The sequence below is a fragment of the Paenibacillus sp. FSL R7-0026 genome, from assembly GCF_038004485.1.
Classification (GTDB): domain Bacteria; phylum Bacillota; class Bacilli; order Paenibacillales; family Paenibacillaceae; genus Paenibacillus; species Paenibacillus xylanexedens_A.
Window position 1 is genome coordinate 4,150,662 of the sequence record NZ_JBBORG010000001.1, and the last position, 461,373, is coordinate 4,612,034.

At 46.1% G+C, this 461,373-nt stretch carries 392 protein-coding genes, 4 tRNA genes, 1 other RNA gene and 2 other annotated features (2 of these 399 running past the window's edge); of the genes, 73 read left to right on the forward strand and 324 right to left on the reverse strand.

Annotated elements, in window-relative coordinates:
- Both pflB and adhE read right to left on the reverse strand, forming a co-directional pair.
- Positions 1-1,295, reverse strand: the 5' portion of a protein-coding gene (pflB, locus tag MKY44_RS18340) for a formate C-acetyltransferase (protein ID WP_341008086.1). 964 nt of this gene lie to the left of the window's left edge; 1,295 of the gene's 2,259 nt are visible here — the first part of the coding sequence; the start codon lies at positions 1,293-1,295; its stop codon lies off the left edge, out of view.
- Between the two features lie 1,091 nt (positions 1,296-2,386).
- The gene (gene adhE / locus MKY44_RS18345; protein ID WP_341008087.1) at positions 2,387-4,999 is read right to left on the reverse strand and encodes a bifunctional acetaldehyde-CoA/alcohol dehydrogenase; all 2,613 of its coding nucleotides are present in this window, start codon (positions 4,997-4,999) and stop codon (positions 2,387-2,389) included.
- A 430-nt stretch (positions 5,000-5,429) separates the two neighbouring features.
- Between adhE and MKY44_RS18350 the strand changes: the two genes are divergently transcribed.
- Positions 5,430-6,146, forward strand: coding sequence for a Crp/Fnr family transcriptional regulator (locus MKY44_RS18350; RefSeq protein ID WP_036614443.1), 717 nt, complete (start codon positions 5,430-5,432; stop codon positions 6,144-6,146).
- Positions 6,147-6,233: 87 nt separating this feature from the next.
- Here MKY44_RS18350 and MKY44_RS18355 read toward each other — a convergent pair whose 3' ends face one another.
- The 6 genes from MKY44_RS18355 to MKY44_RS18380 form a co-directional block, all read right to left on the reverse strand.
- Positions 6,234-6,947, reverse strand: a complete 714-nt coding sequence (locus MKY44_RS18355) for a hypothetical protein (RefSeq protein WP_017687552.1) — start codon at positions 6,945-6,947, stop codon at positions 6,234-6,236.
- Positions 6,948-7,143: 196 nt separating this feature from the next.
- Complete coding sequence (locus MKY44_RS18360; RefSeq protein ID WP_341008088.1) at positions 7,144-7,875, reverse strand: hypothetical protein; 732 nt, start codon at positions 7,873-7,875, stop codon at positions 7,144-7,146.
- 191 nt (positions 7,876-8,066) lie between these two features.
- Positions 8,067-8,363 (reverse strand): winged helix-turn-helix transcriptional regulator, encoded by a 297-nt coding sequence (locus tag MKY44_RS18365; RefSeq protein WP_074096966.1) that lies wholly within the window; start codon positions 8,361-8,363, stop codon positions 8,067-8,069.
- A 331-nt stretch (positions 8,364-8,694) separates the two neighbouring features.
- Positions 8,695-9,423, reverse strand: coding sequence for a ThuA domain-containing protein (locus MKY44_RS18370; RefSeq protein WP_017687549.1), 729 nt, complete (start codon positions 9,421-9,423; stop codon positions 8,695-8,697).
- Positions 9,424-9,447: 24 nt separating this feature from the next.
- Positions 9,448-10,416, reverse strand: a complete 969-nt coding sequence (locus MKY44_RS18375) for a sugar phosphate isomerase/epimerase family protein (RefSeq protein WP_036674961.1) — start codon at positions 10,414-10,416, stop codon at positions 9,448-9,450.
- A 201-nt stretch (positions 10,417-10,617) separates the two neighbouring features.
- Positions 10,618-11,730 carry a Gfo/Idh/MocA family protein gene (locus tag MKY44_RS18380; RefSeq protein WP_341008089.1) on the reverse strand — a complete coding sequence of 371 codons (1,113 nt, stop codon included), beginning with the start codon at positions 11,728-11,730 and terminating at the stop codon, positions 10,618-10,620.
- Between the two features lie 190 nt (positions 11,731-11,920).
- Between MKY44_RS18380 and MKY44_RS18385 the strand changes: the two genes are divergently transcribed.
- Positions 11,921-12,739 (forward strand): AraC family transcriptional regulator, encoded by an 819-nt coding sequence (locus tag MKY44_RS18385; protein ID WP_017687546.1) that lies wholly within the window; start codon positions 11,921-11,923, stop codon positions 12,737-12,739.
- Between the two features lie 25 nt (positions 12,740-12,764).
- Here MKY44_RS18385 and MKY44_RS18390 read toward each other — a convergent pair whose 3' ends face one another.
- Positions 12,765-13,079, reverse strand: coding sequence for a hypothetical protein (locus MKY44_RS18390; RefSeq protein ID WP_036614451.1), 315 nt, complete (start codon positions 13,077-13,079; stop codon positions 12,765-12,767).
- Positions 13,080-13,111: 32 nt separating this feature from the next.
- Positions 13,112-14,050: a Gfo/Idh/MocA family protein gene (locus MKY44_RS18395; protein ID WP_341008090.1), complete on the reverse strand. Its 939-nt coding sequence runs from the start codon at positions 14,048-14,050 to the stop codon at positions 13,112-13,114.
- A 199-nt stretch (positions 14,051-14,249) separates the two neighbouring features.
- On the opposite strand from MKY44_RS18395, the gene MKY44_RS18400 reads away from it, so the two are divergent.
- Entirely contained in the window at positions 14,250-14,861 is a 612-nt protein-coding gene (locus MKY44_RS18400; RefSeq protein ID WP_341008091.1) for a TVP38/TMEM64 family protein, read from the forward strand.
- A gap of 181 nt (positions 14,862-15,042) precedes the next feature.
- The gene (msrA, locus tag MKY44_RS18405; RefSeq protein ID WP_341008092.1) at positions 15,043-16,005 is read left to right on the forward strand and encodes a peptide-methionine (S)-S-oxide reductase MsrA; all 963 of its coding nucleotides are present in this window, start codon (positions 15,043-15,045) and stop codon (positions 16,003-16,005) included.
- A 105-nt stretch (positions 16,006-16,110) separates the two neighbouring features.
- Here msrA and MKY44_RS18410 read toward each other — a convergent pair whose 3' ends face one another.
- The 3 genes from MKY44_RS18410 to MKY44_RS18420 all read right to left on the reverse strand — a co-directional run bounded on the left by MKY44_RS18410 (position 16,111) and on the right by MKY44_RS18420 (position 18,972).
- Complete coding sequence (locus MKY44_RS18410) at positions 16,111-17,346, reverse strand: MFS transporter (protein WP_341008093.1); 1,236 nt, start codon at positions 17,344-17,346, stop codon at positions 16,111-16,113.
- An 81-nt stretch (positions 17,347-17,427) separates the two neighbouring features.
- Positions 17,428-18,036: a TetR/AcrR family transcriptional regulator gene (locus MKY44_RS18415; RefSeq protein WP_341008094.1), complete on the reverse strand. Its 609-nt coding sequence runs from the start codon at positions 18,034-18,036 to the stop codon at positions 17,428-17,430.
- A gap of 135 nt (positions 18,037-18,171) precedes the next feature.
- Positions 18,172-18,972 carry a lipid II flippase Amj family protein gene (locus MKY44_RS18420; RefSeq protein ID WP_249913447.1) on the reverse strand — a complete coding sequence of 267 codons (801 nt, stop codon included), beginning with the start codon at positions 18,970-18,972 and terminating at the stop codon, positions 18,172-18,174.
- A 391-nt stretch (positions 18,973-19,363) separates the two neighbouring features.
- Here MKY44_RS18420 and MKY44_RS18425 point away from each other — a divergent pair, with 391 nt between their 5' ends.
- Complete coding sequence (locus MKY44_RS18425; protein ID WP_341008095.1) at positions 19,364-19,834, forward strand: DUF2188 domain-containing protein; 471 nt, start codon at positions 19,364-19,366, stop codon at positions 19,832-19,834.
- A gap of 201 nt (positions 19,835-20,035) precedes the next feature.
- Here MKY44_RS18425 and MKY44_RS18430 read toward each other — a convergent pair whose 3' ends face one another.
- Positions 20,036-20,770: a YitT family protein gene (locus tag MKY44_RS18430; protein WP_340914061.1), complete on the reverse strand. Its 735-nt coding sequence runs from the start codon at positions 20,768-20,770 to the stop codon at positions 20,036-20,038.
- 948 nt (positions 20,771-21,718) lie between these two features.
- Between MKY44_RS18430 and MKY44_RS18435 the strand changes: the two genes are divergently transcribed.
- The 3 genes from MKY44_RS18435 (at position 21,719) to MKY44_RS18445 (ending at position 23,837) form a co-directional block, all read left to right on the forward strand.
- The gene (locus MKY44_RS18435) at positions 21,719-22,756 is read left to right on the forward strand and encodes a nucleotide-binding protein (RefSeq protein WP_341008096.1); all 1,038 of its coding nucleotides are present in this window, start codon (positions 21,719-21,721) and stop codon (positions 22,754-22,756) included.
- Complete coding sequence (locus MKY44_RS18440) at positions 22,753-22,986, forward strand: hypothetical protein (protein WP_017687536.1); 234 nt, start codon at positions 22,753-22,755, stop codon at positions 22,984-22,986. The genes MKY44_RS18435 and MKY44_RS18440 overlap by 4 nt, the downstream gene beginning before the upstream one ends.
- 467 nt (positions 22,987-23,453) lie before the next feature.
- A complete protein-coding gene (locus tag MKY44_RS18445; protein ID WP_341008097.1) occupies positions 23,454-23,837 on the forward strand; it encodes a hypothetical protein in 384 nt (127 codons plus the stop codon).
- A gap of 126 nt (positions 23,838-23,963) precedes the next feature.
- Here the strand turns inward: MKY44_RS18445 and MKY44_RS18450 are convergent, their stop codons facing one another.
- Positions 23,964-24,119: a hypothetical protein gene (locus tag MKY44_RS18450; protein ID WP_341008098.1), complete on the reverse strand. Its 156-nt coding sequence runs from the start codon at positions 24,117-24,119 to the stop codon at positions 23,964-23,966.
- Between the two features lie 101 nt (positions 24,120-24,220).
- Between MKY44_RS18450 and cysK the strand changes: the two genes are divergently transcribed.
- Positions 24,221-25,177 (forward strand): cysteine synthase A, encoded by a 957-nt coding sequence (cysK, locus tag MKY44_RS18455; protein ID WP_341008099.1) that lies wholly within the window; start codon positions 24,221-24,223, stop codon positions 25,175-25,177.
- A 489-nt stretch (positions 25,178-25,666) separates the two neighbouring features.
- On the opposite strand, the gene MKY44_RS18460 is transcribed toward cysK, so the two are convergent.
- Entirely contained in the window at positions 25,667-27,631 is a 1,965-nt protein-coding gene (locus MKY44_RS18460) for an ATP-dependent DNA helicase (RefSeq protein ID WP_341008100.1), read from the reverse strand.
- Positions 27,632-27,840: 209 nt separating this feature from the next.
- Here MKY44_RS18460 and MKY44_RS18465 point away from each other — a divergent pair, with 209 nt between their 5' ends.
- Positions 27,841-29,433, forward strand: coding sequence for a catalase (locus MKY44_RS18465; RefSeq protein WP_445670656.1), 1,593 nt, complete (start codon positions 27,841-27,843; stop codon positions 29,431-29,433).
- Positions 29,434-29,986: 553 nt separating this feature from the next.
- Positions 29,987-31,348, forward strand: a complete 1,362-nt coding sequence (locus MKY44_RS18470; protein ID WP_341008101.1) for a right-handed parallel beta-helix repeat-containing protein — start codon at positions 29,987-29,989, stop codon at positions 31,346-31,348.
- 115 nt (positions 31,349-31,463) lie between these two features.
- Here the strand turns inward: MKY44_RS18470 and MKY44_RS18475 are convergent, their stop codons facing one another.
- The 9 genes from MKY44_RS18475 to MKY44_RS18515 all read right to left on the reverse strand — a co-directional run bounded on the left by MKY44_RS18475 (position 31,464) and on the right by MKY44_RS18515 (position 40,975).
- Positions 31,464-31,751, reverse strand: coding sequence for a DUF6809 family protein (locus MKY44_RS18475; RefSeq protein WP_341008102.1), 288 nt, complete (start codon positions 31,749-31,751; stop codon positions 31,464-31,466).
- Positions 31,752-31,916: 165 nt separating this feature from the next.
- On the reverse strand, positions 31,917-33,836 hold the full coding sequence (locus MKY44_RS18480) for an AAA family ATPase (RefSeq protein ID WP_341008103.1): 1,920 nt from the start codon (positions 33,834-33,836) through the stop codon (positions 31,917-31,919).
- The gene (locus MKY44_RS18485) at positions 33,829-34,308 is read right to left on the reverse strand and encodes an ABC-three component system middle component 2 (RefSeq protein ID WP_341008104.1); all 480 of its coding nucleotides are present in this window, start codon (positions 34,306-34,308) and stop codon (positions 33,829-33,831) included. Before MKY44_RS18485 ends, MKY44_RS18480 begins: the two co-directional genes overlap by 8 nt.
- The gene (locus tag MKY44_RS18490) at positions 34,305-35,378 is read right to left on the reverse strand and encodes a trypsin-like serine protease (RefSeq protein ID WP_341008105.1); all 1,074 of its coding nucleotides are present in this window, start codon (positions 35,376-35,378) and stop codon (positions 34,305-34,307) included. The genes MKY44_RS18485 and MKY44_RS18490 overlap by 4 nt, the downstream gene beginning before the upstream one ends.
- Before the next feature lie 14 nt (positions 35,379-35,392).
- On the reverse strand, positions 35,393-36,619 hold the full coding sequence (avs1a, locus tag MKY44_RS18495) for an AVAST type 1 anti-phage system MBL fold metallo-hydrolase Avs1a (RefSeq protein ID WP_341008106.1): 1,227 nt from the start codon (positions 36,617-36,619) through the stop codon (positions 35,393-35,395).
- 187 nt (positions 36,620-36,806) lie between these two features.
- Positions 36,807-38,123 carry a hypothetical protein gene (locus MKY44_RS18500; protein ID WP_341008107.1) on the reverse strand — a complete coding sequence of 439 codons (1,317 nt, stop codon included), beginning with the start codon at positions 38,121-38,123 and terminating at the stop codon, positions 36,807-36,809.
- Positions 38,124-38,571: 448 nt separating this feature from the next.
- Positions 38,572-39,183: a pentapeptide repeat-containing protein gene (locus tag MKY44_RS18505; protein ID WP_341008108.1), complete on the reverse strand. Its 612-nt coding sequence runs from the start codon at positions 39,181-39,183 to the stop codon at positions 38,572-38,574.
- Between the two features lie 135 nt (positions 39,184-39,318).
- Positions 39,319-39,774, reverse strand: coding sequence for a hypothetical protein (locus MKY44_RS18510; RefSeq protein ID WP_341008109.1), 456 nt, complete (start codon positions 39,772-39,774; stop codon positions 39,319-39,321).
- 19 nt (positions 39,775-39,793) lie between these two features.
- The gene (locus MKY44_RS18515) at positions 39,794-40,975 is read right to left on the reverse strand and encodes a WXG100 family type VII secretion target (protein WP_341008110.1); all 1,182 of its coding nucleotides are present in this window, start codon (positions 40,973-40,975) and stop codon (positions 39,794-39,796) included.
- Positions 40,976-41,621: 646 nt separating this feature from the next.
- Between MKY44_RS18515 and MKY44_RS18520 the strand changes: the two genes are divergently transcribed.
- Entirely contained in the window at positions 41,622-42,188 is a 567-nt protein-coding gene (locus MKY44_RS18520) for a DUF4879 domain-containing protein (protein ID WP_341008111.1), read from the forward strand.
- 203 nt (positions 42,189-42,391) lie between these two features.
- On the opposite strand, the gene yaaA is transcribed toward MKY44_RS18520, so the two are convergent.
- The 10 genes from yaaA to MKY44_RS18570 all read right to left on the reverse strand — a co-directional run bounded on the left by yaaA (position 42,392) and on the right by MKY44_RS18570 (position 54,195).
- Complete coding sequence (gene yaaA / locus MKY44_RS18525; RefSeq protein WP_341008112.1) at positions 42,392-43,144, reverse strand: peroxide stress protein YaaA; 753 nt, start codon at positions 43,142-43,144, stop codon at positions 42,392-42,394.
- A gap of 214 nt (positions 43,145-43,358) precedes the next feature.
- Entirely contained in the window at positions 43,359-44,237 is an 879-nt protein-coding gene (locus MKY44_RS18530) for a prohibitin family protein (protein WP_081746030.1), read from the reverse strand.
- Between the two features lie 377 nt (positions 44,238-44,614).
- The gene (locus MKY44_RS18535) at positions 44,615-44,872 is read right to left on the reverse strand and encodes a DUF3139 domain-containing protein (protein WP_341008113.1); all 258 of its coding nucleotides are present in this window, start codon (positions 44,870-44,872) and stop codon (positions 44,615-44,617) included.
- Between the two features lie 164 nt (positions 44,873-45,036).
- Positions 45,037-47,019: an AraC family transcriptional regulator gene (locus tag MKY44_RS18540; RefSeq protein WP_341008114.1), complete on the reverse strand. Its 1,983-nt coding sequence runs from the start codon at positions 47,017-47,019 to the stop codon at positions 45,037-45,039.
- Between the two features lie 258 nt (positions 47,020-47,277).
- Entirely contained in the window at positions 47,278-48,171 is an 894-nt protein-coding gene (locus tag MKY44_RS18545; protein WP_341008115.1) for a cell wall hydrolase, read from the reverse strand.
- Positions 48,172-48,449: 278 nt separating this feature from the next.
- Positions 48,450-49,667: an MFS transporter gene (locus MKY44_RS18550; RefSeq protein WP_341008116.1), complete on the reverse strand. Its 1,218-nt coding sequence runs from the start codon at positions 49,665-49,667 to the stop codon at positions 48,450-48,452.
- Positions 49,668-49,780: 113 nt separating this feature from the next.
- Positions 49,781-50,596 carry a carbohydrate ABC transporter permease gene (locus MKY44_RS18555; RefSeq protein ID WP_036674932.1) on the reverse strand — a complete coding sequence of 272 codons (816 nt, stop codon included), beginning with the start codon at positions 50,594-50,596 and terminating at the stop codon, positions 49,781-49,783.
- A 49-nt stretch (positions 50,597-50,645) separates the two neighbouring features.
- Entirely contained in the window at positions 50,646-51,518 is an 873-nt protein-coding gene (locus MKY44_RS18560) for a carbohydrate ABC transporter permease (RefSeq protein ID WP_017687487.1), read from the reverse strand.
- 3 nt (positions 51,519-51,521) lie between these two features.
- Complete coding sequence (locus MKY44_RS18565; protein ID WP_341008117.1) at positions 51,522-52,796, reverse strand: ABC transporter substrate-binding protein; 1,275 nt, start codon at positions 52,794-52,796, stop codon at positions 51,522-51,524.
- Between the two features lie 214 nt (positions 52,797-53,010).
- Positions 53,011-54,195 (reverse strand): LLM class flavin-dependent oxidoreductase, encoded by a 1,185-nt coding sequence (locus MKY44_RS18570; RefSeq protein ID WP_341009893.1) that lies wholly within the window; start codon positions 54,193-54,195, stop codon positions 53,011-53,013.
- Between the two features lie 549 nt (positions 54,196-54,744).
- On the opposite strand from MKY44_RS18570, the gene MKY44_RS18575 reads away from it, so the two are divergent.
- Positions 54,745-55,617 carry a helix-turn-helix transcriptional regulator gene (locus MKY44_RS18575; RefSeq protein ID WP_341008118.1) on the forward strand — a complete coding sequence of 291 codons (873 nt, stop codon included), beginning with the start codon at positions 54,745-54,747 and terminating at the stop codon, positions 55,615-55,617.
- A gap of 249 nt (positions 55,618-55,866) precedes the next feature.
- Here MKY44_RS18575 and MKY44_RS18580 read toward each other — a convergent pair whose 3' ends face one another.
- From MKY44_RS18580 to MKY44_RS18605, 6 genes are all read right to left on the reverse strand, one after another.
- On the reverse strand, positions 55,867-56,790 hold the full coding sequence (locus tag MKY44_RS18580; protein ID WP_341008119.1) for a hypothetical protein: 924 nt from the start codon (positions 56,788-56,790) through the stop codon (positions 55,867-55,869).
- An 8-nt stretch (positions 56,791-56,798) separates the two neighbouring features.
- The gene (locus tag MKY44_RS18585; protein WP_091028694.1) at positions 56,799-58,166 is read right to left on the reverse strand and encodes a nucleotide sugar dehydrogenase; all 1,368 of its coding nucleotides are present in this window, start codon (positions 58,164-58,166) and stop codon (positions 56,799-56,801) included.
- A 154-nt stretch (positions 58,167-58,320) separates the two neighbouring features.
- Positions 58,321-59,124 (reverse strand): response regulator transcription factor, encoded by an 804-nt coding sequence (locus MKY44_RS18590; protein ID WP_341008120.1) that lies wholly within the window; start codon positions 59,122-59,124, stop codon positions 58,321-58,323.
- A gap of 274 nt (positions 59,125-59,398) precedes the next feature.
- Complete coding sequence (locus MKY44_RS18595; protein ID WP_210436946.1) at positions 59,399-60,799, reverse strand: glycosyltransferase family 2 protein; 1,401 nt, start codon at positions 60,797-60,799, stop codon at positions 59,399-59,401.
- A 22-nt stretch (positions 60,800-60,821) separates the two neighbouring features.
- Positions 60,822-62,030, reverse strand: coding sequence for a HEAT repeat domain-containing protein (locus MKY44_RS18600; RefSeq protein WP_091018251.1), 1,209 nt, complete (start codon positions 62,028-62,030; stop codon positions 60,822-60,824).
- Between the two features lie 26 nt (positions 62,031-62,056).
- A complete protein-coding gene (locus MKY44_RS18605; protein WP_341008121.1) occupies positions 62,057-64,282 on the reverse strand; it encodes a hypothetical protein in 2,226 nt (741 codons plus the stop codon).
- Positions 64,283-65,139: 857 nt separating this feature from the next.
- Between MKY44_RS18605 and MKY44_RS18610 the strand changes: the two genes are divergently transcribed.
- Both MKY44_RS18610 and MKY44_RS18615 read left to right on the forward strand, forming a co-directional pair.
- Complete coding sequence (locus MKY44_RS18610) at positions 65,140-66,384, forward strand: DNA polymerase IV (RefSeq protein ID WP_339782791.1); 1,245 nt, start codon at positions 65,140-65,142, stop codon at positions 66,382-66,384.
- Positions 66,381-66,722 carry a YolD-like family protein gene (locus MKY44_RS18615; protein WP_341008122.1) on the forward strand — a complete coding sequence of 114 codons (342 nt, stop codon included), beginning with the start codon at positions 66,381-66,383 and terminating at the stop codon, positions 66,720-66,722. Before MKY44_RS18610 ends, MKY44_RS18615 begins: the two co-directional genes overlap by 4 nt.
- A 216-nt stretch (positions 66,723-66,938) precedes the next feature.
- On the opposite strand, the gene glsA is transcribed toward MKY44_RS18615, so the two are convergent.
- The 9 genes from glsA to MKY44_RS18660 all read right to left on the reverse strand — a co-directional run bounded on the left by glsA (position 66,939) and on the right by MKY44_RS18660 (position 78,122).
- Positions 66,939-67,880, reverse strand: a complete 942-nt coding sequence (gene glsA, locus MKY44_RS18620) for a glutaminase A (protein WP_017687474.1) — start codon at positions 67,878-67,880, stop codon at positions 66,939-66,941.
- 143 nt (positions 67,881-68,023) lie between these two features.
- Positions 68,024-68,506 (reverse strand): GNAT family N-acetyltransferase, encoded by a 483-nt coding sequence (locus MKY44_RS18625; protein ID WP_341008123.1) that lies wholly within the window; start codon positions 68,504-68,506, stop codon positions 68,024-68,026.
- Between the two features lie 263 nt (positions 68,507-68,769).
- Positions 68,770-70,005, reverse strand: coding sequence for an L-lactate MFS transporter (locus MKY44_RS18630; protein WP_341009895.1), 1,236 nt, complete (start codon positions 70,003-70,005; stop codon positions 68,770-68,772).
- A 180-nt stretch (positions 70,006-70,185) separates the two neighbouring features.
- Entirely contained in the window at positions 70,186-70,980 is a 795-nt protein-coding gene (locus MKY44_RS18635) for a LytR/AlgR family response regulator transcription factor (protein ID WP_341008124.1), read from the reverse strand.
- 10 nt (positions 70,981-70,990) lie between these two features.
- The gene (locus MKY44_RS18640; protein WP_445670693.1) at positions 70,991-72,643 is read right to left on the reverse strand and encodes a LytS/YhcK type 5TM receptor domain-containing protein; all 1,653 of its coding nucleotides are present in this window, start codon (positions 72,641-72,643) and stop codon (positions 70,991-70,993) included.
- A 784-nt stretch (positions 72,644-73,427) separates the two neighbouring features.
- Complete coding sequence (locus MKY44_RS18645; RefSeq protein ID WP_341008125.1) at positions 73,428-74,981, reverse strand: alpha-L-rhamnosidase-related protein; 1,554 nt, start codon at positions 74,979-74,981, stop codon at positions 73,428-73,430.
- A 13-nt stretch (positions 74,982-74,994) separates the two neighbouring features.
- Positions 74,995-75,831 carry a carbohydrate ABC transporter permease gene (locus MKY44_RS18650; RefSeq protein ID WP_017687468.1) on the reverse strand — a complete coding sequence of 279 codons (837 nt, stop codon included), beginning with the start codon at positions 75,829-75,831 and terminating at the stop codon, positions 74,995-74,997.
- Entirely contained in the window at positions 75,828-76,706 is an 879-nt protein-coding gene (locus MKY44_RS18655; RefSeq protein WP_036614579.1) for a carbohydrate ABC transporter permease, read from the reverse strand. Before MKY44_RS18655 ends, MKY44_RS18650 begins: the two co-directional genes overlap by 4 nt.
- Positions 76,707-76,790: 84 nt before the next feature.
- The gene (locus MKY44_RS18660; RefSeq protein WP_341008126.1) at positions 76,791-78,122 is read right to left on the reverse strand and encodes an ABC transporter substrate-binding protein; all 1,332 of its coding nucleotides are present in this window, start codon (positions 78,120-78,122) and stop codon (positions 76,791-76,793) included.
- A 131-nt stretch (positions 78,123-78,253) separates the two neighbouring features.
- On the opposite strand from MKY44_RS18660, the gene MKY44_RS18665 reads away from it, so the two are divergent.
- Complete coding sequence (locus MKY44_RS18665; RefSeq protein WP_341008127.1) at positions 78,254-80,062, forward strand: sensor histidine kinase; 1,809 nt, start codon at positions 78,254-78,256, stop codon at positions 80,060-80,062.
- A 7-nt stretch (positions 80,063-80,069) separates the two neighbouring features.
- Positions 80,070-81,650 carry a response regulator transcription factor gene (locus tag MKY44_RS18670; protein WP_341008128.1) on the forward strand — a complete coding sequence of 527 codons (1,581 nt, stop codon included), beginning with the start codon at positions 80,070-80,072 and terminating at the stop codon, positions 81,648-81,650.
- Positions 81,651-82,003: 353 nt separating this feature from the next.
- Here the strand turns inward: MKY44_RS18670 and MKY44_RS18675 are convergent, their stop codons facing one another.
- The 4 genes from MKY44_RS18675 to MKY44_RS18690 all read right to left on the reverse strand — a co-directional run bounded on the left by MKY44_RS18675 (position 82,004) and on the right by MKY44_RS18690 (position 87,166).
- Positions 82,004-82,291 (reverse strand): stage VI sporulation protein F, encoded by a 288-nt coding sequence (locus MKY44_RS18675; RefSeq protein WP_036614589.1) that lies wholly within the window; start codon positions 82,289-82,291, stop codon positions 82,004-82,006.
- Between the two features lie 115 nt (positions 82,292-82,406).
- The gene (gene recG, locus MKY44_RS18680; protein WP_341008129.1) at positions 82,407-84,452 is read right to left on the reverse strand and encodes an ATP-dependent DNA helicase RecG; all 2,046 of its coding nucleotides are present in this window, start codon (positions 84,450-84,452) and stop codon (positions 82,407-82,409) included.
- A 10-nt stretch (positions 84,453-84,462) separates the two neighbouring features.
- On the reverse strand, positions 84,463-85,326 hold the full coding sequence (locus MKY44_RS18685) for a DegV family protein (RefSeq protein ID WP_341008130.1): 864 nt from the start codon (positions 85,324-85,326) through the stop codon (positions 84,463-84,465).
- A gap of 28 nt (positions 85,327-85,354) precedes the next feature.
- Positions 85,355-87,166 (reverse strand): DAK2 domain-containing protein, encoded by a 1,812-nt coding sequence (locus MKY44_RS18690; RefSeq protein WP_341008131.1) that lies wholly within the window; start codon positions 87,164-87,166, stop codon positions 85,355-85,357.
- Between the two features lie 637 nt (positions 87,167-87,803).
- Between MKY44_RS18690 and rpmB the strand changes: the two genes are divergently transcribed.
- Positions 87,804-87,992, forward strand: coding sequence for a 50S ribosomal protein L28 (gene rpmB, locus MKY44_RS18695; RefSeq protein ID WP_017687459.1), 189 nt, complete (start codon positions 87,804-87,806; stop codon positions 87,990-87,992).
- Between the two features lie 194 nt (positions 87,993-88,186).
- Here the strand turns inward: rpmB and spoVM are convergent, their stop codons facing one another.
- From spoVM to MKY44_RS18790, 19 genes are all read right to left on the reverse strand, one after another.
- On the reverse strand, positions 88,187-88,267 hold the full coding sequence (gene spoVM / locus MKY44_RS18700; RefSeq protein ID WP_019424875.1) for a stage V sporulation protein SpoVM: 81 nt from the start codon (positions 88,265-88,267) through the stop codon (positions 88,187-88,189).
- Positions 88,268-88,434: 167 nt separating this feature from the next.
- Positions 88,435-88,686 carry a hypothetical protein gene (locus tag MKY44_RS18705; RefSeq protein WP_047843680.1) on the reverse strand — a complete coding sequence of 84 codons (252 nt, stop codon included), beginning with the start codon at positions 88,684-88,686 and terminating at the stop codon, positions 88,435-88,437.
- Positions 88,687-88,689: 3 nt separating this feature from the next.
- Positions 88,690-89,349 (reverse strand): ribulose-phosphate 3-epimerase, encoded by a 660-nt coding sequence (gene rpe / locus MKY44_RS18710; protein WP_017687456.1) that lies wholly within the window; start codon positions 89,347-89,349, stop codon positions 88,690-88,692.
- Between the two features lies 1 nt (position 89,350).
- Positions 89,351-90,259, reverse strand: a complete 909-nt coding sequence (gene rsgA / locus MKY44_RS18715; protein ID WP_340386811.1) for a ribosome small subunit-dependent GTPase A — start codon at positions 90,257-90,259, stop codon at positions 89,351-89,353.
- 61 nt (positions 90,260-90,320) lie between these two features.
- Positions 90,321-92,531: a Stk1 family PASTA domain-containing Ser/Thr kinase gene (gene pknB / locus MKY44_RS18720; RefSeq protein ID WP_341008132.1), complete on the reverse strand. Its 2,211-nt coding sequence runs from the start codon at positions 92,529-92,531 to the stop codon at positions 90,321-90,323.
- Complete coding sequence (locus MKY44_RS18725) at positions 92,528-93,304, reverse strand: Stp1/IreP family PP2C-type Ser/Thr phosphatase (protein ID WP_341008133.1); 777 nt, start codon at positions 93,302-93,304, stop codon at positions 92,528-92,530. The genes pknB and MKY44_RS18725 overlap by 4 nt, the downstream gene beginning before the upstream one ends.
- Before the next feature lie 7 nt (positions 93,305-93,311).
- Positions 93,312-94,352, reverse strand: coding sequence for a 23S rRNA (adenine(2503)-C(2))-methyltransferase RlmN (gene rlmN / locus MKY44_RS18730; RefSeq protein WP_036614609.1), 1,041 nt, complete (start codon positions 94,350-94,352; stop codon positions 93,312-93,314).
- 252 nt (positions 94,353-94,604) lie between these two features.
- Positions 94,605-96,083 (reverse strand): 16S rRNA (cytosine(967)-C(5))-methyltransferase RsmB, encoded by a 1,479-nt coding sequence (rsmB, locus tag MKY44_RS18735; RefSeq protein WP_341008134.1) that lies wholly within the window; start codon positions 96,081-96,083, stop codon positions 94,605-94,607.
- The gene (fmt, locus tag MKY44_RS18740; RefSeq protein WP_341008135.1) at positions 96,080-97,036 is read right to left on the reverse strand and encodes a methionyl-tRNA formyltransferase; all 957 of its coding nucleotides are present in this window, start codon (positions 97,034-97,036) and stop codon (positions 96,080-96,082) included. Before fmt ends, rsmB begins: the two co-directional genes overlap by 4 nt.
- A gap of 12 nt (positions 97,037-97,048) precedes the next feature.
- On the reverse strand, positions 97,049-97,537 hold the full coding sequence (def, locus tag MKY44_RS18745; protein WP_017687449.1) for a peptide deformylase: 489 nt from the start codon (positions 97,535-97,537) through the stop codon (positions 97,049-97,051).
- 115 nt (positions 97,538-97,652) lie between these two features.
- Complete coding sequence (priA, locus tag MKY44_RS18750) at positions 97,653-100,202, reverse strand: primosomal protein N' (RefSeq protein WP_341008136.1); 2,550 nt, start codon at positions 100,200-100,202, stop codon at positions 97,653-97,655.
- A gap of 3 nt (positions 100,203-100,205) precedes the next feature.
- Positions 100,206-101,441, reverse strand: a complete 1,236-nt coding sequence (gene coaBC, locus MKY44_RS18755; RefSeq protein WP_341008137.1) for a bifunctional phosphopantothenoylcysteine decarboxylase/phosphopantothenate--cysteine ligase CoaBC — start codon at positions 101,439-101,441, stop codon at positions 100,206-100,208.
- A gap of 138 nt (positions 101,442-101,579) precedes the next feature.
- Positions 101,580-101,792 (reverse strand): DNA-directed RNA polymerase subunit omega, encoded by a 213-nt coding sequence (gene rpoZ / locus MKY44_RS18760; RefSeq protein ID WP_091028645.1) that lies wholly within the window; start codon positions 101,790-101,792, stop codon positions 101,580-101,582.
- 157 nt (positions 101,793-101,949) lie between these two features.
- Entirely contained in the window at positions 101,950-102,522 is a 573-nt protein-coding gene (gmk, locus tag MKY44_RS18765; RefSeq protein ID WP_017687445.1) for a guanylate kinase, read from the reverse strand.
- Between the two features lie 13 nt (positions 102,523-102,535).
- The gene (gene remA / locus MKY44_RS18770; RefSeq protein ID WP_006209218.1) at positions 102,536-102,796 is read right to left on the reverse strand and encodes an extracellular matrix/biofilm regulator RemA; all 261 of its coding nucleotides are present in this window, start codon (positions 102,794-102,796) and stop codon (positions 102,536-102,538) included.
- Between the two features lie 51 nt (positions 102,797-102,847).
- Positions 102,848-103,747 carry a YicC/YloC family endoribonuclease gene (locus MKY44_RS18775; protein ID WP_341008138.1) on the reverse strand — a complete coding sequence of 300 codons (900 nt, stop codon included), beginning with the start codon at positions 103,745-103,747 and terminating at the stop codon, positions 102,848-102,850.
- Positions 103,748-103,766: 19 nt separating this feature from the next.
- Positions 103,767-105,656, reverse strand: coding sequence for a bifunctional homocysteine S-methyltransferase/methylenetetrahydrofolate reductase (locus MKY44_RS18780; RefSeq protein WP_017687443.1), 1,890 nt, complete (start codon positions 105,654-105,656; stop codon positions 103,767-103,769).
- A gap of 214 nt (positions 105,657-105,870) precedes the next feature.
- Entirely contained in the window at positions 105,871-106,704 is an 834-nt protein-coding gene (gene dapF, locus MKY44_RS18785; protein ID WP_036614947.1) for a diaminopimelate epimerase, read from the reverse strand.
- Between the two features lie 182 nt (positions 106,705-106,886).
- Complete coding sequence (locus MKY44_RS18790) at positions 106,887-109,745, reverse strand: cation-translocating P-type ATPase (protein WP_341008139.1); 2,859 nt, start codon at positions 109,743-109,745, stop codon at positions 106,887-106,889.
- Between the two features lie 356 nt (positions 109,746-110,101).
- Here MKY44_RS18790 and MKY44_RS18795 point away from each other — a divergent pair, with 356 nt between their 5' ends.
- Both MKY44_RS18795 and MKY44_RS18800 read left to right on the forward strand, forming a co-directional pair.
- Entirely contained in the window at positions 110,102-111,874 is a 1,773-nt protein-coding gene (locus MKY44_RS18795) for an Rqc2 family fibronectin-binding protein (RefSeq protein WP_341008140.1), read from the forward strand.
- A 285-nt stretch (positions 111,875-112,159) separates the two neighbouring features.
- Complete coding sequence (locus MKY44_RS18800) at positions 112,160-112,606, forward strand: GNAT family N-acetyltransferase (RefSeq protein ID WP_341008141.1); 447 nt, start codon at positions 112,160-112,162, stop codon at positions 112,604-112,606.
- A gap of 142 nt (positions 112,607-112,748) precedes the next feature.
- Here MKY44_RS18800 and MKY44_RS18805 read toward each other — a convergent pair whose 3' ends face one another.
- From MKY44_RS18805 to MKY44_RS18840, 8 genes are all read right to left on the reverse strand, one after another.
- Positions 112,749-113,618: a PHP domain-containing protein gene (locus MKY44_RS18805; RefSeq protein ID WP_341008142.1), complete on the reverse strand. Its 870-nt coding sequence runs from the start codon at positions 113,616-113,618 to the stop codon at positions 112,749-112,751.
- Positions 113,619-113,685: 67 nt separating this feature from the next.
- Positions 113,686-114,609, reverse strand: a complete 924-nt coding sequence (locus MKY44_RS18810; protein ID WP_076211396.1) for a selenium metabolism-associated LysR family transcriptional regulator — start codon at positions 114,607-114,609, stop codon at positions 113,686-113,688.
- A gap of 132 nt (positions 114,610-114,741) precedes the next feature.
- Positions 114,742-115,179 (reverse strand): hypothetical protein, encoded by a 438-nt coding sequence (locus MKY44_RS18815; RefSeq protein ID WP_017687436.1) that lies wholly within the window; start codon positions 115,177-115,179, stop codon positions 114,742-114,744.
- Between the two features lie 165 nt (positions 115,180-115,344).
- Positions 115,345-115,608, reverse strand: coding sequence for a YlbG family protein (locus MKY44_RS18820; RefSeq protein WP_026080981.1), 264 nt, complete (start codon positions 115,606-115,608; stop codon positions 115,345-115,347).
- 30 nt (positions 115,609-115,638) lie between these two features.
- Positions 115,639-116,076: a YlbF family regulator gene (locus MKY44_RS18825; RefSeq protein WP_036614642.1), complete on the reverse strand. Its 438-nt coding sequence runs from the start codon at positions 116,074-116,076 to the stop codon at positions 115,639-115,641.
- Positions 116,077-116,228: 152 nt separating this feature from the next.
- Positions 116,229-117,947 (reverse strand): helicase-associated domain-containing protein, encoded by a 1,719-nt coding sequence (locus MKY44_RS18830; RefSeq protein ID WP_341008143.1) that lies wholly within the window; start codon positions 117,945-117,947, stop codon positions 116,229-116,231.
- A gap of 36 nt (positions 117,948-117,983) precedes the next feature.
- Positions 117,984-119,678, reverse strand: coding sequence for a DNA repair helicase XPB (locus tag MKY44_RS18835; protein WP_340386826.1), 1,695 nt, complete (start codon positions 119,676-119,678; stop codon positions 117,984-117,986).
- A gap of 190 nt (positions 119,679-119,868) precedes the next feature.
- A complete protein-coding gene (locus MKY44_RS18840; protein ID WP_341008144.1) occupies positions 119,869-121,038 on the reverse strand; it encodes a M20 family metallopeptidase in 1,170 nt (389 codons plus the stop codon).
- Between the two features lie 210 nt (positions 121,039-121,248).
- On the opposite strand from MKY44_RS18840, the gene MKY44_RS18845 reads away from it, so the two are divergent.
- Together MKY44_RS18845 and ftsW are read left to right on the forward strand one after the other, a co-directional pair.
- Complete coding sequence (locus MKY44_RS18845) at positions 121,249-121,596, forward strand: YugN family protein (RefSeq protein ID WP_017687430.1); 348 nt, start codon at positions 121,249-121,251, stop codon at positions 121,594-121,596.
- A gap of 13 nt (positions 121,597-121,609) precedes the next feature.
- Complete coding sequence (gene ftsW, locus MKY44_RS18850; RefSeq protein ID WP_100527108.1) at positions 121,610-122,899, forward strand: putative lipid II flippase FtsW; 1,290 nt, start codon at positions 121,610-121,612, stop codon at positions 122,897-122,899.
- A 128-nt stretch (positions 122,900-123,027) separates the two neighbouring features.
- Here the strand turns inward: ftsW and MKY44_RS18855 are convergent, their stop codons facing one another.
- Positions 123,028-123,390 carry an Asp23/Gls24 family envelope stress response protein gene (locus MKY44_RS18855; protein ID WP_341008145.1) on the reverse strand — a complete coding sequence of 121 codons (363 nt, stop codon included), beginning with the start codon at positions 123,388-123,390 and terminating at the stop codon, positions 123,028-123,030.
- A 183-nt stretch (positions 123,391-123,573) separates the two neighbouring features.
- Here MKY44_RS18855 and cax point away from each other — a divergent pair, with 183 nt between their 5' ends.
- Entirely contained in the window at positions 123,574-124,644 is a 1,071-nt protein-coding gene (gene cax / locus MKY44_RS18860) for a calcium/proton exchanger (RefSeq protein WP_074095776.1), read from the forward strand.
- Positions 124,645-124,826: 182 nt separating this feature from the next.
- On the opposite strand, the gene MKY44_RS18865 is transcribed toward cax, so the two are convergent.
- The 5 genes from MKY44_RS18865 to MKY44_RS18885 form a co-directional block, all read right to left on the reverse strand.
- On the reverse strand, positions 124,827-125,120 hold the full coding sequence (locus tag MKY44_RS18865; RefSeq protein ID WP_017687426.1) for a YlaN family protein: 294 nt from the start codon (positions 125,118-125,120) through the stop codon (positions 124,827-124,829).
- 225 nt (positions 125,121-125,345) lie between these two features.
- Positions 125,346-125,591: an HPr family phosphocarrier protein gene (locus MKY44_RS18870; RefSeq protein ID WP_036614658.1), complete on the reverse strand. Its 246-nt coding sequence runs from the start codon at positions 125,589-125,591 to the stop codon at positions 125,346-125,348.
- Positions 125,592-125,687: 96 nt separating this feature from the next.
- Complete coding sequence (locus MKY44_RS18875; protein WP_341008146.1) at positions 125,688-126,803, reverse strand: aminopeptidase; 1,116 nt, start codon at positions 126,801-126,803, stop codon at positions 125,688-125,690.
- 111 nt (positions 126,804-126,914) lie between these two features.
- Positions 126,915-127,772 carry a hypothetical protein gene (locus MKY44_RS18880; RefSeq protein WP_341008147.1) on the reverse strand — a complete coding sequence of 286 codons (858 nt, stop codon included), beginning with the start codon at positions 127,770-127,772 and terminating at the stop codon, positions 126,915-126,917.
- 135 nt (positions 127,773-127,907) lie between these two features.
- Positions 127,908-129,899: a sensor domain-containing diguanylate cyclase gene (locus tag MKY44_RS18885; RefSeq protein WP_341008148.1), complete on the reverse strand. Its 1,992-nt coding sequence runs from the start codon at positions 129,897-129,899 to the stop codon at positions 127,908-127,910.
- A gap of 465 nt (positions 129,900-130,364) precedes the next feature.
- Here MKY44_RS18885 and rpsD point away from each other — a divergent pair, with 465 nt between their 5' ends.
- From rpsD to MKY44_RS18900, 3 genes are all read left to right on the forward strand, one after another.
- A complete protein-coding gene (rpsD, locus tag MKY44_RS18890; protein ID WP_076211410.1) occupies positions 130,365-130,964 on the forward strand; it encodes a 30S ribosomal protein S4 in 600 nt (199 codons plus the stop codon).
- A 188-nt stretch (positions 130,965-131,152) separates the two neighbouring features.
- Positions 131,153-133,258, forward strand: coding sequence for a methyl-accepting chemotaxis protein (locus tag MKY44_RS18895; protein ID WP_341008149.1), 2,106 nt, complete (start codon positions 131,153-131,155; stop codon positions 133,256-133,258).
- Positions 133,259-133,487: 229 nt separating this feature from the next.
- Positions 133,488-136,583, forward strand: coding sequence for a transglycosylase domain-containing protein (locus tag MKY44_RS18900; protein ID WP_341008150.1), 3,096 nt, complete (start codon positions 133,488-133,490; stop codon positions 136,581-136,583).
- A gap of 238 nt (positions 136,584-136,821) precedes the next feature.
- On the opposite strand, the gene acsA is transcribed toward MKY44_RS18900, so the two are convergent.
- Positions 136,822-138,546: an acetate--CoA ligase gene (gene acsA / locus MKY44_RS18905; protein ID WP_047843699.1), complete on the reverse strand. Its 1,725-nt coding sequence runs from the start codon at positions 138,544-138,546 to the stop codon at positions 136,822-136,824.
- Between the two features lie 269 nt (positions 138,547-138,815).
- Between acsA and MKY44_RS18910 the strand changes: the two genes are divergently transcribed.
- Positions 138,816-139,448: a GNAT family N-acetyltransferase gene (locus tag MKY44_RS18910; RefSeq protein ID WP_341008151.1), complete on the forward strand. Its 633-nt coding sequence runs from the start codon at positions 138,816-138,818 to the stop codon at positions 139,446-139,448.
- A gap of 110 nt (positions 139,449-139,558) precedes the next feature.
- Here the strand turns inward: MKY44_RS18910 and MKY44_RS18915 are convergent, their stop codons facing one another.
- From MKY44_RS18915 to MKY44_RS18930, 4 genes are all read right to left on the reverse strand, one after another.
- Complete coding sequence (locus tag MKY44_RS18915) at positions 139,559-140,254, reverse strand: 5'-methylthioadenosine/adenosylhomocysteine nucleosidase (protein ID WP_341008152.1); 696 nt, start codon at positions 140,252-140,254, stop codon at positions 139,559-139,561.
- 120 nt (positions 140,255-140,374) lie between these two features.
- Positions 140,375-141,388 carry a catabolite control protein A gene (gene ccpA, locus MKY44_RS18920; RefSeq protein ID WP_036614690.1) on the reverse strand — a complete coding sequence of 338 codons (1,014 nt, stop codon included), beginning with the start codon at positions 141,386-141,388 and terminating at the stop codon, positions 140,375-140,377.
- A gap of 92 nt (positions 141,389-141,480) precedes the next feature.
- Positions 141,481-141,828 carry a bacillithiol system redox-active protein YtxJ gene (ytxJ, locus tag MKY44_RS18925; RefSeq protein WP_036674876.1) on the reverse strand — a complete coding sequence of 116 codons (348 nt, stop codon included), beginning with the start codon at positions 141,826-141,828 and terminating at the stop codon, positions 141,481-141,483.
- Between the two features lie 122 nt (positions 141,829-141,950).
- Positions 141,951-142,364, reverse strand: a complete 414-nt coding sequence (locus MKY44_RS18930; protein WP_017687413.1) for a hypothetical protein — start codon at positions 142,362-142,364, stop codon at positions 141,951-141,953.
- 276 nt (positions 142,365-142,640) lie between these two features.
- On the opposite strand from MKY44_RS18930, the gene MKY44_RS18935 reads away from it, so the two are divergent.
- Positions 142,641-143,165 carry a type 1 glutamine amidotransferase domain-containing protein gene (locus MKY44_RS18935; RefSeq protein WP_036614696.1) on the forward strand — a complete coding sequence of 175 codons (525 nt, stop codon included), beginning with the start codon at positions 142,641-142,643 and terminating at the stop codon, positions 143,163-143,165.
- Positions 143,166-143,284: 119 nt separating this feature from the next.
- Here the strand turns inward: MKY44_RS18935 and ptsP are convergent, their stop codons facing one another.
- From ptsP to aroA, 4 genes are all read right to left on the reverse strand, one after another.
- Positions 143,285-145,045, reverse strand: coding sequence for a phosphoenolpyruvate--protein phosphotransferase (gene ptsP, locus MKY44_RS18940; protein ID WP_036614699.1), 1,761 nt, complete (start codon positions 145,043-145,045; stop codon positions 143,285-143,287).
- Positions 145,042-146,922, reverse strand: a complete 1,881-nt coding sequence (locus tag MKY44_RS18945; protein WP_036674872.1) for a glucose PTS transporter subunit IIA — start codon at positions 146,920-146,922, stop codon at positions 145,042-145,044. Before MKY44_RS18945 ends, ptsP begins: the two co-directional genes overlap by 4 nt.
- A gap of 196 nt (positions 146,923-147,118) precedes the next feature.
- On the reverse strand, positions 147,119-147,553 hold the full coding sequence (locus MKY44_RS18950) for a CoA-binding protein (RefSeq protein WP_017687409.1): 435 nt from the start codon (positions 147,551-147,553) through the stop codon (positions 147,119-147,121).
- A 59-nt stretch (positions 147,554-147,612) separates the two neighbouring features.
- Positions 147,613-148,908, reverse strand: a complete 1,296-nt coding sequence (gene aroA, locus MKY44_RS18955) for a 3-phosphoshikimate 1-carboxyvinyltransferase (RefSeq protein WP_341008153.1) — start codon at positions 148,906-148,908, stop codon at positions 147,613-147,615.
- Positions 148,909-149,013: 105 nt separating this feature from the next.
- On the opposite strand from aroA, the gene MKY44_RS18960 reads away from it, so the two are divergent.
- The gene (locus tag MKY44_RS18960; RefSeq protein ID WP_017687407.1) at positions 149,014-149,319 is read left to right on the forward strand and encodes a rhodanese-like domain-containing protein; all 306 of its coding nucleotides are present in this window, start codon (positions 149,014-149,016) and stop codon (positions 149,317-149,319) included.
- 135 nt (positions 149,320-149,454) lie between these two features.
- On the opposite strand, the gene MKY44_RS18965 is transcribed toward MKY44_RS18960, so the two are convergent.
- Positions 149,455-149,964 (reverse strand): shikimate kinase, encoded by a 510-nt coding sequence (locus MKY44_RS18965; protein ID WP_255319713.1) that lies wholly within the window; start codon positions 149,962-149,964, stop codon positions 149,455-149,457.
- A 374-nt stretch (positions 149,965-150,338) separates the two neighbouring features.
- Entirely contained in the window at positions 150,339-151,748 is a 1,410-nt protein-coding gene (gndA, locus tag MKY44_RS18970) for an NADP-dependent phosphogluconate dehydrogenase (RefSeq protein WP_341008154.1), read from the reverse strand.
- A 271-nt stretch (positions 151,749-152,019) separates the two neighbouring features.
- On the opposite strand from gndA, the gene MKY44_RS18975 reads away from it, so the two are divergent.
- On the forward strand, positions 152,020-152,625 hold the full coding sequence (locus tag MKY44_RS18975; RefSeq protein WP_341008155.1) for a suppressor of fused domain protein: 606 nt from the start codon (positions 152,020-152,022) through the stop codon (positions 152,623-152,625).
- A 76-nt stretch (positions 152,626-152,701) separates the two neighbouring features.
- On the opposite strand, the gene MKY44_RS18980 is transcribed toward MKY44_RS18975, so the two are convergent.
- Positions 152,702-153,301, reverse strand: a complete 600-nt coding sequence (locus tag MKY44_RS18980) for a hypothetical protein (protein WP_076328050.1) — start codon at positions 153,299-153,301, stop codon at positions 152,702-152,704.
- A 253-nt stretch (positions 153,302-153,554) separates the two neighbouring features.
- Entirely contained in the window at positions 153,555-154,847 is a 1,293-nt protein-coding gene (locus MKY44_RS18985) for an MFS transporter (RefSeq protein ID WP_341008156.1), read from the reverse strand.
- Between the two features lie 177 nt (positions 154,848-155,024).
- Here MKY44_RS18985 and MKY44_RS18990 point away from each other — a divergent pair, with 177 nt between their 5' ends.
- On the forward strand, positions 155,025-156,500 hold the full coding sequence (locus tag MKY44_RS18990) for an aminotransferase class I/II-fold pyridoxal phosphate-dependent enzyme (RefSeq protein ID WP_026080977.1): 1,476 nt from the start codon (positions 155,025-155,027) through the stop codon (positions 156,498-156,500).
- A 208-nt stretch (positions 156,501-156,708) separates the two neighbouring features.
- On the opposite strand, the gene MKY44_RS18995 is transcribed toward MKY44_RS18990, so the two are convergent.
- The 10 genes from MKY44_RS18995 to MKY44_RS19040 all read right to left on the reverse strand — a co-directional run bounded on the left by MKY44_RS18995 (position 156,709) and on the right by MKY44_RS19040 (position 165,798).
- A complete protein-coding gene (locus MKY44_RS18995; protein WP_036614722.1) occupies positions 156,709-157,026 on the reverse strand; it encodes a DUF1292 domain-containing protein in 318 nt (105 codons plus the stop codon).
- Between the two features lie 97 nt (positions 157,027-157,123).
- On the reverse strand, positions 157,124-157,678 hold the full coding sequence (locus tag MKY44_RS19000; RefSeq protein WP_036614723.1) for a copper amine oxidase: 555 nt from the start codon (positions 157,676-157,678) through the stop codon (positions 157,124-157,126).
- 475 nt (positions 157,679-158,153) lie between these two features.
- Positions 158,154-158,333, reverse strand: coding sequence for a hypothetical protein (locus tag MKY44_RS19005; protein WP_310336912.1), 180 nt, complete (start codon positions 158,331-158,333; stop codon positions 158,154-158,156).
- Between the two features lie 146 nt (positions 158,334-158,479).
- Entirely contained in the window at positions 158,480-158,899 is a 420-nt protein-coding gene (locus MKY44_RS19010) for an organic hydroperoxide resistance protein (protein WP_017687397.1), read from the reverse strand.
- 414 nt (positions 158,900-159,313) lie between these two features.
- The gene (locus tag MKY44_RS19015; protein WP_341008157.1) at positions 159,314-160,000 is read right to left on the reverse strand and encodes a hypothetical protein; all 687 of its coding nucleotides are present in this window, start codon (positions 159,998-160,000) and stop codon (positions 159,314-159,316) included.
- Positions 160,001-160,002: 2 nt separating this feature from the next.
- Entirely contained in the window at positions 160,003-161,001 is a 999-nt protein-coding gene (locus MKY44_RS19020) for a hypothetical protein (protein ID WP_341008158.1), read from the reverse strand.
- Positions 160,988-161,260 (reverse strand): hypothetical protein, encoded by a 273-nt coding sequence (locus MKY44_RS19025; RefSeq protein ID WP_338587901.1) that lies wholly within the window; start codon positions 161,258-161,260, stop codon positions 160,988-160,990. The genes MKY44_RS19020 and MKY44_RS19025 overlap by 14 nt, the downstream gene beginning before the upstream one ends.
- Before the next feature lie 183 nt (positions 161,261-161,443).
- A complete protein-coding gene (locus MKY44_RS19030; RefSeq protein ID WP_341008159.1) occupies positions 161,444-163,654 on the reverse strand; it encodes a M1 family metallopeptidase in 2,211 nt (736 codons plus the stop codon).
- A 225-nt stretch (positions 163,655-163,879) separates the two neighbouring features.
- Complete coding sequence (locus tag MKY44_RS19035; RefSeq protein WP_341008160.1) at positions 163,880-165,529, reverse strand: recombinase family protein; 1,650 nt, start codon at positions 165,527-165,529, stop codon at positions 163,880-163,882.
- A gap of 197 nt (positions 165,530-165,726) precedes the next feature.
- Positions 165,727-165,798: transfer RNA gene (locus MKY44_RS19040), tRNA-Val, on the reverse strand.
- Between the two features lie 204 nt (positions 165,799-166,002).
- Between MKY44_RS19040 and MKY44_RS19045 the strand changes: the two genes are divergently transcribed.
- The 3 genes from MKY44_RS19045 (at position 166,003) to MKY44_RS19055 (ending at position 167,291) form a co-directional block, all read left to right on the forward strand.
- Positions 166,003-166,260, forward strand: coding sequence for a hypothetical protein (locus MKY44_RS19045; RefSeq protein ID WP_211080740.1), 258 nt, complete (start codon positions 166,003-166,005; stop codon positions 166,258-166,260).
- Between the two features lie 238 nt (positions 166,261-166,498).
- Entirely contained in the window at positions 166,499-166,942 is a 444-nt protein-coding gene (locus tag MKY44_RS19050) for a GNAT family N-acetyltransferase (protein ID WP_341009899.1), read from the forward strand.
- A 112-nt stretch (positions 166,943-167,054) separates the two neighbouring features.
- Positions 167,055-167,291: a DUF3892 domain-containing protein gene (locus tag MKY44_RS19055; protein WP_017687389.1), complete on the forward strand. Its 237-nt coding sequence runs from the start codon at positions 167,055-167,057 to the stop codon at positions 167,289-167,291.
- A gap of 74 nt (positions 167,292-167,365) precedes the next feature.
- On the opposite strand, the gene MKY44_RS19060 is transcribed toward MKY44_RS19055, so the two are convergent.
- The 4 genes from MKY44_RS19060 to MKY44_RS19075 all read right to left on the reverse strand — a co-directional run bounded on the left by MKY44_RS19060 (position 167,366) and on the right by MKY44_RS19075 (position 168,733).
- Positions 167,366-167,647 carry a hypothetical protein gene (locus MKY44_RS19060; RefSeq protein WP_017687388.1) on the reverse strand — a complete coding sequence of 94 codons (282 nt, stop codon included), beginning with the start codon at positions 167,645-167,647 and terminating at the stop codon, positions 167,366-167,368.
- Positions 167,631-167,852: a hypothetical protein gene (locus MKY44_RS19065; protein ID WP_076328059.1), complete on the reverse strand. Its 222-nt coding sequence runs from the start codon at positions 167,850-167,852 to the stop codon at positions 167,631-167,633. Before MKY44_RS19065 ends, MKY44_RS19060 begins: the two co-directional genes overlap by 17 nt.
- A 195-nt stretch (positions 167,853-168,047) precedes the next feature.
- Entirely contained in the window at positions 168,048-168,368 is a 321-nt protein-coding gene (locus MKY44_RS19070; RefSeq protein WP_036614744.1) for a DUF3889 domain-containing protein, read from the reverse strand.
- Between the two features lie 56 nt (positions 168,369-168,424).
- Positions 168,425-168,733, reverse strand: a complete 309-nt coding sequence (locus MKY44_RS19075; protein ID WP_341008161.1) for a hypothetical protein — start codon at positions 168,731-168,733, stop codon at positions 168,425-168,427.
- Positions 168,734-168,994: 261 nt separating this feature from the next.
- Between MKY44_RS19075 and MKY44_RS19080 the strand changes: the two genes are divergently transcribed.
- On the forward strand, positions 168,995-169,897 hold the full coding sequence (locus MKY44_RS19080; protein ID WP_017687384.1) for a manganese catalase family protein: 903 nt from the start codon (positions 168,995-168,997) through the stop codon (positions 169,895-169,897).
- 221 nt (positions 169,898-170,118) lie between these two features.
- Here the strand turns inward: MKY44_RS19080 and MKY44_RS19085 are convergent, their stop codons facing one another.
- From MKY44_RS19085 to MKY44_RS19100, 4 genes are all read right to left on the reverse strand, one after another.
- Positions 170,119-170,412, reverse strand: coding sequence for a DUF6809 family protein (locus MKY44_RS19085; RefSeq protein WP_341008162.1), 294 nt, complete (start codon positions 170,410-170,412; stop codon positions 170,119-170,121).
- 142 nt (positions 170,413-170,554) lie between these two features.
- A complete protein-coding gene (locus MKY44_RS19090) occupies positions 170,555-170,734 on the reverse strand; it encodes a ribbon-helix-helix domain-containing protein (RefSeq protein ID WP_341008163.1) in 180 nt (59 codons plus the stop codon).
- A gap of 295 nt (positions 170,735-171,029) precedes the next feature.
- Positions 171,030-172,115, reverse strand: coding sequence for a DUF3626 domain-containing protein (locus MKY44_RS19095; RefSeq protein ID WP_341008164.1), 1,086 nt, complete (start codon positions 172,113-172,115; stop codon positions 171,030-171,032).
- Between the two features lie 183 nt (positions 172,116-172,298).
- Complete coding sequence (locus MKY44_RS19100; RefSeq protein WP_341008165.1) at positions 172,299-172,880, reverse strand: DUF3221 domain-containing protein; 582 nt, start codon at positions 172,878-172,880, stop codon at positions 172,299-172,301.
- A gap of 196 nt (positions 172,881-173,076) precedes the next feature.
- Between MKY44_RS19100 and MKY44_RS19105 the strand changes: the two genes are divergently transcribed.
- Positions 173,077-173,991 carry a carboxypeptidase-like regulatory domain-containing protein gene (locus MKY44_RS19105; protein ID WP_341008166.1) on the forward strand — a complete coding sequence of 305 codons (915 nt, stop codon included), beginning with the start codon at positions 173,077-173,079 and terminating at the stop codon, positions 173,989-173,991.
- 209 nt (positions 173,992-174,200) lie between these two features.
- Here MKY44_RS19105 and MKY44_RS19110 read toward each other — a convergent pair whose 3' ends face one another.
- The 5 genes from MKY44_RS19110 to MKY44_RS19130 form a co-directional block, all read right to left on the reverse strand.
- Positions 174,201-174,530 (reverse strand): hypothetical protein, encoded by a 330-nt coding sequence (locus tag MKY44_RS19110; RefSeq protein ID WP_340905954.1) that lies wholly within the window; start codon positions 174,528-174,530, stop codon positions 174,201-174,203.
- Between the two features lie 236 nt (positions 174,531-174,766).
- Positions 174,767-176,482: an ABC transporter ATP-binding protein gene (locus MKY44_RS19115; protein ID WP_341008167.1), complete on the reverse strand. Its 1,716-nt coding sequence runs from the start codon at positions 176,480-176,482 to the stop codon at positions 174,767-174,769.
- A gap of 44 nt (positions 176,483-176,526) precedes the next feature.
- Positions 176,527-177,558, reverse strand: a complete 1,032-nt coding sequence (locus tag MKY44_RS19120; protein ID WP_074095819.1) for a FecCD family ABC transporter permease — start codon at positions 177,556-177,558, stop codon at positions 176,527-176,529.
- A gap of 2 nt (positions 177,559-177,560) precedes the next feature.
- Entirely contained in the window at positions 177,561-178,616 is a 1,056-nt protein-coding gene (locus MKY44_RS19125; protein ID WP_074095820.1) for a FecCD family ABC transporter permease, read from the reverse strand.
- A gap of 271 nt (positions 178,617-178,887) precedes the next feature.
- Complete coding sequence (locus MKY44_RS19130) at positions 178,888-179,625, reverse strand: glycerophosphodiester phosphodiesterase (protein WP_341008168.1); 738 nt, start codon at positions 179,623-179,625, stop codon at positions 178,888-178,890.
- A 231-nt stretch (positions 179,626-179,856) separates the two neighbouring features.
- On the opposite strand from MKY44_RS19130, the gene MKY44_RS19135 reads away from it, so the two are divergent.
- Positions 179,857-180,123, forward strand: coding sequence for a hypothetical protein (locus MKY44_RS19135; RefSeq protein WP_036614763.1), 267 nt, complete (start codon positions 179,857-179,859; stop codon positions 180,121-180,123).
- Between the two features lie 218 nt (positions 180,124-180,341).
- On the opposite strand, the gene MKY44_RS19140 is transcribed toward MKY44_RS19135, so the two are convergent.
- From MKY44_RS19140 to MKY44_RS19160, 5 genes are all read right to left on the reverse strand, one after another.
- Complete coding sequence (locus tag MKY44_RS19140; RefSeq protein WP_255319930.1) at positions 180,342-180,470, reverse strand: hypothetical protein; 129 nt, start codon at positions 180,468-180,470, stop codon at positions 180,342-180,344.
- A 120-nt stretch (positions 180,471-180,590) separates the two neighbouring features.
- Entirely contained in the window at positions 180,591-181,175 is a 585-nt protein-coding gene (locus MKY44_RS19145; RefSeq protein ID WP_017687370.1) for an LOG family protein, read from the reverse strand.
- 232 nt (positions 181,176-181,407) lie between these two features.
- Positions 181,408-181,827: a hypothetical protein gene (locus tag MKY44_RS19150; protein ID WP_017687369.1), complete on the reverse strand. Its 420-nt coding sequence runs from the start codon at positions 181,825-181,827 to the stop codon at positions 181,408-181,410.
- A 19-nt stretch (positions 181,828-181,846) separates the two neighbouring features.
- Positions 181,847-182,515, reverse strand: a complete 669-nt coding sequence (gene ung / locus MKY44_RS19155; RefSeq protein ID WP_341008169.1) for a uracil-DNA glycosylase — start codon at positions 182,513-182,515, stop codon at positions 181,847-181,849.
- A gap of 241 nt (positions 182,516-182,756) precedes the next feature.
- The gene (locus tag MKY44_RS19160; RefSeq protein WP_341008170.1) at positions 182,757-183,977 is read right to left on the reverse strand and encodes a MalY/PatB family protein; all 1,221 of its coding nucleotides are present in this window, start codon (positions 183,975-183,977) and stop codon (positions 182,757-182,759) included.
- A 249-nt stretch (positions 183,978-184,226) separates the two neighbouring features.
- Between MKY44_RS19160 and MKY44_RS19165 the strand changes: the two genes are divergently transcribed.
- The gene (locus tag MKY44_RS19165; RefSeq protein WP_017687366.1) at positions 184,227-184,934 is read left to right on the forward strand and encodes a helix-turn-helix domain-containing protein; all 708 of its coding nucleotides are present in this window, start codon (positions 184,227-184,229) and stop codon (positions 184,932-184,934) included.
- Between the two features lie 152 nt (positions 184,935-185,086).
- Here MKY44_RS19165 and MKY44_RS19170 read toward each other — a convergent pair whose 3' ends face one another.
- The 3 genes from MKY44_RS19170 to MKY44_RS19180 form a co-directional block, all read right to left on the reverse strand.
- The gene (locus MKY44_RS19170; RefSeq protein ID WP_341008171.1) at positions 185,087-188,008 is read right to left on the reverse strand and encodes an insulinase family protein; all 2,922 of its coding nucleotides are present in this window, start codon (positions 188,006-188,008) and stop codon (positions 185,087-185,089) included.
- A 376-nt stretch (positions 188,009-188,384) separates the two neighbouring features.
- Positions 188,385-188,470, reverse strand: a tRNA-Leu gene (locus MKY44_RS19175).
- A gap of 463 nt (positions 188,471-188,933) precedes the next feature.
- A complete protein-coding gene (locus MKY44_RS19180; protein WP_047843724.1) occupies positions 188,934-189,383 on the reverse strand; it encodes a general stress protein in 450 nt (149 codons plus the stop codon).
- A gap of 207 nt (positions 189,384-189,590) precedes the next feature.
- Between MKY44_RS19180 and MKY44_RS19185 the strand changes: the two genes are divergently transcribed.
- Positions 189,591-189,815, forward strand: coding sequence for a hypothetical protein (locus MKY44_RS19185; protein WP_017687353.1), 225 nt, complete (start codon positions 189,591-189,593; stop codon positions 189,813-189,815).
- Positions 189,816-190,008: 193 nt separating this feature from the next.
- Here MKY44_RS19185 and MKY44_RS19190 read toward each other — a convergent pair whose 3' ends face one another.
- Positions 190,009-190,491: a NucA/NucB deoxyribonuclease domain-containing protein gene (locus MKY44_RS19190; RefSeq protein ID WP_341008172.1), complete on the reverse strand. Its 483-nt coding sequence runs from the start codon at positions 190,489-190,491 to the stop codon at positions 190,009-190,011.
- A 108-nt stretch (positions 190,492-190,599) separates the two neighbouring features.
- Positions 190,600-191,748: a sensor histidine kinase gene (locus MKY44_RS19195; protein WP_341008173.1), complete on the reverse strand. Its 1,149-nt coding sequence runs from the start codon at positions 191,746-191,748 to the stop codon at positions 190,600-190,602.
- Between the two features lie 313 nt (positions 191,749-192,061).
- On the opposite strand from MKY44_RS19195, the gene MKY44_RS19200 reads away from it, so the two are divergent.
- Together MKY44_RS19200 and MKY44_RS19205 are read left to right on the forward strand one after the other, a co-directional pair.
- Complete coding sequence (locus tag MKY44_RS19200) at positions 192,062-192,250, forward strand: DUF6199 family natural product biosynthesis protein (protein WP_051447369.1); 189 nt, start codon at positions 192,062-192,064, stop codon at positions 192,248-192,250.
- A 140-nt stretch (positions 192,251-192,390) separates the two neighbouring features.
- Positions 192,391-193,614 carry an MFS transporter gene (locus MKY44_RS19205; RefSeq protein ID WP_341008174.1) on the forward strand — a complete coding sequence of 408 codons (1,224 nt, stop codon included), beginning with the start codon at positions 192,391-192,393 and terminating at the stop codon, positions 193,612-193,614.
- 39 nt (positions 193,615-193,653) lie between these two features.
- On the opposite strand, the gene MKY44_RS19210 is transcribed toward MKY44_RS19205, so the two are convergent.
- The 21 genes from MKY44_RS19210 to pyrR form a co-directional block, all read right to left on the reverse strand.
- A complete protein-coding gene (locus MKY44_RS19210) occupies positions 193,654-193,983 on the reverse strand; it encodes a DUF1904 family protein (RefSeq protein ID WP_091028528.1) in 330 nt (109 codons plus the stop codon).
- Between the two features lie 159 nt (positions 193,984-194,142).
- Complete coding sequence (locus tag MKY44_RS19215; RefSeq protein WP_083679583.1) at positions 194,143-194,265, reverse strand: sporulation protein YjcZ; 123 nt, start codon at positions 194,263-194,265, stop codon at positions 194,143-194,145.
- A 116-nt stretch (positions 194,266-194,381) separates the two neighbouring features.
- The gene (locus MKY44_RS19220) at positions 194,382-195,056 is read right to left on the reverse strand and encodes a hypothetical protein (RefSeq protein WP_341008175.1); all 675 of its coding nucleotides are present in this window, start codon (positions 195,054-195,056) and stop codon (positions 194,382-194,384) included.
- 175 nt (positions 195,057-195,231) lie between these two features.
- Positions 195,232-195,399, reverse strand: a complete 168-nt coding sequence (locus MKY44_RS19225) for a hypothetical protein (protein WP_307534362.1) — start codon at positions 195,397-195,399, stop codon at positions 195,232-195,234.
- A 138-nt stretch (positions 195,400-195,537) separates the two neighbouring features.
- Positions 195,538-197,094 (reverse strand): tetratricopeptide repeat protein, encoded by a 1,557-nt coding sequence (locus MKY44_RS19230; RefSeq protein WP_341008176.1) that lies wholly within the window; start codon positions 197,092-197,094, stop codon positions 195,538-195,540.
- Positions 197,095-197,330: 236 nt separating this feature from the next.
- A complete protein-coding gene (locus tag MKY44_RS19235; protein ID WP_036614795.1) occupies positions 197,331-197,753 on the reverse strand; it encodes a hypothetical protein in 423 nt (140 codons plus the stop codon).
- A 182-nt stretch (positions 197,754-197,935) separates the two neighbouring features.
- A tRNA-Ile gene (locus tag MKY44_RS19240) sits at positions 197,936-198,009 on the reverse strand.
- A 56-nt stretch (positions 198,010-198,065) separates the two neighbouring features.
- Positions 198,066-198,139 (reverse strand) — tRNA-Met (locus tag MKY44_RS19245).
- A gap of 71 nt (positions 198,140-198,210) precedes the next feature.
- The gene (locus MKY44_RS19250) at positions 198,211-198,402 is read right to left on the reverse strand and encodes a hypothetical protein (protein WP_047843730.1); all 192 of its coding nucleotides are present in this window, start codon (positions 198,400-198,402) and stop codon (positions 198,211-198,213) included.
- Between the two features lie 107 nt (positions 198,403-198,509).
- Complete coding sequence (locus tag MKY44_RS19255; protein ID WP_074095833.1) at positions 198,510-199,961, reverse strand: ABC transporter substrate-binding protein; 1,452 nt, start codon at positions 199,959-199,961, stop codon at positions 198,510-198,512.
- Between the two features lie 20 nt (positions 199,962-199,981).
- Positions 199,982-200,845: an ABC transporter ATP-binding protein gene (locus tag MKY44_RS19260; protein ID WP_341008177.1), complete on the reverse strand. Its 864-nt coding sequence runs from the start codon at positions 200,843-200,845 to the stop codon at positions 199,982-199,984.
- Between the two features lie 2 nt (positions 200,846-200,847).
- A complete protein-coding gene (locus tag MKY44_RS19265; protein WP_149846737.1) occupies positions 200,848-203,766 on the reverse strand; it encodes an ABC transporter permease in 2,919 nt (972 codons plus the stop codon).
- On the reverse strand, positions 203,766-204,875 hold the full coding sequence (locus tag MKY44_RS19270; protein ID WP_341008178.1) for an efflux RND transporter periplasmic adaptor subunit: 1,110 nt from the start codon (positions 204,873-204,875) through the stop codon (positions 203,766-203,768). The genes MKY44_RS19265 and MKY44_RS19270 overlap by 1 nt, the downstream gene beginning before the upstream one ends.
- Positions 204,838-205,785: an ABC transporter ATP-binding protein gene (locus MKY44_RS19275; protein ID WP_341008179.1), complete on the reverse strand. Its 948-nt coding sequence runs from the start codon at positions 205,783-205,785 to the stop codon at positions 204,838-204,840. The genes MKY44_RS19270 and MKY44_RS19275 overlap by 38 nt, the downstream gene beginning before the upstream one ends.
- A 272-nt stretch (positions 205,786-206,057) precedes the next feature.
- Positions 206,058-206,699 carry an orotate phosphoribosyltransferase gene (gene pyrE / locus MKY44_RS19280; RefSeq protein ID WP_036614805.1) on the reverse strand — a complete coding sequence of 214 codons (642 nt, stop codon included), beginning with the start codon at positions 206,697-206,699 and terminating at the stop codon, positions 206,058-206,060.
- Positions 206,696-207,436: an orotidine-5'-phosphate decarboxylase gene (pyrF, locus tag MKY44_RS19285; protein ID WP_341008180.1), complete on the reverse strand. Its 741-nt coding sequence runs from the start codon at positions 207,434-207,436 to the stop codon at positions 206,696-206,698. The genes pyrE and pyrF overlap by 4 nt, the downstream gene beginning before the upstream one ends.
- 103 nt (positions 207,437-207,539) lie before the next feature.
- Positions 207,540-210,758 (reverse strand): carbamoyl-phosphate synthase large subunit, encoded by a 3,219-nt coding sequence (carB, locus tag MKY44_RS19290; protein ID WP_047843734.1) that lies wholly within the window; start codon positions 210,756-210,758, stop codon positions 207,540-207,542.
- A gap of 1 nt (position 210,759) precedes the next feature.
- Positions 210,760-211,902 carry a glutamine-hydrolyzing carbamoyl-phosphate synthase small subunit gene (carA, locus tag MKY44_RS19295; RefSeq protein ID WP_047843735.1) on the reverse strand — a complete coding sequence of 381 codons (1,143 nt, stop codon included), beginning with the start codon at positions 211,900-211,902 and terminating at the stop codon, positions 210,760-210,762.
- Positions 211,903-212,329: 427 nt separating this feature from the next.
- Positions 212,330-213,634: a dihydroorotase gene (locus MKY44_RS19300; protein ID WP_341008181.1), complete on the reverse strand. Its 1,305-nt coding sequence runs from the start codon at positions 213,632-213,634 to the stop codon at positions 212,330-212,332.
- Between the two features lie 126 nt (positions 213,635-213,760).
- A complete protein-coding gene (locus tag MKY44_RS19305) occupies positions 213,761-214,672 on the reverse strand; it encodes an aspartate carbamoyltransferase catalytic subunit (protein ID WP_390926083.1) in 912 nt (303 codons plus the stop codon).
- Entirely contained in the window at positions 214,672-215,235 is a 564-nt protein-coding gene (gene pyrR / locus MKY44_RS19310; RefSeq protein WP_017687330.1) for a bifunctional pyr operon transcriptional regulator/uracil phosphoribosyltransferase PyrR, read from the reverse strand. The genes MKY44_RS19305 and pyrR overlap by 1 nt, the downstream gene beginning before the upstream one ends.
- A 710-nt stretch (positions 215,236-215,945) precedes the next feature.
- Here pyrR and MKY44_RS19315 point away from each other — a divergent pair.
- Positions 215,946-218,621, forward strand: coding sequence for a YhgE/Pip domain-containing protein (locus MKY44_RS19315; RefSeq protein WP_341008182.1), 2,676 nt, complete (start codon positions 215,946-215,948; stop codon positions 218,619-218,621).
- A gap of 91 nt (positions 218,622-218,712) precedes the next feature.
- Here the strand turns inward: MKY44_RS19315 and MKY44_RS19320 are convergent, their stop codons facing one another.
- From MKY44_RS19320 to lspA, 8 genes are all read right to left on the reverse strand, one after another.
- The gene (locus MKY44_RS19320) at positions 218,713-220,017 is read right to left on the reverse strand and encodes a DUF6080 domain-containing protein (RefSeq protein ID WP_341008183.1); all 1,305 of its coding nucleotides are present in this window, start codon (positions 220,015-220,017) and stop codon (positions 218,713-218,715) included.
- Between the two features lie 60 nt (positions 220,018-220,077).
- Complete coding sequence (locus tag MKY44_RS19325) at positions 220,078-220,398, reverse strand: EamA family transporter (protein WP_341008184.1); 321 nt, start codon at positions 220,396-220,398, stop codon at positions 220,078-220,080.
- Positions 220,385-220,675: an EamA family transporter gene (locus MKY44_RS19330; protein WP_445670694.1), complete on the reverse strand. Its 291-nt coding sequence runs from the start codon at positions 220,673-220,675 to the stop codon at positions 220,385-220,387. The genes MKY44_RS19325 and MKY44_RS19330 overlap by 14 nt, the downstream gene beginning before the upstream one ends.
- 26 nt (positions 220,676-220,701) lie before the next feature.
- Positions 220,702-221,334, reverse strand: coding sequence for an HAD-IB family hydrolase (locus tag MKY44_RS19335; RefSeq protein WP_036614827.1), 633 nt, complete (start codon positions 221,332-221,334; stop codon positions 220,702-220,704).
- A gap of 18 nt (positions 221,335-221,352) precedes the next feature.
- Complete coding sequence (locus MKY44_RS19340; protein ID WP_074096975.1) at positions 221,353-222,243, reverse strand: decaprenyl-phosphate phosphoribosyltransferase; 891 nt, start codon at positions 222,241-222,243, stop codon at positions 221,353-221,355.
- Positions 222,244-222,445: 202 nt separating this feature from the next.
- Positions 222,446-223,699, reverse strand: a complete 1,254-nt coding sequence (locus MKY44_RS19345) for an LL-diaminopimelate aminotransferase (RefSeq protein ID WP_036674844.1) — start codon at positions 223,697-223,699, stop codon at positions 222,446-222,448.
- Positions 223,700-223,809: 110 nt separating this feature from the next.
- Positions 223,810-224,772 (reverse strand): RluA family pseudouridine synthase, encoded by a 963-nt coding sequence (locus MKY44_RS19350; protein WP_370739101.1) that lies wholly within the window; start codon positions 224,770-224,772, stop codon positions 223,810-223,812.
- The gene (gene lspA, locus MKY44_RS19355; RefSeq protein ID WP_341008186.1) at positions 224,765-225,259 is read right to left on the reverse strand and encodes a signal peptidase II; all 495 of its coding nucleotides are present in this window, start codon (positions 225,257-225,259) and stop codon (positions 224,765-224,767) included. Before lspA ends, MKY44_RS19350 begins: the two co-directional genes overlap by 8 nt.
- 221 nt (positions 225,260-225,480) lie before the next feature.
- Between lspA and MKY44_RS19360 the strand changes: the two genes are divergently transcribed.
- Positions 225,481-226,218 (forward strand): TraR/DksA C4-type zinc finger protein, encoded by a 738-nt coding sequence (locus tag MKY44_RS19360; protein ID WP_341008187.1) that lies wholly within the window; start codon positions 225,481-225,483, stop codon positions 226,216-226,218.
- A 38-nt stretch (positions 226,219-226,256) separates the two neighbouring features.
- Here the strand turns inward: MKY44_RS19360 and MKY44_RS19365 are convergent, their stop codons facing one another.
- The 37 genes from MKY44_RS19365 to MKY44_RS19545 form a co-directional block, all read right to left on the reverse strand.
- The gene (locus MKY44_RS19365; protein WP_017687319.1) at positions 226,257-226,616 is read right to left on the reverse strand and encodes a DUF5665 domain-containing protein; all 360 of its coding nucleotides are present in this window, start codon (positions 226,614-226,616) and stop codon (positions 226,257-226,259) included.
- Between the two features lie 165 nt (positions 226,617-226,781).
- Positions 226,782-229,880, reverse strand: coding sequence for an isoleucine--tRNA ligase (gene ileS / locus MKY44_RS19370; protein ID WP_341008188.1), 3,099 nt, complete (start codon positions 229,878-229,880; stop codon positions 226,782-226,784).
- A 683-nt stretch (positions 229,881-230,563) separates the two neighbouring features.
- Positions 230,564-230,856 (reverse strand) — a binding site (T-box leader).
- Between the two features lie 57 nt (positions 230,857-230,913).
- On the reverse strand, positions 230,914-231,423 hold the full coding sequence (locus MKY44_RS19375) for a DivIVA domain-containing protein (protein ID WP_017687316.1): 510 nt from the start codon (positions 231,421-231,423) through the stop codon (positions 230,914-230,916).
- A gap of 240 nt (positions 231,424-231,663) precedes the next feature.
- Positions 231,664-232,446 carry a YlmH family RNA-binding protein gene (locus tag MKY44_RS19380; protein WP_091014083.1) on the reverse strand — a complete coding sequence of 261 codons (783 nt, stop codon included), beginning with the start codon at positions 232,444-232,446 and terminating at the stop codon, positions 231,664-231,666.
- 238 nt (positions 232,447-232,684) lie between these two features.
- Complete coding sequence (locus MKY44_RS19385) at positions 232,685-232,954, reverse strand: YggT family protein (RefSeq protein ID WP_036674839.1); 270 nt, start codon at positions 232,952-232,954, stop codon at positions 232,685-232,687.
- A 7-nt stretch (positions 232,955-232,961) separates the two neighbouring features.
- Positions 232,962-233,429: a cell division protein SepF gene (locus tag MKY44_RS19390; RefSeq protein ID WP_036614853.1), complete on the reverse strand. Its 468-nt coding sequence runs from the start codon at positions 233,427-233,429 to the stop codon at positions 232,962-232,964.
- The gene (locus tag MKY44_RS19395; RefSeq protein ID WP_341008189.1) at positions 233,420-234,121 is read right to left on the reverse strand and encodes a YggS family pyridoxal phosphate-dependent enzyme; all 702 of its coding nucleotides are present in this window, start codon (positions 234,119-234,121) and stop codon (positions 233,420-233,422) included. Before MKY44_RS19395 ends, MKY44_RS19390 begins: the two co-directional genes overlap by 10 nt.
- Positions 234,122-234,127: 6 nt before the next feature.
- Positions 234,128-235,027 carry a peptidoglycan editing factor PgeF gene (gene pgeF, locus MKY44_RS19400; RefSeq protein WP_341008190.1) on the reverse strand — a complete coding sequence of 300 codons (900 nt, stop codon included), beginning with the start codon at positions 235,025-235,027 and terminating at the stop codon, positions 234,128-234,130.
- Between the two features lie 51 nt (positions 235,028-235,078).
- A complete protein-coding gene (locus MKY44_RS19405) occupies positions 235,079-235,471 on the reverse strand; it encodes a YlmC/YmxH family sporulation protein (RefSeq protein WP_017687310.1) in 393 nt (130 codons plus the stop codon).
- A 174-nt stretch (positions 235,472-235,645) separates the two neighbouring features.
- The gene (sigG, locus tag MKY44_RS19410; protein ID WP_017687309.1) at positions 235,646-236,428 is read right to left on the reverse strand and encodes an RNA polymerase sporulation sigma factor SigG; all 783 of its coding nucleotides are present in this window, start codon (positions 236,426-236,428) and stop codon (positions 235,646-235,648) included.
- Between the two features lie 111 nt (positions 236,429-236,539).
- Entirely contained in the window at positions 236,540-237,262 is a 723-nt protein-coding gene (sigE, locus tag MKY44_RS19415) for an RNA polymerase sporulation sigma factor SigE (protein ID WP_017687308.1), read from the reverse strand.
- An 11-nt stretch (positions 237,263-237,273) separates the two neighbouring features.
- Positions 237,274-238,254: a sigma-E processing peptidase SpoIIGA gene (gene spoIIGA, locus MKY44_RS19420; RefSeq protein WP_341008191.1), complete on the reverse strand. Its 981-nt coding sequence runs from the start codon at positions 238,252-238,254 to the stop codon at positions 237,274-237,276.
- Positions 238,255-238,515: 261 nt separating this feature from the next.
- Entirely contained in the window at positions 238,516-239,631 is a 1,116-nt protein-coding gene (ftsZ, locus tag MKY44_RS19425; protein WP_017687306.1) for a cell division protein FtsZ, read from the reverse strand.
- Positions 239,632-239,781: 150 nt separating this feature from the next.
- Positions 239,782-241,068 carry a cell division protein FtsA gene (gene ftsA / locus MKY44_RS19430; RefSeq protein ID WP_074095848.1) on the reverse strand — a complete coding sequence of 429 codons (1,287 nt, stop codon included), beginning with the start codon at positions 241,066-241,068 and terminating at the stop codon, positions 239,782-239,784.
- A 293-nt stretch (positions 241,069-241,361) separates the two neighbouring features.
- A complete protein-coding gene (locus MKY44_RS19435; RefSeq protein WP_017687304.1) occupies positions 241,362-242,129 on the reverse strand; it encodes a cell division protein FtsQ/DivIB in 768 nt (255 codons plus the stop codon).
- 58 nt (positions 242,130-242,187) lie between these two features.
- Entirely contained in the window at positions 242,188-243,471 is a 1,284-nt protein-coding gene (murA, locus tag MKY44_RS19440; RefSeq protein WP_100527062.1) for a UDP-N-acetylglucosamine 1-carboxyvinyltransferase, read from the reverse strand.
- Between the two features lie 17 nt (positions 243,472-243,488).
- Positions 243,489-244,394 carry a UDP-N-acetylmuramate dehydrogenase gene (gene murB / locus MKY44_RS19445; protein WP_076250757.1) on the reverse strand — a complete coding sequence of 302 codons (906 nt, stop codon included), beginning with the start codon at positions 244,392-244,394 and terminating at the stop codon, positions 243,489-243,491.
- A gap of 149 nt (positions 244,395-244,543) precedes the next feature.
- Positions 244,544-245,653, reverse strand: coding sequence for an undecaprenyldiphospho-muramoylpentapeptide beta-N-acetylglucosaminyltransferase (gene murG / locus MKY44_RS19450; protein WP_036674835.1), 1,110 nt, complete (start codon positions 245,651-245,653; stop codon positions 244,544-244,546).
- Between the two features lie 7 nt (positions 245,654-245,660).
- Positions 245,661-246,758, reverse strand: coding sequence for a stage V sporulation protein E (spoVE, locus tag MKY44_RS19455; protein ID WP_341008192.1), 1,098 nt, complete (start codon positions 246,756-246,758; stop codon positions 245,661-245,663).
- 48 nt (positions 246,759-246,806) lie between these two features.
- On the reverse strand, positions 246,807-248,228 hold the full coding sequence (gene murD, locus MKY44_RS19460; RefSeq protein WP_341008194.1) for a UDP-N-acetylmuramoyl-L-alanine--D-glutamate ligase: 1,422 nt from the start codon (positions 248,226-248,228) through the stop codon (positions 246,807-246,809).
- Positions 248,229-248,231: 3 nt separating this feature from the next.
- On the reverse strand, positions 248,232-249,200 hold the full coding sequence (gene mraY, locus MKY44_RS19465; protein ID WP_047843751.1) for a phospho-N-acetylmuramoyl-pentapeptide-transferase: 969 nt from the start codon (positions 249,198-249,200) through the stop codon (positions 248,232-248,234).
- Positions 249,201-249,212: 12 nt separating this feature from the next.
- Entirely contained in the window at positions 249,213-250,625 is a 1,413-nt protein-coding gene (locus MKY44_RS19470; protein ID WP_047844438.1) for a UDP-N-acetylmuramoyl-tripeptide--D-alanyl-D-alanine ligase, read from the reverse strand.
- Complete coding sequence (locus MKY44_RS19475; protein WP_074095853.1) at positions 250,625-252,112, reverse strand: UDP-N-acetylmuramoyl-L-alanyl-D-glutamate--2,6-diaminopimelate ligase; 1,488 nt, start codon at positions 252,110-252,112, stop codon at positions 250,625-250,627. Before MKY44_RS19475 ends, MKY44_RS19470 begins: the two co-directional genes overlap by 1 nt.
- 140 nt (positions 252,113-252,252) lie before the next feature.
- Complete coding sequence (locus MKY44_RS19480; protein WP_036614879.1) at positions 252,253-254,205, reverse strand: stage V sporulation protein D; 1,953 nt, start codon at positions 254,203-254,205, stop codon at positions 252,253-252,255.
- A 94-nt stretch (positions 254,206-254,299) separates the two neighbouring features.
- Positions 254,300-256,642: a penicillin-binding transpeptidase domain-containing protein gene (locus MKY44_RS19485; protein WP_341008195.1), complete on the reverse strand. Its 2,343-nt coding sequence runs from the start codon at positions 256,640-256,642 to the stop codon at positions 254,300-254,302.
- A gap of 12 nt (positions 256,643-256,654) precedes the next feature.
- A complete protein-coding gene (locus MKY44_RS19490) occupies positions 256,655-257,083 on the reverse strand; it encodes a hypothetical protein (RefSeq protein WP_341008197.1) in 429 nt (142 codons plus the stop codon).
- Positions 257,084-257,110: 27 nt separating this feature from the next.
- Positions 257,111-258,061: a 16S rRNA (cytosine(1402)-N(4))-methyltransferase RsmH gene (rsmH, locus tag MKY44_RS19495; RefSeq protein WP_036674830.1), complete on the reverse strand. Its 951-nt coding sequence runs from the start codon at positions 258,059-258,061 to the stop codon at positions 257,111-257,113.
- Positions 258,062-258,079: 18 nt separating this feature from the next.
- On the reverse strand, positions 258,080-258,517 hold the full coding sequence (gene mraZ / locus MKY44_RS19500) for a division/cell wall cluster transcriptional repressor MraZ (RefSeq protein WP_341008199.1): 438 nt from the start codon (positions 258,515-258,517) through the stop codon (positions 258,080-258,082).
- 274 nt (positions 258,518-258,791) lie between these two features.
- Positions 258,792-260,057 (reverse strand): adenosylhomocysteinase, encoded by a 1,266-nt coding sequence (locus tag MKY44_RS19505; RefSeq protein WP_211080785.1) that lies wholly within the window; start codon positions 260,055-260,057, stop codon positions 258,792-258,794.
- A 44-nt stretch (positions 260,058-260,101) separates the two neighbouring features.
- Positions 260,102-261,733, reverse strand: coding sequence for a bacillithiol biosynthesis cysteine-adding enzyme BshC (gene bshC, locus MKY44_RS19510; protein ID WP_341008201.1), 1,632 nt, complete (start codon positions 261,731-261,733; stop codon positions 260,102-260,104).
- Between the two features lie 157 nt (positions 261,734-261,890).
- Positions 261,891-263,660: an ABC transporter ATP-binding protein gene (locus MKY44_RS19515; RefSeq protein ID WP_341008203.1), complete on the reverse strand. Its 1,770-nt coding sequence runs from the start codon at positions 263,658-263,660 to the stop codon at positions 261,891-261,893.
- Between the two features lie 17 nt (positions 263,661-263,677).
- Positions 263,678-264,559, reverse strand: a complete 882-nt coding sequence (locus tag MKY44_RS19520; protein WP_371129057.1) for an ABC transporter permease — start codon at positions 264,557-264,559, stop codon at positions 263,678-263,680.
- A gap of 47 nt (positions 264,560-264,606) precedes the next feature.
- Complete coding sequence (locus MKY44_RS19525) at positions 264,607-265,539, reverse strand: ABC transporter permease (RefSeq protein ID WP_076211567.1); 933 nt, start codon at positions 265,537-265,539, stop codon at positions 264,607-264,609.
- A 189-nt stretch (positions 265,540-265,728) separates the two neighbouring features.
- A complete protein-coding gene (locus tag MKY44_RS19530) occupies positions 265,729-267,426 on the reverse strand; it encodes a peptide ABC transporter substrate-binding protein (protein WP_133385541.1) in 1,698 nt (565 codons plus the stop codon).
- A gap of 153 nt (positions 267,427-267,579) precedes the next feature.
- The gene (locus MKY44_RS19535) at positions 267,580-267,954 is read right to left on the reverse strand and encodes a DUF3397 domain-containing protein (protein WP_047843759.1); all 375 of its coding nucleotides are present in this window, start codon (positions 267,952-267,954) and stop codon (positions 267,580-267,582) included.
- Complete coding sequence (locus tag MKY44_RS19540; protein WP_341008204.1) at positions 267,954-268,913, reverse strand: ketopantoate reductase family protein; 960 nt, start codon at positions 268,911-268,913, stop codon at positions 267,954-267,956. The genes MKY44_RS19535 and MKY44_RS19540 overlap by 1 nt, the downstream gene beginning before the upstream one ends.
- 151 nt (positions 268,914-269,064) lie before the next feature.
- Positions 269,065-269,715, reverse strand: coding sequence for an RsfA family transcriptional regulator (locus MKY44_RS19545; protein ID WP_076211575.1), 651 nt, complete (start codon positions 269,713-269,715; stop codon positions 269,065-269,067).
- Positions 269,716-270,029: 314 nt separating this feature from the next.
- On the opposite strand from MKY44_RS19545, the gene MKY44_RS19550 reads away from it, so the two are divergent.
- Positions 270,030-270,266 carry a DUF2626 domain-containing protein gene (locus tag MKY44_RS19550; protein WP_017687281.1) on the forward strand — a complete coding sequence of 79 codons (237 nt, stop codon included), beginning with the start codon at positions 270,030-270,032 and terminating at the stop codon, positions 270,264-270,266.
- A gap of 184 nt (positions 270,267-270,450) precedes the next feature.
- Complete coding sequence (locus MKY44_RS19555) at positions 270,451-271,530, forward strand: coiled-coil domain-containing protein (RefSeq protein WP_341008206.1); 1,080 nt, start codon at positions 270,451-270,453, stop codon at positions 271,528-271,530.
- Positions 271,531-271,629: 99 nt separating this feature from the next.
- On the opposite strand, the gene MKY44_RS19560 is transcribed toward MKY44_RS19555, so the two are convergent.
- Together MKY44_RS19560 and MKY44_RS19565 are read right to left on the reverse strand one after the other, a co-directional pair.
- Positions 271,630-272,901, reverse strand: coding sequence for an ABC transporter substrate-binding protein (locus tag MKY44_RS19560; RefSeq protein ID WP_341008208.1), 1,272 nt, complete (start codon positions 272,899-272,901; stop codon positions 271,630-271,632).
- Between the two features lie 221 nt (positions 272,902-273,122).
- Entirely contained in the window at positions 273,123-274,457 is a 1,335-nt protein-coding gene (locus tag MKY44_RS19565; RefSeq protein ID WP_024628438.1) for a PhoH family protein, read from the reverse strand.
- A gap of 152 nt (positions 274,458-274,609) precedes the next feature.
- On the opposite strand from MKY44_RS19565, the gene MKY44_RS19570 reads away from it, so the two are divergent.
- Entirely contained in the window at positions 274,610-275,305 is a 696-nt protein-coding gene (locus MKY44_RS19570; RefSeq protein ID WP_341008210.1) for a YhcN/YlaJ family sporulation lipoprotein, read from the forward strand.
- A gap of 7 nt (positions 275,306-275,312) precedes the next feature.
- On the opposite strand, the gene MKY44_RS19575 is transcribed toward MKY44_RS19570, so the two are convergent.
- The 6 genes from MKY44_RS19575 to MKY44_RS19600 all read right to left on the reverse strand — a co-directional run bounded on the left by MKY44_RS19575 (position 275,313) and on the right by MKY44_RS19600 (position 281,091).
- Positions 275,313-275,765 carry a pyridoxamine 5'-phosphate oxidase family protein gene (locus MKY44_RS19575; RefSeq protein WP_339186449.1) on the reverse strand — a complete coding sequence of 151 codons (453 nt, stop codon included), beginning with the start codon at positions 275,763-275,765 and terminating at the stop codon, positions 275,313-275,315.
- A gap of 98 nt (positions 275,766-275,863) precedes the next feature.
- Positions 275,864-276,925 carry an LCP family protein gene (locus tag MKY44_RS19580; RefSeq protein ID WP_341008212.1) on the reverse strand — a complete coding sequence of 354 codons (1,062 nt, stop codon included), beginning with the start codon at positions 276,923-276,925 and terminating at the stop codon, positions 275,864-275,866.
- A 90-nt stretch (positions 276,926-277,015) separates the two neighbouring features.
- On the reverse strand, positions 277,016-277,312 hold the full coding sequence (locus MKY44_RS19585) for a YlaH-like family protein (RefSeq protein WP_036614990.1): 297 nt from the start codon (positions 277,310-277,312) through the stop codon (positions 277,016-277,018).
- Between the two features lie 305 nt (positions 277,313-277,617).
- A complete protein-coding gene (typA, locus tag MKY44_RS19590) occupies positions 277,618-279,462 on the reverse strand; it encodes a translational GTPase TypA (protein ID WP_340913955.1) in 1,845 nt (614 codons plus the stop codon).
- A gap of 177 nt (positions 279,463-279,639) precedes the next feature.
- The gene (locus tag MKY44_RS19595) at positions 279,640-280,134 is read right to left on the reverse strand and encodes a hypothetical protein (protein WP_340913953.1); all 495 of its coding nucleotides are present in this window, start codon (positions 280,132-280,134) and stop codon (positions 279,640-279,642) included.
- 297 nt (positions 280,135-280,431) lie between these two features.
- Positions 280,432-281,091: a TerC family protein gene (locus tag MKY44_RS19600; protein WP_340913951.1), complete on the reverse strand. Its 660-nt coding sequence runs from the start codon at positions 281,089-281,091 to the stop codon at positions 280,432-280,434.
- An 87-nt stretch (positions 281,092-281,178) separates the two neighbouring features.
- Here MKY44_RS19600 and MKY44_RS19605 point away from each other — a divergent pair, with 87 nt between their 5' ends.
- Positions 281,179-281,889, forward strand: a complete 711-nt coding sequence (locus MKY44_RS19605; RefSeq protein WP_047843768.1) for a TerC family protein — start codon at positions 281,179-281,181, stop codon at positions 281,887-281,889.
- A 122-nt stretch (positions 281,890-282,011) separates the two neighbouring features.
- Here MKY44_RS19605 and thiI read toward each other — a convergent pair whose 3' ends face one another.
- The 6 genes from thiI to MKY44_RS19635 form a co-directional block, all read right to left on the reverse strand.
- The gene (gene thiI, locus MKY44_RS19610; RefSeq protein WP_036615288.1) at positions 282,012-283,253 is read right to left on the reverse strand and encodes a tRNA uracil 4-sulfurtransferase ThiI; all 1,242 of its coding nucleotides are present in this window, start codon (positions 283,251-283,253) and stop codon (positions 282,012-282,014) included.
- 5 nt (positions 283,254-283,258) lie between these two features.
- Complete coding sequence (locus tag MKY44_RS19615; protein ID WP_341008214.1) at positions 283,259-284,407, reverse strand: cysteine desulfurase family protein; 1,149 nt, start codon at positions 284,405-284,407, stop codon at positions 283,259-283,261.
- A gap of 172 nt (positions 284,408-284,579) precedes the next feature.
- Positions 284,580-285,332 carry a lytic transglycosylase domain-containing protein gene (locus tag MKY44_RS19620; protein WP_341008216.1) on the reverse strand — a complete coding sequence of 251 codons (753 nt, stop codon included), beginning with the start codon at positions 285,330-285,332 and terminating at the stop codon, positions 284,580-284,582.
- A gap of 190 nt (positions 285,333-285,522) precedes the next feature.
- The gene (locus tag MKY44_RS19625; RefSeq protein WP_445670657.1) at positions 285,523-285,936 is read right to left on the reverse strand and encodes a hypothetical protein; all 414 of its coding nucleotides are present in this window, start codon (positions 285,934-285,936) and stop codon (positions 285,523-285,525) included.
- A gap of 35 nt (positions 285,937-285,971) precedes the next feature.
- The gene (locus tag MKY44_RS19630; protein ID WP_074095869.1) at positions 285,972-286,190 is read right to left on the reverse strand and encodes a DUF1540 domain-containing protein; all 219 of its coding nucleotides are present in this window, start codon (positions 286,188-286,190) and stop codon (positions 285,972-285,974) included.
- Between the two features lie 165 nt (positions 286,191-286,355).
- A complete protein-coding gene (locus MKY44_RS19635) occupies positions 286,356-286,862 on the reverse strand; it encodes a YpuI family protein (protein ID WP_062835484.1) in 507 nt (168 codons plus the stop codon).
- 283 nt (positions 286,863-287,145) lie between these two features.
- Between MKY44_RS19635 and MKY44_RS19640 the strand changes: the two genes are divergently transcribed.
- A complete protein-coding gene (locus tag MKY44_RS19640; RefSeq protein ID WP_341008217.1) occupies positions 287,146-289,020 on the forward strand; it encodes a S8 family peptidase in 1,875 nt (624 codons plus the stop codon).
- A 102-nt stretch (positions 289,021-289,122) separates the two neighbouring features.
- Here the strand turns inward: MKY44_RS19640 and MKY44_RS19645 are convergent, their stop codons facing one another.
- Positions 289,123-289,380 (reverse strand): hypothetical protein, encoded by a 258-nt coding sequence (locus MKY44_RS19645; RefSeq protein WP_076211601.1) that lies wholly within the window; start codon positions 289,378-289,380, stop codon positions 289,123-289,125.
- An 86-nt stretch (positions 289,381-289,466) separates the two neighbouring features.
- Positions 289,467-290,987, reverse strand: coding sequence for a MocR-like pyridoxine biosynthesis transcription factor PdxR (pdxR, locus tag MKY44_RS19650; RefSeq protein ID WP_341008219.1), 1,521 nt, complete (start codon positions 290,985-290,987; stop codon positions 289,467-289,469).
- Positions 290,988-291,094: 107 nt separating this feature from the next.
- Here pdxR and MKY44_RS19655 point away from each other — a divergent pair, with 107 nt between their 5' ends.
- On the forward strand, positions 291,095-292,324 hold the full coding sequence (locus MKY44_RS19655) for an aminotransferase-like domain-containing protein (RefSeq protein ID WP_341008221.1): 1,230 nt from the start codon (positions 291,095-291,097) through the stop codon (positions 292,322-292,324).
- Positions 292,325-292,611: 287 nt separating this feature from the next.
- Here MKY44_RS19655 and rnpB read toward each other — a convergent pair.
- The 24 genes from rnpB to MKY44_RS19775 all read right to left on the reverse strand — a co-directional run bounded on the left by rnpB (position 292,612) and on the right by MKY44_RS19775 (position 315,551).
- Positions 292,612-293,021, reverse strand: an RNA gene (gene rnpB, locus MKY44_RS19660) — RNase P RNA component class A.
- Between the two features lie 82 nt (positions 293,022-293,103).
- Positions 293,104-294,219 (reverse strand): Nif3-like dinuclear metal center hexameric protein, encoded by a 1,116-nt coding sequence (locus MKY44_RS19665; RefSeq protein ID WP_341008222.1) that lies wholly within the window; start codon positions 294,217-294,219, stop codon positions 293,104-293,106.
- Positions 294,195-294,953 (reverse strand): tRNA (adenine(22)-N(1))-methyltransferase, encoded by a 759-nt coding sequence (locus MKY44_RS19670; RefSeq protein ID WP_341008223.1) that lies wholly within the window; start codon positions 294,951-294,953, stop codon positions 294,195-294,197. Before MKY44_RS19670 ends, MKY44_RS19665 begins: the two co-directional genes overlap by 25 nt.
- Before the next feature lie 184 nt (positions 294,954-295,137).
- Positions 295,138-296,277, reverse strand: a complete 1,140-nt coding sequence (gene rpoD, locus MKY44_RS19675; RefSeq protein WP_017687256.1) for an RNA polymerase sigma factor RpoD — start codon at positions 296,275-296,277, stop codon at positions 295,138-295,140.
- Between the two features lie 43 nt (positions 296,278-296,320).
- A complete protein-coding gene (dnaG, locus tag MKY44_RS19680; protein ID WP_340913934.1) occupies positions 296,321-298,141 on the reverse strand; it encodes a DNA primase in 1,821 nt (606 codons plus the stop codon).
- Between the two features lie 47 nt (positions 298,142-298,188).
- The gene (locus tag MKY44_RS19685; RefSeq protein WP_017687254.1) at positions 298,189-298,656 is read right to left on the reverse strand and encodes a YaiI/YqxD family protein; all 468 of its coding nucleotides are present in this window, start codon (positions 298,654-298,656) and stop codon (positions 298,189-298,191) included.
- Positions 298,657-298,885: 229 nt separating this feature from the next.
- Positions 298,886-300,961 (reverse strand): glycine--tRNA ligase subunit beta, encoded by a 2,076-nt coding sequence (gene glyS / locus MKY44_RS19690; protein WP_340913932.1) that lies wholly within the window; start codon positions 300,959-300,961, stop codon positions 298,886-298,888.
- Positions 300,954-301,841 (reverse strand): glycine--tRNA ligase subunit alpha, encoded by an 888-nt coding sequence (glyQ, locus tag MKY44_RS19695; RefSeq protein ID WP_017687252.1) that lies wholly within the window; start codon positions 301,839-301,841, stop codon positions 300,954-300,956. Before glyQ ends, glyS begins: the two co-directional genes overlap by 8 nt.
- Positions 301,842-302,251: 410 nt before the next feature.
- Positions 302,252-303,004: a DNA repair protein RecO gene (gene recO, locus MKY44_RS19700; RefSeq protein ID WP_047843778.1), complete on the reverse strand. Its 753-nt coding sequence runs from the start codon at positions 303,002-303,004 to the stop codon at positions 302,252-302,254.
- A gap of 33 nt (positions 303,005-303,037) precedes the next feature.
- Positions 303,038-303,178: a YqzL family protein gene (locus MKY44_RS19705; RefSeq protein ID WP_074095877.1), complete on the reverse strand. Its 141-nt coding sequence runs from the start codon at positions 303,176-303,178 to the stop codon at positions 303,038-303,040.
- A 104-nt stretch (positions 303,179-303,282) separates the two neighbouring features.
- Positions 303,283-304,182: a GTPase Era gene (gene era / locus MKY44_RS19710; protein WP_047843779.1), complete on the reverse strand. Its 900-nt coding sequence runs from the start codon at positions 304,180-304,182 to the stop codon at positions 303,283-303,285.
- Positions 304,183-304,219: 37 nt separating this feature from the next.
- A complete protein-coding gene (locus tag MKY44_RS19715; RefSeq protein ID WP_074095878.1) occupies positions 304,220-304,633 on the reverse strand; it encodes a cytidine deaminase in 414 nt (137 codons plus the stop codon).
- 310 nt (positions 304,634-304,943) lie between these two features.
- Positions 304,944-305,315: a diacylglycerol kinase family protein gene (locus MKY44_RS19720; RefSeq protein ID WP_017687246.1), complete on the reverse strand. Its 372-nt coding sequence runs from the start codon at positions 305,313-305,315 to the stop codon at positions 304,944-304,946.
- Positions 305,315-305,812, reverse strand: coding sequence for an rRNA maturation RNase YbeY (gene ybeY, locus MKY44_RS19725; RefSeq protein WP_341008224.1), 498 nt, complete (start codon positions 305,810-305,812; stop codon positions 305,315-305,317). The genes MKY44_RS19720 and ybeY overlap by 1 nt, the downstream gene beginning before the upstream one ends.
- A 218-nt stretch (positions 305,813-306,030) precedes the next feature.
- The gene (locus MKY44_RS19730; protein ID WP_036674803.1) at positions 306,031-308,280 is read right to left on the reverse strand and encodes an HD family phosphohydrolase; all 2,250 of its coding nucleotides are present in this window, start codon (positions 308,278-308,280) and stop codon (positions 306,031-306,033) included.
- 16 nt (positions 308,281-308,296) lie between these two features.
- A complete protein-coding gene (locus tag MKY44_RS19735) occupies positions 308,297-309,268 on the reverse strand; it encodes a PhoH family protein (protein WP_017687243.1) in 972 nt (323 codons plus the stop codon).
- A 6-nt stretch (positions 309,269-309,274) separates the two neighbouring features.
- A complete protein-coding gene (gene yqfD / locus MKY44_RS19740) occupies positions 309,275-310,468 on the reverse strand; it encodes a sporulation protein YqfD (RefSeq protein WP_341008225.1) in 1,194 nt (397 codons plus the stop codon).
- The gene (gene yqfC / locus MKY44_RS19745; protein ID WP_017687241.1) at positions 310,465-310,758 is read right to left on the reverse strand and encodes a sporulation protein YqfC; all 294 of its coding nucleotides are present in this window, start codon (positions 310,756-310,758) and stop codon (positions 310,465-310,467) included. The genes yqfD and yqfC overlap by 4 nt, the downstream gene beginning before the upstream one ends.
- A gap of 179 nt (positions 310,759-310,937) precedes the next feature.
- Complete coding sequence (locus tag MKY44_RS19750; RefSeq protein ID WP_074095883.1) at positions 310,938-311,537, reverse strand: hypothetical protein; 600 nt, start codon at positions 311,535-311,537, stop codon at positions 310,938-310,940.
- 13 nt (positions 311,538-311,550) lie between these two features.
- Complete coding sequence (floA, locus tag MKY44_RS19755) at positions 311,551-312,561, reverse strand: flotillin-like protein FloA (protein WP_036615045.1); 1,011 nt, start codon at positions 312,559-312,561, stop codon at positions 311,551-311,553.
- Between the two features lie 160 nt (positions 312,562-312,721).
- A complete protein-coding gene (locus MKY44_RS19760) occupies positions 312,722-314,044 on the reverse strand; it encodes an NfeD family protein (protein ID WP_051450046.1) in 1,323 nt (440 codons plus the stop codon).
- A 282-nt stretch (positions 314,045-314,326) separates the two neighbouring features.
- Complete coding sequence (locus tag MKY44_RS19765; RefSeq protein WP_017687237.1) at positions 314,327-314,770, reverse strand: GatB/YqeY domain-containing protein; 444 nt, start codon at positions 314,768-314,770, stop codon at positions 314,327-314,329.
- 15 nt (positions 314,771-314,785) lie between these two features.
- On the reverse strand, positions 314,786-314,959 hold the full coding sequence (gene rpsU, locus MKY44_RS19770) for a 30S ribosomal protein S21 (protein ID WP_005547957.1): 174 nt from the start codon (positions 314,957-314,959) through the stop codon (positions 314,786-314,788).
- Between the two features lie 232 nt (positions 314,960-315,191).
- On the reverse strand, positions 315,192-315,551 hold the full coding sequence (locus MKY44_RS19775) for a histidine triad nucleotide-binding protein (protein WP_024628477.1): 360 nt from the start codon (positions 315,549-315,551) through the stop codon (positions 315,192-315,194).
- 220 nt (positions 315,552-315,771) lie between these two features.
- Here MKY44_RS19775 and MKY44_RS19780 point away from each other — a divergent pair, with 220 nt between their 5' ends.
- Both MKY44_RS19780 and MKY44_RS19785 read left to right on the forward strand, forming a co-directional pair.
- Positions 315,772-316,722, forward strand: coding sequence for a PLP-dependent cysteine synthase family protein (locus tag MKY44_RS19780; protein WP_445670658.1), 951 nt, complete (start codon positions 315,772-315,774; stop codon positions 316,720-316,722).
- Between the two features lies 1 nt (position 316,723).
- Entirely contained in the window at positions 316,724-317,857 is a 1,134-nt protein-coding gene (locus MKY44_RS19785) for a bifunctional cystathionine gamma-lyase/homocysteine desulfhydrase (protein ID WP_341008227.1), read from the forward strand.
- 338 nt (positions 317,858-318,195) lie between these two features.
- Here the strand turns inward: MKY44_RS19785 and MKY44_RS19790 are convergent, their stop codons facing one another.
- The 7 genes from MKY44_RS19790 to MKY44_RS19820 all read right to left on the reverse strand — a co-directional run bounded on the left by MKY44_RS19790 (position 318,196) and on the right by MKY44_RS19820 (position 333,726).
- Positions 318,196-318,333: a hypothetical protein gene (locus tag MKY44_RS19790; RefSeq protein WP_341008228.1), complete on the reverse strand. Its 138-nt coding sequence runs from the start codon at positions 318,331-318,333 to the stop codon at positions 318,196-318,198.
- A gap of 295 nt (positions 318,334-318,628) precedes the next feature.
- Positions 318,629-318,973, reverse strand: coding sequence for a hypothetical protein (locus MKY44_RS19795; protein WP_036674796.1), 345 nt, complete (start codon positions 318,971-318,973; stop codon positions 318,629-318,631).
- 589 nt (positions 318,974-319,562) lie between these two features.
- Positions 319,563-322,982: an SMC family ATPase gene (locus tag MKY44_RS19800; RefSeq protein WP_341008229.1), complete on the reverse strand. Its 3,420-nt coding sequence runs from the start codon at positions 322,980-322,982 to the stop codon at positions 319,563-319,565.
- Positions 322,979-324,163, reverse strand: coding sequence for an exonuclease SbcCD subunit D (locus MKY44_RS19805; protein ID WP_341008230.1), 1,185 nt, complete (start codon positions 324,161-324,163; stop codon positions 322,979-322,981). Before MKY44_RS19805 ends, MKY44_RS19800 begins: the two co-directional genes overlap by 4 nt.
- Positions 324,164-324,222: 59 nt before the next feature.
- On the reverse strand, positions 324,223-328,650 hold the full coding sequence (addA, locus tag MKY44_RS19810) for a helicase-exonuclease AddAB subunit AddA (protein WP_341008231.1): 4,428 nt from the start codon (positions 328,648-328,650) through the stop codon (positions 324,223-324,225).
- On the reverse strand, positions 328,647-332,150 hold the full coding sequence (gene addB / locus MKY44_RS19815) for a helicase-exonuclease AddAB subunit AddB (RefSeq protein WP_341008232.1): 3,504 nt from the start codon (positions 332,148-332,150) through the stop codon (positions 328,647-328,649). The genes addA and addB overlap by 4 nt, the downstream gene beginning before the upstream one ends.
- Before the next feature lie 199 nt (positions 332,151-332,349).
- Entirely contained in the window at positions 332,350-333,726 is a 1,377-nt protein-coding gene (locus tag MKY44_RS19820) for a class I SAM-dependent rRNA methyltransferase (RefSeq protein ID WP_341008233.1), read from the reverse strand.
- A gap of 587 nt (positions 333,727-334,313) precedes the next feature.
- Here MKY44_RS19820 and MKY44_RS19825 point away from each other — a divergent pair.
- Entirely contained in the window at positions 334,314-335,315 is a 1,002-nt protein-coding gene (locus tag MKY44_RS19825; RefSeq protein ID WP_341008234.1) for a Na/Pi cotransporter family protein, read from the forward strand.
- Between the two features lie 57 nt (positions 335,316-335,372).
- Here the strand turns inward: MKY44_RS19825 and MKY44_RS19830 are convergent, their stop codons facing one another.
- The 18 genes from MKY44_RS19830 to gpr all read right to left on the reverse strand — a co-directional run bounded on the left by MKY44_RS19830 (position 335,373) and on the right by gpr (position 353,362).
- On the reverse strand, positions 335,373-335,810 hold the full coding sequence (locus MKY44_RS19830; RefSeq protein WP_076211644.1) for an NUDIX hydrolase: 438 nt from the start codon (positions 335,808-335,810) through the stop codon (positions 335,373-335,375).
- A 111-nt stretch (positions 335,811-335,921) separates the two neighbouring features.
- Positions 335,922-337,268, reverse strand: coding sequence for a tRNA (N(6)-L-threonylcarbamoyladenosine(37)-C(2))-methylthiotransferase MtaB (mtaB, locus tag MKY44_RS19835; protein ID WP_047843791.1), 1,347 nt, complete (start codon positions 337,266-337,268; stop codon positions 335,922-335,924).
- 2 nt (positions 337,269-337,270) lie between these two features.
- Positions 337,271-338,035: a 16S rRNA (uracil(1498)-N(3))-methyltransferase gene (locus MKY44_RS19840; protein ID WP_341008235.1), complete on the reverse strand. Its 765-nt coding sequence runs from the start codon at positions 338,033-338,035 to the stop codon at positions 337,271-337,273.
- A 137-nt stretch (positions 338,036-338,172) separates the two neighbouring features.
- Positions 338,173-338,853, reverse strand: a complete 681-nt coding sequence (locus tag MKY44_RS19845) for a site-2 protease family protein (RefSeq protein ID WP_076211651.1) — start codon at positions 338,851-338,853, stop codon at positions 338,173-338,175.
- A gap of 3 nt (positions 338,854-338,856) precedes the next feature.
- Positions 338,857-339,822 (reverse strand): 50S ribosomal protein L11 methyltransferase, encoded by a 966-nt coding sequence (gene prmA, locus MKY44_RS19850; RefSeq protein WP_341008236.1) that lies wholly within the window; start codon positions 339,820-339,822, stop codon positions 338,857-338,859.
- 190 nt (positions 339,823-340,012) lie between these two features.
- The gene (locus MKY44_RS19855) at positions 340,013-340,405 is read right to left on the reverse strand and encodes a hypothetical protein (RefSeq protein ID WP_211080824.1); all 393 of its coding nucleotides are present in this window, start codon (positions 340,403-340,405) and stop codon (positions 340,013-340,015) included.
- Complete coding sequence (locus MKY44_RS19860; RefSeq protein WP_017687220.1) at positions 340,398-340,577, reverse strand: YfhD family protein; 180 nt, start codon at positions 340,575-340,577, stop codon at positions 340,398-340,400. The genes MKY44_RS19855 and MKY44_RS19860 overlap by 8 nt, the downstream gene beginning before the upstream one ends.
- 279 nt (positions 340,578-340,856) lie before the next feature.
- Positions 340,857-341,225 (reverse strand): hypothetical protein, encoded by a 369-nt coding sequence (locus MKY44_RS19865; protein ID WP_017687219.1) that lies wholly within the window; start codon positions 341,223-341,225, stop codon positions 340,857-340,859.
- A gap of 242 nt (positions 341,226-341,467) precedes the next feature.
- Positions 341,468-342,592: a molecular chaperone DnaJ gene (gene dnaJ / locus MKY44_RS19870; RefSeq protein ID WP_036615086.1), complete on the reverse strand. Its 1,125-nt coding sequence runs from the start codon at positions 342,590-342,592 to the stop codon at positions 341,468-341,470.
- Between the two features lie 129 nt (positions 342,593-342,721).
- Positions 342,722-344,566 carry a molecular chaperone DnaK gene (dnaK, locus tag MKY44_RS19875; RefSeq protein ID WP_338588006.1) on the reverse strand — a complete coding sequence of 615 codons (1,845 nt, stop codon included), beginning with the start codon at positions 344,564-344,566 and terminating at the stop codon, positions 342,722-342,724.
- Positions 344,567-344,727: 161 nt separating this feature from the next.
- On the reverse strand, positions 344,728-345,300 hold the full coding sequence (gene grpE, locus MKY44_RS19880; RefSeq protein WP_133385571.1) for a nucleotide exchange factor GrpE: 573 nt from the start codon (positions 345,298-345,300) through the stop codon (positions 344,728-344,730).
- A gap of 35 nt (positions 345,301-345,335) precedes the next feature.
- On the reverse strand, positions 345,336-346,367 hold the full coding sequence (gene hrcA / locus MKY44_RS19885) for a heat-inducible transcriptional repressor HrcA (RefSeq protein ID WP_036615092.1): 1,032 nt from the start codon (positions 346,365-346,367) through the stop codon (positions 345,336-345,338).
- Positions 346,368-346,622: 255 nt separating this feature from the next.
- On the reverse strand, positions 346,623-347,093 hold the full coding sequence (locus MKY44_RS19890; protein WP_017687214.1) for an N-acetyltransferase: 471 nt from the start codon (positions 347,091-347,093) through the stop codon (positions 346,623-346,625).
- A gap of 118 nt (positions 347,094-347,211) precedes the next feature.
- Complete coding sequence (gene hemW, locus MKY44_RS19895) at positions 347,212-348,396, reverse strand: radical SAM family heme chaperone HemW (RefSeq protein ID WP_036668565.1); 1,185 nt, start codon at positions 348,394-348,396, stop codon at positions 347,212-347,214.
- Positions 348,397-348,544: 148 nt separating this feature from the next.
- Positions 348,545-350,359 (reverse strand): translation elongation factor 4, encoded by a 1,815-nt coding sequence (gene lepA / locus MKY44_RS19900; protein WP_036615097.1) that lies wholly within the window; start codon positions 350,357-350,359, stop codon positions 348,545-348,547.
- Positions 350,360-350,504: 145 nt separating this feature from the next.
- Positions 350,505-350,864: a hypothetical protein gene (locus MKY44_RS19905; RefSeq protein WP_340017985.1), complete on the reverse strand. Its 360-nt coding sequence runs from the start codon at positions 350,862-350,864 to the stop codon at positions 350,505-350,507.
- 54 nt (positions 350,865-350,918) lie between these two features.
- Positions 350,919-352,214: a stage II sporulation protein P gene (locus MKY44_RS19910; protein WP_341008237.1), complete on the reverse strand. Its 1,296-nt coding sequence runs from the start codon at positions 352,212-352,214 to the stop codon at positions 350,919-350,921.
- A 146-nt stretch (positions 352,215-352,360) separates the two neighbouring features.
- Positions 352,361-353,362, reverse strand: a complete 1,002-nt coding sequence (gene gpr / locus MKY44_RS19915) for a GPR endopeptidase (protein WP_282320693.1) — start codon at positions 353,360-353,362, stop codon at positions 352,361-352,363.
- A gap of 175 nt (positions 353,363-353,537) precedes the next feature.
- Between gpr and rpsT the strand changes: the two genes are divergently transcribed.
- The gene (rpsT, locus tag MKY44_RS19920; protein WP_024628504.1) at positions 353,538-353,810 is read left to right on the forward strand and encodes a 30S ribosomal protein S20; all 273 of its coding nucleotides are present in this window, start codon (positions 353,538-353,540) and stop codon (positions 353,808-353,810) included.
- 188 nt (positions 353,811-353,998) lie between these two features.
- Here rpsT and holA read toward each other — a convergent pair whose 3' ends face one another.
- The 3 genes from holA to MKY44_RS19935 form a co-directional block, all read right to left on the reverse strand.
- Entirely contained in the window at positions 353,999-355,015 is a 1,017-nt protein-coding gene (gene holA / locus MKY44_RS19925; RefSeq protein ID WP_339790133.1) for a DNA polymerase III subunit delta, read from the reverse strand.
- A gap of 258 nt (positions 355,016-355,273) precedes the next feature.
- Entirely contained in the window at positions 355,274-356,557 is a 1,284-nt protein-coding gene (locus MKY44_RS19930) for a zf-HC2 domain-containing protein (protein ID WP_341008239.1), read from the reverse strand.
- Positions 356,554-357,102 (reverse strand): RNA polymerase sigma factor, encoded by a 549-nt coding sequence (locus tag MKY44_RS19935; RefSeq protein ID WP_017687205.1) that lies wholly within the window; start codon positions 357,100-357,102, stop codon positions 356,554-356,556. Before MKY44_RS19935 ends, MKY44_RS19930 begins: the two co-directional genes overlap by 4 nt.
- Positions 357,103-357,453: 351 nt before the next feature.
- Here MKY44_RS19935 and MKY44_RS19940 point away from each other — a divergent pair, with 351 nt between their 5' ends.
- A complete protein-coding gene (locus MKY44_RS19940; protein ID WP_062835531.1) occupies positions 357,454-357,756 on the forward strand; it encodes a hypothetical protein in 303 nt (100 codons plus the stop codon).
- Positions 357,757-358,082: 326 nt separating this feature from the next.
- Here the strand turns inward: MKY44_RS19940 and MKY44_RS19945 are convergent, their stop codons facing one another.
- The 4 genes from MKY44_RS19945 to MKY44_RS19960 form a co-directional block, all read right to left on the reverse strand.
- On the reverse strand, positions 358,083-359,435 hold the full coding sequence (locus tag MKY44_RS19945) for a polysaccharide deacetylase family protein (protein WP_341008241.1): 1,353 nt from the start codon (positions 359,433-359,435) through the stop codon (positions 358,083-358,085).
- Between the two features lie 701 nt (positions 359,436-360,136).
- Positions 360,137-360,913 carry a DUF3298 and DUF4163 domain-containing protein gene (locus MKY44_RS19950; RefSeq protein WP_341008242.1) on the reverse strand — a complete coding sequence of 259 codons (777 nt, stop codon included), beginning with the start codon at positions 360,911-360,913 and terminating at the stop codon, positions 360,137-360,139.
- Positions 360,914-361,083: 170 nt separating this feature from the next.
- Positions 361,084-361,974 carry a DUF3298 and DUF4163 domain-containing protein gene (locus MKY44_RS19955; protein ID WP_341008243.1) on the reverse strand — a complete coding sequence of 297 codons (891 nt, stop codon included), beginning with the start codon at positions 361,972-361,974 and terminating at the stop codon, positions 361,084-361,086.
- A 1-nt stretch (position 361,975) separates the two neighbouring features.
- A complete protein-coding gene (locus MKY44_RS19960) occupies positions 361,976-362,482 on the reverse strand; it encodes an RNA polymerase sigma factor (RefSeq protein WP_341008244.1) in 507 nt (168 codons plus the stop codon).
- 794 nt (positions 362,483-363,276) lie between these two features.
- Here MKY44_RS19960 and MKY44_RS19965 point away from each other — a divergent pair.
- Positions 363,277-363,729 carry a hypothetical protein gene (locus MKY44_RS19965; RefSeq protein WP_341008245.1) on the forward strand — a complete coding sequence of 151 codons (453 nt, stop codon included), beginning with the start codon at positions 363,277-363,279 and terminating at the stop codon, positions 363,727-363,729.
- Between the two features lie 15 nt (positions 363,730-363,744).
- On the opposite strand, the gene MKY44_RS19970 is transcribed toward MKY44_RS19965, so the two are convergent.
- From MKY44_RS19970 to MKY44_RS19980, 3 genes are all read right to left on the reverse strand, one after another.
- Positions 363,745-366,615: a ComEC/Rec2 family competence protein gene (locus MKY44_RS19970; RefSeq protein ID WP_341008246.1), complete on the reverse strand. Its 2,871-nt coding sequence runs from the start codon at positions 366,613-366,615 to the stop codon at positions 363,745-363,747.
- Positions 366,616-366,717: 102 nt separating this feature from the next.
- Positions 366,718-367,239, reverse strand: coding sequence for a deoxycytidylate deaminase (locus tag MKY44_RS19975; protein WP_091028354.1), 522 nt, complete (start codon positions 367,237-367,239; stop codon positions 366,718-366,720).
- Between the two features lie 39 nt (positions 367,240-367,278).
- The gene (locus MKY44_RS19980) at positions 367,279-367,914 is read right to left on the reverse strand and encodes a ComEA family DNA-binding protein (protein WP_341008247.1); all 636 of its coding nucleotides are present in this window, start codon (positions 367,912-367,914) and stop codon (positions 367,279-367,281) included.
- A gap of 185 nt (positions 367,915-368,099) precedes the next feature.
- On the opposite strand from MKY44_RS19980, the gene comER reads away from it, so the two are divergent.
- The gene (gene comER, locus MKY44_RS19985) at positions 368,100-368,945 is read left to right on the forward strand and encodes a late competence protein ComER (protein ID WP_127545169.1); all 846 of its coding nucleotides are present in this window, start codon (positions 368,100-368,102) and stop codon (positions 368,943-368,945) included.
- Here the strand turns inward: comER and leuS are convergent.
- From leuS to spoVAC, 17 genes are all read right to left on the reverse strand, one after another.
- Positions 368,926-371,370, reverse strand: a complete 2,445-nt coding sequence (leuS, locus tag MKY44_RS19990) for a leucine--tRNA ligase (protein WP_074095915.1) — start codon at positions 371,368-371,370, stop codon at positions 368,926-368,928. The two genes, comER and leuS, sit on opposite strands and share 20 nt — an antisense overlap.
- Positions 371,371-371,448: 78 nt before the next feature.
- Positions 371,449-371,718 (reverse strand) — a binding site (T-box leader).
- A gap of 111 nt (positions 371,719-371,829) precedes the next feature.
- Positions 371,830-372,786: a phosphotransferase family protein gene (locus MKY44_RS19995; RefSeq protein ID WP_341008248.1), complete on the reverse strand. Its 957-nt coding sequence runs from the start codon at positions 372,784-372,786 to the stop codon at positions 371,830-371,832.
- Between the two features lie 224 nt (positions 372,787-373,010).
- Positions 373,011-373,781 (reverse strand): class I SAM-dependent DNA methyltransferase, encoded by a 771-nt coding sequence (locus MKY44_RS20000; RefSeq protein ID WP_341008249.1) that lies wholly within the window; start codon positions 373,779-373,781, stop codon positions 373,011-373,013.
- A gap of 358 nt (positions 373,782-374,139) precedes the next feature.
- A complete protein-coding gene (locus MKY44_RS20005; protein WP_036668546.1) occupies positions 374,140-375,045 on the reverse strand; it encodes a CvfB family protein in 906 nt (301 codons plus the stop codon).
- Positions 375,042-375,389, reverse strand: a complete 348-nt coding sequence (gene rsfS / locus MKY44_RS20010) for a ribosome silencing factor (RefSeq protein ID WP_036615136.1) — start codon at positions 375,387-375,389, stop codon at positions 375,042-375,044. Before rsfS ends, MKY44_RS20005 begins: the two co-directional genes overlap by 4 nt.
- 190 nt (positions 375,390-375,579) lie before the next feature.
- Positions 375,580-376,146: a bis(5'-nucleosyl)-tetraphosphatase (symmetrical) YqeK gene (gene yqeK, locus MKY44_RS20015; RefSeq protein ID WP_315937190.1), complete on the reverse strand. Its 567-nt coding sequence runs from the start codon at positions 376,144-376,146 to the stop codon at positions 375,580-375,582.
- Complete coding sequence (locus MKY44_RS20020) at positions 376,130-376,720, reverse strand: nicotinate-nucleotide adenylyltransferase (protein WP_341008251.1); 591 nt, start codon at positions 376,718-376,720, stop codon at positions 376,130-376,132. The genes yqeK and MKY44_RS20020 overlap by 17 nt, the downstream gene beginning before the upstream one ends.
- A 15-nt stretch (positions 376,721-376,735) precedes the next feature.
- A complete protein-coding gene (gene yhbY / locus MKY44_RS20025) occupies positions 376,736-377,029 on the reverse strand; it encodes a ribosome assembly RNA-binding protein YhbY (protein ID WP_017687186.1) in 294 nt (97 codons plus the stop codon).
- Positions 377,030-377,178: 149 nt separating this feature from the next.
- The gene (gene aroE / locus MKY44_RS20030; RefSeq protein ID WP_341008252.1) at positions 377,179-378,048 is read right to left on the reverse strand and encodes a shikimate dehydrogenase; all 870 of its coding nucleotides are present in this window, start codon (positions 378,046-378,048) and stop codon (positions 377,179-377,181) included.
- Positions 378,049-378,090: 42 nt separating this feature from the next.
- The gene (gene yqeH / locus MKY44_RS20035) at positions 378,091-379,218 is read right to left on the reverse strand and encodes a ribosome biogenesis GTPase YqeH (protein WP_017687184.1); all 1,128 of its coding nucleotides are present in this window, start codon (positions 379,216-379,218) and stop codon (positions 378,091-378,093) included.
- Positions 379,215-379,742: a YqeG family HAD IIIA-type phosphatase gene (locus MKY44_RS20040; RefSeq protein WP_036615148.1), complete on the reverse strand. Its 528-nt coding sequence runs from the start codon at positions 379,740-379,742 to the stop codon at positions 379,215-379,217. Before MKY44_RS20040 ends, yqeH begins: the two co-directional genes overlap by 4 nt.
- Before the next feature lie 110 nt (positions 379,743-379,852).
- Entirely contained in the window at positions 379,853-382,066 is a 2,214-nt protein-coding gene (locus MKY44_RS20045; protein ID WP_341008253.1) for a DUF4129 domain-containing transglutaminase family protein, read from the reverse strand.
- Positions 382,063-383,310: a DUF58 domain-containing protein gene (locus MKY44_RS20050; protein WP_179086484.1), complete on the reverse strand. Its 1,248-nt coding sequence runs from the start codon at positions 383,308-383,310 to the stop codon at positions 382,063-382,065. Before MKY44_RS20050 ends, MKY44_RS20045 begins: the two co-directional genes overlap by 4 nt.
- A 3-nt stretch (positions 383,311-383,313) precedes the next feature.
- Complete coding sequence (locus MKY44_RS20055; protein WP_036615157.1) at positions 383,314-384,270, reverse strand: AAA family ATPase; 957 nt, start codon at positions 384,268-384,270, stop codon at positions 383,314-383,316.
- Positions 384,271-384,478: 208 nt separating this feature from the next.
- Entirely contained in the window at positions 384,479-384,829 is a 351-nt protein-coding gene (gene spoVAE / locus MKY44_RS20060) for a stage V sporulation protein AE (protein ID WP_036615159.1), read from the reverse strand.
- A gap of 5 nt (positions 384,830-384,834) precedes the next feature.
- A complete protein-coding gene (gene spoVAD / locus MKY44_RS20065) occupies positions 384,835-385,851 on the reverse strand; it encodes a stage V sporulation protein AD (RefSeq protein WP_341008254.1) in 1,017 nt (338 codons plus the stop codon).
- Complete coding sequence (spoVAC, locus tag MKY44_RS20070; RefSeq protein WP_036615164.1) at positions 385,848-386,351, reverse strand: stage V sporulation protein AC; 504 nt, start codon at positions 386,349-386,351, stop codon at positions 385,848-385,850. Before spoVAC ends, spoVAD begins: the two co-directional genes overlap by 4 nt.
- Before the next feature lie 786 nt (positions 386,352-387,137).
- Here spoVAC and MKY44_RS20075 point away from each other — a divergent pair.
- The gene (locus MKY44_RS20075; RefSeq protein WP_341008255.1) at positions 387,138-388,211 is read left to right on the forward strand and encodes a M42 family metallopeptidase; all 1,074 of its coding nucleotides are present in this window, start codon (positions 387,138-387,140) and stop codon (positions 388,209-388,211) included.
- Between the two features lie 228 nt (positions 388,212-388,439).
- Positions 388,440-388,760: a hypothetical protein gene (locus MKY44_RS20080; protein WP_036615167.1), complete on the forward strand. Its 321-nt coding sequence runs from the start codon at positions 388,440-388,442 to the stop codon at positions 388,758-388,760.
- Between the two features lie 231 nt (positions 388,761-388,991).
- Here MKY44_RS20080 and MKY44_RS20085 read toward each other — a convergent pair whose 3' ends face one another.
- The gene (locus MKY44_RS20085) at positions 388,992-389,699 is read right to left on the reverse strand and encodes a metal-dependent hydrolase (RefSeq protein ID WP_036615169.1); all 708 of its coding nucleotides are present in this window, start codon (positions 389,697-389,699) and stop codon (positions 388,992-388,994) included.
- Between the two features lie 275 nt (positions 389,700-389,974).
- On the opposite strand from MKY44_RS20085, the gene nirB reads away from it, so the two are divergent.
- The 4 genes from nirB to MKY44_RS20105 all read left to right on the forward strand — a co-directional run bounded on the left by nirB (position 389,975) and on the right by MKY44_RS20105 (position 394,533).
- Entirely contained in the window at positions 389,975-392,404 is a 2,430-nt protein-coding gene (gene nirB, locus MKY44_RS20090; RefSeq protein ID WP_341008256.1) for a nitrite reductase large subunit NirB, read from the forward strand.
- Positions 392,405-392,459: 55 nt separating this feature from the next.
- Positions 392,460-392,786 carry a nitrite reductase small subunit NirD gene (gene nirD, locus MKY44_RS20095; protein WP_338588038.1) on the forward strand — a complete coding sequence of 109 codons (327 nt, stop codon included), beginning with the start codon at positions 392,460-392,462 and terminating at the stop codon, positions 392,784-392,786.
- Positions 392,787-392,835: 49 nt separating this feature from the next.
- On the forward strand, positions 392,836-393,618 hold the full coding sequence (locus tag MKY44_RS20100) for a formate/nitrite transporter family protein (RefSeq protein WP_338588039.1): 783 nt from the start codon (positions 392,836-392,838) through the stop codon (positions 393,616-393,618).
- Between the two features lie 285 nt (positions 393,619-393,903).
- Positions 393,904-394,533 carry a YfbR-like 5'-deoxynucleotidase gene (locus MKY44_RS20105; RefSeq protein ID WP_133385582.1) on the forward strand — a complete coding sequence of 210 codons (630 nt, stop codon included), beginning with the start codon at positions 393,904-393,906 and terminating at the stop codon, positions 394,531-394,533.
- Here the strand turns inward: MKY44_RS20105 and MKY44_RS20110 are convergent, their stop codons facing one another.
- Both MKY44_RS20110 and MKY44_RS20115 read right to left on the reverse strand, forming a co-directional pair.
- A complete protein-coding gene (locus MKY44_RS20110) occupies positions 394,534-395,343 on the reverse strand; it encodes a response regulator transcription factor (RefSeq protein ID WP_211080853.1) in 810 nt (269 codons plus the stop codon).
- 4 nt (positions 395,344-395,347) lie between these two features.
- Positions 395,348-397,225, reverse strand: coding sequence for a cache domain-containing sensor histidine kinase (locus MKY44_RS20115; protein WP_341008257.1), 1,878 nt, complete (start codon positions 397,223-397,225; stop codon positions 395,348-395,350).
- 177 nt (positions 397,226-397,402) lie between these two features.
- Here MKY44_RS20115 and MKY44_RS20120 point away from each other — a divergent pair, with 177 nt between their 5' ends.
- From MKY44_RS20120 to MKY44_RS20130, 3 genes are all read left to right on the forward strand, one after another.
- The gene (locus MKY44_RS20120; protein WP_341008258.1) at positions 397,403-398,707 is read left to right on the forward strand and encodes an ABC transporter substrate-binding protein; all 1,305 of its coding nucleotides are present in this window, start codon (positions 397,403-397,405) and stop codon (positions 398,705-398,707) included.
- Between the two features lie 100 nt (positions 398,708-398,807).
- A complete protein-coding gene (locus tag MKY44_RS20125; RefSeq protein ID WP_017687164.1) occupies positions 398,808-399,680 on the forward strand; it encodes a carbohydrate ABC transporter permease in 873 nt (290 codons plus the stop codon).
- Between the two features lies 1 nt (position 399,681).
- Positions 399,682-400,506: a carbohydrate ABC transporter permease gene (locus MKY44_RS20130; protein WP_036668529.1), complete on the forward strand. Its 825-nt coding sequence runs from the start codon at positions 399,682-399,684 to the stop codon at positions 400,504-400,506.
- Positions 400,507-400,668: 162 nt separating this feature from the next.
- Here the strand turns inward: MKY44_RS20130 and MKY44_RS20135 are convergent, their stop codons facing one another.
- The 16 genes from MKY44_RS20135 to MKY44_RS20210 form a co-directional block, all read right to left on the reverse strand.
- Positions 400,669-401,997 carry an MFS transporter gene (locus MKY44_RS20135; protein ID WP_036668528.1) on the reverse strand — a complete coding sequence of 443 codons (1,329 nt, stop codon included), beginning with the start codon at positions 401,995-401,997 and terminating at the stop codon, positions 400,669-400,671.
- A 20-nt stretch (positions 401,998-402,017) separates the two neighbouring features.
- Entirely contained in the window at positions 402,018-402,653 is a 636-nt protein-coding gene (locus MKY44_RS20140; RefSeq protein ID WP_036615194.1) for a TetR/AcrR family transcriptional regulator, read from the reverse strand.
- A 60-nt stretch (positions 402,654-402,713) separates the two neighbouring features.
- Positions 402,714-403,481: an ABC transporter ATP-binding protein gene (locus MKY44_RS20145; protein WP_047843824.1), complete on the reverse strand. Its 768-nt coding sequence runs from the start codon at positions 403,479-403,481 to the stop codon at positions 402,714-402,716.
- Positions 403,482-403,493: 12 nt separating this feature from the next.
- Complete coding sequence (locus MKY44_RS20150; RefSeq protein ID WP_341008259.1) at positions 403,494-405,827, reverse strand: ABC transporter permease; 2,334 nt, start codon at positions 405,825-405,827, stop codon at positions 403,494-403,496.
- Positions 405,828-405,862: 35 nt separating this feature from the next.
- Positions 405,863-406,603 (reverse strand): thioesterase II family protein, encoded by a 741-nt coding sequence (locus MKY44_RS20155; protein WP_036615200.1) that lies wholly within the window; start codon positions 406,601-406,603, stop codon positions 405,863-405,865.
- Positions 406,604-406,628: 25 nt separating this feature from the next.
- Entirely contained in the window at positions 406,629-407,513 is an 885-nt protein-coding gene (locus MKY44_RS20160) for a hypothetical protein (protein WP_179086485.1), read from the reverse strand.
- Positions 407,510-407,773: an acyl carrier protein gene (locus tag MKY44_RS20165; protein WP_017687156.1), complete on the reverse strand. Its 264-nt coding sequence runs from the start codon at positions 407,771-407,773 to the stop codon at positions 407,510-407,512. Before MKY44_RS20165 ends, MKY44_RS20160 begins: the two co-directional genes overlap by 4 nt.
- 15 nt (positions 407,774-407,788) lie before the next feature.
- Positions 407,789-408,838: an HAD-IIIC family phosphatase gene (locus MKY44_RS20170; RefSeq protein WP_341008260.1), complete on the reverse strand. Its 1,050-nt coding sequence runs from the start codon at positions 408,836-408,838 to the stop codon at positions 407,789-407,791.
- A gap of 19 nt (positions 408,839-408,857) precedes the next feature.
- Positions 408,858-409,709, reverse strand: a complete 852-nt coding sequence (locus MKY44_RS20175) for a 3-hydroxyacyl-CoA dehydrogenase family protein (protein ID WP_341008262.1) — start codon at positions 409,707-409,709, stop codon at positions 408,858-408,860.
- A 28-nt stretch (positions 409,710-409,737) separates the two neighbouring features.
- Positions 409,738-411,057: an aspartate aminotransferase family protein gene (locus tag MKY44_RS20180; RefSeq protein ID WP_341008263.1), complete on the reverse strand. Its 1,320-nt coding sequence runs from the start codon at positions 411,055-411,057 to the stop codon at positions 409,738-409,740.
- Entirely contained in the window at positions 411,054-412,034 is a 981-nt protein-coding gene (locus MKY44_RS20185) for an ACP S-malonyltransferase (protein ID WP_341008264.1), read from the reverse strand. The genes MKY44_RS20180 and MKY44_RS20185 overlap by 4 nt, the downstream gene beginning before the upstream one ends.
- On the reverse strand, positions 412,031-413,182 hold the full coding sequence (locus MKY44_RS20190) for an acyl-CoA dehydrogenase family protein (protein WP_341008265.1): 1,152 nt from the start codon (positions 413,180-413,182) through the stop codon (positions 412,031-412,033). Before MKY44_RS20190 ends, MKY44_RS20185 begins: the two co-directional genes overlap by 4 nt.
- Positions 413,179-413,436: an acyl carrier protein gene (locus MKY44_RS20195; protein WP_036668520.1), complete on the reverse strand. Its 258-nt coding sequence runs from the start codon at positions 413,434-413,436 to the stop codon at positions 413,179-413,181. The genes MKY44_RS20190 and MKY44_RS20195 overlap by 4 nt, the downstream gene beginning before the upstream one ends.
- Positions 413,433-417,632, reverse strand: a complete 4,200-nt coding sequence (locus MKY44_RS20200) for a beta-ketoacyl synthase N-terminal-like domain-containing protein (protein ID WP_341008266.1) — start codon at positions 417,630-417,632, stop codon at positions 413,433-413,435. The genes MKY44_RS20195 and MKY44_RS20200 overlap by 4 nt, the downstream gene beginning before the upstream one ends.
- Positions 417,622-434,400 carry a non-ribosomal peptide synthetase/type I polyketide synthase gene (locus MKY44_RS20205; protein WP_341009906.1) on the reverse strand — a complete coding sequence of 5,593 codons (16,779 nt, stop codon included), beginning with the start codon at positions 434,398-434,400 and terminating at the stop codon, positions 417,622-417,624. The genes MKY44_RS20200 and MKY44_RS20205 overlap by 11 nt, the downstream gene beginning before the upstream one ends.
- Before the next feature lie 63 nt (positions 434,401-434,463).
- Entirely contained in the window at positions 434,464-434,940 is a 477-nt protein-coding gene (locus MKY44_RS20210; protein WP_341008267.1) for a DUF6790 family protein, read from the reverse strand.
- 423 nt (positions 434,941-435,363) lie between these two features.
- Between MKY44_RS20210 and MKY44_RS20215 the strand changes: the two genes are divergently transcribed.
- Positions 435,364-435,789, forward strand: coding sequence for an Rrf2 family transcriptional regulator (locus MKY44_RS20215; RefSeq protein ID WP_221821910.1), 426 nt, complete (start codon positions 435,364-435,366; stop codon positions 435,787-435,789).
- A gap of 111 nt (positions 435,790-435,900) precedes the next feature.
- Entirely contained in the window at positions 435,901-436,758 is an 858-nt protein-coding gene (locus tag MKY44_RS20220) for an SDR family oxidoreductase (protein ID WP_341008268.1), read from the forward strand.
- A 175-nt stretch (positions 436,759-436,933) separates the two neighbouring features.
- On the opposite strand, the gene MKY44_RS20225 is transcribed toward MKY44_RS20220, so the two are convergent.
- From MKY44_RS20225 to rnhA, 7 genes are all read right to left on the reverse strand, one after another.
- Positions 436,934-437,473, reverse strand: coding sequence for an RNA 2'-phosphotransferase (locus MKY44_RS20225; RefSeq protein WP_341008269.1), 540 nt, complete (start codon positions 437,471-437,473; stop codon positions 436,934-436,936).
- Between the two features lie 31 nt (positions 437,474-437,504).
- On the reverse strand, positions 437,505-437,945 hold the full coding sequence (imm48, locus tag MKY44_RS20230; RefSeq protein WP_211080866.1) for an Imm48 family immunity protein: 441 nt from the start codon (positions 437,943-437,945) through the stop codon (positions 437,505-437,507).
- A 91-nt stretch (positions 437,946-438,036) separates the two neighbouring features.
- Entirely contained in the window at positions 438,037-439,278 is a 1,242-nt protein-coding gene (locus MKY44_RS20235; RefSeq protein ID WP_341008270.1) for a helix-turn-helix domain-containing protein, read from the reverse strand.
- A gap of 179 nt (positions 439,279-439,457) precedes the next feature.
- Positions 439,458-445,193, reverse strand: a complete 5,736-nt coding sequence (locus tag MKY44_RS20240) for a S8 family serine peptidase (protein WP_341008272.1) — start codon at positions 445,191-445,193, stop codon at positions 439,458-439,460.
- A 554-nt stretch (positions 445,194-445,747) separates the two neighbouring features.
- Positions 445,748-446,737 carry a serine/threonine protein kinase gene (locus MKY44_RS20245; RefSeq protein ID WP_341008273.1) on the reverse strand — a complete coding sequence of 330 codons (990 nt, stop codon included), beginning with the start codon at positions 446,735-446,737 and terminating at the stop codon, positions 445,748-445,750.
- Between the two features lie 299 nt (positions 446,738-447,036).
- Complete coding sequence (locus MKY44_RS20250; RefSeq protein WP_341008275.1) at positions 447,037-447,906, reverse strand: alpha/beta fold hydrolase; 870 nt, start codon at positions 447,904-447,906, stop codon at positions 447,037-447,039.
- A gap of 332 nt (positions 447,907-448,238) precedes the next feature.
- A complete protein-coding gene (gene rnhA, locus MKY44_RS20255; RefSeq protein WP_341008276.1) occupies positions 448,239-448,892 on the reverse strand; it encodes a ribonuclease H in 654 nt (217 codons plus the stop codon).
- Positions 448,893-449,046: 154 nt separating this feature from the next.
- Between rnhA and MKY44_RS20260 the strand changes: the two genes are divergently transcribed.
- Positions 449,047-449,679: a DUF421 domain-containing protein gene (locus MKY44_RS20260; RefSeq protein ID WP_341008278.1), complete on the forward strand. Its 633-nt coding sequence runs from the start codon at positions 449,047-449,049 to the stop codon at positions 449,677-449,679.
- Positions 449,680-449,821: 142 nt separating this feature from the next.
- On the opposite strand, the gene MKY44_RS20265 is transcribed toward MKY44_RS20260, so the two are convergent.
- Positions 449,822-450,589: an ABC transporter ATP-binding protein gene (locus MKY44_RS20265; protein ID WP_341008279.1), complete on the reverse strand. Its 768-nt coding sequence runs from the start codon at positions 450,587-450,589 to the stop codon at positions 449,822-449,824.
- Positions 450,590-450,591: 2 nt separating this feature from the next.
- Positions 450,592-451,668 (reverse strand): FecCD family ABC transporter permease, encoded by a 1,077-nt coding sequence (locus MKY44_RS20270; RefSeq protein WP_253509247.1) that lies wholly within the window; start codon positions 451,666-451,668, stop codon positions 450,592-450,594.
- Between the two features lie 166 nt (positions 451,669-451,834).
- Here MKY44_RS20270 and MKY44_RS20275 point away from each other — a divergent pair, with 166 nt between their 5' ends.
- Positions 451,835-452,899, forward strand: coding sequence for an ABC transporter substrate-binding protein (locus MKY44_RS20275; protein ID WP_341008281.1), 1,065 nt, complete (start codon positions 451,835-451,837; stop codon positions 452,897-452,899).
- A gap of 222 nt (positions 452,900-453,121) precedes the next feature.
- Positions 453,122-454,327 (forward strand): MFS transporter, encoded by a 1,206-nt coding sequence (locus MKY44_RS20280; protein WP_341008282.1) that lies wholly within the window; start codon positions 453,122-453,124, stop codon positions 454,325-454,327.
- Between the two features lie 101 nt (positions 454,328-454,428).
- Here the strand turns inward: MKY44_RS20280 and MKY44_RS20285 are convergent, their stop codons facing one another.
- Positions 454,429-454,881 (reverse strand): Lrp/AsnC family transcriptional regulator, encoded by a 453-nt coding sequence (locus MKY44_RS20285; RefSeq protein WP_341008284.1) that lies wholly within the window; start codon positions 454,879-454,881, stop codon positions 454,429-454,431.
- Positions 454,882-455,051: 170 nt separating this feature from the next.
- Between MKY44_RS20285 and MKY44_RS20290 the strand changes: the two genes are divergently transcribed.
- On the forward strand, positions 455,052-456,236 hold the full coding sequence (locus MKY44_RS20290; RefSeq protein WP_341008285.1) for a serine hydrolase domain-containing protein: 1,185 nt from the start codon (positions 455,052-455,054) through the stop codon (positions 456,234-456,236).
- Positions 456,237-456,292: 56 nt separating this feature from the next.
- On the opposite strand, the gene MKY44_RS20295 is transcribed toward MKY44_RS20290, so the two are convergent.
- The 4 genes from MKY44_RS20295 to MKY44_RS20310 form a co-directional block, all read right to left on the reverse strand.
- Positions 456,293-457,654: an amino acid permease gene (locus MKY44_RS20295; RefSeq protein ID WP_341008286.1), complete on the reverse strand. Its 1,362-nt coding sequence runs from the start codon at positions 457,652-457,654 to the stop codon at positions 456,293-456,295.
- A gap of 856 nt (positions 457,655-458,510) precedes the next feature.
- A complete protein-coding gene (gene sigK / locus MKY44_RS20300) occupies positions 458,511-459,209 on the reverse strand; it encodes an RNA polymerase sporulation sigma factor SigK (protein ID WP_017687130.1) in 699 nt (232 codons plus the stop codon).
- A gap of 181 nt (positions 459,210-459,390) precedes the next feature.
- Positions 459,391-459,687: a hypothetical protein gene (locus MKY44_RS20305; protein WP_341008287.1), complete on the reverse strand. Its 297-nt coding sequence runs from the start codon at positions 459,685-459,687 to the stop codon at positions 459,391-459,393.
- Between the two features lie 32 nt (positions 459,688-459,719).
- Positions 459,720-459,902, reverse strand: coding sequence for a hypothetical protein (locus MKY44_RS20310; protein WP_341008288.1), 183 nt, complete (start codon positions 459,900-459,902; stop codon positions 459,720-459,722).
- A 408-nt stretch (positions 459,903-460,310) separates the two neighbouring features.
- On the opposite strand from MKY44_RS20310, the gene MKY44_RS20315 reads away from it, so the two are divergent.
- The gene (locus tag MKY44_RS20315) at positions 460,311-460,619 is read left to right on the forward strand and encodes a hypothetical protein (RefSeq protein ID WP_341008290.1); all 309 of its coding nucleotides are present in this window, start codon (positions 460,311-460,313) and stop codon (positions 460,617-460,619) included.
- Between the two features lie 680 nt (positions 460,620-461,299).
- A protein-coding gene (locus tag MKY44_RS20320; protein ID WP_017687129.1) for a hypothetical protein crosses the window boundary here: on the forward strand, positions 461,300-461,373 show its 5' portion. Its footprint extends 277 nt past the window's final position; 74 of the gene's 351 nt are visible here — the first part of the coding sequence; it begins with the start codon at positions 461,300-461,302; its stop codon lies off the right edge, out of view.

Consider the following 461,373-nt stretch of genomic DNA (forward strand, 5'->3'; position numbering starts at 1 on the left):
GCGCCGAAGAATTGCATTTGTTTCCCGATCTTCATAGCCGACACACAGCATGCAATACCGTAATCGTCACCGTAGATTGGACGCATCAGATCATCATTTTCATACTGTATTGAGCTGGTTTCGATGGATACTTTACTGCAATAATCTTTGAAAGCTTCTGGAAGTTTCGTGGACCAGAGAACAGTCAGGTTCGGTTCTGGTGCAGGACCCAAGTTGTGCAGTGTATGCAGGAAACGGAAGCTGTTTTTGGTTACGCGTGTTTCACCATTCACTGACATACCACCGATGGACTCAGTCACCCATGTTGGATCTCCACTGAACAGTTCGTTGTAATCCGGTGTACGCAGGAATTTGACAATCCGCAGTTTCATTACAAAATGGTCAACCAATTCCTGAGCCTGTTCTTCGGACAAAATCCCTTCTTGCAGGTCACGTTCAATGTAGATATCCAGGAAAGAAGATACACGTCCCAGTGACATCGCAGCACCGTTCTGCTCTTTGATCGCTGCGAGATAACCGAAGTACAACCATTGGAACGCTTCTTTTGCTGTTGTCGCTGGCAAGGAAATATCGAACCCGTGCATATCGCCCAATTGTTTCAACTCTTGCAATGCACGAATCTGTTCAGACAACTCTTCCCGCAAACGAATGACATCTTCATCAATGACATCAACTTCGAGTGCATTCAATTCACTTTTTTTGTTACGAATTAGGAAGTCTACCCCGTACAAAGCTACACGACGATAGTCACCGATGATCCGGCCACGGCCGTAAGCATCTGGCAGACCTGTAATAATTCCTGCTTTACGCGCTGCACGCATGTCGGATGTATAAGCATCGAATACACCCTGGTTATGTGTTTTGCGAATGTTTGTAAATATATCAATGACGCCCTGTGGCATTTCAAAGCCATATGCCTCACATGCGTCAATCATCATGCGAATTCCGCCTGTTGGTTGAATGGAACGTTTGAACGGAGCATCGGTCTGAACGCCGACAATCTGTTCCTTGGTTTGATCCAGATAACCGGGTTGGTGAGAAATAATAGTACCTGGTGTGTTCACGTCAACGTCAAGGACACCGCCGTTATCCCGTTCTTTTTTGGTCAGATCAGATACGATCTCCCACAATTCTTTGGTATTCTGGGTTGCACCTGCGAGAAATGCTTCGTCACCGTAATACGGAGACAAGTTGTGTGCCAGAAAATCATTCACATCTACGGATTTGGTCCATGTTCCTTTGGTAAAGTTTCTCCAGCCTGTTTGTTGTTTGACATCTTTTTCAATCACCGACATCGTAATCCCTCCACTAATTTGGATTTCTGGACACATAACATCTTGCTTCATTCGTAGCATTGTGTGCCCAGAGCCGCGATTAATGTGAATTGTTTCACATAAACCGGAACATGTTCTCTCTACTTGGGAACCGGAACCGCGGGATGAATGTTTTTCTTACATTTTCAGTATACGACTTGGGGCTTTCATCATCTGTGATTTTTGTCACAAAGCCAGTGAACTAACTCACTCCACCTGCGCTGTGTCCCATTGACCCCTGTAAATTCACACTTAGCCACTGCGCGGGCAGAACAACTTCCGATCGCTGTTATCCCCGGATTTTTTCAATTTTATATTTCAAAGGGGAAAATCCGGGGATAAAGGCGAACGCTCCGCTTCTTCAGTTTTTTCTGCCCACTCCGTTATTGTGTGAACATCTGGCTCAAACAGCCACATCACGGATTACGTGTAACCTCTCTAGAACCCTTTGCTCCTCTATGCTCGGAGCAAATCAAATCTTAGATTAAATCCTGAAAAACAGGTGCTTCGCTCTTCTGTTTTTCTGCCCACTCCGTTATTGTGTGAACATCTGGCTCAAACAGCCACATCACGGATTACGTGTAACCTCTCTAGAACCCTTTTGCTCCTCTATGCTCGGAGCAAATCAAATCTTAGATTAAATCCTGAAAAACAGATGCTCGCTCTTCTGTTTTTCTGCCCTCTCCGTTATTGTGTGAACATCTGGCTCAAACAGCCACGTCACGGATTACGTGTAACCTCTCTAGAACCCTTTACTCCTCTATGCTCGGAGCAAATCAAATCTTAGATTAAATCCTGAAAAACAGATGCTCGCTCTTCTGTTTTTCTGCCCTCTCCGTTATTGTGTGAACATCTGGCTCAAACAGCCACATCACGGATTACGTGTAACCTCTCTAGAACACTTTGCTCCTCTATGCTCGGAGCAAACCAAATCATAGAATAAACCCTGAAAAACAGATGCTCGCTCTTCTGTTTTTCTGCCCTCTCGTTATTGTGTGAAAGACGGCAATCGGGGCTCCCCTCTCGGGGAACCCTGATCTTCTTGCCGTAAGGCACGCTTCGTTCTTGATTCGTTATTCAAACTTTCCGTAGAAAGCGTTGCGGTATACATCAGCCAGTTCAGTTACGAGTGGCAACTTCGGATTGGCGGTTGTACATTGGTCTTCGAAGGCACGGTCTGCCAGATAACCTACATGTGCTTCAAAATCTTTGGCATCAAATCCGATTTCCTGGAACGATTCTTCAATGCCCAATGTTTTGTTCAGTTTGCGAATGGCATTGATGAGACTGGTTACGCCTTCTTCTGTCGTACGTGCAGGCAATCCCAGAATGCGGGCGATTTCGGCATACCGCTCATCCGCTACAAAGTGCGAATATTTCGGGAACGATGCAAATTTGGTCGGTTTTTTTGCGTTGTAACGAATAACGTGTGGCATCAGGATTGCATTGGTGCGTCCGTGTGCGGTGTGATACTGACCGCCCCATTTGTGCGCCAAGCTGTGGTTAATGCCCAGGAATGCGTTGGCAAATGCCATACCGGCAATTGTGGAAGCATTATGCATTTTCTCACGTGCCAGTTTATCGCCTTGCAGCGCAGATTGCTCCAGGTATTGGAACACCAGTTGGATTGCTTTGATCGCAAGTCCATCCGTGTAATCATTTGCCATGACAGACACATAAGCTTCAATCGCATGCGTCAGGACGTCCATACCTGTATCTGCAACGGCTGTTCTAGGCAGGGAGTATACGAACTCCGGATCAACAATCGCTACGTCTGGTGTTAGCTCATAGTCGGCCAATGGATATTTGGTGTTACCTTGATTTTTATCTGTGATAACAGCGAACGATGTCACTTCAGAACCTGTACCGGATGTTGTTGGGATCGCTACAAATTTCGCTTTTACGCCGAGACGTGGATATTTGTAGATCCGTTTGCGGATATCCATGAATTTCTGTTTCAGATCGTTGAAGTCCGTGTCCGGATATTCATAGAACAACCACATGGCTTTCGCAGCATCCATCGGTGATCCACCGCCAAGTGCGATAATACAGTCTGGCTGGAAGCGGCGCATCATTTCGGTTCCACGATCTACCGTTGTTGTGGATGGATCTGGCTCTACATCGGAGAATACTTCGATCGCTACTGGCATTTGGCGTTGACGCAGATAGTGTTCTACCTTTTCAACATATCCAAGTTTCACCATCATGGCATCCGTAATAATCGCCACACGTGTGATATCAGGCATTTTGGCAAGATACTGTGTTGCCCCTTTTTCGAAGTAGACTTTGTTCGGCACTTTGAACCATTGCATATTCACGGTACGGCGAGCCACCCTTTTCACATTGATTAAGTTCACAGCGGTTACGTTGGAAGAAGTCGAGTTACGTCCGTATGATCCGCATCCCAGTGTCAATGACGGCATGTTTGTGTTGTAGATATCCCCGATGGCACCGTGTGTGGATGGTGAGTTCACAATAATCCGTCCGGTTTGCAGACGATCTGCGAATTTGCCGATCACTTCTTCATTTGTGGAGTGAATAACCGAGGAGTGACCCATGCCGCCAAAAGCAACCACTTCTGCTGCACGCTCAATGCCCTCTGCTGCCGTTTTGACTTTGTAACAAGCCAGTACCGGGCTTAATTTCTCAGCAGACAATGGGAATTTGGTACCTACTCCTTCAATCTCGGCCACGAGAATTTTGGTGCCTGCTGGAACTTCAATACCGCACAATTTCGCAATGCTTACCGCAGATTGACCAACAATCGCCGGGTTCACCGCACATTTCTCGGCATTAATCGCACCTGCTGTCAATTTTGCTGCTTCATCTTTGTTAACAAAGTAACAGCCGTTTGCGATCATTTTTTTCTTCACTTGATCAAAGATCGGTTCTTCAATGATGACCGCTTGTTCAGAAGCACAGATCATGCCGTTATCGAAAGATTTGGACAGGATCAAATCCGTCACTGCCTGATTGATATCCGCGCTTTTCTCGATAAAGCAAGGTACGTTACCCGGTCCTACGCCCAGTGCAGGTTTACCACAGCTGTACGCTGCACGTACCATACCTGATCCGCCTGTTGCCAGAATGAGAGCCACATCATTGTGATTCATCAGTTCGTTTGTACGATCCATGGAAGGATCATCAATCCATTGAATGCAATCTGCTGGTGCACCATGTTTCACAGCCGCTTCCAGCAGGATTTTAGCAGCTTCCCGGCTACAATTCTGTGCAGATGGGTGGAAACCAAAGATGATTGGGTTACGGGTCTTGATGGAAATCAGTGCTTTAAACATCGTGGTTGATGTTGGATTGGTTACTGGTGTAATCCCCATGATGATGCCGACCGGCTCCGCAATTTTCTGGAAGCTCTCATATTCGTTATCTTCAATCACACCTACGGTTTTGTCATACTTAATGCTGTGGTACACATATTCTGTTGCAAATATATTTTTGGTGATTTTATCCTCATACACTCCGCGGCCTGTTTCTTCTACGGCCATCTTAGCGAGCATCATGTGTTTATCCAGACCCGCAAGTGCCATCGCTTGCACAATCCGGTCAATCTGCTTCTGGTCCATCTTCATGAATGCGGCGTGTGCTTTATTCGCTTTGTCGATTAACGTTTGAATATACTGACCTGCTGTCGGTTCTTTTGCTGGGGCGACTTCGTTCTTTACAGCCATCTCCCTCATCCTCCTAAAGGTTCGTATTAGTTTGTCTCTCTCGTTTACATTCACATCGTAACATGACAATAAACTTAATTATGTGATTTTTTTCACAAAGTATAACAAATTTAATTTAAGTTTTGTAGTGTCCTTCATACGACCATTTTCACTTCCTATTTAAAATATAGGGCTGTAAAATTCATCCTCTCCATTAAAAGTGAATTTTATCACAATGTTTGAAATTTCGTCATTTTTGCCCCCTTTCCTTCCCCCTCAAACGGTAAGATTAGGTATATACTGAACTTAAAAATTGAACCACCGCAATTTGTACCGTCCTTCTTCCCGGCCGAGATGACCCTGATCAGGACGGCAACGGTTTGCGGCGAACCTCGGAGGCTACTGCTTACTACAGAAGGTCGTCCGATGGACATAAAGGGGAGATAGACTTATGAGAGAACTAACAACTGTACTGGAAAAGCGCGGTAATACTAACTGTTTCTCGGAAGCAAATTTCAACCATCTGCTGGTTACCATGAAAGATAGAACCTATCCGGAAGGTACACATCTGTACTGGGAAGGCGACATCTCTGACAAACTTTATTATATGAAACGGGGCCGTGCCCAGATCACCAAATCCACGGATGAAGGCAAGGAACTGATCATGTACATGTATCAATCCGGTGATATGATTGGGCAGGCTGATCCCTTCTTTGGCTCTAAACACAGCTTCTCAGCGGAAGTATTAGAGGATAGTGAGATCGGTGTACTGGAGCATAAAGATCTGGAAATGTTAATCTGCCAGCATTGTGACTTCGCGATCGATTTTATGAAATGGATGGGCATCCACCACCGGTTGACACAGACCAAATTCCGGGATCTCATGTTATATGGCAAACCGGGTGCACTCTGCTCCACCCTCATTCGGTTGTCGAATTCGTATGGTGAGCCTCATGGAGAGCATGTCATTATTCACAAAAAAATTACTCACACGGATCTGTCCAATATGATTGGAGCCACTCGTGAAAGTGTAAACCGCATGTTAAGCGATCTGCGTAAGAAAGACGGGATTGAATATGACAATGGCATGATTGTCATCAAAGATCTGAAGATGCTGCAAGGAATCTGTCACTGTGAGCTTTGCCCGAACGAGATCTGTCGTATTTAATATTTGACTATGCTGATCGGATCTTGCTTATATATTTAATGAAAAAAGCCCAGTTCTCTAAAAAAGAGATTGGGCTTCTTGGTATACTTAGGATGCATTGGTCAATTCAAGCTTTACCGCATCACGTGGATTCAATTTCATGTCCAGACCATTTTCCATTAATTCTTTGTCATTCACCATAATGACCCACCGCTCATTCATACGAGGCGTGACATTCTCGACCGAAACGACAAATTTGTTGTTCTCCGACATTCTTACAATGCCGCTGGACTTCAACACATCACGAACTGTGCACTCTTGAACGTAGACGCCGGCATATTGACGATTAAGGGTTGGCATAATGTTTCCACCGCTAACCTTGAGTAACGTTGTCTGATACGCAACGCCATCCCCCCCACTGTCAGCGGCTTTCACGTAAATGATCACTTCATCTTTGGCATGAAGCTCCATGTCCCAATCTTCCTGTTCAATATCCTTGCCATTTAATTTGACAGCCCAGCTCAGCGAAGAATCCAGAGAAACTTCACCCACGGATTGAATCCGTTTGCCATCCGCCGTAAAATCAACCAGTCCGCTATTGAGTAATGCTTTTTTGAGTGTCAAACCCTCACTAAAATCTCGCTTAATGGACTTTGTTGCATCAGGCAAAAACGTACTGCCATCTACAGCCACTGTGATCGTATTCGCTGTTTCTGTCTCTTTGACAATTGGCTGCTCAGAAGGCTGCGTCTCACTACAACCAGCCAAGATCGCCAGTAGGAGCAAACATACACCTATGTAACCGGGGATTTTCTTCATCATGTAGGTAACACCACCCTGCGTAAAATCATTCACCCTGTTGTCCATAACCTCTATTATGGCACAACTTTCGGCAAAAAAAAGTGTCAAAGCCGTTACTTTTATAGGGTACCGCCTCCAAATAAGGCTTGTACAAGAAAGAGAGCCTGCACACAGGCTCTCCAATCTATATCATTTTATGTTCTCATTGGTTACGTTATCATTGGACACTAGCCTGCATGTATGTCCGTCCTCCATCGCCATCTTTCAGATATGGATTAAGCCCGAAGAACTGCTCCTCAGATACGTACACCCCTGTCAGCAATCGCCCTTCAAGCAATCCACCGTCAACCTGCACGCAACATGAAGGTGCGTCTACATACTCCTGATACAACGGAATCTGCCCATATTGTTGATGGACCTTGAATACCTTACCTTGCTCATGCAAAGGGCGTTCCGAGAAATAGGTAGGCACAATATAACGGGCAATGACATCCAGTTCCTGCACGCTATAAAATGGTTCATCACCAAGCCATGGTGCAAACATTCGAATCTTCTCATATTGAGACCAGACAACCGCCTGAATCAGCATTTCTGCCTGAACCAGCCGACCTTCTCCCACATCCAGAACCAATTGCTTACCATGGATAGTTTCTTCCATCTGAGACATCGTTGAATCAGGTTGTCCCAGCTCACATCCGATACACTTCCAGCCCCTGGACGTTTGAATCCATTTTTGCAGCACCGCCGGAGCTAATTTCGGACCATCGCTGTTCACAGAATGCGTATTCACTTCGGCAAGATCATCCTTAACCGAACGGGAATATGCTGTGCGCTTAAACAACTCTGCAGCTTTTTTGTAGATTAGATGGACCTGAATGGATGCGCTCTCAAGTTCTGCAATATCTTTTTTGCCGTAGCGTACTTCACGGGATAAGCTTTCTTCTCTCATGACAAGTGGGCCTCCTTCGCTCCGGCCGTCTGTGGCCATTTTCTATAGATTATACTACAACTCATGACAACATGTGCATAGCCCAAGAGAAAAACGCCGATCAACATAATACTTAAGACAAAAACCCCTGATTTCCACGGAAATCAGGAGTCTATGTCACTCATGCAACGAAAGTGGGTGATGCTTATACGTTAGTCAACCCACTGCTCAGCCCAGTCTTGAATTTGATTCATGACGGGCTGGAGCGCTCTACCTTTATCCGTCAGTTCATATTCAATACGAACTGGCGTCTCGGGATAGACGTGACGAACCAGAATACCTTCACTCTCCAGATCTTTCATCCGTTCGGACAACATCTTGTCACTCATGGACGGGATCAGATTGGAGATATCCTTGAATCGCTTCGAACCACTCATCAACGTTTGAATAATTAAACCATTCCAGCGTTTGCCCAAAAAAGAAAACGCCGTCTCAAAACGCGGACACATCCGCAAGTCTTGACCTTCCACATTAATCACCTCTTTAGAGATCACTCAAATCAACTTACATTTTGTTAGTATATTTCATAATAACATATTTAAGCTTCAAAGAAAACGCCTGCAACTAAAAAGTTTAAATTTTAGAAGCATATCATCCAAAATGGATCATACATCCCAGTATACATTACACGCTGCGTCGTAACCATGGGAAATATCGTATAACTTCCCCATAGTACTATCTTACCCAAAAAGAACCCCACTGCCACAGTCATCATTGACTCGGAGAAGGGTTCTTTTTGAATAAAACTTATAATTTCCATTACACGATTGAGTTAGTGAATTAAACCAGCACGCCACCAAATGGTCTTACAGGTTCACTCTTGCCAAATTCCGGCTTAAAGCTGCGGGCAGGATATGCCCATTTAACAGCGTTGCTGATCACTCTTAATATTTCCGGTTTGTAATAGGTCGGATACGTCTCATGACCTGGTCGGAAATAAAAGATTTTACCTTCACCACGCCGGAACGTACATCCGCTTCGGAATACTTCCCCACCCTGGAAGTTACTTACAAACACCAGTTCATCCGGTACTGGAATATCGAAGAATTCGCCGTACATCTCTTCTTTTTCCAATACAATCTTGCCTTCGATGCCATCCGCAATCGGATGAGATGGGTTAACACACCATACAATTTCCTGCTCGTCAGCTACACGCCATTTCAGATCGCAGCTGGTTCCCATCAGTGCTTTGAATGGTTTGGAGAAATGACCTGAATGGAGCACAATCATTCCCATGCCATTCAGCACTCGCTGCGCGACCTTCTGTGAGATCTCATCGCTTACGCGATCATGTGCCATATGTCCCCACCATATGAGCACATCTGTGGAATTCAGCACTTCATCACTTAATCCGTGTTCAGGCTGATCCAGTGTAGCTGTACGAATAGCAAAGCCTTCGCCGCCAAGTCCGTCAGCCAGTGCTCGATGCAGACCATCCGGGTAGACTTCCCTTACTTCATCGTGAATTTTCTCATGGACAAATTCATTCCAAATGGTGACGTTGATCATATTCAATTTCCCCCTAGTGTAGCTCTAAACCCACCACATATCGCCCAGCGGTTCTTCGATCAATACTTGCTGGAGATTTTGCACGGCTTTAGAGAATCCTTCTTCAACCGACATCAGACCGTCTTCGTGCTCAATACTTACTACATAATCATATCCGACCAGACGCAAGGCACTCATAATATCTGCCCAAGTCTTGTTATCATGTCCATAACCGACCGAGCGGAACTGCCAAGCCCGATCCAGCATATTGGTATAGTCCTGCATATCCGTTACACCGTGTTTGTTCACGTTTACCGGATCAATCGTTGTATCTTTTGCATGGAAGTGATGGATGGCTCCTTCACGTCCCAAGATGTGAATGGCCTGAACCGGATCAATACCTTGCCACCACATGTGACTTGGGTCCAGATTGGCTCCGATCACTTCACCTGCTGCTTCACGCAATCTCAGAAGGGTTGCTGGAGTATGAACGGAGAATCCACCGTGCAGCTCCAATCCAACTTTTACGTTACGATCTGCTGCAAATTTACCCCACTCTGTCCAGTAAGGGATCACTTTGTTCTCCCACTGCCACTTCAGGATCTCCTGGAAGTCATTTGGCCATGGTGCAACAGGCCAGTTCGGATATTTGGCATCCTCATGGTCTCCCGGACAACCGGAGAATGTATTCACTACAGGTACTTCCAGCTTCTCAGCCAGTTCTACCGTTTTAACAAAATCATCGTGGAATCCTTTGGCAATATCCTTTTGCGGATGTAGCGGGTTACCGTGACAGCTGAGTGCGCTGATCGTCAAACCACGTGATTCCACTGCATTTTTGAAGTTTTTCAATGCTGTAGGATTGCTTAACAACTCATCTGGCTTACAATGTGCATTGCCTGGATGTCCGCCTGTTCCGATCTCTACTGCTTTTAATCCCTTGGATGCTACATAATCAAGAGCATCCTCCAATTTACGTCCTCCGAATAGTACCAAAAATACGCCGAGTTTCAAGTGCGATTCCTCCCTGGATTAGATATCGTATGATTGCTGAATTCATGAATATTGAACTGTATACAATTACCGTTCAGATCACATGCCTGTTTGATTAGTGTGGAAAATCGAGAGTGTTTCTATCCTGAAATTGAACGTAAGAATACTGGTTATTCTGCTTCACTCGCAAGAGCATCAAGCTTTGAACACTTTTTACTCAGACTAGTGGGATTCCACGGTTTCAATCTCAGTTTGAACTGTGCGAGTTACTGCAAAAGAATCATAGCTGCTCTCCAGATGTATGTGCTTGCCTTCAAGTGAAGAACGCTGGAATGAATGCATGGCTTCCAGTACGTGATAAGCAAGCTTGCCACTGGCTTTGTGTTCCCGTCCGGCACGAATGGATTCAACCATTTCCGTTACGCCGATGCCTCGTTCGTTTTGACCACTTTCGAAGACTGCTTTGACCGTCTCCCAAGTGTCTTGACCGTATCTGCGAACCTTCACTTCCCCGTTAAAATAATTGGGGTCCGGTACACTAAGCGTACCTTCTGTACCATAGATTTCAATACGTGGCAGATCCGAAGCTCCGCGAATATCAAAACTGGTGATCATGGTTGCAATGGCACCTTCTGCAAAATCAATGGTTCCTGCCAAGTGGGTAGGCGTCTCTACTTGAAGCGCTGTACCTTCCTTTGGCCCAGAGCCAATCTTGCGATCTGCAATCTGTATGCCTGCCGAGGCGCTGATTCTGCGAATCGGTCCAAGCAGCGTAATCAGAGCGGTCAGGTAGTAGGGTCCCATATCAAACATCGGTCCGCCACCTGCAACATAAAAGAACTCCGGATTAGGATGCCAAGCTTCTGGTCCTCCACCCATGAAGAATGAAGTCGCTGCAACCGGCTTGCCAATCAGCCCATCCTCAATGGCTTTACGAGCTGTCTGTATGCCTGAACCAAGGAAGGTATCCGGTGCAGAACCAACATACAATCCCTTTTCCTCAGCCAACTCAACAACCTTGCGACCATCCTCAAGAGAAATTGCCAGCGGCTTCTCGGCATACACATGTTTGCCTGCTTCGAGTGCAGCCAGATCGGTCATGGCGTGACTGCCAGGAACCGTAAGGTTCAACACAAGTTCAATTTCGTTATTTTGCAGCAACTCATCTACATTGTAAACGTTTGCGATATTAAATTCATCTGCCCGTTCCTGAGCGCGTTCACGAATCAAATCCGCAACAGCCACGACTTCAATGACCGGGTTGTTTTTGAGATTTTCCAAGTAGATGGCGCTGATGTTACCACACCCGATGATGCCTGCTTTCATTTTCTCCACTGTGACGTTCATCTCCTTACGCATGGTGAAAATCTGCGTTTGAATGGTTGAGATACATATGTTTTGTTGGATGTTTCCTGTTCCTTAAATCTAATTCTATGGTATTCCGTTTCAGCTTCAATTAAAATGAATAATATGATTGAAACATGAACTATCTGGTCATAATTTTCAAATTGCAAGGAGTATGCCCATGCCGACAGATCAATCCTGCCAAGTTCTTACAGCAGGCTTTTCATTTCATCGTAAACCCTACGCTATGGTGCAGCCCGAAGGTGTGAAGAACTACCTGTTAAGACTGCAAACAGACGGACGTTGCCGTGCACGCATAGACGGGGACATGTCCCTGGTAGATGCGGGCGATCTGCTTCTTTTTGATCCTGACGAACCCTATGAGCTGAGAATAGACAATGAAACCAATCCGATGGGAGAACGACTGGTGGAGAGTGGCGACTATCACATCTTCTTTAATGGTTCCTGGGTGGATGAGTGGTGGAAACGTCACAAACGGCCGACCCGGATCAAAGTCGAACTGACGGAAAGCCTCTTGGTCCTGTTTCGACAGCTCGTACTGGAGCAGCGCCGCATCTCCAATCCTTATCCGGAAATTTCAAGTTATTATATGCGAATTTTATGTCTCGAAGTGGATCGTCTGCTCGCGGAGCATCCAACGATAACCAACACCAATTACGTAGCTTATGAGATCAAGAACTATATTGAAGAAAACGCTTCCTCTTTATTCAAGCTCGATGATGTGGCAACACATATTGGCATCAGTGTCTCACGGGGGGTTCATCTCTTCAAAGAAGCGTTTGGCAAAAGCATCATGCAATACACGCTTGACGTACGGCTGAATATGGCCAGGGAACGAATTATTTTCAGTCCAATGACCCTGGAGCAAGTGTCTGAGTCTTCCGGCTTTAACAACTATACCTATTTTCATCGGGTATTCCGTTCCCGGTTCGGCATGTCCCCGAAGGAATTCCGCGTTATTCACCGGGAACAGATGTAATCATACCAGTATACGTAAGTTGAACTTATTTGCGCGCGGCTATGGCCTCGGATACAACCATCGCCAGATCTTCATTGCCAAACATGGACAACACGCCAAGTACCGTATCATCCGGGATCTCACCGGCTTCCTCCTTGGATACAATCAGCTTCTGCACCTGCTGCAAACGCTCGTTGCTCTGCTGATTCGGGTAGGCTTGCCGGTACATCTCTTCCGGGTCCAAACCATTATTGACACACCACTGGGCAAATACGAGGATCATCATCTCTTCTTCCTGTTTATAGGTTTCTACAACAGCTTCCTCGATCTGTTTATTACGTTCCTTTTCATATTCATCCATGACTTGTATTCCTCCGTATGTGTATTCTGCAATTATTTGCGAATCAATTGTTCCGCCAGTTCATGACTGTCCATGACATGACTTGCACTGATCAGGCAATCATCAGGTGAGTCCAGACAAGCCAGGAAATTGTCAACTGCTCCGCTAAAACCTCTGCGTGTTAACACGGTGTCCCAGCTCCCGAACGTTTCTTTGGTTTCCAGACTCCCCTGTTCCATGTAGCTGATCGTGTCCATGTTCACCACTTCAACAGATCGTCCACCACCATGCAATTCGATCTTCTCCAGATCTGCCCCAGCTTCACGCACCATATCGAATCGACCGTAGGCTGTTCTGCCCAGCTTGGCCGTTCCGGTTGCATGCAGCAGTCTGTCCAGATCATTCTTCCGAATCCATTGATGAAGCAACTCCACATTATGATTCGAGTACCACAACATCAGATCCAGTATATGGATGAGGTCATCATAGATAGTTTCTGCCGCAGGACGATCCTGAATGCCTGTACGATGTTTGGTCACTGTCAAGGATTCAAAACCTTTTCCATCCTGCATCCATTCTTTCGCTTTTTGGTACATCGGTGCGAATCTACGGTTGAAGCCTACTGCGAGTAGCAGCCCTTGTGCCTCGGCAAAAGCAGTCATCTCTTCCGACTCCCGAATCGTATAGGATAACGGTTTGTCTACGTACACGGCTAATCCCTGTTCCAGACATTGCATGACAATGTCAAAGTGCGCTTCCGTTGCTGTATGTACAAACACCGCATCCAAGTTCCAGGACAACAGTTCTTTCAAATCCGTTGTTCCCCATTCTAATCGATACGCCTCCTGAACGGCTTTGACCGGCTCCGGAGATCGGTTCATAATGCCTACAATCTCCACGTTCGGATGAGCTGTTAACAGCGGCAAATATACTTTACGTGCAATATCGCCGAGGCCGATAATTGCAACTCGTTTACGTTGGGTTGTTTCCATGATGATCACTCCACCTTCAGTTCGGTTCTATATTTCCACGTCCTATAGTGTAACCCTTCGGACAGCAACTTGCCAGTGATTGCAGCAGACTTCGCTCGAATTGTTCAGACAACGGGCGAACGTGGTAAACTTATAAGGAACAGCAGTACAGATCGGGACACGACTAGACCTGCCTGATCTGAAAGGAGCGTTTGGGATTTTGCGAAAATGGTTATGGCTTCTGTTATATGTTTTACTTGCAGGAGTCACGTTTATTTACAGATATGAACTGCTGGCCTGGACCGATCTCCATCAGTCCATCCCGCTGTTACTCGCCATGGCAACATTTTTTGCTCTTGTGCCTGTAATTCCTTATAAGTTTGTTATTATCGCCTTTGGTTACAGTTACGGTACCACCACGGCAGCCTGGATATGCTGGCTTGGCACCACACTTGCAGCCATGCTCGTCTATGGCGGAGCAAGAACCATCTTCAGACATCAGGCGAGATCGTACCTCGAACGTATTCGGGGTCTGAACCGTTTTACCACATGGATGGAAACACATCCGTTCATGGGTGTCATGTCGATGCGACTGTTGCCGATCGTGCCTCAGATGGCCGTTAATATCTACGCAGGTATAACGTACACGCCATTCTGGGTCTTCATGGTTGCCACGGCCATTGGGAAAATGCCAGCGATTTTTGTATTTGCCTATGCAGGTGCACAGGCTGAAACCTCAATCTGGCTGAGCCTGGCCATCCTTGCCGGATATCTGGTGTTCATGGCCATTGTATTGCTCTTATTTCGCTTTCGGTCACGCAACAAAGCCTGAATTCAGAATTCGCAAACCGTTCAGATTCAACTTGTTTTCATCCCGGCTTGGTTGGCTTGCCAATTCAGGATATAATAGAAGAGCAAGCCTAATGCTTGTGTAACAAGTTTTAATAAAACGGTAGATTGCTGGAGCTCGAACACGAGCGCTAAATCTTCATCAGAAATGGAGTGACTATAGCATGGAACAACATTCAAGTGAGTTAGCAACTTTTGCAGGCGGATGCTTCTGGTGTATGGTATCCCCCTTTGAAGAACTGCCCGGTATTCATAAGATCGTATCGGGTTATACAGGAGGACATACCGAGAATCCAACATATGAAGAAGTCTGCTCGGAGACAACAGGACATGTAGAAGCTGTGCAAATTACGTTTGACCCTGCCATCTTCCCTTATAAGAAACTGGTTGAACTGTTCTGGCAGCAGATTGATCCTACGGATACAGGCGGGCAATTCCATGACCGTGGATCTTCCTATCAGACGGTCATCTTCTATCACAGCGAAGAACAGCGCCAGATTGCGGAAGCTTCCAAAGCGGAGCTGGGACAAAGCGGACGTTTTGACAAACCAATCTTCACTCCGATTTTGCCAGCCAAACCGTTCTATGAAGCGGAAGAACATCACCAAAATTATCACCGGAAGAACCCTGCCCATTACAAACGCTACAGCAAAGGTTCTGGACGTGTAGATTTCATCGAACGCAACTGGACCGGTAACGTGGATAAAGACGGGCTGAAAGAGCGTTTGACGCCGCTTCAATATGAAGTTACGCAGAACAGCGCGACCGAGCCTGCATTCCATAACGAATTCTGGGATCACCACGGTGATGGTATCTATGTGGACATCGTATCTGGCGAGCCATTGTTCAGTTCTACGGACAAATACGATTCCGGCTGCGGCTGGCCGAGCTTCACACGTCCATTGCGTGACCACAACGTGAAGGAAAAAACTGATCTCAGCCACTTCATGATTCGTACCGAAGTGAGAAGTCGTGAGGGGGATTCCCATCTGGGGCACCTGTTCAACGATGGTCCTGCCGAAGCAGGTGGAATGCGTTATTGCATCAACTCTGCGGCACTTCGTTTTGTACCCAAAGAAGACTTGCAAAAAGAAGGATACGGTGAGTACGCCGTCCTTTTCCAATAAGTTATAATACAAATACAAAAAAAGCAGTGGGATGATCCCGCTGCTTTTTTGTTGTACATTCTTTTTTTGCATAGACAAACTATTGTTGCACAAGAATGTATTTGATTAGGTTTGGCTCGAAGAGATTTCCGAATTCAATTGGCTGGCAGGAGCCGTCTGATCATTATGAAATTGAATTCGCATCGCTGGAACAATACCCATGATCATCACGGTAACCGAGATTGCGTAGACGATAAAAATGGATGTGCTGTTCATCAGTACACCTGCCATGGAAGATCCAAGAAGCATGCTTCCTATGAATAAAGGTGTGATGGTGCCATTCACTCTCCCGATCAAGTGCTCATCGATCCGAGTGACCAAGTATGTGGAGATGATGACGTTGATGAATGCCAAACTGATTGAGCTTAAGAAGCTGATCAAAAGGGTCAGCCAGAACCAACTGGATAACACTTCCCCCATCGTGGCTACAGCCAGACACAGCACACCTACAAGCAGAGTTAAGGTCTGGTTCAGCTTGGCACTTACTGCAGCCGCAATACCTCCTCCAATCAATAAACCTATTCCGGACGCTCCAGAGAGGAACTGTAACGACGTTGCTTCAAGTCCCAGACGTTCAGTGATCAGAAATATTCCAAGTGGGCTGATGAGACCCGCAGAAAGCCCTATACAGATGAACACCAGACTAAGCATTTTTAACGAGCGAGATCGAGCAACATATTGATATCCCTCTTTGATATCCGCTAATAATGAGGTATTTGTTTCCCGCTGCGTGGCGTCTTTAGGCAGAAATGTGAGTAGAAGCGCAGAGGTGAGGAATAGAATGAGTAATGCGTACATGGACGCCTGAATTCCCATTGCAGTGTATATAAACGTTCCTACGATTGGTCCGAGAATTAAAAACAACGATTGACCACTCTGTGTAATAGCAATTGCAGATTGCAAATGTTCTCCCTTTACATTTCGCCTTACAATCTTTAGAGAGGATGGCTGAGAAAACTGACTAACTATAGAGGATACAAACGTGGCTACGTATAGAATCTGCCAATATCCCGAAGATAAAACACCGATAATCATGACAATAGACAACGCACTCAGAATATCCCCCAATATCATTGTACGTTTGGGATTCCAGCGATCAGCAAGTGCACCGCCAACGATGGAGAAAACAAAAATCGGGGCATATTCAAGTACGGTAATCAGCGAGACGGCTATTGGACTTCCCTGAGTTCGATCCATCACATAATAGAGGATCGCCATATTCCGGATCCATATCGCCAGATTTTGCAGCAGATCAGACCCTGTCACGATTAAAAAAGCTTTATTTCTGAACAATGTGTTCATTCTCCATCTCCTCTTTTAAACCGACTGTCCGGTTTATTGATATTTAAAAAGAAAAACTGACGTTACATCAGCTTTTCATGGTTAACGTTGTTGAATGCCTGCCAGCAGAGCGGCCATGCCTTTGTGGTAAATACGACGAATATCCGTCAGGTCCTTCTCATAATAGAGTGTAGTCAATCCGCTAAACAGACCGTAGATAATGTGCATTACATCCTGTGGGTCATCCGGTTTTAACTCCCCACCTTCCATCCCTTTAGTAATAATGGACTCGTATGTCGCATATGGAATTCGGATCAGGGAAAGCATCTCATCAAGCATCTCCTGACTGACGACCTGACCCGAGACAAACTCGTTAATGGCGTGATTCAGCGGGTTAGCCAAATCATCCACGTAATGGTCAGCAAGTCCGTACAATTTGTCTACGGCAGTCTTATACCCGGATTCTTTGTCCAGCCAAGCATCCATCCAATCTTCATTGTTAAGCTTGATTAGATACATGAATAACTCTTCTTTGCTTTTGAAATGATAATAGATGCTGCCTTTACTCCGATTGTTAATCGTACATATGTCTTCCATGGAAGTTGCACTATATCCCTTTTGGGCAAACAGTTCCTTGGTATTACGTGCAATGTCTTTCTTTATCTGGGCAACATCTTTTCTTCGTTTAACTTCGATTGGAAAAACCTCCATAAATTAAACCGACTATTCGGTCTAATATTATCACAGCACAAATACCCCGTCAATTCAATTTGCACAGACACCCTCTCATTTGCTGCTTCAAAAGATGTACAAGAGAGTGCCTGGCTACAATTCAGGAAAGAGTCGTCACATCATACTTACGATCCAACCGATCCAATACGCAAATGGAATTAATAACAACTGTGCCAACAGTGTACCGAATAGACGGGACACGAGCATGCACCCATAGATCTGATTCATACGATCCAAACGGATCTCACCACGTAATGATTTGTCACTGAGCAGGGAAATCCGCGGATCAATCAAGATGGTTAGTAAAATAGTCGCTATTCCGTTAATTAACCCGGTTGATTGGGATGCAGCTACAGCCTGCCCTGGGTAAAGATACGCTGCGTACAAGCTGGACAGGACACCAGTGGTATAGATTGCGGTTACCGCTACATTCAGCAGCATTAACCGTCTTGGCATCCCATGCTGTACCAATCGTTTGGCCATCTTCCAGGATGGCGGGGTGATGTAATACGTTGCATTTCTAATCTTGCTTCGCTTCAGCATACCGCGAACCATCGCAGGGATGGAACCGGCTGCTTCAAAATGCACAACCATTCTTGATGAGAGCTTCACCATCGTTGGAAAACACAATATGGCTAATGCCGTTCCAATTGTTGCCGCACCCATTAACCAGTGCAGCTGCGCTGCAAAGTGTGGATTGGCTCCACGTGTTGCAGTATCCACCAGATTACCTACCATTGGGCCCTGGGCCATATTCGAAGTTCTAGAAACCAGCAGCAAGATACCCGCCAAAGAGATGGCCAGCGCGATTCTGCGGGTGCGTAATCCACCGAGGCGGAGCGCGTATGACAAGCTGTCTGCGGCATGAATCAGCATGGTGAACAGCATAGGGATTGCTAGACTAAGACTAAACATATGTATGTACTCCTTTATATTCCTATTATTGAACTTATTTCTTTCATGGACAGCATTATACTCCTCTGGCTTGCAAAAGTATAGGAACGAGATCCTTTTATATAAGTTGAAATAAAGAATGTTTACACTGGGACACTCTGATGACAGAACAACCTTCCGATCGCTGTTATCCCCAGATTTTTTGATTCCTTATAGAAAGAGGTAAATCCGGGGATAAAGGCGAACACTTCGTTTCTTCAGGTTTTTTCTGTCCTCTCCGTTTCGTGTAAATGTTTATTTCAATTTATATAGATCATCGGTAAATGCACTTACGACCTCGGCTGTTCATCGTTTATCCCTCCCCTCACAGGGTAATATACAACTAATCCATTATTGTACAGGAGGGGTTCATATGCCTTGGAACAAACAGGATTATCCGGTATCCATGAAGAACCTGGAACCACGTGTCAGACATAAAGCAATTGAGATTGCCAACGCTCTGCTCGATGACGGGTATGAGGAAGGGCGCTCGATTGCCATAGCGACAGCTAAGGCGGAAGAATGGGATGAAAATCATCCCGTGCCGGAAAGTTCGAAATCGGACTCCACATCTTCTTCCGATAATTCCAACCCTAAAAAGTCGTCTTCCACGGATCGTCGTCATTCTGAGCCCGTTTCTTCGTCCAAAAGTCATGACAACATCCATGTCGTGCCTACCGACTCCGGTTGGGCGATAAAGGAAGAAGGAAAGTCCAACTATCTGTCCACATTTGATACTAAAGCTGAAGCCGTGGATGAAGCCAAAAAACTCAGTAGCAAACAGAATATTCGCGCGATTATCCATAATCAGGATGGTCAGATTGCTTCTTCGATCAAACCCTGAATGAATCGGATGACATCGGAAAATGGCTGTTTTCACAGTGGGCTGTCATTCCAGTGTTCAGCGAATTTAAAATCATTCCATGAGCAAAAACAACAAAATCCCTTTTGCTGCTGAAGAGCAGAAAAAGGGATTTTGTATGAACTTTAACTATCAAGACCTGAATATGATGCATACAGGTTATGGTTGTTCTGAAACGTATGGTTAATTGGATACCCCTCTAGCCACCGTAGTCCGTTGTGAAATAGCAGCAGCGTTAACTGCCTTGGCTGCAGCCGATGGCATCGGCAATTTCACAGTCGAAGTTGTAACCACGGTTCCGCGAGCCGGAACACTAACAACGTACGTGATGACTTTACTGGCAATCCATACGGCCAGAATCGTATATAAAGTTTCTTTTACCGGAAGAAAGAAAAGCGACAATCCCAATACAAAAGCATCGCTGACAAAGAAAACTGTTCCCAGCTTCCATCCCTTCCAGCGGCTAACCAGCACGGCGAGAATATCGTCTCCGCCTGTCGCTCCACCGAATCGAAGCACGATCCCAGCGCCTACCCCTGTCAATATACCGGATAGAACTGCCGGAATCCACAGATTTCCGTTAAACGACAATACCAGTGTGGAGTATCGTTCAAAGCCGTCATAGAATAGGGAAAATGCACCGACGCCAAGCAATGCCTGAATCATGAATTTCCAGCCTTTGAGGAACCAAGCCAGGATCATGACCGGAATGTCCAGTAACAACATACCGATAGCAGGTGATAAGCCTGTTGCGTATTTTCCGAGCAGGGCCAGACCAACAAATCCGCCCTCCGATAAATGATTCTGAAAGTTAATGTGATAATAAGCAAAAGCTAAAATAAATGTACCGAGTAGCATAATGGCGAATTTGATCGCCTCTGTTTTAACGTGTTGTAAGGTTAACGATGTTCTCTTCATTCAGGTTCCCTCGCAGTTTGTAGGTTGGTTTTTAGACCGACCGTACCCTGCAAAAGGTAAGCCTGGAAGAAATCATCGTGTACGTCCTTCGAATATTCATTCCAATCCCCTCTTTCGCAGAGTCAGCCGTTTTTTTGAACCGGTTGATGTACTCTACAAGGGGCGCTATGTGTATGAGAGATCGTAACGTTTCCAGATCGTCCTTGGGGAGATTGTCCTTCGGGAACTCATGGTATCCTGATCCTTTCTGTTCTGTTGTGGTTAGCTGTGCTCAGTTAAACTGAAAAATAACTACAATGCATAAGCTTGAACATTTAATTGTACACTTACACTTGGATTACAGTACCCTCTTTTGATCGCGGTTATCCCCGGATTTTTGGAATTCCATTTTCCCTCTGGGGAAAATCCGGTGATCGCTTATGCTTCTGAAGCTGCTTTCATTCAAAAAGCTTTTAGGAGAACGCTTCGCTTCTATAGATGGGTTCTGCACTCTTCGTTCCTGTGTAAATTGTAAATCCAACTTACAGCAGTTGCAAGTTCATTCAGTTTAAACACCAAAGCTAACTTGCTTGTTCTTCTATTATATAACACCAACGTGACCGGGTCTAAACAGCAGACCCCTCAAAAACAGGCATAAAGCAGCCTTTGGACTGCTCCAGCAGTCATACGGCAACACCAGGATAAGCAATGCTTGCTAATGGTGCAACCTGCTCCTTTATTCTATGACCAAAGCTTCCAAAAATAACTGTCAGTCACCCAACTGTGACAAATTGAGGCCTTTTTTTATTTTCTTGCGCTTTTTAAAGGAATCATTTTCCTTTCACACATACACTATAGCAAACGTAATCGGCTTATTCTTTGTCCAGTTCAGACGTTTCCAGACTTACTCTGCTGTTTATGGTATAATATAACAATTGAATCCCACTACCGTTTAAGCGAGGCGGATTGATGAAAACGTTAAAGCCAAGAGTCTTTATTGGCTGCTCGCTGGAAGCGAAGCAGATTGCAGCCGCAGTACACGAAAACTTACGTTTTTCAGCCGAAGTTACCCCTTGGTATTCCGGGGTTTTTAATCCAAGCAGCTATACCATGGACGATCTGGAAGTAGAGGTCCGTACGACTGACTTTGCCATTTTTATTTTTCATCCGGATGATATATCCAAAATTCGCGGGAAGTACTACGCGTCGGTCCGGGATAATACAATGCTGGAAATGGGTCTGTTTATGGGTCGTCTGGGACGAAAACGTATTTTTTTCATTCTTCCTGAGGATATTACAGACATTAAGGACACAACCAAGGTCGAAGGATTGCGTATGCCCACAGATCTGCTGGGATTAAATCCACTCGTATATGAAATCCGTTCTGACGGAAAGTGGGCACCAGCCGTGTCCGTGGCATGTTCCAAAATCGCAGACAGTATTGAGGAACAAGGACGCTGGAGTGATCCAGAATTGGAGAACATCATTGAGAAGCATAAACGCACTGAGGGAGAAGCGAGGTTACAACTGCTTAAGTTGCTGCGGTTCTTTAGGGAATTGCTGCGTACCCGCAAAGCAGATGCCAAGATGCTGGAGCGAATGAGCGATGCCCTGCGTACTGCCTTTGTCTCTCATCCTCCATTCGCGGTACGTGGCACAGCCATATACCGTACAGATGACAGTGGTTATATTGAGCAATTATGTGGTAATGTTGGAGAACCGGGGAGAAAGTATGACTTGTCCGCTAACGACGACAAACAACCGGATGATCCCAAGCGTATCCTGGTGATTGATTCTTACCGGGAGAATAAAATCAAGATTAACCTGTATGATGATTACCTTGAGAAAGAGTATCTGCTATGCTATCCTGTAGCCAAGAGGTATGTAATCACCGTTCACATTATTGGACATATTGAAGCGGATGAGGCGGTATTTCAGCAGATTGACCTACAGAATCGTCAACTGTTCAACGCCATCAACGATTTGTTAGGAGGCGAACCGGAATGAAACCGGAAACGAAAAAAATAAGCAAGCGCTGGGGCAGCGAAAAAAAGGTACGCCTCAGTTCTGCGCCCGAATCATCACGACCGGTTCCGGAACCCAAGGAAGAAGATCGTTTCCACAAGCCGGCCGTACCGCTAACGACCATTGGGCCCTCCCTGAAGGGCAAGGAAAGACCTTATAAGGTCATCCTTGAAAAAGAGGCGTTCTACGAAAAACCTCAATATCTTGCATAATTTCTGAACACATCATCAAACCTGCCGCTGAATCGGCAGTATTCCATAGGCCCCGCCGCCCAAGGCAGGGGCTTTTTTGTTGCTCATTTTCGCTAAAATAAAACTGCTTCTACTCGTTGACCTGGTGCTATCGTGTTAAGGCAAGACATCCTTGAATCATGATCGCAATTCATTGCAGTAATTCATTGCTTGTAATTACTTCTGTAGCAGACTGCATTGCATAAGGCTTATTTGGTTTATGACCTTAGGTTTCCTGCAAAACCCATAAATTATACCTTATTTTGGAGCAGGCTTGTCCCTAAATCCCTAGCTTCATTCATTATCTGTACCTTTAGGAAAATGCGGTAATATGTGCTTCCAATATTTCTCGGTTGTATTGTGTATCTCCATTACATATATTGATTATAATATAGGAACACATGTTCTGCAAATATAAAATTCCAATTAAAGGTTAAGGAAGTGAACATATGACATCCTCAAACTCCGCCCCATCCCCTGTGGATGAAGACCATCGTCTGATTAAAGGTCTGGTTGTGCGCACGCTTTTGCTGGATGTACTTGAACGAGATATTCGCACACTGGATACGCTGCTACTAAAGATGCCCGAAGTCTACATTCTGTCGCTGACCCGCATTCAGAACAATGTGCTCAAGGAGATGTTGACCCTTCGTAAACAGATGAGAACCCGTGGTGTCAAAGTACTGGAAGAGAAACGGGAAGCCGAGGGTATCGAAACTCTGTATATGTGCAGAGGGTATTGGCAACGGTTCTATATGCTGTGGACATTCGCACGCAATGAAGTCAAAAAAGAACTCAGTCGGCATCTGCAGATGGACTTGGTGCAGACTTGATACAACTCTAACAATATTGAACCCGGGTATGCGAACCCCTTCTATTGTTCATCTAAATCAGATGGATATGATCAACCTGCTCACCATCTAAGGTTACGCTTGAATCCATTGCAAAACGTCACTACACTAATTGTTGATGTTCATTACTGCTTCAAGTGTCAGCCTCAGAATATCCATCTCCAGCAAAACAAGTTGACCACGGAAGGTTACGTTCATTAAGATGGAATAGAGATATCCAACCATTCCAATAAGGCATGAACTGAATTCAATTCTTATAAACAAAAACCAGCCTGCTTGCCATCAATGGCTGACAGACTGGTTCAGTGGGACTTGACTCTAACCGGATATACCTCAACGTCTTATCAATCAAGGAGCTGTACTTCATGGATTTGAATACACATTCGATTAAACAAACACCCGCACATACAGGCATTGCAGCAGATGTAACCGAACTGATCGGCCAGACACCTGCCGTCAAACTGAACAGACTCACAGGCAGCGACTCCGCTGATGTATACGTGAAACTGGAATACTTCAACCCAAGTGGCAGCGTCAAAGACCGTGCCGCCTATAACCTGATCGTTCAGGCTGAACTTGCGGGACACTTGCTCCCTGGTGCTACCATTATCGAACCGACGAGTGGCAATACCGGAATTGGTCTTGCGATGAATGCCGCCGCCAAAGGATATAAAGCCATTCTGATCATGCCTGACAATATGTCTAAGGAGCGCATCAACATTCTGAAAGCCTACGGCGCAGATGTGGTGCTCACCCCTGCTGCGGAGCGGATGCCTGGTGCAATTCGCAAAGCGAAAGAACTTCAAGCAGACATTCCAGGAAGTTTCATTCCGCAGCAGTTCGAGAATCAGGCGAACCCGGACATTCACCGGATCACGACGGCTCCCGAGATTATGCAGCAGATGGAAGGCAAGCTGGATGCCTTCATCGCTACGGCAGGAACTGGCGGAACCATCACCGGCACCGGGGAAGAACTGCGTAAGCAGTTACCTGACATCCGCATCTATGCGGTGGAGCCCAAAGGTTCTCCGGTGTTGTCCGGTGGCGAGCCCGGAGCACACAAGCTCGTCGGTACAAGTCCGGGGTTCATTCCGGACATCCTGAATACCGACGTGTGGGATGCCATCATCCAGGTGTCCGATGAGGACGCACTGGATACGATGCGGCAGCTTGCTGCCCGGGAAGGGCTGTTGCTCGGCCCTTCCTCCGGGGCTTCGGTGTGGGCCTCCCTTCGCATTGCGAAGGAACTGGGGCCGGGGCACCGGGTGCTCTGCATTGCGCCGGATACCGGGGAACGGTATCTGAGCATGGGTATTTTTTAACACAGCAAAAATCTATACACATCAAAAAGGGACTTCCATGTCCCATAAGTCATGAGCATGACAGAACCTCTCCCTTATTAGCGCTCATTGGTCATTGGTTCTAATGAACCGAGCACACGCTATTCGCTCCTATTTGCGCAGGTCTGACGTGTAACGAATCACAGCGACGTTATTTCTCCAAATTCGGTCGATTTACAGGCTTAAGAGCTATTTTCGGCGGGATAACGTTACTGAGATTCGTTAGAATTTACATCACTTCATTATCACCCTAATAAGGTGCGGTAGGGTCGTTAGAATGTTGGAGCGATTGGTAGCGAGGAGCGAGGGAAAACCCCTCGAAAAAAAGGGAAGCGAAGTACATTAGAGGAACCATCAAAATAAAAAAAGCTCTTGCTCACATACGGATGATGAATCCGCAGAGAACAAGAACTTATTTTGGCAAGAAACCTTATCATCAAAAATAAGGCAAGAACATTTAACGTAAGCTGGTTAGTGTGTCAGGGTTGTCCATTCCACACCTTCAGGAAGCAGGGCCGCAATACGGTCTTTGGCTTCCTTTTTGGTATACAGCGATTCATCGAGAATGACCGCGGAACCGGAATCCGTGCTTGTCCGAATCAGACGTCCTAGACCTTGCTTCACACGCAAGAGCATATACGGAAGATCGATCTCTTCGTAAGGTGCTGCCGACGCACTGCGTTTTGCATTGAAGACAGGGTCCTGTGGTGGATACGGGAGCGACCAGATCATGACATTGGATAATGACGGGCCTGGAACGTCCAGTCCTTCCCACAGATTAACGGAGCACAACACACTCTCCTCATCCTGCTGGAACGCCGCGATCAGATCACTGATCTCCCGGTCGCCCTCATACATAAAGCGCAAACCTTCTGCTTCAGGTACATGAACGATGTCCTGTTTGAACGCGCGTAGCTCTTCCATCGTACGGAACAGAATCAGTGCACGTCCTCCACTCTCCTGAAGTAACGACACCGCATCACGCAAGCGATTTTCGTTCTCCGGGTGACCCGGTACAGCTTCATTGGTAATTTTCATCTTCATTTTGTCCGCATAATCATACGGGGAAGCCACCGAGAATGATACAAAATCATCAATACCCAAGCTGTCCGCCACATAACGGAATGAACTATCCACAGATAACGTTGCAGAGGAGAACACAATTGGAATACCTGTGTTGAACACACGCTCGTTCAGCATTTCCTTCACGGTGCGCGGCATGATCGATAAGGTCGTCTCATCCTCGCTCTCTTCCGCCCAACAGATGTAACCATCTTCCTTGCGGAACAAGGCAAGCGCAGACTGAATCATATCCAAATGTTCTTCCACCACACGCATCTGATAACCATCCAACGAGAACAATCCGCTCTCAAATACCAGTTCCTCACCGATCGCATCCAGCACACTCGTCAGACGTTCAATCTCACGCAGCAGTGGCGGCTCTACCCGAACTTCCTTCCGTTCCGATCCCGGAATCGCCACCGTATACGTATCCAGCAATGCAAACAGTCGCTCACTGCTCTCAATAGCTTCATCCACACGCTCCGCGAGGGATTCACGAATCTCTCCTTCAAGCAGACGGGTTACGAGTTCCTCGAAGATGCGGTGTTTCAGCTTGTAGCTCAGTGCGTTCAGGGCTGCTTCTTCCAGCAAATGTCCTTCATCAAATACAACTGAGCTGTGATCAGGCAGGAGTGGCAATTGTCCCTCGCGTTTGCGCGCATCATAGGTCCACACATGCTCCATGTAATAATCATGGGAACAGATGATGATGTCTTTGGAACGACGGTAATGGTCACGCGACAGCGTCAGGCCGCAGCGTTGTCTTTTAGGACAAACAAAACAATCCTGGAACGGGTCCCAGTTGATTTTGTTCCACTGACGATCATTCAGATGTGGATACTGTTTACGGTCACCATACGGATGGAAAGCCTGAAGTGTACCCGGCGTATTTACAAAATCCGGCAGGCTCTCATGCACTTCTTCAATAACAGGCGCATCCTCATCCGCAAATCGCATTGCACTTAATTTGTTCAAGCAAACGTATTGATCCGGTGATTTGCCCAGACGTGCGTCCACTTCCAAGTCCAGATGTGCAGCCAGCTTCGCAATATCTCCGCCGGGCTTCACAAGCTGTTCAATCAAGGACTCATCGGCACAGGCGATCACCGCCGGTTTGCCCGTATAACGTGCATAACAGACCGCGTAGAGCAGATAGACTAACGTCTTGCCTGTTCCAACACCGGCCTCCGCCATAATGGTCTTTTTATCTCCATAGGCCCGTTCGAGCTGGTACGCCATAAAAATCTGTTCATCCCGTACCTCGAAGCCGGACTCTGGCAAAATATCGTAAAAAACATCGGCAACCCATTCCCCGAGACGGGATACAAAAGGTTCAGCCGGATCATATGCAAAAGGATAACGTTGTGTAGACAATCCTAGGTCAGCCTCCATTCTTAGACAAAGCGGTCCAATTTCAATTTCCCGTTCCAAAAAGGCCGCTGGGCAAAAGTTAATTATCTCACGAGATGAAGCGGGTGACAAGCTTTTTTTACGAGATTATTTGCGAGGTTCAATGTATAGAACCAATTTTCAGGGAAAATATATACAGGAATCCACTTTAAGGAAAGGCGGTGCTCCACTCCATGAATCATCAGTCTTCACAACCAGAGCATTCCTCAGACAAATCAGCTGAGACATTAACGGATCGACAAGGTCATCCCATTACGGACAATCAGAATGTACGAACCGTTGGCAGCCGGGGACCGACTACGCTGGAGAACTATCATTTCCTCGAAAAGATTACTCACTTCGACCGCGAACGTATTCCGGAACGTGTGGTCCATGCCCGCGGTGCTGGCGCTCATGGCATATTTGAAGCGTATGGAACAGCCGGGAGTGAACCAGTATCGAAGTACACACGTGCACGTCTGTTTCAGGAAAAAGGCAAACAAACGCCCGTTTTCGTTCGCTTCTCTACCGTTATACATGGCGGACATTCACCGGAGACACTGCGGGACCCGCGCGGATTTGCTGTAAAATTCTATACCGAAGATGGCAACTGGGATCTCGTGGGTAACAACCTGAAAATCTTTTTCATTCGTGACCCGCTTAAATTCCCGGATATGGTACATGCCTTCAAGCCAGACCCGTTGACCAATGCACAGGATATGGAGCGGTTTTTCGATTTTGTATCACTAAGTCCTGAAGCTACCCATATGGTGACATTCCTCTTCTCTCCATGGGGCATTCCAGCGAATTATCGGCAAATGCAAGGCTCGGGTGTCAATACATATAAATGGGTCAATCAGGAAGGCACGGGCGTACTCATCAAATACCACTGGGAACCGCTCAATCAAGGGATACGCAACCTCCTGCAAAAAGACGCAAGCGAGATTCAGGGACTGAACTTCAACCATGCGACATTGGATCTGTATCACGCCATTGAAAAAGGGGAATATCCCGAATGGGAGCTGTGCGTTCAAGTAATGGAGGACGGCGAGCATCCAGAGTTGGACTTCGACCCGCTGGACCCGACCAAGTTGTGGCCGCAGGAGCAGTTTCCTTTTCTACCTGTGGGCAAAATGACGCTGAATCGTAATCCAGAGGATTATTTCAATGAAGTGGAGCAAGCAGCGTTCGGGACAGGTGTCCTGGTGGACGGGCTGGATTTCTCAGATGACAAACTGTTGCAAGGGCGCACCTTCTCTTATTCGGATACCCAGCGTCACCGGGTGGGTGCGAACTATCTGCAATTGCCTGTAAATGCACCGAAGAACCGGGTTGCCACGAATCAAAGCGGCGGTCAAATGCAATATCAGGTGGATCGTGCACCGGGTCAGAATCCGCATGTGAATTACGAACCTTCGTCTCTTGGTGGCTTAAAGGAAGCACCCCCTCGTGGCAAGGAACATGAACCACTGGTGGAAGGCCGACTTGTCCGTGAGAAGATTGAGCGTACCAATGACTTTGGACAAGCGGGTGATACGTACCGGGCGTTCGAAGATTGGGAGCGGGATGAGCTGATCAGCAACATGGTCGGCGCGTTGGCACAATGCAAACCGGATATTCGGGAGCGCATGATCTCTTATTTCACCCAAGCCGATGCAGATTACGGTCGTCGCGTCTCTGAAGGGTTGGCCTCTGTACCAACCGATGATAGTACGACGGTACAACCGAAACATGAACCAAGTGTCGAGCAAGCGAAGAAACAGAGTCGTGAGACGGACGGATATTAAAATAGCTGGACAGCGTTTGGATCGCTGAGTCTGACACTGTTAGTACATTCGAGTATTTTGAGTAAGCAAATTACGTTCTGAATTAAGCATAGCCCTGATCGTCAAGTTGCCCGTTGCAGCTGCTATCAGGGCTTTTTCATAACTAGCTTGAGTGTAATCTCCACTTCAGGATGCATGCTGCTATTTATTTTAAATTAAAAGAAGTTCATTTGAGTGGATCGAAGGTAAGACTTGTGCTCGGGGAATGGAAAAGCTTACTTCTCTACGTTCATTTCAGATGATTCTTCGTTAAATGAGAGCTATCACCCAATGGAAAGATTACATAATTCACGTGATATTACAGGCATTGGAAGCTTGCAGGCCTGAACTGCCTGCATGTATCTCCATATGATCAGATGATTATTGATGATAACGCTTACAGCATTTACCATAAACCTGTGTCCTAGAGATTGCATCTAGCCAGCCGATATGACTTTTTTCATTGATAACGGTCTTGTACACGGCTACCACGCGCTCTTTATTTTATTTCCCATTAACCAAGGAGGTTTGCGTAATGAAATTATTCCCATCAACATCTACTCATGCATCTGTACGATCCGAACGTTCACTGAAATCGAAAATGGCCCAGATCTGTCTGAGCGCCGCGTTCCCTCTATTATTGATTGGTGGTGGATCGGCTGGTGCTGAAGAGCTGATCGAGAGCAGCTTGCAAAATCCCTCTGAATCGGTGGCGACTTCGAATATCACACTTGCTGCGGGTGATCTGTATGTGTCTCCTAATGGCTCAGCCAGCAATCCGGGAACACTAAACAGCCCTACGTCACTCGTTAACGCATTGAGCCAGATTGCCCCAGGTAAAACGATCTATCTACGCGGCGGAACTTACAGCTTTTCCGAAACCATTACCATTGAACGTGGCAATAGCGGCACATCGAGCCAACGCAAAAACCTGGTGGCGTATGGATCGGAAAAACCGGTCTTTGATTTCTCAGCCCAAACCTTCGCTTCCACCAATCGTGGACTGCAAATGTTCGGAGACTACTGGTTCGTCAAAGGGCTTGAGGTGAAGGGTGCGGGCGACAACGGCATCTTCATCGGAGGCAGTTACAACCGTCTGGAGCAGATCGAGGCTCATCACAACCGGGATACGGGTATTCAAATGGGACGTTATGCTTCCACGGCTGCCAAGAGTGAATGGCCTGCATATAATGAAGTGATTCGTTCCTACTCCCACAACAACTATGACCCGGATGACGGCGAGGATGCAGACGGTTTTGCGGCCAAACTGACCGTAGGCCCGGGCAATATCTTCGACGGTTGTATTGCGGCCTATAACGTGGACGATGGCTGGGATCTCTATAGCAAAACGGACACAGGCGCCATCGGCGCGGTTACGATCCGCAACAGCATCGCCTACGCGAACGGGGCAACCGCAGACGGTACTTCTACCTCCAACAGTGATGGCAACGGCTTCAAGCTGGGCGGTGAGAAGATTGCAGTAAATCATATCGTCGAGAACAGCATTGCGTTTAATAATAAAAAGCACGGCTTCACCTACAACAGCAATCCCGGTTCGATCCAGATGAAAAATAACACCTCCTGGAACAATGGGCAAAGCAACTTTGCTTTTGATGTAGGCACCCATATCTTCACCAACAACCTGTCCTTCCAAGGGGGCGCCAGTGACAAAACAAGCGGAACCGACGTCAGCAGCACCAACGTCTGGTGGAAGAACAAAAAAAGTGAGAACGCCAAAGGCCTGCTCGCCAGCGCAGCCGACTTTGTCTCCCTCGTGCCTTCGGTAACACGCAGCGCGGACGGAACGCCTGTCTTGGGCAATTTCCTCAAGCTTGCGGGTGGCAGTGATCTGATCGGCTCGGGTACGCCATCGGGTAAGAATATTGGGGCGCGGTAGGTGGTAGGTAATATGATAAAAGAATAATTTAATAGCAAAATCCCCTCCTCCATTCCAGCCTGATCGGTGGTAATGGAGGAGGGGATTTTTGAATTGCTTTGTATTGTCAGCTGGCTTATGAGGTATTTTTGGCTAAAACCTCAATCATCAGTCTACCGCCTGTACGAAAACCTTGCTCAAACGCCGCTTCCACATACATGGATGTGGACTGTCCAATCAAGTCGATCAGTTGCTCCAAAGCATCGTATTCGTTCTCGGTAAGCTGTGTTTTGTAGTCCTGCATGAGATCTGATATCTGGCGATTGATCTCCTGATACTCAGCTTGCTCAGGATGAATCGACTCGTCCAACCGCAGATTCCCGTGAAACAAATCTTCGATCAGGTTTGACATGTTATCCTTCATGGTAGGTTCACCTCAAACAGATTGTATATCAAGGTATGAGGTGAGATGTGAATTTAGCGGGAAATCCACTAAAGTGATTAGTTTTGAATTTAAATATATTATTAGAAATAACGCTTAATATCTTAACCAAAAGATAGCTAGTGTGATGAGCTAAAAGGAGCATATTCATAAATTTTCTATGTCATCAATTAATCCGTAGGGTAATTTACCAGTCCCTTTCCCATCAAATTTTACGATGATATCGTCATCTTTTATGAAATCAGGATGCCCATTATTTATAATGACTAATTGAATTTCCTCTACACAAGTATCATTCTTTAAGTTTTTACTGTTTAAAGAATCAAAATATTTTACAATTGAATTAAAGATTTCTTCATCTTTAAATTCATCATCAACTTCCGAATCCGCCCCTAAGTTTTTTCTAGGAGAATCAATTATTAATAATCCTAAGTGATTTTTATTTTTAAACACTAATAGGGCTATAGATAAGAAATATGCCATAGTGGTCATCGTGACAGCTCCACCACTTCCTAGCTCGTCATATTTGACTCCTCTAACATAAGGTAAATAATTTGACTCTTTTATAAAGGCGCTGTTAAGTTTAGGAAAGGAGAATTCCTCCAGAATATCTGAAAATAGATCAGAAAGATTCTGAATTAAATCACTTTTAGATATTTTCTCTTTTTCTAATGAATCAATTGTAGATTTCAATGAATCACGTTGCTTTTCTTCATCGAGTATGTTTTGACTAATTATTGAGAATTGATTAATTACATATGAATTTTTTTCTAATTGATCTAAACTGCTATTAACTTTTCCGATTTCATAGTTTATTTGCTGAATTTGTTCCAAATATGGACTTAAATAATGGTTCCTTAGATGATCTAACTCACGTTGTTTCTCATGCAATTCCTCTTCTATAACTTTCTTTTCGTTCTGAAATTCGACAATTGCTTTTCTTTGTAGATCAATAAACGCAACCAAACTATTATATTTCCTTGTTAAGCGTCTAGCCTCACTTCTGAAAGTTAAGATTTCTTGTTCTGTGAGGTCTGTATGCTCACTTCCACATAAGTTGCAACCACTCTTTGAGTTTATGGGATTTAAACAAGATGGGCATGAACTAAATTCATAACTTTTTAAGATAATTGAACCTTCAAGTATAAATTCGATTTTTTGAATTTCTCCGGAATATTGATTCCTCAGTAATAGCAATTTGTTTACATACTTATCTTTCTCAGCAATAAGTACGGCTATCGTTGTTACCTTCTCTTTTAAGCTAATAATACTATTCTCTAGAATTAAAGTAAGACTCTTATCATATGTTCCACTTTTTTTCAAACCTTCAAGTTTTCTATTTTCGTTAAAAATAATTTTAAAGAGTCGTTCTCTTTCGGTTTGAAATAATTCTTGATTAAGCATATTCATTTCTTTCAAGAATTCATATACTCCAATTCTTTTATTTTTCATTAATTCTATTTTTTGAATTTTCTCTTTTAATTGCTGCTTTAAATCCCCTAATAACTCGTTATAAATATTAAAGATAATTTCAAAAGTAGGCTTTCTTTTTATATTTGAACCAGATGTTTGTTCCATTAACAAATTTTCAGAATCGATAGTTGACTGTTTCACATATGAATATTTGAATAAATCCCTGAAGCTAAAGGCCTGGTTTGCAACAGTAATTTTTGGAAGTCCTATTTCATCCAATAAAAATGCAGAAAGTGAGTACTCATTGGCTGGAGAGTCAATTTCTAACAAATCAAACTCTCTATTAAAATCAGCCTTCCCCTTGTCCCAACGAAATATTTTAACGGGTCTATTATATTCGAATAAAGGTCGAATAATCCTGAACTTCTCTTCTCCAATCCAAAAGTCTAACTGTACTTCCTTACAACTTTTCCCTATTTCTATGTAAGCTTTATGTTTCTCACTTCCAAAGGCATAATTGATCATTTCTGCAATTGAAGATTTACCAGTTGACATAGGACCTGAAATATAATTTAGTCCTTTTTTAAAAACTACTTCATAATTTTTTCGGAAACCGACCAAAGTTAACTTTTCCAAATGTATTTTTTTACTCATTGTGAATACCGTCTAGACTCTCCATAATCATACCCTCCACTTTGGAATCACTTAACTTAGATATATTATGTTTGATATATTTTGCAAGTATAGTTAATTCATTTGAGTAGGAACTCTTAAATTTTCCTAGGACTTCTTTGCCCTTTTCATTGATATGAAAACAAAAATCATTCTTTATTATCTTTCTTTCGATTAAATCTTTACTTATTAAATAACTTAAATATAAATTATACTCTTCTCTATCCGGTTGCCAATGAAAATAAGAATAAAATTCATTAAAATCTTTTTTCTCCTCATTTTTTTCCTTTGCTGGAATCATTGTTCGTGGAAATTTCATGAAAAAATCATACAACATAATACGATTCAAACTCATACAAAAAGACTTCTTAGACTCAAACTCAGAAATTAAAGTTAATATTCTTATGGAATTAAGAATTAAATCTCTGTTCACTAAATTTAATTCCTCAATCATTCGATCTCAGTCCTTTCATTCAGAAAATTTTCCAATCTAAGTTTATAATCCTTAACCCATCCAATTTTGCATTCATCTGATAACTGATGCAGAATTCCTTTTTTTATTATTAATGGAATATCAAGATTGGAGTTAAGAGTAGTATTGTTTAAATCTTCAACTCTTTCGTAAACCTTAGTCAACAAATCATTACCATCATTTTCTTCTTTATATGATCGATGTTGCGTCTTCCATACACTTTTTATGTTTTCTTTTAACATAGAAAATTCTTTGATTTCAGTTGAGAGACCTCTCCCTTCTACTGAACTTTTTGCTATTTCTGCATTGAAAAATTCTTGTTGACAATCCTCATGGTCGTATATCTCAGCTGATTCAAGCTTCATGATGAATAACGATTCTGAAAAATCCATTGACTCATCTAATTGATGTATCTCATTTAGACTGAGTTCAGGTAATGACTCATCAATTAAAATTTCTAATTTATCTAATGCATCACTGAATCTTTTAACACTAACTGATCCTAATGAAATAACTTTATGGTTGGCTTTAGACTCAGCAAGAACAACTCCGACTAATTTATCCTTGACAAATAGAGGTGCTCCTGAAAGACCACTGAAATCTTCTATATTTGCATCATAATTCAAGTCGATATCCCAATCATATGGTCGAGACATATCATTAGTCACCAGCCTTAGTACTTTGTTTTTAGTACGATGGCCCATCTCCCACTTTACAACTGGATACCCAAAAGTCTCATAAATATTATCCTTTTCTATTTCGTCGTAACAAAATTTTAAATATGTATTACAAGCAACGGGATTATCCAACTCTAAGATAGCTATAGGGGTTTTAAAACTTTCAAATTTTTCAATAGGGTATCCCTTGCGTTTAATCGATTCTTTTTGAATGTTTAAAAATTCCAGGTTAATTTCTTTATGTTCCAAATAATAATCATCTACCGCATGCCTAGCTGTCACTACTTTCGTAGGAGAGATCAGAAATACAGTAGCACGATTCTCATCTTCATCCCCACAGATCAGTCTTCCTACAGCCTCTTCATATGTGAACATTTTATCTTTCCTTTCTATATTTCAATTACTTTGATCTCAAACTCATCAGAAAACTCAACTATGAAGCGGTATTCTTTCTTTAAATCTTCATTAGCTAACAATTCGTTTTCTATAAAATAATTAAATATAAGACGCCGTTCTGTTCCCTTTCTAGATATAATTCTAGCGATAGTTTCATTATTAGGGTGATTATTTTTTTTCCCATTTGTAGAAAATAAATAAACTGAGGAGTCAATTAATGAAAGTAATTCAGTACTAGTGTTTCTGTGACTACCATGATGTGCTACTTTTATAACATCAAAAAAAGGGATGTAACCTTGGGTATCCACTAGTCCTTGTATGTTTTCCCTTACAATGTCTGGGTGAGAATCGGCTAAAAACAATAATTTATAGTCTTTGTATTCAAGAATAAATGAAATAGAAGAACCATTCACAACAGAGTTATCATAAATCATTTTCTTGTTTAAGACACTATTCAGACTAGTTTTTTCTTTCTGATAAGAAATATTTTTACTCTCGTTAACCTGCTGTTCATCTTTCTGTGAAAGTAAATAGAACTCATATGCATCATCAAATAAAATATTATCGTTTAATTTGAAATCATATTTACTTTTTCTTAACTCTGTCAGCCAGAACTTTTCCAATCGTTTTAATTTGTTTGAATCAGGAGATAACAAATTAAGTGAGATTTCAGAAGTTAATGAGATGAAGTTTCTCTCATTCAGATTAACAGCAGCTCCATTAAATGCATTATTCCAACTGTATTTCCCCTTATAGAGCAATGCTGCTAATGTTGATCCATCTCTTGCACTGACACCTTTATTTGGATTGTTCCTACTTTTACTCGGCTCAACATATGACTTGCTAATTATTCCAGATAGGATACTTTCTTCTTTTACATCAAGCTCCTCCACACTCTTTTGCTTGAGAAAATTTAAATGTCTATAACTATTGTGCCATACCTCCTTAATAGGAATTATCAAAGGATTCTCTGCTGTTCCATTTTCCTTAAAAAGTTCAATGATTCCTTCTATGTGGTCGGCGTCTACATGTGTAACAATAACAAGACTTAATTCTTCGCCATTCTCTGCCATTTCTAAAAGTCGAGGTTTTAAATAATTATGGTAGGTACTAGCAAAACCTCCGTCAACTAAAATATTTGTTTTTTTTCGATCGCCTATACATATTAAAAAACAATCTCCTTCTAGAGCAGGGTAGACCTCAACTTTAATATTAGTCAAAATTACGCCAACTTTCTCACCAGTTTTATGATAATTTCAGTTATGCTTTCGGTTTTCTTTATTTCTTCTAACAAATAATTATCAATATGGGACGCTTACACGAAACTTGTGCCACAACTTATATTTTCTCAAAAAACAAAAATTAGGTCAGTCAAGAAAAGTTTAATGGCTAAGCTCCATTAATTTGTCAATCTCTATCTGCAATAGATCTCAGCCAACCATCAACTTTAGAGGATTTCATATTAAGGACCTTATTACAAGCTATCGCATACTTACGAAGTTGTACAATCATCTCTACTGAGTTAATTATATCTGTATTAAATTTCTTCTCGTTTTCTTTATAGAATTCAGCAAGCTTCTCTTTATAATATGTTTTGTATGACTCATCCTCATTACTTAGATTCATATTTTTAAATAGTTTTTTTTGGTATTCCGTCATCTGTATCTGTTTTTTAAATGAAGATCTTACAAAGGAGACTTTCTTCATATAATCTTTATGAGCAAACTCAAAATCAAAAGTTCTCATATCATAATCAAGTACGAAAAATAAATTAAAATTAACCATTAAATTCTCTTTTTTTGCTTTCTCTAGAATTAAAAATAGTTCATCTATTTCTTTAATCTCATCGACATTAATATAATCTAGAGCGTTTTGGCGAAAAGAATCTAACTCTTCTCCACATATAAAATTTCCATTCACATATTTTATATAAGGGGTGATGTTTTTAAGTTGTTGATTTAATATTCTATCTTTATTTTTTAAAACTATTTCTAAATTTAATGTTGCTTTATAAACAATCATTGAAGCGATCGGTAATAATCTTCTATGAATTTCGACTAAATTTTCAGTATAATTCTGATTGGCTTTATTTATAGCCCTCATTTGCCTCCCCTTGAGACTTAAATTTCTCCAAGTAACAACTACAAGTAATCCTGTAGTAGCTAAAGCAATTAGTTTTGTTAACAGACCAGTTACGCTATCAACTTCATTAAAAGTTATTTTATATAGATTAATATTAAATAACCACTCAATTTCCCCCTTATAATAGAAGTATAAAACAATTATAACGCTTGATATCATTCTTTTTGAAGGTATCCAGGCACTTATAAAAAGATTAGAAACTGCCCCTAAAAAACCTCTATCTGCTAAAGAATCATATAGATTTTGATTTAATTTCGGAAATTTATATTCCCCCCACAAATCAGGGATTATTTTACGTACGTTGAATATAAATTTTGAAATACTATAATATAATATGTATATTTTGATTAAAAGATTTGGCTTATGCACTGAATTTAAACTGGCATGATGAAGCCCATAATTATTTAAAACTGCAATCAATCTTAGAAGAAATCTCATAATCAACTCAATCAGTAGAAGAAATATAGTGGTTTCACAGAAAACTAAGTAATACAGCTTTATCCAATGTGGAATGAAAGAAATATAATTATTGACAATAACTTCATTCCATCTAATAAGTCTTCCTATCCAATCAACTATCATTCATACACCATCTCCCTAATTATTCTACTACATTTGAATCTTAGTTCTCTTCATGAATCTCACTTTTAAAGCATATAATAAATTTCCAGTTCTAAAAAGATACACATATATCAATTATCATTCGTACTATATGTTCATTTAACTTTAATTAATAAACACTATTGAAATCTCTAAAGCTTTTTTCCAACACATCAATCCTAACGACCACCTGCTTTGAGCAGGTGGTCGTTTAAGCAAAATTGCATGTATCTTGAAAATCATCTTTGATGTAAAGTTCTGCAAAAGCATTCGTCTCTTACTTCAAATTGTACTCCTATTATATAGAAGGTAATCAGTAAATCATCATTACTCTTTAAGCCGCATTGCCGTAAGTCTCTCGCACATCAAATACTCCACCGTTCGAGTGAAACAAGCTTTTATAAGTTTCGACCATACATGTTTTTTCCTATTATTCACTCAAACTATTGTCTTGCAACCATTTTATAGCTTCTTCACCCACCAGAATATTTGGTTCTTCTGGCGTTCCGATATTGATGCTTTTTATAAGAGCTTCTTCTATTCCCCTAAGCCCTGTTAAGTTAGCACCGTGCAACAAAGTTTCTTTAAACGATGCTGAACTGACATCTACCTGATTCAAATTAGCATCTCGAAAATCTGTAAGGTACAGGGAGCTGGAAATTAGCTTTGCATTTGACAAATTCGCATTTGTAAAGATGGACTCAGAGAGATCCGCTTTGGCAAACCTTGCACCTTGTGCATCGGCATCTGTAAAATCGGCATAAGACAAATCTGCCTTATAGAAATCAGCATTTACTACGTTGGTGTTAGTAAAGCTGGATGAACATAACAACGATGATGACATGTCCATATGTTCCAAATTCATGCCATCAAATGCACATTCGGTCAAATAAGCTTGATCCAAAGGATATCCCGATAAATCAACATGACGAAAGTCTATTTCATCAACACCTAATTTTTCACCCTTTTCTCCAATGGTTTCAATCCACACTCGATGTGAATTTAATTGCTCTATCAGTACTTGTTGGTTAGTTGATTTCATTGCTGCATCACATTTAGTCACCCTGACCTTTTACTACTTTTCTGGAATTTTGAAAACAACAAGACAGAAAGAATCTTGAAACTCAACATTAATCGTATCTAATAAACGATGAGCATGGTCAACGATCTTTTGCGATTATTGACTCTCAATCTCACAGATTTCAATATATTTTTTGTTTATCCACTCTAATGCTAATTCCGCTTCTTCTTTCAAGATAACGCCTCGTCGGCTTTTATACTGAAAGTTCTCTTTTGCCCACAACAATAGTATCTTTACATATTCTAATGTTTCAATTTCACATGTACTGTCCTCTTCATCTTCTTCTGCAAAGATATCTTCAAAAGTTGTGAAAGACTTATCAGATTTTATTAAGTTCACATTCCCTCCACCTTCGTATAACGTTATTTTCCCTTTCAGTAATTCGATTAAGTTTCCGATCTCTTCCTGGATCGTGGCAAAGTCTCCAAATATATCCGATCCCAAAGAATTACTAATCAAATAACCATTCTTTAATGATGAATCGATGCCTAAGTCCACGATAACTTCGTTGAAATCTTCTTTATATTCGATTGTATACCTGTATTTAATCATGTTCGTATCTCCAATCTTCTTAATACAACGGATAAGCCGATGTGATTTTCTCATTTTTTATAACAAATTCAATAGTCACTCCTGTACTGGAAGTCCCCCTATATCTATTATTTTTGAAGAGAACTTTGTTATCGAATGCTATATTTATTTCATCAATTACTTGTTGTGGTGTCCAATCTTTCGAAAAGAACGTGGTCTTCGCTTTTTTTAGTATTCCATCTACCTCTACATTGGCTCTATACACACCATACTCATTAGGAGGATCAATATTTCCAACAACTTTCCCTTTGGTATTTGGCATACCTTCATAATGAAATCCAACCGCTTGTCCCTTTATTATTTCACCCTCGAAGATATGATTCAATGCATTACTTGTAGTTCCTTTTTTAAAACCCTCAGTATTCTTTAATTCATTGATTTTCCAACTACTCTGGTACGCATTCGCTTTCCTTGCTTCAGCCGCTTCCAAATTCTTTTTAATCTTCGCCACAGCTGGATGAGAAGAAGGTACGCGAAACGGCCCTTTGCCACCCGGCATACTCCCGCGAACCATCTGAAATGCCATAAATAGCTGACTGAACTTTAGAGAAGTCAACATCATCTGAGCATACTTATCAGATACAGGCTCGCCTGTGTACGGATCGATTCCCTGCTCAAAGGCTTTGATCTGCATCGCAAAAAAATCTTCCCCTGGCGGTTCAACATTTACAGCTTGCATCCGATTAAAATCCAAATGCCCCTGATCCTTCTGATATGCCTGGAGCGCAGCCTGATCCGCAACACCATTCTCGTTTACAGGCATCCATACCCATTTCCCAAACACATTGACTTGTGCCATCCGATAGCCCTTATCATCCGAACCGGCATAATATCTTGAGGTCTTCATCATTACTCCCGCACCTAGAGCACCAACAGCACTGCCAAGACTCACTTTTTCAGCATCGACATTCTCAAATCGCGTGGCGATATCCTTCAGTTCCTTAGAGGTGTTCACCATACTTTCCAGCGCCCTCTGCAATAAAGGACGTGACCGTGCAAACTCATCATAAAAACGCTCCTGCGTCACACCCAGCCACATCTGCTGAAGGAACATGATCTGTCTTGTGAGATTCTCCCGTATATGCTCCAATTGTTGTCTCGCCTGATCCACTTGATTCGATACGTGATGTAACTGTTCAGGGGTAACTTTAATGGTATTCATCCATTTTCACCGCTCATCTAAGATATGATAGGACTATGTTAGCAGAAGTTTAGTGGCAATTACATCCGGCTAACCTCCTGATTTCACTGCATGAATCCACGCTCAGAATGAATAATATCCGTCCCTCAGCCCCATACGATCTCTATGTAGGTGTATACATGTTCCAGAGGGTTTTCCTTTTACGACTACAGGATACTGTGGCATTTTACTACGACAAGCCGAAAACTTTAACAAATCATAGTACTAATGAAGAAACTTGACTGTGCCAATGATTAGTTGTACTATATGTTTGTATAAATGGAATATATTACAATTTAAATATTTATTTTGAAATCTTATATTTTCAAGATGGGTATCAGAGCCTAACATAACTAAGATATCAATGCGTATAAATGAGTTTTACATTTTGTCTGCAACACATAATCATTGGCAGGCATTCATTTTACATATACATTCCTACTTCATAGAGTTTTCTAGCCTGTAGAGTTCTACCTCCTTAATTTCTTTTTCAGTAAAGAAAAAAGGGGAAGAACCATCTTTAAAAGAGAGGAGGGCAAGAGGCTTTAAGCTGCAAGCAGGTCTATTTGTTGTAACCGCATGTTTTTGTTAAAGAATACCCATAACAAGAAAGGTGGAATTTATTGCTATGAGAAAATTGATTAGTTTATCTCTTATTCTTGTTCTAGTGCTTTCGTTTAATGTAGCTGCCTATGCAGACGGTGATGTGACTCAAGCCAAACCTATGACAAAGGAAGAAATTATTAGTTCCAAAGAATTCCAAGAAGCTGTGAAAGCGGCTAAGGCTGAATTTGAATCGCAGAAGGCAGATAATGCGGGTGGTCCAGTTCTGTTTGCGCCTGCTCCGAAAGTATCTCACATTAATGTATACGGTGTCGTATCTCCTAATGGCGGTCAAGAAATTTACGGCTTCAATAACAACCCGCTCTCCACAACCAATGATCATGGTGGGGCTTGGATTCAGTGTATTACGTTCCAGATCGGTTATGACAGTAGTCACTACGGCAAACTCGCTGGCAATACTATGACAAACAACTGGTCTGAAGCTATTGATCTGGACGGTGATCGTGTTGTAGATGCTTTTGCCCATTCTTGGGTTTATGAATCCCCTAATACAACAGGCGGACAATTTGTAGGTACGGTCTATTCCATTAATATTCCAACACAGTGGACCGCTTGGATTAATGTTCGTTAACAGGAAGGATGTAATATGAATATTGGAGGAATTAGCTATCCTGGTTCTATCATGAGGAATACGGGAAATAAGCCCAAAAGCTCATCAGCTTTGGACACGGATTTGATTCTTGATCAGACGCAGGGATATACATCCCTGCGTCTTTTCTCATTGTGACATTAAAGGACGCGAATTGGTATAGGAACCCACCGTTGCACAGCAGGCTACTGTCCCTCTGATTGTATGAAAACAAACGTACTCTCGTCGGATCGTTCTTCTGAAAAAGCGAAATTCAACCTATCAAAGTTTCTTACGTCCTTCACCTCTGTAATCTTGTGCTCTGCCATATAACGTACCATTTCACCTCTGGCCATTTTAGCCCAGGTTGCCTTTTCAACAAGCTTCCCATTGACCATTTGTCCGAATACACAAGTAATGAATCGGGTTTCCTCACTCAGAAAAGGTAAAATATTTTTGCTATACTCTTTGGAAGCCAGATTTAGGATGTAGTTGCTTTCTGATTGAAGCTGATCTGCGAGTTTGCTACCCCAGAATTGATAGAGCGTTTTGAAACCCGGACCTTGCAGCTTGCCCTGCATCTCCAACCGATAAGGGGTAACCCCATCCAAAGGCCGTAATATGCCATAAAAACCGGATAATATACGTAAATGCTGTTGAAGATACGCCAGTTCCTCATTTTGAAAAACACCCGGAGCCATATATTGATACTGAATGCCCTCATAGGCATAGATGGCTGGCGTAAGATTTGCTTTTATATTCATATTCTGAATCCGTTCCACGTTCTGTTCAGCGATTGCATCGTTACACTTCCACATCGCTTTGAGTTCGTCATAGGATAACTTTTGAAGCAGACTCAATAGCTGTTCTGACTCGTTTATAAACTGCGGCATCTGCGCGATAGCCATAAGATCGGTATCAATCTTCATCTTTTTAGCTGGTGATATGATAATTCTCATCGTGCTAATCCATCCTTAATCTACCGTTGTTTTTGTCGTTATCCATTGTACAGGATTGGACAGGCGAATCCAATGCTATGGCTTAACTTAATCCCTCATGTTACCTTTGAAAAGACTCAAAATGAACAAGTCAGCCCACGATTGGACCGGCTTGTTCATTAGAATTCAACACATTAAAATGGTGAAAAAGCAAGGCATGCATTTCAAACCGCTATTAGGGAGATACGCTCCCCGCGCCACTATTTTGCTCTGTTTTTGTAGTTGGCAATTGAATCATTGGCGTATTTGACCCACTTACATATGGAAGTGCTCCATCCCATTTCTTAATGGTTTCATATTCAACGAGTTGACTCGATAATGATTGTTGAAGCTCTTTATTTGCTTTAGCTTGACCTTCTGCTTCGATCAATAGTTTGTCTGCATTACCTTGCGCTTCCACGCGCTTGCGATCTGCTTCTTTTTTGGCGATCTCAAGTTCAGTCGTTTTTCGTTCCAGTTCTTGAGAAGCTTCGACACGCTTATCGATTGCTTCCTGAGTCTTGGCGTCAGGTTGAGGAACACCTACAGTAACGTTGGATACAATAAAGCCTAACTCTTTAACGTCATCAGAAAAACGTTGTTGCACGTCCACTCCTGCTTCGGATGACTTCTCACCATAAACATCAATGACTGTAAATTTGGAAATACCTTTACGAGCTGCGTCACGGAAACGTGTCTTGAGATATGTATCCTCAATTTCTTGAATACTAATTGGCCCAAATGTATTGAATATAGAAGATACTTTACTTGGTTCTACTTGGTAGTTGTAAGCAAAATCGATTGTGATATTTTTCCCGTCAGAAGTAGCAATCTGAATATCTCTGTATTCCACCGTTTGAATTCGGATAGGATATTTCGTCACTTTATCAAACGCTCCAACGAGTTTCCACCCTTGACTCAGTGTACTGTCTTTTACGCCTCCATTTGGTGAATAAACGACCCCAACATATCCATTAGGAATTCGTGTTAAAAAGAAGGTCACCATTAGCACTCCCACAATAATAACTAATGCAACCGCAATTGCCCCTACCCTAAACGTCTTTGAATTTTTCATCACCATTCTCCTCTTGTTTGAATTTATTGTATTTCTTCAAAATTCTACTACCTATTTTATTGAATAGCGGGAACATTAATGACCATAGAATAAATGCTAGGATAAAAATTAAAATGATTCCCCCAATAAATGGCATATTCGTCCTCCCTTCTATGGATGTAACCGAGTACAAATTTATAAATGGTAACTAATTATATCCTTCTTTATATATACTTTGTAAATTCGTATTAGGTTTCAAGGATGTTCCGTGCATGAACTACTATTAGGTAAAGTAGAGAAGAGAAAGGTGGGTGAATGGGCGTCCAGTACCCGGTTATTCATATTCAAGAAAGTGATCAATAATTCATCTGGTATTATGGATCAGGCCATAGTTGCACTCATTGCTCATCTCTGTAGGTGTAGACAACTTCCTGTGGATTGTCCTTCAATATGACGACTACAGGATACTGTGGCATTTTACTGCGACGAGCAGTGATGCTAATGATATCCTGTTCATCCATACCCTTTTCAACGACTAAATGCGTTCTTAAACCTTCTTCAAGTTCCTTCATATCATTCTTATAAGAGCCGTACCATATGACTGAAGCTATGACTATTAATGTGATTACAATCAATAATCCCTTTAGAAACCTCAATTCTATTCACCACCATTTAAGCAATTTCTAAAACACTAGAGTCAAAATTTGATCCAAAAACAGAATCTCAACTATTATACATTTGAATATGATGCCAAAAAAGCCGCCATGTAGGCGACTTTGATGATACCCTCTAACTACGCAGTATACTTTGTTTCAGTTAATCATTTAGCAGCCGCAGCCATTTTTGTGATCTTATCAGCAATATCTTCCGCCTGTAACAGGGATGAGAATGAATCCGCCGCGAAATACTTCTCCATTTCAATCTCGATCACATGATTATTTTTGACCGCATCTAAGGATGTCCACGTCGCTGGAAGATTGGTTGGCTCCTGGCCTTCAACTTTGAGCACAATGACGTAATCGCCCACATAATCATTCACAGTCTCCCATGAAACTTCAATGCGATCCTCTTTTTTGTCAATGATATCACTTTTTACTTTAGGCGTTGGATTCAGACCCAAGATATCGTATGTAGCTCTGCCCCCACGCTCGCCTGCATTGCCGATTACCATCAAAAATTTGTCTACCGTAACGTAATCCACAATGGAGATCGTTGCATCTTTTGGAATGACATTTTTGATTTTATTGCGGGCAGCTTCGGTACGTTTGACAAAATCTGCATTCCACTTCTCAGCTTCTTCTTGTCGACCCAGGATATCGCCCATTGCCGTAATTTCTTCCTGGATGGTGGAGTACTTGCTTGTCTCGAACACGACGGTTGGTGCAATTTTGGAGTAACTTTCATAGGCTGCCGGATTCCAAGTAATAATTACATCGGGAGCCAAGTCCAGCACCTTCTCCAAAGAAATACTTCCCTCCAACCCAATATCTTCAACAGTGTCAGGCAAATAAGGTTTTAGAAATTTTGCAAAGTTCATTTGTGTACTGGATGCGCCAACTGGCGTTACCCCAACAGCTAAGACCGGCCCCAAGTCCCAGTCCACAACAACCCGTTTGGGATATACCGGAACACTCACTTCTCCCATTACTGTTGATAATTTGCGCGTGCTTGTATCTTCTTTGGCCTCGTTGGAAGTCACATTTTGAGTAGACTCTGCACTCTGATTTGAATTTCCACCTGCTGCTCCCTGATTATTCGTTCGACTGGAGTTCCCACTTGTGCAAGCTGAAAGTATAATCGTAAAACATAACATGAGTGTTAATACCATCTTTGATCTTGTTCCTTTAAACATCTGCCAATCTCCTTCTGTTTTATATTGATAATGATTATCATTAATAACATAACAAGAAGAAGAATGTTTGCCCATAGAGGATACGAACCCTTCCCATGGACTATCTGAATCGACCAAGCTATCTTTCATTTTCTTTTTATATTGACCCGGTGTCATCCCGACCTGCTTCTTGAACAGACGTGTGAAATAAAAAACGTCACTATACCCTACACTTGAAGCAATCTCCTGTGCCGTAGCATCTGTGCGAATCATTAATTCCTTCGCTTTCGCCATACGCGCCTGAATTACATATTCAATAGGGCTTCTCCCCGTACGGAGTTTGAATTGCTTCGATAAATATTGAATGCTGTAATTCCACAGTTCGGCCAATGACTCAAGCGAAATAGATTCATTGTAATGTTCGTGAATATACTGGATAATCTCTTCTACCATATCCGTTTCTTTTGAAGAAACCCCTTGAAGCTTAAGTTGCTGAACAAGGGTATATACGAACTGGTAAAAGCCGATTTTCACATGAAAACGTTCAAACACCTGTCTACGACTCCATTCCTCATACATGGAATCCACATGGCGATATAGATTAAGCGGAGCGAGAGGCTGGTAGGCATATGGTAGCTGAAAAGGGTTGTTCATGTCATAGTTGTGCTGAATCTCTTTACTAGCTTTGGGAGACAAAATACCTCTATATAAAATGTAATAGTACGTGACCTCATCTTGCCCGGCCTCGATCCTGATCCTGCTTCCTTTTCCTGCATGTAGTAGATAAAACCGTTTAAATATATGTATATCTTCATCCAGTGAAATGGTGCCTTGTCCTTGCACGATATATATAAAACCACTGACTGGGAGATGGTATTGCTGCTTCCCCCCGCTACTTATTACAAGTTGACGAATATCCACCAGCTGAATCGATGAATTGTCCCACATTTGAATATACTCTTCCCAGTTCACTATTTTCTCCCCCGATTGACTCCATACCGAACCTATTATTCAGTAATAAATCCCTTTGTAATCCTTTGATGATATTCGATAACGATAATCATTGTCAATTGAAAAGAGAGACATCAAGATACGGAAGTAATCCCCGCACTCCTCGTCTGCATAACCAAAATATAAAACAAACCCCGGTAGCACGTCTGCATTCAGCAGCGTACAGCCGAGGTTCATCATTATCATTTCAAATATTACACTACATATCTCTACTTAAACTCATCTTGTAAAATCATGCTGGCCAATGGTCAGCAGCGTCGGCCTGCTCTTACTCCACACCGAAGTGGCAATCTTCGGATTGTAATAATAGAGTGCTCCGTTCGTCGGATCAGCACCGTTCAAAGCCTTGCGAGCAGCCCTGTAAGAGGTTTGGGTTGGCTTGGTATTAAACTGCCCATCATCTATAGCCGTGAATTGCCCTTTCTGGAAAATAACCTTCGAAATAGACGATGGGAATTCACTCGAATGTACCCGATTCAACACAACCGCTCCTACAGCGACTTGCCCTTCAAAAGATTCTCCGCGCGCTTCACCATGGATCAGCTTCGCCAACTGGCGTAACGTCTCGCCTTCGGCTTTAGCCTTTTTATTCAGCCTGTTCAGCGTCGCTGGACCTGCAACGCCGTCTGCACTCAGCCCCTGCGCCTGTTGGAACTTGCGGACAGCACCTTTGGTAATCGTACCGTAATATCCGGTCAAACCTGCGTCAAAGTACCCCAGATCGCTTAATTGCTCCTGCAATTGCAGCACATGCTCGCTACGAACTCCCTGTTCCAACTTCTGTGCTCCCGCAGAAGGAGCTGCCACGGTCAATCCCAGCGTCAATGCGCAGGCACCGAGAAGCATGCTGACCCGCCCCGCTCTTTTGCCAGCCATGTTCCCCTTCCCATGAGTGACTTTCCGACTGACAGTGATAGGTTCCATGTTGTCAGCAAACGTTAATTGATCAAGCCCCTCATTCGTGCTATCAACTGTAGTCCGTTCATTACTGTTCACATTGCTTCCCACTCCCACCTTCATCTCTTTCATCTCACTCACGCTATCTAATTCAATTATCATGTTCTTTTCATTGATTTCATTCGGTTGATCCATTCCAATATTATTCTTCATCATTCCATTAACCTCCACTTTTCTGAACTCAGATCCCACATCTTCCTCCTGAATCCTCACGGTTGGACATCCCGAGTGTCATTATAGGATATAGAAAAAATGAAGTCTATCGGACCGATGACGCAGTGAAAAAACGACGCTGAACATATCAAAAAGAGGCATGAGCCCATGGTCACACCATGGTCATGCCCCTTCTTGTATCAACCATATACCGCTTGTCCAACCCGTTATTTCCGTAGGCTGGCAGACCCGTACAAAAGTTGCGTTGTATTTATTGACAATTACTCAGCAAGTTCCTGACCCTTCGTTTCCCGGCCCCAGAACAGTACAGCTGCTGCGCCAATGAGGATTGTCACGAAGAAAATCGTGAAAATCAGGCTGATCGCAACTTCACGTTGAACCAGCATACCGACCATTAATGGAGCCAGTACGCCCCCGATTCGGCCAACCGATGTGGCAAGTCCAACACCTGTCGAACGAACGGAAGTCGGATACAATTCCGGGCTGTAGGCGTACAGACCACCCCAGGCTCCTAGATTGAAGAAGGAAAGACAGATTCCTGCGGTCAGGATTGTCGCTTCCGTTGTTGCCAATCCAAACGCAATCGCACTGAATGCAGTCAAGGTAAGATACACAACAAGTACGAACTTGCGCCCGTAACGTTCAATGAAGTACGCCGCGGTGAAGTAACCTGGCAACTGTGCGATCGTCATGATCAGCACGTATTGGAAACTTTTAACCAACGTAAATCCTTTTGCCATTACAACCGAAGGCAGCCACAGGAACATGCCATAATAAGAGAAAATGACGGTAAACCACAAAATCCAGAGCATCAACGTTGTACGGCGATGTGGTGCTGACCAGACGGTAGCCACTTTCTCGCGGAACGTGATTTTATGAAGCTTGGTATGATTCTTGTACCGCGGCGGGTCCTGAATGGCACGACGCAAATACAGTGCATAGAACGCCGGAAGTGCACCAATGGCAAAAGCAATTCTCCATCCGTACTCCGGAATGACAAAGTTGGCAATGAGCGCGGATACAATCCAGCCCCCTGCCCAGAAACTTTCCAATAATACAACGGCACGTCCCCGTTCGGCTGTAGGCATCGACTCCGATACCAGTGTAGATGCCACGGGCAGCTCTCCGCCAAGTCCAATACCTGCAACCAGACGCAGTGCACACAATACGGCGAATCCGGTCGCCAATGCAGACAGACCGCTTGCAATCGTAAAGATTAACAAGGTCCACATCAGAATGGCTTTCCGTCCAAAACGGTCCGCAAGTGCACCTGCAATCAAAGCACCTAGCGCCATACCGATCGAGTTAATACTCGTAAGCACGCCGACTTGTCCGGGACTGAGACTCCATTCCTTGGCAAGTGCAGCCACGATAAAGGAGATCATACCAACTTCCATCGCATCAAACAGCCAGCTCATGCCGGCACTGAACAGCAGCTTGCGCTGCTTGGGATTCCGTAATACTTCCAGTTTGCTCATCACTTATAGCTCCCTTGATCTCTATGTAGTCATTCTGACACTAAATCATTATTATGCAGAATGCTCCAGAAATCAATGCAAAATAAGCTTTTCCTTCCGATTTCTGCGATACCTCACCCCTTGAGTGAACCCGCTGTCAGACCTGCTACAAAGTAACGCTGGAGTAGAAGGAACAACGCAATCATCGGAATGGCGGTTACCAGCACACCCGTAAGCATCATCGGATAGTTCGTCACGTATTCCCCGCGGAACTGCATAAGCGCGAGCGGTAAAGTGAGCTTGGACTTACTGCTGAGCATCAGCATCGGAATAAGCAAGTCATTCCATACCATGACGAGCAGGAACGTAGCCGTTGCCGCCAGCGAAGGTGCAGCCAGTGGCAGTGCAATTCGCGTATAGAGTCTCCATTCACTAGCTCCATCCATACTGCCCGCTTCCAGAATCTCCGAATTAAGCATGCGCATGAAACCTGTCAGCATAAATACAGAGACAGGCATCAGCATAGCCGCGGATACGACAATCAATCCCGTGAGACTGTCCGACCACCCGAGTGTACGTGTAAGGGAATAGATCGGCAGCATGCTCACTTGGGAAGGAACAATCAGACCAGCTACGAACAGAGCAAACACGATTTTGCCTACACTGCCGCCCCAGCGGACAATGGCGTAGGCGATCATGCTACTCAGCAATAACTCTATTGCAACCGTACCGAGCGTCACGACCAGACTGTTCCCGAAATATTGCCACATCGGCTGATTGCGGAACATGCCAGTGATGTTATCCCATGTAAACGGGTCCGGCCAGCTGAATGGACTGGTGAAGAAGTTGCTGCTTGTTTTGAACGAAGATACAAATACAAAGTACAGCGGCACCAGAATCAGCAGCGCGTACACCAATAAGATCAGGCGATTGAACCATTTTAAAAACATGTGAACTCCCTTCTGCCTCGATTGCAGGATGAATGCTCCAACATCAACCTCAATAGCTTACCCGGTCGGCACGCAGTGCCTTGAACTGCAACAGCGTCAAGAGCGCCAGCAACACCAGGAAGATCATGGAACCGGCAGAAGCCAGACCAAATGAATAGCTGCCAAAGGCGGTATGATAGATATATGTTGTCAAAATTTCAGTTGCGTAGTTCGGGCCTCCGTCCGTCATGGTGAAAATGAGGTCAAATGCCTTGAACGACTGAATGGTCGTATAGGCCACAACAATCGTTGCCGAAGGTGCCAGCAGTGGCCAGGTCACGGTACGAAATACCTGCCATTTGCTACCGCCATCCATGCGAGCCGCTTCATACAGTTCTGCCGGAATACCTTGCAGACCTGCGATGAATACAATCATCATCTGTCCAGCATGGGCCCAGACTTGGACCGCAGCGATGGAATAGATGGCGATCTTAGGATCACCAATCCAGTTGCGAGCAATACTGCTCATCCCGGCTTCATTCAATCCATAGTTGATCAATCCAATGGATGGATCATACATAAATGCCCAGATCAGTCCAACCGATACGGAGGACAGAATCGCAGGCAGGAAATACAACGCCCGAAGCACAATGCGTGTCTTGGTATTGCGTACCAGGAGCAGGGCCAGGACAAGTGAAATAAAGGTTTGTGCAATAACAACCGTTAACATGAACTCCACGTTGTTACCAAAGGCTTTGCGGAATACGATGCTGCTGAGACTGTCCTTGTAATTATCCAGCCCTACAAATGCATACGACGGGGATACCCCATCCCAGTCCGTAAAGGAATAGAACAGCCCCGTCAATGTAGGAAATACGAACAATCCAACGTACAGCAGCAACCCAGGGATCAGAAACAGGGATAGCTGAAGACGGTTTTTCATCGTTTATTTCCCGATATGCTGATCAATGATCGCTTGTGCCTGCTGTGCTGCTTCTTCTGGAGAAGTGCCGCTCAGTACAGCCTGGATGGAGTTGGTTACTGCTTTTTGATTATCTCCGTTCAGGATGGTGAACCGTGGCTGGAACACGGTCTTTTTGGTTGCCCATTCTCCGGCTACCTGAAGCTCAGGCGTATCGTACTTCACATCATTCACCGTTACATTTTGTCCCGTTTGGTTGGCATAGTCACTCGCTACACCGGGATTGCTAAGGAATTCGAGGAACTTCTTCGCTTCTTCCGGATGTTTCGACTTGCTGTTCACCGCGAGCATGAACGTAGTGGTATGCACTCCTTCATACTTCGCTTGATCTGCACTTACCGTAATCGGTGCAAGCAGTTTTTGCTCCAGATTAGGATTCTGCTGCTTGTTCTGGGCCAACTGATATGATCCACTTGCCAGCATCGCTGCTTTCTCTTGAATAAACAGTGCGCCAGCCGCAGGGTCTTTGGTACCCAGTGCATCCTGTTGGAAGTAACCTTTATCGTTCAGTTCCTTGATTTGAGTCAACGTTTTCACCCAAAACTCATCTGTCAGTTTGGCTTCGCCCGCTTCTACTTTGGTAAAAATGTCGTCACTCGGTGCATTGTTCATCACCATCGTATTCATGAATTGCCCTGGGCCAATGTCAGCTCCGGCAAAAGCAATCGGAATGATGCCATTGTCCTTCAGCTTCTGGCAAAGTGCCAGGAAGCCTTCCCAATCGGTTGGTGGCGTCAAGCCGTATTGTTCAAACAGTTTTACGTTATAGATTGGATCGTTATATACGAGTTGATACGGGATCGCATATTGCTTGCCATCATGCTGTCCTGATTCAATCAGCTTTGAATTGTAGGCCGACAAGAACGAGGATCCAGTCAGATCCGTGAACAATCCGGCTTTGGTAAAGGCTTCAAACTGTGCACCCGGGAAGGAAGCAAATACATCTCCTACCGAACCGTCACTGATTTTGGATTGTACGGTGGACTGGTATTGATCGGAGGGCAGTGTCTGCATCTCCACGTTGATGTTCGGGTTTTCTTTTTCAAATGCGTCAATAGTCTTGTTGAGTGCTTCGGAATCTTCTCCACGCCAGTGCATGAAGCTGATCGTAACTTTACCTGAACCCGAGGAGCCGTTCTCTCCAGATGACGCGTTATCCCCACTGCCGCAAGCTGACAGCAGGATGGACATCACCAGCATACTGACGAGCGGCAGGATCAATTTTTTATTTTTTTTCATGAAAGACGACCTCCTGAGGATGCTTGATATTTTAACTAAAGAATGTTTATACTGACCACTCCGATGACAGAATAACCTTCCGATCGCTGTTATCCCCAGATTTATTTGATTCCTTTTTATAAAAGGAAAAATCCGGGGATAAAGGCGAACGCTTCGCTTCTTCACGTTATTTCTGTCCTCTCCGTTTTCGTATAAAAAGATTAGTTGAACTTACTTAGTTAGTAGTAACTTGATGCAGCTTCTGTCTTGTTTTCCATTTTTCGCGAATGATGGGCATCACGGTCCGTCCGAAGATTTCGGCCTCTTCCAGATGCGGGTAACCGGACAGAATGAAAGTCGTAACGCCCAGATCTCCATATTCCATCAAACGCTCTGCGACCTGTTCGGCTGTACCTACAATGAGAATCGCACCGCCGGAACGCACAACGGACAAGCCTGTCCACAGGTTGGGACCTACGACAAACTGCTGCTTCTCGGACAGTTCCCGTAGCTCGTTCTGTCTGCGTTGGTTGGTTGCATCCGTTTCGGCAAAAGCGGCTTTGGCTTTCTCAATCGCTTCTGGTGGTACTTTGCTAATAATCTCCCAAGCTGCTGCCCATGCTTCTTCTTCGGTATCCCGAATGAGTACCTGAGCACGCATGCCATAACGGAGCTGACGATCTTGTCCGGTTTCCTCTTTCACCTGCTGACGGATGACCTCAATCTCTTCGATCTGCTCCTGAATCCAGTCATGAGGCTCACCCCACATGAGGAACGTATCCGCATGTTCTACGGCGACCTTTTTGGCAATTGGAGAACTTCCTCCCAGATAGAATGGTGGATGCGGATTTTGCACCGTCTCAGGCATGCCTACCGGTCCTTTGAAATTGTAATACTGGCCGTTGAATTCAGGATTGGGATCACTGGGTGCGTCTGCACCAGATTTTGAACCACTTCCGGCAAACTCCGTCAGATTCAATCCTGTCGATTGGGTCCATGAACGTTTCATGACTTCCATATACTCGCTCGCGCGAACATACCGTTCATCATGCGCATGTGCCAGTGGATCGCCGAGTTCCTCCAGATCGCGAACAGAACTGCCTGTCACCACATTGATCATGGCGCGACCACCCGATAGCTGATCCAGTGCCGCTCCCATGCGTGCAGCGAGTACGGGTGTAACCAATCCCGGGCGAATAGCGACAAGGGGACGCAATGTCTTCGTGTGACTCATCACAGCCGAGCCGACCACCCACGCGTCCAGACAGGCTCCCCCTGTCGGAATCAGTACAAATTCGAATCCTGCCTTCTCCGCTGTCTGTGCCACATCGACCAGATAATCCAAACTCGGTTCCCGCTCCGGGGCAACCCCTACATACTTACCATCCCCTGCTGTAGGCAAAAACCATCCAAACTTCATCTCTTCCTGTTCGCTCACAAAAGTCAATCCCTTCTATGAATAAATAAAGTCTCATGTTAAAAAAAGTTACCGTTACGCCTCCTTGACGTTCCGGGTACGAATCGTTCTTCCGATCACTGTTATCCTTGAATTTTTTGATTCTCCTATTTAAAGGTAAAAATTCTAAGATAGCTTATGCTTCCGATGTAGCTTTCTTTCAGAAAGCTTTCAGGCGACCGCTTCTCTTCTTCAGAATCGATTTCGTCCCCTCCACTACGTTGGCATCTCTTGAAACTTATTTTTAAAGTGCGCCTAATTTCTAACTCATTTTCAAAGTACACACTCAAATGCCGATTAATTAACTTGGTTTAATAGGTATGGACATCATAACAATTGATTTGTCTGTGAGCAATGTCATTTCGCGGCAATTTCATTTTGTCATTTTGTGGTCTTTTCTCAGATTTAGGTCTTCCTGATCTTGAATATGTATAAAACCCACCTGTATAATAGGTTATAAGTGAAACTTTTAAAATCTACAAACGATACTTATACAATAAAGAGGTGTTCCTGATGACCGAGAGCATGAAGGAGGACCACCATGAGTTTTTGGATATTATTTTCTTCACTCCATCTGAATTCGAGAAAGCTGGTGGCGCCTGGCCGATTCGCATCGGCCGTAATATAGCCAAGACCAACTATCATATTGGCCCGCGTACTACGCCTTATCATTATTTGCTATTTGTGCTGGAGGGGGAAGGTACATTCATACAGAACGGACAGCGTCATACCCTTCGTGCCAGGGATGCGTTCTGTCTATTTCCGCATGTTACCCATGAGTACTGGACGGACCCCGAGGATACGTTGCAGAAAATATTTATTGCCTTTGATGGCGCACATGCAGCCGAACTGCTTTCCCGAATTGGACTTACACCCGACTCACCGTACCGTTCAGGTGTACTTACCCCGGAGACCGCAAGTGCCATGCGCGCATTTATGGAGGATGTTCGCAAACCGCAGGATGGAGCGAGTGATCTCGGACGACTCACCCGATTTCTAAACCTCTTCGACCGAATTGCCCGGTCCCCCGCAACCAAAGGATTGCAACCAGATTTAGCTACATCTTGGCTTCAGAAAGGCAAGGAATACATGGATATTCACTTTGCAGGCGGCATCTCCGTGGAAGGTGTATCCGCTCATGCGGGTGTGGATCGAACCCATTTTGCCAAACAGTTCCGCAAAGCCTATGGTCTGTCCCCTGTTCAATATATCCAACAATTGAAAATGAATCAGGCCAAACGCCTGCTGGTGCAGACGCCGCTAAGCTTAACTGAAGTGGCTCATTCCGTAGGTTACCCGGACTTATTCTCCTTCTCCAAAGCGTTCAAAAAACAAGTCGGTTTGCCGCCTAATCGCTATCGGACAGCGGAGAGCACGAAAGAGTAAGGGAGCGACCTTTCGCTCCCCAACCTATAACTCAGTCTCGTATACCATGCCTTGTGTACGATACCGCCTCAACCAAATTACAATGGACTCCTGAGTTTCATATCCTGCACATCATAGTGCTGCAAAACCCATTACGAAATCCAACAACAAAAAAGGCAAGCCCCATCTACCCGGGACTTGCCTTCTTTCTTATACTATAGTCTTGATCCATGCACTTGAAACCAACAACTTATTAACGCTGATCTAACGCTATTCCTTCTCCTCATCCTTGCGCGCAAGCGGAATACCGTTCTCCTTCGCATACCATGCTTCATAATGATGCACTGCCACACCTGCAAATGAAGAATGAGAGGTACCGAGATCAAACACCTTCGCCATCTCTTCATTCATATTGCTAACCGGTTTACGGAAAAAGGTCAGGTGATCCCCCTCGTGTGTATCCGCGAGTTCCGCTCCGATCCAGACTTTCTTGCCGAGATCATCCGCTTCGTCCAGTTCTTCCTTGGACAGATCATACATCTGCTGCCCACTGTCCCGATATGCCATAATGGCCACCGCATCGAAATGAGAGATCACCCAGCGACTGAATGTACCATCTCCTTCAGCCGACTGGCGGGCATCAAGCCAGAACGGAATGGCAGCGCTCATGTACAGTCCGGCATCCTCGCCGGCTTTTGTCCATGCCTTCATGTTGTTCTGCCACTCTGCAATGACGCTGCTCTCCTCGTTCTCCCAGCGCTTCAGCTGATACGGCTCCACATCCAGTTGAATACCTTGGAAGCGTTCATTCTTCGCAAAAGCCGCATTGTATGCTCGTACTCGCTCGATAAAAGCAAGCCCTTCATCCCGCTTCTCCTCATAGGCCCAGTCTGCATGACCGTTAAGTCCATGCACTTCAATCTCGGCCTGTCGGGCAGCCGCAATGAATTTGCGGTATGTTGCATCAGGCACCTCATCCTGGATTTGCAGGAAGATGGTATCCACGCCCTGTTCTTTGGAAAAAGCAATAATCTCAGGTGTCTGCTCTGCAATAATGGACGCGTCCCACAGCCAGGTCGCTTTATGCTCCTCCGCCTGGAACCATTTGAACATCCAGGACAGAAGCAGCAGGCACAACACCACAGCCAGAATGGCCCATTTCGCCATACCCACCAGCTTGCCCCGTTGCCTCATATATTTCCTCAGACGAGCAACGCTTCACTTGGTTCAAGCACAGGATGCTGTACCGAGTGACCAATCTTGTAGATATGCGGATGTGTGTACGAACGGAACGCATTACGTGTATCCAGAATCGGCACACCCATCTCGGCAATATCAAAGTAAGGCAAATCGCTGTGGTTGGTGATCAGCACGATGCAATCGTACTTCTTGAACTGCTCCAGATTGAATACTTCGCTGTGTACGGTCTCGCCATGCTTGTCCTGGAAGGAATCCGCATGTGGGTCGTAGTAGCTTACGTTAGCTCCACTTTCCTTGAACAGTTCATATACTTCCAGTCCTGGTGATTCACGCAGGTCGGCAATATTCGGTTTGTATGACATACCAAGGAGCAGAATATTGGATTTACGTACGGATTTAGCGTATTCGTTTAGAATCGTTGACGTTTTGTTCAACACATAATATGGCATGTTGTCATTGGTGGATTGCGCCAATTCAATGAATTTGCTATAGAAACGGAAGCCTTTTGCCTTCCATGACAGGTACATCGGATCAAGTGGAATGCAGTGTCCACCGATGCCTGGGCCTGGATAGAATGGCATGAAACCAAATGGTTTCGTTGCCGCCGCGTCAATAACTTCCCAGATATCGATGCCCATGCGGTCGCACATCATCGCCATTTCATTTACAAAGGCAATGTTCACGCTGCGGAATGTGTTCTCCAGCAGTTTGGACATCTCAGCCACTTTTGGTGAAGATACCGGTACTACGGTTTCTACATATTTGCTATATAGCGCTGTTCCGAGCTTCAAGCAAGCTTCAGTTGTGCCCCCGATTACTTTCGGCGTATTAAATGTGGTGAAACGTCCGTTCGACGGGTCCACACGCTCAGGCGAGAAGCAGAGGAAATAGTCTTTACCTGCTTCTTGTCCGATCTTGTCCAGCTGCTGCTGGATCAGTTCTTCAGTTGTACCAGGATAAGTAGTGCTCTCCAGCGTAATCAGCATGCCTGGTTTCATATGCAGTTTGATCTGATCCACAACCGTTTCGATGTAAGACGTATCCGGGTCCTGATTCTCACTAAGCGGTGTCGGTACGCAGATACTGAGTGCGTCGATCACGCGCAGCATGCTGTAATCTGTCGTTGGCTGGAAACGGCCGCTTTGCATTACTTTTTTCAACTCATCGGACGAAATATCGTGAATATAGGAATCTCCTTGATAGATACTTTCTACTTTGGACGCATCCAGATCAATTCCGATTACCGTGAAACCTTGATTGACCATTTCCACGGCAAGTGGAAGTCCTACGTAACCGAGCCCGACGACGCCGAGTACAGCTTCTTTATTTTCAATCGCATTCAGTAATGTGTGGAATTGTTGATTCTCCATGATATTCCCTCCGGGCAGTGTATTTGGTGGTGCTTAAAATCCATATAAATAGATGAGTGTCTGTGCTCTAAATGTTGCTCTAATCTATCTGATTCATAGTGTAAAAAAAGTACTTACTTTGCACTTCATACAATCAGCTTATTCAAGCTGTCTTCTAATGCAGGCAACGTCTGATTCGGGCATCCAGCTCTACAGGTGAGAACGGTTTGGTCATGTAATCATCGACTCCGCTGCGGAAGCATTGACTAATCGTCTGCTCGACACGTTGTTCAGTCAACACGACAATTTTGGGTGGCTGCTCCATCTCCAGATTTTGAATATGATGGATAAACGGCAGACCGTCGATGCCATACAGATTCAGCTCCGTGAGCACCAGGTCTGGTGTGACTTTCTCGATCAACTCCAGTGCAGCCAGTCCATCGACAGCTTCATAGGTTTCGTATCCCTGCATCTTCAACCTCAATTGCAGGAATTCGCGTACCGTAGGATCGTTGTCCACAATCAAAATTCGTTCCGGCTCTTCCGCCGTATTGTCCAGCGTGTAGATATGAATCTCCGACGAATCTACGAGCTTCGAGGACTCAGCCATATGCTGAATAGTTGCCTTCGAAGGGCGCTCCCCTTCCGGGAAACTGGCCAGTGTAATCTGTGGATCGGCACCGGGTACAGTCTCTTGCAACTCATGTTTGATCCGAAGTCCTTCATAATGAACTTCATCCAGTGACAACCCTGGCAGCAGGACGGCAATCGCCTGAGTGGCCCCATCCTTCCACACCTGGAAGGCTGTCCCGCTCGTCTGCTCCAGATGTGTCCTGACCTGCTGCTCAGGTTGAGAGTTTCCTGCACAATGGATGAACATTAAGCCGCATGTTTCGGCACCCGTTTCCTTCAATCCCTGTTCTACACTTCGGTACACATTAACGGCAGCCTCACGCTGCAATGTCGCCGTATTTGGCATGTTCTTTTCCACCCTTCTCCTCGATTATCTATATAAGTCCAAAAAATCTTATTTACACTGACACTCCGATGACAGAACAACCTTCTGAGCGCTGTTATCCCCAGTTTTTTGACCCCTTTTAAAAAAGGAAATCCGGGGATAAAGGTATGCTTTCGATGCAGCTTTCTTTCAGAAAGCTTTTAGGTGCATGCTTCGCTTCTTCAGGCTTTCTCTGCCCTCTCCGTTATCGTGTAAATGTCTAATTGGACATATAATTGCTTTGATTATTCTTTACCTAAGCGGCTTCGCTTGTTTTCTTCTCATCCTCGGACCAGCTTTGGCGTGTCATGGTACCCCATGAGTTGTTGTTTTGCATGAACTGCACATGTCCCTGCAATCTCCACAGTACGCCGAGCTGGTGGTAACCCACGAATTTCAACGCGGAGTAGACCAGCATTTTGACCAGATCGGAGAGCTTGTTGTAACGTTTGAAAGCAATCTCCTCCAGGACAAGTGCACCTACACTCAGCAGATAACCACTCACAAAGTTCAAAAGTCCGAACAGAACCAGAATCGGCCATTGTGTCATATCCAGAAGCACATATCCGGTGAGAGCCAGAAGTCCGGTAATCCGGAAATACGGGTTCAGCGCTTCAAAAAGGACGTTATATGGCATGGTCACCATACCCATAACCTTATATTTTGGATTGAACAACATGCCGCGATTCTCGATCATGTTCTTCAGATTCCCACGGCCCCAGCGCTTGCGCTGACTGGACAAAATTCGGTAGGAATCCGGTGCCTGCGTCCAGCATACGGCCTCAGGGCAGAAGGCAACGCGATACTTCAATTTGTTTTCCAGCATGTAACGGTGAAGTTTGATGATGATGTTCATGTCTTCCCCAGGATACCCATCCCGGTATCCACCCACGGCGATTACTGCGTCCTTGCGGAACATGCCGAAGGCACCAGAGACAATGATCAGACCGTTCATGTGACTCCAGCCAATCCGTCCGCCCAGGAAGGCTTTGAGATATTCAATCGACTGGAACATGGGCCAGATTTTGCGTGGCAGTGATACATCTTGCACTGCCCCGTTTTCAATTTTGCAGCCATTAGCGATCCTTACATCTCCACCGATGGCTACCGTCTCTTCCGGATTCTCCATATACATGCGTGCCATGCGGATCAGGGCATCCTTCTCCAGCAACGAATCGGCATCGATGGAAGAGATCAACGGATAATGGGACAGGTTGATCCCGGCATTGAGGGAATCGGCCTTACCGCCGTTTTCCTTGTCAATGACATACAGATCCGGGAACTCCGGGTTATGATAGATCCCACGAATTTTCTGACAGGCGATCTTGCCCCGAATCTTCGTATTGGGTACTGGCTTCAGCCGATATTCTTCCAACAGGATATTCAGTGTCGCATCACTGGAGCCATCATTCACAACAATGACTTCATACGTTGGATAATTCAGCGTCATCAGGCAGTTCACATTTTCAATAATCGTCAGTTCCTCGTTGTATGCCGGTACCAGCAGAGAAACGGAAGGAACCAGTTCCGAGCCTGACAATGTATTGTATTTGGAATAATGCGACCGTCGGAAGATCGTCCAGATGTTACGGAACGATAAGGCCAGAATGGAAAAATAGAGCGTATTTACAAAAACAACATAGTAGATTGCGACCATGCCGTAGATTAATAGTAGATCCCTAAGCAGTGTAATCCCCTCCTACCGTAGCGACACCTGTGCGTTTCTTGCTGGTTCTGTTCTCTCGGACAGGGCCAAAATAGCGATCGTACAGCAGTCTTTTTTTGTTATGTGCAATCATCTGCTCTACAGCTCTGTCATCGGTTCTCGTATGCTGCATGGTACTCTCAATCTGCTGCATCGCAATCTCGCGTTCAGCAACTGTACCTTGCACCGCAGCCTGACACAGCGCTTCGAATCCCGGTTCACCGAGCTTGCTCAGACTCTCCGCACTGTTATAACGCACTCTCCAGTCTTCATCCCGCAGCGCTTTGCGCAGCAATGGAATACTGCCAGATGCATGTTTCGAACCAAGCGCTTGTACCACTTCGGCCCGAACCTCCGGATCGGGGTCCTGGATCAGCTTCAGAATAGTCTCATCCCGGAGTGCCGGACTTGCGCTAAGATACAGCTTCACCGCCTCGGCACGTACATCCTGATGTTCTGCGCCTACCAGTCTGTCGAGTGCAGGCATCACTTCAGGTACAGCCTGTCCCCACATGGCAACCAGTCCGACTTTGACAAAATCAGGATTCCGGTCTTCCAGCAACTCAATTAGAATTCTGCTCGTATCCAGACTCGTTTCGAGCAGAATATCTGCTGCCAGATGGTGAATGGACTTACCTTTGGTTAACAGCAACGCCAGCATGTCTTTCAGTTCACCTTGCCGAGTCGTACATCTGGAGATGGACCGACCAATCATAATGGCCATCGGGCCCGGTTTCTCATCCTTCAGTAACTCCATCAAACCCGGAACGGCTTCGGGACAACGCATGCCACCCAAGCGATAAGCAGCATCAATCTGGCGACCGTACCGCAGACGGCCCAGTTCCTTCAGATCATGCTCTACGAATCCTGCTTCACGGCACAGTGCGATTAATTTGTCGCGATACTCACCCTTGAACTGGTCGATCCATTCAATCAGTCTGTCCTGAATGACTCTGCGTTCCAGCGGAGCCAGTTTGCCTGGTGGCAATTTGAGTGGACTATTCTCGGTCAAGGCTGTTTGCAGATAGGTGAAGTAGTCACGCTGCTTCAATTCATAAAACGCCGTCTTGCGTCGTTTGCCATTGTGGGACATTTTCATGGCAAACAATACGATGACGCCTACAACAACAAGTGCGATACAGATGTACAAAAACAGATAGGCCAAAGCCAAACTTGGAAACATGTGAAAAGGTCCTCCTTTATACTCATTTATTCGATCTGAAAACTAGGAATTTTTCCGTAGCTCTTCTTCATTTTTTCGTAGCTTAGCTTAAGCCGTTCACTATACTGCACCTGTTCCCAAGGCTGCCAGCTATATACCGACAATGTCTTCAGGTCCAGGGTCGTCTCTTCACCCCCAGGCCAAGATACGTTCTTCGTGGCGCGGTCCGTTAACCACGGAATGAGGGTAACGCCTTCCACAGCAACTGTGGAGAACTCACGTCCATTCTTGAGCGGTCCATAGTCGATCGCTTGCAGCGAACTCGGATCACCGAACCCAAGCAGCATCCAGGGAATTCGCATCTCCACTTGATTGCCGTTATACTGCCATGCCGTTAATGAATCCGTATCGGGCTGACCGGGAGCCGTCGTTCCCCGCTTCAATGTTCCGACCTTTTCATTCATGAACGGTTGAGCAGATCGGGTATCCGGCGGTGTCATCCTCAGGCTGACTGCCAGATTCCATGGGTGGAACGGATCTGCGGAGTCTGACTGCTGATCTGGTAGCATGTCGTATCCATCCTTGCCATACAGACGCTGGTTAAAGTCATAATCCTTGGCGATCTCCACCTGAGATTCTTCATCCTGCCCCAGTGTAATCACCGTCTCAAGACCATCACTGAGCGTCCGGCCCGGGAGTATCTTGTCAGGCTGGCTGCCTCCGGCAAGTGTATCTGTGCCAATTCGCAGCACCGTCTTCTCCGGGTCAAAAGGTTGATCCAAGGTCAGCCCAATATACAGATAGGCTTCGTCATGGGTCATCTTCATTTCCTGAATGCCGTCCACTTGACCCTGCCAAGTCGTGACCTCTTCATCCTTCAGATCATCCCAGTCATCCAGTGATCCGTCGATAGTCAACTGTTCCTGTTTACCGGGGTCCATGGCAAGCAGACCAAACATCTTCTCGTTTGTCAGCACGTTCAGCCAATATGCACGGCGATCAGCCGGGATTTCCAGTGGCATCGTGTTCCATGTTTTTTTGAACCATTCATCCTGCCACATGAACACAATTGCTCCCGAATACCCTTCATCATAGATATCCTGCGTCAGTGACGCGTCAATATCTCCCTGCTCTACTTCGTTATGTCCACCCTGATTCCGTCCTCCCATACCCAGATGGGAAATACCAAGAGAAGAGGGTACGCCATACTCCGTAATCATTACAGGCATATCGGAAAACTCGGCTTTAAGCTTGCGCAGATAACTTTTGTACGTGTTGTACTCACCGTTCTCATCCTTGATGGTTTGGAGCGTTTTATCGATATGGAACAGATCCGGGTAATACGGGTACACATGGTACGCTGCAAAATAACCTCCCTGCCATGCCTCCGGCTGAATATGTCGGGCATCCACACTGACGAGATCCTCTTCATACAGCGGCTCGCCGGGATGATCCAGCACATCGGTCGTTACCCAGTTGGTGAAGGTCATCGGATGTTCCCATCCGTACTTCTTCTCCAGGACCGCCGTATGATCCAGTAACTCTGCTAGCCAGTTCTCGAACGGTGACGCTTCTGGACTCGCCGAGAAATGAACTCCCTTGTACTGCGGCACGTCTGCATGTTTTGCGTTTGTGTTGTCTACCATCGCCGGGTCCCATTCCGTCCCTACATGCCAGGCCATCAGGTACTTTCCTGCATTCGTTTTGTATTTGCCGCTGGACTCTCCCTGCTTGGCAGGAATGTCCGCATCGCCATAGACAGCAGATACGGCCTTTTCAATCTCCTGCTTGAACGTCTGCTCAATATGCGCCGCATAGGCATCCTGCTTCTCAATTAACTCTTCTTCAGGTGACCATATGCCCTGTATAAAATATAACGGTTGCTCCCGGCCGCGGTTATATTCGACTAATGCGGAGTAGAAAATCGGTTCGTGAACCGTGTATACCCGGATTACATTGGCTCCCAGATCCTCGATCTGCTGGAACCACCGCAAGTAATCCTCTTTGGTCAGCGGGAATTCCCCCGGGTAATGCCCCGGTGAAGTTGCGCCCAGGTTGACACCTTTGACGAACATCTCCCTCCACGTTCCATCTGGCCCGTATTCCATGAACCGGTCTCCATCGGTCTTGAATTTCATCTCCGTGCCGTTCTCCGCTGTGTACGTATCGAGCTTGGGTTGCATATAGTGCCATCCGGCAAATATCCCACCGGTCACCACCACTGCTCCTGTCAACACCGTTAATAGCCAGCGTCTTCGTCTTTGTCTGCTCATGTCTTTAGATTGCTCACCTCTCTAATATGCATCCTGCTTCAACATCGAATGGTCCAACATGAAGTTTACGAATCATTCCGCTTCGGATGTCCGCTTGGTAGAGATGTCAGCGGTGTAGTTCTCACTATAGCGCTAAGACTCTGCATTTGTAACTAGGCTGATGGAAGCAAACATGAAATGGAACATTCTGCCCATAATTCGTAAAAAGCGCCATCAACTAGCACCCGAAAGCCTCCAGGATACGTCTGATTCCCAAACGCTAATATTTGCTGGAATCGCATGGATTAGATACCCTGCTGATCTTGCACTTCTGGAACCTTTATTGTTATGTGCAACGCGGGTACAGGCAACGTTTGCCGTTTGAACACATACCCCATTAAACGCGAGTTTTAATTTAAAGTTGCGGACCTTTTTACAGTATTAACCATAAAGATTACAAAATTGATACTATAGTCCGATAACGCATCAGCGATATTCCGCGTCACATCAAGGTTTTCTGAAAAATGCAGAAAATCAAAAAAGGACGTCAGTCCCCCTCTATAGGACTGTGCCCATTTATAACCCTTTTACAAAAAACCAAATGAACGCCCGGTCATCACCCGGAAGTCACGGATCTCTCACATTAAATGTAAAAAAGCACATCTTATTTCCTAATTTCTGCCTCTAATATAGCTAACCCATAATTGTGTCCAATTTGCAAAATAATTCCGGTTGCCGCATTTTGAATTGTCGGATATGCTTATAAAACAAGAACACTTGTTCCACACTGTAAATAAACTGTTAATTATCGATGTTCAAATGAAAATAATTGCTTCTTAACATAATAGCTTAGCATCACGAATAAGGAGAGAAGTCTTATGCCTCGCCAAGACAGACGTGTCATCATGCTGGCAGACTGCCAGTCATTCTATGCCAGTGTGGAGAAGTCTGCACATCCCGAATACAAGGACCGCCCCCTCGTAGTCGCGGGAGATCCGGCGCGCCGTTCGGGTATTATTCTTGCGGCCTGTCCACTCGCCAAGTCCTATGGAATTACAACAGCAGAACGACTGGGCGAAGCGCTCGCCAAATGTCCGGATGTTGTTGTTGTTCGCCCCCGGATGGCCGAATACATTCGGGTGTCCCTTCATATTACGCGTATCCTTCAGTCTTACACGGATCTGGTGGAACCCTATAGTATTGATGAACAGTTTCTCGATGTCACCGGAAGCCTGGATCTGTTCGGCAGCCCCGAGACGATTGCGCGCAGCATTCAATCGAGGGTGATGGAGGAGACGGGTGTGTACATTCGAATCGGTATCAGTGATACCAAGGTCGTTAGTAAGATGGCCTGTGATCTATATGCCAAAAAAGTCCCTGGAGGCATCTGCACACTGCCTCGCAAAGATCTGCCTTCAACCATCTGGGAGAAGCCTGTGCGAGACATGTTCATGGTCGGTTCCCGCATGGCGCAGCATCTCTACAAGATGGGCGTGCATACGATCGGTGATCTGGCCCAGACTCCACTGTCCCGACTGAGAGAACGTTGGGGTGTGAATGGCGAGGTACTATGGCGTATCGCCCGCGGTATTGACGATTCCCCGGTCAAACCCGGGACATATGCTCATCAGCAGCAGGGAATCGGACATCAGATGACGCTGCCCCGGGACTATGACTCCTGGGAAGATATCAAAGTGGTACTGCTTGAACTGGCGGAACTCGTCAGTCGACGTTCCCGGGACAAATCACTCATGGGCCATGTGGTCTCGGTTGGATGTCGCGGACAGGATTATGATCGGCCAACCGGTTTCTCCCGCCAGATGAAGGTGAATGAACCCACCAACATTACGGATGAAGTATACGATGCGGCAGCAGCTCTGTTCCTGCGCCATTGGGACGGATTACCCATCCGCCGCATCAGCGTGTCATTGACCGGACTTGTACCCGATTCTGAAGTACAGCTGTCCTGGTTCGATGACCGTGAACGTAAAAGAGAATTGGAACGTGCCACGGATGATATCAAGCGCAGGTACGGAGATACGGCCATCATGCGGGCATCCTCCCTCTGCTCGTCCGCGCAAGCCCATGAACGTTCTCATAAAATTGGAGGTCATTATAAATGAGTAAAAAATTGCAGCAAAACGGTATCTTCGAGTCCTCACGCATGATGCTCCCCGAACACCGGGAAGCCTACATTCTTCATCAGGAACAACTTGCTCCTCGTACCCGCCCATCCCTGGATGCCCAGGCCGCGGAAGAAATGTCCCGTTTGCTCAGCAACTCGATGATGCTTGGAGATAGGGTCACTATTACGTTGTTTCACGAACATGATGATATCCGTTACACGGGGCAAGTGCTTCGACTGGACCGTCCGGCCCGTACCCTCAGACTGCTGATGGAAGATGGGTCCCGGGATATTCAGATGAACCTCATTACAAATGTGGCCCTAGCCGATGACTGAAGGGAGATGTACCCACCCCGATGTTGTGGATATTCCATGATAGATGCAGCATAGCCGTTGCCATGCAGGACTGTCTTCCTACACTTCCAGGTGAATACCAAAAGCAGCCGACGAGACATATCCAGACCATTCACTTCGTTCTAAAGAAGCAAAATATCAGATATGTGATTCATCGGCTACATATAAGGGTAAAGCTTCTTTTTTCTGAAAAACTTCTTAGAAAAAGCTCCAGTCAAATTCCTTGGACAGACGCTCGAGCAGATGCACACCGGCAATACTGTTGCCTTTGCGATTCAGAGCCGGGCCAACAAGACCTATGCCGAATTGTCCCGGTACAAGGGTCAATATCCCTCCGGATACTCCACTTTTGGCGGGCAATCCAACCTCGATGGCAAATTCGCCTGATGCATTATACATACCACAGGTGGTCATGAAGGTTTTGGCAATCTGAACATAGCGACGAGGGATGAGTTCTTCTCCCGTAATTGGATCTGTTCCATTATAGGCCAGAACGAGTGACATTCGAGACAGATCTGCACACGTCACTTCAATGGAGCAATGACGGAAATACACGGCAAGCACGTCTTCAACGTCATCCTTAATGACCCCGTTGTGCTTCAAAAAGTAGCCAAGTGAACGATTCATATGACCGCTCTCCGATTCGGACTGGAATACCTCTTCGTTATAGCCCAGCTGATCATTATTCGCCAGTTTGCGGAAAAACTCCAGAATGCGGCGTGATTTCTCTTCCTTACAGTCTCCTCCAACAAGCGAGGACACCGTAATGGCACCCGCATTAATCAATGGATTAAATGGAATACCGGGTTCGACTAGTTCAAGCTTGATCATCGAATCGTAATCGTCGCCTGTCGGTTCTTTTCCTACATTAAAGAAAACCGCTTCTTCCCCATGATCCATCAGGGCCAGAATAAGGGTAAATACTTTGGAGATACTTTGCATCGTAAATGGGACACCGCAATCCCCTGCAGACACATGGTTCCCTTCGGCGTCCATGATATGTATACCAAGCTCATCCTGAGAGGCTTTGACAAGCTCCGGGATATAAGAAGCCACCTTACCTTGCCCGGTGTGCAAACGACTGGTCTCCAGCCACTCCGGCAGCAATGCATTCAGACGTTCCATGGTTGAATTGCTCATATGTCATCTCCTCCACATCTCCTATATAAGCAAGCATCTTGCATGAAATGTGCCTAGGTGAACCCATGCACCATGATGATAATGAGCTCATCTGCATCATACAAGATGCCCTATATTATCTGATTACCCTCAGAACAGTTCCTTTACCGCTTCGTTTGAAGATTTAACTCCAAAATCTCACCAGGAAGACCATCGTAATCACCTGTCCAGGTGGATACAAAGTTCTGTCTGGTCAAGATCCGGCGGGAAGCAGCGTTACCCGGATCAATAACTGCATAGAGGGATCCAATCCCTGCGGCTTGTGCCTGAATAATCAACCGTGAAGCTATGGATGTACCTTGGCCTTTGCCCCAATGTTCAGGCAGGATCATGTAACCTATCTCAGCCTTGGTCGGGTCCTCCTGATCCGGAATCAATTTGGCATACGCCACACCGGCACCATCTTCACTATATACTCGGTAATGTCCGCAAGCGGAACGCTCATTAAACTCCAGCATGGACTCGAATTGCGTTCTCGCCTCTTGCTCCGGTAGTGCACGTTCTGTAATCTGTTTCATCACTTCCATATTGGAAACCAATGCATAATAATCATCAAAATCAGGTTGTGTGTATTTAATGAACTTCATGATATGCCTCCTCTGGGGTACATAACTTATCTTGGTCTTGTTGAATTCACCTAGAGTATAACAGAAGCGAATGATGGAATGCACATAAGGCACCACGCTCGCTGGCAGCCAGATGGTCCGATAGTCCAACAGTCCGGCCGGCAATCTGGCAACAGTAGATACCAAAAAGCGGCCTCAACTGGAGACCGCTTTGTTTACTTTGTTTTTTAATTTGCTTTTTAAGATGAAGAAATATTCTCTGTTCCGTACTTCAGTGCATGTTGTTAGCTTGCACGTGATGAAGGGTTAAGGTTCATCTGTTTTTCACGTTGACGTGCGCGACGACCTTGACCTGGAGGGGTGATGATCAGTGCGAGCAATAGCGAGACAGCGCAGAGTACAGCAATTACGATAAAGGTTAGATGGAATCCGCCCAGCAGGGCGCTGATGAATGATCCGGCCAAAGCACCAAATCCAAATCCCTGATAGATCACACCATAGTTTTTGCTCTGATTTTTCAATCCGAAGTAATCGGCCACAATCGCCGGGAATACCGTAATGTTCCCACCGAAGCAGAATGCAACGGCCGCCACACAGGCGAAGAAGATCCCGAAGGTCAGTGGAACCAGACTAAGTGTCATGACGGCTACGGCTGTAACCAGCAGCGCTCCGGCGATGACCTTCATTCGTCCTACTTTATCCGACAGCGCACCAAGAATAATACGTCCTGCCGTGTTAAAGATCGCAACCATGGCCACTGCATTCGCAGCGGTTGCTACATCAAGTCCAGCCAGCTGTACACCGATATCTTTGACAATACCAATCAGATACAGGCCGCTCATACACGCCGTGAAGAAAATAACGAACAGCATGTACGCTTCTTTCGTACGCAGCATCTCTTTCACCGTGTAGTCATGACGTGCAACAACTTCTTTCGTTCCTACCTTGCTTGCCGGAGCCTGTTCACGAACAACAGCTTCACGGATCAGGAATGATCCCGCAACCACCAGAACCAGAACGATAATGCCCCAGTACATAAATGCCTGAGCAGGACCAACGGCACCAATCAATGCCGAGTTCACATATTTGAACAATAAACTACCGGTACCGAAGGCGCCGACCGAGATCCCTGAGATCAGACCTTTACGCTCCGGGAACCACTTGATCAGATTAGATAGCGACGTAATATACGCCGTACCATCTGCAAAACCAACAACAAATCCAGCCAAGATATACAACAGCGTTAATGAAGTGACTTGGGAACTCAGAATAAGACCCAGCCCGAGCACAACCCCGGCTACACGGATCAGGCGTTGAAGACCCCAACGTTCCTGCAACCGTCCTGCAAACAATGTGGCAAATGCCAAAGCAAAACTGGTAATTGAAAAAGTTATCGCGACCGAGCTGACGTCCCATCCGAAACGATCAGACAACGGTTGATTAAATAAACTCCAAGTATAGATGGTTCCAAGACCCATTTGTACAATGATGGTCCCCAAAACAATAAGCCAGCGGTTCATTTTTGTAGGTGCAAATGTTGATTCAGGTGTTGATGAAGCTGATGAAATTGCTGCTTTCATCGTGATCTCCCCTTTGCCGATGTCATATACATGAATGCGTTCACAAGCTAATCATACATGAAAGGGGATTCATTACACCGTTTTGAGCATGAGTTGCATCAGATGCGGAATGAAATGCTTCTAGATGCGCATGAGTTGCCTGAATTCTTTGACCTTCCCACGACTCACAGGTACTTCAGCTTCCAAATCGCGCAGACGGAGCAGATACGTATTGTTGAACCAAGGTACAATTTCACGGATTTGAGACAGATTTACGACGTAGGAACGGTGGCAGCGAAAGAACGTGTCCTGAGGCAGACGGCTGTGAAAATCCGTAATGCTCACTGGCATGGTGAACTCCCCATTTTTGGTATATACCTTCGTCACTTTCTCTTGCGCTTCCGCATAGTAGATATCTGCCGTATCCGTAACAATAATATTGTCATTCCGCAGCAAATTAATTCTTCTGTCCGTATGGGAATTCGTATCTCGTGACAGTTCCCCCTGCGCAGTAGATCCGTCCGCCAGAGAGGCTAGTCCATCATCACCACGTTGCTCCACTGGCGCATGATCGCGCTTGAATGCCAACTCCAGCTTATGGAGCATCGTAGCAATTCGTTTCTCGTCGTAAGGCTTCAGAATATAATCAAATGCCTCCAATTCAAAGGCTTCTGCTGCATGTTCCTTGTACGCCGTAGTAAAAACAATATAGGGTTTCGTTGCAAACTTGCCGATATGATGGGCCAGCATCATACCGTCCAGCGAGGGAATATTGATATCGAGAAAAATCACATCAACTTCTTGTTCCTGCAAAAATTTCAGCACATCCAGCCCGTCTTCAAGGCGATCCACCACCTCAATCTGACTATGTTCCTGGATTAAGTAATTCAATTCCTCGCTTGCCAGAATCTCGTCTTCCACAATAAGAGCTCTCATTGATCCATCATCACCTTGTTACGACATCTCCTTTGGGCACATCAAATAAAATATCGGTTCCTTGTTCCAGTCTTGTAATGGTTACACCTTGTCCGTAGATAAGCTTGACCCGGCGATGCACGTTGTATAGCCCAATCTGGTTACCAGGCATACGGTCATGGTAGACGCGCTCAATAATATCTGCACTGATGCCTGCCCCTGTATCACTCACGCTGATTCGCACAAACTCCGGATAATCCTGTACCCGAATTCGAACAGTACCGGGTCCTTTGACCTTGAGAATGCCATGAATAATGGCATTTTCAACGAGCGGCTGGATGACAAGACTCGGAATATGCACGGCGACCTCATCAATCTCATAGATCACATTAAGTCGGCTGCCGAAGCGGGCTTTTTCAATCTCTACATAATTGCGGACCTGCTCCAGCTCCTTATGAATATCGATCAACTCATCCGACAGCTCCAGATTGTAGCGCATGTACCCGGATAGGTTCACAATCAGTTCCCGTGCACGATCCGGTTTGGTTCGGATGGACGAAGCAATCGCATTCAGCGCATTAAACAGAAAATGAGGATGGATGGTTGTCTGTAATGCACGCAGTTCTGCTTTGTTGGCAGCAACCTTGATCTCTTCTACCCGCGATACTTCCATCTGAGTTGAGATGATCTGCGACAGACCTACAGCCATCGTTTGTAATGGATACGTAATTTTGTACGCTTTGCGATAATAGATTTTGAGCGCGCCTGTAATGTCTCCTCGTTCTTTGAGCGGAATGATTAAAAGCGAGTGGATATCGGGTGTTTTTTCATCAATGACATCATTACTGATCGTAATCTCCCCACTGGATATCGTCTTCTTGGTCATCTCACTTATAATTTCATTACCGATATGATATCGTTCCTCACCAAATCCTACATAAGCCAGTACATTCCGGGTATCCGTAATTGCAACCGCATCGGCCTGAATATCCTCCTGAATAATCCGGCAAATTTTGCGCAGAGAATCCTCATCAATCGAACGGAAATACGGCAAGGTTTTGTTTGCAATCTCCAGTGCCAGCTTCGCCTGACGAGCCGCAATCATTTCCTTTTCCCCTTCAACACTCTGCACCAAGAGCACAATTAGCCCAATGTTGACTTCACCCAGAATCATAGGTAGCGCAATCTTCGAAACAATGTCGGCACCCAGTGGATCGGGATAGGAAAATAGCAGGATTAATAACATCGTGAGCGCTTCACAGATCATTCCAGCACCAATACCGATGATCCAGCGCTTAGGCTTGGGCGTGTACTTATGTATATATCCAGAGACCAGACCTGCCAAGATACTCGTAATTAGACACGGTATAGCTGTGACTCCATCCATATCAATCAAATACCGATGCACCCCGGAGACAATACCCGTAATAATACCCACAGGCGCTCCGAACAAAATACCACCCGATAACACAGCGATGATCCGAACGTTCACCAGTGAACCTTCAACATTAATGCCCGTATATGTCCCGAAGATGGCAAAAGCACAGAATAACAAGGTCACCGCAATAGACTCCTGCCACCTTAATTTCCCCTTTTGCAAAATCTGCCTAAATCTCGGCACCCTCGACAGAAAGAATAAAAATATAATCAACAGCGCCGCCCGTTCAAATAAACCCAGCAGCATCGTAAACATTTCCAATCGTACTTCCTCCACATCTGTCTGAAAATAAAATGCATACCAACACAGCCACGCCTTTTTGACGTAAAATCCATGACATTGATCGCTGCTGCTCGTATGCTCGTATGCTCGTATGCTCGTATGCTCGTATGCTCGTATGCTCGTATGCTCGTATGCTCGTATGCTCGTATGCTCGTATGCTCGTATGCTCGTATGCTCGTATGCTCGTATGCTCGTATGCAACAGTTTACCGCTCCCCCCGGAGGAAAGCAAAGTCCATCCTGTGAAAATACACCAACTATATTACACCATTCACACCATAGTTCATCCCTTAACTTCTATGAAAATGTCCGACTCCAAAAAAACCTATGTTATAATTAGTTGTCATGTTATTCCAATTGTTGAGTGAAATTAATTATAGAAAGGTGTTCATGCATGCTTGCCATTCTACTCTTAGGTTTGCTTCTGCTTTTTAGTTTTCTATGGTACACCCTATCCTTTATCTCGAAACGAAGCCAACATCCTGATCGCTCATCGGCGATTGTCCTGCGAATAATCTTAAGCATCTCAACTCTGGCACTCATCGTTCAAGTCTACAACCTTAAAGGAAACTCATATAACTTTATTTTAATATTCGTATTTATCGCTTCATTAATAGCCACTCGTTCTTTTAACGTTACGAACAAAAACAGTTAAAAATAAAAACAATAGGCCATGGCAGGCTCTATACTATCTGAAACTAATCCAAAAAGGCCAACCAGACGTACCTGGTTGACCTCAAGTCCAAAATTCATGAAAAATTTCGCCTGATAAAATAACTTGGTGTGCAGCTCCAAGCATGGCAATAACTGTTGACCAAATTGCTGCCATAAGGAGAATACGTTTTGTCTTCCGGGTCGTAGAGCTCCCAGAAAGTGTCCGCTCCATCCTTCAGCATACCGCCCCAATACCTTCGGATCTGCTCCAGTGCCTTCTCCTCTTCCCCGCACATAAGCAATGCATCAACATAATGATGAACCATGTACGGCGTGGTCATGCCAATAGCTTCTCCGTTACTTGTTAATCGATCAAGTAATTGCCGAGCCGCCGGAGCATCCATGATCTCAGCCAGAACCATCCATATTTGCGATGCCCAGGATACCTGTCTTTTATCACCACTGACGAAAAAGCCCTGATCACCATCCCACAGATGTGTGATGGCTGCTTGCTCAGCGTCTTTGATGTGTGCGTTAATCCATTCCTCATACTCCGGCAGCCCTAGTTCTTTGGCAATCGACCTTCCCCTTTTCATACTATAGATGAGAACTGCCTGAGCACCGGCCTGTTTATTTAATTCTTCATGCCAGTCCAGAAAACAATACCATGTATCGTCATCCCTTACGATGCCCCGCTCATCAAGTCGTTTAAGCCCAATCTCAATCTGTTCTCTAGCCACCGGCCAAAGTTCTTCCAACGTTTCCCTGTCCTTGGTAGCTTCAAAATAGTCCCATAATGTCGCAATAAAGAACAACGCATAGTCATATAGGTAAATGTCGTCCACGTACGGTTCCGGTTGTTCGTACAAACAGGCTCCTACCTGGCCTCCCTCTAATCTCGTTCCGGCAAAAAGATAGAGACAGCGCTTGACGAGATCATTACAGTCGAATGTTTCATAATTGACGAGGGCCTGAAGGCGAAGATCTCCGATCCATAAACGTCGATCGCGCTTTGGTCCATCTTCGAATACCGTCTGCATGCAATCCCGGAGTGTCTTCACGGACACGCGATCTATTTCCAGCAGCTCCGTGTCGATACCTTCAGGCAATTGAGGTACTGCCCCTATGTCTGCTGAGGTCACCGTCATGCAATATACATCGTTAATTCGAATATCGTAACGAATCGACGTTTCTACGACCTCGATTTTCAGATACCGAAAGGCATACCGACGGTTAAGTGTTAGCGTACCGGGTAACACGTCCACATTCACAATCTCATCCTGAAGCCACGAACGGCTAAGCCAACCCGAATATGCTGCAAAATCCTCACCGACCTCACAGGGCATTTCTCCGAAAGTGAGCTTCAATCTGAGAGGTGCATCTGCATTACTGCGCTCGTTAAGAAGCGACAAGGTCAGAAAACCGACGAGATGCTTCCCGAAATCCAACGTAACACTGTCTCCCTTACACAACACTTGATCAGATAGTTGTTCTGCTAAGCCGAGTGGTTCGATACGCCATCCCTGAAAAGCCGACGCATCCGGAACTGCGCTCACAATATGTTCCGGATAGACCTTTTGCTGGTGAAGCTCCGGCATTAGACGCTGTGCTTTTTCCAGCCAGGCGTTGTTTATCACTTTTTCATTCATTGCAGTGCCCTCCTTAACCTTTGACCGCCCCAACGGTCATACCACCGATAAAATATTTTTGCAGGAACAAGAACGCCAGCAGCAACGGGAGCGCGCACAGAAAGCACGCTGCAAACAGGACGTTCCACTGCGTGGGATTTTGCTGATCGCCCAAAAATCCGAGCATGGCCAGTGGTAACGGTGAATCTCCTGCGCTGGAAATAAAGATCATATTGAAGAAATAATCGTTCCAGATCCAGACACCTTGTGTAATAATGACCGAAACCGTTACCGGAATGAGTAAGGGGAACACGACGGTCCAGAACCGTTGGAATAATCCCGCCCCGTCGATGTGCGCCGCTTCTTCTACCTCCTCAGGCACACCGCTTCGAATGAAACCCGTGTACAGGAAAGTTGAAAACGGCAGACTGCACGTAATGAACATGAAAATAGGCGTATATTGATTCGTTGGGATATGCAGCGCATTGATCATTTGCACGATCGGTATCAATACCATTTGCGCAGGTACCACGAGTCCGGACAAAAAAAACAAATACATGAACTTACTTAGCTTTGTCTTCAAACGGGCCATCGGGTAGGACGCCATCGCCGCAAACAGGACAACGAACACGACCGATACACCGGTTAACACCACGCTGTTCCATAGCGCTTCCGGAAAGTGCATGCGGTCGAAGGCAGCCTTGTAACTTGCAAAGGACATCTCCCGGAACAGGACCAGCGGATTTGTGTTGTTGCTTGGATCTCGGAGTGATGTCGAAAAGGCAATAATTAACGGAATCAGGTTTAACGCCATCACCAACAGCACGACAACCTGAACGGACCCTTTCCCCAAAACTTTACGAAGCGTCATGCCGACACCTCCCGTTTGTTCATTTTCAGGACAAAAACAGCGGTAATGACGATAATCACGGCAAAGGAAATAACGCCAAGAGCCGAAGCTTTACCAAAGAGCTGTTCGGTAAATGCCATCTTGTAGATGGTATAAATCAGCGTGTTGGTAGCCGTGCCCGGACCGCCATTCGTCATGATAAACGGGAAGTCAAACGCTTTGAGTCCATTGATCAAACTTAACGTCACGTTGATTGTAATCGCTGTTGCCAGTAATGGAATCTTCACATGTCGCAGCAATCTCCATGAGCCGCAGCCATCAATCCGTCCGGCTTCCAAAAGGTCACTCGGAACAGTCTGTAGTCCTGCAAGGAAGATAATCATTGTCGTTCCGATCGTCTTCCAGATTTCCACGAAGATAATAGAATACAGTGCGGTCGAGTAATCACCCAGGAAATTCAGTTCATTTGCGATACCCAGTTTATCGAGAAATGAAGAAATCAGCCCGTAATCCGGCATATAGACGTAGCTCCACAAAAAGCCGACGACAATCGCACTGAACAAAGTGGGAATATACGCCAGGGAACGGTAAATCCCGGTTCCTCTTATTTTCATGTTTAACAGCAAAGCCATTGCTAAACCGATGATATTGCCAGCTATGACGGTGACAAACGTATAGATCAGTGTATTTTTTAAAGAAATGCCTAGGATGTCGCTCCGGAACAATTCCTTATAGTTGTCGAAACCGATATAGTTATAGGCTTGGGCGTACCCGTTATAGTCCGTTATACTGTACTGGAACAACCGCAGGATCGGGAATATCCAGAAGGTCAGGTAGAAGATCAATGCCGGCAAAGCAAACCAGTACATGGACTTTTTCATTACAGTAGAGCTCATCCTGCTCCATCCTTTCCAAGGGGCCTGCGGCAAGGGAAGAAGGACAATCATTCTCCCCTTTACAGCAGACAGCATCGTTTTGTTCTAGTTTTTCCACAGCTCTCTGAACTTGGTTTCCATGGCGTTTGCCACATCTTCTGGTGTTGTTTTCTGTCCAGCAATAATCTCAGCAAACTTTGCCTGCATGACGTCCGATACTCCGGCTGGCCACATCTGGTTGCTGAAGTAGACTGAATTTCCAGTTTGTTGATAGTTGTCATTCACTTCCTTGAACAATTCATTTTCAAGTTCTACGTCCTTATAGACGTTGATAGAACTGTTGGCTTCCACAAATGCTTTGAACAGATCGGATTCACCATCAAACAGGTAGTTCAGTACTTCCTTGGCTGCATCCAAGTTTGCCGATTTGGCGTTCAAAGCGTATCCGGCAGATGTTGCAGCAGACACAAACACTGGCTGTTCCGGCTCGTTACCTGGCAATGAGGCGAATCCGCGAGTAAATTCGGCAGCGCCTTTGGACGTCATGGAGGCATAGTCCCATGTTCCAGTAAAGGTCATGGCTGCTTGCCCATCGATGAACAACTGCGCAGATTGGGCACTTCCAATGCCAAGGGAGTTTTTCACCACATAGTTCTTGTCATAGAGCTCTTTGTACTTGGAGATCGTTTGAACCCACTTGGGATCAGTCAACGATTTTTCGCCTTTCTGGAGTTTTACATCAAAATCCATCTCATTTGGATAGACAACATTGGCCGCAATCGGGTACATACCGAATTGGATCATCCAAGGGTCCTTATCCCCCATCGCAATTGGAGTTACGCCCGTAGCCTGCAACTTTTGGCACAACTCCAGGAACGAAGGCCAATCCTTCGGAAACTCGGAATATCCGGCCTGCTGTAACAACTCCTTGTTGTAATAAACGCCGAGGAAGTCTAGTCCTTTGGCCACTCCATAAGGTTTTCCCTCATAGGACATATCTGCCTTCGCACCTTGGCTGATGTTGTCCCAGAACTTCAGATCGGATAGATCAGCAGCAAATCCTGCCTTTGCGAAATCATTGACGCCGCCAGCTGCATTCTTTGGAAAAATCAAGAACATATCCGGCCCCTGTCCAGCCGCAAGCTTGGTACGTACGGATGTATTGTACTGATCATCAGGCAATTTCTGCACTTCAAGGGTAATGTTCGGAAACTTCTCTTTTACCAGACGCGGCAAGATTTCCAACTCGAAATCCTCTCCATCAGACGCCTTGTTTCCCGATAGCATCATCGTCAACGTAATCGGCTTTCCTGATTCATCTGAACTCCCGTTGCTATTATCCGTACCGCTCCCCTCCTGACTACTGGAGCTACATGCGCTCAGAAACATCATGAGGAGTACCAAAGTTAGGGACCACAGTCGTTTTCTTTTTTTCATCTTGTCATTCCCCCGATTCATGTTTATTCTTGCTTTGTGCACATTCTCATCATACGGTGGGCAAAAGTGCATTTGCTTTGGCTCGTATGGTGCACTATTTTTAGAATTGACAAATGGCGGGAGGAGCACGTATGATTCTGTTCAACATCAAAACTAAACTTTTTCTGGTCCTCGTCCTCGTATCGATCGTGCCAATTATCGTTGTTTCTGTCAGTTCCTATCGCAGTTACACGAAGCTGGTGAATGAGCAGACCACTCTCGTGACGTCGACAACTATAGGCAATTCGGTCAAGAGCATGGAGGAAATTTTGCAGAACATCGACCGGATCTCCGTCACACTCCTTCAGCAGTCTTCCAATGCAACCGCTTACAGCACTGTGAGTGATGAACTAATCAAGTTGAACGGTACCAACGATCAATATGAAATCTTCATGATCCGCAGCAAATTGAAATTGATCTTTGAAAACATTCTGCTTGGTTACAATTACATCAATGGTTTGTACCTTTTCACACCAGATGGCAAATGGATAAGTTATGGCAGTAGCGGCACAGACCTACGCCTCGATTATGTCGCAATTCGCGATGAGTGGTATCTGGATACGATCCAACGTAAAGGCGATTTGTATATTGGTGAAGTTGGCGTCAAACCTTACATCATTAACGCCAAGGAATCCATTGGCTTCTCTAGAGCTCTCTACGATCCCAACAACAACGAGTTCCTAGGCGTGTTTATGCTGGATTGCAGTATGAACATTTTTGACGGTCTAAAACGTAATCCGGCACCAAGCTTGTCCAATCTATATCTGGCGAACGACGCTGGCGAGATCTTGTACTCCAGCGACGGAAGTAGAGTTAGCACTCCTCTCTCCGATACGCTGGCTGCGGCAACGCATCAAGTCGGCAGCAATTCACAGTACAAATCCATCCAAGATAACATGATGACGGTAATCCAGAAAGTTCCCGGCCGCAATTGGAACGTGATTGCCAACATCTCTATGGATCGGTTGTATGAGGAGTACAACATCTCGCAAAAGTTGCTGTTATACGTGGCCATAAGCTGTGCCGTCATTTTCCTTCTGCTTTCCTTTTTCTTATCCAACCTGATCACCAAACCCATCATTGAATTGACCAAACTGATGCGCAAAACCAAATCTCATCGTTTTGTGACCATCAAGCCTCAAGTAACGAGGCAAGTCGACGAGATTGGAATCCTTTACCATGAGTTCAACAAAATGATGAAAGACATCGATACGCATATCCGAGAAAGTTACCAGAATAAAATCCTCATGCTGGACTCCCAGATGAAGGCATTGGAAGCACAGATCAACTCCCATTTCCTCTACAATACGCTGGAGTCGATTAATAGCATTGCCGAGATCGAAGAAGTTGAGAGTATTGTGGTGATGACCAAGTCACTCGGGGACATGTTCCGCTACAGCATCAAAACGGACAGCGAGCTGGTCGCGGTCAGCGAAGAACTTCAGCATGTAGAAAACTACATGGCCATCCAGCAGATTCGGTATGGTGACAAGTTCGCGTTCAAACTCAATGTGGACCCGGAACTTCGGAGTCGTCGCATGCTGAAACTTCTGTTGCAACCACTCGTGGAAAATGCCATCTATCACGGGTTGGAGAACAAACGTGGGAAGGGGTCCGTTACCATTACCGGTTTGTTTCAGGGGGACAGCATCGTGTTCGAGATCTGGGACGATGGCGTGGGCATGTCCTCAACACAAGCGGAGGAACTTCGACAATTGCTCCAGCAGCCACCTGAATTCGTCGCCGTTGGTCAAAGGCATAAACAAAGCATCGGCATCAAAAACGTGCATTCACGAATTGCTTTGTATTACGGAGAGGGTTACGGCCTTTCGTTTCATACCGATTTGAATACAGGAACTCGAATTACACTCGAAATTCCGGCCAATTGGGAAAAGAGGTGACCAAGAGATGTACACGTATATCGTTGTGGACGATGAACCCTTGATCCGCAAAGGTTTGTTGAAAAAAATCGGGACTTTTGAGCACTCGCTTGAACTCTTAGGCGAAGCAGATAACGGCGCAGACGCCTTGGCTTTGATTGAATCGTTCAAGCCGGACATTATCTTTACGGACATGCGTATGCCTGAGGTCGATGGCAAGCTGTTGATCAGGACAGTATGCCAGCAATATCCGCGCATCAAGTTAATTGTCATTAGCGGACATACCGATTTTGATTATATGCAGGAGGCAATCTCTGCGAAAGTTGTAAATTACCTGCTGAAGCCTTTTAGCCGGGATGAAATCCACGGTACGCTTCACCAAGCCATCCAAGCCATCGAACAGGAGCGCTCTCTTCAGCGGGAAGTCGTTCTAAGAGAAGTAGAAACGGAACAGATGAAAAGGGATGCAGACATGCAAGCCTTCCTGAATTATGTGCTGGCTCCCCATTCATCCATCAAAACACCTGTGTTCCGCTCTGCGGAATTTGCCGCCATCATGGCATCTGACCAATTCATTTTATTGACGATTTATGGTCCTCAACCGCTTGCAGCACAGCAACTGCCTACCTTTTCGAATGGCCTGTACATTCCTCACCCACAAACGGATCAGCTACTGTTTTTCCTGATGCATGATCTGGGTTGCTCAGGCCAGCTTGATCTGCAGAAAATGGCAGAACAAACAGCGAGTATAATTTTGACCAAATCCGAAACTACGGATTGTTGTGTGGGAATCAGCTTGCCTCATACAGGCATTGGTGGGGTCCGAGAAGCTCATCATCAAACGATCCTTGCGTTGGACGAACGAGCCATTACCGATTTTGGCAAATGTTACGTATTCTCACGGGAGCAAATTCCTTTACATCAACTGAAGTGGGCTCGAACGTATGAACTGTTATTTTTTATAGAGAGCGGGAATGTGCCGAAGGTGGAAGAGCTCATCACCGATTTCTTTGCTTTCTACATACGGCAGCCTGATGCCTTGCTTGCCCACCTGAAAGAGCAGTGCAGAGACATTATTACGGAAACCAAACGGCTACTGAGTAACTATATCCAGAACGGAGGTAACAGTAGCGCCTCTTCCAGCTTGGAGGCCGTCCTGAACGTCTCATTCGATATGGAGTGTATTAGGCATTACATGGTAAAGGTGCTGACGGGAACAGCTCTTCTGCTTAAGGAAGACAATCCCTACGCATCAGATCAAGTGATCGACAACGTCAGGACATATATCGATAATCACTATACCAAGGATTTAACGCTGGAATGGGTATCGTCCCTGTTCTACCTGAACCCGAGTTACCTCAGTCACTTATTTAAAGAAAAGACATCCGAGAACTTCACTGATTACGTAAACCGACTACGGATCAGGCAAGCCAAGCAGCTCTTAACGAGCACAGACGATAAAATCTACCGGGTTGCCAAACAGCTGGGTTACGACAATCCAAAATATTTTTTTCGGGTGTTTAAAAAATTGACCGGTTGGACCCCAGAGGAATACCGAAAGCAACACAAATCCTTCACCGCAAAAAACAAGGAACTAGGCCATGTATGATGGCCCAGTTCCTTGTTTTCGTGTGGTGCTTAGCTGCCAATCTTCTCCCTGGCACCATACCGTTCAAAAAGGGGTGTTCCATTACGTCATCTGCATGACTAATGAAACACCCCTTCCTAAATTACCACACAACTTGAATGTAATTTGGGTTTTGTAAAATATATCAATTTACACAACAACGGAGAGGACAGAAATAACCTAAAGAAGCGAAGCGTGCGCCTTTATCACCGGATTTTACCCATGGAAAGGGTCAATCAAAAAATCCGGGGATAACAGCGCTCGGAAGGTTATTCTGTCATCGTAGTGCCCTCGTGTAAACGAATGTTTCACTCCACCAACATTACATCGAATCCCTATCTAAACATCCCCCACAGCTTAATCAAATGAAACGTATTGTTCGGATCAATCTTCTGCGCGAGCACAAAAGCAACAAACTGCTCCTCCTGCGCCGGAGAGAAATTCTCATTCATAATGACAGCTGAAGACTTGACCAACCTTCTGACCTTGGCCTTATCTTGCAGATCAGACTTGGTCACGCCATCAATCAACTTTTTGATACGCTCTTTGACAGCGGGATTTTTCATCTTTAATTTGATCCGCTCCACCAGCTGCGGACTAATTCCATATTGTTGATAACCCAAAACGTATAGCACCTCCCAAAAGAATGAACTCACTTCTTATTCATATGTCGGGAGGGCTTGTACACTTGTCTTTTTTTACAAAGGTAATACGAAAAACCCACTATTATGGCAAGCTTTAGTCAATCAGATCACCCTTGAATACTTGCTGTTGCTGTAGGAAATCACGCAGAGGTGCATAGTCCATAGAGGTCCAGAAGGTCGCATCCTCAATTAAGTGGGTCACGTCATCTCTGGCTTGTTCGAGCACAGCAAAATCGGCAACCATATCGGCAAGACGGAACTCGGGCAATCCGCTCTGTTTGGTACCAAAGAAATCACCCGGACCCCGGAGATCCAGATCACGCCTGGATACCTCGAATCCATCCTCCGTTTCCGTCATGACCTTCATACGTTCTTGTCCAACCTCCGTCTTGGGATCAGCAATGAGTACACAATAGGAAGCATGCGCACCACGCCCGACCCGACCACGAAGCTGATGCAGCTGGGAAAGACCGAAGCGGTCCGCGTCCATAATGACCATCAACGTGGCATTTGGCACATCGACCCCAACCTCCACAACGGTGGTGGAGACGAGCAACTGAATATCATTGCTGTAGAAGTCGCGCATCATCTCTTCTTTCTCCGCAGCCGTCATCCGGCCATGCAGCAGACCTACACGATATTTCGGAAAGTTCTGCTGCATCTGCACATGCAGATCAATGGCATTCTGCACATCCAGTTTCTCCGACTCTTCAATGAGCGGACAGATCAGATAAGCCTGACGCCCCTGATCCACTTCTCTGGAGATAAACCCGAGCACCCGCTCCATCATATCGTGCTTAACCCAATACGTAGAGATGGGAATCCGTCCCTTCGGACGTTCTGAGATCGTGGATACTTCAATATCCCCAAAAGCCGTAATCGCCAGTGTCCGTGGAATTGGCGTTGCCGTCATCGTTAACACATCCGGATTATATCCTTTGCGTCGTAAAACGCTGCGCTGATTCACACCGAAGCGATGCTGCTCGTCCGTCACCACAAGACCCAGATCACGGAAGAAAACATCTTCCTGAATCAGGGCGTGTGTACCCACCACGATATCAATCATGCCCATTTTCAACGAGGCAATCAGATCTTTACGTTTGCGTCCATTTACACTGCCCGTTAACAGCCCTACAGTTACCCCAAACGGTTCAAACAGCTTTTGCAGTGAACGCATATGCTGTTCCGCCAGAATCTCCGTAGGCACCATCAGAGCCCCTTGGAACCCAGATCGAACAGTCGTGTATAGCGCAATTGCCGCAATAACCGTTTTACCCGATCCGACATCACCCTGCAATAACCGATTCATTGCATAGGGCGAACGCATATCATGCAGAATTTCAAGCTCCACCTTTTTCTGAGCATCTGTCAGTTCAAAAGGTAAACTGCGTACAAACTCACGAATCGTCGTATTGTCCGTGGTATGTACCACACCATCCATGCGATTCCGGTTGAGCGCGCGATACGCCTGCATTTTTAACTGGAACAGAAACAGCTCTTCATACACCATCCGCTGTCTGGCCTGCTGACCTTCCCGGTTGTCCTGTGGACGATGAATTCCAGCAATCGCTTGTTTACGAGGCATCAAGCTGTATTTCTTCATCAAGGACTGAGGCAGAATCTCAGGAATCATATCTCCGAATTGAATTAACCCTTGATTGATCGTTTTTCGCATCCATTGTTGCGTCAGTTTGCCGGTTACCGAATATACAGGTTGCAATGTACCTGAACGCCCATCGCCTTTATCAGGGAACTCCGAGTCAGTTACTGTCATCTGCATGCGTTTTTGTTCCCATTTTCCCGTAATCACAATCTCCCGATTGGGGGTAAGTTGTTCTTTGAGGAAATGGCGATTGAACCAGGTGGCTGTAATCATCCACTCTTCCGTCATGATCTTACAGGTAAGACGGGACTTTTTACCGTATCGTTGTAATACAGGAATACCCATCACCTGTCCCTGGACCGTAATCTTGTCCCCATCCTTCACTTCACTAAGTGAACGCAGACGATAATCCTCGTAACGGAACGGATAATATTCAAGCAGGTCTTTAACAGTAGAGATGCCAAAGGCGTGAAGCTCTCCCTCTTTGAGAGCACTCACGCCGTTAATTTGCTTAACTGATATTTCTTCCAATTTCATGTCTAATCCCTCATTCCGGAACAGGCCACATAAAGATCGCAATGACACCAGGTCCAACATGACTGCCTATTACGGCTCCAATATTGGTATAGATCACTTCATTCAGTGTAAAATGACCCCGCAGCTGCTCTGCACAAGCGATCGCTGATCCCGGGTCAGCGGTATGACCTACCGCCAGGTTCACCCGTTTGCCTGCAAGATCCTTCTGGAACAGCTCAATAATGCGTGCCATTGCTTTTTTATGACCTCTGACTTTCTCAACTGCGTAGATAACGCCCTCTTCATCAATAGACAGGATCGGCTTAATGTTAAGCAACGTTCCCAAGATGGCTGAAGCTTTGCCAATCCGACCGCCCTTTTGCAGATACTCCAAAGTATCTACAAGAAAGAACAACTTGCGAGATTGTTGCATCCCTTCAATAGCAGCAGCGATATCGACTGCTGACTTGCCCTGTTCGGCAAGTTCAGCAGCCTGTACCACCATTAGACCGTATCCATACGAAGCTGACTTCGAATCCAGCACGGTGATGTCACCCTCACGCTCCAGCAAAGACTTGCCAAGCATGGCCGATTGATAGGTACCACTCATGCCGGATGACAGGTGGATCGATACAATCGGACGTTCCGGGTTCTCATCAAGCAGTGCCTGATATACATTCATGAAATCGGTTGGAGATGGCTGTGAAGTTGTAGGCAACACAGAACTCTTCTTCAATTTTTCATAGAACTGTTCCGAAGTCAGATCAACGCCATCTGCATAGGTCTCTTCACCGAACAGAAGGCGCAGCGGAACAATGTGAATCCCGTATTTGCGAATGAGTTCTTCGGGAATATCCGCCGTACTGTCTGTTACAATCGCAACTTTGTGGCTCATGACTCTCCTCCTCTTCGCTAGAGTGCTATTAGGACTCTACGGAGAACAAATAATAATACACAGGCTGTCCTCCACGATGTACCTCTACCTCAGCATCAGGATACTGTACTTCAAGCCATGCAGCGAGGGCAGCAGTAACCTCAGGGTCAGCTTCGTCCCCTTCAAGGATCGTCACCACTTCATCTCCACTCTCCATCATCTGTTTGAGCAGACCTTCACATGCTTGAAGCATGGCTTCATCCGTCGCTACAATTTTGGAGTTATGAATACCGATATAGTGCCCCGCCTTGATATCCAATTCATCATATTGCGTATCACGAACCGCATGAGTCACTTGACCGGACTGTACCCGGCTAATGGCTTCCAACATTTGGTCACGGTTTGTTTCCGCAGACTCATCTTCCTGGAAAGCAAAGGCAGCAGCCATTCCCTGTGGAATGGTCTTGCTTGGAATAACCGTAATCCGGCGCTCATCTTCAAGCAATTCACGAGCCTGCTCCGCAGCCAGTACAATATTCGAGTTATTCGGGAGTATAAATACCTGCTCCGCAGCAATGGAACGAACGGCTTTTACAAAATCCTCAGTACTCGGATTCATCGTCTGTCCACCGGACAGAACAACATCAACGCCAAGACTTTGGAAAATCTCTGCAATACCGTCACCGGAGGATACCGCAATAAAACCATACGGTGCCATCTCATCTGCAGGAAGCACAGCCTCTTCCATACTGCGCGCTGCCTCAGGTGGAATCTCTGCAAACAATTCAGGTGATGGAGCAATGTCCATGCCTGCTGTCAGGAGATCCCGATGCTGTTCACGCATATTAAGAATATGAATCTGTGTAATCTCACCATAATGAAGCGCCAGGTTTAATACATCACCTGGGGTCTTGGAATGGACATGAACTTTGATGACTTCATCATCGGCAATGATAATGATCGAATCCCCATTAACTGACAACGCTTTCCGGAATGCTTCGTCATCAAATGCCACTCCTGCGTTCTCTCCAAGCTCACGATTAATGAAGAATTCCATATCATACAGGAATTCAATATCTTCCGTTTCCAGTCTCGCCTGAGCAGACAATGGCATCTCCGGCGCAATCACCTGCTGCTGTGCAGGCTTCTTGATATCCACTTCTGTCGGTGCAGCCGGTTTCAAAGCAGATGCTGCCACGGATGGGGTTACTTCTTTGTTCAGCGAAGTACGACTCCCTCCGTCACTTTGCAGCAATACTTCCATAAAGCCCTCGTAGATATATACAAGCCCCTGACCACCTGAGTCCACAACACCGACCTGTTTCAGTACAGGCAGTAATTCTGGAGTCATTGCCAGTGCTTCTTTTGCTTTTAACAAAACTTCATTCATTAATTCAGTAATATCATTCGTCCGTCTTGCGTAGTAGTTGGCATGTTTCGCCGCTTCCTTGGCTACGGTAAGAATGGTCCCTTCAACGGGCTTTACGACTGCTTTGTAAGCTGCGTCAACACCGTTCTGCAGGGCTGCTGCAAATTGGAGCGTATTCAGTTCCTCATAGGGAGCAGCTGAACGACTAAAACCACGGAACAATTGCGACAGAATAACTCCTGAATTCCCCCGTGCGCCCATAAGCAGGCCTTTCGATAGAATACCGGCAGCTTCGCCGATGGAGGCAGAACTTTTTCTTTTAATCTCTGCGACTCCTGCACTCATTGTCAAATTCATGTTCGTTCCCGTGTCACCATCCGGCACAGGGAAAACATTCAGGGAATTGACGTGCTCTGCATGCTGTCCAAGTTGTTCCGCTCCGGCAAGTACCATTGCGGTGAAATCTGTTCCATTTAAAGAACGTATACTCAAGTGAGAATTCCCCTTCCTAGCTTGATACACGAACACCTTGCACCAAGATGTGTCTGGTCTGTTCATGCGCTAACGCGGACTGCGTTATTCTTCGTCCATACCTTGTCCGGCACAGGCATACAATACAACATGTCAGCCGGATTAACGGTCTGGGCGGCCGGGCTACCAATATCCTGCACTCTCTGCACCCCTAACTTCGGGGCATACGGATATGCACCGGTATCAAGAGCCGGCATGAATGCCGCATGGAGACTGGTGCCAATGATGGAATGCCGCAGCTCACAGCGTTGCCAAAAAGCAGACCACCGACCTCTAAGTACGGTTTATTCTCCGACTTCCTCGCGGCAACAGCCTTTTCACCACTGTATTATGGACTACTCAACATTGTACTATATTAGACAGGAGAAATAAATAAAGTTTTTGGATCAGTTGACGAAGCTTTTTTAATTATGATATTATATTCAAGTATTGTTTTATGCAGGTTAAGTAATGGAAATGATCCGGTTCATGCCGGCTTAAACAACGCCATTAGCTACTGAAACCTGATCTTTATGATCAGGAAGAACAATTTAGTCCTTATGGAATGACTTTTCGTTTCTGAAGGCAACTGGTTATTTTAGGATAGGAGGTGTAATCTATGTCTCGCAAATGTTATGTGACAGGTAAGAAACCGGGCACCGGTAACCACGTATCCCACGCTAACAACCGTAACCGTCGTACTTGGGGCGTAAACGTTCAGAAGGTCCGCATTCTCGTTGACGGCAAACCAAAACGTGTATACGTAAGCACCCGTGCACTGAAAGCCGGTAAAGTGACTCGCGTATAATCACGCAAAGCTACTATAAATCGGGTAAGCAAAAAGCACCTTGTTCCTTGCAGGTGCTTTTTTGGTATTCAAAAAAGGGATTCTTGAATACGCTCATTAACATGTGAATGGCCGCCGCATGGCGCTTCGCAGGTACGAATTCCAGATAAGCCTGAGCCGAAGCGGCGGTATTCCCTGTTACCTTATCAATCGGATCAGTTCTTTTGAAACGTATTAAGAATCGCCTTTACAAACCCTCCCAAAAACTTCGGCAGTTTGAATGTGTAAAATTTCATAATTCACCCTCCCCATCATGCTCATGCGTCCGCCGTATCCTATGCTTCAGGCCTTCTTTACCTCAAACACGACAAAAAAGGCTACATGAGAAACCTGCTCATGTAACCATATTTATGCGGAACCTTCGATCCCTATTCCACAATGACAAGCCCGAAGATCAGGTCATTTACGTTTGGGCAGGAATATATTGATAGGCAGCGATCATGAAAACACTCAGTAAATAATACAGTATGCCGAATATGACAAAAGTAACCCGATGTCCCGTACGATCAAATTTGCGGAAATACATAATAACAACGCCTACCCCGATTAATGACGTGATGGCATTAAACGGGGATTGAATAACCGCAAACAAAGCAAGCACAAGTCCCGTCACGAGACTCGCAGCCATCGTCCACAGTGTCTCCTTGAGGGTCATAGATCAGCCTCCGTAGCTACGGCGAATTTCAGTAATCGCGGCAGCACGATCCTCACGTCCAAATACGGCACTCCCAGCAACGAGCACATCTGCTCCAGCTTCCACCACAAGCGGGGCTGTATCGGCAGCAATTCCGCCATCTACTTCGATATGTACATCATGGCGTCCCTTTTCGTTCAACCAGGTACGAATCTGCTTGATTTTGTTCATGGTACCCGAGATGAAAGCCTGTCCGCCAAATCCAGGATTGACCGTCATAACAAGAACCATGTCCACATCATCCAGAACTTCGAGAATGGCAGACGCTGGCGTTCCCGGATTAAGGGCAACTCCTGCCTTCACTCCCTGCTCCTTGATCAGATGAATAACCCGGTGTAAATGCACACAAGCCTCCGCATGAACGGTAATTACCGCTGCACCCGCTTTGGCAAATTCCTCAACATAACGCTCCGGATTCTCAATCATCAAATGCACATCGAGCGGCAAGCTTGTATGTGGAGCGATTGCTTTCACAATCGCAGGTCCAAGCGTAATATTAGGGACGAAATGACCGTCCATAACGTCAACATGAATCCAGTCTCCTCCTGCAGCTTGGGCTTCTGCAACTTCCGCACCAAGGCGGGCAAAGTCAGCTGATAATATCGATGGGGCAATTTTAATCATGTTAATACCTCCGCTTCTTATCTTTCATTTCGGTCAGGAACAGCACATAGTGCTGATATCGGCTTTCGGAGATCAGACCTTCCTCCTTGGCCGCAAGCACACGACAGCCTGGTTCATGTGTATGGGTACAACCTCTGAATTTGCACTGATCTGCAAACTGGGCGAATTCCCGGAAACAAGTGGAGAGTTCCTCCACACCGATCTCCAGAAAGTCCAGTTGGCTGAATCCTGGCGTATCCGCAACAAATCCACCATTATCCAACGGAATAAGCTCCACGTGCCTGGTGGTGTGTTTCCCTCGTCCTAGACGCATGCTGATTGCATTTGTCTCCAGCGTCAGGCCCGGCATCAATGCATTTAACATCGAAGACTTGCCTACACCGGATTGTCCGGAGAATACGCTGATCTTACCAGCCAGACGGTCTCTGAGCAATTCACTGCCTTCACCGGTACGTGAACTTGTGGAGATTACTTCATAACCAACCTGTTCATACAATGCTTTCACTTCAGCCACAGTGTCTTTGGCTGAATCAGCCAAGTCCAGTTTGGTCAACACAATGAGTGCATCCAGCCCCGCCTGCTCGATGTGAACAAGGAACTTGTCCAACAGGTTCAGGTTCATATCCGGTTCCTTCACAGAGAACACGAGAACAGCCAAACTTACATTGGCTACAGGAGGACGGATAAGTTCCGTCTCACGCTTCCGGATTTCATCTACCGTTCCTTCTCCGTTCTCTGTCAACATGTAGCTGACGCGGTCACCTACAAGCGGTGACGTTCCCCGTTTTCTGAAGATACCTCTGGCTCGACATTGAACGGCGGAACCTTCAACCGAAGGAACCCCGTTGTCTTCCACTGGCATGACATAATAGTAACCGCTTAGCGCTTTAACGATGATACCTTCTGGCATAGCTCCGTCGCCCTCCTTTAGTTGGTGGTACATTTACTCCAGACGCCAGCATAAGCCGCCCTTATGGACGGCTTGATGCGTTAATGACTTCCTTTTTCTTCTCTTTTTCCTTGTCGTGCCCCTTACCATTATTCATGGCAGAAGTGTCCTCATCTACGCTGTCACCCTCACCGTCTGCCGGTGTGGACTCAGGTTCACCTTCCTGATTGGGATCAACACTTCCCTCATCTACGCTACCTTCACCTGGATCAGGCTCATTTTCTGGCGGCGTCTCAGTGCTTTGTTCCGGGTCAATGGAAGGTACGTTTACTGTTCCGTTTTTGGCGTCACTGTAGGAGACAAGATACGTATCCAGGAACTGTCCATCACGATATACAGATACAGCCCCATTTTCATTTGGAGCGAGCACAAGTGGAATGGTCAAGGTCTGGGTTGAGTTCACAGTGCGTGTTCCCCATTCCTGATTCTTGCCGCGTGCATCTTCATATGTGATACGGATTTTACTGTTTTTGCCATCTTCTTTGGGTGATACAATGATATCAAAAGCATATTGCAGCGCTTCAGGCGGATACCCTGTACTAATAAAGATCGTAATCTTATCGCCAGGACGTACGTCTGCGCCCGCTTCCACAGGCCATTGCTGCGTAACTTTGCCCTTTTCCACCGTATAACTTAGTTCTTCCTGCACCTGAGCAAGTTCCAGTCCAGCAGATTTAAGTTTTTCTTCGGCTTCACTGCGGGTAAGATTTTTCAGATCAGGCATTTTGACTGTTTCAGCACCTTTACTTACGGTTAACTCAATCTGAACTGTCTCTGGGTCGAATTCCTCATTGACACCCGGTGTCTGGGAAATAACAGAACCTGAAGCCACATCATTGGAGAAGTCATCTTTCCGCTGAATCTGATCTTCCTTAATACCAAGAGCAGTCAGCTTCTTGACAGCCTCATCATAAGTTACTTGTTTGACATCAATCATCTTCAAAAGTTCTTTTTCTGCACCAACACTGATCTGGACCTCGGATCCTTCTTTGACAACATCGCCTTCTTTTCTGCTCTGTGCATAGACGATACCGGGTTCGACACCTTCCTGGTACAGACGGATGACCTCATCACTGACGACGAGTCCTTTCTCCTCAAGCATTTCCCGCGCCTTTTCTTCCGTCTGGGTGATCACGTTAGGCACGGTTACTTCAGGTACAACCAGCATACCCTTGACATACCATACAACGCCCACCATGGCGATTAGAATAAGAACGGTTAATGAGATGAGTAGAGCTGGCTTCTTCCAGCTCTTGGATTTTGCCTTACCCTTGCCAGTTTCTTCGTTAGACTCCATCACTGGCACCGCACCCGTCGATGTAACTCCACGCGGTTCAGGCTTGATCGCTGGCATTACGCGAGTCTGGTCTATATCATCCTCATCCGGAAAATCAATCTTCGTTTCATTCCGTCTCTCCGGCATCAGGCAAGTTTCCAGATCGGTCTGCATTTCTTTGGCCGACTGATAACGTTCCTGCGGATTTTTACGCATGGATTTTAAGATGACATTTTCCACACTTTGCGGAATCAATGGATTGAATTTGCGTGGTTCATCGAACTCTTCCTGCAAATGCTTCAATGCCACACTGATTGGACTTTCACCCAGAAACGGAAGTTGCCCGGTAAGCATTTGGTAAAGTACGATCCCAAGAGAATATAAGTCCGATTTTTCACCAGTAACGATGCCTTTGGCATGCTCCGGTGAGAAGTAATGTACAGAACCAACTACGGAACCCGTCTGCGTAATCGTTGTAGATGTAACGGCACGAGCAATCCCGAAATCCGTGACTTTCACACGGCCATTCCGGCCAATTAATATATTGTGGGGTTTGATATCCCGATGAATGATTTGATTATGATGTGCATGATCAAGAGCATCTGCAATCTGGGAAGCGATTCGGACAGATTCGTCCACTTGCAGCGGCGCACGTTCTTTAATAATTTCATTCAGGTTTTTGCCTTCCACATACTCCATGACAATATAATGAACGTCATCTTCCTGCCCCACGTCATAAATACTGACTACATTCGGATGAGACAGCGATGCTGCCGATTGTGCTTCCCTGCGGAAACGGCGAATAAACTCTTCGTCATGCACAAACTGTTGTCTAAGGACTTTAATTGCTACATTCCGGTTTAACAGAAGATCCTGGGCTTTGTACACAAGAGCCATGCCGCCACCGCCGACACGCTCAATCACTTCATAGCGTCCGCCTAGCTGGTGCCCAATCATGACTCACACCCCGTTTCCGTATCCACGGAACCTTCCCTCTGCAACTCGAACAAAGCAACCGTGATATTGTCGTCTCCCCCAGCAAGTAAAGCCAACTGAAGCAGTCGGTCTGCACGATCTTCCAATGCCAGTTCCAGATTGCCGGCAACCTGAATAATCTGCTCATTGCTGACCAGGTTACTGAGACCATCACTGCACAGGAGAAGAACTTCGCCTTCCTCCAGCTTGACGGTATTCAGATCTACCTTCACCTCGGCATCTGTTCCAAGCGCACGAGTTAGTACGTTGCGACGTGGATGATGGGACACATCCTCTTTGCTAATCTGACCATTTTTGAACAATTCATTCACCAGTGTATGGTCCTCGGTTAGCTGGATCACAGCTTTGTTCGCAATTTTGTAGGCTCTGCTATCACCGATGTGTCCAATAACACCTTCCGTATCGTTCAATAAAGCCGCAACCACCGTTGTTCCCATGTTGTGATACTTGTCATCTGTTGATGCCGTGCGGAAGATAACTTCGTTGGCATGCAAAATAGCATCGCTGAGAGCCGCAGACAGAGACGCATGTGACAGACCTGGTTCCAGTGTTCCCAGATCTTGCACCAACGTCTCTACTGCCAAGCGGCTTGCCGTATCCCCTGCAAGATGTCCACCCATGCCATCGGCAACAATACCCAGAATATATCCTGTATCGAGATTACGAATCCAGGCTGAATCTTCATTCACCGAACGCACTCGTCCGATATGGCTCACATGAACTGTTTTGATCAAAACGTTCTCACCTCAACTCCATATGCTTTGCACGAAGCTGACCGCAAGCGGCAGCAATATCATGTCCCTGTTCACGACGAATGGTTACATTAACACCCTGTTCCGAGAGAATCTTCTGAAAATTGAAAATGTCGCTTCTCGATGTTCTTACGTATTTGCGTTCAGGTACATGGTTAACCGGAATCAGATTCACGTGGCACAACATGTTCTTAAGCACACTTGCCAGTTCTGCTGCATGCTCTGGCTGATCGTTTACCCCACCAATAAGTGCATACTCAAACGTAATTCTCCGACCTGTTTTGGCCAAATAATAACGAAGGGACTCCATCACGTCTTCAAAAGGAAAACGACGGTTAACCGGCATCAATTTCGAACGCAGTGCATCATTTGGTGCATGGATCGAAATGGCGAGGTTAATCTGTGTATCTTCATCTGCAAACTTGTAGATGTTCGGAACGATTCCGCTCGTGGATACCGTGATGTGACGCTGACCGATGTTCAGCCCTTTTTCATGAATCATAATGCGCAGGAAAGTCATCGTAGCTTCATAGTTTTCGAAAGGTTCACCCGAACCCATGATCACGATGCTGCTGACACGCTCGCCCCGTTCATCCAGAATTTTCTGAGCCTGCACAACCTGGGCAACAATCTCCCCAGCCGTAAGGTTACGCTTGAGACCACCCAATGTGGATGCACAGAACGTACAACCAATACGACAACCAACCTGTGTGGTTACACAGATGCTGTTCCCGTAGTTATGCTTCATGATTACTGTCTCAATGGCATGATCATCATGAAGACCAAAGAGGAATTTAACCGTTCCATCCTTGGATTCAAACTTGGTAATTTCCTTAAGTGTTACGAATTCAAATTGCTCTGTCAGTTTTTCACGCAATGGCTTGGACAGATTGGTCATTTCACTGAAATCATTCACGCGTTTTACATAAATCCAGTCAAAGATTTGGCCACCGCGAAACGCCGGCTCCCCATTCTCCACAGCCCATTGCTGCAGTTGTTCCAGAGAATAATCATATATAAAAGGTTTCATTTTGTTGTCAACACCTATTCCTTCTTTTCTTTTCGTTGGCTTCCTTCTTTTCGTTCCATTCGTCCTATTCTATCACAAAGACCACGTTACATCCATGTATACCCTTGATATCTTTACTTCATGCATTATAACATCTCAATGCCGCCATCGCACCTTGTCATCACATTCTCTGACAATTATATCGTAGTCCCATCACAAAGAAATCCGCCGAAGTTCCCCTCGGCGGTCATACTTCCGTGCTCTATTAAACTGTTATTCCGCTGTTTTTGTCAACCGTGCGATGAAAAATCCGTCGCTGTGAGCGTATTGTGGCAAAATCTGAATACCACCGTTCACAACCTTCAAGTTCGCTGTCTCCGATTCAGACCAGACGGATGTTTCTGCTGGACTATATTCCGGATGTCGATTCAAGAAGTCTGCAACCATATCCTCATTCTCAGCAGGCTCAATCGTACACGTACTATACACCAGAATACCACCTGGTTTTAACAACGGCGCAACCTGATCAAGCAATTCACGTTGCAAGCCTGCGATATCTTCGATATCTTTTACGGTTTTGGTCCATTTCACATCAGGCTTGCGACGAATAACACCCAGACCTGAACATGGTGCATCCAGCAAAATGCGATCAAACGACGCTTCCGGGTACCGTTCATTCAGGTCTAGCGCATCTCCAGTTACAGCATCGATACAAGTCAGACCGAGACGCTCCGCCTGATCCAGGATCAGCTGGCGCTTGTGAGCATGTACATCATTCGCGACAATACGACCGCGATCCTGCATTTTCTCAGCCATGTGAGCTGTTTTACCACCTGGAGCTGCGCAGCAATCCAATACAAGTTGGTCTACTTCTGGCGCAACGGCTTCAGCGACAAGCATGGAACTTTCGTCCTGTACAGAGAACAACCCGTCCCGATACCAGGACGTTAGAGCCATGTTTCCGCCACTACGTACAAGAATTCCATCGAAACTCAGCTGAGAAGCTTCAACGACTGCACCTGTACTGGTCATCTCATGCATCAGTTTCTCCCGTGTGGTCATTGTTGTGTTGACCCGGACACTCACCGCTGGCGGCTCATTATTCGCACGACAGACCGCTTCCGCCGTCTCTTCGCCGTACTGGGCAATCCAGCGTTCAACCATCCATAACGGGTGGGAATGCTCCAGTGAAATACGTTCGGCAACGGGCAAATGTTCTGGAATACGAAGTTCATCCCGATTGCGGATCATATTGCGAAGCACTCCATTCACCATACCCGAGATTCCCTGATGGCCCAGTTTCTTGGCCAGATTAACCGCTTCGCTCACCACGGCATGCTCCGGAATACGATCCAGGTATATCATCTGATATACGCTGATTCGCAGCAGGCTACGAACCCATGGTTGCAGTTTGGATACTCCTTTGGCGACGTAACGTTCCAGAAAATAATCAAGTGTATTCAATCTCGCGATTGTTCCATACACCAATTCGGTAGCTAGTCCAGCATCTGCGGGGCTTAGATCCGCCTCTTTCAGACGGCGGTTCAACTCCAGATTACTGTATGCTCCATCTTGCTCAACAGCACTCAGAACCTTGACTGCCAATGTACGAGCAGATGTTTTGGGTTGCTGGGAGCGCGATGCACCACCCGATTTACCCGAATTCGGACGACGGTTTCCTTCACGTCCGGATGAATTCCCATTAGCTTTCTGGCCTTTTCCTGACGAACGACCTGGTATATTACCGCTCATCGCAGCACCGTTCCAGGTTTCAGTGTACCACCGCGAGCAAAGTCAGCGGCCTGCATCACCTTTTTGCCTGCAGGCTGCACTTCAGTCAACCACAGAGACCCATTGCCTGTGCGGACTTCAATCCCTGCCTTATTCAATTGCAACACCGTTCCCGGCTCTGCTTGTCCAGCATCTGAAGAAGTTTCTAGGTCCACCACCTGATCGGGATTAGCCGCAGCCCAAACTTTGAAGACCTGATCATCCCACATCGTAAATGCACCGGAGAACGGCACAAGACCACGAATCTGATTGAACAGTTCACGTGAAGTACGACTCCAGTCCATTTTCTCGTCATCCCGAGTCAGATTGCGAGCATACGAAGCCTCAGCATCATCCTGAGGGACCGCCGTTGTCTCGCCTGCAATCAATCGTGGCATTTCTGCCTGAAGCAGTTTGGAACCAGCCTCACTTAATTTATCAAACATCGATCCTGATGTATCTTCATCCGTAATTGGCAGTTCCACACGCGAGATCATATCTCCGGTGTCCAAGCCTTCAGCCATATACATCAATGTGACTCCTGTCACGGATTCCCCGTTAATAATGGAACGTTGAATCGGTGCTCCTCCCCGATATTTCGGTAAAAGAGAGCCATGCACGTTCACACAACCACGAACAGGCATATCCAGCACGGCTTTGGGCAGAATCTGTCCAAAGGCCGCGGTTACGATCAGATCCGGCTTCCATTCAGCCAAGCGGGCTACCGCTTCCGGATCACGCAATTTAACAGGTTGAAACACCGGCAGACCGTGGCGTTCTGCCGCGGCCTTAACCGGTGTTGGCGTAAGTACTTTTTTGCGTCCCTGTGGTTTATCAGGCTGAGTCACCACACCCACCACATTGTACCCCTCTGCCATCAGCATATCGAGAGAAGGAACTGCAAATTCAGGTGTTCCCATAAAAACAATATTCAAATCGATCACTCCTTAATTACGACGCGGTCCCGTTTGATCGGCTGCAATTTCGTACACTTTCTCGGCGACATCCGTAAAGAGTACGCCATCCAGATGATCAATCTCATGCTGGAATGCACGGGACAGCAAGCCACTACCCGTAATAATCAGCTCTTTACCTTCACGATCCAGACCTTTAACTGTAACGGTCTCGAAACGGCGAACATCACCATTAATTCCAGGGATACTCAGACAACCTTCCGGTCCAAATTGTTCTCCCTCACTTGCAATGATCTCCGGGTTAATCATCTTGATCAGCCCTTGCTCATCACCTGCGTCAATAACAATCAGACGTTTCAAAATACCAACCTGTGGCGCAGCAAGACCCACACCTTCTGCATCGTACATGGTATCAGCCATATCATCCAGCAATTTTTGTACATTTGGTGTAATTTTGGTTACTTCTTTGGCTCTCTTGTGGAGCACCTCATCTGGTTCTTGCACGATAATGCGAATCGACATGTTGTAAGCACCTTCCTAATCCTCATCATAATTTCAGGACGATATCTGTATTTTGGGGTATTCATTTTAATCTATGTTTATACCGCTTGTTTACATCCGCATTGCTGCAAAATGCTTACATTAACATTTGCGGGTCTACATCCAGACTAATAAGCAATTTTTGCGCCTGAACATCATCGTCCATGCGCCGGGCCGTAGCCAGAGCGAGTCCTATGGCGTCTACATCCCCCCGCCATTTTATCATACATTGGAATCTGTATCTATTCTTGATCCGAGGAATCGGGGACGCTACCGGCCCCAGTACATCAAAGGCATCATTGCTGAAACGATCCAGACTGCCGAGCCATCCGGCAGCATTAGCTTTCTCTTTCAGTATTCGCGTATAGTTCTCGGCAAGACGAATCAATACTGGAAGTTGCTCATGCGAAAAGGTCACCAGAATCAGGCGACAGTAAGGCGGATATTGCAAATTGCGACGATGCAGCAATTCCTCACGTACAAACGACACATAGTCATGCTGACTCGCATGCCCGATTGAGTAGTGTTCCGGCGTATAGGACTGAACAAACACCTCACCAGGCAATTGGTGCCGACCAGCTCGGCCCGCTACCTGTGTTAATAACTGAAACGTTTTTTCTGCAGCACGGAAATCAGGTAAATTCAACGCCGAATCCGCTGTTATCACGCCAACCAGGGTTACATCCGGGAAATCAAGTCCCTTCGCAACCATCTGGGTGCCCAGCAATACATCCGCCTTTTTCTCACGAAACTGTTTCAGCAGCTTCTCGTGAGCCCCCTTTTCCGTTGTTGTATCCACATCCATCCGAATGACCCGAATGCCCGGAAAGAGCTTCGCAAGTTCTTCCTCGACTCGCTGTGTACCTGTACCAAAGTATCGAATATGCTCACTACCACAGTCCGGACATACTTCCGGAGCCGCTTCCACATACCCGCAGTAATGACAACGGAGATTATTCGAGCGCTGATGATACGTCAATGAAATATCACATTCGGGACAACCTGCCACATATCCACAACTTCGGCACATGACAAAAGTGGAATATCCACGGCGATTCAGCAGAAGTACCGTCTGTTCACCACGCTCCAAGCGCTCCTCCAGCCCTTTGTGCAAAGCCCTGCTGAACATGGAGCGGTTGCCATCCTTCAATTCTTCACGCATGTCAACGATTCGCACTTCAGGCAGCTTGTTACCCAGTGCCCGCGTTGGCATCTCCAGCAAGAGTGGTGCAAAATCATCATTACTCTGCGAGCGTGCTGCATAATAACTTTCCAGCGAAGGTGTAGCTGAACCCAGAACAACCACCGCCTGGTGCTGCTGTGCTCTTTTTACCGCTACATCACGAGCATGATATTTCGGAGTTTCCTCCTGTTTGTAGGAAGTCTCGTGTTCTTCATCCATAATAATCAACCCAAGCCGACTGAATGGAGCAAATACAGCTGAACGCGCCCCAATTGCAACCTTCACCTGACCCTCCCGAATCTTGCGCCATTCATCATAACGTTCACCGCCAGACAGACGACTGTGCATAACAGCAACTTGGTCCCCAAATCGCCCTTTAAAACGTTCTACCATCTGTGGTGTGAGCGCAATCTCGGGCACCAGTACGATAGCCTGCCGATCCTGTTCGATGCATTGTTGAATGGTTTGAAGATAGACTTCCGTCTTGCCACTTCCCGTAACACCATGTAACAAAAACACCCCATGGCGTTGTTCCTGCAATCGGCCATTGATATTGTCGTAGACAAGTTTTTGCTCATCGGTCAGAACCAGCGGTTCAGTCGCTTTGAACGTCCTGCCCTGATAAGGGTCACGGAAGACCTCAACGTCCTCGGTGACGATCAGTCCCTTTTCCTCAAGCCCCTTAATCGTTGCAGCCGATACCTGTAGTGTAGATAACACTTCTTTCATCGGCATGGGCAGCAGTTCTTTCATTTCCAGCAAAAAAGCCAGAATCTCCTTCTGCCGCTGTGCTTTCGCCGGGAATGAAGCAAGTGCTTCCTGAGCAGCAGCAAGATCTACAGCCAGATCAACGGACTTCATCGTTTTTTTATTTAACTTGTCCTTGATGGCCTGACTTTCCAGCAGCACGCCACCAAGCAATAATTTCTTAATTAGTGCAGCATGATTGGGATATTTTCGACTCAGTTGTTGCAGCGGTACCTGACCCCGACTTTTGACAAAACGGATGATATCCTGCTGTACTTTCTCGGTCGTAGACTCTTCTCCCCAAACAAATAACACCTCATCATCCGGTTGTGCTCCCGCCATCTGTCCATCAAGTGCATCTCCCAGCGAGATGTATCGCTCTGCTTTCCCTTTCAATGCCGTCGGCACCATGACCTGCAATGACAAAATCCGGTTACTGGCATAACGTCCACTCATCCATTCGGCCAACTCAACCAAATCCTTTGACAACGGGGGAACAATGTCCAGTAACTCCTGAATCTGCTTAAGCTTGAATGTTTCCTCTCCGGTACGCGGCACAAGATCAATCACGAATCCCTGCACCGTCCGATGACCAAAAGGCACACCCACCCGGCTGCCAATCTCGATCCATTCCCTCATCGATTCAGGTACCAGGTAATCAAACGGCCGGTCTGTTTCCTTCACGGGAACATCGACTATGACCTTGGCAATCTCCATATCCTAATTCCTCCCGGCAATGCGCTCCGCCGCAATCCGGAGCAACCGATGAGCCACATCGTCCTTGGCTATCACTGGAAGCTCCTCCACCAAACCTTCCCGGTCATAGATATGTACCGCGTTGGTGTCTGTTCCAAATCCTGCACCCGTGCGGGTTACATCATTGGCTACGATCAGATCACAGTTTTTCCGTTCCAATTTCTCACGTGCAAACATCTCAACTGACTGAGTCTCCGCAGCAAAACCAATCAAAAACTGATGGGTTTTCTGTTTGCCCAGCGTTTCAAGAATATCTATATTTTTAACAAGTTCGAGCGACAGCGTGTCGCCTTTCTTCTTGATCTTCTCGGTATAAACTTCCTTTGGACGATAATCGGCAACTGCCGCCGCCTTAACCACGATATCAGCATCGTCCCATTCGCGTGTTACCGCTTCATACATATCCTGTGCAGACTGTACAGGGATCAGCTCAACGTTCTCCGGTGGCTTGGCTTGGGTACTGCCCATAACCAATTTCACATCTGCCCCCAGATCACGCGCAGCTGCGGCGATGGCAAATCCCATTTTGCCAGATGAATCGTTCGTAATGTATCGTACTGGGTCAATGCGCTCAATCGTACCTCCAGCCGTAACAACAACCTTCTTGCCTTGTAACAATGGAGCTTGTCCTTGCCGGGCACGGTCTGCAGACTCGCGCTGTTCGAAGAAACGTTCCACCACATCCACAATGCTCTCCGGTTCTTCCAGACGTCCCTTGCCCACATATCCACACGCAAGCAGACCTTCACCTGGTTCGATCATCATAGCGCCCCGTTCAACAAGCAGGCTCATATTATGCTTTACAGCTGGATGATCATACATATGTACATTCATCGCTGGAGCAATCATGACAGGGGCTGTCGTCGCAAGAAGAGTCGTTGAGAGCATATCATCTGCCATGCCATGCGCCATCTTGGCAATGACATTGGCTGTTGCCGGAGCAACCAGAACAAGATCCGCCAGATCGGCCAGATGAATATGAGATACAACTGCTGGCTCACGTTCATCAAATGTATCAGTATATACGGTGTTTCGGGTCAACGTTTGCAGCGTCAATTCGGTAATAAACTGTGTAGCGGAAGCTGTCATGATCACATGAACATCCGCTCCCTTTTGCACCAATCTGCTGCATAATGTTGCCGCTTTGTAAGCGGCTATGCCGCCAGTCACACCAAGCACGATTTTTTTACCGTTCAACATGTTTATTTCCCCCGATATTTATACGACGTCTAAGTAAGATTCCGTTAAAATATGCTTATTCGTAAAAAAATAACAACCTCGCGGTTGTCAATTAATCCGGCTTACGCCGTATGCAGTTGAAGAGCAGCCGCAGGCGGCTTACTCTTCTTCTTCGTCCTGTCCTTTGATGACAACGAGCAGGTCTCCATAGATTTCTTCCAGTGCAACGCCAACTTGTTTATGGGATCTCGCACCTCTTAAATCCGATTTTTCACCTTCACGTAGCTGTCTAGCCCGGCGGGAAGCAGCAACAACAAGGGAATACTTGCTGTCGACTTTGTTCATCATTTCATCAATAGAAGGATACAGCATATTAACAAACACCTCTTCGCATTAGTATAATCACAAGTTGCCGCCTGACAGAACTGATGTGGCATGTCTTCACACCCGGGCATTCCGAGAAGGAGTGCTTCAGTATATGATATGACAACTGCCCCACTTATATCGCATTCTGCAGCGGCAAAAGGGATTATTTATTGATCTTACAATGTTCGGCGATTATGATGCTTTCTATTCTCTTGCACGCCAAATCAATTTCATCATTAACAACAGCGTAATCATACTGCTCCAGCAGACTAATCTCATCAACCGCCACGGACATCCGGTGATCAATGGTCGCTTGGCTTTCGGTACCACGGCCCTGAATGCGATCTTTCAGTTCGTCCAATGAAGGAGGAAGCAGGAAAACAAAGATCCCTTCCGGGAATTTCTCTTTCACTTTTAACGCGCCTTGAACCTCAATCTCCAGAATGATGTCGCGGCCTTCGTTAATCGTTTTTTCCACAAAATCACGCGGTGTTCCGTAATAATTACCAACATACTCCGCATGTTCCAACAATTGATCTTCAGCAATCATGTTCTGGAACTCTTCATGACTTCTGAAGAAATAGTTCACACCATGTTCTTCACCAAGACGAGGCTGACGGGTTGTTGCCGATACGGAATAGATCAATTCCGGAACCCGTTTGCGCAAAGCGCTGCATACAGTACCCTTCCCGACCCCAGATGGGCCGGACAACACTACCAGTAATCCCTTAGACATATTACACTCCATTTTATTCGTCGTTATCATCATCTTTCGAAGAAAGACGATGGGCGACCGTCTCAGGCTGAACCGCAGACAGAATGACATGATCGCTATCCGTAATAATTACGGCACGAGTACGTCTTCCGTACGTTGCATCAATCAGCATGTGACGATCTCTTGCCTCTTGTATAATTCTCTTGATCGGCGCCGATTCCGGACTCACGATGGATATAATCCGGTTCGCCGATACGATGTTACCGAATCCAATGTTAATGAGTTTGATTGCCATAATCAGGTTCTTCCCCCTATACATGCGACTCTTTTGCCGAAATGTGGCCGTTCATTCGATATTCGCAGCTTGCTCACGAATCTTCTCCAGCTCCGCCTTCATCTCGACAACACGATTCACCAGAGCCAAATGGTTGGCTTTTGATCCAATCGTATTGACTTCCCGATTCATCTCTTGAATTAGAAAGTCCAACTTACGACCTACGGGCTCATCACTCTTCAGCAGTTCCCTGCTCTGTCCAAAATGACTCTGTAGACGCGTAAGCTCTTCTTCTATGTTAGAACGATCGGCAAACATTGCAATTTCCATACCCAATTTATGCTCATCAAAAGGGAAAGAGCCTTCTTCCTGCATTTCCGTAAGCCTCTGTCTTAGCTTGTTGCGGTAATCACTTACCACAGTCGGTGCAAGATCAAGCATCTCGGTATGCAGTGACTCCAGACGGGTAATCCTCCGTTCCAGATCACTGGCCAGATGAAGACCCTCGCGAGCGCGCATCTGTTCAAGGCTGGACAGAGCCTCTTTCAATCCTTCCTGCAGAACTCGCTCCCATTCGTCCTTCTGCTCTTCGGGAATGGAACTTGTCCCATCCGAATGAACCATGACGTCCGGCAGCGCAAGTATATCCACAATACTTGGTTTGCCCTGCATTCCATATTGGGTTTCCAGTTGCTCCGCAGCCTGCAGATAGGCCCTGACCGTCTGTTCATTCAGAACAGCGGGAAGAGCCTGGTCTTCCTCTTTTTCTTTCATTACATAAACATCAATCCGCCCACGTTTCAAACGACTCTGTACGATCTTCCTCAAACCGTCTTCATAATACGTCCACTCTCTTGGCAGACGCATCATCACTTCGCAGTAACGATGATTAACAGATTTGATCTCTAATTGTACCTTATAGCCGCCAAAATGAAAGGCGGATTGACCGTATCCGGTCATACTGAATGACATCGGCATCACATCCGTTTTACTATTGTAATTGATTATTAGGGTTGAAACAAGTAGGACATTGATGCTCCGACTTCTCCCATACGTATTGAGTCAGTTCGGCCGTCATGCCGTAGAACATAAACGGTGTCATAAGATAGATGCCTTTGAAATGCGCTGTTGCTACGTCCAGCAATTCCTTGGCAATTTTTACCCCCATCGCACGGCCTTCTTCGCCTTCCAGACCTGCCATACGGGAACGCACTTCATCCGAGAGCTGAATTCCGGGAACCTCGTTGTGCAGATACTCTGCATTCCGTCCACTCGCCAGCGGCATTACACCTACAAAAATGGGCACATCCAGATGTTTGGTCGCTTCGTGCATTGCTACAATCAACTCAGGATCATAGATCGGTTGTGTCATGATGTAATCAGCGCCAGAGGCAATTTTCTTCTCCAGACGTTGTACAGCTTTCTCCAAATATTTCACATTAGGATTAAATGCCGCTCCAATTACAAAACCAGCTCTTTGCTTCAGCGGTTTACCTGAGAAAGCCACTCCATCGTTCAACTGTTTGATCATGCGTATGATTTCAAAAGAAGTCAGATCGTATACTGAGCTTGAACCCGGCAAATCACCAAATCTTGCAGGATCTCCTGTTACAGCCAGTACATGATTAATGCCCAGAGCATCAAAACCCATCATGTGTGACTGTGTTCCAATCAGATTCCGGTCACGGCAGGCAATATGCACAAGTGGACGAAGGCCCGTGCGATCCTGAACGAGGTGACCCAGCGCCATGTTGCTCATCCGTGTTACCGCGAGTGAGTTATCGGCCAGTGTCAGGGCATCGGCTCCTGCTGCTTTCAGTGTCTCGGCACCCTTCATGAACTTGGCAATGTCCAAGTCACGTGGCGGGTCAAGTTCAACAATGACCGTGTGACGCTGCTTGACCAGATCAACGATTGTAGGCTGTCCTCCACGTCCGGAACGCTCATCCACATTTTCATGCAACACGATGCGCGGTTTGGATTCTGACGGATCAGGCTCCAGAATGGGCGAAGGCACATAGTCAGCAAGCGCCTCTTTCATAGCGGTAATATGATCAGGTGTCGTACCACAGCAACCACCGATAATACGAGCACCCAGTTCAGCAAATTGCACTGCCGTCTGACCAAAGTACTCCGGAGTCGCACCATAACGGAACTGACCATCCACATAATCTGCGGCACCCGCGTTCGGGTAGACGGACATTGGAATACCAATTCGTCCCGAGACGGTTTCCATGGCACGCATAATCCCGTTTGGACCTGAGCGACAGTTAAAACCAATGACGTCCGCGCCCTGCTCCCGCATAATCCGGAAGGCTTCAGGCATCGTATATCCGTCCAGTGTGTGTCCTACATCCTCAACCGCGAACTGTCCAATTACAGGCAGATCACTTAGCTTGCGCGCTTGCAAAAGGGCAATATCCATTTCCTCGATATCATAGAAGGTCTCAAGCAAAATGCCATCCACGCCTTCATCTAGCAGTGCAGAGATCTGTTGTTGATAAAAGCGTTTCAGTTCACTCGTTGACACGTTTGTCCGCTTGCCACCTCGAATGGAACCAACTGCACCAAGCACATAACCGGTATCTCCAGCTACCTCTTTGGCAATGCGTACACCGGCACGGTTCACGTCCTCCACCTTGGACTCCAGACCGAACTTGGACAACTTGTCGTAATTGGCAGAATACGTATTTGTTTCAAATATTTCTGTACCTGCATCCCGATAACGGCGATGTACATCCGCCACTACTTCAGGTGAAATCAAGTTTAATTCTTCATATGAAATCCCCACCGGGAATCCCATTTGGTACAAAAATGTTCCCATGGCCCCATCTCCAACGAGAACCCGTTCCTGCATAACTTTGCGCAAATCCGCCTTCATCCCATTTCCCCCCGCCTAGCTGTGATCATTTACATACTAATGTAACACAAAAAACGCTAAAAAACGAAGAAAAACACAGGTTTTTGATGAGTATCCAGCTCATATGGACTTTCTTGCCATACAGCCCCCAATATGTCTCTGTACAGGAGACACGACCTGTCCTTTTTGACAAAAAAAGAGGCCCGCAGGCCCCTTTGGTTAAACCTTTCACTTTTTATGAAGTGATTCCCTTAAAAACAACTTCAGCAGGTCCAGTCATGTACACATGATTGTCAGCTTCATTCCACTCAATGTGGAGATCCCCCCCCTTGAGGCTGATGACTGCTGTACGATCTGTATGTCCATTCAGGACAGAGGATACCAGTGTTGCACAAGCTCCGGTTCCACAAGCTAGTGTTGGACCCGCTCCGCGTTCCCATACACGCATGTCCACATATCCACGGTCACGAACTGTGGCGAATTCCACATTGATTTTTTTCGGAAACATCGGATGCACTTCAAGAAGTGGGCCCCAAGTCGTGAGGTCAAAATTCACAGCGTCATCTACATAGATAACCGCATGTGGATTACCCATGGATACGGCAGTGAATTTGAACGCATGTCCATTCGCTTCAATGTAGTGATCAACGACTGGGTTGGCATCCACCGTTGTAGGCACTTGAAGGCCGTTCAGGATCGGCTCACCCATGTCAACACGAACCGTTTCCACTTTACCATCACGAATGTTGAGACTCACAGGTTGTACCCCTGCACCAATCGTTTCAATGGTGATCTGCTCCTGGTTCACGTGACCATGATCATATACGTATTTGGATACACAGCGAATGGCATTACCGCACTGCTCTGCTTCCGAACCGTCCGAATTCATGATACGCATCTGAAAGTCTGCCTTCTCCGAAGGCAGTATATAAACCAGGCCGTCCGCACCGATGCCAAAGAAACGGTTGCACCATTTCACAGCCAATTCTGCCGCATCTGCCGGAAGCTCCTTTTCACCAAATACAACAATAAAATCGTTACCAAGTCCATGCATTTTCGTAAATTCCATAATCTTGCCCACTCCTTTTGGCAGTCTGCTGCCAAAGCTATATTCTTGCTCTTCTACAGGATTACCATAGAAATTCATATTCAGCATTTACACAAAAAAGCTATCCTGCAAAATGCCAAAGCTGCCGCTTCGAATCATTTTGAGGATAGCATAACGAAATGGGTAAGGAAAAGGTATTGATTTTATGCTGAAAACTTTGTACTTTTCGGTACGAAGCGGCCAGAACCACCCATACGGCGGCGGTTACGACGACCACCCCACACACTGCCTGCGCCCATAAGGAATGTTGGAATGCCTGCAGCAACGATACATATCGCCCATTCACGCAATCCCAGAGGTACGGTTTTGAAGATCGGCTGCAATGGTTCAACGTACATGACAACCAGCATCAGTACAACCGATGAAATCACGGCAAGAACCAGATATTTGTTCTGTAAAGGATTCCGGTGGAAGATCGACCGCGAACTACGGCAATCAAAGACATGAATGAGTTGCGCCAAAACGAGTGTCGCGAATGCCACCGACTGTGCCTTGATCAGTTGCCCCGGATTATCCGGTGCAGCCTGAAGGGTAAGCCAGAACGCTCCGAGTGTGCATAATCCAATCAACACACCCCGGCTAACGATTTTCCAACCCAGTCTCCGCGCAAAAATATTTTCCTTGGCTCCACGGGGTTTGTGTTCCATCAAATCTTTCTCAGGCTGATCTACCCCGAGCGCCATTGCAGGCAAACCATCCGTCACCAGGTTAACCCACAGAATCTGAATAGGCACGAGTGGTAGCGGCAGGCCCATCATCATTGCAAAGAACATTGTCAATATTTCGCCCACGTTTGATGCCAGCAAATAACGGATAAACTTGCGAATGTTCTCATAAATATTACGGCCTTCTTCAATGGCAGCCACAATGGTTGAGAAGTTATCATCACTCAGAATGAGCGCCGAAGCTTCCTTCGTGACATCTGTACCCGTAATGCCCATCGCAATCCCGATGTCTGCTGCTTTAATGGCTGGAGCATCATTGACTCCATCACCCGTCATCGCGACGACATGCCCTTTGCGTTGTAACGATTTCACGATGCGAAGTTTGTGTTCAGGAGACACTCTTGAGAACACATATATGCTCTCTACCTGTTTATCCAGTTGCTCGTCTGTCATGCCTGCCAGTTGCTGACCACTTAACGAAGCCCCTCCGCGGGGAAGAATCCCCAATTGATGAGCAATGGCTTCTGCGGTTGTTCCATGATCACCTGTGATCATGACGGTACGAATGCCCGCTTTGCGGCATGTGGCAATCGCATCTCGCACTTCACGACGCGGTGGATCAATCATACCTGCAAGTCCTACGAAGACAAGCTGACTTTCGGCGGCGTGTTCGTCAGCCACTTTTTCTTCCGGCCGCACTTCACGATAGGCCATTCCAAGGACACGTAGTGCCGCTCCGGCCATGCTCTCGTTAGCTGCCATCACTTTCTGCCGCAGCGTTCCAGTGAAAGGTACAACCTTGCCTTCCCACAAAATATAACTGCAGTGTCCGATTAACACATCCGGTGCACCTTTGGTGTAGATCATTCGGCCTCCCTGATGATGAACCAGGACCGACATGCGTTTACGCTCCGAATCAAACGGGAATTCCTGCTGGCGGGCATACAACTCTTTGAGTCCGGCAGGAGTAAGCCCCATTTTGGAGGCCAGTGTGACGAGTGCCCCTTCCGTCGGATCGCCTTTCAGCTCCCAGAATACATTGTCTCGTTGAACGGTTTCTTCTTGGAGATCACCTTTTTTCGTATTTTTCTTGCCGTCCTTTTTGTTATCCTTGCCCTTTTTCTTGCTCCCCACCTCGCTTGCAGCACTTTCCACAATACTCGCATTGTTGCAAAGCGCGCTGATCTGAAGCATTCTGCGCAGGGACTGGTCGCTCTTCAGTTCCACCGTACGACCATTCTCCAGCATCTGCCCTTCAGGTGCATAACCATCCCCGGTAACCTTGATGTTACGTCCCTCCAACCATACATCCGTTACCGTCATCTTGTTTTGGGTGAGCGTGCCAGTCTTATCCGAACAGATTACGGATGCACAGCCCAGAGTTTCGACAGAAGGCAGTTTGCGTACAATGGCTTTACGTTTGATCATACGCTGCACGCCTAGTGCAAGTGCAATGGTTACAATGGCCGGCAGACCCTCCGGTATGGCAGCCACCGCGAGGCTGACCCCTGCCAGAAACATGCCAACAGCTGGTTGTCCGTGCAATATCCCTGCGACGACAACCATAATGGTTAATCCCAATGCGACAAAAATCAGAATTTTGCCCAATTGCTCCAGCCTGTGCTGTAGCGGTGTTTCTTGCTCCTCCGTATTTTGGATCAGATCGGCGATTTTGCCCATCTCCGTCTCCATCCCCGTACGGATAACCACACCTTTGGCTGTGCCACGAGTGACCATGGTACCCATAAAACCAATATTCTTCTGATCACCCAGCGGAACGTCCTCGTCCGCAATCGGAAGGCAATGTTTGCTTACAGGAACCGATTCCCCGGTAAGTGCCGACTCCTCGACATCCAGACTGTTCGTTTGCAGCCAGCGTACATCAGCCGGTATACGGTCCCCACTCTCCACCATGACAATATCCCCGGGGACAAGTTGTTTGGCGGCAAGGTGTACTTCCTGGCCTGAACGAAGCACTTTGGCAAGAGGTGCAGACAACTGTTTCAATGCACGAAGAGATCGTTCAGCCCGGAATTCCTGTACAAACCCCAGAATTGCATTCAGTACGATAATAGCCACAATCGTTACCGCATCCAGATACTCACCCAGTAATCCGGATACCAACGTTGCTCCCATCAACACCAGCACCATAAAATCCTTGAACTGATTCAAGAGCAATGTAATTGGAGAAATGCGTTTCCCCTCGCTCAGCTCATTCGAACCGACCACTTTCCTCTTCTCTGCTACAGCTTCATCCGTCAATCCTTCCTGCGGGCTGACGCCAAGAGTGTTACGAAGCTCTTCATCACTAAGTTGATGCCACTTGGTATGTTCCATGCTTCAAGTTTCCCTCCCAGTCTGTATTTCATCTGCAAAATAAGCTCACATGACTCACCGGCGCGCTGGTCGACAGGCTGTACACTATGCCGGACAAACTACCTGCTCTATATGTATTCGGACAGGTCTGTGATTAGCACCCGGAAGGTGAATCCTTTCCCTGATGGACAGAATAGGCTAAAATAAAAGTCTGCGATGTTCTGCGCAGTACCAATTCCAGCGTTCAACAGGCAAGCAACGAAGAATCTGTAGCCAGTCCTTGTTTTTTTACATACCTGGTTGCACGTTTCAGTTATATAGATGAAGCATTTGGCATGATAAATGCAGATGCTCGATAGAGAGAGGAAGTGGAAAAAATGGCATTGGACGGCATCGTAACACGGGCCATTGTTCATGAACTGCAAGGCTGCATTGGTGGACGTATTAGCAAAATCCATCAGCCGAATGGCCATGACGTAGTTCTCACCCTGCGTGCTCAGCGCGGAAATAGTAAATTGCTTGTTTCGGCAAGCCCAACCTATCCCCGTGTGCATTATACGGAAAAGACATTCCTTAACCCTACGGAAGCACCCATGTTCTGCATGTTGCTCCGTAAGCACTGTGAAGGTGCAATCATTGAGGAGATCCGTCAGATTGGCATGGAGCGTATTATCCACATCAATGTGCGCCAGCGCGACGAACTGGGGGATGTTTCGGTTAAACGGATCATCATTGAATTGATGGGGCGTCACAGTAATATTATTTTACTTGATCCTGTAACTGGAACAATTCTGGATGGCATTCATCATGTGACTCCTTCCATCAGCAGTTACCGGGTAATCATGCCTGGATTCGCGTATACTGCCCCACCCGAGCAACATAAAAGTAATCCGCTCGAAGTGAGCCGTACAGCATTCGAGGACAGCTATCATGCCGCTGAGGAAGAGGCATCACGCTGGCTTGTGAACTCCTTTAGCGGTCTTAGCCCGTTAATTGCGGGAGAGATTGCTGCCCGCGGGATTGCTGCTGAAGGCACTGTGAGCACTCCAGATGTGGTTGAGGGTGAGAGCCGAGTTGAGGCTGGTGCACTCTGGAACGCTTTTGAAGCCGTGATGGGACCTGTCAGAGATCATATCTACATGCCTGTAACCGGAACAAACGCCAAAGGCAAAATGATTTTCTCGGCCGTTCATCTTCAGAGCATTCAGGACTTGGAGAAAACCTATGACACGATGAGCAAGTGCATGGAAGATTATTACGGAGACAAAGCTGAGCGGGACACGGTAAAACAAAGAGTAAGTGATCTGCTCCGTTTTCTGCAGAATGAGCGAAGCAAAAACATCAAAAAGCTGGACAACCTGAACAAGGACCTGCTGGAAGCGGACGATGCAGACAAGTTCAGACTATGGGGTGAGTTGCTATTCGCCTCCCTGCATCAGGTCCACAAAGGGGACAAGAGCGTGGAGCTTGTGAACTTCTACGATGAAGACCAAGCCAACATTACCATTCAGCTTGATCCACTGCTCACACCGTCTGACAACGCACAACGTTATTTCAAGCGGTATAACAAATACAAGAACAGTCTGGCTGTGATTCATGAGCAGCTTGGCAAAACCAAAGACGAGATTAACTATCTCGATAACCTGTTACAGCAGCTGTCCATTGCATCCATGAACGATATTGAGGAAATACGGGACGAGCTTGTGCAGCAAGGATACCTTCGTGACCGCAATAAAAAGGGTAAAAAGAAGAAGAAAAGTGACCGTCCGACCGTACACCAGTTCACCTCCTCCGAGGGAATTGATATTCTTGTGGGCAAAAACAACCTGCAGAATGAGTACGTGACCAACCGTCTCGCTTCTTCCAATGACACTTGGCTGCATACCAAAGACATTCCAGGTTCACATGTCGTTATTCGCAGTACGGACTTTGGTGAAGCTACATTGGAAGAAGCAGCACAGCTTGCTGCCTATTTCAGCCAAGCCAAGGAGTCCAGCAGTGTGCCTGTGGATTACACGTTTATCCGTCATGTGCGCAAACCAAGTGGTGCGAAGCCTGGTTTTGTGATCTATGATCACCAGAAGACCTTGTTTGTCACGCCAAATGATGAATTGATCAAAAGCCTGCCATCCACGATTAAAAATGGATAAGGCTATATAAGTTGAACTAAAGATTATTTACACTGACACTACGATGACAGAACAACCTTCCAATCGCTGTTATCGTGTAAATGATTAGTTCAAATTATATAGATGTAACAGTAACAAAGACAGAATCCCCTGACCATTAACGGTTCAGGGGATTTTTGTGGTTGCATTACTTGTTTGAATGATAGGTGAAATTCAGCTTATTTATCACCCTTATTGAATATTAATTCATTAATATGTATAATAATTCAATCTTCACGAATAAAATTACAGTTAAGGAAGTGTACCATGACCATACATATCAGAGAAACGCAACCTGATGATCTGAAACCCCTGATGGCATTAATGCATGACTATGTGGTGGGATTCTACAACAACCCTTGGCCTGGTGATCAATCCATCCAGCTTTTGATTAACAACCTGCTTAATCAGCAGATCGGCGCTCAATTCGTGGCAGAACAGGACGGAGAGCTTATCGGATTTTCCACCCTGTTCTTTACTTATAGCACGATGAAAGCAGAGCGTGTCGCCATCATGAATGATCTTTTTGTGACGGAAACATTCAGAGAAGGCGAAGCGGAAGCCCAATTATTTGCACACTGCCAGCAATATACCCGTGACCATGGCTGTGCTTATATGTCCTGGATCACAGCAGTGACCAATGAGCGAGCACAACAATTATTCGAACGTCTTGGAGCTACACGTGGCGCTTGGGTAAACTATTCCATTACATAGACTCTTTTGAGCACAAAAAAAGGGACATGCAAACATGAAGGTTCAGCCCTATCATGCTTACATGTCCTTTACTCCTTCGATCTTAAATGTATCCAGTAATACAGAATTTATTATAGTCAGATAGAGCGTTGCAACGTCTCGCTTACTCTCCCTTTTGCTGTAAAGCAGCTGCCTTTAGCCTTTTCAACACATCAACCGTTACGGTCTTGCTACCAAGATCTCCGTGGAAAACAACACCTTGCCGTTTGCCATGATAATCAGATCCACCTGTTTCAATGAGGTCGTATTCCTTGGCCAGCTTACCATACCTGCGTTCCTCTTCCGGGCCATGGTCCGAATGAAACACCTCAATGCCATCTGGACGAGAGTCTTCGATGATACGTCGCACCAATTCATCATCATTATAAAGACCCGGATGGGCAATCACAGCGGCTCCACCAGCGGCTCTGATCCACTCGCACGCATCCTCGGGTGCAACGCGGGGGACAGATACGAAGCCTGGCTTGCCTTCAGCAAGATACCGATCAAATGCATCCCGCATGTCAACAGCGTAGCCTTTTTTCACCAGCACATCGGCCATATGAGGTCTGCCGATACTCTCATCCGGCTCTAACGGCCGTCCCAGCTCATCCAGTACCTCCTGCCAGCTTATATCAAGCCCTAGTTCCTGCAGCTTGCCAATAATCAGATGATTCCGCTCATCTCGCGCTTCTCGTAATCCGCGCAACCGTTGCAGGAACTGCTCATCCTCTGTATTCACATAATACCCGAGCACATGAATATCTTTCCCACCAGCCCGAGTGCTGATCTCCACTCCGGCAACAACATCAATATCGTACTCTTTTCCCGCTTGCTGTGCTTCTGCTACACCAGCTACTGTATCATGGTCCGTTAAGGCAACCGCAGATAGCCCTTTTTGTTTGGCAAGCTTCACATTATCAGCAGGTGGCTGCATTCCATCGGAAGCCTGACTATGCGTATGAAGATCACAGCGTCCTTGGCGCTGATCCATGAACAACAGCTCCTTTGTGTAAAATTGATTATGATTCAATCTTATCTATCATTGATGTTGCCAACTATTATGCCTTCCCCGTCTTATGTACCGACTCAGGCTGCTCCTGCTGACGCAGATAATTCAGGAAAGCGACTGCTGACAGGGGCAACAAGGACGATTTTAGATGGATGGCATAGAACTGCCTTTTGAATTCGAGTCCGCGGATATCCACAATATGAACGAGTCCCAGAGCCAGTTCATGCTGCACCGAAGAAGGAGATAACATCGTAATGCCTACCCCTGCCTCTACGGCCGATTTTACCGCTCCTGTACTGCCAAGTTCCATCACAACATTCATATCCTGTGGATCAATCTTTTTCTTTTGCAATTGGTCTTCCATCACCTGACGAGTACCCGAGCCCTTCTCACGCAGCACAAAAGGATAATTCATTACATCCTCAATATTCACTTTGCTACGCTTAGCCAAATCATGCCCGGCAGGTACAATCAGTTTCAGTTCGTCCTGCATGACAGGCTCCACAATCATGTCCGGGTGGTGCACTGGCGCTTCAATCAGACCAAAATTAAGCTGGTGCTTCAATATATCATCCATAATTTGCGTTGTATTCATCACTTTCATGACGATGGAAATATCCGGATATTGTAGTGCAAATGGTCCGAGCATGCGTGGCAGCACATATTCCCCGATCGTTAAACTGGCTCCCAGCTGGAGTCTGCCCTGTAACATCTGGGTAAACGCCGACATCGCTTCGTCCGTCTGTCTGACCAACTCTACACTCCGTTTCGCATGAGGTAATAAAGTCCGGCCAGCCTCGGATAATTCTATTTTTTTGGTGGAACGATGCAGTAACTTGGTGCCAAAATAGTCCTCCAATGATTGAATCTGCATCGTTACTGCCGGTTGAGTCATATGTAATGCTTGTGCCGCAGCCGAGAAACTCCCCTTCTCTGCTACCGTATAAAAAATATGCAATTGGTGAAAATTCATATCTTCGCCCCTCTTCGATTACACTCTCTACATTGTAGCCGATTTCCCGCTTGGCAACAAAAAAAGCATGCAGCTTGTCTGCATGCGATAATCCTTGAATCTATGATTTCAACATATTGAATCTACTCAGGCTTACTTATGCTTGCGGCTATTTTTGACCAGCGTCATTCTTCTTGAATGTCTTAACCATGAATAATATGACTTCAGGTCCCTCAACTCAATGGTCTCCGACATACGTCCCAGAAACGTAACTACAATCATTTTGTGCAGCGGGTTGCCCGCAATATCATATTCTCCTTCGAGTTCGGAAAATTCGGCGACCACCACCAGATCCTCATCAATCAGGTAGACGTCCTGTTCATTACGGTAGTATGGTGTTATACGGTCCTGCTTCAGACACTCCCATAACCACGCCGCAATATGGTCATCATCACTACGTGCAGGCTCAATACGGTCTGCATACCGCATCTTGGCATGATGGGTAATGACGATGTCGGCCACTTTCTTGTCTCCAAGAGCCACGAAAAACGGCTCGTAGGTGCTCCAACGTTGCATCACCTTATCACGCATGGGAATCACTCTCCACCAGATAGGACTTTCTATCTATTTATTACCAAATATATTACAACATTAGTCCCGCAACCTCAAGGCGTAAGTTTAACTTTTTTTCACAATAGCCAATTTGTGTATAATTCAAGAAAAGAGCGACCCCAAAGGGTCCCTCCAGTTTCTCGTCTATATTCCGTAAAAGCTCGTTTTGTCCATCGTTTTGCTGGCATACTCGGTTTTGATCTCATTACGATACGAGCGTTCGATCTTGCGCACATAGGAAAGTCGCTTCACATTTTTCATCGTATCATCTGCCCGTTCTGCATTAACATACATGACTACATAATGCATACGGCGGGAGATATAATGCACGGTGCCATATTTTTCGAGATTACGGGCAGCCTTCAAATCACTGACCCAAATAATGAATCCTGTCCTTTCCGCAAACATCATCGTTCCCCGCCCTTCTATAATGATTACTTAACTGCAACCACACTTGCCGCCACTACCGCAGCCGCCCTTGGGATTCGGGTCATTGCTCGGTACTTTAATGGTCGTTGACACTGCAAATGCAATGGTCTCTGACATCTGGAATAACATATCATCCAGGGACTTCTCTGCCTGTTTGAAGCGGATTACCGCCTCGAAATTTTCCAACTCCTGTTCCAGAGCCTTCACCTGGTCTTTTGCTGCATGATAATCCGGGTGAAAATGACCGAAACGCTGTGTTTCTTCAAACAATTCCTTCTTGGCATTCAGCTTCCGAATCCCCATCTGAATCTCAGGGGTAGTCTCGACTTGCTGCTTCCAATATAAATAATCCGATACTTCGGCAGATTGGTTAATCATGTCGCCCAGTTCATATGCGCCCGTTAACACTTGGGCCATATCGACCGTGTTCATTTCCGCTACGCTCATGAAATATTCATCCTATCTATATATAAAGTTCTACTTAACGTAGACTACCTCATCATAGCATATCCATGAATAGTTAAGAAGAGTTTTTCCTGCAATTAGAAATAGGGGGAACTCGAAAATTCGCCTTTCAACCTGATATTCACATGAAATAGTCAGGTTATGACATCATCTGGCAGGATAAGACGCATTGTATCCCACTCTGACGGGGAGAATGTACGCCATTCCGTCTCTGATGTATTTTCACTTGAATCCAACATGCACCAACCGCTTAAAGTCCATTGTTCATGACCCTCTACCTGATGTGGAATGAGGTATCGCGTACGATTTTCCTGTTGTATCCCCAGCTTTGTCTGCCACTCAATGGCTTTGGCAGCAATCTGTCGTGCGGTTGAACTATGATATCGACGCCACTCCTTGTACCAGGTCTCCGGTATCTCCTCAAATCCCAACAGAGAGAACTTCTTCTCAATGACAGAATGATCATGCTCCAACCCATGCAGAGAAGCAGGGACATCAACCAGACCTTGATTATCGGGAGTGTAGAAAGAAGAATATACACCGCTAAACATATCTTTTTCTAATAACTTCGGGTCATCTGCGGAGCCTGTACTTTCCTCCATTACCTCCATACTTCTATCTACAGTCAATGGTGCAGCATCCGTCTCCTTGCCCCAATCTGCTAACGCAATCCGTACATTCTCCGGTATGCCTGTCAGCGCATATTGATCCAGAAACTCTATCACTGCAGGTAATCCATACCCGCTGGCTATGGCCGAAATGAATCGTTCTCTTGTCATACGGTAGATGGACATTCGATCACGCGTCACCCGTTCTGCGCATTGCTCCAGCATCCAGATCACATCAGGCCCTGCGTCCGGTGGCACCAACATTTCAAAATCAGGCTGGATGTAAAATCCACACGGCTCCGCCTCACTTACCATCTCTTGTTCTCGATATAACAGGCTCTGTGGTTCGATCAGCCAGCGGAATACCAGCTCTCCCGACTGATCTTCTCCTACTTCACCATAACCCCAGCCAGCCAGTGCGCAGAGCCAGCCCCTGACCCGTGGTTTCAACTCCGAATTCTCTATATGGCACCATATATTTTTTTCTGGAGCAAACACTGCCAATTGATAACGGAAATGCTGCAACGTAGGTTCAGCTTCTCCGTATCTTTCCATACACGCTTGATATATTTCCCGATGCATCTGTCTCCACGATAGCTTCAACCATTTTTGTAATCGATGTTCTACAATCTGAATTTGGCCATCTGACTTCTGAACGAGATTCAGACTGAGCAGTAGATCGAGAAGGATTGCTACGTGGGTCGGATACAAATCCGAATGTTCATATCTGATACCCAGACTTTCAAAGTCTGTCGAAGATAATACCGTGATCACACTTAATTTTTGAACACTTTTCTTATGTATGGTGCCCTTCCCTGTCAAAGGAAGTCCTTCTCTTTCAATCCACGCGATCAGATGAAGAAGTTCCGCAGCAGTATCCGGCTTTCCTTCCTGTAATACATGAGCATGCCGTGCCATCTGTTTAACGGTTATACCCACTCTTTGTGCGTAAGCAATCGTCAATGTCTCCATCAGCGAAGCAGGAATATAGAATAATCGCTCTCCCCAACTCTTATATACAGATTCAATCAATCTTTGCTGCCTAAGGCTGGCGAATGAAGAATTGGCTTCTGCGACACTGAGTCCTTCGATGGCCCACTGTTCTCGTGGCAGGAGGGAGGAAAAAGGCTGACCGGCATGTTTGTGAAAAATTGCACCAAGCACTTTTTGTTCCACCAAAGCAAGCTTTGACCATGAATCAAGGTTCAGTACCACAGGCTCATCTATCGCTTCAAATGAAGACATATCCCAATCCCTCCTCTTTTCGCGAGTATAAATGGACTATTCGTTCTCATGAACGATGGCATATTCATATCCCTGCTCGACCAAGAACATCTGACGGTTTAATGCAAACTCCTGTTCCTTACTATCCTCTGATACCAACGCATAGAAATATGCTTTGTTTTCTCCAGCTTTTGGTCTCAGAATTCTTCCCAAACGCTGTGCCTCTTCCTGCCTTGACCCGAAACTTCCGGATATCTCAAGCGCAACAGCAGCATCAGGCAAATCCACAGCAAAATTGGCAACCTTGGATACCACAATTGTTTTAATCTCTCCACGTCGAAAAGCGGCAAACCACTTGATTCGCTCTTGCTGTGACATGGTTCCCGAGATCAAAGGTGCTTCAATTTCCCGGGCAATCAACTCAAGTTGATCCAGATATTGTCCAATCACTAGCGCAGGCATATCCCGATGACGTTCCAGCAAACGCTTAACTACATGTACCTTCGCCGGATTCTCGGCAGCCAATCGAAATTGATGTTTAACCTCGGCTTGCAGATAATTTGATCTTAGTTCCGGGGAAAACGGAATACGTATCTCTTGACATTGTACATCAGCAATCCACCCTTGCTGCTCCAGTTGTTTCCACGGCATATCATAGAGCTTCGGACCAATCAACGAAAACACATCCTGTTCACAGCCATCCTCTCGAACCAAGGTGGCCGTCAATCCCAGCCTTCGCGTAGCTTGAATATCCGCAGTTGCACGAAACACTGGTGCTGGCAGCAAATGTACTTCATCATATATGATCAGCCCCCATTGCCGCTCACTGAGCAGTTTGATGTGGGTAAAATCAGCATCCTTTGATTTCCGGTGTGTAAGAATCTGATATGTAGCTACAGTCACAGGTTTCACCTGTTTTTTCTGACCGGAATACTCACCGATCTGTTCGCTGGTAATCGTGGTTTTGTCTTGAATTTCCTGAATCCACTGTCGCACAGACGTTGTATTGGACGTCAAAATAAGGCATTCACATTGAAGCCGCTCCAGCACGGCCATGCCAATGACCGTTTTTCCTGCCCCGCAAGGAAGTACGAGTAAACCGCTTCCTCCCATGCCCTCACTGCCTTCGAATGCATCCACAGCCTCTCTCTGGTAAGAACGCAACGCAAACCGCTCAGAGTGGTCCCCCGGATCATTAGACCGCCAATCAAATGAAAGCTTGGTTCCCTCCCGATATCCTACGTAATCAAGTACGGGGTAACCCAATCGTGTTAATTCCCTTTTTAATAACCCTCGCTGTTCTCCTGGGAGCAGAAGTTCATGAGCGTCCTTACGTTCCATGCGAAAGGCAGCTATCGATTTCAATCCACTTAATTCATCCAGCAACCGCTCATCCTCACTGTAAAGACGCATTCTAGTGTGATCTGCTTCGGAATGCAGTTTTAATTTGCCATACTGATCCATGATTCTCCGAACATCCTGTATAAGTGCAGCAGGCACGTTCCAGCGGGATACCAGCTCCAAACTTGCGATGACCTGATCTGCATTCCATCCCAGCGCAGCCGCATTCCAGAGCGATAACGGAGTGATTCGGTAAGTATGGAACGCTGCCGGTGTCTTAACTAGTTCTGAATACATCCCAAGCTGCTCTCTTGCTCTTTCGAATCCGGGGTGGCCAACTTCCAGCAAAACTGTAAAATCTCGCTGAACGATACAAGCATCTGTGCTTACCATATGTTCTGTTCCTTCCATTTGGAGCCTTCCTCCTATCACAAAAAAGTCCAGTTCCGGCAGCTTCCGAAAATGAACCACTTTAAGTGCACGTTCAAAAAGTCTAGTTTTCAGTACCGAAAAGTGGACTTTTGGACAACATCTATAAAATCCACAAAAAAACATCCTGCCCATACCTCGGTATGAACAGGATGCCCAACTGCATCTAAAGTCATTCGGCTGTGTAACCCTTAGCCATAGCTATGAACAATCTAACGGCCGTCTGCATTGCGTCTTCATCAAAATCAAACATCGGATGATGATGCGGATAGATCGCATTTTTATCCGGGTTGCCTGCTCCAACAAACATGAAGCACCCTGGAATCTTCTGCAGATAATAGGCAAAATCTTCCGCTGGCATCAGCATCGGGGAAGCTTGCACTCGTTCTGCCCCAAATAATTCTGTAGCTTCTCTGAAGAAACGCGCTGTCTCCTGTTCATCGTTCACCACAGGCGGATATCCCATAATATATTTCACTTGCGTCTCTGCCCCATACGCTGCCCCTGTCTGGGCTACCATGGTAAGCACGCGCTCTTTCATCCCGTTTCGGGTCTCTTCATCAAACGTTCTTACCGTACCGCTCATTTTGCATTGCTCTGCAATTACATTCTGAGCCGATCCTGCCTGCATTGTACCAATGGTCAGCACCGCGGGTTGCAATGGATCAACCGAACGACTGACAACGGTCTGAAGCTGCATCACAAGCGCAGAACCCGCGATAAGACTATCTATCGTGGATTGTGGCATCCCGCCATGTCCACCTTTGCCTTTGATCTCAATGTAAAAATCGTCCGCCGCCGCCATCATCGGTCCTGCTTTACTGGCAACAACACCTACAGGCAGCGGGGTCCACAGATGAATGCCATATATGACATCCACGCCTTCAAGCGCACCATCCGCAATGACCTGAACTGCACCACCCGGAAGCAGTTCTTCTGCTGGCTGGAACAAAAAGCGAATCTCTCCTTGGATCTCCTGCTTGTGACGACTGAAATACAATGCCGTACCGAGCAAGATGGAGATATGACCATCGTGGCCGCATGCATGCATCGCTCCTGCTTGTTGTGATGCATACTCGATATTCTTTTCATCCTGAATTGGAAGTGCGTCCATATCAGCTCGCAGCATGACGACAGGACCCGGCTTGTCCCCACGAATGGTACCGATGACCCCGTGACCACCAACATGACGCCTCACTTCAACGCCAAAGCTCTCCAACATATCCGCTACAAAAGAGGATGTCTTCTCCTCATGAAAGGAAACCTCGGGATTGCGATGAAGATGACGCCGCCATTCCACCATGTGGATCTGCAGATCTTCCCACCATATATTATTAGTCATGTCTCTCCACCCTTTCAATCTTGAACGGGACTTGGATCAAGCCCGAACCTTCCTCTTCAAACCTATTGCTGTATATTGTAGCAGAATTGGAAGAAAACCGATACGAAACGCCTTCGGAAAGCTTGCACGGGAAGGGGAAACATACTATCATGAACTAGAGAAATACTCGAGAAATTATACTCGGAAGCTTATGAGGAGGATCAAACGCTTATGATTTTTGAGAATACAGGCTTGGATGGCTTGAAGAGCGACTTGGCATACCTGGATGAGAGCGCCGAGAAAGTCGGATTTGTCCGGTGGCAATGGGAATATTACCGTGCTACATATGACTACAAAATTGAAGATGAACAAACCAACTCAGAATACTTTGTACGCATTAATACCCGCGCTGTGGAAGGCAAATTGGAAAAACCGGATACCGTTCTTGCTGTGGAAGCAGTATACCTCGGCAAAGCCACTTTCCCTCACGGCCTGGATTATGACTCTTCCGTTCCGCAACCAGTCGTGAAGCTGGCAGCCCAAAAATTACAGCAGCTTAAAGAACTGCTGGAAGCATAGGCTGGGCCAAACGATGAAACAACAAACGGCCCAAACGAAAACGAAGAGAGGCACGCCGGATTTTCAACTGCTAATCCTCACTTTATTGTTGGTGGGCTTTGGACTGGTGATGGTATTCAGCTCCAGTTCCAGCATTGCAATCGCAAGCGATAAATTTAACAATGATGCCCTTTACTTCACGAAAAAACAACTTATGTGGGCGATTATCGGTCTATTTGGCATGTTTTTTGCCATGAATATCCGCTTCAACAAGTACAAAAAGCTCTATGCACCCTTTTTCCTGCTCACTACGGTCATGCTGGTGATTGTTTTGATCTCAGGTGCAGTATTGAACGGTGCACGAAGCTGGATTCACATTTTTGGTTTCAGTCTTCAGCCTGCAGAGTTCGCGAAAATTGCTATCATTCTCTATCTCTCTGCTCTTATTACCAAAAAAGGTGAGAAATTCAGGGTTTTCAAGACAGGGTACGTTCCCGTCTTGTTCATCGTTGGATTCATCGCAGGGCTGATTATGCTGCAACCAGACTTCGGTACCACCTTCATTCTGGTGTCCACCTGTGGTCTCTTGATCTATGCCGGTGGAGCCAGTATGAAACATATCCTGGGTTCGATTCTCTTGGTTGTACTCGGTGGGGCACTGGCGTTTGGAGCGAATTCCTTGTTTTCTTCCATGTCTCCTTCCGACACAACGACTGCTACAACAGCAGTCACTGCGGAGCAGAACTACAAGATCGGACGTATTCAAGCTTTCTTGAATCCATTATCCGATATTAATGGGGGAAGTCTTAACCTCTACCGTTCCCTTGTTGCCATTGGTGATGGCGGCATGACAGGTTCGGGAATTGGACAAGGTACGATGAAGCTGCACTATTTGCCAAATGCGTATAATGACTTTATTTTCTCCGTAATTGGGGAAGAACTCGGATTCATTGGAAGTGCATTATTCCTGCTTGTTTACCTGTACTTCATCTGGCGCGGAATTATTGTCTCTCTCCGCTGTCCCGATCCATTCGGAACATTGGTCGGTATAGGTATCATGGGACTAATCGCGATTCAGGCATTTATCAACATCGGTGGTGTAACTCAGACCATTCCGGTGACGGGGGTTACGCTTCCGTTTATCAGTTATGGGGGTACCTCACTCTTTGTAATGATGGTTGCCATGGGCATTCTACTCAGTATCTCACGTACTAACAATCTGGACGTGATCAAGGAAGAGAAAACGAAGTCCGTGACTGTACAGACACAGACTCGTACCTCTCCTGCTCTTCGTTCACGGGAGTCCATCCGTCGGATTCGATAAAAAAGCAACACAAAAAAGGCTGTGCACCCAATGGATGCGCAGCCTTTTTCTGTGTACTGAATAAACTCTGTCTATCAAGATGAAGAACAGGTCAATATCGCTCTGTTCTCCATTGCGGATTGCGATTTCTACAGATCGTCGCCTTTGAAAGAAACGCCTTCTACCTTTACATTGACTTCAACCACGCGTAATCCGGTCATGGTCTCTACCGCTTCTCTTACATTCTGCTGAAGCATACGGGAAACTTCATGAATCGGGGTTTCGTACAGGACGATGATGCGCAGGTCAATGGCTGCTTCCAGCTGGCCGACCTCAACGTTCACGCCTTTCTGTACGTTTTTACCGCTGAGTCGCTTCGCCCAGCCCTCTGACAATCCTCCAGACATTGCGGCAATTCCGGGTGTTTCCATTGCAGCCATTCCGGCAATTTTTGCAACCACGTCATCGGCAATCCGGATGTTTCCGCTCTCCAGTTGAAGTTGTTCTGCCATGCCACATCCTCCTTCACTTCGTTACTCGTATTTTAAATCCTTTCCACCCCAAAAAGCAAATTAAACTCAAAAAGATGCGTTTACAACCTACCACCATTTGGTTATATTGAAATATGAAAATAATCTCATAAGCGATTTACAGTGTAATTCAAAACAAAATAATTTATAACCGAGGTGTTTGTTGTGAGAAACCGGATTTCATCCATTTTGCTGATTGCGTTCTTTGCACTCAGTGCCATCGCCCACTACATGAAATGGGATTCGATTCTACAGTTCGTGATATCAGCCATTTCGGTTATTTTTGTGGCCGGTTTTTTAGGCAAAGCCACCGAAAATGTTGCCCACTACGCCGGACAGCGGCTGGGTGGATTCTTGAATGCCACCTTCGGCAATGCCGCCGAATTGATCATCGCCATTTTCCTCGTGAAAGAGGGACTGTTCGACATGGTCAAAGCAAGTCTGACAGGCTCCATCATCGGAAATCTGCTGTTAGTGCTCGGGTTAAGTATTTTTGCCGGAGGACTCAAGTTCAAAATTCAGAATTATAATGTCTCACTTGCAGGTCTGAATGGTTCCCTGATGATTGTTGCCATCATTGCCCTGTTTATTCCGGCAGTCTTTCTCAATACACATTCCATTACACAGAAAGACACCAATACACTTAGTCTCATTGTGGCCGGGTTGCTCATTCTCGCGTATATTGCCTGGTTGCTATTCTCCATGGTGACACATAAGAACTACCTTGCAGACGTCACTGAGGATCGCGATGAAGAGCTACCTCATGAGCATGCTCCGGCGTGGTCCAAGAAAAAATCCATTCTCTACCTGGTGCTCGCAACAGTCATGGTTGCCTTCGTTAGTGAATGGCTGGTCGGGACGCTCGAAGTATTCACTTCAGAATTTGGACTTAGTGAACTGTTTGTCGGTGCATTCCTTGTGGCCATCATCGGTAATGCGGCCGAACACAGTGCAGCCATCATGCTTGCCATGAAAAATAAAATTGGAGCCGCCGTTGAAATTGCGGTTGGCAGCAGCTTGCAGATCGCACTCTTCGTAGCTCCTGTACTGATTTTTGTCAGCTACTTCACAGGCAGAACCATGGATATCGTATTTACAACGATTGAGTTGGTCGCCATCGGCGTATCCGTATTTATTGCAAAGTCCATTACCCAAGATGGTTCAACGAATTGGTACGAAGGTTTACTCCTGCTCGTGGTATATATCATACTCGGTGTATCCTTCTTCCTTGTGTAACCAGGCCCTCACATAGCGATTAAAATAAATAAGCCACAGAGGCAGCCCGAATTTACCTTCGGTGCTGTCTCTTTGCTTGTATACGCCTTCCGGCTGGCTTGTATCCCCATCCCGTTCAGACGCACAAAAAAAGCATGCATAAACGCCTGCATGCCTTCTATTCTGACCCGCGCATTTGCAGGCTATTGCTCATTCTTTTTGTTCAAGGCTTCATATAAAATTGCCAAATTCCGCTCAAGCGCGCTAACCAGCTGCTTACCTGCACCTTCTGGAAGGAGCCCTGCACGAACAGCAAAATCAACTTCTTTGGAGAACCCATACATCTGTGTATCCAATACTTCCTCATAGAGAGGGCAGTAGCGGGTAGCCAGATTCTCCATCTGTACTTCAATAAGCTTCTGTATTTTATCTGCATCTTCTTGAAGAAGACTGATCGCTTTCAAATTCAGCTGGTCCTGCAGATCAGATGAAGTCATGCATTTTTCCCCCCTATGTCCCAAAAATCGCGTAAAGACGTTCTACCTCTAATATTAGACGAAATGAAGAGCTAATACAAGAACCTCACCAAAATAAGCCCGCAAAGTTAAGCCTTTTGTTGAAGCTTAATCCACCTGTTCCAGCCACGTCCAGACGAGGATTCAGATCATTCCATGCCAAAAAACACCCCTGCCATAAAAGGCAAAGGTGCTTCTTGAGAGCTATTACTCAGATGCGATGCTTACATTCAGTCCATGCTTGGCAAATACTTCTGACATGGCTGCTTTTGCTTCAACTGCATCTGGACCATGAACATGCAGTTCATAGCTGTGCGTGCTGATCAGCGTTGTAAACAATCCGAGAATACTTTTCACATCGATATACTTGTTCTCCGAATGAAGCACGATTGAAGAAGTAAACTTGCCTGCTGTTTGAGCAATTTCTACTACAGCCGCGTTATTACTCGACATAGGAATCCCTCCGTCTTTTTACTATTGGTATCATCTATTAATTACCACTACATGATACCGTGAATCCGCTTTCCTAGCAACAGCAAAATCCTGTTCCTACTTCAAACGGTCCGGATTCAGGCATTCCAGCTCAGGAATGACAAAGATACCGTCTTTACGAATCAGCACATCGTCAAAATAAATCTCCCCGCCGCCATAATCTGAACGCTGGATCAATACGAGATCCCAGTGGATGGACGAGCGGTTGCCATTGTCAGTTTCTTCATACGCCTGACCTGGCGTAAAGTGCAAGCTGCCTGCGATTTTTTCATCGAACAGGATATCTTTCATCGGATGAAGAATATGCGGGTTAAAGCCAATCGCGAATTCACCAATATGACGAGCACCCTCATCCGAATTCAGGATTTCATTCAAACGCTCTGTATCGTTACTTGTCGCTTCGACGATTTTGCCATCCTTGAACGTGAACTTGATATTTTCAAAAGTCACTCCATTGTACAGGGTTGGTGAGTTATAACTAATCGTTCCGTTCACGGAATTACGCACAGGGGCACTGTACACTTCTCCATCCGGGATATTTTTTTGGCCAGAACATTTCTCTGCACCGATATCTTTAATGGAGAAGCTCAGCTCTGTTCCTGGTCCGGTGATACGAACTTTGTCCGTCCGCTTCATCAGGTTAGCGAGCGAGTCCTGCGCCTTGTCCATTTTGGCGTAATCCAGGTTACATACGTCGAAGTAGAAATCTTCAAACGCTTCTGTACTTGTATTGGCAAGTTGCGCCATACTTGCGTTAGGGTAACGAAGTACAACCCATTTCGTATGTTTGACACGTTGTTCACTATGTACCGGGTGGGAGTACAATGAATTGTACATTTTCATTTTTTCTTCCGGCACATCGGACAGATCATTCACATTTTCTCCCGCACGAATACCGATATAACAATCCATCTGTTTCATACGGTTCAGATCAATCTCTGCCCATGTTTTCATCATTTCTTCTGTGGCATTTTTCAGCATCGCACGCTGTACGGTTTTATCAGTCAACTGTACAAAGACGTTACCACCTTTTTTTCCTACCTCTTCAATAATGGCGTTAATCAGATCACGTTCCGATCCAATCATTTCAACCAATACATTTTCACCAGGCTGTACATCTACTGAATAGCCCACTAGGTTTGCTGCAAGCTTTTGAATTCTTGGGTCTTTCATCTTGGTAAAATCCTCCTGTCATCTGCCATACTTGAATTGAACAACGGTAAATTACGATACTATTGTAGCACGCGAACAGTCATCCCGTCAGCAGGCAGTCCTTCACTTCGTTTATTGATATGACTTGAAGTTAACATCGGTGACAAGGGCTTCTTTGTTACTTTTACGGTTGTTGTCTGTATAACTCATCTGACTTTCAGAGGATAAGCGAAGAGGCAGACTGCTCTTCCGATCTACCGTGAGATGATATACCGTCTGCACGCTCGCTTGTTTCATCATCTGTTGCATCGTTGTTTCGCCCTGTTTCCAAACTTTCTCCAGATCCTTCTCAAGCTTCTCCTTACGCGCCCCTTTCACCGTAGCTGCCTTATGCATATATTCTGCCCGAATGGCGTTCATCTCGTCGTTTAGCTGGGTTACAGCCCATGATTTGGCGTCTTCCGGTGCAAGTTCAATCCGTAATGTTCTGGTTCGACGACCAGCGCCATACTCCGATTGAATGGTTTTGTGCATCCCATCGATCTTCTCCAATTGGGCAATTGGGTTAAAACGAGAAAGAGACCCACGCAGCGGCTCATGCTGCGCTGACAATGCCATCCATTGCCCTTGTTTTCGCTCGAAAGAGGCGCTAAACCCACTGGGCTGTCCATTATTTTTTACGGCAGTTGTTTGAATGCCTGTCCCCACAGCAGTTACTTCTCCAGGTAATCGGGTCTGAAGGGTCAGACGATCATGATTCTCCAGCTTGCCTTCGAATTTGAACTGATTCTCGAACAGCCCACTGTTCTCCCGTCGAAGTCCTGCCTCTCCTTCAAAACTCAACGTTTCTTTTCCCGCTATCCCGGATAAAGCCAAGGAAAAAACCTCCTCAGGCGTTTGATCTCGCTGGATTAATCCACAACCCGGAACACCAATAATCACGATGCTCACAAATAACCATAATGTACGTACCGAATGGCGGTTAAACATGTCTATCTTCACCCTTCCGTGAACTTTCTCCATAGATTGCCCTGCCCGTATACGCTTATACTTCCTGCTATACACAACTTGATCTCCGATGCACAAAAAAAAAGAGAACGACTCCGCAATTGGAATTGTTCTCTCTTAACGTGTTACATCCTGTTCCTCTACAACGATTCTGTTCCGGCCACCATTCTTGGCGCTGTACAAAGCCATATCAGCCCGATAAAACAAGGACTCTACACTGACCTTTTCATCCATCCAATTCCACTCTGCGATGCCACTGGATACCGTAACGGGTGGTCTGGTCTCTTCTGCGACTCTCTTTCGAATCACTTCCGCATAATCTAACGCCTGCCTTACACTCACCTGTGGCATATAGATCGCCAGTTCTTCTCCACCCCATCTGGCGCAGACATCCTCCGAGCGAACAGAGCTGGTGACGATCTCACTCACTTGCTTCAATACTTGATCCCCCGTCTGGTGTCCGAAGGTATCATTCACCTGTTTGAACTGATCAATATCCACCACAATGAGGGATCCACAGAATTCATGAGCCTGTCGCTCGTGAATCACACTGTCCAGATAATGCCTCACGTACAGACCTGTCAACATATCCAGATTAGCCAAGCGCCGAACCTCGGCATGCAGCGTGGCATTTGACAGGGCAAGCCCGATATGAATGGATAACATCTGCAAGAGCCGATAGTTATCATATGAAAAGTAGTGCTCTCTACTATGTCCCAGCAAAATGGCACCCTTCACTTCACCATTGACTCGGATCGGTGATGCAATCAGTGACATGGATCCCGTATCTTCCATGAAAAAGGAGGACACTTTATCAAATTGCGCATAATTGGCTATAATAAGTGGTTCCTCTGTTCGATACACCAAACCTGCGATACCATAGTCTACAGAAAAGGATTGGTGAAAAACATCTTTCACGTTAGATGACATGACTTCGAAGTCATTGGTACTGTCATTGAGTTGAAGAATGCAACACGTTTCAGCCTGGAATATTTCCTTTAACTCTTGCTCGGATAGTTGATAAATCTCCGAAAGATGCAGACTCTTGTTCAACCGCTGTGTAAGATCATTAATTAAACGAAGTTCCTGAATTAACATATTGGATTGTTCATGCAACTTGGCGTTCTCAAAGGCCGTCCCTGCAGTGTCTACCATCATCGTAATCAATTGCAAGTCCGATTCTTCCATAATCTCTTCATTCATTTCGATATGGAACACACCGTATATGCCTTGTTTGCCTTTCAGCGGAATCCCTACATCTACAATGCGGTTCTCTGCATCATGTGAGCGAGCTACGATCAGCTTACCTTCCATAAATGAACGCACACAAATATCTTCTCCTCGCTCGTGGACAAGCAACGGTTTAATCCGTGGATCAGAGTTGCTCTGATCCTGAGACATATACAATTTGATATAAGTGGCCGGGTACAAGTAATCCATACTGTCAAATACCTCATCCAATATGGCCTCGACATCCATTTTGTCATGCATCCGCTGAACAATCTGAAAGAGGATGGACCTCCGGTGTTCCTCACGGGCTGTTTGTTCATGAGCATGTAACAGGTCCGTCATAAATATGTATTCGAATCTTCGGTAAAAGCAGGTGTGATAATGCAATGCCTCAGATTGAACCACAGCTTCAGACGTTTCATATCCATTGGATTCATAGACCACAGCAGTGAATACGGCAAACATATCCTTGTTAGTTCTGGAGAATAAGGGATGTGTTATTATAAGATATTCTCCGTGTTCGCTTGTCCCTTTAAGGGACAGGACCTGTCTCTTATCCAAACATTCCAATACCAGCCTGCGTGCATTTACGCCCGAATCAGCTTCATGATCGCTATCGTATCCTATGCAATCACCTTCCGTGTTCCACACGCTGTAAAAGGTTGATGTTCTGGCCAGCCTTGAACCCACTTTGGAGTTCCAGTCACTGTATGCCTGCTCTAGCAAGCTACCTAAATATGAAAAATCAAAAGGTGTGATATCCATTTTTTGCATCCACAACACATGCTCTTCATGAGAATGAGGAGCGGCAAAAGATGCGGAATCGCCCGAACTTCGTGAATTCAAGCTGGCAGGTAAACTTCTTAGATGTTCTAACATGTCAGGCGCTCCTTTGCACCGTTTTTGCATCCACCAGGATGCATTAATCTGCAGACGTTATCGCAAACCTGCAAATCCGTAGCGATAACCTTGTTACATAAAGATGATTTAAAGTTAAGATACAATCTATTTTACTCTGTTTAAAGCTTTTTTGCATCCATATTTCAGAAAATTGTCCCATTATTTTAGGCCCAATGACCTATCGACAAATTTAGACGTTTTTTTGCTTTTATTCTACGCTTGACTTTGTTTCTCTTAAACTGTAATATAAATTGTTGATGAAGACTACTAATGGGTCTTTAAATTTGGGCATTACCGGTTGTGTCACCCTCATTCTTTTTGTTGCTTTCAGGACAGCGGCTGAACTTTCCTGATCGTTCTATGCGAGGCCAAGCCCGCATCAACAAATTGGAGCGCAAACAGAGCCCTAATATGAACTTTAACTAAAAAGGAGCTACTTTAAACATGGCACGTTACACTGGTCCTAAATTTAAATTGAGCCGTCGCCTCGGCATTTCCCTTAGCGGAACAGGCAAAGAATTGAAACGCCCTTTCCCTCCAGGTCAGCACGGAGCTAACCAACGCAGAAAAATGAGCAACTACGGTATGCAATTGCAAGAAAAACAAAAATTGCGCCACATGTACGGTTTGGGCGAGAAGCAATTCCGCACACTGTTCTCTAAAGCTCAAAAAATGCAAGGTATTGCCGGTGAGAACTTCATGTTCTTGCTTGAGTGCCGCCTTGACAACCTCGTTTACCGCCTTGGGTTTGCTAACTCCCGCGCTGGAGCGCGTCAGTTGGTAGCACACGGTCACGTAACTGTAAACGGCAAAAAAGTCGATATCGCTTCTTACCAAGTAAGCACTGGCGATGTAATCGGCTTGCGTGAGAAGAGCCGCGCTCTTTCTTCCATTAAAGAAGCTTTGGAAGGCCGTTCGCATCTTCCAGCATACGTTGAATACAACGAAGCAGCTGTAGAAGGTAAATTCATCCGCTTGCCTGAGCGTGCTGAATTGTCCCAAGACATCGATGAAAAACAAATCGTCGAGTTCTACAACCGTTAATCGTTGCAATCACATTAAAGTTTCACTCCAAACAGCTGTCGAGATTTTCTCGGCAGCTGTTTTTCTATGCTTTTTTTTAATTATCTTCATTATAGGAACGTAAATAACGATATAAAATATAGACTCCCTTCAGGAGAAGCACACATCCATATATACATCACAAGAATGACATCGAGGGGGATTAAAACATGCATTTTTTTCGCAATCGCAAGCTCGCTGTTAAGCTTGGACTTTTACTCGGGATCGTATTACTTTGTTGTATTGGAGCCCTAATTGCATTTAATACCAAATCCATTTACGACAAAAGCCTCCAGTACGGCGAAACCGTTGCGGGACAGGCAGCAAACCGGGCTACGAATGAGTTTATGACTGACATTAATCAGGTGAAAAACACGTTGGACACCATGAGTACTACGTTACTGGATGCCGCTCAGAACGGATCACTCAACCGTGAAGAAATCGTCAGACTTCTTGAACAGTATCTGAAAAAGGACGAGAAAGTTTTTGGCTTTTATACGGGCTGGGAACCAAATGCCTTTGATGGAAACGATGCGGAGCACATCAACAAAAAAGAATATGATGATGCTACGGGGCGATTCGTTCCATACGTTATACGCGATGGTAACTCCCTGCATTTTGAGCCTATGCCTACTTATGAGGGAAGCGGTGAAACTAGTACTTACTATCAGCAGCCAAAGAAAACCAAATCCATCTATTGGTCTGAGCCTGTTACCTACACGGTTGGCGGAAAAGAAACACTCCTTGTTTCGATTGTCCTCCCTCTATTAGATGAAAACAAAAATTTTCTCGGCATTGTTGGGGCCGATTTTACCATTGATCGTTTTCAGCAAAATATAGCATCACTTAATCCGGATCAGGGTTATGCCATGCTTATTACTAGTGAAGGACAGATTGCTGCACACGGCTCCAAACCGGAACTGGCTAATGAAGGAGCCGTAATTCCATCTGAGATGAAGACAGTCATTCAGCGTATACAGTCTGGCGAGTCTCAGTTTTACGCTACGGACCCTGAAGTAGGTGAAGAACTGTTTATTGCCGAGCCTGCCAAGTTACAAGGAACAGATTCAAACTGGTACCTTGTATCGGCGCTGCCAAAGAGCCATATCCTTCAACCTTTCTACGACAGCTTGAATTGGTCCATACTGATTGCCGCATTGGCTGTACTTCTGCTTGCAGGCGTGGTTACCTACACCATCATCTCCATTGTAAGACAGCTGAATCAAGTCAATATCGTCGCTGGACAGCTGGCTGACGGAGATTTAACACAAAAGTTACCGGTACGATCCAAAGATGAATTTGGTGTCATGGCGGGTCATATGAATCAGATGATGGATACACTGCGTCATACCATATCGGTTATATCCGAACACGCTCTATCTGTGGGCTCTACCTCTCAACAGTTGACCGCAGGTGCTGAAGAAACAGGTAAAGCTGCAGAACTGATTGCATTAACAGGAGTGGAACTTGCAGATAAAGCAGGTAAACAGGTGCAGGAGCTCCAAGAGTCCTCCCGTTCCATGAATGAAATATCTGCAGGGATCGGAAGAATTGCAAAGGCCGCCTCCGATGTATCCGATTCATCGCGAGCTGTGGCTGAGCGAACAACGGTTGGAACCGATAAGGTTCAGTCCGCCATGCGTATGGTCGATAGTGCCACCTCTTCTGTGCAGACGTCCATGACCGCACTGGAGAATTTCCGCCAACGTTCTGAAGAGATAGGTCATATTACAGGCATGATCTCGGAAGTTAGCCGTCAAACCAATCTTCTTGCCCTTAATGCTTCCATTGAAGCATCGCGAGCAGGAGAACACGGACGCGGGTTCGGTGTTGTTGCTTCCGAGATTCGTAATCTGGCGGAACAATCCAGAATATCAGCAGCGCAGATTGCAGCATTGATTCATAACGTTCAGCAAGAGGTCCTTTCTCTCGTTGAAAATATGGAACAGGGGAATGCAGAGGTAAGCCATATAGCGGAAGTCATTCATGAAAGTGGTGAACTATTCCTCTCCATTTCATCACAGATTTCAGATGTTAATGAGCAGATTGAGCATGTCTCAGCCATTGCCCAGCAGATGTCAGCTGGATCACAGCAGGTTGATGCCACATTAGTGCAACTCAAAACCATTGGTCATGAGACAGCAGATCATGCAACTCGTGTTGCATCTGCCTCTGAAGAACAACTCGCATCCATGGAAGAGATTACGGCGGCATCCGCCTCACTGGCTAATCTTACCCAGGAATTATTAGAGCTGATTCAACGCTTCAAAACCTAATGTAGAAGACCTCCAATACGACTAATTATTCAGGTCACCCTATGCACCTCAGCATGGAGGTGGCCTGCTTATTTTGGCTTACAACTCATGAAATGTGCTTCAATATCGCATGATATATAGCATAATGCATGGCAGAATGGCAAATTTCGACCATTACTTGTATTTCTCAGGCATGCAAACCCGCCTTTTTATGCTATAATAAGTGCTGTTAAAAGGAGGAAGACACTGAATGGTTGATGTTAATAAGAAAAAGCCCGATGAACAGCCTGTACGCAAACGTAGCTTTGCCCGCAGACTGGGAAGTTTCGTCAAATGGATGGTTGTCCTTGGATTTATGGGGGCACTATTTGTAGGCGGTGCTTTGATGGGATACGTCAGTTCCATTGTGAAAGACGAGCCTGTCCGTTCAAGGGCCCTGATTGAACAAAAAGTCAGCGAAAACTCCATCACAGGCTTTGCTTACTTTGCCGACGGCAGTCCGATCGGTCAATTACGTACGGAAGAAGACAGGCGTCCGGTCACTACGGACCAGATCCCACAAAAGGTTATTGATGCTGTCATTTCGATTGAAGACAATCATTTTTACGAACATAAAGGTGTAGACATGAGCGGAACTCTACGTGCCGTGAAACAGAAAGTGCTGAAAGAATCAGTACAAACCGGCGGTAGTACACTGACTCAGCAATTGGCGCGTCGTGTGTTTTTGAATCTGGATCGCACGGAAGATCGGAAAGTGAAAGAAATTTTGCTCTCACTCCGACTCGAACGTTTCCTGACCAAAGACGAGATCATGACTGCCTATCTGAACAAAGTTCCTTTTGGTAATGGTTCCAGCGGATACAACGTTTACGGAATCAAAGCCGCCGCCAAAGGATTGTTCAATATTAACGATCTAGAAAAAATCAACATCGCTCAGGCTGCTTATCTTGCTGGATTGCCGCAGCTACCCTCCTCTTACTCTGCCTTTAACGGTAAAGGCGATTTTGTAGAGGAAAATTTTGACCGCGCAATCAACCGTCAGCATCTGGTATTACGCCGTATGCTTGAATTGGGCAAAATCAATCAGTCCGAGCATGACGAAGCTCTAGCTTTTGATATCAAAAGCTCACTCGCTCCGAAGACCATCAAGGCTTACAACACTTATCCATATCTTATGATGGAAACGGAACGACAAGCTGCGCAGATTTTGATGAAACAGTTGAATTCCGACACAGCTGAATCTACAGACAAAGCTACGGATGCAGACACACCTCAGAAGGAAAGCAGTGCATTATTAGAGGAAGCTCAGACGCAACTGCGGACAGGTGGATATCGTATATACACGACCATCAACAAAAGTATCTACAAGACGATGCGTACCATTGCGGAAGATGACAGCAATTTCTCAGCAGATGATCCTGTCAAAGGAAAAGAACAAACTGCTGCCATGCTGATTAATCACAAAACCGGTGCAATCCTGGGGATGATTGAGGGTCGGGATTTCCAGGATGAACAGATGAACTACGCAACGCAGATGATACGCCAGCCAGGTTCAACGATGAAACCTATAGCCGCTTATCTGCCAGCTCTGGATGAGGGTCTGGTCCAGCCCGCTTCTATTATTGATGACTCACCGATCATTCTCAAGAATGGTCCGAGCGGCTACCACATTGCCAAGAATGCCAACAACCGGTATCAGGGACTGGTCACTGCCCGCAGAGCACTCAATTATTCTCTTAATATACCGGCTCTGAAGTTGTTCAATGAAGAAGTAGGGATCGAGAAGGCTTGGACCTTCGCCAAGAAACTAGGGATTACCACCATTCAGAAGGAAGACTATCAGGCTCAGACTGGTGTTCTCGGAGGTCTCCAATACGGTGTAACCGTTGAAGAATTAACCAGTGCCTATGGTGCTATCGCCAATAATGGTGTATATAACGATTCTTACATGATTAGCAAAATTGTAGATTCCAAAGGAAACATCGTTTATAAACATGATACTGAACCTGTCCAAACCTTCTCGGAGCAGACAGCATACCTGATGACCGATATGCTGCGGACCGTTATTACAGAAGGAACGGCAGATAAAGTACGTGAAAATTACAAATATTCCAAGAGTGTGCCAATCGTAGGTAAAACGGGTTCAACTCAAAACTACGCAGATGTCTGGTTTGAAGGTTATACACCAGATGTCACACTTGGCGTGTGGGTTGGATACAAACAGCCCGTGAATACGCTGGAAAGTAAATCACAGAGAAAACGTGCGCAGCAACTGTGGTCGAAAATCCTGAACGAAGTGATCGATACGCAAAAAGATCTGTTCGTCACGGATTCGTTCAAAAAACCATCTGGCATCGAAACGCGCACGGTGTCGGCATACAGTGGCAAGTTGCCAACATCCATGACTGATAAATTTGTTACGGATATTTTCAATAGCAAGTTTGTTCCGAAGGATAGCGATGACGGTGTAGCCAAAGCCAAGTACATTACTTACAATGGTGTAAACTATATTCCGCGTGATGGAACACCTTCGGACATGTTGAAGGAAAAAACAGTAATTAAGCGTAAAAAACCAATCTCGGATCTCATCAAAGAATTGCAAAATGCATTCTCACGTATGAGTCGACATGAGTCACTTGCTTATTATCTTCCTGAAGATGCTGGTGCAGACATGCCAACACAGATTGATCCAAGGACAGATAACGGCAAAGCTCCTGATGCACCAGGCAACGTACGCATCTCAACCTCAGGTGACAGAGCTGTCATTACATTTAATGCCACACCTGAAAATGATGTCGTGGGTTATCGTTTGTACCGTTCTGTAAACGGTGGAGGATTCCAGAACCAGGGTCAGGTTGTCTTGACTGGTGAATCCAGATCATTCTCTGCATATGCAGCGCAAGGCGGTAACTTCGCCTTCTATGTAACGGCAGTGGATGTTGCTGGCAGAGAATCTGCTCCTAGCGCTACAGTAAATAGTGCTGGTGTAGCTCCTCCTGTGGAAGAAGAGATTGATGAACCGATTGAAGTTCCAGGTACAGTCATTACGCCGGGAGAAACGCAGACCGATAATACAACAACGACAGCCCCGGGCACACCTGGTCAAGTCAGCGTATCTGCCCTAACTCAAGGACTGCGTATTCAATGGGCGGCCAGTCCAAACGCAGATAGTTATACTGTATATTACAGTGAAACAGGCTCGGCTCCTTACACCAAAATTGGAACAACAGCGGGAAATACCATGGATTATGGAGTACCCGCATCGACCAGTGGATGGTTCAAGGTATCTGCCAGCAACAGTGCGGGTGAATCCGAACCTTCTGCAGCCCTACATTTTCAACCCTGATTCAGGCATAGCGTTCCAAACAAGCCGCATCCTCAGACTGTATCTGAGTGTGCGGCTTTTTATTTGTATTTACAGCAGCCAAAAAGCCTGCTTCATGCCATTGGCATAAAGCAGGCTTTTACAATCCATTTTAATGGGTAGAGTCACTGTATTCGGAACCACAGAAGATTAACTTCTTCCCCACTACTCAATGTATCACCATCGATACCAACACATTGATGATCCTTGCACTGTCGCGTTAGTCTTCAATGGTGGATAGATCTCCTGTTGGCAGATCAAGCTCCCAGGCTTTCAGGACACGGCGCATGATCTTGCCGGACCGTGTCTTGGGCAGTTTATCCTTAAACTCAATCTCACGCGGAGCAGCGTGGGCAGACAGGCCCTCTTTGACAAAACGATAGATCTCTTCTTTCAGCTCCGGTGTCGCCTCATATCCTTCACGAAGCGCCACAAAGGCCTTGATGATCTCCCCACGTGTCACATCCGGCTTACCGATTACACCCGCCTCTGCTACCGCAGGATGCTCCACGAGCTTGCTCTCGACCTCAAAGGGGCCGATACGCTCGCCTGACGAATTAATCACATCATCAATACGTCCCTGGAACCAGAAATATCCTTCTTCATCCATATAAGCGGAGTCACCGGATACATACCAACCCGTAAGCCTGAAATACTCCTCGTATTTCACAGGGTTATTCCAGATCTTCGCCATCATGGATGGCCAAGGTGCCCGTATGGCCAGATTACCCATACTGTATGGCGGCAATTCCTGCCCGCGATCATCAATAATTGCTGCTTCGATTCCAGGCAACGGACGTCCCATGGAGCCAGGCTTAATCGGCATTCCGGGATAGTTACAGATCAGCTGAGCGCCTGTTTCCGTCATCCACCATGTATCATGAATTCGTTGACCATAGGCTTTCCACCCCCAACGAACAACCTCCGGATTGAGCGGTTCACCGACAGACATGACATGACGCAGACTGCTCAGATCATGCTGGGCAATGGTCTCTTCTCCCGCTCCCATCAGCATACGGAAGGCCGTTGGTGCACTGTACCAGATCGTGACTTTGTTCTTCTGGATGGTGCTGTACCAATCTTGAGGACTGAAACGCCCACCCCGTATCACATTGGTCACTCCGTTGAGCCATGGAGCAAAGATACCGTAAGAAGTCCCTGTCACCCAACCAGGATCAGCAGTGCACCAGTACACATCATCCTCACGTAAATCTAAGACAACCTTACCTGTATAATAGTGCTGAATCATGGCATTTTGAACATGGTACACCCCTTTGGGTTTACCCGTAGAGCCTGAGGTATAATGAATAAGCAAACCATCCTCACGATTCAGCCACTCTACTTCCATCTCATCCGAAGCGGCAGACATCTCTGCATCAAAATCGATGAGTCCTTCTTCAGTCTGCACGCCCCCACCCACGATAAATATATGTTTGAGTTCGGGCAATTCGGAACGTTTGATGCGTTTCAGTAATTCCGGAGTGGTGACGAGTGCTACTGCTCCGCTATCCTCCAGCCGATCCTTCACAGCCGTTTCCATAAAAGCTTCGAACAACGGGCCCGCGATGGCTCCAGCTTTCAATATGCCCAGGAGACTAAAATACAGCTCAGGACTTCGAGGCATAAAAATAAACACCCGTTCCCCTTTGGCTATGCCATATTTGCGGAGAACGTTCCCGAACCGACTCGACTGTTCACTCAGATCAGCGAAAGTATAGGACTCTTCACGTGAAGCATCGCTATACAATAGAGCGGTTTTCCCGCCCCTTCCTTCCAGTACATGACGATCAATTGCTTCATGCGCCATGTTTACTTTTCCGCTGGCGTGCCACGTAAAGTGCCTTTCCACCGATTCCCAATCGAACCGGCTTCTCGCCTCCGTGTAATCGCCCAGATTAGATTCAGACACAACCGTTTGCAGCATCTCACCATGTGCTTGACTCATGCTTGCCAGCCTCCTTCAACTCGACATTTCGATTCCCATTAGGGGTCAATTCTCATTGCCTTTGTGTTGACTGAACTTCCAGTTAGCGCTTACATTAGTAGAGAGAACTTCTCATCATGTACTTGCTCGGCCAAACAGATGTTAACTATACTGTATTGAATTGTGAACATTTTTTGTCTACGCAATTATAGCAAATCTTTTCAATTGTCGTCTATGGCTTTTCAATTTTTTGGATTTTTGCTATAAGTAGGGGGAGAGGAGCATGAACCATGGAACATATCAAAGAACAACATATGCGTTCCATCTTCAAGTCCGGCCACCGAATTACTGTTGAAGGCCCCGTGCAGGTTGAGGAGATAACCCGTCTTGCCTTCCATCCAGATCTGGATGCCTTTCGTCTCCCAACGGAGCAGCAGGAAGCTCTGGCCGAAATCGCAGCATTACCTGAAGGGAGAATTATCATTGCACATGAAAATGAAACGATTATCGGTTATGTAACCTTTCACTATGCGGATGATTGTGAACGCTGGTCCGAGGGTAATATGACTGATCTGATTGAGCTTGGGGCAATCGAGGTTGCGGACGACTATCGCTCGCTTGGTATTGGACGTGAGATGTTGCTTACCGCTTTGGAAGATAAATACATGGAGAACTACATTATTTTCACCACAGAATATTATTGGCATTGGGATCTAAAGGGCAGCGGACTAAACGTATGGGATTATCGCAAAATGATGGAGAGGCTGATGGAAACGATCGACATGACCTGGTATGCAACAGACGACCCCGAAATCTGTTCACATCCTGCGAACTGTTTGATGGTACGTATCGGAAGTCAGGTGCCCATCACATCGGAAGAACAGTTTGATCGTGTACGCTTCCGCCATCGGTTCATGTACTAATTCGATGATCTGTTCGAAAAACGATATACATAACAAAAACCGCCTCTCGCAGCGTTGCTCCATACTTCATGGAACAGCTAATCGAAGGGCGGTTTTTCAAGTTACTGTCATTACATATTTTCTAACATATGCTCCACAATACGATGTGAACGCTGGGAAGATTCAACCGTAAATTCAGCAAAGTTAACATGCGCCGAACCATCCGCTTTATCAGACATCCCACGCAGGACAACAAACGGTACACGATTCATGTAACAGACCTGAGCAACTGCTGCCCCTTCCATCTCGGCACATGCACCGTCCATTTCGGTATATAACATGTTAACCGTATCTTTATTTGCAATAAATTGGTCTCCAGATAACACCTTACCGATCAGGTAATTGGCTCCCTGAGCTTTACATGCTTCTTCAGCCAATGTAATAAGCGAAGCCTCGGCTGGGAATGCAGATGTCTCCTGGTAAGGAATAACCCCGCGTGCGAACCCCAGTGGCGTTACATCCATGTCGTGCTGAACACATACAGACGATATAACCATATCTCCAATGTTCAGCTCCGGGTTAACTGCACCCGCAACACCTGTGAAGATAATCCGATTAACCTGAAAACGATCAATCAAGATCTGCGTTGTAACCGCTGCATTTACTTTGCCTACGCCGGATTTGCACACGACAATTTGCTTGCCCAGCCACTCGCCTGCAACGTATGTAATGCCGGTTTGTTTAACCGTCTCAAGCTGCTTCATACCTGCCAGCAAAAGCTCGACTTCCTCATCCATCGCTCCGATAACCCCAATCGTTTCACGCATCTTCCGAATACCTCCTGTTTTCACTTTTAACCTCATTCAGCACAAAAGCTCCGTCTCCGGAGCTTTCGCATATCCACTATGTAGAGAGAATGACTTCTCCCTTACTGTATATAATTCCGATTAAACTACATCTGCGTGACTTACAGACAGACGAAGAATCGTTTCATGCGGCAAAATAACCCGTGGGTTCTCCACATTTTCTTTCTTCATCAACTTGGTCAGCAAACGCATCGCTACTGCGCCAAGGTCGTACATTGGCTGAGCCACTGTTGTCAACTGAGGACGCACCATGGAAGCCATACGGATGTTATCCACACTAATAATGGAGAAGTCATCCGGTACTTTCAGACCGTCATCCTGAATGCTGTGAATGGCACCAATGGCCATTTCATCTGTAGCAGCAAAGATAGCTGATGGTTTTTTCTTGAGTCCAAGGAAATATTTCATTGCTTCCACACCGGATTCATATCGATAGTTACCGATTCGAACAAGATCCTCCTGGTATTCAATCCCTGCTGCTTCCAGTGCTTTTTTGTATCCTTGGAAACGGGCATATCCATTCGCCGGATCTTGCAGTGTACCACTGATCATCGCAATTTCCTTGTGTCCATGACGAATCAGGGTGTTTACCGCGTCAAACGCAGCCGCCTCATGGTCAATATCCACTGAAGGGAATGTGCCCTTCTCATCACTTGTTGCACAAAGTACGATCGGCACAGCAGCAGACTGGAACGCCTGAATGTGTTCGTCCGTTACTGTTCCACCCATGAAGAGCAGTCCGTCAACTTGTTTTTCGAGCAACGTGTTAATAACACGAATTTCTTTTTCTTTCTTCTTATCTGCATTACACAAAATAATATTGTAGTGATACATATTCGCAATATCTTCAATTCCGCGGGCAATCTCCGCGAAGGTTGAGTTCGAAATATCCGGAATAACAACCCCGACCGTGGTTGTCTTCTTGCTTGCCAGACCTCTGGCTACCGCATTCGGACGATATCCCAACCGTTCGATGGCTTCATATACTTTTTTCCGCGTTTGCGGTTTGACATTAGGGTTATTATTAACTACCCGTGATACCGTTGCCATAGACACTCCAGCTTCACGTGCCACATCATAAATGGTTACCGTCACAGTACTTCTCTCCATTACCAGTAAATTTTCATACCATTTTCATTAAGATTTATATTACGACAAATTTTTGCATTAATCAATTAAAATAGGCTTTAGGACTCACTCAAAACATTCGTAAGTGTGGTTCTAGTAATATCTGAATGGGAAGTATGCCATACAGGAATTCCCTTTTTGATCAGGATTGCCTGTGGAGATTCGTGCTTAACACCCAGCTTGTCTGCTGCTTCATTCGATACCGGGCGATCTTCCACAACATAGATGATGCCATATTTCACTTGTTCATTGGCATTGTTAAGCAAATAATCGTTCATCTCCTGATAAGCGTTCGAGCTGATCGGACAGCGCGTGCTGTGCTTAAACAGAAGCAAGGGTTGATCCTTGGTAGCCTCCACTGCGGAGTTTAGCTGTTCAATACTTGTCATTTTAGTCATGTCAGCCATTAGATATACATCCCCCTTTACCAGGAATACCGCTATGTTGAGCGTTTTCACTCTTCGATATCTTAACAAAAAGTGAGCGAAAAAGCCAATTTTCATGAAAACAAGCATTTTACACGTCAAAATTAGACAGCATTTGAGAAGTACTCCTGCCACACAAATCCGGATAATTGACTTAATCTACGCTCCGTGGTCTCAATCCACGCTGCATCACCAGACTTCGTTGCGTAACCCATAATGTCAAGCAGCAGATTGATACGCTCCTCCACTGCTTGCTGCATTCGATATTCCATCTCCCGATCGGTCGCATCCGGCCAGGCCAGCAGTAGCTCATGAAACAGGTCTGCCAATTCATTACGTTCACCAAATGATACGTCTTGCTTCACGGGCTGTTCACCCAATGTGTTTATGCATTCTGTTAAGTCCGGCTTGACCGGCGGAAGCACTTCGTATGATACACAGTCTGTACACGCAAATACGGGTACGTTTCGAATCTCCACTTTTTTGGCGTATACCACTGTTCTTAATTCCAACTCCATTACATGTCCACATCTGCACGACTTGCGCACCACCATCACCTCATTCGTTCTGTACTCTATATAAGTACCATTCGACCTATTTCGGCTCAAATCCTGCTATTAACGAAAGGTTGCACAAATTACCACTCCCTCCAGATGAAGGTTGTCGAATGCGGGCAGTTACTGACTTGTAATCGCTTCCTCCAAACTGAATATGCACTTCCATGAAGTCCCTTGGAGAATCTGTTACAATTAAAGACGCAACAGACCTAATCACCGCAAAAAGGAGAGATGGACATGAGATTAACCGGTAAAAAAGTCATCGCTCTGGTCGATGAAGAATTCGAGGATTTAGAATTGTGGTACCCTGTACATCGGGTTCGAGAAGAAGGTGCAGAAGTGCATCTTGCCGGAGAGAAAAAAGGAAAAACCTATATTGGCAAATATGGTGTGCCTGCTGAAGCCGAATACAGTTTCGATGAACTCGACAGTTCAGATTACGATGGCATTCTCGTGCCAGGCGGCTGGGCGCCGGACAAGCTGCGTCGTTATCCCAAAGTACTGGAGCTTGTAAAGGAAATGAATGCAGACCGGAAACCGATTGGACAGATCTGTCATGCGGGCTGGGTGCTAATTTCTGCCAAAATTCTGGACGGGGTTACAGTAACCTCTACACCAGGTATTCGGGATGACATGGAAAATGCAGGTGCGATCTGGAAAGATGAAGCGGTTGTTGTTGATGGACATATCATCTCAGCACGTCGTCCGCCCGACCTTCCACCTTATGGCAAGGCATTCTGTGATGCACTCGCTAACAAATAAAAACAACCCCATTGTGCTCTCATGCACAGTGGGGTTATTTATATAACAAGTTTTCCAATAAATAATTATCACAAATGTAAATATATTAACTTAAAGGTATTTATATCCAGTTTCCCTAATTACGATGCGTTCGAACCACTTTGTTCATCCGGACTTCCCGTGGAATCATTAAAGACTTGCAGTCGCTCCTCAATATCTCCGCTGGTCCGTAAGGCGAAGCACTTTCGCGCTTCTTCTTTGGCGGCCGATGCTGTTGTGTTCAGCACTCTGTGCTTCACACGTAACAGGGATTGCGGAGACATACTCAAGTGGCGAATGCCAAGCTCCAACCAAAGCGGAATGGCACGTTCGTCCCCTGCCATCTCTCCGCACACACTGACATCAATTCCAGCCGTATGAGCCGCATCTGCTGTCGCACGAAGCATCCGCAGAACAGCCGGATGATAGGGGTGATACATATGAGCGATCTGCTCATTCATTCGATCTACTGCAAGTACATATTGAACCAGATCGTTCGTACCAATACTGAAGAAATCAGCTTCCTCTGCGAGCAGATCAGCAATCATCACCGCTGCAGGAACTTCAATCATAATTCCCACCTGAATGTGAGGGTCGTATGATAATCCCCGCTCGTCCAGATCGGACATCGCCTCACGAAGAATCTCATTGGCCTGCTGAAGTTCTTCCACCGAAGAGATCATCGGGTACATGATTTTGACATTTCCGGCAGCGCTGGCACGCAGAATGGCTGTAAGCTGTGTTTTGAACAGATCCTTGCGGTCCAGACTAATCCGAATGGCACGGTACCCCAGAAACGGATTGTCTTCCTCCGGCAATTCAAAGTAATCGAGTTGCTTGTCACCACCGATATCCAGTGTACGAATAACAACAGATTGTCCTGCTGTTTTCTCTGCCACAAGACGGTACACCTCATACTGTTCTTGCTCACCAGGGAAAGTAGCACGGTCCATATACAAAAACTCTGTTCGGAACAAGCCTACCCCTTTGGCTCCTTGTTTCAAAGCAAGGTCCAATTCCTTCACAGAACTAATATTGGAAGCCAAGTGCAAAACGGCTCCATCTTTGGTTACGGCATCCACGGTAGCAAGGACTTGAAGTTGTTCCTTTTTCTTCAGTTGCTTGCTGCGAAGCATGGTATACCGTTCAATCGTCTTGCGATCCGGGTCCGTAAATACCAAGCCATTGTCACCATCCACCACAAGCATATCCCCTGTCTCTACCGGCATGCCAAGACTCGCTTCCAGACCGGAAACGAGAGGAATACCAAGGGCACGAGCCATAATCGCAGAATGTGATGTTTTCCCGCCAATCAAGGTCACAATGCCTAGTACATGGGTGGGATTCAGATGCGCCAGTTGAGATGGCGACAATTCTTTGGCAACGAGTACATACGGCTGGGTATCCGAAGGAAGTGTAATCTCCGGTGCACCGAGCAAATGCTTGAGCAGACGGTTACCCACATCCTTGATGTCAATGGCCCGCTCCTTCATATACTCGTCTTCCAGCAAGTCAAACATCGTGACAAAGTGGTCAATGGCTTCTTTGACCGCCACTTCTGCCGCCTTGTACTGACGTTCGATAATACCGCGAATTTCGTTCATGAATACCGGATCTTCGAGGATCGCCAGATGTGCATCAAAGATACTGGACTCCTCTGGACCAACGACTTCCTTGAACTCATTTTTGATATATTCGATCTCATCCTTTGATGTCCGTATGCCCTCATACAGCCGTTCGAACTCTTGGGCGAGATCCACCGAATCCATCTTCTGATCCGGCAGATCCCATTCCCAACTGGGCAGGACAAATGCTTTGCCGATGGCTATGCCTGCAGCTCCGTTGATGCCTTGTATCTTCATTCTACCCCTCCAACGTTCCTGTCATAGAGCACCACGGACATAACGGATGCCTGACCTTTCTTAACTTGCTTAAATGGAGCAAAACTCCATGATTTTACACGATCCGGATTCGTAATTACCATTGGTGTTGTCAGTGACGCCGCTTGCTCGCGGAGTACTGCCAGATCAAACTTGATCAACAACTGCCCTGGCTCCACCGTATCGCCCTCCTGAACAAAAGCTTCAAAATGGCCTTTCAACTGAGAGGTATCGATGCCGATATGCAGTAACACTTCAAGCCCCTCACGGGTAGATATACCCAAGGCATGCATGGTCGGGTACAAGTGCATAATCGTTCCGTACACGGGTGAGACCAGCTCTCCCTTTTCCGGAACAAAGGCTACACCATCACCGACAAGCTTGGCTGCAAAGATCTGATCCGGCACCTCTTCAATCGGGAGCATTTTCCCCTGAACGGGGGCACAGAACAGCACCTGTTGCAGATCTCTTTCCAGCAGCTTCGCGATTTCTTCCCGAATCAATTCCGAGTAGGTCCCGAATACCACCTGTACGTTACCGCCACCCAGCTTGATCAGTCCAGCGGACCCCATACTCTTCATGGCACCCGTGTCGATCAGGCGGTCATCATGCACAGTGAGTCGTAGACGTGTAATACATGCTTCAACCTGTACAATGTTACTCTTCCCACCCAATGCTTCGAGGATTAAAGGTGCCTGATAAGGAATGTTACCTACCCAATCTTCCAGCATGGAGCCCTCTTCTCGTCCTGGTGTTGGAATCTTGAACGTACGAATCGCCCATCGGAACAGGAAGTAGTAAACCAGCCCATATAGTATGCCAATCGGAATGAGCTTCCAAGCATTCTCCGATAGATGGAAATTGAGTATGTAATCAATAATACCTGCGGAGTAAGAAAATCCATGCCGGATATCAAGCCAGTAACTAATCCACATGGCAACGCCGGACATCACTGCATGCACGATGAACAGATAAGGTGCTGCGAACAAAAAAGCAAACTCAATCTGTTCCGATACCCCGGTTAGAAAACAAACGAGTGCCGATGTCAGAAAAGTTTTCTTGATTTTTGGTTTCAGATCTTCCCTGGCTTCCTGAATAATAGCAAAGGCTATTGCCGGAATGGCAAACATCATGATGGGAAACAAACCCGCCATAAAGAATCCTGCTGTTGGATCACCTGCAAAAAATCGGGGCAAATCCCCTTGCACAATGTTACCATCAGGCGTCTCAAACGTCCCTAACTGGAACCAAAACACATTGTTAAGCAGGTGATGAAGCCCAAAAGCAACCAGCACCCTGTATAACACTCCGTAGATGAACAGTCCAAAACCCCCGAGACTGTATTCCCAGGTAGCAATGCCATTCAATCCATGCTGTAGGATCGGAGCGAGCCATAACATAAAACAGGAGAACAATGCCGAACAAAGTCCGACGATGAGCAAAACAAACCTTGAACCTCCAAAAAATTGTAAAATTTCAGGCAGTTTAATGCTTTTAAACCGATTATGCATCCCACCGGCAAGCGCGCCGAGTATGATTCCGATTAAGGAAGCGGGCTGAACGGTGCCATCCCCGAAGTTCCGAGTCACCTGATCATATATCACGATACCAGCCAGAGCAGCAAGTCCCGCTTGTCCGGCCTGGTTGGAGAGTCCCAGTGCTACACCGACAGCGAACAGATACGGTAAGAAATAAAAAATACCGTGTCCGGCCACGGTAGACACTTCACCGACAATATCCAATCCCCAGGCGTCCCAAGGCAGACTGCCAACACTGAGCAAAATTGCGGCGGCGGGCAGGACCATTGTAGGCAGCATTACCGCTCGTCCGAGCTGCTGCAAGGATCCGAGCCAATTCATGGCGACCTCTCCTTTCTATCCTAGATGGTAAGCTTTACGCAACGTTTTGTCAAAGCAAAACAGTAACCAATTGGTAATTAATACGGCAAAAATAGAGCAGAAAAAATCCCGTCAACTTCAAGTTAACGGGATTCATCCTGTGTTCATTCAATTGGGACAGATCAGGAGATCATTCGATCACAGGTGAACGAGCCTCTCAGCCGCGTCCAGCGCCGCGCAGAACGATGGAATCCTCTACCTTGATACAACGATTCGTTACCGCTGTCATGCCGTTCTCTGCAGCAATCTGGACCGCTTCATCACTATGGATGCCAAGTTGCAGCCATAGCACATTGGCTTTGATGGCAGCGGCGTCACGAGCGACATCCGCGCAAAACTCTTCGCGACGAAACACATTGACAATGTCTACCGGCTCTGGAATATCCGCGAGTGTGGCATATACCGTCTCGCCAAGGATTTCACCTTGCACCTGTGGATTAACCGGGATGATGCGATAACCTCTGCTCTGCATGGCTTCTGCCACCATATAGGAAGTGCGATCTGATTTGTCTGATAAGCCGACGACTGCGATGTTGCCTGCCTTGCGCAAAAGTTGTCCAATTTCTTCACGAGTAGGGTTGTTAAATTCCATGTTCAAGCACCATCCTTTTCTGATTAAAGTGCGTGTTCAAAAAACAGGTTTTCAGTTATTTACTCTTTTACCCATTGAACCGAGGCGCCAAGCGCCTGCAAATGATCGAAATATTGCGGATAAGACTTGGCTACATGGTGTGCATCCCGAATACGAAGCGGCTCCTTGGAACGCAGACCAACGACAGTGAGCGCCATAATTACGCGATGATCGTAGTGAGCGTTAATCTCAACGCCGCCTTCAACGCCTTCTGGACGTCCATGTACGATAATCTCAGCTTGACGCTCTTCAACGTTCGCTCCTGCCTTCCGCAGTTCGTTCAAATAATCGGTGATTCGGTCACATTCCTTGTAACGCAGGTTCTCTACATTATAGAACCGTGACGTGCCTTCCGCAAACACAGCTGCGGCTACCATAGCCAAAACGGCGTCCGTCGCGGCATCCCCGTCGAATTCGATCGCTTTCAGTCTGCCATTACCTTGAACGTGTACAACATCGTTCTCATGTGTCAAGGGCACTTCCATCATGCGCAGAACGTCAACGATGGCACGTTCACCCTGTTTGCTCTGCTCCATCAGGCGCAGAATTTTCACATCAGACTGTGTAACCGCTGCTGCGGCAAGAACGGCTGCCGAGCCCGGATAGTCCCCTTGAACCGTGTAGGTCGTTGGCTGGTAAGCCTGTCCACCTGGTACACGGAAGGACATGTAATCATCACTTGCATGGATAACGATGCCTGCCTGCTCCAGCACTTCCAGCGTCTGTCCGATAACGACCTTGGACTTCAGGTCATTCAGTACTTCAATGGTGCTGTCTTCTGCAAGCAACGGCGTAACAAACAACAATGCACTCAGATATTGGGAGCTGACGGAGCCGGATACACGAATGTGTCCACCTTTGGCATTGCCACCTTTGATTGTAATCGGCAAGCGTCCTTGTTCGTGCTGTACTTCTACACCTAATTGGCCAAGCGCATCGATCAGGTCATCATGGGGGCGTTTGCCCAGTGAATCCGGGTACGTATTCACAAATGTAACGTCAGGGCAGAGCGCTGTAACGCCCATCAGGAAACGAAGTACAGCACCCGCATTCCCAACATTTAATTCACGCACATCACGGGGATGACTGCCAAAGCCCTGGATCACAATCTTACTGTCGTCTTCTTCAAGTACTGCCCCCAGATCACGAATACATCTGCGCATGGCATCACTGTCTTCACTGTGTGCCGGGAAATGGATGGTACTTGTGCCTTCTGCCAGCGCAGCAGCCAGCAAATAGCGAGTAGTGTAGTTTTTGGAGGACAGAGCCCCGATTTCCCCGTTCAGCGTGGGGGTTGGTTTAACAATAACGTCCATGGATGAAATTCTCCTTCATTGATTATATTGTGGCCAAATTGACATTCCGTGCATCGCTTGGGTATCATTATAGCGTTAAGTCCATACAGAAAAGAGGACCTGAATATGACACAAATAGCTGAAATTGAAACGTCTGAGCTGCGCCGCCGTTTACAGGCGGGAGAGAAGCTGCAGATGATAGACGTCCGCGAGGACGATGAAGTCGCGCAAGGCATGATCGAAGGAGCCAAGCATATTCCGCTTGGACAGATTCCAGACCGGCTGTCCGAGATTGAGAAATCAGGCGAGATCGTGATCATCTGTCGCAGCGGTTACCGCAGTGAGCGTGCATGTGAATATCTGCAGCAACTGGGATATGAAGGCTGTACAAACATGGTCGGCGGTATGCTTCAGTGGCAACAGGAAGACTAGAGAAACCCGGAGAGAAGCGAAGCATTTGTAACCTTGTGACTTTTGCTCTGCTCCACTCCTAGAAACGGGCCTATATGGCCCGTTTTGTTATATCTGCCACCACCTATCAACTATTAAACTTCCATGATAACAAGCTTAGACGCGGTAATGCGCTAAAATTAAACGAGTCACTTCAGCAGCGGATAACTCAGTTGTATCCACCGTATAATGTGCGAACCGATATGCGTCTTTCCGTTCTTCCATAATCGTCTTGATGCGTTCCTCTGCATTGCCTGCAAGAAGCGGACGATTGTCACAGCCGCTAACACGTTCTACAATCACTGCCGGGTCAGCAGTCAGGGCAACAACCCAACCATTCTTCGACATTACGTCACAATTATCCGAACGCAGCACCACGCCACCTCCGGTCGCTATGACCTGTGACTTTTTCTCCAGCACCGAGCATAACATGCGGCTCTCGGCATCACGGAAATACGTCTCTCCCTTGCCAGTGAACAGTTCCGGAATCGTACAGCCTTCCTCTTTTTCCACCGCGGTGTCCACATCAATCAATCGATAACCAAGCTCGCGTGCAAGCATGTCAGCGACGGTTGATTTGCCGGTTCCCATCATACCAATGAGAATAATATTGTTAGACTTGCTCAAGGTGTACACTCCTTTAATTAAAGCAATTCGTGAGCACTTTTGTCCTATCATAACACAGCCCTGCGGACTGGGAAAGACCATCTCCTCACCGACTTCCTTTCGTCCATCCGCAAGTACTTCCAAGACAGATTAAGTAACTCCCGGCATCTAAGCCTACGTCAGATCACCCTCAAGCAGTTTTGAGCCCCAAACATCTCAATCAGTAATCATCCAGCAACCTAACGAACTCCAATGAGCTTATTTACAGTAAAAAAGAGGCCCAGCGTTAACCGGCAATCACCGGAACGCCAAACCTCTTTTGAGCCCCTTAGCAGGCCAAACCTGCCACTTAAAGGGGCACTTTGACCAAATCTAATAGACTTGTATATGTGGTACTACTCCATCCAGTTGTGGTGGAAGCTGCCTTCTTTGTCCACACGTTTGAACGTGTGAGCACCGAAGTAGTCACGTTGAGCTTGCAGCAAGTTTGCTGGCAAACGCTCTGTACGGTAGCTGTCGTAGTAAGAAAGAGCGCTGGAGAAGCCAGGTACCGGAACACCTTGTTTTACAGCAGCCGCTACAACTTCACGCCATGCGCCTTGATAAGACTCAACGATGTTTTGGAAGTAAGGGTCCAAGAGCAGGTTTTTCAGTGCTGCGTCTTTATCATAAGCTTCCTTGATGTTTTGCAGGAACTGCGAACGGATGATGCAGCCACCACGGAAGATCATGGCAATGTTACCGTATTTCAGATCCCAGCCATACTCGTCGGAAGCCGCACGCATTTGTGCAAATCCTTGTGCGTAGGATACGATTTTACTTGCGAAGAGGGCTTTACGAACGCTCTCGATGAACGCTTTTTTGTCACCGGAGAACGCTTCAATTGCTGGTCCATTCAGGATTTTGCTAGCTGCTACACGCTCGTCCTTCATGGCAGACAGGAAACGGGAGAATACGGATTCCGTAATCATGGACAATGGTACGCCGAGATCCAGCGCGCTTTGGCTTGTCCATTTACCTGTTCCTTTTTGTCCAGCCGCGTCCAGAATGACGTCAACCATTGGTTTGCCTGTTTCCGGATCGTATTTGGAGAAGATATCTGCAGTGATTTCGATCAGGTAGCTATCCAGCTCTCCTTGATTCCATTCCGTAAAGATCGCGTGCAGCTCTTCAACAGAAACGTTCAATACGGATTTGAGCAAGTGGTACGCTTCACCAATCAACTGCATATCTCCGTACTCGATACCGTTATGCACCATTTTCACATAGTGTCCGGCACCATCAGGTCCAATATATGTACAACATGGATCGTCACCGACTTTGGCCGAGATCGCCGTCAGGATCGGTTCAACCAGTTTATAAGCACTTTCCTGTCCACCTGGCATGATGGAAGGGCCTTTCAGTGCGCCTTCTTCACCACCGGATACACCTGTACCGATGAAACGAATGCCTTTGTCTTCCAACTCTTTGCTGCGACGTTGCGTGTCAGGGAAGTATGCGTTCCCTCCGTCAATGATGATGTCGCCCTCATCCAGGTGAGGAAGCAGTTGTTCAATAGTAGCGTCGGTCGCTTTGCCGGCTTGTACCATGATCAAAATTTTGCGCGGGGATTCCAGGGATGCTACGAACTCTTCAATGGAGAATGAGCCTGTCAGGTTTTTACCCTCAGCTTCTTTCAGAAGATCATTGGTTTTCTCCGGGGAACGGTTAAATACCGATACTGAGAAACCTTTGCTTTCAATGTTAAGGGCCAAATTTTTGCCCATGACAGCCAGGCCAATTACGCCAATTTGTTGTTTTGTCATCTGGTCCTCCATCCTTTGCTCCAATTAATTTTATTGAAATAAATTCTCAACAATACTCCCATTTTAACGGTTTTATGTATAGAAGTGAACCCCGTGGCACAGCTACGCAACGAGAAAACACCCCAATCTGCTGAGGTGTTCATCGTATTTTCATAAATAGAACCGTGAAGACAATAGATCATGCCAAAGTAATCCTATTAATCCAATATTGTATTGTACAATGTTATAATTATATCCAATGAAATTCGAACAAAAAGGAGGAGTGTACATAATGGCCTTAGAGCAGCTCTCAAAAGAGGAACGGTTTTCCCTGGATATTCGAAGAACATTTCTTCTAGGGGCGTATATGAATGAATGGGGGGTGCCAAAGCTCAGGATCGTTCTTTCGAAGCCAGAAAGAAACATTCATGTAGAAATCTATTATTTTCCTGCCACAATTCAATCTGGCATCGCAAGATTCGTGACGGTTGGGTTGTCTCAGGCAATGCGGCCCTCAGGAGAGCTTGTAGCTGCTGAATGGATGCTTGCGCTGCAACCGGATCTTGGCGGTGAAGAGGTCGAGCGTGTCAACACCTACCTGGTCGATCTGATCTCCCATCACATCGAAAATGTGCCGGATTCAACGGTTCCCCGTGTGATGGAATCAAGCGAATTAGCACCAGCCCGATGGAATGCGACTGCCTTTCTCATTGATGAATTGCGGGGAGAAAAAGAATCCCTCGAACAGATTCATGTGGGTCATGAAACGATAGCATTACTGTGGGCAGTACCCATCACTTCTTTTGAAGCCAACCTGTTGCTCACCAAAGGATTGGATGAATTTGATGCCTGGATTGAAAGCTCGCAATATTCCATCATCAACCCCTGTCGTCCGTGATGCCCGTCAGGCACAAAAATAGAGCCCTGGCTTGCGCCGGGGCTCTAATGTAGATGACTTTCAAAAGCGATATTCATCAACCTTCCAGCATTAACAGATGTCCGGACAACTGTTTCAATGCTTCGCGGCAGGCGTTTGCCTTTTCTGTATTATTCAGCTGAACTGCCGTATGCAGGCGTTCCAGTTCATCGTCCACTTCCATGCGCAACAACATGAGCCTTTCCTCGCCTTCACGCGAGAGGAACATTTCTTCCATCTCTTCCGCCGTCGGCGCAGGTTCCTTTTGAAAAATGACACGCTGTTTGAATCCGGAAACTTCCACGAGCCGAATCACTTCACCGAATAAAATGTTCTCCACGGTCATCTGCTGATCCTTGAACCGCTTCACAACCGCATGCCCGCGTGTATCTCCAATCAGCTTCTCCAGCCACTCTGCAAGTTTTGCATCCTTAATGATATAATCTCCAGTCATCTTGTAGTTCCCCGTGCGTGTCTGTTGAAAGCGGAGCTTTACCAGCTTGCGGCCGGTCCGGACTGACAGGATAAAAAAGGATTCGTCCTCGCTCCAATATAGTGAATATCCCTCACGAATAAGGTCTCTGATCAAATTTTGGATATGCCGACGGTTGAACCGCAGCTCCAGATTGCAATATTCAACTTCATAACTCTTATTCACGGCACTCCCTCCATCTGTACCGGATCAACTCCGGCCCTCGTCTTCAATCGCTTCTACTCAATCGGCTTACCCTATTTTATACTTCATTTTATGTAAGGGTACTTGGTTATTTGACTATTTTTCACCGAAAGGACCGCCGGATTGCAGCTTTCCGCAGACGCACAGGGGCAAGCCCCCGATTATCGTGATATAACGGACGCAAAAAAGGGAGCTCCACAACCAAGATGGTTGGTGGAACTCCCTTTTCTTTTGCTTATTTGGCCGGAGCGGTGCGAAACGGATTGCGGGATAACACAAAGTGCACTACGGCAAGTCCTGCCATAACAATGGCACTGCCGATGAATGGAGCCGGATGGCTCACGTGGTCCCACAGCAGTCCAGAAACAATAGGTCCTACAACCATGCCTGATCCCTGCAATGTAAGGAAGAATCCCCAGATCGCACCCCGCTCTCCTTTGGGAATCAGTGTGGCTACAAAAGCATTCCAGGCGGGCAAAATCATGGCATAACTGATGCCCACCAGCATGACAATACCAAACACCACTGGAATGGATGTTATGGAGGAGAATGCAAACAGACTGGCCGCCGCCATCAAAAAACCAATGTTCAGGAACGGTTTCGTGCCAAACCTGTCTACCATTTTACCTACAGGCAGTAAAGCAATAACAGTTATTCCACCACCCGCAATCAGCAACAAACTGTAAAGGTTCGGCGAGATGTGCAGATCTGTGCGTGTATATAGCGTGATTACTGGACTGAGCAGCCCGATGACAAACGACTGCATAAACAAGGCAGGATACACCAGTGGATTAACATTAAGCGTGCTGCGTACCCGTTGCAGTGTGCCCTTCACACTCTTTTGCAGCCGGATGAACGGCGTGAGCAAATTCGGTTTGGCTGGATATTTCACATCACTATTCTTCGCTGCTTGCTCGGCATGCTCTCCTTCAACAATGACACGTCCAGGAAGAATCATGGCCACCAGAATAACGAGAATGGCACACCCCATTAATACAAGAAAAATGGTGCGATAATCATGATGCGTGCGCTCCAGCAGCCAGTTCATGCCTATAGGTCCAAGCCCTGTACCACCCAGAGCAGCCATCTCCAGCGCACCCATTGCTGTACCATTCTTGTTCTGTGGGCCTGACATCGCCGTCACGCCTGTCATGGCGCAAGGCCAGAGCGGTGACGTACCAATGCCAAGAATCAGACAGGCCATGGCCAGTCCAACGGCACTTTTGAGAAAAAGGATCATAATAACAGCGATTAAGGTACAGATTAATGCTGTAACCATCGTTGCGCGGAACCCGATCCGTTCTGCTGCCCAGCCGGAAGGCGCCCGGAACAGATTATCTCCCAAATATTGAAGAGCAAATGCCACACCAATAACGCCTGCGGACAGACCCAGAATATTATCCATATACACGGGCAAAACAGCTACCAACAGAGCCCCTTTGATAATTTCAACTAGAAAAAGTGTCAACCACATCGCGATAAAAAATGGTGATCGCAAAATTTTGGCTGGTTTTGTATCGGTTTGCATTCTTTTTCCCCTTTCGGTGTTCATTTGCCTATTCCCTATCCTTAGTGTAACCGTGGGGAATGTGCCCAAATCTCGGCAATTTAAAAAATTGTCGATTTATACTGTTGCATTCGGTTCTTAATTTGCTATACTCATCTTTGTTTACCAATTTTATTAGGAAGGGTTGTGACAGCACTGATGAATCACCACCGTACGCCGCTGTTTACCGCTTTAAAAAATCATGCGGCACTCAATCCGGTACAGTTTCATATTCCGGGCCATAAAAAAGGATTGGGAGCGGATACCGAATTCCGTGAATTTATTGGCGATAATGCCTTCTCCATAGATTTGATTAACATCGCACCGTTGGATGACTTGCATCAGCCAACCGGTGTCATTCAGGAAGCACAGATTTTGGCAGCAGATGCCTTCGGAGCCGATTATACCTATTTTAGTGTACAAGGCACAAGCAGTGCCATTATGACCATGATTCTGTCTGTATGTTCACCAGGTGACAAAATTATTGTGCCCCGTAATGTGCATAAATCGGTTCTGTCCGCCATTATTTTCTCAGGCGCCAAACCCGTATTTGTTTCTCCTTCACAAGATGCCAATCTGGGCATTGACCATGGAGTGACTACACAGTCTATCCGTCGCGCACTTGAGCGTCATCCAGATGCCAAGGCATTGCTTGTAATTAACCCGACCTATTACGGCGTGGTTACCGATCTTAAAGAGATTGTTGAGCTGGCACACAGCTACCAAGTCCCAGTACTTGTTGATGAAGCACATGGCGTACTCATTCATTTCCATGAGGATCTGCCGTTGTCTGCGATGGCAGCAGGTGCCGATATGGCTGCAACCAGTGTTCACAAGCTTGGTGGCTCCATGACACAAAGTTCCGTACTCAACTTGAACACAAAGAATGGGTTCGTGAATCCACAGCGTGTACAGACGATCCTGAGTCTGCTCACCTCAACATCAACTTCATACATTTTGCTTGCTTCACTCGATACATCAAGACGCAACCTGGCACTCCACGGTCGTGAGATTGCACAGAAGGCGATTGAACTAGCTGAGTTTGCCAGACGTTCGATTAACGATATGGATGGCCTGTATTGCTTCGGTAGAGAGCTGCTGGGTACAGAAGCGACCTTCAATTATGATCCAACCAAAGTAACGATCCATGTTCGCCATCTGGGTATTACAGGGTATGAGACAGAGAACTGGCTGCGTGAACATTACAACATCGAGGTTGAACTTAGTGATATGTACAATATTTTGTGTCTCATTACACCAGGAGATACGGATAATAGTGTAGATATCTTGCTGAACGCTTTGCAGGATCTCTCCCGTACCTATTATCAAGTGAACCCGGCCCATGAACTGGTAGTAAAAGTTCCGGATATTCCACAGTTGATGCTGACTCCACGTGATGCATTCTACGGTGATACCGAAGTGATTCCGTTTAAGGAATCCGCAGGACGTATTATCTCGGAATTCATCTATGTCTATCCGCCAGGAATTCCGATCCTATTGCCGGGTGAGGTTATCACCCAGGAAAATATCGACTACATCATCGATCATGTCGAAGTTGGATTACCCGTCAAAGGACCCGAAGATCGCAGCGTAACCAACGTTAAAGTGATCGTGGAAGCCGATGCCATTTTCTAAAACAACCCCCTTGCGCTGTGCATGGGATAAACTTAAAGGACCAAGCCCTAGCTTGGTCCTTTTTTTATTTTATGGGACAAGCGAGTTTGCATTTTCCCGTCTATTTCGTCGTTCAAACCGGTGGTGTAAATGCTCGTATACCTCTTAAAAAACAAACAAAAGGCCCCCTGAGATCAAGGAGCCTTCATGTTATGTTCCAAAAGAATGACTATTCTTGTGATGCAACGAGTTCGTTGTAAGCCGCTTCAACGCGGTTCCACTCTTCTTCGTCTTCAATATTGTAGAGCACCATTTCCTCGTCTTCTTCTTCCATACGCAGGATGATGCCGTCAGCTTCAGGATTGTTACGTTCCAGCAGGAGCGCATAAACATGCTTCTCCACGTCAAACGTCTCCACCAAAACCATCTCCACGTCTTGGCCGTTCTCGTCTGTTAATGTGAGAAGGACTTCTTCATGCTCGTGGTCGTGGTCGTGGTCTTGCCCGCATCCGCAGCCATCGCCGTGTTCATGTGTGTGATCGCTCATTGAAATACCTCGCTTTATAAATAGAAATTGTGTAACCTTGCATATCGTAACATGTTCAATGACCCAGGTCAATTTAACTCACAGGGTAATTTTCGCTTCAATCGTTCAGCGCTGTAATGATTTTCTCCGCTACCAGGACGTAGCTGCTGTTTGCATTTTCTTTAATATGAAAGCCGACCTGATACTTGCCGGCACGACTGAAATCGTACGTAAAATCATATGTGCGGAACCAGAAGTTATCCTTCTGGGTTGTAAGCTCCTGCGACTGGATATCCTTCACCTGACCGCTTGGATTGGTAATCGTTACTTTCACCGCAGCTACATCTGCTGTCAGACTGTCCACTTGTGAAAATACATTAAATTTCAGCTTACCTACGTTAACGTTGCCAAATACAGTGTCTCCCTTGAAGAGAAAAATATGTACATTCGGTTTGATCACCGTTACTCTCTTGTTACTGCTGTCCCATTTGACGACGCCTCCGGCTTCCCTTACAGGTACATAGGTCGTTCCATCAATGAGATAACCTCCATCAGCTGCTTCCTTGCCGTTAATGAGAACACGAATCTTCTCGTTCACCGAATCAGCAAACAATAAAGACCCGCCGAGCAAGGAGAATACCGTGACACAAAGCAATATTCGTTTCCATTTCATCCCGTCAATATTCCCTCCCCTGCTGCTAGCTGTTGTACATTTATACTGCAGATTCATCCACAAAGTTGCGCTGTTTTTCATCATTTTTCATTTTTTATCCAGAATTTTTTCCACCCCTTGGAATGCACAAAAAGAGGCGATCCTCATTAAAGGATGCCCCTGATCTATAATTGTTATATATACGGGATTATACGAAGAGTTTATGAAGAAGTATGGCGGGTCAATATACAGGGAACGCCCTTGCCTAAAGCCCCTTCAATTCTCATACGTGCAGCGTAATCCATGCCTCGTGTACATGGTGTCTTACATCTCTCACATACATCCGATGTGACCAACTTCATGGATACACGTATTTTATCACTCTTTAATGCGGGAGCTTTCTTACCCTTTGCTTTTGCCATCCCGGATTCCCCATTTCCCCAAGTGCTTACTGATGTAATGCATCATATGGGGATTCGCCCGGTTGTGTGTCTATTTAGAAAACGTATTTAAATAATAAAAATATGACAAGGAGGATACCTCCGAGAATGAGCCAGTTGCTGATTTCATACCAAATGCTCTTGCCTCCGGACAGGTATTTCTGTTCATTCTCCTGATGACGCTGACGGTGGGTATCGGTCTCAGAGCCATGGGGTGGTTTGCCAAAATCCATCATAAGTACATTCCCCTTTCAGCAGTTTTGTGTAAACTTACTACCATTATAACCCACAATTGAGTGTGAAATTGATTTTTATGCACAAAACACCAAAAAAACCTCCGATTTCTCGGAGGCTTCTTATCAACAACAAATAGTATCAGTGATTACGCCAGTTCCACGTTAACATTCACGTTTCCTTTGATTCCTTTGGAATATGGGCAGTAGTCATGGGCAAGTTTCACAAACTTCTGTGCTGTCTCCTCATCCAGACCAAGAATTTTAACTTCCAAATCTACTTGAAGCTTCACGCCGTTATCCTCAGAGTCCGTCACCAGCATTACGGTTGCAGCTACGGTACTTCTTTCAATTTCAACTTTGTGTTTCTTCAATTGAAACTCCAGTGCGGAGTTAAAACAAGCACTATACCCTGCTGCAAACAACTGCTCCGGATTGGTAGCTGTCGTCACTTGTCCTCCGAGTTCAGGTGGTGCAGCAACATCCAACATAAACACGTTATCTGGGGATTGTACGATGCCTTGACGTCCACCTGTATTGATGACTGTTGTTTCATATAATGTTTTCATTTGTGAAAACTCCTTTAGTTGATTAGATTTATTTTGACTTAATTTTGACTTCTGTTGTATCGCTAACAATTACATTGTACACAATTTAATTGTGTATGTAAATAGTTAATATAAAAAAAAATATAGTTTAAAACACGTTTGGAGAATAATTCATCTCTAACCCCGGACAGCCCAAACATAGAGTCAGAGCACTTTCTGAGGCGTTCGCTGTATCCACCAAACTTGGCCTGATTTCATTCTCTAAATAAAAATGGTACCCAAACACTGCACTTCATTTTCAAAGTGTCCGTGTTTAGGTACCAAATTACTGCACGTATGTCTTTTATTGATCCATGCAGATAATCTATCTATTCTCGTCGTCATTCCAATACAAATCATGTACCTTGTTCATCTTCAGACATCTTCCCAGTTTGATTAATTACTCCAGATATCCACTTTCATCTGTGCACATTTGAAATACTTGGCCTCGGCCTTACTTGTAGTCAGTTTTAAAAGACATTGCAGTTCTCCATGTTGGAACACCCCACCGCTAAGGTCAGCAGCAACACCGCCATATTGATCATCCGCACCAAGCCATACGGACGGTCTCTCGAACCCAGCTGAGAACTGTAACCCTGTACAGAGCAGCACAGTGAGATTCTTACGGTTCTGTGCTTCATCTCCTGCTACGCCATGTGTGGTGAAGAACACCATGTTTTGATTAAAATCCGTGTACGTTCCATCTGCTTTATAGGCACGGACCATACCATACTTCTGATTTACGTTTTGAAAAAAGGTGATTCCGGCCTTGCTATCCTTTGATTTAATGCCAACCTGAACTGAGATTCCAATGTTCCCGTTTAATTGTAGCGCTTCCAAAGTGATTGCAATTGCGGTTACTTTCGAGCTGTCAATCAGATGTTTCATTTTCAACTCTGCCGTGGCTCCTGCTGTTGTCGGTGTTGTAACGGTTATGGTTCCTCTGTCGGGCAAAGGCTCAAACGTAGGGTTGCCCACCACCTCCACCCAATCCGGTAACGTTCCGTAAAGAAAATCGGCCACAAGCTGTTTGTGGACCTTTCCAAAGGGCACGATCTGACCCGCTGCATCACGTATAATCATCTCTACACCCCCACCGAATAGGCTACACCGATATTATGATCGGTATTATAATACACGTACACTACACCGTCCATAACGGACACCATCAAGGATTGCATGTTGGTCGTTTCCCAAGTCAATGCCGGAAAATATATATCTGTAGGTTTGTCCAGCAGTTGACGAAAGTCTGCGCTGATCTTGGCAATGGCAGGCCGAGCTACAGTCGTAACCCCACCGGAAGCATAAGCCGATAACATGCCCAGCCACCACATGCTCCCTTTGTACATAAATACACCAGCATTGGGTCTCGAAATGTTTTCTCCTGCACTTAAAGTGGCATCATTCCCACCCATTAATGGTCTTGGATCAGCTAACCAGCTACGTCCGTCATGCGAATGCCAGATACATTTACGACCAAAGTCCCCACCGCCCATCACTGAGAAACCGATCCATTTGCCACCATTTCTGAAACACGAGAAATATCCGGTATGACCATCACCTGGGAACCCGGGAGGTTTGTCCAAAATCAAACCCACTCTTGTCCAGTTAATCATGTCTACAGAGGTCGCAAGTGCCGTTGATTGATTGATCCCCAGTCCGTTTTGTTGATAATACATAAAGAACAATTGTTCTTCATCGTTCCAGATCACAAATGGAGTTTCCGTCGAATTCCCAACCACAGTATCGAGATACACCTGTCCGTGTTTGGTCCATGGTCCTGTCGGGCTGTTCGAGTAGGCTAGTCCAATTCCTCCGATGTGATTATGGTTGGTAGAATACGTAGCATAATAATCTGCTTTTGCATCAGGGATAAGCCCCTTTACTTTGATCGCCCGAAACCAATAGATCGATTGAAGACCCGCCATTGCAGCGGTATACATAGGATTGTCCATTTTTTTATCAAATTGAGGCGTGTACATCCGTCTGGTTTCTGCATCGCAATAATCATAAGGCGCAACGGCCCTGTTTGCCTTCATCGCTGCGTCGAGTGCTGCCTGAGCAATATTTTCAGTCATAGACATGGGAACTCAACTCCTTCGTGAGCAGGGTATTACCATTTACCGGTCGCGAATATAGAACATCCGAAGTGTCCTTTAATAGGATTGAAAAATCAACAACATTACCCTCATTCGCAGTCGGCTCCTGAGTAATACAAATGATAGGACAAATTCTAGCATTATATGAATACGCTTTCATTTTGTTCATTCCTTTATTTCCTTTACAGTTGTAATCAGCAACTGTCCCTTTCATTGGTACGCCCGGATAATGTTGATCCTTCATATTAATCCCTCCTATTGTTTTCTCCCGATAAGTATATTCATGAAGTTGCCTTTGTGTTAAAGCATTATGCCCATCTTCCAGCCTATTATTCTAAGACTGATTTTTCATATAAAACATAAACAGGCTAACCAATACAAATTGGCTAACCTGTTTGAACGAAGAAACTGCAAAACCAATTCCTTATTACTCCGCAAAAAGTGAAGATATGGGATTCGCAACTTTTTTATTGGATTTCTCCTTGCCTTGGTTATCCAATACATAGTACTGGTAAAAGTCGTTAGTGAATCCGATAGACTCCTGTATTTTCAGCTTAAAAGCTTCAAGTGCCGCATCACTCAGATGATCCTCATTCCAGAAATAATGAAGCATCAATCGATTCTGGTTATAGGGATGTTTGATAACATATACACCCGCGGCGAGAGATTGATTCATGGTATTTTTCCAAGGAAAACCCGTCTGTTTCGTTCGATCAATAATGTTAAATTTTAAAGCCTGCACGAATCCGTTTGACTTGGCATTGCCAATGACAATAAGGTTGCTGTTGCCGATCTCTTTTTTCATCTTTTGCTTCAGTTCCTTACGATCCCTTATAATGTCGTATCTCATACCGGTCATATCAAGGAATCCGGTCAACTGATTAACCATATCTTCCTGCTGTTTAGTTGCAAGTTCACTCACCTGATCGCTGAGCACAATGGTCAATTCCTCGCCTTGAAGGACTCTGTCCATCAATCGATTCATCACTTCATAAGGCAGATTGGGAACCATACCCATGACAGTCTGATATTGCACTTGTAAGATGTCATGCACATAGGCGGCGGTCTCTTCCTGTGATAATTGGTATTCCGGCTTTAAGACAAAGTTAGGCTGATATAGGGCCATCTGCATTTCTGAACGTACTTCTTTACCAAGCACATCTTCAATGGTTTGAAGCAGCCCCTCTACCGTTGCATTTTGGTACACGTAGCGTTTGAAATATGTTCTCATCAACTCGTCAAATTTCTCTTCTCCGACGGAACGGTAAAGCTGATAGATCGCTTGTCTTCCCTTCTGATAATACACCAAACCTGCCAAATCCCCAGCTTCATCGTTTGTTGACGCAATCGCCATATCTACGGGCGCAGTATCAAACTGTATGGATCTGAACCCATTTAGCTTGTCTCCCTGTTTCTCGGCAAAATACACCATGGAGAAATCGGCAAAGCCTTCATCCAGGAAGGATTCTGTCTCCGAGTTATTACCGATCAATGCATGGAACCACTGATGCGCTATTTCATGAACAAATGTTGTGTCTTCTTCTGGAATAGCACCATTTTGAATCTGTCCCATCTGGATGAGCCTCGCGTACTCCACGGCAACGCCTTGTACATACGTCTCGACAATTCGGAACTCTGGATAGGGATACTTGCCATATTTCTCACTATAAAAATCGATGACCTTGAATGCCTGATTAATGTAGCGGTCAACTATCTTTTTCTTGGATGGATCATCGTTGTAATAATAGTATTCCACCGTCAGACCGTTACGGGTAGCACGTTCCACTTGAAGATTAGGACTTGCAAAGAATACAAACTCCCTCGTATTCTCGGCTACAGCAGACAGAATCTTACGTCCATGTTCTGTACTGTTTTGAGTGGTGATCATACCCGGCATGGCTACCTGATACTCATCAGGAACATTGAATTGAACTTCAAAGTCCGATGAGGTGTAATAATCGCTCTCAAATGTTCGACTATACGGCGCCTTGTTCCATTGATGCTTAACCTCGTCATATACAGACATCACCGGGAACCAGTGTGCACCATTGATCATGTCCTTGTAGTAGGAAACTCGCTGTGAGCCATAGGGTATATTCAACTGAAACTCCAGTTGGAATGATACTGATTCGCCTGGTTGTACGGGCTTTTTCAACTGCACGGTCAACGCTTGGTTTTCCTTATGGAAGTCCAGCGATTGGCTATCTGCGCTTACAGCCTGAATATCGATGCCACCCAGAAAGTCCTCCGCTGTCTTCTCCGGGTGATCTTCACTAATCTTCTCATTATGCTGTTGGTACATGCTCGCCTGTGTAGACTTGGAGAGGTTTGCATCAGCATATGTATGAAGAACCAGCTGCTGGAGTGCATCCTTGCTTGTGTTGCGGTACGTTACCTTCTCGCTCCCCTGGATCGTCATGTCCTTCTCATTTAATCGAGCCTGGATCTGGTATTGAATCGGGGTCTGCTCTAAAGAGTCTTTAGGTGTGTTATATATCTTCGTAGATACAGGTGCTGGGCCTGCTTCCGCGGCAACAACCCCCATGTTGGCAAGTGGGCTTGCTGCCAGTATTAAAGCCAGTGTACCCGCGATCCCTACTCTGGCTAACTTTGATGTAAATGGGTTTGAATAATTCATAAGTTCTCTCCTCTTTGTCGTGTCTGTTGACGTCAGAACCAAGTATAGGAGACAAACCTTACGTTGAATTTATGTTTTATTTAAGTTTTGTTTAAAAAGAGGAGAGCAAATGAAGCTATCGCAAATCGCATTCATGTTTGTATGTAAAAAAAGAAAAGAAGCCTTACACTGTAAGACTTCTCGTGTATGATCTGTAGTGGGCTCGAACCACTGACCCCTACCCTGTCAAATAAGTGAGCTCTTGATATCCTTACTCTCTCTGTATAGATGACCGAGTAATTCTTTTATTCCACCCTTGATTTCAACCAATATTTTATCTTTGCTAATGTAGACCACCTCTAGCAATGTGCTTAACATCATTTTCTTCTTTTCTGTAGATGCATTTGTAAATATCTCCCCCCAAACTGGGAGATCATCTTTTAGAGCCTCCATCTCTGATATCTCCATTTTTTTGGAGGATAACAATTGCTCTATTCCCTTAATGTCTTCAGTAGTTTTCTGAATTTCGTTTTCTTTTTTCTCGATAAGACCATTGAGCATTTCTGGTTTGAATGCGCTCTTACCCATTATAGATTTTGGAACCTCAGCGTTTAATGTCACAAGCTCCTCGTAGTTCTCTTCCAGTAAATTTTGCATTGTTTTTATTTTTTCCTCTTCTTCATTAGAAACCTTCTTTTTTAATGATTCAATTTCTGATTGGAAATCTATTGTTCTGAGTTGACTTAAGTATACATCCACTCTTTCTAAGACTTGTCTCTCTACCATCTTTGAAGAAAATGTTGCCTGTCCGTTACAATCCGTCTTTCCTTGCAATTTCCCACTACAACGGTAACTTTTATTCTGATTGTATCTGACTATTTCTCCATTAGCTGCTTTGTATTTATTTACAAATGTAGTCGTGGTCAATCTAGAATTACAACAACCGCATCTGGCTATTCCAGTTAAAAGTAAACTTCCTTTAGTGCTTATGGGAATGGAATTTTCATTTCTTTTTGGATTCTTAGGGTTCTTTTTATCCCTTATATCCTGTACACTATTCCAATCCTCTTCTGAAACTATCATTAATTCAGGGATTGGTTTTGAAAATATATCGTCTCCTTTTTCTTTTCTGTATCTCATTACTCCTTTGTAAATTGGATTCTTAAGTATAACGTTTACAGTAGGAGCACCCCATTGTTTTGCTTTTCTTGTCGGAACATTTTTTTCGTTTAGAAGTTTAGCTATTCTTAATTGTCCGTAACCTTCTTCAAGCACTAGTCGGAATATTTCTTGTACGATCTTTGACTCTTCTTCGTGCTTGCACAGTTTTTGCAGTGCTTTTCCTTTTTTATTTACATTACCGGAATCAACACTTTTATACCCGTAGGGAATACCTCCTCCCCTAAAAATACCATCTTCGACCATCTGTATATGTTTTTCGTTGACTCGTTCAGAGGTCTTCCTACTTTCATCACTTGACTGCCAAAATCTCAAGTAGTTGACCATCCGATCGGTGTATGCTTCAATTTTTTGCTGACCTTCTATTACAGACCACATTTCTACCCCTTTGTTTACAAACCACTCAAGTACAAAGGGAGTCTCATCATCTTTTCTTCCAAGCCTATCAAACATAAATACCAACAAGACATCGAATAAACCATTCTCTGCATCCTCTTTAGCCTTTTGGATAACATCACGCTTCGAGGCAGGTACTTTAAAACCTGATACCCCTTTTTCGGTATATTCCTTAACTAGCTTCCATCCCTCTTGTTTCTCTACCATCTTCCTGCATGCTCGTTGTTGCATTGGAATATCGTTCCCGTCCATCTGACCTTTTGTGGACACTCGATATAGTGCCGCAACACGCTTTATTTGTCCCATTCCATCAATCACCATATCTTTTTTCTGTATTATTTTTATCGATAGTCGTAACTACTTTAACTGCTTAGTTTTATCCAAATTGTACCATTAAGTATATTTATTATCAACAAAAACCACCTACACATATTATTGGAGGTAGCCATATTATTATATAAAAAAACAACTCCTCTTGAGATATAATTCTCAAAAGAAGTTGCCTTTAATTTTAAATATAGGACGAGTGGGGATCGAACCCACGACCCTTACCCTGTCAAGATAATGCTCTCCCGCTGAGCTATCGCCCTGTAATAATTAAGATGTATCCATTACGGTCATACTACTATCTTTAGCTGAGCTAACAGATCATGATATATAATTGTTTCCCAATCAAGTAACAGTATCATATCAAGTAACCGTGTTCATTGTCAATGATTTATTTGGTTATAATTCACCCGAAATGGTGCACAATAAAGGAAAGATTACCATTTCTATAGCGAGGTGATTTCCCTATGAGAAACTTAACAAAACGGTCAAAATCCAATAAATATACATTTACCAAATGCTTCTTTCTCTTTGCTGGGCTTATGATTCTCATTACTACCGTTACAGGTTGCGGCTTGGAGAGGGATGAACATACGGTACAATTCCAACAATTACAACAGCCTAATGAAAATGGTGAGTCTCTGCCCGTCTGGCTGGACGTATACTCCAAATCTGTAATTCAAGATGTGTATTCTCCGCGAGGAAGCAGTGAAGTCTTGCCGTGAAGGTTAACAGGTGAATCACTCGTCTTCATCCCACTTGCGTGAGTATGCTTTCTTGGTCACGTAATACAACAGAGTAATCATTCCCGCCGACATTAGCAATGTAATTACCATGATGCCTGTCATGCCCATCACTACCCCCTCCTCTCCCAATATGTTCCAGACTTCACTATACAGGAAAAACATTTTTTTGTATAATTCAGTCTGATATGTCGCGCAAGAGCAGAAAGAAGGAATGGAATTGGCAGCTGAGATTAGTTATGTATCGACAGAAGAACAACTGGAGCAAGCCCTGGGAATTCGCCATCACGTTTTTGTGATCGAGCAACAGGTGCCTGCCGAGATTGAGATTGATCAATATGATGTCATCAGTCCGGATGTGCATCATGTATTGTTAAGCACGGATGGCCAAGCTGTAGCTACAGGACGTCTGATCTATTACAGCAAGGATACGGCCAAAATGCAGCGGATCGCGGTGCTTGAATCTCATCGTTCATTTGGTTATGGACGTGTGCTTCTACTCGCGATGGAGGAGCTGGCACGTGAACTCGGCTTAACCTATTCTGTACTGGATGCGCAGTGTCAGGCACAGAAATTCTATGAAAAACTGGGTTATGAAGTGATTTCGGAAGAACCTTTTTATGATGCAGATATTCTGCATGTTCGTATGAAAAAGGGCTTGTAAAACCTCGGCGTTGGCAGGTCTTATCAGCATATGGTGCATACTTCCGATGAATTCGGATAGGCTAATCAGGTAAGCAGATTCCTATCTCGTCATATAAGGAGAGTGTGACATCATGGATCAAACAACACGCGAGAGTTTCACAGCCGTACAGAAAAATGGTGACGGTGACCTGACAGCCTTTCAGACCTCAGCAGGACGTGTACTGGATTACCAACAGGCACTTGCAGAAGTAAAAGCAGGAGCTATTGCTGGAGTGAATGTATTTAAGGGCAAGGATGGAGAAATGTACATTCGCGGCGATGCCGACGGTGACCCAACCAACAACCTGGACCAACTTCCCCATTTCTAAATAGATGCACATGTCGTATGTGTGACACAGTAAGCGCCGATCCGGATATCCGGGTTGGCGTTTTCTTATTAGAATTAATAGTCCGTAAAATATTTTACGGAATCACCGGAAGGTTGGCTTTTGCGAATCGGCTGTTGTACCTGTTCCCATGCCTGCAAAATCTGTATCCCTTCCAGAGTAGACCGGTTCTCCCACGCAATGTGCCCGGTGCGTTCAAGCTCCAGCAATGACTCATGAATGAATGCTTTGCTTCGTCCCGTCTTGTTCTCCAGTTCATCCATACGCGGCAGCCTGCGCCGTTGTCCTGCGTAGTTCACCATAATACGTAAAATCTTGCGTTCAAAGTCGTTCAGCATACTTTACCTCCCCATTCAGGTCCTTAACAGGACGCCATGCCAGAATACCTTGCTCCAGAAAGGTTCGGGGTGAGCCTTCTTTTCCCGCTGATGCTCTAATCATCCCGCCACGTACACTGTTAATTCGAATCTGTCGCTGCGTTATCTGCCCTGCACGATCCATGTAGACAAGCTCCACCATCTGGCCAATATATTTCCCTAGCATAATCATCCCTCCGATAAGAACGTTTGTTTGTATTTCATATTATATGCGAACATAAGTTCTTTATTCAATAGTAAAAAAAGGATTTTGTAAAATAAAAAAACCAGACTTTCACCTTAATGATTAAGGCAGTCTGGTTTCTCTAATAATGCTGCTCATATAACTACGTGACTTGTAATGACCTAGTTCAGTAGCGGATCAGTGTCGATCCGATTCCGAAAATTGTACTTTCTTTAATTGCTGTGTAGATGGATTAAAATCGACATTCACATAAACTGCAAATTGCTTGCCGTCTTTAGCACGAACCCATAGCTTGAACTGTTCCCGTGATTGATCCGCTGTTAGAGAGGTACGACCGATATGCTTATAGTCCAGAATATCCACATTATACTTGGTCTGTGTTTCTTTGACCGCAATAATTCCCCACTTCGCATAATCAGGGATGGCGGCGCCTGTGCCTGATGTAATTCCCGCTAAACTCAGAACTACCGACATGACGGTAACGATGAGCATTCTCATTTCACTCACTCCTTGGGACAATATGTTTCTGTTATATTGCCCGTCCGGGTTTCATTTTACACGAATAAACGAAAGATCCAGGCCAGTGGCCGTAGGGAAAAAGGAACCACATGAACAAGCCGATCAAACGAATCAGGAGGCTCCGTCCGGAAACTCATTCCCCAGTCACCCGAGAAAAAGTGTTGTTGTGTCTTCGGCTCCTCAGGACGTTCCAACCCATATTTCTTTTCAAGCCTTTGCCTCGTTTGTTCATCCACCTGAACCTCGTTCGTAACATCATATGCTGTGGCAAGCTCGCTGCTTATGTACGTCTGAATCATTAGAAACATCACAATCCCAACTATTTGTATCCAACGCTTGTTCATCTCTTACTCCTTTATGGATTCATGACTCTCTTCTCTTGTACGTGAAGACTCATTTGAATGTTTGATTATACATAAATTTGACCGTATTGGAAATAACAAATGGGAGAAGAGTTGGGGCATGCGTTATGCGACGCTTAAGTCCCATTTGGTTGATTTTTTGTTTAAAAAACCCAACAGACGTGTAATAGGCCATGACAGAGTGACTTCACGATTTGAAACCCTACACGATCTGCAATACCAATTTGAGGAGGTTACACCCGAATGTTCAAACGCTTGGATGAAATCCTGATTGAGATTCCCAATGTCGAGAAGCCAGATCCGAATGCTGCGGCAGCCATACAAGAATTACTCGGCGGCAAATTCGGAGAAATGTCAACGTTGAACAACTACCTCTATCAATCGTTTAATTTTCGATCCAAAGAAAAGTTGAAGCCCTTCTATGACCTCGTCATGAGCATTACGGCCGAAGAATTGGGTCATGTTGAGCTCGTGTCTCATGGCATCAATCACTGTCTGAGGGGTTCTACAGAATACAAAGAACCGGACGATACACCGCTGGGTTCGGTCAAAGACGCGCGTCTCTCCTATCACTATCTTGCAGGAGCACAAGGCGCAATGCCTTTCGACTCTATGGGTAATCCCTGGACGGGAGCAAACGTCTTCAACAGTGGCAACTTGGTCGAGGACCTGCTGCATAACTTCTTCCTAGAATGTGGCGCTCGTACCCATAAAATGAAAGTGTATGAAATGACGGATCATCCGGCCGCCCGGGAAGTGGTTGGTTACCTGCTTGTTCGCGGTGGTGTGCATGTGGTTGCTTATGCAAAGGCGCTTGAGATTGCAACTGGCGTAAATGTGACCAAGCTGGTTCCTATTCCTTCACTGAACAACAAAGCCTTCAACGAGGCTCGCAAATATGAAGAAAAAGGGGTACACACCAAGCTGTACACCTATAGTGATAAAGATTTCAACACGATCGGTCAGATCTGGAAAGGAACTCACCCCGAAGATGGACAACCTCTTGAAGTCATCCAAGGGATACCTGAAGGATTCCCGATTCCGGAAGCCCCTGCGGTCGAGGAAGAATTCGCACCAGGTATATCGCAAGAAGACTTCAAAGAGATTGCACGTCGTCTGAAGATGGCGGGGAATATTGCGGATTAAGGAACAATTTGTTTAACAGGTTCTTTCCGTATATATATTGTTAACTCTATGTTTAAGTGAAGCCCTTGAACCCTGCTGCTGAATGCAGAGAGGATTCGAGGGCTTTGTTATACTAAATTTTTGATACAATTTTATGATGCAAAATAAGTATGTTGGATGCACGTCATTTCCTGAGAATTTAGCTGTAAAAGTAAACCGAATCTCTGCTCACATCGTTAAACTTAGTTAAACTCCAACACCGATTCCTCCCGCTGACTCATGACTTCAATCAACATATTGGCACCCAGGCGAAAACCTTGTGCAAACGCTGCTTCCGTATGCATGCCCTCACATCTGCCACACAAGTCAAATAACTGTTCAAGCTCAAGAAATTCTTTCTCGCTCAATCGATTCTTCCATTGCTCTGTCAGAGCTGCAATCTGCCGCCCTAACGCTTGGTATTCAGGATGTGTCGGCATCATTATCTCATCCGGTCGAAGTCGTCCATTATATAATGCTTCTAATATCGAATTCATGTGCATCCTCCTGTATATCAATTCGCACCTCACTTGAATGAACGTTCTGCACATGGTAGGATATTTATGCAGTCGCTCATTCAACAAGTGATTGCGGGATAGGAAGCAGCGTGTTCTTCGTGGGACTAGCGCTGCTTCCTTTTTATTTTTGGAGCTCGTCGTAAATCTTCTCAATCCCTTTGCGAACGATGTCTGATCGATTCGTATTCAGCTTTTCTGCCGCAGCATCCAGCTTACTCAGAATTTCCTCATTGACACGAATCTCAATCGTTTTGCTCTTCGGATTATCAGATTTAGGCCGCCCCATCTTTTTGGTGGACATTGCTTCACCTCTTTTTTTGTCCTGACAACAACATATTATTGCCAGGACAAAAAGTCAATGTATTTGTAAAACATACGTTCGTTTTTGTGACAGCAGATTCATAGATAAATCTGTAGTCTGTAATCCGTTTGAATGATAAAAAACAACCTTGAACGGCTAGGCGCTCAAGGTTGTTAGAGTACTATTATTGATTAACCATTAAGATTCAGGAGACACGCAAACAAGTACGAAGAAGAATTTGGTGTTTTAGCATTTTCATCACTACATATTCAATATTTTTATCTCGAAAACCGTTTTACTTGTCCATTGGCTTTCCATATCTCACCAAGACATGCCAGAGTAATTTTAATTCTTGTAGAACTTCTTTGTAGGTTCCTCTATCGCTCCAATGGCTTGGGTTTCGTTTCAAGTCCATAGCTGCAGAACCAATGATATTTGCATCAATAAAATCACTTTTTGCAATTCTCTTGGCTAGTGAAGGCATCGAAGGACCTCTAAAATCCATAGGAACGTCATCAACTAATAGTGTAAAGCCCATGTGCCAGTGGAGATCAATTGAATACTTTAAACATATCTGCTCTAAGATTCGTCCAGTATGTGTGCCTTTAAATGATGGATCGGCAACAAACATCTTGACATCTTTTTCAAGGGAAATATCACCATGAACCTGAGCTTCGATATAATGGTCCAGATTTCGGTTTGGCTCTTGGTTTGATGGATTTTGGAATGGTTTCTCAAGATTGACGAGCATATGGTCGATTAACTTTTGAACCGTTAGATTTCTTTCACCAATGGCAAAATCACTATAGAATACATCCCTCATGAGAGCAGCCAAAACAAGGTCAAATTCCTCATACGTTCCCTTTTCCTCGGGGTCTTGGTGAGAATCCAAATATGTATACGTGCAACGTTGAGAGACCTCAGTGGATAAAAGGAAGTAACATGATCCAAAACGTGGAGCAGGTCCATCGGGATGTAACATGACATTGAGTGCCCCATACTTGGGACGTTCGCTATTGGTTGAGCCATTTATTTGGTACGCTCCGCCAAACATTTTATTCTCCCAAACGTCACGTTCACCGCCTGAAAATGCGGATACACTTCCATTCGATAAGAAAGTTTCAAACTGACTTTTATAAACCCCCTGCTCAAGTAGTGCCTCAGCCACGCTTTTCATATTCGGATCTAATCGATCTGGGTGAAAGTGTAGCGCAATACTTGCATGAGATTTTAGTTTATTGATAGCTTTTTCAAATGTCTTCAGCTCGATGTTGGACATACGAAGGATTTCTCTAATGGTTTGCTCCGCCTCATTTTTGCGGCTTCTTGCATAATTGGTTACATGCTCTTGAGCTAATTGCTGAGACCTTGATAATTCCATGGGCAGAAGATTCCTTTCCATTTTTATAGAATCATAATACATGATGGACAGTGAGGGAAATTACAGGCGTTTCAAAAATCATGATAGCTTGCTTGCAATGAATCTAATCCACATCATCTCTTTCAATTTGAATCATATTCATGTGCAACACGGTTCCTCCACCATCATAAAGCTATGAACCCCTTATTCTCCGCCTTGTGTCTTAACTTTCTCCTCATCCTTCACGGTCACATGAACTACTTGCCCTTCATTCGCTGTCATCGCATCTCGAATAAGAAGGGTCCATGTCCCTGAATCTGCATCAAACCGCTTGTCCTCAATGACTGGAACACGGATGTTCTCTGCACCAGGTGAAAGAAGTCCGCTACGAATCGCATCCGCATCCGTCATATGCGCACCATCCGGTGCCACTGGACAAGATACCGCTATCTTTTCTGCTCTGGCCTGCCCAGGATAGGGTTCATTTTCCGGGCCTCCATCCGTCCAGACTTCAACATAGGAACCGATCTGTGGATCAGGCGCATTGGAGAACCATTTTGCTGGATAATACCGACTGTTTCCTCCATTGGAACTGTAATCTTGAAATACGGGATCAACAACAAGAATGGAATTGTCTTTACGTTCAACCACATAACCAGTGAAACCCTTTTCTGTCGGTGAATTTGCAATAGTTTGTGCTGACTTGCATTCGTTTGATCCGGCACATCCCGTAAGACCTAGTATCCAGATCGAGAGTATTGTACAAACGATACGAAGATTAGACACCTCTTAGTTCCCCCTCTAACAGCGTTCACTTTCTACTTCTTATTGCTGACGTCCCAGATCAGCTTATTGTTGCATAACAATGGAGCCAACTTTGAGTGTTAGATTTACAAATACACCCAAAAGTCCTCTTGTTTTCTCTTGATACAAAACGTATCATTTATATTAGGTAATATAATTAATGAGGGGGAAACCATGTATGATCCAAAGTCCAAAAGGGGTAATTCAATCATTCATGTTATGTATTTTTACTATCTTACTTTACATTACATATGCTGAAACATCTCATGCTGCTGGTCCAGTGGCGTCACCTTCCAATTACGAGGACGATATCAACCTACCGGCTGTTGTTTATGGAAAAATTACGGATAGAGTAGGAAATGTGGTACCCCACGCCAATGTTGAATATGAACTCAATCATCTAGGAGAAATAACGAAATATAGTACAGTAGCAGATGAGAACGGAAATTACCATATTGAGGCTGTTGTACGAGATTCTACAGATATGTATTTGTACGTCAGTGCAGATGGTTTCATCACCTACATTTCATATAATAAATACGATACCTTCACGCTAAGACCTGGTGATGAGGTGGAACATGACATACAGTTATATGAGCCTTCCACAATCATAGGCACGGTAAAAGACCAGACTGGCCAGCCCATCGCTGGTGCTAAAATTGAAGTTACAAGTATCCCATACCTGGTCGAGACAGATGAAAATGGCAGATATACCGTAACGGGTATTGATTACGATTATAGTGCAAACATTGCAATGTGGGTTGAGAGTAACAACTATGTTCCCTACGTGGAAGATCGTATATACATCCGAGCAGGTGAAACGATCCAAATCGACGTAATGTTAGAAGAGGCTGCACATGTAAGGGGACAGGTGGTTGATGAAAACGGGGTACCCATGCCTGGGGTCAGAATAAGTGGTAATCCTACAAGAACAACGACTGATGCTCAAGGATACTTCATTCTCAGACGTACTATGGCAGGTTCAGTCGCACTAGCCGCAGACTTTACAGGGTATCCAAGACACATAGTATTAGTAGATTTGGTCCCAGGAGACCATAACACAGTTAATTTTGTTCTTAAAAAGAATCCATGAACCTTGGGTTCTTTTACAATAACCTTAGCATAACCTCTGAGTAGTCTTCCATGGTCATCTATCGTATTTGTAAAACTGAATTTCCAGTATGTATAATCATAAACTAACCCAAAAGACTCATGATGAATTCTCTATACGAATTCGGTCATGAGCCTTTCCTTATGTCCAAGCATGCAGATGTGACCATCGTAAACAGGTTATTAAACCATTCACTTCTTTATATCCCTTTTGTACACGTACCTTCCCCATACCACCAAAGCCGCACACAACAAGATCACACAATAAGCCCATACAAAAAACATGGCAAGCCCCAACCCGATGTTGGCATCCAGGCGCTTATCAAAGATCTCTGTGTATAGCGAAAAACCGAGTGGCACGGCGCCAACAATGAAAAGTCCAATGGACCATCCACCCCAGCGTTGGAAACCGGACCCCGCACGAGTACTGGAAAGTTTGCGAATCCCTTGAGTCAGTAGCCACCAAATCAGAATAAATAATAGACAGGTTATAAGAATTTTCAGCATATCGTTCAACTGCATATCGTGTACCTCCTACATCTTGCAAGATGATGAACATATCCTACACGTTAAGCGTTCTCTTTACTATATTACCCGTTTCCATATCCATGATCACAGGTAGATAAGAGCACAGTACCCCTGACCCACACCTAATCATAAAAAAGAAAATAACGCCACCGTCCTGACTCCTTCCAAGTCAAGAACGATGGCGTTACTTCTCATATTTACATTGTTACATCCACATAGGATAGGATAGGTTACGCGCCAAACTGCGCATAGTGAAGGCGGCTGTACACCCCACCTGCAGCGAGTAATTCTTCATGACGTCCCTGCTCCGTAATGCCTTGTTCGGCAACGACAATAATGCGGTCTGCATTTTTGATCGTAGCCAATCGGTGGGCGATAACCAGGGTGGTCCGGCCTTCGGACAACTCAGCCAGCGATTGTTGAATGGCTGCTTCCGTTTCTGTATCCAGAGCGGATGTGGCTTCGTCCAGGATCAGAATTGGTGGGTTTTTCAGGAACATACGGGCAATGGACAAACGCTGTTTCTGTCCACCGGACAGCTTCACACCACGTTCACCAATTAACGTATCCAGCCCTTCCGGCATCGATTGAATTAATGGTTCCATCTGTGCACGTCTGGCAGCCATCCAGATTTCTTCTTCGGATGCATCCAGTTTGCCGTAGGCAATATTCTCGCGAATGGTTCCATCGAAGAGGAATACATCCTGTTGTACAATACCGATCTGGCTGCGCAAGGAATCCAGCGTCATGTCCTGTATCTCCTGCCCATCGATCGTGATGCGACCTTCCAGCACATCATAGAACCGCGGCAGCAGACTGCATAGCGTTGTTTTACCTGCCCCCGATGGACCGACAAGGGCTACCGTTTCACCTGCATGTACATTTAGATCAATACCTTTGAGCACAGGCTCCTGATCCGAATAACCAAAGGTCACTTGCTCATAACGGATATCTCCACGCAAATGGGATACCGATACGGCCCCTGGACGATCTTCCACATCCGGTTCCATATCAAGCAACTCCGTATAACGTTTGAAGCCTGCAATCCCTTTGGGATACGTCTCAATAACCGAGTTGATCTTCTGGATCGGTGTCAGGAACACATTGGACAACATAATAAATGCAATGAACTGACCGTAGGTCATACTGCCTTGAATGACAAACCAAGTTCCGCATACCAGGACAAAGAGGGATACCAGCTTCATCAGCATATAACTGACAGAGGAGTTCCAGGCCATGATTTTGTATGCGATCAGTTTGGTCTGACGGAAACGACCGTTGTTCACAGCGAATTGTGCTTTTTCATGCTCTTCATTAGCAAAAGCCTGAACAACACGGATACCTGTAATATTGTTCTCTACACGAGCATTGAAGTCCGCAATATCTCCGAACATTCGACTGAATGCCTTGGACATTTTGCTACCAAAGTAGAGTGACAGATAAATAATCAGCGGCACGATAATAAAGGTTAACACCGCCAGATTCCCGTTAATGCTCATCATGATGCTGAATGCACCAATCAGTGTCATCACCGCGATAAATACATCCTCTGGACCATGATGGGCAATCTCGCCGATATCCATCAGATCGTTAGTCATGCGGGACACGAGGTGTCCTGTTTTTGTATTATCGAAGAAACGGAACGATAACTTCTGCACATGATTAAACAGACTTTTACGCATATCCGTCTCGATGTTAATACCGAGCTTGTGTCCCCAATAGGTAACCACGAAGTTCAAAAATGAATTCAATAAGTAGATGCCGAGCAATGCCAGACATGCCCATAGAATCCAGTCCCAGCGGCCGCCTGGCAGCAGATCATCGACGACCCGGTTGACCGCTAGTGGAAAAGCCAGCTCCAGCAGGGCGACTAAAATCGCACAACTGAAGTCAAGAATAAAGAGCTTTTTGTAAGGCCTGTAATAGGCAAAGAAACGGCGAAGCATGGACTAAAGTCCTCCTTATGCAACCACACAATGATGATTACGTTCTATTTCGTCTTGCTTAAGAGGTACAGGAAGTATGGTGCACCAATAATGGCAACCAGGATCCCCGCAGGAATCTCCGAAGGCTGCAGGATGACACGACCCAGCGTATCTGCAACCAGTACAAGCAATGAACCGATCAGTGCAGATGCGGGTAACAGGAATTGATGTTTTGGACCCACCAGACGACGCGCCAAATGCGGCCCGATTAGACCTACAAAACCGATCCCCCCACTCACAGATACACATGAGCCGGCAAGTCCTACAGCAGCCGCAAGCAAAATCAGTCGCTCACGCTCAACCGGAGTCCCGAGTCCGCTTGCAGTCTGGTCCCCCAGATTCAGTACGTTCAATACACGTGCCTTATACAGAACTAGCGGGACAAGAATAATAAGAAACGGTAGCAATGCCGTTACAAATTTCCAGTTCGAACCCCAGATGCTGCCTGCCATCCAGGTAGCTACAAATTGATACTTTTCCGGACTAAGCCGTAACGTAAGCACGATCATGGCAGAACTGATTCCCGCCGCTACCCCGATCCCTGTAAGCAACATACGCGTAGGCAGGATACCCTCTCCTTTTTTGTAAGAGAGAATGTAGATCAGAAATGCAGCAAAACCGGAACCGATCAGGGCCAGAATTGGCAAAAGAAATACCGGCGCTGCTGTCGTTGTCGGGAAAAAGGAAACAAATAACATGACGACCAGACCAGCACCTGCGTTAATCCCGAGGATCCCCGGATCTGCCAACGCATTCCGAGATACGCCCTGCAAAATACAACCAGATAACGCAAGTCCGGCCCCGACCAGCACCGAAATCACAATACGTGGCAGACGGAATTCAAACAGGATCAATTCCTGTTTCGCCGTGCCTCCACCAAACAGGGTTCGCATCACCTCAAGCGGCGAAAGCTTGGTAAAACCTGTGTTCATGCTCACCACAAAAGCCGTAATAATTAATAGGGCAAGCACAATGAGGACAATCGTGCTCTTGGTTCTCTTCTTGCGCTCTGCTCCAACTATTGTTGAGGATTCCATCGTTACAGAGTCCTCCTTTCTTTACGCGCCAGATACAGGAAGAATGGTACCCCGATGAGGGCAACCAATGCGCCAATTGGCGTCTCGTACGGCGGGTTAATCATACGTGCAGCCAGATCCGCAAATACAAGCAACAGACTGCCCATCACAGCGGAACATGGAATAATCCAGCGATAATCGACCCCAACCAACTTCCGCGTGAGATGGGGAATAATGAGTCCAACAAAACCGACCGCACCCACCACGGATACAGCCGTACCCGCGAGAATCAGTACAACAATCAGGCCTATGAGCTTGATCAGCCCAGTACGTTGCCCCAAGCCCACCGCAATATCTTCTCCGAGACTAAGCAGAGTAATGGAACGGGAGATGAGAAGACCTGCGATCAGTGCCGCGAGTACCCAGGGGAACATGACCTCAAGTTGAGACCACTTCGTTCCGGCTACACCACCGGCTGTCCAGAAAGCCAGATCTTGTCCAATTCTGAAATATAATGCAATCCCTTCACTGAGTGCCGACAACATCGCTGATACAGCCGCACCTGCAAGTACAAGGCGTAGTGGTGTAAGGCCTGATTTGGAAGCTGCACCAAAACCATACACCAACAGGACACCAAGCCCCGCACCAAGGAAGGAATACATGATGATATACATAAATGGCAAGCCAGGGAAGAAGGCAAAACAAACTGCAAGTGCAAATCCAGCTCCCGCATTTAAACCAAGCAGACCTGAATCGGCCAGCGGGTTACGAGTCATGCCCTGCATGATCGCACCAGCTACAGCGAAACATGCACCTACCATTGCTCCTCCAAGGATACGTGGTAATCGAATCTCCCATATGATCTGATGGGGAGTCAGCTCAGGATTGAAGTCAAAGATAGCCTTCCAGACCACACTAAGCTTAATATCAGCAGCGCCAAATGAAATGGACAACGCCATACCCAGAGCGAGTAGCAAAACTCCCCCTGTAAGAATAAGTGTGGCTGCCCACGGACGAGTGTGTATCTTCGCTGTGGGTGAATCCGGATTATGTTTTTCTGGTGAAGCTTGTGAATTCATACGCGCCCACCCTCGTTATGAGTGGAGCTGCTCAAACCTATGTACATAACAATCACCTCTCTATAATACCGAACTTTAATGATATTGATTCTCATTCCCATAGACCATTGTAAGTGAATCCACGGGCTCTGGCAATGGACAAATAGGACATGTTTATTGCATATATGAAGATTTTCACACAATTTTACCCGCAAAAAGGCTGCGCAAGAGCCAAAAAGCTCGAGCACAGCCTTATCATTGCCTATGTAGAACATGTAAAATACAGACTCATTTAACGGGCATGTACCGTAAGTAAGGATGCCAGGACATCCGGAACATCGGTAATGATTCCTTGCACACCCATGTCAATCATGGCCTGCATCTCGGCAGGATCATTCACCGTAAATGGATAGGTAACAATGCCATGTGCCAATGCAGCAGCAACATCTTCTTGTGTGACAGCCAGCTTGTAGGGATGAAGGCCGGAAGCTTCAAGTTTGGCGGCATAATCATAGGGACGGTACAACTTTTCCATATATAGAAGTGCTGTACGAATCTCCGGGGCAAGACGTTTACATCTCACGAGCGAAGCATGATTGAAGCTGGACAGCACGACCTGTTGCTCCAGCTTCCAGTCCCGGATCGCTTGTATAACCTTCTCTTCCATCCCCTTATAACTCACAATACCATTTTTTAATTCCAGATTAAGCAGGATTCCTTTCCCCTGTACCAGCTTGAATAACTCCTCCAGAGAAGGAATACGTTCCCCGGTAAAATCGGTGTGAAACCAGGACCCCGCATCCCGTGTGCGCAATTGATCGTAAGTCGTATCCTTAACCCAACCTTTTACGCCGCCAGTTCGGCTTAACGTCTCATCATGAATCAGTACCAGCCTGCCATCACTCGTCATCTGCACATCGGTTTCAATACCTGTTGCTCCAAGCTCCAGACTTCGTTCAAAAGCGCTCATCGTATTCTCCGGGCATACGGCAGATGCACCACGGTGGGCAATAATCTCCATTTTCCTCATTCCAGCGCCTCCTGAGTTCAAGCTTCACTCTATGATCCTTACTATAAACACCGTTTGTTAGACCTGTATTAACAGAGCGTATAATGGGTTGCCTGTTCCGCTGATACTAGCGACCGGGTTCAACATCTAACGGGCTGGGGATTCACTCATTTTTGCGAACTCAATCTGAAAATCGACATAACATAGTATGAACGATGGAAGCACTGAACTCCGTTATAAGGAGGTTGACTATTGAATCCCTCAAAGAAAAAATCGATACCTACGCGTCCTCACACATCCCAGTTACAGTCGGCTTCCAGGCTTTCCAGATCATCTGTCCATATCAAAAACAAATCCGGCAAGACGGCTAATCAGCGTTCTCTTAACTCCAGTTCACCCAACACACTGGATCAGCTGGCTATTGTTGCAGCAATACTCTCCTTAATTGCAGCCGCCATCGGGCTATATATCGCCTGGAAATCGTTAAGTAATCCGGATCAAACTGCTGTTGTGGTGTAAGCTGCTTGTTGCGCAGCTAATGGCTCAGGAGGCTCTCTCCTGCTTCTGACCTTATTCAGGGGCAGGTTTTTGCTTTTTCAATTATTTACGTATGCTGGAAACGTCAAAAAACCGTTCCCCTGAAACGCCGGCATATACCAGCGTCTCTTTGGAAAGGTCATTTTTTTATTCGGGCGCTGCCTCTGCAGCTTAATCCCCGTCCCGGGATACTGACCGAATTACAGAATGAATGTGCGAGAGATAATAACCAACAGAATGAACAATACCAGAATTGCACCTGTTGATGTCCATGCTCCACCACCGAAGCCTCCGCAATATCCGTAACCTGTACCTTTGAGTTCGCTCATCAGTGACACTCCCCTCTTCATCGAAGTACACTATAGACTATGTCCGATAGCGCAACTTGCTTGGGCAGATCAAAAATTCTCCCGAGGAACGAGTGGGTACAGGCCCGTCTTCTTATACACTCATTTCCCGTTGAGTTGTGACCACTTCTGAGTCAGCTCTGCAGGAATATAGGATGACATTTGTTTGATCAGTTCAGCCGGATCAGCTTCCAGACTCCACAGGCTGAGATGGGAGGTGTTGGAGAATCCTTCCTGTACGCTGTGTTCTACCATCTTCATCAGCGGTCCATAATATCCGTTGACATTCAATAAACCGACAGGCTTACGATGAATACCGATCTGTGCCCAGCACAGTACCTCGAATAGTTCTTCAAATGTACCCATGCCTCCGGGAAGTGCAATGAATCCATCGGATAATTCAGCCATCGTAGCCTTCCGTTCATGCATGGTTCCCACTTCAATCAGTTGTGTGAGCCCTCCGTGAACAACCTCGCCCCGGAACAATCCGGTAGGCATAACCCCGATTACCTCTCCCCCTTGCTCAAGAGCAGCATCGGCTACTGCACCCATCAAGCCCATGCAAGAACCACCATAGACAAGTGCATAACCACTATCAGCAATCTGTTTGCCCAGTTGGACAGCCTTCTCTGTATAATCGGGGTGATTTCCCGGATTGGAGCCTGCAAAAACAGCTATACGTTTCATTGGGTCTCACTCCTTCTCATGATCTATTTTAATAATATATAACATGAATGTAATGGGTATGTACAACAGGTTAACAGAACCAATGGACAAAAAAAACCCGACCGTTTGCAGCCGGTCGGGCTCCCATTTCAATACACATCAATTTAGGAAGGGGTTGTTACTACCTAATATACAGACCAAACATTAAATCCGTATGATCTTTGCATGAAATGAATATTAAATCTTCGTATAACTAACGTATCCCACGGCGTGAACGTACGACAAACATATGCTTGTCTTTACGAAGAACCCGACCATCTGCAAGTTCAACCTGATCCTCGTCATGACGCAGAATCGTCGTGGATAACGCTACAATTTTGGCCCGGCGCCAAATCATAACCTGCGACTTGAAATAGATCGCATTTTCGAACTGTATCGCCTTTTTCATCACATATCCAACCTTGTGCACTTCAGAACGTGCTTTCTTTAAGGGAAGACTCTCTTCGGGAAGAGGTCTGATCATTGCGATATTGTCAAACGATACCTTAATCCGTTTCGGTCCGATCCGCACACATTCCGCTTCTTCATCCCACTCAACCAGCGTTCCCTTCAATGGCTCCCGTATGCCTGTTGCACGATATACCGCTACTTTTCGTCCTATCCAATGTCGCAATGTTCTCACCTCCATCTGTCTAGTTTTCAGGTATCTTCCAATCGATCGGTTCAATACCTTTGGAGGTCAAGAAATCATTGGCTTTGGAAAAGGGACGACTGCCGAGGAATCCACGATGCGCAGCCAGCGGACTGGGATGTGTAGACTCCAGTACCATGTGCTTGTCCCTGTTAATAAATGCACCTTTCTTCTGGGCATGACTGCCCCACAGCATATATACCATCGGCTCTGAACGTTCATTCAGCGTGCGAATGACAGCATCCGTAAATGTCTGCCACCCTAGTGCCTGATGAGAGTTAGGCTGACCTTCACGGACCGTCAGAACAGCATTTAGTAGCAGGACTCCCTGCTGTGCCCAATGAACCAGAGATCCATGATTCGGAATTGGCAAGTCCATATCCGCCTGAAGTTCCTTATATATATTTTTCAGAGAAGGCGGTACACGTACCCCCGGTCTAACCGAAAAACTTAATCCATGAGCTTGTCCCGCTCCGTGATAAGGGTCCTGACCAATAATAACGGCCTTAACCTGATGATATGGCGTCAGCTTCAATGCGGAGAACAGGTCTTCTTTGGGCGGAAAGACCGTCTGTGTTTTGTACTCAGCGGCGAGAGTGTAACGAATCTTGTTAAAATATTCGGCTTCCGTCTCTTCCTGAAGCACCTTGTCCCAATCGTTTCCAAACATATGTATAGGCTCCTTTCCCCTGATGAATGCAGTTTCGTTCAGCCCGACTACTGGGCTCTTCCTTCTGAGAGCCGCATGTCATGCAACTCATAGACTATCCACCATTTTAACATAACCGGGGACAGCAGACCAGAATTGCACATCAGGGTATACGTTCACCTCGAAATAAATCGTATTCTTGCTACATTCAGTATACTCATACAAAAAAGTCACCTCGCTATTGCGTGGTGACTTGATGACTTTATACTTGTACGGGTACCTCTTCGACTTCTTTCACAAGCACACTGCTGATTCTCCGTAATCCTTCCTGAAGAACAGAACGCGGACAAGCCAGATTCAACCGAATACAACCCTCGCCATTCGCTACAAACATATGTCCATCTTCGAGTAGCACACCCGCTTGCTCCGCGAAGAATAAAGGTAGACTTACATTCTTGGGAGCATATGCCGAGATATCAATCCAGGCCAGATACGTGGCATCCGGAATGTGAAAGACAGCGAGTGGCAAATGCTGCTTCACATACTGTTCTACGCAGGCGAAATTGGCGTCGAGATAACCTTTTAATTGTTCCAGCCATTCATCACCCGTTTCGTAAGCCGCTTGAGTGGCAGCGATGCTCAGTGGGTTTTTGAAACCATAATGGCGTGCCTGCCAGATGTCTCGAAGTGCCTTATTCGGAATGATGACATTGGAGAACATCAGACCAGCCATGTTGAATGTTTTGCTCGGAGACATGCATGTAATGATTCGATCCGTTTCCGGGAACAGCTTTGCAAGTGGCGTATGTCTTTTGCCTGTCCGCAGCAGATCACAGTGAATTTCATCCGAAATGACCCATACATTGTTCCTCAGGCAGATTTCACCCACACGCTGTAACTCTTCGGTTGTCCAGACACGTCCAGACGGATTATGGGGGTTGCAGAAAATACATACCCTTACCTTCTCATCCTTGGCCTTGGCTTCAAAATCCTCATAATCAATCGAGTAACGTCCCTGATCGTTGATCATATCCGAACATACCAGTTCAAGATTGTTATGCTCCGCAGCTGACTTGAAGAAACCATAAGACGGGGTCACGATCAGTACTTTCTCATCCGATTGACAGATATATTCCACCAATTCATACAAAGCGGGAATGATCCCGTTCGAGGTCTCCAAATGCTCCTTGGGGAAGGACCAATCATAGTATCTCTTCATCCAATTCGAGACAGCTTCATAGTATGCCGGATCAAACACCTGGGAGTAACCCATAATTCTACGGTCCAGACGCTCCTTAACTGCATCCAGAATCTCGGGAGGTGTGGCGAACTCCATATCTGCAATCCACATGCGAATAAATTCTTCATCCTTGAATGGAAAAGTCATATCTTCTGACGCGTTAAAAATATATTGACGGAAACCATCCGTATTCATGGCATTTGTTCCTGTGCGATCAATAATCTCATCAAAGTTATATTTCATAGCTTCTGCTCCTCTATCTGCTTTACTTTTCATTGTCGTTTCATGTCGTATTACACCTATTATTTCATGACGCAGGAATTGCATCAAATGCAATACAATCTATTCTGACGAAACAAATGAAGTTTATTGTTTCTCCAAAATAGGTATTTCCGTGAAAAAGTGATATATTTCTCATATAACATCATTTTTATGAATGACTTTCATCATTTTCACGTACTCTCAAGAAACATTGCATAAGGAGAACCGGTTATGAACAATATCAATCAGGAAGTTGGCAAGAAAATACGAAACTTTCGGAAGTGGCGGGGGCTGACCATTCAACAGCTTGCGGATCAGATCTTCAAAAGCAAAGGCACTCTATCCAAATATGAGAGCGGAGATATTACACTTGATCTGGTCACGTTACATCATATTGCAAACGCGCTCAACATTCAGGTGGAGCAACTCTTGTACCAAGAACCAAGGCATGCATCTCCCCTGATGAATGCGGTCCCGTCCAGCTTTTTCAAGAACTCCACACGTTTCTATTCTTACTTCTATGATGGGCGTAACAACAGTCTCATTCGTTGTGTCATTGACATGATGGCTCAATCGGATGCCAACCGTTATCGCACCGTGATGTATATGAATGTGAAGGATTTTGAGAACTACCAGGAGTGCGAGAATATGTATTGGGGCCACACCGAGCATTATGATACACTCACCACGCTGATTTTGAAAAATCAGGCCACGCCGCTGGAGAACCTATATATTAATATTCTGGCGTCTTTTCAGGAATCAGAGAAAAAATGGGGACTGATGGCTGGTGTCTCTTTCAGACCTTTCATGCCTATTGCGCTCAAAATGTTATTCTCCAGAACCCCGCTGCCCGAGAATCAGGAGTTATATAATGAATTAAAAATCTCAAAGGAAGATCTGCGGACCCTGAAAATATACAACATGCTTGCTGTCACTTGAACAACGCAGCGTGTCACACATTCTCATATCATATGAGATGGAGACAGTCCCTCCCCACTAGAAAAGGCACTTCTATAAGCTGTTGAACCAGCTCATAAAAGTGCCTTTCGCGTTTGACGCTTATTGGATCGTGGAATAAACGAGACTAACGCTTAGTTTTTAATTAAATCCAGCGTTTCGTCAAACATTTGCTTCTGTTCCTCAATCTTGTTCTCATTACCAATTACGCAGCGCTGTTGCTGTTCAAGTATGGCCGATAAAAGCTCAGCAAAACCGATAATGTCGCTTTCCTTCGTGCTTAACACTTCGTCACGTTCCTGTTGTAGATCCGCTTCAGTCACATTCGACAGATAACACTCCAGCGAGAATGCTCCTTCGCCATAAGGCGTTCTCGGCGTATCGAGATCCTGGATCGCACCAATGATATAACGCGTCATCTCCCGCTCGTCTGCCCGGAAATCGTTCAAATACTGTGGTATTTCTTCATATACTTTGTACGTTTTATCCAGGTTCGGATCACGATACGATGCAACGTAGCTGTCTCCGTTCCGTCTGAAGCCTGACATGCAGCCATAAGCTCCGCCTTTGGCGCGGATATTCGTCCACAAGTAATCCAAAGACAGGATTCCCTGCAAGACCCGTAGTGAACCGGTGTATTGATATCCTTTGTTGATATAATTGCCCGTTTGCACCACGTACTGCACCTCTGAAGGAGAACGGAATCCTTCCTTATGAGTAGCCGGTGTGAATGTAAATTCTTCCTTGGCAACCTCATGTGTGAACAGCTTCGCTTTCAGATCAGATACCTGTTGCTCCAGTCCTTCATATCCCTGCTCATCGGCAGTGTAACTAACAAGCAAGTTCTCCGGTCTGAATATATACCCCGTCAACTCTTGCAGACTGGAAGATAACTCTTCTTTTCTATCCTCAAAATTCGCCTGAAGATCCTCAAGCCACTGGTAAAAGGCAATACCACTCACAGCTTCTCTGAAATTCGCGACCGCTGAATGTTTGGACGAAGACCGGCCAATTCCCGCAGAGTGTCCGCTATTGATCAGATTACGTTGCAGATTACCTTTCATTTGAGAGATGATCTCATACAACCGCTTCGAATTATCGAATTGGGATGTGAACACAATTTCTTTGATCATATCAAAGGCAAATCCAAGCTTGTCATACAACACTTTGGCGTTGAACTCATAGGTAGCCTTGAATTCATTGTGCTTATGCGCGTTAGCATAAGATCCTATCCCGCTATGAATACCACCCGAATGGATATGGATTTCATTGGACAGTTCATTGAACGAGTAGTTTTGAGTATCCACGTAACCCAGCACATTTTTCAGCAATCCTGCATACGGCAGAAGATGACGTGGCACTTCTTTGATATCAAACAGCAGTCTCAGATAACCAATTCCGTTGGTGTAAAGGTTATGATGGAGAATGGTTGTGCCGTCGACCTGTTTCACCGTTTGATGCAACGTAGAGGCCTTCTGTTCAATATCTTCAATCGATAACGTCGGAATGACCTGCTGCTGCTCTTTGGTTGAAGGTGTATTCTGATACTCGGCAAGTGCTTCTGTTTTCTGAATCAACGTCTGAACTTCTTCCTCACTAAGACCAGCCTGAATAGTTTTCAGACGTTCTTTCAACGCTTCTTCTTTGCGTGAATTCAACCCTTTGTCCGGTGTCAGGGCTACAAAGGAAGTATGTGTGTTCTGCAAAATATATTTCTCAATCAGTTGCTCGAAGTAACCTTCGTTCATTTTTGTCCGCAGTTCAGCAAATACGTCATTGGCCTCCAAATGGGTGAAAGGTGCTTCTTCATCGTACAACCAGCTTTGCAGGGAGGAGAATCCGTAGATCAGGCCTTTCGGCATTCTGCCGTAGTCCGCTTCCCTGTGATTGAACTCATATGAGTTAATCCCTGCGAGTAGCGCTTTAGGATCAAAACCTTCTTTTACCACACGCTCAAGCACTTCTTTGACCGTTCCCAGGAAATCCTCTTTGCTAGACAGATTGCTCTTCTTCAGTCCCACAGTGAATACAGGCTGATACAGACTGTCATCATAGGAACCGTAGACGTCCTTCGCAATGCCCTTATCCAGCAACGCCTGCTTCAGTACCGCTCCCGGAGCGTTCAGCAGTGCATATAACAAAATTTGGAACGAGATGTTCAGTTCCTTATCCAGACTTGTGCCGATCACCGCGTTATAGGTTAAGAAGCTGTTATCCACTTCCGATTCCGTACTTCCCGCAGAGTAAGTCTTAACCGTGTCTACCCGTTCTGCAAAAGCAGGTTGAAGTTGAATCGCCGAATCAATCTCAATTCGATCATATGCACTCAGATAGTTTTCATCCAGCCATTGCAGCTTCTCTTCCATATCCATATCCCCGTAGAGATAGATGTAACTGTTGGAAGGATGATAGTATCTCGTGTGGAAATCCAGCAGCCCCTGATACGTTAGATCCAGAATAGCTTCCGGGAATCCGCCAGACTCGGAGGAGTATGTGGTATCCGGGAAAAGGGAGTTCAGCACTTCTCTGCGCACCATTCGTTCCGGTGAAGAAAAGGCACCCTTCATCTCGTTATATACAACTCCGTTGTAGGTTAACTCATCATCTGCCGAGGCCAGATTGTAATTCCAGCCTTCCTGCAGAAATATCTTTTCATTCTCATAAATATTCGTATTCAATACCGCATCCAGATATATATCCATCAGGTTATGGAAATCATGGTCATTACGACTCGCGATCGGGTAGATCGTCTTATCGGGATACGTCATGGCGTTAAGGAATGTATTCAATGAACCTTTCAGCAACTCAACAAAAGAATCCTTGGCCGGAAATTTCTTGGACCCACAGAGCACGGAGTGTTCGAGGATATGGGCTACCCCTGTATCATCTTCCGGAGGTGTGCGGAAACCGATACTGAATACTTTGTTGTCATCCTGATTGGACAAAAGTACAATTTTGGCCCCGGATTTCTGGTGTTCAAGCAGATACGCATCCGATTTCAATTCTTCGATTCTGCGCTCCTGTAACACCTTGTATGGCTTTAGCTGTTTCAACATAAACTTGAGTCCTCCGTCCATAAGATTGTTTTATTGGTTTTGTGACTCTACATAAGTTCAAATATGTTTATTTACACGGGCACTCCGATGACAGAACAACAGCTGTCCTCTCCGTTATCGTGTAAATGTGTAGTTGAACCTATATCGTTCAGCAAGGTAAAGGTAATATATGCCTACGGATAGTATACACCATTGTTCCGTCTCTTCATAAAAGTCAGATAAATGTACCTTCTGATATGTATTATGCAGGGTTTATGTTTATGAGCTGCAGGTGAAGTGGTCAACTATGAAGTGACGTGACATTCATATTAAAGAAGACAAAAAAAGATCGCATGCAGCTTGGTTAACAAGCGTCATACGATCTTTCTTTTTAAGATGCCGAGGACCGGGATCGAACCGGTACGGTAGTCACCTACCGCAGGATTTTAAGTCCTGTGCGTCTGCCAATTCCGCCACCCCGGCAGGATTATGTATTTCTTGGCGACAAGAAATATCTTACCATGAATTAATTAACTTTGCAACACTTTTATTAAAAATAATCTAACTATATAAGTTTAACTAATGATTTACACGATAACGGAGAGGACAGAAAAAACTGAAAAAGCGAAGCGTTCGCCTAAAAGCTTTCTGAAAGAAAGCTACATCGGAAGTATACGCTATCACCGGATTTTTCCCTTCAGAAAAGGGAATCAAAAAATCTGGGGATAACAGCGATTAGAAGTTATTCTGTCATCGGAGTGCCAGTGTAAATAATCTTTAGTTCAAATTATATAAATGAAACAGGCACTGCAAGCGTCAGCTCACAGTGCCTAGAAAGTCCGAGTTGCGGTCCCGGACTTCCGGTAAACCAATCTATATTAAGGGAGGTGTGAGATAAGAATACCTCCCCAACATTAAAGAAACCTAAAATCAGCCTTAAATTAAACTAAAAAAGTAAAATAGGTCGAACACGAGCCGCTTCTTCCTCACTGCACTCCACGATAACCAAGATATGGTCCTTTAACAGCCAATCTTCGTAATACCGCGCATCCTCCTCCGAGATCCCCGCTTCAGTCAGTGTAAGCACCAAATCATCGGTCTCACTCCCAATCTCATTACCAGCGAGTCTGCGCACTGCATTTCCGATCGACATCGTCTGATCCATTCGCTTCCCCAGACCAGCCAATATGCCTTTCAGAGCGCCAAAGGCACCATCTGTTCCAGCACCCTTCAAAGGTTTGGGCAGCCCCGTCTTTTCGCTCACCAGCTCCAGATTGAGCTGTTCCTTCGCCACCGCTCCCAAATATTTATCCTTGATGCCTTCCTCTTTCACCTTATTCAGCATAATTATAGCCTCGTTCTCGGTACGGGCCAGCCCAATAATCAATTGTGTCATTCCGTTCCCCTCCTTTTACCCTAATATAACCCCGTAATCCCCATTCAAAAACGGATCATCCACAGCTAAGACAAATCACCTAGAAGAATGTTGATTTCTCTTCTGGAAATCTATACCTAGTTCTGATAGACTAGATAAAGAAGACAAATTAACCATTGAAAACATTGACATATGGATTTAACATCTCACAATCAGGAGCAATGACTTATGAAAAAAGAGGTAGAAATTGCCATCCGGCGCAAACAACAGATCATGGTTCGTAATACAAGCGGTCAGACGGTAACTGGATTTCCCGAGCGTACCGCTGATACATCCATCCTTTCCTTACGTACGGTTCACGGCAGTCTGTGGATACCGTTTGATGAGGTTGAACATGTTACGCGTCTGTTAAGCATCCGGTCTCATCATTTAAGCGGAATGCAACTCGTTTAGTCGGCTCTGTAATCCTAGAAACTCCAGTTCCCGTATAGATACGTTAACTAGATCTATTTATCTATCACTTTATACCAAAAAACCAGACGCATGCACGTCTGGTTTTTCTCTTCTACTTTTCCTATACCACGCTGCCTCTGACCTCACAACAAAGGCCTTACAATCCTTGTTTCTGCCTAACCATATCCTGTTGTTACTTCACTACAAACTTCACTCGTGTTCCATCCGGATATGTACTTAACTGATTTCCTACCCATGAACCTGCACCACGATTATCTTTCGGGTTAATGTACTGGATATCTGCACCTGTTCCTCCCTCAGCGCACATCGCCATGGGCCACTCGTCACGATCCTTACCTTTTTTGACCGGAACACCCTTAAGTGATAAATCCCGATTGCCTTCCGCTCCATTACGATCAATGGTGCATACATCCGAATGCCCTGCCTTGATAGCAGCTTTAATATGGTTGGCTGTTTCGGGATAACGCTCTGAAGGGAACGTAATGGTATGGTCAACACTCTTATTAGTCACAGCGAATGGATTAGGTATCTCCTCGGGCCATTCGCCCCCAGCCCAGGCATAGAGGGCTACCAGCAGCATCGCTACCAGCGTCAGAACCTGCTTTTTGAAACCTTGTTTACCTTTACGTTTTCTTCTTGTGCGTCTCTTACTCATGCTGTGTCTCCCCCATTCAACACTTGCATTATAACAGAACGCCCGTTCGTAAAACAATCCAATAAAATAAAAAAACAGCCGAGACCGCCCGGCTGTCCTGCTTGATTATTATCCTACATTGGGAATGGCCTGTTGGCGCAGCAAGGGCAGTGTCACCTCAAACTGTGTGCCTTTCCCCTCGGTACTCTCCACAGAAATCTGACCATTCATCAGTTCCAGCAGTTCTTTGCAGATGGTCAGACCAAGACCGCTTCCGCCAAATCGGCGCGCATGGGAGATGTCAGTCTGGGTAAATGCATCAAACAATTGTTCGATCTGATGCTGAGGAATGCCAATTCCCGTATCACGTACAGAGAATACCAATACAACGGTATCCATCAGTTGTTGCCTCACATCCACCTGTAACTGCACTTCACCTTGTTCTGTGAACTTAATTGCATTACTCAGCAAATTATCCAGTACCTGCCGAAGTCTTAGGGGATCACCGATAAGCACATCAGGAACATTCAGATCAGCATGACAGAGCAGACGAATTTGTTTATTCCGTGCCGCAGGCTCATGTGTCTTCACAATCTGTTGAATCAGCTTCAGAGGTTGAAACTCAATGTTTTCAACATCCATTTTGCCTCTGCCCAGTTTCGCCATATCCAGGCTATTGTTAATGATGTTCAGCAGCGCCTCACCTGATTGACGTGCAAGCTCCAGATATTCTGTCTGCTCATCCGTAGTTTCACCCATACTGGCAAGTTCGATCATGCCCATAATGCCGTTAAGCGGGGTACGTAGCTCGTGATTCAGCTTGCCGATGAATTCCAATTGCCCTCTGCTGTTCATCTCAGCCATGGAAGTTGCAAACTTCAACTGCTGTTCGGCATACTTCCGTTCTGAAATATCGTATTGAATGCCTACAAAATATAAACACTCTCCGGATTCATTAAAGATCGGATCAATATTCAGTTCGTTCCAGAACTTCTGACCACTTTTTGTATAATTTAAAATATCAATCTTAATGGATTGTTGTTTCTTTAATGCATCACGAATCTGCATTACCGTTTCGGGGTCTGTATCCTGCCCTTGCAAAAATCGGCAATTGTGTCCGACAGACTCTTCATACGTGTATCCTGTCAGTTGGGTAAAGTGTTCGTTTACATACATGAGCGGAAGCTCAGGCAAGGTAGCATCGACCACCGTCACGGAGGATTTCACTTTCGAGATGATAAATTCCCATTGTAATGAGAGTTGATTATGTTGGCTCATGCCTTCCTCCTTCATCTCACACACATTAATGTTTATATATTCTGCAATCGTACATTATAAGGAGAGAAAACTAACCAAACGGAATGTGTTGATATTAAATCAATATATTTTAATTGTAACATAGTTATTCAAGTCATGTGGTTTATGGGTAATAGTTGATAACTAACATTCCACAATAACCTAACTACTCACCAGGAGGAACATACATGAAATTTCTGTTAATTATCATCATTATTATTTTGATTGTAGTCTTTTTTACCAGACGCAAACGTTAAGATAAGATCCGTTATGTAAGTGAGAAAGGAAGATGGGTATGAGAACCCTCTTTTTTATATTCATGGTACTCTGTATCATTAATCTCTGTTTTCCAAAATTCGGCTGGTATCTGCGCTATGGCTGGATTTCCCGGGGCGAAGCCGAACCCAGCAGGCCTTATATGACTATGGTCAGAACGACCAGCCTGCTGATGTTGCTTATCGCCTTCACACTTGCTATGGCATGAACTATAGGCATTATAAGATGACTGCCCTGTTGGGCAGTTTTTTTGTGGTGAAATGACGGGAAAATGATAACTTTGTTTGTGGTGCAATGATGATAATGCCCGTAATATAGATATATCGTTTCGGAAAGGACATCATTGGCATGAACATCGCATTTTATCCGTACTGGGCCGCCAAAACGCTGCTCTCGCTTATTAATGTCATATATATCATGGTTATTACTACGTTTATTTATAGTCAGACTGGATCGGTACTCTATGCTGCCATGTTTCCGTTCATTCGGATCATCGCACGCATAACAGCAGGATTTACTTTACCATTACTTGTGAAGCGTTTCTCATTCTCCAGACTACTGATCAGTATTCCCGTAGCCAAAGCATTCCTCATGACTGGGATAGCGATTTCGTTGAACCACTTGACCACACAACTGCCACTTTTGTTGATCGGGGTTGTCATTCTATCCTTTTTGGAAGGCTGGGAATCTCCGTTACTGGATACTTTAACGCCACGGTTGGTTCAGGGAGAAGATTTGGTGAAGACCAATAGTCTCCTCTCTTTCTCCAATCAGACGGTGACCATTGTCGGGTTCGCCATGACGGGATTTGCCGTGATGAACTGGGGAGCTTCACAGACCTTCTGGGCAGCTACAAGCCTGTCCTGGGCCGTTCTGATCTTTCTAATTGCCCTTGGATCGCTCACACAGGATATAGAACAACCCGAGAAGTCGATCGTCACACGGAATGTACTGCGAAAAGGCTGGAGCATGCTTTGGAAGAATCCATCCTTACGACTGATCACACTTATGGACATCGCCCAAGCTCTTGCGGGGTCCATCTGGATCGGAGCGATTACGCTGGCCTTTGCGAAAGAAGCTCTGGCACGAGGAGAAGGTTGGTGGGGACTCATGAACTCGAGTTACGCTGCTGGAACCATGCTTGGAGGTATTCTGGCTCTGGCTCTGACCAAACGGATTCAGAAGCACTTGATCGCCAGCATGACCATGGGTTCTCTTCTCCTCAGCCTGATGACCATCGTTTATGGCCTCAACAGCCTGCCATGGCTCGCGCTGGCGTTATGTATACTTATGGGCCCTGTCTACCAGATTCGTGATATGGCTCAACAGACAGCGTTTCAGAGAAGTGTGCCCGCTGAATCCTTGTCCCAGGTATACGCCGCACATGGCGTCCTGATCTCCACGGTTATGAGTGTATCCATCGTCATCTTCGGTCTAGTCGTCGATCTACTAGACGTTCGATGGGTGTACCTTATCGGTGGAGCCTTGTTTATCGTGTCTGCGATATGCTCTATATCGTTGAACCGGGTGCACAGAAACGAGCATATTGTTAAGCATACGAAAAATATGTAAATCAAAAAGACGAGCAACATCTGCTCGTCCCTCACAACCTCAATCCAATCGATAATCTGTCAGCGGCCTGCCTTTTTTATAATACAAATTAGGTGACAATATATTGAAGAAAATATGCACATCCGGCATGTATGCTTCTTCCAAAATAGCTTGCACCGACGATGCAATCCGATTATGAATCTCCTGGTCACGTTGAAACATCAGAATCTCTATAGAAGCCGGAGAAGGTGTTAGCGCTTGTACATCATGACGCTCTGCCTTCATTCTCTCCCTTGGAATATGAGTAATTAGGGCCATCTGCTCTGTAATTTGGGGTACAACTTCCTCTAGCTGAGGACCTGTGAATCCTTTAAAGCGAATAAACGGCATTGCTATCCCTTCAATCTCTGTTAATAGTCTCTTATGTGATTTTAAGCACATTGTTTTCAGTTGTCAAATGTTATGGATGGCATATGTTGCTTCTTATAAATAGGAAAAGCCCCGCTGAAGTCTCAGCGGAGCCACTGTTTGCACGTTTCTATACGTGACTTACAGCCAGAAAGATTTTGTGATGATCACAAGCAGGATGAAAAGCACGAGAATTGCACTTGTGGAAGTCCATCCACCGCCGAATCCACCAACATTGCCACAACCGTATCCAACTTGACTCATTTGATTGGCCTCCTTTGAATTTCAAGGTATGCCATAACATATGCGTATTCTGCGCAAGTGACCGGGCGAATCGGCAAGTTCATCAGCCCATTCATCTGGGATTCATGCCCGGTAACTTAACCAGATGGGGCGATGGAGATTTTCAGTTGTTTTTCTTGTGACTCCTGAGGTGAAGGGTCTGTATTTCCTCTGTCCAGAAGGATTGTACGAGTACGTGTATCACTTCGGGATGCCAGAACAACCTCTCCATCAGGTGTTATACAATAGGCGATCGGAATGGAGATCTCGCTATCACGGTACGAACCATCCGCATGGCTAGTCCCCATGACAATACATTGATGCTTCAAGGCGATCTGCCGAGCCTCTTCGACCCACTCACCGTACTGCTCTTCACTGAACATGCCCACACCAATGGAATGCATCACAATGTCCACATTCCCTATATTCTCATTGCGAAATCCTTGCAGAACCAGCTCATCACACAACAAAGTGCTTATTACCCAACCCTGTTCCTCAACCGTCTCAGCAGGTGTATATTTAGCTTTCTCCAATACAATCTCTCCAGCCGTACTGATGATAATCGATCGGTCCTTTGGACGTTCGTCCAACCTGCGATGACCTGATACAATCATGGTTCCATATTCAGCCGCCAGGCGGCAAGCGTCTTTGACATTCTGGTTCAGATAACCTTCAGGAAAGAGCAATACATCTGCATCCGGGTGTTGCTTGAGTTCGGCTTCAAGCTGCAACAAATCCTGTTCGAGCCTCGGTTGTCCAATGATAATCTTCATCTGGTATCCCCCATTCATAAATAAAAGCCGGTTCATACCTGAATAAGGTACGAAACCGGCTTAAAGGTTGTACGGACAGGTAATATTCCTGCTCAACGTACTTCGCTTCAAGAGTAATTGGTTATCATGTTATTGCTCGACGACACAATTACCTTTACAGTTGAATGATATGTAGTTAGGCATTTCTACGTTCAATACTATCATATATAGCCTGCCCATCATAGCTTCGATCTGTAGCGATATCTTTCACCAATAGGACACTGTTTGCATTTCCAGATAAAATACTCAGTGCCCCCAACACCCAAGCAAGTGGATATAATGCAACGGATAACATTTTCTTCATAGCTCTGTCTCCTTTATGTACTATAGTAATGATTGGTTGAATATCCCATTAATACGATTACACCCCAAATAAGTTTCAATTTTATATACAACCATAACCAAAATTTTACATACAGGAGACAAACTAAAATTGTCCCGTTCAGATCAACTCGAAACTCTGGAGCAACGCTGCTGCCTCTTCATGATCAGGTTCCAGAGCCAGTACTTTATGGGTATATGACAGGGTTTCTTCTTCCAGTTCAAGTTCATAACAGCACACAGCCAAATCGTACAAGACGGCTGGATTATGGTTACTCGGATCTGCAACCAATGATATCTCCAGAAACCGTTTTGCATCCTCATACATATACATCTCATATAATAGCTGCCCTGCCAAAAATGCGAGACCTCCTTGCTGCTCCATCACGTAGTAGGACGACCACATCGTATGAATACCAGACTGAATATCGAGCATTTCCTCATCACTTGCATCAGGAAGAAGACTGGAAATGTGGGTAGCACTGTGAATCAAGAACTCAGCATCATACCCGCCCAGACGCCAAAACGGTAAAATATGCTTTAACTCCATACTCTCTATTCGAGAGTCTACCCATTGTTTCATGCTGAAAAAGTCATCCGGGCCAAAACGTTCAACAAATCGATGGTAGGCCAGACGAGTGTTCACATAACTGATGGGTTCTTCAACCATCAACATGCACCCAACATTCAGATCTTTATAATGATGCGTTGTGAATCGTGTATGGGCACCCTGTTGTTCCAAGACATATTGAATGGCATGGTAGTTAGCTGTTAAAGAAAAACTTCCGTGAAGAACAAATTCAGGAGGCTCTGCGAACTTCCAGTTATCCAGGCGATGATCCCCTTTATCAGCGGTAATCAACACATAACCTGACTGTGACAGCTTATTCAACCGTTCGAGACAGGACAACCCAATTGCAGGGAACAGAATGTGCGAATCCTCCAGTTCCTCTTTGTACAATGTGATAAGTTCTTGATACGGATAGTTATCCGCACTGTATTCCGGCGCTCGGCGATACTCATAACTCAGCGTCATGTTCTTCAGCATCTCAGCAGGCTCAAGATCAAGACGACGATCCGGAGACTGAACAAGCAGATCGCACTCATAGATCTCGCCATCCCCAATGTAGATTAATTCCTGCGGAATGCTGTCAAAAAAGTAATTAGCAATCAACAGCAACGGTTGTTCCAGATCACCGGGCCGAATAACCGTTCCAGCAACGACCAGATTCAATTCCGTATCCGCTACAGCGTCAAAACGTGCAAAATCCACTATACCTTGTTGAATAAAGGATTGCATGGATGGATGCTCCTGCCAACCCAGCACATTCTCCGCTACGAGATCCGTCATCACATATCTGAAAGGCGGTAATTGTATTCCAGCAAATTCCTTTAACTCAAGCAGTTTCAGGAGAATTTGGTGTGCCAAGCGCCCTACACCCGCTCCAAGTTCAAGAATGGTTACGGTCTCGTTGATCTTTCCTTTGTTCGAAAGGTCCTGAAGAAAACCAAAGATCATCTCTGCATACGCCGTGGCAATCATCGGATTACTGGTAATATATTGAGGGACTTGGTTCTCTGTCCAAGCTTGTAGCCCCTTCTGCTCATAATAAGCTCTCTGCCAATCCCATACCGGAGCTTCACTGTAACGAAAACGTTGACTTTCATTTGACGTCATTAAACGGAAACCTGCTTTCTATCACTAATTTCATACGTTTCTCAGATGTTCACGTATTATTTTATGTCCAATACCATTCAATCTCTGTAATGCATTATATCATAGAACCCTACCTACTCGATGAAGTTCAGTTTTCCCCTTCAACAGAAAAAAAACCTGCTTTTGAGGGCAGGTCCTTGAGGCATTTCAATTAAGAAGACTATTGATCTAGTTTACTTAGGCAAGGACACTCAACATTAGTCGGAATACACGGCTCCATCAAAGTTCTCAGGGCCTACACGGATCGTACCGAGCAAGTTGGAACTGATAAATGCAGTGTACGTCAATTGAGGCGTAATAGGCGGGTTGAAGTCATCTGCAGAGAACGTAATAATCTGAGGTGCAAGGACACTCAAGCTAAACGTAGACGTTGCGGAATAGATCACAGGGTCCGTAGCCAAAGTCCCCCTAACAATTGTAATGGTTACACCAACGAGTGCCAAAGGAAGTTGCACAGACACCGTTCCTTTGAATTGTACCCGTGGGTTTGCCCCTGCTCCTGCTGTTTGCAGACCAATCTGACCGAATAATTGTGGTGTATTAATAACCAGGATTGGTATTGCAATAGAGTTAGCCAAACTCGCATTCTGAGATGTTCTTGCATCAAGAAATTGACTCATGAAATCTACCTCCTATGGGTTGGGATAAGGTAGTATATGCGAGATTTGAGTTATGGCATGGACATACATCGTGATTCGAAAAAAAGGGCATACTAGAAAGACACTATTAACAAGATACCTTTTACTTCAGAGCTTACATGCAGACAGAAAAAAACCCTTGCTAGGCAAGGGTTTTAAGAGTATGGGCCCTACAGGACTCGAACCTGTGACCAATCGGTTATGAGCCGACCGCTCTAACCAACTGAGCTAAGGGCCCTAGACATAATGTATAACGTGCAGATGATGGCTGTGAATCATCCAAGTGAAACTAAATTGCGGGGGCAGGATTTGAACCTGCGGCCTTCGGGTTATGAGCCCGACGAGCTACCGGGCTGCTCCACCCCGCGTCAGTAAGAAATATTAAAACAGCGACTTAATTAATATACACCATTCTATCCCAATAAGTCAAGGGGTAATGTCAGGGAATAAAACGTACACCATAACGTCCTTTACGTGATCGATAAACTTCCACTTCCGCTGGTTCATTATGCCCGTAAATCCACCCATCCTGCTCCATACGTTTAGCCAGACATCCTGCCTGAAATTTGGTTGCATACAACTTGCTGAAATATACCCAGTGCATACCGCTCGTCCTTTCCGGAGTCGTCATTTATTCCTGCTTTTTGTAGAATACCCCATTTTCATAAAAATAGCCGCCAAAGATTAAAATCTTCAGCGGCTATCCTTAACTTATAAATATGACTACTTCATCAAATCTCATTGAAACGTAGCTTTAGGATCCTTTTTCAATTTCTCCAGCATCTCGTTTCCTTTAGCTGCCCACTCACCAAGCGCTTCTTTTGGTGTCTTTTTGTTCTCTAGTACTTGGTTGAAATATTCCATACCTTTTTCATTGACTTGCCATAAGCCTGGGGATTTTTGATACATTTTATCCAGATTGGTATTGGTTGGCGGAATCGGCTTCAGCGCATAGAATGCTTGAATGTTATAATCCAGGCCGTCTTTGGGTTTAATGAAGCTCTTCCGTGATACCATCTCATAACTGCTACGTGCTTTGATCTTAGCCCAGTCCTCACTGTTCATGTACTTGATCAGTTCCCACGCATCATCCGGGTTCTGAGCCGCACTATTAATCGCCATGAGGTTGCTCAGGTAGATGCTACCTCCAATTTCAGGAGCTTCCGGGTGAACTGGAGGTGTTACCACATCCCAATCCACTTTCGTAAAGTCTTTCATTTTATCCGCATTTTTATTGGCATCAATTAATTGATTAATATAGCTGTAATCACCAATAACCATGGCTGACTTGCCACTCAGGAATAGGTCACCCTGTACCGGATCATAACGCCCACTCGGATTCTGATCCTGTGGTTCGTCGCCTTTAGGAATAACTTTGTCAATCGCAAGTTTGCTGATAGTGCTCCACACTTTCTCCCATTGAGGAGAATCTACTGTCATCTTCTCTGCTTTGTCATCAAACGTCTTCAGCTGCAACGAGCTGTAGTACTGTTGCATGGAGTAGTACGGCGAACCACCTTGATATGTCGTGAAGGAGAAACCAAATACATGGTCTTTACCCTCACCTTTCGTTAGACGGGTACCCAGATTGAAGATATCGTCCCATGTCATGTTGTCCGTTGGCGGTTCCACGCCTGCTTTTTCAAACATACCCTTGTTATAGAACAAAGCCGATGAGGAGAACGTTGGTGTCAATGCATAAATGCTCTGATCCCCAAGGTCCTTAATTCCCTCCAGTACACTAGGCACGATATCACTGGTATCAAACTTATCTTCCTGCATCAGTGGGTCCAGCTGTTTCACCAGATTCTCCTGAATTAATGATTTCACTGTGGCGGTATCGGCCACGATAACGTCAACCGGGTTATCCCCAGTCATAATCTTCTTCAGACTTTCCATTGTATCAGGAACTTCCGGCTGTTCTTCCGTGTTGCCATACCCATACATACTGCTCTGATCAACAGCAGCTACAATTTCGATGGTTACATTGGGATGTGTCAGTTCAAAAGCATCGGTGAATTGCTGACGGAAGTAACTGTCATCCTGTCCTCCCCACAACGTAGCCACGCGTAATACACGCTGCTCGGTATCCTTGGCCTCACTTGCCGTACAGCCGGCAATCAGCGGCAGTGCTAGCGTCGCAGTAGCGATGACAGCCAGCACACGTTTTCCCCACATACTATTCTTCATTTCCCAGTTCCCCCTCTTAATTATCTTGGCGGTGTAATCACAATACGTTCACCGTCAAATTCCAATGTAGCCCGGTTATCAATGGATAAGGCCTCCAGATACTCTTTTGGCACCTGAAGTCGTCCTGCACGGTCTATAATGACAAATGCTTCATGGATGTCTGGCATACCCGCCTCGGACAAGTTATGCTCATCATCCAGATTCGGGTTGCGCTTCACAAACTCGGTACTGGTCAAGCCGTCCCGGATCGCAACGATCCGGTCTACCTTGCCAGCTAGCGTCAAGTCATGGGTAACGATGACAATTGTAACGCCGAGTTCCTTGTTCATTCTGCGGAAAATGCCCATAATTGTATCACATGTCTCAGAATCGACCGAACCGGTTGGTTCATCTGCAAGCAGAATTTTGGGACGATTGGATAATGAAATCGCTATCGCTACCCGTTGCTGCTCTCCTCCTGACAATTGATGCAATTTGTTATGCATCCGATCCTTAAGGCCTACCCATTCAAGCAACTGTTTCGCGTAAGCACGATCACGCTTGCCTCCCAGAATCATGGGAGTCTCCACATTTTCCAGTGCAGTGAGATAAGGCAGCAAGTTACGACCGTTATTTTGCCAGATAAAACCTACCGTATGACGTTTGTAATCGACCAATTGAGCATCTGTCATCTTGAGCAAATCCCAGTCTCCCACAACCGCGGTACCAGCCGTAGGGCGATCAAGTCCGCCCAGAATATTCAGCAGCGTGGATTTACCACTACCGCTGTTACCGATGATGGCCATCATTTCACCTTGATTAACAGTCAGGTTGAGACCCTGAAGGGCAACGACTTCCACATCGCTGGATTTAAAAATTTTGACAAGTCCTTCGCATTGGATCACGTTTACCTCTCCTCTCCCATTTTGACCGCCTGGTGAACCCGCAGCCTGCGAATCTGCCAGAGCAACATCGTTGCACCAATGACCAGCATCACTACGGTGACCCCATACAGTTGCAACATATCTTGCTGTTCAAACACAATCCGGAACGGAGGTACCTGAGCAGATACATTATCCGTCGTTTGCAGGAATGGCAGGAATAAACGACTGGATACCTGACCAATCCCAATACCTAGCAGGATCGACAGCCCCGCTGTGAATACCTGCTCCAGCAGCAGCATACCGCTCAATTGTGCCCGGGATAACCCCATAGCCCGTAATACACCAAACTGCACGACACGTCCGGACAGGTTGAAGAACCAGTACAGCACGTATCCAATCAACGAGATAATAACCGATACCAGGAAACCAAGGCTCAGAATCCCGAATACGCCACCTCGTGACGGGTGTTTACCCTGAGATACCAATTCTGTGCGGACGTCACGCACAGAAGATAACTCGATACCTTCTGCTGCGAGTTTCTCCATTAATGGAGCCACTTTGGCATCCGGTTCCATTTTCAGCCATACCTCATAAGGAATCAGAGGCACCTGATCATAGATATAATCCAGATTCGCCACGAAAAATGGCATCTGATCCGGATACTGGGCTGGCCAGTAAGGAATGATTCCGAACACGACGAATTCAATCGCCTGTCCCTGTACACCCATGGAGACGAGATCTCCAGTTTTCAACTTGAATTTGTCAGCAAATTTGGAAGAGATCAATACAGCCCCTTCGTATTTACCAAGCAAGTCAAGGTACTTGTAGGGATGTGCCGGGAACAGATCGTTGCGGAACCACGCCACTTGAGCAAAGTCCACATTATCAATTCCGACCAGCATCCCTTGTCCGCCCGATTTACCAGAGACGATAATATTGCCTTTGGTCTGCAGCACGCGTGCTGCATGTTCAACCCCGTCTAATCTGCGGAACACTTCGAATGGAGGTTCGGAGTAGATGACTTTGGATGGCTGCGAAGAACCGCCACCACCTGGAGCACCTCCACCGCCGTTGCCTCCGCCGGAACCCCCACCAGCAGAACCTCCTCCTCCATTGCCACCACCTTGTTGACCTCCACCCGTACCGCCATTCTGTCCGGAACCACCAGGTTTAACCTCTGGTGTTCCTTCCCACACAGTCTGCATAATCACATCAGAACCATAACGGTACAAGGTACGCTCAGTGGAATTCAGATCAATCGTCCGAGCCGCAGCCGAGTTGTACACCCCAAGTCCCAGTGTCAGTACAAGTAGGATCATCAGCGGATAATATGAAGAAGATGAACGCGATAGCTGTGTTAATGTCAGATACAACGGGACCGGGAGAAACTTGCGACCGATCAACTGAATGAGCTTTAATATCCACGGGAACAAGCGCAGGAAGAATAGTCCAAGCGCAAAGATCGCGAGTGCGGGTACAAAGAACAGAAACGGCTGTACCTGCAACTGATCGGTTGTCATTCCGGTCTGGAAGGTCAACATCTGACGTTCATAGAACAGGTAGTATCCATATCCAGCCAGACCCAGCAACACAACATCCAGGAACCAGCGTTGCCATACTGGAGCACGGTCTGTCCGTGCCTGCCGCCGTTTGGCAGATACAATGGTTGCCCGTGCATAGGTTATCGCAGGGATAAGTGATGCGATAATCGCAACAAGGACCGCTGCTACGCCCAGGAGAATAGCTTCTTTTGATACACCGATCGGAATAGACTTCCGATCTACGAACGAGAGAAAACCACTTGCTGAACCGATACTCTTGGCCATAAACCAACCGAGCAACGGCCCAATAACCAGCGCAATAGCGCCCAGAAATATGCCTTCAAGCAGATAGAGAGAGAAGATCTGCCGAGCTGAAGCTCCACGGCTTCGCAATACCGCAATATCACTCTCTTGCTTCTGTAATGACTGTCTGGCGTTCATTGCAATAAAATAAAAGACCATCGCAATCATCGGTGCTGCCAAGGTAAACAACATGGTCTGCAATTGCAGACTTTGACTGCGGAACTGCTTGAGCAGATCACCAAAGGTGATGTCCACTTTTGTATCTTTCAGCCGCTGGTACAGATCGATATCCAGCCTTTCCAGCATGGAAGTCAGACCTGATAACTGGCTGGTTTGAATTTCTTTCAGATCAAAGGCATAATACCAACGTGAATTTTGAAGTGGAATCCCTTTTTCCTTCAGTAAAACATCATTAAAAACCGATTCATCCACATAAAGTCCATTCATCATGCCGTCAAATCCTTGTACCCAGTAAGGGCTGTTCGGATCATCTGCCTTGAAGGACCCCGTAATCTTTACACGTAACGTGATATCAAGGCCGCTATACACCGGATATTCCAGAATGTCACCGATATGCAGATCGTTACGGTACATGCCCTCTTCCAACATGACTGCCTCGATCGTGTCATCTTTGACCTGGTTTCCAGGTTTCACCCCGGCAGAGTAATTCACCTGTGCATCCAGCCCACTCATCGTACCCAGACTCATACTGCGCGCCCTGCTGGCATCCACTTTGGTTGGATCTTCCGGGCTCACCTCTGTGCTGCGAATGGATCTCGAATTCACATACGTATGAAAAGGAAAACCAATATCGCGAGGAACATCCTCACGAATATAACGATCTACTTCGTCCAGCCCCCGTGTATCTGTCTTCACGCCACCAGGTGCCTGATAACTCATAAGCAACGAACCGGCTGGCAACCCTTCACTGTTATCCTGCAGCGTTTGCGCGACGACCCGTTTCAACGCACCATCGGCATACATTGGAATACTGACGGTGAACGCAACCGCCACAATCAATCCGATCAGTGTGCTGAAGGTCATCCAGCGCGTGTTCCACATTTTGCGGAACAACAGCCGAAGCAATGGCAGCCCCATTAGCGTCCCACTACTTTCTCGCCTACGGTCAGACCTTTCAGAATCTCGACATCTGTCGACGTCTGCTGTCCAACTTCAACGTCCACTTCACGCTTGCTGCCATCACTCTCCACGACTTGTACGTACGTTCTTGAACCGATGGAGCGTAAAGCGGATACAGGAATCACAATCGCGTTCTCCGTACGCTGCGTTACAATCGAGACGGATAGTGGTGTGCCACGTTCGACGCCTTTTGGCATTTTTGCAAGTGTAACGATAACATACTTATCCAGCGTTTCCTTGGTTGGAGGCGTACCGCCTTCACCCGTTCCTTCGCCACTGCCGCTTCCCGATGCTTCCGCGATAGGCATAACTTTAATTTTGCCAGCGACTTTACCAGCACCATTAATGTCCACTTCTGCCTTCATCCCGGCTGAGAACTTCTCCAGATCTTCCTTGGCAAAGGTTGCAGCCACAACCAGATTCGATGTATCCGCAATTGTAGCAATCGGATCATACGCTTTCACAGCTGCACCTTTCTCTACCTGCACAGCAATAACGGTGCCGCCAAACGGAGCGGTCAACGTGGCTTTACCCAGTTGTTCTTCCAGATCAGCGAGTTCCTGGCGTAATTCTTCAAAAGCAATCGTTGCTTCTTCGAACTCCACCGGGTCCATCTCATCCTTCTTGCGGAGTGTTTCCTTCATTTGAACTTCGGATTTGCGAATAGCCAGTTTCTTGCCACGGATCTCCTTCTCCACACTCTCCACATCGAGCACCGCGAGAAGTTGACCCTTTTTCACTTTATCCCCTGGTTTAACATTTAACTCTTTGACATGCATGCCATCAAGCGTGAAGTACACCTTCTCTTCCCGCTGACTCATCATCTTGCCACTGCCACTTACTTTTTTCTCCAACGTTTCCGTCCGGACTTCATATTCCGGTTTCTTGGAGATCGTTGGCGGCGTAATTGGTGGAAGCACTTCTTCTTCTGTTTCTGACGGCAGCAATGAGCAGCCGGACATCGTTGCAACCATTATCGCACCGAGTACAATAATTGCTGCGCGTTTCCCCCTCTTCGGAGCGGCCCCTTTACTTGATAAATCTGCCGTCCGCCATTTCATAAACATGGTCCGCAACCTCCAAAATTGTAGGATCGTGTGTAGTCATACATATTGTTACTTGTTCTACTTCAATAATATTGCGGAATACGGCCATGACCTGAGCGCCCATCTTGGAATCCAGTTCCGCTGTAGGCTCATCCGCAAGCAACAATCTGGGTCTATGGGCAATCGCCTTGGCTATAGCCACCCGCTGTTGCTCTCCCCCGGACATCTCGAAAGGTCGGTGCTTCACCCGTTTGGATAGTCCAACCAGATCCAGACAGTGACCAACCCTGTCCTTCCACTCCGCTCGCGGAACGTCCGCCATGCGCAGCGACAGTTCTACATTTTCCCAAGCAGATAATAAGGGCATGAGTGCATACGCCTGGAAAATAAAACCGATCTCTTTGCGCCGCAAAGCGGTCCGCCGCCGGTCTCCCCAATCCTGAAGAGGCTGACCAGAGAACAAAATGTCTCCACTTGAAGGCTGATCCAGTCCACCGAGCATATTCAGTAGTGTTGTTTTGCCTGAGCCCGATCGCCCCTTCAGCATGACCAGTTGTTGCGGATTCACTTCCATATCAATGCCTTTGAGCACATGGATAATGCGACTGCCTGTCTGGAAACTGCGATGCACGTTACGCACCTCCAGTACAGGTCCATCATATGGAGGCAACATATCCTTTTTTGGTTTGATCTTCTTCTGGGGTTCATCAACGGTAGTGGCAGCAGCTGCAGCCACTTCATCTGAAGCGATTTCACTTTCAGGTAACGGAGGTTCACTCGTCGGGTGATCGTGTTCATTGTTGTATGTATTTTCTCCCGAAACCGTCGATGCCTCCAGCTGCGCTTCCCCCTGTTGATATTCATCGCCTGACTGGCTCTTGGCAGGTCTTTTTCTGAGAAATAAATTCTTCATGCCAGCAATCACGCTCATCCTTTCTTGATATCCCGATCATTTCTTCAAAAAACCTAAAATTAGAAATCTGTTCCAACCTACACTGAATTATAAACGACCGATCCCAACTAAAAGTTACAAGCTTTTTACAACGGTAGAGGGAAAAAGTTAATATTTTGATGAACAAACGAAAAAAGCACCCCAAAGTGCGGGATGCCTCTTGCATATTCGATGGTTTTGCCGCTATGACGGCAATCATTACAATTTTGATACCGTTCATTCATGAACATGTTTTCGAGGTATCAATGATATTATTTACCAAATGAAGAAGGATCTTCACGCCAGGATTTGAGCAACTCAAAGTCACTCTCCTGAATTGTTCCCTGAGCCAAAGCCACATCCATCAGCGCCGTGTAATTGGACAACGTCTGAAGTGGAATTCCAGCATCTTCAAATGCTTTAACACCTTTATCCAGCTGGTAGCTGAAAATGGCAAGTACGGCGAGAGGTGTTGCGCCTGCTACACGTACGGCTTCGGCTGCTTTGATCGAGCTTCCACCTGTAGAGATCAGATCTTCGATGACAACCACTTTCTGTCCTTCGGTAATCAGACCTTCGATCAGGTTCTCCTTGCCGTGTCCTTTCGCTTTATCACGAATGTAGGCCATCGGCAGATCCAGCTTCTGAGCCACCCAGGCAGCATGCGGAATACCTGCGGTTGCTGTACCTGCGATGACTTCTGCATCCGGGTACTGGTTCCGAATGATTGTTGCAAATGCTTCAGCGATATCGTTGCGAATCTCCGGATAGGACATCGTTAAGCGGTTATCACAGTATATTGGTGATTTGATGCCGGATGTCCATGTAAATGGCTGCTGCGGACGTAACGCCACGGCTTTAATTTTCAAAAGTTGGGAAGCAATATGATTCGGAATCTCATTCAGTTCGATCATGCGTTCAACATCTCCTTCAAAATGGTTTCTACCGCTTCTCGCGGATTGGGAGCGCCTGTAATGGGTCTGCCTACAACAATGTAATGACTGCCTCTGGCGATGGCTTCACCCGGGGTCAAGACGCGTGTCTGATCTCCCAGACCACTACCCGCTGGACGAATTCCTGGAGTAACGGTGTGAAAAGCACTGCCACACGTTGCCCGAATTGCGGGCACTTCCAGTGGAGAAGCAACAACTCCATCCAGTCCGGCCTCTTGGGCTAGTCCTGCATAACGGACCACAGCAGCTTCCACACTTCCGGGGATGCCAATCTCGTTATTCATCGTTTCCAGACTTGTACTGGTGAGTTGGGTGACTGCAATGATCTCGGGCTTGCTAAGGGAAGGATCGGCAGCGATTGCTGCCTCAGCACCTTCACGTGCAGCACTCATCATAAGGGCTCCACCCGCTGCATGCACATTAAACATGTCTACACCCAGACGTGTGATACTCTCAGCTCCGCCACGAACTGTGTTGGGAATGTCATGCATTTTCACATCCAGAAAAACGGAGTAGCCTTTGGATTTCAGCTCCCGAATAAAGTCAGGTCCTGCTGCGTAGAACAGCTGCATACCCACCTTGAGATAACAGGGAATGCCCTCAAGAGCTTGTACCAATTCTTGAGCTTCTTCCGCTCCAGGATAATCCAGTGCCACCATCAGACGGCCAGCCATTTCATTGAAACTCGCTTGATTCATCACCAGCGCTCCCCTCCACTTGCTCATTTTTTCCGTTTTTGCCCGATATAAAGGACATCCCGCCAGCCCGCAGGCTGACTGATGTCCTTCATCAGAGAGTTATTTATTTTACAAAGACAGGCATTGCTTCCGAAGAGAAGTTGATCGTTTGCAGCATGATCAGCAGCGCACGAATCGTATCCAGTGAAGTCATACATACAATGCCGTTTTCTACCGCTTCACGACGGATACGGAATCCATCACGCTGCGGTGTTTTGCCTTTGGTGAGTGTGTTAAAGACAAAGTTTGCTTCGCCGCTACGGATCATATCCAGAATGTTCGGCGAACCTTCACTTAATTTGTTCACAGTCGTTACCGGAATGTTCGCTGCTTCAAGCGCAGCTGCTGTTCCGCCGGTAGCCATGATTTTGTAACCCAGTCTGTAGAAACCTTCGAGCAAAGGAACCGCTTCGTCTTTGTCTTTGTCTGCTACAGTTACTACGATCGCTCCGGTTGCCGGAATTTTCATTCCTGCACCGATGAGACCTTTGAACAACGCTTTAGCGTAATTCGGGTCACGGCCCATAACCTCACCTGTAGACTTCATCTCAGGTCCGAGGGTTGGTTCTACACGACGCAGCTTCGCGAAGGAGAAGACCGGAACTTTGACAGATACATGGTCCGACTCAGGCCACAGCCCGTCAACATAACCAAGATCTTTCAGTTTCACACCCAGAATGGCTTGTGTTGCCAAGTTCGCCATCGGAATGTTGGTTACTTTGCTCAGGAATGGTACAGTACGGGATGAACGCGGGTTCACCTCGATAATGTACACTTGGCCATCATGGATAACAAACTGGATGTTGACCAAACCTACCGTTTTCAGTTCTTTCGCAATTTTGATTGTAATCTCTACAATTTTCTCTTTCAAATCCTGGGACAGATGTTGAGGAGGATATACCGCGATGGAGTCACCAGAGTGAACCCCTGCACGCTCGATATGTTCCATGATTCCCGGAATCAATACCGTTTCACCATCACAGATGGCGTCAACCTCAACTTCTTTACCCATCATGTAACGGTCGATCAGGACCGGATGCTCCGGATTGATTTTAACCGCCTGTTCCATGTATGTCAGCAATTCAGCATCGGAGTATACAATCTCCATCGCACGACCGCCGAGTACATAAGAAGGACGAACCAAGACAGGGTAGCCCAGACTTTGAGCTGTTTCTACCGCATCATCAACGGAAATGACTGTTTTACCTTTTGGCTGTGCAATCTCCAGACGGGAGAGCAGACGTTCGAACTTCTTACGGTCCTCCGCCTCATCGATGCTTTCCAGATCCGTTCCGAGAATCGTTACGCCTGCATTACGCAATGGTGCTGCCAGGTTGATGGCTGTTTGACCACCGAACTGTACGATAACCCCTACTGGTTTCTCCTGTTCAATCACGTTCATGACATCTTCGAAGAAGAGCGGTTCAAAGTACAGGCGATCCGATGTATTAAAGTCCGTAGACACCGTCTCCGGGTTATTGTTGATAATGACTGCTTCATATCCTGCTTTTTGCAATGCCCATACTGCGTGTACAGTAGAGTAGTCGAACTCGATCCCTTGACCGATCCGGATTGGTCCTGAACCCAGTACCACAACTTTTTTCTTGTCTGAAGGGATCACTTCATTCTCTGTCTCGTAAGTTGAGTAGTAATATGGCGTTGTTGCTTCGAACTCAGCCGCACATGTATCTACCATTTTGTACACTGGGCGCAGGTTCTCTGCTTCCCGACGAGTTCTAACTTCCGCTTCAGTTGTTAATGTGCCTCCTGGTTGACCTTGCGCACGCAGTTCAGCAATGGCACGGTCTGTGAATCCAAGGCGTTTCGCTTGATACAGAATGTCGGAAGACAATTCGGATTCTTCGCGAATGCGATCTTCGAATGCGATCAGACCTTCGATTTTGTCCAGGAACCACCAGTCAATCTTGGTCAGATCCTGTAGCTGTTGCAACGTATAACCTCTGCGGAATGCTTCGGCAATCAGGAAGATACGCTCATCATCTGCTTTGATCAGACGCTCGTTCAGGGTAGCTTCGTCCAGCGTTTCTGCATCCTTCAGGTACAGGCGATGTACGCCAATTTCCAGGGAACGAACTGCTTTGTGAATCGACTCTTCGAATGTCCGGCCAATAGCCATTACTTCGCCTGTTGCTTTCATCTGAGTTCCCAGTTTACGGTTCGCCGAGATAAACTTGTCGAACGGCCAGCGTGGGATTTTGCTCACGATATAATCCAGCGTAGGCTCGAAACAAGCATACGTTTGGCCCGTTACCGGGTTCACGATTTCATCCAACGTGTAACCCATCGCAATTTTCGCAGCCATTTTGGCAATCGGATAACCCGTTGCTTTGGAAGCCAGGGCGGATGAACGGCTTACCCGTGGATTTACTTCGATAACGTAGTATTGGAAGCTGTGTGGATCCAGTGCAAACTGTACGTTACATCCACCCTCAATGTTCAGGGCACGGATGATTTTCAGGGAAGCTGAACGCAGCATTTGATATTCACGATCCGACAATGTTTGGCTTGGTGCTACAACGATACTGTCGCCTGTATGAACACCTACCGGGTCAAAGTTTTCCATGTTGCAGACAACGATACAGTTATCGTTTTTGTCCCGCATAACCTCATACTCGACTTCTTTCATACCTGCAATGCTCTTCTCGACCAGACATTGCCCAATTGGGCTGTAACGAATTCCCGCTGCCACCGTCTCACGCAGCTCTTCTTCGTTCGCACAGATTCCGCCGCCTGTTCCGCCCAGTGTATAGGCTGGACGTACGATGATTGGATAACCAATCTCATTCGCAAATTCAAGTGATTCTTCAAGTGTCGTTACGATGACACTCTCTGGTACAGGTTGTTCCAATTCACGCATCAGGTCACGGAACAGATCACGATCTTCCGCTTTCTCGATAGATGTCAGCTGTGTTCCGAGCAATTTCACATTTTCACGTTCCAGCACGCCTGCACGAGCCAGCTCTACAGCCATGTTCAGACCTGTCTGACCACCCAGTGTTGGCAACAAGCCATCTGGACGCTCTTGACGAATGATTTGCGTTACAAAATCCAGTGTAATTGGCTCAATGTAGACTTTGTCAGCCATGTTTGTATCCGTCATAATGGTCGCCGGGTTGCTGTTGATAAGTACAACTTCCACGCCTTCTTCTTTCAGAGCCTGGCAAGCTTGTGTACCGGCATAGTCGAACTCGGCCGCTTGACCGATGACGATTGGACCGGAACCAATCACCAGGATTTTTTTGAGATCTTTGTTAATCGGCATGTTATTGTGCTCCTTTCACTGCGGCTGCCAATACGGCTTGACGCGGCTTTTGCGGGTTAGTGATCTTGTGCTCGCGAATCATCTCAATGAAGCGGTCGAACAGATAGCTGTTGTCGTACGGACCCGGGGCTGCTTCAGGGTGATATTGAACCGAGAATGCCGGGAATGATTTATGTTTCAGACCTTCAATGGTCTTATCGTTATTGTTGATATGTGTAACTTCCAGATCTGTACTCTTCACAGATTCTTCGTTTACGGTAAATCCATGGTTCTGGGATGTGATGAAGCAACGTCCGCTCTCCAGTTCTTTCACCGGGTGGTTTCCTCCGCGATGTCCAAACTTAAGTTTTTCGGTGTCTGCTCCTGCTGCAAGTGCGAACAACTGGTGACCCAGGCAGATACCGAAGATCGGGTATTCGCCAAGCAGTTCACTGATCATGTTAACTGCGTGAGGTACGTCTTTCGGGTCCCCAGGGCCGTTGGACAGTTGAATGCCATCCGGGTTCAGGCGACGAATCTCGTCTGCTGTTACATCGTGTGGAACAACAACAACGTCACAGTTACGTTTGCTAAGTTCGCGCAAGATTCCTGTTTTAGCACCATAATCCACAAGCACAATACGTTCAGCCGTTCCCGGGCTGTTGTAGACATGCTCTGTAGAAGTCATAGGCACCTGGTTACGCAGCTCGGCAATGGTAGTGTCTCCCATCATCTCCAGCAGTTCTTCCACAGGCTTCGATCCTGTTGTGAGAATTCCCTTCATTGTGCCGTGGTGACGAATCCGGCGAGTCAACATGCGTGTATCAATTTCGCTGATTCCTACGATGCCGTATTCTTTGAGCAGATTGTCTACGCTGTATTCCGCACGCCAGTTACTCGGCGTTGGCTCATGACGACGCACAACAAAACCGTGTACGTATGGACGAATCGACTCAAAGTCATCACGCGTAATGCCGTAGTTTCCGATCAGCGGATACGTCATGGTTACGATTTGACCGCAATAGGAAGGATCCGAAAGCACCTCTTGATAGCCTGTAATTCCCGTATTAAAAACGACCTCACCTGTAGTTTCACCTTCAGCACCAAATGCTTTCCCGGTGAACAGTGTGCCGTCTTCCAACAATAATCTTGCCTGTGCCTGCATCCCATTTCACTCCTCTGTGTTTATCAACGTTGAATGGCATTTGGGTTGAACATGGGGACGTTACGATTGTGCGGCTCCGCGTACAGAAAACCCTTTGATCGCTGTTATCACCGGATTACTTTTATCATTTTTCAAATGATGTATCCGGTGATAAAGGCGAACGCTTTGCTTCTTCGGGTCTTTTCTGTCCGCTCCGCAGTTACGTTGGTGTCCAAGTTCAAAATCATGACATTCAACTTTGCTTTGTTTCGTATGTTTAAACTCTTGGCATAATCTGCCTCGAGTTAGTTGTAAAGATGTTACTGTGTAGAAGTTGTAAATTTAGAGTTATAATGACTTGTTGATTAAAGAGTTAAGAATTACTGTTACTGATTTAAAGAGTTGAAAATATAGAGTTACTGTTTTATAAATTTGCTGAGTTACCGTTTTATTGTTGTACAGTGTTGCTCCATACGCTTTTGCCATCCACCCAAGTTTGTACGGCCCAGCCTTTCAGCTTCCAGCCTGTGAATGGTGTGTTTCTTCCTTTAGTTGCAAACGTTGCAGGATCAACCGCTTTTTCCTCGTTCAGGTCAATCATCGTGATATCGGCTGGTGCTCCCTCTTCAAGTTTGCCTGTATCCAGTCGGAATACACGTGCCGGATCAGCTGTCATGCGTTTCACCAGGAAGTCCAAGCTCCACAATCCTGTTTCCACAAACTTGGTGTACAGCAGCGGGAAGGCTGTTTCAAATCCTACGATTCCAAAAGGTGCCAGCTCCATGCCTTTGGCTTTCTCTTCTTCACTGTGTGGCGCGTGATCGGTTACGATCATATCCAGCGTCCCGTCTAGCAAGCCTTCAATACAAGCCTGCACATCGCGTGGTGAGCGCAGCGGCGGGTTCATTTTCCAGTTGGCGTCCATTCCCGGGATATCTTCATCCGACAACACCAGATGGTGCGGACACACCTCAGCAGTTACTTTAATGCCGATGGACTTCGCTAAACGAATCAGTCGAACCGATTGCTCTGTACTTACGTGACAGACATGGTAGTGAACTCCTGTTGCTTCTGCGAGCAAGATATCACGGCCAACGTGGATAGCTTCGGATTCATTTGGAATCCCTTTGATGCCGTGACGCTTCGAAAACTCACCTTCCGTCACAAATCCACCAACAACCAGTGAGTCATCTTCACAGTGAGCGATCACTGGCATATCCATACTTGCCGCGAGGCTCATGGCATCTTTCATCATTTGAGCGTTTTGTACGCCTACACCGTCATCTGTGAATCCAATAGCGCCTGCTTCTTTTAATGCGGCAAAATCGGTAAGTTCACGACCCAGTTCGTTTTTTGTAATGGCTGCATAAGGCAACACTTTAACCAGATCAGCTTCTTTGGCCTTATCCAGTACCAGTTTCACAACTTCCGCTGTATCTGTAACTGGTCTCGTGTTCGGCATGCAAGCGATCGTTGTAAAACCACCTTGTGCTGCTGAACGGGCACCTGTCTCGATCGTCTCTTTGTGTTCGAATCCAGGTTCACGCAGATGCACGTGCATATCGATCAATCCCGGAATGACCAGTTTGCCTGATGCGTCTGTCACACTTTGCGCTGACTTTTCGGCATCCATTACGGCTTGGTCTTCCAGACCAGCGATCTTTTTAATTTTACCCTCATCTATAATGATGGTTTTCCGTTCAAGTTCCCCTTTTTGGTTCAAGACGTTCGCGTTTTTTATAATCTGTAGCATAATTGCCCTCCGCTTCGGTTCTGTCCGGCTTACCAGGCAAGCCGGATGATTTTCTTTATCGTGTACTCTCTTATTGCTCTATAAGAACTACCGTACCGTCAGCCTATGACCCACAGCCAGACCCTGTTACAGTTTCATCGCACGTTCCATAACCGCCATGCGGATTGGAACGCCGTTTGCCATCTGCGGGAAGATCCGCGATGCTTCACTTTCCACAACCGCGTCATCTACCTCGACGTTGCGATTCACTGGAGCAGGGTGCATGATAATGGTGCTTGGTTTTAGGCGTGATGCCCGTTCTTCCGTCAATCCGTAGTGTTCGCGATAATCCTCAGCTGAAGTAATTAAGCCATGTTGATGACGTTCCAGTTGAACACGGAGCATCATGACTACATCTGCATCCAGCGCTTCTTCAAGACCGACATAAGGAGCATGCTCTGCGAGTTCCGGTGCCTGCATCGTTTGTGGTGCACAGAAGCGTACATCTGCACCAAACTTTTGCAGTGCCCACAGGTTGGAACGAGCTACACGGCTATGCAGGATGTCACCAATGATGGAAACACGCAAGCCTTTCAGTTCGCCAAATGTTTTCCTCATCGTGTAGAGATCCAGCAACGCCTGTGTGGGATGCTCATTGTTGCCGTCTCCGGCGTTAACAAGTGGTACATTCACTTTCTGAGCCAGTTGTTGCAGAACCCCTGCCGGTTTCAACCGGATCACGCCTGCATCAATGCCCATCGACTCAAGTGTTCGTACCGTATCGTAGATGGACTCTCCTTTTTCTACACTGGATGCAGCTGCCGTAAAGTTCAGCACTTGTGCGCCCAGGCGTTTCTCTGCCATTTCGAAGGAGAAACGGGTACGTGTGCTGTTCTCGAAGAACATGTTTGCAACGAAGCGTGATTCCAGTACAGGAACCAGTTTCTCTTTCTGCGCTTCCCAGTGAGCCGCTCTGTTTAGAATGGACTCGATTTCTCCTCGACTAAGTTCCTTCAGTCCAAGCAAGCTTCGGTCTCTCAATGCTGTCTGTGTAATCATTATGCTTGCTCCCCCCGGTTCTGAGTGATCTTGACTTCGTCCTGTCCGTCCGTTTCCATGAGTGCAACTTCGATCTCCTCTGATTTGGAAGTCGGCACATTCTTGCCGATAAAATCAGGTCGAATCGGAAGTTCCCGGTGTCCGCGGTCTGCGAGTACAGCCAGCTGAATGTTCTGCGGTCTTCCACAGTCCATCAGGGCATCCATCGCTGCGCGAATCGTCCGTCCAGTATAGAGCACATCATCGAACAAAATCACTTTTTTGTTATGGATCGAAAGTGATTCAGGTGTCATAATCAACATTTCCTTGCGATTCGCTTTATTTTCGTCCAAGCGGTCATCGCGGTAAGGAGTCACATCCAGTTCTCCCCAGGGGACTTTGGCGCCTTCGATTTCTTCAATCTTCGCGGCAATCCGTTCTGCGAGGTAAACCCCGCGTGTACGGATACCGACCAACACACAATCGTCGATTCCTTTGTTTTTCTCCAATATCTCATGGGCAATCCGTGTTAATGCGCGGCGGATCGCCGTCTCATCCATAATGACATGTGTCTCTGTGCTCATGCGTTCAGCCTCCTCAGGATTTCCCTTCAGCATCATGGCCCCGTGACGAGGAGAACAAAAAAGACTCCTTGCCGTGTTTATTGGCAAGGAGTCTCCGAACTTCAGACCGCTCTGAAGAAAGTTTACTCTCGGGGATGCATCGCTTCATTTGCCGCAGCAAAAAAACGATGTATCGTTCACGTTACCTTGCCAGTCTCACGGGACTGATTTAAAGGTGCTATTCATGTCGTTCATATTGCAGGACCTCACAGGGTTCTGTAATCAATATGTCCGTTTGTCTTCATGAATTATGACAGAAAGACAACCCCCTGTCAACACCTCACCATCGCAGGTGAAAACCCTCTGCTACGTTCTTCTTAGAATCAGCAGTTAGGCTGAAAAACATCCATGCACAATACATCTCATTGGTTACTCATAATTATACAACATTTCTGCATATTTATCCATAGGCAAATGAGAAATTAGATATAACCAAAATAAACCTCTTACTATACTTAAGTAGAGACAAAACACTTCTTTTTAGAACAAACGGTGAGTTTCATTTTACGCAATATATGAAGGCTCTGAATTAGTACCAAGTGAAATGGGTACAGTTTATAAACATGAACCCATTCATAGATGCTGCAATAATGCCGATATACATAAGATTCACAAATATGCGACATAGAAATAAGATACGCCCTACATTTATGTACATTTAGGAGGAAGTCATGCGTCACATTTGGCACGTTTACAAAACAGACTGGTTACATATTCTGAAGGTTCCCACAGGGATATTTCTAATTGTGGCTATTATTCTACTTCCCGGGGTGTATGACTGGGTCAACGTGAAGTCCGTATGGGACCCGTACAGTAATACCCAGGGGATCAAAATTGCAGTGACAAGCGAGGACGCGGGTGCGACTGTTGAAGGAACCAATATTAATATCGGAGACGAACTGGTATCCAGCCTCAAAAACAACGAAAAGCTGGGCTGGACTTTTGTAGATCGAGCTGAAGCTAGTCGGGGTGTACAAACAGGGGAATATTATGCCAGCCTACTCATTCCGGGAGACTTTTCGTCCAAAATTACAGGTATCGTTGACGGAAAGCTGGAACGCCCAGAGGTGATCTATACCGTTAATGAGAAAGTGAATGCCATTGCTCCAAAAATCACAGGCTCCGGTGTATCTGCGATAACAACGCAAATCAATGAGAATTTCACTGAAGCCGTCAGTGAGGCCGTTCTGACCAAGTTGAAGGAAGCCGGGGTTGAGATTAATTACCAGCTTCCAACATTACGCAAAATGGAAAATGGCATTTTTACGCTGGAGAAAAATCTTCCGGCTATTCAAGCCGCAGGTCAAAAGGTTCTGGAAGTGGAAAAAGCCATGCCCGAGATTGTAAAAGATGCTCAAAAGATCGTTGAAATCGAGAAAAAACTGCCTGAAATCAATGAAGCAGCACAGTATGTGCTCAAGGTGCAGGAGTATTGGCCACAAATTAATGATGCGGCTTCCGAAGTGCTCACTATCCAAGGGCGGATACCGGATATACAAAAAGCGGTAGAACGCATTCGAGAAGTGGATGAAAACTTTGGTCAGGTATCGGGTGTCATCCAAACGGCACTGGATAAAACCAACAAAGCGCTGTCTATCGTAACGGCAGCAGAGCAAGATTTGGACAAAGTATCACAAATCGCTGGCAACGGGATTGAGCTGGCCCAAGGCTTGAATCAATTTGTAGATTCTAGTGAAGAAGCGTTTCAGGCTATTGGCCCAACGATCCGCCAAAATCTGCTGCTGGTGCAGCAGATTACTAACGCTGCTGGAGACGTATTTGCACAATTGCAAAATTCGGATCTTGAAAACCTTCCTACAGCAGAAGATCTCGACCGGATTGCTTCGCGTTTAGGGATTGCGGTAAAACTCGTTGACAGTATGGCAGAACTACTGGGCAAAATAGACAACTTGCTCCCAAGCCATCCACTTGCTGATAAAATTACGCAGCTGAACTCCGTTTCAGATAAACTTCAGTTGCAAATCCGTCTGGCTGGGATCATGAGTGATGCCATTCGTCGCAATACAACTCCGCCGACAGACGTCATCGCTCAGTTAAATGCTCTCTCGAAGGACATTAGCAGCGGGATTGGCAATATCTTAAACACCTATGAAAGTGAAATATCGCCTGCACTTGCAGCTGGTGCGGATAAGCTCAGGTCTATCCTCTCCACTTCAGCAGAAACTCTACAAGGTGCAAAAGATCGAATTCCTGATATTGCGGACATTCTTGCATCGGCCAAAGAAGGGATTACGTTTGGGCAGACCGAGTTGACAAAAATCCAGAGCGACTTGCCTCAAATACAATCTAAGATCCATGAGATATCAGAAACACTCGCGAACAAAAGTGAAGGTTTTATCCAAGCTTTGAACACCGTGTCTTCATTAATTCGAAATGATCTGCCCAAGCTGGGAAACAAACTGAACGAAGCGGCTGACTTTGTTCGTAATGATCTGCCTAATGCCGAGAAACAGATAGGCAAGGCATCCGATTTTGTTCAGAACCAGCTTCCGGAGGTCGAAAAAGGAGTACATCGTGTTGCCACGCTGGTACGTGATGATCTGCCAGCATTGGAAAGTGCCATCAGCAAGGCTGCAGACAAACTTAGGGAAGTCGAAGGTAATAACCAGTTTGCCGAGCTTGCCAAGCTTCTGCGCGGCGATATCGAAGAAGAGAGTGCTTTCCTTGCAAGCCCGGTGAAAATCAAGGAACAACAGCTTTACCCGATTCCGAATTATGGATCGGCCATGTCGCCATTTTATGGCGTGCTGTCCTTGTGGGTTGGCTCAACACTGCTGATTTCTCTGCTTCGTGCCGAAGCTGAGAATCCAGAGGGCAAGTTCCGAGGATATGAGTTATATCTTGGACGTCTCGCTACTTTTCTGACCATTGGGTTACTTCAGGCGATATGCGTCACCCTGGGAGATATCTTAATCCTGGGTACCTATGTTGCGGATAAACTGTGGTTTGTCCTGTTTGCCATGCTGGTGAGTGCCGTATTTGTCACCATAACGTACACCCTGCTGTCCGTTTTTGGGAATATCGGAAAAGGGATCGCCATCATCTTCATGGTGTTTCAGTTCTCCAGCTCCGGCGGTACGTTCCCAATCAGCATGACATCACCTTTTTTCCAGGCATTGAATCCGTTCATGCCCTTCACGTATGCGATCAGTCTGCTGCGTGAGTCGGTCGGCGGCATATTGTGGTCTACTGCCATCAAGGATATTCTGTGGTTGTGTATGTTCATCGCGCTGAGTCTCATTGTTGCTCTCGCTTTGAAACGTCCACTCAGCAGTCTCACCAAACGTTCAGCCGAGAATGCCAAGAAGACCAAAATTATTGCTTAACTCTTTTGCTGGACACTAAATAAGAAAAGGCCATTGGACTTTCCATCCAATGGCCTTTTCTTATTTCATTATATGAATCGATACATTTTGATTATTTCACTGAGCGTTCCTGTTCCAACTGATCATAAGATTGCTTGATTGTTGTTAATGTTTCGACATGGCGATAGATGTTGTTACTTGCCGTAACGATAACACATAACATGATCAAGCCTATAACCACTTTTTTCCCCAATCCCGGACGAAGGCTGATGACGAAACCTCCACCCAACAGGAAGAACACAAATAGATAATGCCCCGCATACAGGTACATATCATATTGAAATACAGCCAGACCAAAGCCCACGACGACATGAAGCAAAAAGGCAAACAAAATGTATGGCACAAGGGTCCACACTTCACGTTCACGAATGCCCTTAATGAAGCCCATGAATGCCAACAGTAAAATAAAGATACCTGTAATCTGCACATAGATTGGATTGGAACGGGATATATCCGTAACAAAGGCTGCCATACCCGGGTCCAGTAAATGCATCTTCGGTGTCAGCATTGGATTTATCGTTAGCATGTTCAATGCTTTCCAGTGAACAGCGAACTGGAATGGCGTTGCATAGCTGGTTCCACCATTTTGAATGCCCAACAGCCAGTTACTTACCCAACTGCGACCTCCAAAGGCAACATACTGAATGCCAGTTAATACGACGATGATCAGAACCGCCAATGCCATGATGCCGATGTATTTTTTCAAATTCGCCTTATTGCGCCATACATGCATATTGAAGAATGTGGCAGCAGCAAATGGTACGATATTGGTCGAGGTTAGTCCAAAGTTAATCGATGCAAGCAATGCATTGGGTACATAACGTACGTCCTGACGCTCACGAGTATACTGCATGTAAACCACCGACAACAGAATAACGAACTGTACATAAGGATACGAATCCGGGATCAACGCGGTATACATCAGGTAGGAACTGAAACCAAAAAGTAAGGCGAACAACAGCGGTACAATGGTCGGCTTGTCTTCTTTTTGACTCAGGAATAGATACGCCAGCACCACTGAACCCGCATTCACCAGCGATTGCAGGATTAGAAAGAACCAGTTGCCTCCCAGCAGTTTCGCTACAGCCGCAAGGGTGACTGCGAGAAAGGAAATCAGCGGATGAATCACGGAAGAACTGTTGTCTCCATAATACATTGAAGGATCAAAGTTGAATAAGTTGATTGGAAACAGCGTTGTATTAAATGGGCTATACGCCCCAAGCAGTTCTGCATTATTTTCTATGTACAGAACATACGAGCCGTTCATTAAACCATAGAACAGAGCAAATCCCGCAAACAGGTAAAAGGCTGTCCAGTTGGCTCTTCGATTATAAAATAAGTAATCTAAAAAGTTCATGCTTTCATTTCACATCCAATAAATTTTATAGTGCTCGTGTAAATAATCTTTTAGTTCAACTTAGAACACCAATAAACATAGGCCACCCATAATACATGCCACACCTATCCAGCGTAAAGGGCCCACCGTCTCTTTAAATACCAAGATCGCAATGATTAGGGTCCAGACATACGTTAACGCGTTCGCAGGCAGGACAACGGTTAACGGAAGAAACTTCAACAATACAATATTCAGCAACGCACCCGTTCCGTAGAATCCCAGCCCCATGAGTACATGCAGACGATTGCGACTAGTAGCATAAGCTTTCAGTCCGGCCCCGCCCAGTGCACCACACAACGTCATGACAATTAATACGGCAACCATCCAGCTATCGATCAACACTGGTTAATGTCACCCCGATTCCAAGCAACACAACTGCCGCCAGCTTCTGCACCGTAATTTCTTCCCCAAGCAAAAAATATCCATAGATTAAGGCAAACACGTAACTGGCACACATCAACGGATAAGCAACAGAGAGTTTTTCCAGAGCAAAAGCTTTAATCATCAAAATCGCTCCAAGTCCATAACACAAAAAACCAACACCAAGGTAGACCCACTCGGTTAGTCCCCATTTCCAGAACAATTGACCCGTTGCTGTCAGAAAAGCGGAAACGAGCATCAACCATTTACCGGTATGACGCGATTTTATTTCCCCCACGTTAATGCCTCCATGTCCGGAACACGCTTGTTAATAAAGTATCGTTGACTTACAAGCTGCATGACTGGAAGGTCGGATAAGGAGTCCGAGTAGGAACATGACTGGTCATAATCAATGACCATATTCTTCTCACTCAGATAAGCCTGAATTCGGCGTACCTTCTCTTCCCCTTTACAATTGCTGCCATCAACTCTGCATGTGTAACCATTCTCATGACGGACAAGTTCAGTTCCTATCACATGATCCACCCAGGGAAAATTATTAAAGTATTTCATATAGGCATGCGGAGATGCAGTTACCAGCAAGACATGATAACCTGCTTCTTTGCGGTGTTGCATCTCTACACTGGCCTCGGCAAAAATGGACGTACGCAAACGAGTATCAAAGAAATGTTCGAGATCTTTTTCAGACATACGCTCAATTTCTTGAAAGTAGGATCGTTTGACTTGTTCAACCGTCATGAAACCTGCCTTGAATAACACGGTATGTAATGCGATGACAGGTAATCTCCATACCTGCCACGGGTAACGGCGAACACCGTAATGCACAAATTGAAACATGGAATCACTGCGTATGATCGTTTTATCAATATCAAAAATGGCGACTTTCGTGCTTTTCACCCTGATCCCCCTCAGCCTTTATTCAAAGATAGCAAAGATTGTAACAACACTTATCACATACAACATAACCGTAATTAATATGGGCTTGTCCTCAAACAGCACCCGATCGGGCGAACCTCCCTGGTTCTTCATGTGGATCAGATACAGGTAACGGAACATGCCGTAAATGACCAATGGAATCGTCCACATGAGATGAATGGTTCGATCTGAAGTGAATGTGAACAGGGAATAACTGATAATCGTAGCTGTCGTCACAATCGTATTGAATTGATCCAGTAATGTAATGGAGTAGTTATCCAAAACCTTACGGTGTGAGCCTGTATTTCCCTCAAGCAACGTAAGTTCATTTCTGCGTTTGCCAATGGCCAAAAACAACGACAACAACATTGTACAGATCAAAAACCACGGTGTGAACGGCACATGGATCAGCACACCACCTGCAATAGCACGAAGTACAAAGCCGGCTGCAATGGTCATCATGTCCAGGATAACGAGATGTTTCAGTACAAATGAATACGAGACATTTAATAAGAAATAGACGATACATAACACCCCAAATAGAGGGTTCATCATGAAGGCCGTTCCTACGGAAAGGATTAATAGAATAATGCCAAACAACAACGCATGACTCGGATTCACCTGCCCAGAAGCCATAGGACGATACTTTTTCACCGGATGCTGTCGATCCCTGTCCCGGTCTACAAAGTCATTCAAAATATAAACACAGCCTGCAACAAGGCTAAATAGAATAAAACCAAGCAACGTCGCAAGAATGGTTTCCGTCCGAATCTCCTCAAAAGAGAATAGTAACGCAGCAAATAACAGCAGATTTTTGGTCCACTGTTTGGGTCTTAACAATCTGATTAATCCTGACACTGTACTGCCTGTTCCTGTAGCCGGTGAGGACACCGTACTTGTTCGTGATGATAACAATTGTAATAACTCCCTTCAAAAACAACTTCTGTATATAACAAATAACGTAAAGATCTAATCATATGTTGCTTGTATAATTTTGTAAAGGGAGTAAATGAAAAAAATCTAATATGGGCATAAAAAAAGAGACCGTTTCCGGTCTCTTCGTTAGTACAAGTTTAATCTATGTGTACAACAATTAAAATTCGAATTGCACGTCGCTCAGACGACGTTTGATCTCAGCAATAACACGTTTCTCTTCCTCTTCACCCTTCGCTTCAAAGGTTACGGAGAAACGAACAAAGTTACCAGCATCATCCCAAGGTACGGATGAGATCAATTTCTCACGGATCAGGAATTGGGAGAAATCTTCGCCAGATTCGAAACGACGTCCACCAACCACACCTTTTGGTGCTTCAACATACAGGAAGAATGAACCTTTAGGTTTTTCAGCCTGGAAGCCCAGTTCGTTCAATGCGGCAACGAGCATGTCGTGACGACGGGAATATTTCTCTGCAATTTTTTCCGTAATTTCAGGGTGATTCAATCCGTAAGCAGCAGCCTTTTGAATCGCGATGAACTGACCGGAGTCATTGTTGTCCTTCACGTCACTGAATGCTTTGACTACAAGCGGGTTACCCGCTACGAATCCGATTCTCCAACCCGTCATGTTGTAGGACTTGGACAGAGAGTGCAGCTCTACGCCAACATCCTTCGCACCAGGTACCGACAGGAAGCTGAACGGTTTTTTGCCATCATACGTCAATGCTGCATATGGAGCATCATGTACAACCACAACATTGTATTTCTTAGCCCATTCCACAACTTCAGTGAAGAACTCCACCGTCGCGCTTGCGCCTGTTGGGTTGTTCGGATAGTTCAGGTAGAGCAACTTCGCACGTTTTGCGATGTCTTCCGGGATAGCCGTCAGATCAGGCAAGAAGTTGTTCTCTTTCGTCAACTGGATGTTGAACACTTCTCCACCCAGATACTTCGTATGTGTACCCATAACCGGGTAACCTGGAACGGTCATAATCGTCACATCACCCGGATTGATGAAGCATGAAGGCATCATCGCCAAAGCCGGTTTGGAACCAATGGAGTGTACGATTTCAGTATCTGCATCAATACCTTCTACGTTGAATACGTTTTTCAGGTAAGAAGCAGCAGCAGCCTTGAATTCAGGAATACCATTGTCGGCATAACCACGGTTCTCAGGTCTGGAAGCTTCTTCTGCGAGTGCAGCCACAATGCCTGCATCCGCCATTTCGTCCGGTTCACCTACACCAAGGTCGATCAGTTCCACATCGGGAAAATCTTTTTTGGCCGAAGCTTTGGCACGTTTGATTTTCTCGAATTTATAAATGTTCGTGTCTTTACCATAGTTGGAGCCACCGATACGGTCGGCAAAATTAGTCTGAATGTAAGTTTCTTGATATTTATCGATACTCATAACGTTGTTCATCTCCTCATTTGACGCAAATTTCTACACTTTAATATGAAGCATTTGCGTGATCAAAGCCATGGACAAAGTATCCGAACATTTGTACTTTCTTGGAACTGTTAACGACTGCGTAGCGAGGCAAGCACGTCTTCCATATCTTGCGGAATCGGAGCTGAAAATTCAAGGTATTCTCCCGTTGTTGGATGCACAAATCCAAGAATAGCCGCATGAAGAGCCTGTCCTTGCATTTTGATGCCTTTATTCCGTCCATAAGTTGGATCTCCTACAAGCGGGTGACCAATAAATTTCATGTGAACCCGAATCTGGTGAGTACGTCCTGTCTCCAGTTTCAATTCCAGCAAGGTGTAATCATTAATTCGCTCTGTAACGGTAAAATGCGTAACGGCATGTTTACTGTTACGTTCTGTGACCGTATACATTTTGCGGTCATTGGTATCGCGTCCAATCGGTGCATCAATGGTGCCTTGATCATGATTAAGATGACCATGAACGAGCGCAATATACCGTCTGTTCACCGTATGTTCCTTCAACTGAGCAGCCAGTGATGCATGAGCACGATCGTTCTTGGCAGCCATGATCAGACCGGATGTATCCTTATCAATACGATGCACAATACCAGGACGCAACTCCCCATTAATACCCGAGAGGTCTTTGCAGTGATGCATAAGTGCATTAACGAGCGTACCCGACGTATGTCCTGGTGCCGGATGCACCACAAGGCCACGCTGTTTGTTAATCACGATCAGGTCGCTGTCTTCATATACCACTTCCAGCGGAATATCTTCGGCAACGATCTCAACGGCAGCCGGTTCAGGAATCTGTAGTTCAACAAGATCACCTTCGGATAACTTGGCATTGGCTTTGACAACAGCACCATTTACCGTAACCATCCCGTCTCCGATCCACAATTGAACCTGGGAGCGAGATACGTTATCCACAGCTTCCGTAATATATTTGTCAATTCGTTCTTTTTTATGTTCAGCGGCAACGGTCCATTCCATACGTTCATTGCCATTCATTAGTTCTTCGTCGTTAATCTGTTCCTTATTCGGATTACTCATGATGTTCATTCCCTTCAATCTTCGCGGCTGCTTTTTCGCGCCGTCCTTCAAGCAACGTCTCCACAATGATCAACGCTACACCGATGCAGATTGCTGAATCAGCGATGTTGAAAATGGGGAACGTGTAACTTCCGAAATTAAGTTGTACAAAATCTACAACTTCTCCGGTCAATGCCCGGTCAAGGAAGTTGCCAATTGCTCCACCAAGCACCAAACTAAGCGCCACAGGCAGCAATTTGTGCGGGGTATCTTTTACCTTTTGCAAATACCAAATCAAGGCAACGACCACAATCAACGTAACCACGATAAAGAACCAACGCTGGTCTTGCAGAATGCCAAAAGCTGCTCCTGAGTTACGATGTGATGTGATGACAAAGAAATTGCCGATGACCGGAATTTCTTCTCTGAGTTCCATCCGGGTTGCAATCAGATACTTGGTTCCCTGATCCAATAAAAATACGATAATAGCGAGGATATAATACACCACGTTTGTTTGTCACTCCGTTCTTGTCTTTTCCAAACGATACCAGGCTTACGCCAGACTTGTTTATTGTAGCACAGCTGTTTGGAAATCGTCCACGACGCGCTACATCGCAATCCTTATGGCAAAAACGATAACATTTCCCTTCTGTAATCTTGCCCTTAATGGCACATCCTACAATAGAGTCAAAATCCGGATTCCAGCATGTAAGCAGAAAGGGGAAAATCATGTCACATTTTACTAACGAACAACTGCAATTTTTACGTTCCCAACTGATGTCCGATAAGCGCGATATTGAACATAGACTTTCGGAAAACGAGCATTATGGCCTTGGAGATTCCCTTAAACTACAGACAGGTGAATTATCACCGATTGATAACCATCCTGGTGACATAGCTACGGAGGTGTATGAACGCGAGAAAGATATTTCCCTGCTGGAACATGATGAATTCCAATTGGAACGAATCGATTCTGCACTGCACTCCATCGAAGAAGGACATTACGGTACATGTGCGGTCTGTCAGCAACCCATCCCTTATGAACGCATGGAAGCTGTTCCCTACACGAAATATTGCAAAAAACATCAACCGGAAACCGTTGTCTCCGAAAACCGTCCTGTAGAGGAGGAATTCCTTGCCCCGGCATTTGGTCGAACCAGTCTGGACGAGCGTGATGATCAAAATGGCTTCGATGGTGAAGACACCTGGCAGATTGTTGAAAGCTGGGGCACATCGAACTCACCAGCCATGGCTGAAGGACGCGATATCGACAGCTATGATGTTATGGCGATTGAAGCCACCGATGAAGTGGAAGGCTGCGTTGAAGCGTACGAAAGCTTTGTTGCCACGGACATCTATGGTCATGACGTCTCCATCGTGCGTAATCGGCAATATCGCAAGTACCTGGAGAACCGTGAAGGCGATGGTCTGTTAGAACCGGATATGGAGACGGATGACACGTATTAATTGTATTTTAATATCATTTGCTTTAAATCGCTAATCGCTTAGTAAGTGTTCATATCAAGCTGACGCTGGACAATGCGCACAATATCAGCGATGTAGTCTCCAACAATGGGAAGATTGAGCGCCCCAAGTAGCTGCAAAACGTAAATGATCGTTGCTGCGAAAAAGGTAAACCCAATCGCAATCCCCACACCCCGTGCGGCTCCTGACAACAGGTTAAGTCCGATCAATTTCCATGGTCTGTTCAGCAATTCTGTGTATTGCGCTATTCGTGAACGTTCCAGTTCATTCGCCAGACGGTTCGTCAGGGTATGTAACTCTTCAATTTTGTCATGGGAATTCAGATTATCTGATGTTGATTGTTGTGAAGTGGATGCGGTTTGCTTGTCATGTTCGCTCATGTTTTGGTCAGTTCCTTTGATCAATATAGATTGACTGCACTATAGAATCATTGCCTTATTGCCTAAAAAACAAACGAGCCCAGATACAGGGAATATGTCCCTGCCTCTGCGGCTCGTTTGTTTATACTCTATATTCTGTCCTAATTGAATGGGACATGCTCCGAATTACGCTTCGATGTAAATACCGATCGATTTGCCTCCGGCTTCAACGCGTTCCATGGACTCATTCGAGCCAAATGTCACTTCGGTTACGAGAACATTTTCACGCAACACATCATCAAACGCCTGAATAGCTTCCTGAAGGGATGCATCCACATCCAGCGTCAAACGGACTCTTTTCTCAATCGGCAAGTCCAGTCGTTTCCGGGTATCCTGCACAGCACGAACCACTTCACGGACCCAGCCTTCCTGTTCCAATGCTGGCGTGATTTCGGTATTGAGCGCAACCGTCAGACCGTAACCTGATGCAGAAGCAAAGCCTGATTTGGCCTGTTTATCAACCAATAATTCTTCGCTCGTCACTTGCAGCTCTTCGCCTTCCGGTGAAACGATGTTCAGCACACCCTCCGAAACCACTTTACGTGTCTCATCGGCCGACATTCCCTTGAAGAAGTTTTGCAGGAATCCTACGTTTTTACCGTATTTCTTACCTGCAACTTTCAGGTTCAGCTTCAATGTAAAGTCAACGAATTCCGCATCATTATGCTCCGTACGGATTCCTTTTACATTGATCTCTTCCTTGATGATATCTTCATAACTTGCCAGGTCAAACCCTTTATCCAAAGAAACGATCAATTCGGACAGCGGCTGACGTGTCTTGATGCCTGTTTCGTTACGAACGTTACGGGCAAGTTCAACCACGCGGCGAGCCGTCTCCATATCCTGTTCCAGTCCTGCATCAATCAGCGCTTCATTGGCTACCGGATAGTCTTCCATGTGCACACTCTCACCTGTTGCAAGGTTCAGATAGATGTCTTCTGCCAGCATCGGTGTGAACGGAGCAACCAACTTCGCAGTAGTCACCAGTACTTCAGTCAATGTACGGTAAGCGTCCAATTTATCGTCTGTCAGGCCACTTCCCCAGAAACGGTCACGGGAACGACGGATGTACCAGTTACTCAACTCATCAACAAATGCTTCAATCGCTTTGGAAGAGTTCAGATAGTCGTTAACCAGCAACGCTTTTTCTACAACCAGGATCAGGCTGTTCAGTCTCGACAGAATCCAGCGATCCAGCTTGTGTGCGGACAGTTGGAACGGGTGCTCCTGTGGATCAAATCCATCAATGGTAGCGTAAAGTGTCAGGAATGCATGGGTGTTGACCAGCGTATCCACCATTTTGGATTTTGCTTCGCCTACGATACCTTTGGAGAAACGTTTGCTGTTCCACGGTGCACTGTCAGACAACAAAGCCCAGCGGAATGCATCTGTACCGTATTCTTCAATGACTTCCCAAGGATCGATAACGTTACCTTTGGATTTGGACATCTTCTGTCCGTTCTCATCGAGAACGTGTCCTGTAGCCATAACCGCTTTGTAAGGCGCTTTGCCTGTCAAAAGGGTAGAAACCGCAAGCAAGCTGTAGAACCAGCCACGTGTCTGGTCAATCCCCTCACAGATCATATCAGCAGGATACTGCTGTTCGAATACTTCTTTATTTTCAAATGGATAATGCTGTTGGGCAAACGGCATGGAGCCGCTGTCGAACCAGACATCGATCACTTCCGGTGTACGTTTCATCTCATATTTGCCGCAAGAGCTCATGACTTTAACGTCATCCACATATGGTTTATGCAATTCAAGATTCTCAGGCACATCACCTACCGCACGGGCACGCAGTTCTGCAATGCTGTGTGGAGCAAATTGTTCACCAGTCTCCTCGCACACCCAGATGTTCAGCGGAGTTCCCCAATAACGATCACGGCTGATGTTCCAATCCACCAGATCCTCGAGGAATTTCCCGAAGCGACCTTCTCGAATGTGACCCGGGTACCAATCCACTTCACTGTTGTTGGCAATCAATTGGTCCTTGATGGCTGTTGTTTGGATAAACCAACTGTCCATTGCATAGTACAAAAGCGGTGTATCACAACGCCAGCAGAATGGATAGCTGTGCTCATATTTTTCTTTGCTGAACAAACGTCCATTTTCGGACAGATAGCGAACGATATCAATATCACAATCCTTCACGAAACGTCCGGCAAAGTCAGTAACCTCAGCGACAAATTTACCTTCCAAGTCCACCATGTTTACAAAGCTGATCCCATTCTCACGACATACACGGTAGTCATCTTCACCATGGGCAGGAGCCATGTGTACGATACCCGTACCACTTGCATCCGTTACAAAGCCTGCACCCAGAATGATGTTGGCCTTCTCAGCCTGTACGTAGTTGAACGGAGGATCATACGTTTTGCCAACCAGGTCAGCACCTCTCAGTGCACCAATGATTTCATACTCACCCTTGGTATCTTTCATGACTTTCTCAACCAAATTGGTTGCCATGATGTACACTTCATCACCTTGACGAACTCGGGAGTAGTCCATATCCGGATTCACGGCAAGTGCGACGTGTGAAGGCAGTGTCCAAGGTGTTGTCGTCCAAGCGAGTACAAATTCTCCGCTGTCATTCAGTTTGAATTTCGCTGTAGCACTCAGATCTTTGACGTCTTTGTACCCTTGTGCAACTTCATGGGAACTCAGTGTTGTCTGACAAGATGGACAATACGGGCTCACACGGTGACCACGATACAGGAGTCCTTTCTCATGAATCGTCGCCAGGATGTTCCATACACTCTCGATGTAGTTGTTATCAAGGGTGATATACGGGTTATTCATATCCGTCCAATATCCGATGCCTTCTGTCAAATCACGCCATTGTTGCTCGTACTCGAATACGCTCGCTTTACATTCGTTAATGAATTTCTCCACGCCGTAATCTTCGATTTCCCACTTGTGGGAAATGCCAAGCTTCTTCTGTACACCCAGTTCTACAGGCAGACCATGTGTATCCCAACCTGCTTTACGAACGACACGGTAGCCCTTCATCGTGTTATACCGTCCAACAAAATCCTTGATTACCCGTCCCAGCACGTGACCGATATGCGGTTTACCGTTTGCTGTAGGCGGCCCTTCATAAAATACGAAGTTTGGCTTGCCCTCCCGGTTTTCGATGGATCTTTTGAATGTATTCTCCGTTTTCCATTTATCTAACACGCGTAATTCTCTGGCGCGTGCCTTCTCTTTGACGTCAACTCGTTGCATGATGATTATCTTCCCTTTCTTTGGTTGGATTGTGGACCGTCCACAAAAAGCGTTTCAATCCCCCTAAATCCCCCTTGCCAAGGGGGACCCCATAGGCGCTCCGCCCTCTGGACACCCGGGATGGGTTGTCGTTGGTGGAACAGTGGCGCTTATGGGCGAGGGTTTATGTGCGTAGTGGCGGCCATTTTGCGGCTGTTCCCTGCGTGAACGCCGCATGGCCTTACCGCGAGGCGGGTGTTGCCGGGTGCTTCGCTTTCCCGGCGAGCGGCTCTCTCCCTGAGGTCCCTGCGGGCCTCATGAACGTTCGCCTTGGCGAAACCCGTGTGCCGGGCGCTTCGCTCCCCCGGCGGGTGGCTCTCTCCTTGAGGTCCCTTCGGGCCTCATGAACGTTCGCCTTGGCGAAATCCGTGTGCCGGGTGCTTCGCTCCCCCGGCAGGTGGCTCTCTCCCTGAGGTCCCTGCGGGCCTCATGAACGTTCGCCTTAGCGAAACCCGTGTGCCGGGTGCTCCGCTCTCCCGGCGGTTGGCTCTCTCCCTGAGGTCCCTTCGGGCCTCATGAACGTTCGCCTTAGCGAAACCCGTGTGCCGGGTGCTTCGCTTTCCCGGCGGGTGGCTCTCTCCTTGAGGTCCCTTCGGGCCTCATGAACGTTCGCCTTTTTTGGACACAAAAAAGCCCCGTCCCTGGAAAGGGACGAGGCTATACTCGCGTTACCACCCTAATTCTGTTCATCACAAACCACATCCAGGCAAGCCTGGGTATGCTCTGTCATCAACAGCGCTTATGCCCCGCTATACTACCGCAGGGTGCCGTTATAACGTACGGCTTACGGTTCGGCTTACACACGGCAATCAAGATCACCGCTTCAGCGTCACTTCTCCGGGGAGATATTCGGCTATAACTCATCCATTGGTTTGCACCAACCACCAACTCTCTGAGGGATGAGATCATAACGTACTGAACCCGTCATGGAATCACTATTCATTATGAATATAGTTATAGCCTCTTTGCAGACAAAAGTCAACCAGGCGACAGACTAATAAATTTCTTTCATCTCCCGCTCACGGTCACGCACTTCCTGCTCCCGGCTCTCCAGCACTTCCCAACCATCCTGAGTCAACAGTTCAAGCTGCGCTTCAACAAGCGTGCGGAAACGGGCACGATAAATCGAGGCCTGCTTTTTCAGTTCTTCCACTTCCAAAGCAATTTTGCGAGATTTGCCCAACGATTCGTTCACGATCCGGTCTGCATTTTTCTCTGCTTCCTTCACGATCAACTGCGCTTCTTTCTTCGCATTACCCTTCACATCATCAGCAGCTTCCTGCGCAATGATGATCGTTTTGCTAAGCGTCTCTTCAATTGTAGAAAAATGATCCAGTTTCTCCTGAACGGACAGCAACTGATTGCTCAGCTCTTTGTTCTCGCGAATGACGCCTTCGTAATCTTTGATGACTTGATCCAGGAATTCATTGACTTCATCCTCGTCATACCCGCGCAAACGTCGGGAAAATTCCTTGTTGTGTATGTCCAGCGGCGTTAATGGCATGCTGTCCACCTCCTGTTAAAGTTCCTTCCCGTCCAGAGAAGGTTTGCAGCATATGGGTACCACCCAAGGGGCCGTATCGTTGATGCCTAACCTTGGCAACGTATACGGAATGCAGGATCAGAATTGCATCCTCCAACGTTCATGTAAAGCTTTGACTTAATGTATATCGGATACACCGCGTTTTTTCTACACCTTTATGATAAACATTTCGACAAGAAAGCGGATTTTCCTGCAACAGACTCAGGCAAATTTGCCGATTTTCACTCGGCAGCGCCCTTTTTTAGTCATTCCATCCTGTTCCATAACCTTGAAACGGCCAAATCCCTGAATGGATACGACATCACCCGCTTTTAGCGATTTGGAGGGATCTTCCTCAACTTTCCAGTTCACACGGCAGCGACCAGCTTTGATCGGCACCAGCACTTTACTGCGACTAAGCCGATACACATCTGCGCAGATTCCATCCAAACGAAGAGAAGCAACCGTAATGTCCATCGTCTCCAGTTTGCTCTCTGACCATCGCATCTGATCCAAAGGAAGTAACTCTGTGAACACATGTAACCGATGCACCTGATTCAGTTGAAGCGATAAAAAAGCGCCGGTTTCCGCCGCCACCACTGTATGGCAACCGTCCTCCAGCACTTGGATATCTCCGATCTTTCCACGTTTCATCCCAAGCCCGAGCAGGGAACCCATATAGTCCCCATGCTCCAGCTCCGAGATTTTCTGATCATCAGACGTAATACTGAGCACCTGCATACCCATATCCTCATCATCCAGATACATATAATCAGGTGCAACCAGCGCACGCTTGCGTTCAGCAGCCTCGTAACCACCATCCAGACGAATCTGAACGTCGTTACGGCGATTGGCAAGAGTCTGTAAGATAAAAACCTGTCTTGGATCAAGGAAGTCAGTTAGCTTCATGTCATGATACTTACCTGCTCGCTCAACCCAATCCGAAGCTTTATCTACAAAATCCCGCTCATCATGGCTAAAATGTTCGTAAATTTCACCGCTCATCTATGTCACCCTACCCTAATAGTCCGTGTTCAAAAAGACCGGTTTTCAGTACCGAGAAGATGGGATAAAGCTAGAAATGGAGTAGCGGAGCGTAGAAAAAACTACGTGAGCAACTACAATGTTTCCGAAGGAAACATACTTCGTAAGCCTCCCGCTTATTTCGGCTGAATTCCATATTCGATGCTGACGATGCCACTAGGCATCCTTCGTAATCAAAAGCGGACTTTTTGAACAACCTCTAATATGCAAAATACCGGAGTATGGAGATCAGCCCATTAAGCGCAAGTTGCAGAACGATCAGCGCCACAATCGGGGAAATATCCAGCACACCGAACAAAGGCGGTATAAATCGGCGAAACGGTCTTAAATATGGTTCCACTAATTTGCCCAGCCATTCACCGATGAAGCTTTCCCGCGCATTGGGAAGCCAAGACATCAATATGTAGACAATGACCATGTAAAAGTAAATCTGGTATAACGTGTACAACACGCTTTCAATCTGATACAAAAGTGGCTCACCTCATTCTGTTATAATCTTGCTCGCTGTCAGCCAGTATTTCCGTAATTGATCCCTGAATTTCAACCGTATCTGGCGTACAGAGAAAAATGTTTCCGCCGATTTTGGAAATACCGCCACCCAATGCATATACCGTGCCACTCAAAAAATCAATAACGCGCAACGCTTGGTCCTGGCGAATTCGTTGCAAGTTCACCACAACGGTACGATGCGAACGCAGATGGTCGGCAATTTCCTGAGCCTCGTCATAAGAACGCGGTTCATACAGGACAACTTTAACATTTTTCTGGGAATGAATGCTCACCACATTATTCCCCCTTTGGTTTCTACGTTTATCGAGACTGGAGGTTTCAGCTTCCTGATGTTCAGCCTCATTTTCCTCCTGCGCAGCCATTCGTTCACGTTCCACAATCTCTTCCTCTTCCTGAAGTCCGAGGAAATTCATAAATTTATTCATTACGCCCATCGTGAACCCTCCTCTTTTCCTACGAGAATCGATCCTAGCCGTACCCAGGTTGCCCCTTCTTCAATGGCCACTTCAAAATCATTGGACATTCCCATCGACAGCTCAGTCAATGGCTCTGCTGTAAGGGCTTGTCCATTCAATTGATCTCTCAGCTCACGCAATCCACGAAATACGGGACGCGTCAGCTCCGGATCTTCCTCATGAGGTGCCATAGTCATTAGGCCAACGACCTTGAGATTGTTGAACGAACGAATATCACGCAAAAAAGAACTTGCCTGTTCAGGCTGTAAGCCATACTTGCTCTCTTCACCCGAAATATTCACCTGCAAAAACGTTTCCACTTGGATGCCAAGTGAAGCTGCTTTTTTATCCAACTCCTTCGCCAATGACAAACGATCCAGTGAATGTATGTAACGAAACTTGCCAATCACGTCTTTCACCTTGTTTGTCTGCAAATGACCGATAAAATGCCAGGCACCCTGCTGACCAAAAGCTTCCCATTTGGCCTGTGCATCCTGCCACCGGTTTTCTCCAATATGCTCAAGACCATGATCCAGCACCGATCCCGTTGTTTCAAGTGAGACATATTTCGTGACCGCAATCACATTCACATCATCACGATGACGGTTACTGCGCCGACATGCATCCTCGATCTTCTGATTTACCTGTTGAATACGCTCCTCCAATGACACAGAGGGTCACCTCTCTTCCAGCCCAATCCAGCTCGCCATCCGTCCTGTAACACCATTTTCCTTCCGATAGGAGAAAAATAGTTCGGGATGACAACTTGTACACCATGTTGTACATTCGATATGATCCGGCATTATTCCTGCTTTCATCATAATGTGTCGATTACATTCTTTCAAGTTTAACATCGTTTTACCGTTATTCACGGCTCGATATGCTTGTTTAGAAGCAGAATCCTTGTATTTATCATTAACCGGGGAATCATCAAACCAAACCCGTACATGCTGCATGACCGCCTCATCCACTTCATAACAGCAATCCCCGATCGACGGACCGATTGCAGCTCGAATGTCCTGCCTACGGCTGCCATACTCCCGTTCCATCGTCTCCACCATGGATACAGCGATACCCGCGACTGTACCTTTCCAGCCGGCATGAGCAAGACCTACCGCCTGCTGCACCGGGTCATAGAAATAAAGCGGAACACAGTCTGCGTAGAAAGAAGTTAACAGCACACCAGGCACATTCGTGACCAATCCATCCGTATCCTGCAATGCAGATTGACGATCAAGTAATCCTCTGCTCCGATCTTCAGCGGTAATTACAACCACATGTTTGCCATGCACCTGCTCTCCACAGGTCCATGCTTCTGCTGCAAAACCAAGCTTCTCAGTTACAAGCCTGCGGTTGTTAAGTACAACTTCAGGGTCATCCCCCACATGATAAGCACAATTGAGCGTAGCATACGGAACTTTTCCAACTCCACCATGTCTCGTCGTAAACCCGACTGACAGCTGTTCAAATTGCTGTGTCCAAGGCTCAACATATAATAATAACGGATCAGGACCGAAATCTGAATTTGGGTTCTTTGTCCGTTCAAGTAATTCTTTATCCAATACAAAGGGTTCCATTATCTCACCTCACCACTTCCAGTGTACCAAATGAGCCACATTCTGTCTCATTTATATCGTTCGACGCTGATTACGTTCCGACCGTTCAATGCGTTCCACTCGCTCTGTGCGGTTATGCTGTTGTTCATCATACAGGCGCGCTTCGCGATCACGCTCGTCATACGTATTTTCCTTCACCTCATCCATCTTCACCAGTATCACATCTGAACCAATCTTCACAATGTTTCTCCAGGGAATCACCAGATCCGTTCCCCCGCCAAAAAGACCCATAAAACGGCTGTACCCTGGCACAACAATCGCTTCAATTCGTCCCTGCTTCAGATCCAGCTCCAAATCACTGATCTGACCGAGGCGTTTACCATCCGTAATGTTAATGACATCCTTTGTCTGAAAGTCCGAGATTTTCATGCCTCGTGCCGCTACTTCGCTCGTATTTACTTTCATTCATTCCCGCCCCCTGTTATTCCTCTTCTGCCCGTTCTTCACGCTTCTATACAATATATGTTTCAGGGGCGAAAAATGTCCTGTTTTTCATCAAATGTGGAAACGGTCCAAAACAAAAAGACGACCAACGGTATACACTGCCCCGATTGATCGTCCTTCTGCCTTTGCATCGTGTTATGACTTTACATGTTTTTGCATCTGCTGTATCGCTGATTTCTCCAGACGTGATACCTGAGCCTGGGAAATACCAATTTCATCAGCCACTTCCATCTGGGTTTTCCCTTCGAAAAACCGCATCGACAGAATCATTTTTTCCCGCTGACCAAGACGATGCATCGCTTCACGGAGTGCAATTTCCTCGATCCATGACACATCTTTGTTTCTGTCATCACTGATCTGATCCATAACATAGATCGGATCTCCACCATCATGATAAATCGGTTCGAAGAGCGAGACCGGGTCCTGAATGGCGTCCAATGCAAAAACAACATCTTCCTTCGGCACATTCAGTACTTCCGCAATTTCGAATATCGTCGGTTCCCGGGAATTTTTATTCGTCAGGCTGTCACGGACCTGAAGTGCTTTGTAAGCAATGTCCCTCAAGGAGCGAGATACCCGAATTGGGTTATTATCACGCAGGTATCGACGGATTTCACCGATAATCATCGGCACCGCGTAGGTTGAAAATTTGACATTCTGGGATAAATCAAAATTATCAATGGCTTTCATCAGGCCGATGCAACCAACCTGGAACAGATCATCGACAAACTCCCCCCGATTGTTAAAACGCTGAATGACACTGAGTACCAGACGCAGGTTGCCATTCACTAATTTCTCTCTTGCTGAGCGATCATGGTGTTGCTGAAGGGAATGAAACAATTCCCGCATTTCAGTGTTGGTGAGGACAGGCAATTTTGCGGTGTCCACGCCACAAATCTCGACTTTGTTTCGGGTCATCGTGATTTACCTCCCAAGGAGAAACATTAATGTACATTATCTCCGGGGCAGGCTTTTTTATTCGTACTTGGCACCCTTGCCAGTAATACCCATTCTGACCAAAGATGTATTTCAGACCATTTTATTGAACTCCTTGCGAAGTCTTTTAATGATTCTTTTTTCGAGTCGAGAGATGTAGGATTGGGAGATTCCTAGGAGATCGGCTACATCTTTTTGTGTCTTTTCTTCCCCATCCGTCAGGCCAAAACGAAGCTCCATAATCATTCGCTCGCGCTCCGTTAATTTTTCCAGTGCCTTGTGCAAAAGTTTCCGGTCTACCTGCTCTTCAATATTCCGATAGATTGTATCGTTTTCTGTACCCAATACATCAGATAATAATAGTTCATTTCCATCCCAATCAATGTTGAGCGGTTCATCAAAAGAAACTTCAGTTCGGATCTTACTATTACGTCTCAAGTACATCAAAATTTCATTTTCGATACAACGTGAAGCATAGGTTGCCAGTTTGATTTTCTTTTCCGGGTCAAATGTATTAACTGCCTTGATCAATCCGATGGCTCCAATGGAGACCAAATCTTCAATATTGATTCCTGTGTTTTCAAACTTTCGTGCAATGTACACCACCAGACGCAGGTTGCGCTCAATGAGCATCGCGCGAATTGCCGAGTCTCCCGAGGATAATTTTTGCAGCAAAAATTCTTCCTCTTCCCTTGTCAATGGTGGCGGAAGTGCCTCACTTCCCCCAATGTAATAAATCTCTTCACTCTTGAGTCCCAACAAAAATAACAGACGGTAATATTGCAGCTGCGCCACCAGTTTCCATTTCACAAGCATGTACGTTCCTCCTATACCACATTCAGCGGCTTTTCTGTTGCTCCCGTAGAGAGAGCCGTAGACTGCGCAGAAGCAGCGTCTTGCACAAGTTCAGGATGAATCACGGCCTGGTATTTCCCATCCGACGACAAAACTCCTCCATCCAGCCCAATAAGTACCCTTGTCGTCTCATAACATGTTTCCTCCATCGTCACCTTCACCCGGTCCGGCTTCATTGCCAGCATAAACGCAGTCCCTTTGTTAATGCCTCGATAAGGCACCAGCCGCAGTCGATCCTGCCACTGAAAACTTTCCTGATCCAGCTCCAGAATAAGGTTGTCCGGCGCCTCGTCCTTGAGTCTACCCTTCCATGAAGCGGGTAACATGTCTTGCCATAACGAAACCTCCATCACCATGACCGGCATGCGCGATAAGGGATCTGTAAGTTGATTGCCCGTATCCAGAAGGCCTGTACAAGAAATGACTACCTCATCGATGCAGACCTCAACTTTACCCAAATAGGTCGTCATGCGATCCGTTTTCCGTTTTGAGCTCTGCACAGCTTTGAATAAAAACAGGACAGCAAAAAATACGATAAACGTGAACCAGAAAGCAATTTTCAGATCAAATGACATACCGCCAGAAGCCGTGAACCAAATGCCGTTAAACAACTCACCGGAGCTCTGAAGCATGTAATGCACACCCAGAATACCTCCGGCAGCGACAAAATTAATCACATAGAAGGTACCGAGCGTCCTCGCAAAAGCCTGCAGACCTTTAAAACCAAAAGCAATCGTAAGCATGACCAGCGAGAACCCGAACTTGATCAGAAAGGTGAACATAAAATCAAACTCCGGTACAAACATCATGACCACGTATAATGCACCCACAATGGCTGACAGCAACCATCGCCACCAAACCAGCTTTGTCTTGCGCATCCAGGCGGTCATTCCGATGAGTGCACCGTCAATACACAGGTTTGTCAAAAAAATCAGATCCACATAAACAACCAAAGTCTTCACCTGCCTGCGCGCAACATATCGAAATACCGGTACCCGATATCCTGATATTCATGAGCATATTCACAAGTATACGGAGCCCCCTGTTCAAAGTCTGTCTAATCATGGGGGTGTGGTTCCAACTTTTTTTGTCGGAATTGCTCAGGCCCTTTGTTCAGAATTTGTTCATTGCTGTATGCTATGATATCTAAATAAACAGAAAAAACCCGGTCGCTCCATAAGGAGTACCGGGTTTCCAATAAATTGATGTGCGTATTAATCGTTGTTATTATTGCGTGAACGATTGCGTAAAAATGTCGGAATGTCCAGCTGATCATTGCTCGGCTGATTTCCAAAAGGACGCAGGTTCGGCGAACGTGTATCTGTCGTCTCCGCTGTTGCTGGAGCTGGCTTACGTCCTGGTGGTGGTGGAGCAGGTTTATCTTCAAAACCAGTTGCAATAACTGTAACCTTAATTTCCTCTTTCAAGTCTTCGTCAATGATGGCACCAAAGATCATATTCACTTCCGGGTCGGAAGCAGAAGTTACGATCTCTGCCGCTTCGTTCACTTCATACAGGGACAGATTAACGCCACCCGTAATGTTCATGATTACGCCGCGAGCACCTTCAATAGAAGTTTCAAGCAAAGGACTCATAATGGCTTTCCGTGCTGCTTCTGCGGCACGATTCTCACCAGTTGATTCACCAATCCCCATAAGGGCTGAACCACGTTCGTGCATAATCGTTTTGACGTCAGCAAAGTCAAGGTTGATCAGACCCGGTACAGCGATCAAATCAGAGATACCTTGTACCGCTTGACGAAGTACGTTATCCGCTTGACGGAATGCTTCAAGCATAGGAGTCTTTTTGTCTACGATCTCGAGCAAACGATCATTAGGAATCACGATAAGTGTGTCGACTTTTTCTTTGAGAGCTTCAATACCTTGCTCTGCATGGCTGGAACGCTTGCGTCCTTCAAATGTAAATGGACGAGTTACGACACCAACGGTAAGTGCACCACACTCTTTAGCGATTTCGGCAATAACCGGAGCCGCACCTGTACCTGTACCACCGCCCATACCGGCTGTAACAAATACCATGTCTGCACCTTTCAACGTGTTCATGATCAGATCGCGGGACTCTTCCGCTGCTTTTTTACCTACATCCGGGTTGGCGCCAGCACCAAGACCACGAGTCAATTTATCACCGATTTGCAATTTATGCTCGGATTTCGCCAGGTGTAACGCCTGAGCATCCGTATTCACCGTAATAAATTCAACACCTTGTACACCATTTTCAATCATACGGTTGACTGCATTGCTTCCGCCGCCGCCTACACCGATGACTTTAATTTGAGCCAAGCTCTCCATCTCGAAATCAAATTCCAACATATTATTCCATCTCCCCCTCAATGTGCATGGATGGCCCGTCCAATTTTTGATTTGAACCGAATCAATTTCATATATCGACGAACGAAAGCGTTTATTTTAGTACCGGCGCATTCAGACGGCTTCAAGAATGTATGAAATGGATCCAACCTGTTATATAAATTCGCTGAACATATTCTTCAGCCGCTCGAACAGACCGGGTTTTTGCTCCGATTCCTGTGCCGTATTTGGCTTCGGACGGTTGGTCGGTTTCTTGTTGTTATTATTGTTGTTGTTGTTATTTCCACCGCCGTTATTGATCGAGGGACGAATGCGCAAACTGCGAATTACACTGTGCAATATGCCAACTCCGCTTGTAAACCCGGGGTCACGCACACCAATATAATCCGGAACTGCAACTCGTACCGAAGCAGCAAGCTCATGCTGAGCGACCTGCAGAACCCCCGGCATAGAGACCGTACCTCCCGTAAGTATATAACCTCCAGGAAGCTCGTTGTAACCAAGACGCTTCACTTCTTGGGATATCATCTGGAATATTTCTTGAACCCTAGGTTCAATAATTGCTGCCAGATCCTCCTGTGAAAACTCCTTGTCTACATTACTGCCAATTCGGGTGACTTTGAACATCACATCCGCAGCAGCATCATCCAACCAGGCGCAGCCATATTTCAGTTTCACTTTCTCTGCCTGATCCGTTAACGTGCGTAAGCCATAGGCGATATCATTTGTTACAAATTCCCCACCTATTGGCAACGTTGATGTTGCAACAAGACTGTCTTCTTCAAAAATGGCGATGGTTGTTGCACCTGCTCCAATATCAACAAGCACTGAACCCATCGTTTTTTCATCTTTGGACAAAGCCAGTTGACCCGCTCCAAGCGACATGAGAACCAGATCGCTTACTTTCAGACCCGCTTTTTCCACGCAGCGCAAAAGATTATGTATCGCGGTTTTTGCACCCGTAATGATCGTTGCTTCAACTTCCAGACGAACACCAATCATACCACGGGGGTCCTGTATGCCCTCCAAGCCATCTACAACATATTGCTTGGCGACAACATCAATAATTTCCCGTTCCGGCGGAACTGCAATGACTTCGGCTGCTTTCAACACCCGTTCCATGTCTTCTTCTCCGATTTCACGATCCTCGTTAGACACAGCCACGACGCCGTGACTGCTCATCAGTCCGATATGATTTCCCGAGATTCCAACATACACTTCGGATATTTGAATACCTACCATACGTTCTGCATGATCCACTGCGTTGCGAATCGACTGCACCGTCTGATCGATATCTACGATTACACCTTTGCGAATTCCCTCCGAGTCGGCAGATCCAACTCCTATAATATTAAAGGTTCCATTGTTCATTTCCCCAATAATAGCGCGAATTTTGGATGTACCGATGTCCAAACTAACAATGATGTCATTGTTGCTCAAGTCTGTGGCACCTCCTGACTCCAATAGTAAATTACGTTCGAATTTAAACACTCTTAAAACATATTCAACACACTTCAGGCTTTCCCTCTTTTTTCTACAATGTTTTTGGGTGTCAAAATCTGGTTGCCAGACATAAAACATTGAAGAAAAAAGAAGGAGGCAACTCATGTGCCATAAGTTCAAGTGTATCATTTTTTCTTCATCTCAGAAAGAACAAGTTTCATTGCTCTGACGGGGTCAAACCCCGACCTGCCTAGGCTTTCATATTCAGTCCAGCCTCATCATGGCAAAGATCAGGGGCTTGCTCCTGGTTCAGCATCATCTTCCGGGTCATCCGGGATGAAAGGGACATAGGTATCTGCCTCAAGCATGGTGATTTTCCCAGGCCGTTCGGTCTCAATCACCTGATTCAGATACTCCACTTTATCCGATAAAAGAGAGACGGTTGTAATCACTTCAAACTGCGATTTGGTATACATCCGAATCTGATCCGGAAATGAAGGCGTTGGATTCGGAATAATTTCCGAAATATCCGTCGTTAATTCATTCGGAATTTTAGCCAGTGTCTGGCTCAGTTTGGCTTTGAGTGGATCATCAGCCTTCCATTGGGTCAATATGGGCTTCTCCACAGCAACACCAATTGTTGCCGGAACCGTCAAACTTGTCCCACTGGCTAATATCGCTTTTAGCGTACCGTCAGAACCAAGCTCATAAGCAACCGTGGCATATTCCTGAACCTTGATATGGATAATCCCCGGAAATTGCTTGTCCACGGTAACGGTGGAAATCGCCTTGATGGTCTTGAGACGCTCAATAACCTCGGCAGTACTTGTCCCAAAAAATTGTTCGCCTTCTTTCAGTCCGCTTTTCTCCAGCAGTTCTGAAGTTGCTGTATATACATTACCCGTAATTTCAATTGCCGAAATCCGACTCATGGAAGAACGAAAGAATAATACAGCGAGCAATACAATAAATAATAATAAGAGAATAATTACAATTTTGCGGCTTGTGTTTCCTTTTGGCCGATTCTTCTTCAGAACCGGAATTTGACTTTTAGGCATAAGTAGCGCTCCACAAAGCCTCAGGTCCCCTCCCTTCAAGAAGGGGACGCCAAGGACGTTAATTGGCAAAATCCAACTGTTTCGAAACGGGCGACTGTCGCTCAACCGATGCTCCAAGACTTTGGAATAACTTCTCGATCTGATCGTAGCCCCGGTCAATATGATGCACTTGCTCCACAACCGTTTTGCCTTGAGCAGCCAGACCAGCAATGACTAGGGCTGCACCTGCACGAAGATCGGTTGCTTCTACTGTAGCCCCGTACAGACGGGGAACACCACGGATAAATGCTGCGTTCAGATCGACTGAAATATCAGCCCCCATCACATTCAGTTCATCCACATGTTTGAACCGACCCTCGAATACCGTTTCCTTCATCACACTGAATCCGTCTGCCAAACTGAGCAGCACCATGATTTGCGATTGCAAATCTGTCGGAAACGAAGGATACGGAGAAGTCACAATACGGTCTACTGATTTGGGACGGCTCATACAGCTCACCGTCATTATATCATTGCAGACTGTGATTTGAACACCAGTGCGCTTCAATACATGTATAAGTGAAGTAAGATGAGCAGGATTGCAGTGTGTAAGCGTAACATTGCCTCGTGTTGCTGCTGCTGCAATCATCACGGTCCCGGCAACGATTCGATCCGGTATAATCTCATAGGAACAAGGTTTCAGTCTCTCAACGCCATTGATCGTGATTGTATCCGTTCCTGCACCAATAATGCTTGCACCCATAGCATTCAAAAAGTGTTGCAGGTCCTGGATTTCAGGTTCTCTTGCGGCGTTGCAGATGGTTGTCGTCCCTTTAGCCATAACAGCTGCCATCATGATATTCTCGGTCGCTCCCACACTTGGGAAATCCAAATGAATATCTGTACCCACCAGATTGTGCCCATGACAGATAATCTGTTGGTCCTGCTCTTCAATCAAAGCTCCGAGCGCTTCCAGGCCCCGGAGGTGAAGATCAATTTTGCGTTCTCCAATGGCACAGCCTCCTGGCTGATACACTGACACTTGCCCAAACTTAGCCAGCAATGGTCCCATCAAAAAAATGGAAGAGCGCATCTGCTTCATTAGATCTTCTGGCACATCATATGACCGGATAGACGAGGTATTAATCGTCACTGTTCCCTGTTCATGCCGACACGTGCATCCAAGCCGTTCCAGGATATACAGCATCACTTCAATGTCCAGCAAGTGTGGAACGTTATGCAGTGTAACTTCTCCATCTGCCAACAAACTTGCGGCCATAATCGGTAAAGCGGCATTTTTTGCTCCATGGATGCGTATGGATCCTGAGAGGGGTTTCCCGCCTTCAATCACCAATTTGTCCAATGTATCACCTCCGGGGTTTACCGCTCACCCACTACGAAGACTTCCGGTACCAGGTTAATACCGTTTTGAGATGATATAGTGCTCTGTATCTGCTGCATTAGGGTGATAACGTCCTCTGCTGTTGCTTGGCCTGTATTAACAATGAAATTGGCATGCATGGTGGATACCTGTGCGCCTCCCTGGGTCATTCCTTTTAGCCCTGCTGCTTCAATCAGGCGGGCTGCATGATCACCCGGTGGATTTCGGAATACACTACCTGCACATGCCATCTGCAGTGGCTGTGTGCGGCGCCGGCGATCTTTGTAAGCCGCCATCGTTTCCGAAATGACGTTGCGCTCTCCATGCTGGAGTTCAAATGTAGCTTCCAGCACGATGCCTCTCCGATCATGCAGAACAGAGTGGCGATAGGCAAAATCCATGTCCTCCTTGCTGTAACGTACCAATTCCCCTGTCTCCAGTACAATCTCAGCGAATTTGAATATCCGTGACACATCCGATCCATGCGCGCCTGCATTCATGTATACGGCTCCACCGACAGTGCCGGGGATACCGCTGCCGAATTCCAGACCGGTCCATTCCTTTTTGGCAGCAACCACACTGAGTTTAACAAAAGAATGCGCCGCTCCGGCGGTTACACCGCCTTCGTGAAATTCGGCATAATCAAAGCCCTCGCCTGGTTTCACCACAACACCACGTATTCCTTTGTCTGACACCAGCATGTTTGAGCCCCGTCCAAGTTGCATCCACGGAATCTGATACGTGTGAAGCAATTGAACGAGATTCATCATCTGCTCTTTATTCTCGGGAATGACCAGTGCATCCGCAGGACCGCCGATCTTCCATGTGGTGTATTTGGCTAGCGATTCGTTTTCAAGAACTCTGCCAACATTATTCTGGGATAGTAACGATATCCACTGATGCATGTTTGCTTCCTCCTTTGCTTCAAAACCGATGAGCACGGTATGTTCTGTTGTTACAGACCGTGTTCTGGCGCCATGGAACGATGGTCACGATTTATACGGTATCTTATGTCAGCCCCGTCTTGTGTGTGACAATCGCCCACAATCACACTTTATCGGCGTGCAGCAAGACGCTGAATTTCATGAACAAGCACTTCAGCTGCATCGGGTTTCCCCAGTTTCCGGGAGGCTTCAGCCATTCGTTTGCGTCCCGATTCATCATTCATAATCTTGGCGATGGCTTCATACAGGACTTTGCCTGTAAGATCCTTCTCCAGCATCGTGAGTGATGCGCCTCCACCTTCTAGCGTGCGTGCATTGGCTTCCTGATGATTATTAGTCACGTTAGGTGACGGAATCAGAATCGAAGGAATACCCAGTGATGTAATCTCCGCAAGGAATGATGCACCTGCGCGGTTTACAATCAAGGATGTGCAGGCAAGCACCTCAGGCATATTATGCACGTAAGGCAGGACATGCAGGTGGTTTGGCATCGTACCCAATGAGCTGCGAATGGCTTCACGCGTTTCATCAAAATAGGTATCCCCTGTCACGTAAACGACATGTACATCATCCAGTTGTTCCAGCATTGGAGCCATGTCCACCATGGCCTGATTGATTGCTTTTGCCCCGCGACTGCCACCAACCACAAGAACAACACGGCTGTTCATCGGTACACCTAACGTGGCAAAACCACGATCACGGCTAGCCTGGGCTACCGTAGTCGCTCGCGGATTACCGGTGTAGATCACCTTTTTTGCGCCGGAAAACGATTTTTCAGAACCTTCAAAGCTAACGGCAACCGTGTCCACATAACGCATCAAAAATTTGTTCGTCAGACCAGGGATGGCGTTCTGTTCATGAATTATACTCGGAATTCCCAGTTTTGTTGCTGCATATACCACAGGTCCACATACATATCCCCCTGTACCAATCACAACATCCGGTTTGAATTCCTTCAGCATTTTTTTGGACTTGCGTACTCCTTGAATGAAACGCATGACCGTTTTCAGGTTTTCGATGGACAATTTCCGTCGAAAGCCTGTAATATCAATGGATTTAAAAGGAATATTTTCTTGGGGAACCAGTTTGCTTTCCAGCCCTCTGGTTCCTCCGATGTATAGAAATGTCGAGTCCGGGTTCTCCGCCTCGCATTGTCTTGCTATGGCAACGGCCGGATAGATATGTCCACCCGTACCGCCACCGCTTAGAACGACTCGCATCGCATAGTCACCTCGCATAACGGGATAAATTTACTAAAATGCCCAGTGCTGTGAGCATGAGGGTCAATGATGATCCGCCGTAACTGATCAGAGGCAATGTAATGCCCGTAACAGGCATCATGCCAATGACAACACCAATGTTAATAATGACCTGTACGGCGACCATACCTACGATACCAACACCAAGCAGACTGCCGAAGGCATCCGGAACGGTCATGGCTACACGCATCCCTCTCCACACCAGCACCAGAAACAACAATAATACAATCATTCCACCTATAAAGCCGAGTTCTTCGGCCAAAATACTAAAAATAAAGTCCGTTTGCGGTTCAGGTACATAACTGTACTTCTGCCGGCTCATACCCAGTCCCAATCCGGCCAGTCCACCAGGACCAATCGCGTATAAGGATTGAATGATCTGATATCCGGCACCCAGCGGATCGGACCACGGGTCCAAAAACGCTGTGATACGCTGCAACCGATAGGGTGCTGCTGCAATCAAAGCTGCAAACCCCGCTACGCCGCCAAGAGCAAGCAGGCTCAGATGTTTCATTCGCGCTCCGGCTGTGAAAATAATAAGCATCGATGCGCCCATCATCACGGTGCCAGTCCCCAAATCAGGTTGCAGCATAATAATCCCAAAAGCCAACCCGATCAATCCCAGCGGTGGCAGAAGCCCCGATGTGAAGGTTTTGATTTTACCCGGTTGCTTGCTCAGCCAGTGAGCGAGAAACAGAATCATGCCCAGCTTCATGAATTCTGAGGGCTGAATACCGAACGAACCAATGCCCAGCCAACTTCGTGCACCACCGCGAACCACACCAATTCCAGGAATGAGCACCGCAATGAGCATAATAAAACAGGCAATCAATATAGGCTTGGCATATTTCCTCCACACCCGGTAGTCTACATTAGCAGTTACGAACATGGCCACAAGCCCAAGCACCGCAAACAGGGCCTGTCTTTTTACAAAATAAAATGAATCGCCATAGTCATGAAAGGCAAGCACCGAGCCCGCACTATATACCATAATAATGCCGATGGCAAGCAATGCCAAAATACAAATCAGCAACCAAATATCTGGTGCCGGTCGCGTCTGTTTCATCAGGAGGCCACCCCTTGCATGGAAGTAGGGGCTTTTCCACCCCCCTACTTACAAGTTATGCGCCGCCTCTTTAAAAATGCGTCCCCGCTCTTCATAGGAAGCGAACATGTCCCAACTTGCACATGCCGGGGATAACAAAACGACATCACCGGCACTGGCAAGCTTCGATGCTTCCTGCACAGCAACGGTTAACGTCCGGGCAGCGTCCTCCTCATTATCGACGACCTTAATTTGCTTTAATCCGGCAAGTTCCGCGACCTTGGCAATTTTTGTCCGTGTCTCACCAATTGCAACGACAGCTTTTACCCGTTCCTGGAACAAGGGCAACAACTCCATCATGTCTGATCCACGATCCAGCCCTCCTGCAATCAATACGACCGGTTCCTTGAACGAATTCAGGGCCATAACCGTAGCTTTCGAATTGGTCGCTTTGGAGTTGTTGTAGTATGCAGATCCGTTATGCTCCAGGACATATTCAAGTCGGTGTTCAACTCCCTTGAAGTCTGCAAGCGGAGCAGCCAGCACCGCAGGATCAGCTCCTGCCGCTACAGCAATAGCCACAGCAGCCAGTGCATTTTCCACATTAAATCGCCCAGGAAGGCCAATGTCCTCAACGTCGATAATGATATGGTGATCTCCGTTTTCATCCGCGTAGATTACCTGACGCTTCACATCATCCTCTTCTCCATCCACATAAGGGGGATCTGCATACACACCTGTATCCAATTTCTCTGTCACGGAGAAGGGGATCAATCTGCCTTTGATGTAAGGAACCAGACCACGACATACCGCATCATCCCAATTTAGAATGGCTACGTCGTCAGGCTGCTGATTGGCGAACAGTTTCGCTTTGGAAGCCACATAATCATCCATGTTCCCGTGATAATCCAGATGCGTCTCTGCAACGTTAAGCAAGCTGGCAATCCGGGGACGGAAATCAACCGTTCCTTTGAGCTGGAAACTGCTAAGTTCAACAACCATCCAGTTATCTGGAGAAGCTTGCTCTGCCGCTTCACAGAGAGGTGTTCCGATATTACCGGCAACGATCGGGTTGAGGCCGGCATGTTCCAACATTTTACCCACCCAAGTGGTCGTTGTTGTTTTGCCGTTGGAGCCCGTAATCCCAATCATGGGTGCAGCACATAGGTGATAAGCAACCTCTACTTCGGTCACCACTTCAATGCCCAATGCCAAAGCTTGCTGCACAGGAGCTGCATGGTATGGGATACCCGGGTTTTTGACAACCAACTTCACACCACTGTGAATCAGATCATCCGGATGCCCTCCGCATACAACAGAAATTCCCAAAGCCTCCAATTCGGAAGCTTCGGGACATTGATCTCTCTCTTTTTTATCATTTACTGTAACCTTCGCTCCGGCGCGATCCAGCACCTTGGCGACCTGTACGCCGCTTTTGGCCAATCCGAGCACGACTACTTTTTGTCCGTGATATGATTCAGGATGGTTCATGATCTACAACCCCTTGTTGAGATAAAGTCCAAGAGCGGCCAAAATTGCGCCTACCGCCCAAAAGGTAATAACAACCCGCCATTCTGACCAACCACTTAATTCAAAGTGATGGTGAATGGGGCTCATTTTGAATACACGCTTGCCACGAGTCTTGAAAGATACCACTTGAATGATGACAGACAGGATCTCGATAACGAAAATACCACCAATGATGACAAAAAGAAGCTCTGTCTTGGTGACAATGGCAACCGCACCAATCGCACCGCCAATACCCAGAGAACCGGTGTCTCCCATAAACACTTTGGCCGGATGTGCATTGTATACCAGAAAACCGAGTACGGCTCCGATCATCGCTGCTGCACACACTGCTGCCGGCATCGACGTGGCTTGCATCGCCACAATGGCAAACGCGCCAAAGGCAATCGCACTCACCCCTGACAGCAAACCATCGAGACCGTCGGTAAAGTTAACCGCATTGGTAATGGCAAGCATCATGAATACGACAAACGGATAATAGAACCATCCGGTCCAGTCAAACGAGAATGACGTACCCGGAATAGAGATGGCTGTGCTGTGTCCATTCTGGATCAGCAAGAAACACATCACTGCACTGAAGAACAATTGGCCCAGCATTTTTTGTCTGGCCGTCAGTCCCAGTGAACGTTTGAACACAATTTTGATGTAATCATCTAGGAAGCCAATCAGCCCGAATCCCAGCGTAGCCACAAGCAAGACATAAAAGTCTGTATTCTTGACTGCCGAAAATTTCAAAAAGGCCAATGTGAACGCAACTAAAATGACGACTCCACCCATTGTAGGTGTTCCGCTTTTTTTCAAATGGCTCTGAGGCCCATCTTCCCTAACTTGCTGTCCGAATTTCATCCGGCGTAACAGCGGAATCAGGAGCGGTGCGGCAATCACCGCCAGAATAAATGAAACGCCGATTGTTAACAGTAATACCTGAAAATCCATGGGTTCACCCCTCTAGTCTACTCGATTCTGTAATGGTGCTATTTGTAGTGCTTCGACCACGTCCTCCAGCTTCATGCCTCTTGAAGCTTTGAACAAAACAACGTCTCTGGGATGTAGTTTCTCCAGTAGATAACGGGTCATTTCTTCTTTATCTATAAAAGCATGCACAGCCTCTGTAGGCATATGCTTGCTTGCTCCTTCAGCAATCTTGGCTGATAGCGGACCATATACCAGCACCATGTCCATTTTGGCCGATGTGATATACTCTCCGATTCCGTAATGCAGATCCTGCTCTTGGGGACCGAGTTCAAGCATATCACCAAGCACAGCCACTTTCATGCGGTATCCTTTCAGACCTTCTAGTACATCGATTGCGGCCTTCATGGAGGTTGGACTTGCATTGTATGCATCATTCAGCAAGGTTAGACCACTAACGCCTTGCGTAACCTCAATACGCATGCCTGTCAGTTTCAAGCGAGACAATCCCGCGGCAATCTGCTCCGTCGTCACTTTGAAATGACGGGCTACTGCCAAAGCAGCCAGACAGTTAACGACATTATGCGTTCCTAGCAGAGGTAGCGTAAATGCATGTTCTCCAGACTGTTTGGTGGTGAAAACTACCCCGTTCTGCGCATTCATAAGTCCGGTAGGATAGTCATCATTATCGGTTTGCAGACCAAATGTAAACCGCTGCAATCCATCGGGTTGTTTCGTTGCGGGCTCTTCAAGGACTTGTGCAATTAAAGGCTCGTCTCCGTTGTAGATCAGTAACCCGCCAGGCTTCAATCCCGCGGCAATCTCGGCTTTGGCTCTGGCAATCTCCAGTCTGGACCCCAGCTGAAGCAGATGTGATTCACCAATATTGGTAATGACCGCTACATCAGGCTGCGCAATAACCGACAAATCGTTAATTTCCCCGCGACCACTCATACCCATCTCCAAAATGATAATCTCGGTATCCGGGTCCATGCTTAGTACAGTCAGTGGTAAACCAATGTGATTATTGAAGTTGCCTTGCGTCTTATGCACTTTGAACGTCGTCGAGAGAATGGCATCCACGATGTCCTTTGTTGTTGTCTTGCCGTTGCTGCCTGTAATGCCGACTACAGCCGCTTTATTCTCCGTTAGATAAGCAGATGCGAGTGCTTGCAGCGCGACAAGTGTGTCGTCAACAACAATGACAGCTCCTTGTGGCGGAATACCATGATCCTTTTGCCAGATCGCGCCTGCAGCCCCCTTCTCTAAACAGGCTTGCACAAATTCGTGTCCGTCAAACCTTTCACCCACTAGCGGAATAAACAAACTGCCTTCCAGAGGTTTACGCGAATCGGTAAACACCCCTTCGACCATTACATTGCCATGAGCGGCAACATCACTTAATGTTCCTCCACACATCTCGGCCAATTGTGCCAATGTTCTTTTTATCAATTGGATTTGCCCCTTATCGCTTCTTTGGCTATGATTCGGTCATCAAAATCGGTTTTGGTTGTGCCGATAATCTGATAGGTCTCGTGACCCTTGCCCGCAATCAATACTACATCGGCTGGGCTTGCCATTTCAATAGCTTCATGAATCGCCTGGCGTCGATCCACAATCATCGTATAACGTTCAGCAGGAACGGATTCTTCAATCAGGCCCTGTTCAATGTCTTTGAGAATCAGATCCGGATCTTCTGTCCGTGGATTATCGGAAGTAATCAGTACAAAATCACTATAATTCGCAGCAATTTTCCCCATGAGAGGGCGTTTGGTACGGTCCCTGTCACCACCACAGCCAAACACGCAAATTACACGCCCTTCGGCAAATTCCTTCACCGTCCGCAACACATTCTCCAGTCCATCCGGTGTATGGGCATAATCGACAATAACAGCAAATGGCTGTCCTTCGTCCACTCCTTCAACACGTCCATCCACGCCCGGAACCGTCTCCAGACTGCGCTTGATCTCTTCCAGCGGAATACCTTCCACCAGCGCTGCAGAGATGGCTGCCATTGCATTGTACACATTGAATTTGCCTACCATGCGCAAGCGAATATCTGCGCTGCCTGCAAATGTATCCACGTGGAAAGAAGTTCCCTGAGACGTGATTGAAATTTGGGATGCGCGTACATCCGCCTTTTCACCCATGCCATATGTAATCACTTCAGCCGCAGTCACAGAGATGAAATAAGCCGCAGCCGGATCATCTGCATTGATGACAGCGAATTTACGCTGTGAGACATCTTCCGTATAACCGTTACCCAGACGTGCAAAGAACAATCCTTTGGCCCCGCGATATTCCTCCATGGAATGGTGGTAGTCCAAATGATCCTGCGTCAGGTTAGTGAATACCGCAGTACGGAAATTTGTTCCCTTTACTCGCCCTTGTTCCAATGCGTGAGAAGAAACTTCCATAACACAGCAGTCCGTACCCTTCTGAACCATATCATGCAGACTACGCTGCAGATCAAGCGCCTCTGGTGTTGTTCCTGACATCGGGTAGGTGCGACCGTCATACCGCATTTGAATAGTACCGATCAATCCCGTCTTGCGCCCGTAATCACTCATGATTTTTTCAATCAAATAGGTGGTCGTTGTTTTTCCGTTCGTTCCCGTTACACCAATCATATTCATCTTCTGGCTTGGCGAGTCAAAAAAGAAATCTGCCAGAACAGCCATCGCAAATCGGCTGTCCTTCACCAGCAATTGTGGTACAGGCAGATCCAGTTGCCGTTCAACCACCAATGCAACTGCACCGGCATTTACAGCTTTTTCTGCATAATCATGACCATCTACCGTATGTCCCGGAAGACAGATAAACAGATCACCCGGTTTTACCTGCCGGGAATCTGTCTGAAGGTTTTGGCATTCTGTATTTGATTCGCCCACGAGGCGGGCGGTGGTCAGCATCGATGCAAATTGTTTTAAAAGCACATGAATAACCTCACTTTTCCAATTATACTTCTGTTTTAACATATGTCTGTATTTATTAATATCGTCAATACAACCCAATAATGAAACGCACTTGGATGAATTTTGTTGCGCTAGAAGCTTCAAACTACCCCTAAGCCCCGTTATTCATCCTTTGTGTGATCATGTGCATCGTTCAGTACATTCCCCATATAAATGCGGATGGTTGATCCCTGATCTACCCTCGCCCCAGGTTTGGGTGCCTGATTAATCACGTATTTACCACTGCCAGACTTCGCCAGCATAAAATTCATGTTCAGGTCTTCGTACAGATCTTCAACAGTAGCTCCTGTCAGGTCTGGGACTGTCACAATTTTGGTTTCACCATACTTGTATTCTTTGGCGACCTGATCCTTCCGAACAGGGACATTCATATAATGCAAAGCATCTTCAAGGATGTTCTGCACAATCGGGGCGGCAACCACGCCTCCGAACTGAATTCCTTTGGGATTATCAACTGCGGTATAGACCACAATCTGAGGGTCATCTGCCGGTGCAAATCCGATAAAGGATACGATATGCTCAGTCGAGGAATAACGTCCGTTGATAACCTTCTGGGCTGTACCTGTTTTGCCACCGACCCGGTATCCATCAATGAATGCCGGACGCCCGGTACCTTTTGCGACAACACTCTCGAGTGCTTCACGTACTTGTTTGGATGTATTCTCCGAGATCACCTGACGAACCAGTTCCGGCTTGGCTTCTTCCATGACTTCTCCTGTGACCGGATGGACCCACGCTTTCGTAACATAAGGCTTGTAAAGTTTACCCCCATTGATGGCCGCTGACACAGCAGCTACTTGCTGAATGGGCGTTACGGATACACCTTGACCAAAAGCCGTCGTTGCAAGCTCGACAGGTCCCACTCTGGACAGTTTGAACAGAATTCCACTGGCTTCTCCGCTGAGGTCGATCCCTGTCTTGGTGCCGAAACCAAAGTCTTTAATATAGGAGAAGAGCGATTCTTTGCCCAGCCTCTGCCCCAAAGCCACAAAGCCCGGGTTACATGAGTTCTCCACAACTTGTAAGAAGGTCTGACTTCCGTGGCCACCCTTTTTCCAGCAACGCAGACGGGCTCCCCCCACCTCAACATATCCGGGATCAAAAAATTGATCCTGTTGCAGATTGACCTTTTTCTCTTCAAGCGCTGCCGCCAAAGTAATGATCTTAAATGTGGAGCCCGGCTCGTAGGTCATCCAGATCGGTAAATTTCGATTGTATATCTCCGCTGGATATTGCTGATAATCGGCAGGCTCGTATCCCGGCCTGCTGGACATCCCCAAGATTTCACCCGTTTTTGGATTCATCGCTATGGCCAATGCTGAGTTCGCCTGGAACTTCACCATGGCCTGATCCAGTTCTCTCTCCATGATGGACTGAATGGATTTATCAATGGTCAGCTTGAGGTTAAGGCCGTCCTTCGGTTCCACATACTTCTCGGATGAGCCCGGCATTAGCCTTCCGGCCGCATCGGACAAGTAGGACACACTGCCATTCAAACCATTCAGCTTATCATCATATTTCTTCTCGACACCCGTTAAGCCCTGATTATCAATGCCCGTAAAACCAAGAATATGGGCAGCCAAATCATCATAAGGATAAAAACGTTTATTGTCCTCAGCAACAACGATACCCGGAAGCTTCAAATCACGGATGCGCTGAGCTTTCTCCATCGTAATTTTGCGGCCGCCGGGTTGTAGTCGTACAATGAGTTCTCGTTTCTTGATGGTTGCGAGCACTTTTTCTTCCGTCATCCCAAGCAATGGGGCCAGCGCTTTAGCCGTCGTTTCAGCTTCTTTAACCTGAGCCGGAATGGCCATAATGGTCGGTGTTGTCACATTATAGGCCAGAGAGGTTCCATTTCGATCCAGGATCTCCCCCCGCTTGGCTGAGTAAGGAATATTACGCCGCCAGGATTCTTCTGCTTTTGCTGACAATTCAGGGCCTTCCCCGAGCTGTACATAAGCAAGCCTGATCATCAGGGCCGAAAATAACAAAACTAAAATCATTAAACTCCATAGCAACCTGCGCCGCAGATTTACGCTTGATCCCTTCACGAAAAGATCCCCCCACTCGTCCCAAAATCATGACATTCGTTCCATTCATGAATATTCAGGACAACCGGGGGTTAGAACAAGCTGTCAGAGCTCCCTAAGGAAGCGAAGCTCCGTTTGTGGCTGGATCATCAGAGGATTCGGATTCATTGGCAGGAGCCTTGTTGTTATCTGTTTCGTCTGTTCCGTCTGTTTCGTCGGTTTTAGCTTCTCCGGCCGAAGCCTCTTGTTCCTTCACTTCAGCTTCTGACGACGGATCAGAAGAGATTGGAGCCTCATCGGCTATACCTGTCACTGCAGCTTTGGCAGTTTGCAAGTTCAACTGCACAGTTCTCTGCTCACCTGCGACCTGCTCGGTTTGCTTCACGACATAACCCTCGCCCTTGACCGTAACCCCCACTTTCATGAGAGAAAGTACTTCTAGGGCATCACGGAGAGATTCACCTGTTAGATCGGGAATCTTCATCTTGCTGCTTTCTTCCGTTAGCAGATAGATTCGTTGGCCTGGATTCATAGAGGCGCCAGCAACCGGATACTGCCGAATTACATTATCACCTTGACCAAGAGTCACATAAGCAATACCTGCGCTTAGAAGCTGGCTTCTGGCTTGTTTGGCTGTCTTGCCACTTAAGTCAGGAGCCTTGGCTTGCACGACAGAGACTTCTTTTGACTTTTTGTCAGGAGTTCTGGCTGTATCTTTGGGTATTCCCATGTATTGAAGAGTCTGGCTGACAATCTTTTTGAACACCGGCGCAGCTGCGGTTCCTCCCCCAATGTTGGTTCCATCCGGTTGGTCAATGACAACAAGTATAGCAATCTTCGGATTATTCACGGGCGCGAATCCAATAAACGATACAACGTCTTTCGATTTGCTGTATTCTCCGTTCACGACCTTTCTTGCCGTACCTGTCTTACCAGCCACACGGTAACCTTCAATATAGGCGTTACGACCGGTACCAATCGTTTGGTCTGCAACCACTTGTTCCAGATAACCGCTCACCAGTTTAGAAGATTCCTTGGAAATCACCTGACGAACAACTTTGGGTTTGATCACTTCCGCGGTCCCATCATTCGGATTCTTGATCTCCTTCACCAGATGTGGCTCCAACAATTTGCCGCCGTTGGCAATCGCAGAGATGGCTGCGACCTGTTGAATTGGTGTTACCTGTACAAGACCGTGACCGTAGGCAGCGGTAGCAATTTCTGATTTGAAAACCAGTGGTTTAATTGGTGATGCTGCCTCATTCGGCAGATCAATGCCCGTCTTTTTGCCGAAACCGAATTCGTCTATGTAATGACGCAGACGTTCACCGCCAAGCATGTTGTAACCCAGATTAACAAAAGCAATGTTACTGGAGCGTTTTACACCTTCAAGGTAGGATATTCGTCCGTAAGAATGACCGTTATCACTAATCGTATATCCGCCAATATAGGTTGGTTTCGATTCAAAACTTGCATTGGGATCGAAGAGTTTTTCTTCAACAGCCCCTGCTAGCGTAACTATTTTGAATGTACTACCCGGCTCATAGATGGATTGCGTAGCATGGTTGATAAAATTCTTTTGATCAGGTGTACTCCCATACGTATTCGGGTTAAAGGTCGGCCAGTTCGCCATCCCTAGAATCTCCATCGTGTTTGGGTCTGCAGCAATGACCGTCATGCTCAGTGGATTATACTTGGCAACGGCTTCTTTCATTGCATCCTCAATGTAGAACTGGATCGTATCATCGATGGTCAGCGTAAGGTTCTTACCGTTCTGAGGTGGCAGATAGTTATCCTGTGAATCTGGAAGTTTAATGCCTTTGGCATCCTTCTGATAATTCAGATATCCATCTGTGCCTGTCAGTGCTTCATCATATGAGACTTCAAGTCCATTGACAGCTTTCCCATCACGGCTCATATATCCCAAGAGGTGAGAAGCAAGTGTTTCTTCAGGGTAAAAACGCTTCGACTCCTGAGCCATCACAATTGCATTACGAGCCTTGTACTCTTCTTGTAATTCCTCACGCAGTTCGTTGACTTTTTCCGCAAGCTCTGGACTTATCTTATATCCTTCACTGCGTACTTCACGTTGCTGAAAAAAATCGCCATTTTCTTTCTTCGCTGTGACTAGAGCACGCATCTCACTCTCATTTTTCCCAAGAAGGGCAGAGAGCTTCTCCGTAACAACATCCTGAATTCCGAGTTCATTAATTAATAACGGATTAACAGAAACCGTATACGCAGGGGCATCGGTAGCCAAAATATTACCATTTCGATCCGTAATCGTTCCACGTGCAGCCTTAATCGTCTGTTCCCGCTCTACCAAACCGGCTGCCCGTTCCTGCCATTCACCGCCATTCACAACTTGAATGAAAAAGATTCGGGTTACGAGTACAAGAAAAAAGAGGGTAATACATCCCCCTATAAGCAACGTGCGCATCTTTATTCTTTTTATCATCGGAACACCTCTTTACTTACTGCTTGCTGTATTTGAGGACGATTCAGTGCCAGTTGATTTCGTACTTGTTGAGCGAGGTACATAAATGACATCCTTATCGGAAGCTTCAACGTAACCAAGTTGTTTTGCATTTTCGATGACCTGGTTGTTCAATGTTTCTTTTTCCACCTGCAGATCTGCAATCGTCTTTTCATACCCCTTGATATCCGAAATAGTGGACTGCGCCTGCTTGTTCAGATCATAGATATGAGCATAACGAGACATCAAGGCTCCTCCAACAAGGATAACTGCAACCAGGGTAATCAGATACAAAATCTTCTCGCGTGCCGGAAGACCCGTACGTCGGGTCACCACTTTGGTGGTTTCTTTGTATCGTTGCTGGGTCACACGTTCCTGGGACGCTTTTTCTTTTACAGCGAGATTACCACGTGTATATGCCATACTCCGATTCTCTCCTCCACTCTTGATCTACAATTTCTCGGCTACGCGCAGCTTGGCTGAACGAGCACGTGAATTTTCGGTCAATTCCGTTTCCGTTGGAATCAACGGTTTTCTGTTAACTAAACGCAGGGTCCCCTTGCCGCCGCATACACACAACGGAAAATCGGGTGGACATGTACATTTTTCCAGATAACTGCTGAAAATCTGTTTACATATCCGATCCTCAAGGGAGTGGAAGGTAATAACAGATACACGTCCTCCTGGTGCCAGACAACGAACAGCCTGATGCAAGCCTTCTTCGAACGCACCCAACTCATCGTTGACGGCAATGCGTAATGCCTGGAAGCTGCGTTTGGCAGGATGTCCACCAGTACGTCGAGCTGCCGCCGGGATGCCTTCCTTGATCAGTTCCACTAGTTCACCTGTCGTCTCAATGGTAGACTGCGCTCGTTTTCCGACGATAACACGGGCAATTCTTCTCGAAAACTTCTCTTCACCATAGCGATACAAAATTCGAGCAATCTCTTCTTCTGGCCACTCATTCACAATCTCTTTGGCCGTCAGCATTGCATCCTGGTCCATTCGCATATCGAGCGGAGCATCGTGATTGTAACTGAATCCACGTTCTCCTTCATCAAATTGCGGAGATGACACACCCAAGTCGTACAAAATACCGTCGACCTGTGGTACACCATCCTTCATTGGTACATCCAGATCCTTGAGTACCTGTTCCAGATCCCGAAAATTGGTTTTCACCAATGTTACACGTTCTCCATAAGCTGCGAGCTTCTCGCGTGCATTATCCAAAGCCCAATCATCCTGATCAAGTGCGATCAGACGTCCCCCTGGACCGAGCTTGGAAGCAATCACGGAGCTATGTCCGCCCCCGCCTAAAGTGCAGTCCACGTATATACCGTCCTGCTTGATGTTTAATCCCTCTGTTGCCTCTTCTTTGAGTACGGTTATGTGGTGAAACAACCTGCACCCCTCCTGACTTTATAAATCAAAATTAAAATCGACCAGCTTTTCGGCAATGTCGTTGAATGCTTCTTCGGATTGATTGAAATAACTCTCCCATATGCCTTTGCTCCAAATCTCCACCCGGTTCGACACGCCAAGAACAACACAATCCTTGTCCAGCTTGGCATACTCTCTTAAATTGCCCGGCAGATTTACCCTGCCCTGTTTGTCCAGTTCACATTCGGTTGCACCCGAGAAAAAAAACCGGGTAAACGCACGTGCATCAGATTTCATCAATGGCAGTGCTTTGAGCTTCTGTTCCATGACCCCCCACTCCTCCATGGGGTACACGAAAAGACACTGGTCCAAACCCCGTGTGGCAACGAAAGACGGTCCCAGAGATTCGCGGAATTTAGCCGGAATGATAACCCGACCCTTATCATCAATGCTATGTTGGAACTCCCCCATAAACATTGGCCCACTCACTCCTCACCCGTTTCTCCCACTTTGCCCCACTTTCCACCACCTAAGCATAATAGATTCGCACAAAAAAATCAAAACCCTTCTTGCATGACTTGATTTTTTAATTTTTCAGCATAAAAAAAGCGTCCTTGATCCTGTCACTCAGGATCAAAGACGCTTCCCTTAAACGGGCAATCGTATGTCTACCCGCACATGAGCCATATCATCAATAAACCATTCTATACCTATTGAACCATTTCATCAGCTTGTAATTATTGGATAGTGCTTAAAATTTCCAGCTATCCAGGTATTTCTCTTGCTCAGCTGACAAGGAGTCGATGCCAATATTCAGGCTTTCAAGTTTATAGCTGGCAACCTGCTGGTCAATATCATAAGGTACATTAACAACGTTTTTACCCAAGTCTTTATAATTCTCACTTACATAACGCAGACCAAGTGCCTGTAGGGCAAACGTCGTATCCATGATTTCGGCGGGGTGACCATCTGCTGCACCCAGGTTTACAAGACGACCTTCTGCAAGAAGGTACATTTTACGACCGTCTTTGAAACGATATTCCTCAATGTTGCGACGAACTGTGCGAATCGATTCTGAACGTTTAGCCAGTTCAGGTTTATTCACTTCAACATCAAAGTGACCCGCATTACTCAGGATCGCTCCGTCCTTCATCACATCGTAATGCTCACCTGTGATAACATCCTTATTGCCTGTAACTGCGATAAAGAAATCGCCCAATTTGGCGGCTTCTACCATCGTCATGACCCGGAACCCGTCCATGTGTGCTTCTACCGCTTTGATTGGATCGATCTCGGTTACGATCACATTCGCACCAAGACCTTTGGCGCGCATCGCTACACCTTTACCACACCAGCCATAACCTGCTACCACTACGTTTTTACCAGCGATAACCAAGTTAGTTGTACGAATAATCCCGTCGAATGCAGATTGTCCAGTACCATAGCGATTGTCAAACAGATACTTGCAGTATGCGTCATTAACCGCAACCATCGGGAACTTCAATTGTCCTTCTTTCGCCAATGCTTTCAAACGGATAATACCCGTTGTCGTTTCTTCTGCTCCTCCGCGAATTGTTGCTGCGAGGTCAGGGCGCTCGGATGCAATAATGGTTGCAAAGTCTCCACCATCATCAATAATGAGATCAGGCTTCACCTCAAGCGCACGCAGTTGCAGTGATTTGAATTCCGCAGGCTCCGGATTGTACTTCGCATACACCGTAACACCGTCTTCCACCAATGCTGCGCAAACATCATCTTGTGTAGACAATGGATTGCTATGCGTAATCGTTACTTCTGCACCACCCGCTTGGATCACTTTTGCCAAGTAAGCTGTTTTCGCTTCCAGATGAAGACAAATGGCAACCTTCAAACCTTTGAAGGGCAGATCCTGTTCGAACTGGCGACGAATGCGGTTTAGTACCGGCATATGCGCTTCTACCCAATCAATTTTCAGGTGACCCTCTGAAGCGAGTCCCATATCTTTAACAATACTGTTTTGCAATGCAGGTGTAGTCATATCATATCCTCCTCGTTTTGGTGTTTCTTCTATTATAAAGGGCTCTATAGTGCAATAACCTTATGCTCTCCAAGGAATTCGCTTGAGGCCTTAATCAGTTCATCGATCCACTCGGTGCCATAACGATTCAGGTAAAAGAGTGCATTATGTACTCGTTCCTGTGGTTTGCCCGTTGGGAATAAGGAGTTCTGAATGCCGTTCCAGTGCCTTAGACTCACATTATGTTTATCTTCGATAGCTTTGTGAGTCTGTTGTTTCAGATACTGCATTTGCTCGTTGATTTTACTCAAATTGGTGTCACCAATTCGTTCCAACCCCGGATGAATCTCCGCGATCTCATCTAGCAACGGTCCATACAGATCAAGAAACGCCTCCTGAACCTTGTCAAACTGTTCATCTACCTGGAACGTCTCCTGCTGTGCGAGCCACTGCTCCTTCTTTTCTTCCATATGATATTGAACATCCTGAAAAGAAAGTCCATATTGTCTCATATGTTTGTGATGAATATCTTCCATAATGGTGAAAGACAACCGCGGCAACAAAATGGGCATTTGCAGGCCGAACTGACGGAATGCTTCCCGAGTCAAACCCCAATATGCAATTTCACCTTGCCCCAAAATAACAGCAGCTACAGGCAACACGGAATCTTGCATTAATGGTCGTGTCAATACGTTGTTACTGAAGCGCTCCGGATGTTCTCCCAGTTCCTGAAGCAAACGTTCCTCTGTGAAAGAAACCAAACCTTTGCGATCACTATATAAACCGTCCTTCAACAACAAGAGTAGACGCGTACCTTCATGAATGTAGAACAGATTGGCTCCATCCTCCGCTACTTCGGCAGGCATAGCATAACCAGCTTGTTGTACCAGCGAAGCACCTTGTGTGTATGCGCTGCGCAGCACTTCATTTTTTCGTATCAACCGCTCAAACACGGGCTGTTCCAACCTGCGTAAATCTGGATCCGATGCATCCATTAGAACAAGTCCACTACTGGCAAACAAGGCAGATATCATGCGGGCAAATGCATCACTCAGATTTGAACTGGATTGATGGATCTCTGTGATGCATTTCATCAGTCCTGGTTTATGTATCGTATCAGGTAAAAGATGTTCCACCTGTTCGAGTACATTCACCCACTGCTGCGAATCCACATGAACATTACTCACAGAATCCCTTCCTGCGAATCGTCCTTGTAACTTAACCTTCCTCATGTCTCCCTGATGATCAGGTAGATATGTGTGGTTAACCTCATCCCAGTCATGGTCTTCACCGGCAATCCAAAATACTGGGACTACCGGGCGTTGAAGTCTTTCTTCCGCTTCACGCGCAGCTGCCACTACGCTAGCGGCTTTGTATATGACGAACAGTGGTCCGGTGAGCAGACCGCTCTGCTGTCCTCCTGTAACCACTAGTGCATCTTGTTCTGCAAGACGTGTGATGGACGTATGAACCTCTCCATGGTCGTTCACCCGCTTATTATATATACGTAAATACTCTGCCAGATCACGACGATCAATACGTGTGTTTTCCGATTGGTCAAGCCACTCGGCACGCGCCTGAAGTCCTGATTCCCAGCGAATGTCATACTCGTAAAGGCCACGCGCAGCATCTCTTGAACAGATATAATCTTCTGCAAGTCTTGATCCGCTGCGGAGTGCCTCGGTAATACCGTTCATGAGGTCTGCCTCCTATTCTGCTTCAAAGAGCCTTTCTTGATTGTACCGAATTCAAGGCCGCTTCGTCAAAAGAAAGTGATTAAAATACGAAAAAAACCGCCGAACGAGTCGGCGGCATTTAATACATCAATAATAGCATATCGCATTAATATTCCTATTATACGTAAGGTTCTGCAACCCAGTGACCTTTGGAAACCTCAATCAATTGAGCATTTTCCAAGTTGTACGGGTCATTTGCAGGACCACCAGATCCATTTTGAATCGGGCTCATATGCTCTTCCGGCAGCAAGATGCGACGTTTGTTCGCTTCCACTTCCGGATCAGGTACAGGGATTGCTGAGAGCAATGTTTTGGTATAAGGGTGGATAGGGTTCGCATACAGTTCTTCACTTTCTGCGAGTTCAACCACTTTACCCATGTACATTACAGCGACACGGTCACTGATATGTTTAACCATCGACAAGTCATGCGCGATAAACAGGTAAGTCAAGCCGAGACGTTGCTGAAGTTCTTCAAGCAATTTAACGACCTGCGCCTGAATAGATACATCCAGTGCAGACAATGGCTCATCACAGATGATGAATTTAGGGTCTACAGCAAGTGCACGCGCAATCCCGATCCGTTGTCTTTGACCACCGGAGAATTCATGTGGATAACGAAGAGCATGACTTGGATTCAAACCTACCAGATCAAGCAGTTCCTCCACTCGTCTCTTACGCTCTTTAGAGCTGGAAGCCAGACCATGAATATCGAGGGACTCCCCGATAATATCCATAACATTGAAACGCGGGTTAAGAGATGCATATGGATCTTGGAAGATCATCTGCATATCTTTACGCATTTCTTTCATTTTACGCGGGGACAACTTGTAGATATCCGTTCCGTTGAAGTTAACATTTCCGCCAGTTGGCTCATAAAGACGCAGAATGGTACGACCTGTTGTGGATTTACCACAGCCAGACTCGCCTACAACGCCAAGTGTTTCACCTTCAAAGATATCAAAGCTTACGTCATTGACCGCTTTGAGAATGTTACCTTTACCCAAATTAAAGTACTGTTTCAAGTTTTTCACTTGTACCAGAGGCTTATTGCTGCCTTTGATAATACCAGCCGGAGTTGGTTTTTCCTTTTTGGGCTCGTCCAGACGAGGCAAAGCATTCAGCAATTTAATGGTGTATGGATGTTGAGGGTTACTAAAGATTTCAGCAGTTGTTCCTGTTTCAACAACTTCGCCTTCCTTCATAACAACAACACGGTCACACATACCCGCTACGACACCAAGGTCATGCGTAATCAGCATGATCGATGTTCCCAGCTTTTGCTGCATGTCTTTCATGACATCCAGAATTTGAGCCTGAATTGTAACGTCAAGTGCAGTTGTCGGTTCATCCGCAATCAGAAGGGATGGACGACATGCAAGTGCGATCGCAATCATGGCACGCTGACGCATACCACCAGAGAATTGGTGAGGATAATGATTCATGCGAATAGCCGCATTTTTAATACCTACAAGTTCAAGCATCTCCAAAGCCGCTTTATTCGCCGCTTGTTTGGACATGTTCTGATGCTTGCGCAATACTTCGGTAATTTGTTTACCAATTTTAATGGTAGGATTCAATGAAGTCATTGGATCTTGGAAGATCATACCGATATCTTTACCACGAATCGCTTCCATTTGTTTGTCTGTCTTATTCAGCAGGTCTTGCCCGTGAAAAGTAATTTCTCCGCTTTTGACCTTCGAAGGCGGGGAGGGAATCAATTTCATGATGGTTTGGGCGGTAACACTCTTACCACTACCCGATTCACCTACGATCCCCAGCGTCTCTCCTTTGCCAAGTTCAAAACTCACATGTTTAACGGCATCAAATTCACCAGAACGTGTTGAGAACGACACACTCAGGTCTTTGACAGTTAAAATCGGCTCCATAATCCCACCTCCTGTTTCTATTTACGTAATTTCGGATCGAGTGCGTCACGCAGACCGTCTCCGAGCAAGTTAAATGCAAGCATTGTAAGAACCATCAGACCTGCTGGGAACCACATCCGCCACGGGAATAGCGTCCAGCCTGTAAGTGCATCATTGATCATAGAACCAAGTGAAGATCTTGGTGCTGATACACCCAATCCAAGGAAGCTCAGGAACGCTTCAGCAAAGATTGCATTTGGAATAGACAATGTCAATGTTACAAGAATCGGTCCTATTGCATTGGGCAGCAAATGACGGAACAATTGACGGCCTGTGCTTGCTCCCATGGATCTTGCAGCAAGAATAAAGTCTCTGTTTTTGAGTTGCATAATCTCACCACGCACAATCCATGACATGCTGATCCAGCCTGTGATGGTGAGGGCAATGATAATCGTTGTCAGACTTGGTTCCAGTACAACCAGCAACAAAATTACAACAAGCATGTACGGCAAGGAGTAGAGGATTTCGGAAAACTTGTTCATAATTCCATCTACACGTCCACCGTAGAAACCCATGATCGCTCCATAAATAACCCCGATAACAAGGTCAATCAAGGCTGCGGCCAAACCTACAGTAAGGGATACACGTGCTCCTACCCAAGTTCTTACCCACACGTCACGACCAAGCTCGTCCGTACCGAACCAGTGCTCCGCACTCGGCGCTGCATTGGCATTCAACAAATCATTGGAATAATAATTATAACTTGTAAACAAAGAAGTTGGACCAATCAAAGAGAAAATCACGACAAGAACCAATACACCCAGACTTATCATAGCAGCCTTATTGGTTGCAAGTCTGTACATGGCATCTTTAAAAAGGGATACACTTTCTTGCGGTTTAACCGCTGCCTGACTAGTCAGGTTCGTGTTCGCCGTTTCATTCTTTTTATTATTCGTGCCAGACAACGTTATGCCCCCTTCCGGCTTTCCAGCTTAATTCTAGGATCAATCAGCACGTAAGCGATATCCGTAAAGAAACGAGCCAACATCAGGAGGATACCATAGAAAATTGTAATCCCCATGATCATCGTGTAATCACGGTTTGTGATACTCTCTACGAATACTTTACCAATTCCCCCGATGTTAAAGATCTGTTCAATTACAACGGAACCTGTGATGATATTCGCTGTCATTGGACCAACATAAGTTACTACCGGTAGAATACCGTTTCTTACAACGTGTTTAAACATAATTGCAGGCCATTTCAGACCTTTGGCTTTAGCTGTTTTGATATAATCTGCATGTAAGACTTCAAGCATGCTTGAACGCGTCAAACGAGCGATAAAAGCAATCGGAGATGCAGATAGCGCTGCAACCGGAAGAACGTAATCCAATGGACCATCAAAGCCCATAACGTTAAACCAGCCTAATTTAGTAGCAAAGAGATACTGCAATAGTGACGCAAGCAAGAAGCTCGGAACAGCTATACCTATGACAGCAAGGATCATCGTGATATCATCAATGAGTTTACGATGGTAAACTGCAGCAATAAGCCCCAGCAAAACACCCACGATAATGGAGATAACAATTGCAAACACTCCGAGCTTCAGCGAAGCGGTGAATGTTTCGCCGATCATTCCGGCTACATCTCGATTGAGATATTTCATTGAGACTCCGAAATCTCCCTTAAGGATTCCACCCATATACTTCAGGTATTGTTCATACATCGGTTTGTCCAATCCATACTTCTGTTCCAGCAAAACCCGAATTTCAGGAGATACTTTTTTCTCGGATGTAAAAGGGTCACCCGGAATAGCCTTCATCAGGAAGAAGGTTGCAGATGCGAGTATGAAAAGCGATAGCAGCATAAATAATAGTTTTTTCAACACATACTTAACCAACCCTTGCACACCTCCACAAACAATATTTTGTATACAAATCGATTGTAGAATTAGACAGAAATAAAGTCCAATCCATTTATCGGAAATTTCAAGAATTATAAGGAAAATCGGTGCACATACAAAAAATCGGGATATATATGGAATTCCACATATATATCCCGAAGTATTCATATTAGACTTCAGAACAACTTATTTCTCTTCCAGATATGCACGCGTGAAGTCAATAGCTCCACTGAAATCAAGTTGTACGCCTTTCAGGTAAGGCTTGGTCAAAGATACGTTAGTGTAGTAATAGATTGGCATAACGCCCATTTCATCTTGAATCAGGATTTTCTCAGCGTCAGCAAATGCAGCCATACGTGCAGCTGGATCAGCAGATTTTACAGTGTCTTTAACATCTTTGTCATACTGTTCGTTGCTGAATTTGGAATCATTGTTTGTGTTTCCAGTAGTCCACATTTCCAAGAAGTTGTATGGATCGTTGTAGTCAGCAGACCAACCTGCACGAGCTACTTGGAAGTTTTGGTTTTGACGGTTCTCAAGGAATACGCCCCACTCTTGGTTTTCTGTTTTCACATCAACACCAAGATTTTGTTTCCACATGTCAGCAACCGCCAAAGCGATTTTTGCGTGACCATCACTAGTGTTGTAGATCAACGTAACAGCTGGCAATGTAGTGTAACCTTCTTCTTTCATGCCTTCAGCAAGCAATGCTTTAGCTTCTTCAACATTTTCTGTGAAGTAATCGTCTTTGTGCTCATCACGGAATTCGCCGTTTTCACCACGGATACCTGGAGGTACAAAGCCAAATGCTGGAATTTGTCCACCTTGTGTAACTTTGTCAACAATCAGCTGACGCTGAATTGCCATTGCAAATGCTTTACGGATTTTTACGTTGTTAAATGGTGCTTCGTTTACATTGAACTGATAGTAGTACGTACTTGCAATACCAGTAGCTTTGAACTCGTCCGGCAATTCCGCTTTTACAGAAGGAATTTGGTCGGATGGAATTTCACCGTTAGGTGCACCAGTGTAGTCCAATTGTCCTGATTTGTAAGCTTGCAGTTCGGAAGCACTGCTGTTCGTCAGAGACATATCGATTTGAGCCAATTTAATATCGGCAGCTGCATGGTAACCATCGTTTTTCTTCACAACAATTTTTTGACCTTTAGAGTATTGATCCATTACAAATGGTCCGTTAACGATCATGTTTTTGTAGTCTGTGAAGAATTTGTCATTGGTGTCAGCAGATGCATGTACTGGGTAGTACGTGTAGAATGCTGTCAGACCCAAGAAGTAAGGTGTTGGGTTTTCCAACGTCACTTCCAATGTGTGCTCATCAGTAGCTTTAACGCCAACTTGTGAGAAATCTGTGACTTTAGTACCTTTGTATGTTTCATCTTTGCTGAGGTTGTAACCTTCAGCGCCTTTAATATAGTACAATTGGTATGCATATGGAGAAGCTGTTTCCGGTTTCAAAGCACGTTCCCAAGAACGAACAAAGTCTTCGGCAGTGATTGCATCACCGTTGCTCCATTTAGCATCCGGGTTCAGGTTGAAAACATATTTCAAACCATCTTCGGAGATTGTCCAGTCTTTAGCTACGCCTGCTTGTTCTTTACCATCAGCATCGATGCGTACAAGACCTTCATACAAGAATTTCAGAACTGTGTTGGTTTGGCTGTCTTTTGCTTGAGCCGGGTCCAACGTAGGAGGTTCAGCTGACAGGTTGATTTTCAGAATTTGATCTTTCGCAAGACCATTTCCTTCGCTTGCAGAACCAGTATCGGTGTTACCTGTGCCTTCGTTTTTCGATCCGCACGCTGCAAGTACGGTACCGAACGCCAAAATCAGCGTCAAAAGGACTAATAGACTTTTCCTTTTCATCTAACACGTTCCCCCTAAATTGATATGGTTTATATGTTTATAGATTATACAACCACCGGTCAAAAAAATCTACATTACTTTTTCAGAAAGTAATGTTTTTTTCAGTTTTCGACAAAATCGACACATTTTTTGCCTCTTTTGCGTTATGTAACCTTACATCTGTTTCATGAAGTATCTAAATAATCCAAATAAAGTAAACAAAACATACCCGAAACTCATAATGATGAAGGCCATGCGCCATACGGCCCGGAACATTCTCCCCCCATCGACCTTCCCCTTTAGTCGATTTTGCGCACCTCCGATAAATCCAAGTGCTAGTAGTATGAGTAATAATGTCAGATAAAAACCAAAATTCGAATCAAATGTTAAGTTGAATAACGCCGATACTGAAAAAACAAGAAAAAAAGTGGTTACATCCATTGCCATCCGCATGGCGTTCCGTTTGTCTTTTTTCCATACGTACATGCCCCAATAGACAAGAAAGAACGGAAAAAAGGGCAATATGCTCAACACAATAAAAAGTCCCATTAATTCACTCCTTCCGGTTGCATTCCTTCAATCAGATGAAGCAGTATTTCATGTGTAGGTGCAACAAGGTCCAGCTTCTGTGCCATCCTTACAATATGACCGTTAATTGACCTCACTTCTGTACCACGTCCAGTGAGAACATCTGCAAGCATGGAGGAAGTATTCGTGGCAGTAGAACGACAGACCGATATCAGTTGATCCCACATATCCTGATCCAAACATATTCCACTTGCAGAGTAGATTAACAATACTTCATCATATAACTGGCGCATTAGCCTCTTTCGTTCTTCCTTGACGATCAATTCTCCATTAGGGATTCGCCATAGTGCCGTAAGCGGGTTAATGACTGAATTAATCAATAGTTTCCTGTATATCAGCTTATCGATTTCATTCGACACTGTACAGTCAAATCCTGCCTGCTGCAACGATCCCGACAGAGTAAATGTTCTCTCCTCCTCTATAGAGGTAGAAGCTACTATATGTATATTGTACTTCCCCAGCCTGGTTTCACCTGTACCTGCACGAGTTACCTCACTTTGTGTGCGCTTCGCACCTTCTGTTGTAACCGCACTACACAGAAGCGACTTTGGTAAAGCTGCTTGAAGTTTTGCCAGATGGCCCATCCCATTCTGAAAACAAGCGATATTCAGCACGTGATCTTGTAATGGACTAATCTCATGAATGAAATCATCAATGCTTGTCTGCTTAACCATGAGCAGTAACCATTCTCCTGGTGTGTTCTTCCATGTGTCAGTCAGCTCACTTATTGGTTTCGCCTGTATTTGATCCGGTAGAATATGTATCTCCTCGTCTTGTTCAACAATCGTTACTCCATCATGGCTGAGGAGGTCTGCCTGAGCAGTTGTTCTGGTCCAAAATCTGACCTGGTTACCTGACGCCAGCAGTTTCCCGCCATACAAAAGACCCAGTGCCCCCGCTCCTACGATGTCAATGATCATATGATGCACTCCTCTCCGCTTCAGTAGTTACTCTTCTATATATCTATAATAGAACAAAAACACCAAACTAAAAACCCGTCATACCTGCCGTTGTGTAACGGAGGTGTGGCGGGTTCATACCTGGCTTTCACCAATCAAACGTCTGAACTTGTTATTCAATTCGTTCCAGATTCCCGTTGGCATCCATCTTGAAACGTGTCTTAAGTTCCTCTTCTTCTTCGGACAAAAATGCGAGTCTGCGAGCCCGATCCATAATCTGAATCAAAGCTTTATAGTCGTCATTCACCACACGGTAATCCGTCTGTACTTCATTCACTTCCTTGGAGAGACGGTCATTCTCAAGACGTAGTTCAAGCAATTCATCTTCTTTCTCCCGAAGCTCCTTCTCCAGCATCTTGAGTTGACGATTACTCTCCTGCACCGTTCCCTTCCATTGTCGCAGGAAGCGGATTACTGCATCCATCGATAATGAATCGTCTGAGATCCCGTCTGATTTGTACAGATGTTCTTCAGTGTCCAGTGTAGACAATGCTGCAACCTGCGGTCCGAGCATAGCTGGCTGCTTTCTGAGATAACTTCGTTTTTGTCGTTGTGCCTTGGCATTACTGATGGCAGAATCATACTTTTTACGTACACAACTGTTCCAGCGAAAACCGCATGCGGCAGATGTTCTGCCTATTTTTTCGCCCACCTCTTCAAAAGCGGCCAATTGTGTACTGCCTTCCCGAATATGACGCAAAGTAACCTCAGCCAATATCAAATCGTCCTCTGTACTCCAAGCATCCTGTCTCACTGCAGTCATGCTATAATACCCTCCTAACAACATCCTAAAATAACCGTCCGCATTACCGGAAGCCCGGTATGTGAATTAGGTATAAAAGCTGCTTCATTCATTCTTATGCCTCTCATAGAGTTCATAGAATTGATTTCATACTAAAATGTATTTCCACATTCAGGCTTGCTCATACGTGACATACGTAAAACATATCCCTCTATACTTACTTTGAGCAAAAAAAGAATTCGCTTTCATATCCAAATTTGTTTACACGTTTTTCCTTTCCCGGTATAATGTTGTGTAGACAATCTATGAACGTACTTAGGAGAGGAGGATTTACCGTGGCACGCATGTTTCGGGTACTCGGGTTCTTCACGCTTGCAATTGGCCTGATGGCTTTTGCGGGAGATCTGGTCGAAATGGCTTTGCTTTTTTTCCTGCAGACTGCGTTTTTTGTCATTTTGGGATACTTGAAATTTACCGAGCGAACGTACATATTGCTCTTCTGGGGTTATATGATCGTAACATTCACGGGGTTCAGCTACTGGACCGTATTCGAAATGGGGTTGCCGCTCTAATCCACCTGCAGCATCAAAGTGATCCGATATCTGTCGGGTTGCTTTTTTGTTGTGTTCAGATTAAATGAATGCTCATGGTGTTATGTAACCACTAAGGATATTTCACGTATTTGTTTCATATATTGTCTGGAAGACAACAAGCCTGTACGATTGTCATTTAAGAAGTTGAAAGGAGAATGGATCGGTGAAACGTCAATACGGCATTTTCGCCTTTATATTATGCATCATTTTATTCCTCCAGCTACCTTTAGCCCATGCCTATGGAGAGTCTTCACCTGAGGATACACGTGAGATATTGCAAAAAAGTCTATCCATCGTTGAAATCGATCACGAAATCGAACGCATCGCCGAAAGGCAGAAGCAGCTGGCTCAACAATACGAGACATTATCCGTCCAGCTTCAGGAACAGGAAGAGCAGATACATATTCAGCAAGATCGGGCCGGAGCTGTAGTGAGGTCCTACTACACAGGAGAACGCGACAGCCTCCTCATGACGGTCCTGGGAGCCAGGTCATTCAAAGACCTGTTTGTACTGTATGATTATTACCAGATTATTATCGGACGGGATCAGGCTGTGCTGGACAAGTATCAGGACCGTTATCGCAACCTGCAACAGACTTCCACTCAGATTCGTCAGACTACAACAGAATTAACCGAAATGAAGACTAATCTTCAAAACCAGCGGGAACGTGTAGTCACCTTGCAAAAAGAAGTGGATGCCCAAATAGCCACCAGCGGAGATGCGGCAGCGATTCAGAAACTGATGGATGAACTGACCCTTTATTGGGAGAATATCGGCATCTATGAGGTGAAACGATATTTCAAAGCATTGGCATCTGCCATGCAGAACCTGCCTGATTTTATCCAAAAACAAAACGGAGGTATATCCACGACTGGAACAACGTATACGATTCGAATTGGGCAGGATGAGCTTAATGCATTTCTACGTTCCCAAAATCCAATCTTTGAAGACTTTGCCTTTCAGTTTAACCAGGATAAGATTATAGCTTCCGGTCAGCGGGATCAGTTGCAATTAAGCATTGAAGGACATTATACGGTAGAAAATGAACCTCAAAACTCCATTCGTTTTCATGTGGACAAACTTGTATTCAACCAGCTTGAATTACCAGACACCACTCGCCGAATGCTGGAAAGAGAATTTGACCTTGGGTTCTATCCACAGAAAATCCTGTCGTTTGTCAAAGCAACCGACGTTTCAACAAGTGAAGGCATACTGGAAGTAAAACTAGCCATATCATTTTAAAGAGGTTGTTCAAAAAGTCCGCTTTTGATTACGAAGGATGCCTTGTGGCATCATCAGCATCGAAGTTGAAAACCTGACTTTTTGAACACGATCTTAAAGTTAATTCGTCGTTCGAATACTGTCTACGTATTGATTCGCTGTAATTTCTCCCTTTAAGAATTGTTGTACTTTTTGATGAAAACGAGTTATTAGAGCATGACTTTCGGTCGTTGCAGCAGGGACAACTTGGGTGGTCGAGAACCAGGATTGTCCCTTTGTCATGTCGTAACGTCCAATGAGTTTCTCAGACTCCAAATCCAGCTCCTGTTGCTTTGCGGGCAACCGGTTAACCTGTTGGTACCATTTCAGCTGTGTCGTAGCGGACGTCATTCCTTCAATCCATCTACTGGCCTCCTCAGCCTCAACCGAACCTGCAGTAATGACAAGACTTCTGGAGTTTACAGTTTCCAAGGTTTCAAAAGAAATCTGCTCCAAAGAATCTTTATCAACTGTACTCGCTTGATCTGCACTTAAAAATTGAGATAACAATGATACAACCATTGGTGTGCCGTTCTGGTCAATAGTTGGAGAGAACTCTGGATTGGTAGACTCAAGCTTAATAAGGGGCTGAATCTGATTCATCAACTGAATCCCCTGCTGAAGATCCCCCGTTTGCGAATCTATTTGTGTTCGTTTAACTTGATCTGGTGCCATCCTCGGTTCCAAATGATTCAGCCATGCATTTGTCCCGTACATATCATTGATGTTCATTGTAATTATAGGGGTGCCTTCCGCAATGGCTTGTTGAGTAAGTTTGACCCACTGATCTTTATTTCGAGGTAATGACTCCAGACCAGCTCTCTTCAGAAATGAAGATTGGGCTGCCAGAATGTACGGATCAAAATCAAAAGGCATTCCCCACTGATAACCATTCCACTCTGTCAATCCCCGTAACCCAACTACCGTATCTCCTAGCGACTTCGATAATGTTGTTCCGTTTAACGGATACAGGTACCCTTTTTGGGCATAGTATTGCACTTCCTCACTATCCAGCAGAACAACATCACCGTTCTCCCCTAGTGAAAATTCAAGATCCAAAACATGCTTATATGTATCCGGCTTCTCATTCCGAAGATTAATCTCTACCAGCTGAGAAGCAGCAACTTCTTTAGCTATTTTTTGAAAGGCTTGAAACTCTTCATCCGACATGGCCACTACAATCTCCAGCGGAGCTTGAGCATCTTCATTACGGGAAGAAGACCCAGGAAAAGCATCCTTTTCCTGATCGCGTTCTTGATTGAGCAGCGAACCTCTAAAGTCAAAACTCGGTGACAAGATCGTTAACGAAAGCAGCAATACCGCGAACAAAACAACCTGATGTCTACGCTTCATTAACTTCCCTCCCTGTTCACCTAGTTTTTTCCTGCAGCAATTATTGTAACAAATAAGTAGTACTCTTGTCCTACCCTGCCGAAAAACACTTTTTCGGATTTTTGCATAATACGAGCATATCGAGTTCTGTGTAATAACGCTTACTTATTTTTTCAGCAAAAAGCCGACTCCAGGAGCCGGCTTTAATAACAACATTTTCCGGGAAATAAATCCCCTGAATTTTACAATAAATCAGCTGCAAGCTGTGCCAGCTTGGACCGTTCTCCTTTTTCGAGCATGATGTGTCCGCTGATTCCCTCTTGTTTGAACCGTTCCACGATATACGTCAGACCATTACTCGCAGAATCAAGATACGGATGGTCTATCTGTTCGGGGTCTCCCATCAAAATAATCTTACTGCCTTCACCGACCCTGGATACAATGGTCTTCACTTCGTGGCGCGACAGGTTCTGGGCTTCATCAATAATGATAAACTGTCCAGGTATCGATCTTCCACGAATATACGTTAAGGCCTCCACCTGAATACTGCCAAGCCCCATTAGGATTTTATCGATATCTCCGGCTTTTTTGGTGTCAAACAAAAACTCCAGATTATCATAAATCGGCTGCATCCATGGACGAAGTTTTTCTTCCTTCTCACCAGGCAAATAACCGATATCTTTCCCCATCGGAACAACAGGACGAGCAATCAACAATTTTTTGTATTTATGATCATCCTCTACCTTAAGCAGACCTGCTGCAAGTGCCAGCAAGGTTTTCCCTGTTCCAGCTTTACCGGTGATGGTAACAAGCGGGATGTCATCATTCAAAAGCAGTTCCAATGCCATGCGTTGTTGTGCGTTACGTGCGCTAATGCCCCAGACATTGTCATTGCTGAGGAAAAGCGGCTCCAGCTTTGTTCCCTCTGTGTTCACTTTAAGCAAAGCCGATTTATTGGTTCCCATCTCATCCTTGAGAATGACAAATTCATTCGGATACAACGAATAAGACAACTGCAACGGTTTGATTGGTAAAAAACGATATGTGTAAAACTCATCAATCACTGACGGATGAACTTTTAGGGCCGTATAACCTGGATATAACTCACTGAGTCCTGCCGTCCGATCTGATAAGTAATCCTGTGTGAACAGACCAAGTACATCCGCTTTGATACGCACAAGTACATCTTTACTGACAAGCACGACCTGACGTTCGACTACTTCCTTTTCATTCTCCTCAATCTGATAATTCAGTGCGACAGCCAAAATGCGATTATCGTTGGACACTTCACCAAACATTTCCTGAACTTTCACGAAACTCCGATGATTCAGCTCTACTTTCAGGTTACCTCCATTAGCCAAAGGTACCCCACTGTGCAAGTGACCCAGCTCTCGTAATCCATCCAACAGTCTGGATACATTACGGGCATTACGCCCAATTTCATCGGCATTTCTTTTTTTGGAGTCGATCTCCTCCAGTACAACCGCGGGAATGATTACCTCATGTTCCTCAAAGGCAAATATGGCATTGGGGTCATGCAGAAGCACGTTGGTATCCAATACAAAAATCTTTTTCATTCAATCCCCTCCAAAGCGGCGTCGTTAAAGGCATGAATAGTGTGATCTTTCAGCAGCGGCATGGACAATCATGATCCCATACATAAATGTATTCGACTAGGGCAAAATAATTGTCAACCATTCTGAAAAACTCCAAGAAAGGATGAATATTTATGAAAATATGGGTTTGCACGCTGCTTCTGATCTTTATACTTACAGGTTGCAACAGTTCCACACGCAGCGCTTCGCCGAATCAAGGTACACATGCGAAAGGTTACGGAGGAAATGTAACAACTCAGCAAGATCAAGGGAAAGGATCTCACATGCTCAATGCACAGGAAGATCGGATGAATCCTTCACGTTTGGACCGTCTCAATGAGAATACAGGTGAAGTCCATGATACCAACATTGCGGATGATGCACAGAGTGGCCGGATGCCCAATGAAAAACGAATCAATCACCTTAAAGCCCTTGCCAAGCAAGTAGAAGGTGTTGAAGATGCGAACTGCGTCATACTCGGTAATACAGCCGTAGTTGGCATCGATGTTGATGGTGAACTGGAACGTGCTCGAGTTGGTACCATTAAGTACGCTGTTGCCGAAGCACTTCGTAAAGATCCCGAAGGTGTAGATTCCATCGTTACTGCAGATGCAGATGTCACTGAACGAATTAAAGAGATCGGTGAACATATTCGTCAAGGGCACCCAATCTCCGGTTTTGCTTCAGAACTCGCTGACATGGTGGGACGAATTATCCCTCAACTCCCGAAAGACGTCAAAGTCCGTCAAAATCCGGATGAACCCATGAACCAAAAACAACAAATGCAGCAGCTGCATTCATCGGACAAAAGACAACAAAAAGCCCAGTGATCTCTCACTAGGCTTTTTTCATGGCAGCAAAAACCTGCTCATCTAATTTCTCAGCAGCACGCTGATCATATATTTTGACATATTGAGGCACAGAGGACAATTGAGCGCCGTAAAACAGAGCATTCCTCACCGCTTCAATTGTAATGTCGAAACAGCACATATTAAATGGAACGTCCAGCAGCGGATCTTGTCGTACCACAGCACGTCCGTTCACTGCGTACACCGTCTCTTCTCCAAAGACAGTAACCGTAATGAGCGGATTAGTAATCATGTTATTCACTAAACGTGAACGATGATCAATTGCTACACGAAAAGTAGAAGCATTCTCCGCATAAATCCAGGAGATGGCTGTTGAAGTCGGACCTCCGGATTCTACATCCACTGTGCTCAGAAGCACAAAGGTCTCATTCTTGAATTGCTGTAAAAGAGATTCAGTTAATTGTGTGACGGCTTCGGACATTCAACCAGCCCCCTAACCTTCTTTATGCAATTCTTATACTTGATTTATGTTATTATAGCATACCGATTAACGTGCTTCCAATCCCAAAAGAATGAAGGTTATTCGCTTGAAGGCGAAGCAGTTACTTTACCTGAAAGTGTATCTTGTAAAGCCTGCTTGGCATTGGCAAGTTCCGTTTCATTAATATACACATATGGACTTCTCCACTCTCCAGTAACCGGAGTATAATGCACATCCGAAGTGGAAATGTTCCAATACGTCGAGATAAAGTTTTTCATTTGTTCCGATTCCACATCTGTCGTCATATTCTTGTCCACTGCACCAATCACTTTGCTGATCTTTGTAATGCCCCCAAGAGATTTCATCTGATCCAGCATGGAGTTCAGCACTTGGTTTTGACGTTTGTTACGATCAAAGTCATTGGATTCATCAGTCTTTGGATTACAATTGGATTTGCGGTAACGAACAAAATCTAGTGCTGCTTTACCATCGAGATGTTGTGCGCCTGCGACCAGATTGATATCTGTACCATCGGCTGTATCTCTATAACACATATTTTTATCCACAGTCACATCCACGCCACCCACGGCATTGACAGCATCACGGAATGCCTGGAAATTCAGGACGGTTGTATAATTAATATCTACACCCAAATACTTGCCCATCATTTCTTTCATCTGATCCTCTGCATTTTTGCCAGTGGTTTTTTCCTGTGCTTTGAATCTTGGATAATAGGAATTCAGCTTGTTGGATTTGTACCCATCCAATTGAATACGCGTGTCTCGAGGCAAAGATACAATGGTTGCCGTCTTGGTCTCCGGATTCAACGAAGCCACCATAACAACATCCGAGAGATATGTGCCAGTTTCAGGACGGTTATCTGTGCCTAATAACAGCATCGTGATCGGTTTGGTTGTGGCTGACATCCCGGGAGGTACCGGTTTATCGATGCCTGTATCCACGACTTGATTGTATACCCAGTATGCATATCCACCGCCTACCACAATGGCAATAACCAATAGACTTAAAAGGATTCTGCCAAAAGCATTCATTCTCTTTTTCTTCTTAGGCTGCTTGCCCTTGCCATTCTTCGATCCAGAAGCACCGGATTGCGTCGGTGCCTGTCTCCGTGGAGGCAGTCCGTTCGAATTTGAGTTCATATCTTCAACACCTTTATCACATCTGTTTTTGTCTAAATAAAAGACAACCGCTTTCCCTAAGGAAAACGGATGGTCTGTACAAGACAGGATTTATGAGTTTCGAGCGGCAGCTTCCGCTTTTTTCTTTTGACGACCTTCAATAAAATAACGCACTCTCACTAACAACATCAAACCAACCGCGACCAACAAACATTGAATGATGGGCAGCTTGTCGATCTGAAAAATAAGAAGCATGAATGTGCCCATCGCCATCAAAATATAGAGAACGATTTCCTTACCAAGTGGCAATTTCTGACGTACCCGAAACACCTTGTTATATACGTAAGTAATCAATACAAAGATGACGATGTAGGCTACGATCGGGTGTGATGCGAACCATGCTTGCATGCACAGCCAGCTCCTTTCGTGTTCATGCTAGAGTATAAGTTAACTGGTTGATGGAACAACACCAACAACATTAATTACAAAGCTCTGAAATATGACCGTTTCGGATTCGGATCGTTCTTTTGGTCGCTGTTATCCCCAGATTTTTTTGATCCATTTTTCAATGGTAAAATCCGGGGATAAAGGCGAACGCTTCGCTCCTACAGAATCGATTCCGTATCCTCCACTACTTTAGTGGGTTGTAATCAACGCCGATGGTGCATATGTGTTCCATCAAATGCTAACTTATATAGTTTATTTTGTTGTTATTAAGCTTTAGAAGCCATTTTGCGTTGTTTTTCTGCACGCTCACGCTCGGATTTGTTCAGGATCTTCTTACGAAGACGAATGGATTTTGGTGTAATCTCACAAAATTCATCTTCATTCAGATATTCAAGCGCCTGTTCCAACGAGAAGATAATCGGAGTTTTAATTTTAACCGTATCATCTTTACCGGAAGAACGAACGTTAGTCAGTTGTTTTTCTTTGCAGATGTTAACAACGATATCATTGTCACGTGTATGTTCACCAACAATCATACCTTCGTAGATTTCAGTACCTGGCTCCAAGAAGAGCGTACCGCGATCTTCAACGCCCATCATGCCATAGAACGTAGATGTACCTGTTTCAGTTGAAATCAGCACGCCTTGGTGACGTCCACCCACTTGACCAGATACTACTGGAGCGTAGCTGTCAAATGCATGGTTCATTACACCGTAACCACGAGTCAATGTCAGGAAGTTTGTGCTATATCCGATCAAACCACGTGCTGGAATCAGGAACTCCAGACGAACTTGACCACTACCTGTGTTAACCATGTTAACCATCTCTGCTTTACGTGCGCCCAGGCTCTCCATTACGGAACCCATGCTCTCTTCAGGGATATCAATCAACAAGCGCTCAACAGGTTCCATTTTCTTACCGTCAACTTCTCTTACGATAACTTCTGGTTTGGATACTTGAAGCTCATATCCTTCACGACGCATATTTTCAATCAGGATACCCAAGTGAAGCTCACCACGTCCGGAAACGATAAATGCATCAGGGCTATCCGTTTCGTCAACACGTAGGGAAACGTCTGTTTCCAACTCTTTTAACAAACGCTCACGAAGTTTACGGGAAGTTACCCATTTACCTTCACGACCTGCGAATGGACTGTTGTTCACGAGGAACGTCATTTGCAGTGTTGGCTCATCAATTTTCAGAACTGGCAAAGCTTCCGGGTTGTTAGGGTCGGCAATGGTTTCACCAATGTTGATGTCCTTGATCCCTGCAATGGCAACGATGTCACCTGCTCCTGCTTCTTCCGTCTCAATACGTTTGAGACCTTGGAAACCAAACAGTTTCTCGATACGTGCAGTTTTGCTCTTACCATCACGCATAATAACCGTTACCGATTGTCCTTGACGGATCACACCGCGGTTAACACGACCAATGGCAATACGGCCAAGGTATTCATTGTAGTCCATCAAAGTAACGAGGAATTGAAGCGGTTCTTCAACATTTTCGGTAGGGTGTGGGATATGACTAACGATGGTATTGTAGATCGCCATCATGTTGTCATCTTGTTTGGCAGGATCATTATCCATGCTGGATGTTCCGTTCAATGCGGAAGCATATACAACAGGGAATTCGAGTTGTTGATCGTTGGCACCCAGTTCAATGAACAGGTCCAATACTTCATCAATAACCTCAGTCGGACGAGCCGCTGGACGGTCAATTTTGTTTACAACAACGATTGGTGTCAGGTTATGCTCAAGTGCTTTACGAAGTACAAACTTCGTTTGTGGCATACAGCCTTCATAAGCATCAACAACGAGCAATACACCGTCAACCATTTTCATGATACGTTCAACTTCACCACCGAAGTCGGCGTGTCCTGGTGTATCCACAATATTAATCAGGTAATCTTTATAAGTTATAGCCGTGTTTTTGGCCAAAATCGTAATACCGCGTTCACGCTCCAAATCGTTGGAGTCCATTACGCGCTCCTGTACCGTTTCGTGATCTCGGTAAGTACCGGATTGCTGGAGCAACTTGTCAACGAGTGTTGTTTTTCCGTGGTCGACGTGGGCAATAATCGCAATATTGCGAATGTGTTCTCTTGAATGCATGTTTTGTATCCATATCCTTTCCAATTTCAAATCATATCTACTTAAACTTCCCGCAATTTCGCAGGTTACTCACAAAATAAGCGTCGGTGATATCCCGACGCATGTCTATATCCCTTATATTATAGTTTATTATAGGTAAAAATCAAGATATTTCGCACGAAAAGACCACTGGGAATGTTACCAGCCTCTCCCTTGACGTCCTCGTCCAAGTAATAACCAGACTCCACCCAAGATCAAAAGGACAGCAAGTACATAGATTATTCCCGTTTGCAGCAAGGTAAATCCGAATAATATGATGGACACTGCACCAAGGATCAAAGCTGCAGGTAACACATATTCCGGTCTTCGTCGTTCAGCCATTCCATATTCGAGTAACCCTATGGCGATCCCAAGCAAGAATGCTGGCCACAGCCTGCTCATAAGTCCAACGCCCCATGTATTCGTTATACTGAATAAAACACCATACACCGTTAGTATGCCGGCAGGAACGAGTGACCACGATGGTGAAATACGCGCATAATATAACGCATGAAGGGCGATGCCTGGCAGCAGGATCAGCAAAGGCCAGAAATTACGACCAATAAATCCAAACACGCCAAACTTGCCAAGCAGAATAATAATTCCCGCAGCTGCAATAAATAGTCCAATCGCTTTTTCATTTCTCATCCTCATCTAAAATCACCTCTTATACTATGGCTATGTACTTTATTTCTTCATAAACGATAGACATTCCATGTTGACTGTTGATATTCAAACCTATAATCATGCTTCTAGTGTATCCGATGTTTCGGCAAAAAACTATACTTTATGTCGCACTTTGCGTGTGTCCTTTACCTGTATTACCCTAAAATGTGCAACTTATGACCAGCCCAATGGTTGTTGTATTGACAAGCGGATTATCTCACCACAAAACCGCCTAAACCGGACGGTTCAGACGGTCATATGTTCAAGCTTTTATCCAAAATTAAACTATGCGTTCTTCCGCACAAATTTATGTGCGCCTCCAATCGCAACCACAAGACAAGCCATGGCTACGGGTAGCAGCGTATGCACCTCTGATGTCATACCTCCCAGCCATTCTCCTAACTTGGGGTCTTTCATTACCATCTCACCTGCTGTGAAGGCCAGGATGCCTGATCCAACGAATACAAGAATCGGAAATCGCTTCAACAAACCAACAATCAACCCACTCCCCCATACGACGATGGGGATACTGATTGCAATCCCGATGACGATCAGAGCCAAATCTCCATCTGCCAAAGCAGCTATGGCCAAAACATTATCCAAGCTCATTACAAAATCGGCAATCAGAATGGTTTGAATGGCTTTCCAGGTCGTAGAAGCTTCTCGAATATGTACTTCATCCTCATTTTGAAGCAGCAGCTTTACTGCAATCCAGAGTAACAGCAGCCCACCTGCCGCTTGGATAAAGGGAATTCCCAGCAATAATACCGCTACAAAGGTTAACACACAACGCAGCAGCACCGCACCAAAAGCTCCCCACCATACCGCTTTTTTGCGTTGTATTGGTGGCAGATCCTTGCTGGCAAGTGCAATAACAACCGCATTATCTCCACTTAATACCAGATTGATCATTAAAATTTCAGTTAACAGCCATAGTGTATCCATGTCCTCATCCCCCCACATTAACTTGTATGTCGGAGTTGTCCATGCTATTCTTAATGATTGAACCGTATATAAGGAGTGACATATCTCATGGAGCTATTTAGTCCCACATTCTGGCTGGCTTTGCTGAACGTTGTCTTTATTGATCTAATTCTGGCTGGGGATAATGCCATCGTCATTGGTCTCGCAGCTCGAAATTTGCACCCTTCCGTGCAGAAAAAGGCGATTCTATATGGAACTGGCGGCGCACTTTTGATTCGAATTTTAGCAACAGTTGTTGTTTTATGGTTGCTTAAAGTTCCGTGGCTCTTGCTTGTGGGAGGCATACTCCTGATCTGGATTGCCTATAAATTATTGGCGGATCAGGGAGATGAACACAATGATGTCCAAGCGGGAACTTCCTTGTGGACTGCTATTCGTACCATTGTGATCGCGGATGCAGCCATGGGATTAGATAACGTGATTGCAGTTGCTGGAGCAGCGCAGCAGCATCTCGTGCTTGTCATCCTTGGACTCCTGATTAGTGTACCTATTATCGTCTGGGGCAGTACCCTGTTTATCAAGCTAATTAATCACTTTCCTTGGATCATCTATGTCGGAGCCATTGTTCTCGGGTATACGGCTTCCAATATGATCACTGAGGAACAGCGACTCTTGCCTTACTTTACTGAACATCCGGCATTGCGCATTCTCTTTATCGTTGTAGTTATTGCAGGTGTAGTCTTTGCAGGTTATCGCAAACGCTCCAGCAGTTCCAGCCACAAGGGATCTGGTGGGGAACAGCAGCGCTCCTATTCGTAGGCTAATTTAAACTAAAAATTTCATCTGAATACAGCAAAGGACTGAACGATATTTCATCGGACAGTCCTTTTTTGCAGTTAACATAGCCCTTATTATGTCAGCCATGCTAATTTTTATTGAGTTTAGAACCAGTCATCCTTCATGCCATTGTCTCCTGTTGGATTCGTTACCACAGAAGTTTCACCGGCGTGCAGTGTGATCGTTTCAGTTTGTTCCACCGCCTGATCCACCCATTCTGACAGATGGCTCATTGTTGATTCTATTTTATCCACAATTCGAAGATTTGGATTGGTTGAAGGTGACTTTGGCACAAAGAGAGTACAGCAATCCTCATAAGGCAAAATAGAAATGTCATACGTTCCGATCTGTTTGGACAAGGTAATGATCTCCTGTTTATCCATCATAACCAGTGGTCGCAACAGTGGCAGATCCGTCGCACGACCAATGACATTCATACTCGGAAGAGTCTGACTCGCTACTTGGCCCAGGCTATCCCCGGTGATCAGTGCTAATGCCCGCTCACGCTCAGCAAGTTTGGAGGCAATTCGCAGCATTGAACGTCGCATCAGCGTAATAATCAGATTATCCTGACCCAGCTGGGTAAATGCCGTTTGGATCTCCGTAAACGGAACCAGATGCAGCTTGATTGTTCCTGCATGATCAGCAAGGGCACGTGCCAAATCAATGACTTTCTCTTTGGCGCGCTCGCTTGTGAACGGGTAACTGTAAAAATGTACACATTCTACTTCAAGTCCACGGCGCATGGAAGACCAAGCTGCCACCGGGCTGTCTATTCCACCTGATAGCAGTACCATTGCTTTGCCATTCGTGCCCAGCGGAAAGCCACCTACTGCCGGAATGGTTTCGTTGAAAATATAGGTACCCTGATCCCGAATTTCCACTCGCAGTTCAATATCAGGTTGGCGAACATCAACACTTAATTGCTGGAACTTCCGAAGGATCGGGGAACCAACCAAATGGTTCATTTCATGGGAAGAGTTCGGGAACTCTTTCCAAACCCGTCTTACATTTACCTTAAATGTGGTGCCTTCCTTGAATTCGTCTTCCCTTTCGTCCATAAACGCAACTGCAGTTTTCACAATCTCATCAAGCTCGGATGGAGTAACTTTAACCGGACTAATCGACATCACACCGAATACCCGCTTCAGCACCTTAATCAGTTCAGTATGTGATTCACCGCCAAGATCCACATAGACACGGCCATATTCTTTGCGAAGGCTCGCTCCTGGATAAGGTTTAAGCAAAGCTTTCACCTGTGTAATGATCGTTTTCTCAAATCGGGCACGATTTTTTCCTTTTAACATAAACTCTCCGAAACGGAGAAGCAGCATATCATATTTCATATCCATTACATCCGCCTTTCGAGGGGCCGCAACTGCGCCACCATCTGATGTAAAGCCTGTTCAAGCAAGGCTACATCTTCTTCTCTATGTTCATCTCCAAGACTAATACGCAATCCACCAGCAGCACAAGCTGCATCTCTGCCCATCGCAAGTAGAGTCCGACTCGGTTCAGCCGAACGCGAAGAGCAGGCAGATTGGGTCGATATGGTTACGCCAAGTTGCTCCAAGGTGTGCAGCGCTACTTCTGCCTTCATCCCGGGATAGGAGAAGTGTACAATATGAGGTGCACCCTCTGTGCGACTGTTTAATTCAAATTCAGGAATAACACGTATCGTTTCCATCAATCGATCACGGAGCACCGTTGAACGCCGGGCAAAATCAACCTGATCTTCTGCTGCCATTCGCATGGCCTTTGCCATACCTACCAGCAAAGCCACGTTCTCTGTGCCTGCTCTTAGTCCCTGCTCCTGTGATCCTCCTGACAATAGCGGCGTAAGCTCCACTCCACTACGCACATACAAGAGACCTGCTCCCTTCGGCCCACGAATCTTGTGAGCAGACAGACTGTACAGATCTGCACCCCAATCGGCAGGTCTCGCCTCCATTTTCCCAAAGCCCTGAACACCATCTACATGGAAAAGCACGCGTGATGCTTTCTTTTTGAGCTGTTTGCCGATCTCTGCAATCGGATGGATGGCTCCTGTTTCATTATTTACATGCATCAGACTCACAAGCACCGTGTCGGGCCTGATCGCGTCTACAACCTGCTGAGCGTTGACCTCTCCATCGGAATTCACGGGAACTAATGTCACTTCCCATCCCCACTGCTGCAATTGCATAACACTTTCGTACACAGAGGCATGCTCGGTAGCTGTTGTGATGATGTGTCTGCCTCGTGACTGATAACGTAATGCCGAACCTTTTATCGCAAGATTATTACTCTCGGTGGCACCGGAAGTAAATACAATCTCTTCTGGCTTAACGCCGATTGCCGCAGCACATCCAGATCGAGCACGACGCAGCAACTGATCGGCACGCTCTCCATACCCATGGATGGAGGACGGATTACCGAATTGTGTCTCCATAATTTCGGCCATCGTACGAATCACATCAGGATGGGGAGGTGTGGTCGCAGCATAATCAAAATATTTCAAATGAGGTTAGACCTCCCTTATCTCTTCGTTCTTGAACCTACAGTGAGCATTGTAACACGATACCCATACAACACAAAAAGACCAACCGGGAACAGGCGTTTCAAGCGCTACTGCTCCCACATTTGATCTCATCCTGCCTATCATGTGTTTTCACAAATGTCTATCTGTGAGTTTAGATCACATATTTCGACTGTGCCTTCTCTACCTTGGAGATATAATTCTGAGTTTCTGAAGGCAGACGGTTAAGTACACTCATCAGTTCGCTATCACTCGACACGCCCAGACGTGAAACACGACCTGGTCCTGCATTATATGCAGCAAGTGCCATCTTCACTTCTCCACCAAAACGCTGGAGCTGAAGGGAAAGATACTTCGTACCCGCATCAATGTTCTGGGCAGGATCAAATGAATTACTCACACCCAGCCCTGCAGCCGTGCCATCCATTAATTGCATGAGCCCTTTGGCACCGGCAGAGGACACGACATTTGGGTTAAAATTGGACTCTGTGTCAATGACGGCCTTGATCAATGATTCAGGAACACCGTACTTCGCACTTGCCTCAGCAATCAAAGATTCATAATCCGTAGGTACAGATGCACCGGAATTCACGATTCCTGTATTGGATGAAGATAATAAAGACTCAACGATGTTATTGGAGACAGAGGACGATCCTGCCGTATTTATATCCGGATTGTACGTGCTTCCGAGTTGCAGCCACAACAAACCATCACTGGATCTTTTGGAGACCGTCGCGGTGGAATCTGTATTGCTCGTCGAATTGGCACCCGTACCTAACAGCCCGTCCATCACATTGGCGAAATCCACTGTTGAACCAGCATCCGATGGTGATCCACTGGTTTGGTTATTCACATTGGACAATTGCAGTTCCAACAACTGCCGCGATCCGCTTGGATCAATCTGCATGAGTTATACCCACTCCCGTATAATTAAGCGTATTATGACCTTATTCTACATCGTTTTACAGCAAGGTTCCATTGTTTTCATAAAAATATATGAATCTACCCACCTAGCCTGCGCATATACGAAAAAAACCTTCTGTAATTCACCGCATTTGGGTGAGAACAGAAGGCTTTTGAATGAATCATTTTACACGTTAACGAGCGAATGGAATCATGAAAAAATAACTCAGCGTAGCTACAACACCCAGTCCAATGGACCAGGCTCCCGCTGTCTTCCGACCATTCACATATGCATAGTAACCCAGTACAGCTGCGGCCGGTCCAAGTACGATTGACCACATGAACAAAGACGCGATCCCGAAGGCAAGTCCCATGTAACCCGCAACCTTGCCTGTTGATTCCATGACCCGGTCTGCCTCATGCTTCTCAGGTACAGGCTCTGCCCGTTCGGTATCTCCAGTTCTTACGACAGTCGGAGGAGCGACCTCTGCCCCGTATTCTTCCCGATGTGCTTTTCTGGGATAATCGACGCGCATACGCTGTTTTTCACCGTCAACATTGATTTTAGGGCGATCCTGAAAATTAAACTTATTATCGTCATTTTTCATTGGGAAGCACCTCCGTTATGAATAGGGATGACTGCTCACTTGGGTTTGAACGTGTGACAGCATGTTGCAGAGGATGTGCGTGCATGATCATGATGATCGGAGTCAAATGTCTCACCGGCAAATTCCTCATGCAGACGACGGGTGGCATGTTGGTCAATGTCAATCATGATGGCATCAGCGTGGCAGAAGTTGTTCTCTCCCCAAAAGTTGCAGTTGGAGACGCTGCATTTGACAATTGGTTTGTCTTGGCTCATTTTTTATCACCTCGACTATTATTGTCTCCCCGCCACAAACCTGATATTCCCCGTCAAAATGCCAGATGATGACATGATCACACTTCGTCTGATTCTCACTAAAAACACAAAAAAACCGCCACAAGGGCGGTTTCGTCCAATTTCATATTCAGGTTTAAACGTTAATTAGGCGTGATTCCGTTGATTTTGCATACGGCGCTGAGTCAGGTAATCACTTTCATAATATGCCAGATCATCGCGCAATTCTTCGTACGTTTTGGAAACCTCAAGAATGACATCCCGTACTGCACGGATTGGCTTGTCACGGAAACGAATGGCATCTTGTCCTGTGTAAGCGTATCTTCCGTCTTCGGAATAACATTCATTTTTGGGATAGAAAAAGCTGTTTACGCATTGGTGATACGTATTATAAAGAGCCTTTTCGGCAAAATCGACATCAAAGTTGGCACGACGCAGCACAACGCCAAGTTTTTCGTAAGAAACTTCAGAAAAAACGAGCAAATGACGGAGATCTGAAAGAAATCCTTTGTAGAAGGCTGTTGATTCTTCCGTCTGATTCTGATCCAGTTCAGGCAAAGCATTCTCATTCAAAAATTTTTCAATCCGATCGATAGCCGGTTTTAACTTTTCCCTAGTTGACTCACATGTTTTCTGTACATTGGCTGCTGACATAAAGGTAGCTCCCCCTTAAATAAGTCCTTACATATAGGTCGGCCAACGGTGGTTTTCCCCTGACCTTTGAATTCTCAGCTATAATCCTACCATAAAAAGATGACGAGCGGTATCCCTTAATCATGCTTTCCGCTTCTGCCGTTAAACATGCCTATTATACGCAGTTAGACTCGAACCCGCCTGCATAAAAATATCCGCTTTTTCTAACGATAGATATAACCAGTGACAACGACGAAGCACTGTTAATGATTGTCCAAAATGAACGAAGGAGGTTCCATCCACCATGTCCAGACCGAAATGGATTAACTGGGCCCTTGCAGCTGGTGCAGGAGCACTCGCTCTGACGCTCCTGCTTCCAACATCCAATCGTCCCGAACCTAAGCCAGGTGCCCTGTCTGACTCTGCTCATGAGGAACACACGAGTAAGCAGCGTCTAAAAGTGCAGGATGTCAAAGCAACCGATCTTCTGACCCGTATGGATGCCAAGCAACATCTCAGTATCATGCTGGAGAAAACCGCCACAATGAATGCTGCGCAGGTTAGCCGATATGTGAATGATCTCCAAAGTTCACATGAACATATCAGATCCATTCATCTCATGAATACCAATGGCTCTTTTAACAAGCCCTTTGATCACGCCTCCACACAAGGAAGCAAGTTGGAACAACAGAAGCTTCAACATTCGCTCAACCTTGCCAAAAAAGCGGTAAACAAACATCAAAGTTTTGAATCCTCATCTTTTCCTTTGGGAAAAGAAAAATACTTTGTTATGGGGCAACCCTCCAAAGATGGCAAAAGAGCTGTAATTGCCTTGTTCAGTCAGAACGTATTAAATGCTGTTGAACAACATCAGCGCAAAAATCTGCGCATGATCCCTTATCCGCGTGAGGGTAAATTCAAAATTGAGTCTGTTCACCCGGATACGCTTAACGAAATCACAGTGAAGACCGGACATGATAATGCCAATGCCAGTCATTTTTATGAAAATGAAATCGTCATCCGTTTTCGCCAAGATCCCGGTGAACGGGATATGCGTATCATTAAATCCGATCTAAGAGCGCAATCTGCGCGCAAGCTGGGATACACATATGTTTTTCGATCAGAACACATGAGTTACAAACAATTGCATAGTTATTTCGAAAGCAAATGGAATCCACTCTATATGGAGCCCCACTATATGTATTTAACCAATGATACTGTAACTGAACAAACAGATGTAACGATACCCAATGACATTTTGTTCTCCGATTATCAGTGGAACCTGCCTGCAATTGAGACAAACAGAGGTTGGAATATTACCAAGGGAAACAAAGATGTCATCGTTGCGGTGGTCGACACGGGGGTTGATATGAATCATCCCGACCTGAAGGGCAAGCTCCTTGAGGGTTATAATGTGGTCGAGCCGGGAAGCAAACCGATGGATGATGTGGGACATGGGACACACGTCGCAGGCATTATCGGCGCTATTGTCAACAATAATGAAGGCGTGGCAGGCATGAGCTGGTATAACAAGGTACTACCGGTTAAAGTACTCGACAACTCAGGTTCTGGTACCACATATGCCGTTGCCGAAGGCATCATCTGGGCAGCCGATCATGGAGCCAAAGTGATCAACATGAGTCTCGGCAATTATGCTGATGCGCAATTTCTTCATGATGCCATTAAATACGCTTTTGACCGGGATATCGTCCTGATTGCAGCCACGGGGAACGATAATACCGAGCGTCCAGGATACCCTGCTGCTTATCCGGAAGTATTTGCCGTATCTGCTACGGACCCGGATATGAGCAAAGCTTCCTATTCCAACTACGGGGACTATGTGGATGTGATGGCTCCAGGGTCCAGTATCGCCAGTACCTATCCAAACAATCAGTATGCGGCCTTGTCTGGAACGTCCATGGCTAGCCCTCATGTAGCCGCACTTGCAGGTTTAATTCGTTCGTTGAACCCGGACTTGACCAACACGGAAGTGATGGATTTGATGCGCCAAAGTGTTATTGACCTCGGTGATCCGGGTCACGACAAGTATTTTGGCTATGGGCAAATCGATGTCTATAAGGCACTGCAAGCCGCATCAGGCAACAGCGCTCCTTTGCAGTTCTGGCCGCAACATGTCAGACAACAAATGGATAATACGATGAAAAAGTATACGCAGTAAGCGTAATGAGGATAATCTGTAAAAAATACAAAAGCAGCTGCGCCCCGGGGCGTACGCTGCTCTTTTTGGTTTATATCCAATTCCCCGGGGCACCCGCTGCGATTAGCGTTTGCGAGAAGATGTGCGGGCTTTGCTTGATTTTTTCACGGATTTTTTCTTCGGATTATGGCTGGATACATAACAAGGGTCTTCTTCTTTGACAACAACAGGATACATGTGATGATGAATCGGAACACAGTGATGTTTTTTGATCACTTCAATCGGGTGAATTACAGGCACGATTTGTGGGATGTAATAATCCTCAACAACCTGGATCGGGTCACAGACAATCGGGCAAAGCGGTGGACAGTAATGGTTCATTTCAAAACCAACTCCCTTTCTGGTGATACTATAACCTATTGCAACAGATCGAAAGTGGATTGGATGTATGTCCATAGTCCGAAAAATTAAATGAGCGGTAGCCTGTCCGCCACTGTCCCACCCTGCCCAGGTGTTACTCTGTCAATGACTTGGCATAGTACACGAAGTCCTGCACACAAAAGCTCAACGTTTGTTACCGTGAAGCAGATACGCAGACTTGGTGTATCCATCTCCCCTACATAACAGGCTGAACCGGGGAGGAAAGAGACCCCTGCAGCAAGTGACTGATGATGCAACTCACGCATATCCAAGTTACTCGGAAGTTGGAGCCACAGATTGAGTCCTCCCTCTGGCAAGCGCCATTGCATGCCCATAGTAGCATGCTCTTCCAGCACTTCAGATGCTGCGCACAAGCGAGAATACAATTCATCCCTCAATCGGGATACATAGGCACCGTACTGATTCTGAATGAAAGATTGCAGTGCCTTTTGTGTAAGCAGCGGACTCCCCAGATCCGCCGTAGATTTCGCGGCCACAAGCCGGGTCAATACACTTCCGTCTGCGATGGCGCAGGCTATACGGCAACCGGGAGACAACACCTTGCTGAAGCTTTTGATATATACGACATGACCTGTCCCATCCATCGATTTAATGGAAGCCGGGGGAGGGTCCCGAAAATAAAGATCTGCAAACGGGTCATCCTCCAGAATGAGGCAGTGGTAACTTTGCGCGAGATTAAGAAGCTGTGCTCGTCTTCTTGCACTCATCGTGATACCTGTTGGATTGTGATAGGTCGGGATCGTATAGATCAGCTTGGGTGGATAGGTATCACATAATCGGGTCAACAGATCAATACGCATGCCTTCGTCATCCATCGGGACCGTAATGATCTTCGCGCCTCTACTTGTAAATACATCAATGGCCCCGGTATAGCTTGGTGCCTCCATGTATACAACATCCCCAGGTCCGACAAAAGTTCGTGCCACAAGATCGATCCCCTGCTGAGCACCACTTGTAATTAACATCCGTTCAGGTGCAGCCTGTAGTCCACGCTCGGCAAAATGTTCGGCAAAGATCTGTCTAAGCTCCCGATCCCCCTGAAAAGATCCGTAAGCTGCCATACGCTCTGTATGATCAGAGGAGAGTCGGTAGGCGCTGTCGATAATCTCCCGTGTAGGCAACAGTTCAGGCTGAATTGCTGACATATGAAGTTCATACCGCACTTGAGGTGACGTATCAAAATGTCTCCAGAGCTGGGCTCGCGGTAAATAATCCACCAGTGCCATCTGCCAATTCCATGACGTACTGAATTCATCGTTGGCATTGTTTCGCTGCGTTCGGTCCACATCCTCCATCTGATCCACGTTCAATGTACCTCTCACATAACAACCTTTCCCCTGGGAGCAGGTGATCAATTGAATCGCTTCAAGTTCAGCATACGCTTTGGATACAGTGACCAGACTGACACCCAAATCCGCGGTCATTTTACGAACAGAAGGAAGTCGGGTTCCAGGTTCAATGAGTCCTGATCTGATGCGATCGGCAATCGTTAGCGCAATCTGCACGTACAATTTGGTACTGCTTCCCCGCTTTAATTCAATATGCATATGTGCTCCCCCAACTGTTATGATCTTCATTTTACTGTTATAGTGTAGTCCGTCTATTATAGTTTATAATATCAGTATAACAGTGAATAACAGGAGATGAGAATAACATGAGTATCCCTTGGTCCAAAATGGCACAAAACACCCCGTCCTCTGTCGTTCGCGACATGCTCCAGGCCGCTCAGGCACCTGGAATGATCTCACTAGCCGGTGGATTACCAGCCCAGACTTCATTCCCGCTGGAAGCCATCCGCGTTGCATATGAAAAAGTATTTATGAGCGGAGCAGCCGCTCTTCAATATGCGGAGACTGAGGGTTACCGTCCTCTTCGCGCCAAAATCGCCGAACGTCTTGAATCCAAGGGCATTCCCGCTTCACCCGATCACATGCTTCTCACTACGGGTTCACAGCAATCCATTGACTTGGTTTGCCGCATCCTTCTCGACCCGGGTGACCGTGTACTGGTTGAATCACCAACCTACCTCGCTGCTCTGCAAGTGATTCATTCCTATCAGGCTGAATCTCACGGCGTAGCCTGTGATGATCACGGCATGTTGCCTGAATCTCTGGAGGAACAGCTCCAGTTGCATCGTCCAAAACTTGTTTATATTAATCCCACGTTCTCCAATCCTACGGGAAAAGTATGGTCGCGAGAAAGAAGACAGCAGGCTGTGGATCTGTGCCGCAAGTATGGTGTACTCATTCTGGAAGATGATCCCTATGGTGAAATTCGGTTTAATCCAGAGCAATTGGATGTCCCTGCTCTCGCAGAACTGGATGCAGTATCCTATGACGGCCCTTCCAACGTTATCTACACCAGTACATTCTCCAAAACGGTAGCACCTGGCCTTCGTACGGGCTGGATACTGGCTGCTCCCGATATTATCAAAATGGCAGCACGAGCCAAACAAGGTGCCGACTTGCACTCCAGTAGCATTGACCAAAGAGCGCTTCATGCACTGCTTGAATCTTTCGATCTGGATGCGCATATCCGCCATATTTCAGAGGATTACGAACAACGCATGAAAACACTGACTACTCTTATGGCAGCCAAAGCATGGGAAGGTATCTCGTGGAATTCACCACAAGGTGGCATGTTCTTGTGGCTGCAATTGCCTGAAGGCATGCTTGCAAGCAATCTGTTCACTTATGGTATCCAGGAGAAAGTGTGCATTGTGCCAGGTGATTCTTTCTATGCAGGTACACCGGAGTTAAACCGCATGCGGATCAACTTTACTCATACGGACCCTGAGCTCCTTCCGGAAGCCGTGGAAAGAATGGATCGTGCCATCCAACGTTGGCATGCTTCCTTAACATCCGACAGTGTTGTTACACTGTAATGAACTGTCATAAACGTTTCGCGATTCTTTAGCGTATGAGATTGATTAGGACGTGTCTGATAACACCAGACACGTCCTAACTTGAGATGAGAAATAAAAATAAGGCGGCAGGCCCGAGAATCTCGGAACTGCCGCCTTATTTTTATAGAACCTGTTATCAACAGGAGTTATGTTTTTTTAGATGTTCATGGGTCCTTCTGATCAGTCAGGCCATCGGATGATTCATACGAGTTGTCCTCGACTGATAGGTGGACTACATTGTGTTGCAATAGTGTTGTTGTTGCAGTTAGGAAAGCTTACCGTAAGCCGGGTTCTGTGCTCTTCGTGGTTCATACGGGAACTACCCTCCCACCAGAAGCGACAATCATCTATCTAGGCCATACATTGCTGCACAGCTCAAGCGACCAACCTAGACACACCTCGGGCTAAGGTTGCCTCCTCCGAAGAGGCGGCTGTGTCCCATTAGGTCTTGCTCCAGATGGGGTTTACCAGGAACGAAGTCACCAGCGTTCCTCGGGGTCTCTTACACCTCGGTTCCATCCTTGCCTGTGCCGGAAAATCCGGCCATCGGCGGTCCATTTCTGTGGCACTATCCTTCAACTCGCGCTGACTGGACGTTATCCAGCATCCTGCCCTGTGGAGCCCGGACTTTCCTCTCGTGGCAACAAAGGCCACCAGCGATTGTCTGTCAAGCTTTCCGAACAACATTACATAGTATACAGGCATTTAGGTTCCCAGACAAGCTTAATATTACTGGGAGCTGCACATCAGCGGTCTTTTTAGATAAACTGGAATACTTCCGTATTTACCTCTGAAGCTGTAACTTGCGTATCATATCGTTTTTCTTCCAAACGGGAACGAAGCCAATCCGCTGTTTTTGGTTTCATGATCTTCTCGGAATTATGTCCCGGGTCGATGATACACATACCTGCCATTAACGCATCATGAGCCGTGTGATAATCAATATCTCCGGTCACAATAACATCCGCACCTTTGAAGCGGGCAGTGAGCGCGTAACGGCTGCCAGAGCCGCCAAGAACCGCTGCTTTTTTGATCTGCTTGTTCAGATCTCCTACCACACGTACATGAGGCACATTGAATTGGGTCTTCACAACCTCCACAAGCTCACCTAATGTCTTAGGCTCCCTAAGGGGTCCCAAGCGTCCCAGACCGAGCGTACGGCCCTTTAAATCCATGGCATAGAGGTCATAGGCCACTTCCTCATACGGATGAGCCTTAAGCATCGCCTGAACGACCTTACTTCTCAGACTTTGGGGTACGATGGTCTCAATCCGCATTTCTTCCACACGTTCCATCTGCCCTTGGGTACCGATAAACGGTTGAGTCCCTTCACCAGGCACAAACGTTCCTGTACCTTCCGTGTTAAAGCTGCACTTATTGTATTGACCGATACTCCCCGCTCCGGCTTCCAGGATGGCCTGAAGAACCTGCTCATGATGGGTACGAGGCACAAAGACAGCCAGCTTGTACAGATGATCTGTGTGTACATCTTCCAGCGATTCTTTACTCTCGATGCCAAGTGCCTCGGCCATCCAGTCATTCATACCACCCTCGGCCACATCCAGGTTTGTATGACTGATATAAACAGCAATATCATGTTTAATCAGCTTTTCATACAATTTACCCATAGGTGTATCTGTACTCAGTGATTTAACTGGACGAAAAATGATAGCGTGATGAGCGATAATCAGGTTGGCACCAATACGAATCGCTTCGTCCACCACTTCATCCGTCACATCCAAAGCAATTAACACGTGACTGATTTCTTTTTGCAAACTGCCGAGCTGGAGACCAATGCGGTCATCCGGTACAGCCAGATGTTTGGGAGCGAGTTGCTCCATCAGTTGAATTACAGTTTGACCTTTGGCAAACATGCCAAAACCTCCTTCAAGTTTGCGATAAGGCGCTCTACCTCAGCCGCTTTGTCCCGGGAAGAATCCTGATCGGATTTGGAGATGGAGTTAACAACCCCTTGCAGTTTGATGATCTCACTTTCCCATTTGGCAAAAAATACATCCGATGGACGATCCACCAAATAAGGTCCCATCCGCAGCAGCAAATCTTCCGTTAATTCTGCCCCGCCTTGAAGCGGACGTGCACGATACACCTCTACATTGGCAATCGGGCTTACGGATTGTGGCATCGCCGTTATAATCTCATAAATCTTGCCATCTTCTTCGAGCAACTGTTCTGCTACAACCACCCAGTGATGCTCCAGTAACCAGCGTCTGAGGATATCCTCACCCACATTTGGTTGCAAAATAAGTAACTGGACCCCTTCCAGTTTGGATAAACCTCTGTCCAAAATAGAAGCAATCAAGGCACCGCCCATGCCTGCGATGGTGATGACATCCACTTCACCCGCAGAGATCACATCAAGACCGTCTCCACGACGCACCGTGATTTTTTCTTTCAGGCCAGCATCGCTGACTTGTTTGCATGCAGCATCATAAGGGCCAGGATTGACTTCCCCGGCTACTGCATTTGCAGCTTTCCCACTGCGGATTGCGGCTACTGGCAGCAACGCGTGGTCTGAACCGATATCAGCCATGCGGCTGCCATCGGGAATTTGATCATGTATTCGCTGTAATCGATTCGAAAGTTTCATGAAGCACCTACACCATTCATTTAATTTATTGATTTGCATTGAACAAGGAAAAGCGATAAAATAAAATCCAATAAAACATTTCAAGGATGAATTTCCAAAACCAAGAAATCAAGACGTTTAAATTAAAAATAAAGGAGACCCCGCCGCCGCTAAAGCGTCTTGCGGAAAGTCTCCCATAGTTCGATTATTCGAGGAAATCCTTGAGTCGTTTACTACGACTCGGGTGACGCAACTTACGAAGAGCCTTGGCTTCGATCTGACGAATACGCTCACGCGTAACACCAAATACCTTGCCGACTTCCTCCAGCGTTCTCGTCCGTCCATCGTCCAGACCAAAACGTAGACGAAGCACGTTCTCTTCACGTTCAGTCAATGTATCCAATACATCTTCGAGCTGTTCTTTCAGCAACTCATACGCAGCAGCATCCGCCGGAGCAAGTGCTTCCTGATCCTCAATGAAGTCACCCAGATGGGAATCATCTTCCTCACCAATTGGTGTTTCCAGAGAAACCGGTTCCTGTGCAATCTTCGTAATTTCACGAACTTTCTCTACACTCAGATCCATCTCAGCAGCGATTTCTTCTGGTGTCGGTTCACGCCCAAGTTCCTGCAACAGCTGACGGGATACCCGGATCAGCTTATTAATCGTCTCCACCATGTGCACAGGGATACGAATTGTACGCGCCTGGTCAGCAATAGCACGAGTGATCGCTTGGCGGATCCACCATGTTGCATACGTACTGAACTTGTATCCTTTTTTGTGGTCGAACTTCTCAACCGCTTTGATCAGACCCATATTACCTTCCTGAATCAAATCAAGGAACAACATTCCACGTCCAACGTAACGCTTGGCGATACTGACAACGAGCCGTAAGTTAGCTTCAGCCAGACGACGCTTGGCTTCTTCATCCCCGTTCTCAATCCGTTTAGCCAGTTGTACTTCATCATCTGCGGACAACAGTGGCACACGACCAATTTCCTTGAGGTACATACGGACAGGGTCATTGATTTTGATACCTGGCGGCAAGCTCAGATCATCATCAAAGTGGAATTCGTCCTCTCCCTCTCTGGTGTTGTTCTCGGAATCTTCACTAGGACGAAGTGTAACCTCTTCATTGTTTTCATTCACTACATCGATACCCAGATCGCTCAGTTGCTCATAGAACTCATCCATTTGCTCTGCATCCTGCTCAAAAGGAGAGAGTTTCTCTATAATTTCCTTGTAATTCAGCGAAGCTCTTTTTTTACCTGATTCAATCAATTGATCTTTAACCTGATCCAGTGTCAATTCTGTTTCTAGTTCAGTATGCTGATCATTCGCCATAATTCGACTCCCTCCTCCCTAGAAACATCTAATCATCAGACGTTCACTGTCTCTCTAGGGCAATCATTTCAATTGCAATCTGTGCCGCGCGTACAGAATCACCTGCCCGCTCTGCAGCAATCATTTCTTCTTTTTTCAAATCGTACTCTTTCTTACGCGGATGCTTCAGCACTTCCCTGATGCAATCATCGAGCATTTGAATACTCCATTCACCTGGACCATCCATCATCGAGATTGAACTGACCGTTTTTTCCAGGCGATCGTCATGCAGTGAAGACATAAAACGGCTTGTATCCGACGGTTTGCCTTGCGCATAGTAGGCATATAGATAAGCAGCAATAGCTGCATGATCATCCAAGTTAAAAGCTTCACCAAGATGCTCATTCACGTACTGGGCAGCCTCATCATCCTGCAACATCCAGGCGATCAGTTTGCGTTCAGCTGCGTGGTAAGCCGGCAACAGATTGGGTGTAGGCACCTGCCTATTTTGTTGCCTACCATTATTCCACCTTTTCGGGTTATTATCCCCAAACTGGAGGTTATTTTTCATCGCCTCCCGTTCTTCATTACACTCCTGCTTCAATGTTTCGAAGGATACGTCCACTTCTGCAGCCAGTTCACGAAGATACACTTCCCTTTCTGTTGGAGAAGGTAAGGGGGCAATCAACTTTACTGCTTCTTTCGAATAGGCGATTTGTCCGCCACCCTCTAGCAGTATATGGCTTTTTTTTAAGTTTATAAGTTTAAATTTTGTAGTTGTCACGGCGCCGTCCACAATCTGGTTTCGGAACCGTTCACCACCATGCTTCCGGATAAAATCATCCGGGTCAAGTCCCTCAGGAATGAGAGCCACTTTGACCTGCAATCCAGCTTCCTCAAGAATAGGGAAGTTTTTGAGTGCAGCAGCCTGTCCTGCTTTGTCGCCGTCATAACATATGATGACTTCGTCGCACATCCCTTTGAGCATTAGTGCCTGATTCTCGGTTAACGCAGTACCCATTGCCGCTACACCATTCTGGATATCCTGATCCCATGCGGAGATGACATCACCATATCCCTCGAACAAAATGGCTTGTCTTTGTTTGCGAATTGCATTTTTGGCATGATGCAGATTATAGAGAACACGGCTTTTGTTAAATAACCGGGTTTCCGGTGAATTTAGATACTTCGGTTGCCCATCTCCCAATATGCGTCCTGCAAATGCAATCGGCTTACCGCTCCTGCCATTAATCGGGAACATAATCCGGTCTCGGAATCGATCCACATATCCCTGACCTTCATTTCGCGGTGACAGAAGTCCACCCTTTTCCATCTCTTCGAGCGGATAGTTACGTTTCTCAAGAAATTGTACCAGTGTGTCCCAACGATTTGGTGCAAAACCAATCTGGAACTGGTCGATTAACTTGTCGCCAAAACCTCTTGAGCGTAAATACTCCATGGCTGACTTGCCGTGCTCTGTATTTTTCAACAAAAAATGATACAGCTTCGCGGTAAGCTCATAAGCCTCCAACAGACGTTCCGTCTCCGGATTCACATGAGCAGATTCACGCCCTTGCCAGTCCCCCATAGAGATGTGACTTTCTTCCGCCATCGTTTTGACAGCCTCGGGAAAGGATAACCCTTCGATTTCCATCCTGAATTTGATGGCATTTCCACCCGTGCCGCAACCGTAGCAGTAGAAAATTTGTTTCTCAGGTGTAACGGTGAACGAAGGCGTCTTCTCGGAATGAAAAGGACAGAGGCCTTTCATATACTTCCCCTGTTTGGTCAGATGCACAAATCGGCTCACCGTATCGACAATATCATTCTGCTGTAACACCGATTCAATAATACTTTCGGGTATACCGCCTTGTCCGGTACTCATCTCTGGCCACCTTCATCTCTTCAACACGTAAATATAATTCGATAAACTTACACATTCTCCTGCAAATCTTTTAAAAGTTTTGTCAGTTTATGTTGAAACATTTCTCGATCCTGCTCTGTGAAAGGCTTTGGGCCTTTCCCATAATGGCCTCTTTTTCGCGCTTTGGCCGCAGTATGACGAGAATCCAACATGAAATCAATGTCACGATCGTTGAACTCACGACCACGAAAGGACAAAACATAACAACGTTTGCCAAGCGCAAGTGCCGCAAGTCCATAGTCCTGAGTGATAACCACATCATATGGCTTAATATGATTAGCAATATACAGGTCTGCGCTCTGATCACTGCGATCCACCTGCACGGTTCGCACCCCTTCTCCTCCTTGAAGCAGATGATCAAATGAAGAGACTAACAGTACAGGGATGTTGAAAAGGCGAGCGGTTTGCGCAATCTCGGTTTTGACCGGGCAAGCATCACCATCCACAACAATGTGGCGTATATTTAACTCACTCAAACCCAGACCACCCGGTTTCATAAAATAGCTGCATATTGTTATATACGACCCCGGCCAGGCAAAATCCTTCTGCCGGAACGAGGGAAATCAAAGGCTAAAATACGGAGCGGTTGTCAAAAATACATTTCACAACCCGTTCCGTATATTTATACCCTCATATATCCTTCTTTAATACTGAATTTTAGCTTTGCGCCAAGTCTGTGAAAAACGACTCATGAAATCCGCCCAATTACCAAACCAACTTGGAAAAATCAGCAAATCCTTTCAAGTCACGATCAATAGCCGCGAGCAAGGCAAGTCGGTTCGCCCGAACAGCCTCATCTTCGGCCATAACCATGACCGAATCGAAGAATGAGGTAATACCATCCTTCCAGGCAGATGCAATAGCCAGTGCTTCAGCAGCATGATGCTGAGTCAACGCCTGACGATATTCTGCATTCGTTTTGCTCCATGCCTCATGTAACTGACGTTCTCCATCTTCTGTGAACAGTTCTGGATGTACGGAAGCATTGGATGCTTTGGCAGCCAGATTGCCCACACGGTTGAACGATTCAACCGTTGTTTTGAATGCGTCTCCTGTCAGAACAGCCGCCATCAACGCTTCACCTTTTGGCACCACAGCGCTGATATCATCGAATCCGGAAGAAATTACGGCATCCACTACGTCGTAGCGGACGGTTTCGGACAACAATTTTTTCACACGAAGACCAAAGAAGTCTTGCAGATCTTTACGAACCTCTTCATCTGCACGTTTCAACAGGTTCATCTGGGCATGTACTTGAAGTGCTACTCCGAACACGTCAGACAATGTCAGCGGAAGCTTGTGATCCAGCAAAATCTGTACAATACCTGCAGCCTGACGGCGCAGCGCATACGGATCCTGAGAACCCGTTGGAATAATGTTGATGGAGAAACAACCCACGATTGTATCCATTTTGTCCGCAGCACTCACAATGGCACCAACAAGAGAAGCAGGGGATTGATCTCCAGCGAAACGTGGCTGATAGTGTTCAAATACCGCTTTGGACACCTCTTCTTTTTCGCCAGCTTTACGAGCGTAATCCTCACCCATCACACCTTGCAGTTCCGGGAATTCTCCCACCATCAGTGTCACCAGATCGAATTTGCAGATATCTGCTGAACGGCTAACGGATTCAGCAACATCACCGGATACTTGTAGTTTGGCAGCAAGTCCATCGGCAATCTTGCGAATACGACGCACTTTATCTCCAACCGTTCCCAATTCTTCCTGGAAGACGATACTTTCCAGCTTCGACAATGCATCCTTAATCTGTAGCTTCTGATCTTCCTCATAGAAGAACTTGGCATCAGACAGACGTGCACGCAGAACTTTTTCATTCCCTCTGGCAATAACGTCCAGTGAATCACTTCCACCGTTACGTACCGTCACGAAGAATGGCAACAATTGTCCTTCACTGTCCAGTACAGGGAAATAACGCTGATGCTCACGCATGGAAGTAATCAATACTTCTTGTGGAATATTCAAGAATGAGGAGTCAAATGTCCCGAACAATACGGTAGGTGTTTCCACCAGGAACAGAACTTCCTCCAGCAAGTCTTCCTTAATCGCAATATCCCATTTTTTCTCCGCAGCCAGTGCCTGAATCTGGGATACAATCATCTGTTCACGTTCTTGGATATCAGCAATGACATGTTCGGAACGCAACACTTCCACGTATGAAGACGGAGTGGAGATCACAGCTTCCTTACCGAGGAAACGATGTCCGCGAGTTACATTACCCGACTTAACACCTGTCACTTCCAGATCGATAACATCACTGCCGAGCATAGCCACAATCCAGCGGATTGGACGTACAAATTTGAAATCATAGGAAGCCCAACGCATAAATTTTGGGAACGTCATGGCATGTAATACAGAAAGTAATCCTTCGCCAACCACAGAAGCCGTCTCCACACCTTTGCTGCTCTTCGTTGCATAGATATATTCGACACCGTTCAGTTCCTTGAACGTGAACTGGTCCGGTTCAACACCTTGACTGCGGGCGAATCCGAGTGCAGCCTTGCTCCAATTGCCACTGTCGTCCAGGGCAATTTTGCGTGAAGGACCTTTCACTTCTTCCTCGATATCTTCCTGCTTTTCAGCCACATTCTGAATCAAAACAGCCAGACGGCGCGGTGTAGCATATGCATTCACTTCACCATAAGCAATGCGGGATGCGTCAAGCCATTTCACGACACGCTCTTGCAGCTGTGCGATTGCTGCGCGCATAAAGCGTGCAGGTACTTCTTCCAGCCCGATTTCAAACAACAGATCCTTAGACATGCTCGGCTCCCCCTTTCTTGATCAGCGGGAAGCCTAGCTTCTCACGCTCTTCCATATATGTTGCAGCGACTTGGCGAGCCAGATTACGAACACGTGTGATGTAACCCGTACGTTCTGTTACACTGATGGCTCCACGTGCATCCAACAGGTTAAACGTATGGGAACATTTCAGCACATAGTCATATGCCGGGAATACCAGATGCTGCGCCATGGCCTTGTTTGCTTCTTCTTCATGCATGTTGAAGAGTGTAAACAGCATTTTGACATCAGATACTTCAAACGTATATTTAGAGTGTTCGAATTCTGGCTGACGGAATACATCACCATAAGTGATACCTTCCACCCATTCCAGATCAAACACATTCTCTTTATCCTGAATGTAAGAAGCCAAACGCTCCATACCATACGTAATTTCAACAGCTACCGGATTTGTCTCGATTCCACCAACCTGTTGGAAATACGTAAATTGTGTAATTTCCATTCCGTCCAACCATACTTCCCAACCAAGACCTGCACAACCAAGGGAAGGATTCTCCCAGTTATCTTCAACAAACCGAATATCATGTTTGAGCGGATCAATGCCCAGACGCTTTAGACTTTCCAGGTAAATTTCCTGAATATTGTCCGGAGAAGGCTTGATGATTACCTGGAACTGATGATGCTGGTACAGCCGGTTAGGGTTCTCACCATAACGTCCGTCCGAAGGACGACGGGAAGGCTCCACATAGGCCACTTTCCAAGGTTCGGGTCCAAGCGAACGCAAAAAGGTCATCGGGTTCATCGTACCTGCCCCTTTTTCCGTATCGTATGGCTGGACAATAATACAGTTATGCTCGGCCCAGAATTGTTGCAGCGTTAGAATCATCTGCTGAAAATTCATAATCATGCTCCTTTTCAATGGTTTGTTAGCAAGCTTAGGACGGTGAAGACAACAATAAATAGCCCCCGTCCTACGCCTGTTGTACAGACGTAGGGACGAGAGCTATTCCCGCGGTTCCACCCTACTTGGCTTAGATCAAACAAGATGATCCTGTTCGTTCCAGCCCACTTTTCCGTGTCCATTCATGCTCCCGAGTGCCGTTTCAAAAACCGATTCAGCCAGGCTCCCACCATCCCCGACTCGCTCATTCATGATTCGCAAGTGTTATACAACGACTTGTCTCCATAAATGCAATAAATCCAGTCTTTTACTTTCTCGTTCAATGCATGTCTCATAAAGAGAAATTATATTTCATAATATATAAAATCTAGTATGAAGTCAAGATATAGTTTCACTTCCACCAAAACGCCTCAAATCCCGTACTTCTCCATCTGATCGAGGAAAGAACGGGATTTAAGATTCAGACCAAGCTGATGATCCATAAAGGCACGCATCAATTTTTTGATCTCATCACGGGTAGATTCACTCACTGATATATTCCCCAAGCGCTGCAGATCCAACTGTGCGAACAAACGTAACAACTTCAGAGCCTTTGGACTAACCGACATCGCTGGAGGATCAAAGTGTTTGCATGCTCGACACAAGACGCCACCAAGTCTGGGACTTATAAACAACTGCTCATCTGGTCGCTCCTGGTTGCAGGAGATGCACTCATCGAACTGTGGACCATATCCGGATGCCTGTAATATTTTCATTTCATACAGACTTGTAATAACAACCGGATCTTTCTCTTCCTTCAGCGCCTGCAAACACGCCTTTAACTGTTTGAACCAAAATGTACCTGTCTCTTCATCCTGAAGCACCCGATCCAATAGCTCACACGCATAAGAGGCATAAGAGGCCTTGACCAGATCTTCACGCAACTCATGATAGGATTCAACAATTTCTCCAGCGTTCAGTGTACCTAGACCTGTATTGCGAAAATATACATATTGACCATACGTAAACGGCTGCACCAGTGCAGCATGTCGGCTCTTGGGCTTTTTGGCACCGCGGACGAGTACCCCTACTTTCCCGCCGCTTTCGGTGCAAAGCGTAATGATTTTGTTCCCTTCGCCGTAGTCCATGCTGCGGATGACAATCCCTTCCACCCTGTATAGCATGCCTCGTCACCTAACCATTCCCGAATCAGCCAGTTATCCTTCGGCTTCTTCATCTTCAATCACTTCCCTTGCATTATCCGACTCCTGTCCTAACGAGTTACACGCCTCGGTATATAACAAATAGGACTCCACATCCCCCGTCATTGCAAAAACCTTCCACGAAAAATCTCGCATCGGAATTTCATCCTCTCTTCGGAAATGACGTCTGCATCTACCAAATAGGATGGAGTCTTGCAAGGTAAACTATGTGTTGCAATTACTGGATACAATTCCGACGATCAGTCGCGGCCAAAGCCAAGGTCACGCAGAACTCTATCCTGATTTCTCCAGTCTTTTTTCACTTTAACCCACAGGTCCATGAAAATTTTGGAGCCGAGCAAGTTCTGAATGTCGTGTCGAGCTCGTTTACCCACTTCTTTCAGAAGGGCACCTTGCTTCCCGATAATGATCCCTTTTTGGGAATCCCGTTCCACAAAAATGACGGCTGAGATATAAACGACACCATTATCTTGCACTTTCATATCTTCGATCGTTACAGCAATGGAGTGAGGCACTTCTTCACGAGTCATTTGCAGAATTTTCTCACGAATCAACTCGGCACATACAAACTGCTCCGGATGGTCAGTAACCTGGTCATCAGGATAGTACTGTGGACCTTCTGGCAAATACTTGCCGAGCTGTTCCAGCAACGTGCTGACATTGCTGCCAAGCATGGCAGAGACAGGAACGATTTCAGCGAAATCGTGAAGCTTGCGATACGTCTCAATGAGTGGCAGCAGTGCTTCCGGCTCAATTTTGTCAATTTTATTCATGACAAGAATGACAGGTGTACGGATATTTTTCAACTGTTCAGCAATATAACGGTCACCGCCACCCAAGCCTTCCGAAGCGTCAATTAGGAACAGTGCTGCTTCCACTTCTCCGAGCGTATTCAGAGCAGTCTGGTTCATGTAATCGCCAAGTTTGGATTGACGTTTGTGAATACCCGGTGTGTCCAGGAATACGATTTGCTGATGTTCGGATGTATACACCCCATGAATTTTATTACGTGTGGTTTGTGGCTTGTCCGACATAATCGCAATTTTCTGTCCGATCACTTGGTTCATCAGTGTGGATTTACCTACGTTTGGACGTCCAATAATGGCTACAAAACCGGATTTAAAAGCTTGTTTTTTCATATGTTCCTCCTCAGGCGCCTAGGCCTGGAATATTGGTTTATTTTTTGGCAGAATTCAGATCAGAAGGCCCAAAAGCCCAAGGTAACAGTTCAGCAACGGTGGTCTCTTGCAGATCACCTTTCAAGTTCCCCAAGATGACTTTCATATCAGGTTCACACAGTTCGTACATGACCTGACGACATACGCCACATGGAGCAATCGGACCATCCGTGTCTCCCACAATGGCAATCGCTGTGAAGCTGCGAGGCTTCTGCCCACCTGCAATGGCACTAAACATCGCTGTACGTTCAGCACAGTTACCTGGGGTATACGCAGCATTCTCAATATTACAACCATGATGCACATGACCTTCACTGTCAAGCAAAGCCGCGCCAACACCAAAATGGGAGTAAGGCGTATACGCCTTCGTTCGTGCCTTAATTGCTTCTTGCATTAACAAACTGTTATCCATTCATATTCTCTCCCTTAGGGTGCAATATAAAGTTAGTACCTACGAATTAAGTTCAACCAAAGCCAAATTTACACTAGTCACTCCGTGTCCAGAATAACCCTTCGATCGCTGTTACCCCCAGATTTTTTGATTCACTTTTTCAATGTGAAAATCCGGGGATAAAGGCGAACGCTTCGCTTCTACAGGTTTATTTCTGTCCTCTTCGTTATCGTGTAATGTCAACAAGTTCAACTAAAAAAACGGTCTAACTTCACAAATTTGTGTAGTATTAAAATCAAACAAAACGAATCAAAACAAGGTTAATACAAAATCAGTACAAACCCAGCCAGCTCATCACCGGCTTAATAAAAACGATACAACCGATGATGACGGCGAATACCGCAGCCAGCAGAACTGCCCCGGCCGCGGTATCCTTTGCCGCTTTTGCCAGCGGATGGATATGGGGGTGTGCCAAGTCAACCGCTGCCTCTACAGCCGTGTTCATCAATTCAGTCACCAGGACCAAAAAGACAGCGGTCAGCACAAACATCCAATCCGTTCTTGAGATTCTGAAAAAAAAGCCGGCTACACACATCAAAATAGCCACTCCCGTGTGAACTCTCACATTACGCTGAGTCCGCAACCCATATGCGATTCCTTCCGCAGCATTGCGGAATACCAGACCCCAGGAGCGTCTTTTCATTATCGTGTCAACCCGGCCTGGGCCAATACCGCTTCTTGTTTGCCCATCATTTCAGCCTCACTTGCTTCATCCTGATGGTCGTATCCGAGCAGGTGCAAGAAACCATGGACAAACAGAAAACCAAGTTCACGTTCAAATGAGTGTCCATACTCTTCACTTTGCAGGATGGTCCGTGGTACGGAAATGATGATGTCTCCAAGAACATCCGGCATTTCTTCCATTTCTTCATCTTCGTCCAGCTCATAGATAATATCGAGCTCTTCATCTACCGTTTCGTTCATCGCAAAAGACAGTACATCCGTAGGACGGTCAATGCCGCGATAATCACGGTTCAACTCATGGATCTGCTCATCATTCACAAAAGTCAGAGCCACTTCCCCGGCTGCAACACCTTCCGCTTCTCCGGCGAGATTCAGCAACTGTTCCAGCATTGCAATCATCGGTTCTGTAATTTCTTTATCCTGTTGTTCATTATTCCATGCCAGATTAAGACTCATTCCTTCATAACTCCTGTCTACTAATATTTGAGGTTGTTCAAAAAGCCCGCTTTTGATTACGAATGATACCTAAGGGCATCGTCAGCATCGAATATGGAATTCAGCCGAAATGTCCGTTGCTCACGTAGTTTTCCCTACGCTCCGCTACTCCATTTCTAACTTCATCCCATCTTCTCGGTACTGAAAACCAACCTTTTTGAACACGAACTATTATTGAATTAGCCCGCTTCGGGTGAAGTTGGCTTTGGTTTCTTAATCTCCTCCGGATATTCTATCCTGGAGTGGAAGATACCCATCACCGTTTCCTTCAATGTTCTGGCGACGATATCCAGTTCACGCATCGTAAGGTCACAATCATTGAATTGATGATCGTCCAATCGTCCTTTAATAATCTTCTCAATCATGGACTCCACTTGTTCCACTGTCGGTTTGCGCAAAGATCTCACAGCAGCCTCTACACTATCAGCAATGCCAACAATAGCCGATTCCTTGGACTGAGCCTTCGGCCCAGGGTAACGGAAATCTTCTTCCGTGAAATCAGGCTCAACGCCTGCTTCTTCCGCCTGGCGCAGTGCTTTGTGATAGAAATAGTGGAGAAATGTCGTGCCGTGATGCTGTTCCGCAATATCCCGAATAGGTCTGGGCAGCTTATAATCCTTCTGCATTTCTACCCCATCGCGCGCATGGGCAACGATAATGGATTTGCTCAGTTTCGGATCAATTGAATCATGCGGATTCTCCATATTGTTCTGATTCTCAATAAAATAGATGGGCCGCTTCGTCTTGCCAATATCATGATAATACGAACCCACTCGGCAGAGCAATCCGTTAGCTCCTATGGCTTCTGCTGCTGCTTCAGACAGATTCCCTACCATAACGCTATGATGATAGGTACCCGGTGTCTCCGTCAGCAACTTGCGTAGAAGCGGATGGTTCGGATTAGATAGTTCTACCAGTTTGAGCGCTGACAAAATGCCAAATGAAGTTTCAAAAAATGGCATCAGCCCAATAACCAGAATCGCAGTCAGTACGCCACCAGCAAATGCAAACCCAACGCCATACAGTGTCGTGGTTCGATTCCAATCGCCCGAGTCAATCAAAGCCAAGGTGAAGACGGCTATGGACCCGAACAGACAGACCATAATGGCTCCTTTCAGGATCGTGGATCGCTGGCTAGCCTTATGAGTTGCGAAGATCGCAACAAATGAAACCAATACAGCAAAGAAACCTAGTTCGAAGTCAAAAAGTTGACCCTGATGCGTATTCAAAATAATGCTGGACAACATACCGATCAAAATCGAACATACAAAGGCAAGCGACGTATCCAGCAACAGCGCAATTAACATCGCCCCTACCGCAACAGGTGCAAGGAAGCCTACATAAGACCTCTCATTGGTTTGGATAATCGCTGTCACATGCATAACTACAATCGTAATAATAAAAATGAGAACAAGCATCAACAGCTGCGCATTATTATATTTGAAATGCGTACCGCTGCCTTGCTGAATATACATCAGAATGGCTGCCGACAACAGGCAGGAAAACATAAGAAGTCCAAGCTGCGGCCAGTAGTTCACTTCATTTTTCAGCAAATCATTCTCATCCAGCAAAGTATACATCTCCGGGGTGATCATCTCACCCTTGGCAACTAATGTGTCCCCTTGCTTGATAAAGACGGTTTGCGTGTTCTCACGAGCCTGAACTTTCGCTTCCTTGGTTCCCTCTTCGTCGTAGAAACGATTAGCGGTCACCACGAGGCGAGCAAGCTCTTGCACGACCTCACGTTGCGTTCGCTTACCAAGAGAGCTGACACTCACCATCTCAGCTACTTTGGCACGGGCAGTGGTTGCATCGCTGATCTGATCCGTCATTAACCGGGCAACAATATCCCTCGCAACCGGTTTCATCTCCTGGATATCATCCGATGTCAGACGTGAGATTTTGATGTAAGTTTCTTCAGGAATACGGTAGCTTTGCTCCTGTACCACATTTCTGATCTCTTCCAAAAGAGTCTCGGAGTATGTACCGGCTTTCCGATTATTATTGATATAGTTGGTCACAAAGTCCTTCTGGCGCTGCGGAATTTCATCCCGATATATATCAATCTTGTCCTGACTTGAGATCTGATCATCCTGATTTAATCGATCTACACGATCAAGCAGGGTAGTCATCAAATTTTCGTTTCGCAACTGGACAATCTGAAATATCGGCTGTACCCGTTCAGCAGCTTCTTCCTGTGCTTTGAGTGTGGCCTTGTTATTCGGAATCTGCATGGGCGCAGCAATATCCACTTCACTCCGTGTACCTTCCTGAATATCATACCGCTCAGGGAGCAGCTTGGAAGCCAGACTCACGTAGAAAAGAATCACCAGAAACAAAAACAGAAGATAGCGTGCCCACACGCTATACTTCCATCCTGTAGCCTTATTCTGAAAAGATTTGCCTTTTGACGGTTCCTTCGAGGTCACTTTAGACAATCCCTTTCTATGCTTGATTTTCTGCGGCGTGGTTGTAAGCCACGATAATTTTCTGGACAAGGGAATGCCGTACAACATCTTGCTCGGCAAAATAGACAAATCCAATCTCGTTAACTTCATTCAAGATCGTATTCGCTTCCACAAGCCCGGATTTCTTACCACGCGGTAAATCAATCTGTGTAACGTCTCCGGTGATGACCATTTTGGAGCCAAAACCAAGACGGGTCAGAAACATCTTCATCTGTTCCGGCGTTGTGTTCTGTGCTTCATCGAGAATGATGAACGAGTCATCCAAGGTACGCCCCCGCATGTAGGCGAGTGGCGCAATTTCGATTAACCCACGCTCCAGTGCCTTAGCGGTCTGTTCCTGTCCCATAACGTCATATAGGGCATCGTACAGCGGTCTCAGATACGGGTCTACCTTCTCTTGAAGATCACCTGGCAAAAACCCAAGACTCTCTCCTGCTTCAACAGCAGGCCGTGTGAGCACAATGCGTTTGACGCTGCCTTCTTTAATTGCGGCAACAGCCAGTACAACAGCAAGGTAGGTTTTACCCGTACCGGCAGGACCAATGCCAAATACAATATCACGTTTTTTAATTGTAGTTACATAGTGCTTCTGTCCAATGGTTTTAACACGGATTGGTTTACCTCGGTATGTCGTTGTAATCTCGCCCTTGAACAGATCCAATAGCTGGTCTGCCCGCATATCCTTGGCAAGTTCAATCGCATACTTCACATCTCTCTCGGTTAACACATATCCATTGCGTATCAATTGCAGTAACACATCAAATAATTGTTCAAGCGATTCCACCTGCTGTGCATTGCCAAAAATCACAATCTCCGCTTCACGGGATGCAATCTGGGCGGGAATCTCGGATTCAATCAGTTTAAGAAAAGTATCTTGGGGTCCAAAAAGAGATTGGCCCTCTCCCGCACTCTGGAGGGAGATTTGTATGCTGCGTGTTTGCTCTGACAAATATCCTCATTCTCCTTGACTATGGACTAGCGGAAGTTCTTCCGCAATGCTTTCTTCTACTTCAAATAAGACTTTCATATAAACTTTACCATTCTCTTTCTTCTCATGCAAAATTTTTTCACTTATAATTTTTGTTCCTTTGCCGTTTTTGGCGATAATATCGTTCCTTGCTCCTTCCAATCCTTTCGTTCTGGCCCATTCTACCGTCTGTTGTTGCTCATGCTCTTGGGTCTCCAGATCTTTCTCTGTCAGCCAACCCATAGGAAGTGTAAAGGATCGCCACGTCAATGGTTTATGATTACTCTCGGTATCAAATGAAGCGAATGGTGTACTTCCGTACCCCCACAGCTGGATCGCCCAATTCCCCAGCACCATGTAAAAACGTTCTTTGCTCTCACCTGTCATTGTATTATGTTTTTGCACCAGCGGAACCTCTACCTGATACTCACGCCATACCAGACCACGAACTTCGCCTTTGGCAACGATGGTTTTGGTGTTCTCCTCATCCCCGAGAATCCCCGAGATCAATACCTGACCCTTTTTGACACGCATGTCCTTCTGAACAACAGGGCGTCCCTGCTCCGCATAGATTTGAGTGACCACAGCATCTGACTTACTGATCAGATGCCTGGGATTCAGCAATGGTTCGCGCTTTGGTTGCGCCGATTCTACGACCTGAATGGTAATGGTTGTCCCTTCTTTGCTCACGCCAATCCAGGTTACATCCGGCAGAGCGAGTGCAAGCTGCCTGGAGAGCTTGTCTTGGCTTTGCAGACGGAATCCCCATTGCAAAGGATATATACCCTCTTTCTTCGCTGCTGCAAGCACCTCGTCGGTGGGAATGGTGACGTTACCCTTGACCTCCACACTCCATACCATGGACGACAACGCAAACAAAGCTGCCACAAAAAACAGCATACCCCCAAGAAAGAACTTCCTCCGCAATAATCGGGCCGCAAAAAAAGGGAAACCGCTACGATGGGTTACTTTCACCCTGCAGCCTGTCCGTTTCAACACAGGACGCAACCTGAAAAAATGCGGCAGCAGAATGTTCATCTCTGCCACGCGTCCATCGTGAGCACGCAGGTTCCACACTTCCAGTCCCTGCTCTGCCACCGTGTTGATCAATGTTTCAATGTCTCCCCCAGTGACCGTGATTCGGACTGCTCCCCGCAGTTTGTACAGACTGGGCTGCTTCATCCGTTCCCCTCCACTCCATTCATATGAATATCCAGAATCGTTCCTTCAACAGCTACTTCATCCGGCAAAATGTTACGTATCACCAAGGCAGTTCCTTTGATCTCTAACTGGCCTTGGGAAAGAGCCAACACGATACGATCCGGCGTGAAATGGATGACACCGCGATGATTCTCTATATACAGTTGCTTACTGCCGATCAGGGTTAACCGTGGCATATCATAAAGCACATCCTGCGGCAGATCCAACACTTCACTGGTCCATCTGCGCAGCTTGCGGCTGATCCGGGTCATTCGAAGGTCTTCCCCCTTCCTCTACAGTTCAACTTATGCGCAGATTCATGAAATTATGAAAATTCCGGGGCGTGTTAGGGACGAATGTTGAGAAAAAAGGATAGAACACAGAAAAAGCCATCTCCGGCGGCTTTATGCTCACCAGAGACGGCTTTATTTCCGTCCAGCAATTTAATTATTTACAGTTTCCCTCTTGTGCCAAACGGCTGTTTGGAACGAGGGGAACCCAGTACTTCTGCCCACAGGACACCTGTACGAATATCAGCAGGACGAAGCGGGGACGCTCCCGATTCATCGGTGCTGGTCTCATCCCAACTGGAATCAGACACAACTGGCCGATTCGCAGAAGAGATGCGATTCAAGCGTTCTTCAATCAAGCGCTGCTGTTCTTCCATACCTCTCATCTGTTCCTCAAGTGAATTTTCCATGGCACTCATCGTGCCCTCACTTCTGTAGTCAGTTGCGGGGCGAGAAGATGCAGCAGGCTCCGAATACGGCTGATCATACTGATTCTCATATTGCACGTCATCATACCGATCGTCATACTGTTCATCATAGCGGGGGTCTGTAGGTCCGGAAGACTGCTGCGGAGATGAATTGTCTCTTGAACGTTCATCCCGGCCTGAATCACCACTGCCTCCAAATGTAGGCATCCCGTTGGCAGGACGCTTTTTGTTCGGATCAGCCGATTTGGCAGCTTTCCCCAAGAAGGAGAAGAGTGCAAAACCGATGACGGCCACAATATACAGATTATCAAAAATCCATTCAAATAGGCCCATATGCACTCACCGCCTATCTTCCGTTTTTGGAATCACCCTGATCGTTGGAATTCGAACCTTCACCAGGTTTTCCCAATGTGTTACGCATTTGAGTATCCGCTTCAATGTTCTTCAGGTTCATATAATCCATCACACCGATTTTACCGTTACGAAGTGCCTCAGCCATTGCCAAAGGTACTTGGGATTCGGATTCAACAACGCGTGCTCTCATTTCCACTACGCGTGCTTTCATCTCTTGCTCTTGGGCTACGGCCATTGCACGACGCTCTTCCGCTTTTGCCTGAGCGATACGTTTGTCAGCTTCTGCTTGCTCTGTTTGCAAGAAGGCACCAATGTTTTTACCTACATCAACGTCCGCAATATCAATGGACAGGATTTCAAATGCAGTACCTGCGTCCAGACCTTTGGACAATACGGTACGGGAGATCAGGTCCGGATTTTCCAGGACGTCTTTGTGAGAATTGGAGGAACCGTTCGTACTTACGATACCTTCACCAACACGGGCGATGATCGTTTCTTCACCAGCACCACCGACGAGTCGGTCAATGTTGGCACGAACCGTAACCCGCGCTCTAACTTTAACTTCAATACCATCTTTGGCTACCGCAGAGACAATCGGTGTTTCGATAACTCGTGGGTTAACGCTCATCTGTACGGCTTGTAATACGTCACGACCTGCGAGGTCAATCGCAGCAGCACGTTCAAATTCGAGTGGAATGTTGGCACGTTGTGCAGCAATCAGAGCGTTTACAACACGGTCAACGTTACCACCGGCCAAGAAGTGACTTTCCAGTTGGTTCATTGAAAGTTTAAGACCGGCTTTAGTTGCTTTAATCATTGGATTAACGATACGGCTAGGCGTTACACGTCTCAGTCTCATCGCTACCAGTGTAATAATACTTACGCGTACGCCGGATGCAATCGCTGAAACCCAGAGCATAACCGGGAAAAAGCTGAAGAATACGCTCAATACGATAATACCTACTACCGCAATGAGCAAAATCGTAATCATAGATGTGTCCATTGTTTAATTTCCTCCATTTGCAATTTGAATTTGATGAAAATGTTTTAGAAGACACTCATGAGTCCGCTGCTAAATGAAAGAATGCACCACCTCGCTGGCAGCTTCAGCACGTGGTTATGTACATTGCCGAAGCGTTGATCCGCTTCGACAACAGAGCGAGTTACACCGGCAAAGCTTGCTGAACCACAATCCGGGTACCTTCCGCTTTAATCACAATAATCGGTGTATCAATGGGAATAAAATCTCCGTCGGTCACAACGTCAATTCGTTCCCCTTCAAACATCGCTGTTCCAGAAGGACGAAGTGGTGTCAGACTGATTCCTTGCAGACCAACCAGCTCTTTGCGTTCTGTGGCTGATGAATAACCCCGATCCGCAGACATGCTATCACTCAGTATGAAGCGATTCCATATCCCTCGATCCTTAAAGATAATTGAGATGATCGCAATGACTACCAGTGCTGCTCCAAAAGCGATACCCAGAGATACAAATGCATCACTCGTATCATAAGCAGCCCTTACAACACCGGCCACAAGCGCAATTGATCCCAAAATCCCCAGAATACCAAAGCTCGGAATAAACATCTCCAGAATCATCATGATGAGTCCGACGGTAAATAGCACCCATGTCTCTGCTCCGGCAAATCCCGCAATGTAATTACCCGAGAAATACAACACGAAACACACGATACCTACAATACCAGGAACTCCAAAACCAGGAACAATCAATTCAATGATCACACCCGCGATTCCGAGGAACAATAACACAGTCATAACAACCGGATTGGTAAGAAAAGAGGAGATATTCTCCGCTGTTGTTCGTTCTACCTTAAATACGTCATCCTGACTGTAACCGAGCCAAGCTGCCGCTTCTTCCGGTGTGTTGCTGATGTGGTCGGCATAACCAACTTTCAGCGCTTCTTCAGCCGAGAGAGCAATAATTTCACCTTTTTGTTTGGTTTTATTGATCTCTGGCATTTCAACAACGATGTTAACATCCGTCATTCCAGCTGCAATCTTGCCATCACGACCACTGATTTCAGCCGCTCCCTGCATTTTGCTTTTCCAGAATGCAACAAGCTTTGGATCATCAACATGTTTACCCGTACTGTCCACCATTGCTGCCGCACCAATCATACTGCCTGGTGACATTACGATCTTATCTGCATTCAGAGCCAGAAAACTCCCGGCTGAAGCAGCATCTCCACGAACAAATGCAACAGTCTCAATCGGACTGTCCTTAATTAGGGTACCCAATGCTTCTGCAGTGTCGACACGGCCTCCCGGCGTATTGATATCAAGAACGATCAGGCCAGCATTCATCTCTTCTGCTTGCTTGAACCCGCGTTCCATGAACTTGCCAAGTCCCTGCTCGATTGGTTTATCAACCGGAATAATATATACGGCACCACTCTTCTCAGCTGCATGCGCTGACGGTGATCCAATCCAGACAGGAAGCAACAGCGTCAGCAGCATTAAGAGCATCAATGGCCCCGTAAGCTTCTTCCGGCGCTTTCCCTTCACAATAGTCCCCCCTTTTCCATTAATGTTATACTGTCCAGCTTATGGTATTTATTACGTGCAATGCAACATTTCGTTTCAAAATCTTAAAATTATATTTGAAAACTCGATCAATTGCAAGAATAAAAATCCATAATAATATATATTAACCATTAAAAAGAAATTTCGTCATCCCAAGGACATCATGTCTTCTGATAAATGGAAAAAACACCTCCTGACAAGTCAGAAGGTGTTTATTGATTTGCTTTATTGCAGAAATTGTTGAACTGCTTGATTTACCAGTTTGCCGTCCGCTTTGCCTTTAACTTTCGGCATAAGGGCCGCCATGACTTTCCCCATCTCGGCTTTCGAAGAAGCACCGGTTTCCTGGATGGTCTGCTGTACAATAACTTTAATTTCTTCTTCGGTAAGCTGTGTGGGAAGGTACTGGATGAGTACTTCAATTTCCGCTTTTGCATTTGCCGCGAGATCTTCACGGCCCGCTTTGTCAAATTCTTGGAGGGCATCTTTGCGCTGTTTGATTTCACGACTCAGGATATCAAGCACTTCGTTGTCATCCAAATCTCTTTTCAAATCTATTTCAAGATTCTTGATCGTCGAACGAATCAACCGAATGTTGGAGAGTCTGAACTTGTCCTTACTCTTCATCGCTTGCTTCATATCTTCGTTCAATCGTTCGCTAAGATTCATGTAATTAAAATCCTCCTAAAACTTTCTCTTACGAGCAGCCTCGGACTTTTTCTTGCGCTTTACGCTTGGCTTCTCATAATGCTTACGTTTCTTCACCTCAGCCAATACGCCATCTTTAGCGATGGAGCGTTTAAAACGACGAAGTGCAGCATCAATAGTCTCGTTTTTGCGAACTTTAGTTTCAGACACCAGTTTTCCCTCCCTCCGACCAGACCGTCCAAGAGCAATAACACGGTTCATCATCTTACATTATAGGCGAAAGATAATAAAGGTGTCAACCTCAATGTAATGATCACTTATTTGAATCCATTTTATAACTCAAAGGTATTATGAAATGAATTCATTATATAAGCATTTGGTCACACATTCGTGGATTTAATGCATATGACTAAATCCTCAATATTAGTACCCATTAGCTCGTTTATTTGTGAGAATCGGACAGACTTGTCAACACGCCAAGTCTGGTACCACCCAACAAATGGTAATGCAGATGATGAACGGTTTGTTCTCCATCCTTACCACAATTGTTGATTAATCGATATCCTGTTTCCTCCACGCCAAGACGCTTCGCCGCTTCTTGAGCAGCCAGATGAATCTCGCCGATCAATGGCAGATCTTCTGCAGTAACTTCATTCATGGAAGCAATATGTTTCTTCGGAATGACAAGAACATGTGTCGGTGCAGCGGGCTGGATGTCATGAAAAACGATAACATGGTCATTCTCCAGTACTTTATTGGAGGGAATGCTGCCCTCTACAATTTTGCAAAATAAGCAATCCATAGTTCATACCCTCCTTTGTATTCCAGTGTATGTATTCCCCTCTATCATACTAAAAGTAAAAACCCACGTCCAATCTTTAGACACACAACCAGGTATTCTAGGTCAACTCTCCATCTATCATCGAGCCGAACACTATACGACATTGAATGTATACCAAGCTCTTTTATCGAAATATGGTTTTATCACGCACTTTTCCCAATTAAACAAATATGTATGGTTAATGACACACAAAAGGAGATTGGTTAATTTGACCGTTTATCAACATGTACAGGAACTTATAGGTAATACACCTCTGCTTGAATTAACTCGTTATCCATTACCGGAAGGAATCCGCCTGTTCGCCAAACTGGAATTCATGAATCCCGGAGGAAGTGTGAAAGACCGGATCGGCAAGTTTTTATTGGAGAAGGCCTTGGCAAGAGGAGATGTTAAGCCAGGTGGAACGGTGATCGAAGCTACCGCAGGCAACACAGGAATTGGTCTTGCAATGGCGGCTGTTGGCCTGAATTTAAAGGTCATTTTCACGGTACCTCAGAAGTTCAGCGTTGAGAAGCAGCAGTTGATGAAAGCCCTTGGGGCTACGGTCGTCAACACACCCACATCCGAAGGAATCACTGGTGCCATACGCAAGGCGGAATCGCTGGCGAAAGAAATACCGGGTTCGTATATTCCAGGTCAGTTCTCCAATGTGGATAACCCACTCGCACATTATGAACATCTGGGCCCTGAGATTTGGCGTGATCTGAACGGGCAGGTGGATGTATATATCGCCGGAGCCGGGTCTGGCGGAACTTTCATGGGAGTATCTCGCTATTTGAAGGAGCAAAACCCGTCAATTAAAACATGTATCGTAGAACCCGAAGGTTCGATTCTCGGAGGAGGTCCATCGGGACCACATCGTACAGAAGGAATAGGGGTCGAAACGTTATCTTCTTTTATGGATGTGAGTTACTTTGATGCCATTCATACGATCTCAGATGAAGATGCCTTTGAGCGGGTCAAGGATCTGGCCTTGTTGGAAGGCTTACTGGTAGGAAGTTCCTCAGGTGCAACTATGCAAGCCGCATTAAACGAGGCCGTTCACGCAGCTCCCGGAAGTAACATCGTCGTTATTTTCCCGGATAGCAGCGAACGATATTTAAGCCAAAATATCTATAATGGAGGTCAATGAAATGAGACCAAAAACCAAGCTGATTCATGCAGGTATTGTTGGTGATCCACACACTGGAGCAGTGAGTGTACCGATCTATCAAGTAAGCACGTATGAGCAGGAATCGGTTGGCGTACACAAAGGATACGAGTATTCACGAACAGGCAACCCTACCCGTCATGCGTTGGAAGAAGTCATTAAAGAGCTGGAGGATGGCGTTCGAGGTTTTGCTTTTAGTTCGGGAATGGCTGCAATTCATGCTGTACTGTCTCTGTTGAAAACAGGAGATCACGTCATTCTGACGGATGACGTATACGGCGGGACTTACCGCATTTTCACCAAGGTGCTGAATCGTCTGGGGATCGAGTCTACCTTTGTAGATACCACCTCACTACAAGCACTGGAGCAGGCTTTGCAATCCAATACAAAGGCCATCTATGTAGAAACACCTACCAATCCGTTACTCAAGGTCACCGATATTGCTGCTGTAGCGAAGTGGTCGAAACAACATGAATTGTTATTCATTGTGGACAACACGTTTAGTACGCCTTATTGGCAGACCCCGCTGGCTCTGGGGGCAGATATTGTACTGCATTCTGCAACAAAATATATCGGTGGTCATAGTGATGTCGTGGCAGGACTTGCGGTTGTCAACAGCGAGCAACTTGGTGAAGATCTGCATTTTATTCAAAATGCAATTGGCGCAATTCTCGGACCTATGGATTCCTGGCTGTTAATGCGAGGTCTTAAAACATTGGGATTGCGGATGGAAGCGCAAGAACGCAATACAGAGCAGCTTGTGGCATTTTTGAATCAACATCCAACGGTGAGCAAAGTCTATTATCCTGGGTTGCCCGACCATCCACAGCACAAGCTCGCTTCCAGGCAAGCGAGAGGATATGGCGGTATGGTTTCCTTTGATGTAGGCAGTGCTGAAAAAGTAGATGACGTGTTAAGCAAAGTTCGTTATTTCACATTGGCTGAAAGTCTGGGCGCGGTGGAAAGTTTAATTTCTGTACCTGCCCGAATGACGCATGCCTCCATTCCTTATGAACGTCGGCAAGAATTGGGGATCACGGATGGTTTGATTCGTATCTCCGTTGGGATCGAGGATGTTGAAGATTTACTTGAGGATTTGAAATCTGCTTTAAATTGAGGGCATTTTGAAGTCCATGCTTGCTGATGCTCGCAAATGGGTAGTTGACGATTTTCTAAGGAACACAGGACGTCTTATTTGGCGTTCAGACCCACATTTGAAATTATAAGGAACAGCAGGCACTTTATTTCCCGAAACAACCTCAAAAAAATGCTGAAAGCGGCTCTTTATTCGGTTATAACGTGTCTCTGATTCCTTAAAATTCTGCGGGCGCTTCAGAGCCTTGAATAAGATGCCTCAGATTCGTCAGCGCTCACATCATGCTCTGCTCCTCTAACCGTGGGCAAGAGAACAGCATCAATTCCACCCGAAGCGAAACTTTTTATAAGAATAGAGAATTAAAGCTTTCCGGTGTCCTGATCGTTTGCTCTCACATAGGCACGTTCTCGCATATTCAGGATGCGGTACGCCTCTGCTGCGGATACGTTCAGGTCAGGTTCTGCTTTCAGCAAGTTTGAATACAGGTTATGTGCCATCCGTTCATCATTGACCTTATACTAATTAGGTTCAAAAAAAGTCATGCCTTACAGAAGTTCGCTTCTGCACAGGCATGACTTTTTTGGATATTCGGTATGTTGCCCAGTTGTATTGCAATGAGTACCGCGATACATCAGGCTGAGACTCTGTATGTGATAAGACCTCTGTATTTCATTCTGTACGGTACCATGAATGAAACATCCATCCTCAGCTTGTTATTTTCAAGATTTTCATAGGATGCCCATAGGGTACATAAGAATGTGTCACTTGCAGTTATGACTGTTTTTTCTAATTTCAATAGTACGGTAAAAGAGTTAACGCTGTAAGCGCAAATAACGGGAGCACCAGCCGATTAAAACGTCTACGGCCATAACCATAATACGGATAAGGTGTAGGGTAGCCGTAACCTGGATAAAATCCGCGAGTATGACCTATCGGATAGTTTGCTCCAGGCATTGCATTTGGAGCCCAGTTCGCATGATTCACCATGGCTTCCGGTCCAACGGGAACAGCCAGGTAGATCATTTCGTCATCCACATTTTCCATAATACCATCATAGTGCATACCGTCATTCATCTGTACACATACATAACGGTGCATGTGTTCCTTACATATTTTCTTTGCTTCCACTTTTTCCACTTGCCAACGCCTCCCTGATTCAGCTCTTGATCACCTTTTCATGGTATTCAGAACTGGGCGAATTGACACTACTGACGAAAAAACACAAAAAAAGAAGCACCCCGTGAGCGGCTTCCTTGGAAGTCTGCTGCGCGGACATCTATTCAGGAAACGTCCTGATCAGATGTCCGCCGGGGTACTTAAATAAAGTTTGTCGGCTTAACTGTAGTATAACAGCGGGATGAACCTGTATCTGTGATGTAACTCACTCCGCTAAGTTATAAAAGCAAGAAAAGAAATATTTTTACAAAAATAACATTCCGTAATAGTGCGTGTTTAAAAAGGGCGGTTTTCAGTACCAAAAAGACGGGATAAAGCTAGAAATGGAGTAGCGGAGCATAGATAGAGCTACGTGAGCAACCGCAATGTTTCCGAAGGAAACAACCTTCGTAAGCCCCTACTTATTTCGGCTGAATTCCATATTAGATGTTGATGATGCCGCTAGGCACCATTCGTAATCAAAAGCGGACTTTTTGAACAACCTCTAATATTCATTTTGCTTGGACTATTAGAGACGCTTCTATGATCTATATTGCTTACACGTTTCCCTCTACAGGGTCTCCAAGACCACCCGTGAGCCGTTTCCGGCCTCACCTGCCGGAATCACCACAAGTTTGCGCGGCAAGCGTGCACGCAGTTCAGGCACGTGACTGATTACACCAACAGCCAATCGGTCGTCATGCAATTTTTCCAAAGACGTAATGACGGTATCCAACAGCTCAGGGTCAAGTGTACCAAACCCTTCATCCAGGAAGAAGAATTGGAGTGGGTACTGACCTCGCAGCTGAATCTGGGCCGACAGTGCCAAGGCCAGTGACAACGAAGTCAAAAAGGTCTCGCCACCTGACAACGTTGATACCGGTCGTTTGACTCCCCCGTTGGCATCATCACAGATTACAAAACCACCGCCGGAATCCACCTCCAGTGAATAACGCTGTTTGGTCAGGAAGCGCAGACGCTGAGATGCCGCATGACTAACCTGCATCAGTTGTTCTTCGGCAATATACTCGACAAAAGCATTGCCTCTGAACGCGGATTGCAGCTTGCTGAGCAGTTCGCCTTGACGGCTTACCTCCACCCGCTTGTTCTCCAGTTCGGTCCAGCGAACATGTCGCTGCTCCACATCCTCCAAATCACGTTCTGCACGTGCTTTGGCACGAAGGGCAGCCTCATCCTCAATTCGGACCTGCTGCAAACGTTCGGTGCAGGCTAACCACTGTTCCTCCGATACGACAGCACCACCCAGCTTTTGTTCCAGTTCACGCAACTGGGATGCCAGTTCACGCTCACGTTCACGGTGCTGCTGGATCTCTCCTGCCAGTCGTTCTGCTTCATGTGAAGGAATTGCCGCGGATACAACAGCATCATCCGAGTCAAACGGGGATTTTTCCAGTAATTGCTTCCACCGTTCCTGTGCCTGTTGCAGATGTTCTGTGGCCGAGGCGGCTGCCTGCTGAGCCATGACGTCTTTCTTGGCTGATTCCTGCTTCAGCGTGTCCGCTTCTTTGAAGCGTTGTGCCGAGTCCGAAGCTGTTTTCCGCAGTCCATCCAGACGAGCCTGAGCCGCAGTAATCAGATCTTCTACCCGCTGCTCCCCAACCCACTGGCGCAAGCGTTCTTCCTTCTCGGCCAGCTGTTTGCTATTGCCCTGCCACTCCGTTTGCCACTGAATCAGTTGTTTGTCCAATTCCACCAGCTTCTGCTGGAGAGATTGAATGATTTGGTCTTTTTCCTCAAGGAACGTCACGCTTTTGTTCAGACGTTCCTTGATGTCTTCGGCGCGCGCATCGCGCTCCTGCATCGCCTGATAGAGGGCCTTGGCCTCCTCCTGAGCGATGCCCGGCAGTTCTGTGGCCCAGCGGCCACGCAAGACAGCCGCTGCAGCCTCGCTCTCTGCCAGCTTGCGCTCCGCCTGGGTGAGCCCGGCACGGCCGGCCTCTTGCGCAGCTGCCGCTTCCATGCGGCGCTGCTGCGCGCCTACAGCCGCCTGCTGCAACGCGGCGGCTTCGGCATGGAGCGGCGCTGCTGCGGCAGCCAGCGCCTGCGCGGCTTCGCGCAGCGCAGCGGCACGCGATGCCCAGCCTGCCGGGGAGCGCCCGTGTTCGGGCGACCCGGCGGGCTCGGGCTCCGCTGCCGCAGGCGCGGCCTCGGCTGCGGCCGGAGCTTCGCCGGCCGCAGCGCCAAGCTGCGTCAGCAGGCTGCGACGTTCGTGCAGCTGCTGGCGCAGCCCAAAGCGCAGCTCCTGCAGCTCCGCGTGCAGGCTGCGCAGCAGTTCCAGGTCCGCATCGCCTGCGTGCGGACCTTCTCCCGGCGGCGCAGCCGGGAGTGGGTGATGCGGCGAGCCGCACACCGGGCATGGCTCGCCGTCACGCAGCTCGGCTCGCAAGGCGGAGGACAGTCGGTGCAGCTCCTGCTCACGCATCATGCCACGCAGCTGTTCCTCCGCAAGGGCCAGCAGGCTTTGTTCGCGGCTAATATCCTGCTCACAGGCAAGCAATGCCTCAAGGCCTGCTGACGCCTGTTCTACCAGATGCTGACGCTGATCACTCAGGCGTTTTTCTTCCTCAGCCGCCGCCTTCAGCTTGTCGGCTCCCTGTTCTGCCGACTGCTTATAGGCTTGCATGTCAGCCTTGTTTTGCTGCAGCTGCTCCGCGGCAGTATCCACACGATGCTTCAGTTCAAGCGCAGCCTGCAGCTGTCTGCGTTCCTCTGACTTCACTTCATTTGGCTTGAGGCTCTCCTGTAGTTCCTCACGCCGTTTGCGTCCACGCTGTTGTAATTCCTTTTCTTTCTCAAGCTGCTGTCCCAGCGCATTCTGTTCGCCCTGCCCCTGTTCCAGCAGCTGCGCGAGGCGCGAGCAATCGGCTTGAAGCCCGTCCCGTTCCCGTTGTAGCTCTTTTGCCTGTTCGAGTTGCTCCAAGCGCAGCAAAAGTTTCGGTTCTTCCTCAGTCATTTGCTTGCGTGCCGTCTCAGCCTTCTCCGCTTCCTGAACAGCCAGACGCTCATGTTCCAGTGCTTGCTGATGAGCTGTCTCGGCGATATCCTGCCGCTGCTTCTGTGTAGCCGTGGCATCTCGAACCGTCTGCAACGCAGGCAGTATCGCATCTGCCGCAACGGATTGTTTCAGCCGTTGTTCGCCTGCCTCTATCTGTGGTTCCAGTGCTTTCAGCTTCTGCTGTTCATCTGACCGAGCCTGCCGTTCGTTACTTAACTCACGAATTTTGCCCAGTTGTTCAGCTTCCTTCGCAGCTTCATCCAGCGCTTTGCGGGACAATTCAGACTGCTGAACAGCGGTTTGAAGTAGACGTTTCGTTTCTTCCAGCGTCTCCTTGCTGGCATTGCCCAGTCCCTGTTGCTCCGCAGCAAGAGATTGGTGAACCATATCATTATCCTTGACCCGCCGACTTAATTTGATGGCCAACTGGTCCCCATACTTCTCCAGATGGAATAATCGTTGCAGCATCTGGCGGCGTTCACTGCCTTTGAGTGACAAAAACTCGGCAAACTTCCCTTGCGGAAGAACCACTGCCCGTGTGAAATCATCCATCTTTAAACCGATCACATCTTCAACACAGCGATTCACATCTGCCAATTTGTCGGCAAGTACCTGTTCTTCGCCATTGACCGTCTCTATGAATTTGCTGATCGTGTTACTCACCGAAACTTCATTATTTCGTTTGAAACGTCGCTCTACCCGGAACCTCCGAGTGCCTTCCGCCGACATCAGTTCAAATGTAAAAGCAACCGACAACGAATCCTCTGCATGATTCATAATGCCTTGTGTCCCGTTCACCGCGCGTTCCACTTTTCCGTACATGGCAAGTGTGATGGCATCGAGCAAGGAAGATTTACCACTACCCGTTGGACCGAAAATACCGAATAGTCCCGTCTCCGTCAGCACGGTAAAATCAATCTCCTGCATCTCCCGATAACTTTGCAGTCCGGCAACTTTTAATAGAATTGGCTTCATCTTTCCTCGACCTCCTCACGCACTCCCGGCTCATCTTCATCCACAAGTTCCAGGAAAAGCTGTACCAGGCTGTCTTCCGGCTGTGCACCACCCGTCTGACGCTGATAGAATTTACGGAACAGTTCATGTACAGGTAGCTCGGATCGTTGCTCCAAAAGTCCTGCTGCAGCCATCTCGGGATAAACCGGGCGAATATGAATAATACCCTCATGTGATTTTCGCAGCTGCTGAATCTCCTTCAGGGACATCGCCTCATCCAGCCACACTTCCATGTCGATAAAAGCCTGCGGATCACGTCCCTCATCCAGCCAGCGATATACTTCTGCCAGACCACCACGGGCCTGCCAACGCACAAGCGGACGCCCGGACGTTAACAAAACTTCCTCTACCTGTGCAGCTCCGCCCGGTGTCAGATCAACCATCGTGACAGACTTGCTCTGCCCTGCTTCCGAGAAGCTGTAGGCGAGAGGAGAACCGCTATATCGAATCACACCGTCTCCTTTGACAGCCTGTGCACGATGAAGATGCCCAAGCGCCGTGTATTGCGCACCAGTCGATAAAGATGAAGGGTCTACCGTGTAGGCCCCACCGATCTGAATCGGACGTTCCGAATCACTCTCAAGTCCGCCGAGCACATAGATGTGACTCATGGCCAAGTTCACGGTATCCGGGCGGAAAGAAGCTGCCAGACGCTGCATTAACATGCCCACCCGGTGACTGTATGCCTGACGAAGCACATTTTCGTCCCCATCTGTTGTCAGCAGTTCATTCAATCTGGCTTCAGAAGGATAAGGTAATGCGGCAATCTGTGCAATTTCTCCGGTTCGCTTTGCATGGATGGTTACCGCTTCTGAAGTAGGCATTCCTACGAGTGTAATGCCCTGTCTATTCACAAGTGGAGTTACAGAAGCTACACGTTCTGGCTGATCATGATTTCCTGCAATCACCACAAGAGGTCTTCCATGCTCCGTCAGACGTGCTGCCGCTTCATAAAAAAGCTGTTCCGCCGCTGCGGGAGGATTCACCGAATCATACACATCTCCGGCCATCAATATGGCATCCGCCTGCTGCTCATCAGCCACCCTGACGAGTTCATCAACAAAATCTTCCTGTTCACGCAGTCGGCTTCGTCCTTCCAGCGTTTTTCCCAAATGCCAGTCCCCTGTATGCAAAATACGCATCGTCCGTTCCACCCCTCTCCCATATGAAATCCATAGTTTTGAACTCCAATCCAGTTCTTTTACACTTCCACTGCATGTCCACCATCAAAAAAGTACAGCCATTTCCGGTCAACTTTCCGACCTAATATATCTTCAATAGCCCGTCCATACAGATCTAGCTGGAAGCGATAATTTTTGGTGAGTTCATCCAAACCACCACGATGCTCCAACACCCGATCCGTCTTGTAATCAAGCAAGACAAGCTCGCCGTCCACCTCATACAGACAATCGATAATCCCCTGTACAAGCACGGTTTCATTTTCAATCGTTGACTGCATTTTGCTATCTTCATTTAGCATCTGTATATCTGAGTTCGCCGCCTGTTGATGTAGCCATTCCACTGGAGACTGATGTGCCGGAAGTCCATACACAAACGGAATTTCCCGTTTCACCCATGCTGCACGCAATAATTCTTTCCCTGGTTCTGTATTGAAAAATCCGGCCAGTTCTTCAGGTTCGATAGCCGCAGCATGATGGGGCAGTAAAATCTGAAGCTTAATCAACCGCTCAATCGTCTGTTCAATAAGCTGTGAATCAACAGATGATCCATCTATAGGAAGATGCTGCATCAACGTATGATACACGTTCCCCCGTTCTGCCCCTGTCAGCTGCGTTGCCTCCATGAATTTGGGACGACGCAGGTGCAGTTTGAAAGACGTACCCGCAGATCCCGCATCCGGAAGGTTCACCGTACCGTTTGAATCTGCCCCTGATCCAGTCTCGCGCTCGTTAGATTCATCGGGTACGCGACGTAGTACATGGCCTGCTTCATCTTTGGTGTAATTGCTTCCTGGGGTGTTGTGTTCCAATAATGTCTCGGACTGCTCTCCCAGTTCCTCCATCACCTCTACGGACTGGATATCCTGCATCGCAAGTAACGTTTTCAACTCCGTGACAGATGTACTGGCTGCTACTTGAGTTGCTGCTTCATAGGGGTACGTCCATGAAAGTCGTTGATCAACCTCGTTGATCAGCCGTGTCTCCTCTTGTTGAAGAGCTACTGTGTCTGCACCTTCATCTCCAATGTTTTGGTTAGCCGTATCTTGTGCACTCTTCGTCAGCTCTTCTACAGTTGAAGATGTAACCAACTTCACGGGTTGGACGGCTTTTAGTGCAGCAATTCGTTCTTTCCGTACCTCATTTATCCCGTCTTCTTCTCCGAGTGTCTGATCCACCACATGGTCACGGGATACCTGATCGGCGGAAATAATAGAGATCGCCCATCGTGATTGATCATCTGCAAGACAGGCTGAGAACGAATCATTGCTTCCAGCAAGTTCACGCAGCACGGCCGCATCTGGATGTCTCATCAAGGAAGGCCCAATCCAGTCCAGGTAACTCCGTCCTGCAGCCAGCAGATAGTCTGGTAATGCCACTTCAGGGCTATCCTTGACCTGAGACCACGCGAGCGCTTTTTTCGCGGCATCTTTTACAGTACCCAGCAGAATCATTTTCTCTTTGGGACGGGTCAACGCAACATACAGCACACGCATCTCTTCAGCAAGCAATTCAAATTGCGCACGACGACGAATCGCCAGATTGGCTAATGTAGGATAGGCAACCCGGTTCTCACGATCCACAAACCTCGGGCCAAACCCCAGTTCCTTATGCATTAGAAACGGTGCATTCAAGTCCTGCTGATTAAACATCTTGGATATGCCACCGACAAAGACAATTGGAAACTCCAAACCTTTACTCCGGTGAATCGTCATGATACGTACGGCGTTGTCCTGCTCACCAGAACTACCTGCTACAGTCCCGAGGTCTCCCCCGTTTTCCCGCAGTCTGGAGACATAGGTCAGGAAACGGAACAAGCCGCGATTCGCAGTTGATTCCTCATATTGTCGTGCGCGATCGTACAAAGCCTTAAGATTACTTTGACGTTGCAGTCCTCCTGGAAGACCACCAACCCAATCCAAATAACCGGTTTCCCGATACATACGCCAGATCAGTTCACTTAGACTGCCTTGTCTTGCCTCAAGTCTCCACTGCTGCAATTGACGCATAAAACGAATTAACTTTTGCTGCAACTCCGAGCCTGAGATCTCCGTTATACCCAGATCCTCACTTGCATGTCCCGCAACACCAGCATCTTGCATTCCATCTGTCTGTACTGTACGCACATCGAATTCATGTACATCGTCCAGAATCTCTGCCTCAACTGAAGCTGCTGTTTCCCGCTCCCCCTGTTCCATCTCTGACCAGGCTTCCGGCCACTGCAACTGGACGATATTGGAATCAGGATGATTATCCTGCCGGGATTGTTGTACAGCATTAGTGGAGGAATCGCTCCAATCTCCCGCAGCCGATATAACCGCATCATAGAATGACTGTCTTTTTTCACCAAGCCGAATCTGTGCCAGTTCTTCTTCATCCAGTCCGACAATCGGGGAACGAAGCACGGAAGCAAGCGGAATATCCTGTCTTGGATTATCAACAAGCTGAAGCAGAGACATCATGATTTCCACTTCTGTAGCCTGAAAATAACCCTTGCTCTGTTCTCCTCCAGCAGGAATTCCCTGCTGTCTGAATTCCTCAATCATGAGCGGGGCCCACATCAAGGTTGAACGCAGCAAGATGACCATGTCACCGTAACGTGCCGGGCGCATCGTTTGCAGAGCTTTGTCATATACATGGAGGGCAGGTTTGTCCGTATCCCCAACCATCTCACGAATACGCCTTGCGATCGCCCTCGCTTCCAACTGGGCTGTTTCGAGTTCGGCACTCTCCAGTTCTGCGGAGACCGATACATCCCCATTCTCATCCGTGCTCTCTGTCAGATCAGGACCACCACCCTGACGATCGATCAGCATGAGTTCAGGTGTATACGCCTCATCACCAAGTGTTTCTGACGGGAACGTAGCCCCATATGCCAGTTGAGCTCGTTCATCGTAAGCAATCTCTGCCACACCTTCGTTCATGAGTTGCCGGAATATCATATTGACCGAATGCACAACTTCTGCTCGACTACGAAAATTCCGCGCAAGATCAATACGTTGACCTGTACGATGCAGACGTTCTTCCAGCATTCCGTCCTCATTTGTGCTCGCTCCATACTGGCGATACTTGTTCATAAACAGGCCTGGCTCAGCCAACCGGAAACGGTAGATACTCTGTTTGACATCACCGACCATGAATCGGTTACCCGGGTTTTCTCTGGAGATCAGTTTCACGATATCTTCCTGAACCGTATTGGTATCCTGATATTCATCAAGCAACACTTCATCGAATCGCGAACGGTACTCCATAGCCGCATCGGAAGGCATCGACAGTTCAGGCGTTGAATCCTCATGTCGCAAAATGTGAAGACAGTAATGCTCCAGATCACTGAAGTCAACTTGCCCACGTTCCTGTTTGGCCTGTCGATAACGTTCTCCAAATGTACTAACCAACCTCGACAACTCCTGCATGAGTGGTGCCGCTTGCTCCAACTCCTGCCAGAACGCAAACGCACTTCTTCCGAACAATGAACCTTTCAGGTCGGTAACTGCCTTTTTCGCGGCCTCACGGAGTTCCTTCACCTGATCCTGTAAAGCCGGGTCCGTCTGATCTTTTTTGCAGGGTTTCAGTTTGCCAAATGCAGCGGGTTGAAACACTTCAGGCAACCTTTCCCATGGCATAACCTGGGCCGCAGACAGCAGCTCTTCTACCATCACCAGGTCTTCTTTTAACGTATCCGCATAAGGTGCCGGTCCTTCAGGCTGCATGGAAATATGGATGCCTTGACGAAGCAGTCCTGCTGCACCACTCAAAGCAAGAGCCGCATCACGCAAAATACTCTGAACCCATGCTGAATGTCCAAGTGCCTCCACACTTTCCACCTGAAAAGCAGATGCCATCTCTGAGAGCCAATGATCCGGCCAGGAGTGACTGCGGGAGAAATCATACAATCGTTGCACCAGTCGATGCATCGCATCATCATTTCGTTCTCCACTGAACCAGTCCACCAATTCGCGGAATGTACTCCCTTCATCTTCTTCGCCATACTTTTCCTCAAATAGTTCTTCGAGCAGTTCCTGCCGCATGATTTCCGCTTCATTTTCATTCAGGATACGGAAAGCCGGGTTCAACGGAATTTGCTGATAATAACGGCGAATGACTTCCATACAGAATGAATGCAACGTTGTAATAGATGCCCGCCCAAGCAGGGACAGCTGCTTACGCAAATGTTCTTCTCCAGGCTGTTCTTCAAGCGCACGTTCCAGCGCTTCCCGAATCCGTTGTTTCATCTCGGCGGCGGCCGCTTTGGTAAACGTAGCTACAAGTAATCGATCTACACTGAATCCTTGGGAGGGATCTGCGATCTTACGAATAATTCGTTCAACCAGCACGGCTGTCTTGCCTGATCCCGCCGCTGCGGCAACCAGTATGTCTTCTCCGCTTTCGGAAATCGCACTCCACTGGTCATCACTCCAGAAGCTTCCTTCCGGTTTTGGCATATTCGTCATGATGTTTCCCCTCCCTTGGTGTGAGATAACATATCCCAGATTTGCTGTTTGCCCGGTTTGGACAACAGGTTATACTCATTTCCTTCTATATTCTCATCAAACTGACAAACAGGTTTATACGGACAGAACGTGCAAGCCACTTCCTGCTGAATACGATAAGGCTCAATGGCCACATCCCCATCCGTAATTCGGGTACCAATCTCACGGATATTACTGCGAACCGAAGCAAGCAACGTATCCCATTGCTCTGGCGTAGCTACAGCAGCACTACTATAAAAGCTTCCGTCTGCCTTAAGGGCAACCGGAATAATGGCTGAATATCCCTTATCCAGGGTGTTGTCCATTTGAGCGATTGCGTCCCGATCCGCCAGCAGCAAACCTTTCATTTTGAACCGTTTCAGCAGTTCTTGTCCGGCCTGTTCTGATGTCATGCCGTTTGCGGATTGCAACAGCGGGTTATGCACATGGAAATACAACGTTCCTCCCGGCATCGCCGTTTCCCCAAGCCATTCCTCGGCAGCACTAAGCAGCACCTCCAGATAGGTGAGCATTTGCAATGACAGACCATAGTACACTTCATGTAACTTGAGGTCCGTCTGGCTTGATTTATAGTCAATGACACGCAGGAGCAGACCATTCTCTCCTTCTGCAACATCTACACGGTCAATACGACCCACGATCTCCATCACACAGCCGTTCTCCAGTTCAAAACGTAGTGGCGGCAGTGTTTTATCCGGTCCAAAATCAAGCTCCAGCCCAATCGGTTCAAAACTTCCACGTCTGGACTGTTCACCCAGAATAACGGATGCCCGACTAACAATGTCCTTCAATTTGCGGAAAATATAACCGTATCGCTTGGTGCTTAGCAAAATCTCCCCTTGCAGCTGTGGTGCAATCTGCTCCACCGTTTGCTCGGCTTCCTGACGGCATTGGTCTGGAGTCAAACTGCCCCAACTACGATTTTCTTCGCGCAACCGCATAGCCAGCTGGCTTAGTGCAGCATGAAACAGCTGCCCGATATCAGGAGCCTGAAGGCGGTACAATTGCCGTTCTTTGAGGCGTAACCCGTGCGAAGCAAAATGGGAGAACGGACAAGCAACGAACCGCTCCATTCGTGAGACACTCGTCCTCACCTCTGTACCATACAGTCTGCGACTGGTAGCTGTACGTAGTGGTAATGCTCTATTACGATAAAAGATCGATCCCATCAACCGCTCCAGCTGAGGTCTGCTTGTCTCCCGAGATACATGCCAATTGTAGACCGCCCACCACATTTCAGGGATGTCTTCTCCGCGACGCCATTTGCGCAATTGTCCAATGAGCGTTGACAGACTCTGACCCGGATGGGTGACATAGGACCAATGCGCTTCTTCCGAGTTCGCAACCGGTGGTTGAGCGAACAATGGCTGTTCTTGTAGACCAAACATCTTCCGTACATGGCGGACAATCTCGGAAGGAAGCAGTGCTTTCCCCTCATCATCAGCAACCGGGTAACTCAGCCACAACTGGCTGCTTGCCGCTGTAAGTGCCGTATAGATCAGAAAACGTTCATCCAGCATCTGTCTTGTTGCACCTGGTCCAAGCGCCATGCCTCTTTCCGTCAGTAACGCTCTCTCCAGTTCCGTTAATACGCCATCATCCTGAGGTACGGCGGGTAATTCACCATCAACAGCGCCAAGGATAAATACGTATTTGATGTCCTGAAGGCGTGTACGGTCCATAGAACCCATCAAAACCTGATCAAGTGCTGGTGGTACCAGACCCAGCTTCAGTTCCGTCAATCCGGTCTCAATCATCCCGGCAAACAGCGTGATATCCAGCCGTTCATTCCCCATCATATCGACCATCTGATCCAATAAATCCAGCACAGCTCCCCACATCTGCCGATGTTCTCTCGACCGTTCGGGGTCACCTTGTGCCTTAGCTTCAGCAGACATGTTCTCCAGCTTCCATGCGATCTCAGCATCTTCCAGCAGTCTGTATAGTGCCTCGCACTGGGCTTTGGCTGTCTTTGCCTTTTTCATTCGTTTCTCAAAAACACCCAAGGAATCTGTAATGACCGTTCGGCAGCTCTCCATTAAAGAAAGCATCTGGTCCCGTCCTCGACTACGGCCATCCTGACCGTTATCTTCCAGTGATAAGCTAGGTACATACTTCCACGGTTTGCCGTCAGTCCAGCGATACCCTTGAATACCACAAGCCAGTACATAATTCTCAAGCTGGTCCATATCTTCACGAGTGATGGAACCATCACGCGGAAGCAGCAAATCCGTTTTGACACAGCGAAATACATCCTCGTAGCGCCAGTGGCGCCGAACAATATCCAGTGCGGAACGGATAAACTCAGATAATGGATGATGAAGTTCATTTCTTCTGCGGTCCAGAAAGACGGGTACGTCATAATCCCTGAATAACGGTTCAGCTATATCAGCGTAGGTATCCAACTGACGAACAAGTACCGCCATATCCCGATAACGTGCACCTTCGTTTTGTGCCAGGCGCCGCATCTCACGCAGTGCCCCCTCCATCTCAGCTCGTCGGTTCTCCGCTGCAACCAGTCGGATTCCGGAATCAAGGCCATCACTTTTCCAACGAATTCGGCGGTCGAAACCAACCTCCAGATGAGCAAGCCCCGGACGATCCTTGTATCTCGGTGGAATCTCCGAATCTAGCACAGTTATATCGCTCGGTATACCCAGTTCATCAGCCATCCCTTTCAGGCGCGCGTAGGCACTTGCCGTGGGATAAAACAATTCAAGTTCTCCAGGCAGTGCGCCGTGATCATAAGGACGATCCAATGTCAGTGCAATCGTCACGGAAGAGGACTGCAACATCAGCCGACCGATCACACTCATCTCCTGTGGTGTGAATCCCTGAAAACCATCAATCCAGATCTGGGCATCCTGCAGCAATGCACTTTCCGACAAACGATCTGTCAGCTCGGTCAACGTGTCTTCATCATCAATATATAAATTGGTCAATTCCTGTTCATAGTCACGATATATCAGATTCAAGTCATGCAACTTGTCCTCCAGAATCGGCGAAGTGGATGATCTATTCCCTCCAGACAGCCCGTCTTCCAGCAATGATGGATCAACTTCATAACGTTTAAATTCACTATATAAGTCATTTAATTCCCCTATAAAACCCATCTGGCTGCCGGATGCACCAAACAGCTTCAATTCTTCCTTACGGCGCTGGATTACTTTGTAGAGCAGCATCTTTTTGCCTTCGGCTCCGATCGGAATACGAGCAGAACCGCCTGCTTCCTGCATTACACGATAGGCTAGACGGCGAAAGCCGAGCACTTCTGCACGCATGGTACCTTTAATTGCTCCAGAAGACACCAATGCCTGCTCTGTTCGAAAAGAACTCTGTTCGGGAACGAGTAAAATCAAAGGTGTGCCTTGCGGCTCCTTTTGAAGCAGGGATGTAATTTCCCGGGTAATCAGCGAGCTTTTTCCGCTGCCTGCCCGGCCAATAACAAAACGAACGGACATATCTAATCCTCCAAACCACACGTACAAGATTTTAATTCCCAGTATAACATATCTGACTTGGTTCGGAACATACGTTTGCCACTATCCGGTAAAACCGGAGATCATCTCCGTTAACACAGCAAAACAGCAAAAAGCCCGCAGCTATCACACTGTGGACTTTTGACTTGATCTATACTTGATTGGAACGAAAATCATACGATTAATTCTTTTTACTGCGCACTTCGAAAATAGCAAATTTCAGGTAATGTCCTTCATCCACGCCCAAAATTTGTGGGTGATCCTTACCGGCTGCTTTCCAGTCGATCAAACGAAGCACTTTGCCTGCATCTTCCGCTGCATCGGCAATCGTATCCAGGAAGAGGTCTGGACGCATGTGATACGAACAGCTGGCTGTTACCAAATATCCACCCTCATTGACCAGTTTCATTCCTTGCAGATTGATATCTTTATAACCGCGACATGCACCTTTAACTGCTGATTTCGTTTTGGCAAATGCAGGAGGATCAAGGATGACCACATCAAATGTTTTACCGCCAGCTGCAAGCGCTTTGGATGTATCTACTTTCTGTTCGCCTGCACGTGCACGTGCGGTACGTTCATCCAGCCCTTTCACTTGTTCACGCAAGTACTGGAATGCATCAGCAACTACGAACTCGACCCGGTCAGTGAAACCGTTCAGCTCCACATTTGTTCGTGCACTCTCAATGGCATGCTCCGAAATATCAAGACAAGTCACTTTTTTGGCTCCATACTTGCAAGCATTCAACGTAAAGCTGCCCGTGTGTGAGAAACACTCCAGTACAGTGGCACCATCCCAATATGGGAATGTAACTACCTTACCGCTTTTATTCACAGGCAAGAGCTGCTCTGTGCCATCCTGCTCAGTCGTTTGAAGTGTGATTCCACTCTTGTAGCCCCAACCCTTCATAAGCGGTTCGATGGCTGCACGATTCTCACGTTGGTCGAAGAAGTAACCTGTCTTCTGCCCTTCCACGATATCCACTTTAATGAGTAGTCCATTCTCTGTAACGGTGACATGCCGTGGGCACTCTCCGTACAGTGGACCTTTGGTCTGCTCCAAACCTTCCAGTTCACGAATTGAGACATCACTGCGCTCATATATGCCTTCCGGCTGCATAACTTCAATGAGTGCCTGTACAATGGCTTCACGGCAACGATCCATGCCAAGTGTAAGCAACTGTACAACGAGGATGCTGCCGAATCGGTCAACGATCAAGCCTGGTAGAAAATCTGCTTCGCCGTAAACGAGACGGTATGCTTCTCCATCCTGGATAAAACGTTCCCGGTGACGCAAGCAATCGCGGAAACGCGCTGCAAAGAACGCGATGTCCATCTGTTCGGACTCCAGCGGTTGATACGCTACAACTCTTACAGTGATCTGAGATGCGGGATTGTAATATCCTGTCGCCAGATAGCGACCTTGATGATTCAATACATTGACCAGATCTCCCGGCCCAGGGTTTCCGTCAACAGAGGCAATTTCATTGTTAAATATCCATGGATGTGCATGTTCAAGCCGCTTTTTGCGACTGCGTTCGAGTGTAACTGATGGCAAGGTAGATCCACTTCTTTCATAGTTAGTTGAAAAGATAGGTTTAGTGCAAAGGAGACGCTACGGCGACGAATTGTTCCTCTGATCGCTGTTATCCCCAGATTTTTTTGATTCCCTTTCTTAAAGGGAAAATCCGGGGATAAAGGCGAGCGCTTCGCTTCTTCGGTAACAATTTCGTCTTCTTCGCTACGTTTGCACGAATCACCGTATCTTTCGAATTGGGGTGCGGCAATTGAGTGCATTTCGGCACTAAGTTGTTATTTTAAGCGCTGTATGAGTGACACTACGGCGACGAATTGTTCCTCTGATCGCTGTTGTCTCCAGATTTTTTTGATTCCCTTTCTTAAAGGGAAAATCCGGTGACAGCATATGCTCCCGATGTAGCTTTCTTTCAGAAAGCTTTTAGGCGCACGCTTCGCTTCTTAGATTCGATTTCGTCCCCTCCACTACGTTTGCACGAATACCGTATCTTTCGAATTGGGGTGGGGTAATTTAGGTCACTTCCCTCTGAATTCCTTTAGGCTTGTCATGGTTGTCTTTTCTTACTCATAGGATGAGTTAAGGAACCGGACGGAAGGAATGATGTTTCTATGTTTAGAGATGTGATATTGCCCTTACTCTGTGGGCTTATTATCTTTTTTGGTGGCATGAAGCTGATGGAAACGGCCTTGCAGCGCATGGCTGGGCCCATGTTGGCAGGTTGGCTCAATCGGGCTACCTCAGCTCCATGGAAAGGCATGGCCTTCAGTGCGGGCGCAACGGCCCTGTTACAGAGCAGTACTGCTGTCACCGTACTCACCATTGGACTGGCTAATGCCAGATTAATTACCAATGGACGCACCCTCGGCATCATCCTCGGCACCAACATCGGGACATGTCTGACGACGGAGCTAGTGGGACTACAGATCGGACGTGCTTCCCTGCCGCTACTCGTCCTGTCGCTAACGGGCTGGGCCATGTTTGTTGTTCTTGGTGAACGCAATCTGGCCGCTCCTGAACGCACGCGCCAGACTCTGTTTAACATCCAGTACAGCTTCCTCGCAGCTGCGGGATTTGCACTTGTTATGACAGGCATTCAGGTGATGCAATCCATTGCCTTGCCCTTGCGGAGCATGGGCGTATTTCAATGGTTTCTCGACCGCTCGGCCGACAGCTTGTGGTGGGGCTTCCTGGCAGGTGCCTGTCTGACAGCGCTCATTCACAGCAGCGCAGCTGTCATTAGCATGGCGATTACGCTCGCAGCCACAGGGGTATTACCTGTGGAGATCGGCATCGCCATTGTGATTGGGTCCAATGTGGGGACCTGCATCACCGCTGTGATTGCTGCCGCGGGCGGAGCATCCGCAGGCAAATTTGTCGCAGCCTCCCATGTTGTATTAAACATTGCGGGAGCGCTGCTGTTTATGCCGCTGATCGGCCAGCTGCATGCAGCTTCGGCCTGGCTGTCAGCGGACAACGGGGCACAGATTGCGCATGCCCAGACCCTTTTTAACATCACCAGTTCACTGCTTGCTTTGCCATTCTGTTACTTGCCAATCTGGCACAAAAAACCACCGGTCAACGCCCCCGCGGCGAAGTCACCCGTGGCTTGATGATCTGCCTATCCAGACCCACAGAGCGCGCGGCTAACTGACTCGAACAATAGTGCGTTATACGTTAATGCCTAACTTGTTCAGGGCTACACGCAAGATATCATCGTTATTATCATATCCGCTCTGCTGCTGTAAGGACCATGCTTCTTCCGGAGCATACCAATCCACACCCTTGATTTCTTCAATCTGAGGCTGTAGATCACCACTCTCGGCTTCAACGAGATAATAATGAACTTCCTTGTCCACTGGACCAAAATCTGCATGTTGGTACGTGTAAGCAATGATATCAACCGGCTCTACAATGCGGCCCACCATACCTGTCTCCTCCAAAATCTCGCGCAGTGCCGTCTGTTCAATTGTTTCTCCATCTTCCATTTTGCCCTTGGCGAGAGTTGTTTTACCATAACGATCTACGATAAGCTGAATTTGAAGACGTCCGTCTTCCCCTGTTCTATAAACAACTCCGCCTGCTGAAATTTCTTTTTTGTTCATCATGCTCTCCCCCATCAACTTCGGTATCTATATCTTATTTTTTGCAAAAGAAGGACCTCATCTCCCCGGGTAAGCTCCCCAAGGAAATGAAATCCTTGTTTCTGACGCCTCGATCTACATCGCGGCGGACTTAAGATTCTCTTCCAACACACGTACCAGCGTAGCCTGACTCTCGTTGACGCCAGCTTCAACAACTTTAACTCGGCACACTTTACCGACCATATCCATCGTTCCATCAAAGACCAGTTGAATGTAGTTGTCGCTATAACCATGCAGCTTGCCACTTCCCTCGCGGCCTTTGGCTTCACCTTCGGGAATAACATCCAGTACCTGTCCAACAAACTGCTCAGCGTACTCCAGCTGCATCTGCTCAGACAAGTCAATCAGTTCATGCACACGTGCATTTTTGACCTCTTCGTCCACCTGATCTTCCATTCGTGCTGCTGGCGTGCCCGTACGCTTGGAATAAGGGAATACGTGCATTTCGGAAAAACCGATCTTCCGCATCAACTCATAGCCATTACGGTACATCTCATCCGTCTCACCTGGAAATCCAACAATGATGTCTGTTGTAATCGCTACATCAGGCATTGCTTCCCGAATGCGAAGCATTTTGTTGTAAAACTCTTCTGTCGTATATTTACGGCGCATGCGTTTTAACACCGTATCATCACCCGCTTGCAGCGGAATATGGAAGTGACGAACAAGTTTATCCGAACGTTTGATCACGTCGAGCATACGGTCATCGATCTGACTGGCTTCAATCGAGCTGATTCGAATACGCTCCAAACCCTCTACCTTATCCAAATCCCACAGCAGGTCGGTCAGATCATAGTTCTCCATGTCATCTCCATACCCACCTGTATGAATACCGGTCAGAACAATCTCCTTGTATCCGGCGTGTACGAGTTGATGCGCCTGTTGAATAATGCTGTTCGCCTCACGACTGCGTGAGAGACCACGAGACCACGGAATGATGCAGAACGTGCAAAAGTTATTGCATCCATCCTGAATTTTCAGGAATGCGCGGGTACGGTCAGCAAAATCCGGTACGTCCATTTCTTCAAACACACGGGTTTTCATAATATTACGCACCGCGTTAACGGGTTGACGCGACTCCTGAATTTCATTAACATATGGCAAAATCTTGTCACGGTCCTGTGTACCGATAACCAGATCCACCCCTGGGATGTCCAGAATCTCTGCCGGAGAAGTCTGCGCGTAGCAGCCTGTAACGGCCACAATCGCCTCCGGGTTGCGCCGAATGGCACGACGAATAATTTGACGGCTCTTTTTGTCGCCGGTATTGGTTACTGTACAAGTATTAATCAAGTATACATCCGCTGTCTGTTCATCAAAGTCCACTTGATCGTAACCTTCGTTTTTGAACAATTGCCAAATCGCCTCTGTATCATAGAAATTAACTTTGCAGCCTAAGGTGTAAAACGCCACGGATGGCATAATTACATTCCTCCCATTTCTCCGGATTCATATAGCACGCAAGTTAGTGCTGCCATTCCAGCTGTCTCAGCACGCAAAATGCGTTTGCCCAGTCCAACAGATACAGCACCTGCCTGATCAGCCTCTGCCGTCTCCTTCTCAGAAAATCCACCTTCCGGTCCAACCACGATCAAAACTTCTGCACTTGCATCAGGTGCAAGCTGCTCTATAAACGGTTTCAGTGCATCTCTCAGCTGTTTACCGTTTTCTTTCTCATAACAATAACATACCAGGCTATAGCCCTCAAAAGAAGATAACAGCCCTTTCCAGGAAAGCGGCTGCTCGACGGATGGAATGCGATTCCGGTGACTCTGTTCGGCAGCTTCCTTGGCAATTTTCCGCCACCGCTCCAACCGTTTGCTTTCTTTCTTAGCATCATACTGCACAATCGTACGTTCTGATAGGAAGGGTACAAATGATACCGCCCCAATCTCAGTACATCTCTGGATCACTGTTTCCATCTTGTCACCCTTGGGCAAACTCTGTGCCACGGTTACACGAATCCGTGCTTCATGGTCCATCTCGAGAGGTTCCACAATATTGGCAGTAACTTGGCCAACTTCAATGGTCTCAATTTCCACGAGTGCTTCTCTGGAGTTTCCGTCACTGACAATCAGTTTATCTCCAGGTTTACCACGCATGACCTTGCCAATATGGCGTGCATCATCACCTGTGATAATCACAGCGTGTTCATTAAACTGTTCTGCAGATACAAAATATCGCTGCATTAGTCAATCCACCCATTCTGTCCTGTTATGATTGAAATTCACCCCGACTGTTCGCAGGCGTGAATCCAATCGCCACAGATGATCATACAACTTTTACGTGTTTCTGACCAGTATTCCGGTCCATAAACAATGCGCTTTTAGCGATATAATTCGATAATCACCTTTGCCAGATCCACATACATCGTTTGCGCAAACTCATACAAAGGTTGAATCGTCACATTTTGCAACGGAGGTATAACAAGAATCAATAGGAAGATAAAAATAGACCATTGCTCCACCCCTTGCAGCTTGCGGCTGATTGAAGGTGGCACTACATCTTCCAGAATCCGATAACCATCCAGTGGTGGCAACGGAATCAAGTTAAACAGGAACAGGAAAAAGTTGGTTAAGTTAAAGATAGCGAAGAACGTTGTGATTGCTGTCAGCAGCCGCTCATTATCAATGCCGCCGAGAGCTCCCGAACCAACCAGTGAAGCATAGATGATTGTACCGATGATCGCGAGCAAAAGATTACTCAGAGGCCCTGCTGCAGATACGATGATGCCCATCAATCTAGGTTTGTCGAAGTTAGCCCGATTAACCGGAACTGGACGTGCCCAACCAAAGCCGGCAATAATGAGCAGCAGCACACCAAACAAGTCAAAGTGTACAACCGGATTCAGCGTGACCCGACCCAACAGCTTCGCTGTCGGATCACCAAATTTGTTGGCAAAATACGCATGCGAGAATTCATGCACCGTAAATGCGATCAGAATGGTCAGCAGGAAAAACGGAAGCTGATCAATCGGATAACGAAAGAACGAATTCCAAAAGTCCATACGTTACCCCTTTCTGGCTACAAACGCCAGCCAATCCTCATCACGGTGGATCGCACTCACTTCAAATCCGGAGGCTACCAGTGCATCATGCACAACCTGCTCTTTGTTCTTCCAAATGCCGGATACAATATAGGTGCCACCAGACTCAAGCGCATGATAGACATCGTCTACGAACAACAAAATGATCTCAGCCAGAATGTTAGCCACGACAACCTTAACCGGCAGTTGTACACCAAGTGCAGGGTCCTGACTCCCAAGGACGGACAACAGATCACTCTCTTTAACCGTAATTTGTTGCTCCAGCCCATTCAGTTCCACATTCTCCCTGGCACTAATTACGGCAACTGGATCAAGATCGAGCGCCAGTACATGTTTTGCCCCAAGCTTAATCGCTCCAATAGCCAAAATACCAGAACCTGTACCTACGTCAATAACTTCCTCGCCGCCCTGAATAACCGTTTCCAGTGTGCGCAAGCAGAGGGAGGTCGTTGGGTGGGTTCCTGTACCAAAAGCCATGCCTGGATCAAGCTCAATAATTTTCTCATCCGGACTTTCTGGCGTATACTCTTCCCACGTTGGCTTGATCGTCAGACGTTCCGATACACGTACCGGCTTGAAATATTGTTTCCAGGCTGTTGCCCAGTCATCTTCATCCACTGTACGCGTCTCATAACGAACCTCACCTGTATCAATTCCGAATTCGGAGAGTTCCTCAATTCTCGGATTAACTTCAGACTGTAGTGCAACCATGTCCGTACCTTCGGAGAAGTACCCTTTGATGACTGCAAAGCCTTCCGGAATATCATTCAAAGGAACGTCGTATAACTCACCATATGTCGTGTCCCGTTTTTTATTTAAAGTACCGGACTCTTCAATCGAAACCCCTCCAGCACCCGCTTCATGTAAAAAATTCGAAATCATCTCCACAGATTCTTCTGTGGTATGTATTGTTAGTTCATGCCATAACATACTTGGTTTTTCCTCCTCATTTTTCAAACATCCCAACTATTGTACTACACAAGCTAGCCAGAGCACAAAGCCGCACCAGTAAAAGAAAAACAAAACAGGATATCCGCAGCCTGACTGCTCGAATATCCTGTCATCTATTCAACCATATCTGTTTCATTTACTTCAGCATTTTACATAATTTGAATCTCACTTAGCAAAAACGCCCACCATTCTGCGTGATCATCTCTGCGGCTTGCGGGAGCGAATCGTTGGATACGGACACGGTCAGCAAAATTTCTTGTTTTAGCCTGTTTGCCGAGTCCTCTTTAGGTGTATCATACACCTGACCATTGGACAACATTTCCGTTTCATCACTAATCAGGGCAAGTACATTCAGTTCGCCACTAAATCCTCCGACAACAGCCGTAGGAGAATTATCGGAGCCCGTAACATCGTTTGAGTCCAATGCAGACGCTTCATTGCCAAGGCTCTCAATACTCAATTGGTTCGGGTGTAACAATTCCAGGGCTCTGCGTGCAGACTCGGCCTCAGTCCAGCTTGTAAAAACAGCTTCGAGGGTCACTGCCGAGCGATCTTCAGTCATGAAGCTCCCGTCCCTGACGTCTATCAGCCGCTTCACTGCGGCGTAGTGCTTCTATATCTTCATGATCCGCAGCTTCAGCGCTGAATTCCACGTCCTCATTTTTTGCGGATTGCATACGTTTCATCTTTTCCGTTTTCGTTAAAATCTTGCCTGGACGTTCATGTTCTGCCATTGTAATGCTCCTCCTTCATATTGTATAAGTTCAACTAAATCGTATTTACACTGACACTCCGATGACAGAACAACCTTCCGATCGCTGTTATCCCCAGATTTTTTTAATTCCCATTCTCAAAGGGAAAATCCGGGGATAGCGTATGCTTACGACGTAGCTTTCTTGCGAAAGCTTTTAGGCGAACGCTTCGCTTCTTCAGGTTTTTTCTGTCCTCTCCGTTATTGTGTAAATATTTAGATTGAATCTTATAATGTTGGTCTAACTATGGATTTCTTGAAACTAGATCATTCCACCGGCTTGTTCGATTATAGACATAGCGCGGTGATGTACCGATTCATCTACGATGACAGTTAGTAATACATCTCTTCCTGTAGGTCCACCCTGTCCACCATCACTCATGCCGCTTGCAGAAGGGTCCGCTGCAGCCATGATTCCAGCACTGGCATTTGTTTGCATCGAATCGGGCACCCATGATGAAAAACTACCGGAAACGCCCGGCTTGTAGGAAGCTCCGCTTGGTCCTACACCCGCATATCGGCTGAATCGATTAATTGACAGGTCCTCCACTCGCAATGCCTCCAGTTTTTTGGCTGCCCCCTGAGCCTGCTCCGGGCTGTGAAAGTACGCCAAAATATTTTTCTCGGTCATCCGCTTCACCTGCTTTCCTAATTTCTCGCATATCAGCTATGCATATCATTCTCGCCATGCTATCTTTCCGCAAGTTAGTTCAGAATATACCGAAATGCTCCCACAAATTGCTGTCGTGCTTCGTAGCATAAATCCATGGATTTTTCGAAAACCACTCAATCAGTAAAAAAAGGCGTACAAAAAAAGGACACCCTGCGGTAAAAACCGCTGTGGTGTCCTTTTGAACTTGCTTTATTTTATTCTCAGTCGCCGCGGAAGGCGCGTTTCACTCTATCAAAGAAAGATTGTTCATGCTCATGTGTTTGCTCTCCATCCAGCGAAGCAATTTGGCGAAGCAGATCTTTCTGCTCGTCATTCAGCTTACTAGGTGTAACCACAACCACTTTCACATGCTGATCCCCTTGCCCCATACCGCGCAGGCGTGGTACACCTTTGCCTTTGAGTCGGAAATACGTTCCCGTTTGTGTACCAGCTGGTACTTTCAACTTCACTTTCTCGGTCAACGTCGGGATCTCAACTTCATCTCCCAGAGCTGCCTGAGCAAAGGTAAGTGGGATTTCGCAATAAATATCGTCTCCTTCACGCTCGAAGAAATCATGTGATTTCACGCGAATGACAATATACAGATCTCCCGCCGGTCCGCCACGCAGGCCTCCCTCGCCTTCACCTGTCATACGCAGTTGCGCGCCATCATCTACACCCGCTGGAATGCGAACATGGATTTTACGTTGCTTGCGAACTTTACCGCTGCCACTGCACGTTGTACATTTTTCTTTGATAATTTGGCCCGAACCGCTACAGTTCGAACATGCACGACGATTAACCATACGACCAAACGGTGTATTTTGCACGACTTCCTGCTGACCGCTACCTTGGCAGACCGAGCAGGTTTCCGGTTTCGTTCCAGGTTTGGCACCTGAGCCATGACAAGTATCACAGCCTTCGGTACGCGGAATCGTAATATCAGTTTCTTTACCAAATACAGCTTCCTTGAACTCAATCGTCATCGTGTACTGCAGATCATTCCCCCGTTGCGGAGCATTTGGATCACGTCGTCCACCGCCACCGCCGCCAAAGAACATGTCGAAGATGTCGCCAAATCCGCCGCCGCCAAAATCACCGCCACCACCGAATCCACCTTGATTCGGATCGACATGACCATATTGATCATATTGTGCACGCTTCTGACCGTCACTCACTACGTCGTAAGCTTCTTTAACTTCTTTAAATTTAGCTTCCGCATCAGCAGCCTTGTTTACGTCAGGGTGATACTGACGGGCAAGCTTACGGTAAGCCTTTTTAATCTCATCGTCGTTAGCCGTTTTACTAACGCCAAGCACCTCATAATAATCACGCTTTTCAGCCACTCTTCCACCCCCATATCATTCACCATATCGCACATCGTGACAAAAGGAAAGCCAAAGCGCGGGAGCCCCGGCTATGACTTTCCCTCTAATTCGAACGTCACCGATGTTTAATTCGCATAGAACTACGAATTAGTTTTGTTTTTTATCTTCATCCACAACTTCGTAATCAGCGTCTACGACGTTGTCACGTTTAGCGGAACCTTGTTGCTCTTCAGCACCTTGTGCTTCTTGCTCTTGCGCCTGAGCTTGCTCATACAGTTTCACAGACAGTTGTTGAACGATCTCTGTCAGTTCTTCTGTAGCAGCTTTGATATCTTCCAGGTTGTCGGAAGCCAGAACGCCTTGCAGTTTTTCTTTGGCAGCATTTGCTTTTTCAACTTCGCCAGCATCTGCTTTTTCACCAAGATCTTTAATCGTTTTGTCAACAGAGTAGATCAATTGATCTGCACTGTTTTTCGCTTCAACGAGTTCTCTGCGTTTTTTATCTTCTTCAGCGTGCAGCTCAGCATCTTTCATCATTTGCTCAACTTCAGCATCGCTCAAACCGCTGGAAGAAGTGATTGTGATTTTTTGAGTTTTGTTCGTACCTTTATCTGTTGCAGATACATTAACGATACCGTTGGCATCAATATCGAAGCTAACTTCGATCTGTGGAACGCCACGTGGAGCTGGTGGAATATCACCCAACATGAAACGTCCAAGCGATTTGTTACCCGCTGCCATCTCACGCTCACCTTGCAGAACATGAATCTCAACGCTTGGTTGATTGTCTGCATATGTGGAGAACACTTGAGATTTGCTTGTAGGGATCGTTGTGTTACGCTCGATCATTTTAGTGAATACGCCACCTGCAGTTTCGATACCCAGGGACAGTGGAGTTACGTCGAGCAATACAACGTCTTTCACATCACCTGTCAGTACGCCCGCTTGTACAGCAGCACCCAAAGCTACAACTTCATCCGGGTTAACACCTTTGTGAGGCTCTTTACCCGTCAGTTTTTTGATTGCTTCTTGGACTGCAGGAATACGTGTGGAACCACCAACCAATACGATCTTGTCGATGTCGTTAGCTGTCATACCCGCATCACTCAATGCACGACGAGTTGGTTCAAGCGTACGCTCAACCAGACCTGCAGAGATTTCTTCAAATTTCGCACGGCTCAGGTTCAACTCCAAATGCTGTGGAACGCCATCAGCAACCGTGATGAACGGCAAGGAGATCGTTGTAGTCAATACGCCGGAAAGTTCTTTTTTCGCTTTTTCCGCTGCATCTTTCAAACGTTGAACCGCTGCCTTATCTTTACTCAAGTCAATGCCTTGATCTTTTTTGAATTCACTTACGAGATAATCAATGATTACTTGGTCAAAGTCATCCCCGCCCAGTTGGTTGTCCCCGCTAGTTGCTTTAACTTCGAAGAAGCCGTCACCCAGTTCAAGAATGGATACGTCGAACGTACCGCCACCCAGGTCATATACGAGAATCGTTTGGTCTTCGGATTTCTCCATACCGTATGCCAAAGCTGCTGCTGTAGGCTCGTTGACGATACGCAGAACTTCCAAACCTGCAATTTTACCTGCATCTTTAGTCGCTTGACGCTGACTGTCATTGAAGTAAGCTGGTACAGTGATAACTGCTTGAGTTACCGTTTGACCCAGATAAGCTTCAGCATCAGTTTTCAATTTTTGCAGGATGATTGCAGAGATCTCTTGTGCGGAGTAGTCTTTGCTATCGATTGTTTCCTTATGGGAAGTACCCATGTGACGTTTGATCGACATGATGGTACGATCCGGATTGGTGATGGCTTGACGTTTTGCTGTTTCACCAACAACGCGCTCTCCATCCTTTTTGAAACCAACTACGGATGGAGTTGTACGTGCGCCCTCCGGATTTGGAATTACGACAGCCTCGCCGCCTTCCATTACTGCTACGCATGAGTTTGTTGTTCCTAAGTCAATACCAATTACTTTGCTCATCCGAAAATTTCCTCCCTCAACAATTTAAAATGAATGGGTCTGATCTGACCCTTATTTAGATGTTCATGTTGCTAATCGTGCTCTATGTGTACAAACCTTTATATTAAACTTCGCCCACATTGTTCAACCATGGAGCCGACTCATTCCTTCCTATAAGGAAATTATGAGCTGACTTTAACCATAGCTGGACGAAGCACTTTATCTTTCAGCATGTAGCCTTTTTGGACTTCCTCAACAACGATACCTTCTTCGTACTCGTCGCTCTCCACTTGCATAATTGCTTGGTGGAATTCAGGATTGAACGGTTGTCCTACCGATTCCATAGCCGTCAGACCTTCATTATTCATCACGGTTTCCAATTGACGGAAAATCATTTGGATGCCCTTGGAGAAAGATTCGACCTCTGCTCCTTCCGGTACAGTAGCCATGGCGCGCTCGAAGTTATCAATAACCGGTACCAGTTCGGTGACCAGCTTCATCGAAGCGTATTTAGCCAATTCTTCTTTTTCCTTCTGCGTACGACGACGGAAGTTATCAAAATCAGCCTGTGCACGGACATAACGCTGCTGTTGCTCCTCAGCTTCTGCCTTCAGACGTGCAAGCTCATCCTGCTCCTGACCAGCCATCTCTTCAGCTTGTGCTTCTGCAGCGCCAGCTTCATTAATAGGCTCCTGCTCAGCTGCCGTTACCTCTTGTTCTTCTGTAAATGATTGCTCCTCTTTCAAGATGTTCACCTCCTTATACGAATGAAATGGTTCATTCCCGAATCTTATTTGAAACGATGTGTCAGCATCGCCGTCAAGTCACGGGATAGTGTATTTAGAATATGAATGACACGTGCATAATCCATCCGCGTGGGTCCTAGAATACCGATCGAACCCAAAGCCTCACCGTCCAATGAATAGGAAGCTGTAATCAGGCTGCAGTTGGCAAAGGCTTCATGATCATTCTCAGTGCCGATTCGCACTTGAATACCAGATCCACCCGGCACGGGCATCATCAATTTCATGAGTGTTGGTGTCTCTTCCAGCAGGTCAAGAATATCTTTTACCTTTTCGATATCTTTAAACTCCGGTTGAGTCAACATATTGGTGGCACCACTGAGGAACAGACGATTATCATGTTCATTGTCAAAGGCACTGTTCAGCACCTGCATAACTTCCTCATAACGTGTAATATGCCGTTCCATCTCTTGCCCAAGTTCGGTATAAAGACGGGATTTCAATTTGTAGATTGGTACGCCCACAAGCTTGGTATTTAACAAGCGAACCACATTTTCCATCTCGGCTACCGAGATTTCTGGTGGAATCTGGACCGTCTTGTTCTCCACTTGACCTGTATTGGTCACGATGATTGCCACAGCTTCACTTTCATTCAACGGAAGCAATTGGAAGTGACGTAGGGACGTATGGAATACTTCCGGTCCCAGCAGGATCGAAGTATAATTCGTCATATGTGACAAAATATTGGATGCATGCTGAATAACTTGTTCCATGACGTTCAGCTTTTCAGCGAAGAACGACTTGAGATCATCCAACTCCTGAGGCTCCACCTGATTCCAGGGAACCAAATGATCGACATAATATCGATAGCCTTTATGGGATGGAATACGTCCTGCCGATGTATGCGGCTGTTCCAGGAAACCCATATCTTCAAGGTCCGCCATTTCATTACGGATCGTCGCCGGACTGTATCCAACATCTCCCCTTTTGGAAATGCTCCGGGACCCTACGGGCTCAGCTGAACGGATATAGTCATCCACTATAGCGTTCAGAATCATTCGTTGACGCTCTGTTAACATGGTGAGTATTCCCTCCTTCTGACTGTACTGTCCCATGTCGTTAGCACTCCGGTTAGATGAGTGCTAAGCGGTAATACAAAAATACCAAACTGACGTGAACATTGTCAAGTGAGTTTGATGAGTCGGCTCATCTATTTATAGTATAGACCAATGTCAACGAGTCCTAACAACTTTATTGAACATACTTTGAAGTAAAAAAGGACTGCATGTAGGGCAGAGGCTGACTCGGCTCGATCCATGCAGTCCATTCAGTTGTTAGGCTGAAACGTTAAGCTCTTTTAATACCGCGATCTCATCGCAACAATCCTGCTTGCTGCAATGAACACAGTCGGTCCATACTTTCTCAGGGAAAATCTCTTTTTCCACCACGGCAAAGCCGTTTTTGAGGAAGAAGGATACTTCATATGTCAACGCCATAACCTTAGGAATCTGTTGTTTCTCCGCTTCTTCTACCAGTCGGTCCAGCAATCGGGAGCCAATACCGAGCCCTTTGTGTCCTTCCGAGATACCGAGTGATCTGACTTCCACCAAATCATTCCCCAGACGACAAAGCGATCCGCAACCCACCACTTCACCATCAACTTCGGCTACAACAAAGTGCTCCAGCTGTCGGTGCAGTATTTCCCGTGATCGCGGAAGCATGATCCCACGCTCTGCATAGCCCTTAATCATTTCATACAGTGGTTCAACATCTTCCGGCACGGCTTTTCTGCATATTACCGACATCCTGCTCTCCTCCTATTACCAAGCTTTCCAGAGGAAAGCTGACTTCGTAGTTGTTAAATTAACACGCTCTGTAAAATCAATATGAATAAATATACAACAGAGCGTATAGAATTTCAAGCTATGAATTCAGCGATATGGACCCGATAAACTCCGCAAAAACGTCATTTCCGAACAGGATACCCTGCTCGCTCAGTCGGAAGCCGTCTGCCGTCCGCTCAAGCAACCCTGCGTTCAACATTTTGCCCAAAGGCTTCGCAAACACTTCTTCCATGGACTCTCCGAACTGTTCGCTAAAGCGTGAGGCCGAAGCTCCCTCCAACATTCTCAGTCCAACCATCAGATAATCTTCCATAGCTTCCGGGCGAGCAATCTCAAAATGATCCAGACGAGGCAGCCCTGCTCGTGAAGCTTCAACATAAGGATTTATACCTTTAATATTCATATGCCGTTCGCGGCCCACATATCCATGTGCACCTGCACCCAGACCGTAGTAGTCCTCATTACGCCAGTAGGTAATATTGTGACGACTCTCGAAGCCAGGCTTGGCAAAGTTACTGATCTCGTATTGTCCATAACCTGCTTCTTTCATACGTCTCATTAATAGAAGATACATCTCCAGCTCATCATCTTCATGAGGAAGTGGTAACTGGTTCTTCTGATACAGGGTATGGAAAAGTGTATTCTCTTCCACTTTCAGGCTGTAGATGGAGTAATGCGGCAGATCCAGTTCCAGCGCTTTGTCGATACTCTCATTCAACATTTCAACAGTCTGGTTCGGCAAACCAAACATCAGGTCAATGGACAGGTTATTCAAGCCTGCTTTTCGAGCATTCTCCAAACTGCGATATACATCATCCGTATTATGAATACGGCCAATGCCTGTCAGCAGATCATTCTGAAAAGCCTGTACGCCAAAGCTGACACGGTTGACGCCGCCTTCTTTCATCGCAGCGAGTTTCTCCGCATCCGTTGTTCCCGGGTTGGCTTCCATCGAAAATTCAATATCGTCCGCCCAATTTGGGAAATACGTCTTCACGGAACGAAGAAATACTGCCATCTCATCCGGTTTCAAAGCGGTTGGCGTACCCCCACCTACAAATATCGTCTTGATCTCACCCGGTGGATTGGCCTTAACTGTATGTTCCATCTCCCGTTCCAGCGCTTCGAGATATTGCATCACGGGCTGATCTTTCAGAACGTAAGAGTTAAAGTCGCAATAAAAACATTTATTCGTGCAAAAGGGAATGTGAAGATACACCGCTTGGGGCGCACCTGTCTTCCGGCTGTGTGCTGCCAATGTCATGGCAAGTCCCCCTCTATTTGAAAAAAGGAAAGCCATCCGGCTTCCCTTTCAGCTTAGTTATTTAATATTCTGTGTTGTAACCGAAATTAAATTCTCATTAATCTAATTTGAATACACACATTCTGTGTTGTACCTCAAAATAGATTGTTTAATCATCAATTTTCAGTACCGCCATGAATGCCTCTTGTGGCACCTCAACGTTACCAACCTGCTTCATCCGCTTCTTACCTTCCTTCTGCTTCTCAAGCAGTTTCCGTTTCCGCGAGATGTCACCACCATAACACTTGGCAAGTACGTTTTTACGCATTGCTTTTACCGTTTCACGAGCAACAACCTTGGTACCTACAGATGCCTGAATTGGCACCTCGAACATTTGCCGTGGAATCAGCTCGCGCAGTTTCTCACAGACAATGCGTCCGCGATTATAGGCACGGTCACGGTGAACGATGAAGGACAGAGCATCCACCTGTTCGCCATTGAGTACAATATCCATTTTTGCCAGATTGGACTGACGGTAACCGGACAGCTCATAATCCAGGGATGCATATCCTTTGGTACCGGATTTCAACTGGTCGAAGAAGTCATATACAATCTCGGACAACGGAATCTCATAGGTAATGGTAACCCGGGTTGTGTCCAGATATTCCATATTTACATATTCACCGCGTTTAGTCTGACACAGCTCCATAATGGTACCTACATAATCATTCGGTACGATAATATCTGCCTTGACGTATGGTTCCTCTACGTAATCAATCCGTCCTACCTCAGGATAGTTGGATGGGTTGTCGATTTTCATCACTTCACCATTCGTTAAGGTAACGTGATAGATTACACTTGGTGCCGTTGTGATCAACGGAATGTTAAACTCCCGCTCGATCCGCTCCTGGATAACGTCCATGTGAAGCAGTCCAAGGAATCCGCAACGGAATCCAAAACCGAGTGCACTGGATGTTTCCGGTTCAAAGCTCAGAGACGCATCGTTTAACTGCAATTTCTCCAACGCTTCACGCAGATCAACATAGTCCGATGTTTCGATCGGATAGAGACCACAATACACCATTGGGTTAATTTTACGATAACCCGGCAAAGGTTCCGGTGTTGGATTTTTGGCATCCGTTACCGTATCCCCGACTTGTGTATCGCCAACATGCCGAATACCTGCAACGATAAATCCAACATCCCCGACGTTCAGCTCGTCCACGATGGTCATACGAGGTTTGAACGCTCCAACTTCAATGACTTCAAATGATTTACCTGTTGCCATCATTTTGATTTTGGAACCGGATTTGATTTTGCCATCAACAACACGCACATATACGATTACACCTTTATACGGGTCGTAGTGCGAGTCAAAAATCAGCGCTTTCAAAGGCTGGTCAGGATCACCAGTTGGTGCTGGAACACTTTTCACCACTTGCTCCAAAATTTCTTTGATTCCGATTCCTGATTTGGCCGAAGCCAAAACTGCATTACTTGTGTCCAAACCAATAACATCTTCCACTTCCTGCTTCACCCGTTCAGGATCAGCACTCGGAAGGTCAATTTTGTTAATAACCGGTAAAATTTCGAGATTGTTATCCAATGCCAGATACACGTTGGCAAGTGTTTGGGCTTCAATTCCCTGAGCCGCATCCACAACCAGAAGAGCACCTTCACATGCAGCAAGACTGCGTGATACTTCATACGTGAAGTCTACGTGTCCCGGTGTGTCAATCAGATTCAATAAATACTCTTCACCATCATCCGCTTTGTAAGTCAAGGCTACAGCTTGTAGCTTGATCGTTATTCCACGTTCACGTTCAAGGTCCATTTTATCCAGAACTTGTTCCTGCATTTCACGTGAAGTGAGCGCACCTGTGTGCTCCAAGATCCGGTCCGCAAGTGTTGATTTGCCGTGATCTATATGTGCAATAATAGAAAAGTTACGAATTTTACGTTGTCTTGCCCGAATGTCAGTCATTCCTTACCCCCAGAAACAGCCTAGTGTCAATCACTTCATTATAACAGTTGAAGCACAGTGCATCAATCCCGTGATGTCTCAACTTTAGAATAAAGTGTTATCATGCACTCCCAGAGGTTATATTGTACCTTAAAATTATAGTATTTTATTCAGCAACGCCGCTAAAAAGAGAGACCACCCACTTGATTCCACTGTGTGAGAGATTTTGCAATAGTCCAGCCGTTTTGTCTGCCAACACATCAACCGGAGCCTTATTTTGATCCGCCCCAAGTACTTGGCTTGGTGACTGAACAGGTACAAATGGTGGTTCTTTGATTTCCTTTTGGACAGGTGCAGTCGGGACAGATTCGGTAACCTGTGAAGTTGGCTCTATTGTCACAGCGGTTGACGTGCCGTCTGATGAATTACCCATATGAAAGTTGCTGCCAGCCAGCTGCATTCCAAACAGAACACCCAGCAACATTAATACAGCGATGGATAACAGTCTTTTCCCGAATCTGGACATGTGCATTGCCTCCTGTCACTCTCTACTATTTTGTTCTTCATACATATATAGTCCCTATCCACCCTGTGATGACGTTTCTGCACTGGCTTTGTCCACCTTCTGATCTTCCCAATACACTTGGGCAATCATGTCTGCTAGAATCTTAGATGTCCGTTGGAGCTCAGCTCCTGTGTTGTCGATGCCGCCAATCTCAATCAAAATGCTGTTGGGTGAAAGGGTTTGGTTATACTCTCCATTGTTGGCTCCTCCACCATCTTTGCCCCACACACCACGGGATACCCCAGGATACTTGGCTTCCAGTTTCTTATGAATTTTCGCTGCAAAGGCTTCATTCTGCCGCCAATTTGGATTTTCATGTCCAATAATGAAATACACTTTGGCGTAGCCCAGGTCATTAATAGTGGTTGTTGTTTTGCCATGACGTTGTGAATCGCGATGAATGTCTATGAGATACGTCAGATCATCATTTTGAGCGAGTGCCGCTTTTACCGTTTGACGGGAGTATTTATAAGAATAGTTCCAGTTGTAGTCCTTTACTTTAGTGGGGTAATCATCCTTGGCGTGTTCTACGCCGATTCCCAGCTTCTCCAGACTATCTGAGAGGTAGGTTCCCACTTGAAACACATTTCCTGTTGATTTGCCTGATGATGGATTATCACTTTTCGTACCTAGCAGTGGATTGTAGCCTTCCCGTGGATGGGAATGATAGATAAGAATTGACTTTTTGCCTGTTATAGGAGAGCCTGAATTGTCTTTCTCACCATTCTTCGCTGGGGGATCTTCTTTACCTTCTCCATCTCCAGGCTCACTAGACTCAGGTGGATCCGTATTGTCCTGACCTGGTGGAACATGCAGCTCACTACCGGGTTTTCCTCCACCTGCGGAAGCCGTGTCCGTAAGACCGGGACCGGGCTGATAATCTTCGGGTGCCTCGGCTTTTTCGTTACCAGATCCAGGACGGAGCAGAACAGGTTGGTTGGAACCCATGCCCGGCATTTCTCTAGCAATCAAGCTTTTCGGATCTTGAGGATTTACATTCGTTAGTAATTGGAAAACAAATGAGGTGAGATTCTCACCGGATATGGCAGAGGTCTGTTCCTTCTGGGTGAGATGGGGCATCTCCATACCGAGCATATCGACGAAAAAGCGGCTTGATACGGCACTCGCAAATCCTTTCATGGAAGAAACGGGTGAATTATTCAAGCGTTTCTCTGCCATCCCCCCCAGACCCAGTACGACAAAAAACAAGGCAGATATGATCATAAGCAACAACAACGTACGGCCCATGGCCAGCACGTGCAGACATCTTTTTTTCCACTTTCCAATATTCCAGGCCAATATCTTGTTCATTCTGCTGTCTCCTTCCCTGCTGGACAACTCTTATACTTCAACTCTATGAGCCCGCCCAATTTGCTAGAACAGGAAAATGAAAGATTCAAGAAACAAAAAAAAGAAAGTCCGATAGATTCGGACCTTCTTCTCAGCAGTTTTAAGTTTTAATGTGTATACGCAGCTACGTTATCCGGATTCACTGCATCATGGAGTGCGGCGTTAAGTCCTGTAGCGATAACATTGGCAATTCCCTCAATAAACTCATCAATTTCCTTCGGGGTAACAATTAGGTCATGACCTAGTGGCTCCAGTACCTCTTTCACCAGACTCAAGCGATCTTGTTCACCGATGTCGTCCAGCATACCCATGATCTGTTTGGTCTGATCCGTTTCCTGGCGGAAGTGTGAGCGCATCATCTCAATCACATTGTTCACAATGGTGGACGCATAACATACGGTTGGTACTCCGATGGCGATGCAAGGCACACCTAATATCTCACGGGTCAGGCCACGCCGTTTGTTCCCAATACCGGACCCCGGATGAATACCAATGTCCGCTACCTGAATCGTTGTATTTACACGTTCCAAGGAACGGGAGGCCAGGGCATCAATCGCAATAATGGCATCCGGCTTGGTCCGGTCTACAATCCCCTGTACGATGTCACTGGATTCAATGCCCGTTGTACCTAACACGCCGGGAGCAATCGCGCTGACTTCCCGATACCCTGGCGCAACCTGATCTGGCACCAATTCGAAATACTGACGCGTCACCATCAGATTTTCCACAACAAGTGGACCGAGTGAATCCGGGGTGACATTTAAGTTACCCAAGCCAACAATCAAGACCTTGGATGTTTTGTTAATTCCGGCCTTAACCATAAAATCTTCCATTTCACGTGTGAACTCGGCAGCAACTCGCTCCTGTAACTCGGTATCACCATTCCGTAGTGAAGGTACTTCCAAGGTGACATAGTGGCCTTTTACCCGACCAATGGCCGTGGCTGCTTCTTCATTCAGGACATCAATACGTGTAATCGTAATACCCTCTTTTTTCTCCACATCTTCCCGCAGTCCGGGAATCGTCTGTTTCTGTCCACCTTGCGCCATTTCCTTGGAGTCGATCGCCAAATCGGTACGAACTGTATAGTTTTGCAAATCCAGTGTCATTCTGTCCCTGCCTCCCTTACCGCATTTGAGCATATTGTGTGGGAAAAAGGGGTTCTTTATACAGCATGTCGAACATCGTAGGAATATCTGTTGCATTTTACATGCTAGCGTGATAGAATATTTTAAGTTGTGAAACGTTTGTATTCATGCAAATGCCTTACAGGAGGTGAATGTAATGCCAAACATCAAATCCGCTGTTAAACGCGTAAAAACGAGCGACAAGCGCCGCGCACTCAACGCTTCCCAGAAGTCTGCACTCCGTACAGCTGTTAAAGCTGCTGATGCTGCTCTGGTAAGTAACGAAGTTGATACTGCAAAAGCTGCGATTCAAGCTGCTTCCAAAAAGCTGGACAAGGCTGTAACTAAAGGTCTGGTTCATAAAAATGCTGCAGCACGCAAAAAGTCTCGCTTGGCGAAAAAACTGAACGCTCTTTCCGCACAAGCGTAAGAAGCGTTACTTATACGATCCAATGGAAAAATCCTGAACAGCATAGGCTTTCAGGATTTTTTAGTATCTGATTCGATAAGTATAAGACAAAGATAAAGCGACCTTTATTCCGATGATTTAACCATCATGGAGCAAAGGTCGCTTTGTTTGTTATTCACACTAGTAATCTATTACATCTATTTGTCTATTCATGCACCAAGTCTCAATAAGAACAGCTCCAGACCAAGTACTTTATCCACCGCTCCTGTTTTCATCTGGTAATCCAGTTCGCTGAGGTGACTCAGAATCATTCTCAGACGTTCCGGTTGAAATTTACGAGCTTGTTCACCCGCAATCTTAACGGCATATGGATGCAGACCAAGCTGACTGGCAATCTGCTGCTGGGAGTAACTTTGTTGGCCCAACTCTTTCACCTGGATCATGATCCGAAACTGACGTGCGATTAAAGCCGCAATTTTAATCGGTTCTTCCCGCTGCTTCAGCAACTCATAGAAAAGAGCCAACGCTTTCTCCAGTCGCAAATTAGCGAGTTCTTCCACCAGCGAAAATACATTCTGCTCTGTACTACGGGCAACCAGTGACTCGATATCAGCACGCTTGATTGTCCCCCCATTACCCGCAAACAAACATAACTTGTCTACTTCAGCAGACAGGGTCTGAAGACCTGTTCCTGCATAGCTGATCAACGTTTCCGCTGCTCCCGTCTCCAAGGAAACATCCCGCTGCTTCGCCAGTTTCGCTATCCAACTCAACAGCTCATCTCCACTAAGTGGAGCAAAAGCAAGAACGACCGCCTGTTTCTTGACAGCCTTCACCAGCTTCTTACGCTCATCCAGCTTATCCCCTTGGGCCAGGAAAACAATCGTACTGTAATCTGCCGGATTTTCCATATATGTAAGCAGACGATCAACCTGATGTTCAATCTTGGATTCTTTACCTGCGGTGAACAGGCTCGCGTCCCTTACAATAATTAATTTGCGCGGAACCAGAAAAGGTACGGTCTCTGCTTCTTCAATAACGACCTCCACAGCCGTTTCAGACAAATCATATGGAATAATCGCAAAATCACGATGTTCTTCTTCAATAACCTGTTCTTTTAACATATCCGTAAATTGCTGTATCTGATACTTTTCCGTTCCATACAGCACATAGATCGGAGCCGGTTCTCCACTACGTATTGCCTTTGTTGCACTTTTTACATCCATTCACGGTGCCTCCTTATCCCTCTTATCCTACCAGAAAAAGTGCAAGACAACAAAGGGACCTTACATCCAGTTTACGGATGAAGGTCCCCTGTCCTACATCTATATAAACGCAGACACCAGCAGTTCTAGAAAAAGCCGGTGCGCGGTCATACGACGTCAGTTGTTTGAACTGAGATAGGACGTTTTGTTAATTCCACTATATGCTTGTCATACTGAAAATGTTCTTTCGTTTAGAGAAGCGCACTCCCCATTTTTTAATTATTTCGCAGGAGCTCCACTTGGAACGGCAGGTACATTAAACGAGTTCTTCGCCGTTGTTCCGTCCTTGTCCGTCTCGTAATTAAATAGGGTACCATCCTTGGACCAACTCGCTGACTTCAGTGTCCCCTCTATACTGCGTTGTTCAACCAAATTCAGAACATCCGGTTCATTGGCAGGTTTGGAGTATATGCTGAGTTGATCACCAATAAGCATAACTACATAGGAGCCGTCAGGTGACTTCCATTCTTTTGGTGCTGCCGTTGTAGTCATTCCCTGATCCGGTCCTGCTGCGAAACCTTTGTTTCCTCCAGATGCGTCTGTACCTGCACCGGAATCAGGTACAGTGTTACCTTCAACCGGAACATCTTCAGTTATATTAGGTGTTGTATCCTGAGAAGTGAAGGATTGGGCATCTCCATTTTCTGTTTCTGTTACTCCATTCTCTTCCCCATCTGCAGAAGATTTAGGAGAATCTCCTGATCCCTGAATTCTCTGCTCAGAATCTTGGTTTTGAGCCGGATTCTTCTGATTATCGGTCGAAGGAGTTCTGGACGAATTATCCTGCGGTCCTTTATTCGGAGCAGGCGTTGATTCAGTAGCCGGTTGTTTAGGTGTCGGATCTGACTGAACTTCAGGCTCCTGTACCTCATCTCCACCGTTCTCTTCAGGCATTGTTTCTACGTCTTGGTTATCTGGTTTAGTTGGTGAATCATTCGATTGACCTACAAACACATCGTTGCTGCTTGGTTGGGACGAAGTGGCAGGATCATAATTTTCAATATTCTTGCTTAATGAATTCTCATCCAAATTGCCGCTCTCTTGAGAAGCTCCAGAGCTCATCAGCATGGAATCGGCATTCTCAATCTGTTCAGGCGGATTCCCCCAGATGGCGAATCCCAATATAACTGCCGCAGCCGCTGCACCCATGGACATACGTCCTGCCATCGAGTTAAGCCATTTTTGCTTCGTTTTCCGCTCACTTGAACGTTGTAAATTCTCAAATGCAGCGGGGACAGGATTCATTTCCTGTATGGTGCTACTTTGTTCCTTCCGCGCTTCGTCAATGGCATCAAGCTGTGGCATAATCGCATCAACCAGACTAAATTTCGGGCTTACTTGCGGTAATTCTTCCAGTTCTCTGGAAAGAGCTCTGAGTAAACTAAAATTTTCGGCGCACTCCGGACACTTTGCCACATGCTGTAGCATCTGCGCGGTTTCCGCCTCGCCCAGATCATGATCCAGATAGCGGTGCATCCATTCCACCACCTCTTCGCATTTCATCCTGTCACACCACCTTTCTGATATTCCTGTAGTAGATTCTGTAATTGCTGTCTGGCTCTAAATAAATAAGATTTCACCGTATTCAACGGAAGATCGAGACAATCCGCAATTTCATTGTAGGATAAGTCCTGCAAATATCTTAGAACAATAACGGTACGATGATGCTCGGGAAGCTTGTTGATCGCATCCTGAATGTCTTGGGCCACATATGTAGACATGACCTCGTACTCCACATCCTGATTATCCTGAAAAACCATGTCATGTTCGTCAATGGAGACGGACGGTTTGGTTCTTCTGAATTTATCAATACAGATGTTTGTGACGATGCGTTGTACCCATGTTTTGAATTGGGCCTTTTCTTCGTATGAATTGATTTTGGTGTAAATTCGGATCAACGCTTCCTGAGCAGCATCCAAAGCGTCCTGTTCATTATTTAGAATGTAATATGCGGTCCGATAGACATGTTGTTCAATCTCCCGCAATAGGGTAATTAGAGCGTCGCGATCGCCCGATTGAGCGGCTCTGATGAGTTCCGGCTCTACCACAAAGGATCCCCCTCTCCCTGCAACCTTACAGACGTGATCATCAATAAAATTGTTGCAAAGTTAAGTATTTTTTTAATTTGCCATAACAAAATAACGGCGTATGTATTAGGGCCGCTGAAATCTTCTCTTAGAATAACAGAAATTGCATAATGAGTCACCAAACGTATCCAAAAGGGATTCCATTACTTACACGACTCAATTCAAATGCAATGGCATACATTATAGCTAAGCACTTTTTTGGTTCTGAAAATAAAAAAAGTCGAAATTTGTCCAAATTTAAGCTATTTTTAATGCAATTTTCATGAAAATGGTGTATTGTAAATTTACATTCATAAACACGAGGTGATGAGCATGCCAGCTCTAGCGAAAATTCAAGCTTTAAAAGAACAAATGCCCAAAGAATACCAAAGCATTTCCCATTTTGTAGAACATGCATTGGAGTCCATTGATACTCTGGTCGAGGAACATCGGAAGTACGTAGCTGCACAGGCATTATACGGTGATAAAATCGTTGGATCGGAAGAACGTTTGTACAGAGAAACCGTACTTGATGTCAGAGCACAGCTGTTGATGACTCTTGAGAAAACGGTAGAAGATCTGTTGCACAAAGGCGACAAACACTGGAACAAACACTTTAAGGATGGCGTGGAGTAGTTCTAATATTTCTTCTACCATTTGAAAAAATGGCCCGTTTTCCGATATTCTCCTTCTTGGAGTGTAACGGAAAGCGGGCTTTTTTTGTGCTGTGACTTGCAATCAAATGAAACAGCAAGGAATGATTTTTAAATCCAAATAAATGAAGGTCGGTTTATATAGGATAGTACAAATCCATTCCTATAGAAGAGTACAAACCTTAGAAAAACAAAGGTTTGTACCTCTTTTGGTGTGATGAACTTATCGATTATAATAAGGGCCATTTCCTGTGGATTTATTCAAGGACAACAACTGAGACACCGTTACGAATTGGTAGCCTTGCTTTTTTAGTGATTTAAGCATTTGGGGCAGCGCATCAGCTGTAGAAGCGTGAATATCATGCATAAGTACAATCGAACCTGATCTGATGTTTTTAGCAACCTCTTATTTACGACTTGAGCGTTCCGGCTTTTCCAATCCAGCGAATCCACAGACCATAAAATAATGGGTGTTTTCTGTTCTTTGGTGACTTTTTTGACTGATCCATTCATAGCACCATAAGGCGGACGGAATAGGGTAGGTTTTTCTCCAGTCGCATCTTCGATTCGGTCCGATGATTCTTTGATTTGTTTGCGTACCTCACTCAGGCTCATATTCGCCAGATTCGGATGACTCTTGGAGTGATTGCCGATCTCGTGGCCAGCCTCAGCAACCTTTTTAGCCATATCAGGATAATACTCTACTTGTACGCCCAGCATGAAGAAAGTAGCCTTCGCGTTGTACTCCTTCAAAGTCTTTAGAACTCTAGGGGTCACCTTTGGGTGAGGCCCGTCATCAAAGGTAAGAGCCACATATTTCCCTTTAGGATCAAGCGGAGGCTGAGTCGGCTTCTTCCCTTTTGGCTCATCATTATTTTCATAAGTGATATTCCATTTTTTGGTGAGTTCCTTTTTCAAGTAGGAATGCAAGGATTTCAGTGGAATGTTCACTTGGATCGTTCCGGCTGCACCAGCAGCGATCTCGTATTTATTAAAGTATAAAGTAAAGACTCCGTTACCTATGGACCATTTCCATTCAGATGGATTTTTTATAGATTTTTGAAGTTCTGCTTCGAATACATAAGAGTGGACGTTTTTCTGTTTCTTCAATTCTTCCTTCACGATTGACATAATATGATCAACAGCTGCTTTGTCATAAGTCATGATATCGGATAAATTCAAAATTTTATTTTCAGCTGTGTCGATATTAAAAGATTTTATTATCGATTGTCCATTAGCACCGCCTTTGGTGATTTGATAGGAAGTGAACACTAAACTATATAAATGGTCATTAATTTTATTCGTATCTACTGTAATATTCAATTCAGCACGATGATCGCCTTGAAGCGTTTTTGCACCGGTCCCAACCTGGGTTAAGAATTTCTTTTCCTGATCATTGACCCACGTCTGAATAGGAGTATTAATCTCCTTGCTATTTGTGAGGACGTTGCTAATCGACAATATATAATGCTTCGTATTCTTCGTCCTTGTTTCGATATTTAAGCCTGGGTATGCACTGGGCGACACTTCAACGTACTCTGTAGCGCTGTTGTTTCCAGCTAGAACATTTTGCACCATTAGATTGATTCCTAGAATCCCGCCAGCTAATACAATAAATCCAACCAGCCAAACGGACCACCGTGTTTTCTTCCTTTTGTTCATTTCAAATCATCCTTATCTTTATTCTAGTCATAAAACTGCAAGTCATTGTCTATCATTTCTTCCGTTATTCACATAAAACATCGATGACAGAAAAGCACCACTGAGTACCTTCACTCTCGACAGATCGATAATGAGGAGCCACGCAAATCCCCCTGAGCCCATTTGATATTAAGATGGTAGGCCATGACAGCCATGACGGATAATGCCCTTAAGCCATCAAGTCCTGGTATATAACGTTTACCATCGCCTCGTACCGGTGCAAAGTTCCGGATTAAACTTCCGAAATGATTCGTGTTGTCGTGCATTTCGCTTTCGTCCCTATCCTTTTTGATTTGTCGCTCATAGGCAGGACGCCGAGCTTATGAAAAAAGTTTTCTCCAATTAATGTAATCAATGAAGAGAACAAAACATTTTCATGGAACTTCTACCTTTAGAACTAAAAAAAGCATCCCGTAAGAAGAGAGTCTTCGGGATGCCACATTCAGAATAATCGTCATGTTTCCAGCATAAGACTTGAATTAATGTTGTACTTGTACATTTAGAATGTCGGACACAAATTGGATTGCACGTAAAACTGATTTTTATGAATCGAAGTGGCTACGCCGAGCGCTTTGGGAGCCATTCTCGAGAAGAAGCAAGCTGCCACCTTTTTCAGATCCAACTTTACTGCGACTTCTGGCTTCATATCATTCGGCTTTGCCTCAGAGGCTGGCATTCTTCAAATTGAAACGGAACTCCGGTGAACCCACATATCCCGGCGCGATACTGTATTTCGGGAAGACGATAACCAGTTCGCCTTTTTCAATATAAAACGACTGTTCCGTGAACGTCCCTTTGAATTCTTCCAGGAAGTACTGATCGGGATCCTTTCTTATTTGCGCAAGAATATCTGCATCAAGCTTTTCTTTATAGTTAGAACCGAGGATATCCTCCAGTGTCACGCGCTGAGCCGCAGAGGCATTTTTCAAGTTGTAGGTATCGATCCGGGGCATGCTCGTTCCACCCCTGTAACCTTCCGTGATTACTTCAAGCGAAACTACTTCTGCCGGCTTTCCAGTTCCGTCCGACTTTAGCTTATAGCTGACGTAAAATTCATAGGGGTGGAACTTCTGGTGATTTACTTTTGCCTTTTTGGCCGTTTCTGCGGCATCCTTCTCCCACTGAGCAAGATCCTTTTGCGCACGGGATAAAAGGATGCCATTCAGTTCATTCTGGTATCTGGTGTCCAGCATGCCGTCCAGCTGCGGTACCTTGATGTTCACAATAAGGTTCTTGCTTGTTGTGCTCAGTACCTTCTCCACGATTTTTACTCCTTTAGCCGAAGGGACGGTTGCATGTACCTTAGAGCTGACAGTTACGTTCGCTGAAACAGGTGCCGAGGCCAGCGCATTTTCAGATAAGCTCGCTGCGCCGACGCCGAGTATGGCTACACAGCCCATGGCCCCCATCTTCATGTATTTTATCGTTTTCTTTTTCATAGCTTTCATCCTCCATCTCTTTGTATGAGTGTCTAATCACGCACACTCATTGGCTAGACGCATGAGATGGTACAGAAAGTTTTGGAAAATCAAAAATAGAACAATGTCTCTTCGACCAAAGTACTAACAAAAAAAACCGGCGCGGGGTACCCGCTCACCGATCTCTTCCATTACTTAATGTATTTGTTGTTAATCAGAACGTCTTTCAACACATCCGTGGGAATGACGAATTCCACAGAACCCATATAGCCTGGCGTGACGTCATATTCGTTGAAAGCAATCACCAGCTTGCCGTCGTTGTTGATATAGAAGCCTTGATCCTTCGCGATGCTCTGGAACTCACTGGTGATCGGCACGTCGGTAGCTCCCCGAGTCCAGTAAATCTTATTAGGGTCCGCTCTCATTTGCACCTGCATCTGCTCTTTAACGTTGTCGCTGATGAGCCGCACATAACGATCGTCCTTGAACAGCATCGGCAGAGTTATGAGGATTTGGTTTCTCTTATCGATCGTATCAAACTGAAACTCCTCCGAGGATGAAGCGGCGGTCTTGACCACGTATCTTTGTATAGATAAAATCTCGTCGTTGTCCGTCTTTACTTCATATCCGACATCAAGTCCCAGATGGCCTCCGCCTTGCTTCTTCAATTCGCTGATTTCCGCCTGGAACTTTTCGTAAAGCGCTTTGTTCTCCTTCATATATTTCTCGTTCAACCCGCTTTGCAACTGCTCATTCTCCATATCGGTAATGGAAGGCACTTTAATATTCGCATTGTAATTAGACTCGTCAACCACGTATTCCTTGAACGTGAGTACCTGAATAACCCGGTCCACACCCGGTATGGATGACAAGGCTTTCGCTACAGGAGGACTGACATTGATCGCAACAAGGAACATGAACGCAGCCGCACTGGAAACGGCTAACCATCTGTACTTTGAGCCGCGGCCCCTCCTTCCCTCCTTAGAGAATTTATGAATCGATTGGTTTACAATGCTATCCAATTCATCTGGAATGGGTATTTCTTGATATTCTTTTCGCAGCTGTTCCATGTTATTGTTCATCTTACTCGACTCCTTTGGTTGTTTCATCATTCATTTTGATTCGCAATAGCTGATGCGCCTGATACAGCCTTGTTTTAATCGTATTCACATTTTCATCCAGTACAGCAGCAACTTCTTCGATCTTCATATCTTCAAAATATCTCAGTATAATGACGCTCTTGTATTTATCCGGCAAGGATTCGAGCGTTTGCTTCAAATCAATGTCCGTATACGTATCTTCTGTCCCGGGGCTGTAGGTTTCGATCATTTCATGATCCATCGCCTGAACCTTTTTGTTACTGCGCAGAAAATCCAGGGCGGTATTCACCACAATCCGGTAAAACCAGCTTTTTACCGCATCTGGGTTCTTCAAACGTTCGAGATGCGTCATCGCTTTGTATATGGAGTCTTGTACGATATCTAGGGCATCATCCTTATTTTTGACATAGCTATAAGCAAGTCGGTATACGTTCTCCTTATGCTCGGTAATACAGTGTGTAAGAATTTTTTCAGTTTTCCTATTAAACATGGTCGATTATCCCTTTTCTATATAAATCTTTGTCGTAACAAGAAGTAAGACGTATACGGGTTCCCAAAAAGTTTTCGCATCCAAAATTTTTTTTACTTCTGCAAATCGTTCAAGGCCCTCACAAGCAGCTCAGCGTAAACCTTGGCGCCTCTATTAAATGTACCTCGTCCTTTTAAAAATAATCTTCCCTTCCCTTGCTTGCCGAATACCAGTCTACTACCGATGACCGAATTCATTTGAAACTTTTGTAATGTTCTCATTGACGGTATCCTGCTATTTCCAGCATGAAATATTTCAATTCCTCTTCAGTGGTTAGGCCTTCTCCGCTATAGAACCGGTAGAAGCCGGTAAACTGAAATTCTCACCGGCTGTATGGATCTAAGCCTGTACCATCTTCTTTGTGTGAATGTGCCGTGAATGCTGACAATCTCACTAGGCTGAAGCCTACCGGATTTTATAAGTCGTTTGGTAGTCTGCAGCGCCTTTGTCGTTGTAGGCTTTCTATAGTAACGATATTTCATGTTTTTAATCCGTCTCCTTCTGATCTGCGCCGGTGGAACCACGCATCCCCTCCCTCATTTCCTACCCTGCCACTACCAAAAAAGCATGTCACCACCATGCAATTAAGAAAAAAGTCGTTACGCAGCGAAACGACTTTTTCTTTTATAGGTCAACTCAGTGCTTTTTTTCTCTGTTTCCCACTTTTCCTCAACATGTGTATGTTAAAATATAGTAACTCCCTTAGCCTATCCTCTTGTTGAATATAGTTATTTAAGATGGAGGTTAATATTTAAATGACAAAAACCCATAGAATCAATAGGCCGCGCGGAAAAATACTTGCAGCTGTATTAACTGCAGTTCTCATTTCACTTGCAATGGGGATATATCACTATGTCCCTATAGATGAAAGATTAGAGAATACTTACTATTATTCATTCTGGTATAAATTTGCGGTTGGATTATTGATTAACCTCGCTATTTTACTTTTCTTAATTACGCCACTCTCTATATTAGTGGATGGATTACTTTTATACAGAAAAAAAGATAATACGTATATGAGATTGCTCGTTGCTATTGCCGCATATGGTCTATTAGGCTTCATAGGTGGGATCATCTACTCGATATTTATACTTAACTTTACTACTTTTTCTGCTCAAACTATCCACATTGTTGTATGTTCTCTTGTCTTTTTAACCTTCCAGTTGGTATTAAATCGGAGTTTTCTTCACTCATCTTCACACCGATAAATAGATTGCCCGCCTTCACTCAACCCCGACCAACTTGTACCGGATATCAATCTTCCCATCTTTCACCCTCATCTGAACCTCGCCCATCTGATCTGTCCGATAAATATCTGACCCGGTAGCCTCCAGACGTTCCATCACTCCCGGATTGGGATGCCCATATGTATTGTTAACTCCTGCAGATATCACAGCGGTTTTGGCGCTCCAGTATTGGAGCCAGGCTTCGGTGGACGACGTTTTACTACCATGATGAGCGACCTTTAGAACGTCAATGGAGACAGATGCTGAAGCATCTTTTGAATCAACCTGCAACGGTCGTGTAAGTACCCTTTGTACAAAGCCCTCTGTAACTCCAATATCTGCACCTTTCTGTTCAAACTGGGCAGCCAATGAGCCATCCTGAATCATATAGAGCAGGTCCTGCTCGGCTGCCGCATCCATATCTCCGGTGAACAACATGGAAGCCCCGGCCATTTCCAGCAAAAAGACAACCGAATCATGATTCTGATGTTCAGATACAGGCAAATTGCCTGATGCATTTACATCCATATGTGCTAGATCCGGAGCTATAAAATGTAAACTTGTCTCTTTGTCAGCTTTATAGGACATACCCTGCCGAATGGCGTATAAAGGAATTTTCCGTTCCATGGCTGTATTCAGCAACTTATCAAAGTTATCCTTACCGCTGGTCGTTCCATTAAACATGAAACGTTTAACCGGAATCTGTTCCAGCACAGCCTGTAGTCCTCCGGCATGATCCTGGTCAGCATGCGTTACAATGACAGCGTCCAGTTGATGGATACCTCTTTTTTTCAATAGAGGAACAACCACCTTGGCACCTACCTCATACGGATCACGTCTTGTTTTCCACGATTGTTCGGTGTTCACAAAACTAACCGTTCCCCCGCCATCCACCAGAATATGTTTGCCTTCCGGGGTTGTAATCAATGTGCTGTCTCCCTGACCAATATCCAAAAACTGCACGATGCCAGCTCCAGCAGGCTTGGGAGTCTGATATGCCCACCATAATCCAGCAATAAAGCTGATTGCGAGCAACCCACACAACCATTGCTGAGCTATACTCATTCGTTCATGGGCATAATATCCTGCACCTCGTGCGGTAAATGCACTTGTATATTCCGGCCAGGCAATACTGGCTCCTAATGTCGTTAATGAAGTTTCTTTTCCATCTACACGATTCTTACCTTGATTCTGTACCACGGTAGACATCGAAGAGCGAATGCCCATATTCGCCATTGAAACTGAAGGTTGTCGTCTCACAAGAGGAGCCGTCTCTTCCTCAACAAACGTTGTTTCTTGCTGCTCACCATTGCCACGATGCAACAGGTAGAGTAAGGCATACAACACAGCATAATATGCGGCGATCCATAACAAGGGCGGTGTTACCCAGATCAATACAAAACCTGGCAAACTGTTCATCCACTCCACGCTTACAAATGTCAGTTGATTCAGTTGCATCGCAATCCATGCGAGAGGTTTCGCCAAGGGAACCCATATGAATGACAATAACATGGCGACCGTCCCCAGAGGTAATACAATGGCACTGATCAAAGAAACCAGCAGAAAGTTAGCTACAAATGAGAGTAGTGAGAACTGGTTGAAATACAAAATGGTTACTGGGAACGAAATCAGCTGAGCGGTCACGGTAACGGATGCCGTTGCTGCCAGAGATTTCGGCCAGCCGCTGAACAGCCGGTTAATCAATGGCATGTAGATCATCAAACCTGCGGTCACGAGAAAGGATAACTGGAAGCTCACGCTCAGCAAAAAGTACGGGTCCCACCACATCATCAGCAACGCTGCTGCACTAATCATCTGAAGACCGTCTCTCGCGAGGCCACGGCGTGCCATGTACAACCCAATCATGGACATAATTCCTGCCCGAATCACTGAAGGTGATCCACCGGATAAAAGTACATAAGCTGGCACCAGGATCAGAACAATCGTGAGTGCCGTCTCTCTGGTAAGCCTTAACCAGGATAGAATAAGGAGAAGAGAAGCTACATATACAGCGACATGGGTCCCGGAGATTGCCAGGATATGCGTTAGACCCAGTTGTGAAAACTGGCCATAAGTGCCAGGATCGATATCAGTAGCCATCCCGATAATAAGCCCCTTCATATATCCTGCATGAGGCTCTGGAAATAACTGATCAACCGCCGAGCCCAACTTATCCCTAGTCCAATCCGTCCACCGTAGTACGTTATATTGTCCAAGTCCCTCAGGAGCAACTGCTGTTACCGAACTGGCTCCCTTCACTTTGAACAACCAGTGGATATGCAGGGTGCGCAAGTAACTGCGATAATCAAACCCACCAAAGTTCCTGGCTTCACCAGGAAGGACAAAAGAACCATTAAGCGTAATCAAATCGCCCCTCTTCCAGCCCGCTGCTATCTGTTGTTCTTCTTCCTCCAACAGTCTGACTTGTACCATCAATTGTTCATCTATGTTGAATGCAGATGATGCTGTTGCCAGATCTGTATCTGCTAACGAATCCAATGTTGCCAATATTGAAGACATCTGAATCTTAAAGTCAGCCCGATCTCCATCAATACGTATATCTGACACCAGCTCACCCTGAATTTCAGCTGACCATCCGTCCAACTCATGAGTAGCGATATGCATGGTCTCCGGCAGACTGCTATGATTGCGTGTGTCATTCCACTCCCAATGCGCAGCGCCTCCAATAAAGGCAGCGAGTAAAAATAAAACAGACCATCCACGCACATCCATAAAACGAAGTAAAAGTGGCAAACATGCCAGAGCTCCAATTAACCCCCAGATTAACGTCCAGCCTGTTAACGCGCATGCTATCGCACTCCCGCATAACCAACAAATCGTAAAACTTAGTAACGGTCTGCCTTTCATTTCTACCCCTCCTTCATTTCACCCGTTGAACGCAGAAAAACCTCCGGAAAGCCAATTCAGGCTTGCCGGAGGTTCTCCCTCGCGTATTCGACCATATTCACATTAATTGCTCACAGTCATCATCGTTTCCCGCGGGGGCTGGTAATTCTCCAGCCTGCGGAACGTTATTCCCTTCTGTTCCATCATATTGGTAACCTTGCCGGTATCTTTAGGATAAGAACGATGAAACACGATTTCTGTAATCCCGCTATTCGCCAACATATTGGCACATGTCCAGCACGGTTCGTCGGTCACATACACGGACGAGCCTTCGCGGTCGATTCGATCTGTGAATAAAAGTAAATTTTGCTCCGCATGAATTGTGCGAATGCATCGTTGCTTTTTGACCATTTCTTCTTGCCCATCGGTCACGACCAACTCATACTCTTCCGATATCATGCAACCTGCCTCAGAACAATCCGGGACGCCGGTGGGTGCACCATTATAGGCTGTTCCCAGCAGTTTCTTTCCCTGAACAAGAACGGCACCCACATGACGACGCGAACAGCGGGAACGGGTGGAAACCATATACGCGATGTCCATAAAATACGTATCCCAGTCCTTGCGTACCTCTACTGTACTCATGCTGCTTTCCTCCCGCTCAACACATTTTTTATTCTAATATTACCGGATCTGCACATAAGGTGCCATCTTCTCCAGCATCTTCATGCCGATCCCTTTGACCTTTGTCAGATCACTGACTTTTGCAAAAGGACCATGTGCATTCCGATAATCCACAATAGCCTGAGCTTTCTTCTCTCCGATTCCGGGAAGCTCCGTAAGCTTGGAGACAGGCGCAGTATTCACATCAATCTTGCCATTGTCGCTGGCTTCCTCACGAACTACAGGTGGATTACTGTTCGAGCCCGTCTCGGAAGTAACCGAAGGATTCGAATTCGTACCCTGCACAACTGGTTCAGTCGAATTTGAGGTGGCCGGTGGATTATCATTCGTCTGACTTGTAGTTTGAACAACTGAATCACCTTCAACCCCAAAGCTCGCAAGCTCTTTAGACTCTTCTGCCTTTGCCTCATTCCCAGTCTGCATCCCACTTGCATCCGCTCCCGAAGATGCTCCTGTATTGCCCTGAACCGAAGTAGCCGACTGTACAGCAGGGAGTTCCTGCTCTATCGTCGGCTTCTCGGTGCCGAGCTGCAAGGGTTCCCAGCCACTAGGTGGTTGTTCACTTTTGCCCGACCATAATATAAGTATACTTCCAACCACCGCAGCAGCAATGGTCATCCCTTTGTTCCATCTCATTCTTCCACACCTCTCCCTGAATTCAAAATCATTCATTTCGAACACGGGCGGTGCTTCCGAACCGTTGAACTTTCCTGATGAAACAAGTTGTGCATTTTTCATGTCATGTGAAACAGGTCCTCACGCATAGAATAGAGGGAATGAACTGCGCCAGTACCGTAAAGCATGAAAGGAGGCCTGAAACAATGAAGGTTGGATTTATCGGAACCGGCAGCATGGGCAGCCTGCTAATCTATGCCCTGATCCAATCGGGTGCACTTGAGCCCCGGCAGATCGCGGCCAGCAATCGAACCCCGTCCAAAGTACGTCAGTTATCCCTCCGTTACCCCGGTCTGCATGAATCCCAGAGCAATCGAGAAACGGTGATCCGAAGTAATATCATCTTCCTGTGCGTGAAGCCGCTTGAATTCAAACATGTTATTGACGACATCCTGCCTGTCGTGAATCCCAATCATATAATTGTCTCGATCACCAGTCCCGTGCAGCTGCGACATCTGGAATCTTCACTTCCTTGCAAAGTCTCCAAGGTAATTCCCAGCGTCACACATCAAGTCGGCAGTGGAGCATCCCTCTGCATACATGGCGAACGAATGACCAGTGAAGACCGCGCTGTGTTGGAAAGTATGCTCAGTCATATAGGCAGGCCGTACCAAGTGGATGAAGCCTGTACACGAATCACATCCGACTTCTCCAGCTGCGGACCTGCATTCATATCGTTCTTTTTGGAACAGTGGATCGAAAGTGCAGTGAAGCTGACAGGTATCAAAAGGGCAGATGCCTGCGCTCTGGCTGGCGAAATGCTCCTGGGAACAGGCAAGCTGCTCACCGAAGGAGGATACACCCCGCAAGAGCTTCAGGCTCGTGTCGCTGTACCTGGCGGTATTACCGCTCAGGCACTTGCACTGCTGAAGGTTAGTCTTGACGGCGTTTTCGACAGCCTGATCCACACGACACATGACAAATATGATGAAGATTTGTTAAAGCTGGATGAACTATTCCGAGCCGGTGAGATTAACCGGCAACAATATTAACGAGTTTGCCTGGAACGGCAATGACCTTGCGAATGGTCTTGCCTTCCAGCGCCTGCTTAACAGGTGCCAGCTCCATCGTAAAGTCCTGCATACCCTGTGCATCCAGATCCTTCGCGATCGTAGCACGAGTTACAATTTTACCGTTTACCTGAACAACGATTTCTACTTCCGCATCCACTGTCATGGACTCATCATATTCAGGCCAAGCCACGTAAGAGATTCCACCTTCATGACCCAAACGACTCCACAGTTCCTCTGCCATATGTGGTGCCAGTGGTGACAACAGCTGCACAAATTTCTCCATCGCTTCACGAGGCAGTGTGTCCGCTTTGTATGCATCGTTGATGAAAATCATCAGCTGGCTGATGGATGTGTTGAAGCGCAGATGTTCCAGATCTTCCGTAACTTTTTTGATCGTTTTGTGAGCAGTCCGTTTGAACTCATCCGTTCCACCGTCCACCGTAATCTTGTCATTGATGGCTCCTGTGTCTTCATTAATGAAGAGACGCCATACACGTGACAGGAAGCGGTGCATGCCTTCAACCCCGTTTGCATTCCACGGTTTTGTCGCTTCCAATGGTCCCATGAACATCTCGTACAGACGCAATGTATCTGCACCGAATTCATTGACGATTTCATCCGGGTTAATGACATTACCACGGGATTTACTCATTTTCTCATTATTGGTACCCAGGATCATACCTTGGTTCACCAGTTTGTGGAAAGGCTCTTTGGTCTCCACAACACCCAGATCATACAGCACTTTGTGCCAGAAACGAGCGTACAGCAAGTGAAGCACCGCGTGCTCTGCTCCGCCAATGTACAGATCAACCGGCAGCCACTGTTGCTGTTTCTCCTTGGAGATCAGTTCCTTGTCATTGTGCGGATCGATAAAGCGCAGGTAATACCAGCAGCTACCCGCCCATTGTGGCATGGTGTTGGTCTCACGACGTGCCTTCATTCCCGTTTCCGGATCTACCGTATTCACCCACTCCGTAACATTCGCCAGTGGTGATTCTCCTGTACCCGAAGGTTTGATCTGGTCGATATCAGGCAGCAGCAGTGGAAGTTGATCCTCCGGTACTGTCTTCATCGTTCCGTCTTCCAGATGCAGAATCGGGATTGGCTCACCCCAGTAACGCTGACGGCTGAACAGCCAATCGCGCAGACGATAGGTTACTTTACCTTGTCCTTTACCGTTCTCTTCCAACCAAGCAATCATCTTGGCAACCGCTTCTTCATTATTCAGTCCGTTCAAGAAATCTGAATTCACATGCGCGCCATCACCCGAATACGCCTCTTGTGTAACGTCTCCACCTTGAATAACTTCGATGATATCCAGACCGAACTGCTTCGCAAATTCCCAGTCACGTGCATCATGACCCGGAACAGCCATAACCGCACCTGTACCGTAACCTGCAAGAACGTAATCAGCAATCCAGATCGGCAGTTTTGCACCATTAACGGGATTGATTGCATAAGCGCCAGTGAATACACCTGTTTTGTCTTTGGCCAAATCTGTACGTTCCAGATCACTCTTACGAGAAGCCTGCTCCTGATAAGCCTGAATAGCTTCACGTTGGTCATCGGTTGTAATTGCTTCTACCAATTCATGTTCCGGAGCAAGTACTGCAAAGCTCGCACCGAACAATGTGTCCGCACGGGTAGTGAACACCTTGATGACTTCCTCGCGACCCTCAATGGCAAATACAACTTCCGCACCTGTCGATTTACCGATCCAGTTGCGCTGCATATCCTTGATGCTTTCAGACCAATCCAGCTCTTCCAAGTCTTCCAACAGACGCTCTGCATACTCGGTAATTCTCAGAACCCATTGACGCATCGGTTTGCGTACAACCGGATGTCCTCCACGTTCACTCTTGCCATCAATAACCTCTTCATTAGCAAGTACCGTTCCAAGGGCTTCACACCAGTTAACTGCAACTTCATCCACATAAGCCAGACCTTTGTTGTACAGCTGAATAAAGATCCATTGTGTCCATTTATAGTATTCAGGGTCCGTTGTGCTGATCTCACGATCCCAGTCATAGGAGAAACCAAGCGATTTGATCTGGCGACGGAAATTGTCAATATTACGGAATGTAATATCTCGTGGATGTTCACCTGTATCCAGTGCATGCTGCTCAGCAGGCAGACCGAAAGCATCCCAACCCATTGGGTGCAATACATTGTAACCGCGCATACGTTTGTATCGGGAAACGATATCCGTTGCCGTATATCCTTCTGGATGGCCTACGTGCAGACCTGAACCGGATGGATAAGGGAACATATCCAGTGCATAAAATTTCGGTTTAGCAGGGTCCTCACCGGTTTTAAACGTTTTATTTGCATCCCAGTATTGCTGCCAACTTTTTTCCATGACTTGTGGCTGATAGCCGTGTTTCGGCTGGTTATTCTCACTCATCTATTGTTCCTCCTTCAGGTTATTCGCTTTAGCTTTAATTGCAACAAAAAAACCTCAGCATCCCGTAGCGTTTGCAGCGCTAGGGACGAGAGGTTGAATTCCCGTGGTACCACCCTAGTTAGCGGACGAACGTGCTTCGTCATCCACTCCCTTTGGACCTGTAACGGCGGTTAACCGATGCGGATTTCCATTCCTGAACCCAAGCTTTATACAAGCAGGTTAAACAGAATGGTGTAATCACCGCATTTCTCCAAGGCGAGTTCGCAAATCACTGTCAACCGGCTTGCACCAACCGCCGGCTCTCTGTTATGTACAGGAATTACTACTGATCCTTATCATCGAAATATGTATACAATATCGGGACCATTATATAAAAAAGCAAGCCCAAAGTCAATATTACACGTTATAATCGCTATCTTGAAGTCTACGCTTCGTACCGTTCATAACGCTGGTTTCTTTTCAAGATAAACGAAAACGCTCAATGCCTTCCTCCAGATTATGAATGGTCCAATTCACATGTTCCTGATTATCATATTGACGATAAGCGCACTCAATGCGCAGCACCAGATCAAAGTACAAGTCATAGAGACTTCTTCTTTTCAGCTCACTTTCAGTCGTAATCGCATGCCCATAGCCTTTCACAAAACCAGGCGTATAGTTAAAATGACTGAAATAATGCTCCATCAAAGGATCTGCCCACAGTGAACGTTCAAAATCAATAATCGCTGTGATGCGACCTTTATCTACTAACACATTGCCGTCCCACAGATCCCAACTCACAAGCACAGGTTCTTTTACATCGTCCAGCACATTCGATTTTTCTCCAATCAAGCGTCTCAATTCAGGATAATCTATTGAAAATGTAACCCCGGCTTCTTCCCCGTCGGTAAGAATATCCTTCATCAGATTCATAAATGCTTCTTTCCATGTGGAATATCGCTGTTTTTGCTCCGAGAAATATCCAAACTTCTCGCCCTTGATTTCATTAATTCGACGATTGTACCGACCGAGCTCGTGTTCAATGGCTTCCTGCTCTTCCGCAGAATATTGATCCTTGACCTGATTATAGGGTGTTCCAGACATGTACTCCATGATAAAATAACGCGCTGAAGCCATAGTTAACGAATCGTCATAAGCCAACACTTGGGGTACAGGAATATCCTGTAGCTCCGTGATGAGGCGTAGTGCCTCAACCTCAGCAATCATGAGATCCTGCTCACAGCGCATCAGATTTGTCGAAGCCGACGGTGCAATTTTGAGTACCACTCGCTGTGCGTCACTCAGTGTAATGAGATATGCATGATTGGCCCAGCCATCCACCATTTCCTTGTAGTCCTGTATACTTGCAGAGAAATGCTGCTCTATTATGGCATTCAACTGTTCTGACGAAAGTCTTGTTTTATATGTACTTTCCACTTCTACACCTCACATTGACATTTGATTTATTTCTCGGAAAACGCTTTCTATCCGACTATTATCGCCTCCTTTACTTTAACTGGCAATACTTTTTGTCACGCTCGTGAGTCTTTTCTTGCATCCCTTTACCCTATTTAAGACTACTACTATTCATTCTCCATAAAAAATCAAACAAAAAACTGCCCTTATGCACCATACATAAGGACAGTTCTCATTATTTGCTCTTACTTCACAGCCACGTAGAACAAGCGCTGCGCGCTGTCTCCGGCCTCTTTCCATTCAAAATCCGCATATACCTTCACGTCTCTAAAACCTGCCTTGGATAACTCCAGCTTCATCCAGTCCGGATTATATGCACGCTGGACATGAACTTCTTCAAACCGCTGGTACATATCCTTGCTACCATCATCCACACGCGAAAAAATACTGAGATGATGCTCAATCTCACAGCGATCCTGGTCCAGATCACAAGTCCAAATATACGATACGGAGCGCTCATCCAATACAAAAGGCTGCTCTTCATCATAACGAATAAGGGTATTGGGATGATGCACATCAAACAGGAACGTACCATCAGGCTTCAGCATCTCGTATGTCCGCTGGAATGTTCGAATGACATCTTCTTGTTCAAGCAAATAATTGACACAATCACAGAAAGATATCACCGAATCCACAGGTTCTGGAACTCGCCATTCCCGCATATCCTGCTGCACCCAACGGACACTGCCCTCGCGATACAAGCGATGACCCTGAGGCGTAGCCTCCATCTTGCTGCGTGCAACCGACAGCATATCTGATGAGAGGTCAATGCCTGTAACTTCGAAACCGGAGTTCACGAGCGGGATCGTAATGGAGCCCGTTCCACAGCCAAGTTCAGCGACACTTTTGGGCATTCCATGCTTTTCCCATGCTGTTCTTGCAAACCTTATCCAGTCCGGATAAGGCATATCTTCCATTAATTCATCATACACATAGGCAAATTTCCGGTAAGACATGTCAGGCACCGCACTTTCAATTTCATTTTCGAATTGATCTATATAAGTTGAACTAAAGAATATTTACACTGTACACTCCAATGACAGAACAACCTTCCGATCGCTGTTATCCCCAGATTTTTTTGATTCCTTTTATAAAGGATTAAATCCGGGGATAAAGGCGAAGTGTATGCTTTCGAAGTAGCTTTCTTGCAGAAAGCTTTTAGCTCCGCTTCTTCAGGTTCTTTCTGTCCTCTCCGTTTCGTGTAAATGTTTAGTTCAATTTATATAACAAAAGAAAAAGCAGGGGCATCCGGTGTTTACCCAGCCTATCCCTGCCTTATCCGAGTTCCATATTACAACTATTTAATCAGGAAGATTACTTGTTTTCACTTTGATCCGCAGGAGCAGATTCGGACAGATACGTCCAGCTTTCCTTTTGGACCACCAATCCGTCTTTCATCAATTTGCCCAAGGCACGCTTGAAAGCAGACTTACTGATGCCAAAGCGCTGCTTGATGATATCCGGCGGAGTTGCATCCGAGTAAGGCATGCCGCCCATAGGACGCTCTTTCATAAAGGCGAGCAGCTTGTCTGCATCTTCGTTACGTCCAACTTGTTTGAGTTGAGTCATGGCCAGATTCACACGTCCGTCTTCACGTACCAGTGTCACCCGACATTTCACTTTCTCACCAAGACGCAGCATATGACTGCGTTCGGATGAATGAATCATACCAATTGCGCCAAAGCCCAGTACACCGCCCTCTACAAGTACAAAAGTACCCATCTGCAGTGGCTTGTATACCGTCGCTTCAACCCACTCGTTTAACCATGAAGTTGGCGCATGGAAAGACAATGGTGAAAGCTCACGTTCCCCGGCCAATTTGGCACGCAGACGTCCCTGCTTGTCATGTTCCATGATTACAAAGACTTCATCCCCCACTTGAGGACGCAGTTCTTCCAGTTCAGGCAATTCACGAATAGGAAGCAGCAATTGCCGTCCAAGTCCCATTTCAAGGAAACAGCCCAGTCGTGGGTGAACATCAGCCACAACCAGTCGTGCCATTTCGCCGAGCATGAGATAAGGCTTTTTCATCGTTACCGCCAGACGATCTTCGGTATCAAAGAATACAAATACCTCAAGCGTCTCACCAATCTTAATATCCCGCGTTAACTCGGTGTAGTGAAGCAGTACATCTTCCGATCCTGTCGTCAAAAAGAAGCCAAACGGAGACACTTCACGTGAAACCGGCAAAGAGACGACTGTTCCAGCAATCAAACTCATACAGTTTCCACCACTTTGGCATCAGACCATAGTCGTTCAATGTTGTAGTATTCACGCTCGTCACGGTGGAAGATATGAACAACAACATCGCCCATGTCCATCAGTACCCAACGTGCGGAATCCATACCTTCGATACCTTTGATCGTCGCTCCGGCTGCATGAGCCTGTTTGCGAATTTCAGTGGCAATGGCTTGTACCTGTGTATCGGAATTCCCGTGACAAATAACAAAATAATCTGCCACCAGAGAAACATTAATCAGATCCAACGCTACAATGTTGGATGCCTTTTTGTCGTCAGCGGCAGCAACCGCCATATTCATAAGTTCTTTCGATGATACTGTCATGAACCAACCTCCATAATCTATAATTGTGTGTTCAAAAAGATCAGTTTTCAGTACCGAGAAGATGGAATAAAGCTAGAAATGGAGTAGCGGAGCGTAGGCAAACTACGTGAGCAACGGACATTTCAGCTGAATTTCATCTTCGATGCTGATGATGCCGCTAGGCATCCTTCGTAAGCTTTTTGAACAACCTCTATAATTGTGCAATTAAGTCATTCCGCGACAGCATAGTCAAAGGATAAATGACACGGCGCTGCGAGATCAGCAAGCTGATCGTCGAATCGAATCCGGCAATTAAACCTTCCTCCAGACTACGTTCAGCCTGTTCGCGAATGTGATCTACTCCCGGGAAATCTCGTCCCGGTTCAATGTAATCGGCAAGACATACCACTTTGTCCAGCAAGCTCATGCCTACACGACCCGAGGTATGCCACCGGATGGCATTAATAACTTCGGAATCTTCCACACCGTAATCACGCTTGGCTACAAAAGCACCGACTTCGGAATGCCAGAGTTGTTTGTCATGCTGCAGAAGTTCCTGGTTTAATCCGTTATCACGGATGACCGCTTCCATCTCGGCTACGGGCCAGTACTTCGCCACATCATGCAATATCGCTGCCAAATCTGCTTTCACAGGATCAGCCCCGTATTTTTCAGCCAACATCACTGCAGATTCCATCACACCCAGTGTATGCTTCCAGCGTTTTTCCGGCATTTGTCCGGATACGGCTTGAATCAGTTCATCACGGCTTAGTGCCATATAAACCGCTCCTTACAATGTATTGGTGCACTTCATCAGGAATCATGAAGCGTACCGAATGTCCTTTGGCCAGACGTCTGCGTACGGCTGTCGATGAAATATCGACCAAGGGCATCTCGGCCAGCAGAACCCGATCCTGTAACTCGTCTGGTAAATCATCCAGATGTAACTGGAAGCCCGGCCGACCAACTCCGATAAAGGTTAAGCGTTCTGCAAGCTCTTCAATCTGCTCCCATTTGGGAAGATAGTACACCATATCCGCCCCGATAATGAAATAAAATTCATGTTCAGGATGGCGACGCCACAGTTCCTTCATCGTATCGATGGTATAAGACACTCCGCCCAATTCCATCTCGATACCCAGCACCTCATATTGCTGCACACCCTTCACAGCCGCTTCCGTCATATCAAGACGTTGCTGTCCCGAAGCTCCGGCTCCGCGTTTGTGAGGTGGAACATGGGAAGGCATGAACCAGATCTCATCCAGTGCATGTGAGTCCCTTGCCGCTTCAGCTGCCAGGAGGTGTCCCATGTGGATCGGATCAAACGTACCACCCATGATACCGATCTTCACCTACGTCACGCTCCCTTATCTAGGTAGTTCGATTTGTTTGTTATCGCGAGATTCTTTGTACAGGATGATTGTGTTACCGATGAGTTGTACAAGCTCACTTCCCGTTTCACGGGCAACTTCTTCTGCCATCTCTTTTCTGTCCTCATCATTGTTGTTCAACACTTGCACTTTCATCAATTCGCGCTTCTCAATCGCATCTTCGATGTGACGGAACAGGTGCTCGTTGGTTCCACCTTTACCAATCTGAAATACAGGGGTCAGGTGATGTGCCTGTGACCGCAAAAAGCGCTTTTGTTTACCGTTTAACATGAATACTCCATACTCCTTATGTTGAGCAGGCCCTGATCGACAGCGCAAAAACTGTCCGGACCTGACCATTCAATTATTATTTTTCAATGGTGAAAATGATCACTGAGTACACAAGGTGACTCCGATTGCATGTACTCTTGATATCATTTTCACACTTCAAAACTGTTTAGTACCGCTCGTCTCATCGTCTCCACAGGAGCCGGGATGCCAAGCCAATATTCAAAGGCCACTGCGCCTTGGTATACAAACATACCCAGACCACCGTGCACCGTGCATCCTCGCATCCGCGACTCTCGAAGCAGACGGGTCTCCAGCGGATTGTAGATCAGATCACTCACCGCCGCTCCTTCACGGATCAGTGTGGGATCAACCGGTACGTCATCAACATACGGGTGCATTCCTGCAGCGGTTGTGTTAATCACGATATCAGCCGTAGCCAGTACCGTCGCAACGTCTTCCATGCCACTGCCCGAGATTTCTCCCAAGCCATGCCCCCGCAAATCCGAAGCAAGTGCAATAGCCCTGTCCGCTGTACGGTTTAGGATATGGATCCGCTCAGGCTTCTCCAGTGCAAGTGCATATATGACACCTCTCGCTGCTCCTCCTGCTCCGAGTACAGCAATACGTTTACCAGCAAGCTCAGGCACAGCCTCTTCCTTCAGCGATCGGACATAACCAATACCATCCGTATTGTACCCTGTCAGTGTTCCACCTTCATTGACGATGGTATTCACCGCACCAATCAGGCGAGCACTTTCATCGATCACATCCAGATACTGCATCACCTGCTCTTTGTGCGGGATGGTGACATTAACACCACGATAGCCCAGTGCCACAATTCCCCGAACTGCCGCTTCCAGTTGATCCGGATGAACATGCAGTGGCATATACATTCCATTCACTCCTGCAGCCTGCAGAGCCGCATTGTGCATTGCCGGAGACTTGGAGTGAGCAATAGGATCACCCATAACACCAAGCAGCACGGGAAGTGAAGAGTTGAATTTGTTCTGCTCAGACATAGGTCCGCCTCCAATCCATCTGATGTACAGCTTCTGAGATTACTAGATCAATGATGGGCGGATCTGTACACGAATGCCTTTTGGAGCATGAACAGCAACAAGCGCTCCAATATCGCCATTAACCTTAATCCAGCCCAGACCCGAGATGAATACATCCGATTGACTGCCGCGTTTGATGCGGAATTCATGTCTGGTCCATTCAGCCATCTCTGCTGCATCCTCACGGGTTGGCGGAGACAACAATTCTCCCAGATGGTCGCGGTACAGATCATCTGCACGCTCCAGCTTCGTCCGGTGGATATCAAGCGCAGTGCTGATAAAACAAGTGAACGACTGGCGATCACCTTCCACAAAGTCAAATCGAGCCATGCCGCCGAAGAACAGCGTCTGACCGGAATTCAACTGATACACAGCCGGTTTAAGCGGTTTTTCCGGCATGATGGCAGCGAGATCCTTACGTGAAACAATCTCGCTGAAACGCCATGGATACACGATTCCAGGCGTATCAATGATATATTTTCCATCATCCAGCGGAATGTTTACCATATCCAGCGTCGTTCCCGGATAACGGGACGTGGTCAGTTCTTGCTCCAGATCGCTGTAATCACGGATCAGACGGTTAATCAGTGTGGATTTACCCACATTGGTACCGCCAACCACGTACACGTCACGATCTTCGCGATACGTTCCCACGAGCTCAAGCAGTCGGTCGAAGCCCTGATTTTGCTTCGCACTGCACAAGACTACATCCACTGTGCGCAAACCTTGTTCTTTGGCTTGCTTTTGTACCCAATTGCGAACCTTGTTCCAGTTGGTTACCTTCGGAAGCAAATCCGTTTTGTTCACAGCAAGCAATACTGGATTGTTACCTACAAAACGCTGCAGACCGGAGATAATACTGCCATCAAAGTCAAACAAATCAACGATATGGATGACAAGTGCATCCTTATCCCCGATTTTGCTAAGCAGCGCCAGGAATTCGTCCTGATCCACCGTAACGGATGATGACTCATTGTAGTTTTTGATGCGGAAACAGCGCTGGCATATAACCGGTTCACGATCCAACGCCTTCTCGGGGATAAACCCTGGTAATTCCGAATTTTCTGTTTGCAGATGCACGCCGCATCCGCTGCACCTTACGGCAAGATTGCCGTTATGCGGTTCTGTCATTTCTTCTTTTCCTCCTCAAGCCATAAGCCTTTCCTGCGTAAACTCGTTAGAGCAATCCGTTCCACGCGTCGATTGAAGCGGGTCATAAAACCTTCGTCCCCAATGGAGATTGGCAGTACCAGAACGGTATATAACCCCATTCGGTTCCCTCCATAAACGTCCGTAAGCATCTGATCGCCTACAACAATCGTGTTTTCAGGAGATAACTCCATCATTTTCATTGCTCTACGAAACGGTACATTCGATGGTTTGCGTGCACTATGCACAAACTGGATATCCAGCGGGGTCGCAAACAGGGATACACGATTCAAATTGTTATTGGACACAATCATCAGCTTGAAACCTGCCTCTTTCACACGTGCAAACCATTCAATCAGTTCGGGCGTGGCGTCAGGGGCTTTGGCTCCAACGAGTGTGTTATCCAGATCAGTTATAATTCCACGGTAGCCTTGAGCGTACAGCTCTTCCAGATTAATGTCAAAAACCGTGTCTACACGCAGCTTGGGCATTAACATTTTAAACAAAGAAGTCACCTCAGTTTCATACGACACACTATATCACAAATCCGTCTTTCCTGAAAATGCATACAGCGCCTGATGGCATAGGAAAAAAGGAAAAACGGGACGGGCAACAACTATGCCCGTTCCGCTTTCAGTTCCTTCCGCAGCTTCAAGGCAGTCTGATAGACGGCCTTCCAGTCGTCGGCTTTTACGGACGCCGGACTGTAACGAGTCTGTTCAAACTTCGTGAGAAGCTCATGCAATGTAGCTTCTGCAGCAGGTTTTGCCTGGCTCCAGCGGGCTACCGATTCACGAAGTGTCTCGTCTCCGCTCCGGGTCAACCCTTTGCGTTTCACATACTGAATCCAACGCTCGGTCTCTGCCACTACCTTCTGTTCAGGGGTGAGCGGTCCACCTGTCCGTAGACGAAGCAGGAAGAATCGCATGGAGAAACGATTACGCCAGAACATATAGGCTACCCACAATACAATAATGGCTCCTGCAGCCCAGATAACAAAAGTCGGGATGGCAGACGATGTCTGCTCAGGTGCAGGGGTCTGCTCTTCCTCTTGTACCGGCTCCTCTTCTGGCTCTTCTTCTGGCTCATCTACAGGCTGTACATCAGGCTGTTCCGTTAGCAGCGGCATATCAAAGCCCGGCGTTGCTTCAACAGGAATCCATCCATACTCACCAAAGTAAACCTCTGCCCAGGAGTGTGCATCTGCATTGGTAACGGTGTAGGTCGTCTCAATCTCCGCGCCAGGTTGACGTGGAGCCTGCATGTCCGAATTCAGGGACAGTTGTCCAGGCGCATAACCTTTAACCCACCTTGCAGGAATGCCCTCCGAGCGCGCCATCATCACCAGCGCAGTGGAGAAGTAATCACAGTAGCCTTCCATAATATCGAACAGGAAACCTTCCACAAAGTCGCCGCTTACTTTTCGAGATAAATCCGGATTGTTCGTGTATTCAAAATTAGTTTGTAAATAGTTTTGCAGTAATGCCACTTTTTCATACGGAGTATTCGCAGATGCCGTTATCTCGGCTGCCAGATCCGAAACCCGGTCAGGGAAACGGGATGGTAACTGCAAGTACATATCATCTGCCGGATTACTGTTATACAGATCTTCAAATGACTTTGTACGAAGCTCATCTTCCACAATCACAGGGGCTTCCGATACGATAGTATATGTCTTGGGATACTGTGGTTGCTGACGGTCTGTCACCACATGCAGTTCAGCCTGTTCGGCATTCCACAACATCCGATCCGTTCTGTCTTCACCATTAATCGAGCTAACTTCCGAGATTGAATAAGCACCAAAGAGAATCGGATAGACATTATCATTCAGCATCGTTACGTTCTGAGTCACTTGTTTGGTATTCACATTACCGGATTCTTGGTTCTCCAGAGGCTGTCCGGCTTCAACATTCTCTGTCGCACCCCGTCCACGGTCATCCCAGCCTGTGCCTGTATACTCTGCACGTGTCTCACCACGCCAGTAACTGCGCTCATTGGTCGTGACAGACATGACAGGGGTATAGTCGAAGTTAAAACCTCCACCCAGCTGATTGTCTTCCCTGCTGTATCCCGATTCGGTAGCCGCGGGAATATCAAGGTTTCCGTTACCAGCCTGACTTGTGGAAGTTCCGGTATAGTTACGCCACGCCGTGTATGGGTCCGTCAAGGTGGGTGGAATCTCCGGCATATTAACGCTGGCTACAATAATCAAAGAAAAGATAATAGCAATATTGGCCAGGACTTTATAAGGATACCGGATGATCCGTTTCCAACCTTGAGGATACTGTAGCTGATAGTTACGGAAATGCTGACATACGAGCCATCCCATCCCCGCAAACATCACCCACGCGATTTCAATCCAGAGTGGAATCTGGGTGAAAGAATCGAGAATCCCCATCGAAATGATGTTAACACCCAGAAAAACAAGAATGCGACGTGTTGTGGTCACGAGTCGAAGCGCAGCTTCAAGCATCACCCATGCACACAAGGAGAACCAGATGTACGGCGTCATGTGTAATATGAATTGCTCCGCTCGGTCTGTTAAAGAGCCATAAGGGATGTACACCGTATAATCGATCAGCGTTTTATGCAAAATGTAACCAACAACGACCGCCTTGATAATCGCGCGATATATCGTTTTGAAGGGCAGAATGACCTCCAGCACACTGACTGCTGCAAGTGTCCATAACACCAGAGAAGTGGTCTCCGTGTACCACGATTCCTGCGTAAATGAAATCCACTGCATTCCAATCAGGAAAATCCAGAGCAATGACGCTGCATGATACCAGGATCGTTTGCCTGTAACACTTTCAATTCCTTTTGTACTCATACAGAACCTCCCCCCATCACCGTTGGAAGCTCCTGCAAGTGAGAAACAGTGAATGACCTCGTGCCTCTTCCACGCAACATGGCATTCCACTCGGCACTCCGGCGGGATTCACTGGTATCGATCAGAATATGACATGGAGTCATGCCCCGCGTATCGGCCCAGCGCAACAGTTCCATTATTTTTTCATCCTTCTGGGGAGAAATCACGACAAAGTAAGCTCCCTGAGGCAGTTGACGTGCAATTCTTTCCACGCCGGGCAACAGATGGGTATCCTGACCGTTATATTGAATATCCACCAGATGATGCATCATCTTCTGTCGTTCCATCAGACTTTCACTGGGGGCCATGAAGGATGTCTGGTCTGACAATGTCAACAACCCCATCCCCATTCGTTCCCTTACACCATACTCCAGCAGAGAGGCAGCCGTGGAAACGGCAATTTCGAATGCATCCCCATGTTCATAACTTGATGCCAGCGCATCCAAAACCAGAACGGTTTTGGGCACAGACTCATGTTCAAACTCCTTGGACTTCCAGTTCCCTGTCTTTGCCGTTGCATTCCAGTGAATGCGGGAAAGTCGATCTCCGTATACGTAGTCACGTACACCATTGATCTGAGTGGTCTCTCTCCGTGAACGGGTTAACGCCGTCTGAGGACCGGATAACCGTGATTTGCGGTCGTAGAGCTGCCAATATGGAATAAATACCGTTCTTGGCAGTACGCGAAACTCACCTTTGGCCTTAAACTTTCCTCGATGTTCAATCAGTCCAAATATGTCCTCGCTGGCACATTCCGTTTCTGAAAAAACATACTTCCCCCGCTCAAGTGGCGGCGTCTGAAATGACAGCTCCCCATTACCTCGCATATTGGGAATCAAACTTTCCTTGAACGACCACGATTCTCCGTTATGCCGATGCAGCATTTCACGCACAACAACATAGGGAAGCGGGAGGAATCCCGGAATCGTCAGACTCAGCTGTACTTGAACCTGGTCACCCGCATGCAGCAATTCTTCGTGGTCTGGACCAGAAGATAACCTACGAACTCCTTGAGCACGTCTTACCCCGCTAAATCCAGCAATGGCAAGGTACACACAGAGCAGGGTCACCATCGACAGCAACATAAGGGATGTCTTCCCGCCCTGAAACAAAACATAAGCCAGACAGCACATCCACACCATAGCGATGCTCCATACGCGTGGGTGGCGTAACCCTCTATTGACTGTTCTCAAAAGCGGCTTCATGAACTATTGCCCCATGGAGACGGGCACGCGTACTTGCTGGAGTACGGCATTCAAAACGGCCTCGGAACTCATACTGTCCAGTCTCGATTCGGGACGAAGCACAATACGATGAGAGATCACATAAGGGGCCATCGTTTTCACATCATCCGGAAGCACATAATCACGTTCCTGCAAGAAAGCAAAGGCTTTTACGGCCATCATGAACGATATGGCTGCCCGTGGGCTGGCACCCAGCAATACAGATGGGTGGGAGCGAGTTTGACGAACAACATCCAGCAAATAGTCCATAACCGGATCACCGATAAAGACCTCTTTAATCTCCTGCTGGATTGCCGAGATCTGGTCCATATGAGTCACGGATTCAAGGCGATCTACAGGCTGACCGAGCTGATGCTGTTTCAATAGGATTTTCTCAATTTCTTTATCGGGATAACCTAGACTTATTTTCAACATAAACCGGTCGAGTTGGGCTTCCGGCAAAGTATACGTACCTTCAAAATCAATCGGATTCTGAGTTGCACAGAGCATGAATGGATGTGGCAGATCATACGTATCGCCATCAACGGTTACGCTGCGCTCCTCCATCACTTCGAGCAGAGCCGATTGGGTTTTTGTTGTGGCCCGGTTAATCTCATCAGCTAGCAAAATGTTGGTCATCACAGGACCTGGCCGGAAATAAAAACGCTCATCCTTCGGATGGAACACAGATACGCCCGTAATATCACTAGGTAAAATATCAGGATTACATTGAATACGCCGGTACTCACCACGCATAGATTTCGATAATGCCTTGATTAACTGCGTTTTGCCAGTTCCCGGTACGTCTTCAATCAGAACGTGCCCGCCTGCAAGCAAAGCTGTAAGTAAAAGTTGAATTTCAAAGGATTTCCCCATAATACAGGATTCCAGATTAGAACGAACTGCGGATATGATTTGGATCGACTCTTTGCGCACAGGCATGTGGTCTAACCTCCTAAAAAAGCATACAGATTTCCTTTTATTGTACATGATCCAGAGTCACGAGTACACTCGAAGGAACTCACAATTTGTTTCCAGCCCGTCAGATTCACCGCAGTTCTCGCATGAATACGACAAAAAAGCCCCGGATAAAAGTTATCCGAAGCCTCTGCTGAATCGCAATATGTTTAAGTAGATTTCTCATTCTATGTTAGCCTTTTGGTCTAACGACCAATGCCGCGAGAAAAGAAAAGATGATCGCTGACGATATTCCCGCCGCAGTCAGGTCAAAAATCCCTGTAATCACACCCAGCCATCCCTCTTTTTCCAGCTCCGTCAATGCCCCGTGCACCAAGGAATTACCGAAACTTGTGATGGGGATGGTAGCACCCGCACCTGCAAATTTAACCAAGGGGTCATACACGCCAAATGCATCCGCAAGCGCACCTGTTACAACAAGTGTACTCATGGTATGAGCTGGCGTCAGTTTAACCCCATCCATTAGAAGCTGTCCGATAACACAGATTAAACCGCCAACAATAAATGCCCACAAGAACTGCATTACCTTTATCCCTCCATTTCTATGGCTACGGCATGTGCGATACAAGGAATACTTTCACCCTGCTGGTACGATATTGGAGACAACAGTGCCCCGGTAGCTACGACGAGCACCCGTTTAAGATCACCCTTCTGCATTCGGTTCAAAATGTGACCATAGGTGACGGTGGCAGAACATCCGCAGCCACTTCCCCCGGCAACCACATAAGGCTGTTTCTCCCGATCATAGATCATCAGGCCGCAGTCATTAAATACCGTCTGTTCCATGGGAATGCCTTCTTTTTGCAAAAGCTCTTTTGTAATAGGCAGACCGACGGAAGCCAGATCCCCAGTCACAATGAGATCATAATAGCCGGGTTCCAATCCCGTATCCCTGAAATGAGAGATTATAGTGTCGGCTGCTGCTGGCGCCATGGCTGAACCCATATTAAAGGGATCCTTGATGCCCAAGTCCATAATGCGTCCAATGGTGGCTTTGGTAACAACGGGACCATCACCAGTACGGGAGACCACACCACACCCTGCTCCTGTGACGGTATATTGCGCATAAGGCGGCTTTTGGGAGCCATACTCCGTCGGATACCGAAATTGTTTCTCCACCGTACAGTTATGGCTCACCGTTCCTGCAAGGACATAATCTCCAGCTCCGGAGTCAACAATCATGGAGGCCAGAGCTAATGTTTCCATGGATGTGGAGCAAGCACCAAAGACACCCAGGTAAGGTACACCCAGTTTTCGTGCTGAAAAGGAACTGCTGATAATCTGATTCATCAGATCTCCACCAACAAAAAATTGAAGCTCTTCCTTGGTGATATTTGCATTAACCAAAGCCAGTTGGGAGGCCTGTTCGAGCAGTTTGCGTTCTCCCTTTTCCCACGTTTTCTCGCCGATCTCGAGGTTGTCGTAGACATAATCGAAATCAGATGACAGTGGACCCTCGCCTTCTTCTGGTCCTACAACTGCGGCTTTACCGATGATCCGCGGACGATTTTCAAACTGCCATGTCTGGCGACCCAATCGCTTCATAGGTGCCCACCTCCAAATCCTAAAAAGGCGTAAACAATCCCTACGACAAATGCTGCCACGACACCAAACACAATAACGGAACCAGCAAGTTTAAACATGTTGGCCCCTACACCGAGCACCAATCCTTCAGCACGATGTTCCAGTGCAGCGGAACACATGGAATTGGCAAAGCCGGTAACCGGCACAGCAGTTCCTGCTCCTGCCCATTGAGCCATTTTATCGTAAACGCCGAGACACGTTAGAATAACCGATATGAGAATCATGACCGCTACCGTAGGACTGGAAGCTTCCTTCGATGTCATGTCGAAACCGGCCATAAAAGCCTCTTGAATGGCCTGTCCAATCAAACAGACGGTACCCCCAACCAGAAATGCTTTGAGGCAATTTTTCAGGATTGGACGAGGCGGCTCATGTTTTTTTGCGACTTTTTTGTACTCCTTTTCATCCATGGACAGGGACGACGATTTTTTTTCGCTTCCGGATGCAGATTGAGCTGGCAAGATACAAGACCTCCTCTATGTGAAAATGGTTCAAAGCTACGGCTGAATGCCAATGTGTGTAATCCTATATTCATTGTTTGTTAATAATCGGAAGGTTATGTATCCGGCGACAGACAGCATATGTTTCCAACAAGATCATGTTGTGAAAGCAAGATGGGAACACGCCGGATCTGAGGACCTTTAGATACGTCTATAAATAAAGAAGAACAATCACGAGCAAGATAAAAAGAACGATAAACAGTACTTTTTCCGTGCCCTCTTCTGGAGGCTTCATTGGATATTTAGCTCCTTCCTGTAGACAGAAAAACAAATATTGAAATATAGAACTTCACAAAATGATGACATCTCCTCCATATATTCATATTCATTGAAGTGGCATCAGGACTGCGACTACAGCGGATAGAGTCATGAAACTTGGACACGGTAAGCGCCCAAAATATGCCTTAAATACGTGACATAAACATGGACAATCACTTGCGCAAGGTTCATACTGTAATGTGACCAGTGGTTAAATAACAAGTCCTCAGCATATTAAAGTGCATGTTCAAAAAGTCTAGTTTTCAGTACCAAGAAGATGGGATGAAGATAGAAATGGAGTAGCGGAGCGTAGGCAAACTACGTGAGCAACGGACATTTCGGCTGAATTTCATATTCGATGCTGATCATGCCGTTAGGCATGATTCGTAATCAAAAGTGGACTTTTTGAATTACATCTTAAAAGGACAACAGGCGGGTAGCCGTTCTACTGTGACCTGAAATACATACCAACAGAGGAGTTGTTGACACATGAATGAAAAAACGATGGATATGTTCCGTACGTTGACGGAATTTCCTTCCGCATCCGGTTTTGAACGTGAGCTTCGCGGCTGGATGAAAGATAAGCTTTCCGCTTATACCGATGAGTTCGTCCAGGATCGCCTGGGGAGTCTATTTGGTGTATTACGCGGGGAGGAATCCGGTCCTAAAGTTATGGTAGCCGGACACTTTGACGAAGTAGGTTTCATGACTACAGGCATTACGGAAACGGGTATGGTCAAATTCCGTCCACTGGGTGGGTGGTGGAGTCAGGCTGTACTGTCTCAGCGACTGGAAATCATCACACCTGATCGTCGGATTACCGGAGTTGTAGGTTCTACTCCTACACACTTGCTGGACGAGTCCCAGCGGAACAAACCTGTTGATTTGAATTCCATGTATCTCGATATTGGAGCAGACAACCGTGAAGAAGCAGAATCTTGGGGCATTCATCCAGGGATGCAGATCGTACCAATCTGTGAATTCACGCCGATGGCGAACCCGAAGAAAATTATGGCTAAAGCGTGGGATAATCGTTACGGCGTAGGACTTGCACTTGAACTGGTTGAAGCGCTGCACAAGGAAAAACTACCTAACACACTTTACGCTGGTGCAACGGTTCAGGAAGAACTGGGGCTTCGCGGTGCACGTACGGCGGCCAATCTGATTCAGCCTGATATCTTCTTTGCACTTGACTGTAGCGCGGCGAATGATATGACAGGTGACAAACAGTCATTTGGACATATCGGAGAAGGCGCATTGCTTCGTATTTTTGACCCGGGCATGTTCACCCATCGCGGAATGGTGGAATATGTTCAAGATACGGCTTCATCCAATCAGATCAAAATGCAATATTTCATCTCACCAGGTGGTACCGATGCAGGTCAAGTACACCTGAGTGGAATTGGTGTACCATCAACAGTTATTGGTATCTGCGCTCGTTATATCCACACCTCTTCTTCCATCATTCATACGGATGACTACGATGCGGCCAAAGAGCTGATTGTGAAGCTGGTCAAAGGTCTGGATCGGACAACGATGAATACCATAATTAATAACGCGTAACAGTTGACAAGAGACCTCCTAACTATATCGGGAGGTCTCTTTTTTATATCCACAACTATATCAGTTGGACACATTTACACGAGAAAGGTTATTCTGTCATTCGGAGTGGAAAGTGAAAATATTTTTTAGTTCAACGTACGTAGATTAATAGGCCGAACATTATATGGGATTACACATAAGATACAATAACGGAAGATGAATTAAACACCAAACAGCGGGGGACCTGTTATGGCAGTGAGAAGGAATGGAAAATCGAATAAAGGTTCCAAAAAAACAAATGCCGCAAACACCCTTCTCAATGGCAACCTTAAAGGAAGAAATCTGGAACTTATCGTTGCAGCATTACTGGTAAGTGGGAAGTTAAGAGTGGATGCGGTCACGTTGTTTCGAGAAGCTACACTGGTCGTTGAACTGGTCGGGCAGTATAAATCGCTACAAAATATTACACCCTCGAATCAAGATAAACTGGTGCAATTCCTCGATGAGATCGGTGGCGATATGACGTTGAATGACGTTATACGGGCTTTCCAACAGAGAATCAATTCCTAAACGCTAAGAAATGAGGTTGAAGTGATGTCTGACTTTGACGGAAATGGGTTCGCTGAACTACTGATCATTGTCATTCTTGTTGTTTTATTTGTATTCGGTTCTTCCGATATTGACGACCTGACTGATTCTCCTTCTCAATCCTGAATTGGCTAGGTTATTACGATTTATTCATTATGAAATCCATACCTGTAAACGCCAGCCCAAAATATGCGGGCTGGCGTTTTTGGATGGCTATAGAAATAGCGGTGAGAATGCAATCCAGGCCAAAATAAGAGTAAGCACAATGCAGACATTCTCTACAACGGCCCCACGCTTGGTCCCTGTACTCATCAGATTCACCCGTATGCGCCACTTGAGCGGTGGTAACGGACGAATACCCCGATTGGTTAGTGAATCGGCCAACAGATGCATCGCATATGCCGTGCCTCCCGCTACCCAAATCTCCGGTCCCTGCTGCTGGGTCGTGCTGTACAACAAGCCCGCCCATATTGCGGTTCCGTATAGGGTATGTGTCAGTCCCCTATGAGTCAGTGTGGTGCAGAGCATTAACAAACTGCCCGCAATCAAGTTCCACGGTGCGAACGCGTGACCATAGAAGACCAGCCCAAGTCCAATCGCAAACATCAACACTTTGCGAAGCGAACGTGAAGGCAGGAATGACACGAGCGCAATGAGGATCGCAAGCAACAGGTTCCATGGTTTGGCATGAACATAGAAGTACACAAATACAGCTGTGGGCAACAGAATCGTCTGTAACAACCTGATCAGACTGTTAGGCAAGGCTCTGGATACCAGCAGCGAATTTGGCTCATCAATGTCAGGCAATAACGAACCAATCAGAGCAACCGTAACTGCCGGTGCAGTCACCGGCATACCGGCCAACTGCAGAACAGAAAGCGACACGCCTGTCCCGATAATAAGGTGGGATCTTCCCATCATGATGCAAAAACGTCCTTTCGAAGAAATCGGGAACAATACGGCCCAGTTCCGATTTTACAACGAAAACAAAATAAGAACAATAGTTCGCATTTCTTATTTGTATGAAAATAAATATAACTTTCTGTGATAGGGCTCACACTATTATATTAATGACTCTTCTATCTTTATTAGTGAATTAAATCACATAAACTGTCGTCAACTACTTGTATAATTTCAAATATAAACCACTAAAATTGTTGGTAATGTACAGCGTCTATCCAAGGAGGCATACACACATGAACGGAAAAAAAGAGAAACTCGTTATCATAGGTAACGGAATGGCAGGAATCAGTACCGTAGAACAAATTTTGAAATTAACATCGCGATTTGATATTACCGTTTTTGGCACAGAGCCCCACCCTAACTACAACCGCATTATGTTGTCCTATGTATTGGAAGGAAGCAAAACACTGGATGACATCGTGCTGAACGACCTTCACTGGTATGAAGATTACGGCATTACGCTGCACACAGGCACAACGGTTACACGAATCGATGCCGAGACACACGAAGTTGTGACTGAAGATGGAACTCGCGTTCCTTATGACAAAATTATCATTGCAACAGGCTCCAACTCCTTCATTCTCCCCGTACCGGGACACGACAAAGAGGGTGTTGTCGGTTTCCGCGATATCGCTGATTGTAATGTGATGCTCGACGCTGCCAAACAGTACAAAAGAGCGGCCGTCATCGGGGGCGGACTGCTGGGGCTTGAAGCTGCCAAAGGTTTGGTACAACTCGGCATGGAAGTTACCGTAGTGCACTTGATGCAGGATTTGATGGAGCGTCAGCTTGATCCACAAGCTTCAGCCATGTTAAAAGCTGAATTGGAACGTCAGGGTATCCGGTTCAAGATGGGTGCGCAGACTTCCGAACTGCTGGGCGGCGAACGCGTTGAAGGGATTCGTTTTGCAGATGATACGGTTCTGAATGTTGATTTTGTGGTCATGGCTGTAGGCATTAAACCCAATACGGCTGTGGCCCGCGAAAGCGGTATGGAAGTGAACCGGGGTATTGTCGTGGATGACTATATGCAGACTTCATTTGAGAATGTGTACTCGGTCGGGGAATGTACAGAGCACCGCGGGGTATGTTACGGCCTCGTTGCCCCATTGTTCGAGCAAGGTATGATTCTGGCGAAACATATCTGCGGTGTGGAGACCGCTCCATATGAAGGTTCTGTAGTATCTACGAAATTGAAAATTTCGGGTGTAGACGTCTTTTCAACCGGTGAATTCATCGACAGTCCAGAGCACACCGTCATTTCGCACAAAGATGACTGGAAACGGACCTACAAAAAAATTCTGCTTCGTGATAATAAAATGGTCGGCGCTGTTCTCTTCGGTGACATTACGGATTCTGCCGAATTGCAAAAACTGATTAAAAATCAAACCGAAATGACCGAAGAATTGTATGGTTCACTCATGGGTACAGGCTGCGGCGGTCATAAGAAAACCACCTCTGTAGAAACGATGGCGGAAGACGAGATTGTTTGTGGATGTAACGGTGTAACTAAAGGAACCATTGTTGATGTCATTACAAATCAAGGACTTACCAGCGTAGATGAAATCAAAGCCTGTACCGGTGCAACACGCTCTTGTGGTGGGTGTAAACCGGTTGTGGAACAGATTCTGCAATATGTACTTGGAGACAGTTTCAGTACTGGAGGCAAACAGGGCATCTGCGGATGTACTTCCATGGGACGGGATGAAATCGTAGCCGAGATTCGTGAAAAAGGATTACAAACAACCAAAGAGGTCATGAATGTACTGGGTTGGAGTCAACCTGAAGGTTGTTCCAAATGTCGTCCGGCGATCAACTATTACCTTGGCATGATTGCACCAGATACTCACGAAGATGAGAAAGAATCCCGTTTTGTTAACGAACGTATGAACGCGAATATTCAAAAGGATGGAACGTATACGGTTGTACCTCGAATGTATGGCGGGGTGACTACACCAGCGGACCTCAAACGTATCGCTGACGTTTCAGTCAAATATGATGTGAAAGCAGTCAAAGTTACCGGTGGTCAGCGTCTCGACTTGATTGGTGTTAAAAAAGAAGATCTGACTAAAGTCTGGGCTGAACTGGATATGCCTTCAGGGTATGCATACGCCAAATCGCTGCGTACGGTCAAAACATGTGTCGGCTCCCAATTCTGCCGATTCGGTACACAGGATTCCATGGCCATGGGTGCTCGCATTGAACGTAAATTCGAACGTCTTGATCTGCCAGCCAAGTTTAAATATGCCGTCAACGGTTGTCCGCGAAACTGTGCAGAGGCGTGTACCAAAGATATCGGTATCGTTGGTAACGACGGAGGCTGGGAAATCTTCATCGGTGGTAACGGCGGTATTAAAGCTAGACTGGCTGATTCCTTATGCAAAGTGAAAACAGATGAAGAGTTGATTGAACTGTGCGGAGCCATCATGCAATATTACCGCGAGACAGGTAACTATCTGGAACGGACTTCCGAGTGGGTGGAACGCATGGGTCTGGAGCATATTCGTTCGGTTGTCGTGGATAACCTTGAGGAACGTAAAGCGTTGATGCAGCGGATTGAATTTGCACTTGAGCATGTTGAAGAACCTTGGCAAAAAGCGATTCGCAATGAGGAAGGCCAAAGCAAAATGTTCCATGGTATCGAAGTATCGGCTCGTCCATAAGCAAGCTTGCAGGATTAATACTGGAGAATGTTAAATAGATAAGGAGTGGTTTAAGATGACGACAAAACAATCAGGCATCTACTTCCCCGCCGGAGTAGTTGAAGAATTCCTGCCACGAATCGGAAGAGTAGTTGAGATTCGGGACCATCAGCTTGCTGTCTTTCGTGCATCGGATGGCACCATCTTCGCCGCTGATAATCACAACCCCCATCCCAAGGGTGGGCCGCTGGCTGAAGGCATCGTGTCCGGGCATTATCTGTACGATCCGCTGTATGATTGGAAAATTGACCTGACTACCGGTGTTGTGCAAGCACCCGACAATGGGCAAGTGCAAATGTATCCGGTGAAGGTAGAGAACGGCCAAGTCTGGATTGAAATATAGCTCCATCGAAACGTTCAAAGATTGATGCAAAATAATGGGGGAAACCGTGATGTATACACCAAGTGTTGAGGGAATTATTGAAGCTGCGGTTAAAAAACGGGATCAGATGAACTCAAATCTTTCACGCTACATGGTTGCCGCCTTAATGGCGGGTGCCTATGTAGGGCTTGGCATCGTACTGATCTTCAGTATTGGTGCCCCGCTCCTAGCGGCACAGTCACCACTGCAAACCATGTTGATGGGCATGTCCTTCGGACTCGCCCTCACGCTAGTCATTTTTGCCGGATCGGAACTATTTACAGGCAACAACATGTTTTTCACCATGAGCACGCTCGCAGGCCGGACCACAGTTAAAGATACACTGAAAAACTGGGGACTCGTTTTCCTCGGCAATCTGTTAGGTGCGATCCTGCTCAGCCTGCTTATTGTAGGCAGCGGTCTGTTCAAAACGGCTGCGCCCGAACATCTTCTATTTGTCGCTTCTGCCAAAAAGATGGCTGCTCCCGTATCGGAGTTATTCTTCCGCGGCATTCTCTGTAACTGGCTTGTCTGTCTGGCGATCTGGATGGCTGCTCGCACAAAAGAGGATATCGCCAAAATTGCTCTCATCTGGTGGTGTCTATACGCCTTTATTGCAAGTGGATATGAGCACAGTGTTGCCAATATGACTTTGCTGTCTTTATCCTGGCTGCTGCCAAACCACCCGGATACCATTACTCTGGCAGGCTGGTTTCATAACATGATCCCGGTGACGCTTGGTAATATCATCGGCGGTGCCCTCTTTGTTGGAATGGCGTACTGGTATACTTCTCCGGTACGTAAAAAGTCATAATGCTTGATTCAACTGTACTTATGTAGCGCTAGAGCACAACATCTACACACTGAAGCCACGATGGATGCCGAACTCACGTTCAGTCACACATCGTGGCTTTTTATTGTTTGTCGATAAGCTGCGTACTTTCTCCTACGTCTCCCTTTCATCCTCTCGTCCTTCTATAGAGAATTAAAACTTCATTTTACCTTCGGCGCTATCCGCGTTAATCCACAGTTGACATAACTGGCGTATAGTCGATGGATACTCACACTTATACTCAATCAGCAAAGGATGAACGCTTATATGGGAATTCACACGTACTTCAGGTCACTGAATGATCTTGAACGTATTATTCGTACACCTGGCAAATTCAAATTCGAAGAACACAGCGTATCCGCTCATTCCTGGAAAGTGGTACAGTACGCCAAAACGCTCGCAGATATTGAGGAGCAACATGGAGTCACCATTGATTGGAAGAAGTTATACGAAATTACGAGCAGTCATGATTATGGCGAAATCTTCATCGGTGATATCAAAACACCCGTGAAACATTATTCACTGGAGCTGCGTTCGATGCTGCAAAAGGTGGAAGAAGGCATGGTTGAACATTTTATTAATGAAAATATTCCTGAAGAGTTCCAGCCTATCTTCCGCAGACAGCTGCGTGAGGGCAAAGACCAATCGGTTGAAGGACTGATTCTCGAAGTCGCAGACAAGATGGATCAGGTATATGAAGCCTTTGCTGAGCTCCAACGTGGCAATACGGAGAAAGAATTTATCGTTATGTACCGTTATGCCTTGGTCAAAATCAAAAATATCGACCTCCACTGTGTGCAGTATTTCCTGGAACAGATTCTCCCCGACATGATCGAAGAAGGCATCCGCTCCCCGTTTGATATTCGCAAAATAACCGAAGAAGCTCTGGCCCAGTAATCAGCTCAAGTCAACATGGTTCTCATCATCCATGGACAGGGCTTTTTTTCGTTCCTGCAGTTGCAGTCGGTACTCGCTGGGGTACATGCCCGTTTTGTTTTTGAAAATCCGGCTGAAATAGTGGGAATCACTATACCCTACCGCTCCACCAATGGTCTTGATATCCATATTCTCATGAGTAACGAGCATGCGTTTTGCTTCATTAATCCGAAGACCTGTCATATATTTCAACGGGGTCTCACCCGTTACTTTCTTAAAACACTTCCCCAGATAGTCCACACTAAAATGCATCTGTCCCGCCATGTCCTGGAGTGTAATCTCATGCATGTAATTCTGCTTCAAATACAACTTAACGGCCTCTGCGATATCCTCCGGCTTCACCTGTTCATCCAGCACGGCACTGACATGGGCAAGCGAATCCACAGCGCTCCCAAGCTTCAATTCCATCGCATCCAGCAGTGTACGAAGCTGTTCTTCCGATAATGGTTTGAGCAGATAATCCTCCACCTTGTAACTGATCGCCTGTCGTGCATATTCGAATTCATGATAACCACTCAGAATGACAATTTTCACATGCGGATAGGCAAAATACAGATGTTTGGCGAGTTCCAATCCGTTCATCACCGGCATCTGAATATCGGTTACAACCAGATCAGGAACGGAATGTTCGATCAGCTGTAACGCTTCCTGACCGTTCCTCGCCTCACCGATCACCTCGAACCGGGTGCCCAACTCTCTGAATTTGCGTGAGACATTCCGGCGAATCAGGGCTTCATCTTCCACAATAATCGTTCTATATTTGATTGTCATGGGTTCAGTCATGCTCCTTTCGAATGGAACCACCTATGGTAATCTGGACACCGCCGGAAGGCTTGTTCGTAATCTGCATGTGGGCTGCCGTGCCATACCATAATTTCAATCGGACCCATATATTCTTGAGTCCCATACCGTTAATTTCGAGGTCAGGCATCCGCTCCCACTCCTGTGACTGTTCAATGTAATGCATGATCTTGGCAAGTGCCTCGGGTTCCATGCCAGGTCCGTTGTCTTCCACGTGGATCTGCCAGGTTTGCTGTACTGCATCCATATCTCCAGTGATATTTAGTTTCCATGGAGGGGTATCACCTAGTCCATATTTCATGGCATTTTCGAGTAGTGGTTGTACCATCAGCATCGGAACCTGGATATGTTGCATTTCATCCGGAATATGAAACTCGTAGTGCAGATCATCTTCAAACCGGATCTTCATACACTCCAGATACCGCTCGCAATAATCCAGTTCCTGAGACAGTGGAACCCCGTTCTTACCCGGAGTAGAAATATAACGGAGCATGGATGCAATATGACCACAAAACGCGACAATCTGCTCATTCATGCCTTCTTCCGCCATGATGCTAATATTCGTGATGTTGTTGTAGAGAAAATGCGGGTTCATCTGGGATTGTAACGCCAGTAATCTCGCTTCTGTCTCCTGAGATTTCATCGCCAGCCTGTCCTGAAACGATTGCACAAGCTGTTGATTCAGCCGGATAAACGTATCATTCAGCTCATCCATCTCCCGAATAGAACCGGGATGCTCCAGCTTGAACAACTGACCGGAATCCTGACCCGATACCAGATCATTCTCACCCGTTTTCTGAATAATGCGCTGCAAGCGATGCAGCGGCAAAGTAACCCGTTTGGAGATCAGATACGAGAGAACCAGAATTAACATGAGAGTAGCTAACGTGGCACCAATAAACATCACAGCCATCCGGTTGAGACTCTCAAAAAGAGACTGTTTGGACTGCATGACAATAACGGTCCATCCCGTCTCCTGTGACGTCATGTACGTCATCATTTGTTTGGACTGACTCAAAGGATCGGTGATCTCCTGCATCGTATCAGGCGGAAATGAAAGATTTTGAATCAAGTCCACATCATCGAAATGGCCTGCTTGAGGAGCATCGGCATCCGAAGAAAGTGGATACAACCGTGTATTTTGTTCATCCACTACATAGATTCGAAGATCGTTGTTACTCGCCTGCAAATCATTCAAATGCTGAAACAGGGTTCCGGCATCCTGCAAAATCTCAACGACGCCCTGGCTGACATAATTGCCATCTTTGTATACCCGGGTAAGGGAAATATAGGGTTGCTCCGATTTCCCCTCGCCGGTCGGCATGGGCAAAGCTCCCCCCTCTAACAATTGGATCACCCGCCATCCACTCCGCTCCCAGGTTTCCTTGTACCACGGTCGCTGAGTCAGGTCTACCGACAGTTGACCGTTGAATGCACCCGCTCCCAGCATCTTGCCATTCACATCATAGATATTGGCCTGCTTGGCTGTATTGGAGCTGCTGATGATCGCGAGAATAACATCAATTAGTGTGGTTGTATCCTTATACAATGCCGGATCACTCGTCATCGTCTGCTCGCTATCCTCCGCTGGTGCCAAGTAGTGACTGAAGTGTTCTTTGACCAGATTGGAATACACAATATTCATGGAAAAGTTGTTCATTTTCACCACTTCCTGATCCAAGTTACTGACGATTGATACCCCCAGTTGTCTCTGCTGTTCTTCACTTCGCTGACGAATGTCACTTGCAAGGAAAACATACAGAAGCCCCGCCACAATCAGCGAAAAGATAATAAATACCGCAGAGTAATAGGCAAACAGACTTTGCTGAAGCGTTCCAAATCGATATCGCAATCCCCACACACCTCGTCCTATGATGATATCTGTCACACCATTCGAAAATGTCCACCCAACAGAACGCTTTTGTCTATTGAGCACATCCGCTGTTCACAGTAAAGTTATCCACATAAGAATACGCTTACATTAAGCGTTTCGGCAAGTGACAATTTTCTTTATATTCCGGGAGGTTCAATGATGAGAAAACGATTTCTATTTTCGCTTGCAAGTGTGCTCCTGCTTTCCGCTCTGCTGCTTGCCGGGTGCAACTCAGGCAAAAGTACGGAAGGTTCGGGTAAGGTGACACTCACGTTTGGAACAAGCCAATCCGGTATTCCGCGTACAGGCATCATGCAGACGATGGCCAAGGAATATGAGCAGGAGACGGGTGTCAAAATTGACTTCCAGGTCGTCCCTGACGCACAGTGGCGTGACCTGATCAAGGTGAAGCTGGCCTCTGGCGAAGCACCTGATATTTTCAATGTCGATGTGGACCCACTGAGCATGCCGGCTAACGTAAGACCGGAGGAAAATGCCATTGACTTGACCAATGAGGAATTCACAGGTCGGATGTCTGAAGAGATTTTGCCAACCGTTAGTCACAATGACAAGGTGTACGGGGTTTCTTTTGCGCCAACGAAAATTTGGTATGTGTACTATAACAAACGTATCTTCCAAGAGCTCGGCATAGAACCTCCTACATCCTATGCCGAATTCAAGGCAATCAGCCAGAAAATTAAGGATAAAGACATTATTCCGTTCTATCAAGCACCTGCCAGCGGGTGGTATCAGGTTCTGCCTTTGTTTGAAACGGGGCCTAACTATGAGCAAACAACAGCAGGAACCTACGAAAAATTAAATAACAATGAGATGAAAGTCGCAGATATGACGCAACTCAAGACGGTCATTGAACAATTGAAGGAATTTGCGGATCTCGGTTATTTCGGCAAAGACTTCTTGTCCAATACGGTAGAAGCGGGAATTGAAGCGTTTGGTCAGGAGAAAGCAGCGATGTTGCTGCGGGTTCCAGGGACGGAAAAGGAAGTGTCCGAAGCGTATCCGGAAATGGAAGACAATATGGGATTCTTCGTCATGCCGTGGGGAGATAATCAGACGATTGGTGTGAATCCGGGCGGATCGGCTGCGATGTTTGGTAACAAAAACAGTAAACATCCCGAAGAAGTGCTGAAATTCTTCCGCTGGATTACCGAGCATGATCACTTGCAACGTGTGTTCGATGAAGGTGAAGGTAACCTGACGATCTGCTGGCCGGAAATCGAACCGAAGCTGACACAGGACTACATCGACTATGAGAAAGATCATGAAAAAGGTACGGTTATGCAGGCCGCTGTGAAATACATTGATCCACAATGGATGGATATTGGCAAAGACTTGTCAGGCATGTTCGCTGGCGCAATGACACCGGATCAGATTTTGCAAAATATTGATAAACGTCGGGCTGAACAAGCCAAAGTGCTGAAAGATGAGAAGTGGCAGTAAAAGCGCGTATTTCAAGTAAATATAAACGCTGAACAACCTTACATGCAGCGGGCATTTGCCCGCTTGTGTATTTTGGCAGGAAGGAAAGGTGTTACGGATTATGAATGCAAACAAAATCTATCCATGGTATTTCTCATCTGGAGCGATTGTATTATATCTGCTGTTCATTGTCGCTCCCGCCCTGCTGGGCATCTATTATTCCTTCACCGACTGGAACAGCTATAGTTCGGAGAAGAACTTTATCGGTCTGGAGCATTTCCGCACTATTCTGGCGGGTGATCCGACCTATCTGCTTTTTATCAAAAACACAGTCCTCTTCACCCTGGTTACATCCATCGCCAAGACGGTTCTCGGCTTGTTTCTGGCCCTGCTGCTGGTCAGCGGTGTAAAGGCCGCGAATCTGCACCGGATGATCATTTTCTCCCCGCAGGTGCTGTCGTTCCTGATTGTTGGGCTTGTGTTCAAAAGTCTGCTTGACCCCAACAACGGGTTCGTAAACGTAACCCTGCGTTCCATGGGACTGGACGTTCTCGCCCAGAATTGGCTGGGTTCCCTGACCTGGGCCATGCCATCCATCATGGCAGTGGACACGTGGAAAGGCATGGGGTACATCATGGTGCTGTTCATCGCCGGACTGCTCGCCATCCCCCGCGATTATTACGAAGCAGCGTCCATAGACGGCGCCGGATTCGGACAGAAGCTGTTCAGGATCACCATTCCGATGCTGATGCCTACCATTACCATTGCCACGGTGCTTAATATTACATACGGGCTGAGAGTATTCGATGCCGTATACGTGTTAACCAATGGTGGCCCCGGTAACGCGACAGATGTGATTAATACGGCTGTCTATTCCTCTTTTGCCAAAGGATATTGGGGACTGGGGAGTGCGCTATCCACCATTCTGTTTGTCATCATGGCGATCATCTCCTTTTTCATCATTCGTTTGATGAACCGAAAGGTGGAATACTAACATGCGTTTGAGAAAAAGACTCGCTTCCATTGGGTTAAATGCACTCGCCTGGCTGCTTAGCCTGGTGGTCTTGATTCCTTTTGTCGTCATTGTACTGAATTCATTCAAGTCGGACGCCGAGGCCAAAGTGCTAAAACTGACGCTGCCCGAGAAGTTTATTTTCGAAAATTACAAAATCGTCTATGAACAGGGACATTTAGGCGGTTCCTTTTTCAACAGTCTGCTGCATTCCGGGGCTTCTTCCCTGCTACTGGTGTTTGTTGTGGCCTTCTCGGCCTTCACGTTATCACGCAACCATTCGAGGCTCAGCAAGTTTCTGTACTTCTTCCTGATTCTTGGTATCACACTGCCGCTCAACTACATTCCGCTGATGGAAGTCATGAAGTCCATGGGCATGATCAATTCACATGTCGGCATGATTCTGCTCTACACGGCTATGGGTATTCCAATCTCGCTGTTCATTACGTATGCGTTTGTGTCTAACATCCCGAAGGAGCTGGACGAAGCGGCCATTATGGACGGGTGTAACGGGATCAAGCTGTTCCTGAGAATCATTGTACCTTTGTTAACCTCGGTGCTGGTAACGGTATTTGTTCTTAATTTCCTGAGTGTCTGGAATGAGTTTACTGCCCCACTCTATATGCTGAATACAGTGGAGATGTGGCCGATGACGCTGGCTGTATATAACTTCTTCGGGCAATTCAGTGCTCAGTGGAATCTGGTTAGCGCGGATATTGTGCTCACGTCATTGCCTGTGTTAATTGTGTTCCTCATTGGGCAAAAGTATATTGTAGGAGGACTAACTTCAGGGGCGGTTAAAGGGTAAGCTCCACCGACAATCCAAATACACAAACATTCTTGTCTAAGTACATCTTCTGACTCCTCAGCACAAAAAAGCCCTTGTCTGCTTCATCGTGTGAACAACTTCTTCGTACAGAAGAAGTATCACACGCTGCTGCGGACAAGGGCTTACGCTGTTGGATTCGAATTAATCGTGCGCCAACCCGCCAACATCAGATGGAGCTGTTATATCTGGGCTCTGTTCCAGAGATTTGATCATTTTCAAACGGGATGTGATTATTGCGATCAGAATAACAAACAGACCCGCGATGATAAACAGAAAGGCAATACCTCTGCCTGGCCCAGTTCCAATAATTTGACCAACAGACGAAGCCAGTGCTCCCCCCTCCATCAGCAACGGATTAAACACATGGTCGGCCAGAAATCCAGCTAAACTGTACGCGATAATAAACCCGAGTTGTGACAGAATACCAATGATTCCCCATACCCTACCCTGCTTATCGTTGGCGATATTGTTTCGCACCAGCACATCTGCGCTCATATTGACAAACGGCAGTGATGACAGGAACAGAAAACCTGCGAAGATAATAAAATAAATGTTGGTGGATATCCCCAGAAGCGAGAAAGACAAGCCGCACAAAATTAGACCCATCACAAGCACACTTGCATATCTCTTTGTTATTGTAAATATGCCGATGCACAAGCTGCTAATCAGCATGCCGATGGCGCTAACAGACTGAAACGTTCCAAGTGTCTTTGCATCCGTGAATGACAGAAGCATCGGACCAATGAGTGTCTCCAGGAATCCCAGATAAAAGGTGACAAGTGAAATAATCACCACCAGCAACAGTACTCCCTTGTTGGTTACAACTTCTCTCCAGCCCTCTTGAATATCGGTGATCCAGTTTTTTCCTTCTCGATCCTCTCGCTCCACCTTCATGCTCTTCCGAATAACCAGCACAGCCAGAATGGCAACCAGGAATGTCAGAATATTAATGACCAGAATGACTTCAATGGTTGTTATACTAAGCAGAATGCCCGCAATGATGGGTGAAAACAGAAACTTCGAGGATTCAGCCAGTTGTACAAGACCGCTTCCTTTCGAGAACTGATCCTTATCCAGCAGGTCCGTAGCAGAGGCCTTATATGCCGGGCTCTGCAACGCAGAAAACACGGAACTAAAGGCTACTCCCACATAGATATGCCATAATTGGATATCACCTGTGAGCATAATGGACAGAATGAAAATCAAACCGGCTGCCGACCCCAGGTCGCCGATAATCATCATCGTTCGACGGTCGAATCGGTCTGCCAGTACCCCTCCAATAGGTCGAAGCAGGATATTCGGCAGAAACGTGAATAAGGTAATCAATGCAACACTTGTTGCCGTATTCGTTTTTTCGAAGGCATACACCCCCAGGGAGAAGGCAGTAAGTCCAATCCCAATCATGGAGATGAGCTGACCGAACCATACTACCAGAAACTTTTTAAATGATTTTTGAACGGTATGTTCCATGGATGATACTCCTTTCTCGGCTAACCTTGATTCGGAAAATAAAGACGAGTGACGTAGGCGAAGCTTCCTTGTTCTGCTCCCAGCACACGTTCCATAATATGTGTGAATGCTTCAACCTTTTTTTGGAGTTCTTCCTCCTCCCATTGAAAGATGCCTCGATCCAGCAAAAATTGTGACGATACGAGCAGGAATTCGATGGATTCCTTTGGGTTAGGTGTATGAAAAACCCCCTCCTGAATGCCCTGCTCTACCACCTCGGCCAAGATGGGACTTAATCGAATTACCGTCTCTACAAGACTCTTTTGGTGCATCTCCACATTATGAACACTGTGCAATTGCTCGATGAGATCATGTTTTCTGCCGTCAGGCTGATTCTGCGCCATCATGATGCGAAAAATTTTGTCATGGGCGTTCAGTTTGGGGTCGGACACCACGTGCCTGGCCGATGCCTCCCCACTCAGAATAAAACGCATCACGATGGCGTTCATAACCTCTTCCTTGGACTGAAAATAATAATAAAATGTACCCTTGGCAATGTTGCACGCCTGAAGGATATCCATGACCGTAGCTTTGGTGTACCCCTTTGTTATGAACAGAATCTCGGCGGCATCCAAAATCTCGTTCCTGCGTTCTTCCGGGTTTTTTATCAGTCTCATATCCTGGCCTCCGATACGTTCGACCGACTGTCGGTCTATTGTAGTCATGGAGTTCTTTTTTTAGAACCCCATTTCAGTCAACCATTGCGCCAAATGGCTTTCCCTTGTTTTCAGATCCTGACGCTCTCTTGCATATTTTCCAATATTTCTGTCTGCAACCAGCTTACCGTCCATCATAAACAGTACACGTTCCGATCTGGCAGCGACTTTCACATCATGGGTCACCAGCAGAATGGTTGTACCGGTTGCATTAATATCGCCCAGAATATCCATGATTTCATACGTTGATTTGGAATTCAGCGCCCCCGTTGGTTCATCGCCGAATAAAATATCTGGATTATTGATCAGCGCACGGCAGATGGCAATCCGTTGAAGCTGTCCGCCTGAGGCTTGGGTGATGTTATGCCCAGCAAGCTCATCAATCCCCATTTTTTTCATTAATGACATTGCCCGTGTATTAATCGTTTCTCTGCTGCTATTCTTGGCCAGATACGCGGAAAGTACGATATTGTCTAATAGATTCAGATTCTTGAGCAGATGAATATTCTGAAAGATGAATCCCATCTTGGTCAAACGTAGACTTGCCAGATCCCTCTCCTCAAATGCCGATATTTTTTTGCCATTAAAATAGACACTTCCAGCACTAATCTGATCCATACCACTTATGTTGTACAGTAAGGTAGACTTGCCTGAGCCAGATGGCCCCATGATGGAAACAAATTCTCCCTTTTTTAATTGAAGGTTGATATCTTTCAAGATGTTATGTTCTTCATTCTCGCCGATCGCTACCGATTTATTCACGTCTTTAGCCTCAAGTATAGTTGTCATCGTTGATCCTCCCTATTCGACAATCATTTTGGATATGCTCGTTTCCTTGATCGATTGGATACTAATCCATGCTGTCAGTACAATCGTGCCCGCAAGTAACAATGGACACAAAATATATGCCTGTAACGGGTTAACAACAAAAACAATATTGGAAGCTCCGAACGTCGACATAATGGCACTAACCAGCAACGGACCCAACGTATTGGACAATATCGTTCCAGTAACAACCCCTAAGATTAATATGACAAGTGACATCACGACATACTTGAACTTGATTTTAGACAAGGCAAACCCAAGGCTTCTTAGTACAGCAATGTCGTTGTTGTCCTTGGCTACTAACATCTGAAGGAACAGTGCTGTAATTAAAATAGATATGAAGACACCGATGACCAAGGCCAGCATCGTCACCAATTTCAATTGTTGGATGGTTCCGCCTAACGTCTGATCCAGATAACCTTGAAGATCGGTTACTTTGGCTGGCGAGAAAGCCGCCTCATATTCAGCAATTTTGGTAGCCATGTCCCCGCGATTATTCAGATCCAAACTGACCACATACCACAACACACTATCCTTGTTGTAAGGCAATAAGGCCTTCGCCGTTTTCCCACCATTCGTAACGTCCTGGTATATTCCGCTGACCGTCATCATTTGGTCCTTGCCATTAACCAGCAAGGTAAGTTGCTCACCAGTCTTCAGGCGCAGCTCGCTACTGTTGGCATCAGATAACGCAATTTCATTCTCGGTTGTTGGCGCATTACCGCTAACATAAGACAATGGGAAAATACTGAAATCCCCAGTTTCTACACTCAGATTGTCGTAACTTCCTTCCGCATTTTTAATCTTGAACTGGCTTGTTACTAATGGGGAATACGTTTTGATGTCTTTATCATTTTGGATCTGGGCAACCAGATTGTCATAACGCTGCTCCACATCATCTGTGTGCCTCAAGTCAATGCGAATATCACTTTGTCCAACACCCATATAAGAAATAAAACTTGGCGCCTGCAAAGTGTTCAGGAAGTTGACCGGCACAATCATGATAAATGAACTGACTACAAAGACGAACAACAATAATCGGAACATCTTGATTCGCTGTATGACTTCCTTCAGACCAAGAAAGACAGGTACGGAAGACCAGCGATTGCGGGACAAACTAAGCCGGTTTCGAATGATCTGTGTATCTCCCAGGCTCCCGGTACGGAGAGCATCCACCGCGGAGATGGAACGAAAACGCCGCAGTACCGTTCGACAGAACAGAACAACCATCGCAAATATGATTCCAGCGGCTAATAACGGAATCGCGAAATGCAACAGGGTTGCAGGTGCTTTTCCCATATACAACATGATGTTGGAAACAAATAATCTGTTAACGCCAAGTGATGCAATGTAACCAAGCACGGATGCAAATCCCGCCATAAATACATACTTCATCAGATACAGTCTCTTAATATCCTTCTCTGCGATCCCTATCGCTTTCATGACACTAATCTCACGATAATCCTCTTCGATGGTCGCAAGCATCGTGAATCGGATGCAGAGCATGGCAATCAGAATCAGCACAAGACTGACCAAAATAATAACGGCTGCAATGACTCCGTCGGTCATGGCATTCAATACCTGGAACAGCCCATAGGTTACGACTGGACCCGCGTTGGGAAGTCCGGCATTTTGGTAAGCCTGGGTAAATTCACTCGTCAGTCCGGGATCCGTCAACCGGAATTCAATGAGATACTCCATCTCTCCCACGCTCTGCTTCAGTTCCTGCAAATTCCCTTCACTCACGATAAAACGTTTGGAGTGCACAACCGATGGATTCATCTGAGCATCACGGACAAAATCAACGATGGTGTAAGAACGCTCAAATTGACCATTATCGATCCGAACCTGGTCGCCCACGCTCAATTTTTTTTGCTGCATGTAATATACCGGAACCGCGATCTCGCCATCGTTCACCTGAATAATCTCACTGTCCAGATTCAACAAATAGTCGAAACCCTGATTCTGTGTAACAAAGTCAATGTCCATAACGCTGTTCTTTTCGGACTCTGCTCCGAGAAACAGATTAGAGCCGTCAATGTTGACCATTTCCACAATCTGATGCTGCTGGACCATGGCATTTTCTTCAGCCCATGTGTTCACTTTGACCTGATCAAGTTCTCCGGCATGCATTTGCACAAAGTGTGGTGTTTTGGATTCAGAAAATAGATATTGGATGGAACTCGTCAGTTCCATAATCATTCGTGACCCCGAAGATACCAGCAAGGCGGCCAGCAGTACAAAAATAAATAACGCAGCGGTAATCCCTTTTTTTCTCGTTATATCGTTTCTCAGCATTCGTAGCAGCATAAACGAACATGGCTCCTCTCATCTACAAGTTGTTCCTATTTATCTGGAGTCATAAAGCTTGTCAGACAATGCGCCACCGTTGAAGGTTGATGCATCATGAACATGTGAGCACCCTCTTTGATGGTTTGAAGCTTCATGGATGTGCCAAAATATCGGCCCCATCTCAACGCTGATTGAAGGGTAACGGTACGATCCCGTTCTCCCCACAGATACAATACCGGCAAAGAGAGCGGCTCATATTCAAGCGTTGCTGCAGATTCCAGCATCCTGAAATCCGCCCGGATGACGGGCAGAAAATAATTCAACAATTCTTTTTCATGTATCAGTTCTTGCGGAAGAGCTTCATAGGAAAACAGATGATCAATCAGATTTTCGTCTGACATCCGATCATAATTCTGCATCCCGCATTCGTCAGGCGTGTTGCAGGCAGATAACACAAGCCGTAGCGTTTTAGCTACATCTGGACGTTCCTGACATAAGCGCTGCGCAACGAAGTAGGCTGTAATTCCTCCCAGACTATGTCCAAATAACAGACTGCCGGGCTGTATAACATCCAGCAGCTTGCTGGTATACAGTTCTACGAGTTGCTGCATATGCTCCAGGGGAGTTTCGGTGTTCAGACCATGACCCGGGGGCGTAAACGCCCAAATTTCCGTGTCAGGAAGGTACGGCACTAGGGGCTGAAAACTGTTGGAGTTGCCACCGAGATAAGGAAAACAGACCATTTGTCTGTTTCCCTCCCCCTTTTGTAGCTGCTCCAAATAGATCGGTTCCATCACTTATCCACCACCATAACCAGGCTTACTTTCTTTCCAGAACATATGCAGGGAATGTCTGAAGTGAAGTATCCACATTTTTACGCTTGAAAATGACATGTATGACAATAGCCGATATTGCAAAAAAGAAGAATTGCATAATCTGAACTTGCGGATTAAAGTAGTACAAATCAATTTGACTTCCTGTGGCTACAAGCCAGAATGCAAGCAGATAAAACAGAAGTGTACCTTTGGTTGCATTGAAGATATAACTTTGGAACACGATAAATGCCATAAGCTGAACAACGTAGTATATGTAAGTGGTTGATGTGCCAAAAGAGGAAATCAAGTATCCCGGAAGCACCCATAATCCGAACAACAGGCCGGTAATCAGACCACTTGTTATATTATTTTTTAACTTCCCTTGCAAGAATGGAAGCAAAAATCCGATCCAACCAAACAGCCCACCAATCAGCCCCGTCTCCTTGATCAGATTCACAATCCCCAACCAGATCATTTCAGGTACACTATATGTCAACTCAGGGACCGGTATGCCGAATAACAAGGAACCAAAGTGCATTGTTGATGCAAAGATGATGGAAATTCCAATAATGAGCGGTATCCAGAACAGGTCCTGTCTGCGCGGAACCAGCTTCATAAACATTCCTTTTAGTGCTTCCGTTCCGCCCATCACATAACATGTAATTAATCCGGCAATGGAAGGTGAATACAGAGCAACGATCGCAAGTGGATGCATCAAGGTTAACTCACCTGTTATGGGTACAATAAAATCCGCAAAGAACATGAACAAACTTGCGATTCCATAACATGTGCCAAAGGAAATTCCCAAAAACAAATACATATATTTGTTGGACGGGCTGGTTGCCGGACTTGTGACTGGACGAATGGATGCCTGATTAGCTGTAATCATAGTGCCGCCTCCTTCTCAGTCAACTTTCTCTCAATAAGATCATGCAAACGGTTAATCGTGCAGAAATTAGCCAAATCCAGATCTTCATTTGCTATCTCAATCTGGAATCTACGCTCTACAAAGTCCACCAAACGCATCGCAAAGAGCGAATTGACGAACCGTTGCTCAAAATAATTGTCATTATCATTAATTTGAGTGTCCTCATGATCCATGGTGAGGTTGTTCCCGATAAACTCCCGAATTTCCTGACGATAATCCACTGCCCTTCCCCCTTGTTATTGATGTTGCCCCTCGGGCACTAAAACCTCAATGTAGTCTGGAAACTCTACAGCTTGCTGCAAATCATGATAAAACAGTACTCTTCCTTCCTGATCTGCAGATTGTTGCTTGAAACCGGCAAAGCGATAGCTGATATTCATCATTCGGTTCCTTCCGGTATCCCTGAAGTCCGCAAGCATCTGTTTGCCCTGCTTCTGAGCTTCACGCATGATATACGTTAGCAGCACACTCCCTGCTCCCCTGGACATCACTCTGCAAGACATCAGAAGCATGTTTAACCGCCATACTTTCTGCTGCATGTGAATTAGTGCGAGCCCAATTTTGCCATACGTTCCGTATTTGTCTTCGAGTTCACACACCAATAACATATGGTCCTGCGAGGTCATCAGTTGATGCAGCTCCTCGTAACTGTAGGTAATTCCCGTTGCATTTAGCTGATTGGTACGAACGGTAAGTTCCTCTGCACGTTGAAGATCATCCTCAGTAGCCTCGTAGATGGAAAATTTCATGCCGAGCGTAGCCAGAAATTGTTCTGAAGGTCCTTCATACTGTTCCTCAGCCTGTTTACGGAGCGTATCCGCCTGATACATCTGCCTTCTGCACGCAGAGTCGGCTGTAATGAATCGTGGCATCAGCCTTGGGTCATCAAGCATGGTTTCATATTGATCCGCATGAAGTACCTGAATGTCAGCATGTACACTTTGTACTTCTTCCAGTTCAAAAGGTTGATCATCCACAAACAAAATGGCATCCATGCCGATATTAATGTTCTGCTGAATCCGCTGAACAGAGACGGACTTCGCATCCCAATGGATTTCGGGATATAGAAAATATTCGGCGATGCCCAGTTCGTTTAGTTTCGCCCAAGCCAGCTCTGCATCATTTTTACTGGCAACAGAATGCAAAATACCTCGCTGGTCCAGTTTTTCAATCACCTCCTTTAAGCCCGGCTTCAGTTGCACATCCGAAGATTCAAGCAAAACCCCATCCCATATGGTGTGGTCCAGATCCCAAACGATACACTTGATATCCTTGAGCTTTTCCATGGTCATGCCACCCTTCATCTTAGTAGGCGTAGAATCCTTGACCCGTCTTCCGCCCCCACTGTCCTGCATCAACCATTTTCTGCAACATCGGACAGCATCGGAATTTAGGGTCCTGATAGCTGTCGTACAATACTTTCAATGAATGCACGACCGTATCCAGACCAATCAGATCCGCCGTCTCCAGCGGCCCCATCTGATAATTGAAGCCCTTCTTCATAATGGCGTCCACCTGCTCGGGTGTAGCGATTCCATCCTGTACAATGTACGCCGCTTCATTCATTAACAAGTGTGAGAGGCGATTAGAGACAAACCCGGGCAGATCCTCTATGACAACTGGACTTTTATCAAGAGTTTCCAAAAACGCTACCATCTCATGTTCCGTACCCTGTGTTGTATGATGTCCTTTGATCACCTCCACCATGGATTTAACGGGAACCGGATTCATCAGATGCACCCCAATGACTCGACCTGGGTCAGGTAAAAATGAAGCGAGCTTTGTCACGGAAATACAGCTTGTATTTAGCGCAAATAAAACATCCGGACGAGCCCTGTGGTATAGTCGTGCATAAACTTCCTTTTTCAACTCCAGGTTTTCGGTTACATTTTCAATAATGATACTTGCCTCTTCCACACCTTCATCTTGTGTCTGGAAGGAGATTCGTTCCATGATCTGATCCAGGGGCACCTGACCGTACCCTTGCTTCAGAAAGCAAGCTGAACGATATTCACGACGTATAACATCAGGAGCGTGCTCAATGACAGACGCCGAAATATCCTGCAAAATTACACGATAACCAGCCCTCGCGACATCCAGTGCCGTAGCGCATCCCATCACCCCTGCGCCAATGATTGCAATGAGTCGATTATGCATACCTAATCACCTCCATATTGAGCTACCATCAGATCAGCTCGTCGTAGATCTCTTTCATTTCTGCAAGTGCTGCAGGGACACGCTCACCGAACCAGGCGACATCCTGCATATCAAGCAGGATATTCGGATACATCCGCGAGAGCGTAGATACCAGAACACCGTGCTCAGCAAGCTTGCTATTCAACAAAATATCAAAAGACATCAATTCAAACGTATAATCAGCCGTATCCGTAAGCGGCTCCGTGCAGCAGTGATAAGAAGCACAGCCAGACGGCCCTTGAACAATTAAAGGCAGACCTACCTTCACTGCTTCCTGGCAGAGTATGTCATGCATCATCCCAGCGTGGCGGTTCATGCTGTGCATCGCCTGTCCTCCATTGCGTCCCAACATTTCCAGCGTAGCTTTTACAGCAGCTGTACCTAATGGATAGCCATTAAACGTACCCGCATGAATTACTTTTTTGTCTACAAGCAACTTCATGATATCCGCTCGGCCAACCAAGGCTGACACCGGAACTCCGCCACCCGCGATTGCCTTTCCAAGTGTAGTCAGATCGGGCGTTACACCGAATAACTGTTGGGCACCACCGAGACCCATACGGAATCCTGTTATAATCTCATCAAAAATGAGCACGACCTGGTACTGATCACATAACTGTCTGACTTTTTGCAGATAACCCGGAACAGGCATGACTCCGCCCCCATTTACACAAACCGGCTCCATGATTACTGCTGCAATGTCGTCTCCATGCTGGCGAAATAGTTCCTCCAGGCGGGGTGCGTCATTCCATGGCAGGAGATAGGATTGAGATTCCATGGCATCCCTTGCTCTCCCCTTTGTTCCTTTCATGTCACCAGGATAGTCTGAAGGTACAGGCAGACCTGTACGTGCAGTCTTGCCACCCATAATATTGTCCGCATTGCCATGATAATGGCCTTCAAAACGTACAAAGCGATTTTTACCTGTCCACGCCCGGGCAAGACGAAGTGCATTCTGGACAATCTCCGTGCCTGACAACCCAAAACGAATCATCTCTGCTGAGGGTACATATTGATGGATCAGTTCCAGAGCCTCTGCATCCAGATCGCAATGACTTACGGAAAGAACACGGTCAATGGTATCCTTCAAACACTCGTTATACTCCTCGTTGCCGTGGCCAACAATGAGGGCACCAAAGCGGGCATATAGATCCAAATACTCGTTGCCGTTCATGTCCGTCACTCTGCTTCGGGAAGCATGCTTGAAATGGAGCGGTGTCTCTTCCCAAGGAAGGTGAAAATTATAGTGCACACCGCCAGGCAGCCATTGTTTCACCCGCTGATTGTACTGCATCATCTCCGTGATCATCCCTTATCGCCTCCCCCACTTGTCTGGTTTACTGCTTCATATCGCTCCAGTAACCTGGACCGATCTTGCGGATCATCCAGCGAATAGGCTGCAGGCAAGGTCTTATTCTCAGCCAGCATATTTCTTACGCTCTGGCCTGGACCGATATCGATCCATACCGTCGCTCCCAGATTTTGAACACGTGCCAATGCCTGATTCCAGCGAATGGGTTGCAAAAGCTGGCTGCTCAGCAGCTTAGGAATGTCCTCGGCTCCGCGAATGAACTCACCATGTACTGTAGAGCAGATGGGAAACACCGGTGCAGAGAAGGAAATCCCTGCAAGCATCTCTTCAAGCTCAGGCTGAATGAACTGCATCAACTCGCTATGATAAGGTGCATCGGCCTTCATTGGCATCATGCGAAAAGGAATGAATTCCCCACCGTAGCCATCCACCTGATCATCCAGCAGTTGAAGACCCTTCGCAGTACCTGCGACGACAAACTGTCCCGGTGAATTATAACCGGAGATCGTCACATACTCGTTCTGACGAATATTCCCGACTAATTCTTCAAGCGCTTCTTGGGTTACATCAACGACAATACCCGCTCTTCCTTTTTGCTCCTGAATGGAGCGATGCATCAATGCACCACGCTGAGCTGTAAAACGGATCCCATCAGCAAATCGCAATGCTCCCGCCGCTACTAAAGCCGAAATCTCCCCCAAACTGTGACCTACTGCATAATCTGGAGTCATTCCAGTCCGCCGAACAAATGAGTCAAATAAAACGTAGCTTGCCGTCAGTACAGCAGGCTGAGCATATTCAGAGACCGTCAATTGATCCAGGGTCCCTTCCATAACCAGTGCCTTCAGATCAAATCCGATCACCTCGCTCGCTTCCGCAAAGATCTGATTCGCCTCCGGCTCACTGTCCAACAACTCGCTGCACATTCCGATATACTGGCTTCCCTGGCCGGGAAATAGCGCACAGAACGTCATACGCTGCCGCCACGCTTGTAATAGGCTTTTAATCCGTAATGCGAGATCATCTCCTGCTGCATCTGAGAAGAACCTTCAATAATCTCCAGAATTTTGGCTTCCTTATACAGCCTGGCAACAGGATATTGGTTACTAATTCCGTTCGCACCATGAACCTGTAGCGCATCACTTGCAACTTCAACAGCAATTTTGGACGTAAAATATTTGGCGATCGTTGTCTCCATGGCGGCCTGCGGGTCCTTGGCTTCTCTCAGCTCGGCTGCCCGTAAACATAATGCTCGTGCTGCATGGACTTTTGTCACCGCATCTCCAATCATGCCGCGAATCAGCTGAAAATGACTCAGCTTCTGATCAAATTGCTTCCGCTTCCTTGAGTAAGTCACCATGGCATCCAGCGCTTCCTGCGCAATCGCCAGCCCTGCCCAGGCTATGCTATATCTGCCCTGGTCCAGCGCCCCGGTTACGATGTACTCAAAACCTTCATTCAGACGTCCAATAATGTGATTCTTTGGTACACGCACCTCATGGAGATCAATCTCAGCTATACCTGTCTCTCCCGCAACCATGACACCTTCAATAGGTTTGGTCTGTACCCCCTCAAACTGGCGTTCGACCCAAAAAGCAGTGCTTCGTCCCTGATTCGAGGCAATAATGATAAATACATCTGCCAAATGTCCAAACGTAATCCACTTCTTTTTTCCATTCAAAACATAACAGTCCGATTCTTCTCTCCACTCGGTCTTTACACTTTTCGCATCCGAACCAACTTCCGGTTCAGTCAAGCCAAAGGCAGCAATCCACTCTCCCTTCACCAACTTGGGCAGCCAGGACGATTTTTGCTCAGGCGTTCCGAAACGTACCAAAGTTTCACTTACAAGTGAAGTATGTACCGTTAACAAGCTGCGAACGGCTGGAAGGGCCTTGCCAAATACTTCAGTCAACAGCCCGTACGCCTTAGGGCCGAGACCCATGCCGCCATATTCAGCCGGGATCGAGGCGGCCAAGTAACCTTTTTCAGCCATGGCATGGATCAATGTTCTGGGAATGGCTTGCTGCTCTTGAATCTGTTGAGCATAAGGACGAATTTCACGGGCAGCAAACAATTCAGCTTCATGAATGATCTCTTGCTCTATATCCGCTTCAATCATTCGGCAACCCCCTCTTGAAGAAGAGATTCATTGAGATAAGCGGCGAACTCGGCAATTGTTTTGTATTCAAACAACGCAACCGGACTGATGTCAACTTGAAGATGCTTACGCGCACGGTTAATGATCTTGAGCGCCTGCACAGATGAGACGCCAATTTTCAAAAAATTCATCTCTTCATCGATGTCCTCTGGCTCCTGATTCAACGCTGCAGCAATCTCGCTTTTGAGAAAAAGCTCAATTTCTTCTTTTGTCATATCATGACCTCCGTTCCCTGATTCACATCTATCCAATGTACATACGGCTCGAATGGGTGTGCTGGCAGATGTACGATCTGGCCAGAGCCATTCGGATGTAACTGTTCCCAATCCAGCGCAGCACCACGTACATAAAGCTGTCCCAGTAATAAAGCAAGCTGATCCTCCATGGTAAGTGTCGGCTCGGCAGACAGGCGGATGAAGCTCTCCTTGCCACTGTATTCAAGCTGCTGCACTGTCTGATCTGCAGCAATTATAATTACAATGTCCGCGTTTGCCATCTTGCCAGGTGTGTCTTGCAGACTGTCTAACGTCACTCTGTTGTTCACTGGAATGGATTGGCTTGCATGAGCGCTGTGATGTTCCTCGCCATCCAGATGTAAACTGGATACAAGTTCCTCTCCTGCAGCTATTCCACGAATCTCCTGAATGGAAGGGACCAGACGTACAAGTGTCTCAAGCAAGGTCACCCAGTAGTTCAAGGTTGATACGGTATTCTCATTAGAATCCTCTGGCCTGAGTACCTTATGAGCTTGAGCTTCATCTTCTCCGCGAATCTCATGCCCCCCAACCACAATATTGACACGAGCAGCTCGGTTTCTAGGCTTGAAGCCAAATTCCATCTCTTCGATGTTCCACTCTCCGGTTGAGCTGACAGCTACTGCTGCACGATACCGATAATGTTTTCTATATCTGTTCCGGGTAAAACAAAGATCCTCTAGTGCCAGGTCCGCATGTTTCTTCACATATTGCTCCGTGTTATCAATCAGCTTTTTTAAAGCCTGCTCTGATTTGGCAGAGAACGTTAACAACTGGCCGCGTGCCGGGGCATCTGCACGGACAGGGGCTTTCCATTCTTCCAGCACAATGTGGGCGTTCGTACCTCCCAGGCCAAATGAACTAATGCCTGCCTTCCGTGTTTTTCCTTCAGGTACATCCCACGTTTTATGCTCGCTAACGATATGGAACGGCGATTGCTCCAGTCGGAGGGCCGGATTCGGATTATCCATATGCAGACTTGGTGCCAGTTCCCCATGCTGCATACTGAGCAGAACCTTGGCAAGACTGGCTCCACTGGAGGCTGCAAATAAATGACCAATATTGGTTTTGACTGAACCTAATCCAATCGAATTATCGCTTGTATATCCCTTTTCCCGGAATAGTCGGAGCAAGGCATTCACCTCAATTGGATCTCCAATCCTTGTCCCCGATCCATGTGCTTCAATATAAGAAATCTCGCTGGGGTTTAGGTTGGCATCGCGATAAGCGGCACGGAGTACCTCATATTGCCCCTGAGGGTTGGGTGCCATAATGCCAAGGGAATATCCGTCGTTATTCACCGCTGTCCCGCGAATCACACCATAAACATGCTTATTGTTGCGAATTGCCTCTGTTAGCGGCTCCAGATATACAACAACAGCACCTTCTCCCAAGACTGAACCATCTGCTTCCCGGTCAAATACCTTCGTATGTTGAGTGGAAGAACAGATTCCAGCATTGCGTGATAGTTGATGAACATGCGGTGTAGCCAAAATGTTCGCTCCACCTACAACTGCTCCAGAGATACGCTTGTCCTGAATGGCCGCCACAGCTTGTGTCAGTGCTACCAGAAAAGAAGAACATGCTGTATCTATCGACAGTGCCGGCCCTGTGAAATTGTACATGTGTGAAATGGAGGCCGCTGCTATATTAGACATATTGCCTACCATAGCGTGAGAATGAACAGCCTTTCCAAGACTCCGGTTCATATATTCAATAACCAGATCGAAGTATGTGCTGGGGTTAATCCCTACATACACACCCACATCACGCTTATCCTCATGATCCACGAGCATACCCGCATCCTCCAGCGCCTCATGAGCAACTTCCAGCAGCTTCCGATGTTGCGGATCCATAAATGCAGCTTGTTCAGACGGGATTTCAAAGAACTCATGATCAAACGTATCCGGTTGCTTCAGTTCCCCAATCCAGTCATCCCAACCGGGTTGCTTGGAACGTGTTGCACGCTCTAAGCTAACCCGGTCAACACTATCTAACCCGTTAACCAGATTGCTCCAGAACTGCTCTTGGGTGTCGGCATCAGGCAGACGCAGAGACAGTCCGGTAATAGCAATAGCACGATGTACATTCAGGTGATTATCTGTTGTTTCAGCTTGTTCAAAGTCCTTCGTTTCTGCTGGAAGTTCCTGCAGATATTCCACCATCTCACGTACTGTACTGCAAAAAACAAGCAGTTCTTGTCCTAATTCACGTCCCATATGCGCAGACAGCTTGTCAAGTAATTGATAAGAGAGAATGGAATTGCCTCCAAGTGCGAGAAAAGAAGTATCCATCTCAATCTTTCCTGCGGGCAATTGAAGAATTTCGGCCCAGGCTTTACGTACGGTATATTCCAAAGACGATGCGGAAACCGTCTCGTGTCGTTGCTGTTGTGTGTTTTCGCGAATCACCTCTTCAATGGCATCGATTTCCTTGGTAAATACTCCACGCTCATATTCGTTTCTCAGCATGAAGCGCTGGACCTTGCCACTCGTCGTTTTGGGAATAACCTTGATTGGGAGAACATGGGTGATCTCAATACCCAATCCAGCCCTCATACGTTGGATCAGATCCTGTCGTACATCCAGAAACTGTGTAGTGCCCGATTTGTATTTAACAAATACAAGCAGCTCCTCTACTTGTTTGAGGCTGTTAAAGTGCCCGACTACCGTCAGATTCCCTCTCGGAATGCTGCTATTCTGGTACAAAATTTCTTCAAGATCATGCGCATAATGGTTCTGTCCCCGAATAAACACAATGTCCTTGATTCGTCCGCTTACAACCAGGGAGCCATCAGCCATATACCCCAAGTCTCCAGTGCGAAGCCACCCATCCACATACATTTCACGATTGATTTCCGGGAGACTGTAATATCCGGAGGTTACCGATTCCCCACGGATCTGGATTTCGCCAACGACCCGCTCATCCAGCACTTCACCCTGTTCATCCGCAATCCGGATCTGAATCCCTGTCATGGGGTATCCTTCATGGACAAATTCGATCACATCCGAAGTATGGCTATCACTGCTAGGCAGCTGGACTGGCACAGCCAGTCCTTCCTGCACCAGCCGTGAACGCGAAATACGTTCAATTCGCGGTTCTTCCCCCAGTCTGGAGGTACATACACCTACTGTCGCTTCTGCCATGCCATACGCAGGAAACATCATATTGGGACGATAGCCACAAGAGCTAAATTTTTTGACAAATCGCTCGATTACAGACGTTGATATAGGCTCTGCACCATTCAAGGTCATACGCAGTGAAGACAGATCAAGCGTTGAGAGCTTGGAATCCGGGATCTTCTGAACCATCCATTCGAATCCGAAATTGGTACAGCAAAACCATTTTCCCTGATGCTCCGTAATCTTGCGCAAAAACAGATAAGGGGACCGTACGAAGGTATAAGGTGACATCACCATAATGTTGGCTCCACTCAGGACGGGTGTCAGATGCTGTCCAAATATCCCCATATCATGCGTATGCGGCAACCAGGTAAACACATTATCTCCTTCTTCAGCTCCAAGAAAAGTCTTGCATGCAATACTGTTGGCGATAATATTGTGATTTGTTAACTGCACACCTTTGGGAATTCCCGTGCTTCCTGATGAGAATTGCAGGAACACAATGTCATCAGGAGAGGTTGGGCATAGATCAGCCATCTGCTGGCCTGCTTGAAGCTGGCTCACGCTAATCAACATAAGACCTTTGAATACCGGACTTTCCGCAAGCTGCTTATACTTGGACATGTAGGCTTCCTCGACGATAACGACCGGACGCCCGAGTACCTCCCACACTTTCGTGAATTTCTCCAGACCGGCTGAGCCTGGTTCCCAGGCAGCCGGAGGACTAACCGGGGCGACAATAATGCCCCCCAGCATACAAGCCCAAAAGGTACGGTAAAATTCCTGTGACTGGTCAATTTCCAAAATAACGACCTGTCCTTGTTGAATGCCTTGCTCCTGAAGAGACTGCAGGTACTTGCGCGCCTGCATCAGTAATTCAGGATATGATTCAAACTGTTCGTCACCTGAAGAGCTGATATAGGTCATTCCCTTTTCTGGATGAGTATCTGCAATGTAGATTAGCATCTCAGCCACTGTTGAATAATGTTCTGGCACAATCAGCTCGGGTCCTCGCTGTATGGATTTACTGGACATGTTGCACCTCCATTGCCTCATTGTGAACTACCACTTTCACATCGCTACCAAGCTTGTCATCGATCAGCTGTTTCATACGTTTGATGTCCAGACCAGCCTGACAGGCCAGATGTACGTACAGAAACTCTTCGTCGTAACGAATAACCCATTCGAATTGGGCGAGTCCCGAATTCGAATCTTGGTCATCCGACGACTGAGACGACATTGGGATCGCTTCGCTGCTGGAGATGAAGCCTTGATAATTAAACAGAATCATCTGACGCGGCTCCTGTTCTGCTTGCCTGTAGGCAGTTCCCAATTGTTCCTGTATGCCATCATATTGTGCCGAGAGGGAAGAATCATGTGTAAGTGCCATAAAGTTAATGCTGTGTTGCTTCGTAAATTCAAGACGTTCCAACAGATCTTCCTGTGTGAATTCACTGTCTACCAGCACTGGAATCAGATCAAGGAATTCTCCCACAAAATCGTAGTAGGATTCTTCGCCATACTCCCTTCCGTAATGCACCAGGGCTATTGGCAATTGGCTTATGTTTAGATAAGCCGCAATGATGTTGGAAAAAGTTTCAAAGCATGTCCACCAAACATCTGCAGGCTCCTTCCCTGCAAGGGACAACTCGGCAGTCATGGCTGAAGGCGACAATGTTTCTGTTTCCTTCAACTTGTTCATGACGATGGTGTTACAACTATGCCATGCCTGAAGCGAAAATTGTTTCTCTATTGCATCTTCTGATACCCCTATGGGGCCTTGAGACAGAAAACTTACATAATCCTCATAATTTCGTACTTGGTACAGAAGATCACTCTCTGTCCCTACACCTTGCGGTCTATATAATGCCTTCGACTCAAGTTGCTGCTTGATGATTTGGGCACTCATACCATCAAACGCAAGGTGATCAAAACTCCAAATCAGCTTATGCTCTGTGGCTCCTGTACGCAAAATACACAGACGCCAAGGCAGTTCCTTCAACGTATACGTTTTGTGTAACAGAGACTGAACCAGTTTGTACTCCAACTGCTCAATCGTAGCCGAAGCATAATGACGAATATCAAGATATGGGATAAGCTGTTGCAGCATGTCCGCCGCTAACGATATATCACATGGATGCCAATACAATTGTTCTTCCTCATATATCATGCTGTGCATCAACTGATGCTGGGATATAACCCCAAGAATCAGGTGTTTTACAGCTTGTTCATTCAATTCGCCTTCCAGCGTTGTTGTAAATCCGCTTGCTCGTGAAGTCGTAGAAGCATGAGCTTGTTGAATTGGAGATAGTGGGAATTGACCCATAGGGGTCATGCCCGCCATAAAAGATGAAACCTGATTACAGCTGTTTAAGACATGCAGGACCAGGCTGTCCAGTTGTATCTCATGAAGTGTTATGTCCTGTGGTATGACTATCGGGGACTGAATATGCAGGCTATCTTCGGACCAGACTGACGCCGGAGGATTAATGTCTACCAATTTGGCAAGTCCTCTAACTGTCGGATATTGGAATAATTCGTTCACATTGATGGCAATTCCTTCTTTTGCCAAAATTTGAGTGAATGCAATCGCTTTGAGCGAATGCCCCCCATTTTGAAAGAAGTGATCTTCCACACCAATGCCCGGATTACCCAGGATCTGTCGCATGGCGGCAAGAATAACACGCTCCGTTTTTGTCCGAGGTGAACTCATCTCCAGAGACCTCTGCTGCTCTTCAACCAAATGCTCGGACAATGCTCTTCGGTCCACTTTGCCATTGGCATTAATCGGAAGATGATCCATTCGAATAATTCGTGCAGGCACCATGTACTCTGGCAGCTGCTGGTGAAGTTCTCTTCGAATATACTCAGTATCTGCTCCAGTATCGGTTGTATAAAAAGCGGCAATGTATAGACTGCCTGATGGTTCTGTAACTGTCATGACAAAGGCATCACGAACTCCCGAAAGACGCTCCATGCAATTGCCTATCTCCGATAACTCAATGCGGAAACCTCTAATCTTGACCTGGAAATCCGAACGTTCAATAAAAATCAGACTGCCGTCAATCAGACGTTTAACGATGTCACCTGTCCGATACATTCGTTCTCCCTTGCGGAAGGGATCATCAAGAAAGTGTTTTCGGGTAAGATCCTCACGGTTAAGATATCCAATACCCACCGCATCCCCACTGATATACAGTTCACCTGGAACGTTCGGTGGCACAGGCTTCAGCTCATCATCCAGAACATACAAGGCTGTGTTAGACAGGGGGTAACCTATAGGCAGTGAGCCAGTATAAGGCTCTGTTTGCTGTAATAAGTGGTAGGAGGCAAAAAAGGTTGCTTCCGTTGGCCCATATCCATTTAACAGTCTGCCCGGCCCCACGCATGCAAGCGCTTTGTTGGCATGACTCACCGATGCAGCTTCACCACCAAACATCACTCTACGCACATTCTTCAAGCATTCAGCATCCCAATCCACCAGCATATTAAACAAGGATGTCGGAATATAAAATACTGAAATCCGTTGCTGTCGGATGACATCCGCCAAACGAGCCATATCCAAAATGGTCTCTTTCGAGATTAATACAAGAGTAGCGCCATTTATTAATGAAGCAAAAATATCAAAAATGGAACCGTCAAACGCATAGTTAGAAATTTGCAGGATACGATCCTCTGGCACGACGGTGACAAAATTGCTATTTTTCATGACTTTGGTCACATTGCGATGACTCATCACAGTCCCTTTTGGGGTTCCTGTTGACCCTGATGTATAAATGATATAAGCCGGGTCAAGAGCAGTCTTGTTCATATGTTCAACGGGCTCCTGCATGTCTCCTGAATCAAATGCTGCCAGTTCATCTGCCGGCACGATACAAGGAACTACAGATTGCCATGTGGAGGCATACGCCGATTCAGTCAATAACACAGCCGCATCGCAATCTTGCAAAATAAATTCAATTCTCGATGGCGGCGAAGCCGGGTCGATCGGGACATAACTGCAACCCACTTGGAGTGTAGCAAGAATACTGATCATCTGGATCGGTCCGCGGTCCAGAATAAGAGCAATACTGGAGCCTGATTTTACCCCTTGTCCAAGCAACCTGAACGCCAGCCACTGAACACGTTCATACAGATCCGCATAGCTCCATTCACCGTCTTCCCAGACCAATGCTGTCTTCTGTGCATGCACATGAACTTGTTCCTCGAATAATTGGGAAATGGTCGCATCTCGCGGATACTGAGCGGCATTATCGTTGACTCCGTACAGCAGCCATTCCTCTTCCTCCGGTGTAGTGAGCTTAATCTGAGCAATTCGTTCATTATGCCCTGTTGTGATCTGAGACAGGATATACCGGAATTTATCCAGCATCAGTTCCATGGACTCCGCTTTAAACAAACCTGAACGATAGTCAAGTTCAACCATGTAACATTGCTTATGCTCGACCAGTGTCCAAGTCAGATCAAATTTGGCATCCACCTTACCTTCGACCCATGGTTCAAGCACTAGTTCCCCGGCTTCAGGATCATCGGTTCCCATATTAATGTAATTTAACACCACATCAAATAGGGGGTTGCGGCTTAAATCACCGAATAGACCAAGTTGTTCCACCAGTGCTTCATAAGGATAATGCTGATGCTCATAACAGGATAACAGCTTACCACGCATCTCATTCAAATACGTCTCTGTGGACCATTCTCTGTCCATGCTAGTGCGAATGGCAAGCATGTTCACGAACATCCCCATAACGTTATTGAGTTCTGGCTTCTCACGCCCCGCAACCGCTGTACCTACGACCAAGTCGTCTTGACCTGTGTACTTCCAGATTAATAAATTCAAAGTTGCCATGAACAACATATAGGGTGTAAGCCCTTGTTGAGTACAGAAATCATTGACCTGTGTGCTTAACGACTCACCAAGTTCAATGGAACGTCTGTCTCCGCTGTAGGATGACGCGCCATGTCTTGGGAAGTCTGTAAGCAATTCAACCGGTGCAGGCATGTCCTCGAATTCCCGTATCCAAAACTCGGCGTCTTCAACAGATTGTCCATGTGACGCAGCTTCATCACGCCATTCCGCATAATCCTTATACTGAATATCAAGAGATTGCAATATTTCTCCTCTGTACATGCGAGCAAAATCCTGCATCAGGATAGCAATGGAACTCTGATCCGAAATGATATGATGCATGTCGATGAATAAGATGTGTTCCTCTTCAGAAAGGCGAATGAGCTTAACACGAACCAATGGTGCGCTGGTCAGATCAAAAGGCTTGATCCATTCCATGACCTGTTCTAACCCTGCCGTTTCTAATTCCAGCAACTCCACCACGCTTGGAACCTGATCCTCCACAATTTGGAAAAGCTCACCGTCAATCATTTCAAATCTGGTACGGAATGCTTCATGTCTCTCTACCAGTGCATCCATTATTACTCTGAATTGCGTAGGGTCAAGTTTTCCCCTTACCCTATAAGAGCTGGCGAGATTGTACGCCGTACTCTCACCTTTCATCCACTCATGCACCACATACATTCTTCGCTGTGCAGAAGTGGTCTTGTATTTCTCTTTCTTAGTAACAGGCAAGATTGGGTTCACTGAGTCAGAGTCACTTGTAGCCTGATGTTCAGCAATCCATTGAACCATGTGTTCAAACACTGAATGATCAAAAACCTCTTCCAGCCCCAAATTTAATCCAAACATTTCTTTAATCCTCGATGCCAAGGAAATCGCTTTTAATGAATGACCCCCAAGCTCAAAGAAATCATCTTCAAGACCGACTGCTCCATTACCAAGCAACTCCTGCCACAATTGCGATAATACATGCCTTATCTCATCATCAGTCCGTTGAACCCTGACTTTCCCAGATGGAGATTGGTCTAATGCTGCGATAGAACCCGCTGCAACCTGCGACATACCTGCAAGCTGATACAACGCAACATCATGTTGATGAACAATGGGGTCAAAGGAATACGTCGGCAACGAGATTTTTTGCCTACGCCCCGTTCCGTTTAACTGTTCCCAATCCAACTCCATGCCAGAGCACCAGCAAAAAGCAAGTACTTTCATTAAATACACGTCTGCCTCAAGCAAGCTCTGACGATCTCCAGTAAGAGCAATGATGTTTGGCTCTGATAATGAATCCGGGGTTATTAGTTCTGTATCTTGCTGCTGATTCGAAACGATCCACAACGTATGCCCATCAGATTCAGAAAGCGTCTTGCGATTTAGCAGCGTAAACAGGAAATTTGGAGATAACAGTGGTGCAATACTCGACGCATGGTCTGTTACAGTTGCATCTGTCATCCTTCCTGTCAAAGCATCTGACAATGCTCCTTCTTCTAGTGACCAATGCTCCAAATTGTATAAAAGCCCCACGGCATGTACTGGATCAAGTGCATCACTAATAACCAACCCCACCAGTTCGCCAACGCCTTGCCCACAGACAGCATCTGGCTTGATACCAAGCTGCATCACGGTTTTATAAAGAGCATATTGCACAACAAAGCACTGCATGCGCTCAAGCCTTGAATCAGTTAACGATCGCCCTATGCCTTGGCGAATGGCATACTGTTCCTTGGACTCAAAGAGGTTCAGTATCTCTTCAAAGTGCTGTTTGAATATCTCTGAGACCTGGCTGCGATACACAGAAGCATATAGTTCCCGAGTCTTGCGCGCTTCCCAACTTGCATTTCCGCTGAGGTAAAACATGACCTTAGGCTTCCCATTCATCACACTTGCCTGTGTCTCGAACTCTACAGACTGCTCGCTTGGCGGAATATAACCGTCTACAACGATTAGTGCTTTACGATGAATGAATCTGCTTCTTCCCTTCTGTAGCGTCCACGCAGCATTGGGCAACTGCTCCGGCAATACATGAATCGCCTGTAGAACCGAATCGTACGTGCGTTCCAGCGCAGATTCACTTTTGGCCGAGAAGGGCAGCAGAAGCAAAGATTCATAATTGGCTTGGCTCTCTTGGACGGGCGGCTGCTCCAGAATGACGTGAGCATTGGTCCCCCCGATCCCAAACGAACTGACACCTGCTCGCAGGATGCGCTTCGCGTCTTCTAATGGCTGTGGCTCCCTGTTGATATAGAAGGGACTATGCTCCAACTCCAACATCGGATTTGTCCGATTCATGTGAATCTGTGGCGGAACCACCCGGTGATAAAGCGTCAGTACGGTTTTAATAAAACCGGCGACACCCGCTGCCGCATCAAGATGCCCAATATTGGCTTTCACAGAACCTAGAGCACAATAATTTCTACGATCTGTTCCCCATGACTGCCTGAGCGCTTCAATTTCAATCGGGTCCCCCAGTTTTGTTCCTGTTCCATGCGCCTCCAGATAGGAGATCTCTTTTGGAGACACTCCCGAACGATGAAGGGCTGATTGAATAACCTTGACCTGCCCGGCCACACTCGGTGCCGTATATCCAATTTTGTCCATGCCATCATTATTAATCGCCGAACCTTTAATGACTGCATAGATATGATCTCCATCTCTCTGCGCGTCGCGAAGTGACTTGAGCACAACCATTCCGCATCCATTACCAGACACAGTACCAGATGCCTGCTCATCAAACGGTCTGCAATGACCATCCTTTGAATAAATCATGCCTTCATGCCAGTGATAACCTTCTTTGAGCGGATAGGAGATAGAGACACCTCCCGCAAGTGCCACATCACACTCCCCCCGAATCAGCGATTCAGCAGCTTGGTGGATAGCGACCAAAGAAGTCGAACATGCGGTCTGTACGGCCATACTCGGCCCTCTCAGATTTAATTTGTGAGATACTCGGGTTGTAATATAGTCCTTTTCATTCAAAGTCATGGCTTCAAAAGCCTGTAGCAAATTACCGGAACGACCTAGAAATTGCACCATCCATGGTAAGCTCAGTCCACTTCCGGCAAACAATCCTATAGCTCCCTCATAACTGTAAGGATCACACCCGGCATGCTCAAGCGCCTCCCATGAGCACTGATGCAGCAGCCGTATTTGCGGATCCATCATATTGGATTCCTGATGCGGATATTCGAAAAATCCGGAGTCAAAATACTCAGTATCTTGCAGTACACCTTTGGCCCGTACATAATCAGGATGTTTGAAGTCTTCCGGTCGTACACCCGCAGCGGTTAGATCCTCCTCATTCAGACGGGTGATACCATCCTTACCTGCCATTAGGTTATCCCAGAACTCATCAATATTTCTTGAGCCGGGAAAATGCCCTGCCATGCCAATGACTGCGATATCCGTCGAAGTAGAAATTCTGCTACTGTGTTCTGAAGCAAACGGGATACTCTGTTCCGGTCTGCTCTGCTCTACTTTGCTGTGTTCAACTGTGCTCCTCACATACTCTTTTGGAGCTGTTGTCGTGTCCTGGTTCGTAACAGGATATCCAGCTGAAGCAATATGCCCGCTCTCCTCTTGAACCTGTTGTGTAACTGTCGGCAGCATCTGCTCAGCCACCAGATGATTAACCAGTGATGCAATGGAGGAATGCTCAAACAGTTGCACCAGCGGAACGCTTTTATCCAGATAGGCATTCAGCCGATTATTGATCAGAATAAGCCCCAGCGAGTTGCCTCCGATGTCAAAAAAGTGATCATGGATATTAACCGTATCCAGATTCAATATTTCCTTCCACGCTGCAATGAGCATCTGCTCCAGATCAACTTTTGCCCGCTCCATTCCTTGAATCGATGAGCCATAAACCAGAGCCGGATTAGCATTCTCTCCCGTTTCAAAATCAGCCAGACGAAGGGCATTGCGATTCAGCTTGCCATTAGGCAGCACAGGCAGATTTTCCAGACGAATCAAGCGAGAAGGCATCATGTACTGTGGAAGCCGCTGCTTTAACCAGGTCCGAAGCTGTACGTCTTCATCTCCCATAACGGAAGGCCCAATCCCAGGCTTCAGACTGTAGAAAAGGATTAATTGCAATGAATGTTGCTCGGCCCCTTCTACCTTAACGACAGCTTCTCTTACACGTTCATAATTCATCACTGCCTGCTCAATCTCGTTCAGTTCAATCCGGTAGCCCCGAATCTTCACCTGCTGATCTAACCGTCCCATTAACTCAACATCCCCATCCGGCAGTATACGGGCCAGATCGCCAGTTCGGTACAAACGGCCTCCCAAAACATTGGGGTTTGCAATGAATCGGGCATCGGTCTCAGCTGCATTGTGCAGATAACCGCGGGATAATCCTTTTCCTGCAATGCACAGCTCTCCATAACTTCCAGGTGGCAGTATTTCACCTTCATCATTCAGAATATAAATCTCTGTATTGGTAATGGGCTTGCCAATGGTGATCGCGGCTGTGTCATTCAATTCTTTGGTCGTTGACCAGATCGTAGTTTCCGTTGGTCCATACATATTAAAGACTCGAGCGGGTGTAAGCCGCTTCAGATCGGCGAGTAGTCCCACAGGGACATTTTCCCCTCCGGTAAGTACACACCGCAGATTGCCCAGCGCCTGAGCGAATTCCGGATTTTCGACAAATGCCTTAATGCGTGAGACCGTGCTAAGAATGTGTGTAACACCATGTTCACGTATTCGACGTGAAGCAAGAGCCGGGTCAAGCTGCTCCTGCTCATTGGCCAGATACAGCGAATATCCGGTGCACAATGGTGCCCACACTTCAAATCCGAAAATATCAAAAGATATGGTCGTTACACTGATGATGCGATCTGTCTCATGTGCAAAAATATGTCGGTGCCTGATGTCCTCAACAAAATTGACCATCGCCTCATGAGTAATCATGACCCCTTTGGGACGACCCGTCGATCCTGAGGTGAAAATCACACAGGATAGGTCCGAAGACAGGAAGTTTACGTCCGGGTTAACGGATGAGCGCACATCCTGGGCAATTGGATCATACACGAATTGCTCTCCGCTAAAAGTCACTGTGCCTTCTTCATCAGGCGTACACAGCAATACGTTCATTCGGCTATCTTCGATCATATTCACTATGCGCTGCGGCGGAAAAGCAGGGTCCAGAGGCACATAAGCCGCCCCAGCTTTCAGCACCGCCAATAGCATAATGATCAACGATTCATCTCGTCTGGATAATATGCCTACAGGTTCATCCCGGCGCACACCTTGATCAATTAGCTTCCAAGCCAGCGTATTAGCTTTTTCATTAAGCTCCCTGTAGGTAAAAGAGGCTCCGGATGATACAAGGAGAGCTTTCTTGTCTGGTGTGTGTTCTGCCTGCAGCTCGAACAGCCGATGCAGACCCCCCGCAGAATTGTAATCCAGACGTGGACCAGCAAGACGATGGACTGGGTGCTCATGAGAACGTTCGTTTCTCTCAAACAGTTCGCTCAGAGACAGGTCAGGCTGTTGTACAACCTCTTGGCAGAGTCCGATAAACTCCTGCATCATACCTTCAACTGTGTCCTGGCGGAACAGATCCAGCGAGTATTCGATATATCCTTCAATGACCTGCTTCTCCCTGTTTTCTTGACAGGTCATTAACAGATCATAAGTAGACGTACCCGTCTCCACCGGAAAAGAACTGAATTGCAACCCATGAAGTTCAAGCCCATGCAAATCCATGTTCTGATAATCAAAACAAACATCAAATACCGGATTTCGGTTCAACTCACGTGTAACGCCCAGTTGTGCCACAAGCTCATTAAACGGATACTCCTGATACGCAAAAGCATCGAGTGTATGTTGCTTAAGTTCGCGTAAAAAATCAGTGTACGTACGATCAAACGTTGGAAAATTCCGCATCGCAATCATATTGACAAACATGCCTACCGTCTCTTTCCACTCCTCTTGCATCCTTCCTGCAACAGGCGTTCCTACCACAATGTCCTGCTGACCTGAGCGGTGTGCAAGAAGAAGATTCCACAAACTTAGCATTACCATATACATGGATGCTTCCGATGAGGAAGCCAGCTCGTGCAACTGTTGTGTTAACGAACGATTCAACGTGAAATGGAGACGTCCCCCTTGCATGGATCGCTGTGATGGACGCTCCTGGTCAAGTGGAAGCTCCAGCACAGGTAAAGAAGGGCCAAGATGGTCCAGCCAGTATGTTTGATGTGAAATGTATTCCTGTGAAGCGAGACGCTGCTGCTGCCATACCGCGTAATCTTTGTACTGCAATCGGACTGCTTGCTCTTTGCCAAAATATAAATCATTGAAGTCACGAGTGATGATTTCGACAGATGTACCATCCGCGATAATATGGTGAATATCAAAGAATAACAGGTGCTTGCGCTCGCCTATTTTAATCAGTTCAACCCGCATAAGCGGAGCACTCCCCAGATCAAAAGGACGAATCAATGTCTCGATCATCGCAGGCAACTCTTGGTCATCTGCCACATGCTGCTCTGCATAGCCCATACTTAGGCGAATCGAAGGTTGGATGATCTGAACGATCTGACCACCCCGTATCTCAAACGATGTTCTGAGCGCCTCATGATGCTGCATCAACTTCTGCAAAGCAGCCTCAACTCTTATACGGTCCAATTCACCTTCAATAATGGTTGCAGACGGTAGGTTGTATGCCGTATTGCCTGGATCAAGCATCGCTTGTGTGAACATACGCATCTGTGCAGAAGAGATTGGATAAGCATCCATAGTGGGTGCAGATTGTATCGTCTGTTGGTCCACTTTTGGTTTCGCTATGACATAGAGATGCTCCGCCAGTTGAATAGGCGTTGAATGATTGAAAATATCTGCTACCTCAGGCTGAATTCCTAAATGAGACCGGATCCATGCAGACAAGCTGACTGCTTTGAGCGAATCTCCTCCGACCGCAAAGAAATTAACCTCTTCATCTAGATCATCGATGCCAAAAATCGTTCGATATGCGTCCAGGACAATCTGTTTCAGTTGGTCTGAACCGCCAGTATAAACTGTCCCTTTTATTAGAGTAGAGCCACTTCCCTTACCCTGCTCTGCATGCTGCCTATCATCCCCCGTACCCATTCCTTCCGCTGCTGATGAGCCAGAAAGAGAAACACTGACAGGATAGGATTGTTTGTTGAAAACATAAGTAGGCAGAGAGCATTTGCGTCGTACCGTCTGCCCTTTGAGCACCTTCCAGTCCGGTTCAATGCCTTCGCACCATAACTCCGCAAGTCTGCGGTTCACATAGATACTGTCCTGCTCCGTCTCCCTTACGTGACGTAGCATATTCAGTACCGTCTGGGAATCTCTTGATAGACCGTGCTGTCTGGCAAAGGAGCTTAGCGTTCTTCCTGCACCTACTTCAATTAATACAGCCCGCTCATCCTTCAACACTTCAGCCAGGTTTGATTCAAACAACACCGGCTGTAAAATATGACGGGACCAATAGTCAGGTTGTGTGATTTCATCTCCAAGCGCCCATGTTCCACTGGTGTTGGACAGTAAAGGGATCTGTGGCGTATGAAGTGAATGCTCTGCTAAATAACGTCTAAATTCCTCGGCGGCCTGATTCATCATTGGCGTATGGAATGCATGGGAAGTCTTCACACGAATGCACTTCCAGCCCAGTCCCTCAGCCTTGGCTTCCATCCGTGAAATGGCTACAGCTGTCCCACCAATTACACTGGAACCTGTAGTATTCACCAAGGCAAGCCACATGTCTTCCTCCAGTTGTGACTTCACCTGCTGTGCATCCGCCATAATGGCAAGCATGACCCCAGGTTGTTGTTGCTGCATCAGACGTCCGCGAAGCCGAACTAACTTGACAGCATCTCCGAGTTCGAATACACCCGCTACCGCTGCGGCAGCCAATTCACCAATGCTATGCCCGATCATGCCATCTGGCTTGATGCCCAGATCCAGCAGCGACTTGGCCAGCGCATAACTTGTCATGAACAGTGCGAATTGGCTGTACTCTGTCTGATTTATTCGCTCAGGCTGCTGATCCCCGTATACAACAGACAGCATATCTTCTCGTTCTTCAGCAGGCAGAAGGTCCAATATTTCCTGAATATAACTTCTGAAGATTGGAGCCAGGCCTGCTTGCTCTGTAGATCTGTATAGTTCTGCACCCATTCCCTGATACTGACTGCCCTGTCCGGGGAACATAAAGTATACGGGACGAGTGCCTTGAGCTGAATGGTATACGCGTGCTTTCCCCAGCTGCTGTATCAGCTTGTCCGGATTATCCTTCCATGTCTTATCCAGAATGAGTGCCTTACGATACGCAAAAACAGATCTACCTGACTGCAAGGTCCACGCTGCGTTCGACACAGATTGCTCCGGCTGCTGAGTCAGATGTTCCATAATCCGTTCAGCGGTGCGGTTCAGCGAGTACTCTGTTTTGGCGGAAAAAAGCAATATATTTACGTCATCATCCGGACTGCACTTCTCCATCATGGGAGCCTCCTCCAATACCATGTGAGCATTCGTGCCCCCCACACCAAATGAATTGATTCCTGCGCGCATGACTCCAACATTGCCCTGTTTCCAGTCCACCCCTTGTGCATTAACTTTAAAAGGCGTATTCAAAAAATCAATCTTGGGATTAGGCTGCTCATAATTCGCTGTTCCAGGAATATAACCTTGTGCAAGACTGAGCGCTACCTTGATTAAACCAACCACACCTGCGGCTGTATCCATATGTCCCACATTGCCTTTGACCGAACCCAGATAACAAAATTGCTTTTGGTCGGAAGCAAAGGCCCGAGTTAACGAGTTTACTTCAATTGGATCACCAAGCAACGTTCCCGTACCATGTGCTTCGATATAACTCACCGTTTCCGGGTCTACTCCAGCTACCTTATAAGCATCCTGAATGACTTCAGCCTGTCCGCTTACGCTAGGAGCAAGAAAACTGAGTTTCTCTTGTCCGTCATTGTTAATTGCTGAGCCTTTGATGACCCCGTAGATATGATCTCCATCCCGCAGAGCATCGGTTACCCGCTTCAGCACCACAATTCCCATACCATTGGAGAAGACGGTTCCACTGGCTGCCGCATCAAATGGACGACAGTGTCCATCTATGGAGAACATCATGCCATCCTCAAATATGTAACCCCCTTCATTGGGCAACTCCACGGTGATCCCACCAGCCACGGCCACATCACATTCTCCAACGATCAAAGATTGACATGCCAGATGAGGTGTAACCAGTGAAGTAGAACATCCCGTCAGAGCGGTATAGGCCGGCCCTTTTAAGTTAAGCTTATAAGCCATTCGGGTAGCGAGAAAATGATTGGTGCTGAGGGTAAATGCTTCGTATTTACTGCTATAGTTAGCATCGTTAAAAAGCACTTGACGGTACCATTCGAAGTCATCGGACCCGCCAAGGAACACACCCACCTTACCCGCTTCATCCGGTCTGCAGCCTGCATCCTCCAGCGCTTCCCATATTCCCTGATACAAAAGTCTGAATTGGGGAGACATCATTTTGGCTTCACCGGGAGTATAGTCAAAGAACCCTGCGTCAAACTCATCGATGCCGTTGGCACGTCCTTTTGCCTTGACATAACGAGGTGAACGCAGCAGCGCTTCCTCCACGCCAAGCTCCCTCAATTCATCATCACTATAAAAGTGAATGCTTTCCCGCCGTTCAACAAGGTTACTCCAGAACCCTCTTATATCCTCAGCGCCCGGCACATTCACCGCCATGCCCACAATTGCAATGTCCTCACGCATAATGCCGTCTTTTCGTTGAAACAATTGTTCCCTTTCAGTCGATATCTGAACTCCCTCATCTTTCGGTCCCAGCGCGGCAAATTGACGCAATGTCGGGCATTCGAAAAAACGAGGAACAGGGAACTCCACATCGGTATAATGCTTTAGTTTATTGTGAGCCTGAATGACAGAAAATGAATTTCCGCCCAATTCAAAGAAATGGTCATCGCGCCCTACTCTCTCAACACCGAGCACTTCGGCCCACACTTCGGCTATAACCTTCTCAAGCTCAGAAGACGGAGCGGTATAGAACGTACTGGAAGTGTGAGCATGCGTGATATCTGCCATGAGTGCCTTCCGGTCAATCTTCCCACTGCTATTCAATGGAAATTCGGATTTATGTACAAAAACGGATGGTATCATATATGCCGGTAACAAACGAGACAGGTGCTCTCTCAATTCGACAGAAGGCAGCTCCTGCTCTGACAGATAGTAGGCATACAGCAAGCCGGACCTACCTTCAAATGATTTCATGACTACCACGGTCTGGATGACACCCGGATAGGATGACAGGGTATTCTCAATTTCGCCTGTCTCCAGTCTGGCTCCTTGAATTTTAACCTGAAAATCAATGCGCCCCAGATATTCGATCGTACCGCTTGGGAGTGAACGTACCAGATCCCCTGTGCGGTACATGTACCTGAAATGCTCGGCGTCCTGTCCTTCTTGAAAGAAAGGATTAGGGACAAACTTCTCTCGGGTCATCTGTTCCAGATTCAGATATCCACGTGCAAGCCCAACACCGCTAAGACAAAGCTCCCCTGGAATACCTAACGGCTGAAGCTCATCATGATTTCCGACGACATACCATCTGGACTCATTGAGCGGGTAGCCAATCGGTACATTGCCCAAGCCTTCGTAATGGCTTAATGGATAATGAGAAACCCATATGGTGCATTCGGTTGGACCATAAACATTTTCAAGACTTGCTCTAATGCCTAACCTGTTAAATTTCTCAATGATGTCTGGCGTAACTGCCTCTCCGCCAACAAACATCCATTTCAGCGTTTCCAATGCTGACAGATCGGAGCGAAGCTCCATCGTTTCCAGAAAAAGACGGAATAACGTTGGAACAAAGTTGATGTGGGTCACTTTATGTGATGCCACCGTAGACACAATACGAGCAGGGTCTTTTTCTGCTCCAGGCTCAAGAATACTTAGTGCGCCTTCACCCATGAACCAGCCGAAAAGTTCCGTGGCGGACACATCAAAGGTATATGCCGTTTTCAGCAAGTAAACATCCTGCGCCTGCATTGGAAAACGACGCTCCAGATCAAGCAGTGTATTAACTACGCTATGATTTTCAACCATGACTCCTTTGGGCTTGCCTGTTGATCCGGACGTGTACATGATATAGGCAAGGCTATGCGGATTCAGCGCCTCTTCGAGATTTGAGACATCCCCCGTATAAGCCCGATCGCCCTCAACGTAGATGTACTGGACATCCAGAGTCTCGTCATCTTTTTCGGGTTGCATAGCCAGCACTATGGATATGTCTGCATCCGATATAATATAGTCCTTTCTGGACAAAGGATAGGAAGGGTCTACAGGCACAAAAGCACATCCGGCTTTTAATACAGCCAATAGGGCAATGACCATATCCGAGGAACGTGACATTTGCACGCCAACTGCCGCGTTATCACTTTTTTTACTCGCAACAATCTGCCTAGCCAATTGGTTCGCTTTTGCGTTGACTTGCGCATAGGTCTGATGCTGATTCCCTTCCATTAGAGCTACCCGCTCCGGGAAACGTGCTACTTTATCGTGAAATATATCCATAATATGTTGTGGGGTGTAGGGAAAATAAGAAGTTTGATTGAATCGGTACAGTAGGTTTTCTTTCTCATCCTGCATCAGGAGGCTGAACTCACTGATTTTTTGATCAGAATTGGTTACTAGTTGATTCAGCAAGTATAGAAATCGTTGGCCCATTCGCTCCATTGAATCTTCACGGAACAAGCTCGGTTTATATTGCAGCTTCAACTGAGCACCTTGCGGTAAACGACTCAACACCACCATTAGATCTCCTGGAAACGTAACCTTATCCTGATCCAGAATACGAGTTCCGAGCATATCTTCCTCATAGGAATCATAAACAAAGGAGATATCAAACAACGATGGTGATCCGGGTTGAGCCTGTAACATGCTGTCTCTGACAATGAGGTTATTGGGATATCCGATGTTCCTGTACGTATCCATCCAGGTTGTGGCTACTTGTTGCAGCAGAGGTTTTAGAGTTGATTCGAGGTCAATATGGAATCGCATGGGCAACATATGGACAAAACATCCAATCGTTTCTTCCAAGTCCATACCGGGACGATGAGAATATGGGGAGGCAAAGGTGATATCGTCTGTACCGACATATTTACTCATAAGAATGCCAAAGGCACCCATAAAGAACATAAAAACGGTTACTTCATTATCTTTGGACATCTGTGTAATATCAGCCATTAACGATTCCGAAATATCAAATCGCAGTTCATGACCAATACCTTCTTGTACAGAACCTGCTGGAAAGTCGTGCTTTAGAGAAAGAGGTTCCGCTCCCTTCATTTTGTTTAACCAGTATTCCCGCTCTTTCGAGTACTTGTTTTCGTGCAGTTTCTTGTTCTCTGCCTCAACATAAGAGATGAACCCTTCATCCAGCTTGACATCCACAGGCTGATCTTCAAGAAGACATGTATATGACTGGATAAGTTTGTTTTTCATCAGTTCAAGCGACAAGCCATCACATATTAAATGATGAATACATAAGGTCAGAATATATCGGCTTTTATCCATCTGAACAATCATTATACGGAACAGAGGACCTTTCTCCAGCTCAAAAGGTGTCCCGATGCATTCATCCACCAATGCTTCTAACTGTTGTTCCTTTGGATTCTCCTGATTCTCGCTACTTAGGTCCCACAAGGCAAGTGAGTAATCCATATCTTCATGAACGGATAACACGGGTACATCATTTTGAATCTCAATCCGAGTACGCAGCACCACTTGCTCATACATAAGCAATTCGATGGCCTGGCGAAATATCTCCATATGAAGATGATCAAATTGCATTGAAGCTGAGATGTTATACGAAGTGGGATCATTCACCTGACAATCAAAATAGATTCCCTTTTGTGTTTCGGAAAGTTCAACGGTTTTTTGTACCATCACGACCACACCTCATCGTTTAATTGAGATTCAAGCTGTGTAAGGCAAAAAATCAGTTACAGCTTACTGCATTACCCAGATTCCACCAGCCAATACGGAGAGAACCGTGATAAACGTTTGATACACCACATCCATAATGAGATTCCCGATACTGTCTCCATCTGCCTTGCGATTTTTAATCATGACATAAGTATGTGACCAAAGACCACTTAATCCGTATATGTACATCGTTACCAATACACCAACCCAAAAGTTCCCTTGGAACCAGATGGCCATAATCCCCATAACTCCAAGCCCTACCTGGGAAAAACCGTATTTAACCTGAAATGGTCCACCAGGCCATCCTAACATTTTGGCTGTCTGATCCGCTCTGGCAATGTTGACAACATAACCAATCACTCCAACCAATCCAAACGTAACCACAAACTGATGAAGCAGTAACACTCTGCTAATCTCGCTCATTTCCCCGGGAAAACCTAACACATATAGGTGTACTCCCCCTGAAATTAGACCTAACAACCATAGAACCAAAAACCACATGCCTGTCCCACTCCCGCCGTTTGTTATTTGGAATCATTTGTAACTAAATGTACAATCTTGTAGTTAAACACATTATATAATCGCTTTTACATTTGTCAATTCATACATAATTTTCTATTTTGTCGAAGCTTTTGTCATTTTTCTTCTTCTGTACGCAAACAAGAAAACCATATAGTTCCATTTAACTTGAAAATAATAGTAATTTAGCCCTATTATTACATTAAAAGGTTTGAAACCTACTTCTTTCTTAACGCTTCAAAAGAACCACAACTCATTTATTTGACATAGGTGATAGTTCAATTATCATCTGTTTGATCATCTACGATTACAGGATAACAGCAACTATCCATTAAAATATAATATAAAGGAATTGACATCCGATCGCTTTGTAACTATTATAGTTACAACGGTGGTGATTATCCCATGAGACAAATCAGCAGTCGCTTTTCCATTGCGGTTCATACCCTGTCCCTGATCGCTGTTATGCCCAATGAATGCACCGGAGATATGATCGCGCAGAGTGTGAATACAAATCCCGTGATTATTCGGCGGATTATGTCCAAGCTGAAACAGGCTGGTCTGATTGACGTCAGACCCGGTGTGGGTGGTGCTTCCTTGTTGAAAGATCCGGCGAACATTACCCTTCTCGATGTATATCGAGCGCTAGAGGTCGTGGAGGATGGGGAATTGTTTAACTTTCACAAACATCCGAATCCGAAATGTCCGGTCGGCAACATGATTGAACACACCTTGCGTGCCGAACTCATTGAGGCTCAGACAGCCATGGAACAGCGCTTGAATCGTGTAACCATACAGCAGATGATGGATCAGATTCATGTCTCTGAATAAAAAAGCTCATAATGAGCTTTTTTTAACCCCTTCGTTGTAATCACACCTGTTATAACATTTTTGATTACATCCATATGCAACCAACAACACATATCCTAGGAGGAAAAGAAAATGAAAATTTTGGTTACTGGCGCAACAGGTCATTTGGGTTCACTGGTTGTAGAGGCATTGTTAAAAACGGATTCTGCCAAAGATGTGGCAGTAAGTGTACGTAATCCAGAGAAAGCGGAAGCACTCCGCACTCAAGGCGTTGACGTGCGTCACGGTGATTTCGATCAACCGGAGACGTTGGAGAAAGCTTTTGCCGGTGTAGACCGTCTGTTGCTCATCTCCACTGATGGTGACAATGAAACGCGTATTCGCCAACATCAGGCTGCCATTGACGCTGCCAAGAACGCAGGCGTGGGTTTCATCGCTTATACAAGCGTTGTGAATGCAGAGAAAAATTCCCTTTCCCTGGCGGAAGTTCACCGCGCTACAGAAAAAGCTATTCGTGAATCCGGCATTCCGTATTCCTTCCTGCGCAACAACTGGTACCTGGAAAATGAAGCAGGCAGTGTGCAAGCCGCTACGCAAGGCGCACCTTGGGTTCATGCCACCAATGACAGCCAAGTAGGCTGGGCTACCCGCAGTGACTACGCCCATGCTGCTGCAGCTGTACTCGCAGGTGAAGGACATGAGAATACTGTATATGAATTGTCCGGCAAACTACGCACGCAAGCTGAACTGGCTGCCATTGTTGGTGAAGTGCTTGGACAGGAAATCAACGTGCAAAACGTGGACGATGCCGCTTACGCTGACATCATGAAAGGGGCAGGTCTACCGGACTTTGTCGTATCGATGCTTGTTGATATGCAAAGTGCCATCCGTGAAGGCGCATTGGCTGTAGAAAGTGATACTTTAGAGAAATTGCTTGGCAGTCCGGCTCAGCCACTTAGCGAAGGTATTAAAGCAATTGTAGGCAAGTAAGTTTTGGATATGAGAAAGGGACACACCAACGAATGTTGGATGCGTCCCTTTTTTTTGGTGTAGCTAACGATCAATACAACGATATACCTATTGAACGGATGACCGTACACCACCCGTTGATTGCGACTGCTGCAATTGGAAATAGGCATTTATGCTGTCCACAACAGTTAATCACTCACTGCTCAAGAATATAACGTGCGGGAATATGATCGGCCAGCCAGATATTTTCGTTTCCATGATAAAAAAGGATTCCGTCTGTGGCCGCTTGAGCAGCATTGATTCTCAAAATGACAGGCTGATCATCCCGTCTTCGTCCCACCTGATTGGCCGTATTGATATCTGCGGACAGATGTACATATTGCCTTTGCCGCGGCTGTAAGCCATGTTCCATAATAGAATTCACTGCGCGTGCCGGAGTCCCATGGTACAGGGTTTCCGGTGGCTCAGCAGATAACTTCGATATTTTATGGGGTGTCGAATGTCCATACAATGCCCGGATGCGGCCTGAACGGATTTCATGTCTCTTTTTCTCCGAGGTCTGAATCATCTGCTCCAGATCGGCTTGCGTGACTTCCTTCCACTGCGGACTTTCATGTAAAGCCACCAGCAATTGCGAGATTTCCACCCAACCCTCTTCGTCCAGTTCCAGTTCATACTCCCATGGTGCATGTCGGAGAGCGTACGAGAGTTCCTTGCTTAATTTCATCAGATCCAATGCAATCATCTCCCACATCTAATAAAACCGTCTATTTTTGCGATTGAACCGCTGTTAAAATCTCCTGAATGTTACGTTCCAATCCTTCATCATCTTCCTGATTGAATTGGCGGTGTCCATCAATCCCACGTTGGATTATCGTATTCATCACCGGATGAACCTCACGATCGGAAGCCACCCGAATCAGATCATCGGCAAAATCAACCGCCTGCTGTTCACTGTAATTAAACGGTTTAATCAGCATCCGAATGCTCAAGGCATGGGCCTGCGGCTCCGCTAGCTGATCCCGATGAGTGATGCCATACACCGCGCCAAAACCAAAAGCAGCCATGACCTGACGCTCCAGTTCTGTCGTCTGTTCCAATGGCGTGCCAATCAGCTCACACATTTTGTCCACCATCTGCTCCAGCTCGTTTGCTGCCGCAGCCAGAATTACGTCATTAATATCGTCAGCGTTGATAAAATCAGTCATATTGGTTTTCTCCATTTCTGCACCGTATTTGATCCATTCTCTCAGACTCTATGAGAACATTGTATCGGAGTTGGGGTGTTCGTTTCAAATCTTATATAAGTGAAGTCAATTGTGATTCGAAACGATTTTTTGCGAGCCTGAGCGCCTTGTCCTTTTTACCATGATCCATATAGTATTGAAACAATATCCCTTCATAACGTTCAGCAAGATACTGGGAACCAAGTTCACGATAATAAGGAAGAATTCGCTCTTCTATCATTTCATAATACGCTTGCTCCTGCCCTTGTAAAATGACAGACTGGAGTTCCAATTCCATATAACTTGCGTCTGAAAAAAGTTTAGAATTGTGCAAGGCTTCCAGAGACATGTCCAACAGTTTGTTTGCAGGAATGAGGTTCCCTAGCCTATTCGATTCTATGTAATTATTGAGTACCATCAGGTATAACGGTTGTTTCTCCGGAATCATATCAAGCGCTTGTCTGTACCAGTAAGCAGCATCCTCATATTGCTTCCGCCGGTTATATTCATAACCCAGATTGTTCAACAGCTTTGCTTTTCGGTCAGGTAGCCCACAATCATCACTAATCCGAATCAGATTCTCATATCTGCGTTTCGTCTCAGGAAAATCATGATACTCACGGGAATTGAGCTGAACCAGCATAATGGTTTCAGTGTCAATGATCCGCACCATATTGAGCGTTTTCCGAAAATGCTGGATAGCCTTCTCGGCGTAGTAGTAAGACGTAATATTCGAATATATCGAGTGATATGCCAGAGACAAATGATAGAAGTACTCATGATTCGTATATTTGGACTGATTGATTGAAGTTAACGTCTGGATGGACTTGCGATAATGTCCTGTAAGGAAATAATAAATCCCCATCACATGGTGATAAAAATAATGTTCATATGAATGCTCCGATTCATCAGGAATCTCAACTTCGGCTATAAGTCTCTCGGCTTCATTGATATTATTCATAAACAAGTAAAATCGGATCCGCAGCAAGTCATAGGATAAACGCAAATCAGGTATACCTTTTAACGGTTCCACTTCCAACTTGTCTTTGAGACGAATAGCTTCAGCTGTTCTCTGCATAATAATGGCCTCTTGCCATGAATCCAGCAGATCGTTCATTTGATGATATCTTGCTACTTCCCTTGCCATATCAATACATAGTCGATCACAGAGCATGTCCATAATTTCTTGTGAATACTCTGTCATTCCCCGTTCAATTTTGCTCAGATGTGTGACTGAACAGATCCCTTTCACCAGTTCGCCTTGAGTTCGTCTATTCTTCTCCCGGTAAAATTTAATAATCTTCCCTTCAATCATCACTACACCTCGTTTTAATCCATCATTTTATTCCTAATTATAGGGTTCGAATATGGACTCTGCCAGTTATATATTGGAGTCTGATGTACTTGGGAAGAGAATTTCAGAAGCTCAACGAAGTAAAATAACAAAAAAAGAGGACCTCCTAAAACTGGAGGAACCTCTTATCCTTGTACTTCTTATTTCAGCAACGAAAGTAAATTGTGAACCGTTTGGGCCGTTTCGGCACGTGTAGCACTATTTTTCGGTTTGAATTGCCCACCAGTAGAACCGTTCATTACACCAAGCTCGGAAGCTTTCGCCACAGCTTCTTTTGCCCAAGATGCAATGTTTGCTTCATCCGTATAACCGGCAACAGCCGACTGGGTATCGTTTGATTGGGATTGATATTTGTATGCTCTCATCATGAGCACTGCCATTTCTTCACGTGAAATGGTTTGGGTCGGAGCAAACTTATCATTCGCTATTCCCTGAACCAAACCTGCTTGATATGCCGCAGCCACACTGTCTGCATACCAGGCATCCTTACTCACATCACCAAATGGCAATTCGTTACCTTTCACCTCTAAACCAAGGGTTCTCACGATTAAAGCAGCGAATTCGGCACGAGTCGTTTGACCTTGTGGATTAAACGCAGTCTCTGTTTTGCCTGTCAGCACATGTTTCGCCGAAAGAGACTTGATTGCATCACTTGCCCAATGCGTTGGTGCCACGTCTTCGAAGGATTTATCGTAAACGAACGGTGCATACGTGCCCATATCAGACAATTGGGAAGTAACGGTACCCTTCTCTTCATCAACGATCCCACCTGCGTAATCCCATTGATCCGCAGATGAATGTTCATTGTACATTCCAATCAGATCGCTGTTTAACGTTCTGTCGTAAAAGAGTGTCAGCGTAACATCTTCAGGAAGCGAGGACAGAGATAATTTCTCACTGGAGACCTGGAGATACAGTTCAACGTCATAAGCAGCACCTGCGGTTGTCCATGTGAGACCTTGTTTTGTTTCTGGTGCTTTCACATCTTGTTTCATTATATCCAAAATGATCTTGCCACCAGCAGCACCAGAACCTCCTTTGGTTTGCAGTTCTTTCAATACGCCAGAAGGAATGATGAGCGATAGTACACCTTGCTGAGAAAGTGTGAGTGAATTTGCACCCAACAAATCCCCGGCATTGACAGGCAGCTCAATCTTCTTATCGACCGTAATATCCACATTCGCGGTACCGTTTGTCACAGCTTTTAACTCTTTTTCTGTAATGACCTGATTTTGGCTTGGATCTGGGTCTGTGGTTGGTGCAGGTGTTGGGGCAGGTGCAGGGGTCGTAGAAGATCCGCCGCCACCGTTATTTCCCGAACCGCCCCCATTATTACCAGAACCACCATTGTTCATTTCCTGAATTTTATTGAGGAAGTACCCTAAGTCTTTGTCCCCAATTTGCAAAACAGGCTTCTTCGTAGAATAGTTAGCAGTCATTCCAAAGTTATTCGTAATATAATTCACTTCGGCGTCTCCTACAGAGCCATCCTGGTCAATATCGGCGATCTCATCCGTAGTATGATAATGTTTCGTTACAAGCTCCATGTCATAGATATCGATGACTCCATCCCCATTAATATCTCCTGCATACGTAAAGTCGGACGAATTCAGTTGATTGATGCCATAATATTCGCCATCAATCGTCTTGCTCAGAACCACTGCCAGCTTGGAAGGTAAATGACCCGGAACTCGTGTGTAGATGGTCGTCATTTCTCCTGTTGCCGGAATCCCATCGATCAGGAACTCACCATAATTTTGCACAGTCCCCTCATATTTCTCACCGGAAGCCGTCTCGGCATAAACTTCAATGGCCATTGCCGAATAGTCATTTTCAAAATCCAGATACTCTCCATCGACCATAAAAGCTTCAGGACGTACAAAACCATATGTTCTTGAAGATTTGGAGATTACTTCATAGCTGTCTGTGTTAAACGCGGCTAATGCCAATTTCTCTTCGTTCTCTTTCATGCCAACCGTCGTGTATTTCGCTTCAAGAAATGGTACGTCGCTTTTCTTAAAATAGAATTCATCCTTGGGTACATCAAAGACAACCTGGAACAAATCAAGATCCCCTGTGATTCCTTCAAAGGCCCCCCCTGAGATGGATGCCTCAAAGCTGATTTCTCTTTGGTCCACTACAGGTTCACTGAATTTCACTTCAGCACCTGTGTCATCCAGTAATGCCTTCAGCTCAGGCGTTGGTTCAATCCGGTTAAATTGTTTGTAGTCATACATCGATTCCAGGGTAAACGAAATACCGTTTAACTTCTCCACATTGTTAAATTGAATGGTCTGGGTAATCGTATCTCCTTTACGCACTTCGTCTTTGTCATATGTGCTGGTCAGATAAGGTTTGCCTTCGGAAATAAACCCATAGCGATGGTCCTTAACGGCATTTGCCGCTGTACCCACATCCATTCCAAAGAGTCGAAGTTCGTAACCATTGTCATATTCTTCTTTGGTAATACCAAATGATATGTTTCCTTCTTTGGAAACAGGCAAATCACCGGAATAGAAGGGACTGCCATTCTCGTAGAAAATGACACGATTGGATGATTGATCATAAGCCGTAATCCCATTATCAACAAAGGTTTGGACTGTTGAATCGATAGCTGTGCCATCATACCAAACGCCTTGTCCACCCTCCCTTTCCGTGAGCATACTATCATTGAGCTCGTATACCCCAGGCTCTATTCCCAAATCAATCTCTGGGGCTGTATTATCCACAACTACCAATCTTTCGTATGAATACTGCTGAGAGTCCGAGTCAGTCCCGATGAATTCAAGTGTGTAGCTGCCCTCAGGGACAAATCGTGCAACGTTGGAAATCTCCCCGTTTTCAATCGGAAATGCATAACCTCTAAACACATTCAGGATCAGATATTCCACTCCCGGAAGCATGGACTGCGAATTCAAGGTACCTACAAACCCAATTTCCTCGCCAGTTTCGCGATCCTTCAGCAATACATCCACAGAATCAATGGGACTGCCCAATTGAATGGCACTCAGTGTCATCCGGTTCAGGAACTGATGGAATGGGGTATCGTTTGTAACGGATGGTGGAATCATCTCCACCGTAGTAATCCCCTTTTCACTAATACGGATGGAGAATGGGATCTGAATATGATCCGCCGCATTTTCCGTATCCAGATATACATATCCTTCATATCGACCACTTGGCGTGTCCTGTGGTATATCCACGGAAACAGTCATCTCTTCCGTACTACCGCCAGTTACAGTAATCGATTCTGGAAGATCTACATTTAGATTCATTTCGTTTAACAGCTTGATGGAAGTATTATACGTTTTGGCACGGTCCCCTTTATTCTCGATCTTAACTGTCCGGCTGTCCGATACGATTTCCCGGCCGTTTTCTTCCAGATATGCACTATCAAATACGATGGAACCTGTAATTTCATCAATCAGGATGGATTCGTCATTCGAGAAGTGAATCGTTTTATCCTGAACTTTGGCAAATACGGATGTGTGGACTGCCCGGTAAGGATCTACTCGGCCTGCACCTACTTCATACACGGAATAATTCCCTTCCAGATCGACAGCTGTATTCATAAGAGCAGTTTTCACATCAAAAGGTGTATATTCTTCATGTGCCTCGAGCATAAGTGCAGCAATACCCGCCATATGCGGGGTTGCCATGGAAGTACCCGAAATTCGTGCATAGGCAATATTATAATTCTCACCCGCATGATCATTCACAAATACAGGATAGGTTGAAAAAACAGCTACACCCGGGGCTACGATATCGGGTTTAATATCATCATTCACGGAAGCTGGACCTCGGGAACTGAAATCCGCCAGTTTATTTCCTTCCGTAACAGTTTGACCTCCTGCGCCAAAGGTGACTGTCACACCGTTTAACTCTTTTAATTTTTCTCCAAGCTCTCTCATCATTTGGAATGTAGGAATATACCCGTTCATTTCACCCAAATAATTAGGGATTGTTCCTTCAACATTATTATATATAATTGCTGCTGCCGCCCCTGCTTTTCTTGCGTTGACAATCTTGGCATCGAGTGCAATATCTCCCCGAGCGATTAGGGCCACTTTGCCTTGTACATCAATACCTTCAAAATCAAAAGCATTACCAAGCCCTGCATACACAAGTTCGTAGGTTTTGCCTTCAAGCGTGGTCAGATCGTCAGTAAAATCTTTACCAAACAAAGGTAACACCTCAGTATAAGTTGCAGCAGGTGTTTCTTGCGTTGGCGCTTCTTCTCCTACTACAGGTGTTTCATATTCTTCTGCTGGCGCTTCCTCTTCTACTACAGGTGTTTCTGCTGCTGCTGGTGGTGCTTCTACTTCTACATCAGGTGCATCTTCTACTGATAGTGGAGTTTCTACATCTGCTGCTGGTGTCTCTTCTTCTGTTGCCGATGCTTCTTCCTCTGCTGCAGATGGTTCTGCTGCTGTTGGTGGCACTTCTTCTTCCTCTTCTACTACAGATGTTTCCTCACCCTCAGCAGGTGCTTCTTCCTCTGCGGATGTTCCTTCATCCATTACAGGTGTTTCCTCTGCCTCTCCCCCATCTGGATTGTTATACACATCCAGAGTCACGGTAACCGTAGGTATAGTTAACGGAACATCGGAAGCACCAATCGTAATGGCCAGCGCGCTCGCGCCTGGTGTACCTAACGTACCTTCATTTGGTCCATCATTACCTGCCGCAACCATACTCACCACGCCTTGCAGCATCGCATTATTCAGTGCAATTGAAGAAGGATCGAGCGGATCATTCGTGGCGGCCCCTAAGGATAGATTGATAACATCAAGTTCATCTTCAATAGCCTTGTCAATTCCGGCAATAATGCCACTCATCTCACCACTTCCACCAGGGCCAAGTACACGGTACACATATAAGTCTACGTCTGGAGCAACACCTTTTACCGCATACCCCACGTCATTTTTGGCCTGCCCAGCGATGGTTCCCGATACGTGTGTTCCATGGGAAGTATAATAAGCTTCTGCTAAAACACCTTGCTCCTTATAACCTGAATTTTCCCAATCTTCATAGGTCGTCTCCATTGGGTCAGCATCGTTATCAACAAAGTCCCATCCTTTTACCGTAGCCGGGTCTACTTGCTTTGGATCCTCACCCGCATGAGCGCGATACCCTTTATACGCCCCTGTTAAATCTGGATGATTATAATCAATTCCGGTGTCCAGTACACCCACTTTGATTCCCTTACCAGTGATGCCCTCTTCATGAAGGTTATCTATACCAAGATATGGCACACTATCAGCCATGCGAGGTTGCATTCCGGATGCAGATGCAAATTCACTTGATGTGTCTGTCTCTGGCAGATCAAGTACCACTTCCTGGTCAGCCCATACTTTTTTCACAACTCCGGATTTCATCAGATCTTCTACGGCTACGCCAGGTACTGTTAACGCAACACCATTTAGTGCGGTTTCATACTCCTGAGTGATTTGGATCGAGGCAGCATCATAAGATAGCCCTCTCTTCTGTTGCAAAGACTTAATGTGTTGTTTGAATTGCTGATGATTTTGTTTTACTCTGCTTGCGGCCGTAAGCTCTGACAACTTCTCATTTACTAGTCTAGCCCGTTTCAATGCAACGGCAGCCGGTTCGCTTTTGAATTGGATGATCACTTGGACCAAATCATTACTTTTGGTATTCACCTTGGAGTCGATCACTTCACCATCCATGACTTGAAGCTGGTTCAAAGCTTGTCTTTCTTCTGGCGTCAGTGATTGAAGAATAGACTTAGCGCTTTCACTCTGCTGTAGGGGACCATAAGAAGGTGCTGCGTAAGCAGGTAAGGAGAACATAGAAGACAACATGACTCCTGCTGCTACTAAACCGGATAACCATCGGGTTGATTTTCGTTTCATTTTATACCTCCTGCGATTTACGATCAGATTAGGCTTATCGTATTCCGCAGCGTAGGGGATGTAAATTGGGGTAATTGAGTATGTAAATAGATGAATCACTCTGTTACCCTTCGGAAAAATTTACATATAAATAGACCGAATTATCTAATTTAGTGGCTTTATTTAACGAATTCAGGATTCTATCCTTTTATTCACAACTTAAACTGATAAACAAGTTTCTTTAGACCTAAAATCACTTTCGAAAATGAAGAGTTTTTTCAAAAATAAATTACTTTTTTTGTTATTTTTTGATTGGATTCAATTTAAAATCTTTATAAAAAACGCAAAAAAGCTCACACCATTGTTTTAAACAGAACGATCAATGTGAGATTTTTTAACATTCCACTCGAATGGATGGCATGGGTAAACGATGAGGTATTCTATAAGCTATAAAAGAAACAAGCCAGTTCGCCCCATAAGTAAGGGTACGAACTGGCTTGTTTATATTTTACACCTATTTAACGGTTATGCTTTCATTTAAGCGTATCTACTTTAGTAACATAGGTCATAACTGCTTACGCCGTCTCATGTTGCTTTTTCGACTCCACTTCATAGACCTGCGTATGCTCATTCTCGGCCAAAGACCATTCCACTGTACCTGGCTTGCGCACTTTCCATACCCAAGCTTGAACTCGCAGCGAGCTTCTGACCCAAGCTAAGGAAGCACAGCGTTTCTCAGAACGAACCGTCAAACCCCAATGAATAACACGAGCAAGCCAAGGATTCACATACTCATTATGTGAGCGGACAGATGGCAATTCATCCTGGAACAACCGCTGCTTCACGTCCATAGGGGGTTGCCCGCATGTCCAATAATGGAGCAGAGCTGCCAAACTATAGATATCCGACATCGGTCCTTGACTGGATTTCTCCGAATAAAACTCCAGCGGAGAATAACCTGCCGATGTAAATATCACCTGTTTCTCTCCGGATTGCATAGGCCAACGGGTAGCTGAGCCAAAGTCCAAAAGTTTGGGTGTACCATCCTCCATAACCATAATGTTGGAAGGTTTCACATCCCGGTGAAGAATGCCTTGCTTATGTATGTAATCCAATGTATCCACCAGTGGAAGCAGCGTCTCCGTTATGAAGGCAGCATCGAGAGCATGATTATGTTCATTCAAATACTCGGTTAATGTGATTCCCGTGCAGTATTCCATAACCAGATACCCCGTACCATTCGCTTCAAAATGATCCAAATACGAAACAATATGAGGATGATCCAGCTTCGATAACAGTTCACCTTCGAGCAGAAATGCAGCCAGTAACTCCTGATATTGCCCACCGTATCCTCGTGAAGAGCAGAACACCCCTCGCTTGTCTGCCTGCCGTTCAGCCATTCTCTGTGGGTAAAATTCCTTAATGGCTACTTTGGCACCTGTGTTACGATCTCGCCCTGCATATACAATAGCCAACTCACTGCTGGCTAGTACCTGTCTTACCTGATATGTATCATTTATAATCACATTGCGCTGCAATGCCATTTTACAATTGTCTTTTCTCATAACAGACCTCTTTTCAACCTTGTCGATCGGAAGACTTTCCGCGTAAATGCATCATTTGGTTCAACCAGTCAGCAATTCATCGCCAACTATACATATAAACCAAATGATGCAATTTGAAACACCTTAACGCGAAATATTTAAATATTAATGATATCAGGCCTTCTACGATCTACTGCTAATCCCTATCCACACTATTCTATAGAAGAGAAGCATTCTCTTATATAGAGTATCGACAGATGGATGTAATTACTTTATTAAACTGGAGAAAAACATTTCTCATCCTTCATTTACAGCTTTTATTAATAATTCTTCTGTAAAAATCGCCCGATTTCCTCGTTCATCTGAACCAATACGTCCTGTGAAGGAAAATGTCCTGTATCATACTTGATGGCTTCTACATTCGTAATAATCTTTTGAGCTCGCTCAATACACTTATCCGCTGGGAAAAAGACATCCTTCTCCCCTACCAATAACAAGGTTGGTGACGTATAATTCACCAGTTCTTCCCGCTCCGTAAGCTTGGGCAGATCCTGATCTATGCTGACGTATTTAAAAAGTTTGCCGATAATGTTTTTATCCATTTCTTTCATGCAGTTGCACGACATGTTGTCCGTAATTTTTTGCAAAGAAGATGGTGAAGACGTCATACGATACTTGACGAGTGGCAGCGTGATATCCTGAGCTGTTTTAATTTTGGAATTGACCGCAAGACCCGCAGGAGCAACCAATACGGCACACGAGATGCGTTCTGGAATATAGGTAGCCAGTCTGAGGATAATGCCTCCTCCAAACGATGGACCGATAAATGCACTCTTTTCAATATCATAGTGATCTAACAGATCCGATACCCATAATGCCAAGCTATCAAACCGTGTCGAGATACTCGCTTCCTCACTATAACCAGGATGACCAATCGTATCAGGAGCAATAATCCGGTATTCTTTAAATAAAGAAGAGAACCATGACAACGTCATCGGATTCACACAATTACCGCCTTGGAGAATAAATAACGGCTTGCCATCTAGAGGACCCGTCAGTAAAACATGCGTCTTGCCAAAACGCGTCTCTACATACTCCCGAGTAAATTTCTCACCCAACTCGTTCAAATAAATCTCATACTCTTCAAGTATGCTGCTCTTGCCTTCTTCACTTCTATAAATGGAACTCATGTCTGCCTCCTGCAATATATACTCAAATACCCCATTCTATTGAATGGACTTGCTAATCAGTGGACCAAAAAGATAAAGAGGGCCTGCAGATGACAGGCTCCTCCATATGTTTAACTAATCATATTCAGATGATTATAGAGCGGAAACTGGAAATTGTAAATAACGATTCTAATAGACCAGAAATAAAGGAGGCATCCTTTGGAAAAATCAATTTCATAACTCACTGAAAATGGATTTTTGTAACTAGATATAGACAAATTAAACCGCTTTGATCTATATCTAGCCTTGATTAAAGCAGCGAAAGGTATTATGAAATTGATACGGATAAATACCTACTTCCGGCCGTAATCTGCCTTGATTTCGCCCCACTGCTTGGTCTGCCATTTTAGCACTTTATTGCTGTACGTATTCGTCTGGAGCCACTGCTCCGCACGATCAATCATCAACCAGATCTCTTCCGTGGAGTTGTCTCTTGGTAACGTTGTGGCTACTTTTTTCTGCTTTAGCCATTTCATGGCATTGACCGAGTCGGTATAGACCGTTTTGGTACTGCCTTCTTTCTTCAGATGTGCGAGGGCATGTACAATGGCCAAAAATTCGCCCAGATTGTTCGTGCCTTTGGAGATCGGTCCGACGGAGAAAATAATCTCACCTGTACGGGTGTCTACCCCTTTGTATTCTACAGGTCCGGGGTTACCACGTGTGCCCACATCAACAGAGATGCTGTCGTAATCCACTTCCTCCGACGTTTCCATGCCTGCACTTCTTCCGCTACTAGCCGACTTCGTCTTCGACGCTCCGCCTGCACTTGAACCCCAGTTCCCTTTCCATCCAGCACGATACGCTTCTTCTGCGGCTGCTTTGGACTCATAGGATTTATATTTTGCTCCAGTATAATGATCTGTCTGCGCTTTGCATTCCGCCCATGTGTTATACACACCAGGCTTCTTGCCTTCCCAGACAACATAGTATTTCTGTTTTGCCACTGTAACCCGCTCCTTTGTTCACTTCATCAATACCCTATTGTAAACGATCTGGTGGGCGGAATGAAAGCTATGGATTTGGCCAACTGCATAATTCCTCCAACTCCAGAACAGCCTAAGAAGCAAAGCGCATACTGAAATAGAAAGGAATATACGTATGGACTGGATATGGAAGTCTGTTTTACTTGTACTTATCGGCATGATTCTGCTGCGAATTGCAGGACGCAAGTCGATCTCTCAGATGAGTGTCGCCACAACGGTCATCATGATCTCCATCGGAACAACGATTGTACAACCCATCGCAAATCATAAGCTTGGCAAAGCGATTGGATCAGCATCGGTCTTCATTTTGACATTGCTTGTAGTGGAACAACTGCAATTGAAATTTAATATTTTTGAACGGTTAATGAGTGGCAGTTCCAAAATGGTTGTAGAGGACGGAAAGGTCATTATCCCGAATCTGAAACGTATGCGTTATACGATGGATCAGCTTGAGATGCATATGCGACAGCACGGAATTACAAGTGTAGACGATCTGGAGACGGCGACGGTGGAACCCAATGGCCAACTCGGTTATGTCCTGAAACGACATGCTCGTCCCGTGACGATTGGAGATCTGGAAGATATCCTACGAAGTTATGCAATTACAGGTAGTAGCCCAGCAACGGGAGAACACTCCCAACAAGATAACAGCAGCAAGTCTTCAACGCATAGCGATAACTCCACAGACATTTTCCAAGAAGTTAGCAAAGGTGCTCATGCTCATCCCGTTGATCCTAAGCTTCAATAGTTGATCCCTACCCCCACCTAAAAAACAAAAGACCGGCCCTGTGAGCACCAACAACATCGCTTCAACAGGTACGGTCTATGTTCACTTCAATTGATTATTTCGAAGATTTCTCCACGTCATCCCAACAAAGATATAGTCCCAATCAACGTGTACTCAGGTAAGCGATGCCCAGGCCGCCCGTAACTGGATTTGTATAAATTTCACAATCTACATCAAATACCTCACCAATCATCTCACGAGTCAGAATATCAGCCGGTTTGCCATGGACCACAATCTGGCCCTTTTTCACCACATAGAGATAATCGCAATATTCTGCGGCGAGTTCGAGATCATGCAGCGCTGCCAATATGCCAATGCCGAGTCCACGGACAATATTTAGAATCTGAAGTTGGTATTTGATGTCCAAATGGTTCGTCGGCTCGTCCAGGATCAGGAATTGGGGTTGCTGTGCCAGGACACGCGCCAATACGACACGCTGTTTCTCTCCACCAGACAGAGACACGTAATTGCGGTCTGCATGTCCAGTCAGATGTACTTTTTCCAAAGCCTGCTCGACGATTTCGTGATCCCGTTCATTATCCGTCTCCAGCATTTTTTTGTGTGGGGTACGGCCCATCATAACCATCTCGCGCACCGTAAAATCAAAACTCAATTCATTAAACTGGCCAACAACGCCCATGTGTCTGGAAACAAGCTTTGGACTGGATTTGAGAATATCGGTACTGTCCAGAAAAACCTTGCCTTGCTGCGGTTTGATCACTTTATAAATGCTCTTGAGCAGCGTTGACTTGCCACAACCATTGGGTCCGATCAGTCCGACGAACTGTTTACCGTTCACCTGCAATGAAATATCCTTGATGATGTCCGTGTTCAGCACAGAGATGGATACATTTTCTACGTTCAGTTTCATGTTTAATTTCCTCCAAAACCGTAGCCTTTTTTGACCAGCATATACATAAACATTGGTGCACCAATCATGGCCGTAATAATACCGATTGGCAACTCCACGCTGGATATGAGGGATCGTGCAATAACATCCGTCCAGATGAGGAAAATAGCTCCAAACAGCACGGATACAGGCATCACTTTACGATGGTCGGAACCCACGAGACCTCTGACAATATGCGGAATAATGAGTCCGACAAAACCAATCATGCCACAGCTCGCCACCATAACGCCTGTCACCAAAGCGGTTAACAGCATGTACACCCTGCGGTACACACTCAGATTAATGCCCAGTGTAACGGCTGCTTCATCCCCCAATAACATCGTATTAAGAACTCTGGACTGTAAAAGGAAAAATAGAATCGCCACCAGCACGACGATACCCACGAGTGGGAGCTTGTTCCATCCGGAAGCCGCCAGGCTGCCCATGGTCCAGAACGTCACCGTTTTGATGCCCTCAGCATTGTTGGCAAAATAAATAATAAAGTTCGAAAAAGCGCTGCATAACGCGTTAATCACCATTCCGGCAAGCACCAGCTTGACCGACGTCATTTTCCCCCGAATCCCTGCCAAAGTCAGGACCAGTAAGGACGCACCCATCGCACCGGCAAAGGCCCAGAAAGCCACCCCCGTCTGACCAAGCCACCCAATCGCACCGAATCCAATAAGAATTGCAAAGGTTGCTCCAAGTGAAGCGCCTGAGGATATACCCAGTATGTAAGGATCAGCGAGCGGATTCTGCACAGCAGCCTGCATAACAGCACCGCACAAGGCCAAGCCTGCACCGATAAACATCGCCATCAGCACACGCGGGAAACGAATCTGCCAAATGATATCGGTAAAGGAACCTGTCTCAATCGGTGTTGTCCCCCACTGAAATCCCGTTAATTTGTATAAAAGAATACGATATGACTCCGCCAGCGGGATACGAACCTGTCCAATGGAAACTGCAATACCTACGGATATAAGCGTAATCATGATTAAAGCTGCAATCAGTAAAGCAAACCCGGATTTACTATGAATCAGAGACTCTCTTTTCCCCATACGCTGTGTCTGAACCTGAACCGTCTGTGCCATCTCTTCCCCCATCAATTCGCGTAAAATGTAGAACAAATTAAATTTAGCTATTTACAATGTGTTTTCTCGGATTATAATTGAGAATGATTATCTTTGTCAATTTAAAACACATAGAAAAGGGGTTCATCATTTAATGAAATTCACATCCAGAACCATTGGCTTCGCTGCTCTAAGTCTCCTGTTACTGCTGCTTGCAGCCTGTTCGAATGCATCAACTTCTTCCCCTGCCGAAGAAACAACTTCAACAACTAACACGACAGAAACTTCAGCTCCTGCTGAGAATACAAATAAAACGACGTACCCGCTCACCATTGAGAATTTCACGATCTCGGGTGAAGGCGGCGAGTGGAAACCCAAAGTGCAAGTATTCGATAAAGCACCTGAACGTGTTGTTGCGAATACCCAATCTGCGGCTGAGATGCTCATCAAATTAGGTCTGACCGATAAAATGGTCGGTGTTGCTGCTCTATACGGTTCCGTTACACCGGATGTGGCTGATGATTTCGCCCAAATTCCGGTATTGTCCAAGGATTATGTAGGTAAAGAGCTGGTTGTAGGTGCAAGCCCGGATCTGGTACTCGGACGAGGCGACCTTTTCGCTGATGCAGACTGGGGCGTGGGTACCGTCGATGGATTGAATGACATGAATATCCGTACGTTCCTGCAAACGACGAATCACAAAGGCTCACTTGATAGCCTATATAGCGATATTGCACAACTTGGGCAGATCTTCGATGTTCAAGATAATGCCGCAACATTCACGGAAAGTCTGAAGACTCGTGTTGCAGCCATTAAGGCAAGTGTAGCCGATCAGCCTGAGCATAGTTTTGCTTATATCGTACCCGCTACAGAAGACACCATTACGGTAAGCAGCATGCAGAACGATACGTATCAGCTTGATGCACTTGGCCTGTTGAAGCTGAAAAATACGTTTGATGGTGTGCAAGGCGAGGTAAGTGTTGAGCAATTGATCACAGCGAACCCGGACTACCTGCTCTTGTCCGCGTATGCCGGTTCACCGGATATCGATAAACTGATTCAAAATCTGTATGCGAACCCTGCCCTGCAAAGTATGAACGCAATCAAAAACAAACAGATCTATGTCACAGATTTCAGCCAGTTCTGGGGCTATGGATATCAAATTCTGGATGGTATTGAGAAAATGGGACAGGAAATGAAAGCTAATCCAATCAAGTAGTGACTTGAGCAAAGGAGCAGGAGAAGAAGTTCTCACTGCTCTTTTTTTTCAGTCCACTTTGGAACATATTAAATTAACGGATAAACTTACAAATTAAATTAAATATCATGTTAAAACCTCCTTCTTACCTTTAATCCTGTATGCAAAAGTTTGATTTTTTCAGATAAGCTTATATGCATAGTTCTGGATAGGATTAAACGATAAGAAAAGAGGTTTTTATTCATGGCCATTAACACATCCCTCCCCAAACAAAGGGAGCTGCCTTCCATATCTTCAGAGCGCCTTCCGTGGGCGGGGCTACTTGCTTTAGCCATGGCTGGATTCATATGCATCCTCACTGAAAGCCTACCTGCGGGACTGCTGCCGCAAATTGCAAAAGACTTGGGGATCACAGAAGCCCTCACCGGACAGTTGGTGACTCTTTATGCCATTGGATCACTTGTTGCTGCCATTCCCTTGACTGCTGCTACACGCGGATGGAGACGCCGACCTCTACTGTTAGTATGCATTAGTGGTTTTCTTGTCTTTAATACCGTTACCGCCTTATCTTCGGATTATATCCTGACACTTGCTGCTCGTTTCATGGCTGGAGTCTCTGCGGGTGTGTTATGGGGCATGACAGCTGGTTATGCTCGTCGAATGGTCCCGGATTCGCTAAAAGGTAAAGCCATGGCCGTGGCTATGGTCGGCACACCCGTAGCATTAGCCCTGGGTGTTCCAATCGGTAGTTTTCTCAGTTCTTATGTCGGCTGGCGCCTCATCTTCGGGATGGTATCTCTTCTAACCGTAGCTTTAATCGTATGGGTTCTCTGGAAAATGCCGGATTTTGCCGGAGAGCCAGCTGGTGAACGTCTTCCGCTGCATAAGGTGTTTTTAATTCCGGGAGTTAGGCCTATTCTGTTTGTTGTTCTGGCCTGGATGCTTGCCCATAACATCCTATATACCTATATTTCTCCCTACCTTGCCCAGACCGTATTTGCTAACAGAGTCGACTTGATTTTGCTCATTTTCGGTTTTACTTCCATTGTTGGAATTTGGTTAACCGGAATGCTCATTGACCGATTTTTGAGGAGATTGGTTATCATTAGCTTGGCATCATTCGCTCTGGCCTCTGTCGTGATGGGAATCGCTACTCATCAACCTGTGATTATTATCCTTGGCGTCATGATCTGGGGACTTACGTTTGGCGGAGCCGCGACACTGTTACAGACTGCCATTGCTCAAGCCGGAGGCAAAAGTGCAGATGTCGCCCAATCGATGCTGGTTACAGCATGGAATCTGGCAATTGGCGGAGGAGGCATCATCGGGGGCATCCTTCTTGAAGTATTTGGAGCAGGATACCTTGCCGGATCGCTGTTTATCCTGCTCATACCTGCATTGCTCGTAGCTATACGGTCTTATAAATATGGATTTCCGAAAGTAACGTAACAGGAAGGCATTTTCATGAGACACACGCAGGACGAAAGAGGAGTTCACTTGATGTGAACTCCTCTTCTGCATTTCATTTTAAAGTTTTCTAGACTGCGCTTTTATTCTGTTTGTGTCAGGAGATTCGGTCCTTCCATGAGATTTTTGTGTGCAATCGGAGAAGACATCGTTATTAAGGTCATGTACGTACCGTACGGGTCGCACTTGTTCTCGAACTCTTCGAGTCCCTGGATCGTGTCTGTAAGGATTTTCAGCAAATAGTTATACTCCCCACTTATCCGATAACATTCCACGACTTCAGGTGACGAACGGCAGAAATCCAGAAAGGGATAACAATCCCGTGTACGAAAAAGAACATATGCCGTACTCTGCTTGCCTAATTTGGATGGGGAAATCACCGTCCGATATTCCTCGATAACCCCTTTTTCTTCCATTCGTTTAACTCGTTCAGTAACAGCCGGTTGAGATAATCCCACCAGTTTTCCTAGTTCGGTCATGGATAATCTCGCCTGATTCTCCAAGTGAAACAGAATATGCTGATCAATTTCGTCCATGTAATGCACTCCTTTAAAACTATAAGATATGCTTAAATATTACATTAAATATATTCGCTAATTAATCATAATACCTTTAACACCTTATGTGATACAAGGTAAATCATTTATATAATAAACACAGTTATCACGAGAAATCAAATACATCAATTGATGAGAGGAAGATAAACATGGGAAAAGAAGACATGACAACATTGCATACTTATGTGGATAAAGCTATTGACCGCGCTATAAGCGATAAAAGAATCGTAGGAACGGTTGTACAAGTTGCTTTAAGAGGGGAACTGATATACAGCCGGGCTGCTGGTTTCGCGGACAGGGAGCAAAAACGAACCATGTCGGAAAACGCTCTGTTTCGACTTGCTTCGGTAACCAAACCTATTGTATCAACAGCAGCTCTGGCATTGATCTCACAAGGAAAGCTTAGACTACATGATCCGTTGACTCGCTGGCTGCCTACATTCCTTCCCAAACTTGCTAATGGTCAAGAAGCCCCAATAACGATTTATCAGTTGATGACGCACACCGCTGGCTTGACCTATCGTTTCTTCCAAGAAGATCAAGGAACCTATGAACGTGCTGGAATCTCGGATGGAATGGATTTGTCTGGAATTAGTCTGGAGGAGAATCTCCATAGGTTAGCTTCTGTTCCTCTTCTGTATGAGCCAGGAAACATGTGGAGATATTCCATTGCGACGGATGTACTCGGAGCCGTTATTGAAAAGGTAACCAGAATGTCATTAAGAGAAGCTGTTCAAATACTGGTTACTCATCCACTTCACATGACGGACACTGATTTTGTTGCGGTGGATTCGAATCGGTTAACGGCTGCATATGCAGATGGTTCTGATGAACCTCGTCTTCTTCATAACCAGTTGGAGCAGGTCCCTTTTATTGAAGGTACTGCCGGGTTCCGGCTTGCCCCCAACCGTGCGAATAATACTTCCGCCTATTCATCAGGCGGAGCGGGGATGGTTGGAAGTACCGGAGATTTTCTGACTCTACTTGAGACATTGCGGCAAGGTGGAAAGCCCATTCTTACGGAAACGGTTGTCGCCGAGATGTCCGAGAATCAAATCGGTGAACTCGTGATGCCGTATTGGCCGGGAAGAGGATTTGGCCTTGGTTTTACAGTCCTTAAAGATCCTGTCGCAGCCGGTACACCGGAATCCGCGGGTACGTGGCGAATGGGCGGAACCTATGGTCATTCTTGGTTTGTCGATCCAAAAGAAGAACTTAGTGTTGCAGCATTCACCAATACGGCACTTGAAGGGATGTCGGGCCAGTACACCACCGATATCTGTGATGCCATCTACGCAGGCATTCGTGAAAGCAAAGAAGCTGCAAAAATGTGAATACAAATAACCGCCCAAGCTCATTGGGCGGCTTTATTTCGCAACGAAGGTAAGACCTACTGTCTGGTATTGCTCAAGTTTCTCTTTTTGAGAAGGTAGATGACAGCAACTAGGATAAACCACACCGGAGTGACGAACAGCGCCACACGTGTGTCCTCAGCCAATGCCAGAACAACCAATACAAACGCCAGAAAAGCCAAAATCAGATAATTCGAGAACGGATATAGTGGCAGTTTGAAGCGACTACGACTCGCCAGTTCCGGCTGAGTACGACGATATCTGAGATGACAGATCACCATGATGCCCCAGACAAAGATGAAGCACACAGTAGACACGCTCGTGATCAGCGTAAATACACCCTCTGGCATAATATAGTTCAAAACAATCGCGATCAAAATAACGATCGTGGAGAAAAACAGCGCGTTGGAAGGAACTTTCCTTTTATTCAGTCGTGCAAATGACTCAGGCGCGTTGTGATCTTTTGCCATGGAGAACACCATACGGCTTGTACTGAAAATGGCACTGTTACACGCTGACGCTGCGGAAGTCAATACCACGAAGTTCACAATGCCAGCGGCGGCCGCAATACCTACAGCTGCAAACACCTGTACAAACGGACTCTCAGTGGGCACTATGGCGTTCCACGGGTAGATGCTCATAATAATCAGCAATGCGCCAACATAGAAGAGTAAGACCCGAATCGGAATCTGGTTAATCGCTCTCGGAATAACCTTCTCCGGGTTCTCGGTTTCCCCCGCTGTCAGTCCCACCAATTCCATGCCTACAAAGGCGAATACCACCATCTGGAACGATATGATGAATCCATGCAGTCCATTCGGGAACCATCCCCCATGACTCCACAGATTGGTGAAGCTCGCTGGACCTTGATCCGTGGTAAAACCTTTGAATATCATATATAAACCAACAACAATGAGTGCCAGAATGGCCACAACTTTAATCAGAGCAAACCAAAATTCCATCTCACCAAACAGTTTGACCGTTGCCAAGTTCATGATTAGCAAGATGACCAACGCAATTAACCCTGGCATCCACTGAGGTACATTCGGAAACCAAAACTGCGTATACAAACCAACGGCCGTAATATCAGCCATGGCAATGGAGATCCAGCAGAACCAATAGGTCCAGCCTGTAATAAATGCCGCCATATTTCCCAGGTAATCACGCACAAAATCGACAAAGGAATGATACTGCAAGTTGCTTAACAGCAGCTCCCCCAATGCACGCATGATCAGGAACAACACAACACCCGTAATAATGTAGGCCAGCAAGATGGATGGCCCTGTCAGCTGGATCGTTTTGCCTGCTCCGAGAAACAGACCTGTACCGATCGCACCTCCGATCGCCATCAACTGCACATGCCTGTTCTTTAATCCCCTTGTTAACGTTTCTTGCTGCATGATCAACCACCACTCTCTTTCTGTACATGCTCTCTACGATGAAAAATATTATTACTCATCATATAATAATCTGCCCAGAATACATATCCCTCTCTTATATATTTTTTTGCACAGCAAAGAGGCCACCTTTGTAAGAGGTGACCTATTGATACGCTCGTATTTCATGCCCTTGGCTTTTATAATCTTGAGTTGCATCCGATCCGTACTATTATCAGCCTATGTACATTCCTTTGTTATTCTCATGTCATGCTGATTATACATATCTATAGAAGTATACTAAAATATAAGCCAAGCATAGAGCGGCGACGACTAAAAAGGTAATTGCTAACGAACGTTCATTTTTCCAAATTCGAATAGCATTAGCAACACTAATCATCAATAACGCAACAAAGTTAATAACACTCGAATACGATTGAAACGAGTTGAAAACGATCATCATAAATCCTACGATCCAGATTAACAAAAACCACAGTGGAGTTTTCCGAAAAAGCTGCTTCATTATGATTTACTCCTTATATATTAGATTGGTCTATTTACAAGATATTCTTCAACAGGAATGGAAATTCCTTTATTTAGGTCATATTCCCAAAAAATTAATACTATATAGACCAATTTTAAGCATCTTCACAGTAAAAAGGGCTCCCGATAAAGGTGCCCTCTGGTCTGTTAATCTATTCCTTTTTCTTTTCCACTCTGTTCTGAGGATATCAATTAGTGTAATTTCATTGCCCTCTTTGTCCGTACCATTTTTAGAGAGCGCGGTGTATCAAATTTTCGATCTTAATGCATCTCGCTACAAATATGGAAGGTTCAGAAAGCACCATCTTTTTAACGAAAAGTGCTATCGAACCAGCAACTACTTTTGCTTATAAAACTCGTGGTACAGCTTCATTAACGCTCGTTTCTCAATCCGTGATACATAAGAACGTGAGATGCCTAGTTCCTTCGCAATTTCGCGTTGAGTTCGTTCCTCCCCGCCTGCTTCCAGGCCAAATCGACCGATTACAACTTCCTTCTCCCGATCATCCAGGATGTCTAGATTGCGATAAATTTTGCTTTTTTCAATCTTGAGCTGTACCCGATCTACAACATCATCAGCTTCTGTGCCAAGGATATCGATTAATGTAATTTCATTGCCTTCTTTGTCCGTACCGATAGGGTCGTGCAGGGATACATCTTTGCGTGTTTTCTTCAGGGAACGCAGATGCATAAGTATCTCGTTTTCAATACATCTCGCCGCAAATGTGGCAAGCTTCGTACCTTTGCCTTGTTGAAAACTTTCGATGGCTTTGATCAAACCAATGGTTCCGATGGAAATCAGGTCTTCCTGATCTTCACCCGTATTGTCGAACTTCTTGACGATATGCGCGACGAGGCGCAGATTGTGTTCAATGAGCAGATTGCGGGAGTGAGCATTGCCTTCAGCCATAAGGCGTAAATGTTTGGCTTCATCACCCTCAGCCAGTGGCTGGGGGAACGCATTATTTTTGACATACGAGACGAGTAACGTTAACTCTTTAATGAATAGAGCAATTGCGGTAAACAATCCGGGCACAGATGACACCTCCTGCAGTTTTACAACGATCTGGCCTGAGCACGTGTGGGAACAGGGTCGATCTATTGTATGTAGGCAGAGGCCCAGAAGTGCATGTACGGGGAAATAGGTACGGGCTATAAAGCTTTAAAAAATATTGTTTTATGTAAATGGAGTGTGTAGCATATCCACTCCATTGTTTTCAATTCCCTCTCAATCCCATCGGAATCAACCTTGTATAGTTCGCTCCTGCTTTGCGTAGTTTTGTAATTACAGTTTGTTGTAAGGTGAATACGTCCCAAAGTTTAGTTTCATCATTTGAAGTACATACTGTTTCTCCTTCTTCTGCTGTGTAAGTCAGTTTACATCTCTCTTGCTTATTCTTAAAATATTCTTCTCCAGAAATCTCTTTCGTTGTTACTTTTCTGCATCTCAAACATCTACTTAAAAATTCTGACTCATAAATTCCTCCATCACATTTAATGCATTTGTCATTCAATATCTAAATCACCTTTCCCAAGAAAGTTAAATTTACCAGTCTTGATCGTTATATTCCTCTAAAATTTCGATTGCATAATTCAAATCATAAATCTGATGCTTTACCTTTGTGATAGTTCTAGCAACGGAACTGTCTTCGGTATCCTCTAGTTGCTTCACTTCTGCTCTCGTTTTTCTCAATTCAGCCTTCATTACATAATATTGCAAATGCACCATTCATAATATCTGCCTCTTTCCTTATTTTAGCTATACCATTCTACATTCATCACATTTACTTTTCCGTTCATGTCTTCATTCTGAAAATATATAAATCGGTGCTCATTGCCCTTGAGGCATTTTTGAAAACTATTGCTCAATCTTCTCTTTGTCTGCGATATGAACCATCTTTACTCTGAGCTCTTCTACTACTTCCTCGAAAATTGAGCAATTACGCAGAATGCTTCCATTTTTTAAACTAATATCTATATTAAACACTATCCCCCTCCTTCCCCTCTAAAGATACAAAACGACATAATCCCTTAGATTAAGCAAGAAATTCAATAATAAAATGGTCCTAATCCTCAAGAGATATATTCCATAATATGTTAATTTTGAATTATACCAAATTTAAGGAGGAATTAAATTATGAAATTCAAATCTTTGACAATATGTGCTCTGTTAGGGGTATCTATGTTACTTGGAAGTGTGAGTGCTAGTGCTGCACCTGTTGATACAAACTCTGTATCTCCATTTGCCAACCAAAGTTTAGTCTTACGCGTCGGTGAAATCCATAATTTTAACGGCACAATCTCCATGGTTGATAATATACAGAATGTGATAGCCGTGACATATCCAACGACTATTAGAGGAATCAAGCCGGGACAAGCCAAACTTAGAGTATACAGTAATGGAGTATATACATATTATGATATCCTCGTTAAAAGCAGCATTTGAATAAATTTCTGATCCATAATTGTCACATAATATCACTAGGGCACTGCGCTATTCTCTTGCGTAGTGTTTTAGTGTTTATTTGCATTCTTCACACTCTTCTTGTTTTCGGTTCACTCTCCTTTTTTCAAAGAAAGATCGATTTCATCTGATCCTGGTCATATATGTATTCGAGTTCAAATTCCAAACCTAATGCCTCTAATAAATTCCTTACAACATCCATGTCAACATCTGTATATGTACCAACTTTTCATTAACAATTAACTCTGTTCCCCATTCACCACAACAACCATCTGAGCAGCTATAGTAGTACTCTCGGACTACAATTTTGTTCAACCGATCAGCTTCTTTCTGTACTTATCTAATGGAGTCCCCATATGTACTTTCCCCACTGAGGTTCAAGTAAAGAAAACACCTCTTCGCTCACCATACATTCTGAAAAGTCACCATCTTCGTAGTTGTACTGTCCCAACTTAATTCCAAATCGCCCAAGTTCATCTCTATCCTCTACATCAGCGCATATCCAACCTTTTAATATTGTCATTCTCCTTTCTTAATGAATTATCAATTTTATTAAGATACGATAAAAGAAATTTATTCCATTAAAGATGTAAACATGCTAACATAATAAAGCACTACTTTTTGACTAGTAAAAAATAGTACATAAGACTCAGGAGGTTGTTATGGGAACCGTATCACAACAGAAAGCGAAAAAGGAAATCAAGAAAGTAGACAGACTTGGCAGAGCAGTAGTATC

Bases quoted from the DNA above. Each gene is read 5' to 3' on its own strand.
- rpmB (WP_017687459.1), top strand. From the start codon at position 87,804: ATGTCTCGCAAATGTTATGTGACAGGTAAGAAACCGGGCACCGGTAAC.
- MKY44_RS19030 (WP_341008159.1), bottom strand. From the start codon at position 163,654: ATGAATTATTCAAACCCATTTACATCAAAGTTAGCCAGAGTAGGGATC.
- MKY44_RS18485 (WP_341008104.1), bottom strand. From the start codon at position 34,308: ATGATTGAGGAATTAAATTTAGTGAACAGAGATTTAATTCTTAATTCC.
- MKY44_RS20135 (WP_036668528.1), bottom strand. From the start codon at position 401,997: ATGGAACATACCGTTCAAAAATCATTTAAAAAGTTTCTGGTAGTATGG.
- MKY44_RS18790 (WP_341008139.1), bottom strand. From the start codon at position 109,745: ATGGAACATACCAAGTGGCATCAACTTAGTGATGAAGAGCTTCGTAAC.
- MKY44_RS20080 (WP_036615167.1), top strand. From the start codon at position 388,440: ATGGCAGTGAGAAGGAATGGAAAATCGAATAAAGGTTCCAAAAAAACA.
- MKY44_RS18480 (WP_341008103.1), bottom strand. From the start codon at position 33,836: ATGAGTAAAAAAATACATTTGGAAAAGTTAACTTTGGTCGGTTTCCGA.
- gpr (WP_282320693.1), bottom strand. From the start codon at position 353,362: ATGACACTGGATTTGCAAAACTATACAGTTCGTACCGATTTGGCGATC.
- MKY44_RS20075 (WP_341008255.1), top strand. From the start codon at position 387,138: ATGAATGAAAAAACGATGGATATGTTCCGTACGTTGACGGAATTTCCT.
- pyrF (WP_341008180.1), bottom strand. From the start codon at position 207,436: ATGAATCAAGCGAGTTTCAATGAAATGGCTGGCCGTCTGATGGTGGCA.
- MKY44_RS19505 (WP_211080785.1), bottom strand. From the start codon at position 260,057: ATGACTACACCTGCATTGCAAAACAGTATTGTTAAAGATATGGGACTC.
- MKY44_RS20140 (WP_036615194.1), bottom strand. From the start codon at position 402,653: ATGAGACTGATAAAAAACCCGGAAGAACGCAGGAACGAGATTTTGGAT.
- MKY44_RS18475 (WP_341008102.1), bottom strand. From the start codon at position 31,751: ATGAAGGATAACATGTCAAACCTGATCGAAGATTTGTTTCACGGGAAT.
- yqeH (WP_017687184.1), bottom strand. From the start codon at position 379,218: ATGACAGAACCGCATAACGGCAATCTTGCCGTAAGGTGCAGCGGATGC.
- MKY44_RS20270 (WP_253509247.1), bottom strand. From the start codon at position 451,668: ATGGGGAAAAGAGAGTCTCTGATTCATAGTAAATCCGGGTTTGCTTTA.
- MKY44_RS19930 (WP_341008239.1), bottom strand. From the start codon at position 356,557: ATGAAATGCGAAGAGGTGGTGGAATGGATGCACCGCTATCTGGATCAT.
- MKY44_RS19545 (WP_076211575.1), bottom strand. From the start codon at position 269,715: ATGACTGCAGTGAGACAGGATGCTTGGAGTACAGAGGACGATTTGATA.
- comER (WP_127545169.1), top strand. From the start codon at position 368,100: ATGAAGGTTGGATTTATCGGAACCGGCAGCATGGGCAGCCTGCTAATC.
- spoVAE (WP_036615159.1), bottom strand. From the start codon at position 384,829: ATGCAGTTCTTGTGGGCATTTATTGTTGGCGGTTTAATCTGTGTTATC.
- MKY44_RS19940 (WP_062835531.1), top strand. From the start codon at position 357,454: ATGCCAGCTCTAGCGAAAATTCAAGCTTTAAAAGAACAAATGCCCAAA.
- MKY44_RS18825 (WP_036614642.1), bottom strand. From the start codon at position 116,076: ATGAGCGTAGCGGAAATGAACACGGTCGATATGGCCCAAGTGTTAACG.
- ptsP (WP_036614699.1), bottom strand. From the start codon at position 145,045: ATGAAGATACAAGGCATCAACGGAGCTGCAGGCATAGCCATCGGCAAA.
- MKY44_RS19180 (WP_047843724.1), bottom strand. From the start codon at position 189,383: ATGACACAATTGATTATTGGGCTGGCCCGTACCGAGAACGAGGCTATA.
- MKY44_RS19560 (WP_341008208.1), bottom strand. From the start codon at position 272,901: ATGAAGCGTAGACATCAGGTTGTTTTGTTCGCGGTATTGCTGCTTTCG.
- rpsT (WP_024628504.1), top strand. From the start codon at position 353,538: ATGCCAAACATCAAATCCGCTGTTAAACGCGTAAAAACGAGCGACAAG.
- mtaB (WP_047843791.1), bottom strand. From the start codon at position 337,268: ATGCCATCCGTGGCGTTTTACACCTTAGGCTGCAAAGTTAATTTCTAT.
- MKY44_RS20125 (WP_017687164.1), top strand. From the start codon at position 398,808: ATGAATGCAAACAAAATCTATCCATGGTATTTCTCATCTGGAGCGATT.
- MKY44_RS19540 (WP_341008204.1), bottom strand. From the start codon at position 268,913: ATGATCATTGACATCGTAGGAGCGGGGGCACTGGGTCTTTTGTATGGC.
- MKY44_RS19760 (WP_051450046.1), bottom strand. From the start codon at position 314,044: ATGCTCTTAATGCTGCTGACGCTGTTGCTTCCTGTCTGGATTGGATCA.
- MKY44_RS18665 (WP_341008127.1), top strand. From the start codon at position 78,254: ATGATTCTGTTCAACATCAAAACTAAACTTTTTCTGGTCCTCGTCCTC.
- MKY44_RS18840 (WP_341008144.1), bottom strand. From the start codon at position 121,038: ATGACTAATAATATATGGTGGGAAGATCTGCAGATCCACATGGTGGAA.
- MKY44_RS19220 (WP_341008175.1), bottom strand. From the start codon at position 195,056: ATGAAGATTATCATTGGACAACCGAGGCTCGAACAGGATTTGTTGCAG.
- MKY44_RS19070 (WP_036614744.1), bottom strand. From the start codon at position 168,368: ATGAGAATGCTCATCGTTACCGTCATGTCGGTAGTTCTGAGTTTAGCG.
- MKY44_RS19120 (WP_074095819.1), bottom strand. From the start codon at position 177,558: ATGGAATCCTCAACAATAGTTGGAGCAGAGCGCAAGAAGAGAACCAAG.
- MKY44_RS18795 (WP_341008140.1), top strand. From the start codon at position 110,102: ATGGCATTGGACGGCATCGTAACACGGGCCATTGTTCATGAACTGCAA.
- MKY44_RS18660 (WP_341008126.1), bottom strand. From the start codon at position 78,122: ATGAAAAAAAGAAAACGACTGTGGTCCCTAACTTTGGTACTCCTCATG.
- MKY44_RS19045 (WP_211080740.1), top strand. From the start codon at position 166,003: ATGAGAAACTTAACAAAACGGTCAAAATCCAATAAATATACATTTACC.
- spoVM (WP_019424875.1), bottom strand. From the start codon at position 88,267: ATGAAATTTTACACATTCAAACTGCCGAAGTTTTTGGGAGGGTTTGTA.
- rlmN (WP_036614609.1), bottom strand. From the start codon at position 94,352: ATGAAACCTTTTATATATGATTATTCTCTGGAACAACTGCAGCAATGG.
- rpe (WP_017687456.1), bottom strand. From the start codon at position 89,349: ATGATTAAAATTGCCCCATCGATATTATCAGCTGACTTTGCCCGCCTT.
- MKY44_RS20220 (WP_341008268.1), top strand. From the start codon at position 435,901: ATGAAAATTTTGGTTACTGGCGCAACAGGTCATTTGGGTTCACTGGTT.
- MKY44_RS19250 (WP_047843730.1), bottom strand. From the start codon at position 198,402: ATGACGACTCCGGAAAGGACGAGCGGTATGCACTGGGTATATTTCAGC.
- pgeF (WP_341008190.1), bottom strand. From the start codon at position 235,027: ATGGAACCCTTTGTATTGGATAAAGAATTACTTGAACGGACAAAGAAC.
- MKY44_RS19750 (WP_074095883.1), bottom strand. From the start codon at position 311,537: ATGGGCCTATTTGAATGGATTTTTGATAATCTGTATATTGTGGCCGTC.
- yqeK (WP_315937190.1), bottom strand. From the start codon at position 376,146: ATGGCACTAAGCCGTGATGAACTGATTCAAGCCGTATCCGGACAAATG.
- MKY44_RS19230 (WP_341008176.1), bottom strand. From the start codon at position 197,094: ATGACGTCAAATGAAAGTCAACGTTTTCGTTACAGTGAAGCTCCGGTA.
- MKY44_RS18845 (WP_017687430.1), top strand. From the start codon at position 121,249: ATGATTTTTGAGAATACAGGCTTGGATGGCTTGAAGAGCGACTTGGCA.
- MKY44_RS18570 (WP_341009893.1), bottom strand. From the start codon at position 54,195: ATGAAGTTTGGATGGTTTTTGCCTACAGCAGGGGATGGTAAGTATGTA.
- MKY44_RS18655 (WP_036614579.1), bottom strand. From the start codon at position 76,706: ATGAGCTCTACTGTAATGAAAAAGTCCATGTACTGGTTTGCTTTGCCG.
- rsgA (WP_340386811.1), bottom strand. From the start codon at position 90,259: ATGCCAGAAGGTATCATCGTTAAAGCGCTAAGCGGTTACTATTATGTC.
- MKY44_RS20240 (WP_341008272.1), bottom strand. From the start codon at position 445,193: ATGAAACGAAAATCAACCCGATGGTTATCCGGTTTAGTAGCAGCAGGA.
- MKY44_RS19670 (WP_341008223.1), bottom strand. From the start codon at position 294,953: ATGAAACTTTCGAATCGATTACAGCGAATACATGATCAAATTCCCGAT.
- MKY44_RS20120 (WP_341008258.1), top strand. From the start codon at position 397,403: ATGATGAGAAAACGATTTCTATTTTCGCTTGCAAGTGTGCTCCTGCTT.
- MKY44_RS20250 (WP_341008275.1), bottom strand. From the start codon at position 447,906: ATGAGTTCCATTTATAGAAGTGAAGAAGGCAAGAGCAGCATACTTGAA.
- MKY44_RS19270 (WP_341008178.1), bottom strand. From the start codon at position 204,875: ATGTTTATGAAATGGCGGACGGCAGATTTATCAAGTAAAGGGGCCGCT.
- MKY44_RS19210 (WP_091028528.1), bottom strand. From the start codon at position 193,983: ATGCCGTTTATTCGCTTTAAAGGATTCACAGGTCCTCAGCTAGAGGAA.
- MKY44_RS19195 (WP_341008173.1), bottom strand. From the start codon at position 191,748: ATGAGCCAACATAATCAACTCTCATTACAATGGGAATTTATCATCTCG.
- MKY44_RS19200 (WP_051447369.1), top strand. From the start codon at position 192,062: ATGAGAACCCTCTTTTTTATATTCATGGTACTCTGTATCATTAATCTC.
- MKY44_RS19000 (WP_036614723.1), bottom strand. From the start codon at position 157,678: ATGAAATGGAAACGAATATTGCTTTGTGTCACGGTATTCTCCTTGCTC.
- MKY44_RS19145 (WP_017687370.1), bottom strand. From the start codon at position 181,175: ATGAAACGTATAGCTGTTTTTGCAGGCTCCAATCCGGGAAATCACCCC.
- MKY44_RS19275 (WP_341008179.1), bottom strand. From the start codon at position 205,785: ATGAGCGTGATTGCTGGCATGAAGAATTTATTTCTCAGAAAAAGACCT.
- MKY44_RS19140 (WP_255319930.1), bottom strand. From the start codon at position 180,470: ATGAGCGAACTCAAAGGTACAGGTTACGGATATTGCGGAGGCTTCGGT.
- MKY44_RS19215 (WP_083679583.1), bottom strand. From the start codon at position 194,265: ATGAGTCAAGTTGGATACGGTTGTGGCAATGTTGGTGGATTCGGCGGT.
- MKY44_RS19300 (WP_341008181.1), bottom strand. From the start codon at position 213,634: ATGCTACAGATTATAAAAAACGCGAACGTCTTGAACCAAAAAGGGGAA.
- MKY44_RS20175 (WP_341008262.1), bottom strand. From the start codon at position 409,709: ATGCATAATCGACTCATTGCAATCATTGGCGCAGGGGTGATGGGATGC.
- MKY44_RS18960 (WP_017687407.1), top strand. From the start codon at position 149,014: ATGACACAAATAGCTGAAATTGAAACGTCTGAGCTGCGCCGCCGTTTA.
- MKY44_RS18415 (WP_341008094.1), bottom strand. From the start codon at position 18,036: ATGGAGGTTTTTCCAATCGAAGTTAAACGAAGAAAAGATGTTGCCCAG.
- lepA (WP_036615097.1), bottom strand. From the start codon at position 350,359: ATGACTGACATTCGGGCAAGACAACGTAAAATTCGTAACTTTTCTATT.
- ftsZ (WP_017687306.1), bottom strand. From the start codon at position 239,631: ATGTTGGAATTTGATTTCGAGATGGAGAGCTTGGCTCAAATTAAAGTC.
- MKY44_RS18805 (WP_341008142.1), bottom strand. From the start codon at position 113,618: ATGGATCAGCGCCAAGGACGCTGTGATCTTCATACGCATAGTCAGGCT.
- MKY44_RS20000 (WP_341008249.1), bottom strand. From the start codon at position 373,781: ATGTCTTACCGGAAATTTGCCTATGTGTATGATGAATTAATGGAAGAT.
- recO (WP_047843778.1), bottom strand. From the start codon at position 303,004: ATGCTATACAGGGTGGAAGGGATTGTCATCCGCAGCATGGACTACGGC.
- gndA (WP_341008154.1), bottom strand. From the start codon at position 151,748: ATGACAAAACAACAAATTGGCGTAATTGGCCTGGCTGTCATGGGCAAA.
- MKY44_RS18975 (WP_341008155.1), top strand. From the start codon at position 152,020: ATGGCCTTAGAGCAGCTCTCAAAAGAGGAACGGTTTTCCCTGGATATT.
- MKY44_RS20275 (WP_341008281.1), top strand. From the start codon at position 451,835: ATGAAATTCACATCCAGAACCATTGGCTTCGCTGCTCTAAGTCTCCTG.
- coaBC (WP_341008137.1), bottom strand. From the start codon at position 101,441: ATGTTGAACGGTAAAAAAATCGTGCTTGGTGTGACTGGCGGCATAGCC.
- pyrR (WP_017687330.1), bottom strand. From the start codon at position 215,235: ATGAGCACAGAGACACATGTCATTATGGATGAGACGGCGATCCGCCGC.
- carB (WP_047843734.1), bottom strand. From the start codon at position 210,758: ATGCCGATTAACAAAGATCTCAAAAAAATCCTGGTGATTGGTTCCGGT.
- MKY44_RS20130 (WP_036668529.1), top strand. From the start codon at position 399,682: ATGCGTTTGAGAAAAAGACTCGCTTCCATTGGGTTAAATGCACTCGCC.
- MKY44_RS19075 (WP_341008161.1), bottom strand. From the start codon at position 168,733: ATGAACAAGCGTTGGATACAAATAGTTGGGATTGTGATGTTTCTAATG.
- MKY44_RS19765 (WP_017687237.1), bottom strand. From the start codon at position 314,770: ATGAATCTTAGCGAACGATTGAACGAAGATATGAAGCAAGCGATGAAG.
- MKY44_RS19060 (WP_017687388.1), bottom strand. From the start codon at position 167,647: ATGCTGAACGACTTTGAACGCAAGATTTTACGTATTATGGTGAACTAC.
- MKY44_RS18355 (WP_017687552.1), bottom strand. From the start codon at position 6,947: ATGATGAAGAAAATCCCCGGTTACATAGGTGTATGTTTGCTCCTACTG.
- MKY44_RS18435 (WP_341008096.1), top strand. From the start codon at position 21,719: ATGAAAACGTTAAAGCCAAGAGTCTTTATTGGCTGCTCGCTGGAAGCG.
- gmk (WP_017687445.1), bottom strand. From the start codon at position 102,522: ATGTCTAAGGGATTACTGGTAGTGTTGTCCGGCCCATCTGGGGTCGGG.
- hrcA (WP_036615092.1), bottom strand. From the start codon at position 346,367: ATGTTAACAGAGCGTCAACGAATGATTCTGAACGCTATAGTGGATGAC.
- MKY44_RS19375 (WP_017687316.1), bottom strand. From the start codon at position 231,423: ATGCCATTAACGCCGCTGGACATACACAACAAGGAATTTTCCCGACGT.
- MKY44_RS19950 (WP_341008242.1), bottom strand. From the start codon at position 360,913: ATGAAAAAGAAAACGATAAAATACATGAAGATGGGGGCCATGGGCTGT.
- MKY44_RS20205 (WP_341009906.1), bottom strand. From the start codon at position 434,400: ATGGTACAAAAAACCGTTGAACTTTCCGAAACACAAAAGGGAATCTAT.
- MKY44_RS20210 (WP_341008267.1), bottom strand. From the start codon at position 434,940: ATGTGGTTTTTGGTTCTATGGTTGTTAGGTCTAATTTCAGGGGGAGTA.
- sigE (WP_017687308.1), bottom strand. From the start codon at position 237,262: ATGCTTGTGAAATGGAAACTGGTGGCGCAGCTGCAATATTACCGTCTG.
- MKY44_RS18650 (WP_017687468.1), bottom strand. From the start codon at position 75,831: ATGACGCTTCGTAAAGTTTTGGGGAAAGGGTCCGTTCAGGTTGTCGTG.
- MKY44_RS18545 (WP_341008115.1), bottom strand. From the start codon at position 48,171: ATGATGAAGAATAATATTGGAATGGATCAACCGAATGAAATCAATGAA.
- MKY44_RS19635 (WP_062835484.1), bottom strand. From the start codon at position 286,862: ATGTCAGCAGCCAATGTACAGAAAACATGTGAGTCAACTAGGGAAAAG.
- MKY44_RS18990 (WP_026080977.1), top strand. From the start codon at position 155,025: ATGAATCACCACCGTACGCCGCTGTTTACCGCTTTAAAAAATCATGCG.
- MKY44_RS19035 (WP_341008160.1), bottom strand. From the start codon at position 165,529: ATGGTGATTGATGGAATGGGACAAATAAAGCGTGTTGCGGCACTATAT.
- MKY44_RS18600 (WP_091018251.1), bottom strand. From the start codon at position 62,030: ATGTTTCCAAGTTTGGCTTTGGCCTATCTGTTTTTGTACATCTGTATC.
- MKY44_RS19845 (WP_076211651.1), bottom strand. From the start codon at position 338,853: ATGGACTTTTGGAATTCGTTCTTTCGTTATCCGATTGATCAGCTTCCG.
- MKY44_RS19125 (WP_074095820.1), bottom strand. From the start codon at position 178,616: ATGAATTCACAAGCTTCACCAGAAAAACATAATCCGGATTCACCCACA.
- sigG (WP_017687309.1), bottom strand. From the start codon at position 236,428: ATGACCCGAAACAAAGTCGAGATTTGTGGCGTGGACACCGCAAAATTG.
- carA (WP_047843735.1), bottom strand. From the start codon at position 211,902: ATGCAGGCACAGGCAAGATTATTGTTGGAAGACGGCACACTGTTCACC.
- MKY44_RS20200 (WP_341008266.1), bottom strand. From the start codon at position 417,632: ATGTCCAGTAAATCCATACAGCGAGGACCCGAGCTGATTGTGCCAGAA.
- MKY44_RS19005 (WP_310336912.1), bottom strand. From the start codon at position 158,333: ATGATGGATTTTGGCAAACCACCCCATGGCTCTGAGACCGATACCCAC.
- MKY44_RS19265 (WP_149846737.1), bottom strand. From the start codon at position 203,766: ATGGGGCTGCCATTGCTTCGGCTGTTGTTCCGCAAAATGTGGAACACG.
- MKY44_RS19530 (WP_133385541.1), bottom strand. From the start codon at position 267,426: ATGAAAAGGAAAAGTCTATTAGTCCTTTTGACGCTGATTTTGGCGTTC.
- pyrE (WP_036614805.1), bottom strand. From the start codon at position 206,699: ATGATCGAACTGAATGAGATTCCGAATCATATTGCTTCCCAACTTTTG.
- MKY44_RS18425 (WP_341008095.1), top strand. From the start codon at position 19,364: ATGCCTTGGAACAAACAGGATTATCCGGTATCCATGAAGAACCTGGAA.
- MKY44_RS18390 (WP_036614451.1), bottom strand. From the start codon at position 13,079: ATGGATGAATATGAAAAGGAACGTAATAAACAGATCGAGGAAGCTGTT.
- MKY44_RS18580 (WP_341008119.1), bottom strand. From the start codon at position 56,790: ATGAGGCAACGGGGCAAGCTGGTGGGTATGGCGAAATGGGCCATTCTG.
- MKY44_RS18430 (WP_340914061.1), bottom strand. From the start codon at position 20,770: ATGAAGAGAACATCGTTAACCTTACAACACGTTAAAACAGAGGCGATC.
- MKY44_RS19235 (WP_036614795.1), bottom strand. From the start codon at position 197,753: ATGAGTCAATTTCTTGATGCAAGAACATCTCAGAATGCGAGTTTGGCT.
- MKY44_RS19805 (WP_341008230.1), bottom strand. From the start codon at position 324,163: ATGCGTATTTTGCATACAGGGGACTGGCATTTGGGAAAAACGCTGGAA.
- murD (WP_341008194.1), bottom strand. From the start codon at position 248,228: ATGAACCATCCTGAATCATATCACGGACAAAAAGTAGTCGTGCTCGGA.
- MKY44_RS19910 (WP_341008237.1), bottom strand. From the start codon at position 352,214: ATGAACAAGATATTGGCCTGGAATATTGGAAAGTGGAAAAAAAGATGT.
- MKY44_RS20265 (WP_341008279.1), bottom strand. From the start codon at position 450,589: ATGAAACTGAACGTAGAAAATGTATCCATCTCTGTGCTGAACACGGAC.
- MKY44_RS19860 (WP_017687220.1), bottom strand. From the start codon at position 340,577: ATGGCAGAACATGAACGTCCAGGCAAGATTTTAACGAAAACGGAAAAG.
- MKY44_RS20245 (WP_341008273.1), bottom strand. From the start codon at position 446,737: ATGAGAAAAGACAATTGTAAAATGGCATTGCAGCGCAATGTGATTATA.
- MKY44_RS20160 (WP_179086485.1), bottom strand. From the start codon at position 407,513: ATGATTACAGCTAATCAGGCATCCATTCGTCCAGTCACAAGTCCGGCA.
- MKY44_RS19565 (WP_024628438.1), bottom strand. From the start codon at position 274,457: ATGAAAAAGATTTTTGTATTGGATACCAACGTGCTTCTGCATGACCCC.
- MKY44_RS20145 (WP_047843824.1), bottom strand. From the start codon at position 403,481: ATGACAACTATACTTGAGGCTAAAGACGTGAATAAATCGGTAGCGATC.
- MKY44_RS18500 (WP_341008107.1), bottom strand. From the start codon at position 38,123: ATGATAGTTGATTGGATAGGAAGACTTATTAGATGGAATGAAGTTATT.
- floA (WP_036615045.1), bottom strand. From the start codon at position 312,561: ATGGACACATCTATGATTACGATTTTGCTCATTGCGGTAGTAGGTATT.
- MKY44_RS18670 (WP_341008128.1), top strand. From the start codon at position 80,070: ATGTACACGTATATCGTTGTGGACGATGAACCCTTGATCCGCAAAGGT.
- MKY44_RS18445 (WP_341008097.1), top strand. From the start codon at position 23,454: ATGACATCCTCAAACTCCGCCCCATCCCCTGTGGATGAAGACCATCGT.
- MKY44_RS19960 (WP_341008244.1), bottom strand. From the start codon at position 362,482: ATGTTTAATAGGAAAACTGAAAAAATTCTTACACACTGTATTACCGAG.
- MKY44_RS18910 (WP_341008151.1), top strand. From the start codon at position 138,816: ATGGAACATATCAAAGAACAACATATGCGTTCCATCTTCAAGTCCGGC.
- MKY44_RS20260 (WP_341008278.1), top strand. From the start codon at position 449,047: ATGGACTGGATATGGAAGTCTGTTTTACTTGTACTTATCGGCATGATT.
- yqfD (WP_341008225.1), bottom strand. From the start codon at position 310,468: ATGAAGCAGCCCAGTCTGTACAAACTGCGGGGAGCAGTCCGAATCACG.
- murB (WP_076250757.1), bottom strand. From the start codon at position 244,394: ATGCATCAGTGGATATCGTTACTATCCCAGAATAATGTTGGCAGAGTT.
- rsmB (WP_341008134.1), bottom strand. From the start codon at position 96,083: ATGAGCGGTAATATACCAGGTCGTTCGTCAGGAAAAGGCCAGAAAGCT.
- MKY44_RS19840 (WP_341008235.1), bottom strand. From the start codon at position 338,035: ATGCAGCGATATTTTGTATCTGCAGAACAGTTTAATGAACACGCTGTG.
- MKY44_RS18515 (WP_341008110.1), bottom strand. From the start codon at position 40,975: ATGAATACCATTAAAGTTACCCCTGAACAGTTACATCACGTATCGAAT.
- leuS (WP_074095915.1), bottom strand. From the start codon at position 371,370: ATGAGTGAGAATAACCAGCCGAAACACGGCTATCAGCCACAAGTCATG.
- MKY44_RS18880 (WP_341008147.1), bottom strand. From the start codon at position 127,772: ATGTTTAACCGCCATTCGGTACGTACATTATGGTTATTTGTGAGCATC.
- MKY44_RS20110 (WP_211080853.1), bottom strand. From the start codon at position 395,343: ATGACAATCAAATATAGAACGATTATTGTGGAAGATGAAGCCCTGATT.
- spoVAD (WP_341008254.1), bottom strand. From the start codon at position 385,851: ATGAAGCGATTGGGTCGCCAGACATGGCAGTTTGAAAATCGTCCGCGG.
- MKY44_RS18705 (WP_047843680.1), bottom strand. From the start codon at position 88,686: ATGACCCTCAAGGAGACACTGTGGACGATGGCTGCGAGTCTCGTGACG.
- rpoD (WP_017687256.1), bottom strand. From the start codon at position 296,277: ATGGCGAATGATCAGCATACTGAACTAGAAACAGAATTGACACTGGAT.
- MKY44_RS18815 (WP_017687436.1), bottom strand. From the start codon at position 115,179: ATGCGTGATAAGGTGATGCAACGTTGGAGCACCTACGAGCCGTTTTTC.
- MKY44_RS19055 (WP_017687389.1), top strand. From the start codon at position 167,055: ATGGATCAAACAACACGCGAGAGTTTCACAGCCGTACAGAAAAATGGT.
- MKY44_RS19305 (WP_390926083.1), bottom strand. From the start codon at position 214,672: ATGATTACACAGACAGCATTGAGAGACCGAAGCTTGCTTGGACTGAAG.
- MKY44_RS20085 (WP_036615169.1), bottom strand. From the start codon at position 389,699: ATGATGGGAAGATCCCACCTTATTATCGGGACAGGCGTGTCGCTTTCT.
- MKY44_RS18855 (WP_341008145.1), bottom strand. From the start codon at position 123,390: ATGGCAGAACAACTTCAACTGGAGAGCGGAAACATCCGGATTGCCGAT.
- MKY44_RS20100 (WP_338588039.1), top strand. From the start codon at position 392,836: ATGTATACACCAAGTGTTGAGGGAATTATTGAAGCTGCGGTTAAAAAA.
- MKY44_RS19010 (WP_017687397.1), bottom strand. From the start codon at position 158,899: ATGAAAACATTATATGAAACAACAGTCATCAATACAGGTGGACGTCAA.
- ytxJ (WP_036674876.1), bottom strand. From the start codon at position 141,828: ATGGCTGACATGACTAAAATGACAAGTATTGAACAGCTAAACTCCGCA.
- MKY44_RS19595 (WP_340913953.1), bottom strand. From the start codon at position 280,134: ATGAGGATGAGAAATGAAAAAGCGATTGGACTATTTATTGCAGCTGCG.
- MKY44_RS18465 (WP_445670656.1), top strand. From the start codon at position 27,841: ATGAATCATCAGTCTTCACAACCAGAGCATTCCTCAGACAAATCAGCT.
- MKY44_RS20190 (WP_341008265.1), bottom strand. From the start codon at position 413,182: ATGATTGAAGCGGATATAGAGCAAGAGATCATTCATGAAGCTGAATTG.
- dnaK (WP_338588006.1), bottom strand. From the start codon at position 344,566: ATGAGCAAAGTAATTGGTATTGACTTAGGAACAACAAACTCATGCGTA.
- addA (WP_341008231.1), bottom strand. From the start codon at position 328,650: ATGACGAATATGCCAAAACCGGAAGGAAGCTTCTGGAGTGATGACCAG.
- MKY44_RS18560 (WP_017687487.1), bottom strand. From the start codon at position 51,518: ATGAAAAACCGTCTTCAGCTATCCCTGTTTCTGATCCCTGGGTTGCTG.
- MKY44_RS18520 (WP_341008111.1), top strand. From the start codon at position 41,622: ATGAGAAAATTGATTAGTTTATCTCTTATTCTTGTTCTAGTGCTTTCG.
- MKY44_RS19315 (WP_341008182.1), top strand. From the start codon at position 215,946: ATGCGTCACATTTGGCACGTTTACAAAACAGACTGGTTACATATTCTG.
- MKY44_RS19605 (WP_047843768.1), top strand. From the start codon at position 281,179: ATGGAGCTATTTAGTCCCACATTCTGGCTGGCTTTGCTGAACGTTGTC.
- cysK (WP_341008099.1), top strand. From the start codon at position 24,221: ATGGATTTGAATACACATTCGATTAAACAAACACCCGCACATACAGGC.
- remA (WP_006209218.1), bottom strand. From the start codon at position 102,796: ATGGCAATCAAACTCATTAACATTGGATTCGGTAACATCGTATCGGCG.
- MKY44_RS19330 (WP_445670694.1), bottom strand. From the start codon at position 220,675: ATGCTCGTTTCCGCTTTTCTGACAGCAACGGGTCAATTGTTCTGGAAA.
- pknB (WP_341008132.1), bottom strand. From the start codon at position 92,531: ATGATTGGGCACCAGCTAGGCGGACGCTATGAAGTGATTGAGCGTGTC.
- MKY44_RS18565 (WP_341008117.1), bottom strand. From the start codon at position 52,796: ATGAAAAAAAATAAAAAATTGATCCTGCCGCTCGTCAGTATGCTGGTG.
- MKY44_RS19825 (WP_341008234.1), top strand. From the start codon at position 334,314: ATGTTTAGAGATGTGATATTGCCCTTACTCTGTGGGCTTATTATCTTT.
- MKY44_RS19225 (WP_307534362.1), bottom strand. From the start codon at position 195,399: ATGAAGAAAATGTTATCCGTTGCATTATATCCACTTGCTTGGGTGTTG.
- MKY44_RS18575 (WP_341008118.1), top strand. From the start codon at position 54,745: ATGACCGAGAGCATGAAGGAGGACCACCATGAGTTTTTGGATATTATT.
- MKY44_RS19715 (WP_074095878.1), bottom strand. From the start codon at position 304,633: ATGGATAACAGTTTGTTAATGCAAGAAGCAATTAAGGCACGAACGAAG.
- MKY44_RS20170 (WP_341008260.1), bottom strand. From the start codon at position 408,838: ATGGAAAAGCTCAAGGATATCAAGTGTATCGTTTGGGATCTGGACCAC.
- MKY44_RS20050 (WP_179086484.1), bottom strand. From the start codon at position 383,310: ATGAAGCCGCTTTTGAGAACAGTCAATAGAGGGTTACGCCACCCACGC.
- MKY44_RS19345 (WP_036674844.1), bottom strand. From the start codon at position 223,699: ATGAGTATCGATAAATATCAAGAAACTTACATTCAGACTAATTTTGCC.
- MKY44_RS19255 (WP_074095833.1), bottom strand. From the start codon at position 199,961: ATGAAGAATAGTATGTGGGGAAAACGTGTGCTGGCTGTCATCGCTACT.
- MKY44_RS18510 (WP_341008109.1), bottom strand. From the start codon at position 39,774: ATGATTAAATACAGGTATACAATCGAATATAAAGAAGATTTCAACGAA.
- MKY44_RS18985 (WP_341008156.1), bottom strand. From the start codon at position 154,847: ATGCAAACCGATACAAAACCAGCCAAAATTTTGCGATCACCATTTTTT.
- MKY44_RS19980 (WP_341008247.1), bottom strand. From the start codon at position 367,914: ATGAGATGGAACAAAGGGATGACCATTGCTGCTGCGGTGGTTGGAAGT.
- MKY44_RS20150 (WP_341008259.1), bottom strand. From the start codon at position 405,827: ATGCTGCTACGAATGCTGAGAAACGATATAACGAGAAAAAAAGGGATT.
- MKY44_RS20290 (WP_341008285.1), top strand. From the start codon at position 455,052: ATGGGAAAAGAAGACATGACAACATTGCATACTTATGTGGATAAAGCT.
- MKY44_RS18645 (WP_341008125.1), bottom strand. From the start codon at position 74,981: ATGAATGAAAAAGTGATAAACAACGCCTGGCTGGAAAAAGCACAGCGT.
- nirD (WP_338588038.1), top strand. From the start codon at position 392,460: ATGACGACAAAACAATCAGGCATCTACTTCCCCGCCGGAGTAGTTGAA.
- MKY44_RS20195 (WP_036668520.1), bottom strand. From the start codon at position 413,436: ATGACAAAAGAAGAAATTGAGCTTTTTCTCAAAAGCGAGATTGCTGCA.
- MKY44_RS18685 (WP_341008130.1), bottom strand. From the start codon at position 85,326: ATGAGCCACAAAGTTGCGATTGTAACAGACAGTACGGCGGATATTCCC.
- MKY44_RS19655 (WP_341008221.1), top strand. From the start codon at position 291,095: ATGAGTATCCCTTGGTCCAAAATGGCACAAAACACCCCGTCCTCTGTC.
- MKY44_RS18875 (WP_341008146.1), bottom strand. From the start codon at position 126,803: ATGAAAGACCCAAGAATTCAAAAGCTTGCAGCAAACCTAGTGGGCTAT.
- MKY44_RS19585 (WP_036614990.1), bottom strand. From the start codon at position 277,312: ATGCAAGCATGGTTCGCATCACACCCGATCGTAGCCTACATCGTCATC.
- rpsD (WP_076211410.1), top strand. From the start codon at position 130,365: ATGGCACGTTACACTGGTCCTAAATTTAAATTGAGCCGTCGCCTCGGC.
- murG (WP_036674835.1), bottom strand. From the start codon at position 245,653: ATGCGAGTCGTTCTAAGCGGTGGCGGTACGGGTGGACATATCTATCCG.
- MKY44_RS18885 (WP_341008148.1), bottom strand. From the start codon at position 129,899: ATGTTAGAACATCTAAGAAGTTTACCTGCCAGCTTGAATTCACGAAGT.
- MKY44_RS19830 (WP_076211644.1), bottom strand. From the start codon at position 335,810: ATGATGAACAAAAAAGAAATTTCAGCAGGCGGAGTTGTTTATAGAACA.
- MKY44_RS19905 (WP_340017985.1), bottom strand. From the start codon at position 350,864: ATGTCCAGATTCGGGAAAAGACTGTTATCCATCGCTGTATTAATGTTG.
- pdxR (WP_341008219.1), bottom strand. From the start codon at position 290,987: ATGCATATTGAATTAAAGCGGGGAAGCAGTACCAAATTGTACGTGCAG.
- MKY44_RS19080 (WP_017687384.1), top strand. From the start codon at position 168,995: ATGTTCAAACGCTTGGATGAAATCCTGATTGAGATTCCCAATGTCGAG.
- hemW (WP_036668565.1), bottom strand. From the start codon at position 348,396: ATGACATTGGCAGCACACAGCCGGAAGACAGGTGCGCCCCAAGCGGTG.
- MKY44_RS18595 (WP_210436946.1), bottom strand. From the start codon at position 60,799: ATGGTCGCAATCTACTATGTTGTTTTTGTAAATACGCTCTATTTTTCC.
- rpoZ (WP_091028645.1), bottom strand. From the start codon at position 101,792: ATGCTGTATCCTTCTATTGATGAAATGATGAACAAAGTCGACAGCAAG.
- MKY44_RS19090 (WP_341008163.1), bottom strand. From the start codon at position 170,734: ATGTCCACCAAAAAGATGGGGCGGCCTAAATCTGATAATCCGAAGAGC.
- MKY44_RS18640 (WP_445670693.1), bottom strand. From the start codon at position 72,643: ATGCTGCTGGGTTTATTTGAACGGGCGGCGCTGTTGATTATATTTTTA.
- MKY44_RS18530 (WP_081746030.1), bottom strand. From the start codon at position 44,237: ATGAAAAATTCAAAGACGTTTAGGGTAGGGGCAATTGCGGTTGCATTA.
- yqfC (WP_017687241.1), bottom strand. From the start codon at position 310,758: ATGACCCGGATCAGCCGCAAGCTGCGCAGATGGACCAGTGAAGTGTTG.
- MKY44_RS18585 (WP_091028694.1), bottom strand. From the start codon at position 58,166: ATGGAGAATCAACAATTCCACACATTACTGAATGCGATTGAAAATAAA.
- MKY44_RS18615 (WP_341008122.1), top strand. From the start codon at position 66,381: ATGAGTAAAAAATTGCAGCAAAACGGTATCTTCGAGTCCTCACGCATG.
- ileS (WP_341008188.1), bottom strand. From the start codon at position 229,880: ATGCAACGAGTTGACGTCAAAGAGAAGGCACGCGCCAGAGAATTACGC.
- MKY44_RS18490 (WP_341008105.1), bottom strand. From the start codon at position 35,378: ATGTTCACATATGAAGAGGCTGTAGGAAGACTGATCTGTGGGGATGAA.
- MKY44_RS18605 (WP_341008121.1), bottom strand. From the start codon at position 64,282: ATGAGCAGACAAAGACGAAGACGCTGGCTATTAACGGTGTTGACAGGA.
- MKY44_RS18945 (WP_036674872.1), bottom strand. From the start codon at position 146,922: ATGAATTGGCTCGGATCCTTGCAGCAGCTCGGACGAGCGGTAATGCTG.
- MKY44_RS20180 (WP_341008263.1), bottom strand. From the start codon at position 411,057: ATGATCACGGAGATGATGCAGTACAATCAGCGGGTGAAACAATGGCTG.
- MKY44_RS19490 (WP_341008197.1), bottom strand. From the start codon at position 257,083: ATGGCATATACACGTGGTAATCTCGCTGTAAAAGAAAAAGCGTCCCAG.
- recG (WP_341008129.1), bottom strand. From the start codon at position 84,452: ATGAAATTGGAAGAAATATCAGTTAAGCAAATTAACGGCGTGAGTGCT.
- MKY44_RS18930 (WP_017687413.1), bottom strand. From the start codon at position 142,364: ATGGAGTTGGAATTAAGAACAGTGGTATACGCCAAAAAAGTGGAGATT.
- MKY44_RS18810 (WP_076211396.1), bottom strand. From the start codon at position 114,609: ATGAATTTTCACCAATTGCATATTTTTTATACGGTAGCAGAGAAGGGG.
- def (WP_017687449.1), bottom strand. From the start codon at position 97,537: ATGTCGATTCGCATTATCGTGCAAGAACCAGATGAGGTGCTCCACAAG.
- yaaA (WP_341008112.1), bottom strand. From the start codon at position 43,144: ATGAGAATTATCATATCACCAGCTAAAAAGATGAAGATTGATACCGAT.
- MKY44_RS19380 (WP_091014083.1), bottom strand. From the start codon at position 232,446: ATGAGCGGTGAAATTTACGAACATTTTAGCCATGATGAGCGGGATTTT.
- thiI (WP_036615288.1), bottom strand. From the start codon at position 283,253: ATGAAATATGATATGCTGCTTCTCCGTTTCGGAGAGTTTATGTTAAAA.
- MKY44_RS19600 (WP_340913951.1), bottom strand. From the start codon at position 281,091: ATGGATACACTATGGCTGTTAACTGAAATTTTAATGATCAATCTGGTA.
- MKY44_RS18505 (WP_341008108.1), bottom strand. From the start codon at position 39,183: ATGAAATCAACTAACCAACAAGTACTGATAGAGCAATTAAATTCACAT.
- aroA (WP_341008153.1), bottom strand. From the start codon at position 148,908: ATGGACGTTATTGTTAAACCAACCCCCACGCTGAACGGGGAAATCGGG.
- MKY44_RS19405 (WP_017687310.1), bottom strand. From the start codon at position 235,471: ATGAAAGTAAATACGAGCGAAGTAGCGGCACGAGGCATGAAAATCTCG.
- MKY44_RS19970 (WP_341008246.1), bottom strand. From the start codon at position 366,615: ATGAAAGGCAGACCGTTACTAAGTTTTACGATTTGTTGGTTATGCGGG.
- MKY44_RS19435 (WP_017687304.1), bottom strand. From the start codon at position 242,129: ATGCCTAAAAGTCAAATTCCGGTTCTGAAGAAGAATCGGCCAAAAGGA.
- MKY44_RS18800 (WP_341008141.1), top strand. From the start codon at position 112,160: ATGACCATACATATCAGAGAAACGCAACCTGATGATCTGAAACCCCTG.
- MKY44_RS18835 (WP_340386826.1), bottom strand. From the start codon at position 119,678: ATGGAAGGAACAGAACATATGGTAAGCACAGATGCTTGTATCGTTCAG.
- MKY44_RS18395 (WP_341008090.1), bottom strand. From the start codon at position 14,050: ATGGAAACAACCCAACGTAAACGAGTTGCAATTATCGGCCTCGGCGAT.
- MKY44_RS19350 (WP_370739101.1), bottom strand. From the start codon at position 224,772: ATGAGTAATCCGAATAAGGAACAGATTAACGACGAAGAACTAATGAAT.
- MKY44_RS18470 (WP_341008101.1), top strand. From the start codon at position 29,987: ATGAAATTATTCCCATCAACATCTACTCATGCATCTGTACGATCCGAA.
- MKY44_RS19360 (WP_341008187.1), top strand. From the start codon at position 225,481: ATGTCACATTTTACTAACGAACAACTGCAATTTTTACGTTCCCAACTG.
- glyS (WP_340913932.1), bottom strand. From the start codon at position 300,961: ATGTCTAAGGATCTGTTGTTTGAAATCGGGCTGGAAGAAGTACCTGCA.
- MKY44_RS19130 (WP_341008168.1), bottom strand. From the start codon at position 179,625: ATGAGGAAAATGGAGATTATTGCCCACCGTGGTGCATCTGCCGTATGC.
- spoVE (WP_341008192.1), bottom strand. From the start codon at position 246,758: ATGAAACAGACGCGACCGGCACCAGATATTTGGTTGCTGATTTGTATT.
- MKY44_RS18360 (WP_341008088.1), bottom strand. From the start codon at position 7,875: ATGAGAGAAGAAAGCTTATCCCGTGAAGTACGCTACGGCAAAAAAGAT.
- mraZ (WP_341008199.1), bottom strand. From the start codon at position 258,517: ATGTTTATGGGGGAGTTCCAACATAGCATTGATGATAAGGGTCGGGTT.
- MKY44_RS18610 (WP_339782791.1), top strand. From the start codon at position 65,140: ATGCCTCGCCAAGACAGACGTGTCATCATGCTGGCAGACTGCCAGTCA.
- MKY44_RS20155 (WP_036615200.1), bottom strand. From the start codon at position 406,603: ATGGAACCGATCTATTTGGAGCAGCTACAAAAGGGGGAGGGAAACAGA.
- MKY44_RS20280 (WP_341008282.1), top strand. From the start codon at position 453,122: ATGGCCATTAACACATCCCTCCCCAAACAAAGGGAGCTGCCTTCCATA.
- MKY44_RS18865 (WP_017687426.1), bottom strand. From the start codon at position 125,120: ATGACTTCATCTGATCTGCAGGACCAGCTGAATTTGAAAGCGATCAGT.
- MKY44_RS19185 (WP_017687353.1), top strand. From the start codon at position 189,591: ATGAAAAAAGAGGTAGAAATTGCCATCCGGCGCAAACAACAGATCATG.
- MKY44_RS19625 (WP_445670657.1), bottom strand. From the start codon at position 285,936: ATGAAAAATGACGATAATAAGTTTAATTTTCAGGATCGCCCTAAAATC.
- MKY44_RS19965 (WP_341008245.1), top strand. From the start codon at position 363,277: ATGACAAAAACCCATAGAATCAATAGGCCGCGCGGAAAAATACTTGCA.
- MKY44_RS19580 (WP_341008212.1), bottom strand. From the start codon at position 276,925: ATGAACTCAAATTCGAACGGACTGCCTCCACGGAGACAGGCACCGACG.
- MKY44_RS19720 (WP_017687246.1), bottom strand. From the start codon at position 305,315: ATGAAAAGACGCTCCTGGGGTCTGGTATTCCGCAATGCTGCGGAAGGA.
- holA (WP_339790133.1), bottom strand. From the start codon at position 355,015: ATGGATGTAAAAAGTGCAACAAAGGCAATACGTAGTGGAGAACCGGCT.
- MKY44_RS20185 (WP_341008264.1), bottom strand. From the start codon at position 412,034: ATGACGTTCTGTGCGCTATTTCCCGGCCAGGGAAGCCAGTATATCGGA.
- MKY44_RS19105 (WP_341008166.1), top strand. From the start codon at position 173,077: ATGATCCAAAGTCCAAAAGGGGTAATTCAATCATTCATGTTATGTATT.
- MKY44_RS18775 (WP_341008138.1), bottom strand. From the start codon at position 103,747: ATGTCATTCAGTATGACCGGATACGGTCAATCCGCCTTTCATTTTGGC.
- MKY44_RS18385 (WP_017687546.1), top strand. From the start codon at position 11,921: ATGCCGACAGATCAATCCTGCCAAGTTCTTACAGCAGGCTTTTCATTT.
- MKY44_RS19780 (WP_445670658.1), top strand. From the start codon at position 315,772: ATGACACACAAAAGGAGATTGGTTAATTTGACCGTTTATCAACATGTA.
- MKY44_RS19665 (WP_341008222.1), bottom strand. From the start codon at position 294,219: ATGTTTGCCAAAGGTCAAACTGTAATTCAACTGATGGAGCAACTCGCT.
- MKY44_RS19160 (WP_341008170.1), bottom strand. From the start codon at position 183,977: ATGAAATATAACTTTGATGAGATTATTGATCGCACAGGAACAAATGCC.
- MKY44_RS19785 (WP_341008227.1), top strand. From the start codon at position 316,724: ATGAGACCAAAAACCAAGCTGATTCATGCAGGTATTGTTGGTGATCCA.
- ybeY (WP_341008224.1), bottom strand. From the start codon at position 305,812: ATGAGTCTTAATCTGGCATGGAATAATGAACAACAGGATAAAGAAATT.
- MKY44_RS19790 (WP_341008228.1), bottom strand. From the start codon at position 318,333: ATGGCACATAACCTGTATTCAAACTTGCTGAAAGCAGAACCTGACCTG.
- typA (WP_340913955.1), bottom strand. From the start codon at position 279,462: ATGCATTCAAGAGAACACATTCGCAATATTGCGATTATTGCCCACGTC.
- MKY44_RS19065 (WP_076328059.1), bottom strand. From the start codon at position 167,852: ATGCTAGGGAAATATATTGGCCAGATGGTGGAGCTTGTCTACATGGAT.
- MKY44_RS18350 (WP_036614443.1), top strand. From the start codon at position 5,430: ATGAGAGAACTAACAACTGTACTGGAAAAGCGCGGTAATACTAACTGT.
- prmA (WP_341008236.1), bottom strand. From the start codon at position 339,822: ATGTTATGGCATGAACTAACAATACATACCACAGAAGAATCTGTGGAG.
- MKY44_RS20105 (WP_133385582.1), top strand. From the start codon at position 393,904: ATGGGAATTCACACGTACTTCAGGTCACTGAATGATCTTGAACGTATT.
- MKY44_RS19640 (WP_341008217.1), top strand. From the start codon at position 287,146: ATGTCCAGACCGAAATGGATTAACTGGGCCCTTGCAGCTGGTGCAGGA.
- MKY44_RS19945 (WP_341008241.1), bottom strand. From the start codon at position 359,435: ATGAACAAAAGGAAGAAAACACGGTGGTCCGTTTGGCTGGTTGGATTT.
- MKY44_RS19020 (WP_341008158.1), bottom strand. From the start codon at position 161,001: ATGTCTATGACTGAAAATATTGCTCAGGCAGCACTCGACGCAGCGATG.
- MKY44_RS19015 (WP_341008157.1), bottom strand. From the start codon at position 160,000: ATGATTATACGTGATGCAGCGGGTCAGATCGTGCCCTTTGGAAAGGTC.
- MKY44_RS19365 (WP_017687319.1), bottom strand. From the start codon at position 226,616: ATGAGCGAACATGACAAGCAAACCGCATCCACTTCACAACAATCAACA.
- MKY44_RS18900 (WP_341008150.1), top strand. From the start codon at position 133,488: ATGGTTGATGTTAATAAGAAAAAGCCCGATGAACAGCCTGTACGCAAA.
- glyQ (WP_017687252.1), bottom strand. From the start codon at position 301,841: ATGAATTTTCAGCAGATGATTCTAACGCTGCAACAATTCTGGGCCGAG.
- MKY44_RS19190 (WP_341008172.1), bottom strand. From the start codon at position 190,491: ATGAGTAAGAGACGCACAAGAAGAAAACGTAAAGGTAAACAAGGTTTC.
- MKY44_RS19855 (WP_211080824.1), bottom strand. From the start codon at position 340,405: ATGACTGAAGATCGCTCGGCAGTGACCCTCGAAGCTGTTTTTACAAGC.
- MKY44_RS18630 (WP_341009895.1), bottom strand. From the start codon at position 70,005: ATGAACCGCTGGCTTATTGTTTTGGGGACCATCATTGTACAAATGGGT.
- MKY44_RS18365 (WP_074096966.1), bottom strand. From the start codon at position 8,363: ATGTGTCCGCGTTTTGAGACGGCGTTTTCTTTTTTGGGCAAACGCTGG.
- MKY44_RS19485 (WP_341008195.1), bottom strand. From the start codon at position 256,642: ATGATAAAAAGAATAAAGATGCGCACGTTGCTTATAGGGGGATGTATT.
- MKY44_RS18420 (WP_249913447.1), bottom strand. From the start codon at position 18,972: ATGTTTAGTCTTAGTCTAGCAATCCCTATGCTGTTCACCATGCTGATT.
- MKY44_RS18870 (WP_036614658.1), bottom strand. From the start codon at position 125,591: ATGTCGAGTAATAACGCGGCTGTAGTAGAAATTGCTCAAACAGCAGGC.
- MKY44_RS18780 (WP_017687443.1), bottom strand. From the start codon at position 105,656: ATGAAGGCGGATTTGCGCAAAGTTATGCAGGAACGGGTTCTCGTTGGA.
- MKY44_RS20315 (WP_341008290.1), top strand. From the start codon at position 460,311: ATGAAATTCAAATCTTTGACAATATGTGCTCTGTTAGGGGTATCTATG.
- mraY (WP_047843751.1), bottom strand. From the start codon at position 249,200: ATGGATTTTCAGGTATTACTGTTAACAATCGGCGTTTCATTTATTCTG.
- nirB (WP_341008256.1), top strand. From the start codon at position 389,975: ATGAACGGAAAAAAAGAGAAACTCGTTATCATAGGTAACGGAATGGCA.
- MKY44_RS20235 (WP_341008270.1), bottom strand. From the start codon at position 439,278: ATGATTGAAGGGAAGATTATTAAATTTTACCGGGAGAAGAATAGACGA.
- MKY44_RS18895 (WP_341008149.1), top strand. From the start codon at position 131,153: ATGCATTTTTTTCGCAATCGCAAGCTCGCTGTTAAGCTTGGACTTTTA.
- MKY44_RS20215 (WP_221821910.1), top strand. From the start codon at position 435,364: ATGAGACAAATCAGCAGTCGCTTTTCCATTGCGGTTCATACCCTGTCC.
- MKY44_RS19535 (WP_047843759.1), bottom strand. From the start codon at position 267,954: ATGGGACTTTTTATTGTGTTGAGCATATTGCCCTTTTTTCCGTTCTTT.
- MKY44_RS20295 (WP_341008286.1), bottom strand. From the start codon at position 457,654: ATGCAGCAAGAAACGTTAACAAGGGGATTAAAGAACAGGCATGTGCAG.
- MKY44_RS18995 (WP_036614722.1), bottom strand. From the start codon at position 157,026: ATGAGCGATCACACACATGAACACGGCGATGGCTGCGGATGCGGGCAA.
- MKY44_RS19110 (WP_340905954.1), bottom strand. From the start codon at position 174,530: ATGCAGTTGAACGATATGCTGAAAATTCTTATAACCTGTCTATTATTT.
- MKY44_RS20310 (WP_341008288.1), bottom strand. From the start codon at position 459,902: ATGGTGCATTTGCAATATTATGTAATGAAGGCTGAATTGAGAAAAACG.
- MKY44_RS19955 (WP_341008243.1), bottom strand. From the start codon at position 361,974: ATGAACAATAACATGGAACAGCTGCGAAAAGAATATCAAGAAATACCC.
- MKY44_RS19575 (WP_339186449.1), bottom strand. From the start codon at position 275,765: ATGTCCGAAGCCGTCACACAATTAACTGAATCTCTTTTACAGCAATTC.
- addB (WP_341008232.1), bottom strand. From the start codon at position 332,150: ATGTCCGTTCGTTTTGTTATTGGCCGGGCAGGCAGCGGAAAAAGCTCG.
- MKY44_RS19170 (WP_341008171.1), bottom strand. From the start codon at position 188,008: ATGTTGAAACAGCTAAAGCCATACAAGGTGTTACAGGAGCGCAGAATC.
- MKY44_RS19775 (WP_024628477.1), bottom strand. From the start codon at position 315,551: ATGGATTGCTTATTTTGCAAAATTGTAGAGGGCAGCATTCCCTCCAAT.
- MKY44_RS19085 (WP_341008162.1), bottom strand. From the start codon at position 170,412: ATGAATTCGATATTAGAAGCATTATATAATGGACGACTTCGACCGGAT.
- MKY44_RS19705 (WP_074095877.1), bottom strand. From the start codon at position 303,178: ATGCGAGATTTTTCGTGGAAGGTTTTTGCAATGACGGGGGATGTGGAG.
- adhE (WP_341008087.1), bottom strand. From the start codon at position 4,999: ATGGCTGTAAAGAACGAAGTCGCCCCAGCAAAAGAACCGACAGCAGGT.
- MKY44_RS19890 (WP_017687214.1), bottom strand. From the start codon at position 347,093: ATGTCGGTAATATGCAGAAAAGCCGTGCCGGAAGATGTTGAACCACTG.
- ftsW (WP_100527108.1), top strand. From the start codon at position 121,610: ATGAAACAACAAACGGCCCAAACGAAAACGAAGAGAGGCACGCCGGAT.
- MKY44_RS19645 (WP_076211601.1), bottom strand. From the start codon at position 289,380: ATGAACCATTACTGTCCACCGCTTTGCCCGATTGTCTGTGACCCGATC.
- MKY44_RS20005 (WP_036668546.1), bottom strand. From the start codon at position 375,045: ATGAGTTTGATTGCTGGAACAGTCGTCTCTTTGCCGGTTTCACGTGAA.
- MKY44_RS18555 (WP_036674932.1), bottom strand. From the start codon at position 50,596: ATGTTTTTAAAATGGTTCAATCGCCTGATCTTATTGGTGTACGCGCTG.
- rsfS (WP_036615136.1), bottom strand. From the start codon at position 375,389: ATGACAGTATCATCGAAAGAACTTATGAATATGGCGGTTGCTGCCGCT.
- MKY44_RS18625 (WP_341008123.1), bottom strand. From the start codon at position 68,506: ATGAAGTTCATTAAATACACACAACCTGATTTTGATGATTATTATGCA.
- MKY44_RS18410 (WP_341008093.1), bottom strand. From the start codon at position 17,346: ATGAACACATTGTTCAGAAATAAAGCTTTTTTAATCGTGACAGGGTCT.
- MKY44_RS19205 (WP_341008174.1), top strand. From the start codon at position 192,391: ATGAACATCGCATTTTATCCGTACTGGGCCGCCAAAACGCTGCTCTCG.
- MKY44_RS19095 (WP_341008164.1), bottom strand. From the start codon at position 172,115: ATGGAATTATCAAGGTCTCAGCAATTAGCTCAAGAGCATGTAACCAAT.
- MKY44_RS19975 (WP_091028354.1), bottom strand. From the start codon at position 367,239: ATGAGTACAGTAGAGGTACGCAAGGACTGGGATACGTATTTTATGGAC.
- MKY44_RS18935 (WP_036614696.1), top strand. From the start codon at position 142,641: ATGAGATTAACCGGTAAAAAAGTCATCGCTCTGGTCGATGAAGAATTC.
- MKY44_RS19115 (WP_341008167.1), bottom strand. From the start codon at position 176,482: ATGCTTCGCCGTTTCTTTGCCTATTACAGGCCTTACAAAAAGCTCTTT.
- MKY44_RS18550 (WP_341008116.1), bottom strand. From the start codon at position 49,667: ATGAGCAAACTGGAAGTATTACGGAATCCCAAGCAGCGCAAGCTGCTG.
- MKY44_RS18820 (WP_026080981.1), bottom strand. From the start codon at position 115,608: ATGTTTGCGGAAAGGACAGGATTCATTATTTGGGTCAGTGATTTGAAG.
- MKY44_RS18440 (WP_017687536.1), top strand. From the start codon at position 22,753: ATGAAACCGGAAACGAAAAAAATAAGCAAGCGCTGGGGCAGCGAAAAA.
- yhbY (WP_017687186.1), bottom strand. From the start codon at position 377,029: ATGTTAAACGGTAAACAAAAGCGCTTTTTGCGGTCACAGGCACATCAC.
- MKY44_RS19515 (WP_341008203.1), bottom strand. From the start codon at position 263,660: ATGGAGCCGATTTTAACTGTCAAAGACCTGAGTGTGTCGTTCTCAACA.
- dnaG (WP_340913934.1), bottom strand. From the start codon at position 298,141: ATGAGTACCGGACAAGGCGGTATACCCGAAAGTATTATTGAATCGGTG.
- MKY44_RS19620 (WP_341008216.1), bottom strand. From the start codon at position 285,332: ATGCAGATTGATCCAAGCGGATCGCGGCAGTTGTTGGAACTGCAATTG.
- dapF (WP_036614947.1), bottom strand. From the start codon at position 106,704: ATGGAATTTACGAAAATGCATGGACTTGGTAACGATTTTATTGTTGTA.
- MKY44_RS18370 (WP_017687549.1), bottom strand. From the start codon at position 9,423: ATGATCAACGTCACCATTTGGAATGAATTTGTCCATGAGAAAATTCAC.
- glsA (WP_017687474.1), bottom strand. From the start codon at position 67,880: ATGAGCAATTCAACCATGGAACGTCTGAATGCATTGCTGCCGGAGTGG.
- aroE (WP_341008252.1), bottom strand. From the start codon at position 378,048: ATGTCTGAGCAGAACAAATTCAACTCTTCACTTCCCGTGCTGCTTGGT.
- MKY44_RS18830 (WP_341008143.1), bottom strand. From the start codon at position 117,947: ATGTCTTCATTTGAAGCGATAGATGAGCCTGTGGTACTGAACCTTGAT.
- priA (WP_341008136.1), bottom strand. From the start codon at position 100,202: ATGGAGATTGCCAAGGTCATAGTCGATGTTCCCGTGAAGGAAACAGAC.
- MKY44_RS18635 (WP_341008124.1), bottom strand. From the start codon at position 70,980: ATGAGAGCTCTTATTGTGGAAGACGAGATTCTGGCAAGCGAGGAATTG.
- MKY44_RS18590 (WP_341008120.1), bottom strand. From the start codon at position 59,124: ATGCCAAATACGGCGACATTGCAGCGTGAGGCTGCCGTTAATGTGTAC.
- MKY44_RS19570 (WP_341008210.1), top strand. From the start codon at position 274,610: ATGAAAATATGGGTTTGCACGCTGCTTCTGATCTTTATACTTACAGGT.
- bshC (WP_341008201.1), bottom strand. From the start codon at position 261,733: ATGAACGGTATTACCGAGGCACTCCGCAGCGGATCAAGACTTGCAGAA.
- MKY44_RS19630 (WP_074095869.1), bottom strand. From the start codon at position 286,190: ATGAGCCAAGACAAACCAATTGTCAAATGCAGCGTCTCCAACTGCAAC.
- MKY44_RS20285 (WP_341008284.1), bottom strand. From the start codon at position 454,881: ATGGACGAAATTGATCAGCATATTCTGTTTCACTTGGAGAATCAGGCG.
- acsA (WP_047843699.1), bottom strand. From the start codon at position 138,546: ATGAGTCAAGCACATGGTGAGATGCTGCAAACGGTTGTGTCTGAATCT.
- era (WP_047843779.1), bottom strand. From the start codon at position 304,182: ATGAAAAAACAAGCTTTTAAATCCGGTTTTGTAGCCATTATTGGACGT.
- ung (WP_341008169.1), bottom strand. From the start codon at position 182,515: ATGTTTGGAAACGATTGGGACAAGGTGCTTCAGGAAGAGACGGAAGCC.
- MKY44_RS19320 (WP_341008183.1), bottom strand. From the start codon at position 220,017: ATGAACTTTTTAGATTACTTATTTTATAATCGAAGAGCCAACTGGACA.
- MKY44_RS18915 (WP_341008152.1), bottom strand. From the start codon at position 140,254: ATGCGTGAAACGATTGGGGTTATCGGAGCGATGGATGAGGAAGTCGAG.
- msrA (WP_341008092.1), top strand. From the start codon at position 15,043: ATGGAACAACATTCAAGTGAGTTAGCAACTTTTGCAGGCGGATGCTTC.
- imm48 (WP_211080866.1), bottom strand. From the start codon at position 437,945: ATGACTGATTTTATCAACGCTGACGATATTAATGACGTAATTCTGGCT.
- MKY44_RS19390 (WP_036614853.1), bottom strand. From the start codon at position 233,429: ATGGGCGTAATGAATAAATTTATGAATTTCCTCGGACTTCAGGAAGAG.
- MKY44_RS19165 (WP_017687366.1), top strand. From the start codon at position 184,227: ATGAACAATATCAATCAGGAAGTTGGCAAGAAAATACGAAACTTTCGG.
- MKY44_RS20055 (WP_036615157.1), bottom strand. From the start codon at position 384,270: ATGCCTGTGCGCAAAGAGTCGATCCAAATCATATCCGCAGTTCGTTCT.
- MKY44_RS19865 (WP_017687219.1), bottom strand. From the start codon at position 341,225: ATGACCGAGAAAAATATTTTGGCGTACTTTCACAGCCCGGAGCAGGCT.
- MKY44_RS19800 (WP_341008229.1), bottom strand. From the start codon at position 322,982: ATGAAGCCAATTCTATTAAAAGTTGCCGGACTGCAAAGTTATCGGGAG.
- MKY44_RS18950 (WP_017687409.1), bottom strand. From the start codon at position 147,553: ATGGAATTTAACAACCCTACTCGTGAAGAAATTGGACAACTTTTGCGC.
- MKY44_RS20045 (WP_341008253.1), bottom strand. From the start codon at position 382,066: ATGAGTACAAAAGGAATTGAAAGTGTTACAGGCAAACGATCCTGGTAT.
- MKY44_RS19025 (WP_338587901.1), bottom strand. From the start codon at position 161,260: ATGAAGGATCAACATTATCCGGGCGTACCAATGAAAGGGACAGTTGCT.